This window comes from Staphylococcus sp. FSL W8-0271, from assembly GCF_038006605.1.
GTDB classification, from domain to species: Bacteria; Bacillota; Bacilli; order Staphylococcales; family Staphylococcaceae; genus Staphylococcus; species Staphylococcus cohnii.
Genome location: NZ_JBBOVM010000001.1, coordinates 1,384,117 through 1,845,489, shown reverse-complemented (window position 1 = coordinate 1,845,489; position 461,373 = coordinate 1,384,117). Strand labels below are relative to the sequence as shown.

409 protein-coding genes, 3 tRNA genes, 1 other RNA gene, 9 pseudogenes and 3 riboswitches (2 of these 425 cut by a window edge) are annotated in these 461,373 nt (G+C 32.0%); of the genes and pseudogenes, 296 read left to right on the top strand and 126 right to left on the bottom strand.

Annotated features, from left to right (window positions below; all coding sequences use genetic code 11):
- Together NST87_RS09000 and NST87_RS08995 are read left to right on the top strand one after the other, a co-directional pair.
- Positions 1 to 1,002 carry the 3' portion of a TrkH family potassium uptake protein gene (locus NST87_RS09000; protein WP_019469087.1) on the top strand. Its footprint begins 357 nt before the window's first position, so 1,002 of the gene's 1,359 nt are visible here — the last part of the coding sequence; its start codon lies beyond the left edge, outside the window; its stop codon occupies positions 1,000 to 1,002.
- Positions 1,003 to 1,186: 184 nt separating this feature from the next.
- The gene (locus tag NST87_RS08995; protein ID WP_019469088.1) at positions 1,187 to 2,695 is read left to right on the top strand and encodes a bifunctional metallophosphatase/5'-nucleotidase; all 1,509 of its coding nucleotides are present in this window, start codon (positions 1,187 to 1,189) and stop codon (positions 2,693 to 2,695) included.
- A 207-nt stretch (positions 2,696 to 2,902) separates the two neighbouring features.
- Here NST87_RS08995 and NST87_RS08990 read toward each other — a convergent pair whose 3' ends face one another.
- Together NST87_RS08990 and NST87_RS08985 are read right to left on the bottom strand one after the other, a co-directional pair.
- Complete coding sequence (locus tag NST87_RS08990) at positions 2,903 to 3,505, bottom strand: CPBP family glutamic-type intramembrane protease (RefSeq protein WP_019469089.1); 603 nt, start codon at positions 3,503 to 3,505, stop codon at positions 2,903 to 2,905.
- Between the two features lie 5 nt (positions 3,506 to 3,510).
- The gene (locus NST87_RS08985; protein WP_002508073.1) at positions 3,511 to 3,696 is read right to left on the bottom strand and encodes a YkvS family protein; all 186 of its coding nucleotides are present in this window, start codon (positions 3,694 to 3,696) and stop codon (positions 3,511 to 3,513) included.
- Positions 3,697 to 3,893: 197 nt separating this feature from the next.
- On the opposite strand from NST87_RS08985, the gene NST87_RS08980 reads away from it, so the two are divergent.
- Entirely contained in the window at positions 3,894 to 4,883 is a 990-nt protein-coding gene (locus NST87_RS08980; RefSeq protein WP_019469090.1) for a lipoate--protein ligase, read from the top strand.
- A gap of 78 nt (positions 4,884 to 4,961) precedes the next feature.
- Here the strand turns inward: NST87_RS08980 and NST87_RS08975 are convergent, their stop codons facing one another.
- Positions 4,962 to 5,180, bottom strand: coding sequence for an IDEAL domain-containing protein (locus tag NST87_RS08975; protein WP_019469091.1), 219 nt, complete (start codon positions 5,178 to 5,180; stop codon positions 4,962 to 4,964).
- 251 nt (positions 5,181 to 5,431) lie between these two features.
- On the opposite strand from NST87_RS08975, the gene NST87_RS08970 reads away from it, so the two are divergent.
- The 3 genes from NST87_RS08970 to NST87_RS08960 all read left to right on the top strand — a co-directional run bounded on the left by NST87_RS08970 (position 5,432) and on the right by NST87_RS08960 (position 6,314).
- A complete protein-coding gene (locus NST87_RS08970) occupies positions 5,432 to 5,995 on the top strand; it encodes a competence protein ComK (RefSeq protein ID WP_019469092.1) in 564 nt (187 codons plus the stop codon).
- 153 nt (positions 5,996 to 6,148) lie between these two features.
- Positions 6,149 to 6,223: transfer RNA gene (locus NST87_RS08965), tRNA-Asn, on the top strand.
- Positions 6,224 to 6,225: 2 nt separating this feature from the next.
- Positions 6,226 to 6,314, top strand: a tRNA-Ser gene (locus NST87_RS08960).
- Between the two features lie 82 nt (positions 6,315 to 6,396).
- Here NST87_RS08960 and NST87_RS08955 read toward each other — a convergent pair.
- Positions 6,397 to 6,673, bottom strand: a pseudogene (locus NST87_RS08955) (tyrosine-type recombinase/integrase); the annotation flags it as partial.
- A gap of 835 nt (positions 6,674 to 7,508) precedes the next feature.
- A complete protein-coding gene (locus tag NST87_RS08950; protein WP_230620704.1) occupies positions 7,509 to 7,796 on the bottom strand; it encodes a hypothetical protein in 288 nt (95 codons plus the stop codon).
- A 150-nt stretch (positions 7,797 to 7,946) separates the two neighbouring features.
- Between NST87_RS08950 and NST87_RS08945 the strand changes: the two are divergent.
- Positions 7,947 to 8,135 (top strand): annotated as a pseudogene (locus NST87_RS08945) (MazG-like family protein); the annotation flags it as partial.
- 329 nt (positions 8,136 to 8,464) lie between these two features.
- Here the strand turns inward: NST87_RS08945 and NST87_RS08940 are convergent.
- Both NST87_RS08940 and NST87_RS08935 read right to left on the bottom strand, forming a co-directional pair.
- Positions 8,465 to 8,554: an SAR1012 family small protein gene (locus NST87_RS08940; protein ID WP_019469096.1), complete on the bottom strand. Its 90-nt coding sequence runs from the start codon at positions 8,552 to 8,554 to the stop codon at positions 8,465 to 8,467.
- A 106-nt stretch (positions 8,555 to 8,660) separates the two neighbouring features.
- Positions 8,661 to 8,873 carry a TM2 domain-containing protein gene (locus tag NST87_RS08935; RefSeq protein WP_019469097.1) on the bottom strand — a complete coding sequence of 71 codons (213 nt, stop codon included), beginning with the start codon at positions 8,871 to 8,873 and terminating at the stop codon, positions 8,661 to 8,663.
- Between the two features lie 176 nt (positions 8,874 to 9,049).
- Here NST87_RS08935 and NST87_RS08930 point away from each other — a divergent pair, with 176 nt between their 5' ends.
- Positions 9,050 to 9,601, top strand: a complete 552-nt coding sequence (locus NST87_RS08930) for a GNAT family N-acetyltransferase (RefSeq protein WP_040030134.1) — start codon at positions 9,050 to 9,052, stop codon at positions 9,599 to 9,601.
- Positions 9,602 to 9,689: 88 nt separating this feature from the next.
- On the opposite strand, the gene NST87_RS08925 is transcribed toward NST87_RS08930, so the two are convergent.
- Positions 9,690 to 10,628 (bottom strand): 1,4-dihydroxy-2-naphthoate polyprenyltransferase, encoded by a 939-nt coding sequence (locus NST87_RS08925; protein ID WP_019469099.1) that lies wholly within the window; start codon positions 10,626 to 10,628, stop codon positions 9,690 to 9,692.
- A gap of 190 nt (positions 10,629 to 10,818) precedes the next feature.
- Between NST87_RS08925 and NST87_RS08920 the strand changes: the two genes are divergently transcribed.
- From NST87_RS08920 to NST87_RS08900, 5 genes are all read left to right on the top strand, one after another.
- Complete coding sequence (locus NST87_RS08920) at positions 10,819 to 12,171, top strand: isochorismate synthase (protein ID WP_103211136.1); 1,353 nt, start codon at positions 10,819 to 10,821, stop codon at positions 12,169 to 12,171.
- Complete coding sequence (gene menD / locus NST87_RS08915) at positions 12,164 to 13,846, top strand: 2-succinyl-5-enolpyruvyl-6-hydroxy-3-cyclohexene-1-carboxylic-acid synthase (protein ID WP_340721601.1); 1,683 nt, start codon at positions 12,164 to 12,166, stop codon at positions 13,844 to 13,846. Before NST87_RS08920 ends, menD begins: the two co-directional genes overlap by 8 nt.
- Positions 13,833 to 14,642 carry a 2-succinyl-6-hydroxy-2,4-cyclohexadiene-1-carboxylate synthase gene (gene menH / locus NST87_RS08910; RefSeq protein ID WP_340721599.1) on the top strand — a complete coding sequence of 270 codons (810 nt, stop codon included), beginning with the start codon at positions 13,833 to 13,835 and terminating at the stop codon, positions 14,640 to 14,642. The genes menD and menH overlap by 14 nt, the downstream gene beginning before the upstream one ends.
- On the top strand, positions 14,635 to 15,453 hold the full coding sequence (menB, locus tag NST87_RS08905) for a 1,4-dihydroxy-2-naphthoyl-CoA synthase (protein ID WP_019469103.1): 819 nt from the start codon (positions 14,635 to 14,637) through the stop codon (positions 15,451 to 15,453). The genes menH and menB overlap by 8 nt, the downstream gene beginning before the upstream one ends.
- Before the next feature lie 598 nt (positions 15,454 to 16,051).
- A complete protein-coding gene (locus NST87_RS08900) occupies positions 16,052 to 16,324 on the top strand; it encodes a MarR family winged helix-turn-helix transcriptional regulator (RefSeq protein WP_340721773.1) in 273 nt (90 codons plus the stop codon).
- 399 nt (positions 16,325 to 16,723) lie between these two features.
- Here the strand turns inward: NST87_RS08900 and NST87_RS08895 are convergent, their stop codons facing one another.
- Both NST87_RS08895 and NST87_RS08890 read right to left on the bottom strand, forming a co-directional pair.
- Positions 16,724 to 17,884: an aminotransferase class I/II-fold pyridoxal phosphate-dependent enzyme gene (locus NST87_RS08895; RefSeq protein WP_019469105.1), complete on the bottom strand. Its 1,161-nt coding sequence runs from the start codon at positions 17,882 to 17,884 to the stop codon at positions 16,724 to 16,726.
- Between the two features lie 120 nt (positions 17,885 to 18,004).
- Positions 18,005 to 19,009, bottom strand: coding sequence for an acyltransferase family protein (locus NST87_RS08890; protein WP_103211134.1), 1,005 nt, complete (start codon positions 19,007 to 19,009; stop codon positions 18,005 to 18,007).
- A gap of 204 nt (positions 19,010 to 19,213) precedes the next feature.
- Between NST87_RS08890 and NST87_RS08885 the strand changes: the two genes are divergently transcribed.
- Positions 19,214 to 19,636: a MarR family transcriptional regulator gene (locus NST87_RS08885; RefSeq protein ID WP_019469107.1), complete on the top strand. Its 423-nt coding sequence runs from the start codon at positions 19,214 to 19,216 to the stop codon at positions 19,634 to 19,636.
- Positions 19,637 to 20,060: 424 nt separating this feature from the next.
- Here NST87_RS08885 and NST87_RS08880 read toward each other — a convergent pair whose 3' ends face one another.
- The 4 genes from NST87_RS08880 to NST87_RS08865 all read right to left on the bottom strand — a co-directional run bounded on the left by NST87_RS08880 (position 20,061) and on the right by NST87_RS08865 (position 26,797).
- Positions 20,061 to 24,266, bottom strand: coding sequence for a GW dipeptide domain-containing protein (locus tag NST87_RS08880; protein ID WP_340721598.1), 4,206 nt, complete (start codon positions 24,264 to 24,266; stop codon positions 20,061 to 20,063).
- A gap of 235 nt (positions 24,267 to 24,501) precedes the next feature.
- Positions 24,502 to 24,924, bottom strand: a complete 423-nt coding sequence (locus tag NST87_RS08875; protein WP_019468156.1) for a GNAT family N-acetyltransferase — start codon at positions 24,922 to 24,924, stop codon at positions 24,502 to 24,504.
- Between the two features lie 78 nt (positions 24,925 to 25,002).
- On the bottom strand, positions 25,003 to 25,473 hold the full coding sequence (locus NST87_RS08870; RefSeq protein ID WP_340721597.1) for a DUF2538 family protein: 471 nt from the start codon (positions 25,471 to 25,473) through the stop codon (positions 25,003 to 25,005).
- 22 nt (positions 25,474 to 25,495) lie between these two features.
- Positions 25,496 to 26,797, bottom strand: coding sequence for an LCP family protein (locus tag NST87_RS08865; protein WP_340721595.1), 1,302 nt, complete (start codon positions 26,795 to 26,797; stop codon positions 25,496 to 25,498).
- A 461-nt stretch (positions 26,798 to 27,258) separates the two neighbouring features.
- Between NST87_RS08865 and NST87_RS08860 the strand changes: the two genes are divergently transcribed.
- Positions 27,259 to 28,917 (top strand): phospho-sugar mutase, encoded by a 1,659-nt coding sequence (locus tag NST87_RS08860; protein ID WP_019468153.1) that lies wholly within the window; start codon positions 27,259 to 27,261, stop codon positions 28,915 to 28,917.
- An 18-nt stretch (positions 28,918 to 28,935) separates the two neighbouring features.
- Positions 28,936 to 30,113, top strand: a pseudogene (locus NST87_RS08855) (serine hydrolase domain-containing protein).
- Positions 30,114 to 30,719: 606 nt separating this feature from the next.
- Here NST87_RS08855 and rihC read toward each other — a convergent pair.
- The 7 genes from rihC to folD all read right to left on the bottom strand — a co-directional run bounded on the left by rihC (position 30,720) and on the right by folD (position 37,741).
- Positions 30,720 to 31,628 (bottom strand): ribonucleoside hydrolase RihC, encoded by a 909-nt coding sequence (gene rihC, locus NST87_RS08850; RefSeq protein WP_040030507.1) that lies wholly within the window; start codon positions 31,626 to 31,628, stop codon positions 30,720 to 30,722.
- A gap of 159 nt (positions 31,629 to 31,787) precedes the next feature.
- Positions 31,788 to 32,078, bottom strand: a complete 291-nt coding sequence (qoxD, locus tag NST87_RS08845; RefSeq protein WP_019468150.1) for a cytochrome aa3 quinol oxidase subunit IV — start codon at positions 32,076 to 32,078, stop codon at positions 31,788 to 31,790.
- Positions 32,075 to 32,680, bottom strand: coding sequence for a cytochrome aa3 quinol oxidase subunit III (gene qoxC, locus NST87_RS08840; protein ID WP_040030508.1), 606 nt, complete (start codon positions 32,678 to 32,680; stop codon positions 32,075 to 32,077). The genes qoxD and qoxC overlap by 4 nt, the downstream gene beginning before the upstream one ends.
- On the bottom strand, positions 32,670 to 34,658 hold the full coding sequence (qoxB, locus tag NST87_RS08835; protein ID WP_019468148.1) for a cytochrome aa3 quinol oxidase subunit I: 1,989 nt from the start codon (positions 34,656 to 34,658) through the stop codon (positions 32,670 to 32,672). The genes qoxC and qoxB overlap by 11 nt, the downstream gene beginning before the upstream one ends.
- Positions 34,658 to 35,779, bottom strand: a complete 1,122-nt coding sequence (qoxA, locus tag NST87_RS08830) for a cytochrome aa3 quinol oxidase subunit II (RefSeq protein ID WP_340721594.1) — start codon at positions 35,777 to 35,779, stop codon at positions 34,658 to 34,660. Before qoxA ends, qoxB begins: the two co-directional genes overlap by 1 nt.
- A gap of 260 nt (positions 35,780 to 36,039) precedes the next feature.
- Positions 36,040 to 36,357, bottom strand: a complete 318-nt coding sequence (locus tag NST87_RS08825; RefSeq protein WP_019468146.1) for an immunoglobulin-like domain-containing protein — start codon at positions 36,355 to 36,357, stop codon at positions 36,040 to 36,042.
- 526 nt (positions 36,358 to 36,883) lie between these two features.
- Positions 36,884 to 37,741, bottom strand: coding sequence for a bifunctional methylenetetrahydrofolate dehydrogenase/methenyltetrahydrofolate cyclohydrolase FolD (gene folD, locus NST87_RS08820; RefSeq protein WP_192946832.1), 858 nt, complete (start codon positions 37,739 to 37,741; stop codon positions 36,884 to 36,886).
- Positions 37,742 to 37,945: 204 nt separating this feature from the next.
- Here folD and purE point away from each other — a divergent pair, with 204 nt between their 5' ends.
- From purE to purD, 11 genes are read left to right on the top strand one after another with little or no spacing between them, the layout of a single operon-like run.
- On the top strand, positions 37,946 to 38,428 hold the full coding sequence (gene purE / locus NST87_RS08815) for a 5-(carboxyamino)imidazole ribonucleotide mutase (protein ID WP_340721593.1): 483 nt from the start codon (positions 37,946 to 37,948) through the stop codon (positions 38,426 to 38,428).
- The gene (gene purK, locus NST87_RS08810; protein ID WP_019468143.1) at positions 38,415 to 39,548 is read left to right on the top strand and encodes a 5-(carboxyamino)imidazole ribonucleotide synthase; all 1,134 of its coding nucleotides are present in this window, start codon (positions 38,415 to 38,417) and stop codon (positions 39,546 to 39,548) included. Before purE ends, purK begins: the two co-directional genes overlap by 14 nt.
- Positions 39,548 to 40,249, top strand: a complete 702-nt coding sequence (purC, locus tag NST87_RS08805; RefSeq protein ID WP_019468142.1) for a phosphoribosylaminoimidazolesuccinocarboxamide synthase — start codon at positions 39,548 to 39,550, stop codon at positions 40,247 to 40,249. The genes purK and purC overlap by 1 nt, the downstream gene beginning before the upstream one ends.
- A gap of 1 nt (position 40,250) precedes the next feature.
- A complete protein-coding gene (gene purS / locus NST87_RS08800) occupies positions 40,251 to 40,511 on the top strand; it encodes a phosphoribosylformylglycinamidine synthase subunit PurS (RefSeq protein WP_019468141.1) in 261 nt (86 codons plus the stop codon).
- Positions 40,511 to 41,182 carry a phosphoribosylformylglycinamidine synthase I gene (purQ, locus tag NST87_RS08795; protein WP_019468140.1) on the top strand — a complete coding sequence of 224 codons (672 nt, stop codon included), beginning with the start codon at positions 40,511 to 40,513 and terminating at the stop codon, positions 41,180 to 41,182. Before purS ends, purQ begins: the two co-directional genes overlap by 1 nt.
- Positions 41,175 to 43,364, top strand: coding sequence for a phosphoribosylformylglycinamidine synthase subunit PurL (gene purL, locus NST87_RS08790; protein ID WP_340721591.1), 2,190 nt, complete (start codon positions 41,175 to 41,177; stop codon positions 43,362 to 43,364). Before purQ ends, purL begins: the two co-directional genes overlap by 8 nt.
- On the top strand, positions 43,343 to 44,830 hold the full coding sequence (gene purF / locus NST87_RS08785; protein WP_019468138.1) for an amidophosphoribosyltransferase: 1,488 nt from the start codon (positions 43,343 to 43,345) through the stop codon (positions 44,828 to 44,830). The genes purL and purF overlap by 22 nt, the downstream gene beginning before the upstream one ends.
- Positions 44,823 to 45,851 carry a phosphoribosylformylglycinamidine cyclo-ligase gene (gene purM, locus NST87_RS08780; protein ID WP_019468137.1) on the top strand — a complete coding sequence of 343 codons (1,029 nt, stop codon included), beginning with the start codon at positions 44,823 to 44,825 and terminating at the stop codon, positions 45,849 to 45,851. The genes purF and purM overlap by 8 nt, the downstream gene beginning before the upstream one ends.
- A 2-nt stretch (positions 45,852 to 45,853) precedes the next feature.
- Positions 45,854 to 46,420, top strand: coding sequence for a phosphoribosylglycinamide formyltransferase (gene purN / locus NST87_RS08775; protein WP_340721589.1), 567 nt, complete (start codon positions 45,854 to 45,856; stop codon positions 46,418 to 46,420).
- A gap of 15 nt (positions 46,421 to 46,435) precedes the next feature.
- Positions 46,436 to 47,914, top strand: coding sequence for a bifunctional phosphoribosylaminoimidazolecarboxamide formyltransferase/IMP cyclohydrolase (gene purH, locus NST87_RS08770; RefSeq protein ID WP_340721588.1), 1,479 nt, complete (start codon positions 46,436 to 46,438; stop codon positions 47,912 to 47,914).
- A 22-nt stretch (positions 47,915 to 47,936) separates the two neighbouring features.
- A complete protein-coding gene (purD, locus tag NST87_RS08765; RefSeq protein WP_019468134.1) occupies positions 47,937 to 49,181 on the top strand; it encodes a phosphoribosylamine--glycine ligase in 1,245 nt (414 codons plus the stop codon).
- A gap of 208 nt (positions 49,182 to 49,389) precedes the next feature.
- Here the strand turns inward: purD and NST87_RS08760 are convergent, their stop codons facing one another.
- From NST87_RS08760 to NST87_RS08750, 3 genes are read right to left on the bottom strand one after another with little or no spacing between them, the layout of a single operon-like run.
- Positions 49,390 to 50,196 (bottom strand): energy-coupling factor transporter transmembrane component T family protein, encoded by an 807-nt coding sequence (locus NST87_RS08760; RefSeq protein WP_019468133.1) that lies wholly within the window; start codon positions 50,194 to 50,196, stop codon positions 49,390 to 49,392.
- The gene (locus tag NST87_RS08755; RefSeq protein WP_064264329.1) at positions 50,189 to 51,610 is read right to left on the bottom strand and encodes an ABC transporter ATP-binding protein; all 1,422 of its coding nucleotides are present in this window, start codon (positions 51,608 to 51,610) and stop codon (positions 50,189 to 50,191) included. The genes NST87_RS08760 and NST87_RS08755 overlap by 8 nt, the downstream gene beginning before the upstream one ends.
- 12 nt (positions 51,611 to 51,622) lie before the next feature.
- On the bottom strand, positions 51,623 to 52,198 hold the full coding sequence (locus NST87_RS08750; protein ID WP_019468131.1) for an ECF transporter S component: 576 nt from the start codon (positions 52,196 to 52,198) through the stop codon (positions 51,623 to 51,625).
- A 74-nt stretch (positions 52,199 to 52,272) separates the two neighbouring features.
- Positions 52,273 to 52,374: riboswitch (TPP riboswitch) on the bottom strand.
- 541 nt (positions 52,375 to 52,915) lie between these two features.
- Here NST87_RS08750 and NST87_RS08745 point away from each other — a divergent pair.
- Positions 52,916 to 53,334: pseudogene (locus NST87_RS08745) on the top strand (transposase); the annotation flags it as partial.
- A gap of 122 nt (positions 53,335 to 53,456) precedes the next feature.
- On the opposite strand, the gene graF reads toward NST87_RS08745, so the two are convergent.
- Positions 53,457 to 53,591: a glycopeptide resistance-associated protein GraF gene (gene graF / locus NST87_RS08740; RefSeq protein WP_019467642.1), complete on the bottom strand. Its 135-nt coding sequence runs from the start codon at positions 53,589 to 53,591 to the stop codon at positions 53,457 to 53,459.
- 239 nt (positions 53,592 to 53,830) lie between these two features.
- Here graF and auxA point away from each other — a divergent pair, with 239 nt between their 5' ends.
- The 5 genes from auxA (at position 53,831) to ptsP (ending at position 59,272) form a co-directional block, all read left to right on the top strand.
- A complete protein-coding gene (gene auxA, locus NST87_RS08735) occupies positions 53,831 to 55,132 on the top strand; it encodes a lipoteichoic acid stability factor AuxA (protein WP_115041253.1) in 1,302 nt (433 codons plus the stop codon).
- A 220-nt stretch (positions 55,133 to 55,352) separates the two neighbouring features.
- The gene (locus NST87_RS08730; RefSeq protein ID WP_019467644.1) at positions 55,353 to 56,522 is read left to right on the top strand and encodes a class I SAM-dependent rRNA methyltransferase; all 1,170 of its coding nucleotides are present in this window, start codon (positions 55,353 to 55,355) and stop codon (positions 56,520 to 56,522) included.
- 58 nt (positions 56,523 to 56,580) lie between these two features.
- Complete coding sequence (locus NST87_RS08725; RefSeq protein ID WP_040030515.1) at positions 56,581 to 57,126, top strand: hypothetical protein; 546 nt, start codon at positions 56,581 to 56,583, stop codon at positions 57,124 to 57,126.
- 162 nt (positions 57,127 to 57,288) lie between these two features.
- The gene (locus NST87_RS08720) at positions 57,289 to 57,555 is read left to right on the top strand and encodes a phosphocarrier protein HPr (protein ID WP_019467646.1); all 267 of its coding nucleotides are present in this window, start codon (positions 57,289 to 57,291) and stop codon (positions 57,553 to 57,555) included.
- A gap of 1 nt (position 57,556) precedes the next feature.
- Positions 57,557 to 59,272 (top strand): phosphoenolpyruvate--protein phosphotransferase, encoded by a 1,716-nt coding sequence (gene ptsP, locus NST87_RS08715; protein ID WP_340721587.1) that lies wholly within the window; start codon positions 57,557 to 57,559, stop codon positions 59,270 to 59,272.
- 884 nt (positions 59,273 to 60,156) lie between these two features.
- On the opposite strand, the gene NST87_RS08710 is transcribed toward ptsP, so the two are convergent.
- A complete protein-coding gene (locus NST87_RS08710; protein WP_019467857.1) occupies positions 60,157 to 60,396 on the bottom strand; it encodes a glutaredoxin family protein in 240 nt (79 codons plus the stop codon).
- Positions 60,397 to 60,596: 200 nt separating this feature from the next.
- Here NST87_RS08710 and NST87_RS08705 point away from each other — a divergent pair, with 200 nt between their 5' ends.
- From NST87_RS08705 to NST87_RS08695, 3 genes are all read left to right on the top strand, one after another.
- Entirely contained in the window at positions 60,597 to 61,949 is a 1,353-nt protein-coding gene (locus NST87_RS08705) for a cytochrome ubiquinol oxidase subunit I (RefSeq protein WP_019467856.1), read from the top strand.
- Positions 61,949 to 62,965, top strand: a complete 1,017-nt coding sequence (locus NST87_RS08700) for a cytochrome d ubiquinol oxidase subunit II (RefSeq protein WP_026034735.1) — start codon at positions 61,949 to 61,951, stop codon at positions 62,963 to 62,965. The genes NST87_RS08705 and NST87_RS08700 overlap by 1 nt, the downstream gene beginning before the upstream one ends.
- Positions 62,966 to 63,054: 89 nt before the next feature.
- Entirely contained in the window at positions 63,055 to 63,714 is a 660-nt protein-coding gene (locus tag NST87_RS08695) for a potassium channel family protein (protein WP_019467854.1), read from the top strand.
- A 264-nt stretch (positions 63,715 to 63,978) separates the two neighbouring features.
- On the opposite strand, the gene rnjA is transcribed toward NST87_RS08695, so the two are convergent.
- Together rnjA and NST87_RS08685 are read right to left on the bottom strand one after the other, a co-directional pair.
- Entirely contained in the window at positions 63,979 to 65,844 is a 1,866-nt protein-coding gene (rnjA, locus tag NST87_RS08690; RefSeq protein WP_040030517.1) for a ribonuclease J1, read from the bottom strand.
- Positions 65,844 to 66,059: a DNA-dependent RNA polymerase subunit epsilon gene (locus tag NST87_RS08685; protein ID WP_019467852.1), complete on the bottom strand. Its 216-nt coding sequence runs from the start codon at positions 66,057 to 66,059 to the stop codon at positions 65,844 to 65,846. The genes rnjA and NST87_RS08685 overlap by 1 nt, the downstream gene beginning before the upstream one ends.
- A 482-nt stretch (positions 66,060 to 66,541) precedes the next feature.
- On the opposite strand from NST87_RS08685, the gene NST87_RS08680 reads away from it, so the two are divergent.
- Complete coding sequence (locus tag NST87_RS08680; RefSeq protein ID WP_019467851.1) at positions 66,542 to 66,814, top strand: hypothetical protein; 273 nt, start codon at positions 66,542 to 66,544, stop codon at positions 66,812 to 66,814.
- 52 nt (positions 66,815 to 66,866) lie between these two features.
- Here the strand turns inward: NST87_RS08680 and def are convergent, their stop codons facing one another.
- Positions 66,867 to 67,418: a peptide deformylase gene (def, locus tag NST87_RS08675; protein WP_019467850.1), complete on the bottom strand. Its 552-nt coding sequence runs from the start codon at positions 67,416 to 67,418 to the stop codon at positions 66,867 to 66,869.
- A gap of 122 nt (positions 67,419 to 67,540) precedes the next feature.
- On the opposite strand from def, the gene NST87_RS08670 reads away from it, so the two are divergent.
- The 12 genes from NST87_RS08670 (at position 67,541) to auxB (ending at position 79,674) form a co-directional block, all read left to right on the top strand.
- Positions 67,541 to 68,167, top strand: coding sequence for a YkyA family protein (locus NST87_RS08670; RefSeq protein ID WP_019467849.1), 627 nt, complete (start codon positions 67,541 to 67,543; stop codon positions 68,165 to 68,167).
- Positions 68,168 to 68,431: 264 nt separating this feature from the next.
- Positions 68,432 to 69,544 carry a pyruvate dehydrogenase (acetyl-transferring) E1 component subunit alpha gene (gene pdhA, locus NST87_RS08665; protein WP_019467848.1) on the top strand — a complete coding sequence of 371 codons (1,113 nt, stop codon included), beginning with the start codon at positions 68,432 to 68,434 and terminating at the stop codon, positions 69,542 to 69,544.
- A gap of 3 nt (positions 69,545 to 69,547) precedes the next feature.
- On the top strand, positions 69,548 to 70,525 hold the full coding sequence (locus tag NST87_RS08660) for an alpha-ketoacid dehydrogenase subunit beta (protein ID WP_040030519.1): 978 nt from the start codon (positions 69,548 to 69,550) through the stop codon (positions 70,523 to 70,525).
- Positions 70,526 to 70,666: 141 nt separating this feature from the next.
- Complete coding sequence (locus tag NST87_RS08655; protein ID WP_340721585.1) at positions 70,667 to 71,992, top strand: dihydrolipoamide acetyltransferase family protein; 1,326 nt, start codon at positions 70,667 to 70,669, stop codon at positions 71,990 to 71,992.
- Between the two features lie 3 nt (positions 71,993 to 71,995).
- On the top strand, positions 71,996 to 73,402 hold the full coding sequence (gene lpdA, locus NST87_RS08650) for a dihydrolipoyl dehydrogenase (protein ID WP_019467845.1): 1,407 nt from the start codon (positions 71,996 to 71,998) through the stop codon (positions 73,400 to 73,402).
- 240 nt (positions 73,403 to 73,642) lie between these two features.
- Positions 73,643 to 73,921, top strand: coding sequence for a UPF0223 family protein (locus tag NST87_RS08645; protein WP_019467844.1), 279 nt, complete (start codon positions 73,643 to 73,645; stop codon positions 73,919 to 73,921).
- Positions 73,922 to 74,087: 166 nt separating this feature from the next.
- Complete coding sequence (locus tag NST87_RS08640) at positions 74,088 to 74,627, top strand: helix-turn-helix domain-containing protein (protein ID WP_019467843.1); 540 nt, start codon at positions 74,088 to 74,090, stop codon at positions 74,625 to 74,627.
- 11 nt (positions 74,628 to 74,638) lie between these two features.
- Positions 74,639 to 75,733 (top strand): ABC transporter ATP-binding protein, encoded by a 1,095-nt coding sequence (locus tag NST87_RS08635; RefSeq protein ID WP_040030522.1) that lies wholly within the window; start codon positions 74,639 to 74,641, stop codon positions 75,731 to 75,733.
- A complete protein-coding gene (locus NST87_RS08630; RefSeq protein WP_040030523.1) occupies positions 75,726 to 76,529 on the top strand; it encodes an ABC transporter permease in 804 nt (267 codons plus the stop codon). Before NST87_RS08635 ends, NST87_RS08630 begins: the two co-directional genes overlap by 8 nt.
- A 5-nt stretch (positions 76,530 to 76,534) precedes the next feature.
- Positions 76,535 to 77,344, top strand: a complete 810-nt coding sequence (locus tag NST87_RS08625; RefSeq protein WP_019467840.1) for an ABC transporter permease — start codon at positions 76,535 to 76,537, stop codon at positions 77,342 to 77,344.
- A complete protein-coding gene (locus tag NST87_RS08620) occupies positions 77,344 to 78,417 on the top strand; it encodes an ABC transporter substrate-binding protein (protein WP_040030525.1) in 1,074 nt (357 codons plus the stop codon). The genes NST87_RS08625 and NST87_RS08620 overlap by 1 nt, the downstream gene beginning before the upstream one ends.
- A 75-nt stretch (positions 78,418 to 78,492) precedes the next feature.
- Positions 78,493 to 79,674, top strand: coding sequence for a lipoteichoic acid stability factor AuxB (gene auxB, locus NST87_RS08615; RefSeq protein WP_340721582.1), 1,182 nt, complete (start codon positions 78,493 to 78,495; stop codon positions 79,672 to 79,674).
- A gap of 474 nt (positions 79,675 to 80,148) precedes the next feature.
- On the opposite strand, the gene NST87_RS08610 is transcribed toward auxB, so the two are convergent.
- Positions 80,149 to 81,474, bottom strand: coding sequence for an Nramp family divalent metal transporter (locus NST87_RS08610; RefSeq protein WP_064264115.1), 1,326 nt, complete (start codon positions 81,472 to 81,474; stop codon positions 80,149 to 80,151).
- Positions 81,475 to 81,710: 236 nt separating this feature from the next.
- Between NST87_RS08610 and NST87_RS08605 the strand changes: the two genes are divergently transcribed.
- Complete coding sequence (locus tag NST87_RS08605) at positions 81,711 to 82,223, top strand: DUF4064 domain-containing protein (protein WP_019469258.1); 513 nt, start codon at positions 81,711 to 81,713, stop codon at positions 82,221 to 82,223.
- 945 nt (positions 82,224 to 83,168) lie between these two features.
- Here the strand turns inward: NST87_RS08605 and NST87_RS08600 are convergent.
- The gene (locus NST87_RS08600; protein ID WP_019469260.1) at positions 83,169 to 83,780 is read right to left on the bottom strand and encodes a YktB family protein; all 612 of its coding nucleotides are present in this window, start codon (positions 83,778 to 83,780) and stop codon (positions 83,169 to 83,171) included.
- Positions 83,781 to 84,026: 246 nt separating this feature from the next.
- Between NST87_RS08600 and NST87_RS08595 the strand changes: the two genes are divergently transcribed.
- Positions 84,027 to 84,842, top strand: a complete 816-nt coding sequence (locus tag NST87_RS08595) for an inositol monophosphatase family protein (protein ID WP_040030527.1) — start codon at positions 84,027 to 84,029, stop codon at positions 84,840 to 84,842.
- A 198-nt stretch (positions 84,843 to 85,040) separates the two neighbouring features.
- Here NST87_RS08595 and NST87_RS08590 read toward each other — a convergent pair whose 3' ends face one another.
- The gene (locus NST87_RS08590; protein ID WP_019469262.1) at positions 85,041 to 85,232 is read right to left on the bottom strand and encodes a DUF5325 family protein; all 192 of its coding nucleotides are present in this window, start codon (positions 85,230 to 85,232) and stop codon (positions 85,041 to 85,043) included.
- Between the two features lie 100 nt (positions 85,233 to 85,332).
- On the opposite strand from NST87_RS08590, the gene typA reads away from it, so the two are divergent.
- The gene (typA, locus tag NST87_RS08585; RefSeq protein ID WP_019469263.1) at positions 85,333 to 87,180 is read left to right on the top strand and encodes a translational GTPase TypA; all 1,848 of its coding nucleotides are present in this window, start codon (positions 85,333 to 85,335) and stop codon (positions 87,178 to 87,180) included.
- A gap of 598 nt (positions 87,181 to 87,778) precedes the next feature.
- Here the strand turns inward: typA and NST87_RS08580 are convergent.
- Positions 87,779 to 87,952, bottom strand: a complete 174-nt coding sequence (locus NST87_RS08580; protein WP_019469264.1) for a DUF2197 domain-containing protein — start codon at positions 87,950 to 87,952, stop codon at positions 87,779 to 87,781.
- Positions 87,953 to 88,435, bottom strand: coding sequence for a hypothetical protein (locus NST87_RS08575; protein WP_019469265.1), 483 nt, complete (start codon positions 88,433 to 88,435; stop codon positions 87,953 to 87,955).
- 344 nt (positions 88,436 to 88,779) lie between these two features.
- Here NST87_RS08575 and NST87_RS08570 point away from each other — a divergent pair, with 344 nt between their 5' ends.
- From NST87_RS08570 to NST87_RS08560, 3 genes are all read left to right on the top strand, one after another.
- Positions 88,780 to 89,055, top strand: coding sequence for a YlaN family protein (locus NST87_RS08570; protein ID WP_071562380.1), 276 nt, complete (start codon positions 88,780 to 88,782; stop codon positions 89,053 to 89,055).
- A gap of 358 nt (positions 89,056 to 89,413) precedes the next feature.
- Positions 89,414 to 90,649, top strand: a complete 1,236-nt coding sequence (ftsW, locus tag NST87_RS08565) for a cell division peptidoglycan polymerase FtsW (protein WP_071562379.1) — start codon at positions 89,414 to 89,416, stop codon at positions 90,647 to 90,649.
- A gap of 367 nt (positions 90,650 to 91,016) precedes the next feature.
- Positions 91,017 to 94,472: a pyruvate carboxylase gene (locus NST87_RS08560; RefSeq protein ID WP_340721580.1), complete on the top strand. Its 3,456-nt coding sequence runs from the start codon at positions 91,017 to 91,019 to the stop codon at positions 94,470 to 94,472.
- A 62-nt stretch (positions 94,473 to 94,534) separates the two neighbouring features.
- On the opposite strand, the gene NST87_RS08555 is transcribed toward NST87_RS08560, so the two are convergent.
- The gene (locus NST87_RS08555) at positions 94,535 to 95,443 is read right to left on the bottom strand and encodes a COX15/CtaA family protein (RefSeq protein WP_019469269.1); all 909 of its coding nucleotides are present in this window, start codon (positions 95,441 to 95,443) and stop codon (positions 94,535 to 94,537) included.
- A gap of 279 nt (positions 95,444 to 95,722) precedes the next feature.
- Between NST87_RS08555 and cyoE the strand changes: the two genes are divergently transcribed.
- Together cyoE and NST87_RS08545 are read left to right on the top strand one after the other, a co-directional pair.
- A complete protein-coding gene (gene cyoE / locus NST87_RS08550; protein WP_040030530.1) occupies positions 95,723 to 96,634 on the top strand; it encodes a heme o synthase in 912 nt (303 codons plus the stop codon).
- A gap of 24 nt (positions 96,635 to 96,658) precedes the next feature.
- On the top strand, positions 96,659 to 97,135 hold the full coding sequence (locus NST87_RS08545) for a DUF420 domain-containing protein (protein WP_019469271.1): 477 nt from the start codon (positions 96,659 to 96,661) through the stop codon (positions 97,133 to 97,135).
- A gap of 196 nt (positions 97,136 to 97,331) precedes the next feature.
- Here NST87_RS08545 and NST87_RS08540 read toward each other — a convergent pair whose 3' ends face one another.
- On the bottom strand, positions 97,332 to 99,587 hold the full coding sequence (locus NST87_RS08540; RefSeq protein ID WP_340721578.1) for an excinuclease ABC subunit UvrA: 2,256 nt from the start codon (positions 99,585 to 99,587) through the stop codon (positions 97,332 to 97,334).
- Between the two features lie 180 nt (positions 99,588 to 99,767).
- On the opposite strand from NST87_RS08540, the gene NST87_RS08535 reads away from it, so the two are divergent.
- The 3 genes from NST87_RS08535 (at position 99,768) to NST87_RS13825 (ending at position 102,913) form a co-directional block, all read left to right on the top strand.
- Complete coding sequence (locus NST87_RS08535) at positions 99,768 to 100,817, top strand: CAP-associated domain-containing protein (protein WP_019469273.1); 1,050 nt, start codon at positions 99,768 to 99,770, stop codon at positions 100,815 to 100,817.
- An 11-nt stretch (positions 100,818 to 100,828) separates the two neighbouring features.
- Complete coding sequence (locus tag NST87_RS08530) at positions 100,829 to 101,263, top strand: YlbF family regulator (RefSeq protein ID WP_019469274.1); 435 nt, start codon at positions 100,829 to 100,831, stop codon at positions 101,261 to 101,263.
- 106 nt (positions 101,264 to 101,369) lie between these two features.
- Positions 101,370 to 102,913, top strand: a protein-coding gene (locus NST87_RS13825; RefSeq protein ID WP_437129139.1) for an IS3 family transposase whose coding sequence is annotated in 2 segments (ribosomal slippage) — positions 101,370 to 102,044 and positions 102,047 to 102,913 — 1,542 coding nt in all. Because the reading frame shifts where the segments join, the coding sequence is not laid out codon by codon here.
- Positions 102,914 to 102,996: 83 nt separating this feature from the next.
- Here NST87_RS13825 and NST87_RS08515 read toward each other — a convergent pair.
- Entirely contained in the window at positions 102,997 to 103,923 is a 927-nt protein-coding gene (locus NST87_RS08515; RefSeq protein ID WP_340721577.1) for a glycerophosphodiester phosphodiesterase, read from the bottom strand.
- Positions 103,924 to 104,054: 131 nt separating this feature from the next.
- Here NST87_RS08515 and NST87_RS08510 point away from each other — a divergent pair, with 131 nt between their 5' ends.
- Positions 104,055 to 104,306, top strand: a complete 252-nt coding sequence (locus NST87_RS08510; protein ID WP_019469276.1) for a YlbG family protein — start codon at positions 104,055 to 104,057, stop codon at positions 104,304 to 104,306.
- A gap of 86 nt (positions 104,307 to 104,392) precedes the next feature.
- Here NST87_RS08510 and NST87_RS08505 read toward each other — a convergent pair whose 3' ends face one another.
- Positions 104,393 to 104,782, bottom strand: coding sequence for a DUF7147 family protein (locus tag NST87_RS08505; RefSeq protein WP_019469277.1), 390 nt, complete (start codon positions 104,780 to 104,782; stop codon positions 104,393 to 104,395).
- A gap of 65 nt (positions 104,783 to 104,847) precedes the next feature.
- Here NST87_RS08505 and rsmD point away from each other — a divergent pair, with 65 nt between their 5' ends.
- The 3 genes from rsmD (at position 104,848) to NST87_RS08490 (ending at position 106,484) form a co-directional block, all read left to right on the top strand.
- Positions 104,848 to 105,390 (top strand): 16S rRNA (guanine(966)-N(2))-methyltransferase RsmD, encoded by a 543-nt coding sequence (gene rsmD / locus NST87_RS08500; protein WP_019469278.1) that lies wholly within the window; start codon positions 104,848 to 104,850, stop codon positions 105,388 to 105,390.
- A 1-nt stretch (position 105,391) separates the two neighbouring features.
- Positions 105,392 to 105,877, top strand: coding sequence for a pantetheine-phosphate adenylyltransferase (gene coaD / locus NST87_RS08495; RefSeq protein ID WP_019469279.1), 486 nt, complete (start codon positions 105,392 to 105,394; stop codon positions 105,875 to 105,877).
- 106 nt (positions 105,878 to 105,983) lie between these two features.
- Complete coding sequence (locus NST87_RS08490) at positions 105,984 to 106,484, top strand: MepB family protein (protein ID WP_019469280.1); 501 nt, start codon at positions 105,984 to 105,986, stop codon at positions 106,482 to 106,484.
- A 225-nt stretch (positions 106,485 to 106,709) separates the two neighbouring features.
- Here the strand turns inward: NST87_RS08490 and NST87_RS08485 are convergent, their stop codons facing one another.
- On the bottom strand, positions 106,710 to 107,849 hold the full coding sequence (locus tag NST87_RS08485) for a nucleotidyltransferase (RefSeq protein ID WP_340721576.1): 1,140 nt from the start codon (positions 107,847 to 107,849) through the stop codon (positions 106,710 to 106,712).
- Between the two features lie 126 nt (positions 107,850 to 107,975).
- Between NST87_RS08485 and NST87_RS08480 the strand changes: the two genes are divergently transcribed.
- From NST87_RS08480 to pheT, 7 genes are all read left to right on the top strand, one after another.
- Positions 107,976 to 108,512 (top strand): YceD family protein, encoded by a 537-nt coding sequence (locus tag NST87_RS08480; RefSeq protein ID WP_019469282.1) that lies wholly within the window; start codon positions 107,976 to 107,978, stop codon positions 108,510 to 108,512.
- An 81-nt stretch (positions 108,513 to 108,593) separates the two neighbouring features.
- A complete protein-coding gene (gene rpmF, locus NST87_RS08475) occupies positions 108,594 to 108,767 on the top strand; it encodes a 50S ribosomal protein L32 (protein ID WP_019469283.1) in 174 nt (57 codons plus the stop codon).
- A 124-nt stretch (positions 108,768 to 108,891) separates the two neighbouring features.
- Entirely contained in the window at positions 108,892 to 109,398 is a 507-nt protein-coding gene (locus NST87_RS08470; protein ID WP_340721575.1) for a hypothetical protein, read from the top strand.
- Positions 109,395 to 109,835 carry a M23 family metallopeptidase gene (locus NST87_RS08465; protein ID WP_340721574.1) on the top strand — a complete coding sequence of 147 codons (441 nt, stop codon included), beginning with the start codon at positions 109,395 to 109,397 and terminating at the stop codon, positions 109,833 to 109,835. Before NST87_RS08470 ends, NST87_RS08465 begins: the two co-directional genes overlap by 4 nt.
- 17 nt (positions 109,836 to 109,852) lie before the next feature.
- Positions 109,853 to 110,593, top strand: a complete 741-nt coding sequence (locus tag NST87_RS08460; protein WP_019469285.1) for a TrmH family RNA methyltransferase — start codon at positions 109,853 to 109,855, stop codon at positions 110,591 to 110,593.
- Between the two features lie 327 nt (positions 110,594 to 110,920).
- Positions 110,921 to 111,979 carry a phenylalanine--tRNA ligase subunit alpha gene (gene pheS, locus NST87_RS08455; protein ID WP_040030535.1) on the top strand — a complete coding sequence of 353 codons (1,059 nt, stop codon included), beginning with the start codon at positions 110,921 to 110,923 and terminating at the stop codon, positions 111,977 to 111,979.
- Positions 111,979 to 114,381: a phenylalanine--tRNA ligase subunit beta gene (gene pheT, locus NST87_RS08450; protein ID WP_064263884.1), complete on the top strand. Its 2,403-nt coding sequence runs from the start codon at positions 111,979 to 111,981 to the stop codon at positions 114,379 to 114,381. The genes pheS and pheT overlap by 1 nt, the downstream gene beginning before the upstream one ends.
- 88 nt (positions 114,382 to 114,469) lie before the next feature.
- On the opposite strand, the gene rnhC is transcribed toward pheT, so the two are convergent.
- Positions 114,470 to 115,408: a ribonuclease HIII gene (gene rnhC / locus NST87_RS08445; protein ID WP_340721572.1), complete on the bottom strand. Its 939-nt coding sequence runs from the start codon at positions 115,406 to 115,408 to the stop codon at positions 114,470 to 114,472.
- Between the two features lie 301 nt (positions 115,409 to 115,709).
- Here rnhC and zapA point away from each other — a divergent pair, with 301 nt between their 5' ends.
- From zapA to NST87_RS08365, 16 genes are all read left to right on the top strand, one after another.
- Entirely contained in the window at positions 115,710 to 115,976 is a 267-nt protein-coding gene (zapA, locus tag NST87_RS08440) for a cell division protein ZapA (protein ID WP_019469289.1), read from the top strand.
- The gene (locus NST87_RS08435) at positions 115,976 to 116,497 is read left to right on the top strand and encodes a CvpA family protein (RefSeq protein WP_040030538.1); all 522 of its coding nucleotides are present in this window, start codon (positions 115,976 to 115,978) and stop codon (positions 116,495 to 116,497) included. The genes zapA and NST87_RS08435 overlap by 1 nt, the downstream gene beginning before the upstream one ends.
- A 112-nt stretch (positions 116,498 to 116,609) precedes the next feature.
- Positions 116,610 to 118,322, top strand: coding sequence for a DNA polymerase/3'-5' exonuclease PolX (polX, locus tag NST87_RS08430; protein ID WP_026034796.1), 1,713 nt, complete (start codon positions 116,610 to 116,612; stop codon positions 118,320 to 118,322).
- 9 nt (positions 118,323 to 118,331) lie between these two features.
- Complete coding sequence (locus NST87_RS08425; RefSeq protein ID WP_019469292.1) at positions 118,332 to 120,680, top strand: endonuclease MutS2; 2,349 nt, start codon at positions 118,332 to 118,334, stop codon at positions 120,678 to 120,680.
- Positions 120,681 to 120,761: 81 nt separating this feature from the next.
- A complete protein-coding gene (trxA, locus tag NST87_RS08420; protein ID WP_019469293.1) occupies positions 120,762 to 121,076 on the top strand; it encodes a thioredoxin in 315 nt (104 codons plus the stop codon).
- A gap of 492 nt (positions 121,077 to 121,568) precedes the next feature.
- Positions 121,569 to 123,353 carry an excinuclease ABC subunit UvrC gene (uvrC, locus tag NST87_RS08415; RefSeq protein ID WP_019469294.1) on the top strand — a complete coding sequence of 595 codons (1,785 nt, stop codon included), beginning with the start codon at positions 121,569 to 121,571 and terminating at the stop codon, positions 123,351 to 123,353.
- A gap of 336 nt (positions 123,354 to 123,689) precedes the next feature.
- Positions 123,690 to 124,301 carry a succinate dehydrogenase cytochrome b558 subunit gene (locus NST87_RS08410; protein ID WP_019469295.1) on the top strand — a complete coding sequence of 204 codons (612 nt, stop codon included), beginning with the start codon at positions 123,690 to 123,692 and terminating at the stop codon, positions 124,299 to 124,301.
- Positions 124,302 to 124,341: 40 nt separating this feature from the next.
- A complete protein-coding gene (sdhA, locus tag NST87_RS08405) occupies positions 124,342 to 126,105 on the top strand; it encodes a succinate dehydrogenase flavoprotein subunit (RefSeq protein WP_019469296.1) in 1,764 nt (587 codons plus the stop codon).
- Between the two features lies 1 nt (position 126,106).
- Positions 126,107 to 126,931 carry a succinate dehydrogenase iron-sulfur subunit gene (gene sdhB / locus NST87_RS08400; RefSeq protein ID WP_019469297.1) on the top strand — a complete coding sequence of 275 codons (825 nt, stop codon included), beginning with the start codon at positions 126,107 to 126,109 and terminating at the stop codon, positions 126,929 to 126,931.
- A gap of 348 nt (positions 126,932 to 127,279) precedes the next feature.
- Complete coding sequence (gene racE, locus NST87_RS08395; RefSeq protein WP_019469298.1) at positions 127,280 to 128,074, top strand: glutamate racemase; 795 nt, start codon at positions 127,280 to 127,282, stop codon at positions 128,072 to 128,074.
- A gap of 15 nt (positions 128,075 to 128,089) precedes the next feature.
- Positions 128,090 to 128,671: an XTP/dITP diphosphatase gene (locus NST87_RS08390; protein ID WP_040030540.1), complete on the top strand. Its 582-nt coding sequence runs from the start codon at positions 128,090 to 128,092 to the stop codon at positions 128,669 to 128,671.
- A complete protein-coding gene (locus tag NST87_RS08385) occupies positions 128,671 to 129,180 on the top strand; it encodes a metallophosphoesterase family protein (protein ID WP_019469300.1) in 510 nt (169 codons plus the stop codon). The genes NST87_RS08390 and NST87_RS08385 overlap by 1 nt, the downstream gene beginning before the upstream one ends.
- Positions 129,181 to 129,455: 275 nt before the next feature.
- Positions 129,456 to 129,529 (top strand) — tRNA-Arg (locus NST87_RS08380).
- A 991-nt stretch (positions 129,530 to 130,520) separates the two neighbouring features.
- Entirely contained in the window at positions 130,521 to 130,655 is a 135-nt protein-coding gene (locus tag NST87_RS08375; RefSeq protein WP_340721568.1) for a beta-class phenol-soluble modulin, read from the top strand.
- Between the two features lie 47 nt (positions 130,656 to 130,702).
- Positions 130,703 to 130,837, top strand: a complete 135-nt coding sequence (locus NST87_RS08370) for a beta-class phenol-soluble modulin (protein WP_019469303.1) — start codon at positions 130,703 to 130,705, stop codon at positions 130,835 to 130,837.
- Positions 130,838 to 131,002: 165 nt separating this feature from the next.
- Positions 131,003 to 131,689: a YjjG family noncanonical pyrimidine nucleotidase gene (locus NST87_RS08365; RefSeq protein ID WP_040030542.1), complete on the top strand. Its 687-nt coding sequence runs from the start codon at positions 131,003 to 131,005 to the stop codon at positions 131,687 to 131,689.
- A 153-nt stretch (positions 131,690 to 131,842) separates the two neighbouring features.
- Here the strand turns inward: NST87_RS08365 and NST87_RS08360 are convergent, their stop codons facing one another.
- Positions 131,843 to 132,283: an N-acetyltransferase gene (locus NST87_RS08360; protein ID WP_019469305.1), complete on the bottom strand. Its 441-nt coding sequence runs from the start codon at positions 132,281 to 132,283 to the stop codon at positions 131,843 to 131,845.
- 275 nt (positions 132,284 to 132,558) lie between these two features.
- On the opposite strand from NST87_RS08360, the gene bshC reads away from it, so the two are divergent.
- The 32 genes from bshC to NST87_RS08200 all read left to right on the top strand — a co-directional run bounded on the left by bshC (position 132,559) and on the right by NST87_RS08200 (position 169,045).
- A complete protein-coding gene (gene bshC, locus NST87_RS08355; protein ID WP_040030543.1) occupies positions 132,559 to 134,172 on the top strand; it encodes a bacillithiol biosynthesis cysteine-adding enzyme BshC in 1,614 nt (537 codons plus the stop codon).
- Between the two features lie 149 nt (positions 134,173 to 134,321).
- Positions 134,322 to 134,753, top strand: a complete 432-nt coding sequence (gene mraZ, locus NST87_RS08350) for a division/cell wall cluster transcriptional repressor MraZ (protein ID WP_019469307.1) — start codon at positions 134,322 to 134,324, stop codon at positions 134,751 to 134,753.
- A gap of 14 nt (positions 134,754 to 134,767) precedes the next feature.
- Positions 134,768 to 135,703 (top strand): 16S rRNA (cytosine(1402)-N(4))-methyltransferase RsmH, encoded by a 936-nt coding sequence (gene rsmH, locus NST87_RS08345; protein WP_019469308.1) that lies wholly within the window; start codon positions 134,768 to 134,770, stop codon positions 135,701 to 135,703.
- 14 nt (positions 135,704 to 135,717) lie between these two features.
- Entirely contained in the window at positions 135,718 to 136,122 is a 405-nt protein-coding gene (ftsL, locus tag NST87_RS08340; protein ID WP_019469309.1) for a cell division protein FtsL, read from the top strand.
- Positions 136,103 to 138,385 (top strand): penicillin-binding protein, encoded by a 2,283-nt coding sequence (locus tag NST87_RS08335; RefSeq protein ID WP_340721566.1) that lies wholly within the window; start codon positions 136,103 to 136,105, stop codon positions 138,383 to 138,385. Before ftsL ends, NST87_RS08335 begins: the two co-directional genes overlap by 20 nt.
- A 202-nt stretch (positions 138,386 to 138,587) precedes the next feature.
- On the top strand, positions 138,588 to 139,553 hold the full coding sequence (gene mraY, locus NST87_RS08330) for a phospho-N-acetylmuramoyl-pentapeptide-transferase (RefSeq protein WP_019469311.1): 966 nt from the start codon (positions 138,588 to 138,590) through the stop codon (positions 139,551 to 139,553).
- A 1-nt stretch (position 139,554) separates the two neighbouring features.
- Positions 139,555 to 140,904: a UDP-N-acetylmuramoyl-L-alanine--D-glutamate ligase gene (gene murD, locus NST87_RS08325; RefSeq protein WP_019469312.1), complete on the top strand. Its 1,350-nt coding sequence runs from the start codon at positions 139,555 to 139,557 to the stop codon at positions 140,902 to 140,904.
- A gap of 14 nt (positions 140,905 to 140,918) precedes the next feature.
- A complete protein-coding gene (locus NST87_RS08320) occupies positions 140,919 to 141,809 on the top strand; it encodes a cell division protein FtsQ/DivIB (RefSeq protein ID WP_019469313.1) in 891 nt (296 codons plus the stop codon).
- 105 nt (positions 141,810 to 141,914) lie between these two features.
- A complete protein-coding gene (gene ftsA / locus NST87_RS08315; RefSeq protein ID WP_340721565.1) occupies positions 141,915 to 143,330 on the top strand; it encodes a cell division protein FtsA in 1,416 nt (471 codons plus the stop codon).
- A gap of 29 nt (positions 143,331 to 143,359) precedes the next feature.
- Positions 143,360 to 144,526: a cell division protein FtsZ gene (gene ftsZ, locus NST87_RS08310; RefSeq protein WP_019469315.1), complete on the top strand. Its 1,167-nt coding sequence runs from the start codon at positions 143,360 to 143,362 to the stop codon at positions 144,524 to 144,526.
- Between the two features lie 234 nt (positions 144,527 to 144,760).
- The gene (gene pgeF / locus NST87_RS08305) at positions 144,761 to 145,549 is read left to right on the top strand and encodes a peptidoglycan editing factor PgeF (RefSeq protein ID WP_019469316.1); all 789 of its coding nucleotides are present in this window, start codon (positions 144,761 to 144,763) and stop codon (positions 145,547 to 145,549) included.
- A gap of 18 nt (positions 145,550 to 145,567) precedes the next feature.
- Entirely contained in the window at positions 145,568 to 146,242 is a 675-nt protein-coding gene (locus NST87_RS08300; protein WP_019469317.1) for a YggS family pyridoxal phosphate-dependent enzyme, read from the top strand.
- A gap of 5 nt (positions 146,243 to 146,247) precedes the next feature.
- Positions 146,248 to 146,829 (top strand): cell division protein SepF, encoded by a 582-nt coding sequence (locus NST87_RS08295; RefSeq protein WP_019469318.1) that lies wholly within the window; start codon positions 146,248 to 146,250, stop codon positions 146,827 to 146,829.
- Between the two features lie 12 nt (positions 146,830 to 146,841).
- Positions 146,842 to 147,132 (top strand): YggT family protein, encoded by a 291-nt coding sequence (locus NST87_RS08290; RefSeq protein WP_040030545.1) that lies wholly within the window; start codon positions 146,842 to 146,844, stop codon positions 147,130 to 147,132.
- A gap of 121 nt (positions 147,133 to 147,253) precedes the next feature.
- Positions 147,254 to 148,024, top strand: coding sequence for a YlmH family RNA-binding protein (locus tag NST87_RS08285; RefSeq protein WP_026034797.1), 771 nt, complete (start codon positions 147,254 to 147,256; stop codon positions 148,022 to 148,024).
- Positions 148,025 to 148,157: 133 nt separating this feature from the next.
- Positions 148,158 to 148,766: a DivIVA domain-containing protein gene (locus tag NST87_RS08280; RefSeq protein ID WP_019469321.1), complete on the top strand. Its 609-nt coding sequence runs from the start codon at positions 148,158 to 148,160 to the stop codon at positions 148,764 to 148,766.
- Between the two features lie 243 nt (positions 148,767 to 149,009).
- Positions 149,010 to 151,760 carry an isoleucine--tRNA ligase gene (gene ileS / locus NST87_RS08275; protein WP_019469322.1) on the top strand — a complete coding sequence of 917 codons (2,751 nt, stop codon included), beginning with the start codon at positions 149,010 to 149,012 and terminating at the stop codon, positions 151,758 to 151,760.
- A 313-nt stretch (positions 151,761 to 152,073) separates the two neighbouring features.
- Positions 152,074 to 152,868, top strand: a complete 795-nt coding sequence (locus NST87_RS08270) for a VOC family protein (RefSeq protein WP_340721564.1) — start codon at positions 152,074 to 152,076, stop codon at positions 152,866 to 152,868.
- Between the two features lie 136 nt (positions 152,869 to 153,004).
- Complete coding sequence (gene lspA, locus NST87_RS08265; RefSeq protein ID WP_019469324.1) at positions 153,005 to 153,481, top strand: signal peptidase II; 477 nt, start codon at positions 153,005 to 153,007, stop codon at positions 153,479 to 153,481.
- Between the two features lie 12 nt (positions 153,482 to 153,493).
- Positions 153,494 to 154,411 (top strand): RluA family pseudouridine synthase, encoded by a 918-nt coding sequence (locus NST87_RS08260; RefSeq protein ID WP_064263623.1) that lies wholly within the window; start codon positions 153,494 to 153,496, stop codon positions 154,409 to 154,411.
- 511 nt (positions 154,412 to 154,922) lie between these two features.
- On the top strand, positions 154,923 to 155,450 hold the full coding sequence (gene pyrR / locus NST87_RS08255; RefSeq protein WP_019469326.1) for a bifunctional pyr operon transcriptional regulator/uracil phosphoribosyltransferase PyrR: 528 nt from the start codon (positions 154,923 to 154,925) through the stop codon (positions 155,448 to 155,450).
- Positions 155,451 to 155,753: 303 nt separating this feature from the next.
- Positions 155,754 to 157,061: a uracil-xanthine permease family protein gene (locus NST87_RS08250; protein WP_040030548.1), complete on the top strand. Its 1,308-nt coding sequence runs from the start codon at positions 155,754 to 155,756 to the stop codon at positions 157,059 to 157,061.
- 31 nt (positions 157,062 to 157,092) lie between these two features.
- Entirely contained in the window at positions 157,093 to 158,007 is a 915-nt protein-coding gene (locus tag NST87_RS08245; RefSeq protein ID WP_040030549.1) for an aspartate carbamoyltransferase catalytic subunit, read from the top strand.
- Positions 157,991 to 159,265 carry a dihydroorotase gene (locus NST87_RS08240; protein ID WP_340721563.1) on the top strand — a complete coding sequence of 425 codons (1,275 nt, stop codon included), beginning with the start codon at positions 157,991 to 157,993 and terminating at the stop codon, positions 159,263 to 159,265. The genes NST87_RS08245 and NST87_RS08240 overlap by 17 nt, the downstream gene beginning before the upstream one ends.
- Positions 159,265 to 160,365 (top strand): carbamoyl phosphate synthase small subunit, encoded by a 1,101-nt coding sequence (locus tag NST87_RS08235; RefSeq protein WP_019469330.1) that lies wholly within the window; start codon positions 159,265 to 159,267, stop codon positions 160,363 to 160,365. Before NST87_RS08240 ends, NST87_RS08235 begins: the two co-directional genes overlap by 1 nt.
- Positions 160,358 to 163,531, top strand: a complete 3,174-nt coding sequence (gene carB / locus NST87_RS08230; protein ID WP_340721562.1) for a carbamoyl-phosphate synthase large subunit — start codon at positions 160,358 to 160,360, stop codon at positions 163,529 to 163,531. Before NST87_RS08235 ends, carB begins: the two co-directional genes overlap by 8 nt.
- Before the next feature lie 218 nt (positions 163,532 to 163,749).
- Complete coding sequence (gene pyrF, locus NST87_RS08225; RefSeq protein WP_019469332.1) at positions 163,750 to 164,454, top strand: orotidine-5'-phosphate decarboxylase; 705 nt, start codon at positions 163,750 to 163,752, stop codon at positions 164,452 to 164,454.
- Complete coding sequence (gene pyrE, locus NST87_RS08220; protein WP_019469333.1) at positions 164,447 to 165,058, top strand: orotate phosphoribosyltransferase; 612 nt, start codon at positions 164,447 to 164,449, stop codon at positions 165,056 to 165,058. Before pyrF ends, pyrE begins: the two co-directional genes overlap by 8 nt.
- 22 nt (positions 165,059 to 165,080) lie before the next feature.
- Positions 165,081 to 165,266: a hypothetical protein gene (locus NST87_RS08215; RefSeq protein WP_340721561.1), complete on the top strand. Its 186-nt coding sequence runs from the start codon at positions 165,081 to 165,083 to the stop codon at positions 165,264 to 165,266.
- A 218-nt stretch (positions 165,267 to 165,484) separates the two neighbouring features.
- A complete protein-coding gene (locus tag NST87_RS08210) occupies positions 165,485 to 167,038 on the top strand; it encodes an MFS transporter (protein WP_019469335.1) in 1,554 nt (517 codons plus the stop codon).
- 620 nt (positions 167,039 to 167,658) lie between these two features.
- On the top strand, positions 167,659 to 168,513 hold the full coding sequence (locus tag NST87_RS08205; protein WP_019467774.1) for a YitT family protein: 855 nt from the start codon (positions 167,659 to 167,661) through the stop codon (positions 168,511 to 168,513).
- A gap of 118 nt (positions 168,514 to 168,631) precedes the next feature.
- Positions 168,632 to 169,045 (top strand): VOC family protein, encoded by a 414-nt coding sequence (locus NST87_RS08200; protein WP_340721559.1) that lies wholly within the window; start codon positions 168,632 to 168,634, stop codon positions 169,043 to 169,045.
- 112 nt (positions 169,046 to 169,157) lie between these two features.
- Here NST87_RS08200 and NST87_RS08195 read toward each other — a convergent pair whose 3' ends face one another.
- Positions 169,158 to 170,858 (bottom strand): Rqc2 family fibronectin-binding protein, encoded by a 1,701-nt coding sequence (locus NST87_RS08195; RefSeq protein WP_040030551.1) that lies wholly within the window; start codon positions 170,856 to 170,858, stop codon positions 169,158 to 169,160.
- A 159-nt stretch (positions 170,859 to 171,017) separates the two neighbouring features.
- On the opposite strand from NST87_RS08195, the gene gmk reads away from it, so the two are divergent.
- From gmk to NST87_RS08120, 15 genes and pseudogenes are all read left to right on the top strand, one after another.
- The gene (gene gmk / locus NST87_RS08190) at positions 171,018 to 171,641 is read left to right on the top strand and encodes a guanylate kinase (RefSeq protein WP_019467771.1); all 624 of its coding nucleotides are present in this window, start codon (positions 171,018 to 171,020) and stop codon (positions 171,639 to 171,641) included.
- Positions 171,641 to 171,841 carry a DNA-directed RNA polymerase subunit omega gene (gene rpoZ, locus NST87_RS08185; RefSeq protein ID WP_019467770.1) on the top strand — a complete coding sequence of 67 codons (201 nt, stop codon included), beginning with the start codon at positions 171,641 to 171,643 and terminating at the stop codon, positions 171,839 to 171,841. Before gmk ends, rpoZ begins: the two co-directional genes overlap by 1 nt.
- A gap of 363 nt (positions 171,842 to 172,204) precedes the next feature.
- On the top strand, positions 172,205 to 173,407 hold the full coding sequence (gene coaBC, locus NST87_RS08180) for a bifunctional phosphopantothenoylcysteine decarboxylase/phosphopantothenate--cysteine ligase CoaBC (RefSeq protein WP_019467769.1): 1,203 nt from the start codon (positions 172,205 to 172,207) through the stop codon (positions 173,405 to 173,407).
- Position 173,408: 1 nt separating this feature from the next.
- Entirely contained in the window at positions 173,409 to 175,817 is a 2,409-nt protein-coding gene (gene priA, locus NST87_RS08175; protein ID WP_019467768.1) for a primosomal protein N', read from the top strand.
- 451 nt (positions 175,818 to 176,268) lie between these two features.
- Positions 176,269 to 176,715: a GNAT family N-acetyltransferase gene (locus NST87_RS08170; RefSeq protein ID WP_019467767.1), complete on the top strand. Its 447-nt coding sequence runs from the start codon at positions 176,269 to 176,271 to the stop codon at positions 176,713 to 176,715.
- A 363-nt stretch (positions 176,716 to 177,078) separates the two neighbouring features.
- Positions 177,079 to 177,768, top strand: coding sequence for a GNAT family N-acetyltransferase (locus NST87_RS08165; protein ID WP_019467766.1), 690 nt, complete (start codon positions 177,079 to 177,081; stop codon positions 177,766 to 177,768).
- A gap of 203 nt (positions 177,769 to 177,971) precedes the next feature.
- Positions 177,972 to 178,460 (top strand): peptide deformylase, encoded by a 489-nt coding sequence (locus tag NST87_RS08160; protein WP_019467765.1) that lies wholly within the window; start codon positions 177,972 to 177,974, stop codon positions 178,458 to 178,460.
- The gene (gene fmt, locus NST87_RS08155) at positions 178,453 to 179,385 is read left to right on the top strand and encodes a methionyl-tRNA formyltransferase (RefSeq protein WP_026034728.1); all 933 of its coding nucleotides are present in this window, start codon (positions 178,453 to 178,455) and stop codon (positions 179,383 to 179,385) included. The genes NST87_RS08160 and fmt overlap by 8 nt, the downstream gene beginning before the upstream one ends.
- Before the next feature lie 2 nt (positions 179,386 to 179,387).
- The gene (rsmB, locus tag NST87_RS08150) at positions 179,388 to 180,695 is read left to right on the top strand and encodes a 16S rRNA (cytosine(967)-C(5))-methyltransferase RsmB (protein WP_230620726.1); all 1,308 of its coding nucleotides are present in this window, start codon (positions 179,388 to 179,390) and stop codon (positions 180,693 to 180,695) included.
- A gap of 3 nt (positions 180,696 to 180,698) precedes the next feature.
- Positions 180,699 to 181,793 (top strand): 23S rRNA (adenine(2503)-C(2))-methyltransferase RlmN, encoded by a 1,095-nt coding sequence (gene rlmN / locus NST87_RS08145; protein WP_019467762.1) that lies wholly within the window; start codon positions 180,699 to 180,701, stop codon positions 181,791 to 181,793.
- A gap of 4 nt (positions 181,794 to 181,797) precedes the next feature.
- The gene (locus tag NST87_RS08140) at positions 181,798 to 182,541 is read left to right on the top strand and encodes a Stp1/IreP family PP2C-type Ser/Thr phosphatase (RefSeq protein WP_019467761.1); all 744 of its coding nucleotides are present in this window, start codon (positions 181,798 to 181,800) and stop codon (positions 182,539 to 182,541) included.
- Positions 182,538 to 184,582, top strand: a pseudogene (pknB, locus tag NST87_RS08135) (Stk1 family PASTA domain-containing Ser/Thr kinase). The gene NST87_RS08140 and the pseudogene pknB overlap by 4 nt, the downstream one beginning before the upstream one ends.
- Before the next feature lie 303 nt (positions 184,583 to 184,885).
- Positions 184,886 to 185,761, top strand: coding sequence for a ribosome small subunit-dependent GTPase A (gene rsgA / locus NST87_RS08130; RefSeq protein ID WP_019467952.1), 876 nt, complete (start codon positions 184,886 to 184,888; stop codon positions 185,759 to 185,761).
- Complete coding sequence (gene rpe, locus NST87_RS08125; RefSeq protein ID WP_019467951.1) at positions 185,762 to 186,406, top strand: ribulose-phosphate 3-epimerase; 645 nt, start codon at positions 185,762 to 185,764, stop codon at positions 186,404 to 186,406.
- 5 nt (positions 186,407 to 186,411) lie between these two features.
- The gene (locus tag NST87_RS08120; RefSeq protein WP_019467950.1) at positions 186,412 to 187,047 is read left to right on the top strand and encodes a thiamine diphosphokinase; all 636 of its coding nucleotides are present in this window, start codon (positions 186,412 to 186,414) and stop codon (positions 187,045 to 187,047) included.
- A 75-nt stretch (positions 187,048 to 187,122) separates the two neighbouring features.
- Here NST87_RS08120 and rpmB read toward each other — a convergent pair whose 3' ends face one another.
- On the bottom strand, positions 187,123 to 187,311 hold the full coding sequence (rpmB, locus tag NST87_RS08115) for a 50S ribosomal protein L28 (protein WP_002483503.1): 189 nt from the start codon (positions 187,309 to 187,311) through the stop codon (positions 187,123 to 187,125).
- Positions 187,312 to 187,551: 240 nt separating this feature from the next.
- Between rpmB and NST87_RS08110 the strand changes: the two genes are divergently transcribed.
- The 5 genes from NST87_RS08110 to recG all read left to right on the top strand — a co-directional run bounded on the left by NST87_RS08110 (position 187,552) and on the right by recG (position 193,561).
- Positions 187,552 to 187,923, top strand: a complete 372-nt coding sequence (locus NST87_RS08110) for an Asp23/Gls24 family envelope stress response protein (RefSeq protein WP_019467949.1) — start codon at positions 187,552 to 187,554, stop codon at positions 187,921 to 187,923.
- A gap of 14 nt (positions 187,924 to 187,937) precedes the next feature.
- Positions 187,938 to 189,599 (top strand): fatty acid kinase catalytic subunit FakA, encoded by a 1,662-nt coding sequence (gene fakA, locus NST87_RS08105; protein ID WP_040030554.1) that lies wholly within the window; start codon positions 187,938 to 187,940, stop codon positions 189,597 to 189,599.
- A gap of 366 nt (positions 189,600 to 189,965) precedes the next feature.
- The gene (gene sdaAB, locus NST87_RS08100) at positions 189,966 to 190,631 is read left to right on the top strand and encodes an L-serine ammonia-lyase, iron-sulfur-dependent subunit beta (RefSeq protein WP_040030555.1); all 666 of its coding nucleotides are present in this window, start codon (positions 189,966 to 189,968) and stop codon (positions 190,629 to 190,631) included.
- Positions 190,632 to 190,644: 13 nt separating this feature from the next.
- A complete protein-coding gene (sdaAA, locus tag NST87_RS08095; RefSeq protein WP_019467946.1) occupies positions 190,645 to 191,514 on the top strand; it encodes an L-serine ammonia-lyase, iron-sulfur-dependent, subunit alpha in 870 nt (289 codons plus the stop codon).
- A gap of 1 nt (position 191,515) precedes the next feature.
- A complete protein-coding gene (gene recG / locus NST87_RS08090) occupies positions 191,516 to 193,561 on the top strand; it encodes an ATP-dependent DNA helicase RecG (RefSeq protein ID WP_019467945.1) in 2,046 nt (681 codons plus the stop codon).
- Between the two features lie 66 nt (positions 193,562 to 193,627).
- Here recG and NST87_RS08085 read toward each other — a convergent pair whose 3' ends face one another.
- A complete protein-coding gene (locus NST87_RS08085) occupies positions 193,628 to 195,187 on the bottom strand; it encodes a M4 family metallopeptidase (protein ID WP_340721555.1) in 1,560 nt (519 codons plus the stop codon).
- Positions 195,188 to 195,479: 292 nt separating this feature from the next.
- Between NST87_RS08085 and fapR the strand changes: the two genes are divergently transcribed.
- The 11 genes from fapR (at position 195,480) to NST87_RS13820 (ending at position 208,524) form a co-directional block, all read left to right on the top strand.
- Positions 195,480 to 196,049, top strand: a complete 570-nt coding sequence (gene fapR / locus NST87_RS08080) for a transcription factor FapR (RefSeq protein WP_019467943.1) — start codon at positions 195,480 to 195,482, stop codon at positions 196,047 to 196,049.
- Positions 196,042 to 197,028 (top strand): phosphate acyltransferase PlsX, encoded by a 987-nt coding sequence (gene plsX, locus NST87_RS08075; protein WP_019467942.1) that lies wholly within the window; start codon positions 196,042 to 196,044, stop codon positions 197,026 to 197,028. Before fapR ends, plsX begins: the two co-directional genes overlap by 8 nt.
- Entirely contained in the window at positions 197,021 to 197,947 is a 927-nt protein-coding gene (gene fabD / locus NST87_RS08070) for an ACP S-malonyltransferase (protein ID WP_040030558.1), read from the top strand. Before plsX ends, fabD begins: the two co-directional genes overlap by 8 nt.
- Entirely contained in the window at positions 197,940 to 198,677 is a 738-nt protein-coding gene (fabG, locus tag NST87_RS08065) for a 3-oxoacyl-[acyl-carrier-protein] reductase (RefSeq protein ID WP_019467940.1), read from the top strand. The genes fabD and fabG overlap by 8 nt, the downstream gene beginning before the upstream one ends.
- Before the next feature lie 161 nt (positions 198,678 to 198,838).
- Positions 198,839 to 199,072: an acyl carrier protein gene (locus NST87_RS08060; protein WP_019467939.1), complete on the top strand. Its 234-nt coding sequence runs from the start codon at positions 198,839 to 198,841 to the stop codon at positions 199,070 to 199,072.
- 248 nt (positions 199,073 to 199,320) lie between these two features.
- Complete coding sequence (gene rnc / locus NST87_RS08055) at positions 199,321 to 200,031, top strand: ribonuclease III (protein ID WP_390326192.1); 711 nt, start codon at positions 199,321 to 199,323, stop codon at positions 200,029 to 200,031.
- Between the two features lie 296 nt (positions 200,032 to 200,327).
- Complete coding sequence (gene smc / locus NST87_RS08050) at positions 200,328 to 203,897, top strand: chromosome segregation protein SMC (RefSeq protein WP_340721552.1); 3,570 nt, start codon at positions 200,328 to 200,330, stop codon at positions 203,895 to 203,897.
- The gene (ftsY, locus tag NST87_RS08045; RefSeq protein ID WP_019467936.1) at positions 203,894 to 205,129 is read left to right on the top strand and encodes a signal recognition particle-docking protein FtsY; all 1,236 of its coding nucleotides are present in this window, start codon (positions 203,894 to 203,896) and stop codon (positions 205,127 to 205,129) included. The genes smc and ftsY overlap by 4 nt, the downstream gene beginning before the upstream one ends.
- Positions 205,116 to 205,448 (top strand): putative DNA-binding protein, encoded by a 333-nt coding sequence (locus tag NST87_RS08040; RefSeq protein WP_040030561.1) that lies wholly within the window; start codon positions 205,116 to 205,118, stop codon positions 205,446 to 205,448. Before ftsY ends, NST87_RS08040 begins: the two co-directional genes overlap by 14 nt.
- Before the next feature lie 26 nt (positions 205,449 to 205,474).
- A complete protein-coding gene (gene ffh, locus NST87_RS08035; protein ID WP_019467934.1) occupies positions 205,475 to 206,842 on the top strand; it encodes a signal recognition particle protein in 1,368 nt (455 codons plus the stop codon).
- A gap of 138 nt (positions 206,843 to 206,980) precedes the next feature.
- A protein-coding gene (locus tag NST87_RS13820) for an IS3 family transposase (RefSeq protein WP_437129139.1) occupies positions 206,981 to 208,524 on the top strand; the annotation gives its coding sequence in 2 pieces (ribosomal slippage) (positions 206,981 to 207,655 and positions 207,658 to 208,524; 1,542 coding nt in all).
- A 733-nt stretch (positions 208,525 to 209,257) separates the two neighbouring features.
- Here the strand turns inward: NST87_RS13820 and NST87_RS08020 are convergent.
- The gene (locus tag NST87_RS08020; protein ID WP_019468470.1) at positions 209,258 to 210,568 is read right to left on the bottom strand and encodes an LLM class flavin-dependent oxidoreductase; all 1,311 of its coding nucleotides are present in this window, start codon (positions 210,566 to 210,568) and stop codon (positions 209,258 to 209,260) included.
- A 19-nt stretch (positions 210,569 to 210,587) separates the two neighbouring features.
- Positions 210,588 to 211,340 carry a 3-oxoacyl-ACP reductase gene (locus NST87_RS08015; protein ID WP_019468469.1) on the bottom strand — a complete coding sequence of 251 codons (753 nt, stop codon included), beginning with the start codon at positions 211,338 to 211,340 and terminating at the stop codon, positions 210,588 to 210,590.
- Between the two features lie 106 nt (positions 211,341 to 211,446).
- A riboswitch (TPP riboswitch) is annotated at positions 211,447 to 211,545 on the bottom strand.
- 203 nt (positions 211,546 to 211,748) lie between these two features.
- Here NST87_RS08015 and rpsP point away from each other — a divergent pair.
- From rpsP to rplS, 4 genes are all read left to right on the top strand, one after another.
- Entirely contained in the window at positions 211,749 to 212,015 is a 267-nt protein-coding gene (rpsP, locus tag NST87_RS08010) for a 30S ribosomal protein S16 (protein ID WP_019468468.1), read from the top strand.
- A 403-nt stretch (positions 212,016 to 212,418) separates the two neighbouring features.
- Positions 212,419 to 212,925 carry a ribosome maturation factor RimM gene (gene rimM, locus NST87_RS08005; protein ID WP_019468467.1) on the top strand — a complete coding sequence of 169 codons (507 nt, stop codon included), beginning with the start codon at positions 212,419 to 212,421 and terminating at the stop codon, positions 212,923 to 212,925.
- Positions 212,925 to 213,662, top strand: coding sequence for a tRNA (guanosine(37)-N1)-methyltransferase TrmD (trmD, locus tag NST87_RS08000; RefSeq protein WP_019468466.1), 738 nt, complete (start codon positions 212,925 to 212,927; stop codon positions 213,660 to 213,662). The genes rimM and trmD overlap by 1 nt, the downstream gene beginning before the upstream one ends.
- Positions 213,663 to 213,765: 103 nt before the next feature.
- Positions 213,766 to 214,116: a 50S ribosomal protein L19 gene (rplS, locus tag NST87_RS07995; protein ID WP_019468465.1), complete on the top strand. Its 351-nt coding sequence runs from the start codon at positions 213,766 to 213,768 to the stop codon at positions 214,114 to 214,116.
- A gap of 89 nt (positions 214,117 to 214,205) precedes the next feature.
- Here rplS and NST87_RS07990 read toward each other — a convergent pair whose 3' ends face one another.
- Together NST87_RS07990 and NST87_RS07985 are read right to left on the bottom strand one after the other, a co-directional pair.
- Positions 214,206 to 216,830 carry a YfhO family protein gene (locus tag NST87_RS07990; RefSeq protein ID WP_340721549.1) on the bottom strand — a complete coding sequence of 875 codons (2,625 nt, stop codon included), beginning with the start codon at positions 216,828 to 216,830 and terminating at the stop codon, positions 214,206 to 214,208.
- Positions 216,831 to 216,858: 28 nt separating this feature from the next.
- Positions 216,859 to 219,435, bottom strand: coding sequence for a YfhO family protein (locus tag NST87_RS07985; protein ID WP_340721547.1), 2,577 nt, complete (start codon positions 219,433 to 219,435; stop codon positions 216,859 to 216,861).
- Positions 219,436 to 219,781: 346 nt separating this feature from the next.
- Between NST87_RS07985 and ylqF the strand changes: the two genes are divergently transcribed.
- The 27 genes from ylqF (at position 219,782) to NST87_RS07850 (ending at position 251,609) form a co-directional block, all read left to right on the top strand.
- Complete coding sequence (ylqF, locus tag NST87_RS07980; RefSeq protein ID WP_340721545.1) at positions 219,782 to 220,642, top strand: ribosome biogenesis GTPase YlqF; 861 nt, start codon at positions 219,782 to 219,784, stop codon at positions 220,640 to 220,642.
- A 9-nt stretch (positions 220,643 to 220,651) separates the two neighbouring features.
- The gene (locus NST87_RS07975; protein ID WP_340721543.1) at positions 220,652 to 221,422 is read left to right on the top strand and encodes a ribonuclease HII; all 771 of its coding nucleotides are present in this window, start codon (positions 220,652 to 220,654) and stop codon (positions 221,420 to 221,422) included.
- A 107-nt stretch (positions 221,423 to 221,529) separates the two neighbouring features.
- A complete protein-coding gene (sucC, locus tag NST87_RS07970; protein ID WP_019468460.1) occupies positions 221,530 to 222,696 on the top strand; it encodes an ADP-forming succinate--CoA ligase subunit beta in 1,167 nt (388 codons plus the stop codon).
- 21 nt (positions 222,697 to 222,717) lie between these two features.
- Positions 222,718 to 223,623 (top strand): succinate--CoA ligase subunit alpha, encoded by a 906-nt coding sequence (gene sucD / locus NST87_RS07965; RefSeq protein WP_019468459.1) that lies wholly within the window; start codon positions 222,718 to 222,720, stop codon positions 223,621 to 223,623.
- 226 nt (positions 223,624 to 223,849) lie between these two features.
- Positions 223,850 to 224,722 carry a DNA-processing protein DprA gene (dprA, locus tag NST87_RS07960; RefSeq protein ID WP_019468458.1) on the top strand — a complete coding sequence of 291 codons (873 nt, stop codon included), beginning with the start codon at positions 223,850 to 223,852 and terminating at the stop codon, positions 224,720 to 224,722.
- Between the two features lie 191 nt (positions 224,723 to 224,913).
- Positions 224,914 to 226,980, top strand: a complete 2,067-nt coding sequence (topA, locus tag NST87_RS07955) for a type I DNA topoisomerase (RefSeq protein WP_340721541.1) — start codon at positions 224,914 to 224,916, stop codon at positions 226,978 to 226,980.
- A gap of 149 nt (positions 226,981 to 227,129) precedes the next feature.
- Positions 227,130 to 228,437 carry an FADH(2)-oxidizing methylenetetrahydrofolate--tRNA-(uracil(54)-C(5))-methyltransferase TrmFO gene (trmFO, locus tag NST87_RS07950; protein ID WP_040030610.1) on the top strand — a complete coding sequence of 436 codons (1,308 nt, stop codon included), beginning with the start codon at positions 227,130 to 227,132 and terminating at the stop codon, positions 228,435 to 228,437.
- Positions 228,438 to 228,556: 119 nt separating this feature from the next.
- Positions 228,557 to 229,447, top strand: a complete 891-nt coding sequence (gene xerC, locus NST87_RS07945) for a tyrosine recombinase XerC (protein ID WP_040030609.1) — start codon at positions 228,557 to 228,559, stop codon at positions 229,445 to 229,447.
- Between the two features lie 3 nt (positions 229,448 to 229,450).
- Positions 229,451 to 229,993 carry an ATP-dependent protease subunit HslV gene (hslV, locus tag NST87_RS07940; protein ID WP_019468454.1) on the top strand — a complete coding sequence of 181 codons (543 nt, stop codon included), beginning with the start codon at positions 229,451 to 229,453 and terminating at the stop codon, positions 229,991 to 229,993.
- 111 nt (positions 229,994 to 230,104) lie between these two features.
- On the top strand, positions 230,105 to 231,517 hold the full coding sequence (gene hslU / locus NST87_RS07935) for an ATP-dependent protease ATPase subunit HslU (RefSeq protein WP_340721539.1): 1,413 nt from the start codon (positions 230,105 to 230,107) through the stop codon (positions 231,515 to 231,517).
- Positions 231,518 to 231,540: 23 nt separating this feature from the next.
- A complete protein-coding gene (gene codY, locus NST87_RS07930) occupies positions 231,541 to 232,314 on the top strand; it encodes a GTP-sensing pleiotropic transcriptional regulator CodY (RefSeq protein WP_019468452.1) in 774 nt (257 codons plus the stop codon).
- A 368-nt stretch (positions 232,315 to 232,682) separates the two neighbouring features.
- On the top strand, positions 232,683 to 233,474 hold the full coding sequence (gene rpsB / locus NST87_RS07925) for a 30S ribosomal protein S2 (RefSeq protein ID WP_040030607.1): 792 nt from the start codon (positions 232,683 to 232,685) through the stop codon (positions 233,472 to 233,474).
- 93 nt (positions 233,475 to 233,567) lie between these two features.
- Complete coding sequence (tsf, locus tag NST87_RS07920; RefSeq protein WP_019468450.1) at positions 233,568 to 234,446, top strand: translation elongation factor Ts; 879 nt, start codon at positions 233,568 to 233,570, stop codon at positions 234,444 to 234,446.
- A 134-nt stretch (positions 234,447 to 234,580) separates the two neighbouring features.
- The gene (gene pyrH, locus NST87_RS07915; protein ID WP_019468449.1) at positions 234,581 to 235,303 is read left to right on the top strand and encodes a UMP kinase; all 723 of its coding nucleotides are present in this window, start codon (positions 234,581 to 234,583) and stop codon (positions 235,301 to 235,303) included.
- 16 nt (positions 235,304 to 235,319) lie between these two features.
- On the top strand, positions 235,320 to 235,874 hold the full coding sequence (gene frr, locus NST87_RS07910) for a ribosome recycling factor (protein ID WP_019468448.1): 555 nt from the start codon (positions 235,320 to 235,322) through the stop codon (positions 235,872 to 235,874).
- 227 nt (positions 235,875 to 236,101) lie between these two features.
- On the top strand, positions 236,102 to 236,863 hold the full coding sequence (locus NST87_RS07905) for an isoprenyl transferase (RefSeq protein WP_040030605.1): 762 nt from the start codon (positions 236,102 to 236,104) through the stop codon (positions 236,861 to 236,863).
- Between the two features lie 17 nt (positions 236,864 to 236,880).
- Positions 236,881 to 237,657, top strand: a complete 777-nt coding sequence (locus tag NST87_RS07900) for a phosphatidate cytidylyltransferase (RefSeq protein ID WP_019468446.1) — start codon at positions 236,881 to 236,883, stop codon at positions 237,655 to 237,657.
- Between the two features lie 307 nt (positions 237,658 to 237,964).
- Positions 237,965 to 239,251, top strand: a complete 1,287-nt coding sequence (gene rseP / locus NST87_RS07895) for an RIP metalloprotease RseP (protein ID WP_040030604.1) — start codon at positions 237,965 to 237,967, stop codon at positions 239,249 to 239,251.
- A 17-nt stretch (positions 239,252 to 239,268) separates the two neighbouring features.
- Positions 239,269 to 240,969 carry a proline--tRNA ligase gene (locus NST87_RS07890; RefSeq protein WP_040030602.1) on the top strand — a complete coding sequence of 567 codons (1,701 nt, stop codon included), beginning with the start codon at positions 239,269 to 239,271 and terminating at the stop codon, positions 240,967 to 240,969.
- Between the two features lie 386 nt (positions 240,970 to 241,355).
- Entirely contained in the window at positions 241,356 to 245,672 is a 4,317-nt protein-coding gene (locus NST87_RS07885) for a PolC-type DNA polymerase III (RefSeq protein ID WP_340721535.1), read from the top strand.
- 207 nt (positions 245,673 to 245,879) lie between these two features.
- Positions 245,880 to 246,347, top strand: a complete 468-nt coding sequence (gene rimP / locus NST87_RS07880) for a ribosome maturation factor RimP (RefSeq protein WP_019468442.1) — start codon at positions 245,880 to 245,882, stop codon at positions 246,345 to 246,347.
- A gap of 23 nt (positions 246,348 to 246,370) precedes the next feature.
- The gene (nusA, locus tag NST87_RS07875; protein ID WP_019468441.1) at positions 246,371 to 247,567 is read left to right on the top strand and encodes a transcription termination factor NusA; all 1,197 of its coding nucleotides are present in this window, start codon (positions 246,371 to 246,373) and stop codon (positions 247,565 to 247,567) included.
- A 15-nt stretch (positions 247,568 to 247,582) separates the two neighbouring features.
- Complete coding sequence (rnpM, locus tag NST87_RS07870; RefSeq protein ID WP_019468440.1) at positions 247,583 to 247,867, top strand: RNase P modulator RnpM; 285 nt, start codon at positions 247,583 to 247,585, stop codon at positions 247,865 to 247,867.
- Entirely contained in the window at positions 247,864 to 248,181 is a 318-nt protein-coding gene (locus NST87_RS07865) for a L7Ae/L30e/S12e/Gadd45 family ribosomal protein (RefSeq protein ID WP_019468439.1), read from the top strand. Before rnpM ends, NST87_RS07865 begins: the two co-directional genes overlap by 4 nt.
- A 4-nt stretch (positions 248,182 to 248,185) precedes the next feature.
- On the top strand, positions 248,186 to 250,300 hold the full coding sequence (infB, locus tag NST87_RS07860; protein ID WP_019468438.1) for a translation initiation factor IF-2: 2,115 nt from the start codon (positions 248,186 to 248,188) through the stop codon (positions 250,298 to 250,300).
- Positions 250,301 to 250,614: 314 nt separating this feature from the next.
- Positions 250,615 to 250,812, top strand: coding sequence for a hypothetical protein (locus NST87_RS07855; RefSeq protein ID WP_340721532.1), 198 nt, complete (start codon positions 250,615 to 250,617; stop codon positions 250,810 to 250,812).
- Positions 250,809 to 251,609: a hypothetical protein gene (locus NST87_RS07850; protein WP_340721531.1), complete on the top strand. Its 801-nt coding sequence runs from the start codon at positions 250,809 to 250,811 to the stop codon at positions 251,607 to 251,609. The genes NST87_RS07855 and NST87_RS07850 overlap by 4 nt, the downstream gene beginning before the upstream one ends.
- On the opposite strand, the pseudogene NST87_RS07845 reads toward NST87_RS07850, so the two are convergent.
- A pseudogene (locus NST87_RS07845) lies at positions 251,606 to 252,039 on the bottom strand (transposase); the annotation flags it as partial. The gene NST87_RS07850 and the pseudogene NST87_RS07845 sit on opposite strands and share 4 nt — an antisense overlap.
- 545 nt (positions 252,040 to 252,584) lie before the next feature.
- Positions 252,585 to 253,457, bottom strand: a complete 873-nt coding sequence (locus NST87_RS07840) for an HTH domain-containing protein (RefSeq protein WP_340721529.1) — start codon at positions 253,455 to 253,457, stop codon at positions 252,585 to 252,587.
- Between the two features lie 422 nt (positions 253,458 to 253,879).
- On the opposite strand from NST87_RS07840, the gene rbfA reads away from it, so the two are divergent.
- The 18 genes and pseudogenes from rbfA to rny all read left to right on the top strand — a co-directional run bounded on the left by rbfA (position 253,880) and on the right by rny (position 274,211).
- A complete protein-coding gene (gene rbfA, locus NST87_RS07835; protein WP_340721527.1) occupies positions 253,880 to 254,224 on the top strand; it encodes a 30S ribosome-binding factor RbfA in 345 nt (114 codons plus the stop codon).
- 126 nt (positions 254,225 to 254,350) lie between these two features.
- Positions 254,351 to 255,268: a tRNA pseudouridine(55) synthase TruB gene (gene truB, locus NST87_RS07830; RefSeq protein WP_040030599.1), complete on the top strand. Its 918-nt coding sequence runs from the start codon at positions 254,351 to 254,353 to the stop codon at positions 255,266 to 255,268.
- 13 nt (positions 255,269 to 255,281) lie between these two features.
- Positions 255,282 to 256,253 (top strand): bifunctional riboflavin kinase/FAD synthetase, encoded by a 972-nt coding sequence (locus NST87_RS07825; protein ID WP_071560310.1) that lies wholly within the window; start codon positions 255,282 to 255,284, stop codon positions 256,251 to 256,253.
- A gap of 104 nt (positions 256,254 to 256,357) precedes the next feature.
- The gene (gene rpsO / locus NST87_RS07820) at positions 256,358 to 256,627 is read left to right on the top strand and encodes a 30S ribosomal protein S15 (protein ID WP_019468698.1); all 270 of its coding nucleotides are present in this window, start codon (positions 256,358 to 256,360) and stop codon (positions 256,625 to 256,627) included.
- A 155-nt stretch (positions 256,628 to 256,782) separates the two neighbouring features.
- Complete coding sequence (pnp, locus tag NST87_RS07815) at positions 256,783 to 258,891, top strand: polyribonucleotide nucleotidyltransferase (protein ID WP_019468699.1); 2,109 nt, start codon at positions 256,783 to 256,785, stop codon at positions 258,889 to 258,891.
- A 353-nt stretch (positions 258,892 to 259,244) separates the two neighbouring features.
- Complete coding sequence (gene rnjB, locus NST87_RS07810) at positions 259,245 to 260,918, top strand: ribonuclease J2 (protein WP_019468700.1); 1,674 nt, start codon at positions 259,245 to 259,247, stop codon at positions 260,916 to 260,918.
- A gap of 277 nt (positions 260,919 to 261,195) precedes the next feature.
- Positions 261,196 to 262,072: pseudogene (locus tag NST87_RS13815) on the top strand (cell division protein FtsK); the annotation flags it as partial.
- A 104-nt stretch (positions 262,073 to 262,176) separates the two neighbouring features.
- Positions 262,177 to 263,631 (top strand): annotated as a pseudogene (locus NST87_RS13810) (DNA translocase FtsK); the annotation flags it as partial.
- A gap of 2 nt (positions 263,632 to 263,633) precedes the next feature.
- Positions 263,634 to 264,347 (top strand): GntR family transcriptional regulator, encoded by a 714-nt coding sequence (locus tag NST87_RS07800; RefSeq protein ID WP_019468702.1) that lies wholly within the window; start codon positions 263,634 to 263,636, stop codon positions 264,345 to 264,347.
- A 10-nt stretch (positions 264,348 to 264,357) separates the two neighbouring features.
- Positions 264,358 to 265,647, top strand: coding sequence for an EF-P 5-aminopentanol modification-associated protein YfmF (yfmF, locus tag NST87_RS07795; RefSeq protein ID WP_037539894.1), 1,290 nt, complete (start codon positions 264,358 to 264,360; stop codon positions 265,645 to 265,647).
- Positions 265,647 to 266,933, top strand: a complete 1,287-nt coding sequence (gene yfmH, locus NST87_RS07790) for an EF-P 5-aminopentanol modification-associated protein YfmH (protein WP_340721524.1) — start codon at positions 265,647 to 265,649, stop codon at positions 266,931 to 266,933. The genes yfmF and yfmH overlap by 1 nt, the downstream gene beginning before the upstream one ends.
- A gap of 3 nt (positions 266,934 to 266,936) precedes the next feature.
- Positions 266,937 to 267,641: an elongation factor P 5-aminopentanone reductase gene (ymfI, locus tag NST87_RS07785; protein WP_019468705.1), complete on the top strand. Its 705-nt coding sequence runs from the start codon at positions 266,937 to 266,939 to the stop codon at positions 267,639 to 267,641.
- Between the two features lie 192 nt (positions 267,642 to 267,833).
- Entirely contained in the window at positions 267,834 to 268,664 is an 831-nt protein-coding gene (locus NST87_RS07780) for a DUF3388 domain-containing protein (protein ID WP_019468706.1), read from the top strand.
- 31 nt (positions 268,665 to 268,695) lie between these two features.
- Complete coding sequence (locus tag NST87_RS07775) at positions 268,696 to 269,088, top strand: helix-turn-helix domain-containing protein (RefSeq protein ID WP_019468707.1); 393 nt, start codon at positions 268,696 to 268,698, stop codon at positions 269,086 to 269,088.
- 52 nt (positions 269,089 to 269,140) lie between these two features.
- Positions 269,141 to 269,719 (top strand): CDP-diacylglycerol--glycerol-3-phosphate 3-phosphatidyltransferase, encoded by a 579-nt coding sequence (gene pgsA / locus NST87_RS07770; protein WP_019468708.1) that lies wholly within the window; start codon positions 269,141 to 269,143, stop codon positions 269,717 to 269,719.
- 229 nt (positions 269,720 to 269,948) lie between these two features.
- The gene (locus NST87_RS07765) at positions 269,949 to 271,094 is read left to right on the top strand and encodes a CinA family nicotinamide mononucleotide deamidase-related protein (protein ID WP_019468709.1); all 1,146 of its coding nucleotides are present in this window, start codon (positions 269,949 to 269,951) and stop codon (positions 271,092 to 271,094) included.
- Between the two features lie 171 nt (positions 271,095 to 271,265).
- On the top strand, positions 271,266 to 272,318 hold the full coding sequence (gene recA / locus NST87_RS07760) for a recombinase RecA (RefSeq protein WP_019468710.1): 1,053 nt from the start codon (positions 271,266 to 271,268) through the stop codon (positions 272,316 to 272,318).
- Positions 272,319 to 272,651: 333 nt separating this feature from the next.
- Entirely contained in the window at positions 272,652 to 274,211 is a 1,560-nt protein-coding gene (rny, locus tag NST87_RS07755) for a ribonuclease Y (RefSeq protein ID WP_019468711.1), read from the top strand.
- Between the two features lie 243 nt (positions 274,212 to 274,454).
- Here rny and NST87_RS07750 read toward each other — a convergent pair whose 3' ends face one another.
- Complete coding sequence (locus NST87_RS07750) at positions 274,455 to 274,670, bottom strand: hypothetical protein (RefSeq protein ID WP_019468712.1); 216 nt, start codon at positions 274,668 to 274,670, stop codon at positions 274,455 to 274,457.
- A gap of 166 nt (positions 274,671 to 274,836) precedes the next feature.
- Between NST87_RS07750 and NST87_RS07745 the strand changes: the two genes are divergently transcribed.
- The 20 genes from NST87_RS07745 to hfq all read left to right on the top strand — a co-directional run bounded on the left by NST87_RS07745 (position 274,837) and on the right by hfq (position 297,625).
- Positions 274,837 to 275,628 carry a TIGR00282 family metallophosphoesterase gene (locus NST87_RS07745; RefSeq protein ID WP_019468713.1) on the top strand — a complete coding sequence of 264 codons (792 nt, stop codon included), beginning with the start codon at positions 274,837 to 274,839 and terminating at the stop codon, positions 275,626 to 275,628.
- Between the two features lie 110 nt (positions 275,629 to 275,738).
- On the top strand, positions 275,739 to 277,499 hold the full coding sequence (locus tag NST87_RS07740; RefSeq protein WP_019468714.1) for a 2-oxoacid:acceptor oxidoreductase subunit alpha: 1,761 nt from the start codon (positions 275,739 to 275,741) through the stop codon (positions 277,497 to 277,499).
- The gene (locus NST87_RS07735) at positions 277,500 to 278,366 is read left to right on the top strand and encodes a 2-oxoacid:ferredoxin oxidoreductase subunit beta (protein ID WP_019468715.1); all 867 of its coding nucleotides are present in this window, start codon (positions 277,500 to 277,502) and stop codon (positions 278,364 to 278,366) included.
- 144 nt (positions 278,367 to 278,510) lie between these two features.
- On the top strand, positions 278,511 to 279,134 hold the full coding sequence (locus NST87_RS07730; RefSeq protein ID WP_019468716.1) for a poly-gamma-glutamate hydrolase family protein: 624 nt from the start codon (positions 278,511 to 278,513) through the stop codon (positions 279,132 to 279,134).
- 132 nt (positions 279,135 to 279,266) lie between these two features.
- Positions 279,267 to 279,890, top strand: coding sequence for a poly-gamma-glutamate hydrolase family protein (locus NST87_RS07725; protein WP_340721522.1), 624 nt, complete (start codon positions 279,267 to 279,269; stop codon positions 279,888 to 279,890).
- A gap of 68 nt (positions 279,891 to 279,958) precedes the next feature.
- Positions 279,959 to 280,360 carry an RrF2 family transcriptional regulator gene (locus NST87_RS07720; RefSeq protein ID WP_340721521.1) on the top strand — a complete coding sequence of 134 codons (402 nt, stop codon included), beginning with the start codon at positions 279,959 to 279,961 and terminating at the stop codon, positions 280,358 to 280,360.
- A gap of 453 nt (positions 280,361 to 280,813) precedes the next feature.
- Entirely contained in the window at positions 280,814 to 281,110 is a 297-nt protein-coding gene (locus tag NST87_RS07715) for a thiamine-binding protein (RefSeq protein WP_019468719.1), read from the top strand.
- A gap of 458 nt (positions 281,111 to 281,568) precedes the next feature.
- The gene (gene miaB / locus NST87_RS07710) at positions 281,569 to 283,110 is read left to right on the top strand and encodes a tRNA (N6-isopentenyl adenosine(37)-C2)-methylthiotransferase MiaB (protein ID WP_019468720.1); all 1,542 of its coding nucleotides are present in this window, start codon (positions 281,569 to 281,571) and stop codon (positions 283,108 to 283,110) included.
- Positions 283,110 to 283,469 (top strand): RicAFT regulatory complex protein RicA family protein, encoded by a 360-nt coding sequence (locus NST87_RS07705; protein WP_019468721.1) that lies wholly within the window; start codon positions 283,110 to 283,112, stop codon positions 283,467 to 283,469. Before miaB ends, NST87_RS07705 begins: the two co-directional genes overlap by 1 nt.
- Before the next feature lie 34 nt (positions 283,470 to 283,503).
- Positions 283,504 to 283,992: an energy coupling factor transporter S component ThiW gene (gene thiW, locus NST87_RS07700; RefSeq protein WP_340721519.1), complete on the top strand. Its 489-nt coding sequence runs from the start codon at positions 283,504 to 283,506 to the stop codon at positions 283,990 to 283,992.
- A gap of 422 nt (positions 283,993 to 284,414) precedes the next feature.
- Positions 284,415 to 287,057, top strand: a complete 2,643-nt coding sequence (gene mutS, locus NST87_RS07695; RefSeq protein ID WP_019468723.1) for a DNA mismatch repair protein MutS — start codon at positions 284,415 to 284,417, stop codon at positions 287,055 to 287,057.
- Between the two features lie 15 nt (positions 287,058 to 287,072).
- Positions 287,073 to 289,010, top strand: coding sequence for a DNA mismatch repair endonuclease MutL (mutL, locus tag NST87_RS07690; protein WP_340721517.1), 1,938 nt, complete (start codon positions 287,073 to 287,075; stop codon positions 289,008 to 289,010).
- A 13-nt stretch (positions 289,011 to 289,023) separates the two neighbouring features.
- The gene (locus tag NST87_RS07685; RefSeq protein ID WP_026034771.1) at positions 289,024 to 289,557 is read left to right on the top strand and encodes a glycerol-3-phosphate responsive antiterminator; all 534 of its coding nucleotides are present in this window, start codon (positions 289,024 to 289,026) and stop codon (positions 289,555 to 289,557) included.
- Positions 289,558 to 289,659: 102 nt separating this feature from the next.
- Complete coding sequence (locus tag NST87_RS07680; RefSeq protein ID WP_340721515.1) at positions 289,660 to 290,694, top strand: S66 family peptidase; 1,035 nt, start codon at positions 289,660 to 289,662, stop codon at positions 290,692 to 290,694.
- Between the two features lie 172 nt (positions 290,695 to 290,866).
- Entirely contained in the window at positions 290,867 to 291,685 is an 819-nt protein-coding gene (locus NST87_RS07675; RefSeq protein WP_019468727.1) for an MIP/aquaporin family protein, read from the top strand.
- Positions 291,686 to 291,862: 177 nt separating this feature from the next.
- Positions 291,863 to 293,365, top strand: coding sequence for a glycerol kinase GlpK (gene glpK / locus NST87_RS07670; protein ID WP_019468728.1), 1,503 nt, complete (start codon positions 291,863 to 291,865; stop codon positions 293,363 to 293,365).
- A 147-nt stretch (positions 293,366 to 293,512) separates the two neighbouring features.
- Positions 293,513 to 295,186 (top strand): glycerol-3-phosphate dehydrogenase/oxidase, encoded by a 1,674-nt coding sequence (locus NST87_RS07665; protein ID WP_019468729.1) that lies wholly within the window; start codon positions 293,513 to 293,515, stop codon positions 295,184 to 295,186.
- A 314-nt stretch (positions 295,187 to 295,500) separates the two neighbouring features.
- Positions 295,501 to 296,442 carry an alpha/beta hydrolase gene (locus NST87_RS07660; protein ID WP_340721512.1) on the top strand — a complete coding sequence of 314 codons (942 nt, stop codon included), beginning with the start codon at positions 295,501 to 295,503 and terminating at the stop codon, positions 296,440 to 296,442.
- A gap of 15 nt (positions 296,443 to 296,457) precedes the next feature.
- Entirely contained in the window at positions 296,458 to 297,405 is a 948-nt protein-coding gene (miaA, locus tag NST87_RS07655; RefSeq protein ID WP_019468731.1) for a tRNA (adenosine(37)-N6)-dimethylallyltransferase MiaA, read from the top strand.
- Position 297,406: 1 nt separating this feature from the next.
- Positions 297,407 to 297,625, top strand: a complete 219-nt coding sequence (hfq, locus tag NST87_RS07650; protein ID WP_019468732.1) for an RNA chaperone Hfq — start codon at positions 297,407 to 297,409, stop codon at positions 297,623 to 297,625.
- Positions 297,626 to 298,266: 641 nt separating this feature from the next.
- Here the strand turns inward: hfq and NST87_RS07645 are convergent.
- Positions 298,267 to 298,740, bottom strand: a complete 474-nt coding sequence (locus tag NST87_RS07645; RefSeq protein WP_019468733.1) for a glutathione peroxidase — start codon at positions 298,738 to 298,740, stop codon at positions 298,267 to 298,269.
- A gap of 103 nt (positions 298,741 to 298,843) precedes the next feature.
- On the opposite strand from NST87_RS07645, the gene hflX reads away from it, so the two are divergent.
- From hflX to NST87_RS07615, 6 genes are all read left to right on the top strand, one after another.
- Entirely contained in the window at positions 298,844 to 300,076 is a 1,233-nt protein-coding gene (gene hflX / locus NST87_RS07640) for a GTPase HflX (RefSeq protein WP_340721510.1), read from the top strand.
- 14 nt (positions 300,077 to 300,090) lie between these two features.
- The gene (locus tag NST87_RS07635) at positions 300,091 to 301,314 is read left to right on the top strand and encodes a methionine gamma-lyase family protein (RefSeq protein WP_019468735.1); all 1,224 of its coding nucleotides are present in this window, start codon (positions 300,091 to 300,093) and stop codon (positions 301,312 to 301,314) included.
- A 248-nt stretch (positions 301,315 to 301,562) separates the two neighbouring features.
- Entirely contained in the window at positions 301,563 to 301,931 is a 369-nt protein-coding gene (locus NST87_RS07630; RefSeq protein ID WP_019468736.1) for a MerR family transcriptional regulator, read from the top strand.
- Positions 301,932 to 301,952: 21 nt separating this feature from the next.
- Positions 301,953 to 303,293 (top strand): type I glutamate--ammonia ligase, encoded by a 1,341-nt coding sequence (glnA, locus tag NST87_RS07625; RefSeq protein WP_019468737.1) that lies wholly within the window; start codon positions 301,953 to 301,955, stop codon positions 303,291 to 303,293.
- A 317-nt stretch (positions 303,294 to 303,610) separates the two neighbouring features.
- Positions 303,611 to 303,811, top strand: coding sequence for a hypothetical protein (locus NST87_RS07620; RefSeq protein WP_019468738.1), 201 nt, complete (start codon positions 303,611 to 303,613; stop codon positions 303,809 to 303,811).
- A gap of 132 nt (positions 303,812 to 303,943) precedes the next feature.
- The gene (locus tag NST87_RS07615) at positions 303,944 to 304,492 is read left to right on the top strand and encodes a GNAT family N-acetyltransferase (protein WP_019468739.1); all 549 of its coding nucleotides are present in this window, start codon (positions 303,944 to 303,946) and stop codon (positions 304,490 to 304,492) included.
- Between the two features lie 101 nt (positions 304,493 to 304,593).
- Here the strand turns inward: NST87_RS07615 and NST87_RS07610 are convergent, their stop codons facing one another.
- Positions 304,594 to 304,785: a hypothetical protein gene (locus NST87_RS07610; RefSeq protein ID WP_019468740.1), complete on the bottom strand. Its 192-nt coding sequence runs from the start codon at positions 304,783 to 304,785 to the stop codon at positions 304,594 to 304,596.
- 182 nt (positions 304,786 to 304,967) lie between these two features.
- Between NST87_RS07610 and nucI the strand changes: the two genes are divergently transcribed.
- Positions 304,968 to 305,498, top strand: coding sequence for a thermonuclease NucI (gene nucI / locus NST87_RS07605; RefSeq protein WP_019468741.1), 531 nt, complete (start codon positions 304,968 to 304,970; stop codon positions 305,496 to 305,498).
- A gap of 137 nt (positions 305,499 to 305,635) precedes the next feature.
- A protein-coding gene (locus NST87_RS13805; protein ID WP_437129139.1) for an IS3 family transposase occupies positions 305,636 to 307,179 on the top strand; the annotation gives its coding sequence in 2 pieces (ribosomal slippage) (positions 305,636 to 306,310 and positions 306,313 to 307,179; 1,542 coding nt in all).
- Positions 307,180 to 307,403: 224 nt separating this feature from the next.
- On the opposite strand, the gene NST87_RS07590 is transcribed toward NST87_RS13805, so the two are convergent.
- Entirely contained in the window at positions 307,404 to 308,267 is an 864-nt protein-coding gene (locus NST87_RS07590) for a hypothetical protein (RefSeq protein ID WP_040030115.1), read from the bottom strand.
- Positions 308,268 to 308,549: 282 nt separating this feature from the next.
- Between NST87_RS07590 and NST87_RS07585 the strand changes: the two genes are divergently transcribed.
- Together NST87_RS07585 and NST87_RS07580 are read left to right on the top strand one after the other, a co-directional pair.
- Positions 308,550 to 308,996, top strand: a complete 447-nt coding sequence (locus tag NST87_RS07585) for a hypothetical protein (protein ID WP_230620695.1) — start codon at positions 308,550 to 308,552, stop codon at positions 308,994 to 308,996.
- Between the two features lie 111 nt (positions 308,997 to 309,107).
- Complete coding sequence (locus NST87_RS07580) at positions 309,108 to 309,701, top strand: hypothetical protein (RefSeq protein WP_340721509.1); 594 nt, start codon at positions 309,108 to 309,110, stop codon at positions 309,699 to 309,701.
- Between the two features lie 95 nt (positions 309,702 to 309,796).
- Here NST87_RS07580 and NST87_RS07575 read toward each other — a convergent pair whose 3' ends face one another.
- Entirely contained in the window at positions 309,797 to 311,164 is a 1,368-nt protein-coding gene (locus tag NST87_RS07575) for an aspartate kinase (RefSeq protein ID WP_019467817.1), read from the bottom strand.
- Positions 311,165 to 311,356: 192 nt separating this feature from the next.
- Here NST87_RS07575 and NST87_RS07570 point away from each other — a divergent pair, with 192 nt between their 5' ends.
- The 4 genes from NST87_RS07570 to NST87_RS07555 are packed head-to-tail and all read left to right on the top strand — an operon-like array spanning position 311,357 to position 315,477.
- Complete coding sequence (locus tag NST87_RS07570) at positions 311,357 to 312,640, top strand: homoserine dehydrogenase (RefSeq protein WP_040030116.1); 1,284 nt, start codon at positions 311,357 to 311,359, stop codon at positions 312,638 to 312,640.
- A 5-nt stretch (positions 312,641 to 312,645) separates the two neighbouring features.
- The gene (gene thrC, locus NST87_RS07565; protein ID WP_019467815.1) at positions 312,646 to 313,707 is read left to right on the top strand and encodes a threonine synthase; all 1,062 of its coding nucleotides are present in this window, start codon (positions 312,646 to 312,648) and stop codon (positions 313,705 to 313,707) included.
- A gap of 1 nt (position 313,708) precedes the next feature.
- Positions 313,709 to 314,620 carry a homoserine kinase gene (thrB, locus tag NST87_RS07560; RefSeq protein WP_040030117.1) on the top strand — a complete coding sequence of 304 codons (912 nt, stop codon included), beginning with the start codon at positions 313,709 to 313,711 and terminating at the stop codon, positions 314,618 to 314,620.
- Positions 314,621 to 314,673: 53 nt separating this feature from the next.
- Positions 314,674 to 315,477, top strand: coding sequence for a Cof-type HAD-IIB family hydrolase (locus NST87_RS07555; protein ID WP_019467813.1), 804 nt, complete (start codon positions 314,674 to 314,676; stop codon positions 315,475 to 315,477).
- Positions 315,478 to 315,801: 324 nt separating this feature from the next.
- On the opposite strand, the gene NST87_RS07550 is transcribed toward NST87_RS07555, so the two are convergent.
- Both NST87_RS07550 and NST87_RS07545 read right to left on the bottom strand, forming a co-directional pair.
- On the bottom strand, positions 315,802 to 316,947 hold the full coding sequence (locus NST87_RS07550; RefSeq protein ID WP_019467812.1) for an MFS transporter: 1,146 nt from the start codon (positions 316,945 to 316,947) through the stop codon (positions 315,802 to 315,804).
- A gap of 20 nt (positions 316,948 to 316,967) precedes the next feature.
- Entirely contained in the window at positions 316,968 to 317,729 is a 762-nt protein-coding gene (locus tag NST87_RS07545) for an MBL fold metallo-hydrolase (RefSeq protein ID WP_019467811.1), read from the bottom strand.
- 118 nt (positions 317,730 to 317,847) lie between these two features.
- Between NST87_RS07545 and NST87_RS07540 the strand changes: the two genes are divergently transcribed.
- Entirely contained in the window at positions 317,848 to 318,249 is a 402-nt protein-coding gene (locus NST87_RS07540; RefSeq protein WP_019467810.1) for an Lrp/AsnC family transcriptional regulator, read from the top strand.
- A 213-nt stretch (positions 318,250 to 318,462) separates the two neighbouring features.
- Here NST87_RS07540 and NST87_RS07535 read toward each other — a convergent pair whose 3' ends face one another.
- Together NST87_RS07535 and NST87_RS07530 are read right to left on the bottom strand one after the other, a co-directional pair.
- Positions 318,463 to 318,777, bottom strand: a complete 315-nt coding sequence (locus NST87_RS07535) for a hypothetical protein (RefSeq protein WP_019467809.1) — start codon at positions 318,775 to 318,777, stop codon at positions 318,463 to 318,465.
- A gap of 204 nt (positions 318,778 to 318,981) precedes the next feature.
- Entirely contained in the window at positions 318,982 to 320,427 is a 1,446-nt protein-coding gene (locus tag NST87_RS07530; RefSeq protein WP_071560395.1) for an amino acid permease, read from the bottom strand.
- 223 nt (positions 320,428 to 320,650) lie between these two features.
- Between NST87_RS07530 and NST87_RS07525 the strand changes: the two genes are divergently transcribed.
- Positions 320,651 to 322,138 (top strand): catalase, encoded by a 1,488-nt coding sequence (locus NST87_RS07525; RefSeq protein ID WP_340721505.1) that lies wholly within the window; start codon positions 320,651 to 320,653, stop codon positions 322,136 to 322,138.
- 332 nt (positions 322,139 to 322,470) lie between these two features.
- Here NST87_RS07525 and NST87_RS07520 read toward each other — a convergent pair whose 3' ends face one another.
- A complete protein-coding gene (locus tag NST87_RS07520) occupies positions 322,471 to 322,719 on the bottom strand; it encodes a hypothetical protein (protein ID WP_019467806.1) in 249 nt (82 codons plus the stop codon).
- A gap of 437 nt (positions 322,720 to 323,156) precedes the next feature.
- Complete coding sequence (rpmG, locus tag NST87_RS07515; RefSeq protein WP_017724369.1) at positions 323,157 to 323,306, bottom strand: 50S ribosomal protein L33; 150 nt, start codon at positions 323,304 to 323,306, stop codon at positions 323,157 to 323,159.
- Between the two features lie 225 nt (positions 323,307 to 323,531).
- On the opposite strand from rpmG, the gene rpsN reads away from it, so the two are divergent.
- The 3 genes from rpsN (at position 323,532) to NST87_RS07500 (ending at position 326,007) form a co-directional block, all read left to right on the top strand.
- Positions 323,532 to 323,801, top strand: a complete 270-nt coding sequence (gene rpsN / locus NST87_RS07510; RefSeq protein WP_019467805.1) for a 30S ribosomal protein S14 — start codon at positions 323,532 to 323,534, stop codon at positions 323,799 to 323,801.
- Positions 323,802 to 323,992: 191 nt separating this feature from the next.
- Positions 323,993 to 324,970, top strand: coding sequence for a GMP reductase (gene guaC, locus NST87_RS07505; RefSeq protein ID WP_340721504.1), 978 nt, complete (start codon positions 323,993 to 323,995; stop codon positions 324,968 to 324,970).
- A 20-nt stretch (positions 324,971 to 324,990) separates the two neighbouring features.
- Complete coding sequence (locus tag NST87_RS07500; RefSeq protein WP_340721772.1) at positions 324,991 to 326,007, top strand: CAP domain-containing protein; 1,017 nt, start codon at positions 324,991 to 324,993, stop codon at positions 326,005 to 326,007.
- A 188-nt stretch (positions 326,008 to 326,195) separates the two neighbouring features.
- Here the strand turns inward: NST87_RS07500 and lexA are convergent, their stop codons facing one another.
- Positions 326,196 to 326,819 carry a transcriptional repressor LexA gene (gene lexA, locus NST87_RS07495; RefSeq protein WP_340721503.1) on the bottom strand — a complete coding sequence of 208 codons (624 nt, stop codon included), beginning with the start codon at positions 326,817 to 326,819 and terminating at the stop codon, positions 326,196 to 326,198.
- A gap of 141 nt (positions 326,820 to 326,960) precedes the next feature.
- Here lexA and sosA point away from each other — a divergent pair, with 141 nt between their 5' ends.
- From sosA to sbcC, 8 genes are all read left to right on the top strand, one after another.
- Positions 326,961 to 327,194: a DNA damage-induced cell division inhibitor SosA gene (gene sosA, locus NST87_RS07490; protein ID WP_019467989.1), complete on the top strand. Its 234-nt coding sequence runs from the start codon at positions 326,961 to 326,963 to the stop codon at positions 327,192 to 327,194.
- A 123-nt stretch (positions 327,195 to 327,317) separates the two neighbouring features.
- Complete coding sequence (locus tag NST87_RS07485; protein WP_019467988.1) at positions 327,318 to 327,566, top strand: DUF896 domain-containing protein; 249 nt, start codon at positions 327,318 to 327,320, stop codon at positions 327,564 to 327,566.
- A 76-nt stretch (positions 327,567 to 327,642) separates the two neighbouring features.
- Complete coding sequence (gene tkt / locus NST87_RS07480; RefSeq protein ID WP_019467987.1) at positions 327,643 to 329,631, top strand: transketolase; 1,989 nt, start codon at positions 327,643 to 327,645, stop codon at positions 329,629 to 329,631.
- A 212-nt stretch (positions 329,632 to 329,843) separates the two neighbouring features.
- A complete protein-coding gene (locus NST87_RS07475) occupies positions 329,844 to 330,083 on the top strand; it encodes a YneF family protein (RefSeq protein WP_019467986.1) in 240 nt (79 codons plus the stop codon).
- 314 nt (positions 330,084 to 330,397) lie between these two features.
- Complete coding sequence (locus tag NST87_RS07470) at positions 330,398 to 330,583, top strand: hypothetical protein (protein WP_019467985.1); 186 nt, start codon at positions 330,398 to 330,400, stop codon at positions 330,581 to 330,583.
- A 257-nt stretch (positions 330,584 to 330,840) separates the two neighbouring features.
- Complete coding sequence (locus tag NST87_RS07465; protein ID WP_019467984.1) at positions 330,841 to 331,308, top strand: CcdC family protein; 468 nt, start codon at positions 330,841 to 330,843, stop codon at positions 331,306 to 331,308.
- Positions 331,309 to 331,487: 179 nt separating this feature from the next.
- Positions 331,488 to 332,621 (top strand): exonuclease subunit SbcD, encoded by a 1,134-nt coding sequence (sbcD, locus tag NST87_RS07460; RefSeq protein ID WP_040030118.1) that lies wholly within the window; start codon positions 331,488 to 331,490, stop codon positions 332,619 to 332,621.
- On the top strand, positions 332,618 to 335,644 hold the full coding sequence (gene sbcC, locus NST87_RS07455) for an exonuclease subunit SbcC (protein WP_040030119.1): 3,027 nt from the start codon (positions 332,618 to 332,620) through the stop codon (positions 335,642 to 335,644). Before sbcD ends, sbcC begins: the two co-directional genes overlap by 4 nt.
- Positions 335,645 to 335,890: 246 nt before the next feature.
- Here the strand turns inward: sbcC and mscL are convergent, their stop codons facing one another.
- Complete coding sequence (mscL, locus tag NST87_RS07450) at positions 335,891 to 336,238, bottom strand: large conductance mechanosensitive channel protein MscL (protein ID WP_019467981.1); 348 nt, start codon at positions 336,236 to 336,238, stop codon at positions 335,891 to 335,893.
- A gap of 216 nt (positions 336,239 to 336,454) precedes the next feature.
- On the opposite strand from mscL, the gene NST87_RS07445 reads away from it, so the two are divergent.
- The 3 genes from NST87_RS07445 to menI all read left to right on the top strand — a co-directional run bounded on the left by NST87_RS07445 (position 336,455) and on the right by menI (position 341,740).
- Positions 336,455 to 338,098, top strand: coding sequence for a BCCT family transporter (locus NST87_RS07445; RefSeq protein WP_445684173.1), 1,644 nt, complete (start codon positions 336,455 to 336,457; stop codon positions 338,096 to 338,098).
- 260 nt (positions 338,099 to 338,358) lie between these two features.
- Positions 338,359 to 341,061, top strand: coding sequence for an aconitate hydratase AcnA (acnA, locus tag NST87_RS07440; protein ID WP_040030120.1), 2,703 nt, complete (start codon positions 338,359 to 338,361; stop codon positions 341,059 to 341,061).
- 217 nt (positions 341,062 to 341,278) lie between these two features.
- Complete coding sequence (gene menI, locus NST87_RS07435) at positions 341,279 to 341,740, top strand: 1,4-dihydroxy-2-naphthoyl-CoA hydrolase MenI (RefSeq protein ID WP_019467978.1); 462 nt, start codon at positions 341,279 to 341,281, stop codon at positions 341,738 to 341,740.
- Positions 341,741 to 341,940: 200 nt separating this feature from the next.
- Here menI and NST87_RS07430 read toward each other — a convergent pair whose 3' ends face one another.
- Together NST87_RS07430 and plsY are read right to left on the bottom strand one after the other, a co-directional pair.
- Positions 341,941 to 342,237, bottom strand: coding sequence for a HesB/YadR/YfhF family protein (locus NST87_RS07430; protein ID WP_019467977.1), 297 nt, complete (start codon positions 342,235 to 342,237; stop codon positions 341,941 to 341,943).
- Between the two features lie 658 nt (positions 342,238 to 342,895).
- Positions 342,896 to 343,504, bottom strand: a complete 609-nt coding sequence (plsY, locus tag NST87_RS07425) for a glycerol-3-phosphate 1-O-acyltransferase PlsY (RefSeq protein ID WP_026034743.1) — start codon at positions 343,502 to 343,504, stop codon at positions 342,896 to 342,898.
- Between the two features lie 203 nt (positions 343,505 to 343,707).
- Here plsY and parE point away from each other — a divergent pair, with 203 nt between their 5' ends.
- From parE to NST87_RS07395, 6 genes are all read left to right on the top strand, one after another.
- Positions 343,708 to 345,702, top strand: coding sequence for a DNA topoisomerase IV subunit B (gene parE, locus NST87_RS07420; RefSeq protein ID WP_162496137.1), 1,995 nt, complete (start codon positions 343,708 to 343,710; stop codon positions 345,700 to 345,702).
- Positions 345,699 to 348,101 (top strand): DNA topoisomerase IV subunit A, encoded by a 2,403-nt coding sequence (gene parC, locus NST87_RS07415; protein WP_019467974.1) that lies wholly within the window; start codon positions 345,699 to 345,701, stop codon positions 348,099 to 348,101. Before parE ends, parC begins: the two co-directional genes overlap by 4 nt.
- 250 nt (positions 348,102 to 348,351) lie before the next feature.
- Positions 348,352 to 349,797 carry an alanine/glycine:cation symporter family protein gene (locus NST87_RS07410; protein ID WP_019467973.1) on the top strand — a complete coding sequence of 482 codons (1,446 nt, stop codon included), beginning with the start codon at positions 348,352 to 348,354 and terminating at the stop codon, positions 349,795 to 349,797.
- 385 nt (positions 349,798 to 350,182) lie between these two features.
- A complete protein-coding gene (locus NST87_RS07405; RefSeq protein WP_340721501.1) occupies positions 350,183 to 351,409 on the top strand; it encodes an AI-2E family transporter in 1,227 nt (408 codons plus the stop codon).
- Positions 351,410 to 352,323: 914 nt separating this feature from the next.
- Entirely contained in the window at positions 352,324 to 354,846 is a 2,523-nt protein-coding gene (gene mprF, locus NST87_RS07400) for a bifunctional lysylphosphatidylglycerol flippase/synthetase MprF (protein WP_340721500.1), read from the top strand.
- A gap of 436 nt (positions 354,847 to 355,282) precedes the next feature.
- The gene (locus tag NST87_RS07395) at positions 355,283 to 355,849 is read left to right on the top strand and encodes a hypothetical protein (RefSeq protein WP_071560502.1); all 567 of its coding nucleotides are present in this window, start codon (positions 355,283 to 355,285) and stop codon (positions 355,847 to 355,849) included.
- Between the two features lie 117 nt (positions 355,850 to 355,966).
- Here NST87_RS07395 and NST87_RS13800 read toward each other — a convergent pair.
- A protein-coding gene (locus NST87_RS13800; protein ID WP_437129139.1) for an IS3 family transposase occupies positions 355,967 to 357,510 on the bottom strand; the annotation gives its coding sequence in 2 pieces (ribosomal slippage) (positions 355,967 to 356,833 and positions 356,836 to 357,510; 1,542 coding nt in all).
- Positions 357,511 to 357,905: 395 nt separating this feature from the next.
- Here NST87_RS13800 and NST87_RS07380 point away from each other — a divergent pair.
- The 5 genes from NST87_RS07380 to NST87_RS07360 are packed head-to-tail and all read left to right on the top strand — an operon-like array spanning position 357,906 to position 362,712.
- Positions 357,906 to 358,913, top strand: a complete 1,008-nt coding sequence (locus NST87_RS07380; RefSeq protein WP_019468742.1) for a LacI family DNA-binding transcriptional regulator — start codon at positions 357,906 to 357,908, stop codon at positions 358,911 to 358,913.
- 46 nt (positions 358,914 to 358,959) lie between these two features.
- The gene (gene rbsD, locus NST87_RS07375; RefSeq protein WP_019468743.1) at positions 358,960 to 359,349 is read left to right on the top strand and encodes a D-ribose pyranase; all 390 of its coding nucleotides are present in this window, start codon (positions 358,960 to 358,962) and stop codon (positions 359,347 to 359,349) included.
- A gap of 12 nt (positions 359,350 to 359,361) precedes the next feature.
- Positions 359,362 to 360,837, top strand: a complete 1,476-nt coding sequence (locus tag NST87_RS07370) for a sugar ABC transporter ATP-binding protein (protein ID WP_340721499.1) — start codon at positions 359,362 to 359,364, stop codon at positions 360,835 to 360,837.
- A complete protein-coding gene (locus NST87_RS07365; RefSeq protein WP_019468745.1) occupies positions 360,838 to 361,785 on the top strand; it encodes an ABC transporter permease subunit in 948 nt (315 codons plus the stop codon).
- Positions 361,786 to 361,800: 15 nt separating this feature from the next.
- Positions 361,801 to 362,712 (top strand): D-ribose ABC transporter substrate-binding protein, encoded by a 912-nt coding sequence (locus tag NST87_RS07360; RefSeq protein WP_019468746.1) that lies wholly within the window; start codon positions 361,801 to 361,803, stop codon positions 362,710 to 362,712.
- A gap of 65 nt (positions 362,713 to 362,777) precedes the next feature.
- Here NST87_RS07360 and msrA (NST87_RS07355) read toward each other — a convergent pair whose 3' ends face one another.
- Entirely contained in the window at positions 362,778 to 363,278 is a 501-nt protein-coding gene (msrA, locus tag NST87_RS07355) for a peptide-methionine (S)-S-oxide reductase MsrA (protein WP_026034773.1), read from the bottom strand.
- Between the two features lie 140 nt (positions 363,279 to 363,418).
- On the opposite strand from msrA (NST87_RS07355), the gene NST87_RS07350 reads away from it, so the two are divergent.
- A complete protein-coding gene (locus tag NST87_RS07350; RefSeq protein WP_019468748.1) occupies positions 363,419 to 364,396 on the top strand; it encodes an LCP family protein in 978 nt (325 codons plus the stop codon).
- A 645-nt stretch (positions 364,397 to 365,041) separates the two neighbouring features.
- On the opposite strand, the gene NST87_RS07345 is transcribed toward NST87_RS07350, so the two are convergent.
- Complete coding sequence (locus NST87_RS07345; RefSeq protein ID WP_040029848.1) at positions 365,042 to 365,230, bottom strand: 2-hydroxymuconate tautomerase; 189 nt, start codon at positions 365,228 to 365,230, stop codon at positions 365,042 to 365,044.
- Positions 365,231 to 365,378: 148 nt separating this feature from the next.
- Between NST87_RS07345 and NST87_RS07340 the strand changes: the two genes are divergently transcribed.
- The gene (locus NST87_RS07340) at positions 365,379 to 366,650 is read left to right on the top strand and encodes a Y-family DNA polymerase (RefSeq protein WP_019468750.1); all 1,272 of its coding nucleotides are present in this window, start codon (positions 365,379 to 365,381) and stop codon (positions 366,648 to 366,650) included.
- Between the two features lie 288 nt (positions 366,651 to 366,938).
- Here NST87_RS07340 and NST87_RS07335 read toward each other — a convergent pair whose 3' ends face one another.
- Positions 366,939 to 367,811, bottom strand: a complete 873-nt coding sequence (locus NST87_RS07335; RefSeq protein WP_071562229.1) for an oxidoreductase — start codon at positions 367,809 to 367,811, stop codon at positions 366,939 to 366,941.
- Positions 367,812 to 367,936: 125 nt separating this feature from the next.
- On the opposite strand from NST87_RS07335, the gene panD reads away from it, so the two are divergent.
- Complete coding sequence (gene panD / locus NST87_RS07330; protein ID WP_019468752.1) at positions 367,937 to 368,320, top strand: aspartate 1-decarboxylase; 384 nt, start codon at positions 367,937 to 367,939, stop codon at positions 368,318 to 368,320.
- Between the two features lie 291 nt (positions 368,321 to 368,611).
- Here the strand turns inward: panD and NST87_RS07325 are convergent, their stop codons facing one another.
- A complete protein-coding gene (locus NST87_RS07325; RefSeq protein ID WP_019468753.1) occupies positions 368,612 to 369,703 on the bottom strand; it encodes a prephenate dehydrogenase in 1,092 nt (363 codons plus the stop codon).
- 689 nt (positions 369,704 to 370,392) lie between these two features.
- Here NST87_RS07325 and NST87_RS07320 point away from each other — a divergent pair.
- The 10 genes from NST87_RS07320 (at position 370,393) to NST87_RS07275 (ending at position 380,349) form a co-directional block, all read left to right on the top strand.
- The gene (locus tag NST87_RS07320; protein ID WP_071562227.1) at positions 370,393 to 371,802 is read left to right on the top strand and encodes an anthranilate synthase component I; all 1,410 of its coding nucleotides are present in this window, start codon (positions 370,393 to 370,395) and stop codon (positions 371,800 to 371,802) included.
- Positions 371,799 to 372,395, top strand: coding sequence for an anthranilate synthase component II (locus NST87_RS07315; protein ID WP_040029849.1), 597 nt, complete (start codon positions 371,799 to 371,801; stop codon positions 372,393 to 372,395). The genes NST87_RS07320 and NST87_RS07315 overlap by 4 nt, the downstream gene beginning before the upstream one ends.
- Positions 372,364 to 373,380, top strand: a complete 1,017-nt coding sequence (trpD, locus tag NST87_RS07310) for an anthranilate phosphoribosyltransferase (protein ID WP_071560437.1) — start codon at positions 372,364 to 372,366, stop codon at positions 373,378 to 373,380. Before NST87_RS07315 ends, trpD begins: the two co-directional genes overlap by 32 nt.
- Complete coding sequence (gene trpC / locus NST87_RS07305; RefSeq protein WP_340721497.1) at positions 373,364 to 374,146, top strand: indole-3-glycerol phosphate synthase TrpC; 783 nt, start codon at positions 373,364 to 373,366, stop codon at positions 374,144 to 374,146. The genes trpD and trpC overlap by 17 nt, the downstream gene beginning before the upstream one ends.
- On the top strand, positions 374,143 to 374,772 hold the full coding sequence (locus NST87_RS07300; protein ID WP_019468758.1) for a phosphoribosylanthranilate isomerase: 630 nt from the start codon (positions 374,143 to 374,145) through the stop codon (positions 374,770 to 374,772). The genes trpC and NST87_RS07300 overlap by 4 nt, the downstream gene beginning before the upstream one ends.
- A 2-nt stretch (positions 374,773 to 374,774) precedes the next feature.
- Positions 374,775 to 375,989 carry a tryptophan synthase subunit beta gene (trpB, locus tag NST87_RS07295; RefSeq protein ID WP_071560435.1) on the top strand — a complete coding sequence of 405 codons (1,215 nt, stop codon included), beginning with the start codon at positions 374,775 to 374,777 and terminating at the stop codon, positions 375,987 to 375,989.
- Positions 375,982 to 376,725 carry a tryptophan synthase subunit alpha gene (trpA, locus tag NST87_RS07290; protein WP_019468760.1) on the top strand — a complete coding sequence of 248 codons (744 nt, stop codon included), beginning with the start codon at positions 375,982 to 375,984 and terminating at the stop codon, positions 376,723 to 376,725. Before trpB ends, trpA begins: the two co-directional genes overlap by 8 nt.
- Positions 376,726 to 376,845: 120 nt before the next feature.
- A complete protein-coding gene (locus NST87_RS07285; protein WP_019468761.1) occupies positions 376,846 to 377,505 on the top strand; it encodes a type 1 glutamine amidotransferase domain-containing protein in 660 nt (219 codons plus the stop codon).
- 292 nt (positions 377,506 to 377,797) lie between these two features.
- Positions 377,798 to 379,057 carry an aminoacyltransferase gene (locus NST87_RS07280; protein ID WP_340721494.1) on the top strand — a complete coding sequence of 420 codons (1,260 nt, stop codon included), beginning with the start codon at positions 377,798 to 377,800 and terminating at the stop codon, positions 379,055 to 379,057.
- A 32-nt stretch (positions 379,058 to 379,089) separates the two neighbouring features.
- Entirely contained in the window at positions 379,090 to 380,349 is a 1,260-nt protein-coding gene (locus NST87_RS07275) for an aminoacyltransferase (RefSeq protein ID WP_019468763.1), read from the top strand.
- A 326-nt stretch (positions 380,350 to 380,675) separates the two neighbouring features.
- On the opposite strand, the gene NST87_RS07270 is transcribed toward NST87_RS07275, so the two are convergent.
- A complete protein-coding gene (locus NST87_RS07270) occupies positions 380,676 to 381,197 on the bottom strand; it encodes a DUF308 domain-containing protein (protein ID WP_019468764.1) in 522 nt (173 codons plus the stop codon).
- A 192-nt stretch (positions 381,198 to 381,389) separates the two neighbouring features.
- On the opposite strand from NST87_RS07270, the gene NST87_RS07265 reads away from it, so the two are divergent.
- Positions 381,390 to 382,586: an SAM-dependent methyltransferase gene (locus tag NST87_RS07265; RefSeq protein WP_281200131.1), complete on the top strand. Its 1,197-nt coding sequence runs from the start codon at positions 381,390 to 381,392 to the stop codon at positions 382,584 to 382,586.
- Between the two features lie 935 nt (positions 382,587 to 383,521).
- Here NST87_RS07265 and NST87_RS07260 read toward each other — a convergent pair.
- On the bottom strand, positions 383,522 to 384,277 hold the full coding sequence (locus NST87_RS07260; protein WP_019468767.1) for a MerR family transcriptional regulator: 756 nt from the start codon (positions 384,275 to 384,277) through the stop codon (positions 383,522 to 383,524).
- Positions 384,278 to 384,459: 182 nt separating this feature from the next.
- Entirely contained in the window at positions 384,460 to 384,810 is a 351-nt protein-coding gene (locus NST87_RS07255) for a hypothetical protein (RefSeq protein WP_340721491.1), read from the bottom strand.
- 258 nt (positions 384,811 to 385,068) lie between these two features.
- Here NST87_RS07255 and pepF point away from each other — a divergent pair, with 258 nt between their 5' ends.
- Positions 385,069 to 386,889, top strand: coding sequence for an oligoendopeptidase F (pepF, locus tag NST87_RS07250; protein ID WP_040029854.1), 1,821 nt, complete (start codon positions 385,069 to 385,071; stop codon positions 386,887 to 386,889).
- Between the two features lie 108 nt (positions 386,890 to 386,997).
- On the opposite strand, the gene phoU is transcribed toward pepF, so the two are convergent.
- The 6 genes from phoU to NST87_RS07220 form a co-directional block, all read right to left on the bottom strand.
- A complete protein-coding gene (phoU, locus tag NST87_RS07245) occupies positions 386,998 to 387,642 on the bottom strand; it encodes a phosphate signaling complex protein PhoU (protein ID WP_019468770.1) in 645 nt (214 codons plus the stop codon).
- A 3-nt stretch (positions 387,643 to 387,645) separates the two neighbouring features.
- On the bottom strand, positions 387,646 to 388,527 hold the full coding sequence (pstB, locus tag NST87_RS07240; protein WP_040029855.1) for a phosphate ABC transporter ATP-binding protein PstB: 882 nt from the start codon (positions 388,525 to 388,527) through the stop codon (positions 387,646 to 387,648).
- A gap of 92 nt (positions 388,528 to 388,619) precedes the next feature.
- Positions 388,620 to 389,531, bottom strand: a complete 912-nt coding sequence (pstA, locus tag NST87_RS07235) for a phosphate ABC transporter permease PstA (protein ID WP_019468772.1) — start codon at positions 389,529 to 389,531, stop codon at positions 388,620 to 388,622.
- A gap of 1 nt (position 389,532) precedes the next feature.
- Positions 389,533 to 390,462, bottom strand: coding sequence for a phosphate ABC transporter permease subunit PstC (pstC, locus tag NST87_RS07230; protein ID WP_040029856.1), 930 nt, complete (start codon positions 390,460 to 390,462; stop codon positions 389,533 to 389,535).
- Between the two features lie 200 nt (positions 390,463 to 390,662).
- The gene (locus NST87_RS07225) at positions 390,663 to 391,622 is read right to left on the bottom strand and encodes a PstS family phosphate ABC transporter substrate-binding protein (RefSeq protein WP_019468774.1); all 960 of its coding nucleotides are present in this window, start codon (positions 391,620 to 391,622) and stop codon (positions 390,663 to 390,665) included.
- A 327-nt stretch (positions 391,623 to 391,949) separates the two neighbouring features.
- Entirely contained in the window at positions 391,950 to 392,849 is a 900-nt protein-coding gene (locus NST87_RS07220; RefSeq protein WP_224395416.1) for a CvfB family protein, read from the bottom strand.
- Positions 392,850 to 392,992: 143 nt separating this feature from the next.
- On the opposite strand from NST87_RS07220, the gene NST87_RS07215 reads away from it, so the two are divergent.
- The 10 genes from NST87_RS07215 (at position 392,993) to lysA (ending at position 404,727) form a co-directional block, all read left to right on the top strand.
- The gene (locus NST87_RS07215) at positions 392,993 to 394,597 is read left to right on the top strand and encodes an ABC-F family ATP-binding cassette domain-containing protein (protein WP_019468776.1); all 1,605 of its coding nucleotides are present in this window, start codon (positions 392,993 to 392,995) and stop codon (positions 394,595 to 394,597) included.
- A 530-nt stretch (positions 394,598 to 395,127) separates the two neighbouring features.
- A complete protein-coding gene (locus NST87_RS07210; protein WP_040029858.1) occupies positions 395,128 to 395,958 on the top strand; it encodes an aldo/keto reductase in 831 nt (276 codons plus the stop codon).
- A gap of 180 nt (positions 395,959 to 396,138) precedes the next feature.
- Positions 396,139 to 396,317, top strand: a riboswitch (Lysine riboswitch).
- A gap of 82 nt (positions 396,318 to 396,399) precedes the next feature.
- Positions 396,400 to 397,608: an aspartate kinase gene (locus NST87_RS07205; RefSeq protein WP_172459300.1), complete on the top strand. Its 1,209-nt coding sequence runs from the start codon at positions 396,400 to 396,402 to the stop codon at positions 397,606 to 397,608.
- Between the two features lie 60 nt (positions 397,609 to 397,668).
- Complete coding sequence (locus NST87_RS07200) at positions 397,669 to 398,658, top strand: aspartate-semialdehyde dehydrogenase (protein ID WP_019468779.1); 990 nt, start codon at positions 397,669 to 397,671, stop codon at positions 398,656 to 398,658.
- Position 398,659: 1 nt separating this feature from the next.
- On the top strand, positions 398,660 to 399,547 hold the full coding sequence (dapA, locus tag NST87_RS07195) for a 4-hydroxy-tetrahydrodipicolinate synthase (protein ID WP_040029860.1): 888 nt from the start codon (positions 398,660 to 398,662) through the stop codon (positions 399,545 to 399,547).
- Positions 399,544 to 400,266: a 4-hydroxy-tetrahydrodipicolinate reductase gene (gene dapB / locus NST87_RS07190; RefSeq protein WP_019468781.1), complete on the top strand. Its 723-nt coding sequence runs from the start codon at positions 399,544 to 399,546 to the stop codon at positions 400,264 to 400,266. Before dapA ends, dapB begins: the two co-directional genes overlap by 4 nt.
- Before the next feature lie 22 nt (positions 400,267 to 400,288).
- A complete protein-coding gene (dapD, locus tag NST87_RS07185; protein ID WP_019468782.1) occupies positions 400,289 to 401,008 on the top strand; it encodes a 2,3,4,5-tetrahydropyridine-2,6-dicarboxylate N-acetyltransferase in 720 nt (239 codons plus the stop codon).
- A gap of 222 nt (positions 401,009 to 401,230) precedes the next feature.
- Entirely contained in the window at positions 401,231 to 402,388 is a 1,158-nt protein-coding gene (locus NST87_RS07180; protein WP_019468783.1) for an amidohydrolase, read from the top strand.
- Positions 402,385 to 403,458, top strand: a complete 1,074-nt coding sequence (locus NST87_RS07175) for an alanine racemase (RefSeq protein WP_019468784.1) — start codon at positions 402,385 to 402,387, stop codon at positions 403,456 to 403,458. The genes NST87_RS07180 and NST87_RS07175 overlap by 4 nt, the downstream gene beginning before the upstream one ends.
- A 3-nt stretch (positions 403,459 to 403,461) precedes the next feature.
- Positions 403,462 to 404,727 carry a diaminopimelate decarboxylase gene (gene lysA, locus NST87_RS07170; protein ID WP_019468785.1) on the top strand — a complete coding sequence of 422 codons (1,266 nt, stop codon included), beginning with the start codon at positions 403,462 to 403,464 and terminating at the stop codon, positions 404,725 to 404,727.
- A gap of 166 nt (positions 404,728 to 404,893) precedes the next feature.
- Here lysA and cspA read toward each other — a convergent pair whose 3' ends face one another.
- Positions 404,894 to 405,094, bottom strand: coding sequence for a cold shock protein CspA (cspA, locus tag NST87_RS07165; RefSeq protein ID WP_001831260.1), 201 nt, complete (start codon positions 405,092 to 405,094; stop codon positions 404,894 to 404,896).
- 184 nt (positions 405,095 to 405,278) lie between these two features.
- Positions 405,279 to 405,584, bottom strand: coding sequence for a regulatory protein MsaA (gene msaA, locus NST87_RS07160; protein ID WP_019468786.1), 306 nt, complete (start codon positions 405,582 to 405,584; stop codon positions 405,279 to 405,281).
- Positions 405,585 to 405,915: 331 nt separating this feature from the next.
- On the opposite strand from msaA, the gene NST87_RS07155 reads away from it, so the two are divergent.
- Genes NST87_RS07155 through NST87_RS07145 form a run of 3 tightly spaced genes read left to right on the top strand, consistent with a single transcriptional unit; the run spans position 405,916 to position 407,981 of the window.
- The gene (locus NST87_RS07155; RefSeq protein WP_019468787.1) at positions 405,916 to 406,185 is read left to right on the top strand and encodes an acylphosphatase; all 270 of its coding nucleotides are present in this window, start codon (positions 405,916 to 405,918) and stop codon (positions 406,183 to 406,185) included.
- A gap of 13 nt (positions 406,186 to 406,198) precedes the next feature.
- Positions 406,199 to 406,819 carry a 5-bromo-4-chloroindolyl phosphate hydrolysis family protein gene (locus NST87_RS07150; RefSeq protein WP_019468788.1) on the top strand — a complete coding sequence of 207 codons (621 nt, stop codon included), beginning with the start codon at positions 406,199 to 406,201 and terminating at the stop codon, positions 406,817 to 406,819.
- A 28-nt stretch (positions 406,820 to 406,847) separates the two neighbouring features.
- A complete protein-coding gene (locus NST87_RS07145) occupies positions 406,848 to 407,981 on the top strand; it encodes a toxic anion resistance protein (RefSeq protein WP_019468789.1) in 1,134 nt (377 codons plus the stop codon).
- 268 nt (positions 407,982 to 408,249) lie between these two features.
- Here the strand turns inward: NST87_RS07145 and brnQ3 are convergent, their stop codons facing one another.
- The 5 genes from brnQ3 to NST87_RS07120 all read right to left on the bottom strand — a co-directional run bounded on the left by brnQ3 (position 408,250) and on the right by NST87_RS07120 (position 413,604).
- Positions 408,250 to 409,593 carry a branched-chain amino acid-like transporter carrier protein BrnQ3 gene (gene brnQ3, locus NST87_RS07140; RefSeq protein ID WP_019468790.1) on the bottom strand — a complete coding sequence of 448 codons (1,344 nt, stop codon included), beginning with the start codon at positions 409,591 to 409,593 and terminating at the stop codon, positions 408,250 to 408,252.
- 121 nt (positions 409,594 to 409,714) lie between these two features.
- On the bottom strand, positions 409,715 to 411,604 hold the full coding sequence (locus NST87_RS07135) for a vWA domain-containing protein (protein WP_071562222.1): 1,890 nt from the start codon (positions 411,602 to 411,604) through the stop codon (positions 409,715 to 409,717).
- 12 nt (positions 411,605 to 411,616) lie between these two features.
- Positions 411,617 to 412,408 carry an ATP-binding protein gene (locus NST87_RS07130; protein ID WP_019468792.1) on the bottom strand — a complete coding sequence of 264 codons (792 nt, stop codon included), beginning with the start codon at positions 412,406 to 412,408 and terminating at the stop codon, positions 411,617 to 411,619.
- Positions 412,409 to 412,567: 159 nt separating this feature from the next.
- Positions 412,568 to 412,771, bottom strand: coding sequence for a DUF6501 family protein (locus tag NST87_RS07125; RefSeq protein WP_019468793.1), 204 nt, complete (start codon positions 412,769 to 412,771; stop codon positions 412,568 to 412,570).
- Positions 412,772 to 412,794: 23 nt separating this feature from the next.
- Positions 412,795 to 413,604: a VOC family protein gene (locus tag NST87_RS07120; protein WP_019468794.1), complete on the bottom strand. Its 810-nt coding sequence runs from the start codon at positions 413,602 to 413,604 to the stop codon at positions 412,795 to 412,797.
- A gap of 213 nt (positions 413,605 to 413,817) precedes the next feature.
- On the opposite strand from NST87_RS07120, the gene NST87_RS07115 reads away from it, so the two are divergent.
- Positions 413,818 to 414,018 (top strand): hypothetical protein, encoded by a 201-nt coding sequence (locus NST87_RS07115; protein WP_019468795.1) that lies wholly within the window; start codon positions 413,818 to 413,820, stop codon positions 414,016 to 414,018.
- Positions 414,019 to 414,151: 133 nt separating this feature from the next.
- On the opposite strand, the gene NST87_RS07110 is transcribed toward NST87_RS07115, so the two are convergent.
- The 5 genes from NST87_RS07110 to NST87_RS07090 form a co-directional block, all read right to left on the bottom strand.
- Positions 414,152 to 414,718 carry a dihydrofolate reductase family protein gene (locus NST87_RS07110; RefSeq protein WP_019468978.1) on the bottom strand — a complete coding sequence of 189 codons (567 nt, stop codon included), beginning with the start codon at positions 414,716 to 414,718 and terminating at the stop codon, positions 414,152 to 414,154.
- A 193-nt stretch (positions 414,719 to 414,911) separates the two neighbouring features.
- Entirely contained in the window at positions 414,912 to 415,919 is a 1,008-nt protein-coding gene (locus NST87_RS07105) for a Gfo/Idh/MocA family protein (RefSeq protein ID WP_040029862.1), read from the bottom strand.
- A 26-nt stretch (positions 415,920 to 415,945) separates the two neighbouring features.
- Positions 415,946 to 417,091: a Gfo/Idh/MocA family protein gene (locus NST87_RS07100; protein WP_040029863.1), complete on the bottom strand. Its 1,146-nt coding sequence runs from the start codon at positions 417,089 to 417,091 to the stop codon at positions 415,946 to 415,948.
- Entirely contained in the window at positions 417,088 to 417,981 is an 894-nt protein-coding gene (locus tag NST87_RS07095) for a sugar phosphate isomerase/epimerase family protein (RefSeq protein ID WP_071562221.1), read from the bottom strand. Before NST87_RS07095 ends, NST87_RS07100 begins: the two co-directional genes overlap by 4 nt.
- An 82-nt stretch (positions 417,982 to 418,063) precedes the next feature.
- Positions 418,064 to 418,930 (bottom strand): sugar phosphate isomerase/epimerase family protein, encoded by an 867-nt coding sequence (locus NST87_RS07090; RefSeq protein ID WP_040029865.1) that lies wholly within the window; start codon positions 418,928 to 418,930, stop codon positions 418,064 to 418,066.
- Between the two features lie 124 nt (positions 418,931 to 419,054).
- Here NST87_RS07090 and NST87_RS07085 point away from each other — a divergent pair, with 124 nt between their 5' ends.
- Positions 419,055 to 419,933, top strand: a complete 879-nt coding sequence (locus NST87_RS07085; RefSeq protein ID WP_340721478.1) for an AraC family transcriptional regulator — start codon at positions 419,055 to 419,057, stop codon at positions 419,931 to 419,933.
- An 18-nt stretch (positions 419,934 to 419,951) separates the two neighbouring features.
- Here the strand turns inward: NST87_RS07085 and NST87_RS07080 are convergent, their stop codons facing one another.
- Positions 419,952 to 420,539, bottom strand: coding sequence for a LysE family transporter (locus NST87_RS07080; RefSeq protein ID WP_040029866.1), 588 nt, complete (start codon positions 420,537 to 420,539; stop codon positions 419,952 to 419,954).
- Positions 420,540 to 420,654: 115 nt separating this feature from the next.
- Here NST87_RS07080 and NST87_RS07075 point away from each other — a divergent pair, with 115 nt between their 5' ends.
- Positions 420,655 to 421,203, top strand: coding sequence for a helix-turn-helix domain-containing protein (locus NST87_RS07075; RefSeq protein WP_019468969.1), 549 nt, complete (start codon positions 420,655 to 420,657; stop codon positions 421,201 to 421,203).
- A gap of 1,138 nt (positions 421,204 to 422,341) precedes the next feature.
- Here NST87_RS07075 and sucB read toward each other — a convergent pair.
- From sucB to NST87_RS06980, 19 genes are all read right to left on the bottom strand, one after another.
- Positions 422,342 to 423,625, bottom strand: coding sequence for a dihydrolipoyllysine-residue succinyltransferase (sucB, locus tag NST87_RS07070; RefSeq protein WP_019468967.1), 1,284 nt, complete (start codon positions 423,623 to 423,625; stop codon positions 422,342 to 422,344).
- A gap of 13 nt (positions 423,626 to 423,638) precedes the next feature.
- Positions 423,639 to 426,443 carry a 2-oxoglutarate dehydrogenase E1 component gene (locus NST87_RS07065; protein WP_040029867.1) on the bottom strand — a complete coding sequence of 935 codons (2,805 nt, stop codon included), beginning with the start codon at positions 426,441 to 426,443 and terminating at the stop codon, positions 423,639 to 423,641.
- Positions 426,444 to 426,627: 184 nt separating this feature from the next.
- On the bottom strand, positions 426,628 to 427,983 hold the full coding sequence (locus tag NST87_RS07060; protein WP_040029868.1) for a HAMP domain-containing sensor histidine kinase: 1,356 nt from the start codon (positions 427,981 to 427,983) through the stop codon (positions 426,628 to 426,630).
- The gene (locus NST87_RS07055; RefSeq protein WP_019468964.1) at positions 427,980 to 428,642 is read right to left on the bottom strand and encodes a response regulator transcription factor; all 663 of its coding nucleotides are present in this window, start codon (positions 428,640 to 428,642) and stop codon (positions 427,980 to 427,982) included. The genes NST87_RS07060 and NST87_RS07055 overlap by 4 nt, the downstream gene beginning before the upstream one ends.
- A gap of 476 nt (positions 428,643 to 429,118) precedes the next feature.
- The gene (locus NST87_RS07050; RefSeq protein WP_019468963.1) at positions 429,119 to 429,733 is read right to left on the bottom strand and encodes a phosphatase PAP2 family protein; all 615 of its coding nucleotides are present in this window, start codon (positions 429,731 to 429,733) and stop codon (positions 429,119 to 429,121) included.
- An 18-nt stretch (positions 429,734 to 429,751) separates the two neighbouring features.
- Entirely contained in the window at positions 429,752 to 430,825 is a 1,074-nt protein-coding gene (locus tag NST87_RS07045) for an undecaprenyldiphospho-muramoylpentapeptide beta-N-acetylglucosaminyltransferase (RefSeq protein ID WP_019468962.1), read from the bottom strand.
- Positions 430,826 to 430,835: 10 nt separating this feature from the next.
- The gene (locus NST87_RS07040) at positions 430,836 to 431,345 is read right to left on the bottom strand and encodes a GNAT family N-acetyltransferase (protein ID WP_019468961.1); all 510 of its coding nucleotides are present in this window, start codon (positions 431,343 to 431,345) and stop codon (positions 430,836 to 430,838) included.
- Between the two features lie 15 nt (positions 431,346 to 431,360).
- The gene (locus tag NST87_RS07035) at positions 431,361 to 432,842 is read right to left on the bottom strand and encodes a S41 family peptidase (protein ID WP_019468960.1); all 1,482 of its coding nucleotides are present in this window, start codon (positions 432,840 to 432,842) and stop codon (positions 431,361 to 431,363) included.
- A gap of 158 nt (positions 432,843 to 433,000) precedes the next feature.
- Positions 433,001 to 433,222 carry a YozE family protein gene (locus NST87_RS07030; RefSeq protein WP_019468959.1) on the bottom strand — a complete coding sequence of 74 codons (222 nt, stop codon included), beginning with the start codon at positions 433,220 to 433,222 and terminating at the stop codon, positions 433,001 to 433,003.
- On the bottom strand, positions 433,222 to 433,725 hold the full coding sequence (locus NST87_RS07025) for a PTS sugar transporter subunit IIA (protein ID WP_071560120.1): 504 nt from the start codon (positions 433,723 to 433,725) through the stop codon (positions 433,222 to 433,224). Before NST87_RS07025 ends, NST87_RS07030 begins: the two co-directional genes overlap by 1 nt.
- Before the next feature lie 14 nt (positions 433,726 to 433,739).
- Complete coding sequence (gene msrB, locus NST87_RS07020) at positions 433,740 to 434,168, bottom strand: peptide-methionine (R)-S-oxide reductase MsrB (RefSeq protein WP_019468957.1); 429 nt, start codon at positions 434,166 to 434,168, stop codon at positions 433,740 to 433,742.
- Complete coding sequence (msrA, locus tag NST87_RS07015; RefSeq protein ID WP_019468956.1) at positions 434,161 to 434,688, bottom strand: peptide-methionine (S)-S-oxide reductase MsrA; 528 nt, start codon at positions 434,686 to 434,688, stop codon at positions 434,161 to 434,163. The genes msrB and msrA (NST87_RS07015) overlap by 8 nt, the downstream gene beginning before the upstream one ends.
- A gap of 127 nt (positions 434,689 to 434,815) precedes the next feature.
- Positions 434,816 to 435,655: a DegV family protein gene (locus NST87_RS07010; RefSeq protein ID WP_040029872.1), complete on the bottom strand. Its 840-nt coding sequence runs from the start codon at positions 435,653 to 435,655 to the stop codon at positions 434,816 to 434,818.
- 8 nt (positions 435,656 to 435,663) lie between these two features.
- Positions 435,664 to 436,149, bottom strand: coding sequence for a dihydrofolate reductase (locus tag NST87_RS07005; protein WP_040029873.1), 486 nt, complete (start codon positions 436,147 to 436,149; stop codon positions 435,664 to 435,666).
- A gap of 102 nt (positions 436,150 to 436,251) precedes the next feature.
- On the bottom strand, positions 436,252 to 437,208 hold the full coding sequence (locus tag NST87_RS07000; protein WP_019468953.1) for a thymidylate synthase: 957 nt from the start codon (positions 437,206 to 437,208) through the stop codon (positions 436,252 to 436,254).
- 378 nt (positions 437,209 to 437,586) lie between these two features.
- Positions 437,587 to 438,024 (bottom strand): bacilliredoxin BrxA, encoded by a 438-nt coding sequence (gene brxA, locus NST87_RS06995; protein WP_340721475.1) that lies wholly within the window; start codon positions 438,022 to 438,024, stop codon positions 437,587 to 437,589.
- Positions 438,025 to 438,060: 36 nt separating this feature from the next.
- A complete protein-coding gene (locus NST87_RS06990; RefSeq protein WP_019468951.1) occupies positions 438,061 to 439,179 on the bottom strand; it encodes a conserved virulence factor C family protein in 1,119 nt (372 codons plus the stop codon).
- Between the two features lie 19 nt (positions 439,180 to 439,198).
- Positions 439,199 to 439,456, bottom strand: coding sequence for a NifU N-terminal domain-containing protein (locus tag NST87_RS06985; protein WP_019468950.1), 258 nt, complete (start codon positions 439,454 to 439,456; stop codon positions 439,199 to 439,201).
- Positions 439,457 to 439,472: 16 nt separating this feature from the next.
- Positions 439,473 to 439,667, bottom strand: coding sequence for a zinc-finger domain-containing protein (locus tag NST87_RS06980; RefSeq protein ID WP_019468949.1), 195 nt, complete (start codon positions 439,665 to 439,667; stop codon positions 439,473 to 439,475).
- A gap of 252 nt (positions 439,668 to 439,919) precedes the next feature.
- On the opposite strand from NST87_RS06980, the gene NST87_RS06975 reads away from it, so the two are divergent.
- Positions 439,920 to 440,624: a queuosine precursor transporter gene (locus NST87_RS06975; protein ID WP_019468948.1), complete on the top strand. Its 705-nt coding sequence runs from the start codon at positions 439,920 to 439,922 to the stop codon at positions 440,622 to 440,624.
- Positions 440,625 to 440,720: 96 nt separating this feature from the next.
- Here NST87_RS06975 and NST87_RS06970 read toward each other — a convergent pair whose 3' ends face one another.
- On the bottom strand, positions 440,721 to 441,266 hold the full coding sequence (locus NST87_RS06970) for an RBBP9/YdeN family alpha/beta hydrolase (protein WP_230620684.1): 546 nt from the start codon (positions 441,264 to 441,266) through the stop codon (positions 440,721 to 440,723).
- Positions 441,267 to 441,437: 171 nt separating this feature from the next.
- Between NST87_RS06970 and NST87_RS06965 the strand changes: the two genes are divergently transcribed.
- Together NST87_RS06965 and NST87_RS06960 are read left to right on the top strand one after the other, a co-directional pair.
- On the top strand, positions 441,438 to 441,848 hold the full coding sequence (locus tag NST87_RS06965) for a ribonuclease HI family protein (protein WP_019468946.1): 411 nt from the start codon (positions 441,438 to 441,440) through the stop codon (positions 441,846 to 441,848).
- Positions 441,849 to 442,347: 499 nt separating this feature from the next.
- A pseudogene (locus NST87_RS06960) lies at positions 442,348 to 442,533 on the top strand (IS5/IS1182 family transposase); the annotation flags it as partial.
- Here NST87_RS06960 and NST87_RS06955 read toward each other — a convergent pair.
- From NST87_RS06955 to NST87_RS06915, 9 genes are all read right to left on the bottom strand, one after another.
- Positions 442,530 to 443,411: a 5'-3' exonuclease gene (locus tag NST87_RS06955; RefSeq protein WP_019468945.1), complete on the bottom strand. Its 882-nt coding sequence runs from the start codon at positions 443,409 to 443,411 to the stop codon at positions 442,530 to 442,532. The pseudogene NST87_RS06960 and the gene NST87_RS06955 overlap by 4 nt on opposite strands.
- A gap of 15 nt (positions 443,412 to 443,426) precedes the next feature.
- Positions 443,427 to 446,873 carry a dynamin family protein gene (locus NST87_RS06950; RefSeq protein ID WP_040029875.1) on the bottom strand — a complete coding sequence of 1,149 codons (3,447 nt, stop codon included), beginning with the start codon at positions 446,871 to 446,873 and terminating at the stop codon, positions 443,427 to 443,429.
- Positions 446,874 to 447,099: 226 nt separating this feature from the next.
- Entirely contained in the window at positions 447,100 to 447,735 is a 636-nt protein-coding gene (locus tag NST87_RS06945) for an SDR family oxidoreductase (RefSeq protein WP_019468943.1), read from the bottom strand.
- A gap of 247 nt (positions 447,736 to 447,982) precedes the next feature.
- Complete coding sequence (gene rarD, locus NST87_RS06940; protein ID WP_040029876.1) at positions 447,983 to 448,888, bottom strand: EamA family transporter RarD; 906 nt, start codon at positions 448,886 to 448,888, stop codon at positions 447,983 to 447,985.
- A 33-nt stretch (positions 448,889 to 448,921) separates the two neighbouring features.
- A complete protein-coding gene (locus NST87_RS06935) occupies positions 448,922 to 450,055 on the bottom strand; it encodes a THUMP domain-containing class I SAM-dependent RNA methyltransferase (protein WP_019468941.1) in 1,134 nt (377 codons plus the stop codon).
- Between the two features lie 162 nt (positions 450,056 to 450,217).
- Positions 450,218 to 450,591, bottom strand: an RNA gene (rnpB, locus tag NST87_RS06930) — RNase P RNA component class B.
- Positions 450,592 to 450,728: 137 nt separating this feature from the next.
- Positions 450,729 to 451,079 (bottom strand): cell division regulator GpsB, encoded by a 351-nt coding sequence (gene gpsB / locus NST87_RS06925; RefSeq protein WP_019468939.1) that lies wholly within the window; start codon positions 451,077 to 451,079, stop codon positions 450,729 to 450,731.
- 11 nt (positions 451,080 to 451,090) lie between these two features.
- Positions 451,091 to 451,657, bottom strand: coding sequence for a DUF1273 domain-containing protein (locus NST87_RS06920; RefSeq protein ID WP_019468938.1), 567 nt, complete (start codon positions 451,655 to 451,657; stop codon positions 451,091 to 451,093).
- Positions 451,654 to 451,992 (bottom strand): DUF1798 family protein, encoded by a 339-nt coding sequence (locus NST87_RS06915; RefSeq protein WP_019468937.1) that lies wholly within the window; start codon positions 451,990 to 451,992, stop codon positions 451,654 to 451,656. Before NST87_RS06915 ends, NST87_RS06920 begins: the two co-directional genes overlap by 4 nt.
- A gap of 250 nt (positions 451,993 to 452,242) precedes the next feature.
- Here NST87_RS06915 and recU point away from each other — a divergent pair, with 250 nt between their 5' ends.
- Positions 452,243 to 452,869, top strand: coding sequence for a Holliday junction resolvase RecU (gene recU, locus NST87_RS06910; protein ID WP_019468936.1), 627 nt, complete (start codon positions 452,243 to 452,245; stop codon positions 452,867 to 452,869).
- Complete coding sequence (locus tag NST87_RS06905; protein ID WP_040029877.1) at positions 452,866 to 455,061, top strand: transglycosylase domain-containing protein; 2,196 nt, start codon at positions 452,866 to 452,868, stop codon at positions 455,059 to 455,061. Before recU ends, NST87_RS06905 begins: the two co-directional genes overlap by 4 nt.
- 538 nt (positions 455,062 to 455,599) lie before the next feature.
- Here NST87_RS06905 and NST87_RS06900 read toward each other — a convergent pair.
- From NST87_RS06900 to NST87_RS06880, 5 genes are all read right to left on the bottom strand, one after another.
- On the bottom strand, positions 455,600 to 455,932 hold the full coding sequence (locus NST87_RS06900; RefSeq protein WP_019468934.1) for a YpoC family protein: 333 nt from the start codon (positions 455,930 to 455,932) through the stop codon (positions 455,600 to 455,602).
- A 5-nt stretch (positions 455,933 to 455,937) separates the two neighbouring features.
- Positions 455,938 to 456,597 carry an endonuclease III gene (gene nth, locus NST87_RS06895; RefSeq protein WP_019468933.1) on the bottom strand — a complete coding sequence of 220 codons (660 nt, stop codon included), beginning with the start codon at positions 456,595 to 456,597 and terminating at the stop codon, positions 455,938 to 455,940.
- Positions 456,587 to 457,261 (bottom strand): DnaD domain-containing protein, encoded by a 675-nt coding sequence (locus NST87_RS06890; RefSeq protein WP_390325498.1) that lies wholly within the window; start codon positions 457,259 to 457,261, stop codon positions 456,587 to 456,589. The genes nth and NST87_RS06890 overlap by 11 nt, the downstream gene beginning before the upstream one ends.
- Positions 457,262 to 457,366: 105 nt before the next feature.
- Complete coding sequence (asnS, locus tag NST87_RS06885; RefSeq protein WP_040029878.1) at positions 457,367 to 458,659, bottom strand: asparagine--tRNA ligase; 1,293 nt, start codon at positions 458,657 to 458,659, stop codon at positions 457,367 to 457,369.
- 94 nt (positions 458,660 to 458,753) lie between these two features.
- Positions 458,754 to 461,373: the 3' portion of a helicase C-terminal domain-containing protein gene (locus tag NST87_RS06880; protein ID WP_040029879.1), read on the bottom strand. Its footprint extends 80 nt past the window's final position; 2,620 of the gene's 2,700 nt are visible here — the last part of the coding sequence; its start codon lies off the right edge, out of view; it ends in the stop codon at positions 458,754 to 458,756.

Below are 461,373 nucleotides of genomic sequence, written 5' to 3'. Positions count from 1 at the left end.
CATACGATGAGTGGCACTGTGAAATTGATTTTAGATATTGTTCGAACAATCATCATTATAGAACTTGTTGGTGCATCGCTATTAGCATTTTATTTTTATAGAGATAACCCGGATATACAATATGCAATCATGCAAGGATTATTTGTATCGGTATCGGCAACGACAAATGGTGGACTTGATATAACAGGACAGTCACTTATACCTTATGCTAATGACTATTTTGTACAAACAATCGTTATGTTTTTAATTATGTTAGGTTCAATTGGTTTTCCTGTATTAATAGAAGTGAAAGCATATATAAAAAATCGAATTCCTAATTTTAGATTTTCATTATTTGCAAAAATTACAACGGTAACATATTTTGGTTTGTTTATTTTTGGTGTGATAATTATTCTATTATTTGAACATAACCAAGCTTTTCAAAATATGAGTTGGCATAAATCGTTATTTTATGCATTGTTTCAATCAGCAACCACTAGGAGTTCAGGACTTCAAACTATTGATGTAAGCGGATTTGGTGAAGGTACGAATATTGTTATGGGTATATTGATGTTTATAGGCTCATCTCCAAGTTCAGTAGGTGGTGGTATTAGAACAACGACATTTGCTATTTTAATATTATTCCTTTTAAACTTTAGTAACCAACCTGAGAAAACATCTATCAAAGCATTTAATCGTGAGATTCACATTACTGATGTTCAACGTTCATTTGCTGTATTTATCATGGCCAGTATATTAACTTTCACGAGCATGATTTTTATACTAGTTGTTGAAAATGGGAAGGTATCCTTTTTACAAGCATTTTTCGAAGTCATGTCAGCATTTGGTACATGTGGATTATCGTTGGGGATTACAGGTGATGTGAATGATATGAGTAAAGGCGTCTTGATGTTATTGATGCTCATTGGTCGTGTCGGCTTAATCAGTTTTATTATTATGATTGGTGGACGTAGAGAACCAGATAAATTCCATTATCCTAAGGAACGCGTTCAAATTGGTTGATTGTTAAATGTAAGTCTGAACTTAATAATTTGTGAAATCATGGCGCCAGTATATCTAACAAAGGATGTGCTGGTGCTTTTAATTTTGAAATAAAGGAAGCATATATAGTGAATCATATATGTTCATAATTATTTCAAGCTAATTTAGAAACGTGTTAGACTATGATTAATGAGGGGAGAGGCGTATGAAAAAAAGTGAAAAAATCGCAATAGACATTATTACTACTTCTGATATGCATAGTTATTTTCAAAGTGGTGAAAATAATTCAAATATTTATAGAGCAGGCGCTTATGTTAAAAGTATTAGAGAAACAAACGATCACGTCATTCTATTAGATAGTGGTGGTAGTTTAGCAGGTTCGTTAGCAGCATTTTATTATGCAGTGGTAGCACCTTATAAGCGTCATCCAATGATAAAATTAATGAATGCCATGCAATACGATGCAAGTGGTATTAGTCCTAATGAATTTAAATTTGGACTGTCATTCTTTTCGAGGGCTGTATCATTGTCGAGGTTTCCTTGGTTATCCGCAAATATTGAATATAAGCGTACGAAAGAACCATATTTTTCTACACCTTATACAATTAAAGAAATTGAAGGTGTGAAAATCGCAATTGTGGGTTTAACTTCAGATGGTTTAATGGAGCGAGAACATTTTGAAATGGAAAATGATGTACGGATTGAAAAGACATTGCGCTCTTCTAAACGCTGGATTCGATTTATTCACGAAAGTGAAATGCCTGACTTTTTAATTGTTATATACCATGGTGGGCTTAATCAACTAAATAAAACATCAAATGAACGTGAACAAAATGTTAATGAAGCGGAAAAAATAATGCAAACTTTAGGCGTTATTGATTTATTAATCACTGGTCATCAACATCAAACATTCATTGGTAGAGATGATCAAACGCTTTATGTGCAAGCTGGACAAAATGCTGAACAACTTATCCATGTGAAAATAAACTTTAAAAAGCGCACAAATTCTTATGAATTAGAAAATGTCAATTCTAAAATCGTAGATCTAAATCATTATCCAGAAGACCAAGCATTATTAGATTTGACTTTTTATGATAGAAAAACAGTTTGTAATTGGAGTGAAGAAAGCATTAACGAAAATGCTATATCAGCTGAGGTAAACGGTTTGAGTGATGTTATTACAAAACCACATCCATTTACACAGTTATTGCATGATAGTATTCGGTTAGCCTATGATTATGATATATCGTGTGTGCACTTACCAACGAGTGGTGAAGAAGGACTCAGAGGCATCATTACAAATGAAGATTTATTCAATGCTTATCCTCATCCAGACGTTCCTGTTGATTTAACAATGAAAGGTCAACAAATTCACGATATTTTAGAATATTGCTATTCGCATATAGAATTTAGTGATGGTGCATTGAGTTTAACAATTGTAGATGAAACCTTATGTACGTTTTGGCAAGGTGTTCATTACACCATAGATATGAATGCTGAACCTTATCACCGTGTAACATTAGAAAATATTAAGTTGGATCATATGTATCGTGTAAGCATGACTGATTACTGCTATAGAAACTACAAGCAATATTTAGAAAATGCTGTCATACATGAAACCGGAGAAATTACAATGGTAGAATTAATTTCTAGAAATTTAAAAGATAATGATTACCATATTGAACAAAAACAAACATTTAACGTTATTATTTGATATGACACATAAAGTTTGAATGTCATCAATAACTATAAAAATGTCATGAAACCAAACAAAACGCCAATTTCTATATTATTTCAATAGAAGTTGGCGTTTATTTTCGTGCAGAGATCTTAAATGGTTAATCTCTTTTAAAATTTGGAAAAAGGGTTAATATCTCACCCTTTTTTCATATCATTCATAAGCCTGAGTTTCCGTTTCAATTTAACCGTGGAAAATTAATAGAATAACAACTGCAACAATTTGTGCTATTACAGTCGTAGCAATTCTGCGCGTATAATAATAGCTTAATGAAAGCACAATTTGAACGATAAACACAAAGAAAACAATCCACAATTTATCTAGATAGAAAAATAAAGAAGCAGAACAAATTGCTGTTATTAATACACTTAACCACATGGGGATGTTTAATTTGAGTAATTCTTTTTGTAATACTGTTCTCATATAGAGTTCATGACATGGTATTACAAATAATAATGTAACTAACATTTGCCATTTAAAATATACGCCTGTTCGCGTTAACTCTTTCATCAGTGCTGTATACTGAATATCTGATGAGATAACCGCTAAAATAAGCTGTACAATAATGAGCACGATACCAGTAATAATTCCTATCCCTAGAGATGTTAATAATCTTTTTGACTCAATATCTCTTTGGTAAAAGATATAACTGATACCTGCGATGAGCATGATACCAGTATAAAGGTACCAGTATTCTTGCTTTTCACCCCACATTATATATAAAATAATGTGAAATACGATAAAACTTACAATAAACCAGATTAAAGCGTTTGAAATTCTATTCATATAAACTATCCTTCTTGTTCGACGATTGTATATCGTTTGTGATTGATGACAGTTTTTTCAGGCAGGTCTAGATCATTGAAGTTTTCCATAATTGTTAAATCTACAATTACAGAGTTATCATTAATTTTTTCTACGCGGCCTTTTAAACCGTCATAAAATTCCACTATATTTCCGACTTCTGCAACAGTCATATTGAATCCTCCCTAGAAATGCTAACTAGATAGTATTATACAAAAAAACGACAGACAAATAAACAAATAACCTTTAAATATACAGTTATCATTCTTTTTTTAGAAAAATTAGTATAAATCAGTTAAATGATTGGCTTTTTTAACAAAAATATTGCATAAATAAGGTAAGGGCAATAAGAGGAAAAGGAGTGCAGTAAATGAAATTTATTAGTAATAATGATATTACCGATCCAACTTTAAATTTGGCAATGGAAGAATATGTTTTAAAGCACATGCCGAATGACGATAGTTATTTTCTATTTTATGTCAATCGTCCTTCAATTATTATTGGTAAAAACCAGAATACGATTGAAGAAGTTAATCAACCTTATATTGATGAACATGGTATAGATGTAGTCAGACGTATTTCCGGTGGCGGTGCCGTGTATCATGATACAGGTAACCTTAATTTTAGTTTTATAACAGATGATGATGGCAATAGTTTTCATAATTTTAAAAAGTTCACTGAACCTATTGTAGAAGCATTGAAATCGCTTGGCTTAGATGCTGAAATGAGTGGTCGAAACGATATTCAAGTCGGTAAAGCAAAAATATCAGGCAATGCGATGGTCAAAGTAAAAGACAGAATGTTTAGCCATGGCACTTTAATGTTAAACAGTGAATTAAATGAAGTTCAAAATGCTTTGCGTGTGAACCCTGCAAAAATCAAATCAAAAGGCATTAAATCTGTGAGAAGTAGGGTGGCCAACATCTCAGAATTTTTAACTGAACCATTAGATATTGATACTTTTAAAGAAATTATTTTAAAAACAATATTTGGTGAGGCGACACAAGTTGAAGAATATAAACTTTCAGACGAGGATTGGGCCAACATAGAGCAATTGAGTAATGAAAAATATCGAACTTGGGAATGGAATTACGGTAGAAATCCTAAATATAATTTTGAACGAGAAGAAAAATTTGAAAAAGGTTTTGTTCAAATTAAATTGGATGTTAAAAAGGGAAGAATTGAACATGCTAAAATTTTCGGTGACTTCTTTGGGGTAGGAGATGTTACTGAATTAGAACATGCATTGGAAGGTACATTGCATGACTTTGATAGTATAGAAGAAGCTTTAGCAGATTATGATATTTACCATTATTTTGGAGATATTGATAGATATGAGTTAATCAGATTAATGTCTTAAATAAACAATATAAAAGGTCTATTCGCTAACTATAATTAATTAGTGAATAGACCTTATTTTAAATGAATTATGACTAAATTAACCAACGAGATATGCCTCCAAATTTTTGTATTCTTCTGTATAACGTTTGAAATCATTCTCGTTTTTATTTTTAAGCGCATGATCGATGAGATTTTCTAGTTGTTGTTTACGTACATTCCTTAATGATTCATCAATAATTAATTCAATACCTAAGTCATTAATTGTAGATACAAAAGACTCTAAAGTATTGTACTTTACATGTGTATTATGTTTCATTGTCAACACAACCCCTCTATCTATATTTAAAATATATTATACAAGGTTTTGATTTTTAAATCAACGAATATTCTGACTTTTCCGAAAAAATAAGTGTAAAACGAAACTTTCAATAATTAAAAAACAGAAAAAGATTCGTAACTAAAATTTAATTGTAGAATATATAGAAATTATTTTATAATATAAGTTGATTTTAAAATGGTGGTGGTATATTATTTGAGTATCACCAAAACTGTAAGGAGGTTACAACTATGATACAACCGTATATTATTAAAAAAGGTGATATGACATTACAGCCGTGCCATTTGCCTGTTGGCCAATATGAAGGAACACGAGTACTAAGATATAAAGAAGACGAAAGTACGATAAAAGAACGCACCCACAAAATCATTGATCGTTCTTGTAGATTTTATGGTAGTAGCTATGTTTTTAAAAAAGAGGACACTATTCGTATTACAGGCATTAGTAGCAAGCCCCCAATTTTATTTACTCCATTATTTCCCACTTATTTTTTCCCAACACATTCTGATAGAAAAACACAAAACACGTGGATTAATATCCATTATGTTCAAAGTATCAAATCACTAAAAGATAAAAAGTGTAGAGTGAACTTTGTTGATAATCAATCTATCGTTGTGAACATCTCAGCTCATAGTATGCAACATCAATATTTAAATGGTATTTATTACTATTATATGATGGATAGAGCAGCAAGAGTTGCCACTTTTGATCCAGAGTCTCCCATAGATTATACAAAACCGCAATTAAATATATATGAAGCACTCGCTAAGTATTCTTTATTTGAAAGTAAATAGTAAAGTTTATTAAAAATATTAATGTAAAAGTAGAATATGCGGAATATTATATTAATTTAGTGTAAATGTTCTGCATATTTTTTTGTGATATGACTTGAAAATTTGCTATTAATTGATATAATAATATTTGTGCTTGATTAGAGATACTATTTATCCACAGTAGCTCAGTGGTAGAGCTATCGGCTGTTAACCGATCGGTCGTAGGTTCGAGTCCTACCTGTGGAGCCATTGGAAACGTACTCAAGTTGGCTGAAGAGGCGCCCCTGCTAAGGGTGTAGGTCGCGAGAGCGGCGCGAGGGTTCGAATCCCTCCGTTTCCGTATACAAACCTTGATGTGACAGGGTTTCAAGAGAGTAAGTGTCAAATATGTGTCAAGAGAATAATTCTCTGACACGTTGACCTTACTCTTTTTTATGTTCTTCAAGTAAGTGAGAATACGTGTCTAATGTTTGTGAAATCGTAGCATGTCCTAAACGTTTACTAATATATTCGATTGGTATACCTTTAGAAAGCAAATAAGAAGTGTGAGTGTGTCTTAAAGAATAAGATGTGAACATTATCATCATCTAATCCTACTTTGCCTTTTGCATGCTTAAACGCTTTATTCACTGCTGTATGACTTACAGAGAACAATTTACCATCAAATCTTAAAGGTAACTTAGATAATTTAGATTTAATTATCTCCGTTTCCGTAAAAACATAAGTGTGCATCCAAGTGAATACTTTGGATAAAAAAGAACGTTGATATGTCAACGTTCTTTTTATTTTGTTAAAAATAAATAAAAGCCAATTTTATATTTTTTAGCCAACCGATGGACAATTTGACCACTTTAAAATTAATGTTGTCTGTTTGGTTATCCAATTAGAAATTTAGGGTTTTATCTAGCTTATTATCTTCATTTGATTTTAATTCTTCATATAAATGATTAAATACTCTCAAAGTAATTTCAATGTTTGTATAACCTAATCTTTTGTTAACATTTTGTATTGAAAATTCTTTACTAATTAACACGGCACAAAAGAATTTAAAAATCTACTAAGCGATAGGGGAGACGAATAAACATAAAATATTGCCAATTATGGCTATAAAAAGTTAATTACTTAGTACTTTAACTATTAATACGATGAATGCTATTGGAATTGCTATGGCAAATAGAATTGCAAGGATAGTAAGAATTACAAATAAAGTTGTAAACATATAGAAAACTCCTTCATAAAGTTGATAAGTTAAGTACAACATATTGAAGAGAGCATTTAAACAAACCTTACAAGACTGTCATTTCTTCTTGTGTGTAAAATATTCAATTATTCCTATAACAATGAATACAGGTAGAAAGATTAATAATGTATAAGTGATAAGGCTCATATTAGCACTCCTAATGAATTGGATGTTAATATATTTGAAGATTTTGAGTAGTGTAAGTTAAATGAAATGACAAAATTGTCACATAAGTTGGAGAGCAATTAAATATAGAAGATAGATAAAAAACCACCCAGTTAAGGATGGGGAATGTTACTTATTCGTAAGTAATTTGATACCACGAATGATGTTAAAAAGGAAGAAAATACCTGCAATTAGTAATAAAAATATTCCTATTCCGAATGAAACATTAGATATTACTTCTTGATTGTCAAAAGGTTTATCGAAGACTTCTCGAGAAAAGATGAAACCTACATTTGCTAAGAAAAAGAAAATATTAACCCAAATGTGATTAAATAATGCTTTTCTACCATGTGTAGAAGTTGGCTTTTCAGCTAATATCCAAACTAATATTGGAAATATAATTGGTGCGAAAAGCATACTAAAATAACTTAGTGCAGATAAAATATTTTGACTTTTGTTAGGTTGTTCCAATTTAATCGCCTCCAACACAATTAAAACATTTTAAAAAATAAATTTGAAGCAATATATAAAACCTAACGATATTGTTAGATATGGGATAACATTTAAATTGCTAACACATTAGATCAATTAGTAATACAAGTAGAACAATGGAGTGTAGATAAAAACCTACAAAATGGTAATTCAGATAGGCGAACATTAAATTACTATGAAGAGGCTGGTAATATCGGTGCAACATTATCACATAACAAAATGGAAGATTTAAAAGATGGTAAAGGTAATACAGTATCCTCGTTAAGTTGACGTAAGTAATGCGTTGATTTAAGGGGGGGTTATGTCCGGATAATTTTCGATAAATATGTAATGGGAATTATGCGACAACATAAGCAAATTTTAGAAATAGTAATTGCTTTTCAGTAAAAAATAAAAGTAAGTTTTACTTAATATTTTAGATATGAATAGGGAGTAAGCAGAAAGTTAATTCATTAATATATTGTATTGTTTTCCGTTCTTGCAAGATAGCTGATAATACACTTTTACCTGAACTTCAGCTCATGCATAAGCCCCACTAACTCATTTAATTGAGATAGTGGGGTTTTATTTTTCTTATATTTTATGTGCAAATTTTATTTTGTTTTTTTACTAATTAAATTTCTAATGCCTCTTACAATATAACCGACAATCAGTGTTCTAAAAACACGTTTTATAATATTCATAAACTTTTACCTCCTAATCGAAACTCATACATGCTTCATACATACCTTTACCCATTTATTATCAGAGTAATGAAAATATATGAAATTTTTATGCGGTAGCTTAAAACTATTTTCCGAAAGTGATGAGTCTGTTTTCATCTGCTTTGTTAAAGAAAATTGTTACGATACCACTAATGATAGCAATAATATAAGGAATACCAGTCCAGAAAAATATTAAGTGAATAATACCTTGTAGTAATTGATTTGAGTAAAATTTATGGATGCCACACCATCCTAAAAGAAATGCAAGCACGACGTAAATGACTTTGTTTACTTTCATGTGTATAATGTCCTTTCGTAATCTAGATTATTATTTTAATTATCTCTTAAATAGTGGATTTGAACAAACAAAACAATGTGACAAAATTTGAGTTATAAAGTTGTTATTACATCGAAATTTTAATTTGATTCATATATAATAGAATTAATAATTGCTATAAATAAAGGAGAAATTAAATGATTAGAAAAGCTAAACCTAGTGACAAAAAAGATATTGCAGAATTATGTTATATCATTTGGAGTCAATTAGATATCGATATGGTAAAAGAAGTGGAAAAGTTTCGTTTGCTAAAAATAATGGAACAAAGCATGGTAGATGTAAAATATAGAGGACATATAAGTAATGTATGGGTGTATGAAATTGATGGCAATGTAGCAGGATGTTTAATTGCATATCCAGGCAATAAGGAATTAGAACTGGAACAAGCTTGGCTAGACATGGATTTAGAAGCCGATATAAAATCCTATGGCACACCAATGCCTATGAAAGAGGCTAATGATGATGAATGGTATATTGAAACTGTAGCAACATTTCCGCATTACCGTGGAAATGGTGTAGCAACGAAATTGATCAAACATGTCATTGCGAACTACCCAGATGAAAAATGGAGTTTAAATTGTGATATAGATAATCTTACAGCATTACGCGTCTATGAAAAATTAGGTTTTGAAATTGCGAGTGAATTTGATCTATATGGTCATAAGCATTATCACTTAGTACATATTTAGTGTATATTTGTTAAAAATAAAAATCGTCCATCAAATGAATGAAGAACGATTTTATATATATAAGAATAAATCTTAAAATCAGTTGTTATTAAATACCACCTAATAGGGCACTTATATAGATACCTAATGCATAAAGGAAACCAAAAAATGTATTAGTTTTTCCTGTAGCAGCCATTGCAGGCATCATTGTTTCAGGTGTGTCGTTCTTTTTAAATCTTCTAACTGCTTTGATTGGCATTGGGAATGACAATAAGGCTAGCAAGAAGAAAATTGAACCACCAGGTTTAAAGAAAGTAATGTAGATAACGAGTAAATAAGCAACGATATACATCAGTGCTAAAAAGCGTACAGCATTATTTTTCCCTAATAAAATGGGTAATGTTTTTCGACCACTTGCCTTATCTTTGACCCAATCCCTGATATTATTGCCCATGTTGATAAGACCGATTGTGATTACGATTGGAATGCTAATCCATACCGCTAAACTTTGTACGTTACCAGTTTGGATAAAGAAGGCAATTAAAATAATTATCATACCCATAAATATTCCTGAGAATAGTTCACCAAAAGGTGTCCATGAAATCGGGAATGGTCCACCTGTATATAGGTAACCTACTGCCATGCATACTAAGCCAATAGGTAGTAACCAGAATGAACTTTGGGAAGCGATAAATATACCTAAAATTGCTGCGATAATATAAAATGTTATGGCTAAGTTCATGACTAATTTTGGACTCATGCCATTTCGCACAATTGCGCCACCGATACCTACTGAAGTATGGTCATCTAAGCCTTTTTTAAAATCATAGTATTCATTAAACATGTTTGTAGCCGCTTGGATAAGTAAACATGCCATTAGCATAGCAATGAATAAGCTAAGCTTTAGATGATCTTCACTACCTAGAAGGAATATTTTTGCAGTTGCAGTGCCTACTAAAACTGGAACTACTGCAGCAGTCAAAGTGTGCGGCCGCATTAGATGCCAGTATTTTCTGACTGTTGAATATTGTTGGTATTGAGATGCCATAATAATTTACCTCGAATTCTTTTAATATAATTAATTTTTATCAAATTAATTTTAATAGAAGAAGTTGTAAAGGTCAACTTACGTAAAAAATGTCTACATGAAATAAGCTGAAAAACGTACACAGATTGTGAAAAGTGGTACAATATTATAATGAGTGTAAACAGATAATGAAATGAAAGAAGTGAAATAGATGACTTTAGATGACAAGGAAAGTGAAATTGTCGAAGCGGTATACGAAAGTAACCAAACTTGGGTTTCTGTAGAAGCAAAATTAGATTATGAACTAGAACCTACATTATTATTTCATTTAACCGAAGATTGTGCAGGAGACCGTTTTTATTTCAAGAAAAATGACAACGAAACTTCATTCTTTGGCTATCATGCTATTACGAGATTTAAAAACGATTTTGAAAATAAACAATCCATTTTTCGTGAGTGGGAAAAGTATAAAAATGATATTGAGTTAATACATCCAAATTCTGAAAAACATCATTTGAAAATCTGTGGCGGTTTCCAATTTTCAACACACAAATCAGGTGATGAATGGCGCGAGTTTGGCATTAATCATTTTGTCTTGCCTGAAGTACTCGTCACGATGGAAGCGGGACAATCTTTTATAACGTATACTGTAGAAGCTGATAAGTTTGAGATGGACGCTTTCTTAGCAATTATTGATAAACTTACGCAAATGGACGTTCAACCTAATGATGAAATAGGGGAAATTAAAAGAATTGATGATATCTATAAAGACGAATGGCGTGACCTAGTTAAAGATACAATTGATATTTTAGACGAAAATAAAAAAATTGTACTTGCAAGAAAAAGACTTATTATGTTTGATAAAAACATTAACATTCCATATATATTAAATAGGGCAATGCAGGGTGAACATAATAGCTATTTATTTGTGCTTGAATCAAAGGACAGCGTGTTTTTCTCTCAGACCCCTGAGCAATTAATGGAAGTAAAAGATGATGTGCTATCAACTAAAGCAGTTGCAGGTACGATAAAAAGAACACATCGAGATGACATAGATAAGGCAAACATTGATGCATTTCTAAATGATAAAAAGAATTTAAATGAGCATCATTTTGTTGTGAAAAGCATATTAAATGATATTAAGCCTTATGTAGAGCAAATAGCGTTTAATAAAAAACCACAAATTTTAACGAACGATCATTTATATCATTTATATACAAAAATTGAGGGACGTTTAATCCAGAATTCATATATTGGATTATTGGATAATCTTCATCCTACACCAGCATTAGGTGGTTATCCTAAAGAAGAAGCTATTTCTTATATAGAAAACAATGAATTTGGTACTCGAGGCTTATATGGCGCTCCGGTAGGTTATATTGATATGTATGATAACTGTGAGTTCATCGTAGCGATTCGATCTATGTTAATTAAAAAAAATCAAGCTACTTTGTTTGCTGGGTGCGGTATTGTACAAAATTCTGACGCTGATAGTGAAGTAGAAGAAACTGCTGTTAAATTCAATCCGATGATGAAAGCTTTAGGAGTAGAGAAATATGAATAATTACACAGATGCTTTAACAAAACAAGTTTTTACATTAGTTTCAGAACTATATGCATATGGCATAAGAGAAGTGGTAATAAGTCCTGGTTCACGTTCAACGCCTTTAGCTATTGCTATAGAGGCACATCCTAAGCTAAAATCTTGGATTCATCCAGATGAACGTAGTGCTGCTTTTTTTGCAATGGGGTTAATGAAAGGCAGTGAAAGACCAGTTGCAATTTTATGTACATCAGGTACTGCGGCTGCCAATTATACACCTGCGATTGCAGAAAGTAATTTAAGTCATTTACCATTAGTCATTTTGACGAGTGATAGACCACATGAATTAAGGGAAATAGGTGCACCTCAAGCGATAAATCAAACAAATATGTTTGAGAATTATGTTCAATATCAATTTGATTTTCCAATAGCGGATGCTGATGAAGAGCAAGATTATTTGTTAGACACGATAAGTTTTCAAATGCAAAAAGCAAGTCAATATTTTTATGGGCCACATCGTGGACCCATACATTTGAATTTGCCATTTAGAGAGCCATTAACACCGAACCTAGAAAAAGTAGAATGGCTAAGTTCAGATAGCAAGATATTGCCACATTATCAAAAGACAGCAAGTTTGAATGAAATTAAAGCGATTATGCAAAAACGCAAGGGACTTATTGTTGTAGGTGATATGCAGCATCAAGATGTCGATCAAATACTTACTTTTGCTACGATTCATGACATGCCTATATTAGCAGACCCTTTGAGCCAATTACGTAAAGAACATCATCCTAATGTAGTGACAACTTATGATTTATTGTATAGATCAGGATTATCTATAAATGCTGATTTTATTATTCGCGTAGGTAAACCAGTGATTTCTAAAAAAGTAAATCAATGGTTAAAAGCCACAGAAGCGTTTCAAATATTAGTGCAAAATAATGATCAACCAGATGCATTTCCAAAGGTACCACATGTATCTTACGAAATGTCGGCCAATGATTTCTTTAGACAACTTTCTGAAATTCCTACTGTAGAACGCAAAAATTGGTTACAAAAATGGCAATCATTAGAGAAACAAGCACATATTAAAATCAAAGACCATTTGAGAACTGCTACAGATGAATCTGCTTTTGTAGCGAATGTATTAGATAAATTAACGAAAGAAGATGCGCTGTTTGTTAGCAATAGTATGCCAATCCGTGATGTCGATAATTTATTTGTAGATTGTGAAGCAGAGGTTTATGCTAATAGAGGAGCTAATGGCATAGATGGTGTTATTTCTACTGCGATAGGGATGGCGGCACATAAACGCGTAACATTATTAATAGGTGATTTAGCATTCTATCATGATATGAATGGTTTGCTCATGTCAAAACTAAATAATATCAACCTAAATATTATACTCATAAATAATGATGGTGGCGGAATTTTCTCTTTTCTACCACAAAAATCGGCAGCTGATATATATTTTGAAAGACTTTTTGGTACACCGACAGGATTAAACTTTGAACATGCTGCATTACTTTATGATTTTTCTTACAGACGTTTTGAAACAATTGAGACTTTTAAATATGCTGAACTATCAAAACTTGGTGCACATATATATGAAATCATTACAAACCGTGATGAGAATTTAAACCAACACCAAAATCTCTATTCGAAATTGAGTGATATTATCGATGTTACATTATAAATTTCATCAAGCTACAAATAATTCAAAAGATTTGCTCGTATTATTGCATGGATTTATAAGTGATCAATCGACATTCGATGAACATATCAAAACGTTCACAGATGAAATAAATGTACTAACTATTGACTTACCAGGCCATGGCCTTGATCAATCAAGTGAAAATCATACTTGGGATTTTGAATTTATTTGCCAATCATTAGATGATGCATTAACTTCATTTAAGTCATCATATCGTATTTTTTTACATGGTTATTCTATGGGTGGTAGAATTGCGTTATATTACGCACTCCATGGAACCCATCACTTAGATGGTTTAATATTGGAAAGTAGTTCACCAGGTATTGCAGATGAAGATGATCGCATAGAAAGAATACAAATTGATCAGGCGCGTGCAAAAGTTTTAGAAATAGCTGGATTAGAAATTTTTGTAAATGATTGGGAAAAATTACCTTTATTTCAAAGTCAGTATAGTTTAAGTACAGAAATAAAACAAAAAATTCGTCGAATGCGATTGCAACAAAACCCTATGCGATTAGCAAAAGCTTTAAGAGACTATGGCACTGGCCATATGCCTAATTTATGGCCAAAAATAGCAAACATTACAGTTCCAACGTGTATAATTGTAGGAAGTTTAGATGAAAAATTTATAAAAACTGCTTATAATATGTGCGATTTAATACCGGAGACGAGGTTATATGAAATTAATGGTAGTGGTCATACTGTACATGTGGAAGAAATGACAGAATTTGATAAAATAGTGTTAGGTTTTATTTTTAAGGAGGAGCAAAATGACTAGACAATGGGAAACAATTAAAGAATATAAAGAAATTAAGTATGAATTTTATAACGGCATAGCAAAAGTAACCATCAATAGACCTGAAGTTCGTAATGCATTTACACCAAACACAGTACAAGAAATGATAGATGCTTTTACAAGAGCTAGAGATGACCAACGTATTTCAGTTATTGTCTTAACAGGTGAAGGTGAAAAGGCATTCTGTTCAGGTGGAGACCAAAAAGTACGTGGCCATGGTGGTTATGTTGGTGATGACCAAATTCCTCGTCTTAATGTTTTGGATTTACAAAGACTTATACGTATTATTCCAAAACCAGTAATTGCGATGGTTAGAGGATATGCCATCGGTGGCGGAAACGTCTTGAATGTTGTTTGTGACTTAACAATCGCTGCAGATAATGCAATATTTGGTCAAACAGGACCAAAAGTAGGATCATTTGATGCTGGTTATGGTTCAGGATATTTAGCTCGCATTGTAGGACATAAAAAAGCACGTGAAATTTGGTATTTATGCCGTCAATATAATGCTAAAGAAGCTTTAGATATGGGCTTAGTAAATACCGTTGTACCTTTAGCAGATATAGAAGATGAAACAGTAAAATGGTGTGAAGAAATCATGCAACATTCTCCTACAGCATTAAGATTTTTAAAAGCGGCTATGAACGCTGATACTGACGGATTAGCAGGATTACAACAAATGGCTGGCGATGCTACGCTATTGTATTATACAACTGACGAAGCTAAAGAAGGTAGAGATGCGTTTAAAGAAAAACGTAATCCTGATTTTGACCAATTCCCTAAATTCCCATAAGTAAAATTGCTTAATAGCAATACAACAATAAATATAATGTGCTGTGACTATAAGTTATAAAGCTAAACTAAACAAAAACGCTAATTTCTATTAAATAATATAGAAATTAGCGTTTTTTTATTAATATTCGCTTTTTATGATTTTACATATAGTGACAGGTATTAAGAATAAAAAGCTTGTAAGCTTATAAATCCAATATTTATAGAATATTCATTTCACTAAGGAAAAAATTAAAATATAATATGAGAGTTCAGATTTTTAATTAATTATTAAAAATCAATTAAAAAACATGTAAAATGAGTGAAATTCGTTTTCAGAATATTCTATTGACTAATATTATTGATGTTAAAAGTTTTAAACATTTTATTATTATATTTGACACAAAATAAAATTTCTATTAATATAATAAAAAAGGACAGAGGAGAGTAATTGAATGGCACTATATAAAAATAAAGACCTTATGAAGGATATGTGTTTTCTGTATTATGTTTCTAGTAAAGAGATAGTAAATAAGTTTAATAAACACCTAAAGCAGTATGATATTAGCTTTCCTAATTATGTAGTGATGTTACATATAGAAAATTGAAATCCTGTATTTATAAAAACATTATGCAATCAGTTATATTTAGATTCTGGTACAATAAGCCCAATTATTAAAAGGCTCGAAAAAAAAGGATTAATTGAACGCATGAGAACAGAAGAAGACGAACGCAGAGTCAAAGTACAATTGACAAAAAAGGGAAATGGATTAAAAGAAAAATTTGAGCAAATTTCAGAAGAAGTTTTAAAACAGTTTAATATGAGTTCTGAAGATATAGATATATATTATAAGTTGATGAAAAAGTTCGCTGAAAAAAACATCTATCAATAAAATGTATATATCTGAAAAATAAATCATAGTATAAAAGAAGCCCATAAATGAATATTCTCTGAATTTCATTTACGAGCCTCTTTTATATCGTATTTCCTAAAATGTATATGCTTTTCGGGAAATTCACCTCTATTTAAATTATGTAGATATTTACCAGAAAAGTCCCTTTCAAATGCCTCATTACAACGAATCACTTTATATACATGAATTTGATTTATCACTGCAATGGTTGATTGTATGTTACAGTTTATCAATTTTTATGCTCTAGACTGATGTTGGATGTTAATGCGCATAAAAAATAATGTATATATTCAATTAGGTTTTTGGCTCAAATATTGAATACATATATAGGCATAGTTACCATTGATAAAAATATTTTAACTACAAATTAACATATTTTTATTCATAGTATTCTTTTATATAAAGCTCTAATCTTCTCATAGCCTCTTTTAAAGCATCGAGTTCATAGGCGTAGGAAATACGTACATGACCTTTACCGATATCTGTAAAAGCAGAACCTGGTACCATTGCAACATGTGCTTTTTCAAGTACATCTACGCAAAAATCAAAATCATTTTCAGTGAAATTTTCAATACTTGGAAAAATATAAAAAGCACCTTCTGGTTTAGCGTCGAGTTTAAAACCTAAAGTTTGAAGTTTTGTGATTAAAAAGTCTCGTCTTTCAATATATGCTTTATTCATATAGTGAGGCGCGTCTAATCCTTCGTTTAATGCTGCTATACAAGCAATTTGAGCAGGTACATTAGCACATATACAATTATAAGCATGCATATATGTTAACTTTTCAATTAAATATTCAGGACCTATTAAAAAACCAATACGAATACCGGTAGCAGAGTGTGATTTGCTTAATCCACTTACAAGCAACAATTGATTACGTATTGATTCAAATTCAGCGAAAGAAGTGTGTTTATTACTAAAAGTATTTTCTGCATAAATTTCATCACTAATGATAAAGATTTCTTCATTTTTTAACGCTTCTGTAAGTGCATGAACTTCATCATAAGTTAAAATGACACCGGTTGGGTTAGTCGGATAATTTAAAAGAATTGCTTTTGTTTTTGGTGATATATTTTGTTTGATTGCTTCAGGCGTTATTTTGAAATCTGATTTTGTAGTGTCGATATATACTGGGATTCCACCTAGTGTTTTAATTAATGGGATATAACCTGCATAAATAGGACCAGGAATCAATATTTCATCACCTGGGTTAATTATGCTTCTTAAGGCTGTGTCTAGTGCTTCACTAGCACCATTTGTAATAATGATTTCATCAGAACTATAATGAAAATCATAGCGCTGTTTAAAATAATGACTGACTGCATTACGTGTTTCAAGTAACCCTTTGTTATGGGAATATTTTGTTTGGTTTTCTTTTATTGCATTAATATATGCGTTTTTTACGACATCAGGCATAGGAAAATCTGGTTGTCCGATTGTTAAATTGATACAATCATCAATATCTTTAATTTTATTTGAAAATTGCCTAATACTTGGTGCCGTTAAATATTTAGAATTGTCGTTTAAAGATAACTTCATTGTTTTTCACCTCAAAATAAAAATACCGATCTGTAGATAAATAAGTATGATTAGCTTTTAATATCAAATTAATACTATCATAACATATTTGAATCAACTACAAATCGGTTGAATATTGTATTAATCTTTAAAGTTGGCAGGGGATTGTAAGTTTATGACTGGGTTGGTCCACTTAGATATAAATCTTGTTGATAATAGATATACAATAATACTTGTGAGTAAGATTAGATATATATATGTCATTATAGAAATCTGATCTTTAAATGGATAAATATCAAAACCACGAATAATCCCAATTACAATGCCGTGTAGTAAGTATACATACATAGTGCGACGTCCGATATATGTGAAAAATCTTTCTTTTTCAGGTACTAAATTAAGGAAAGAAAACATTGTAATTAAAATAATAAAGTATAATAGCAATCGTTTAATTGGACTATATAAATCTTGTTTACCTTCCAGTGACATATACGGTGAATCTCCTAAAAGCCAATCAGCGTTTATAGGATGTAAAGTATAAATGATATAAAAAAGGAGTAGAATGCTGACAGCGATTGGCATGAATTTTTTACTTCTTAATAAGCGTGTATGCTCACTAGTAAATAAATAACCTAAATAAAAAATAGGAAAGAACATGATTGTTCTTGAAAAACTTAAATAATTGTCGATATCATCTGAATAACCTGCAAATAAAGAAATAATGATGGATATTGGTAATACAAAATATGGTTTAAAATCTTTGACTATAACTAATATGACATGGAAGAAGAATAATGTAAGTAAAAACCATAATGCAAATACAGGGTCAAATGGATCAAATTTAACACTGTCTTCTTTTCCTGTGAAATAGTAGTAAAAGGTGAAAAAGCCAAAGAAAATAAAATAAGGTATCAATAACTTTTTTGAAACTTTTTCTAGATAACCAGCCTTGCCTGCTTTTTTAGCAAAATAACCTGAGATGAATAAAAAGCATGGCATATGGAAACTATATATAGTTAAATAAAGTGACGAAAGATATTGACTTTCTTCAGTATATGGTTGTAATAAATGACCAAATACAACAAGAAATATTAATATCATTCTCGCATTGTCAAAGAAATAATCTCTTTCTTTTATCTGTGTCATGTAGTTGCTCCTTTTTTAATGCTGGTAAAAATTTATAATCACTGTTACTAATTTATTATAAAACATATGACAAATGCAACAAAACCGACTGTTTTGTAGATTATTATTGTATATTATGAGGAATAACATTATAATATTAGAAAATAAAATAATAAATTTAAATGCTATTGAACATTTTAATTAAAGTAGTGGAGATGAAACAACATGTATAAACAACTAGAACAATTAATTACACTTACAAGTAATGATTTAAATTTAGTCAGTAGAAGGTTCGGTCAACGGACAGATTTAACTTCCGAACAGTTAGAAATGTTAAGAATTTTGTATCATTATAATGTGCTATCACAGTATGATTTAACAATGAAAATTAATAAAGAGCAGTCTATAGTGTCTAGGTGGATCAAAAAATTATGCCATATGGGCTATATTACTAGTAAACAGTCAAATAAAGATTTAAGGTGTAAGGATTTAATGATTACAGAAAAAACAAAAGCCCTTGTCCAGCAAATTAACGAGGTTAGGGTAGCTTTGATAGAAGCAAGATGTCAAAGTTTAACATCAAATGATATTGAAAATTTAAATTACTTATTAAACAAATTAAACAATCATCATAATTATATAAAATAGACGATAAACAATCGCTAAAATTTCTCGTAGAATTTTATAAAAATTAAAGTGACTGTAACAAAAATTTCATGATTAACACATAGAACTAATCCTTATGAATAAGGATTAGTTCTTTTTAACATTATAAAGCTCAAATAAATTAAAACGTTTGGAAACAGAAACGTAAAATTCATAATTAATAATTAAAAAAGAGTGTGCCTTACCAAAAAAGTTATTGTCATAGGCTTTTAAAGGTTCCTATGACAATTTGGAAAATGTGTGTTGTTATAAAATGAAAAAGACAATATGACTAATAAACAGAATCATAGGCTTTAGTTAGTAATAGAATTACTGAAATGCATATATTATATAAAAAATAAACCTTAGGTAAAATTTCACCTAAGGTTTATCTATATTTTTAAATATACATATTTATGGTTTCTTGTTATTTATATGTGTTTACATCAAAATATTTGCCTAATTTATTCATAGAATCATAGAACCCTTTAATACGTGTAGCATTATGAGATGCCCATGCTACATCAGTTGCATATTGATGAACACCTGGATTATCAGGATTCCAACGCATTTTATATAAAGTGTTTTGCCCTTGATTGATATATGAATTAGCGATGAATTTAGCGCCACCGACAATTGCTTTTTTAACAGTATCCCAACCATTATTTTTAGCGGTAGCAAAACCTTGTTTTACAGGATCTTTATCAACAGCTCCAATACCGAACATATTATAATATTTTTTAGCACCATTAGTAACAACTTTATTATTTACTACGTCGCCACCATTAGCAAGCTTAGAAGTTCCGTTTCCAGTTTCAAGCAGGGCATGGGAAACTAAGTAAACTTCATTGATGTTATAAGTTTTTGCAGCTTCACTAAATGCTTCACCTTGACCTTCTAATATACCTTTACCAACTAGTAATTTATCTAAATCAGTACCAGAAATATTTTGAGATTTATCTAGTCGTAAGAATTGGTATTTTTGGGTTGGATCTTTAGCAAGTTTACTACTATTCATAGCATTTTTAATCTCACTCGTTGTTGCATCTTCCCATTTTCCAGGTGTACGTTGAATTTGAGGTTTGAATTTCAAACCATGTTGTAACGCGACAGCCTGATCTAAAGTAAGATTAGATTTATAATATTTTACGAGCTCTTTACGCAAATCACTTTCTTTAATCCAAACAATTTTACCGTTTGATAACTTACCATGATACCAAGTTACACCATTAATGATTTGTTTTTCAAAAACAGTAAAGATGCTTTCATGGAAACCTTTTAATGATCCAGCTGATTTTGTAACGCTAGGATCCAAGTAATAATTACCATTTGCATTGTAAATAACATAGTCGAATTTTTGTGGTGTGATAGCTGATTGTGTTTGAGCTTTATTTAAATCTTTAGCTGAAATCCATCCAGTTTTATTATTTACATTTCCATATAGATATTCATCTTTATCAACAAACACAGATTTTGATGCGTTAAATTTACTATTTTTAATATTATTTTGAGTATCTAATTGTTGAGCTTTTGTACCCCATGGAATTGCATATAAACCATTGTTCGTTGCTTTTACAGTATATTGTCCACTTTTAGCTTTTGTTTTACTTAGGTCACGAGTATTTATATCTTTAGTGTTAACCCAACCAATAGGTGTATTTTGTTTGGTATTTTGAATTAACACATAAGTGTTATTACCTTGCGTACGTTGTTTAGTTACAGTATACGTACGACCAGCAAATTTCGATGCATTTTTACCTTTTTTATCATAAACAGTTGTTTTAATACCAGAATTATTTGTATTTAATTGTCCGATTTTACTAACAGATGTCGTAGCAGTAGCAGTAGCTTTTGTAACTGCTTCTTTAACAGTGATATCAGCTGTTTGCATCCAACCCAAGTTAGTATTTGTTTTATTATCTGTAATTAAATAAAATGAATTATTTCCTAATGTAGCTTTTTTACTTAATTTATAAGTTTTACCATTAACATAAGATTTTTGAACACCTTTTTTATCATATACAGATGTATAAACACCATGATTTGTCTTAGCCACTGTACCTTGTTGATTTGTAAGTGTATTGACAGTTAAATGATTATTTGTAGTAGGGGACGTAGCTGTTTTACTTGTCGAAGTTAATTTACTTAAGCTTACCCAACCAGATAAATTGTTTACTGTACCATAAACATAATTTGTTTTGCCAATTTGCTGTTGTTTTGATGCTTTGAATGTTTGACTAGAACTACCTGAAACTGTGCCTGCTTTTTGAGAACTAGTGCCCCAAGTTACAGTATAGATAACTTCATCTGGTTTGATTTTATAGGATTGGTTGTTTTTAACAACGGACTTAGCAGAGTTATAACTGACATCATTTTGATGTACCCATCCTATTAAATCACCTTTATTATAATCAGAAACTAAGTAAAAGTTTTTGTTTCCTAAAGTGGCCGATTTTGTAACTTTTAATGTTTGATTTGTTTTACTTGTTTTCTTACCATTTTGATCATAAACAGTGGTATATAAACCATCATTACTTGTATTTATACGACCAACACCGTTGTTAGTTGATACTGTTAATTTACCAGTATTAGTAGATGGTTTTGTAGTAGAACCAGAACCACTTGACTCGTTTTTGCTTCCACTTGTACTTCCAGATGAAGTGGTACCCCAAGCAGCAGCTTTACCTGTTTTAATTAAATATTTTTCATAAATTAAATCATAAAGTTCATCATAACTATAGTTATGGTTAGCTAAATAACCATGGGGATCGATATGGTCTGATCCACCTAAATAATTACTTACAGCTTTATGCGTCCAAACAGTTCCAACACCATCGTACTCAGCGCTGTCAGGAGCAAGTCCATAATATTGTAGGTTTGTAGCTGCATAGTCTGCATAGTTAGTGATTGAACGCGCAAATGAATCATAGTCGTGTGTATGGACTAATTCTACATGAATAAAGCGATCGTTTGCAGCTGGGCCAGCTCCCCATGCTAAGTAATCTGTATTAGCTGTTTCAATGATACGATTACCATCTACATAGGCATGTACAAATGCGCTATTATAATTATTTTTCATGTAATTAATTTCACCAGTAATTGTTGAATTATCGTTCGCAGTATCATGCATAACGATACCTTCAGGTTTACCATAACGATATTGGTATTTTGGTAAATAACTTGCAATATCTTGTTCATAATTAGGTGCTTTGAAGTTGTTTTTACGAATATAATTATTTATTGATGAATTTACTTTTGGCGTGTATTTAGGTAATGAACTTTTAGTTGTAGATTCTTTAGTGACAGCTGATCTGGTAGCTATAGTAGGAGTGCTAACTGATCTAGTCATTCTTAATTTTGGTGTTGCATCATTTTTATAAACTTGAACTGTTTTAGGTGAAGTATTTATATCTGAATCTAAAGTATTAACCTTTTCAGTTTGCGCTTCTTTGTCAGACTCATTTGTAGTAGTTGACTCGTTAGAACTTACCTCTGTATTAGAAGCCTCTGAATCTTTATCGATTTGAGCAACGTCAGTGTTGTCGTCTTTGTCTTCAGAGCTGTTAGAAGTATCATGATTTTTGTTTTCTTTATCAGAAGTTGATTCGTTAGAACTTATCTCTGTATTAGAAGCCTCTGAATCATCATCATTTTGAGTAACGTTAGCGTTAACGTCATTGTCTTCAGAGCTGTTAGAAGTATCATGATTTTTGTTTTCTTTATCAGAAGTTGATTCGTTAGAGCTTGCCTCTGTATTAGAAGTCTCTGAATCATCATCATTTTGAGTAACGTTAGTATTGTCGTCTTTGACTTCAGTCTTGTTAGAAGCATCATGATTTTCGTTTATTGCATCAGAAGTTGAATCGTCAGAGCTTACCTCTGTAATAGAGGCCGCTGAATCATCATCATTTTGAGTAACGTCAGTGTTAACGTCTTTATCTTCAGAGCTGTTAGAAGTATCATGATTTTTGTTTTCTTTATCAGAAGTTGATTCGTTAGAGCTTACCTCTGTATTAGAGGCCGCTGAATCATCATCATTTTGAGTAACGTTAGTGTTGTCGTCTGTATCTTCAGAACTGTTAGACGCAACCAGATTTTCATTTTCGGCATTAGAAGAAGGTGCCTCTGTATTAGAAACATCGGAATCATTATCGTTTTGAGCAACATTAACATTATCATCTGTAACACTAGAAACATCATTACTTTCATCTTGAGCACTTTCATTTTGAGCGTCAGTTGCTAATTGTTCAGTATGAGCCTCTGTGTAATTGTTGATGTCAGAATTATTTTGGTCTTCTTGATTTTGAGTAGGATATGTATTTTGACTTGATGTGTCTTTATTAAGTTCGTCTAACTGTGCATCATAATTTTCAGGTTCATCAGATTTAAGCTCTTGCACTTGACTTGGATCATTGTATGTTTGTGTTCCTGAAATATTTGTCGTTGGATTACTTACTTCAGATTTTATTTCTTCGCTTTGTTTTATGGTATTTTCATCATTTAACACATTTTTATTTGATTTCTGATCTTGTGTATTATCAGCTGCATGTGCATAATGGGTTGTCAAAGCTGTACCTGCTAACGTCAATGCAACTATTGAAGGTACCTTATAATTCAACTTTTTATTAGTCATTTAACTGCCCCTTTTATTATTAATATTTAATACCATTATAATACGAAGATAGTTTAAGTGAATTGATTTCATAGATTTGTAATATAAAATTAATCTTATTAAGACACTATAAAAGAAGATATAATTTAAAAAAGGCGGAAATACGCCTAATTTTAAATATATTAAAATATTACACTCTTTAGAATGTTACATTGTAAAGATGTACATTAAATACAACTTTATTAAATTCTTTAGCTTAAATTGTTTTATTCATTAAGATATGTTCAATATTTTCTTCTAAGAAAATATCACCTGAAGCCTTATAACCTAAAGATTCATAAAAGCGTTGTGCATGGCATTGGGCATTAAGCGTTAACATATCATACCCTTGTTCTTTTGCTACTGTTTCAATGAAAAGCATTAAACCTTTGCCATGACCTGATTTTCTATGTGATGGTAATATTGCTACGCGCTCAATTTTTGCTCCATTTTGATAGGGTCTAAACCTTCCAGTTGCAAAAGGGGAGTGTAGTTCATCATAACCTATGACATGAGTAGCGCTAGATTCAAATTGATCTATTTCATTTTCAAGCGGGACTCCTTGTTCACGAACAAAAACTGCTTTTCTAATTTCATATGCGTCATCTAACATTTTAGATGTAGTAACTACTTCGAACATGATAAAACCTCACTTCTTTTAAATATAATAAAACTACCCTATCACAATTATAATGTAATAGGGTAGTTATTTAATGAATTATTGAGCTTCTTGACGTACTAATGCAGTATATTGCCAAAAAATTCTCATTTGTGCAATATTCCAATTGTTCATGCCCATGGTAAAACCTGACGGCCTAAATAAATTAACATCTGTTACTTCAAGCGCTGCTGCAATTAAATATTGTAGCGGTACACTGAGTTCTTTCATTGTTTCAGTTATACCATTTTGATCATAAACCCAAGAAAAAGGTAGTTCTGATTCAAAAACATCAACTTTATCAAAAATTTCAGGTAGGGCTATGATATAACATGCACCATCTACAACGGGATTGGTTTCACTATCCTTATAGTAGATTCGTAAAGCTTCATAGTTTTCACGATGTGCGTGATTAACATAGAAAAATTCATTTCTAAAAAGTGCCATATCTTTACTATGGATTAATTGTTGTTCTAAAACGTTAAACATACCGTTTATATTCGCTAATTTTTCATATGTTTTTCGTGACATGTCGCGATCTCCTCTCTACAGCTTAATATAAATTTGTTTGCAATTCTTGCGTGTTTTGTTGTTGATTAGGATCCTGTTGCTGTTGATTAGGATCTATTTGTTGGTTTGAATCAGGTTGTTGATATGAATCGTTTGGTTGCTGAGTTGTTTGGTTATTGTCTTGTTGATTCATATTATCTTGTTGGTTTTCATTTGTTGAATTTGGGTCTTGTGAATTTGAATTATTTTGTTCTGATTGTGAATTTGAATTGTCTTCATCTTGTTCAGAGCTATCTTTTTGATTTTTACGTAATAAGCTACTGTCAATTTCAGTTTGTGGTACGAGTGTACCATAAAAGTCGATAACGCGTTTATTCAAGAAATCATCTGTATCCTTAATTTTAGGTAAATTTAAATCGCTGCGCAAAAGATTTGCAGTATCTTTTATATTTTTAATATTAGGATTATAGTAATAAACACCATTCAAATAATCATCTTGACCTTCTAGTTGTTTACTTTTAATTTTAACATCATCTTTTAAGTAAGAAGTGGCTAGTGCTTTTACTTCTTTATAACTTAAATTATGTTTAGCATTTTTTCCTACTATTTTAATTACATCATCTAATTTACTGAAAGAATCTGCCTTTTGAGCTTTAATAAATAACTTTTTGATTAAATCCATTTGTCTTTGGCCACGTTTTAAGTCTGAATCTTGATGACGTGTTCTTGCAACTGCTAAAGCTTCATCTCCATTTAGCTTTTGATGTCCTTTTTTCACTTTAATTTTCCCAGTATCGTTTGTATTTGGTTCAGAAATATTATATGGAACATCATATTCAATACCACCGAGTTCATCAACGGCATCTACGAATGCTTCCATGTTAATTCTTACATAATAGTCAACAGGAACATTCAATGTAGCTTCTACAGAATCCATAGAAGCTGTAGGGCCATCGTAGGCATGTGCATGTGTGATTTTATCATAATAACCAACTTCTGGAATGTAACTAATCGTATCGCGTGGAATACTTAGCATTCGAATTTGTTCTTTATCTGCATTAAAAGTAGATAATATCATTGCATCAGTTCTTGATTGTTCAGTACTTTGACCATTTTTTTGGCGACCGCTATTATCATCAATACCTAAAAATAAAATAGAAATTGGATCTTTAGAGGGGTTTATTTTCGATTCACGAATACTTGATTCTCTTGATGTATCACTCGTATTCAATGAATGCTCAAAGGCACCTTGTGATGATTTAAGCAATAAAATGGCAAATATAACTGGAACAACTACAAGAATTAAAGATAGAAATATTAAAAAGTATTTTAAAAATTTATTCATGTATGAAGCTCCCTATCGTATGTGATTTTGTGTATATTACAATATTAATCTAGTGTTAAATTTTTGGTTGTTTCATTAAAATATTGTAAAGAGAAATTTGTACTATAACTTATAATTTTATAACTAACATAAAAAAATATCAACTAAGAATTTATCCTACTAAAGTTTGAATTATAAATTAGCATATAGATTAGCATTAAAATATTCTTAATGATAATAATATAAGTAATGAAAAGAAAATCAACATAGCTAAAAATGATTTATTTATGAACATACGATATAATTAACATATGTTAAGCGTTATTGATCATTGATAACATTAATATTTTATTAAAGTAAAATTTTTAAACAGAGAGTTTAAATTCAAAACGATTTTTGGTATTTATTAAATCAATTCGACGATGAGATAATACCTTGTGAATAATTGATTAATATATTGGAATTTCAAGGAGGATATAACCATGAAGTCAGAATGGTTGGATAAATTAGATGAAAGTTTAGTGAAAACATTTTATGAAGCACAGACCGACAAAGAAATAGAAGAAGGGTTTAGTGGAAATTTAACGTTTGGCACTGCAGGTATACGTAGTACCTTTGGTTTAGGACCGGGGAGATTGAATGCATTTACAATTCGCAAAGTAGCATTAGGCTTATCACAATATTTGAAAGAAAAATATGATAATCCATCCGTCGTAATCCATTTTGATACAAGATTATTATCTAAAGCATTTTCAGAGGAAATGGCATCTGTTTTAGCTCAAAATAATATTATTACGATCTTATCAGAAAATTATAAATCTACACCAGAATTATCATTTGCGGTTAGGTATTTAAAATCAAGTGCAGGTGTGATGATCACTGCCAGTCATAATCCTAAAAACTATAACGGTATTAAAATATACGATCAAAATGGTGGCCAATTATTGCCAGATGAATCGGAAGATTTAAGTCAATATATTAACGCTATTGAACGTCCATTACAAATTGATGGAGGTAATTTTAATTCATTACTAAATGATAAGAAAATCACATATATGTCACATGAAGTTACTGAAGCTTATAAAAGTGAAGTGAAAGATTTAGTAGGGGACATTCCTGAGAAAGATGCAAAAGTAGTACTTACGAGTTTACATGGTACAAGTTTACCTTTAGCTTCTACTATATTATCAGAATTAGCTTATGATAATTTTGTTATTGAAAAAGAGCAATCTACACCAGACGGTAATTTTCCAACAGTTGCGATAGCTAATCCTGAAGATGAAGCTGTGTTCGAACGTGGTATTAAGTTGGCAAATGATACTGATGCACAATTAATTATAGCAACTGATCCTGATGCTGATAGATTAGGTATGATTGAACGTTACGATGACGAAACATATAGGTATTTCAATGGGAATGAAATTGGTATATTACTTACTAAATTAAGATTTCAAGATTTAGTAGAAGAAGGTAAGCAACTTTACATGATTAAATCTATAGTCACAAGTGAACTTGCGGAAAGATTAGCTTTAGCATTAGATGTCGAAGTGAATAATGTATTAACAGGATTTAAATATATTTCAAATTTATTGGAAGAACAAAGCACACAACAAGATAAACAATTACTAATTGCATTTGAAGAAAGTCATGGCTATTTAGCTAAGCCATTTTCGAGAGATAAAGATGCAATCCAAATGGTACCTTTATTAATCAAATATAAAAATTTATTAGCGAATAATGGGATGACATTTAAAGACACAATAGATGATATATATGCCCATATCGGTGCATATAAAGATAAAACTTTATCACCGACTTTTGAAGGTGCAGAAGGTATTGAAAAGATCACTAAAATAATGGACCAATTTAGAAATGAAGATGTTTCAACGATTTGTGGTCTTGAAGTAAAACAAATTGAGGATTATCAATCAGGTACCATTAAAAATGTAACAGAGGGTAGTACTGAGGCATTATCATTACCTGAAACCAATTTAATTCGCTTTATTTTCGATGAAGGTTTCATTGCATTGAGACCTTCTGGTACTGAACCTAAAATTAAGTTGTACTTCTCATTAAATATAGAGGATATTGATGACTTAACAAATCAATTTAAAGATGAATATATCAATCATATAAAATAACAACAAAGAGGCAACAACATGAAAGTCAACAAATTTAAAATATTTATTGTTTTAATCATTTTCATATTTTTGATTTTAGGATTTACTGGATACAGACACTATAAACAAATGAAAGAGTATATCAGCCCTTCAAAGGTTTTGACCAAGGAAAATGAAAAACAATCATCGAAAAAACAAAAAAAGTTAAAAACGGTTGTTGATCATAAACATCCACAAATTAATAAAATTGATGAATATTTAGAACAAACTCATTTTAATGGAACCATTGCACTTTTTGAAAGAGGTAAACTCAAACTGAATAAAGGCTATGGTTATCAAGATTTTGAAAAGAATGAAGAAAATAATGCCAATACGATGTTTTTAATAGGTTCAGCACAAAAATTTATGACAGGCATCATGTTAAAACAGTTAGAAATTGATGGTGAGATTCATATGATGACACCTGTGAAGCATTATTTAAAATGGTTTGACTCAAATTATCCACTATCTATTAAACAACTGATGTTACATCAAAGTGGGTTATATAAATATAAAGCAAATCCAAAATTTAAAGATTTAAATGATGCAACACATGCAATACAACAGAGAGGTATCAACCCCTTAGAATATAATAAATATCAATATAACGATGCTAATTATTTAATATTATCGAAAGTAATAGAGACGGTGACACATAAGTCTTATATGCAAAATTTAAATGAAAGATTAGTGAAACCATATAATTTAGAATATACGGCACGATATAGTAATTTGAATTTTAAAAATTATATGGCTGTTGGTTATAAAAATGATAAATTAACTGGAAAACGTATCCGTCAAAAACCTAATATTTTAAATCAATATGATGGGGCAGGTAACATTTATATGTCTCCTTATGATATGGGGAAAGTTGTATTGAATTTGCAAGATAATAGAATTTTTGATGCAACAACCACCATGCCTTTTATTCATGAAAGTTTAACTACACAATATCCTAAACCATATCGATATGGGTTTTATTCATTTGCTGATAAAAATAGAATTAATGGTATCTTTTTCGGTAATATATTCACAGTATATTTTAATGATAATTATGTAATTGTATTAGCAACAAATTATGACAACAGTAAAATCAATAACGAATATAAATGAAACATATTTACTTTAAGTTATTACATCAAGGTGGTCACTATAATAGAGTGAAACAGCTGTATTGAAAAATTAAGTGATAGGGGTATAAATATCTCTGATTAAAACATAACCGTCAATTTCTATCGTGTTTTTATAGAAATTGACGGTTTTTACTTTTTATAAAATAGTATATGTTAAAAAAACTTAATGCCCCTAAGGGGGAAACTAAGAGTAATGTTAAATTCTTATATTTAAGATTTCTCATTAAAGTAGTTTATCTATGAATTTACTTAGATGAAAAGTATCTTTGTATATCTACAAAATAGTTACTTTTATGATTTGAAAGGTGCTGACTGGATAATCGTATACGTGAAAAACGCCAGACTTGAGCTTTTAATCACGATTAAAACTGTCAAGATTTAAAAGGATTCTAGAGCTTCATTGATCATCTCAGATATAATTATATTGTTAGTGAATGATTGAACTAACAATGAAACGCCCACTTCTCAAATATTGAGTTAGTGGAAATTAAGCATGAGGTTTAGCCTGGTTAATCATTTTATATTTTTACCAATTCTAGTCCTCTTTGTTGGGATGGTAGGGCGAAATCCTTTTAATAAAATTAAATTTCTGTCTTACTCCTTTTTATGAGAACGCATGTTAATGTTACTAACGTTTTGTGTATTTAAAATTTACTTACAATACTTTAAAGCATCAATAAACATCTGCTTAAAGATATTTGCTTGTACGGACATTACTACTGTTGTATTAGGAAATTGAGATTTGAAATCAACAACTGAAGCACCCTTGGTTAATTTGCCATCTGTTTCAATTTGCACATCAGCTTCTCGTACATCAAAGTGTTCTGGGTGTAGTAGATAAAGCAATGTGTATGCATCATATACATTAATCCCTTTTTCAAAATCGTCTCCTCTATAATGTTTGAATAACTGATGTAACATCTTTCCTGTATCGTTGATAGAGTTTAGTTCATTAATTGTGTCATGGGTTAAACTAGAACTTCTAGCAACGTCTAATCCTATCATTGTTAAAGGTAGACCTGAATTAAACACGATTTGAGCAGCTTCGGGATCACAATAAATGTTAAATTCAGCTAATGGTGTTACATTACCTCGAGATGCTGAGCCGCCCATTAATACAATTTCTTTAATAAATGTTTTTACTTCAGGATATGTCAATAATAATAATGCAATATTCGTCAACGGGCCAATGGGAATAAGTGTGATGGGCGTTTCACTTTTGAGTAAAACATCTCTCATAGCTTCAACGGCATGTGTAGAATCGAGATCACTTTCATTGATTTCTGGGAAAGTATATCCTTCCATTCCCGATTCACCATGTACATCACTTGCATCTACAATATCTGATAACAGTGGTTGTGAAGCACCCCTATGTACTGGTATATCACTATTAAAGAAACGTTTGAGTTTTAAAGCATTAGCAGTCGTTTTTTCGATGCCAACGTTACCATTGACTGTAGAAATCATTTTCAAATCAAATTCCGGATGGTTTAATGCAAAGCTAATCGCTGCTGCATCATCAATGCCCGGGTCTGTATCAATAATAATTGGTTGTTTCATAATTTATCTAATCCTCCTATTGCAAAAATAACATCATCAATTATATTTTACATCTTTTGTGGAAAGAAATGTAACAAAGTAAATTATTGATTGAAGGCATAGGGGAGGTTGATACGGGAATAAAAAAAAAGACTTCTCTTTCGAGAAGTCTTTTTGGGATTATAAGTGGCTTGAGTGTCCACCTTGCATTACCCAATACGTACCAATAACTGTAATTAGAGTAATGATAATCGCAAATAAAACTTTAAATCCTTGTAAGTTTCCATCTTTACCTTCAGTTAAGTGCATGAACATTAATAATTGTACTGCAGCTTGGATAAAGGCAAAGCCAAAGATGATTGTAATCTTAGCATTGAGTGCCATTGATGTGTATAAGGTTACGAATACTGCTAAAATAGTCAATACGATTGAGCCAATAAAACCGACTGTGTGTTTTACAATTGTATTCATCCGCTAAACACCATCCCTATCATATATACGGCAGTAAAGATGAAGATCCAAACAACATCTAAGAAGTGCCAGTATAAGCTTACTATAAATAACTTAGGAGCATTATCTTTATTTAATCCACGCATTGCAACTTGAATTAATAAACATGTAATCCAAACAATACCTAATGATACGTGGGCACCGTGAGTTCCTAATAGAATAAAGAAACTAGACCAATAAGAACCAATAGTTAAGTTAACACCTTCTGAAACATAGTGAGCAAACTCATAAATTTCAAAACCTACGAACACAACTCCGAATAGTAAAGTGATAACCATCCATATTGTCATTAATTTTGCTTTTTCTTGTCTCATATAGTAAATAGAAATACCACAAGTGTATGAACTAATTAATAATGCAAATGTCATTATTAAAACTAGGGGTAATTCGAACATTTCAGTTGTCATTTTACCGCCATAGTCGCCACCATGTTGAAGCGTTAATAGGGTTGCGAATAGCGTACCGAATAATGAGACTTCTGCTGTAAGGAATATCCAAAAGCCAAGTCTATTTAAATTACCTTCATGCGAACGTTGATCAATAGTGTTTGCATCATGACTCATGACTTACAGCCTCCCTTTCTTTTATACGTGCTTCACGTAAGCGTTTTTCGGTTTCTGCTACTTCAGAAGCTGGTATATGATAACCGTGGTCTACTTGGAAACTGCGGTAAATCATAGTACCAAAGATACCTATTAAGCAAATAACTGCAGGGAGTATTGTTTCAAAGACAAGGAAGAATCCTCCAATTGTGAAGAAAATTCCCATCCAGAAACCAACTGGCGTATTATTTGGCATATGGATATCAGAATAATTGTGATTATCTAAGTAGTGTCTACCGTGTTCTTTCATATTCACAAATGTATCGTAGTCATTCCAATCTGGTGTAACAGCAAAGTTGTATTTAGGTGGCATTGCTGAAGCAGTTGACCACTCTAATGTACGTCCTAAGCCATACCAGTTATCACCAGTAGCTTCACGTGGAGCTTTGAAGAAGCTGTATACGATACTAGCAACTAAGAACATAAAGCCTAATGCCATCATTAATGCTCCGACAGTAGAGATTGCGTTTAACATCCACCATCCATCTTCTGGCATATAAGTGTATAAACGACGAGGCATACCATCTAAACCAAGAATGAATTGTGGTATGAAACAAACGTTAAATCCGATTATGAATAACCAGAAACACCATTTGTTTAATGTCTCGTTCAATTTAAATCCAGTCATCTTAGGCCACCAGAAAATTAAAGCACCTAGACAAGCAAATACAACACCAGCCACTAATGTGTAGTGGAAGTGAGCAACTAAGAAGTACGTATTATGATACTGATAGTCGGCTGCTGCCATAGAAAGCATGACACCTGTTACACCACCAATTAAGAAGTTAGGTATGAAACCTAATGCGAATAACATAGGTGATTCAAAGGTAATGCGGCCTTGATAAAGCGTAAACAACCAGTTAAAGATTTTAACACCTGTTGGTATACCAATCAGCATAGTTGTAATTGAGAAGAATGAGTTAATTAATGCACCATTACCCATAGTGAAGAAATGGTGAACCCAAACTAAGAAACTTAAGAATGCGATTCCTGCTGTTGCCCACACCATACTTTGGTGACCAAACAGACGTTTACGTGCAAATGTTGGAATGATTTCTGAATAAATACCGAATGCCGGTAGGATAACAATATAAACTTCGGGGTGCCCCCATACCCAGAAGAAGTTAGCCCATAACATTGGCATACCACCATTTGCGACTGTAAAGAATGCAGTATCGAAGATTCTATCTGTTGTGAACAGTGCTAAAGCGACTGTCAATACTGGGAAAGCCAAAATAACGATTAATGCTGTAATGAAAGTAGTAACCGTGAACATTGGCATTTCCATAAATTTCATCGTAGGTGATTTACATCTAAGTATTGTTACAAAGAAGTTAATACCAGTCATTAGGGTACCTATACCAGAAATCTGTATCGCGATAAGGTAGTAGTTAACCCCAGGTCCTGGACTGAATTCTCCTGCAAGCGGTGCATAGTTAGTCCAACCAGCTGCAGGTGAGCCTCCGATTATAAATGATAGGTTGAATAACAACATACCAGAGAAGAATAACCAGAAACTTACGTTATTTAATACAGGGAATGCAACGTCTCTTGCACCAATTTGAAGAGGTACAATAACATTCCATAAACCAAAAATGAAAGGCATCGCCATAAAGATAATCATTATTACGCCGTGCGTACTAAAGACTTCATTATAGTGGTTTCCTTCTAAGAATGTATTATCTGGAATTGCTAATTGTGTACGCATCATTAGGGCATCAATACCACCACGTACGAACATTAGTACAGCACAGATTAAATACATAGCACCAATTTTTTTATGGTCAATAGATGTGAACCATTCTCTGTATAGATATTTCCACAATTTAAAATAAGTAATTACTGCGATCACTGCGATGATAGCAAACGGTGCACCAATTTGTGCCATTGTAATCATCCAGTTACCTTGAACGAGTAATTGATCCCATGGGAAACTCATTAATGTCCACCTCCATGTTCATGGTCTTTTTTCTCAGCTTTAGATGCTTCTTCATCTTTAGCACCTTCTGAGATTTTTTCCATTTCGTCCATATTGTGTGATTCTTCATCTTTGAATTCACTATTATATGGTTCATTATTGCCTAGAATCATAGCTTTCATACCATGACGTTCATAGTTTGCGTTTGTGATTTGTGGTTTACGTGCAGGTTTATTAGGTTTATCTAATACATCCGCTTTAATTTCTTCAGGTGAATTAAAGTTAGGATCTTTCTGTACGTAATTGAAACGATTATAAGCATGGAAAATATACTCAGGATCAGCTGCTGGATCAACAAACGCCATGTGCGTACCACTGAAAGTTAAGTTTTTATTTTCAGTAGTTGGTAAAAGTTGTTTATCAAAAGTATCTTGATTTAATTCCTTTTGACTTTGAGCATCTTTTACCCAATCCTTGAATTCATTTTGGCTTACTGAATTGACATCAAATGTTTGGCGAGCGAATCCTTCACCGTTGAAGTTTGAGTTACGTCCACGGAACGTACCTTCTTCGCTAGCAGTTAATGTCCAATCCATTGTCATACCAGTCATCGCATATTTTTGACCACCTAATTGTGGTATCCAGAAACTTGTCATCATATCCATTGATTGGAGTTTGAAGACAACAGGGCGATCTTTAGGTATTGTTAAGTGATTAACAGTTTCGATTTTTTCATCAGGATAACTGAAGAACCACTTATAACCAGCGCTTGTTGCATAAACAACAAGTGGATCGTCTTGTTTATCTGGTTTAGCTTCATACATGTAAAGTGATTTTACTGTAGGGATAGCTAAAGCGATAACGATGATCACCGGAATGATAAACCAAATTGTTTCCATTAAAGCACTGTGATGCATCTTACCAGCTTCTTCTGTTTTGTGTAATCTATATTTATATAGAAACAGAGTAAACATGATAAGTACGGCGGCAATAATAACAAGCATGAAGATGATTGAATACATAATCAAGAACTTCGAGTCACTTGCTACCGGCCCTTTTGGGTTTAAAACTTCTACATTTGAACAACCACTAAGTATAATTAGTGAGCCAAAGAGTAGAAGCAAAGACTTAAATTTTGACACTTTTTTGACCTCCTAATACTACAATTGTAGGGCTTACCATCAATTTTAAGATATTACGCAATATTTACAAGTGTTTGTGTAAAAAAATTATTGTAAAATTAAAAGAAACCCAACAAACTTAACGTCTGACGGGCTTTCAAAGATTTGTTAAAATTATGTGTACATTTTGTGAAAAGTGTCATATTTTAGGCGACAGGATAAATTCACACTAAATTTTAAGGATTAGATGCGAATTTTATCGTGACATATGTATTCATAAATTATTTTACTTCAATATATCTTACTGATTTATTCATTGCACCTTCTGAATCTTCTACAGTATATTCAACTTTATATTTTCCTTCTTTTTCTGTATTTATATTTCCATTTACTGAAATTTTGTGCGTCAAGTCACCATCTTCTTTGTCATAGGCACGTACACCATTTAATAAATTATAGTTATTTCCTTTATCAATGATTATATCGTTTGTTCCTTTTAATTCAGGTATAGAATTTTCTGTAGCTTCTGCGCTTAAATTAGGTGAAACAAGTGTTGCAGATACACCGAGTGCTGATAATGACTGCATTAATTTATTCATAACGTAAACCTCCGTATGAGCGTCATTTATTTTTATCTTAAATATACTATATTTTATTTTGAATGAAATTACATCGTACTATAGTCTTAATATAACGTAATAATGTAAAGTGAGTGGTAATTTTTTGAAAAAATTCAGTTAATTGTAATATTTTTTGATAAATATAAGATCAATTAAACAAAATTGAGTGATATTCGAGAAAAATTTTTTAATGTATGTTTTAACATAGAAGGCTTATTTTAGAACATTATTTAAAAGTAGATATTGAGTGGGGCAGAATATCATTGAAATAATAGAAGGCTTTTACAATTGAACTAAATGATTTGAAAGGAATAAGTAAGATTAAAAATAATTTTAAATGATACGACAAGTATTGGTCAGTGAGTAAAAATGCTGCAGCATTACAAAAAATAAACGCCAACTTCTATAGCAACTATCTAGAAATTGACGTTTATTTATTAGTAGTTAAAGATAAGATGTCTCAACTTTGTGCATTTATTGAAATATGTTTCTTGAAAGAACCGTGTTATTCAATGCCTCTACGCATTTTTTCTGCCATAAGTGTATTATTTAATACCATTGTAATCGTCATAGGACCTACACCACCAGGCACAGGTGTAATAGCTCCAGCTATTTCCTTAACTTCATCATAGGCAATATCACCTTTTAATTTGCCGTTTTCGTCAGGTGTGTTACCTACGTCTATGACAACTGCACCTTCTTTAACATCATCCTTAGTAACAAGACCAGGACGTCCGACAGCACTAACGATAATGTCAGCATTTTTTAAATGTTGATGCATATCTTTAGTTCTTGAATGCAAGATCGTAACTGAAGCGTTTTTTTGTAATAATAGTTTTGAAACTGGTTGACCTACAATATGACTTCTACCTATAACAACAGCATCTTTACCTTCTAAATCAATGTCAGCATGATTTAGTAACTCCATGATACCAAGTGGTGTACAAGGTACAAATGTTTGTTGGTCAATATATAATTTACCTATATTTTCAGGATGAAATCCATCAACATCTTTAGCAGGATTAATCGATTCTAAAACTTTTTGTTCACTTACTTGATCTGGTAGTGGAACTTGAACTAATATACCACTCACACTGTCATCTTCATTTAAGCGTTGAAGTTCGCTTAATACTTTATCTTCACTAGTACTTTCATCTAAATGTACGATTTCAGAAATCATACCGATTTTTTCTGCAGCTTTCTTTTTTGAATTCACATAACTTTTACTTGCACCATCGTTACCTACTAATATTACTGATAATTTTGGTGTGTAACCCTTAGTTTGTAAAGCCTCGACTTGATCTTTTAGACCTTGTCTATAATCCTTTGCGATTTGTTTACCGTCTAAAATTTTTGCGACCATGAAAAAATCCTCCTCCAATGTATGAACTTTACTTAACTTTAACATAATTACCATCATGTTTTTCAACCAAAAGACGAAAATTTAATGATTTTTTTGCATTAAAGTTCGATTTTTGATTGAGAAAGCGATTTTTAGTTGTTATGCTATATCTGTAATATACATCTAATAGTCATAACATTTCAAATTTCTGAAAGGGTGTTCATTTTGAAAGTGGTAGTCATAATGGGTAGTTCTTCCGATTGGGAGACTATGAAAGAAAGTTGTCAAATGTTAAAACAGCTAGATATACCGTATGAAAAGAAAGTTGTTTCTGCACATCGTACCCCTCAATTAATGTATGAATTTGCTAAAGGAGCCAGAAAAGATGGCTATGATGTCATTATTGCTGGTGCTGGTGGTGCAGCACACTTACCAGGTATGGTTGCCTCGATGACGACGTTACCAGTAATTGGTGTACCTATAGAATCTAAAAGCTTAAAAGGATTAGACTCTCTCTTATCTATTGTCCAAATGCCAGGTGGTATTCCTGTGGCTACAACAGCTATAGGGAAATCTGGGGCGAAAAATGCGGGGATACTTGCTGCCAGAATGCTCAGCATTGGTAATAAAGTAGTCCAAAAGAATTTGGAAAATTATGAAAAATCATTGGTTGAGAAAGTGAGTGAGATGCAACATGAACTTCAATAAACTATCATTTGGATCAACGATTGGAATTATAGGTGGTGGGCAATTAGGTAAAATGATGGCACAATCTGCTCAGAAAATGGGTTTTAAAATTATTGTGTTAGATCCCGATGAAAATTGTCCATGCCAACATGTAGCACATCAGTTTATAAATGCAAACTATGATGACGAACAATCACTTGTTCAACTAGGTGAATTATCCGACGTTATCACATATGAATTTGAAAATATTTCTGAGAATCAATTACAAACATTAGTTTCTCAATATAATATTCCTCAAGGTTACCAAGCTATACAACTATTACAAGATAGATTGATTGAAAAGCAAACATTACAAAAAGCCGGAACTCAAGTAGCACCATTTGTGAAGCTGTCAGATACAGACAGTTTATCTCAAGCTGTAGAAAATATTGGTTTTCCATTTATGGTAAAAACAAGATTTGGTGGATATGACGGAAAAGGGCAAGCGCTTATAACAAATGAAGCAGATTTGGATAATGCTAAAACATTAATTAATAAGCAAGAATGTGTTGCTGAAAAATTTTTAGAACTACAAAAAGAAGTTTCTTTAACAGTAACCATTGGTAATGATAATCAAATCACATACTTTCCATTACAAGAAAATGAACATCAAAACCAAATATTATTTAAGACAGTTGTACCTGCTCGTGTAGAACCACAAATTGAACAAATGGCACGCAAAGAAGTTGAGAAGATTATCAAACATATTCATTTTGTAGGCACGTTCACGGTGGAGTTTTTCATCGATACAAGCAATCAGTTGTATGTGAACGAAATTGCACCTAGACCACATAATTCTGGACACTATTCAATAGAAGCATGCGATTATTCGCAATTTGATACACATATATTAGCAGTGACAGGTCACCGTTTACCAGAAAAAATTGAATTATTAAAACCTAGTGTAATGATGAATTTATTAGGAAGAGATTTAGATTTATTGGAACATAAATTCGATGCTCATCCTGAATGGCATGTACATATTTATGGGAAAATAAGCCGCAAACCTGACCGGAAAATGGGTCACCTTACTATGCTTACAAATCATGTAGAACAAACAGAACAAACGTTACTAAATCATTTTGAAGGGAGACATGGCTAATGTCTTTGTTATATGAAGGAAAAGCGAAAAGGATTTTTTCTACGGCGCAATCGGATGTACTTCGAATTGAATATAAGGATGAAGTCACAGCCGGCAATGGAGCGAAGAAAGATTTTGTAGAAGGTAAAGGTCGTTTAAATAATCAAATTACTTCTAGAATTTTTAGTTTTATTCAAGAACGTGATATTGATAGTCACTTTATCGAGCAATTATCAGAAACGGAACAACTCGTGAAATCTGTGGAAATCATACCATTAGAAGTCGTAGTGAGAAACATCGCTGCGGGTTCTATAACAAAGAGATTAGGCTTTGATAAAGGACATACGTTTGAAAGTCCTTTAGTTGAATTTTTCTATAAAAACGATGATTTAAATGATCCTTTAATTACAGAAGATCACATACAGTTATTACATTTAGCTAGTAAAGAAGAAATTGAAAAATTAAAAGAAGCAGCAAAAACAATAAATACAGTGTTGATTGAATTAATGGATGGTATGGATTTACGACTTGTAGATTTCAAAATAGAATTTGGACGCAGCGAGGATGGCCAAATTCTTTTAGCAGATGAAATTTCACCAGATACATGTCGTATTTGGGATAAATATAGTGATACAAATTTTGATAAAGATGTTTATCGTGAAGATACGGGTTCAATCATAGAAACTTATCAAACTTTTCTTAATAAATTGGAGGAACTATAAAATGAAAACAATTGAATTGCATATCACATTACAACCACAAGTATTAGATACACAAGGACAAGCTTTAAATCGTGCAGTGCATGACTTAGGATACACACAAGTTAATGATATACGTGTTGGTAAATTATTGTACATGACGGTTGATGAAGCTACTGATGCTGCAGTCCACAATGTCGTTACTACTTTAAGCGAAAAACTATTTGCAAATACAGTTATTGAGGAATATAGCTATAAAGTATTGGAAGAAGGGGAGAAAGCATAATGAAATTTGCAGTGCTAAAATTCCCAGGGTCTAATTGTGATAGAGATATGTATAATGCAGCATTGAAATCCGGCGTAGAAGCAGAATATGTGGACTATAGAAATACATCTTTAGAAGGTTTTGATGGCGTGTTAATACCTGGTGGTTTTTCTTTTGGTGACTACTTACGTTCAGGTGCGATGGCAAGTGTTGCACCTATCACTGAAGAAGTTAAACGTTTCGCATATGAAGGAAAACCAGTATTAGGTGTCTGTAATGGATTTCAAATTCTTACAGAGATAGGTTTGCTTCCAGGTGCTTTATTGCATAATGACTCACATTTATTTGTAAGCCGAAATGAGCTGTTAAAAGTTGTAAATAACCAAACGCCTTATACCAAATTATATGAAGAAAATGAAACAGTAATATATCCTGTAGCGCATGGTGAAGGTCATTACTATTGTACATCAGAAATGTATGACAGATTAGAAGAAAATAATCAAATCATTTTAAAGTACAAGGATAATCCCAATGGTTCATACAATGATATTGCAGGTATTGTCAATGAAAATGGAAATGTTTGTGGCATGATGCCACATCCCGAACGCGCAATGGAATCTTTATTAGGAACTGATAGTGGCGTTAAATTATTTGAAGCAATGGTAAATAGTTGGAGGGAACAAAATGTCTAAGTTTATTGAACCAAGTGTGGAAGAAATTAAGTTAGAAAAACTATATAAAGATATGGGATTATCGGAGTCAGAATACGATAAAGTATGTGAAATTCTAGGTCGTGAACCCAATTTTACTGAAATTGGCATTTTCTCTGTAATGTGGAGTGAACATTGTTCTTATAAGCATTCAAAACCATTTTTAACTCAGTTTCCAACTTCAGGTGAACATGTATTGATGGGGCCTGGTGAAGGTGCGGGCGTGGTAGATATTGGTGACAATCAAGCAGTGGTATTTAAAGTTGAATCACATAATCATCCTTCAGCTGTTGAACCCTATCAAGGTGCTGCTACTGGTGTAGGAGGCATTATACGAGATATTGTTTCCATCGGTGCTAGACCAATAAATTTATTGAATAGTTTACGCTTTGGTGAATTGACAGAAAAACAAAATCGTCGTTTATTACGTGGTGTAGTAGCCGGTATTGGTGGCTATGGTAATTGTATTGGAATTCCAACTACAGCGGGTGAGATAGAGTTTGATGGTAGATATGATGGCAATCCACTGGTGAACGCAATGTGTGTGGGTATTATTGATCACGATAAAATTCAAAAAGGTACTGCTAAAGGTTCGGGAAATTCGGTTATATATGTAGGATTGAAAACAGGACGTGACGGTATTCATGGTGCAACTTTTGCATCAGAAGAGTTAAGTGAAGATAGTGAAAGTAAAAGACCTTCTGTACAAATCGGAGACCCATTCGTTGGGAAAAAATTAATGGAGGCAACTTTAGAAGCAATTACATTCGATGAGTTAGTTGGTATTCAAGATATGGGGGCAGCGGGATTAACATCATCCTCGTCAGAAATGGCTGCTAAAGGTGGAAGTGGTTTACATCTACAATTAGAAAAAGTACCAACTAGAGAAAAAGGTATTTCTCCTTATGAAATGATGCTCTCTGAAACCCAAGAACGTATGCTATTAGTAGTAGAAAAAGGCTCTGAAGCTAAATTTTTGAATTTATTTGATAAACACGAATTGGATAGTGCAGTTATCGGTGAAGTTACAGATACAGATCGTTTTGTCCTTACATATGAAGATGAAATTTTCGCTGATATACCAGTACAACCATTATCTGATGAAGCCCCTGTATATGTGCTTGATGGTGAAACACCTCTATATAATGAACCACAAAATGACTATAGTGACATTGATGTTGAAGAAATATTTAATCGATTACTTGTTCATCCAACGATTGCTTCCAAACGCTATTTATATGAACAGTATGATCAACAAGTTGGTGCGAATACTATTGTCAAACCAGGATTACAATCTTCCGTTGTTCGTGTCGAAGGTTCAAATAAAGCAATTGCTTCTACGATTGATGGTGAAGCAAGATATGTTTTTAATAATCCATATGAAGGTGGAAAGATGGTAGTAGCAGAAGCATACCGTAATTTGATCTCTGTTGGTGCTACGCCTTTAGCAATGACTGATTGTTTGAACTATGGATCACCAGAGAAAAAAGAAATTTATCAACAATTAGCAGATTCTACTAAAGGTATGGCAGAAGCTTGTGAAATATTAAAAACACCTGTAGTTTCTGGTAATGTTTCCCTATACAACGAAACAAAAGAAATTTCAATATTCCCTACACCCGTTGTAGGTATGGTTGGTTTGATTGAAGCGATTGATTATTTTGATGATTTCACGCCTAAAGCAGGTGATACGATTTATATTGTAGGCGATACACATAGCGATTTTGGTGGGAGCCAAATTGAAAAATTACTTTACGGTAAAGTGAATCATGAGGTTGAAAACATTGATTTATCAAATGAAGTCAAAAGAGGAGAGTCAATTAAAAAAGCAATCCGCAGTGGCATTGCTTCTCACGTACAAACAGTTGGTAAGGGTGGACTGTTAATGACATTAGCTCGTATTAGTGCACATTATCAAATGGGCTTAGATGTAACTTTAAATCTTAAGGATGAACAATTATTCAGCGAAACACAAGGACGTTATGTTGTGGCTGTAAAAGGCGATCAACCATTGGAAATAGCAGATGCTATTCGAGTTGGTACATTAACAGAAAATGGAAAATTTGTAGTTTCAAATAACGACACTATAATTTCACGTGATGTGAAACAATTGAATGATCAGTGGGAAGGAGCAATTCCTAAATGTATGACTACAACGGATTAAATGAAGAGTGTGGTGTTTTTGGCATTTGGAATCATCATGAGGCAGCACAATTGACGTATATGGGGTTACACAGTTTACAACATAGAGGTCAAGAAGGGGCAGGTATGGTGTGTTCTGATGGCCAAAAACTTAGTGGAGAAAGAGGACTTGGTCTTTTGACTGAAGCTATTACAGATACACAGTTGGAAGCATTTAAATCATATCAACATGCGATTGGTCATGTACGATATGCTACGTCAGGCAATAAAGGTATAGAAAATATCCAACCATTTTTGTACCATTTTTATGATATGAGTGTTGCAGTTTGTCATAACGGAAATCTTATTAATGCTCAAAGTTTGAGAAAGTCTTTAGAACATCAAGGTTCTATTTTTCATTCTTCGTCAGATACAGAAGTAATTATGCATTTAATTCGTAAAAGTAAAGCGCCAACCTTTGAAGAAGCATTACAGGAGAGTTTACGTAAAATAAAAGGTGGTTTTACATTTGCACTGTTAACAAAGGATGCGTTATATGGTGCTGTTGATCCAAATGAAATTAGACCGTTAGTTGTAGGAAAAATGAAAACAGGTGCCTATATCATCGCAAGTGAAACTTGTGCCATAGATGTTTTAGGTGCAGAGTTCGTTAGAGATATTCATGCAGGTGAATATGTAGTTATCAATGATGAAGGTATTCGAATAGAATCTTATACGAGACATACAAATACAGCAATATCAGCTATGGAGTATATTTATTTTGCTAGACCAGATTCTACTATTGCAGGAAAAAATGTCCATGCTATTCGTAAACAATCTGGTAAACAATTAGCATTAGAAAGTCCTGTTGATAATGCGGATATGGTTATTGGCGTACCTAATTCATCACTTTCAGCAGCATCTGGCTATGCTGAACAAAGTGGTTTGCCATATGAAATGGGCTTGGTCAAAAATCAATATGTAGCACGTACATTTATTCAACCAACACAAGAGTTACGAGAGCAAGGCGTAAGGGTCAAGTTATCGGCAGTAAAAGATATCGTACAAGGCAAAAATATCGTCTTAGTGGATGATTCTATTGTTAGAGGTACGACAAGTAAGCGTATTGTTCAAATGCTAAAAGATGCTGGAGCAAATGAAGTGCATGTACGTATTGCTTCTCCTGAATTTATGTTTCCTAGCTTTTATGGCATAGATGTTTCAACAACTGCTGAACTCATATCAGCGAATAAATCACCTTCAGAAATCAGCGAACATATTGGCTCTGATTCTTTGGCCTATCTAACTGTACCTGGTTTGATAGACTCAATTGGCCTTGAAGTAGACGCACCTTATAAAGGGTTATGCGTAGAAAGTTTTACAGGTGATTATCCCGCAGGTCTTTATGATTATGAAAAAGATTATTTTGAACATTTAAGTGAACGTCAAAAAGAATATTTAGCAAATCATAAACAATACTTTGATAGAGAGGGTAATTTAAATGTCTAAAGCATACCAACAAGCAGGCGTTGATATTAATGCAGGTTACGAAGCGGTTGAACGTATTTCAAGCCATGTTCAACGAACAATGCGTAAAGAGGTCTTAGGTGGATTAGGAGGGTTTGGTGCAACATTTGATTTGTCTCAGTTAAAAATGAAAGCACCATTACTCGTATCTGGTACAGATGGCGTTGGCACTAAATTAAAGTTAGCGATTGATAACAACAAACACGATACGATAGGTATTGATGCAGTAGCAATGTGTGTCAATGATATTTTAACTACTGGTGCAGAACCTTTATATTTCTTAGATTATATTGCTACTAACAAAGTAGTTCCAGAAGTTATTGAACAGATAGTCAAAGGGGTTAGTGACGGTTGTGAAGCTACGAATACAGCACTTATAGGTGGTGAAACAGCTGAAATGGGTGAGATGTATCATGAAGGCGAATATGATTTGGCTGGATTCGCTGTAGGAGCAGTTGAAAAAGATGCATATATAGATGGCTCTGCCGTAAAATCAGGTGATGTAATTATAGGACTTGAATCAAGTGGTATACATTCCAACGGTTATAGCTTAGTGAGAAATTTAATAAAAAAATCAGGTATTGATCTACAAGAGAAATTTGATCAAAATCACACATTTTTGGATATCTTTTTAGAACCTACTCGATTATATGTCAAACCTGTGTTAGCTGTAAAAGAACACGTACATATACATGCGATGACACATATCACTGGCGGTGGATTTATAGAAAATATTCCAAGAGCATTGCCTCAAGGAGTGGGTGCAGCAATTGATGTAACACAATTTCCAACACCAAAAATATTTGAATGGTTACAAAAGCAAGGTAGCATTTCAACCAAAGAAATGTACAATGTATTCAATATGGGCATTGGTTTTACCATAGTTGTTGATGCTAATGACGAAGCTAAAGTATTAAACACACTAAAAGAAACACAAGTAAATGCGTATAAAATTGGTGAAATTATTAAAAGTGAAGAACCAATTCATTTGACGGGGGTATAAAAGTGACGAAAATTGCTATCTTTGCTTCAGGATCGGGAAGTAACTTTGAAAGTATTATGTCACAAATAGAAGCAGGTAATTTACCTCAAATTGAAGTGACTGCATTATATACAGATCAGGTAAATGCTTATTGTATTGAGCGTGCAAGGAAGTATCAATTAGATGTACATATTAATGAGCTTAAAAATTTTGATTCTAAAGCAGACTATGAACGTAAAATCATTGAATGGTTAACTACAGAAAAAGTTGAATGGATTATTTTAGCTGGTTATATGAAATTAATTGGTGAAAATATATTAAATGCATATCAAAAACGTATCATTAATATTCACCCTTCGTTATTGCCAAAATATCGAGGTAAAGATGCGATTGGTCCAGCATTAAATAGTGGTGACAATATTACAGGTACAACAGTACATTTCGTTGATAGTGGGATGGATACAGGAGAAATTATTGAACAACGTACATGTGAAATAAAACCGGACGATACGAAAGAACGATTAGAAGAAAGAATAAAAGCGATTGAACATGAATTATATCCAGAAGTTATTTCAAAAATTATTCAATAAGAGGTGCCAATAAACATGAAAAAGGCAATTATAAGTGTATCTAATAAAACAGGTATTGTACCTTTTGCGCAATCACTCCAACGATTAGGATACGAGTTATATTCGACTGGTGGTACGATGCGAGCGTTAGTTGAAGCAAATATTGCAGTCAAATCTATTTCAGAACTCACACATTTTGATGAAATTATGGATGGTAGAGTCAAAACATTACACCCAGCTGTTCATGGCGGTATTTTAGCTGACCGTAATAAACCAGAGCATTTAGCGCAATTAAAAGAACAACATATTGATTTAATAGACATGGTTGTCGTAAATTTATATCCATTCAAAGAGACTGTTGCAAATCCAAATGTTACAGAAAATGACGCGATTGAAAATATAGATATTGGTGGTCCTACTATGTTACGTGCAGCAGCTAAAAACTTCAAACACGTTACTACAGTCGTACATCCATCAGACTATAATGAAGTTATTGAAAAACTAAAATCAAATCAATTAGATGAATCATATAGAAAATCATTGATGATTAAAGTATTTGAACATACAAATCAATATGATCAAGCAATTGTTGATTTCTTTAAGGAAAATAAAGAAAGTTTAAGATATGGCGAAAATCCACAACAGCAAGCTTCATTTGTAAGAACCTCTGATGCTAACCATACGTTAGGTGGCGCGAAACAATTGCATGGTAAGCAATTGAGTTATAACAATATTAAAGATGCAGATGCTGCGTTGTCATTAGTTAAACAATTTGAAACGCCAGCTGCAGTTGCAGTTAAGCATATGAACCCTTGTGGTGTAGGCGTTGGTACAAATATTTCTGAAGCATATCAGCGTGCATTTGAAGCAGACAGCCAATCTATTTTTGGAGGCATAGTAGCATTAAATAGATCGGTGGATGCCACTTTGGCAGAAACGCTGCACAGTATATTTTTGGAAGTGATTATTGCACCAAGATTTTCTGAGGAAGCGTTAGCTATTTTAAGTAAAAAGAAAAATATAAGATTATTAGAAATTGATATGACAATCGATAATAATGAGCAAGAAATAGTATCTGTTTCAGGTGGATATTTAATACAAGATAAAGATAATGTATTAATAAAAAGTGACGACCTAACAGTTGTTACAGAAAGTGTACCTACAGAAGCGCAATGGAATGCAATGTTGCTTGGATGGAAAGTGGTCGCTTCTGTTAAAAGTAATGCAATTATCTTATGTAACGATAAACAAACAGTCGGTATTGGTGCCGGACAAATGAATCGGGTAGGATCAGCAAAAATTGCAATAGAACGTGCGGTTGAAATTAATGATAATGTCGTAATGGTATCGGATGGTTTCTTCCCGATGGATGACACAGTAGAACTTGCTGCGCAACATGGTATTAAAGCCATCATTCAACCCGGTGGTTCAATTAAAGACCAAGATTCAATTGATATGGCTAATAAATATGGCATTGCAATGGTAACTACTGGCATTAGACACTTTAAACATTAAAATATTGGAGGCAAAATTATTTATGAAAGTACTAGTCATTGGCACAGGTGGAAGAGAACATATTTTAGCACATAAGTTAAAACAGTCTTCACTCGTAAATGAAATTTTTGCAATTCCAGGAAATGATGCAATGTCAGATATTGCAAATGTACATTGTGAAATAGCAGAAACAGACCATAGTCAAATTGTTGAATTTGCAGTTGCGCACAATATTTCTTGGGTCATTATTGGACCAGAACAGCCACTTACTGAAGGTTTAGCAGATAAGTTAATTGCAAAAAAGATCAAAGTATTTGGCCCTAATCAAGCAGCTGCTCAGATTGAAGGATCGAAATTATTCGCAAAGCAATTAATGCAGAAATACCATATTCCTACTGCAGAATACAAAGAAATATCAAACAAATCAGATGCGTTACATTATATTAAAACATGCCAATATCCTATCGTGTTAAAAAAAGATGGTTTGGCAGCTGGTAAAGGTGTTATTATAGCTGAAAATTATGATGAAGCTGAAGAAGCAGTTTACTCATTGTATCCACAAGAGCTTGGTACGGTTGTCTTTGAACAATTCTTAGAAGGTGAAGAATTCTCATTGATGACATTTGTAAATGGTGATTACGCTGTGCCGTTTGATTGTATTGCACAAGATCACAAACGTGCATATGACGATGACAAAGGGCCTAATACTGGAGGGATGGGAGCGTATTGCCCTGTACCTCACATAAATAAAGAAGTACTTAAGCTTACTAATGAAGTGATTGCGCAACCTATAGCCGAAGCTATGTATACGGAAGGTTATGAATTTTTTGGTGTTCTTTATATTGGCGTGATTTTAACTGCAGATGGTCCGAAGGTAATAGAATTTAATGCAAGATTTGGTGACCCTGAAGCACAAGTATTACTGACAAGATTGGAAAGCGATTTAATGCAACATATCTTAGACTTAGAAGCTAAAAATAAAATAGCCTTTAAGTGGAAAGATGCTTCGATTGTTGGTGTAATGCTTGCGTCTAAAGGGTACCCTGGTAATTACGAAAAAGGTAAAGTAGTTTCAGGATTTGATTTAAATGGTAATTATTTTGTCAGTGGTTTGAAACGAGATAAAGATAAATTTGTAACCAATGGCGGACGTGTCATCTTAGCATTGGGAGAGGGCAATGATATTGCAAGCGCTAAAGCAAATGCTTATAAAGCTGCAGAAAAAATTCAAAGTGACGCGTTATTTTATCGAAAAGATATTAGTAATAAAGCAATAAGACATCTATAAATATTCATAAAAAATCGTAATTTCTATTTAGCAGTGTATAGAAATTACGATTTTTAAGTTTTTAACATAGCATTTTTATTAAAAGAAATACAAGCACATACTATTTTATGAAAATGATCATATCAAAAAGATAAGACAAAGTGGTTTAGTTTTTGTCTTATCTTTATTTATTGGATAGTAATGAATTTTGGATAAAATAAGGTAATCGTTAATATATATTTTTTATACGAACATCGTTTATACCAGTAATCGGTAAGTGAAGTGTTAGGAAATAAGCAACTATCAAAATGATACTAAAAACGATGATTAATAGAACATCTTTATACGAGAAAGGCGCATGATAATAATAGGTGCGCGGACCATCTTTAAAACCCTTTTTCTCCATTGCAACAGCAAGTTGATGTGCTTTTCTAATGTTTTGGCTTAAAAGTGGAATCATAAGATGTTTGATTCTGTTTAATATATTGTAATTTTGTTGAGAGATAATTTGATATCTCATTTTTAAAGATTTCCTAAGTTGAACTAAAGAGCTAATCATTAATGGAACCATTCGTATAGCAGCCATAAATGCATAAGCAACTTTGGGTTTAACTTTTAAATGTTGCATAAGACTGTAAAAGACCATTACAATTTCAGATGTGAAAGCAATTAAGATACCGAAAAATGAGACGGTTGTTGTACGTAATGCTAAATGTAACCCTCTGACCAAACTTTCGGTGCTAATTTGAATAAATCCAAATTTAAACAAAATATGTGTACCTTCACCATAAAAAATCATGAATAAAGCTGAAATTAAGCTGAAAGTAATAGTAAAGAAAATAAAAGTAAATGTAATTTTTAATTTTATACCATTGAATAGTAATAAAAATAGGAACATCAATAAGCAAATATAAATCATGTAATCAAATTGATGTACAAATATAACAAAGAAAAACAAAATAATGGCCAATGTTAATTTCGTAATGATATTCACATCATCCATGAAGGAGTAATGTTTTTTCCATATTTCAAACATGATTATCACCTGCTATCTCTAGTATTTGTTTTTTTCTTACATACAATTTACGTGTAGGATAGCGTGCGATAATCTCAGGATCATGTGTAACCATTATGATAGTTTGACCATCTTTAACGCGTTGCTGAAATAATTTAATTAGATTAAAAGTATTATGGCTATCTAAACCAAATGTTGGCTCATCCAATAAAATATAATCTGATGAAGAACTTAGAGCTATGGCGACACTCAGTCTACGTTTCTGACCGATTGATAATTCATACGGATGTTGTGACTGCACATCTTCTAAATTTAACATTTTAAGCATTTGTACAGTTTTATCATTAGCTTCTGATATAGAAGGATAAATGGCCTTGTTTTGGATGAAGATTTCTTTGTAAACCGAATTTGCAATAAATTGTAGTTCAGGATTTTGATATACAAGATACATATTTTTAGCAGCTTCTTTAATTTTAGTGATTTTTTTGCCATCAAAAAACATGGTGCCATCATATTTAATGAGCTGCATAATTGATTCTAATAAGGAAGTCTTACCTGAACCGTTTGCACCAGTAATTGTAATCCATTCACCGCTAGTAACATTGAGTTTCGGTATATCAATAAGTGTTTTTTTTCTTCTTTTTACAGACCCTTGTTCAAAAAGCAATAGATGATTATCGGCATTTTGTACATTAGATGGTTGTAAATCTATAGGTGAAGGTGCGTTGTCCCATGCTTTTGGATGCCAAACACCATATTCGGATAAAAGGTGTTCATAGTTTTTTAATATGTCAGCGGGTGATGCGTCGCCAATAATGACACCATCATAGTTTAATAATATAACACGATCAATATGTTGCCATATATGTTCTACTTTATGTTCAACTATGATAACAGTTTGGTCTTGCCATAAGGCTTTAATCTTATTCCATAAATCTTCAGTTGATGCTACATCTAACATCGCTGTTGGTTCATCTAAAAATAAAGTGTCGGCTTGCTGTAATAATGTTTCTGCAATAGCTAATTTTTGTTTCATACCGCCACTTAAATTATTGATATAATGGTCTTTATTTACGTTTAAATCTACAGAGTTAAGTGCTGTTTCAATTAAGGCATCCATTTTGTGTCGTGGTGTTTGTAGGTTTTCCAGGACAAAAGCGAGTTCTTCATATACTTTTGGCATACAGAATTGACTATCAGGCTCTTGAAAAATAACACCACAATCATGATCAATCTCTAATTTATCGTATTTCATCGGTAAATCAATGAGATTTGGTACGATACCACTTAAAACATTTAGTAGCGTGCTTTTACCTGAACCAGAAGGGCCGAGTATAAGCACTTTTTCTTTATCTTTAATATGAAGTGATAAATTGTCGAATATTTTCTTTTGTCCATTTGGGTATTTTAGACGTAGATTTTCAGTGACTATCAACTTTTATGCTCCTTATAAATTGTCATAATCTTTTTGTGTTGCAGGTCTGAATAATTTAGTTACGCCAGTTTGATCTAATATTTTGACAATATAATAGGACAACAATCCAGCCACAACAATACCACTAATTAATCTAAATACGATATAAAGTGTTAAGTTCCAACCCGCAATTTCTCCTAAATAACCATAAGCAAAATCAAGAGGTAGTGTCGCAACAGATGCTAAAAATCCTGCTAACATAGCTACCATTGCCGAACGTGATTTATATCTAAAAATAGCGAAAATAATTTCGCATGCTAATCCTTGAAGTAATGCATAGACCATTGTGGGAATATCAAATCTTCCCATTACAATCGTTTCACCTGCACCTGCTGCAAATTCAGCTAAAATGGCAATACCAGCTTTTGGTATGATTAAGTATGCAACAATTGCAGCCATAAACCACGCACCGTATGTTAATTCTTCTAGATGAAGACCAGAAACCTGCACTGCTTTATATACTAAAGTCCAAATATTATAAACGATTGCAAAAACAACAGCTATAAGTACAGTTACTAAAATTTCTGATAGTTTTAAACCTTTTGACATAAATTCTCCTCCAATAAAAAAACGCACAACCTTCTAGAAGTTGCGCGTTAAATATAGGCATACGGATACCAAAAACATATCACGATACACTTTCCTACGCTAGTTTAATCTAGATCAGGTTCAAAGGGTTTGAGGGTATACCTCATCTCAGTCACAAAACACCCCTAGTGCGAATATTAATTTTTAATTTTAACTATAATGTATGACTTTTAATTCATTATGTCAAGGTCTATTCACGTTGAAATTAATATTATAACCCAAATCGTTCAACATAACGTAAGGTTAAATATAGCGTATTCGTTTTATAAATTTGGCGATATGGCTGTGTAATTTTTGGTAGTTAGAAATTGTTTTGTTCATCGTTTATAATGATAAAAAGTAAATAATTAAGGTCAATTACCAATCATGGTAAATGATATGTGGTGTTTAACTTATGCTGAAGTTTTTCTGTTGTTCAAATACATCTTTGCTAGGATATTTGTATCGTTTAGCGCCTAAATAAGATGGTATGAATGACTAGTGACTCAGATTAAGTAGAGCATACCTTCAGGCAAACATGCATGGTAAAAAATGACATGATATCTAATAAAGGACTAATCCGTGTAATGATATGCTCCCTTCAAAGTAGACACTTAAAAATGTAAACTTTGAAGGGAGCTTTTTTATGACCCATAGAAAATTATCAACTGAAACTTATCAAAAAGCTTTCAACTTAATGGTGAAAAACTTTACTTAAGTGCTATTTATGACTTAGGCATCAAACAGATTATTAGTCATAAATTAAGTACCTCAAATAACAATAAATTTGTATTAGATACGCTCAAAAAAGCAGTCAAATTGGTGCCGAATACTGAATGTATAATCTTGCATAGCGACAGAGGATATCAATATACAAGCAGATTATTTAAAGTTACGTTAGAGCAACTTGGTATAAAACAAAGTATGTCACGACCAGGATGTTGCATAGATAATGGACCTATGGAAGGTGTATGGGGAACCATCAAAAGTGAATTGTTTAGAGGTGAAAAAAAGTGATTTTTAAAGACAAGACTACAGCAATAAAAGCGATTAATTCATATATAGAATTTTTTAATCAAGAAAGAATAACATTAAAAATGGCTACCTTTATATCGTAAATATAAGGTAGCCATAAACATTTTGTTTTTTTCACTGTCTACTTGACAGGGTGCAGTTCATAAAACGGATTAGTCCTTTATGTTAAATTGCAATGCTCATTTAGAAATCAAAAACGTATATTTTAATCTAAAGTATCTTGAATATTTTTTTTCGTTTCTTCAGTGCTCTCTTCTGCAGATTCTTTTTTATCTTTTAATTTATCTTCAGCTTCTTTTGCTTTTTCAGCTGCTTTTTTATTTAATTCTTCTTTACTCATAGTTAAACACTCCTTCAATATTCAAATTACTTATGCTTTCAATATACCACTTCATTTAAAAAGTAAACAATAAAGATTTAACGGATTATATTTTTTTGAATTTGAAATATTTGTTTAAATGATTATATTTGGTGGAAACTTGACTGTACAACTATTTTCTATCATACTATAGACTTATTTATTGATTTATTAAAGACAAGAACTAAATGTTAATATATAATAACTTTGAGGTGAATGGTATGTCTTTTTTAAAGAAACACGCTGAGATATTATATAGTTATATAATAGGCATCGTTTCGCTCTTCACAGGTCTCATCATTTTAATAAATTTATCTATGATCCATGATTTAAAGGACAAAGGTAAAATTGAATTACATATTCATAATGTTTGGGATTTTATAAATGCATTTTTTGCAGAAATCATAAGAGTTATGAGTAATTATATAGGGAATTTCCCAGTTATAAGTGCAGTATTAATTATTTTATTTGGTATTGCAGTTATTCTACTTGGTTTCACTCTATTAAGAACAACAAGATATGATTATGATGTTTCAATCTTCTTCTTAGTTATAGGAATACTGTTCTTCATTATAACACTTATTTTAATGACACAAGTTTATAGTTTTTTTGCCATCATTTTTATCATCCCATTTGTGATTCATATTGGGTATATTGTATATAAAGATGAATTAAATCCAAATCATAGAAAATATCATTATTTATTAATTATTTTCAGTTATGGTATAAGCTATTTAATTACGCAAATCGTGTTATATGGAAGAATAGATAGTGACGAAATCATTCCTATTGATATTTTGAGTGTAAATTCATTCTTTTTATTGATGTGGTTATTAGGTCAAATGTCAATTTGGAATTTCTTGTTTTTAAGAAGGGCACTACCTTTAACAAAACAAGAATTAGGTGAAGAAGAACCTGAATTATCGAGAACAAGCAAAGGTACAGTTACAAACCAAACGAAAGAACATTTGAAAAGTTTACAAGATAAGACAACTGAGTTTACTCGAAAAACACGTAGAAGTGTTGATATTCAAAAATTAAGAGATAAAAAAGACAAATTTATCGAAAAATGGAAGAATATTATTGATATACAAGAGGATGATATACCAAATTGGATGAAAATACCAAAATGGGTTAAATCAGCTTATGTAGAAATATTTTGTGGTGTTGTATTATTATTCTTTACAATCATAGAATTTAATAATAGAAATTCATTATTTGTTTCAGGTAATTGGGAAATTTCTCAAACACAATATGTGATTGAATGGATTACTTTATTATTATTGATGCTGATTATCATTGCGTATATATTAACGACATTAACAAACTACTTGAGAGATAAATTCTATTATCTGCAGTTATTCATGGTAAGTATATTATTTTTCAAATTGTTAACAGAATTTATGAATATTATGGTTCATGGTCTATTATTGTCTATTTTCATTACGCCTATATTGTTTGTGATGTTAATAGCGGTGATTGTATCATTCATTATTAAATTACGTGAACCTTCAAAAGATTAACAAGTAAATATAATTTTAAAAGAACTGGTCTTAGCTATATGCCAGTTCTTTTTTTCATGATTGTAATGACACGGATAACCTGTTGATTTAAATAAAAAGCGACACTATGTGTGAATTGAGAAAGCATTCAATTACATATAAATGATGTTACTATGATTATTGAGATGATAGAATAAAAAAGCATAAATTATAAAATTATTAGAAAGGCTGACATATAATTATGAAAACTGCCACATTAAATAAAGGTAAAGAAACGAAATATCTAAATGGATATCCATTAATCGACGAAGATGATGTGTTTGCGCATGACCATTTAAAAGAGGGCGATTTATTCTCATTAATCAACGATGAACAAAAATATATTGCAACTGCATATGTCGGAAGACAACATAAAGGTCTTGGCTGGGTATTAAGTTATGACGAAAACGAAGTGGTTAACACTCAATTTTTTGAGAAACTTTTTGAAATCGCTAAACAAGAAAGAGCATATTTTTATAATATTGAAGGCACCAATGCTTTTAGAATTTTTAATGGTGAAGGTGACGGTGTAGGTGGACTGACAATTGATAACTATAACGGTCACTTTTTAATACAATGGTATTCTAAAGGTATTTATAAATATCGTTATCAAATTTTAAATGCTTTAAAAAATACCTTTGAATATAATTCTTTATTTGAAAAAATGCGATTTAAAGATGCTCAGATAGTTGGCGGATTTGTTGATGGTGAGGCGCCAGAATTTCCTATTGTAATCGAAGAAAATTTCACGTTTTATAATGTGGATTTAAATGATGGTCCTATGACGGGTATTTTCTTGGACCAAAAAGAGGTGCGTAAAAAATTACGAGATCACTTTGCTGAAGATAGATATTTATTAAATGTGTTTAGTTATACTGGTGCTTTTTCAGTTGTCTCAGCAGAAAAAGCTAAAGTAACGACTAGTGTTGATTTAGCTAATAGATCGCGCACCTTAACAGAAGAAAATTTTGGTTTAAATGCAATTGATCCAAAAACACAATATATATTTGTAATGGATACCTTTGATTATTTTAATTACGCACGCCGTCATGATTTATTATATGACACAATTGTAATTGATCCACCTAGTTTTGCTAGAAATAAGAAAAAAACATTTTCAGTATTGAAAGATTACGATAAATTAATTTTAGGTGCTTTGGATGTACTTTCTCCAGGTGGAACTTTATTATTGTGTACAAATAATAGTACATACTCACTAAAAGCATTTAAGAAGATGATTAAAGACACGTTAAATAGTGCAGAAGTTGATTTTGAATTATCAGAAGTTATGGGATTACCAAAAGATTTTAAAACACATCCACACTACAAACCTTCAAAATATTTGAAAGCTATTTTTGTAAATATACAGTAATTTCTTTGAAATAGGGTAATCATTTTACAGTACTAGATTTTACCAAGGAGTGAATATCATGAGTTTTAAGAATAAAATAACTAATAACGTAACACAGAAAGTCGGAAATAAAGTTTTAAATATTGAAGATATAAAGAATAAAAGTAGCATACCAACGACGAATATTGAATTGGATGAACGTCGTAAACGTGCCCAAGCAATTGTGAGAAAAAAATCAGTTTTATCTTCGAGTGTGAGTATTGTACCAATACCAGGTCTGGACTTTGGTGTAGATATCAAATTAATGAGAGATATTATTGAAGACGTTAATAAAATTTATGGCTTAGATCACAAACAAGTTAATTCGATGAGAGAAGATGTAAAAGAACGTATTTTTACAGCAGCTGCAATACAAGGCAGTCAATTTGTCGGTAGAAAAGTATCTAATGCTATATTAAAAGTGGTTATCAGAGACGTTGCAAAACGTATGGCTGCAAAACAGACAAAATGGTTCCCACTTGTAGGCCAAGCCATCTCAGCTTCTATCAGTTATTACTTTATGAAAAAAATCGGCGATGATCATATTGAAAAATGTGAAAAGGTTGCTAAATCTTTAATGGAATAGTGGAGCGTTTTCATAAAAAGAGACAATATTCACTGAATATTGTCATATCATGGGTGCAACGAATTGAATTTATATGTATAATTTGGTAATGTTATTATATAAAACTATGCTAGGTTTTATAATAAACTAACGATTCTAACTATACGAAGGAGACATCATATTATGGAACAAAAATCATATGTAATTATTGACGAAACAGGTATTCATGCACGTCCAGCTACAATGCTTGTTCAAACTGCATCAAAATTTGATTCAGATATTCAATTAGAATATAACGGTAAAAAAGTTAACTTGAAATCAATCATGGGTGTTATGAGTTTAGGCGTAGGTAAAGATGCTGAAATTACAATCTATGCTGACGGTAGTGATGAAACAGATGCAATGGAAGCGATTACTGATATCTTATCAAAAGAAGGATTAACTAAATAATATGTCTAATTATATTAATGGCATTGCTGCTTCAGATGGTGTAGCAATTGCTAAAGCATATTTATTAGTTGAACCTGATCTTTCATACGATAGTGAAAAGATTCAAGATGTCGACGCAGAAATTGCTAAGTTTCAAAATGCTATTGATACATCTAAAGTTGAATTAACAAAAATCAGAAATAATGCTGAAAAAAATCTCGGCGCCGATAAAGCTGCTATTTTTGATGCGCATTTATTAGTCTTGGATGATCCAGAGTTAATTCAACCGATTGAAGATAAAATTAAAAATGAACAAGTTAACGCACCAACTGCGCTTTCTGATGTAACTGGACAATTCATTACTATTTTTGAAGCAATGGATAATGAATACATGAAAGATCGTGCTGCAGATATTCGTGATGTGTCGAAACGAGTTTTAGCGCATATATTAGGTGTGGAGTTACCTAATCCTAGTATGATTGAAGAAAGCGTTGTTATTATAGGTAATGATTTAACGCCTTCAGATACTGCTCAATTAAACAAGGAATTTGTACAAGGTTTTGTTACAAATATTGGAGGCAGAACTTCTCACTCAGCAATTATGAGTCGCTCACTTGAAATTGCTGCAGTAGTAGGTACGAAATCAATAACACAAGAAGTTAAACAAGGCGACATGATTATTGTTGATGGTTTGACTGGTGAAGTGATAATTGATCCTACAGAAGACGAAGTCATTGCATACCAAAACAAACGCGAACGTTTCTTTGAAGATAAGAAAGAACTTCAAAAATTACGCGATGAAGAAACAACGACTGTTGACGGTGTTCATGCTGAACTTGCTGCTAATATCGGTACACCAAATGATTTAAAAGGTGTAATTGAAAATGGCGCTGAAGGTGTCGGATTATATCGTACTGAATTTTTATATATGGGTAGAGACGAAATGCCAACTGAAGACGAACAGTTTGAAGCTTATAAAAAAGTGCTTGAAACAATGGAAGATAAACGTGTTGTTGTTCGTACTTTAGATATAGGTGGAGATAAGGAACTACCATATTTAAATTTACCAGAAGAAATGAACCCGTTCTTAGGCTATCGTGCGATTCGTTTATGTCTAGATCAACCTGAGATCTTCAGACCACAATTGCGTGCCTTATTACGTGCTTCAGTTTATGGGAAATTAAATATTATGTTCCCAATGGTAGCGACAATCAAAGAATTCCGTGATGCTAAAGCATTATTATTAGAAGAAAAAGAAAATTTAACAAATGAAGGTATTGAAGTATCTGATGATATAGAAGTTGGTATCATGGTAGAAATTCCTTCAACAGCTGCATTAGCAGATGTTTTTGCTAAAGAAGTAGATTTCTTCAGTATTGGAACGAATGATTTAATTCAATATACAATGGCTGCAGATCGTATGTCAGAGCGAGTGTCATACTTGTATCAACCATACAATCCAGCAATTTTACGTTTAGTGCAACAAGTGATTAACGCTTCTCATAAAGAAGGTAAATGGACTGGAATGTGTGGAGAAATGGCCGGAGATGAAACTGCTATTCCATTACTATTAGGTCTAGGTTTAGATGAATTCTCTATGAGTGCGACATCAATTCTTAAAGCACGCCGTCAAATTAAAGGCTTAAGTAAAAATGAAATGGAAGAATTGGCACAAAAAGCAATTAACTGTGCTACTTCTGAAGAAGTACAAGACTTAGTAAGTAATTATACAAAATAAAAAAGATTGGGACACAAATCCCATTCTCACAATAAGAGGGCCAATCCTTAATATGGATTGGTCCTCTTTATATTTAAAATATTACGATTTTGATTGTGCATGCTTGCCTGGGGATATGGCTCGAGCCTGTAGTCTTTCGCTCATATCAATTCCCCGGGCGTCAGCACGATGCAAAATCGATACAAGAGATATGTTTTAATACAATAGAAAAAAGTTTCGTTTATTTAACTGATACAACAAATAGAAAGTCATATTTTTAATTAACCAAAAGATATAACCTAATGTGAATGCACATGAAGGATGCGTCGTCCATTTTATATAAGAAACTTACGATTTTGATTGTGCATGCTTGCCTGGGGATATGGCTCGAGCCTGTAGTCTCTCGCTCATATCAATTCCCCGGGCGTCAGCACGATGCAAAATCGATATAATTTATATTTTGTTATTTAAAAAATAAGGCTTTTTCGTATAATTTTATAAGCACTATTAAAATAACGAAGCGCCTTATTTATAAAGATTACAACATGGCTTGAATTTACATTACCAATGGAAACTTCAACTCTTATTTCTAAAAATGATATGCCACGACATGTGAATGAAATTGTTGAAACGATTTTTAATGAAAAAAGCAATTTCTATAACATCCAATAGATATTGCCTTTTTCACTTGTTCAAGAACTTTATGTCCTAGACGTTTTTATAGTTATATTAAAATTTACTCAAAAGGTAAGGAAATGTATGTGAAATTGAATAGTTTAGAGAAGTCGCAACTTGCTAAATTGTTTATTTTAGTTGAAATTAGGTTATGGTTAGATAACTCGTTTAAAATGTTGCATTTAGCCTTATTTCAGTTGATTTAGTTAATGTGTTTGTATTTGAGTGTTTTAATGTGTTGTTTCAATATTTAAGGTTTGGTTAATTTTTTCCATATCAACCTGGTACATCGGTTCACCATTCAATAATATAAAAGGTGTTGCAAAAGCATCATAATCAATCATTTCATTTCGATATTGCTGATTAGCGATGTTTTTTTCTACATATTTAAAGCCTTTATCAGTTAAATAGTTTTTAATAAAGGTACAAGGAGGGCAGTCATTCTGTGTGTAAATGATGATATCAGTCATTCAACATCAATCCTTTCTACAAAGTCGTTTTCTATAATAGTAAGTGACTTTTAATTAAAATTCAAGTTATAAAATTGCATGTAATTGGTCATTAATTTGTCACTTAATTCTGAGTTTAACTAATTTTAAAACATAGCCATTGGGTTTATAATGAATGGACGTTGTGATTTTTGTCACAAATAAATTAAAAAGGTGATATTATGGATTCAGTTGAATTAGCTCGTTTTCTAACTGCAATGACACTTGCAGTGCATATCATATTTGCAACAATTGGTGTGGGTGTCCCATTGATGTTTGCAGTTGCTGAGTTTTTAGGGATTAAAAAGAATGATCCTCATTATATAACATTAGCCAAAAGATGGTCTAAAGGTTATACGATTACTGTGGCAGTTGGGGTTGTAACAGGTACGATTATAGGACTACAACTGTCATTATTATGGCCAACGTTTATGCAAATGGGCGGCCATGTGATTGCATTACCGTTATTTATGGAAACATTTGCGTTTTTCTTTGAAGCAATTTTCTTAAGTATATATTTATACACTTGGGATAGATTTAAGAGTAAATGGACACATTTTTTAATTAGTATACCAGTGATTATTGGAGGTTCTTTCTCTGCCTTCTTTATTACGGCTGTCAATTCATTTATGAATACACCAGCTGGTTTTGATATTAAGAATGGTAAAATGATAAATGTTGAACCTTGGGTAGCAATGTTTAACGATTCATTTTTAATAAGATCTTTTCACGTTGTAACGACTGCTTTTATGACGATGGCTTTTGTACTAGCTGCCATTGCTGCATTCAAGTTAGTGAAAAATAAGTTTAAAAAAGATGCAGAATATCATAAAAAAGCATTGAAGTTAACAATGATTCTTGGCATTATCTTTACTTTAGGTTCAATGTTAGCAGGAGATTTATCTGCAAAATTTTTACATCAAGAACAACCAGAAAAACTAGCTGCGTATGAGTGGCATTTTGATACGGAATCCAATGCTGATTTAGTACTTTTTGGTTCTTTAAATGAAGAAACACAAGAAGTAACTGGAGCAATTAAAATTCCTAGTCTACTTAGTTTCTTGGCTGATAACAATGTCAATACTAAAGTGAAAGGCTTGGATGAATTTCCAAAAGAATTACATCCTCCAATGATTGTCCATTATTACTTTGATTTAATGGTGTCAATGGGTGTGTTCTGTTTAATTGTTTCAGCTGCATTTGTACTAACATTATGCTTTAAAAAATTACGGAAATTCACTTATTCAAAACCAATGTTATACGGTGCTTTATTAACTGGACCTGCAGCGATGTTAGCGATAGAGTTTGGTTGGTTCTTAACTGAACAAGGACGTCAACCTTGGATTGTACGTGGATATCTAAAAGTGGCTGAAGCAGCTACTCAAGCAGGTGGCTTAACACTCGTGACAATATTATTTGGTATATTATATTTAATATTAATTGTTACTTCTTCCTATGTATTAATAAGAATGTTTAAGGATAAACCAGCATATGAAGAATTTGAAGTAACTTCATCGGAAAGAGGTGATGCATGATGGTATTCGCATATATAGGTATCACGGTACTATGGATATTCTTATTTTGTTATATTATTGTTGCATCAATTGATTTTGGTGCTGGTTTCTTTACGCTACATGCTAAAATAACAAAACAAGATAAAAAAATTAATCACTTGATTGCACGTTACCTTAATCCAGTTTGGGAAGTAACGAATGTTTTCTTCGTATTCTTTTTCGTAGGAATGGTTGGTTTTTTCCCAGATTCAGCTAAGTATTTCGGTACAGTATTGCTTTTACCAGCATCTATTGCGCTGATATTGTTGTCCATTAGAGGTGGCTTTTATGCCTTTGAAAACTATGGACCAGATACAAAACTACCGTGGCTTGTACTATATGGTTTAGCAGGTTTATTCATACCTGCAGCCTTAGCCACTACTTTAACGATTTCTGAAGGTGGTTATATTACTGGCTCAAGTAATCACTTAGATTTAAATTGGTTTGAATTGTTGTTAAGTCCATATTCATGGTCGGTTGTATTTCTTGCAATTATATCCGTACTTTATATTTCATCTGGATTTTTAACTTACTATGCTTCAAAAGCAAATGATAAACCTGCTTATGGGTTATTAAGATACTGGTTCTTATTTTGGGGACCGCCAATGATCGCTATTTCATTATTTGTATTTCTATCATTAAGATTGCAAAATGAGACGCATTTCTATACAGCAGTATTTGATTATTGGTGGATGTTTGTACTCAGCTTACTATGTTTTGTTGGTGCAATGTTACTCACATTGATGAAAAAATGGCACGGTTTTGCATTTGTTTTAGTAATTTTACAAATGGCTTTTGCGTTCTTCGGCTACGGTGCAAGTAAATTACCATATATTTTATATCCATATATTCGCATAGATGAACATGTTGTTAATAGTGGTATGGCTATTGCTTTAATCATTGCGTTTATTTTAGGTTTACTTTTATTAATTCCATCGCTAATATTATTATTGAGATTATTTGTTTTTGATAAAAAATATGTTGAAGGTAAAAAGTAGACAAATATACTTAAATACAGTAGTAATGTTTATTGTTTAAACTACTAATATTTGATATATTTCAATTATCTTATTTTTGGAGGACGCATATGGATAAAGAATATGTGGTTATAGGTTTAGGTCGTTTTGGTGGTAGTATTGTTAGAGAATTAAATGCTTTAGATATGGATGTCATGGCGATTGATATGGATGAAGCGCGTGTGAATGAATATAGTGATATTGCCACACATGCAGTAATTGCTGACACAACTGATGAAGCAGTGATGAAAAGCTTAGGTATTAGAAATTTTGATCACGTTATTGTTGCAATAGGCGAAAATATTCAATCTAGTACGTTAACGACTTTGATTTTAAAAGAGTTGGGCGTAAAAAAAGTAACGGCTAAGGCTCAAAATGATTATCATGCTAAAATTTTAAATAAAATTGGTGCAGATACTGTTGTTCATCCTGAAAGAGATATGGGCAGAAGAATTGCACATAATGTAGCTAGTGCTAGTGTTTTAGATTATTTAGAATTAGCAGATGAACATTCAATAGTAGAAATTAAAGTTAGTGAAAAGATGGCAGGCCAAACAATTATAGAATTAGATATTAGAGCTCAATATGGTATAAGTATTATTGCTATTAAAAGAGGCAGAGATATTATCGTATCTCCGGATCCAAACATAAATATTGAAATTGGAGATATTTTAATTATGATTGGCCATGACAATGACTTAAACCGATTTGAAAAAAAGGTAGTTAGATAAATAATAATATATAAATTAAAGAAGGGATAGGGACGAATCAATGGTGCCCATACCCTTCTTTTTTAACACTTAACTGATTTTGTTTACTGGTGATGCGCAATATGTATATTATGTAAGAGTGATACTGTAGAGACGTACTATATCCTCCACACACAAGCAAACCAATACGTTCAAAATAGTAAGTATTTTAATATAAAAAGCACTCATCCAATGCAAATAGATGAGTGCTTTATTTTGAAAAGCTGATTATATTTTTGGTTATGATTATGATTCTGATGATTGATCTGATTGATTATCATCTTTTTTTGGTTTTGATTTCTGAGTTGTGTTTTTATTAGTTTTATTGTTCGAAACTTTTGTGTTTTTGCTTTGAGATTTAGGATTGTGTTTTTTTGCATTGTCTTTTTTTTGATTTGGTTTATTTTGTGGTTTTTTATTTTGAGAAGGTGTATCACCTTCATTTACTTTCATTATCACTGGTAAAATCATTGGCTTACGTGCTGTTTTTTCAAATAAATATGGTTGCAGCGTTTCAATGATTGATGATTTAATTTGATGCCATTGTATTTCTGGATTTTGGTTCAGTTTAGAAATTACATCGGTCTTGATTTTTCTTTGAGCATCATATATTAATTGACCAGATTCACGCATGTAAACAAAACCACGAGAAATAATGTCAGGGCCTGAGAGTAGTTTATTTGTTTTAAAGTCTATACTAACGACGACGATGACTAAACCTTCTTCAGACAATAATTTTCTATCTCGAATAACTACATTTCCAATATCTCCAATACCGCTACCATCGACTAACACGTTGCCGGATGGTATTCTTCCAGCTTTTCTAGCTGAATTATGTGTTAAAGCTAAGACGTCACCGATATCAAAGATAAACACGTTGTCTGGTTCTACGCCACATTCAATTCCTGATTGACCGTGTGCTTTTAACATACGATATTCGCCATGAATAGGAAGGAAGAATTTTGGACGTAGTAAGCGTAACATTAATTGTTGATCACCTTTAGATCCGTGTCCAGATGTGTGAATGTTTGAAACCTTATTGTGTATTACTTCAGCACCAGCGCGATATAATGAATTTATTGTGCGGTTGATACTTTTAGTATTACCTGGAATAGGCGAAGAACTAAATACAACAGTATCTTCTGGAATAATTTTTATTTGTTTGTGTGTACCGTTAGCAATTCTTGATAAAGCTGCCATTGGTTCACCTTGTGAACCTGTACATAAAATGAGTAACTCATGTTTAGGAACACTATTAATTTTGTTTGGTTCTATAAATGTTTCAGGTGGTGCTTTGATATAACCGAGTTCCATACCAATTTTAATATTGTTTTCCATTGAGCGACCAAAAGTTACAATTTTACGGTTGTGTTTAATTGCAGCTTCGACTGCTTGTTGAACACGGTAGATATTAGAAGCAAAAGTTGCAAAGATAATTCTACCACTACAATTACGGAATATCTTTTCAACATTTTGGCCTACTTCACGTTCACTCAATGTAAAATCAGGAACTAATGAGTTAGTAGAGTCTGAAAGTAAACAAAGTACACCTTCTTCTCCGAGTTTCGCCATTTTCGCTATATTTGCTGGCTCACCAACTGGCGTAAAATCAAATTTGAAATCTCCAGTGTGAACAATATTACCTTCTGGTGTATTAACAATAACACCATATGATTCTGGAATACTATGTGTTGTTAAATAGAAAGAAACTTCGAAATGTTTAGATTTGATAACGGAACTTTCTTCAATTTCAATAAGTTTTGTTGTTCTTAACAAGTGATGTTCTTCCAGCTTATTTCTGATTAAACCTAAAGCTAATGGTCCACCATATATAGGCACGTTTATTTGTTTTAATAGGTAGGGCACACCACCTATATGGTCTTCGTGGCCGTGTGTTATAAACAGACCAACTATTTTGTCTTGGTTCTGTTCTAAATAAGTAATGTCAGGAATCACGTAATCAATACCTAATAAGTTATCATCAGGGAATTTGATACCTGCATCTATAATTACGATTTCATCCTGATATTCTACGGCATAAGTGTTTTTTCCGATTTCACCTAAGCCACCAAGGGCATAAACCGCAACTTCATTTTTATGAATTTGTTTCATTACTCAGCTTGCTCCACATTAAAGTGATCAGATTGTTTTTCATATTCTAAATGTGCGCCCTCAAGTTTAGTAATAAACTCGATATTGTAATTACGGTCTTTCAAATATCTTCTTACTTGTTCTTCTGATTGAGCTTCAACATAAATAGTTTGTGTATGTTCTCTAACAACTACTTCTTCTTTGTTATGTTGAAAAAATACTTTAAATACTGCCATTATATCTATTTCCTCCTAAAATTTGGTTAAATTATTTATATAAACCCTGAAATGTATATTATTTTGTGAGCTTCTTAATCTTAAATAAAATGATATTTACTAAAAGTGTATTGAAACTACGTTTTTATATAAAGAGAACATACGAGCATTTGCCCAGTATGTTTCTAGGGTCATTTTAAATTCGTTCGTATAGAAAAATACAATTAGAAAGCATTTGTATGTTTTCAGTTATTTCTCATTTTACATGATGTAGTAGAATAAATAAAGCAGTTTTATTTTCTACTGATACTTAATATGTAGAAAAAAGTGATTCGCTATATATAAGGTGTTTAACTGAGTAAATTTAAATTAATCATTTTGAAATATTAAATGAATTACCAAATAGCTTGAGTCGATAATAAAAATTAATTATGATTAAAAGGAAATATAATAAGTAATAATATAAAGTAAAAAGTAATAGAGATGAAATGAAGGTGGTTGCTATGGATAAAGTGAAGCGTATTGTTGAAGATATTAAAAATGAAAAACAACGAACTGATAAGGTCTTTCAAGATATTACATTTGAAATACGTGCGGAACAAGTTATCATGTTTTTCAATTACAATGAAATCATTGATACTGTGAATGGAGATCAAAATTATGTAAAGCACAATCATGATCCTGTATTTATTGATATACAAGAATTAAATGCTTTGAAGAAAGAATTACAAGAATTGAATATAATGTACCATGAAAGAAGAGACGATTTTATGTAAAAAGAACTGTTAGTAAACGTGTGCAATTGCCACATATACTAACAGTTCTTTTTTATACTTCTACTGCATCTTCATGAGGTTGCAGTGGATGTTCTGAATCTATGTGATCATAAAACATGATACCATTAATATGGTCTATTTCATGTTGAACAACAACAGCTGGATAACCTTTTAATCGTAGTTTAACATCATTACCATCTATATCTTTTGCTTTAACAGTGACTCTATATTTACGATGTACTAGGCCTGGTACATTTTCGTCTACACTTAAGCAACCCTCACCAGTAGGTAAATAGGCTTCTTGAATGCTATGACTCATAATTTTAGGATTTACTAACATCAAGTCATAACTTTTACCTTCTCCATCATCTGGTAAATAGACGGCAATCATTCTTTTAGAAATATTGATTTGTGGTGCTGCAAGTCCGACGCCAGAACGAAGACCATATTTATTAGCAGTTTCTTCATCTTGGCTATTTATTAAAAATGCTCTCATAGATTTTAATGTCTCTCTATCTTCATCTGATAATGGGATTTCGACATCTTTAGCTTTTTCACGTAGTGTTGGATGTCCGTCTCTAATTATATCTTTCATTGTTAACATTTGTTCATACACCTTCCTTAATATAAAATATACCAAAGATTACCAAATAAAATACAGTAATAAATTTGATTTATTAAAATTTATTATATAATATAGCACACAAAAAAGGAGGATTTCTCAAAATGAAATTTAAATATGGTATTGGTGCCATACTAGCTTCCACTGTACTTATAGCTGGATGTACAACTGATAAAGGTGAAATAAAAGATTATAATGAAAAAATACAACAAGCATTCGATGAAGAAAAGCCTGTTTCATCAGTAGGCAAAAAACTTAATGAACTAGAGCAAAAAAAACAAAAGCTTGTTAAAAAAATCAATGGGAAAGATCAACAAGAAGCCAAACAAACTTCTGAAAAAATTGTAGATAATGTTGAAGAAAGACAAAAAGAATTTAAAAAAGAAGAAAATGCGTTAGATAATTCAGAAAAAGAATTTAAAAAAGCACAAAAACATTTAGATAATATTAGTGATAAAGATAAGAAAAAAGAAGTGAAAGAATTAAATGATGCTTTGAAAAATAAATATAAAGCACATGATAACTATGCAAATGCATACAAAAATATTATGAACAAAGAAAAAGATTTATTTGAATATGGATCTCGTGATCAAGCAAACCAAGAGGAAATGAATAAAAAGACAGAAGCTGTATCCAAATCATATAAAACTATGGATAAATCTTTTGATAAATACAAAGATGCAATGGAAAAAGTAAATAAAGAAAAACAAGATGTAGATAATTTAAATTAACTTAAAATGCTATTAATTTGAAATTTAAGGTAAATAACTATAGCATAATAAATGAGGACGCTTACATTCTTTTGGGAGTGGACAATTTGAAACTTGTAAAAAAGATAGTACAGCATGTTTGAAAATAGTAATACAGTTTTAAAACTGTACCTATTTACTGTATTACAGAACTTTTCATATTTGTTTAACAGTGAAACAGTTTTGTGATACAATGTTAAAGGATAAAATGAATTTCTATTATACGGGAAAGGTATGGTGAATTGAATGGCTCCGAAATTGAAAGCCCAATTCGATGCAGAGAAAGTATTGAAAGATACTGAATCTCAATTTGAAATGATCCAAATTTTGGATGAAGACGGTAATATCGTTAATAAAGATCTAGTACCTGATTTATCAGACGAGCAATTAGTAGAATTAATGGAAAGAATGGTTTGGACACGTATTCTTGATCAACGTTCTATTTCACTAAATAGACAAGGAAGATTAGGATTCTATGCACCTACTGCTGGACAAGAAGCTTCACAGTTAGCTTCTCAATATGCATTAGAACAAGAAGACTTTATTCTTCCTGGTTATCGTGATGTTCCACAATTAATTTGGCAAGGTCTGCCATTAACTGAAGCATTTTTATTCTCTAGAGGTCACTTCAAAGGAAATAGAATGCCTGAAGGTGTTAATGCACTAAGCCCACAAATTATTATCGGTGCACAATACGTACAAACAGCTGGTGTTGCACTTGGACTTAAAAAACGCGGGAAACAAGCTGTAGCAATCACATATACTGGTGATGGTGGTTCTTCACAAGGTGATTTCTATGAAGGTATTAACTTCGCTTCAGCTTACAAAGCGCCAGCAATATTTGTAATTCAAAATAATAACTATGCGATTTCTACGCCACGTAGTAAACAAACAGCTGCTGAAACTTTAGCTCAAAAAGCTATCTCAGTAGGTATTCCTGGCATACAAGTAGATGGAATGGATGCACTTGCAGTATATCAAGCAACTAAAGAAGCTCGTGATCGTGCTGTAAATGGTGAAGGTCCAACACTTATTGAAACAATCACTTATCGTTACGGTCCACATACAATGGCTGGCGACGATCCAACGAAATATAGAACTTCAGACGAAGATTCTGAATGGGAGAAAAAAGATCCATTAGTTCGTTTCAGAAAACATCTTGAAAATAAAGGTCTATGGACTGAAGAGAAAGAAAACGAAGTAATCGATCGTGCGAAAGCTGAAATTAAAACTGCTATCAAAGAAGCGGATAATACAGAAAAACAAAAAGTTACAGACTTAATGGAAAATATGTATGAAGAAATGCCTCAACATTTAGCAGAACAATATGAAATCTATAAAGAGAAGGAGTCGAAGTAACCGATGGCACAAATGACAATGGTTCAAGCGATTAATAATGCGCTTAAAACCGAATTACAAAATGATGAAAATGTCTTACTTTTCGGTGAAGACGTCGGTGTTAACGGTGGTGTATTCCGTGTAACTGAAGGATTACAAAAAGAATTCGGTGAAGACCGAGTATTTGATACACCTTTAGCAGAATCTGGAATTGGTGGTTTAGCTCTAGGCTTAACTACACAAGGTTACCGTCCAGTTATGGAAATCCAATTCTTAGGATTCGTATTTGAAGTGTTTGACTCTGTTGCAGGTCAAATTGCACGTACACGTTTCCGTTCTGGTAACTCAAAACAAGCACCAGTAACTATTCGCGCCCCATTTGGTGGTGGTGTGCACACTCCTGAATTACACGCAGATAATTTAGAAGGTATCTTAGCTCAATCACCAGGATTGAATGTAGTTATCCCATCTAGTCCTTATGACGCAAAAGGATTATTAATTTCTGCAATTAGAAGTAACGACCCAGTTGTATATTTAGAACACATGAAATTGTATCGTTCTTTCCGTGAAGAAGTGCCTGATGAAGAGTATACAATTGAAATTGGCAAAGCGAGTGTCAAACAAGAAGGTAATGACATTACATTAATAGCTTATGGTGCTATGGTACAAGAATCATTAAAAGCTGCTGAAGAATTAGAAAAAGATGGTCATTCAGTGGAAGTTATTGATTTACGTACTGTGCAACCAATCGACATAGAAACGTTAGTTGCTTCAGTAGAAAAAACTGGACGTGCAGTCGTAGTTCAAGAAGCACAACGTCAAGCTGGTGTTGGAGCTACTGTTGCTTCAGAATTAGCAGAGCGCGCAATTCTGTCATTAGAAGCACCTATTGCTCGTGTAGCTGCTGCTGATACCGTTTATCCGTTTACTCAAGCTGAAAATGTTTGGTTACCAAACAAAAACGATATCGTTGAAAAAGCAAAAGCAACATTAGAATTCTAATATTAATAAGTTTGGTATAACTTTTAAAATGTTATCCCGACTTCATTGATTAATAATAAAACAGCATGAGATTGCGAATCATAAGTTCCGCTCTCATTTTCTAATTTTTGACTAAATATGAATTTTTAGGAGGATAATAACGTGGCATTTGAATTTAAATTACCCGATATTGGTGAAGGTATCCACGAAGGTGAAATTGTAAAATGGTTTGTTAAAGCTGGAGATACTATCGAAGAAGATGATGTTTTAGCTGAAGTTCAAAATGACAAATCTGTAGTAGAAATTCCGTCACCTGTGTCAGGTACAGTGGAAGAAGTACTTGTAGATGAAGGTACAGTAGCTGTTGTCGGAGATACAATTGTTAAAATTGACGCGCCTGATGCAGAAGATATGGAATTTAAAGGTAGCGGTAGCAGTGAGTCTAAAGATGAAGCTGAAGCAGAAGCAGAACCTGCTAAAGAAGAAAGCTCTGAAGCAGAAGAAAGCTCTGAAGCAGCGGCAGCAACGCAATCATCAGCTGATGAAGATGTAGATGAAAATAAACGTGTTAAAGCAATGCCTTCAGTACGTAAATATGCACGTGAAAATGGCGTAAACATTAAAGCAGTTGTAGCTTCAGGTAAAAATGGACGTACAACGAAAGAAGACATTGATGCATACTTAAATGGAGATGCAAGTGCAGCTTCAACTGAAAGTGCAAGTGAAACTGCAGAAGAAACTTCTGCGAGCACAGCACAATCAGCGCCAGTTTCTAGTGAAGGTGAATTCCCAGAAACAACAGAAAAAATTCCTGCTATGCGTAAAGCAATCGCAAAAGCAATGGTGAATTCTAAACACACTGCACCTCACGTAACTTTAATGGATGAAATTGATGTTCAAGAATTATGGGATCATCGTAAAAAATTCAAAGAAGTTGCAGCTGAGCAAGGTACTAAATTAACATTCTTACCTTATGTAGTGAAAGCTCTTGTTTCTGCACTTAAGAAATATCCAGCACTTAACACAGAATTTAATGAAGAAGCTGGAGAAATTGTACACAAGCATTATTGGAATATTGGTATTGCAGCTGATACAGACAGAGGTTTATTAGTACCTGTTGTCAAACATGCTGACCGTAAGTCTATGTTCCAAATTTCAGATGAAATTAATGAATTAGCTGTAAAAGCACGCGATGGTAAATTAACTTCAGATGAAATGAAAGGTGCTACTTGTACTATTAGTAATATTGGATCAGCAGGTGGACAATGGTTCACACCAGTTATAAATCATCCAGAAGTAGCTATCTTAGGTATTGGTCGTATTGCCCAAAAACCTATCGTTAAAGACGGAGAAATTGTAGCTGCGCCAGTATTATCATTATCATTAAGCTTTGACCATAGACAAATCGATGGTGCTACTGGACAAAATGCAATGAACCATATCAAGCGTTTATTAAATAATCCAGAATTATTATTAATGGAGGGGTAAAACATGGTAGTTGGAGATTTCCCAATTGAAACAGATACTATTGTAATCGGAGCAGGACCTGGAGGATATGTTGCAGCAATTCGTGCAGCACAATTAGGTCAAAAAGTAACAATCGTTGAAAAAGGCGAATTAGGCGGTGTATGTCTTAACGTTGGATGTATTCCATCAAAAGCATTATTACACGCATCTCACCGTTATGATGAAACTAAAAACTCTGAAAATTTAGGTGTTATTGCTGAAAGTGTTTCACTTAAATTTGACAAAGTTCAAGAATTCAAACAATCAGTTGTTAAGAAATTAACTGGTGGCGTTGAAGGATTATTAAAAGGAAACAAAGTAGAAATCGTTAAAGGTGAAGCTTATTTCGTAGATAACAATAGTTTACGTGTTATGGATGAGAAAAGTGCTCAAACTTATAACTTCAAACATGCAATCATTGCAACTGGTTCAAGACCAATTGAAATTCCTAATTTCGAATTTGGTAACCGTGTTATTGATTCAACTGGTGCTTTGAATTTACAAGAAGTTCCTGGTAAATTAGTAGTCGTTGGTGGCGGTTATATCGGTTCAGAACTAGGTACTGCATTTGCAAACTTTGGTTCAGAAGTTACTATTTTAGAAGGTGCTAAAGATATCTTAGGCGGCTTCGAAAAACAAATGACACAACCTGTTAAAAAAGGCATGAAAGAAAAAGGCGTTGAAATTGTTACTGAAGCAATGGCTAAATCTGCTGAAGAAACAGATAACGGTGTTAAAGTAACTTATGAAGTTAAAGGTGAAGAACAAACGATTGATGCTGATTATGTATTAGTTACTGTTGGTCGTCGTCCAAACACTGATGAATTAGGTTTAGAAGAATTAGGCCTTAAATTCGCAGATCGTGGATTATTAGAAGTAGACAAACAAAGCCGTACTTCTATCGACAACATTTTTGCAATTGGTGATATCGTTCCTGGGCTACCATTAGCTCATAAAGCGAGCTATGAAGCAAAAGTAGCTGCTGAGGTTATTTCTGGAGAAGCATCAGAAGTGGATTACATTGGTATGCCTGCTGTTTGTTTCACAGAACCAGAACTAGCACAAGTAGGTTACACTGAAGCGCAAGCAAAAGAAGAAGGATTAGAAGTTACAGCTTCTAAATTCCCATACGCAGCAAACGGTCGTGCATTATCATTAGATGATACAACTGGTTTCGTTAAATTGTTAACACTTAAAGAAGATAATACACTAGTTGGTGCACAAGTAGTTGGTACTGGTGCTTCTGACATTATCTCTGAATTAGGCTTAGCAATAGAAGCTGGTATGAATGCTGAAGATTTAGCATTAACTGTACATGCTCACCCAACATTAGGTGAAATGTCTATGGAAGCTGCTGAAAAAGCTTTAGGATTACCAATTCATACAATGTAATAAATTAAAAAGTATAAATAGTTACACTTTAGATGTTTTATCTTAAATGGTTATGGAAGTAATGAACGAGATTACTGTTCTAGTGCTTTCAAATCAATGTATAAATGTTTAAAGCTTACAACAAATATATAGGGGCGGGAATAAGGAATCAATTTATTATATTTTGATTTCTGTCCCGCTCTTTTTTTACATTTTTTAAAATTTTGGTAACTATTTGTTAATTATAGGGAGGATAAGTATATGGAATATTCATATCCGATTGATCTTGAATGGACAAATGAAGAAATGATGCAAGTGGTTGCTTTTTTTAATGCTATTGAAAAATACTATGAATCAAAAGTTGAAGGTAAAGTACTGTTAGAACGTTACAATCAATTTAAAAAAATAGTTCCAGGTAAAGCCCAAGAAAAGCAAATATTTAAAGAATTTGAAAAACAAAGCGGCTACAATAGTTACAAAGTAGTAAAATCAGTCAAAGATGCGTCAAATCAAAAATATTTTAGTTCAAAACAAATTTAACTATTGTCATCTTAGCTATATTTTGATATTTTTATTAAGCACTAAACAAAATGTTTGATAAAAGTAAACAAAATATAGCTTTTTTTGTATAAATAATACTCATGTTTTGGTTAACTATTGTTTCCTAAATGTGCAAAATAAGAAATTAAAAAAATAAGGTGACAGAATGAAGATTGGAAAAAAATTAAAAAATCTTAGAAATATTAAGCAACTCACTCAAGGTGAGCTGGCAGAGCGTACAAATCTATCTAAAGGATATGTTTCACAAATTGAAAGTGAACATGCCTCACCAAGTATGGAAACTTTTTTTAATATTTTAGAAGTGTTAGGTACTACTCCTCGTGAATTTTTTTATGATTCAGCAAATACTAAGGTGTTATATAGGAAAAATGAACAAATTCATTATGATGAATCTGATAAAGGATATTTACTAAATTGGCCAATCACACAATCGAATAATTTTGAAATGGAACCGTTAATACTTACTTTGAGACCTAATGCATCGTATAAAAGTTTTGATCCATCAGATTCCGATACATTTATATATTGTCTACAAGGCGAAGTTTCACTTTTATTAGGAAGTGATTATTATCACGCTGAAGAAGGAGATGCGTTATATTTTAAAGCAAATCAAATACATAGATTAAAGAACCTTACATCACAAGATGTGAAAGTTTTGGTTGTTGCTACAGCATCATATTTATAGGAGGACAATACATGAACCCTTTATTGACATTCCAATCAGTAAGTAAAGCTTATGATGGAACTCAAATATTAGATAATATAGATTTGAATATTGAGTCTGGACATTTTTACACATTATTAGGCCCTTCTGGTTGTGGAAAAACTACAATTCTGAAACTGATTGCAGGCTTTGAACAAGTTGATCATGGACAAATCGTTTATCAAGGAAAATCGATTAATCAAGTTCCTGCTAATAAGAGAAAAGTAAATACTGTTTTTCAAGATTATGCCTTATTTCCCCATTTGACTGTATTTGATAATATAGCATTTGGATTAAAAATAAAAAAATTAAATAAGGAAGTAATTAAAGCTAAAGTGCAGGAAGCTTTAAAATTAGTGAAATTAACTGGCTTTGAAAATAGAATGATAGATGGTATGAGTGGTGGACAAAAGCAACGAATTGCAATTGCGCGAGCTATCGTAAATGAACCTGAGATTTTACTTTTAGACGAATCATTATCGGCATTGGATTTAAAATTAAGAACTGAAATGCAATATGAATTAAGAGAAATTCAATCTAGATTAGGTATTACTTTTATTTTTGTGACACATGATCAAGAAGAAGCATTGGCATTGAGTGATTATATCTTTGTTATGAAAGATGGGAAAATACAACAATTTGGTACACCTACAGATATTTATGATGAACCAGTAAATCGTTTTGTTGCTGATTTTATTGGAGAATCTAATATTTTGAAAGGGACAATGGTCGAAGATTATGTTGTTAATATTTACGACCAAGCATTTAAGTGTGTTGATATGGGAATTCCTAGTCAACAACAAGTTGAAGTCGTAATCAGACCAGAATACATTGCGTTAGTAAACCACAACGAAGGATTATTTGAAGTGACTGTTGATTCTATGTTATTTAGAGGTGTACACTATGAAATCAATTGTGTAGATAGAAAAGGTTATGAGTGGATGGTGCATTCTACAAAGAAAACTGAAGTAGGTAGTAAAGTAGGTTTGTTTTTTGAACCAGAAGCGATTCATATTATGGTGCCTGGCGAAACCGAAGCAGAGTTTGATGAACGTATTAATAGTTATGAGGTTAATGATAATGCGTAAAATAAATAGATTTTTATTTATACCATATATTTTATGGATGGTTTTATTTATCGTTGTGCCAGTCATTTTGCTAATTTATTTCTCAATGATTGATATACATGGTCATTTTAGTTTACATAATTATAAACAAATGCTGACACCAAAATATTTTTTGATGATATGGGACTCTATAGTGTACGCTGTGTTAATTACGATGACTACGTTGCTTATTAGTTATCCAGCAGCATACTTTATCCGTACAGCAAAACATCAGAATTTATGGTTATTGATATTAATTATACCTACTTGGATTAATTTACTTCTAAAGACCTATGCATTTATTGGCTTGTTCAGTCATGATGGTATTATCAACCGAATATTATATAGTTTGCATTTACCTAAAGCGGAACTTTTATTTACAGGTCCTGCCTTTATAATTGTAGCCAGTTATATTTATATACCATTTATGATTTTACCAATTTTTAATAATATGAAGGACATACCAAATAATTTATTACAAGCTTCAAGTGATTTAGGTGCTAGTCGATTAATGACCTTTAAAAAAGTGATTATGCCTTTGACAAAACGTGGCGTACTAACAGGGGTGCAAGTTACATTTATTCCTGCGCTTTCTTTGTTTATGATCACAAGGTTAATTGCTGGTAATAAAGTCATTAATATTGGAACGGCGATTGAGGAACAATTTCTTGTAATTCAAAACTATGGGATGGGTTCAACTATTGCGTTGTTTCTCATTCTTTTTATGGCTTTTGTCTTAATCATTACAAATAAAAAATCTACAAATGGAAAAGGGTGAATCATATGAAATGGTATGGCAAACTATATATCGGTATATTAATTGCAGTGTTGTATATCCCTATACTGTTTTTAATGTTTTATTCATTTAATTCAGCAGGTAATATGATTCACTTTGAGCATTTTACATTAGCGCACTATTTATCCTTATTTAAAAATGACAGATTATTAGCAGTTATTTTTAATACGATTGCAGTGGCATTATTAGCGGCTGCAATTGCAACGGTAATTGGAACAATGGGGGCCATTGCTTTATATCATTTAAGAAATAAAAAATTAAAAATTTCGTTACTCACTTTAAATAATGTGCTCATGGTTTCTTCAGATGTTGTTATTGGTGCATCATTTTTGATTATGTTTACGGCAATAGGTCATTTTACAGGTTTAGGGCTTGGATTTATCACTGTATTAATTTCACATATTGCTTTTTGCATTCCAATTGTAGTGATTATTGTGTTACCCAAGTTATATGAAATGAATGTACATACTTTAGATGCTGCTAGAGATTTAGGTGCTAGTGAATTGCAAGTTTTAAATAAAGTGATGTTACCACATTTGTTTCCAGCGATACTTGGCGGTTTTTTTATGGCATTAACCTATTCTTTGGATGATTTTACAGTTAGTTTTTTCGTTACAGGCAATGGATTTAGTGTATTATCAGTAGAAGTTTATGCTATGGCAAGAAAAGGTATAAGTATGGAAATTAATGCGATATCGACAATACTTTTTATAACGATCATCATAGGCATTCTTGGTTATTATTTGATACTAAAATTTATCAAACGAAATAAAGTATTGAAGCAGGTGACACAATAATGAAACGATTTTTACAATTAATCGTGCTTTCAATTTTCGTTGGACTACTATGTTTATTGGTAAGCCAAAAACTCACTGAAAAAGAGCATTCTGCTTCAGGTGAAAAAATTTATGTGTATAATTGGGGAGAATATATTGATCCGAGTTTAGTAAAAAAATTTCAAAAAGAAACTGGCATTGAAGTTGTGTACGAAACATTCGATTCAAACGAAGCTATGGAAGCAAAAATACGTAATGGTGGTACAAATTATGATGTAGCTTTTCCAAGTGAATATACGATAGAAAAAATGAAAAAAGAAGGTTTGTTATTACCTTTAAATCATGAGAAAATACCAAATATGAAAAATTTAGATAAAGATTATATGAATATGTCATTTGATAGGGGTAATCATTATTCGGTGCCATATTTTTTTGGGACAGTAGGTATTTTATATAATAAAAATGTATATCCACAAGATAACTTTAATTCATGGGAAAGTTTATATAATCCCAAATATCAAAATGATATTTTATTAGTAGACGGTGCAAGAGAAGTTATGGGTTTAGGTTTAAACAAATTAGGCTACAGTTTAAATGATAAGCAATCAAAACATCTTGCAGAAGTTGAACAAGATTTAAAACAATTAAGCCCTAATATTAAAGGTGTTGTCGGTGATGAAATAACTATGATGCTTGAACAACACGAAGCTAATATTGCAGTTGTGTGGAGCGGTATAGCAGCGCCAATTTTACAAAATAATAGTGATTTTGATTACGTTGTACCAAAAGAAGGGTCAAACTTATGGTTTGATAATATGGTAATACCAAAGACAGCTCAAAATAAAGCAGGGGCACATAAGTTTATCAATTTTATGTTAGATGCACAGAATAGTAAACAAAATACGGAGTGGGTAGCTTATGCAACACCTAATAAGGCTGCAAGAGCACAATTACCAAAAGACATCAAAGATGATGAACGTTTTTATCCTTCAAAGCGTACACAAGCACGTTTAGAAGTCTATAAAGATTTAGGTAAAGATACACTAAGTGAATATAATGAACGCTTTTTAAATTTTAAAATGTCGCTAAATTAAAGCGTAGTATAGTAGTTATTTTATCGTTTATTCGATATAATAGTTTGATAAGTAGTATAAGGAGTTGTATAAAAAATGTCAGGAGAACAATATACTCAAGTTAGGCGTCCAGTGAGTCGACTAGCAGAAAAGGTATTGGGTTGGTTGAGCTGGATATTCTTACTATTACTAACAATCATCACAATGTTTATTGCATTAGTTTCTTTTAGTAGTGAAAGTTCTATTCAAAATTTAGAAACGTCGTTAAATGGTAATGATTTTATTCAGCAAATATTGGCAAATAATGGATTAAATACGATTCAATTTGTTATTTGGTTACAAAATGGTATATGGGCAGTTATTGTATATTTCATTGTTTGTTTATTAATATCATTTTTAGCGTTAATTTCAATGAATATTAGAATATTATCTGGGTTTTTATTTTTAATAGCTACCATCGTCACTTTACCTTTAGTTCTATTATTTGTACCACTCATTATACCGATTCTATTTTTAATAGTTGCAATTATGATGTTCGCACGTAAAGATAAAGTAGAAATGATACCAGCTTATTATTCAGGTGGTTATCAAGGTAGTTATAATGACTATGGTCAAGAAAGAGAATCAGAACCAAAATCTGAACCGAGGTCTGAGCCAAAATCTGAACCAAACCCACAATATAATGTACAACAAGATACTTCTGACTTAGAACAACCATCCAATCAAGAACAACAATTAAGAAGAGGTGGGTATAGTTCCGAAATTGCAGACAAAGTAAATTCGGATATTAATTCAAAAGAGGAAGAACCTCAAGTATTATCTCGACAGGCTAAATATAATTATAAATCAAGAAAACAGTCAAATGATATTGATGATAATCTTCAAAATGAACAAGAGGACGCAAACATAGATAGTGAAGAATCTGAAATAGAAGCTAGACAAAGACAAGAAGCATTTGAAAAAGAACAACAACTTCAGCAAGAAGCTTATGAAGAACAACAGCGAATCAAGCAAGAAAAGGCTGAGGAAGCTGCTAGATTGAAACAAGAAAAAGCTGAAGAAAAAGCTAGAATTAAGCAAGAAAAGAAAGCACGTAAACAGCGTGAAAAAGAAAGACGTAAACAACAACCAAGTGCTGTTAGTCAACGAAGAATGAACTTTGAAGAACGAAAGAAAATCACAGGTCAATCTGCTGAATCATCAGAGATTGATGAAGCAAAAAGTCAATCAAGTAAAACTAAACAAAATGAAGCAATAGATTCAGATAAAGAAAAATAATGGTTTTATTTGCGCTATGCTATACGCAAAATAAGAGGGTCAATCCTTAATATGGATTGACCCTCTTTATATTTACGATTTTGATCGTGCATGCTTGCCTGGGGATATGGTTCGAGCCTGTAGTCTCTCACTCATATCATTTCCCCGGGCGTCAGCACGATGCAAAATCCCTATAAGTGATATGATTTAATACAATAGAAACTTCTTCGTATTATTTAACTTATACAACTAAAGCAAGTCATATTTTTAATTAACCAAAAGATATAACTTAATATGAATACACATGATGGATGCGTCCATTTTATATAAAAAACTTACGATTTTGATCGTGCATGCTTACCTGGGGATATGGTTCGAGCCTGTAGTCTCTCACTCATATCATTTCCCCGGGCGTCAGCACATTTCAAAACCGCAATTTCGCAAAGAAATCGTCAGTTTTGTTTCTCTGTAAATATTTGAGTTGCAGTCGCATGTTTACATGAGTTCTTTAAATGTTTCTAATATTAAGTATACATTTAATATGCTTAAAATAATGATTAATAGCCATGAAATTGTATTAACCCAGGTTCTGTTTTTAAATTGACCCATTAAATAACGATTATTTGTTGCCAGTTGTAAAGGTATTAATGAGAACGGTAAAGCTAAACTTAAAAATACTTGTGAGAATACTAGCAATTGTTCAATTTTTGCTTCATCACTTTTGAAAATAATGATACAGAATATGATAGGTAAAATTGCAAGTAGACGAGTAACTAGTCTACGTAACCAGTTTGGAATTTTAAGATGCAAAAACCCTTCCATTACAATTTGACCAGCCATTGTACCAGTAATTGTAGAATTTTGGCCTGATGCTAATAGAGCAACTGCGAATAAGGTACTCATAATTGCACCCATAGAAGCTCCTAATACAGGCTGATTTTGTAAAGCGTGATATAAATCGTAGAAACCACCTAATTGATCAGTATTAACACCATAAAATAAGGCAGCACCTAAAACGAGTAATAAGCAATTAATGATAAATGCAATCGAAAGTTGAATATTAGAATCCATCGTAGCATATTTAATTGCATGTGCTTTTGATTTTAAACTATTTCTATCATACATTCTTGATTGAACAATTGAAGAATGTAGATATAAATTGTGTGGCATAATCGTAGCCCCAATAATTCCTAAAGCAATAAACAATGCGCTATTATTCGTTATTATTTCTTTGCTTGGTACAAAACCAGTTAACACTTCATTGACATGAGGTGAAGCAATAAACACCTCAAATATAAAGATCACAAGTACCGTGAAAATTAACGTACCTACAATCGCTTCAATTTTTCGGAATCCAAATCGCATGATAAAGAGTAATAAAAATACGTCCAATACCGTGATAAGTGCACCGACAAGTAGTGGAATGCCAAACAATAAATCTAATGCTATCGCACTCCCGATAACTTCTGCGATATCAGTTGCAATAATTGCTAATTCAGCAATAATCCAAAAAACAAAAGCTAATGGTTTGTTTAAGTAATATTTTGTAGCTTGTACTAAATCCATACCTGTCGCTATTCCTAATCTTACCGTCATACTTTGTAGTAACATTGCCGATAAGCTAGAGAGTAAAATTACGAATAGCAAAATGTATCCAAATTGTGCACCACCTTGCATTGAAGTAATCCAATTTCCTGGATCCATGTAACCAACTGCTACTAACAACCCTGGACCTAAATAAGATAATAACTTTTGACTAAATTTACCATTGCTATTAATAGAAACCGTGTTATTGATTTCTTCTAAACTTTTATTATGCATTTTTATATTATTAGCCAATAATGATACCTCCTATACTTCTAACTAACTTTTTATAGGTTACTCCAAAAAAATATTAGGTCAACCTAATAACGCGTAATTGCTTAGATAAAGTTTTACTGTTTTTAATTTTTTATTAGTAAATTAATATTTTGAAATATAGAAAATAACACTTTGTAATTTTGTAATTTTGTTAAATTTGCTATGATAGTGATAATGAAAGAATAGGAGGAAAAATGATGAATCGGAAAGCAGAAAAAATCCTTGCTTGGATTGCAAACGGTCTTAGTCTATTATTTTTAATACTCATGATTTTGGGACTAATTTTATTGAATTTTCCCGAATCCAAGGAAGCATTAAACCAAATATATGAACAGCAAGGTATGTCTATATCGGCAGATGCGCTTAAAGCTTCAATATTAATGCAAGGTGGATTTTTATTATTCGCGACGATTCTAGGGTTCTGTGGCGTATTTACAATTAAAGGAAACAGAATTTTAGCTGGTTGCCTATTAATTGCTGCAGCTTTAATTAGTCTTTTTACTGGTAATTTTATTGCGTTAATACTTTGGATTATTGCTGGAATTATGCTATTAGTGAAAAAAGACAAGGGTCAACCACAATATCATAATCAAATACAACAAAATGACATTAGTGAAGATGCCAAAGATATTGGTCAACGACAAAAAAGTGATATGAATCCAGAACAAGAATTAAAAAAGAAAAAAGATGAGGATCCTTATATTTATTAAGTTATGTGACAAGGCTTAGTAATAAATGATCTATAAAAACTGAAAATATACGCTAACTGCTAACAAAGTAATAACTATGTTAGCAGATTAGTTGTTAGTACAATTTTTGATTTTATATACAATACAAATTCAGGAGTTTAAAACACCATCCTTTTTTTTGATTATATTAATAACAAGATAGATATCACAACATGCTAATGTATTATTTATAAACGTAAAACAGCGACAACTTCTATTTTAAATAGAAATTGTCGCTGTTTATAGTCTAAAATATTTATATCTTAGTTCAGACTGTCGACAAAGCCTCCGACTTTGTTGGCAGTTTTTTATGCACGCTTTCCGCGGGCACTGCCTTAGCCTGTAGTCTTCGGCTAGTGCTATTCCCGCAGGAGTCGGCATAAATCACTGCTAATATCACACTAAAATATTACTAATTCAGAGACTATCTTGTCTCATTGATTTGAATTTCTAAAAATTGAGATGGGAAAGCCACCTTTTTATAAAAGGTGGTTCAGACTGTCGTCAAAGTCTCTGACTTTGTTGGCACTTTTTTTGTGCACGCTTTCCGTGGACACTGACTTAGCCTGTAGTCTTCGGCTAGAGCTCTTCTCGCAAGAGTCGGCATAAATCACTGTCAATATTATAATATATGTAAATTAAGCAGTGGTGGTGTTTATTATGTTGAATAAATCTATTGATAAAAGAGATCAATATGAAATGATTTCTATCTCTGAATTAGCAGAAAACGACACACTTTATTTTCAAGAAGAATTAAATAATGAAATTAACGAGTAAAGACTAGTTAAAGGAAAAGAATCCTATTTGAAAAACTATAAAAACAGAAAATAGACAAACCCTTCGCATTAATAATTTGCGAAGGGTTTGTCTACGGTCTGTTCTTATATATTAATATCTTAGTTTATTTATAGAATTAAAAATAAAACTTTAGTTGTAAAATTTTAATAGCTGTTCGAAGGTTTCTTCTAAAAATTTTAAAAAGGTTTTATCTGTTTTTAATTCGTCTGCATTTGGAGCAAGGGTACGTGCAACAAATAATTCACCTTTTTTTACTTTTTTAACACGATCAATTGCACTTTGTATTTCGTCATCTGACATGTCTTTAATATATGTTTTTTCTTGAGACATGTGGTCCAAGCTTAAGCTATAATCGGATGGTAAATTTCTAAGCGTATGAAATTGTTCTTCAAAAACTTTCACACGCTGTGCTTTATCTTTTGCTTCATGCATAACACCGTACATGACAAATAATTGGTTTTCAAAAAGACCTATTTGAAAATGTGGTAACATTTTATAACCGCGATTGTTGGTTGCAAAAGCGACCCATGTATCTTTAGGTGGATTTACACTTCGTCTTGCATGTTTAGCAACGTGTGGATAAAAAACTTCTCCAGTTGTTGCCTCTAAATATTGAGAAAAATATTCTCCTAGTTCATGCAATTGTGGTCGAACATGTTTATTCAAAGCTTCCATTCTATTATCTAAACCATCAACAGTAAATGCTTTGAAATCGTTTGTTTTAAATGTATATTTAGCCATTTTAACCTCCTAGTGTGCATCTATTCGTTTATATTTTAGCATAATATAACACTATAAACATTGACTTTGTTTTTTTATTTGAACAATCGTACATTGTACAGAAACGTGTATAAATCTATGAATTAGGGTAAAAACATAGTATTATTAACTAATATGATATTACATACAATTGACTATTTTAAATATATAGTTCTATATCTTATTAAATATTAATGAAAAGTGAGTCGTGAAAAGGAGAGGGATACAATGACTGTTTATGAGTTTGCAAAAGGCCTTATTTTAGAAGCGGGCATCAATGTAAAAAAAATCATGAAACAAGGTATAGAAATAGAAACTAAGTCAAATCCCAATGATTTAGTGACAAATGTTGATAAAGCGACAGAAAAATATATTTTTGACAATATCAAGCAGACTTATCCAGAGCATTTAGTAATTGGTGAAGAAGGGCATGGACATGACCTTAAAGACGAATCAGGTATTGTATGGGTTATTGATCCAATTGATGGGACATTGAATTTTGTACACCAAAAAGAAAACTTTGCAATTTCTATTGGTATATTTAACGATGGCAAACCATATGCAGGATTTGTATACGATGTAATAAACGATAAACTTTACCATGCAAAAGCTGGTGAAGGTGCATTTGAAAATGGTAACTTACTACCTGCAATTCAATCGAGCCCTTTAAGTACAAGCATAATTGGTATCAATCCTAATTGGCTTACAAAACCAAGATTGGGTGAAGTGTTCAAACCAATTGTGGATGAAGCTAGAAGCGCGAGAGCTTATGGTTCAGCCGCGTTAGAAATTATTCATGTTGCTACTGGCAAATTAGGAGGCTACATTACACCAAGATTACAACCTTGGGATTTTGCTGGTGGTTTAATCATCCTGCAAGAAGTAGGTGGCATTGGTACAGATTTAATGGGTAACATCTTGTCTATATATGAACCAAGTTCCATAGTAATGGCTAATCCACAATTACATGCGGAATTATTAGAATTTCATTTTCAAAAGAATAATGAAATCATCGAAACATTACAAAAACGTTTAAAACATTAAGATAACTACTTTAATTCATACTATTATGCAAAATTTATATACTTAAATAAAAGATATATGACAAAAGCAATGAATAAGATAATAAGTAGAGAACCGAATATAAACTTTAAATCATTTTAAAAATTTAAATCGATATATATATAAAAGGACAGAAAATACATTTTCAAAATGATTTTCTGTCCCTATTTATTTTAACAATTATAGCCAGTTATTTTCACGATATTTCTTTTTTAAAGTGAAACCGTACCCAAATGTTGCAATGAATAGTATAAATGTTAAAATCATCATTGGAACATTTGTAGCAGCGATACTAAAGCTAAATAAAAGCAATAATATAACAGCTATGATAGCGAGTACCCAGAATATTGATTTAGATTTTTTTTGTTGCATCCCAACCACACCTTTATAGTTTTCTTTAACCAATTATATGATATAATAAAAAAGTTGCAAAGAAAAGTGGGAATTTACTCGAGAAAGGAAATTGTATAAAATGACTAAAATAAGAGAAGATGTTCGTAATATCGCAATCATTGCTCACGTTGACCATGGTAAAACTACATTAGTAGATGAATTATTAAAACAATCAGGAATATTCCGTGAAAATGAGCATGTAGATGAAAGAGCAATGGATTCTAACGACATAGAAAGAGAACGAGGCATAACAATTCTTGCTAAAAATACAGCAATTAATTATAAAGATAACAGAATCAATATTTTAGATACGCCAGGACACGCCGATTTCGGTGGAGAAGTTGAACGTATTATGAAAATGGTTGATGGTGTAATCTTAGTTGTAGATGCTTATGAAGGTACAATGCCACAAACACGTTTCGTCTTGAAAAAAGCACTTGAACAAAATTTAAAACCTGTAGTAGTTGTAAATAAAATTGATAAACCTGAAGCTAGACCAGAAGGTGTAGTAGATGAAGTATTAGACTTATTTATTGAATTAGAAGCTAACGATGAGCAATTGGATTTCCCCGTTGTTTATGCATCAGCTGTTAATGGTACTGCAAGTCTAGATTCTGAAAAACAAGATGAAAACATGCAATCACTATACGAGACGATTATTGATTATGTCCCAGCTCCAATTGATAATAGAGATGAGCCGTTACAATTCCAAATAGCATTATTGGATTATAACGATTACGTTGGACGTATTGGTGTAGGACGTGTGTTTAGAGGAACGATGCGTGTTGGTGATAGTGTATCTTTATTAAAATTAGATGGCTCAGTTAAGAATTTCAGAGTAACTAAAATTTTCGGTTATTTCGGATTAAAACGTGAAGAAATTGAAGAAGCTTATGCTGGTGATTTAATTGCCGTTTCAGGTATGGAGGATATTAACGTAGGTGAAACTGTAACACCTAATGATCATCAAGAGCCTTTACCAGTTCTAAGAATTGATGAACCTACATTGGAAATGACATTTAGAGTGAATAATTCACCGTTTGCTGGACGTGAAGGTGACTTCGTAACATCTCGTCAAATTCAAGAACGTTTAGATGAACAACTAGAAACAGATGTATCATTAAAAGTAACTCAAACAGAATCGCCAGATAAATGGATAGTTGCAGGACGTGGTGAACTACATTTATCTATTTTAATTGAAAATATGAGACGTGAAGGTTATGAATTACAAGTTTCGAAACCACAAGTTATCTTAAGAGAAATTGATGGCGTTAAATGTGAACCATTTGAACGTGTGCAATGTGAAGTGCCTCAAGAATATACAGGTGCTGTCATAGAGTCATTAGGTCAACGTAAAGGTGAAATGTTAGATATGGTGACAACGGATAATGGTTTAACTCGTCTTATCTTCATGGTTCCAGCACGTGGTTTAATCGGTTATACTACTGAGTTTATGTCACAAACACGTGGCTATGGTATTATTAATCATACTTTTGAAGAATTCAAACCTCGTGTTAAAGGCCGTATAGGTGGTAGAAGAAATGGTGCGCTTGTTTCTATGGATAAAGGTCAAGCAAGTTCATATGCGATTATGGGACTAGAAGATCGTGGTACAAACTTTATGGAACCAGGAACTGAAGTTTATGAAGGTATGATTGTTGGTGAACACAATCGTGAAAATGACTTAACAGTAAATATTACGAAAGAAAAACACCAAACTAACGTACGTTCAGCTACAAAAGACCAAACAGTTACAATGAAACGACCAAGAAAATTAACTTTAGAAGAAGCATTACAATTTATCAATGATGATGAATTAGTAGAGGTGACACCTGAAACGATTCGTATTAGAAAGACAATTTTAGAAAAAGCAGCACGTGAGAAAGAATCGAAACGAATCAAACAATTAATGCAAGAAGAAGAATAATTAGTAAATCATTAAAATAATCGAGAGATAAATATCGTTGATTCACATGACAACGTCAATTTCTATTGAAATAAAATAGAGATTGACGTTGTCTTTTTTTATAACATTATATTGTTTAGTAAATATACAATGATTTTTATTTAGTAATAAAGTCAGTTCAAATTTCAATCTCCTAATTTGAAAGATTTAGTATGAGGTGTGTTGCATTAGAATATAACTATTATGTGTATTACACTGAGGTAATTTGATTGAATTGCATTTAATTAAAGTGTAAGTAAATAATTTAATTGTGTGGTGAATGATTGGAAAAATTTCAATGAAATTTAAAATAATTTTCATTGATAAATGTTAGCGTGTATATTTGCGTTTATATGTTAAGTCTTGTTTCACATCAAGAAAGTTGTTGATATAAAAAACATGAAAGTTTCAAATTAATAGAAACTTTCATGGAGTAATTTTTAGAATTAAACGTTCAGTTTAATGTGGTAATATTAACAATTATTGATAATCGTCACATACCTTCTTCAACGATTACTAATATTACGATGACATGTTTTAGTTTTTCGGTTAAAAATAACATTAAGATTGTAAAAATATGCTATCGATGGTCGAAAGTGGTTTCTCGTTTTCGTTGTTTTGGTGTATCTAGACGACTTTTACATTCGTCGCACATAAAAGTGTGCATTGGATCATTTCTTAATCTTTTAGCTTCTAATGTATTTTGATCAATGAAAACTTCAGTATCACAGATAATACATTGAACTTTTATCATTTAAATCACCTCGATATGAGTAACATACTTGAACTCATATGAATAACCTTGTTCTGGTATATAGACAAAACTATCAACGAAGTTATCGTCATACAATCTTTTGCCATCACGAGCAAATTGGAAGAAAAGATATGGTAGTAGGTCTATTGGTACTTCTATAGAATCTTTATCATTAAACAAACGTATTGCCTTCGCATGATCATATGGTTCAGCATTTTTGAAAAATGGTGACATATTAATTACAAATGAATCTTTTAAAACTGCTCTTTTTCGATATTTAATTTCTGAATTTAGTGTTGGAGGATTTGTTTGTCCTTCTAAAATTGCACGATTCCATTCGCGGTTATCACTGAAATTGATTGGTTTGGTGCCATCAAATACACCATTCTCTAAATCTTCTAATTTAACTTTTCTATCATCAAATATCCAAGTAGTGCTATCTAAAGTAATTGGAAATTTAACTTCGCCCTTAATTTGAATCATAATCCCACTCCTAATATATTTTAAAAATTTTAAATAAAACGATTCGACAACAAGTTAAGTCGTTATGATAATTGACATTTTTGTGAATTTGAACATAATTAAATAATTTGTATCATTGAAGATGCATCATAAAATTAAAAATGCCTAATTGTTTGAATGCTCATATCACAATGATTTGTGCAGTTCGTTTTATTAATTGTATATGTAACTAAAACAAATATATCACTAATTCCAATATTATCATAAATAACTAGCCTTAGTATATTACTGAATTCACTTGCTTTTTCTGTATCAGTGAGATAAACTTTTACATATAAAGTTACAATTGATAGGGGGAGTATGTCATGGTAAAGGGCCAAAAATTAAATAGTGCGGCATATGACCAATTAAATAAAGATGCAGACAGGATTCTTCAATTGATTAAAGTTCAAATGGATAATCTTACATTACCTCAATGCCCATTGTATGAAGAAGTTCTTGATACACAAATGTTTGGTTTACAAAAAGAAGTTGATTTTGCTGTTGAACTAGGCTTAGTGGATAGAGAATCGGGCAAAGATTTAATGCTTCGTTTAGAAAAAGAATTGTCTAAATTACACGAAGCATTTACAAACGTTTAATTGGATTCGCTAATTTTGAAAAGTATAAATTTATTTTTACTAAATAAAATGATATAAAACGAATTAACGTAGTTAAAAACTACATAAGATATTTGAAGTGGCTAAGATGTCAATATTATATTGATTATTTCGTAGCCACTTTTTTTGTTGGATAATAAATGATGTTACGGTTTGATAATGATTGAACAACAAATTATATTTGTTCGAAAAATGAATACATTTTTTGATATACTATTAAAGGTACAATGAATTTTTAAAAACAATTTCAGTATTTGAAATAGTGAAAGTGATTGAAACTATTATAAAAAAATGATTAATATGTAAAGAATATATAAAATAGAATTGGATGATATGTCGAATGAATAACATAAAGAAATTTTTTCAGTATATTAGCAAGAATGCTAAATATATTGACTATCCGTTAGTAATTACATATTTGTTGTTATGTCTCATTGGCTTAGTCATGGTATATAGTGCAAGTATGGTTGCAGCCACTAAAGGTTCTTTAACAGGTGGCGTACCTGTAACAGGAACATATTTTTATACTAGGCAATTAATGTACGTAATTATGAGTATCATTCTTGTTTTTTTTATGGCATTCGTGATGAATGTGAAGTTACTAGAAACGATTAAGTTTCAAAAATGGATGATGCTTGGCATTATCTTATTGTTAGTAGCAACCCTATTAGTAGGAAGTAATATTAATGGCTCAAAAAGTTGGATTAATTTAGGTTTTATGAATTTACAAGCATCAGAATTATTGAAAATTGCCTTGATATTATATATTCCATATATGATTGAAAAGAAAAGGCCAAAAGTTTTTAAAAATCCTAAACTCATGACTTCTCCAATTATTTTATCTGCTATTTGTATCGGCCTTGTATTTTTACAACGCGATGTTGGTCAAACATTATTAATTTTAATAATTTTTTTCTCAATCTTATTTTATGCAGGAATTGGAGTCCAAAAATCGCTAAAATATGGATTAATGATACTCACAGGTATTGTACTTATCGGTGGTTTATTTTTACTGATAGGACTTGTGCCAGATTATTTAACTGCTAGATTTAGTACGCTAACAGATCCATTCAGCAATGAAGGTGGCACAGGGTACCATATTTCTAATTCATTAATTGCAATTGGTAATGGCGGTTTGTTAGGTCGTGGTTTGGGAAACAGTATTATGAAGTTAGGCTACTTGCCTGAACCACATACTGACTTTATTTTTTCCATTATTTGTGAGGAACTTGGACTTGTTGGAGGACTAGTTGTCATTTGCTTATTATTCTTTATTGTATATAGAGCATTTGAACTTGCGAGTAAGACGACTTCATACTTTTATAAATTAGTTTGTGTAGGTGTTGCTAGCTATATAGGTAGTCAAACATTTGTCAATTTAGGTGGTATTTCAGGTACGATTCCTTTAACTGGTGTTCCATTACCATTTATTAGCTTTGGTGGGTCGTCAATGATTAGTCTAAGTATTGCAATGGGGCTATTATTAATCACTGCTAAACAAATTAAAGTCGATGAATCCAAAAAAAGACAACAGCGTAAACATACGCACCATTTTAGCGTTCCCAAAAATGGTTAATACGCGCATAATAAGCAAACGATTCAACATATTGATGTTGAAAACGTTTGCTTATTTTTTTAACGATATTATTTACTTTTGAAAAACTTAGCAATTATAGTGGTTTTAATAAGTTAAAGTTATCATTAATGATAACTTTATATTATGTTATTTTTATGATATAATCTCTTTTAAATACGATAGGTATCAATTTTTAAGTGCTCATTGCTGTAAAAAAGATAGTGTTATGGTAAAAATATTAGCACTAGTCATATTGTAATTTTAAATAATGTGAAAACTATTTTACTGTATACATAGTTCGTATTTTGCTATAATCAATTTTATATCCAACTTTTTAGAAAATTCAAAATTTAAGGGGGACCATGATTTGAAACAAATTAATAAACTTATGGTAGCCAATCGTGGAGAAATAGCAATAAGGATTTTTAGGGCTGCAACAGAATTAAATATTAAAACGGTTGCGATTTATTCAAATGAAGATAAAGGATCATTACATAGATATAAAGCTGATGAGTCATATTTAGTTGGGAAAGATTTAGGACCAGCAGAATCATATTTGGATATAGAACGCATCTTAGATGTTGCGAAACGTGCAGGAGTGGACGCAATTCATCCTGGTTATGGATTTTTAAGCGAAAATGAAACTTTTGCCAAACGTTGCCAAGAAGAGGGGATTAAGTTTATCGGACCACATGTCGAACATTTGGACATGTTTGGTGATAAAGTTAAGGCAAGAACTACAGCAATTAATGCTGATTTAAGAGTTATTCCAGGTACAGATGGACCAATTGATAGTCAATCCGATGCAATTGCTTTTGCAAATGAAGCCGGCTATCCTTTGATGATTAAAGCTACAAGTGGTGGCGGTGGAAAGGGCATGCGTATTGTGCGTTCCGAAGATGAATTAGAGGAGGCATTCCACAGAGCAAAATCTGAAGCGGAAAAATCTTTTGGTAATAGTGAAGTTTATATTGAAAAATATATAGATAATCCAAAACACATTGAAGTACAAGTCATTGGTGATGAACATGGTAACATTGTTCATTTATATGAACGTGATTGTTCTGTTCAAAGACGTCATCAAAAAGTTGTTGAAGTTGCGCCATCTGTTGCACTTACTGATGATTTGAGGGAACGTATATGTGATGCTGCAATTCAATTAATGGAGAAAATTGAGTATGTGAATGCTGGCACAGTTGAATTTTTAGTATCTGGAGACGATTTTTATTTCATAGAAGTCAATCCACGTGTACAAGTTGAGCATACGATTTCTGAGATGGTGACTGGTGTAGATATAGTTAAAACGCAAATTCTTGTAGCTGATGGTGAAAAGCTATTTGATAATGAAATTGGCATGCCACAACAAAAAGATATTCAAACATTAGGTTATGCAATTCAATGTCGTATTACAACTGAAGATCCAACAAATGACTTTATGCCAGATACTGGTAGAATTATAGCTTATCGTTCAAGCGGTGGCTTCGGAGTAAGACTTGATGCTGGTGATGGTTTCCAAGGTGCTGAAATTTCACCCTATTATGATTCATTACTTGTAAAATTATCTACACATGGCATGACATTTAAACAAGCAAATGAAAAAATGGATCGTTCATTACAAGAAATGCGTATTCGTGGTGTGAAAACAAATGTGCCATTTTTAATTAATGTTATGAGAAATACACAATTTAAGACTGGCGACTACACAACTAAGTTTATCGAAAGTACACCAGAATTATTTGATATTGAGCCTACATTAGATAGAGGTACGAAAACGTTAGAGTATATTGGTAATGTGTCTATCAATGGTTTTCCTAACGTAGAAAAAAGACCTAAACCAATTTATGAAACGTCGCCAATCCCTCAGGTTCCAAAAAAGGTTGTCGAAAAATTTGAAGGTACGAAGCAGTTATTAGATCATAAAGGACCGCAAGCAGTTGCAGAATGGTTAAAACAGCAAGAGGATGTATTAATTACAGATACTACTTTCAGAGATGCACATCAATCATTGTTGGCTACACGCGTACGTACTAAAGATATGATGAATATTGCTTCTAAAACAGCTGATGTAATGAAAGATAGTTTTTCATTAGAAATGTGGGGTGGTGCAACATTTGATGTTGCTTACAACTTTTTAAAGGAAAATCCATGGGAAAGACTTGAAAGATTGAGAAAAGCCATTCCAAATGTTTTATTCCAAATGCTTTTACGTGCGTCTAACGCTGTTGGCTATAAAAATTATCCAGATAATGTCATTAAAAAATTTGTGAAAGAAAGTGCTGATGCAGGTATAGATGTTTTCCGTATCTTTGATTCGTTAAACTGGATAGATCAAATGAAAGTAGCAAATGAAGCAGTTCAAGAAGCAGGTAAGATTTCAGAGGGCGCTATTTGCTATACAGGAGATTTTTTAAATGCAAATCGTTCTGACATTTATACCTTAGATTACTATGTAAATATGGCAAAAACACTTGAATCTGAAGGATTCCATATATTAGCGATTAAAGATATGGCTGGTTTATTAAAACCGAAAGCAGCTTATGAATTAATCGGTGAGTTAAAAGCAGCAGTTGACTTACCAATTCATTTACACACACATGATACGAGTGGTAATGGACTATTAACTTATAAAGAAGCTATTGATGCTGGCGTAGATGTTATTGATACAGCAGTTGCATCAATGAGTGGTTTAACAAGTCAACCAAGTGCTAATTCATTGTATTATGCACTGAATGGCTTCGGTAGAAGTATGCGTGCAGACATTGATGGAATGGAAGAATTATCACATTATTGGGGTACTGTACGTCAATACTATAGCGATTTCGAAAGTGATATTAAGTCACCTAACACAGAAATTTATCAGCATGAAATGCCAGGTGGACAATATTCTAATTTGCGTCAACAAGCGAAAAGTTTAGGCTTAGGCAACAGATTTAATGAAGTAAAAGATATGTATAAGCGTGTTAATTTCTTATTCGGTGATATTGTTAAAGTAACACCTTCATCAAAAGTTGTTGGTGATATGGCCTTATACATGGTTCAAAATGATTTAGATGAGCAATCCGTAATAAAAGATGGACATAAATTAGATTTCCCTGAATCAGTAGTATCCTTCTTTAAAGGAGAAATTGGTCAGCCAGTTAATGGATTCAATAAAGATTTACAAAAGGTAATATTGAAAGGTCAAACACCATTAACTGAACGACCAGGAGAATATTTAAAGCCAGTTGATTTCGAAACAGTAAGACAAGAATTAGAGGAAAAACAACAAAAAGAAGTCACTGAACAAGATGTAATTAGTTATGTGTTATATCCAAAAGTATATGAACAATTTATTGCGACACAAGAACAATATGGAAATGTATCACTTTTAGATACACCAACATTTTTCTTTGGCATGAGAGCAAACGAGACTGTAGAAATAGAAATTGATACAGGAAAACGTTTGATTATTACACTTAAAACGATTACAGAACCTGATGAAAAAGGTGTACGTACAATATTTTATGATATGAATGGCCAGGCAAGACGTATCTTCATACAAGATGAAAATGTTAAAGCCAATGCAAGTGTTAAACCAAAAGCAGATAAACTAAATCCAAATCACATTGGTGCACAAATGCCTGGATCAGTTACAGAAGTTAAAATTGCTGAAGGTGAATCTGTGACGAGTGGACAAGCATTATTGATCACTGAAGCAATGAAGATGGAAACAACGATTCAAGCACCATTTGATGGTGTTGTAAGAAAAGTGACAGTACAAAATGGTGATGCCATTGAAACAGGTGACTTATTAATAGAAATTGAAAAAGAACAAGAAGATTAAATTAAAAATGGCTGTGATACGATTAATGTATCACAGCCATTTTATATGTTAATTAAAGTGGATTATCCGCCACTTCGTATGGTTCTTAGCATCAGTACAATAAAGTAAGCAATCAATCCAAACAATATTGTTATGAATAGTGCGTGTAATAGAGCGATTAATAAATTCACTTCAGTAATAATAGATAAAGCACCTGTTATCACTTGTAAAATTATTAAAATAAATGCAGCGGTATAGCCGAAACGAATTGTTCGATTTTCTTTGTAATTATTAATTGCATGGACAAACGTGATTAAAATCCAAATAAAAGCGATTAAAGCCATACCTCTGTGAGTGAAATTCACCCAATCTTGAACGTTATGAGGTATTAAATCATTAAATGGAAGCGGCCATTGACCATAAGCTAAACTTGCTTCCTTATGTCTAACTAACGCACCAGTATATATCGTTAAGTATACAATGATTGCCATAATCCACGTATAAATTCTAAGCGGCTTACGAATAAATAATTCATCAGCTTCGTATTTACGGTCTACTTCAAAGATAATTAAAGTTAAAACAAATACTGAAGAAAATGAAATTAATGAAATACCAAAATGTAACGCCAAAACATAATCGTTTTGTTGCCACATTACTGCTGCTGCACCAACAAGTGCTTGCAATAATAGGAAACCAATACTGATCATGCATAACGGTTTAACTTCTTTGATATAGCCAATGTGTTTCCAAGCAACAATCACTAGCCATAAAACAAGAATTAAAGATAGACCTGATACTGCACGATGACTTAATTCAATTATTGTTTGTATAGGCAAATTTTGAGGTAAAAAAGCACCATGACACAATGGCCAGTCAGAGCCACAACCATCAGCTGAACCAGTTTTAGTAACCAATGCGCCTCCGAGCTGTACAAATGCCATTATTATCGCTGCCAATACAGATAACCATTTCAGGTTTTTTTTGTTAAACAAGAATTAACCCCCCACAAATAAATAAAACAGATATGAGTAATGATTCAGCTACAATGATATCAATCATTTATAGTTTAAACCAAAGACTCTTTACATTTACTTTTATATTTTTAAATAAAACTTAACTATTATTATAACAAGAAATACGCTTCTAATTGTGTCACAAAAATGACTATTTGTGAATGTCGATAAAGTGTCACAAATAACTTTGTATAAATGTAGTCAATCACAGTAAATTGATATATCATTGTATTATATGGAAAAATTAGGAGGGAAATTATGAACAAAGAACAAACTTTGTCGCATAATTCTAGTCGTGTAACGTTTAAAGAGTTACAACAAATTATTAAAATGGGACTAGTTCAGGGCAATTTAATTCCAGCATTCGCTGGTTCATGGCTTGCAATTGTGTTGGCAAATCATTCCTTCCTCTCGTCAATACCACAGATTTTAATGATGTTGGTAGGTTCGACATTAATTATGGGGGGCGCATGCGCTTTAAATAATTACTATGATCAAGATATTGACAGTATCATGCCAAGTAAACAGCAAAGACCTTCAGTTAATGGAAAAATTTCAAATAGAAATTTATTATTACTTAGTTTTGGAATGATGCTCGTAGGGGAAGCATTATTATTTGCTTTAAACATACCATCTGGTGTAATAGGATTGTTAGGTATTGTTGGATATGTGTCATTTTATTCAATTTGGTCTAAACGTCATACAGTTTGGAATACAGTGATTGGGAGTTTTCCTGGTGCTGTACCACCGTTAATAGGTTGGACAGCTATCGAAGGCAATATTAGTATGGTTGCTGTAGCGCTTTTCTTAGTCATATTTTGTTGGCAACCAGTACATTTTTATGCATTGGCAATAAAGCGTAAAGATGAATATAGCTTGGCAAATATTCCAATGTTACCTTCTGTTAAAGGTTTCAACCGCACGAGAGTGAGTATGTTTATCTGGCTAGTATTGTTATTACCGCTACCATTATTATTGAATGATCTTGGTACAACATTTATTATATTAGCTACATTATTAAATTTAGGCTGGTTATATTTAGGTTTAACGAGTTTTAAAAAAGATTCAGATCAAACAAAATGGGCAACAAAAATGTTTATATACTCTTTAAACTATTTAGTAGTTTTCTTCGTACTCGTTGTTGTTGTTTCATTAATTAAAATGTTCTAATAAATATTAATAAGGATGGAATATATGAATTTACCAATCTTACCTACAATTAGCACAACATGTATAGTGATAAGCGCAATCCTTATTGCAATAGGATGGCGTAAAATATGGAAAAGAGAAATCGAAAGTCATAAAAAATTTATGTTACTTGCTGCTATATTTGCGCTAACTTTCTTTATTATTTATGCTTCGAGAACAATATTTATTGGTAATACTGCTTTTGGTGGCCCAGATTCAATTAAGATTTATTATACAATCTTCTTAATTTTTCATATCAATTTAGCTACCATCGGTGGTCTGCTAGGACTTTTCCAAATCATCACTGCGTTCAAAGACAAATTTAAACTTCATAGATTTGTAGGACCAATTGCATCAATTGTTTGGTTTTGTACTGCTATCACAGGAGTGATGGTTTATGTATTACTCTATGTATTGTATCCAGGTGGAGAAACAACATCATTGTTAAAAGCAACTTTCGGTTTTGTAAATATACTTAGTTAAAATATTGATGAACTAAGTTGAAATAATCATTATATCTAAAAATAACCTGAGACACAGTTGTGTCTCAGGTTATTTTTATTTTAAAGTTGCAGATGTTATCTGTTTAAGTGAGAGATTCTTTTTTATAATTTTTGTAATTCAAATTTTGCGTGTCGTTTCACTCAAATGATTTAAATGAATATTAAAAAAAAGCAACTCAAGATAAATATCTTTTTAAGTGTTTAGCCGTAACAGAAGCAGTGTTTGCTAATAAACCATCTGGATTTCCTTGGTAAAGTAACTTACCACCTTTGTTTCCAGCATATGGCCCTATATCAATAATCCAGTCTGCATTTGTCATCATCGTTAAATTATGTTCAATGATAATTACTGTGTTACCTTGGTCAATTAAATTATCAAAACAAGCTAAAATGATTGGTATATCATCTTCATGTAAGCCAGTAGTTGGCTCATCAAATACAAAAATATGATTACTCACAACGTGTGTCAAATATTTACTGAGCTTAACACGTTGTATTTCTCCACCAGATAATGTATCAAGTGTTTGTCCTAAATTCATGTAATTTAAACCTGTTGCTTTCAGTGATTGCAAAGGCTGTGCAATAGACTGATTTGTATTAAAAAAATCTAAAGCTTCATCCACTGTTAAGTTCAATATATCTGCTATAGAATAGCCTGAGATAGTTGCATTTAAAACTTCAGGTTTATATCGTTTACCACCACAAACGTTACAAATTTGGGTGAAGTCTGGCATAAATGCAAGCTCCGTTTTTAGCACACCTTTGCCATGACATTCAGGACATGCGCCTTCAGAGTTGTAACTGAATAATGACTTCTTCAACCCTGTGTTTTTATTGAAATAGGTGCGAACATCATCAAATATATCTAAGTAAGTTAACAAATGAGAACGACTTGAAGCATGTACGGGCTTTTGATCAATAATAATAGCGTCTTTATTGTTTTGTAAGCCGCCATGTATAAGCGTACTCTTGCCAGAACCAGCTACACCAGTTACAACGGTCATTGCATGTTTAGGAATACGAACTGAAATATCTTTTAAATTATTTTGCGTCATATGATTTAAGTCAATAAACGCATCTGTTTGTCTAATGTATGATTTCAATTTATGTTTTTTCTTTAATGCTTTTCCAGTACTGGAATTTGATGATAATAAATCAGAATAGTTACCAGTGAAAATAATTTCACCACCGTTTTTACCAGCATAAGGCCCTAAATCTATGATGTGATCTGCAATTTTGATAACGTCCGGATCATGTTCTACTACTAGAACTGTGTTACCTTTATTTTTTAAAGATTGAATGATTTCATTTATTTTTTGAATATCCTCAGGATGTAGTCCGATACTCGGTTCATCGATGATATATACTAAGTCACTTAAAGGGCTATTTAGATGCCTGATAAGTTTAATACGTTGAGATTCTCCACCAGATAGTGTTTTCGTTTCACGATCCAAAGTGAGATAATTAAGCCCAATATAACTAAGAGATTCTAATTGTTTTAGCAAAGGGCTAATTATAAATTGTGCTTTGGTAGATTCTAATTTTTGAATGAAAGTTATTGCTTCATCTATAGATAAATGCGTGAACTCAGCGATATCTAAGCCATTAATTTTGGATTGTAATACATTTTGATTTAATCTTTTACCATCACATGTTGGGCATTTTTTTGATGTCACAACTCTTTCAATATCGTGTTTGAATTTATTTTTTTCAAAATTATCATTTAATAAAAATGAGCGCCTAAACCGATGAATAAGCCCTTCAAATTTTGCAGTTTTTGGCCAATTTTGTGGAGGGTTTTTCAATTTGGTAGGTTTTGTGTATAACAGAGTATCCAATTCTTTTTTATCATAATGTTTCAATTTCTTGTCATTATCAAATAAACCAGAATATAAATAACGTTTACCGCGCCAACTATCCGGTCTGAAAGAGGGAAAACGGATTGCGTCTTCATTTAAAGATTTTTCAAAATCTAACAGTTCCTCAAAGTTAATATCTTCTACGTATCCAAGACCAGAACATGTTTCACACATACCTTTTGGATTGTTAAAAGAAAAAACATCAGAATATCCTACAAATGGTGTTCCGATACGGGACCATAATAAACGCACTGAAGCATAAATATCGGAAATTGTACCTACTGTAGAGCGCGAATTACCACCTAACCTTTTTTGATTGATAATCATAGCTACGGGTAAATGTTCTATTAAATCTACATTTGCTTTACTAAATTGTTTTAATTGATTTTGTATATATGTAGAATATGTTTCGTTAAGTAAACGTTCAGATTCGGCAGCAATTGTATTGAAGACTAATGATGACTTACCCGAACCAGAACGACCCGTGAATACAGAAATTTTATGTTTTGGTATATCTAAAGAAATATCTTTTAAATTATTTTGTTTCGCACCATGTATACGAATGATTGACATATTTGTCACCCCTTCATTTATTTTATACCCAAAATTCTCTTGTATATTACGTCATGCAAATATTGTATATGATGAAAATGTAAAGGGTTTATTACAAATTAACAAATTTGAGGACATGCCTTGCTTGTATCTGTCATAAACATGTACAATGAACCAAAGAATAATGTAGGTGGATGAGCGATGAAGAAACTAATAATTAAAGTTATTGGTGTATTATTATTGATTTGTTTTATAATTTATCTATTTTACTCACCGCGTTTGAAATTTGATGTTTTAGAAAATCCTAATAAAGAAACTTCAAAAACAACTCAAAACAAAGATTTTCAAAACAAAAAAACAAATGTTGAAAATCCTAAACTTAAAAAAGGTGTGGGTACTTGGATTGGACAAGATTTACATAATTTAACTGATAATTATGGTCAAGCAGATAGAGTTTATTCATATAAAGGTGGTTTTAAAAACTACGTATATAAACAAAACGATCAGTATTATCTTGTCACAACGAAAAAAAATAAAATTAAATCAGTTTATGCCACTGGTAAAAATGCTAACGTTAATCCAGTAGAAATTGGTGATAATGCGGCGCATGTTTTTGAAAAGTACAGTATCAATCCAGAGCCAACGATTAAAGCTAATGGAAAAGCGTATGAAATAGAACTTTCAGATTCAGATATGAAAACACAGACACTAATAAAATTCAATAATGTTTACGCACAAGTATATATTGATCAACAAGCTAACGAAATCGTAGGTGTAAGATATTTAGATAGTGAAGCATTAATAGCATTCAAACCCTATCAAATGATTACTGCACAAGAAGATAAAAAAGTGAAAAATAATTATAAAAAAATACCATATGAACAAAATGCAAATCAATTGATGACACTTTATGAAATTACTAATGAGATGCGCAAATTAAAAGATGCTAAGCCTTTAAAAGTTAATAATGACGTAGCTCATATTGCATCATATAATTTGTACGAAGCAATTGATACTGATAGTGTAGAATTTACAGAAGATGCCTTAAAACAAAAGCTTAATGAACAAAATATTTCTTTTGTTTCTACTAGTCAAAATGTAGGATATGATTTTAACGAAGTACCAACTTTAATCCATAGTTGGTTAAACTCTGATATTCATAGATCAAGGATGTTAAATTCTAAATACAATGAAGTCGGCGGCGAAGTGTCAAACGGTTATTATACAATTATTTTCATTGAAGATAAGTAGGAGAGGTTATAATGATAACAGAAGAAACTTTGAACATTCTTGATGATATTGAGGAATTAAGTGATAAAATACTTGATTCAAGTTTATATCATTCATTTAAAATAGCAGAACAAAATTTACAAGAAAATGATGAAGCGCATTTGCTCTATCAAGCTTTTTTAAAATCAAAAGAGCAATATGATGAAATAATGAGATTTGGAAAATATCATCCAGATTATCAAAAAGTAATGTTAGAAACACGTAAACGAAAACGTGCTTATGAAATGTTACCAGTAGTTATGGATTACAAACAAAAAGAAGTCGCATTACAAGATCTAATAGACGAGGTTATAATGAAAATAGCTTATGCTGTATCTGAAAATGTAAAGATAGAAACAGGTAATCCATTTTTCCAAAAAGATGCAAGTGGTTGTGCAACAGGTGGTTCTTGTAGCTGTTCCTTATAGTGAATCAGGGCGGTAATGTTAATTAATATAAAAGCTGGGCACTTGTAGTGATATGCTCCCTTCAAAGTAGACACTTAAAAATGTAAACTTTGAAGGGAGCTTTTTTATGACTCATAGAAAATTATCACCTGAAACTTATCAAAAAGCTTTCAGCTTATATGAAGAAGGATATAGTATGAAAAATGTAATTCAAAAATTAAATTTAAATTGTTCTCCTAGAACATTATTGATTAACTATTATAAATTTAAGAAGCATGGAATAAAGGTGCTTTTACCAATTCAGAGAAATAATACCTACTCAAATGAATTTAAGCTTAAAGTTGTGCACGAATATATAAATGATGGCCTATCTTTAACTGATTTAGTAGTTAAATATAATATCCCCACTACTTCAACTGTAAACAAATGGATTTCAAAGTATTTGTCGGGTAAAATATTAAAAACATATTCTCCAAAACCCGAGGTGTATCAATTGAAATATAAATCATTAACATTTGAAGATCGTGTAGAAATCGTTGATTATTATATGAATCATGGCCAATCGTATAAGACAACAGCAAATCATTTTAACATCAATTATAGCCAAGTATATAACTGGGTAAAAAAGTACAACTTGCATGGATATGATGGGCTTAAAGATGGACGTGGAAAAGGGAAACCCCAGTCTGTATTAACACCTGAAGAGGCATTAAAAGCTGAAATTAAGATACTTAAAGAGAAAAATAAATTTCTTCAAATGGAAAATGACGTTTTAAAAAAGGAAGAAGAAATAGAAAGGAAGTTGATGAAACAGGCATCAGACAAAAAGCATCATACCAAACGGTAAAAGCATTTAAAAACCTTTATCCGATAGCTTGGTTATGTTCAGTATTAAAGATATCACGTTCAAGTTACTATAAATGGTTACATCGCAAACCATCAAATAAAGAAATTGAAAACCAAAAATTGATCAAAGATATCGTTGATATCTACAATAAATACAAAGGCATATATGGATATCGTCGTATATACATATATTTAAGACTTAAACTACATCAAAAAGTAAATCATAAACGTGTCTATAGATTGATGAATCAACTGAATCTAAAATCTACTATCCGCCCTAAAAGAAAACGATATATTAAAACAACACCTGAAATTACAGCACATAATATATTAAATAGAAAATTTGAAGAACAAATCCCAAATAAAAAATGGTTAACTGACGTTACAGAATTCAAACTAAGCAATGGTAAAAAACTTTACTTAAGTGCTATTTATGACTTAGGCAGCAAACAGATTATCAGTCATAAATTAAGTACCTCAAATAACAATAAATTTGTATTAGATACGCTCAAAAAAGCAGTCAAACTTGTGCCGAATACCGAAGGTATACTCTTACATAGCGACAGAGGATATCAATATACAAGCAGATTATTTAAAGTTACGTTAGAGCAACTTGGTATAAAACAAAGTATGTCACGACCAGGATGTTGCATAGATAATGGACCTATGGAAGGTGTATGGGGAACTATTAAAAGTGAATTGTTTAGAGGAAGAAAAAAAGTGATTTTTAAAGACAAGGCTACAGCAATAAAAGCAATTAATTCATATATAGAATTTTTTAATCAAGAAAGAATAACATTAAAAATGGCTACCCTTATATCGTAAATATAAGGTAGCCATAAACATTTTGTTTTTTTCACTGTCTACTTGACAGGGTGCAGTTCAGTAGTGACCCAGCTTTTATATAACTATTTATTTTGATAGGTGTTTTTAAAACGTTCTGCTAAATCAGGCCTATCTGTGACTATAGTATGCACCCCGTTTTTGGCTAAATCATTCATTAAATCAAGATTATTAATACCATAAAAGCCAGGGACGATGTTGCGTTCATTCAACCACTGTATAAATTTAGGTGAAGTCAATTTAATACCATTAAACGTCACTGGCATTTGAAACGTATGTGCTTGTGGTTTAAATGTATCGCCTAAACCTGATTTGAATTTTAAGAAGCCTTCTGCCACTTCGCTCTGACTTGCTCCAATAGCTATTGTGTAGTTACTTTCTTTTTTGAATCTTTCAATTTGATCACTTTGAAAACTAGTAACTAAAACACGATTTTGCGCGTGGTTTTTAACAATGATATCATGAATGATTTTAGGTGCCAATTTACCTTGATCACTTTGTGAATCATCTTTAAGATCAACATTTATAAGTGTATTAGGATATAATTTTAATAATTCATCAAAAGTTAGTATTTTAGCGTCAGTATTATTACGATAAGGTGTTGACCCGTTTAAATCAGTAAAATGGTAACTTGCGTCTAATTGCTTTAATTCTGTTAAAGTATGTGTTGCTACTTTTCCTGAACCATTTGTCGTACGATCAACGTCTGCATCATGAAAAACCACCAATTGTTGATCTTTAGTCAATCTCACATCAATTTCGAATCCGTCAATGTGATGTGATAAAGCATTGTCAAATGCGAGTTTTGTCAGTTCAGGCCTTACTGCCATGCCACCACGGTGTGCAAAGATATACGGTGCAGGCATAGAGAAAAAGGGCGGGATTTCTTGGTTCATAGGTTTAACTTTATATTTAGAAAAGAAGATAACACTACCTACTAAACCAACTGTACCTAGAAACGCACCTTTTATTAATTTGTTGATTGTTGTCATGCGCAAATCCTCCTTGATTTGAGTATATACGGTAATATAGCAAATGTTAGCTATTGTTCAAAATAATTGTTATTTATTAATCGAATTAGACATGATATTATAAAGTGGCTAATAAATGGAGTGATAATTGTATGAATATTGTATCTAGAACAAGTTTAGTTATATATTTAAAACATATGAAACACGAACGCCAAATTAGAAAATTTGGACATATTGTCAGTACGAATAAGCTACATCGCTATGTTATTATGTATATAAATGAAGAAGAAGCGGACGCAATTGTAGATAAACTTATGAACTTAAAATATGTAAAACATATTGCAGGTTCACCTTATAAATATCTTAAAAAGGAATATCCCAAAGAACAACATGAATTTTCTTGATTACATGATACTTAAATAAAATTTTAATTAACAAGCAAAGTCACATTAGATTTATATATAGCTACGTGACTTTGTTTTATTTACGATTATTGCAATGGTGGTATCCATCTTTGAAGTCGCAATACACTGATTAGATAATTGAAATAAATACTGTTGGAATGAAAATGCTCTGGTGGTTGCACATCAATTTCTTTTACATCAATATTAAAACGTGTTGCTTGTTCATTAATTAAATCGAATTTTTTGTTTGAATGAGGATATGGATATTTAACCGCGTTTACCATAATATACATCGCTTGGAAATGTTTACCATGTGTAGGTTTCATAATAATAGCCACTGAAGATAATTGTTTATCAAAAGTAGGGGTGTGGAAATAAACGATATGCTCAATTCTTGCATGATTGTATTCAATAAGTGTTGTAAATTCAAATAAGTCCGTAAGGCCTTCGCCCAATTGTATAAATGCTTGTTTCATTTTGCCCCTCCTTTCATGCAGTATGTATTATATAAAAATAACTTAAAGAATGGAAGTGTTTCTCAATGAGAGTGATTTCTGGAATCCATAAAAGTAAACCATTAGAAAGTATGGAAGGCCGTAACACTCGGCCTACGATGGACAAAGTTAAGGAAGGTATTTTTAACAGCCTACATGAAGTATCAGGTATCGGGTTAGATTTATTTGCTGGAAGTGGTGCTTTGGGTATTGAAGCATTGTCTCGGGGAATGGAAAAAGTGATTTTTGTAGATCAAAATTTTAAAGCAATAAAAATCATCAAAGCGAACCTTCAACATTTAAACATCTCTGACCAAGCGGAAGTATATAAGAATAATGCAGATAGAGCCCTTAAGGCACTTTCAAAAAGAGCGATGCAATTTGATGTTATATTTTTAGACCCACCTTATGATAAAGGATTAATTGATGAAGCACTGGACGGAATTATAAAGTTTAATTTATTAAAAGAAAATGGTATTATCGTTTGTGAGTTCAATCATAAAGAAGATATTGATACAAAATCATTTCATGTGATTAAAAGATATCATTATGGATTAACAGACACTTTGTTATTAGAAAAAGGAGATTAAAATGTCTACAACTAAAGCAGTGATTCCAGGAAGTTTTGATCCAATTACATATGGTCATATTGACATCATTGATAGGAGTGCCGATCGTTTCGATGAATTGCATATTTGTGTTTTGAAAAATAACAACAAGTCGGGGACCTTTTCAGTTGATGAGCGCATTGAATTAATAGAAGCATCTGTAAAACACCTTGATAATGTTACAGTACATCATTTTAATGGATTACTTGTCGATTTTTGTGATGAAATTGGTGCGCAAACAATTATTAGAGGATTAAGAGCTGTAAGTGATTTTGAATATGAATTGAGATTGACTTCAATGAACAAGAAGTTAAATAGTAATGTAGAAACTATGTACATGATGACAAGTACAAATTATTCCTTTATTAGTTCGAGTGTAGTGAAAGAAGTGGCTGCATATAAGGCTAATGTATCAGATTTTGTACCAGAACATGTTGAAAAAGCGTTGAATGAAAAGTTCAAGAAATGATAAAGAACCACTTCCCAACTTGTTGGGTTAGTGGTTCTTTATGCTTTGAGTAGAATGAGAGAAAATAAAGTTGCGCACTTCACGGTGAACAATAGAATATAAAAGGGTGATAATCATTAATTTTAACTCGAGTTTATTATTTGATAAATTAAAAGAAACGAAATTAGCATTTTCATTGAAAGATTTAAATATAGAAACCTGGAATCAAGATTATGAAGCTATCAATTTTATTTTTAATAACATCACTTTTAAAAGTAGATTAGCTAAAAAAACACCAAAGAAACACGGCTATTTTGTTGCAATATGGCATAAAAATAATCAAGGGAACAATGTACCTTTTACATATGATGAAATAGCAGATAAATTAGTTGTTAATATTATAGATGGTGTACAAAAAGGACAATTCATTTTTCGAAAAGAAATACTCATGCATAAGGGTATAATTAGTTCTGAAAATAACAAAGGGAAAATGGCTTTTCGTGTTTATCCGAGTTGGGAAAATAATTTAAACAAAGTTGCACAGCTTAGTCAAAAATGGCAACTCGAATATTTTGTTGATTTGTCAAATGCTGTTGATGAACAAAAGTTAATTGAATTGTATACATAGTGTTGATTTAAGATATTTAATATAGGCATCCATTATTTTTTATTTCGTCTAATTGCGAACAATAAATGATATATAATATTGTTTAAAATAAAATATTATCAAAAAAATGAGCCGAATATTAAAATTTACCACTTTAAACTAGCCTGAGAATGAAACTTTTATAAATTCATTTTCAGGCTGATTATACTAGAAAAGAAATTTTAAATTTTTACGAGTAGTAATTATTCAATCTTCAATGCGTAATACATGTGTATTAAAATCTGTTTCTGTACGATTAGAAAGCAAATTGTAAATGTGTGTTGAATGGATTTCTTGCTCAAATAAATGTGCATTTTGTTGATTTAGTTGCGTAATGAAATGACGTTCTGGAAATTTTTGCTTTAAGTATTTTAAATATTGTTGACCTTTTGGTGACATACCAAGGATATGCACTGCTTTTATGCTGTTATGTTTATGGTGGTGTTGAAAGTTTAGTAAAATATTCATTAATACACGTTGTATATGCGTATATGTATATCTCTTTGTTTTAATCAATGACATTAAATGCTCGAATGATGAAGCATATCTGATTTTATCTAAGATGCGATTTTCTAATCCTTCGCTCATCGTATAGATATTTTTCAATGAATGGGTCGTATGACTTAAAATAGCATATTTAATATACGGAAACGTATCTTCTACAGTCGCGTGTGGCTCTTGATAAAGCTGTTGTATTGAGTTGGGAACAACCGATTTCCATAGATCGTTTTGAGTTTGTAATGCATTGCGAATGGCAGTGCCACTAGCGAAATTTAGGTTTGAAATGTTGAAATCATGGTGATGACTACTTTCTCTTGATATCGTCCAAGGTTTGATATGTGGTGCTAGCTTTTGAATTGCCCGCATATAAGAAACACCTAATGTATTATTTGGAGAAGATAATAACGTATGATTGTTTAAAAGTTCGCTTAATATTCTGGGGTAACTTTTACCTTCTTTTAGTTTCATTAAAAATTCAGATGTTTGTTCTATTTTAGAAATGTCTTTTTGCAATTCGTGAAATGAATCGATGTCACCTGATTCACTACCAAATGATAGATGATCTGTGTCAACATAACTTGCTATTTGGACAGCTGTTTCTGCAAAATATTGGCCTGCTGATAAAGCGGCTACTGCTGGTAATTCAATGACTAAATCGACAGCATTCAATGCCATTCGGGTGCGTATAAATTTATTATATATAGCTGGTTGTCCTCTCATAACAAAATTACCACTCATAATGGCTATTGATATTTCAGAATCAGTTATTGACTTTGATGTCTGGGCATGGTATAAGTGACCATTGTGGAAAGGATTATATTCAGTGACTAGTGCAACGCTTTTCATTTGCAATTCTCCCTTTCAGAATTCATTATAGATATTGTATCAGATTAATTTGTGTTAAGAAAAAATCTTGACAACTTTTATCTATAAAGTTAAAATAAATTTTGTGCTTGTTAGAGGTGAAGCCATATGAAATGGTCAATAACACAATTAAGAAAATTCCAAGATAAGCCATTTGAGTTCCATCAAACGGTGAATTTTGATCATTTAGTAAAATCATTAGATTTAATAGATCTATCTGATATTGATGTTGAGGGTGAACTAACTGTCAAATCAAATGAAGTCATTGCAGATATGCATATAACTGGAACCTATACGATGGCATGTGCCCGTACGTTAGTACCAGTCGAAGTTCCTATTGATATAAAATCACAAGAAATTTTTGATTTAGAAGGTAACGCGTATATAAGTGATGACGAGGAAGATGAGCATTATCATGATGCCACAGACGGCATGATTAATCTAAAAGATATTGCTGAAGAACTTGTTATTATAGAAAAGCCAATGCGCGCTTTTGCAAATAATAGCGATCAGATGTTACGTGAAGGTAATGGTTGGGAAGTTATTGACGAGGAACAAGCGGTTGAGCTTGCTGAAGAAGAGGAAACTGAGCAAATCGATCCTAGGCTTCAAAAACTACAACAATTATATGACGAAGAGCAATAGCGGATTTAAATAATTTATAGTATAATAGATTATTGAGTCTGAAAATAATTTAGTAATGTATGAATATAAGGAGGATATATCATGGCAGTACCAAAAAGAAGAACGTCAAAAACAAGAAAAAATAAACGTCGTACGCATTTTAAAATTTCAGTACCTGGTATGACAGAATGCCCAAATTGTGGTGAATACAAATTATCTCACCGTGTTTGTAAGAACTGTGGTTCATACAAAGGTGAAGAAGTTGTATCTAAATAATTTCATTTATTTAAAGGCTAATGTATAGCCGAGATTAATCGTTCATTAATTATTCATATAATAATTTTTGAGCGATTTTTTATTTTATAATACAAATGTTATATACAATTGATGGGTTGTGTAAATGATGATTGAAATAAATGCACAAGTAATTTTTGAAAAAATAGAAAAAAGTGATAGCGAATGGTTGTATAATCAATTTAGTGATTATTTTCAAGAAATTTCTTCTTTTCACGAATTAGAAAGATTATTGAAATCTTATAATACAATCAGGCATAAAAATATATTATATAAACACATACACCTCAATTATAAAGAAGAATACATATGGTTGGATGTTAAGCAAACATCTGGTATTAGTGTGACTTTAAATAAATATCATGAAATTATTGGTTTCGTTCTTATGCCTATTAATTTGGTAAACAGGCATAAAGAAACGAAATTAAGATATACGATACCAGTTCTAAATAGTTGGTTTGTTTACGCTGGCGGTGAAAATGAACTTTTAAACCATCATTACGCATACAAAAATCAAAGTCATGCATTAGATTTAATTTTTGTGAAAAATCATCTTACTTATCAGGCAATCCTAATAGCTGTGAAAGTTATTATAGTTATGGTCAAAGCGTGATTGCACCAGCAAATGGCGTTGTCATAGATATTGTAGATGGAATACCAGATGCACCACCAGGTGAAAATAATATGAAGCATCCTGAAGGTAATTACATCATTATTAAACATGCAAGTAAAGAGTATAGTATGATAGCACATCTTAAACCAGACGCTTTTGAAGTGAATGTTGGAGATTATATAAGGCGTGGGCAATTAATTGCACGGGTAGGAAATTCGGGTAACTCAATGGAACCGCACATACATTTTCAAATTATGAATCAAAGCAACCCACAATTCGCCAAAACATATAAGATTAGGTTACTAGATAACGTTTTGCCTGAAAAAGGTGATATGGTAAGTTATAGTGGAGACAGTATTATTATAGAAAATCAATTTGATTTAGCTAGAAGATGTAAGCAATTAAGTTCAAATATTAGGCATATATTTAAAAATTGAAATAAAGAGGCTATATTATGGAAATGATAACTTCTGCACAAAATAATAAAATTAAAAGTGCAAATAAATTAAAAAAGAAACGTGAAAGAGATAAAACAGGTCATGTACTTATCGAAGGTGTACACTTAATTGATGAAGCATATAAGAGTAATATAAAAATATTGCAATTATTCGCTATTGATATCGATAGACTAGATGGGCAATTAGTGAATGATGCAGAAGAAGTATATGAAATAAATATAAAAGTTGCGGAGTCATTGTCTGGTACGGTAACCCCACAGGGATTCTTTGCGATTATAGAAAAAGTACATTATGAGGAACGCGCATACCAGCAAGTACTATTGTTAGATCGTATCCAAGATCCAGGCAATATGGGGACATTAATACGTACTGCGGATGCGGCAGGTATTGATTTAATCGTGCTAGAAAAAGGAACCGCAGATCCTTATCAAGATAAAGTACTACGTGCAAGTCAAGGTAGTGTTTTTCATATTCCTATTATCACTAGAGACTTAAGTGAATTTATAGATGGTTTTAATGGAAATGTTTATGGTACAGCGTTAGAGAACGCTATACCTTATAATCAATTGCAACATCAAGAAAGATTTGCACTGCTCCTTGGAAATGAGGGAGAAGGTGTTAATCCTGATTTATTAACACAAACGACTCAGAATTTAAACATTCCCATATATGGACAAGCCGAAAGTTTAAACGTTGCCATAGCTGGTAGCATATTATTGTATCATCTCAAAGGTTGACCCTTTGAATGAACTTCGTATATAATACAAATATCAATGAAAAATATTAACCTATAAAAAGACGTAAACTAATTGAGACAGTTGTTCAAGGGAGATTATTCATAGACTGAAAGATAATCCGCTGTGATTGGTTTTTTTCATCTTTTTGGTTACTTAAAGAAATTTAAGTCGGAAATCATTTCCGTTATCAAAGATTACAAGTGTATGCGTGTGCATAAATTTGGGTGGTACCACGGAAAGCTTTCGTCCCAGTTTCAAGGGATGAAAGCTTTTTTGTATGCATTTATTGTTTATTTGAAAATATAGATCTTAAATAGGAGGCAAAGTATGGCACAAACAGAGGCAATGTCCGAGATTAAACAACAAGCATTAGTTGATATAAATGAAGCTCAAAATGAAAAAGAGTTACAAGATGTCAAAGTCAAATATCTAGGTAAAAAAGGTTCTGTGACTGGTTTGATGAAACATATGAAAGAATTATCAAATGAAGAGAAACCAGCATATGGCCAAAAAGTAAATGAAGTGAGACAAACCATCGAAGGTGAGATTGAATCTCGTCGAGAGGTTTTAGCAAATGCAAAATTAGAACAACAGTTAGAAGAAGAAAAAATTGACGTAACGTTGCCTAGCCGTAAAATTTCAATAGGTGCTAAGCATCCTTTAACAAGAACGATTGAAGAAATTGAAGATTTATTTTTAGGATTGGGCTATGAAATTGTTGATGGATATGAAGTTGAAAAAGATTATTACAATTTTGAAGCATTAAATTTACCAAAATCTCATCCAGCGAGAGATATGCAAGATAGTTTTTATATTACAGAAGATATTTTAATGCGTACACATACGTCACCAGTTCAAGCGAGAACAATGGAACAACGTAATGGTCAAGGACCAGTGAAAATATTATGTCCTGGTAAAGTTTATAGACGTGATTCTGACGATGCAACACACAGTCATCAATTTACGCAAATTGAAGGTTTAGTTGTTGACGAAAATATTCAAATGAGTGATTTGAAAGGGACATTAGAGTTGTTAGCCAAACAATTATTTGGTGAAGACAGAGAAATTCGTCTTCGTCCAAGCTACTTCCCATTTACTGAACCATCTGTAGAAGTTGATGTTTCTTGTTTTAAATGTGGTGGGGAAGGATGCAATGTCTGTAAACAAACAGGTTGGATAGAGATTTTAGGAGCTGGTATGGTTCACCCGAATGTACTAGAAATGGCTGGATTTGATGCAACGAAATATACAGGATTTGCTTTTGGTATGGGACCAGATAGAATTGCGATGCTCAAGTATGGTATTGAAGATATACGTCATTTCTATACGAATGATGTGCGTTTCTTAGACCAATTTAAAGCAGTAGAAGATAGAGGTGAGTTATAATGTTTATTTCAAAAGAATGGTTAGAGACATTTGTAGAAATTAATCAACCTGTCAATGTTCTAGCAGAAAAAATTACACGCACAGGTATTGAAGTAGATGATATTATTGATTACACAAAAGACATTAAAAATTTAGTGGTTGGACATATTCAATCTAAAGCACCGCATCCAGATGCAGATAAACTAAGTTTATGTCAGGTTGATATAGGTGAAGAAGCACCAGTGCAAATTGTTTGTGGTGCACCTAATGTAGATGCAGGACAGAGTGTCATAGTGGCAACTGTAGGTGGACGTTTACCCGGGGGAATAAAAATCAAAAGAGCAAAATTACGAGGTGAACGTTCAGAAGGCATGATTTGTTCATTACAAGAAATTGGTATTTCTTCAAATCTTGTTCCTAAGCAATTCGAAGAGGGCATATATGTATTTACCTCAGATGTCAAACCTGGAACAGATGCACTTACGGCTTTATATTTAAATGACCAAGTTATGGAATTTGATTTAACACCAAATAGAGCAGATGCGTTAAGTATGATAGGTACAGCTTACGAAACAGCTGCACTTTATAATATGCCTTTAAAAAAACCTGAAACACAATGCGAGACAACAAACGAAAAAGCCGCTGATGAATTAAGTATTAGTGTTCAAAACCAAGACAAGGTACCATACTATAGTGCTAGAATAGTAAAAAATGTTCAAATTCAACCATCACCAGAATGGATGCAAATGAGATTGATTAAAGCAGGTATTCGACCAATCAATAATGTTGTAGATATTTCAAATTATGTATTATTAGAATATGGTCAACCACTGCATATGTTTGATAAAGACCACATCGGCTCTGATCAAATAGAAGTGCGCCAAGCCAAAGCAGAAGAAAAAATGACAACACTAGATGATCAAGAGAGAACATTAAAAGAAAGTGATATTGTTATTACTAATGGTGATAGCCCTATTGCAATTGCTGGTGTTATGGGCGGTGATTTCTCAGAGGTGACTGAAAATACCACAAATGTCATCATCGAAGGTGCAATTTTTGACCCAGTTTCAATTAGACACACTTCCCGACGTTTAAATTTGCGTAGTGAAGCTTCAAGTCGATTTGAAAAAGGGATTGCAACAGAATTTGTAGATGAAGCTGTGGACAGAGCATGTTATTTGCTACAACAATATGCGAGTGGAACGGTGGTACAAGATCGAGTAGCTGAAGGCGACTTGGGTCAATTTGTTACTCCGATTGAAATTACTGTTGAAAAAGTGAACAAAACGATTGGTTTTGATTTATCGAGAGAAGAAATTGAAGCGATTTTTGTGCAACTTGGCTTTGAAATAACACGAGAAGGTAATACATTAACAGTAATGGTTCCGTCTCGTCGTAAAGATATTACAATCAAAGAAGACCTAATCGAAGAAATTGCTCGAATATACGGTTATGATGAAATTCCTTCAACGTTACCTGTGTTTGAACATGTAACACCGGGTACATTAAATGATAGACAAGCAAAAACAAGAATAGTAAAAGCGACATTAGAAGGTGCCGGTTTAAGCCAAGCGATTAATTATTCACTTGTAGATAAAGCACGTGCAACTGATTTTGCATTGCAAGATCGCTCAACTATATCATTGTTGATGCCTATGAGTGAAGCACATGCTACTTTGAGACAAAGTTTGATTCCTCATCTCATTGATGATGTGTCTTATAATGTAGCTAGAAGTAATCATCATGTTGCGCTATATGAATTGGGCCGTGTATTCTTCGGCAATGAGGAAGATCAATTGCCAGACGAAGTAGAATATTTAAGTGGTATACTAACAGGAGATTATGCTGTTAATACTTGGCAAAATAAAAAGGAAGCAATTGATTTCTTTGTAGCAAAAGGTATCGTTGAACGTATTGCAGAAATTTTAGACATTCAATTTGAATATGAAGCTGGTGAAATAGCTGGATTACACCCAGGTAGAACTGCATTGGTTAAATTAGATAATGAAATTGTTGGATTCGTAGGGGAATTACATCCGCAAACTGAAAATGATTATGATTTAAAACGAACTTATGTATTTGAACTTAATTACGATAAGTTGATGTCAGTTTCAGTAGGCTACATTAATTATCAACCAATACCAAGATTCCCTGGTGTATCAAGAGATATTGCACTAGTCATTAATCGTGCAACACCATCAGCGCAAATCGTTAATGTGATTAAAAATAACGGTGGCGACATTTTACAAAAAACGGAAGTCTTTGACGTTTATGAAGGTGAACATGTGGCAGAAGATGAAAAATCAATTGCACTGCGTTTATCATATTTAGATACCAAACAAACACTTACTGATGATAAAGTAAATGAAGTACATGACCGTATTTTAGAAGCTTTACAAGCAGAAGGTGCAACGATTAGATAATATAATAAAGCCTTGAATCTATGCCGCATGTGGCTATGATTCAAGGCTTTATTTTGCATTAGTAACGTTATGATTTACAAGGAAGCGTTTATTGATGCTTTTTATTTATTAAATTTAAGGCTTTTGTTCTGTTAGCAAAATGTCTTTTGGTCATGGTATCTAAATAATGGACACCTTTTTTATCAATGATTTTTGCAGCGGCCAAATCTACTTTATTACTGGCGCCTTTAGGTAATTCAACTTTGGCGTACTTTGAAAGTTGATCCATATTTTTCACAAAGGCATAACGTGAAATAATACTAGCAGCAGCAATTGCTATGGATTTTGATTCACCTTTCGTTTCAAATTTTGTCTTATTTTCATACGGCAGTTCGCTAAGTGCATATCTTTTATATACGCCAGGTTCAGCAAATTGATCAATAACGATATAATCAAGTTCGTCTGTGTCAATTTTTGCAACGACATTTTTAATTGCTTCGTTATGCAAAACTGCTTTCATTTTAACTTGAGACCAACCTGCTTTTTGTTTCTCGTTGTATTTTTCATTATTCATTGTTAATAAAGAATGTGGGATGAAAGTGATAATTTGTTCGGCAATTTCTATTATTTTAGGATCAGTAAGTCTTTTAGAGTCGTCTACGCCAAGTGTTTTTAAGATTTGAGCGTGTTTTTTTGATACATAAGCTGCACAAACTGTTAGTGGTCCAAAGTAATCACCACTGCCTGCCTCGTCACTGCCGATACATTGAAATTTGTTATAGGAGATGTGCTGTTTAGTTTGTTTGGTACTACCATGTTTTGTATTATTTTTGGGAGAAGCTGATTTATTAGGTAATATAGCGTTTACTACAGCTTCAGCATCTTTACCTTGAAACATTACTTTATTAGAATTATATATCGTAATCGCAGTATTGCGATGTTTTGTACGTGCTTTCATACCTTGTGAAAGATTAGACGTATCAAAATTGATTTTAGTCATTAATTGTTGTATTTCTGAATTTGTTAATTTATGTACTATATTAGTCATTTAGCGACCTCTCTTTGTTCGTATAACGTATTTTAAAATTTAACAATGCATATCATATCATAAATTTAAATAAGTAAGCTATTTATGATATAACTAGCAATATGACTTTAATGAATGATTATTAAACAATAGTTTTATAATCATTGAATATTTCAAATAGAACAATTCCCACCTCTTACAAAAAAATATCTTGTCGTGTATAATAGTTCGTAATAAATATTATAAATTACCAACATATAAATATAAACAAAGTAAAAAACATTTAGATTAGAAATAAAATACAAAAGTCAGGAGTTATTATATGGGTGAGTTTAAAAATCGGATTAACGTAACTATAAATGATCAACATTATACAATCGTCGGAGAAGATAATCCTGAGCATATCCGTTATGTAGCACATTTGGTAGATGAGAGACTTAAAGAGTTAGCAAGTAAAAGTGCGGGTTTAGACACAACTAGAAAAGCCATTCTTACTGCAGTTAATATCATGCATGAAAAAGTCCAAGTAGAAGAAGAAAATGATCGTTTAAGACAAGAAATAAATCAATTGAAACACAGTGAAGATTAATGATTATTGATATAGTGATAGCTGTCATCTTTATATATATTGGCATCATTGGATTTAGAAGAGGTATATGGTTATCAGCTATACATTTGAGCACAACAATTTTTGCTTTGTGGATGGCTCAACGATATTATTTACAAATAGCACAACGCTTGGAGTTATTTGTACCATATCCAAAGACACGTGCTTACGATATGAATTTTGCTTTTCAATTTGATAATTTGCAACAACGTTTTGAGCATATTGTCGCATTTGTAACGATTGCTCTGATTACAAAAATAATATGTTATGGCATTATTGCTATATTTGACTATACGCTTAAACAAAAGTTACCAAATATTACGAGCAGGCTATGTGGTATGATTTTAAGTGTTATTCCATCGTTAAGCATTAATGTTATTTTGTTATATAGTTGTGCAATTTATCCTAATGCGACGATACAACAACAACTTTCTCATTCGATTATAGCAGAACATATATTATTACATATTCCATTTATCTCAATGTTTATCACGCAACTATAAAGATATTGATGTGAAATTTATAGATTTAAAAAAATTAGGGGGTCAAGGCATAACTGAAATACCAAAATGGTTTGGTGATGCTGTCTTGGCCTTTTTCTATGGAGTGAAACAAATGACTAAAAAAGAAATTATTCAATTATTAGAAAAAATTGCGGTATATATGGAAATAAAAGGCGAAAACACTTTCAAAATTTCAGCTTATAGAAAAGCAGCTCAAAGTTTAGAAATAGATGAACGGCCTTTAGACCAAATTGAAGATGTTACAGAATTAAAAGGGATTGGTAAGGGTGTAGGAGACGTGATCAATGAATATAGAGAAACAGGTAATTCTACGACTTTAGCAACATTACAAGAAGAGGTGCCAGAAGGGTTAATTCCATTACTTAAAATACAAGGTCTCGGTAGTAAAAAAATAGCGAAATTATATAAAGCGCTTAATATTGATGGGAAAGAAGCGTTGCAAAAAGCATGTGAAGAAGGAAAAGTAAGTGAATTAAGTGGATTCGCTAAGAAAACTGAAAAGAATATTCTTGAAGCAGTAAAAGCATTGGGAGCGAAAAAAGAGCGTTATCCAATTGATCAAATGAGAGGACTAAATTTAGAAATTTGTGACTATTTGTCATCGATTGAAACGATAGAAAAATATGAAGTTGCAGGTAGTTTCCGTCGCTTTAAGGAAATGAGTAAAGACTTAGATTATATTATAAGTACGAATCAACCTTTAGAAGTTCAAAAAGCTTTATTAAAGATTCCTAATAAGGTTAAAGAAGTGGCAGTTGGAGCAACAAAAGTGTCATTAGAGTTAACTTATGATGATGAAACCATTGGCGTAGATTTTAGATTAATCGAACCATCTGCGTTTTACCATACACTACAGCATTTTACAGGTTCAAAGGATCATAATATTCGAATTCGTCAATTGGCAAAAGAAAACAACGAAAAGGTTAGTGAGTATGGTATAGAAAAAGCGAACGGAACACTAATCCAATATAACAGTGAAGAAGAGATTTATAATCACTTTGGTGTGAATTGTATTGAACCTGCACTACGTGAAGATGGTAGCGAATTTGACAAAGATTTAACAGATATTATCAATATCAATGATATCAATGGTGATATTCATATGCATACAACATATAGTGATGGTGCTTTTAGTATTGAAGATATGATTGAAGCCAATATCGCAAAAGGTTATCAGTTTATGGTTATTACAGATCATTCTCAAAGCTTAAAAGTCGCCAATGGACTTTCTGTTGAGCGGTTGTTGCGACAAAATGAAGAAATTAAAGCGTTAAACGAAAAATATGATGACATTGATATATATTCAGGCATTGAAATGGACATTTTGCCTGATGGCCGTTTAGACTATGATGATGAAATATTAGCACAGTTAGATTATGTCATCGCAGCGATACATCAAAGTTTTAACCAATCTCAAGAAGATATTATGTATCGACTAGAACAAGCATGTCGTAATCCTTATGTCCGTCATATTGCACATCCAACAGGACGTATCATAGGTAAACGTGCAGGTTATGAACCTGATATTGATAAATTATGTGAAATCGCAGAAGAAACAAATACAATTTTAGAAATCAATGCGAACCCTAAACGCTTAGACTTAAATGCAGATATCGTTAAAAAACACCCTAATGTTAAATTAACGATTAATACTGATGCGCATCATGTAGATCACTTAGAATTTATGAAATACGGTATAGCTACTGCACAAAAAGGATTTGTAAAAAAAGAAAGCGTGATTAATACAATGGATAGAGCATCCTTTAAAACATTTATTGAAAATAATATAAAATTGAAGAAATAGAGGGATTATATGAGACAAAAATCATTAAATGTCTTAGAATTCGATAAAATAAAAGCACTTGTTGAAAAAGAAACCATGAGTGACTTAGGTAGAGAAAAAGTTGTTGGAATGGTACCAGCAACTGACTTTCAAACTGTCGAATTTCAAATGAATGAAACGGATGAAATTGCTCAAATATATAATAAACATCGTTTACCCAGTTTGAGTGGATTGTCTAAGATTTCTTCACTGATTCATAGGGCGACAATCGGTGGTGTATTAAGTGTTAAAGAACTCAATGCAATTAAACGTTTAATTCAAATTCAAAATCAATATAAGACATTTTATAACAATTTATTAGAAGAAGAAGAAATAGTGAATTATGCTATTCTTCACGATAGGATGGAACAATTACCTGTGCTTTCAGAATTGTATCAAAATATCCATCAAAAATGTGATGCTAATGACTTATTTGATAACGCTAGTTACGAATTACAAGGTATCCGGAGTAAAATTTCTGGTACGACGCAACGGATAAAACAAAACTTAGACAAAATTGTTAAGCGTCAAGCTAATCAGAAAAAATTGTCAGATGCTATTATAACGGTACGTAATGAACGCAATGTTATTCCAGTAAAAGCAGAATATCGTCAAGATTTTAATGGCATCGTTCATGATCAATCAGCTTCTGGGCAAACACTTTATATTGAACCTTCGTCTATCGTTGAAATGAATAACCAAATCAGTCGTCTACGAAACGATGAAGCGGCTGAACGTGAACGTATTTTAACTGAGTTAACGGGTTATGTAGCGGCTGAAGCAGACGCTTGTTTAATTTCAGAAAATATTATGGGGCAAATTGACTTTTTAACCGCTAAAGCACGTTATGCACGATCAATCAAAGGTACGAAACCTGAGTTTACGAACGAGCGAACTGTTTATTTACCCAAGGCATTTCATCCATTATTAGATAGAGATACTGTTGTAGCAAATACAATTGAATTTGCAGACGATATTGAAACTGTGATTATCACTGGTCCTAATACAGGGGGTAAAACTGTAACACTAAAAACCCTTGGACTCGTTATTTTGATGGCACAATCAGGGATGTTGATACCAACATTAGACGGTAGTAAACTAAGCATTTTTGAAAACGTTTATTGTGATATCGGAGATGAGCAATCTATTGAACAATCACTTTCAACTTTTTCATCACACATGAAAAATATTGTTGAAATCTTACAGCATACAACTAAAAATAGTTTGATTCTTTTTGATGAACTCGGTGCTGGAACAGATCCAAGCGAAGGTGCAGCTTTAGCGATGAGTATCTTAGATCATGTTCATGAAATAGGTTCATTAGTAATGGCGACAACGCATTACCCTGAACTTAAAGCATACAGTTACAATAGATCAGGTGTGATGAATGCTAGCGTAGAGTTTGATGTTAATACATTAAGCCCAACATATAAATTGCTCATGGGTGTACCGGGACGTTCTAATGCTTTTGATATTTCAAAAAAATTAGGACTTAATATGAAAGTGATTCAAAATGCGAAAGCAATGATAGGACAAGATGAGCAAGAAATAAATGAAATGATTGCTTCATTAGAACAAAATTCTAAACGTGTAGACGAACAGAGAATTGAATTAGATGGCTTATTAAGAGAAGCTCAAGAAACACATGATGAACTTGAAAAAGAGTACGATAAATATCGTAATCAAGAGAAACAATTAATGAGTGAAGCCAAAGAAAAAGCCAATCAACGCGTGAAAGCCGCTACCCAAGAAGCAGATGAAATCATTAAAGAATTACGCGAACTTAGAGATAAAAAAGGTGCTGATGTAAAAGAACATGAGCTTATCAATAAAAAGAAACAGTTAGATGATCAATATGAAGCTAAGTCTATAAAGCAAAATGTTGAAAAGAAAAAATGGGATGAAATTAAGGTTGGCGATGAAGTAAAAGTTCTGACATATGGCCAAAAAGGCGAAATATTAGAATTACTAGCTGATAATGAAGCGGTTGTTCAAATGGGCATCATTAAAATGAAATTACCAACCAGTGATTTAGAAAAAACACAAAAGACGAAAGAAACACCTTCTAAAATGGTTAAACGTGAAAATCGTCAAAGTATTAAAATGGAACTTGATTTACGTGGCTACCGCTATGATGAAGCCATGGTTGCAGTTGATCAATATTTAGACCAAGCTGTATTAAGTAATTATGAACAAGTATATATTATTCATGGTAAAGGCACAGGCGCACTTCAAAAAGGTGTGCAAAAACATTTAAAACAACATAAAAATGTGTCATCATATAGGAACGGCATGCCAAGTGAAGGTGGATTTGGCGTGACCGTTGCAGAATTGAAATAAATGTGAGCAAGAGGTATGCAGATTTGTACAAAGTCTGTTATAATTTCTTCATCATTTGAAATTTAAGGAGGATTGGCAGTTATGGCAATCGTAAAAGTAACAGATTCAAACTTTGATGAAAATATTCAATCAGGTGTCAATTTAGTAGATTTTTGGGCAACATGGTGTGGCCCATGTAAGATGATTGCTCCAGTATTAGAAGAATTAGCTGGTGATTATGATGGAAAAGCTAATATTTTAAAACTTGATGTAGATGAAAATCCATCAACAGCTGCTAAATTTGAAGTAATGAGTATCCCAACTTTAATCTTATTTAAAGATGGTGAACCTGTCGATAAAGTTGTAGGTTTCCAACCTAAAGAAAACTTAGCAGAAGTAATTGAGAAACACTTATAAAAGCACAACGAAACGACCTGGGACATCAATGATTGTCTCAGGTTTTTTCTATGATTTTTGTTAGTTTGTCTGAAATCGTAGTTTTTATGGTTTTTATAGAGCTAGGCTTACATTCTGGTTATTTAGAGCATTAGTATAAAAATGCGAATTCGTTTTATCTTCATAACTAAAATTGAGTGCATATTCACATCCTATATTATTAAGCGTTGCTTATCCTCTAGTTAAGTTTTATGAAAAAGCTTCAGTGATTAAAATATTTTGATGTACCAGCACTTTAAAGATTAAGGTGCTTTATATATAATATATAAAATTTTTACTTGCCAATTATTTCATGTTCAAACGAATACTTTGGTTTAATGATAATGTATATTCTATAATGATTATTAGAATTGAAATTTTATATTTGCGAACCAGCTTTCAACATTATACAACTGTGATGCAAATGATATATCTTATTTTAACAATATATTTTTACTAGAAAGGGGGGCTAAAGTGGAAAAATACCAAGAAGATATTAAACAAAAATTAACGGTCGTACCCACTGAACCGGGTTGCTATTTAATGAAAGATAGAAATGATCAAATTATTTATGTCGGCAAGGCTAAAAAATTAAGAAATAGATTAAGGTCTTATTTTACAGGTGCACATGATGCTAAAACGACACGGCTCGTTTCAGAAATTAGAAACTTCGAATATATTGTAACTTCAAGTGAAACAGAATCACTATTGCTCGAACTCAATTTGATTAAACAATATCAACCAAGATATAACATTTTGTTGAAAGACGATAAAAGTTACCCTTTTATTAAAATCACTAAAGAAAAATATCCTCGATTAATTGTGACACGCACAGTTAAAAAAGGAACAGGAAAATATTTTGGTCCTTACCCTAATGCATATTCAGCACAAGAGACAAAAAAGTTATTAGATAGAATTTATCCATTTAGAAAATGTGATAAAATGCCCGATAAATTGTGTCTGTATTACCATATTGGCCAATGTTTAGGTCCTTGTGTTTACCCAGTAGATTTAAATAAATATGCGGAAATGACTAAAGAAATTACTGACTTTTTAAATGGAGAAGATAAAACAATACTGAATAACTTAGAACAAAAAATGAATGAAGCGAGTGAAGCACTGGACTTTGAAAGAGCAAAAGAGTATCGAGATTTAATACAACATATTCATAATTTAACTAAAAAACAAAAAATTACAACTTCGGATAATACTATAAGAGATGTTTTTGGATATAGTGTGTCAAAAGGTTGGATGTGTATTCAAGTATTTTTCATTAGACAAGGGAATATGATCAAACGAGATGCAACAATGATTCCATTGCAACAAACAGAAGAAGAAGAATTTTATACTTTTATAGGTCAATTTTATGATTTAAATCAACACATTCTTCCTAAAGAAGTCCATATTCCTAAAAATTTAAACAAAGACATCATTCAATCGGTAGTAGATACGAAAATAGTCCAACCCATTAAAGGAAAGAAAAAAGAAATGATTGATTTAGCGAATCATAATGCTGAAGTAACGCTAGAGAATAAATTTGAACTCATTGCTAAAGATGAATCACGTACCGTGAAGGCGATTGAAGAATTAGGGGATCATATGGGTATTCAAACACCTATTCGTATTGAAGCTTTTGACAATTCAAACATACAAGGTGTACATCCGGTTTCAGCTATGGTTTCATTTGTTGATGGCAAACCTAATAAAAAAGGATACCGTAAATATAAAATTAAAACAGTGGATGGTCCAGATGATTATAAATCGATGAGAGAAGTTGTGCGTAGACGTTATACACGTGTTTTAAATGAAGGTACACCATTACCAGACTTAATCATCGTCGATGGTGGTAAAGGTCATATGAACGGAGTAATCGATGTGCTTGAAAACGAATTAGGTTTGGATATACCAGTTGCTGGGCTACGTAAAAATGATAAACACCAAACTTCAGAGATTCTGTATGGTGAAAGTGCAGAGATTGTACCTTTGAAAAAAAATAGCCAAGCGTTTTATTTACTTCAAAGAATACAAGATGAAGTTCATAGATTTGCAATTACGTTTCATAGACAAACACGCCAGAAAACTGGTTTGCAATCAGTTTTAGATACCGTAGACGGTATTGGTTCTAAACGCAAAACTAAACTATTACGAACTTTTGGTTCCATAAAGAAAATGAAAGAGGCAAGTATCGAAGATTTAAAATCTTCTGGTTTACCTCAAAAAGTCGCTGAGAATCTTCATCACGCACTATATAACAAATAGAAAAAAAGAATATGGCATGAGAATCATTCTCATGCCCAAAATTTTATGAATTAGTGTTACAATAGCAAATAACAGGAATTCTTTTTTTAAAAGTATATGGAAGCGTTTACTAATTGAGAAAAATTATCACTTAAATCTAAATAATAAAACAATTGTTAAATTCAACTAGGGGTATTACTTCATTGTTTTATACATACATGTTGAAGTTTATATTGCTATAAATATAAAGCGATTGCATAACATGTTGTTGTTTAGTTTTAGTTGATAAGTATCATCACATTTATACTTTAAAAAAAGATACCAAAAAATTAATTGTTTCACAGGGGGGACTTCCTTTTGGCATATTCGAAAAATCAATTCTATTTAAGACGCTTACATTCTTTGTTAGGCGTAATACCGATAGGTGGATTCTTATTAGTGCATCTACTTGTTAACCACCAAGCTACAAAAGGCGTTGAGGCGTTTAACAAGGCTGCTGGATTTATGGAATCTTTACCATTCTTGATTGCATTGGAGTTTATCGTAATTTATATTCCAATTCTATATCATGCGGTATATGGTGTACATATTGCCTTTACGGCAAAAGAAAACGTAGGACATTACTCTCAATTTAGAAATTGGATGTTCTTATTGCAACGTATTACAGGTATTATAACGTTTATTTTTGTTGCTATACATTTATGGCAAACACGTATCCAGCGTGCATTAGGTCAAGAAGTAAACTTCGATATGGTACATGATATTGTATCTAATCCAGGTTGGTTAATTTTCTATATCATTTGTTTACTTTCTGTAACATTCCACTTCGCAAATGGCTTATGGTCATTTTTAGTTACATGGGGTGTTTTACAATCTAAAAGATCACAACAGATCTTTACATGGGTATCACTTGTTGTATTTATCGTAGTTTCGTATATCGGAATAAGTGCTATTCTTGCGTTCGTATAATTTAAAAATGTTTCAGATATATTTAGGGGAGTGACTATTTATGGCAGAGAAGAAAATTATTGTTGTCGGTGGAGGACTTGCCGGTCTGATGTCAACAATTAAAGCAGCAGAACAAGGCGCACACGTTGACTTGTTCTCATTAGTGCCTGTTAAACGTTCACACTCCGTATGTGCTCAAGGTGGCATAAACGGAGCAATCAATACGAAAGGTGAAGGTGATTCACCTGCTGTTCACTTTGATGACACAGTTTATGGTGGAGATTTCTTAGCGAATCAACCACCAGTAAAAGCAATGGCAGAAGAAGCGCCCAATATTATACATTTGCTTGACCGTATGGGTGTAATGTTTAATAGAACGAATGAAGGCTTGCTAGATTTCCGTCGCTTTGGTGGTACGATGTATCACAGAACAGCATATGCTGGCGCAACAACTGGTCAGCAATTAATGTATGCCTTAGATGAACAAGTACGTAGTTATGAAGTGGATGGTTTAGTTACAAAATATGAAGGATGGGAATTCTTAGGTATTGTCAAAGATGATGACAATATGGCTAGAGGTATTGTGGCTCAAGATATGACATCTTCTGAAATAAAATCATTCGGTTCAGATGCAGTTATTATGGCAACTGGTGGTCCAGGTATTATATTTGGTAAAACAACTAACTCAATGATTAATACTGGTTCTGCTGCCTCAATTGTTTACCAACAAGGAGCAATTTATGCAAATGGTGAGTTTATTCAAATTCATCCAACTGCAATCCCTGGTGATGACAAACTACGATTAATGAGTGAATCGGCTCGTGGTGAAGGTGGACGTATTTGGACATACAAAGATGGGAAACCATGGTACTTCTTAGAAGAAAAATATCCAGATTATGGTAACTTAGTACCTCGTGATATTGCAACACGTGAAATTTTTGATGTATGTGTTAATCAAAAATTAGGTATTAACGGTGAAAACATGGTATACCTTGATCTTTCTCATAAAGATCCGCATGAATTGGATGTAAAATTAGGTGGCATCATTGAAATTTATGAAAAATTCACTGGTGACGATCCAAGAAAAGTTCCAATGAAAATCTTCCCAGCAGTCCACTATTCAATGGGTGGTCTTTATGTAGATTACGATCAAATGACGAATATCAAAGGCTTATTTGCAGCAGGTGAGTGTGATTTCTCACAACATGGTGGTAACCGCTTAGGTGCTAATTCATTGTTGTCTGCTATTTACGGCGGAACAGTTGCAGGACCAAATGCAATTGAATATGTTGCAAATATTGAAAAATCATATACTGATTTGGACGACAGTATTTATGAAAAACGCGTTAAAGAAGAACAAGATAAATTCGATAATTTATTGAATATGAATGGTACAGAAAATGCATATAAACTTCATAGAGAACTTGGTGAAGTTATGACAGCAAATGTTACTGTTGTACGTGATAATAAAGCATTATTAGAAACCGACAAGAAAATCTTAGAATTGATGGAGCGTTATCAAAATATTGACATTGAAGATACGCAAACATGGAGTAACCAAGCAGTCTTCTTTACTCGTCAATTATGGAATATGTTAGTACTAGCACGTGTAATTACCATCGGTGCATACAACCGAAATGAGACTCGTGGGGCACATTATAAACCTGAATTCCCTGAGAGAAACGACGAAGAATGGTTAAAAACGACTTTAGCATCATATCAAGGAAAAACAGAACCGCCTAAATTTACATACGAACCAGTAGATGTAAGTTTAATCCCACCTCGTAAACGTGACTATTCAAGTAGTTCTAAAGGAGGTAAATAAAATGGCAGATACTAAAGAAGTAAATGAAACTCAAGCGCAAAGCGAACAACAAAGCCAACAACAAAATCAAAAAACAATTAAATTTATCATTAAACGACAAGATGATGCAGAATCTAAACCTTATGAGGAAGAGTTTGAAATTCCTTATAAAGAGAATTTAAACGTTATTGCTTGTTTAATGGAAATTAGACGTAACCCAGTTAATAGTAAAGGTGAGAAAACAACACCTGTTATTTGGGATATGAATTGTTTAGAGGAAGTTTGTGGTGCTTGTTCTATGGTTATCAATGGTAAAGCGAGACAATCTTGTACAGCAATTGTTGACCAATTAGAACAACCAATTAAGTTGGAGCCAATGAGTACATTCCCAGTGGTTCGTGACTTACAAGTTGATCGTAGTAGAATGTTTGATAACTTAAAACGCATGAAAGCATGGGTACCGATTGATGGTACGTATGATCTTGGACCAGGGCCTCGTATGCCAGAGAAAAAACGTCAAACTGCATATGAATTATCTAAATGTATGACATGTGGTGTATGTTTAGAAGTTTGTCCAAACGTTACAAGAAATAACGACTTTGTTGGTGCGCAAGCTATTTCACAAGTTAGATTGTTTAACTTACACCCAACAGGTTCGATGACTAAAGATGAACGTTTAAATGCATTGATGGGCGCAGGTGGTTTACAAGAGTGTGGTAACTCACAAAACTGTGTTAACGCATGTCCTAAAGGTATACCTTTAACGACATCAATTGCAGCATTAAACCGTGAAACTTCTTTCCATATGTTTAAATCATTCTTTGGTTCAGACCACCAAGTAAATTAATATATATTAAGACTGTCAACAAAGTATTAACTTTGTTGGCAGTTTTTTTATGAATTATGATATAGATAGAAATTAATTATAATATTTAGATGGATAGTATATTTAATTTTCATAGTTATATATTATTAAGTCACTGATTCAGTACTTTATATAAAAATTAGTAATTCGTTTTATTATAATTAAATGGCGAAGATGAACAACATTGCTAACTTTTATTTATGCGGATCATATGACTAAATTTAATGTCTGAAATGCCTGTTATTTAGAAATTTAGTTCTTGTAAAATGATTTTGAAAACACAGCTATGCTACAATAATAGACAAGTAAATATATAAGGATGAACAATATATGGAGAAACCAATTGGAGTTATTGACTCTGGCGTTGGAGGTTTAACAGTAGCTAAAGAAATCATGCGTCAATTACCAAACGAAACAATCTACTATTTAGGAGATATAAAACGTTGTCCGTATGGGCCAAGAGAAGCTTCGGAGGTAAGACAATTTACTACAGAATTAGCTGAAAAGCTCATGACGTTTGATATCAAGATGTTAGTGATTGCGTGTAATACTGCAACGGCAGTCGCATTAAAACATTTACAAAATTTATTAGCGATACCAGTTATTGGTGTAATAGAACCAGGCGCTAGAACAGCCATTATGACAACAAAAAATCAAAATGTTTTAATATTAGGTACAGAAGGTACGATTAAATCAGAGGCGTACAGACACCACATTAAGCAAATTAATCCGAATGTGGAAGTATCTGGGGTTGCATGTCCAGGCTTTGTTCCACTTGTAGAACAAATGAGATACAAAGATCCAACGATTACGAGTATTGTTATACATCAAACATTAAAGCAGTGGAGGAACAGCAAAGCAGATACAGTTATTTTAGGATGTACGCATTATCCATTACTGTATCAACCAATTAATGATTATTTTCATGGAGAAAAAGTAGTTATTTCATCTGGTTTAGAAACAGCGAGAGAAGTGAGTGCATTATTAACGTTCAGTAACGAACATGCAGGTTATAAAAAGCAGCCCGAACATAAATTTTTTGCTACAGGAGAAACAGAACATATTGAACGCATTATTGAAGAATGGTTAAATATGAAAGCAACAGTTGAAAAAATAGAAGTTTAAAGCGAGGCGTAAATAATGGAAGATATTGTTATTGCATCAAATAATAAAGGGAAAATAAACGATTTTAGAGTTATTTTTCCTGATTATAATGTTATAGGTATATCAGAACTCATCGAAGGTTTTGATGTTGAGGAAACAGGTGACACTTTTGAAGAAAATGCAAAACTAAAATCTGAAGCAGCTGCGCAAGCATTAAATAAACGTGTTATTGCTGATGATAGTGGATTGGAAGTTTTTGCGTTAAATGGTGAACCTGGTATATATTCGGCTCGCTATGCTGGAGAAACTAAAGATGATAATGCAAATATTGAAAAACTATTAACTAAATTAGGTGATGAAACTGACCGTAGTGCGCAATTTGTTTGTGTTATTAGCATGAGTGCACCGGGTGAAGATACAGTACAGTTTAAAGGAACTGTACAAGGAGAAATCACACTAAATAAAATTGGTGAACATGGCTTTGGATATGATCCTATCTTTTTCGTAGAAGACAAAAATAAAACAATGGCTCAACTAACTGCAGAAGAAAAAGGGCAAATTAGTCATAGAGGTAAAGCAATAGAACAACTACAACAATACTTAGAAGGTGATCAATAATGTCGAAATGGATTATAGTTAGTGACAATCATACCGAACAAGGTGTGTTGTTTGATATTATAAATCAACATGAACATGTAGATGTTGCTATTCATTTAGGTGACTCTGAATTTGCTTATGATGATAGTGAACTCAGTCATTTTTATAGGGTAAAAGGAAATACCGATTTTTATCCTGAGTTTCCAAATGAACAAACAATTAAAATAAATGGTATCAATGCATTTTTAACGCATGGTCATTTATATCAAGTGAATCGTACAAGAATCCCTTTAGCAGAACAAGCAAAAACAGCAGACTGCAAATTAGCATTTTATGGACATACACATGTTGCTAAACATGAAGCAATAAATGGTGTGCATGTAATAAATCCAGGCAGTATTTCACAGTCAAGAAGTAATATTGAAGAAACATATGCAGAATTGCTTATTGATGATACGAGTTTAGATGCGACTTTAAATTTCCGTAATCGAAATCATGAAATCATTAGCAGTGAAAACTTTACAATTTAAAAAGACGGAGGATGGAGCTACGTTTAGAATTAATTTAATCGTAGCTTCATTCTCTTATTTCTATAAATAGTTAGATGCAACAAATATTTGAGGATTATAAAGTTGTAAAAATAACGCTAACGTTAATGCATATCTCAATTTAAAGAATTTAAATAAATTAGCAATATTATGATAAAAAGTTTACAATAGTGAAAAATCATATTTATTTTTAAGGGATAGAGTATTGCTTTATCAGTGCAAGTTAGATATAATTATTCTTGTGTTCAAAAGATAATGTCCTGGTAGCTCAGCTGGATAGAGCAATGGCCTTCTAAGCCATCGGTCGGGGGTTCGAATCCCTCCCAGGACACTAAAAACCGTTGTTATGACAACGTTTCAAGCGTGCAGGTGTCAAATATGTGTCAAGAGAATATTTCTCTGACATGTTGGCCCTGCTTTTTTTATGTTCTTCAAGTAAATGTGTATAAACACTCTCAGGACACTAAAAACGTTAAAATACATAAATTAATTTATGCATTTACTGACTAGACTGCTGATATATGAGTAGTCTTTTTATTTTGCTTTAAATTTTATTTACATATAATTGACACACATAGTGAATACAAACATACTGTTGATTAAAATCATAAAATAATTAATTAGCACATTGCAAAAGTAAGTTTACAGATGAGATTGGTTATTGCATAAAGTGAATTAGCATTGTGAGAATTATGTCAAAAAGTATTATTTTATATAGTGAATTTAAACTTCCATTGATCATTTAGCCATAACAATTAAAATATATTGTCATTTAATGTTTTAATCCTCTAAATTTGAAGGATGCTGAAATTGTTTATAGATAATTGAGACATTAATATATGTTTCAGTCCAACAATAAGTGGTATTCAATATATAACTATAAGGTAATGTATAATTTAATGATTATTTTGCGTTAGCGCTACTTCAATTTGAAGTGGCGCATTTTTAATGTTACTTATAAAATTAATAAAAAGTCTTTCATATTAAAAACATTGATATATTACATAGCGAGCTTAATTAGCATTAAATTATTCGGTAAGTTTAATTATATATATATATATTATAATTAAAAATGCACGTCTAAGTTGTATGGCATGGAATTGTGCAAAATACAGTTGGGCATTCAAAACTGTAAGATGATGTGTTTTTCACTACAGTTTTTACTACTATTTAATGAAGTATGAAATAAAACACAATTTTATATGTAAATGTCTTATAGTTATAGATAACAAACGATACTTAATTAAATAACAAATTAACAGTATCGTTTAAAACATAAAAAACAGTCATAAGCATCTATCATATAATGAGGAGTGTTTATAATGGAAGGTTTATTTAACGCAATCAAAGATACAGTTCAAGCTGGCATAGCAGGTAACGGTTCAGAATTAGGTACAAGTATTGTAGATATCGTTTCAAGTGGTGTAGGTTTACTAGGTAAACTTTTCGGATTTTAAAATTGAGTACTTAGCTTATTTTAAAAATATAGTGAGGGGTGTTTATAATGGAAGGTTTATTTAATGCAATTAAAGATACAGTACAAGCTGGCATAGCAGGCGATGGTGCTAAATTAGGTACAAGTATTGTAGACATCGTAGAAAACGGTGTAGGTTTAGCAAGTAAATTATTCGGATTCTAATATAAATTTCTATGACGGACTGGCCAAGGTAATAACCTTGGCTTTTTTTGTTTGCTGAAATATGAAATATGATATGATGAAATAAAATTCGGCTATGTTTACATATTGACGAGGACATAACTAACTTAGTTTAAAAAAGATATCAATAAGGGGTTAGAAAACACTATGAATAAAAGATGTTTGCTTATCGATTTTGACGATACAATTGTTGATTTTCATGATGCAGAAGCATATGCATTTCACCAACTTACAAAAAAATATAATTTAGAGACAAACCAAAATGATTTAAATCAATTTATGACTATAAATCAAGCGCATTGGGAAGCGTTTCAACAAAATCAATTATCAAAGACTGAAGTTTTAAGTAAAAGGTTTGAAGTGTATTTTGATTTGCATCAAATCAATGTTAATGGAAAAGAAGCAGACGTAATCTTTCGAGATGAACTCGCAAATGCTCCAATAAAGTATTTTATGAATACGGTGGAAACGTTGAGAATGCTCAAAGATACACATGATCTATATATTGTTACAAATGGTGTTTTAGAAACACAAGAAAGACGCATAGCAAAAACAAAAATGGGAAATTGGTTTAAAGGTGTTTATGTATCTGAGGAAACAGGATATCAAAAGCCGATGCCAGAATTTTTTGATTTTGTGTTTAATGAAATTGGTCATGATAAAAGGGACCATGCAATGATTGTTGGCGATTCAATAACATCAGATATTTTAGGTGGGAAAAATGCTGCGATAAAAACATGTTGGTTTAATCCAAGAAATAAAATAAATAACACAGAAATTAATCCGGATTATACTATCGAATCGCTTGATCAATTGTTAGATATAGCAAAATAAAAGAAGCGTGAATTCTAATCAGAAAATTGATTTTAATTCACGCTTCATATTATGTTAATAATCATTCAAGAAATGAAAAAAGTTTACTTTATTAATAAGTATCTACTATATTATAAAAATGAGTGTATTATTTTAAATGTATTGGATGTAAAATTAAGGTGTCCAAATAAGTATATCGTGACCATCTTTATTTTGTTGTTCAATATCTTTAAATCCATGTTTAATGAAGAAATTTTTTGATTGATTACGTGCAATAACTTTAATAGGTTGGCCTTGTTCCTTAGCGAAATCTAACAACGCTTTACCGTAACCACGACCTTGGAAATCACGTAAAACTTCTAGTTTCCATAAAATGTTATAATCATCAAAATCTGAGAAGTATACATCTTCAACTTCTCCTTTACGGTATAAAGCCATACGAGCGCCCAACCTATCACCAACATATATGCCATAAAATGGTGAGTCTGAACTAGCGTCTATCATTTCACCGCGTAATTCATCTACTAAATATAAATCTTCATTTCCGAAGTTTCTAAAATCTTCAAATAATTCGTCGGTTTTGTAATTAATATCTAGTCGTTTAACATTACTCACTTTAGCTTCCCCCTTTGTTTTATTACTAACTATTATACCTTATTTTATTGAATATTTCACAAAAATGAATGCTTAAAACATTTTGTAAAATAACGATATTAATTTGCTCATTGTTTTTATATAATGTAAAGTGCTGATAACTTGTATGAATATTGATTAACAATGTTTATACATATGTAAAATAATTTTCAATCAATTTATAAGCCGTAAAATTGTCAATGTTGAATATAAACTTTATACTATATAGGAATAGAGTAACGTAAGGAGAATTACGAATGGATTGTATGACAACGAAACTTAATGAAAAAGATCAATTTATATCTAATGTTAAAAATAGTGATTCAACTTTAGCTAAATATTATCATTTTGATGCGATGAATAAACATGATTATAAAAAAAGACTGCTTATGGAAAATAACGGAAGAGAAGCATCGCTAGCTAAAATCATTGAAGCATACATGGGTGATTTAACATTAGATCATCAACAAAATGATAACTTAAAAGCACTTAGTAACGGTGCGAAAGTTGTGATCGGAGGCCAACAAGCCGGTTTGTTTGGTGGGCCCTTATACACTTTCCATAAAATATTTTCAATTATTACATTAAGTGAAAAACTATCAAAAGATTATGATACGCACGTTGTCCCTGTTTTTTGGATTGCGGGTGAAGATCATGATTTTGATGAAGTAAATCATACTTATGTTTTTAATGAGCACAAGGCAACTTTACAAAAAATTAGATATAGTACAATGACGCCACCAGAGTCTAGTGTTTCAAAATATTTGCCAGATAAAGAAGCGTTACATAAAGCGTTAAATCATTTTTTTAAAGAATTAAAAGAAACTGAGTCTTCTTCAAAATTATTAAACATGTGTAGAAATATTATTGATCATTATGATAGTTGGACTGACATGTTTAAAGCGTTATTACACGAAGTTTTCAAACATTATGGATTGTTACTGATAGATGCAAATGATAAAGCGTTGCGTCAATTAGAAAAACCAATGTTTAGAAACATGATTGAAAAGCATCATTCAGTTGACGATGCCTTTAGACAAACGCAAGCTCAAACGATGGCTGATGGCTTGGAGCAAATGATACAGACAGAGACGAATGTGCATTTGTTCATGCATGATGAGAGTGTAAGACAACTATTAACTTTTGAAAATGGGAGATTTTATTTAAATAAATCAGAGAAGTCGTTTTCGAAACAAGAGCTTCTTAATATAGTAGAAACAGAACCAGAAAGATTTTCTAATAATGTCGTTACAAGGCCAGTAATGGAAGAGTGGCTATTTAATACAGTAGCCTTTATAGGCGGTCCTAGTGAAATTAAATATTGGACAGAATTAAGTGAAGTTTTTCGAACGTTAGAAGTATCCATGCCTATCGTTTTACCACGATTAAGAATTACTTATATAAATGATAGAATTGAAAAGTTATTAGCACATTATCAATTGAACCGTAATGATATCATTGAAAAAGGAATCGAGGCAGACAAAGCACAGTTTATTAGATCCAAAGCGTCACAATCTTTTATAGAACAAGTTGAAGCACTGAAAGAACAACAAAAGGATCTATTTCATTCTCTGCAAGCAGAAGTTACAGACAATCATGATAATAAAGTATTGTTAAATAAAAATAATGAAATTCATCAAAAACAATTTGATTATTTGCTAAAACGGTACTTATTAAATATCGAAAGAGAAAACGACATTAACATGAAACATTTTGAGACATTAAGTAAAACACTCCATCCAATGGGTGGATTACAAGAAAGAATATGGAATCCACTTCAAATTATGAATGATTTTGGGATAGATGTGTTTAGTCCCTCCACCTATCCACCACTTTCTTACACATTTGATCATATATTGATAAAACCTTAGAGCGACAACGGGAACACCCGATTCATCATTGAGATGAATCGGGTGTTTTTTTCTATGTTTCAAGAAATTTTGGTGAAATTTGTATAATTAGTGGAGGATAGTGGTGAGATGTGGTAAATTATATATATAAGAAGGTGAGGTGATTATAAATGTTCATGGGTGAATACGAGCATCAATTGGATACCAAGGGACGTATGATTGTTCCTTCCAAATTTCGTTACGACCTAAATGAGCGTTTTATAATTACTCGAGGCCTTGATAAATGCTTATTTGGTTACACTTTAGAAGAATGGCAAGTAATTGAAGAGAAAATGAAAACCTTACCAATGACAAAAAAAGATGCACGTAAATTTATGCGTATGTTCTTTTCAGGCGCTGTCGAAGTAGAATTAGATAAGCAAGGGCGTATTAATATTCCTCAGAATTTGAGGAAGTATGCCAATTTAAACAAGGAATGTACGGTAATAGGTGTCTCAAATCGCATAGAAATTTGGGATAGAGAAACTTGGAATGATTTTTATGATGAATCAGAAGATAGTTTTGAAGATATTGCCGAAGACTTAATTGACTTTGATTTTTAAATGGAGGCGTTAAATTGTTTCATCATGTCAGCGTTATGCTAAAAGAAACTATAGATTACTTAAATATTAAAGAAGATGGCATATATGTCGACTGTACATTAGGTGGAGCAGGTCATGCCCTCTATTTATTAAATCAAATTGGAGACGAAGGTAGACTAATTGCAATTGATCAAGACACAACAGCACTTGAAAATGCAAAAGAAGTATTGAAAGACCATATACATAAAGTTACCTTCGTGCATAGCAACTTTAGAAAATTGACTGAAATTTTAGATGATTTAAATATTGAAAAAGTAGATGGCATTTATTATGACTTAGGTGTGTCTAGCCCACAATTAGACGTGCCTGAAAGAGGTTTTAGTTATCATAATGAAGCAAAATTAGATATGCGTATGGATCAAACTCAATCATTATCAGCATATGAAGTAGTGAATGAATGGTCGTTTGAAAAATTAGTGAGAATTTTCCATCGTTATGGTGAAGAAAAATTTTCAAAACAAATTGCAAGACGTATAGAACAAAACAGAGCACAAAAGCCAATAGAAACAACTTTAGAACTTGTAGATGTTATTAAAGAAGGCATCCCAGCTAAGGCAAGAAGAAAGGGTGGGCATCCTGCTAAAAGAATTTTTCAAGCAATTAGGATTGCAGTTAATGATGAATTATCTGCATTTGAAAATTCGTTAGAACAAGCGATTGATTTGGTGAAAGTGGACGGAAGAATATCTGTGATTACATTCCATTCGTTAGAAGATCGACTATGTAAACAAATGTTCCAAGAGTACGAAAAAGGACCCGAAGTTCCTAGAGGATTACCTGTCATACCAGAAGCTTATACACCTAAATTGAAACGAGTTAACAGAAAACCAATTATTGCTACAGATGAAGATTTAGAAGAAAATAATCGAGCGCGTAGTGCCAAGTTACGTATAGCTGAAATACTAAAATAAGGAGTGATTTTTGAGTGGCAGTAGAGAAAATATACCAACCGTATAGTGGAGCAGAGCAGCATATACCACAAACGCAACCGTCGCCTCATCCCCAGAGTCAACCCCAGACAGTTAAGCGTAAAGTAATTGTCAAGCTAACTAAGTTTGAAAAGATGTTATACATAGGACTTATAACAGTAATTGCTTTAATAAGTATTTATATGCTATCTTTAAAAATGGATGCGTATGAAACTCGAGAAAAAATTGCAGATTTAGATACAAAAATTGAAAAACAATCTAGTGAAAACAGCGCAATAAAATCTGAAATTAAAAAGAACTCCTCATATGAACGCATTTACGATAAGGCCAAAAAAGATGGAATGAGCCTTAAGAACGATAATGTAAAGGTAGTGCGTAATAATGGCGAAGCGAAGAATTAAATTAAAAAAACCGAAGTTTTCAATTAAAAAAAGTAAAATAGGGGCAGTCCTACTCATCCTTGGATTTGGACTGCTCTTTTTTACGTTGGTTTTAAGATACTCGTTTATTATGTTGACAGGACACTCTTCTGGTGAAGATTTAATTATGAAAGCGAATGAAAAGTATTTAGTAAATACACAACAACAACCAGAAAGAGGTAAGATTTATGACAGAAATGGCAAAGTCTTAGCTGAAGATGTGGAACGTTATAAAGTTGTGGCAGTTGTAGATAAAAAAGCGAGTGAAGGTAGTGATAAACCTAAGCATGTGACAGACAAAAAAGAAACCGCTAAAAAACTTGCTACTGTGATTGATATGTCAGCAAAAGAAATTGAAAAAAAACTGGATAATAAAAAAGCCTTTCAAGTGGAATTTGGTCAAAAAGGCACAGACTTAACGTATCAAGAGAAAGAAAAAATTGAAAAAATGAAACTTCCTGGTGTGACGTTATATCCAGAAACTGAAAGATTTTATCCTAATGGAAACTTCGCATCTCATTTGATAGGTATTGCTCAAAAAGATCCAGATAGTGGCGAATTAAAAGGTGCTTTAGGCGTTGAAAAAATATTTGATAGCTATCTTTCAGGTCAAAAAGGTGCATTATCATATATTCATGATATTTGGGGCTATATTGCACCAAATACAAAAAAAGAAAAAGTACCTAAACGTGGAGATGACGTCCATTTAACCCTTGATTCAAACATACAAGTTTTCGTTGAAGAAGCGCTAGATGGCATGGTTGAACACTATAAACCTAAAGATTTATTTGCCGTAGTTATGGATGCGAAAACAGGTGAAATCTTGGCATTTAGTCAAAGGCCAACTTTCAACCCAGAAACTGGTAAAAATTTTGGCAAAAAATGGGCGAATGATTTATATCAAAACACATATGAACCGGGATCAACTTTTAAATCTTACGGATTAGCTGCTGCAATTCAAGAAGGTGAATTTAAGCCAGATAAAAAATACACTGCTGAACCTAGAGAAGTAATGGGATCTAAAATATCTGACTGGAATAAAGTAGGTTGGGGAGAAATCTCAATGTCTACTGGTTTCACATATTCTTCAAACACTTTAATGATGCACTTACAAGATTTAGTTGGCGCAGATAAGATGAAAGAATGGTATGAAAAATTTGGTTTTGGTAAATCTACTGATAGCATGTTTGATGGTGAATCTACAGGCGGTATTGCTTGGGATAATGAAGCACAGCAAAAAACATCTTCATTCGGTCAATCTACAACCGTAACACCAGTTCAAATGTTAAGAGCGCAATCAGCTTTTAATAATGAAGGTAAAATGTTGCAACCATGGTTTGTGGATAGCGTGAGCAATCCTGTTACTGATGATATCTTTTATAAAGGTAAAAAAGAGTTTGCAGGAAAACCAATTACTAAAGATACTGCTAAGAAAGTTCGTACCGAATTAGATAAAGTTGTAAACAGTGAAGACAGTCATGCTAAAAACTATCAAATTGATGGTTATGATGTAGCAGGTAAAACAGGTACAGCACAAGTTGCCGACTCTGATAATGGTGGTTATGTTCAAGGTGAAAATCCATATTTTGTAAGCTTTATTGGTGACGCACCTAAAGATGATCCAGAAGTAATTGTATATGCTGGTATGAGTTTAGCACAAAAAAACGACCAAGAAGCCTACGAAATGGGTGTAAGTAAAGCGTTCAAACCTATTATGGAAAATACATTAAAATACTTAAATGTTGGAGATAAAAATTCTAAAGATAAATCTGATGTGAAGTATAGTAAAGTACCAGATGTTCAAGGTCAGGAGACGCAAAAAGCACAAGATAAGGTGAATAGTAAATCTCTTGATCCAATAGTCATAGGAAGTGGCGATAAAGTTGTAAAACAATCAGTATCACCTGATAAAGAAGTGCTTCCAAATAGTAAGGTGCTCCTATTGACAGATGGGGATATAACAATGCCTGACATGACTGGTTGGACAAAAGAAGAAGTGATTGCCTTTGAAACATTGACGCAAACAAAAGTGACTACAAAAGGTAGTGGTTTTGTTTCTAATCAATCTGTTAATAAGGGACAGAAAATTGACAAAAAAGATAAAGTAGAAGTGTCATTATCTGCTGAAGCGATTAATGGTGAATCATCGACCACGTCATCTGAAGAAAAGGAATCATCCAAAGCCGATTCTGATAAAAATGATGATAACAACTCAGATTCAAGCAGTGATAAACAAAGCGAATAAATAAGTTATTTTATTTCTGACGTCAATGGTAAAACATGTTAAAATGTATAATTTGAAATTGATGCGAGGTAGTAATTTAAATGTTTAGTACGAAATATATTTTTGTAGTTTTAAAACATAAATACTGCCTCGTTACATATGATTTATAAGTTGCACCTAGCATTAACGACATTAATCCAATTTAATATTAAAGGAGCATAATATGGTTTATTTACTAGCGATCATTGCATTACTAATAACATTTATATTAGTCCCTGTATTGATACCAACACTAAAGAGAATGAAATTTGGACAAAGCATAAGAGAAGAGGGCCCTCAAAGTCATATGAAAAAAACAGGTACACCAACTATGGGTGGGTTAACTTTCCTACTTAGTATTATTGTCACATCAATATTAGCTATTATTTTTATGGATAATGCGAATCCGATTATATTATTATTGTTTGTGACGATTGGTTTTGGGTTAATTGGTTTTATAGATGACTACATCATTGTAGTTAAAAAAAATAATCAAGGTTTAACGAGTAAACAAAAATTCCTTGCTCAAATTGCTATTGCGGTTATTTTCTTCATATTAAGCCAAGTATTTAATTTAACAGACTTTTCAACTGGCATTCATATTCCATTTACAGGTTTAGAAGTACCTTTATCAATTGCATATGTAATTTTCATTGTATTTTGGCAAGTTGGTTTTTCTAATGCAGTGAATTTAACGGATGGATTAGATGGACTTTCTACAGGGCTTTCCATTATTGGATTTATTATGTATGCATTAATGGCTTATATCCAAGGAGCTAATTCCATTGGTTTGTTTTGTATTATCATGATTTTCGCATTGCTTGGATTCTTACCGTTTAATTTAAATCCTGCAAAGGTATTTATGGGAGATACAGGTAGTTTAGCTTTAGGTGGTATCTTTGCCACGATTTCAATTATGCTAAATCAAGAATTGTCACTCATTTTTATCGGTTTTGTATTTGTAGCCGAAACATTATCAGTTATGATTCAAGTTACATCATATAAGCTTACAGGGAAAAGAGTTTTCAAAATGTCACCACTACATCATCATTTTGAGTTAGTCGGTTGGAATGAACGAAAAGTTGTTACTGTATTTTGGACAGTTGGTATTATTTCGGGTCTTATTGGCTTATGGATTGGAGTGAATTAAATTGCTGAAATATACAGGTTTAGAAAATAAAGATGTATTAGTAATAGGATTAGCAAAAAGTGGATATGAAGCAGCGAAATTATTACAAAAACTTGGCGCAAATGTCGTTGTTAACGATGGCAAGGATTTAAGTAGAGATGCACATGCAATTGATTTAGAAAATATGGGGGTCAAAGTTGTCGGTGGGGAGCACCCATTTTCTTTACTTGATAATGAACCACTCATTTTTAAAAACCCTGGCATACCTTATACTGTTCCGTTGATTCAAGAAGCGGAACGCCGAGGATTACAAATACTTACTGAAGTGGAATTGAGTTATTTAGTTTCAAAAGCACCTATTATTGGTGTGACAGGTACAAATGGAAAAACAACGGTAACTTCATTAATTGGAGATATGTTTAAAAAAAGTAGAATTACTGGTAAATTATCTGGCAATATAGGTTATGTTGCTTCAAAAGTGGCACAAGAAGTAGATGAAGAGGATTACCTTATAACTGAATTATCTTCATTTCAATTATTAGGCATTGATCAATATAAACCACATATCTCAATTATTACAAATATTTATTCGGCACATTTGGATTATCATGAAAATTTAGAGAATTATCAAAATGCCAAAAAGCAAATATATAAAAATCAAACAGAAGAGGATTACTTAATATGTAATTATCATCAACGCCATTTGATAGAATCTGAATCTTTAAAAGCCAAAGTATATTATTTTTCAACACAGCAAGAGGTTGATGGTATCTATGTAAAAGATGGTTATATTACATTTAAAGGTTTCCGACTTATTCATAAAGATGACTTAGTATTACCTGGTGAACATAATTTAGAAAACATACTAGCTGCTGTATTAGCTGCATTATTAGCAGGTATTTCTGTAAGAGCAATTATAGATAGTTTGACAACATTTTCAGGCATAGAACATAGGCTTCAATATGTAGGGTCAAACAAAACGAATAAATACTACAATGACTCAAAGGCTACTAATACTTTAGCAACGCAATTTGCGCTTAATTCATTTAAACAACCTATTATTTGGTTGTGTGGTGGTTTAGACAGAGGAAATGGATTTGATGAATTAATTCCATATATGAATAACGTCAGAGTGATGGTAACTTTTGGTGAAACACAAGATAAATTTGTGAAATTAGGCGAGAATCAAGGCAAATATGTAATAAAGGCTACTGATGTAGCGGATGCAGTCGATAAAGTACAATCAATTATTGAGCCTAATGACGTTGTATTATTATCGCCAGCTTGTGCTAGTTGGGATCAATACAATACATTCGAAGAGCGCGGAAATAAGTTTATAAAGAGTTTCCAAGCGCATTTACCTTCACTTTAAAGGTTGTGAAATAAATGTCAGATAAAGTTAGTGAATTTGATTCTGAATATTTAAAAGAGAAACGTGCAAAGCGACGTAAAAAACAAAAGCAAATCCAATATACTATTTTCGGTATTTTGTTATTTATCATTTTGCTGATTCTTATTTATATGTTCACACCATTAAGTAAAATCAACTCAGTAACCATTGAAGGTAATGATAATGTATCAAAAACTTCTATTAAAAAAGCTATTGATGTGAAAGATGATTCAAGAATGTATACCTATAGTACTTCAACAGCTGTTAATAATTTAAAAGAGAATAAATTAATAAAACATGCAGAAGTGACTAAAGTATTACCAAATAAGTTGAAGGTTAAAGTGACAGAAAGTCAAATCGTGGGTTTAGTTAAAAAGAAGGATGATTATGTTCCCATTCTTGAAGATGGTACAGAGTTAGAAAATTATGAAGATAGTAATGTAACAGATGACGGTCCCGTACTTGAAGGATTCAAAAAAGAGAAAAAAGAAAAAATGATACAAGAATTATCAAAAATGCCTGCAAAAGTTCGAGGTATGATTGCAGAAGTGCAATATGATCCACAAGAAAATTTACAAAATCAAATCAAATTATTTACGACAGATGAGATTCAAATTGTAGGTAACATAAATACTATTGGTAATAAGATGAAGTATTATCCTCAAATGTCACAATCATTAGAACGTGATGAATCTGGAAGTTTGAAAAAATCAGGTTATATTGATTTGTCAGTTGGCGCTTCTTTCATTCCTTATAGTGGCGGAAGTACGACTAAATCAACGAGTGATCAAAATGTTGACAAAGGAAATACACAGGAAGATAAGGCTAAAGACGAGTTACAAAGTGCATTAAATAAGATAAATAAAGAATCAGACAAAAATAATTAAAAAATTTAGACAAATACATGTGTTTATAGTTCACAAGCGTCAAAACGTATTGTAAACTGTTAATAGTGTGAACATGAATAAGTAATTGTCAGGAGGTGCCTATCTATGGAAGAGCATTATTATGTAAGTATAGATATCGGTTCGTCAAGTGTTAAAGCGATAGTGGGCGAAAAATTTCACAATGGAATAAATGTGATAGGTACAGGACAGACCTACACAAGTGGTATAAAAAATGGTCTTATTGATGATTTCGACATCGCAAAACAAGCGGTTAAAGATACAATCAAAAAAGCCTCTATTGCATCAGGCGTCGATGTTAAAGAAGTGTTTTTAAAACTTCCAATTATCGGTACTGAGGTATTTGATGAATCAAATGAAATTGAATTTTATGAAGATACTGAACTAGATGGTACACACATTGAAAGTGTACTGGAAGGTATACGTGAAAAAAATGATGTACCCGAAACAGAAATAATAAACGCATTCCCAATTAAATTTGTGGTAGATGGCGAAAATGAAGTATCAGATCCTAAAGAACTCATTGCTAGACACAGTTTAAAAGTTGAAGCTGGTGTCATTGCCATTCAAAAATCAATCTTAATAAACATGATTAAATGTGTAGAATCTTGCGGTGTAGACGTATTAGATGTTTATTCTGATGCATATAACTATGGGTCAGTACTTTCAGCAACAGAGAAAGAACTGGGTGCATGCATCATCGACATAGGTGAAGATATAACACAATTAGCATTTTACGAAAGAGGAGAGCTCGTGGATGCTGATGCCATAGAAATGGCTGGTAGAGATATAACAGAAGATATTGCAAAAGGTTTAAATACGTCATATGAAACGGCTGAAAAAATTAAACATCAATATGGTCACGCTTTCTTCGATTCAGCGTCCGATCATGACGTCTTCACTATTGACCAAGTAAATAGTGAAGAAGAAGCGCAATTTACTCAAAAAGATTTAGCAGATGTAATAGAAGCACGTGTGGAAGATATATTCTTTAATGTGTTTGATGTATTACAAGAGTTAGGTCTTACAAAGGTAACTGGTGGTTTCGTTGTAACTGGTGGTTCAGCTAATTTACTAGGCGTTAAAGAATTGCTTCAAGATATGGTAAGTGAAAAAGTAAGAATTCATACACCATCACAAATGGGCATAAGAAAACCAGAGTTTTCTTCAGCGATTTCAACGATTTCTAGTAGCATTACTTTCGACGAATTACTAGATTATGTTACAATTAATAATCATGACAGTGAAGAATTTGAAGAAGAAGTCATAGAATCAAATGATCGAGAAAATAGTACGAAGTCAAGCGGATTTGATTGGTTCAAAAAGAAATCAAACAAACAAGAAGAGCCACATACATCAACTTCTGATATAGAAGAACCAGAAGCGTCTGAGGCATACGAACATGAAGACAACAAAGAACAAGAACAAGAAGTACAAGAAAGTAAACCTCAAGACAAAGAAGAAAGTAAGTTCAAGAAACTTATGAAATCTCTATTCGATTGATTGGCCACTAAAACTAGGAGGAAATTTAAATGTTAGAATTTGAACAAGGATTTAATCATTTAGCGACGTTAAAAGTCATCGGTGTAGGGGGCGGCGGAAATAACGCTGTTAACCGAATGATTGATCATGGTATGAATAATGTTGAATTTATTTCTATCAATACGGATGGACAAGCTTTAAACTTATCTAAAGCGGAGTCTAAAATCCAAATTGGTGAAAAATTAACGCGTGGGTTAGGCGCTGGTGCAAACCCTGAAATAGGTAAAAAAGCTGCCGAAGAATCGCGTGAACAAATTGAAGATGCAATCCAAGGTGCTGATATGGTCTTCGTAACAGCAGGTATGGGTGGCGGTACTGGTACAGGTGCTGCGCCAGTTGTAGCGAAAATCGCAAAAGAAATGGGAGCGTTAACTGTTGGTGTTGTTACACGTCCATTTGGATTTGAAGGCCGTAAACGTCAAACACAAGCAGCTGCTGGTGTAGAATCAATGAAAGCTGCTGTTGACACATTAATCGTAATTCCTAATGACCGTTTATTAGATATTGTTGATAAGTCTACACCAATGATGGAAGCATTTAAAGAAGCTGACAATGTATTACGTCAAGGTGTTCAAGGTATTTCAGATCTAATCGCTGTTTCAGGTGAAGTTAACCTTGACTTTGCAGACGTTAAAACAATTATGTCTAACCAAGGTTCTGCGTTAATGGGAATCGGTGTTTCTTCTGGTGAAAACCGTGCAGTAGAAGCTGCTAAAAAAGCTATTTCTTCACCGTTATTAGAAACTTCTATTGTGGGTGCACAAGGTGTGTTAATGAACATTACTGGTGGAGAATCACTTTCATTATTCGAAGCACAGGAAGCAGCAGATATTGTACAAGATGCAGCAGATGAAGACGTTAATATGATTTTCGGTACTGTCATTAATCCAGAATTACAAGATGAAATCGTGGTAACAGTTATTGCTACTGGATTTGAAGATAAACCTTCATCTCAAGGTCGCAAAGCTTCAAATACTGGATTCGGCAATAGTGCATCATCTGGAAGTACAACTGCAAAAGAAGATTCATTCTCTTCTAGTGCATCACAATCTACAGATAGTGCAAATGAAGGTAGAACACATACTACAAATGAAGATGATATTCCTAGCTTTATTAGAAACCGTGAAGAAAGACGTTCTAGAAGAACTAGACGTTAATCTCGAATGAACTTCTTCTGTTAGTTTTTCATAATAATTAATATTAATTAAGACAACATAAAACATATAGATGTCATCAGGTCCAAAGATCTGATGACTTTTTTGAATTTAGAAATTGGCATATAATTAGATGTGAAATACTTCGTTATGGAGCAAAATGCAGTTTCCAATTATTTAGAATCTCCCAATGACTTTAGATAGTTTGTAAATGTTGAATAGCTGGAGGTTTATGACATGCAAGAGAAATTTATTAAAGACCGTCATATTTTAAAATATGATGACAATCAATTAAACAATGTGAAATTGGGTATAACAACAAGAGAAGATGGATTTAGTAATTATCCGAAAAATGCATTTAACATGGCAAGATATATTAATGATGATCAAGATAATGTTACAAAGCATCAAATGTTACTTGCTTCTGTAATTCAGTTTCCTAGAGATCAATGGGTTTTTCCGATTCAAACACATGAAAATAAAGTGGTTGAAATTACAAACAAAGATAAAGGTACAAATATTGATAGACTTTCTAATGCGTTACATGGTATAGATGGTATGTATACATTTGAAAAAGATATTTTATTAACCATGTGTTATGCAGATTGTGTACCAATTTATTTTTACAGCGAAAAACATGACTTTATTGGTTTGGCTCATGCGGGTTGGCGTGGCACAGTAGGACAAATTGTCAACCAAATGTTAAAACATATACCATTTGATTTTAATGATTTAAAAGTTGTTATAGGACCAGCTACAGCAACTTCATATGAAATTAATGATGATATTAAAAGTAAATTTGAGCGCTTACCTATAGATTCACATCAATATATTGAGACGAGAGCAGAAAACCGTCACGGTATAGACTTAAAAAAAGCGAATGCTATGTTGTTAGCGTATGGTGGCGTCCCTGAAAATAACATTTATATAACGAATTATGCTACTTCAGAAGATTTAACTTTATTCTTTTCATATAGAGTAGAAAAAGGTAATACTGGTCGTATGTTAGCTTATATTGGTCAATAACTAAGAGGTGTATAAAAATTGGATGTACAACAAAGTTTAACGCAAATAAATAAACAATTGGACATACATTGTAAAAAAGGAAATATTACAACAGTCCCAAACGTGATAGCAGTGACAAAATATGTTACAATAGAGCGAGCTAATGATGCTTACCAAGCAGGTATTAGACATTTTGGTGAAAATCGTTTAGAAGGTTTTCAACAAAAAAAAGCAGCCTTACCAGACGATGTAGTCATGCATTTTATAGGTTCCTTACAAACAAGGAAAGTTAAAGAGGTAATCAATGATATCGACTATTTTCACGCTTTAGATCGTCTGAAATTAGCAAAAGAGATTAATAAAAGAGCTCAACATAAAGTGAAATGTTTTGTTCAAGTAAATGTTTCTGGAGAAACATCAAAACAAGGCATCGCTTTAGATGAAGTAGATACGTTTATTAAAGATTTAGAGCAATATGAAAACATTGAAATTACTGGTCTTATGACTATGGCACCATACACGGACGATGAACCGTACATTAAAGATTTATTCAAATCATTAAGAGCAAAAAGAGATGAAATTAAAGCGCTCAATTTAAATTTTGCACCATGCACAGAGTTGTCGATGGGAATGAGTAATGATTACCATTTAGCAGCTGAAGAAGGTGCGTCATTTGTGAGAATTGGGACTAAACTTGTAGGAAAAGAGGAGTGAGCCCCGTGGCTTTAAAAGATTTATTTAGTGGTTTTTTCGTAGTTGAAGAGGAAGACGATGATTTAAAAGCGCCACCCGAAGAAGAACAAGATAGACAACAAGCACAGTCTCAAACAAATTATAATAACCAACAAACTGAAAATACAGAAAGACAACGTATACAGTCCGTACCCAAAAAACAACCAACAAGATTACAACAATCAACAGGGGAAAGGAAGTATCAAATGAATAACAGTGCACCTAAAAATAATACTAGGAACGTTGTGAACATGAATAATCAAGAACAAAATAATTATGGATTTACACAAGAAAGTTCTAAAATGTGTTTATTTGAGCCACGCGTTTTTTCAGATACTCAAGATATTGCGGATGAATTAAAAAATCGCAGAGCAACTTTAGTAAACTTACAACGTATAGATAAAGTGTCGGCAAAAAGAATTATTGATTTTCTAAGTGGTACAGTTTATGCAATTGGTGGAGACATTCAACGTGTAGGTTCTGATATATTCTTATGTACACCAGATAATGTTGAAGTCGCAGGAAGCATAACGGACCAAATTGAAAATATGGAATACCAAAGTGAATAGAGGTAAACAGAAATGGATATAGGTTTATTAGCAAATATATTTCAATTTATTTTATTCTTGGTTCAAATTTATTACTTTGGGATGATAGTGTATTTCTTTATGTCATGGCTTCCAGGCGCACGTGAGAATAAATTCGGTCGATTTTTATCAAAATTGTATGAGCCGTTTTTAGAACCATTCCGTAAAATTATTCCACCCATCGGCATGATTGATATTTCTTCAATTGTTGCAATTATTGTTTTATATCTATTTAGAATGGGACTAGCAAATATTTTTAGCCTTATATTAAATTATTTAGCATAGCCTATTTTAAATATAATTCATGAAACATACGGAGCTAAAAATAACTAATGTATAAAATAAATGTTAAGCACCTAACGTTAAAAACGAGAGGTGCTTTAACTTATATTTGGAGTGAAATCACATCGATATTTATCAACATTTTAGAAAAGAAGAGCATGAATTAATCGATCAACTTATCGATAAGTGTTATCGTGCCAACGAACAATTTGCGCCTGTGTTAACTTCTTTTTTAGATCCCAGAGGCCAATATATATTAAATGTTGTAGTTGGTAGTTTTCAAGATTTAGAAGTAACATTTTATGGAGGACCATTTGCTGAGAGACAAAGAGCCATCATAGCACCAGATTACTTTCAACCTGAAGTGGAAGATTTTGAAATCATTCTTTTTGAAATTGATTATCCTCAAAAATTTGTGACACTTCAACATCAACATGTACTGGGTACAATTATGTCATTAGGTATCGAAAGAGATCAATTAGGTGACATTGTGGTAGATGAAAGTATACAATTTACTTTGACAAAGCAATTAGAATCATATATTATGTTGGAATTAAATAAAATTAAAGGTGCTGCAGTTAAACTAAATGCGATATCAATAAAAGATATGATACAATCAAAAGAGAACTGGCACTCATTTGAGACAACTGTATCTGGTTTACGTTTAGATGTCGTTCTAAAAGAAATGATTCGTAAATCGCGTTCTATTAGCAAACAGTTAATTGAAAAAAAACGTGTTAAAGTTAATCATACGATTATTGATTCTGCTGATTTTCAACTGGACAAAGGTGACTTACTATCTATTCAAGGTTATGGAAGAGCAATGATTGTTGATATTGGTGGAAAAACAAAAAAAGATAAAACACGAATTTCCTACAAAACTTTATTCAAATAAGTTATACTTATAGAGTGTAAAACAACCGAATTTTAACGACTAAAATTAGCAGTGTTACGATATAAAATAAATTTTATTTCTGATATTTAATGAAATAACAAAATAGTGTATGATAAAAGGAGGATAATGACGCATGGCTTTTACACCAAGTGAAATAAAAAACAAGTCATTTACTCGTGTTAAAACGGGTTTTGAACCAACTGAAGTTGAAAGTTATTTAGAACAACTCAGTAATGAAATTGAACGTTTAAAAGAAGATAAAGCACAATTAGAAAAAGTTGTTGAAGATAAAGAAACGAATATTCAATCTTATAAAGATGTGCATCAGTCAGTGAGCGATGCATTAGTTCAAGCGAAACAAGCTGGAGAAGAAACGAAAGCAGCAGCAAATAAAGACGCAGAGGCAACAATTGCAAAAGCGAAAAGTGAAGCAGATCGAATTGTCAATGATGCAGTTGAAAAAGCCCGTAGACTTTCTTTCCAAACAGAAGATATGAAGCGTCAATCTAAAATATTTAGATCTCGTTTCCGTATGTTAGTAGAAGCACAATTAGATTTACTTAAAAATGATGATTGGGATTATTTATTAAATTATGACCTTGATTCTGAACAAGTAACACAAGAGAACATTAATCATTTAAATGAAAATGAATTAACTGAAGAAGAAAAAGCGATGAAAGCAAAAGCAGATAGTGCAGCAGAAGCGGATGCAGATGCAACAGATAATGAGAATAAACAATAAACAAACAACAGACGCGTAAGAAACAGTCGATATATTCAAGCGAGTTAGGGATAGTGCGAGCCTAATATATATTTGTTTCTTATATCACTGTCGTTTAAATTGAATAACATGCAATGAGAGAACTCTAAGTTGAGTTAATCAGGGTGGTAACGCGGTAAATATCGTCCCTGTTAATTGAACTTAGAGTTCTTTTTATTGTTTGATACTAGACAAGTCAGAATATTGTAATAAGGAGTGTAGGAAATGGATTACAAAGATACGTTATTAATGCCAAAAACGAATTTTCCAATGCGTGGAGGATTACCAAATAAAGAACCAAAGATTCAAGAAGAATGGGATGCTAATGATATTTATCAAAAAGCATTAGAAAAAAACAAAGATAATGAACATTACATTTTACACGATGGTCCACCATATGCAAATGGTAATTTACATATGGGACATGCGTTAAATAAAATTTTGAAGGACTTTATTACCCGTTATAAAACAATGCAAGGTTTCTATACACCATATGTTCCAGGTTGGGATACACATGGATTACCAATCGAACAAGCACTTACTAAAAAAGGTGTTAAGCGTAAAGAATTATCAATTGCTGAATTTAGAAGAAAATGTGAAGCATTTGCGTTAGAGCAAATTGAAAATCAAAAAAAAGATTTTAAACGACTTGGTGTTAAAGGAGATTTTGCTAATCCTTATATAACATTAAAACCAGAATACGAAGCGGCTCAAATTCGTTTGTTTGGTGAAATGGCTGATAAAGGACTTATTTATAAAGGTAAAAAACCAGTTTATTGGTCACCATCTAGTGAATCTTCATTAGCTGAAGCAGAAATTGAATATCAAGATAAGCGTTCGCCATCTATTTATGTCGCATTTGATGTTAAAGATAGTAAAGGTATTGTTGCTGAAGATGCAAAATTCGTTATTTGGACTACTACACCTTGGACATTACCATCTAATGTTGCAATCACTGTACATCCAGATTTAGTTTATGGTCAATATAATGTGAATGGTGACAAATATATTATCGGTAAAGACTTAGTAGCTAATGTTGCAGAAGCATTAGAATGGGATGAAGATGCCATTGAACTAGAAAAAGAATTCAAAGGTAGTGACTTAGAATACATCGAAACACAACATCCATTCGTTGATCGTGTGTCACTTGTAATTAATGGATTACATGTTACAACAGATGCTGGTACAGGATGTGTTCATACAGCTCCTGGACACGGGGAAGATGACTTTATAGTAGGTCAAAAATATAACTTGCCTGTTATCAGCCCTGTAGATGATAAAGGTGTATTTACTGAAGAAGCTGGTCAATTTGAAGGTATGTTCTACGATAAAGCCAATAAAGAAATTACAGATTTATTAAAAGAGAATGGTTCATTATTGAAATTAGAATTCATGACACATAGTTACCCACATGACTGGCGTACTAAAAAACCTGTTATTTTCCGTGCAACACCACAATGGTTTGCTTCTATTGATAAAGTACGTCAAGATATTTTAGATGCAATCGAAAATACACACTTTAAGGTTGATTGGGGCAGAACTCGTATTTACAACATGGTAAGAGACCGTGGCGAATGGGTTATTTCACGCCAACGTGTTTGGGGTGTGCCATTACCAGTATTTTATGCGGAAAATGGCGACATTATTATGACTAAAGAAACTGTTAATCATGTTGCAGATTTATTCCAAGAGCATGGTTCAAATGTGTGGTTTGAGCGAGAAGCTAAAGATTTATTACCTGATGGATTCACACATCCTAGCAGCCCGAATGGTGTATTTACAAAAGAAACAGATATCATGGATGTTTGGTTCGATTCAGGGTCATCACACCGTGGTGTATTAGAAGAACGTCCGGAATTGTCTTATCCTGCTGATTTATATTTAGAAGGCAGTGATCAGTATCGTGGTTGGTTTAACTCCTCAATTACAACATCTGTTGCTACGAGAGGTATTTCACCATACAAAATGTTACTTTCACATGGATTCGTCATGGACGGTGACGGTAAAAAAATGAGTAAATCATTGGGCAATGTCATCGTACCTGATCAAATAGTAAAACAAAAAGGTGCAGATATTGCACGTCTTTGGGTAAGTAGTGTTGATTATTTATCAGATGTGCGTATTTCTGATGAAATTTTAAAACAAACTTCTGATGTATATCGTAAAATTAGAAATACACTAAGATTTATGTTGGGTAATTTAAATGATTATAATCCGTCAACAGATGCAATCCCAGAATCTGATTTATTAGAAGTAGATAAATATTTATTAAATAGATTACGTGAATTTACTGCGAACACATTAGACAATTATGATAACTATGATTATTTAGATATATATCAAGAATTACAAAATTTCATTAACGTTGAACTAAGTAATTTCTATTTAGATTATGGTAAAGACATCTTATATATAGAAGAACAAAATGCGCATAAACGTCGTAGTATGCAAACTGTGTTATACCAAATTGTAGTAGACATGACGAAATTATTAGCACCTATTCTAGCACATACATCTGAAGAAGTATGGTCACATATTCCACATGTAGAGGAAGAAAGTGTGCATTTATCACGCATGCCTGAACGTGTAGCTGTTGACACTGAATTCATGGAAAAATGGAATACATTTATGAAATTGCGTGACGATGTGAACCGAGCTTTAGAAGTTGCACGTAATGAAAAAGTAATTGGAAAATCATTAGAAGCCAAAGTAGTAATCGGTAGTAACGATAACTTTGATGCAACTACATTTTTACAACAATTTTCTGATTTACATCAACTATTCATTACTTCACAAGCAGAGGTAGTTGATAAAGTTGAAAATGGAGAAGCATATCAATATGGTGATATCCACATTGAACATGCTCATGGAGAAAAATGTGAACGTTGTTGGAATTATAGTGAAACATTAGGTTCTGTAGGCGAACTAGATAACCTATGCCCACGTTGTCAAGCAGTTGTTAAAACACTTGTTTAAACATTTATAAATGAAAATGTAGAAGTATAGCAATAACTGTATTAACAAAAATATTCCACAGTTTTGTTCCAACATAATTGAATTGAATTAAATAAAGTTCGATATGTGTTTTAAATACTACAACAACTTTCGACTAATATTTTTGAATAACCTGAGACATCGTTGCGATGTCCCAGGTTTTCTTTTCTCTTATATAAAGATTAAGCGAAATATTTAGCAAATCCAATTTTTAGATTAAAATGAGCATATTGAAATTTAAAATTGAACAATTCATATATAATGAATGCAATAAGTAATTAGAAAGGTGTTAAATATGTTCCATAACGAAAGTGCGCATTTTGTAAATGGCATTATATTAAATGTGAGAGACAAAGATGAAATGAAAAAATTTTATAGTGACATAATAGGATTAAATGTAGTGAATGAATCATATTCTACGATTCAATATGAGATTGGAAATCTAAATCACTTCATGACACTTAATCAAATAAATATGGGCAGAGAACCACTTGTTTCAGAAGCAGGTTTATTTCACTTAGCTATTAAATTACCAACTAAAACAGATTTAGCAGACTTACTTGTACAATTAAGTGAATATAAAATACCAATCAACGGTGGAGAACATGATATTTCAACTTCATTATATTTAGAAGATACTGAAGGAAATGGTTTAGAGTTTTATGTAGACAATCTAATTGATGAATGGTCTATTGAAAATGAAAAAGCAGTATTAGAAACAAAACCATTAAATGTACCTAAATTATTAACATATGTCTCAGATGAGAAATGGCAAGGCATTCCTGATGACAGTATTATCGGATATATTAATTTAAAAACAATTCGGTTAAAAAGAGTTAAACAATATTATAAAAATTACTTTGGTTTGGTCCCATCTTCTGTAGAAACAGATAGTGCAGTATATTTGGCATCAAATGGTTATCATCAACATCTTGTAGTGAATAATTGGCTATCAAGTGTTAAACGTATAGAAAATCATAAAACTTATGGTCTAGCATGCGTGGATTTTCATTTTCCAGAAACAACACATAAATTATTGACTGGTCCCGATGGAATTCAGTTTAGGTTTAATTATTATTCTGTACTTTAAAAGAATGTCTATTTGAATAATCTTTCAAAAAATTAACTTAATATTTGAACTGTAACTTTTTTTATAAGTTTGATTAGGATATAATGAGAGTTGTTGTAAAAATCGACCGCACGTAGAATAAATAGGAGGTACAGACATGAAACGTCAGTACTATATTGGTACTTCTATATTTATAACAATCGTTATACTTATATTAGATCAAATCACAAAATTTATAATAACTAAAACAATGCAAATTGGTGACTCATTTGAAGTAATTCCTAATTTTTTGAGCATCACTTCACATAGAAATAATGGTGCAGCATGGGGGATTTTAAGTGGAAAGATGGCTTTTTTCTATATCATAACTGTCATTATTCTGATTATACTCATTGTCTTTTTTATAAAAGAAGCGAAGCATAATTTATTGATGCAAATTGCTATAAGTTTGTTATTTGCTGGTGCTTTAGGTAACTTTATTGACCGTGTATTAAACGGTGAAGTTGTAGACTTTGTTGATACTTATATATTTAGTTATAATTTTCCAATATTTAACGTAGCTGATTCTAGTTTAACTATAGGCGTCGTTTTAGTAATAATCGCTTTATTAAGGGATATGAGGACAGAAGAATAGGAGAGATATTGTATGGAGTTTCATGAGTTTAACATAGAAGACCCAGTTAACGCAGGACAACGAATAGATAAACTATTGCCTGAATTTAATGCTGAATGGTCACGTACTCAAATGCAAGATTGGATAAAAGAAGGTTTAGTTAAAGTCAATGATAAAGTGATAAAATCCAATTATAAAACTAAGGTAAATGATAAAATTGTAGTAACTGAAAAAGAAATTGTTGAGGCAGATATTAAACCAGAAAATCTAAATCTGAATTTTTATTATGAGGATGATGATGTTGCAATTGTTTATAAACCTAAGGGTATGGTAGTCCATCCTTCTGCAGGTCATTATTCAGGTACGTTAGTAAATGGTTTAATGTATCAAATGAAAGACTTATCTGGTATAAATGGTGAAATACGTCCGGGAATTGTACATCGTATTGATAAAGATACTTCTGGTTTATTAATGATTGCGAAAAACGATATTGCACATCGTAGTTTAGTTGAACAATTGATAGATAAATCAGTTACGCGTAAGTATATCGCATTAGTACATGGTAACATTCCACATGATTACGGTACTGTTGATGCACCTATTGGTCGAAATAAAAATGACCGTCAATCAATGGCTGTGGTCGATGATGGTAAAGACGCAATCACTCACTTTAATGTATTAGAACATTTTAATAAGTATACTTTAATAGAGTGTCAGTTAGAAACAGGTCGTACCCACCAAATTCGTGTGCATATGAAATATATTGGTTACCCATTAGTAGGAGATCCAAAATATGGTCAGAAGAAAACATTAGATATTGGTGGTCAAGCATTACATGCGGCAGTGATTGGTTTTGAACATCCAGTTACACAAGCTTACATTGAAAAGACATCACCTTTGCCAGATGATTTTGAACAACTTTTAAATGATATTCGTAAATCTGATAATTAAAAAGGCTAAGTGGTATGACAAATTAAAAGTCATACCATGATATTGATATGAGAGTGGACAGAAATCTAATTTTATTAAATAGGCTTCGTTGTCCCACCTCGACAAGGATAACTAGAATTGAAAAAATGATTTAAAGAAAAACGATAGCTTTTACAAATCGAACGATATTCTAATATAGACTTGCAACAACATGTTATTCATGATAATATAATGACAGTTTAATAAAGAACGAACGTCTTTAATTGAAAGTCCAGAGAGGCTTCGAAGACATGTAATGAAAATGGAATATACAAACAAAGCATTTTAGTCAAAAATAGCTAAAAGCCATCGTAGTTTTATAGTAAACGCGATAAAAATCGTAATCTCAGACACAAAATGGGTTATGATGGAGAAATCATCTGAATTTCAGATATGTCTCTGCGTTTTGTTTGTAATATTTTATTACGCAACCTCATGTCTTCTGAAGATGTGAGGTTTTTTTATATCATTAAGATTAAGGTAGGTGCCCAAAATGTCAGAACGAGTGATTATGGATGAAGCAGCAATACAAAGAACAGTGACACGTATTGCACATGAAATCTTAGAATATAATAAAGGTACTGATGATTTAATTTTGTTAGGTATTAAAACAAGAGGGGCATTTTTAGCGCGACGGATACAACAAAAAATTGAACAAATTGAAGAACTCACTGTTCCAACAGGTACCATTGATATCACACAATTTAGAGATGATTTGGAACAGACAATAGATCAAGTTTCAGAGCAAACATATGAAATTGATGTCAATATAACAAATCAAGTCGTAATTATAGTGGATGATGTTTTATATACTGGACGCACAGTTAGGGCATCACTTGATGCAGTACTTCAATATGCAAGACCTAGAAAAATAGGGCTAGCAACACTTATCGATCGCGGACATAGAGAACTGCCGATACGCGCAGACTTTGTTGGTAAAAACATACCTACTGCTAGAGAAGAAGCAGTCTCAGTTTTTCTTAGTGAAATAGATAGTAGAAATGCAGTTGTAATTGAATAAATCAACACCTTTTAATTCAGTACGAGAGACTGAAAAAGGGAAGAGAATCATGTGGTAGTTAAAATCAAGTTTCAAAACAACCACATTTCAAAATATAGTTATATTATATAAAACATATACTATAGATTCTCTCCATATCATCTGATCTTAATTTAAACTAAGTATTCAAATAACAATCCTAACGCTTTGAGCAGTAATGTTGTTTGAATGAGCTAAATTTTGATTTGAAGATTGATACTTTTTAAGTCTCTTTACATGAAAACAATGTAAAGAGACTTTTTTAATGAGAGGAAGCGGAAAGTCATGGAAAATGAAACAATGTTTGAACGGACAGCTAAACCAGTATTAGATGTACAAGATAAACCTAAATTAGGACAATTGGCATTTTTAAGCACCCAACATTTATTTGCAATGTTTGGATCGACTGTTCTCGTACCTTTTTTAACTGGATTACCCATATCATCTGCCTTACTAGCATCAGGCATAGGGACATTATTGTATATACTAATTACAAAAGCGAAAATACCTGCATATTTAGGTTCAAGTTTCGCATTTATCACACCAATCATAACTGGATTGAATTCACATGGTTTAGGTGACATGTTAGTGGCATTGTTTATGAGCGGTGTAATGTATGTGCTCATTGGATTAGCTATTAGATTAAGCGGAACAGGGTGGCTTATGCACTTACTCCCTCCTGTTGTTGTCGGACCTGTCATTATGGTGATTGGTTTGAGTCTAGCACCTACTGCGGTTAACATGGCAATGTTTGAAAATTCAGGAGATATGAAAGGTTATAACTTAAGTTATTTAGTAGTAGCAATGATTACATTACTTGTAACGATTATCGTTCAAGGATATTTTAAAGGTTTCTTGTCTCTTATACCTGTCTTAATAGGCATTATCACGGGTTACATTGTTTCAATTTTTATGGGACTTGTTAACTTTAAACCTGTAGCCGAAGCAAAATGGCTGCAGTTTCCAGAGGTGTATCTACCGTTTAAAGATTACACGCCATCATTTCATTTAGGTTTGGTTCTCGTTTTAATACCAATCGTTTTTGTTACGGTAAGTGAGCATATTGGACATCAAATGGTGATTAACAAAATCGTGGGACGAAATTTCTTTAAAGATCCAGGATTAGATAAATCCATTATTGGTGACGGTGTGTCAACAATGTTTGCAAGTATTATAGGTGGTCCTCCAAGTACAACTTACGGAGAAAACATCGGCGTATTAGCTATCACGAAAATTTATAGTATATATGTGATTGGCGGTGCTGCAGTCATAGCTATAATATTAGGGTTTGTAGGCAAATTCACAGCATTAGTTTCATCTATACCAACACCTGTTATGGGAGGTGTATCGATATTACTTTTCGGAATTATTGCAGCAAGTGGTCTGAGAATGCTTGTAGAAAGTGAGGTTGATTTTGCAAGTAATCGAAATCTTGTCATTGCATCAGTCATATTAGTAATAGGTATAGGCAACCTCGTCTTCAACTTAAACGGGATAGGTATTAATTTAGAAATTGAAGGTATGGCATTAGCAGCACTCGCAGGTATTCTACTAAACTTAATTTTACCGCAAGAGATTGAAACAAATAAATAAATGCGTATTTCATTATTAGGAGGCTGAAAAAATGGATAATTTACTATCAATGGAACATCTAACTACAAATGAGATTTATGAACTAATCGAAATTGCTAGCGGTATTAAAAACGGATCGTTTAAACCACATAATTATGAAGACAAATTTGTAGCAAATTTATTTTTCGAAAATTCTACACGTACGAAAAGTAGTTTTTTAGTGGCAGAGCAAAAATTAGGGTTAAAATTGATTGATTTTGAGACGAGCACTTCTTCAGTTCAAAAAGGTGAGAGCTTATACGATACGTGTAAAACATTAGAACAAGTAGGTGCAGATGTTTTAGTAATTAGACATTCAGATACAACATACTATAATGATTTAAATTCACTGAAGTTACCGATTATCAATGCAGGTGATGGAAGTGGACAGCATCCAACACAAAGTTTATTAGACCTTATGACAATATATGAAGAGTACGACACATTTAAAGATTTAAATATTTTAATATGCGGAGACATAAAAAACTCTCGTGTAGCGAGAAGTAACTTCCAAAGTTTAACAGCACTCGGTGCAAACGTTATGTTCTCAAGTCCTGAAGCATGGAGAGATGACACTTTAGCAGCACCCTATGTTGATATAGATAAAGTGATAGATGATATAGATATTGTCATGTTACTTAGAGTACAGCACGAAAGACATGGAGATGAAGAAACATCAAATTTTGAAAATCAAAATTATCACGAAAACTTTGGTTTGACGAAAGAACGTTATAATCGATTGAAATCATCAGCAATTGTTATGCATCCAGCACCTGTCAATCGTGGTGTTGAAATTGATGATTGTTTAGTGGAAGCAGAAAAATCACGCATCTTTAAACAGATGGAAAATGGCATGTATACACGTATGGCTGTCATTGAGTATATATTACAAACAAAGGAGGCAGAAATAAATGAAATTGCTAACTAATGCGAAAATCTTAGAAAATGGTGAACTTAAAACCACTTCTATCTTAATAGAGGGTAAAAATATAAAAAAAATTGCGTCAGATATAGAGGTTGATGACGATGTTGAAATCATTGATTTAAAAGGGGATTTTGTTGCTCCAGGTTTAGTTGATGTACATGTACACTTAAGAGAACCGGGTGGTGAACATAAAGAAACAATTGCAACAGGGACTCAAGCAGCTGCAAGAGGAGGTTTTACGACAGTTTGTCCAATGCCAAACACGCGACCTGTACCTGACTCTGTTGAAAATTTAGAGCGTTTAAACAAATTAATCGAAGAAAATGCACAAGTTAGAGTTTTGCCATATAGTGCAATCACAGTTAGACAAGCAGGTAATGAACACGTAGATTTCGAAGCTTTAGCAAAATTAGGTACATTTGCCTTTACTGATGATGGCGTAGGTGTACAACAAGCAAATATGATGTATGAAGCTATGCAGCAAGCAGCAAAAGTAAATAAAGCAGTTGTTGCGCATTGTGAAGATAATAGTTTGATATATGGCGGTGCTATGCATGAAGGGGAACGTAGTAAAACTTTAGGTATACCGGGCATACCTAATATTTGTGAAGCGGTTCAAATTGCGAGAGATGTTCTATTAGCTGAAGCAGCAGGAGCACATTACCATGTGTGTCATGTATCTACAAAAGAAAGTGTAAGAGCTATAAGAGATGCTAAAAAAGCAGGTATTCATGTAACAGCAGAAGTGACACCACATCATTTATTATTAACTGAAGAGGATGTGCCTGGCGATGATGCAATCTATAAAATGAATCCTCCTTTAAGAAGTAAAGAAGATCGAGCTGCGCTAATCGAAGGATTGTTGGATGGGACAATAGATTGCATTGCTACAGACCATGCACCACATGCGAAAGAAGAAAAAGCACAACCAATGACAAAAGCACCTTTTGGCATCGTTGGCAGTGAAACAGCATTTCCATTATTGTATACGCACTTTGTAAAAAATGGAGATTGGTCATTACAACAATTGGTTGATTATTTAACAATCAAACCATCTCAAATATTTGATTTACCTTATGGAAAATTAGAAGAAGGTGGTTTGGCTGACCTTACTGCCATTAATCTAGAAGAAGAGCAAGAGATTAGGGCAGAAGATTTTGCATCTAAAGGAACCAATACACCATTTATAGGTGAAAAAGTATACGGTACTCCAGTATTAACATTGATAGAAGGTGAAGTTAAATTTAAGGAGGAAAAGTAATGTTGCAAAAACGCTATTTAGTTTTAGAAGATGGAACATATTATGAAGGTTATCCATTAGGTTCAGATCATTTGACGAAAGGTGAAATAGTATTTAATACTGCTATGACAGGATATCAAGAAACGATATCAGATCCATCATACACTGGACAAATTATTACATTTACTTATCCATTAATAGGAAACTACGGAATTAATCGAGATGATTTTGAATCACTGATACCAACATTGAGTGGTGTTGTTGTTAAAGAAGCGAGCACTTATCCGAGCCATTTTCGCATGCAAAAAACATTCCACGAAGTGTTAAAAGACTATGATATACCAGGTATTTCTGGCGTGGATACACGTAGTATTACTCGGAAAATTAGAAACTATGGCGTTTTAAAAGCAGCTTTTACAGATAATAAGGCAGATATTCCACAATTGTTAGAAGAGTTGAAGGTAATTGAATTACCTAGAGATGAAGTGAAAACAGTGTCTACGAAGACACCATATGTGTCAACTGGCTATGATTTAAGTGTTGTATTAGTAGATTTTGGTAAAAAACAAAATATTGTGAGAGAACTTAATTTACGTGGTTGTAACGTTACAGTTGTACCTTATGATTCCACAGCAGAAGAAATTATTAGAATGTCACCAGACGGTGTGATGTTATCAAATGGCCCTGGTGATCCAGAAGAAGTCAAAGTTGCAATTAATATGATTAATGGCATTTTAGGAAAAATTCCTTTCTTTGGCATTTGCTTAGGACATCAATTATTTGCGCTTTCACAAGGAGCTACATCATTTAAAATGAAATTTGGACATAGAGGTGCAAATCATCCTGTGAAAGATTTAAAAACTGGGAAAATAGCATTAACAAGCCAAAATCATGGTTATGCAATTGATAAAGATTCATTAGTTAATACACCATTAGAAATCACACATGTTGCGATTAATGATGGTACAGTTGAAGGATTAAGACACAAATCATTACCTGCATTTTCAGTACAATATCATCCTGAAGCCAATCCTGGCCCGACAGATTCAAATTATTTGTTTGATGAATTTATTAAAATGATGCATGACTTTAAAGAAAAGGAGCTTTTGACAAATGCCTAAACGTAACGATATTAAAACGATTTTAGTAATAGGATCTGGACCGATTATTATAGGTCAAGCTGCAGAGTTTGATTATGCCGGAACACAAGCTTGCTTAGCATTACGAGAAGAAGGTTATCGTGTTATATTAGTAAATTCAAATCCAGCGACAATCATGACGGATAATGAAATTGCTGACAAAGTCTATATTGAACCCTTAACGCATGATTTTATTGCACGTATTATTCGTAAAGAACAACCTGATGCTTTACTACCAACCTTAGGTGGTCAAACAGGGCTTAATATGGCGATTCAATTACATGATAGTGGCGTATTAGAAGCGAACAATGTACAACTACTTGGTACAAAACTAGCGTCTATTCAACAAGCGGAAGATAGAGAATTATTCAGAGACTTAATGAATGAGCTAGATGTTCCCGTTCCGGAAAGTGATATCGTAAATACTTTAGAACAGGCGTTTGAATTTAAAGAAGTGGTAGGATACCCATTAATTGTGAGACCTGCTTTCACTATGGGCGGTACTGGCGGTGGTATTTGCCATAATGATGAAGAGTTCAGACAAGTGGTAACAAACGGCTTGCATTACAGCCCTGCAACGCAATGTTTAATAGAAAAATCAATTGCAGGTTTTAAAGAGATTGAATATGAAGTGATGCGCGATAAAAATGATAATGCCATTGTTGTTTGTAACATGGAGAATATAGATCCAGTCGGTATACATACAGGGGATTCAATTGTAGTAGCACCTAGCCAAACTTTATCAGACGTTGAATATCAAATGTTACGTGATGTGTCGTTAAAAGTGATTCGTGCTTTGGGCATTGAAGGTGGCTGTAATGTACAACTGGCATTAGATCCACACTCAATGAAATATTATATTATTGAAGTGAATCCACGTGTTTCACGTTCATCAGCTTTAGCTTCAAAGGCTACAGGCTATCCGATTGCAAAATTAGCTGCCAAAATAGCGATAGGCTTATCATTAGATGAAATGCTGAATCCAATAACTAAAACGTCTTATGCTGCATTTGAACCTACGTTGGATTATGTTATAACAAAAATTCCACGTTTTCCGTTTGATAAGTTTGAAAAAGGTGAACGTGTGCTAGGTACACAAATGAAAGCAACTGGTGAGGTAATGGCGATTGGCCGAACATATGAAGAGTCTTTATTGAAAGCGATTCGTTCACTTGAATATGGTGTACATCATTTAGGATTACCAAATGGTGAAACATATGATTTAGATTATATAAAAACGCGTATACAAGATCAAGATGATGAACGTTTATTCTTTATAGGAGAAGCTATAAGACGAGGTACATCATTAGAAGAAATACACGAAATGACTAAGATTGATTATTTCTTCTTAAATAAATTCCTACACATCATTGATATAGAACATGATTTAAAAGAACACAAAGGAGATATAGACTATTTAAAATTTGCTAAGAGTTATGGTTTTAGTGATCGAGTTATTGCACATCGTTTTGATATGTCAGAATCTGAAGTTTATAACTTAAGAAAACAACATAATATTTCACCAGTATATAAAATGGTAGATACTTGTGCAGCAGAATTTGAATCTGCTACTCCATATTACTATGGCACATATGAACAAGAAAATGAGTCAATCGTCACTGAAAAAGAGAAAATATTAGTTTTAGGTTCAGGACCAATTAGAATCGGTCAAGGTGTAGAATTTGATTACGCAACTGTGCATGCTGTTTGGGCAATTCAGCAAGCTGGTTATGAAGCTATTATCGTCAATAATAATCCTGAAACAGTATCTACAGACTTCTCAATTTCAGACAAATTATATTTTGAACCATTAACAGAAGAAGATGTAATGAATATTATAAATATTGAACAACCAAAAGGTGTAGTAGTTCAATTTGGCGGTCAAACTGCGATTAATTTAGCAGATAAAATTGAAAAGTATGGTGTGAAAATTTTAGGTACATCACTTGAAGATCTGAACCGTGCAGAAGATCGTAAAGAATTTGAGGCGCTATTACATACGATTGATGTGCCTCAACCTAACGGTAAAACAGCAACTTCAGCTGAAGAAGCGCTCAAAAATGCACGTGCAATAGGATATCCTGTAGTAGTTAGACCATCATATGTATTAGGTGGACGTGCTATGGAAATCGTGTATAACTATGAAGAGTTAACCAATTATATGAACCAAGCAGTGAAAGCGAGTCCGGATCATCCTGTATTAGTTGATAGATATCTCACAGGTAAAGAAATTGAAGTCGATGCTATCTCAGATGGTGAAACGGTAATTATACCTGGGATTATGGAACATATTGAACGCGCTGGTGTTCATTCAGGTGATTCGATTGCAGTATATCCTCCACAAACCTTGACACAAGAAGAGCTTAAAACACTTGAAGATTATACAATTCGCTTGGCGAAAGGTCTAAATATCGTAGGTTTAATCAATATCCAATTTGTTATTGCACATGATGGTGTATATGTTTTAGAAGTGAACCCTCGTGCGAGTCGTACAGTTCCTTTCTTAAGTAAAATTACACATATACAAATGGCACAGTTGGCCATGCGTGCAATTATAGGGGAGCAACTTACAGAATTAGGATATAGCGAAGGTGTTCAGCCATATAGTGAAGGTGTCTTTGTCAAAGCACCGGTATTTAGCTTTAATAAATTGAAAAATGTAGATATCACATTAGGACCTGAAATGAAGTCAACTGGAGAAGTAATGGGCAAAGATTTAACTATGGAAAAGGCTTTATATAAAGGTTTGACAGCAAGTGGTATGGAAGTTAAAGATTATGGCACGGTATTGATGACAGTAAGTGATAAAGATAAAGATGAAATTGTGAACATTGCAGCTCGTTTAAATGAAGTCGGCTATAAAATATTAGCTACTGAAGGTACTGCTAAAAAATTAGAAAATAACCATATAACTGCAGAAACTGTAGGGAAAATTGGTGGAGAAGACGATTTATTATCACGTATCCAAACGAATGATGTGCAAATTGTGATTAATACGATGACAAAAGGAAAGGAAGTTGAACGTGATGGTTTTCAAATCAGACGTGCTTCTGTAGAAAATGGTGTACCTTGTCTAACTTCATTAGATACAGCGGAAGCATTAACTTCGGTTATAGAAAGCATGACTTTCACGATGAAAAATATGTAAAGTTTAATTTTCAATGTCAAGAAAAAGAAAACAATTGTTTATGTTTAAGTAAAATTATGATATTGACAGTAGATAGCTAGGATGAAAAACAGTTTTATAAATTTTTCTCCTAGTTGTCGTTGTCAGAATGAAAAAATTTTAAAATATCATTGCTGTCAGATGATGCCTTTACACGCTTGGCAAATATAATAACAAAGATATTATGAGAGGCGATATATATGCAAAATAACCTACCTATTATTGCTTTAGATTTTGATTCAGCAGAAGCAGTTGAACAATTTTTAGATCAATTTGATGAACCCTTATTTGTCAAAGTCGGGATGGAACTTTTTTATCAAACTGGTCCGTCATTAATCACTAATATTAAAAAACGTGGTCATCGCATATTCTTAGATTTAAAATTACATGATATTCCTAACACTGTTGGCAAAGCAATGGAAGGCTTAAGTAAATTAGATGTCGATTTAGTAAATGTACATGCGGCTGGTGGTTCAGAAATGATGAAACGAGCCCTAGAAGGCATTAAAAAATATAATAGTAATATTAAAATTATTGCAGTGACACAATTAACGTCAACTACTGAAATAATGTTACATGATGAACAAAATATCCAAAGTACAATGGATGAAGCAGTTTTGAATTATGCGCGTTTAGCCAAATTATCAGGTTTAGATGGCGTTGTATGTTCACCACTTGAGGCAAAATTATTAACACAAGAATTAGGTGAAGATTTCTTGAAAGTGACGCCAGGCATCCGACCGGAAAATACTTCCTCCGATGATCAGCAACGTGTTACGACACCAGAAAAGGCAAGCATTTTTGGTGCTACACATATTGTTGTAGGGCGACCAATCACGCAGAGTGAAACTCCGGTTAAGAGTTACCAAAAAATTAAAGAAAGTTGGTTGAAATCAAATGACTAAATCAATAGCACAAGCATTGTTGGATATAAAAGCTGTATCATTATCTCCCAATGATCCATTTACTTGGAGTTCAGGCATTAAATCACCAATATATTGTGATAATCGTGTTACATTAGGTTTTCCAGACGTACGTAATCATATTAGAGATGGACTACAAGCATTGATTGAATCACATTTTAAAGATATTGAAGTTATATCAGGGACTGCAACGGCCGGTATTCCGCATGCAGCTTATGTCTCAGAAGTGATGAACTTACCGATGAACTATGTTCGATCAAAAAGTAAAAGCCATGGTAAACAGAATCAAATTGAAGGTGCATCAAGTGAAGGTAAAAAGGTAGTAGTTATAGAAGATTTAATATCTACAGGTGGTTCTTCAATAACTGCAGTAGAAGCATTGAAAGCTGCTGGTGCGAATGTCATAGGTGTAGTAGCAATTTTTACTTATGGTTTGAAAAAAGCAGATGAACAATTTGCACAAGCTGGAGTTCCTTTTTATACATTAAGTAATTATAATGAATTAATTGAAGTTGCAAGAGAAAATGGAGAAATTTCTGAAAATGATATTACTACATTAGTTGATTGGAGAGATAACTTGTCATAAAATGTTAAGTGGAGGGGATGTTATGACAAAAGACTCGAATGTAGCCTATAATCATTTTGCTCATTTAAATAAATTCCTCAAAAAATCAGAAGACTATAGAGCACAATCAACTTTAGAAGACGAAAATAAATGGGTATTTAACGCTACAGAACCAAATATTTATAAACAATCTAAATCAAATCTTAAGCAAAAAGGCCATATTAAATAACTATATTTGCAAATATATTGTGAAATTTGAAATAACGCAAAAATGATGTAATTAAATTGATTAGAAAATGCTTAAAAGACTTTTATATATTGATAAAAGGTCTTTTAGGCATTTTTTAATATGTAAGTACATTTGTGTTCATAATTAGTTCACAAAGTAGGTTTTAAATAATAAATATCATATGAAACCCTAAGACAGAAAGAAAGGAATGAATGAATTTGAAACATAAAAAATTTGATATTGTTGCACTATTTTTACTCATTGGTGTGTTTATGGCGGCTTTAGATAACGGTATTATTAGTGCAGCGTTAACTACAATAAATCAATCCTTTGAGATTTCAGCACAAATGGGATCGTGGGGAATAACGATTTATACATTAGGTATGGCTGTAACCACACCTATAGCAGGTAAACTTGCTGATATGTATGGTCGTAAAAAAATATTTATTATTGAAGTGATTTTATTTGGTTTTGGATCATTGTTAGTTGCATTAAGCCCTAATTATACGTTCTTTATCATTGCACGTTTAATTCAATCATTTGGTGGTGGCGGTTTATTTGTAATCGCTAGTTCACATATCATTTCTACATATACTAAAGAAAAACAAGGTAGTATGCTTGGTGGATTAGGTGCAATGAATGGTATTGCTTCGGTATTAGGACCAAATATTGGAAGTTTATTAATTAATGTAAGTGGTACATGGCATTGGTTATTCTTGATCAATGTTCCAGTGGCAATAATGATTGTTATTTTTATGATGATTAAAATGCCAGAAACACAAGAAAAAGTTAAAACTAAAATTGATAAATATGCCATCATTGTATTTTCATTTTCAACATTATTAATAATGTTTGCGATTAATAATATACAAACCGGTAATATTGCTAATAGTATACTCAGTTTTTCGGTGATTGGTTTATTTGTATTGGCTATTATTGGCTATGGTATTTTAATTTTAGTGGAATATAAAAATGAAGCAACTGATATAGATGCTTTCTTACCTTTTTATTTACTGAAAAAGCCAGCTTTTTCAGTGGTATTGATTATGGGCGTTTTATCTGGGATGTTAATAGGCTCAATTATTTTCATTCCTTCATTTGTTGAAAACGTATTACATGTTAAAGCTGCTAACAGTGGATATTGGATGACGCCCTTGGCATTAGCTTCAGGTGTAGGCGCATCAATAGGTGGTAAGATAGTAGATAAAAAAGGACCAATATTTGCATTAGTGATTGCAAGTATCATTAGTATGGTTGGTTATGGCGGTTTAGCATTTTTAACTTATTCAACTATGCCATTTTTAGTATTTTCAATAATTGCAGGCTTAGGATTTGGTTTTACTATTGGCGCACCAATGACTGTATTAGCAACTAAGTCAGCACATTCAGCTAAAAATAATAGTACAGTTATTGGAACATTATCAGTTTCCAGACAAGTCGGAATTACTATTGCACCGACAATATTTACGACATTTATTCAATTCGGCTATAGCCAAATGGGGAGTAAAATTAAAGACAGTATAAATTCAGCACATTTTGGACTCAAAGACATACCAGTTTCTTTAATGAACACAATGGAGCATCGTTCAGGTAATCTTACTAAAATATTAGGACAAGTAAATGAAATTTCTAATGATACATTAAGGCATGCAATCACAAATGGGATTGAAGATGCAACCCACCTTGCGTATATGCCAATATTTTTAACTGCAGTTATTGCAGCTTTTATCATTTTGTTACTTGTTACACTTTTTAGAAAAGAATTTAAATAAAGTGAAAATTTAACAAGTAAGTCAATGGTATAGACTTTTTATAGGAGTTTCGGTTAATTTCAAAAGCAACAACACAGAAACGTAGACAAGATTACATTGTCTACGTTTCTGTGTTGTTGAATATTGTTATATGAAAACGACTGAAATCATTCGTGATGTTGAAATGATTAAAAAGAAATGTGATAACGTTGTTGTATAAAATTTATTAACGAATCATAATTTTAATGATGATAAAGCCAATGAGTATCACTAAAGCTGCAATAAGTAATGGAATAACATAATAAAGCATGAAATACCTCCAATTGTATTTGTATTTATTTTAACTATAAATATTCAAAAGTAAAGTGATTTTATTGTTTAAAGTCGTCAAAGCTTTCAATAACACACGCTTTAGAAATTAATGTTGCAAACTACACTAAGTGGTATATTGGAATAGGTTGTGTTACATTTGCAATTATACTATGTAACAAAAAATAATGTTATATTTTCATTTAATTTGGTTTTTAATTCAATTGTGAGTGAAAATACGCATTTGTAAAATCAAAACGGTGCATGATTTAAATACGCTTTTCTAGCTTACCTTATTTAAATTTATATTATCAAATGTAAGGGGAAATGATATGAAATTTGTGAAACAACTACTAAAAAACCATACTAAAAATGTGATTGTTTGTTTAATTGGTGCATTTGTGAGTGCAATTGCAGTTAATTCATTTATATTAGAATCTAATTTAGGTGATGGGGGTACAGTTGGTATGGCATTGGCATTAAAATATGCTTTTGGCTTTTCACCTGCTATATCCTCTTTAATTATAAATACATTGGTCATTATTGTAGGGTGGCGTTTTTTAAGTACCAGAACAGCGGTATATACTTTTATTGCCAATACAGCGATATCTATCTTTTTAGATTTAACTGAAAACTTTAAAACAGGTATTGATAATTTTGTAATAAATGCTTCTTTTGGAGGGGTATTAGTAGGCGTGGGTATAGGATTAGTAATTGCTTCTGGGGGTGTGATAGGGGGCACATCAGTTATTGCTAAGATGTTAAATAAATATTTTGACATCAAAACATCGCAAGGTATTTTTGTTTTAGATGCTCTGGTTGTCTTATCCTTTTTATTTGTTTTACCATTAGAAAATGTCTTATTTACTGTAATTATGATATTTATCACTGAACGTGCGACTGCATTTATTATAGAAGGATTCCATCCTAAAAAAGCAGTTACTGTGATATCAAGTAAAAATGAGATAATTAGTGATGAAATCAATAGCTTTACAGGTAGAGGCTCGACACTTTTAAAAGGTAAGGGTGGTTACGGTAAGCATGAAACAAGTATGTTGTATGTTGTAGTGCCGCAATCACAAGTGACCAGAGTTAAAAAACTTGTAAATGAGGTAGATGAAAATGCCTTTTTAGTTATTCATGATGTGAGAGATGTATTAGGAAACGGATTTATGAATTTATCTTAATTATAGATTATTATAAGTACTATGTTTCAGGTTATTTGTCAATTGCTAATTTTATTCGTTCGATTTTTTTAAGAATTTGTTTTATTCTATATTTAAGATGTTTTAAGGAGGCAATTCAATGGCAATTCCAAAAATAACGACATTTCTTATGTTTAATGGGCAAGCAGAGGAAGCAATCAATCTGTATGTAGAAGCATTTGAAGATGCAGAAATATTAACGATGGTTAAATATGAAGAAAATGATGAAGAACCTACCGGTGCAGTGCAACATGCTATCTTTCGCTTGAAAGATCAAGTTTTTATGGCGATTGATAATATGAATGGTGTCGATGTGGACATGAATCCAGCAATGTCATTATATGTGACAGTAGACAGTCCGTTAGAAATGGAAAGATTATTTAGTAAATTAAAAAGTGGTGGGGCAATTTTAATGCCTAAAACTGAAATGCCACCATTTAGAGAATTTACATGGATTGTAGATAGATTTGGTGTTAATTTTCAACTCGCGTTACCAGAAAAAAATAAATATTAAAAAGGCTAAGATTAAGCATCGTGCACATGTTGTGTGTACTGATTACTCATAATCTTAGCCTTGTTTTTAATTTATAGAGACGTGGTTACTACAACTTTAAAGTATTTGACATTTATGATGTCACTTTCATTTTTTGAATATGATCGTAATCAGGTGTAGCATAAAGCGTTTTTTGATGATCATATGTTACAAACCCTGGTTTTGCGCCAGAAGGTTTATGAACATGTTTAATTTCAGTGTAATCTACTGGTATTTGTCCAGAATTACCAGCTTTTGAAAAATAACCAGCTAGCATAGCCGCCTCTTTGATGGTATTTTCACTAGGTGTATCATTTAAGATCACCACATGAGAACCAGGAATGTCTTTTGTATGAAACCAGAGATGCTGTTTGCTTGCCTTTTTATTTGTTAAATAATCATTTTGCTTATTATTCTTTCCTACAAGCATCGTATCTCCGTCAGTTGAGACATATTCCTGTAATTGAATAGTAGGTTTCTTTTTCTTATTTTTTTGTTTGCGTTGCTTCATATAACCTTGTTCGGCAAGTTCTTCTCTAATGTCATCAATATCCTCTACGGATATATGTGTAAGTTGTTGTTCTATATTTTCAAAATATGTGATGTTTTCTTTAGTTAAATCAATTTGACGTGTTAATTCATGTGCACGTGTTTTTAATTTATTATATTTTTTATAATACATTTGGGCATTGGTTGCTGGTGATTTTGTGGTATCTAAAGGAATGGTTACTTCATTACCATCATAATAATTAGTAGTCGTCAGATACTCATCGCCTTGTTTAATTCTATAAATATTGGCAGTGATTAATTCACCAAATAATTGCTGTTCTTCTTTATCTTTAGTACCTTCTTGTTCATCGATTAATTTACTTAATTTATTTTGATATTTATGCAACTGTTGCTGTACAAATTTAACTAAATCATTTGCACGTTGTTTAACGCGTTCTCTTTCGCCTCTGGCATCATAATATCTATCTAATAAATCATGTAAAGAATCATATTCAACCATATCATCATAAAACTGATTTAAATGCATGAAGTAGAAATCTTCTTTTCCTGTTTCATGATTTTTATGAAAAACAGGGGTAGGCGATTCCTTTGTCTCATTCATTACAGAATCAAAAGCCTCTGGTAACGTTTCAGGTGTCATAAATTGTTTGCGATTGACGATTTCGTTCGTAATTAAAGGACTAAAGCCTTCAAATTGATTTAATAGCTGTCTAGCGATTTTCCCACTATTGAAATCAATGAATTTTAAAGCTTCTGTACCTGTAATATCATATGGATTTGTTTTATTTTGCGTAGGAGGTACTTCATATTGAAACCCAGGCATAACTGTACGATATTGATTTGTATTAGGCGTTAAATGTTTAAAACCTTCAATGATTTTGCGTTGATCATCTACTAATATTAAATTACTGTGTTTACCCATTATTTCTAAAATAACTGTACGGTATGTGGTATCACCAATTTCATCTTTACTGTGTATATCTATTTCTACACGTCTATCATTTCCAATTTGTCTTATAGCTTTAATAAAGCCACCCTCTAGATGCTTACGAAATACTCTTGCAAACATTGGTGGTTCAAATGGATTATCGTATTTTTTATCTGTTAAATGCATTCTAGCAAAACTAGGATGGATCGAGAGTAGAAGTTGATGGTTTTTACGATTTTGACGTATTACCATGATGATTGTATCGTTTTCAGGTTGATTGATTTTATGAATTCTACCATCAACGAGAAATTGTAAAGATTCTACCATTTTTCGTGTAAATAAACCATCGTATGCCATTACTATCAGCCACCTTATTTTTAGTCATTCATCATATTGTAACATGATGAAAAGATTTGGTCATGAGCAAAGATTGTTTGAACGTATGCTATACAACCAAACGCTCATTATGGTATCATAGTTTAATAATAGAAGAATAGCTTAGAGAGGTAGTAAGGCATGGACAATGAGAAAGGTTTGTTGATTGTACTTTCTGGACCTTCTGGTGTAGGAAAAGGTACAGTTAGAAAAAAAATATTTGATGACCCAACCACATCTTATAAATATTCTATCTCGATGACAACACGTAATATGCGTGAAGGTGAAGTCGATGGTGTAGATTATTTCTTCAAAACAAAATCAGAGTTTGAAGCATTAATTAAACAAGACCAATTTATAGAATATGCAGAGTATGTGGGTAATTATTATGGTACACCGGTGCAATACGTAAAAGATACAATGGACCAAGGACATGACGTATTTTTAGAAATTGAAGTAGAAGGTGCCAAACAAGTTCGTAAAAAGTTCCCTGATGCATTATTTATTTTTCTAGCACCACCAAGTTTAGATCATTTACGTGAACGCTTAGTCGGGCGTGGTACTGAGTCTGATGAAAAAATACAAAGTAGAGTACTCGAAGCTCGTAAAGAGGTTGAAATGATGAATTTATATGATTATGTTGTGGTTAATGACGAAGTTGAATTAGCTAAGCAACGTATTCAATCTATTGTTGAAGCTGAGCATTTGAAAAGGGAAAGAATTGAAGCAAAATATAGAAAAATGATATTGGAGGCAAAAAAATAATGTTATATCCACCATTAAATGATTTAACATCAAAAATCACATCAAAGTATTTAATCGCTACGACTGCTGCTAAACGTGCACGTGAGTTGGACGAGCATCCAAATAGTACGCTATTAAACAAATATAATTCTGAAAAATCAGTGGGAAAAGCATTGGAAGAAATTGCTGGCGGCGAAGTTTATCCTGAAACTACTAAATAACACTTTCTAAGCGAATGTTGAATAATATAATTTTATAATTTTGAAAAGTACACCGGGTTAATGTTGTGCACTTCAAAAGTCGGACATATGCGATGACTTTGAGGTTTCATAGCCAAGGTGTGCTTTTTTAATTTGGACATTAATTTGTGTATAATAAGCAGTAACCATATGTATACTTAAAGCAATTTAGCTAAAATATTAAAAGTTAAATTAACTAATGAAAAAATGCTATGTAATCCTATACATTAACCTTATACAGAATAAATACATTTGTCTATATTTAGTTATATTGAAGATTAAATATATAAACTACTATGTTAAATCATTAATAGAAAGATATAAATTATTTGGAGGAGAACTACGATGAAAAATATATTACTTGCTGTAACTGGTGGTATCGCTGCGTATAAAGCAATAGATTTAACGAGTAAACTCACACAGGCTGATTATAATGTCAGAGTGATGTTAACAGACCATGCACAAGAGTTTGTAACGCCTTTAGCTTTTCAAGCCATCGGTAGAAATCCTGTTTATACGAGCACTTTTAAAGAACACAATCCAGAAGAAATTCAACATGTAGCTTTAGGAGATTGGGCAGATGCAATTGTAGTTGCACCGGCAACTGCAAATATAATCGCTAAACTAGCAAACGGTATTGCTGATGACATGGTTACATCAACACTATTAGCTACAGAAACACCTAAATTTATCGCTCCAGCAATGAATGTACATATGTATGAGAATAAAAGAACGCAACATAATTTAGCAACGTTAAGCTCAGATGGTTATTATTTCTTAGAACCTGGTGAAGGTTTCTTAGCATGTGGCTATGTTGCAAAAGGTAGAATGGAAGAACCTTTGCAAATTGTAGAAAGGTTAAATCAATATTTTCAACACGACATATCAACACCAACAAATAGTAGATTTAACGGTATGAAAGCTTTGGTGACTGCTGGACCCACGATAGAAGAACTAGATCCAGTTCGTTATTTATCTAATCGCTCATCAGGTAAAATGGGATATGCGCTAGCAGAATCTTTAGCTCAAAGAGGGGCGACCGTGACACTTATATCTGGTCCAACCAAACTAACACCACCGAAAAATGTGGAAGTCATACAAGTAGAAAGTGCACAGCAGATGTTTGAAGCGGTTAAAACACGATTCGAGAACATGGATATTGTCTTTAAGTCTGCAGCAGTATCAGATTATGCTCCAACAGAATTATTAGAGCATAAACTAAAAAAACAACAAGGTGATTTGACGGTTACTTTTAAACGCACACCCGATATTTTAAAATATTTGGGAGAACATAAAGGTAAACAATTTTTAGTTGGTTTTGCAGCAGAAACGCAAAATATTGAAACATATGCTCAAAGAAAATTAAAAAGAAAAAACGCAGATGTTATCATAGCGAATAATGTTGGAGATCGCACAATTGGGTTTAGCTCTGATGATAATGCATATACAATGTACTATAAAAACGGTGAAACAATAGCGTTAGGAAAACACAAAAAAGTCATATTAGCGGAGCATATACTAGATAGTTTAGAAACAAGGTGGCAATAAAATGATAGCAAAAGTAATCGTAGATATCCCATCTAAAAGTGTTGACTTTACATTTGATTATATAATTCCACAAAAATTTCAAGCGATGATTGAAGTTGGTATGCGCGTAATTGTACCTTTTGGGCCGAGAACGATACAAGGTTATGTCATGGACATCACTAAGCAACCTGACACTGATATGGACATATCAAAATTAAAAGCAATAAAAGAGATACAAGATATTAAACCTGAATTAACGAAAGAATTAATACAACTAACAGACTGGTACCATACTTATTTTGTAACAAAGCGAATTTCTATGTTAGAGGTTATGCTTCCAAGTGCAATCAAAGCTAAATATACTAAAGTGTTTGCAGTTAAAGATGCTGAAGCTATACCAGAAAAATTATTAAAACGATTTGACTCGGAAGGGCATTATGCATATAAAGAAGCACAAAAAAATGATGACTTAACTCTAATTGCACCATTCTTAAAGCAAGGTGCAATTCTTGAAGATACCATTTTATCTCAAAGTTTAAAGAAAAAGAAACAACGTGCAGTGCGTATCGTCGAAGGTTTTGATTATGATATGGTATTAGGTTCTTTAGAAAAATCAAAAAAGCAATATGAATTATATGCTTATTTAATCGATGAAAGTCATCACGTTGTTTTTTTAAAGCAATTAGAAGAAATGGGATTTTCAAAATCTAGCATTGAGACATTAGCTCGTAAAGGTTTTATTGAGAAATATGATACAACCGTAGAGCGCGATCCTTTTGCGACGCGAGTATTTGAACAAGATCAAAAGCAACAACTTACAGAAGAACAACAAGAAGCATATGATGCCATACTTGAGACGATTAATAAAAATGAACAACGGACATTTTTATTACACGGTGTAACAGGTTCTGGGAAAACGGAAGTTTACTTACAAACCATAGAAAAAGTACTCAATCAGGGTAAACAAGCGATGATGTTAGTACCGGAAATTGCACTCACACCCCAAATGGTACTAAGATTTAAGCGAAGATTTGGGGATGAAGTTGCTGTTTTACATTCAGGATTATCTAAAGGTGAACGTTATGATGAATGGCAAAAAATTAGAGATGGTAAAGCGAGTGTGAGTGTTGGTGCTCGTTCCAGTGTGTTTGCCCCTTTTAAAGATTTAGGTATGATTATAATTGATGAAGAGCACGAGTCTTCGTATAAACAAGAAGACTATCCAAGATACCATGCTAGAGATATTGCACAATGGCGCAGTCAATATCATCAATGTCCTTTAGTATTAGGCAGTGCTACGCCAAGTTTGGAAACATATGCACGTGCAACTAAAGGTGTTTATGAACTATTATCATTACCTCATAGAGTGAATCAACAAGCATTGCCAGAAGTGAACATCGTAGATATGCGCGCTGAACTTGCATCAGGAAATCGCTCTATGTTTTCAGAAGATTTGCGTCAGGCGATTCAAGAACGATTGGATAAAAAAGAACAAGTTGTTTTATTTTTAAATAGACGTGGCTATGCGTCATTTATGTTGTGTCGTGATTGTGGTCATGTACCTCAATGTCCTAATTGCGATATTTCTTTAACATATCATAAATCAACGGATCAATTGAAATGCCATTATTGCGGTCATCAAGAAATCCCACCCAATAAGTGTCCTAACTGTGAAAGTGAACATATTAGGCAGGTTGGAACGGGTACGCAAAGAGTTGAAGAATTATTACAAGAAAATTTTCAGGAAGCAAAGATTATTCGTATGGATGTTGATACCACTTCCCGGAAAGGCGCACATGAACAATTATTAGATGACTTTGGTTCAGGTAAAGGGGATATTTTACTGGGAACACAAATGATAGCAAAAGGCTTAGACTTTCCAAATATTACATTAGTTGGCGTATTAAATGCTGATACGATGTTGAATTTGCCTGACTTTAGAGCTAGTGAGCGTACATATCAATTGTTGACGCAGGTTTCAGGTCGTGCAGGCCGCCATGAAAAAGAGGGGCAAGTAATTATACAAACGTATAATCCTGAACATTATGCAATTAAAGATGTTCAAGATAATGACTATTATTCCTTTTTTGAAAAAGAAATGAATTATAGAAAATTAGGTAAATATCCGCCATATTTCTTTTTAATTAATTTTACGATTGCACACAAAGATATGAAAAAAGTAATGGAAGCTTCTAAACACATACACAAAATATTGTTACAGCATTTATCAGATAAGGCATTAGTGTTAGGTCCTTCTCCAGCAGCTTTATCACGAATTAATAATGAATACCGCTTTCAAATATTAATTAAATATAAAAGCGAACCTTCCTTACACGAAGCACTAAAATATTTAGATGATTTTTATCATGATCAATATTTAAAAGACAAATTGTCACTGAAGATTGACATTAATCCTCAAATGATGATGTAGGACACTATTAAATGTCGTTTAACCGTAATGTTTTAAAAACTTTTCTAGGTTGTAAAAAATAAACTAGTGGCAGAAAAGGACAATAATTTAACATGCTATATTATTAAATTACTGAATACGCGTTAGTCTTATTTTAGAAAAGCAACTTTTGCTTATGTTAGATTTGTGATATTAAATCGTAAATTTTAACATTAAAGCACTAAATTTTTAATATGTTTGTTTACAAATAAATTTTGACAAGAGGGGAGCAAACAACATAAACCTGTTGTTTAGCGATTAAGTTACAGGTTAGATAGTTAATATTTTCTTTTTTAAAAGTGGGGTCTGTCAATCGGTGTTTTGCTGATTTGATGGCCCTATTTTTTTGTTAAATTTTAAATATTAATGGTTGAATATGATTAATAGATATAGTAAATTTATTTGCTCATATTTTTTAAAAGGAGTAATAGATATGGAGATGAGAATTGCAAATATAAATGATATTGAAACAATTATAAAATTAAGAAAAGAACAATTACTTGATCAAGGTATGCTTGCTACGGAAGATATTGATGATAATATGAGAGAATATTTTGAAGATGTTTTCGACAAAGAAAATATTTTCCAAGTGTTTATGATAGATAATCAACAAGTTGTATCTACAGGAGCAGTTATTTTTCAACAAATACCACCCGCATATGATAATTATTCTGGTATTGAAGGTTATATTACCAATGTTTATACAACTAAATTGTACAGAGGATTAGGTTTAAGTAAACAAATTTTAGATGAGCTTTTATTAAAGTGTAAAACAGAACAAGTCAATATAGTTAATTTAAAAGCTTCTACTAAGGCAGAACCATTATATTCTAAAATTGGTTTCATAAAAAATGCATCATCCATGACCATTGAGTTATAAAATAATGAAGTGAACAATATTAGATATAAATTTTTTATTGAAATCATAATTGAAGTTAAAGCTCTCAATATATAATAAATCTAAATATAAAATTAAGAAGTAGAAGTAAGAGTATTCAATTAAACTATTATTGATTTCTTTTTACTTCTACTTTTTTTAATTAATTCATATATTAAATTATGTAAATCGATTAATAAAAATGCTTTCGCAATATAAATAATAATGATAGCATATTATTAATTTATAAGAATTGGTTGGTATAAATGTATTATACGCAATCGCTAACATTTTAATGCTTAATCATTAATGGCAATATTATATGATAATGCTATATACTTATTGATTTTAAAAGGGAGGAAATATATGGAATATAATCAGTTTAAACAACCCATCGGTAAGTCATTAATCAATTTCAATCAACCCAAAGCACCAACCGTTGATGTGTTAGAAGGGAAGTACTGTAGGTTAGAAAAATTAGCAACGCAACATATTAATCCTTTATTTAATCATTTCAAAGCACAAGATGATGCACCTAATTGGACTTATTTACCGGATGAGCAGCCTAAAAGTTATGATGATTTTGCAGCATATATAAATAATAAAAGACAAACAAAAGATCCATACTTTTTTGCTATCATTGATCGATTAGATAATGACGTGGTAGGCATTTTATCATTACTGAGAATAAATGAACAAAATGCAACGATTGAAGTTGGGCATATTCACTATGCTAATAAAATGAAACAAACACGTATAGCTACAGAGACGCACTACTTATTAGCAAAATATATTTTTGACACGTTGGGCTATAGAAGATATGAATGGAAGTGTGATGCATTCAACGAACCATCTATAAAGGCGGCAAAACGACTTGGGTTCAAATATGAGGGTTTATTTAAACATCATACTATTTATAAACAACGAAGTAGAGATACATACTGGCTTGCTATGTTAGCAGATGAGTGGTCACAATATAAAAGTAAGTTTGAAAATTGGTTGAACGAAAACAATTTTGATGAATTTGGTAATCAAATCAATAAGTTATCGCTATGATATCACAAAAGTTAACTGGAGCATAAAGATATATTACACCGTAAGCTTGTAAGTGAGAGCTTGCGGTTATATTTTGTGATAAAGCAAAAGTGTAAAAAAGAAAATATGTATTGTTTCAACGCTTGCATTTCATCTAAGCTTGGTGCAAATTTAACTAAAATAAGTTATAATGATATGATGAATTTTTATGAGGAGTAATTTGTATGACAATAAAGCAACTTGTTGCAGCAGAAAATCCAATTTTACATAAAAACGTTCCTGATGTAACGCGATTTGATGAAAACTTAGCTCAATTATTGCTCGATTTAGAAGACACTATGTATGAAGTTGAAGCTTCTGCCATATGTGCGCCACAAATTGGCATCTTACAAAAAGTAGCTATTATCGATATGGAAATAGATGGATTGTTACAACTTATCAATCCAAAAATTATTCGCGAATCAGACCAAAAAGTAACTGACATAGAAGGATCTATTTCATTACCTGACATTTATGGTGAAGTTGAAAGAAGTAAAATGATTGTTGTTAAAAGTAATGATAAAAATGGAAACGAAGTAGAAATGACAGCATATGATGATATTGCGCGTATGATATTACATATGATTGATCATTTTGAAGGGAAACTTTTTACAGAACGTGCGGATAAAATTTTGACTGAAGCAGAAGTGGAGGCGTATTTTGAAAATGAGTAGAATAATTTTTATGGGAACACCTGATTTTTCGACAAAAGTGTTAGAAATGTTAATTGCAGAACATAATGTCATAGCAGTAGTTACACAACCTGATCGACCAGTTGGCAGAAAGCGAAAATTAACACCACCACCAGTGAAACAAGTTGCGATAGAACATGCAATCCCTGTATATCAACCGGAAAAACTGTCACAATCAGAAGAATTACAGATGTTGATTGATTTGAACGCGGATTTAATCGTTACTGCAGCATTTGGTCAATTATTACCACAAACTTTATTGGATTCACCAAAGTTAGGTGCTATCAATGTGCATGCATCATTACTGCCTAAATATAGAGGTGGCGCGCCCATACATCAAGCGATTATAGATGGAGAAACACAAACTGGTATTTCTATCATGTATATGGCTAAGAAATTGGATGCTGGAAATATTATATCTCAAAAAGCAATCGATATTGAACCGCAAGATGATGTTGGTGTGATGCATGATAAATTAAGCTTCTTAGGTGCTGAATTATTAAAAGAAACGCTTCCTTCTATTATTAATGGTACGAATGAAAGTATTGTTCAAAATGAAGATGAAGCAACATTTGCATGTAACATTCGTCGTGAAGATGAAAAAATTGATTGGTCAAAACCTGCTGAAGTAATTTATAACCATATTAGAGGCTTGTCTCCATGGCCGGTTGCTTACACAATAATGGATGAAGAAAATTTAAAGGTCTATGCTTCTCGCATTGAAAAAGATAAAGATGGTGAACCGGGTACAATAATAGAGACAACTAAGAAAGCAATTGTTGTGGCTACAGGTTCTAACGATGCGATTGCATTAACAGAGATTCAAGTTGCGGGTAAAAAAAGAATGCCTACAGCTAATTACTTAAGTGGTGTGCAATCAACACTCGTTGGGAAGGTATTAAAATGACAATTGAAACTAATGTAAGATTATTAGCTTTTGAAACATTACAAGATATTATTAATGATAAGGCATATAGTAATATTATTATTAACGAGGTATTAACCAATAATGATTTAAGTCGGGCAGATAAGAATTTATTAACCGAATTAGTGTATGGTACATTAAAAAGAAAATATACACTTGATTATTATTTGAAACCTTTCGTGCAAACTAAACTTAAAGGTTGGGTCAGACAATTACTGTGGATGAGTATCTATCAATATATTTACTTGGATAAAGTCCCTGAACATGCAATTATTAATGAAGCTGTTAATATAGCAAAATATAAAGGTGGCCCACATAATGGTAATGTGGTTAATGGGATTTTGAGAAACCTTATGCGCAGTGAATTACCAAATTTTAATGAAATTACGGACGATAAGAAGCGCATTGCTATTCAATATAGTTTGCCCAAATGGCTTGTTGATCACTGGGTTACACACTTTGGAATAGAAGAAACTGAAGCAATTGCACAATCATTTTTAACAAAAGTGACAACAACTGTAAGGGTCAATTTGACAAGAATTTCAGTTGAAAATGTGATGCAACGTTTAGAAGACGAAGGTTATACTGTAACGCAAGATAATGACATTACAATTTGTTTACATATTAGTGGTAAACCGATTATAGAGTCACGTGTATTTAAAGATGGTCTAGTCTCTATCCAAGATAAGAGCTCTATGTTTGTAGCTGATGTAATGGATCTCCAAGATGGCGACATTGTATTAGATGCTTGTAGTGCACCTGGTGGAAAGGCATGCCATATAGCAGAAAGACTTCACGGTACTGGACATGTAGATGCGACAGATATCCATGAACATAAAATTGATTTGATTGATTTTAATATTCGTAAATTACGATTATCTAACATTTCTGCTTTTAGTCACGATGCGACGAAAAATTATGATAAAGTGTATGATAAGATTTTGGTAGATGCACCTTGTAGTGGTTTGGGTGTACTTAGACATAAGCCAGAAATCAAATATGAACAAAGTCAACAAAGCATACAATCTTTAGTGAATATTCAACTAGAAATTTTAAATAACGTGAAAAATCATTTACGACCTGGCGGCACATTAGTTTATTCAACTTGTACGATAGAACAGTTAGAAAATGAAAATGTTATATATACATTTTTAAAAGAAAATAAAGATTTTGAATTTGATTTATTTGAACATCCAATCAGTGGAGAAAAAGTAAAAACGTTACAGGTGCTACCTCAGCATTTTAATTCTGATGGCTTTTTCATTACTAGGATAAAAAGAAAGGAACAATAAATAATGATAACTGCAGAAAAGAAGAAAAAAAATAAATTTCTTCCCAATTTCGAAAAGCAATCTATTTACTCTTTGAGATATGATGAAATGGAAAATTGGTTAAAAGAAAATGGACAACAAAAATTCAGAGCGAAACAAATCTTTGAATGGTTATATGAAAAACGAGTAGATAGCATTGATGAAATGACAAATCTGTCTAAAGAGCTAAGAGCACTTTTAAAAGACCATTTTGCAATGACAGTGATGACTACAGTAGTCAAACAAGAAAGTAGAGATGGTACGATTAAGTTTTTATTTGAATTACAAGATGGTTACACGATTGAAACAGTATTAATGAGACATGAATATGGGAACTCTGTATGTGTCACTACTCAAGTGGGTTGCCGTATAGGTTGTACATTCTGTGCATCTACATTAGGTGGCCTAAAGCGAAATTTAGAAGCGGGAGAAATTGTATCTCAGGTACTCACTGTTCAAAAAGCCTTGGATGAAACTGATGAACGTGTATCTCAAATTGTAATCATGGGAATTGGTGAGCCATTTGAAAACTATGATGAAATGATGGACTTTTTAAAGATTGTTAACCATGATAATGGTTTAAATATAGGTGCCCGTCATATTACTGTTTCTACTTCTGGTATTATACCTAGAATTTATGATTTTGCTGACGAAGATATTCAAATAAATTTTGCAGTAAGTTTACATGGTGCTAATGACGAAATTCGTTCTCGTTTAATGCCTATTAATCGCGCGTATAACGTTGAAAAATTAATGGAAGCCATTAAATATTATCAAGAAACAACAAATAGACGTATTACATTTGAATACGGACTGTTTGGAGGCGTCAACGACCAAGTTGAACATGCGAGAGAGTTAGCACATTTAATCCAAAAATTAAACTGTCATGTGAATTTAATACCTGTAAATCATGTGCCGGAAAGAAATTACGTTAAGACACCTAAAGAGGATATCTTTAAATTTGAAAAAGAATTAAAGAGATTAGGTATTAATGCAACAATAAGAAGAGAACAAGGTGCTGATATTGATGCAGCATGTGGTCAATTAAGAGCTAAGGAACGAAAAGTAGAAACGAGGTAATAGTATGCTAAAAGCACAATTTTTTACTGACACAGGTCAATATCGTGAAAAGAACGAAGATGCAGGTGGTGTGTTCTATAATCAAACAGAACAACAGTTACTTGTACTCTGTGATGGTATGGGTGGACATTTAGCAGGAGAAGTAGCAAGTCAATTTGTGACAGATGAGTTGCAACGTCGTTTTGAAGAAGAAAATTTAATTGAACCTAACCAAGCGGAAGATTGGCTGAGAACCACACTAAAAACGATTAACCGTGAATTATATCAACTCTCAGTTGACAATGCAGACTATCAAGGCATGGGAACAACTTGTGTTTGTGCACTTGTATTTGATGATTATGTCGTTGTCGCAAATATTGGTGATTCAAGAGGATATTTGATTAATAGTAGAGAAATTGAACAAATTACAAATGATCATTCTTTCGTTAATCACTTAGTAATGATTGGGCAAATTAGTGTCGAAGAAGCTTTTAATCATCCTCAAAAGAATATTATTACAAAAGTCATGGGTACGGATAAAGTGGTAACACCAGATATTTTTGTAAAAAGAACCAATTTTTATGATTTTCTATTATTAAATTCGGATGGATTAACAGATTTTGCAAGAAATCATATGATTCAAGAAGAATTAATGCAAGAAAATGATTTAGAAACACATGGTCGGAATCTTATTGAATTAGCATTATCCCAAGAAACAAATGATAATGTAAGCATTGTTTTAGCAGAAATTGAAGGAGATAAGGTATGATTGGAAAATTAATAAGCGAACGTTATAAAGTGATAAAAAAGCTTGGCGGCGGTGGCATGAGCACGGTTTATTTGGCTGATGACACTATTTTGAATCGCAATGTAGCAATCAAAGCTATTAGGATACCTTCTGGTGAAAAAGAAGAAACAATTAAGCGTTTTGAGCGTGAAGTTCACAACTTAACACAGCTTTCTCATCAACATATCGTAAATGTTTTTGATGTTACTGAAAATGATGAAAATTTCTTTTTAGTGATGGAATACATAGAAGGTCCCACTTTATCAGAATATATTCAACAACATCGACCTTTAGACATCAAAACTGTAATCAAATTTACTGAACAAATTATTGAAGGAATAAAGCATGCACATGATACAAAAATTGTTCATCGTGATGTAAAGCCTCAAAATATTTTGGTGAATCATGATCAAACATTAAAAATATTAGATTTTGGTATTGCAAAAGCATTAAGTGAAACAACGATGACGCAAACAAATCATGTTTTAGGTACGGTTCAATACCTTTCTCCTGAACAAGCTCGCGGTGATGCAACAGATAACGGTACTGATATATATTCAATTGGTGTTGTGCTTTATGAAATGTTAGTAGGGCAACCTCCATTTTCAGGTGAAACAGCAGTAAGTATTGCTATAAAGCATATTCAAGATCCGATGCCTAATGTTTCTAATAAACGTTCTGAAGTACCACAATCACTGAGCAATGTCGTGCTAAAAGCTACTGAAAAAGATAAGAATGATCGTTATCAAACAGTACAAGAAATGCAAGATGACTTGTCTACTGTGCTGTCAAAAGAGCGAGAGAATGAATCACCATATCATTCTGTTGATGCAGACACTAAAACGGTTCCTATTGATAAAAATGAAATAGCTAATCAGACACGTGATGAAGATAAATCAAAAAGCATGAATCAAACCATGCAAATTCCAATTGTTAATCAACAATATTTTCAATCGAATGAGGAACAATTATATGCGATGCCTCCGAAAAAAAGATCGAAAAAGAAAAAGTTTTTCTATGGTTTAATCATCGTACTACTTTTATTTGGACTCTTTGGTTTCATGGCTATGGGAATGTTCGGTAATAAATATTTAGAAACACCTAATTTAATAGGTAAAACTGAAAAAGAAGCAGAAGGTATTTTAAAAGATAATAAACTAGAATTAGGCAAAACTACAAGAGCATACAGTGATAAGTATCCAGAGAATAAAATTATTAAAACATCACCAGGAAAAGGTGAGCGTTTAGAACAACAAAGTAAAGTAGATATTGTGTTATCAAAAGGTCCTAAAACTGCAGAAATGCCAAATTTATATGGTTTACCAAAATCAGAAGCGTTAAATAAATTAAAAAAACTAGGAATTGATGATGCTAAAGTTGATCAATCTTATACAAAACAAAATGTTGCTAAGGGTTTAATTGAAGCACAAAGTATTTCACCAGGCGATAGAGTGAAAATAAATGATAGTGACATTAAATTGACTGAATCGTTAGGTGTTAAACAAGTTTATGTGGATGATTATGAGAAAAAATCGTTTAAGACTGCTAAATCAGAACTGGAATCTAAAGGATTTAAAGTCGTTACTGTAGAAAAACGTTCTGATAAAACAGTTAAAAAGGATAATGTTATTAGTCAATCACCTAAAGGCGAAGAAGTAGACGAAGGTTCTACCATAGAATTTGTGGTATCCACAGGTGAACCTAAAGCATCAGAGAAAAAAGATGATAAAGATTCTGATGAGCAAGAAGACAAGTCATCTAAAGAAGATGAAAAATCACAAACTAAAACTTATACAGAAACTTATCAAGTTCCCTATACGGGCGATGATGATGAAAGTCAAGAAGTGAAGGTATATGTGAGAGACAAAGATGACAAAGGATCATCAGCTGCACAAAGCTTTAAAATTAAAGATGACAAAACTGTAACCATTCCGATGACTATTGAAAAGGAGAGACGGCTGGTTATACCATTCGAGTTGATGGTAAGGTTGTAGCTGATAAAGATATTCCTTACGATTTTTAGCGCAACTTAACGAACGAAGCAAAGCGAAGAGCGTTTAGTTGCGCTTATGCAGAAGCCAAGGCTTCAGCGAACCGAAAGGCGAACGAAGCAAAGCGAAGAGAGTATAGTTGCGCTTATGCAGAAGCCAAAGGCTTCAGAGAACTTCTTTTAAAAAACGTTTATAACAGAGTATTATTTCTACGGTTGCTCGTAGTTATAATGCTCTGTTATTTATTTTTAACTGAAATAGTCTCAAATCATATTTAAATTAAAAAGCCTTTGCTATAATATAGTATGTAAAGCTTTAAAAAGAGGGGTGCCTAAGTGAAAACAGGACGCATCATAAAATCATTAAGTGGTGTATATCGTGTAGATGTAAATGGACAAATGTATGACACAAAACCACGTGGATTATTTAGAAAAAATAAATTTTCGCCTATCGTTGGTGATGTTGTAGATTTTGAAGTTGAAAATATTACAGAAGGTTATATTCACCATGTTCATGAACGAAAAAATGAATTAAAAAGACCACCAGTTAGCAATGTTGATCATCTTGTATTAGTTATGAGTGCAGTAGAGCCTGAATTTTCAACTCAGTTATTGGATAGGTTTTTAGTAATCGCACATTCTTATCATATGAGACCTCGCATATTAGTAACCAAACGTGATATTACTTCACCTAACATGCAAAACACAATATTACAGACACTAAAAGTTTATGAAAAGATGGGATATAATACACAATTTATAAGTGTTGAAGACCATATCGGTGAGGTTTTCACACAATGGGGTGAAGGACTAGTGGTATTAAGCGGTCAGTCAGGTGTTGGGAAATCTACCTTATTAAATAAATATTTTCCTGAATTGGATATTGAAACACAACATATATCTAAAGCCCTAAATAGAGGGAGACATACTACAAGACATGTAGAGTTATTTGAAAGAGAAAATGGCTTTATAGCTGATACGCCTGGATTTAGCGCGTTGGATTTTAATCATATTCAAAAAGATGAAGTGAAACATTATTTCATGGAAATCAATGAATATGGTGAACAATGTAAATTTAGAGACTGCAACCATATAAACGAACCCAAATGTAACGTTAAAAATGAAATAGAAAAAGGAAATATAGCTCGTTTTAGATATGAACATTATTTACAATTATTTAAAGAAATTGCAAACAGAAAGGAAAGATATTAAGTGGCAAAATTATATCCATCATTATTATCAGCTGATTTTTTACAATTACAAGAGGAATTAAAGGCTTTGGAAGATGCGGGTGTTGATGGTGTGCACTTTGATGTGATGGACGGTCAATTTGTTCCAAACATTTCAATTGGATTACCTATATTAGAAGCAGTTAGGAAAGGTACTGATTTACCAATAGATGTACATTTAATGATAGAAGAACCTGAAAAGTATGTAGAGCTTTTTGCAACGCAAGGAGCAGATATGATTTCAGTACATGTAGAAGCAACACCACATATTCACAGAGTGATACAACAAATTAAAAAGGCAAATGTACAAGCTGGTGTAGTCATTAACCCAGGCACATCAGTAGATGCGATTATTCCAGTGCTGAAAATGGTGGATTATGTACTTGTCATGACAGTCAATCCTGGATTTGGGGGTCAAACTTTCATTCAAGAAAGTATTGATAAATTAGACCAACTTGACAAGATGAAGAAAGAATTAAATTTGTCATTTGAAATCGAAGTTGATGGTGGTATTAACGACGAAACAGTTTCAACTGTAGTCGAACACGGTGCTACTATGTTAGTAGCTGGTTCATATTTCTTTAAACAAAAGGATTATAAACAAGTGACGCAAACATTGAAAGGTTGAAGTCAATGAAAGTCAATTTATTATGCGGTGCAAGAAATTTACCAGAAAGCATTTTACAAAATAAAACAAACGAGGCATGGATAGGGATTGATCGAGGTGCATTAATCTTGATTGAATCGGGGATTATGCCACAATTTGCAGTCGGTGATTTTGATTCAATAACTAAAGAAGAAAAGGATTATTTGACTGAAAAATTAGCAATTAATCCATATAATTCCGAAAAAGATGACACTGATTTAGCATTAGGTATCGAACAAGCTATAAGTTCAGGTTATAGTGAAATATGTGTTTACGGTGCAACCGGGGGGCGTTTAGACCATTTTATGGGTGCATTGCAAATATTAGAAAAGCCAGAATATACAAAAAAACAAATTAATATTAAAATCATTGATCAACAAAATGAAATTTCATATCTATCTGCTAAAGACTATAATATCGAAAGGGATTTAAATTACCCGTATATATCATTTATTCCTATTGCTTATCCCACAGTTATTTCATTAATCAATTTTAAATATGAATTGAAACAAGCATCTTTACAGTTAGGTTCTACATTGACAATATCTAATGAATTAATAAAACCACAAGGCATTGTTTCTATTCATTCAGGTAGCGTGTTAATGATTAAAAGTAAAGACTGATATATCGTAGTAAATTTAAACAAAAAAAGACCAATCCTCCACATAAGGATTGGTCTTTTTCGTGCATTATATTTATTAAACTCTAGTTACTTTACCAGATTTTAAAGCACGTGCAGAAACCCAAACTTTTTTAGGTTTTCCGTCTACAAGAATTCTAACTTTTTGAAGGTTAGCATTCCATCTTCTTTTAGAAGAATTTAAAGCGTGTGAACGATTGTTTCCAGTTGAAGCTTTACGACCTGTTACGAAACATTGTTTGCCCATGAAAGTACCTCCTTTAATAAATATAAATACACATATCTACTACATACTTGAATAATGTACCACATAAAAAAAATAATGGCAATAAAATGAAAAAAATTTCTTTACATAGCTTCTACTTTTGTTACACTCATTTTATGATATAATTGTAAACTATGGATAATATTGTATTTTTTAATCTTAATAAAAAGTTTTAAAGTATCAAAAATAAAGTGAGAACCATAAACTAGGAGGCCCAATAAAATGACATTAGAAATTACAAATGATTATGGTAGCATAGACATTTCAAACGAAGTAATAGCTTCAGTTGTGGGTAGTAAAGCAGTAGAATGTTATGGCATTGTAGGAATGGCTTCTAGACAACAAGTAAGAGATGGAATTGCTGAAATATTAGGCTATGAAAATTATGCAAAAGGCATTGTTGTGAGAGAAGAAAATAGTGTATTGGATGTTGATATGTACATCATTGTAAGTTATGGTACGAAAATATCAGAAGTTGCAAGCAATGTTCAATCAACTGTCAAATATACATTAGAACAAACATTAAAAGTTAAAGTAAATTCAATTAATATATTTGTACAAGGCGTACGAGTGGATAATGGCAAGAAAAACTAGGAGGACATAACGAGATGGTTAGTAAAATAAATGGTAAATTATTTGCCGAAATGATTATTCAAGGGGCACAAAATTTATCTAATCATTCAGATTTAGTAGATTCATTAAATGTATACCCGGTTCCAGATGGTGATACAGGGACAAATATGAACTTAACTATGACATCAGGTAGAGAAGCTGTAGAAGAGAATTTATCTCAACATATAGGTGAGTTAGGTAAAACCTTTTCAAAAGGTTTATTAATGGGTGCACGAGGTAATTCTGGTGTTATTTTATCACAACTTTTTAGAGGCTTTAGTAAAAATTTAGAAGATTTTAGTGAAATTAATGCACAACAATTAGCAGATAGTTTTAAAGCTGGTGTTGACACTGCATACAAAGCAATTATGAAACCCGTAGAAGGTACAATTTTAACTGTCGCTAGAGATGCTGCGGATGCAGGTTTACAAAAGGCACAAGAAACAGAAGATTGCATTGAACTTGTGACATATATTATAGAACAAGCTCATATTTCTTTAGAAAATACGCCTAATTTATTACCTGTATTAAAAGAAGTTGGCGTAGTTGACAGTGGTGGTAAAGGATTAGTCATCGTTTATGAAGGTTTTCTAAAAGCGTTAAAAGGTGAAACTGTAACTGCAGAAACTCCAAAATTAAATACAGAAACTTTAGTAAATGAAGAACATGATTTCCACGGTGTGATAAATACTGAAGATATTGTTTATGGGTATTGTACCGAAATGATGGTTCGTTTTGGAGTTAATAAAAAAGTGTTCGATGAAAATACTTTTAGAGAAGAGATGAGCCAATTTGGTGATTCATTATTAGTTATTAATGATGATGAAATTGTAAAAGTTCATGTACATACTGAAAAACCCGGCGATGTTTTTAATTACGGTCAGCAATACGGTGAATTAATTAAACTAAAAGTTGAGAATATGCGTGAACAACATCGTGAAGTCGTAAAAAAAGAACAAAAAGGTTCTAATGCACAGCAATCTAATCAAGAAACTTCAACAGTAGACACTGCAGTTATCGCTATTTCTATGGGAGAAGGCATATCTGAATTGTTTAAATCCATGGGTGCGACACATTTAATAAGTGGTGGCCAGACAATGAATCCGTCTACAGAAGATATTGTGAAAGTGATTGAACAATCACAATGTAAACGAGCAATCATCTTGCCAAATAATAAAAATATTATGATGGCGAGTGAACAGGCTGCAACAATTGTAGATGCTGAAGCTGTTGTCATTCCTACGAAATCTATACCACAGGGAATAGCTGCATTATTTAACTTTGATGAATCCGACGAGCTGACTGACAATAAAGCACGTATGGTTGAATCATTAGAAGTGGTAGCGTCTGGATCTGTTACCTATGCGGTGAGAGATACTAAAGTTGATGGCGTGGAAATTAAAAAAGACGCATTTATGGGATTAATCGAAGATAAAATTATCACAAGTAATGAAGACGAATTTGAGACAGTAAAACAACTATTATCTCAAATGATTACTGACGAAAGTGAAATAATTACTATGATTATTGGTGAAGATGCCAACGGTGAGATAACATCTAATGTTGAATCTTGGATTGAAGCAACATATCCAGACATTGAACTAGATCAACATCAAGGTGATCAACCAGTATATCAATATCTGTTCTCTGTTGAATAATTTTAGTTTGTTGATAACGACAAAAATTCTATTAATATACGTAATTAGGTATGTTTCATATCTAGTTACGTATATTTATTTTTGAAGTAAAATAAAACATTTGGTAGATATAAAATCTTTAAAAAGTATATACAAGGTTATTGTGTTTTATTTATTAATATTTATTGTGAAAAAATTTTTATTTTTGCTACTTTTATATGTATATTCAATTCACAATAGTGTGCAATTTGTAACAATTTTAAATTAAAAGCAGTACAACCAAAATTAGTTTATAATGTTTACTTAAATTGTTATAATAATAAAGGTGCAAATGAAATGTAAGCGCAACACTTTAGAATGATTAAAAACAAGGGTGGGGTATCCATTATGAAATATAAAACAGTTTTCGATATAATTGGCCCAACAATGGTTGGTCCATCATCTTCACATACAGCAGGTGCAGTCAGAATTGGGTTAGTAGCTAAAGATTTATTTAATGAAATACCAAAACAAGTTGATATATATTTGTATGGCTCATTTATGGAAACATATAAGGGTCATGGTACTGATGTCGCACTTGTAGGTGGTTTATTAGGATATGATACAGACGATGATCGAATCCAAAAAAGTTTGGAAACTGCTGAAGAAATTGGGATGAAAGTAAATTTTATTGAAATGGCAGAAGAACGCTCTCACCCAAATACTGCAATTATTAATATGAGAGACGGAGAAAAAGAAATTTCTGTTGAAGGTGTATCTATCGGTGGTGGTAAAATAGAAGTTGTTGCAATCAATGGTTTTAGTATTGCAATTAGTGGCAATTATCCAGCACTTTTAGTATTCCATAAAGATACATTCGGTACGATTGGACGCGTCGCTAATATTTTAGGTGATTCCAGTATTAATGTTGGCAGCATGCAAGTTTCAAGAAAAGAAAAAGGCGACCAAGCATTAATGACTTGTGAATTAGATGATGCTATCAATGATGAAATAATAGAAAAAATAAAAAACGTCGATGGTGTAGTGACAGTCTCACTCATGGGCGACGCCTAATGGAGGGTTATCAATGTTTAAAAGTGTGAAAGAACTCATTGAAAAATGTGAGACAGAAAATAAAAAAATATATGAAGTGATGCTCGAGCAAGAAATGGAAGTTACGGGTCTATCAGAAGAAGAAGTATATGCACATATGGATAAGAATTTACAAACTATGGAAAATGCTTTAGATGAAGGCTTAGAAGGTGTTACTTCAACGACTGGTTTAACAGGTGGAGATGCTGTTTTAATCAAAGAATACTTAAAAACAGGTAAATCTTTATCTGGTGCAACTTTATTAGACGCTGTTAGTAAAGCAGTAGCAACAAATGAAGTAAATGCTGCAATGGGGAAAATTTGTGCTACACCAACAGCTGGTTCAGCTGGGGTAGTTCCCGGCGTTTTGTTTGGTTTGAAACCACGACTTGAGCCTACGCGTAAAGATATGTTGAATTTCTTACTTACTTCAGGCGCATTTGGATTTGTTGTAGCAAATAATGCATCGATATCAGGTGCGGCAGGAGGTTGTCAGGCTGAAGTTGGCTCTGCTGCGGCTATGGCAGCAGGTGCAACAGTTGAACTTGCAGGTGGTACACCTCAACAATCTTCTGAAGCTTTTGCAATTTGTTTGAAAAATATGCTAGGTTTAGTATGTGACCCAGTAGCTGGTTTAGTAGAAGTACCTTGTGTAAAAAGAAATGCAGCTGGAGCATCTAATGCAATCGTATCAGCAGATATGGCATTAGCAGGTGTAACTTCTAGAATACCGACAGATGAAGTTATAGAAGCGATGTATAAAATAGGGCAAACGATGCCTTCAGCATTGCGTGAAACTGGTCGTGGAGGTTTAGCAGGTACACCGACAGGACAGCGTTTAAAACAAGAAATATTTGGTGATTAAAATGTCAAAAGTCAATTTAATAGAAAGTACATTTCCTTTATCTCAAATTAAGGGTTTAGGTCCGAAACGGTTAGCGGTATTAAATGAATTGAACATTTATACAGTAGAGGATTTAATTTTATATCTACCAACGCGTTATGAAGACAATACTGTAATTGACTTAAATGAAGCAGAAGATCAAGCGATGGTGACTGTTGTTGGGGAAGTATACTCAACACCCACTGTCGCTTTTTTTGGTAGGAATAAATCTAAGCTTACAGTTCATTTAATGGTTAACAACATTGCTGTAAAATGTGTGTTTTTTAACCAACCTTATCTGAAAAACAAACTAGAATTACACCAAACGATTACGATTAAAGGTAAATGGAATAGAAACAAGCAAGAAATTAACGGAAATCGAATGTTTTTTAATCAATCAGCGATGGATGATGTACAATTTGAACCCATTTATCGAATTAAAGAGGGGATAAAGCAAAAACCACTACGTGATATGATTAGGCAAGTATTAGGACATGTCACGATTCATGAATGGATATCAGATGCGTTAAGAGCAAAATATAAATTAGAAACGCTAGAAGATACAATCAAAACATTGCACCTTGCGCCTGATAAAACCTCATTACTCAAAGCTAGAAGAACATACGCATTTATTGAATTATTTATGTTTGAACTAAGAATGCAATGGCTAAATAGATTGGAAAAAATATCAGATGAGGCAATCGAAATTGATTATGATATTCAATTAGTTAGAAATTTTATAGCAAGTTTACCATTTGAATTAACCGACGCACAAAAGCAAAGTGTCAATGAGGTATTTAGAGATTTAAAAGCACCCATCCGTATGCATAGATTATTACAAGGTGATGTTGGTTCAGGGAAAACAGTAGTAGCTGCAATTTGTATGTATGCATTAAAAACGGCAGGTTATCAATCTGCTTTAATGGTACCTACAGAAATACTTGCCGAGCAGCACGCTGAAAGTCTTGCGGAGTTATTTGGTGACAGAATGAATATTGCTTTACTAACAGGTTCTGTTAAAGGGAAAAAGCGCAGAATTTTGTTGGAACAACTTGAGCAAAATGAGATAGATTGTATTATTGGAACACATGCGCTTATTCAAGATGATGTTGTATTTAATAATGTCGGTCTTGTAATTACAGATGAACAGCATCGTTTTGGTGTCAATCAACGACAATTGTTGAGAGAAAAAGGTGCTATGACAAATGTTTTGTTTATGACAGCGACACCTATTCCACGTACTTTAGCGATTTCAGTTTTTGGAGAGATGGATGTATCTTCAATCAAACAGTTACCAAAAGGTAGGAAACCTATTATAACTTCTTGGTCTAAGCATGAAGCGTATGAAAGCGTATTAAAACAAATGTCCGCTGAATTAAAAAAAGGTAGACAAGCATATGTGATTTGTCCATTGATAGAAAGTTCAGAGCATTTAGAAGATGTACAAAATGTTGTTGAATTATTTGAGTCTTTACAAGTTTATTATGGTACTGAAAAAGTTGGATTACTTCATGGTAAATTAACTTCTGAAGAAAAAGATCAAGTGATGCAACAATTTAGTAAGCATGAAATTGATATATTAGTGTCTACAACTGTTGTAGAAGTGGGGGTTAATGTACCAAATGCAACGTTTATGATGATTTACGATGCGGATCGTTTTGGATTATCGACTTTGCACCAATTAAGAGGACGCGTTGGTAGAAGTGAGCATCAAAGTTATTGTGTATTAATCGCTTCTCCTAAAACAGAAACAGGGATAGAACGTATGAATGTAATGACCCAAACGACAGATGGTTTTGAATTAAGCGAACGCGACTTAGAGATGAGGGGACCTGGTGATTTCTTTGGTGTAAAACAAAGTGGATTACCTGATTTCTTAGTAGCCAATGTAGTTGAAGATTACAAAATGTTAGAAGTAGCAAGAGATGAGGCAGCAGAATTAATACAATCTGGTGCATTTTTTGAAGATGAGTATCAAAGGCTAAGAACTTTTGTTGAAGATAATTTACTATATACTAGCTTTGATTAACCAAATAATATAAAAAAACAGCAATTTAGTTTGAGTTTCGCTAAATAGCTGTTTTTTTAATATTTACTAATCAACCCCTACTTCAGTCCATGCTTGCTCTATGGATTTTGATTCGGTACTATCATGACCGTATAATTCATCTGCAGCTTGTTTTAAAGCGATTTTAGCATCAGAAAATTCAGCGTTAGATGTCAAATATTGCGTTAATGCTAGATAGTATATTTGTTCAGCCTTATCTTTACCAATAGATTGTATGGTAAGATATGCTGCTTGGTTTGGAATGCCACTATTAATATGGACACCACCATTATCTTCAGAGCCAGTATAAAATTGGTCCATATGTGCTGGTTGATCATATTTTTCTGGATTTTTTAAACTTCTTAACGCATCACCATCTTGTTTGGGTGTATATACATCTTCACCCATTAACCAGTTATCAGGATCTATAAAATATCCAAAAACATCTGAAAAAGATTCGTTGAGCGCACCAGATTGGTTTTCATATTCTAAATTAGCAGTTCTTTCTGTCACTGCGTGTGTCAATTCATGAGCGACAATATCTTTAGTACCTGATAAAGGATTGAATGTTTGACCATCACCATCACTGTAAACCATATATTGTCCAGTCCATGCAGCGTTATTATAGTTCTTATCAAAGTGTACGACAGAATTAATGTCAGCAGCCTTATCGTCATAACTATTTCTGCCGTGCTTATTTAAATAGTAATCATAAACTGCTTTTGCGTAATAGTGTACATCGACACCGGGACGTTGTTGCTTTTCATCAAAATGTTTTGAATCGTGAGTGATAGGAGAAAATTGATCCATGGTTTCATTGGCACTTTTAGTATTAATATGTGCATCTGTAGTTGTATCATTTAAAGTATATTGTCCACTGTTACTAGATACGTTAAGTGGTGATTTTTTATCCCCGTTCACTCCGATACCAGAACCTTCTTCTGAAGCATGTTCAATCACATTTTGCTTTTTTAATATTTCCCCAGTACTAGCATCCACTTGTATTTGCCAATGCGCAAGTTTTGGAGATACGTAATTTAATTCGATATTATGTATGAATCTTTCCTTTTCGCTATTAATATCTAATTTGTTTTTAGACACTATTTTAAAACCATCTATGTTTGCAACGTCATTACTTTTTTTACCAATCGCTTTAAAGGCTAACTTTTCTGCTTGAGAAGATGAAACGTTTACTTTGTTTTTAACGTCGATATGTTGTCTGTGTATATGTCCATTAATGAGTGATACCTTTCCATCTCGATTGACATGGACTTTTATCGTACTATCATCTGCTAATACATTATTGATTTTTGGCTTTAATTCATAATGCGAAACGCCAGTTGAATCAGTATTGCTATTGATTACTTTATATTGTTTAAAAGCATTTTTATTAATTGATTCCGTTTTAGTTTTATCATTATTGTTAAGCATAGACGTAGCGTTGTTTTGAAGATAATTTTCTACATCTATTTTATTGGATATTTTTGTTTCACTTGAACTTTCCAAGCGTTCAGGAATGATACTATTTAGTTCTTTTGCGTTGGACTGCGTAGAGATAGTTGCAAAAAATGTTGCTGATAGTAATACATTGGTCACTACTTTTTTCATTGTTTTCAACCCCTTTGAATTGGAATGTATGATCTATTTATTTCTTAAAAATTTCTTAATGGTTAAGAAATTTAAAAATTATACATATTATTTTTATATAATTTAACATATTATTATTTCGAATTATATATTAACCACAAAAAACTTTTTTGTTTTAACAATAAAAGTGCTCGGTATTAACTCGATTTAATGTAGAAAGTCTTATGTTTTTAGTTGAGCAATTGAAATAGAAAGTGTTATGATATGTGAGGAATGTTTAAGACTTGGTACTAAAATTCGGGAGTAGTAAACTATGAAATTAAAAAAACAAGAACGTCGCGAAGCAATTAAAAAAGAAATAGAAAAAAATCCCTTTATTACTGATCTTGATTTAAGTAGTCTTTTTTCAGTCAGTATCCAAACAATAAGATTGGACCGTACACACTTAAATATTCCTGAGTTGAGAAAAAGAATAAAATCTGTTGCTCGAAAAAATTACGAAAGTATTCGGTCTATTGATGGAAGTGAAATCATAGGTGATGTGATTAACGTAGAACCTGATCATGAAGCAACATCTCTGATTAATATTGATGAAGATTCAGTATTTACAAGAAATAAAATTGCCAGAGGTCATGTGTTGTTTGCACAGGCCAATTCATTATGTGTGGCACTTATACATAAACCAATCGTTTTAACTAAAGAAAGTAACGTTACATTTTTAAAACAAGTTAAATTAAATGATACGGTACGTGCTGAAGCACAAGCTGTTGAAATAACTAATAAATATTTTAAGATAAAAGTAAGTTCGTATGTCAAAGATACTTTAGTATTTAGAGGTACGTTTAAAATGTATTATACAAGTGAGGATGAACAAAATGGTTAAAATAGCTATCGACATGATGGGTGGCGATGATGCACCTGGCATCGTTTTAGAAGCTGTTGAAAAAGCGGTCAATGATTTTAAAGATTTAGAAATTATATTATTTGGTGATCAAAATAAATGTAATATTAACCACGGTCGAGTGGAAGTGCGACACTGTACAGAAGCAATAACAATGGAAGATGAACCTGTAAGAGCAATTAAACGAAAAAAAAATAGTTCCATGGTGCGCATGGCTGAAGCTGTAAAATCTGGAGAAGCGGATGGTTGTGTATCAGCTGGTAATACAGGTGCTTTAATGTCAGCAGGATTATTTATAGTTGGTAGGATTAAAGGTGTTGAAAGACCAGCATTAGTGCTTACTTTACCGACTGTCTCAGGTAAAGGTTTTGTATTTATGGATGTTGGTGCCAATGCGGATGCTAAAGCCGAACATTTATTGCAATATGCGCAATTAGGCAATATTTATGCACAAAAAATACGTAATATTGAACAACCTTCTGTAGCATTACTTAATATAGGAACTGAAGCTGCTAAAGGGAATACATTAACTAAAAAAGCGTTCAATTTAATGGAAGAACAACAAGAATTTCATTTTGCTGGTAATGTTGAAGCTAAAGTATTAATGGATGATGCTGCAGATGTCGTTGTTACGGATGGCTATACTGGTAACATGATTCTAAAAAATCTAGAAGGTGTAGCAAAATCTATAGGGAAAATGTTGAAAACTACACTTTTAAGTAATTTCAAAAATAAGTTGGCAGCATTAGTCTTGCGTAAAGATTTAAATGAGCTAACTACCAAAATGGACTATGCAGAATACGGTGGCTCAGTTTTACTAGGATTGAATGGTATTGTTGTTAAAGCACATGGTAGTTCTAATGCTAAGGCATTTTATTCAGCAATTCGTCAAGCCAAGGTTGCAGGAGAATTAAATATAGTAGATACAATGAGAGAAACGGTGGGGTCAAAAAATGGGTAAAACAGCGATTATTTTTCCTGGACAAGGGTCACAAAAAGTTGGTATGGCTAGTGATTTGTTTAATGAAAATGATGCAGCTACATCAATTCTAAATGAAGCGCAAGCACAATTAGATTTTGATATTTTAGAAACAATGTTTGAAGATGCTGAAGATAAGTTAGGCCAAACTGAAAATACACAACCAGCATTATTAACGCATAGCACTGCATTATTAAAGGCGTTAAATCAGATTAATGCAGATTATACAATGGGGCATAGCTTAGGTGAATACGCAAGTTTAGTAGCAAGCGGTGTACTAAAATTTGAAGATGCGGTAAAAATAGTACGTAAACGTGGACAATTAATGTCAGCAGCTTTTCCTGATGGTGTTGGTAGTATGGCGGCTGTACTAGGTTTAAATTACAGTGAAGTTGATGATATTTGTAAACAACTGTCAACAGAAGACGAAATCATAGAACCTGCTAATATAAATGCACCTGGACAAATTGTGGTTTCAGGGCATAAGACGTTGATAGATCAACTCGTTGCAGAAGGGAAATCTATGGGTGCTAAACGTGTCATGCCTTTAGCAGTTTCTGGGCCATTCCATTCATCGATGATGCAAGTTATTGAATCAGATTTTGCAAATTATATCGAACAATTTGAGTGGAACGATGCATATTATCCAGTTGTCCAAAATGTAAATGCTAAAGGTGAAACAGACGCTAAAATAATAAAAGAAAATATGATTAAACAATTATATTCTCCGGTTCAATTTATAGATTCTACGAAATGGTTACTCGACCAAGGTGTAGATCATTTTATAGAAATTGGACCAGGTAAAGTACTTTCAGGTTTAATTAAAAAAATAAATAGAGATGTTAAACTCACTTCAATTCAAACATTAGAAGATGTAAAAGGGTGGAATGAAAATGACTAAAAATGCATTAGTAACTGGAGCATCTAGAGGTATCGGTCGTAGTATAGCAATTCAATTAGCTGAGGAAGGTTATAACGTAGCAGTAAATTTTGCAGGCAATAAAGAAAAAGCAGAAGCTGTAGTAGAAGAAATCAAAGCTAAAGGTGTAGAAAGTTTTGCAATTCAAGCTAATGTTGCCAATGGTGATGAAGTAAAAGCGATGATTAAAGAAGTTGTAAGCCAATTTGGTACAGTCGATGTATTAGTCAACAATGCAGGTATAACTAGAGATAACTTATTGATGCGCATGAAAGAAAGTGAATGGGATGACGTTATCGACACTAATTTAAAAGGTGTATTTAACTGTATTCAAAAAGTAACACCACAAATGTTACGACAAAGAAGTGGTTCAATTATCAATTTATCTAGTGTAGTTGGTGCAGTCGGTAATCCTGGTCAAGCCAATTATGTGGCGACAAAAGCAGGCGTTATTGGATTGACTAAATCTGCTGCGAAGGAATTAGCTTCAAGAAATATTACAGTTAACGCTGTTGCGCCAGGATTTATTGTTTCTGACATGACTGATGCGTTAACAGATGATTTAAAAGATCAAATGCTTCAACAAATTCCATTATCAAGATTCGGTGAAGACACTGATATTGCAAATACAGTAGCGTTTTTAGCTTCAGACAAAGCAAAATATATTACTGGTCAAACAATACATGTTAATGGTGGCATGTTCATGGAATAGTGTTAACAGTAAAAAACGCCATTTTAACATTACTTGATGTGTCTTATATATGTATGTCATGCTTTAAGTATGTAATTCATCGAAATACTACTTGTATTTCAATGGATAAAATGGGAAAATATAAAAGTCTATTATAGACTTTTAAAAGGAGGTGAATCGACGTGGAAAACTTCGACAAAGTAAAAGATATCATCGTTGACCGTTTAGGTGTTGACGCTGAAAAAGTAACTCAAGATGCATCTTTCAAAGATGATTTAGGCGCTGACTCACTTGATATTGCTGAATTAGTTATGGAATTAGAAGACGAATTTGGTACTGAAATTCCAGATGAAGAAGCTGAAAAAATCAACACAGTTGGTGACGCAGTTAACTTTATCAATAGTATGGAAAAATAATAAACCAATATCTGAGTCGTGGATTTTACGGCTCAGATTTTTTCTATTAAAAAGGTTTATTTTTAGCCATAATATTATTAGTGTTCGTTAAAAATGTTAAGTGTACGATATATGATAAAATGAACGTATTATTAGCAGTTTTCCCTTTTGTTTTATAATAAATTCACGTAAAATATAAAGGCATAAGTATATACAAAATTACTTTAGATTGAGGTGGAAAAGTATTGACGAATCATAAAAAGAAAGAAATGGTTAATGCATTCCAAGAAAAGTTTTCAAAAAAAATGCAAGAATTAAATTTGAATTTTAATCAGGTAAATTTATACCAACAAGCATTTTCGCATTCGAGCTTCATTAATGACTTTAATATGGACAGATTAGATCATAATGAACGTTTAGAGTTTTTAGGAGATGCGGTATTAGAATTGACGGTTTCACGCTATTTGTTTGATAAATATCCAGAGTTACCTGAAGGTAATTTAACGAAAATGCGTGCGACAATTGTTTGTGAGCCTTCACTTGTAATATTCGCGAATAAAATTGCATTACACGACCTTATCTTATTAGGTAAAGGAGAAGAAAAAACAGGTGGTAGAACAAGACCTTCACTCGTATCAGATGCATTTGAAGCTTTTGTAGGTGCATTATATTTAGACCAAGGACTAGCCGCTGTTTGGAAGTTTGCTGAAAATGTGATTTTTCCATTTGTTGAAGGCGATAAACTGGATGGCGTCGTTGATTTTAAAACACAGTTTCAAGAATATGTGCATCAACAAAACAAAGGTGACGTTACTTATCGTTTAATAAATGAAGAAGGTCCTGCACATCATCGTTTATTTACGTCGGAAGTCATCTTAGAAAATAAGCCAGTTGCGATTGGCAAAGGCAAAACGAAAAAAGAATCGGAACAACAAGCAGCAGAAAGTGCATATAAACTTTTGAAAAATAAAGAAACTTAATACCAGTACAATTGTTTAGTGAGATATAGCTCACACGCGATATATCGAATATTGTACAAAATTGTAATTAAAGTAGCATGAGTTAAGCACTGATGTAAAAGTATTTCTAATAGATTAGTCTATAATGCATTTATTACATGTCTTTAATTATAGATATTATTTGGTGAAAATGTAATAATTGCAAGTCGCTGTGCCAAATTTATTGATGCACTAATCATATAGAAGCGAGAGCATGAACGTATCTGTATTGCGTAGTTTTTATCTCGCATCTGAGAAACACTTTAAAGGAGAATAGCATGGTATATTTGAAATCTATTGATGCCTTTGGATTTAAATCATTTGCTGAACATACAAATGTACAGTTTGATGAAGGTGTCACGGCAATAGTTGGACCTAATGGTAGTGGTAAGAGTAATATTACAGATGCAATAAAGTGGGTATTGGGCGAACAATCCGCGAAATCATTGCGTGGCGCTAAAATGGAAGATATTATTTTTTCTGGTGCAGAGCATAGAAAAGCTCAAAATTTTGCTGAAGTAAAATTAAAATTAGATAACAGTACAGGTAAATTAAATGTTGATACAGAAGAACTCGTAGTCACTCGCCGCTTATATAGAAGTGGGGAAAGTGAATATTATTTAAATAATGACCGGTCACGACTTAAAGATATTATAGAATTATTTTTAGATTCAGGATTAGGAAAAGAAGCATTCAGTATAATATCTCAAGGTCGTGTTGATGAAATTCTTAATGCAAAGCCAATTGATAGAAGACAAATATTAGAAGAATCTGCCGGTGTATTAAAATATAAAAAAAGAAAGGCAACTTCTGTGCAAAAATTAGATCAAACAGAAGACAACCTGACACGTGTAGAAGATATTTTATTTGATTTAGAAGGTCGTGTCGAACCACTACGAGAAGAAGCTGCAATAGCAAAAGAATATAAACATTTATCTAGTGAGATGGAAAAAAGTGATGTGCTAGTCACTGTTTATGATATTGAGCAATATAATCAAAATATTTATGAACTAGACGAAAATCTCAATCGCTTAAAAAGCCAACAAGCTTCAAAAGATGCAGAAAAGGTACAACATACACAATCATTGAATCAATATAAATCTGAACGTCAACAACTAGACGAAACAATCGAATCTTTAAATTTTAAACTTGTTAAAGCAACTGAAGAAGTTGAAAAATTTGCTGGACAGTTGAATGTGTTAGAGGAACGTAAAAAAAACCAATCACAAACTAATGCACGATTTGAAGAAGAACAGGAAAACCTAGCGACACAAATCACAAATATAAAACAAGAGCAATCAGAAGTGAAAGACCAAATAAAACATTTAAAATCTAAACAAACAGATTTAAATGAAGAGATACAACAATATGAATCTCAATTATATGTATCCGATGAACAACATGATGAAAAGTTAGAATCAATAAAAGATAAATACTATCAACTTATGTCAGAACAGTCAGATGTCAATAATGATATTCGCTTTTTAGAGCACACGATTCAAGAAAATGAAACGAAACAATCACGATTAGATTCACGCTTGTTAGATGCTTATAAAGATTTGAAAAATATTCAAAATCAAATTACTGAAACTGAGAAACAAAGTACCAACGCGAAAAAAGAATTGAAAAAAGCGGAAAGTGATTTAGCATCTTATGAGAAAAAATTAACACAACTTAAAAATCAACAAAATGAATACGAAGAGAAATTACACCAAGCATACAGATTTAATGAAAAATTAAAATCACGTATTGACAGTTTAGCGACACAGCAAGAGGAATATAGTTATTTTTTCAATGGTGTTAAACATATACTGAAAATGAAGGATAATAAACTTTCTGGTATCCGTGGTGCAGTCGCAGAAGTCATCCAAGTGCCTTCGAATTTAACGAAAGCGATTGAAACGGCATTAGGTGCTTCACTGCAACATATCATTGTGGATTCTGAAAAAGATGGTCGTCAAGCAATACAATATTTAAAACAAAATGGTCTTGGAAGAGCTACATTTTTACCATTAAATGTCATTCAACCTCGTAATGTTGCAAACGATATTTTGAATATAGCAGATAGCTCAACTGGCTTTGTAAATGTTGCTTCAAATGCGATACAAGTTGAAAATGATTATAAACATGTGATTCAAAATTTATTAGGTAATACAATAATTGTAGACAATTTGAAAAATGCTAACGAATTAGCTAGAAAAATTCGTTATAGAACACGTATCGTAACGTTAGAAGGAGATATTGTAAACCCAGGTGGTTCCATGACTGGTGGTGGTAATCGTAAAACTAAAAGTATTTTATCTCAAAAAGATGAGCTCTCAACAATGCGCGCACAATTAGAAGATTATCAGCAACAAACTGTTACATTTGAAAAACAGTTCCAAGCAATTAAAGAAGAAGCCGATGCGTTAAGTAATACTTATTTTGATACGAGTCAAAACTATAATATGATAAAACAAAACGTACATGAATTTGACTTAGAATTGGATAGGTTACGAAAGCAAGAAACACATTTAAAAAATGAGCATGAAGAATTTGAATTTGAGAAAAATGATGGTTATCAAAGCGAAACTAGTAAACAAACCTTAAACGACAAAAAGGAACAATTAGCAACAATTCAAGCGCAATTGCAAACATTAGAAGAAGATATTAATATCTATACAAAATTATCAAAAGAAGGTAAAGAGAGTACAACGTTAATACAACAAAAATTACATCAAAAACAATCTGATTTAGCAGTAATTAAAGAAAGACTAAATACTCAAAAGCAAACTGAATCAAGATTAAATCATCAATTTAAACAATTAAAAGAGCAAAAGCAAAAATTGAGTGAACAAATTGAATTATTTAATTCAGATGAAATAACTGGCGAAAAAGCTTTCGAAACAATTCAAAATAATATTGAACAAAGTAAAAATAATAAAGTAAAATTAACTGAAGATTTAGCTACTATTAAATCACAACGTCAAACATTGAATGATACAATTGAGACAACAGAACGTAAGTTGGAAGAAGCAAATCAAGATATTTTATCAATTGAAAATCGTTACCAAGATATTAAAGCAGAACAGTCTCGTTTAGATGTACTCATTAACCATGCGATAGATCATTTAAGTGAGCAGTATCATCTTACCTTTGAACGAGCGAGTGAATTATATACATTAGAAGAAGATATTGAGAGTTTGCGTAAAAAAGTAAAATTAACCAAGATGTCTATAGAAGAATTAGGACCTGTAAACTTAAATGCGATTGAACAATTTGAAGAAATCAATGAACGATATACTTTCTTGAATGAGCAACGTGCAGATTTAAGAGCAGCAAAAGCGACGTTAGAACAATTAATTGAAGAAATGGATAAAGAAGTTAAAGAACGATTTAAAGAGACTTTTCATTCCGTACAAGGTCATTTTTCTGAAGTGTTTAAGTCATTATTTGGTGGAGGACAAGCAGAGCTGCGCTTGACAGATGATGATTATTTATCAGCAGGAGTAGATATTATCGTCCAACCACCAGGTAAAAAACTACAAAATCTATCATTATTAAGTGGTGGAGAGCGTGCTTTAAGTGCAATTGCTTTGTTATTCGCTATTTTAAAAGTGAGATCAGCACCATTTGTGATCTTAGATGAAGTAGAAGCCGCCTTAGATGAAGCCAATGTTATACGTTATGCGCAATATTTAAAAGCTTTATCAAGTCAAACTCAGTTTATTGTCATAACACATCGTAAAGGTACGATGGAATTTTCAGACCGCTTATACGGTGTAACGATGCAAGAATCAGGTGTATCAAAATTAGTAAGTGTCAATTTAAATACGATTGATGAAGTCATTAAGGAGGAACAAGTATGAGCTTTTTCAAACGACTAAAAGATAAATTCACAACGTCTACAGAAAATCAAAAGACAGAAGAATTAGAGCAAGAGCAACAATCTGAATTAGATGTAGAACAATCTCAAACATCTGAAGAACCTCAAGAAAAAGTAAAACAGCCAAAAAAATTAAAAGAAGCTGATTTTGATGATGATGGATTAATTTCAATTGAAGACTTTGAAGAAATTGAAGCACAGCAATTAGGTGCAAAATTTAGAGCAGGATTAGAAAAATCTCGCGAAAATTTCCAAGAACAGTTAAACAACTTAATTGCACGTTATCGTAAAGTTGATGAAGATTTCTTTGAAGCGCTGGAAGAAATGTTAATAACTGCAGATGTTGGCTTTAACACAGTGATGGAACTCGTAGAAGAATTACGTAACGAAGCACAGCGACGTAATATTTCAGAAACTGAAGATTTACGTGAAGTTATCGTAGAAAAAATTGTAGATATCTATCATCAAGACGACGAACATTCAGAAATAATGAACATTGAAAATGAAGGATTAAATGTCATTTTAATGGTGGGTGTGAACGGTGTTGGCAAAACGACAACAATCGGTAAATTAGCGCATCGTTATCAAGCTGAAGGTAAGAAAGTGATGCTAGCAGCTGGTGATACTTTTAGAGCCGGCGCTATTGAACAACTCAAAGTATGGGGAGAACGTGTTGGTGTAGAAGTAATGAGCCAAAAAGAAGGTTCAGACCCAGCTGCTGTTATGTATGATGCCATTAATGCAGCTAAAAGTAAGGGTGTTGATATTTTAATTTGTGATACTGCAGGTCGCTTACAAAACAAATCTAATTTGATGAATGAATTAGAAAAAGTAAAACGTGTGATAGGTAGAGCAGTGCCTGAAGCACCTCATGAAGTACTGCTTTGTTTAGATGCTACTACTGGACAAAATGCATTGTCCCAAGCTAAATCATTCAAAGATGTTACGAATGTGACTGGTATTGTATTAACTAAACTGGATGGTACTGCAAAAGGTGGTATCGTTTTAGCAATACGTAATGAACTAAAAATACCAGTTAAATATGTTGGCTTAGGTGAAAAATTAGATGATTTACAACCATTTAATCCAGAAAGTTATGTATATGGACTATTTGCTGATATGATTGAACAAAATGTTGATGAAACAGAGGCATCTGATGATCATACAGATAACATGGATGTACGGAATGAAGGCAATAAAGATGAGCCAAAATGATTTAATTAAGACAATACGTATGAATTATTTATTTGATTTTTATCAATCATTATTAACGGAAAAACAACGAAACTATCTAGAACTATTTTATCTACAAGATTATTCTTTAAGTGAGATTGCAGATACGTTTGATGTGAGCCGCCAAGCAGTGTATGATAACATAAGAAGAACTGGTGATTTAGTAGAAGATTATGAAGAGAAACTAGGTCTTTATCAAAATTTTGAAAAACGACAAAATATATATGAAGCAATAAAAAAGCATATTGAGGAGCCAGAAAAAATTAAACAGTATCTTCAAGCACTTGAAGATTTAGAATAATTGAGAGTATAAAGGAGGGTATTGATATGGCATTTGAAGGGTTATCCGATCGTCTCCAAGGGACGATGCAAAAAATCCGTGGCAAAGGGAAAGTTACTGAAGCAGATATTAAATTAATGATGCGAGAGGTCCGACTCGCATTACTTGAAGCAGACGTTAACTTTAAAGTCGTAAAGGATTTTGTCAAAACCGTATCAGAACGAGCTTTAGGTTCAGATGTAATGAAGTCTTTAACACCTGGACAACAAGTCATTAAGATAGTACAAGAAGAACTTACACAACTCATGGGTGGCGAAAATTCAACCATCCAAATGGCCAACAAACCGCCAACAGTTGTAATGATGGTTGGTTTACAAGGTGCAGGTAAAACTACGACTGCAGGTAAGTTAGCATTACTTATGCGTAAAAAATATAACAAAAAACCATTATTAGTTGCAGCTGATATTTATAGACCAGCCGCGATTGATCAATTACAAACTGTAGGCAAGCAAATTGATATTCCTGTATACAGTGAAGGGGACCAAGTTAAGCCGCAGCAAATCGTAGAAAATGCAATTAAACATGCAAAAGAAGAACATTTAGATTTTGTCATTATTGATACGGCAGGTCGTTTGCACGTTGATGAAGCATTAATGGAAGAATTAAGTGATGTAAAAGAAATCACTAAACCAGATGAGATTATGCTTGTTGTTGATGCCATGACTGGTCAAGATGCAGTAAATGTAGCACAATCGTTTGATGAGCAATTAGAAGTTTCAGGTGTTACCTTGACTAAACTAGATGGTGATACACGTGGTGGTGCTGCTTTATCAATTAGAGCAGTGACACAAAAGCCAATTAAATTTGTTGGTATGAGTGAAAAATTAGATGGCTTAGAACCATTCCATCCAGAACGTATGGCTTCTCGAATATTAGGTATGGGTGATGTGTTAAGTTTAATAGAAAAAGCACAACAAGATGTAGATGAAGATAAAGCTAAAGATTTAGAAAAGAAAATGCGTACGTCATCATTTACTTTGGAAGATTTCTTAGAACAATTAGATCAAGTTAAAAACCTTGGTCCATTAGATGACATTATGAAAATGATCCCTGGAATGAACAAAATGAAAGGGATGAATAATCTTAATATGGATGAAAAACAAATCGACCATATTAAAGCCATTATTCAATCTATGACACCTAATGAACGTAATAACCCTGAAACACTAAATGTATCACGTAAAAAACGTATTGCTAAGGGTTCAGGACGTACTGTTCAAGAAGTTAACAGATTGATGAAGCAATTTAATGAAATGAAGAAAATGATGAAACAATTTTCTGGTGGCGGCAAAGGCAAAAAAGGTAAACGTAAACAAATGGAGAATATGTTAAATGGTATGAATTTACCATTTTAACAATTGTCTATAAAATAATTTTTTAAAGAAGTGAACGGGATACAAGTCTCATTCACAAAATAAAGGACTAATCCATATGATGATATGCTCCCTTCAAAGTAGACACTTAAAAATGTAAACTTTGAAGGGAGCTTTTTTATGACTCATAGAAAATTATCACCTGAAACTTATCAAAAAGCTTTCAGCTTATATGAAGAAGGATATAGTATGAAAAATGTAATTCAAAAATTAAATTTAAATTGTTCTCCTAGAACATTATTGATTAACTATTATAAATTTAAGAAGCATGGAATAAAGGTGCTTTTACCAATTCAGAGAAATAATACCTACTCAAATGAATTTAAGCTTAAAGTTGTGCACGAATATATAAATGATGGCCTATCTTTAACTGATTTAGTAGTTAAATATAATATCCCCACTACTTCAACTGTAAACAAATGGATTTCAAAGTATTTGTCGGGTAAAATATTAAAAACATATTCTCCAAAACCCGAGGTGTATCAATTGAAATATAAATCATTAACATTTGAAGATCGTGTAGAAATCGTTGATTATTATATGAATCATGGCCAATCGTATAAGACAACAGCAAATCATTTTAACATCAATTATAGCCAAGTATATAACTGGGTAAAAAAGTACAACTTGCATGGATATGATGGGCTTAAAGATGGACGTGGAAAAGGGAAACCCCAGTCTGTATTAACACCTGAAGAGGCATTAAAAGCTGAAATTAAGATACTTAAAGAGAAAAATAAATTTCTTCAAATGGAAAATGACGTTTTAAAAAAGGAAGAAGAAATAGAAAGGAAGTTGATGAAACAGGCATCAGACAAAAAGCATCATACCAAACGGTAAAAGCATTTAAAAACCTTTATCCGATAGCTTGGTTATGTTCAGTATTAAAGATATCACGTTCAAGTTACTATAAATGGTTACATCGCAAACCATCAAATAAAGAAATTGAAAACCAAAAATTGATCAAAGATATCGTTGATATCTACAATAAATACAAAGGCATATATGGATATCGTCGTATATACATATATTTAAGACTTAAACTACATCAAAAAGTAAATCATAAACGTGTCTATAGATTGATGAATCAACTGAATCTAAAATCTACTATCCGCCCTAAAAGAAAACGATATATTAAAACAACACCTGAAATTACAGCACATAATATATTAAATAGAAAATTTGAAGAACAAATCCCAAATAAAAAATGGTTAACTGACGTTACAGAATTCAAACTAAGCAATGGTAAAAAACTTTACTTAAGTGCTATTTATGACTTAGGCAGCAAACAGATTATCAGTCATAAATTAAGTACCTCAAATAACAATAAATTTGTATTAGATACGCTCAAAAAAGCAGTCAAACTTGTGCCGAATACCGAAGGTATACTCTTACATAGCGACAGAGGATATCAATATACAAGCAGATTATTTAAAGTTACGTTAGAGCAACTTGGTATAAAACAAAGTATGTCACGACCAGGATGTTGCATAGATAATGGACCTATGGAAGGTGTATGGGGAACTATTAAAAGTGAATTGTTTAGAGGAAGAAAAAAAGTGATTTTTAAAGACAAGGCTACAGCAATAAAAGCAATTAATTCATATATAGAATTTTTTAATCAAGAAAGAATAACATTAAAAATGGCTACCCTTATATCGTAAATATAAGGTAGCCATAAACATTTTGTTTTTTTCACTGTCTACTTGACAGGGTGCAGTTCATGAAAGAAATGGATTAGTCCTTTTTATATGGATAACTTGCGATTTTGATCGTGCATGCTTGCCTAGGGATATGGCTCGAGCCTATTGTCTCTCGTCCATATCATTTCCCCGGGCGTCAGCACGATGCAAAATCGTTTGAAATATTTCTCAAGATATAAAAGCAAAGGCTCATTTAAAACAATTCAGTAATCCTAATAAATTAATGATGTTCTTATTTTATAAAGTTAATAACATGAATTGAAATCATAAGTAATAAAGAATTAGTCCTTTTTATATGGATAACTTGCGATTTTGATCGTGCATGCTTGCCTAGGGATATGGCTCGAGCCTATTGTCTCTCGTCCATATCAATTCCCTGGGCGTCAGCACGATGCAAAATCTCTATAAGTGATGTGTTTTAATACAATAGAAAAAAGCTTCGTATTATTTAACTCATACAACTAATAAAAAGTCATGTTTTTAATTAACCAAAAGATATAACTAAATATGAATACACATGATGGATTGGTTCTTTTTATATGAGACTAACTTGCGATTTTGATCGTGTATGCTTGCCTGGGGATATGGCTCTAGACTGTAGTCTCTCGTCCATATCATTTCCCCGGGCGTCAGCACGATGCAAAATCGTAGGAAATATAAAATTATGAATTTTCATTTGTGAATGACGTGTTATTTAATTTGACTTAGGTAAATTCATATTTTCCCTAAATGTCGTACCTTCATATTCTGTTCTAAAAAGATTTCTTTTTTGTAATTCTGGAATGATGTAATCTACAAAATCTTCTAAGCTATTAGGAAAAGTTGGCGGCATTAAATTAAATCCGTCGGCTACCCCCTCATTAAACCAATGTTCCATTTCATCAACAATTTGTTCCGGGGTTCCGATAAGCGTTAAATGTCCACCACCTGCACTAAGATATCCTAACAATTGTCTTAAAGTTGGATTTTTGTCTTTTATAATTTCTAATACAGTTTGATAACGACCTTTAGGACCTTTAAAAGCTTCTAATGGTGGTAAAGGTGGCACTGGTTCATCCAAATCCCAATTATGACAATCTTGATGGATGAAAAATTCTAATTGATTTAATGCTGTTTCAATTGCTAAGTTTGCATCTAGTTTTTGCTTTTTAGCATAAGCTTCTTCGTATGTTGGGGCGACATATGTGACTAACCCCGGAAAGACTTTTAAACTGTCTTCTGATTTACCTGCTAATTTTAGTTGATGATTTAATCTTTTTTTAAATGCAGTAGCCTGCTGTATGTTCCAAGCTACTGCATAAACGGCATCTGCGTATTTAGTAGCTAATGCAATGCCAGGATCTGATGCGCCTGCTTGCATAGCAACAGGTTTACCTTGTAGGCTGCTTGGTGTTGTTAAAGGCCCTTGTACTTTGAAGTGTTCTCCTACATGATTGATCGCATGGATATGGTTTGCATTGATTAGAATATCTTGTGCCTTGTCATGTACAAAATCTTCTAAGCTCCAAGATGTTAATAGTTGATTCATAACACAGGCAAATTCATCTGCTTTTTTATAACGTTCTTGATGTGCAGGTAAACGAGACATGCTATGATTTGCAGCTTCTAAATCTGTCATAGAGGTTACTAAATTCCAACCTGCACGTCCTTGACTCATATGATCAAGACTCAATAATTGTCTTGCAGCAGTAAAAGGATTCGAAAATGTACTTGAGATAGTCGCAACAAGACCTATATTTTGTGTTACTTGTGCTATTGCTGCTAAATTCATTAATGGATCAAACCAAAAAGCTGGCATATCATTATCCGTTTTTGCAGGAAAAGATTGATTATCAGCAAAAAATATAGCATCTAGCAAGCCTCGTTCTGATAGTCGAGCTAACGATTGATAATAATTGATATCGCCAATTCGATCAATACTAGAATCTTGCATACGCCATGCAGCTTGGTGATGGCCACAACCGTAAATTAATACACCTATATTGAGATGTTGATCGTGCGTCATAATTGATGCCCTCCATATTTTAGTTCATTGTTAAACCGCCATCTACGGTAATATTTTGACCAGTGATACCATTAGCTTGATCGCTAACTAGAAATGCCACCATATTTGCTACATCTTGTGGTGTTGTTACTTTATGTAATGGTGTAGTCTGTTCAATTAAATCAAATACTTCATCTGAAGTGGCAGCACTGGCGTCTGTGGTTTTTAATAAACCACCAGAAACGACATTAGCTTTGATGCCATACTGACCAAGTTCAGCAGCAATATTTCTTGTAAAACCGATTAAACTTGATTTAGCGGTAGTATATTCATGATAGGGTACGACAGGATTTTGGTATAAATTCGTTCCGATAGATATAATGTTACCTGATTTGTGCTTAATAAATTGATCGATAACACTTTGGGTTACATTAAAAGCACCTTTGAGCGTACCGTCAATTTGTTGTTGGTAATCTGACCAGCTTAAGTCTTTAAATGATTTTTGACTAGAAGGATCAAATTTAAAACCTATAAGCGCATTATTCACAACGGCATCTATTTTTCCAAAATAATTAGTAGCTTCCGTGATTAATTGATCAACTTGTGTTCTATCTGTGACATCAGCACATATCGCAATTGCTTGATCGTGACCAATTTCGGCCACAACTTTTTCTGCTAATGCTTTATTTTGAAAATAATTGATAATTACATTATGTCCTTTCTTAGCTAAAGTTTTTGCTATTGATGCACCTAACCCTCTACTGCTACCAGTTATAAGTATTGTTTTAGTCATTATTTCACTCCTAGAATTATTTATTAAATAAAAAATACACAACCTCCGTGAGAGAAGTTGTGTACTAAAAATCTACAATCTATAGTTAAGACATTAAAATAGTTTTGTCATTTTTGTAACACTTCCCTCCGCTAGTATGGACTAGATCAGGTTCAAAGGGTTTGAGTAAACTCATCTCAGTTAAAAAACACCCCTAGTGCATTTCATATTTAATTTATTCTCAATTTATAGTGTTTAATGATCTATGTCAAGTTTATGTCGAAATCGTAAGCTATATTGATATAATTAATTGTCTAAAAGTAAAAATATAAAATGGTAAAGAAGAAACTCTTTACAAAGTTCTAAATAACTGTTAATATTATTTCTTGTAGAAAATAAAAATTAGAACAATCAAAGGAGAGAATATAAATGGCAGTTAAATTACGTTTAACACGTTTAGGCTCAAAAAGAAATCCATTCTATCGTATCGTAGCAGCAGATGCTCGTGCGCCACGTGATGGTCGTAACATCGAACAAATTGGAACTTATAATCCAAATAATGTAAATGCTCCAGAAGTTAAAATTGACGAAGAATTAGCATTAAAATGGTTAAAAAATGGTGCTAAACCAACAGATACTGTACACAATATCTTATCAAGAGAAGGTATCTTGAAAAAATTTGATGATCAAAAATAATTGTCATCATTTACACATATTAAATTTATAAAAGGAGAGGCGTAGAAATCTCAGTGATTTAAAATGATTTCGTCGTCTTATCTCCGCATGGATGACTAAGGTGAAATGTTTACCATAGTCCATGCCAATATAATGATAAAAGGCTGAGACAATACATTTGTCCCAGCCTTTTAAATTACCATATTAGTGAAAATTTATATAAATTTTCACCAGCATTTAGTGCACGTTCACTAGTTAATAAGATTGTTTAAAGGAATAATTAAAATAATCAATACACATTTTACCACGTGGAAGTATAGTGAAGGCTTAAAATAATTATGACAATTCATGTTATAATTATTTTAGTCAAAAAATGAAAAAACGAATTTCAATGATATATTTATACATTATCGGAGGAGCTTAAATGAAAGTAGAAATAGGTAAAATTATCAATACACATGGTATAAAAGGCGAAATCAAAGTCCAATCTCACTCAGATTTTACAGATATCCGCTTTCAACCAGGTGAAGTTGTGTTGATAGAACGTCAAAATGAACCAACAATAGAATTGAAAGTTGCGACATATCGCATGCATAAAGGGTTACACATGTTGACTTTTGAAGGAATCAATAATATTAATGATATTGAGCATTTAAAAGGGGAAATACTTTTACAAGAACGCGACCATGAAGAAATTGAATTAGGTGAACATGAATATTATTACTCAGATATTATTGGTTGTACCGTATTCGATGACAAAGAAACGCCTATTGGACGCGTGATAGAAATTTTTGAAACGGGTGCGAATGATGTATGGGTTGTCAAAGGTGATAAAGAATATCTCATACCATATATAGAAGATGTTGTTAAAGATATAGATGTTGAAGGTAGACGTATTGATATTACGCCTATGGAAGGATTGTTGGAATAATGAAGATAGATTATTTAACTTTGTTCCCTCAAATGTTTGATGGCGTATTAAATCAATCGATTTTAAAAAGAGCGCAAGATAAGGAAATGCTACAAGTCAATACTGTCGATTTTAGAAGTTTCGCTGAAAATAAACATAATCAAGTAGATGACTATCCATTTGGCGGTGGACAAGGCATGGTGCTCAAACCAGAACCTATATTTAATGCAATGAAGTGCATTGAAAAAACAGAAGATACACGAGTGATTTTAATGTGTCCACAAGGTCGGCCATTTAATCAGGAAATTGCACAGGAACTCAGTCATTCAGAACATTTGGTTTTTATTTGTGGACATTATGAGGGGTATGATGAACGAATTCGACAGCATCTAGTTACTGATGAAATTTCTATGGGAGATTATGTTTTAACAGGTGGAGAATTGCCTGCTATGGTAATGACTGATGCAATTATAAGGTTAATACCAGGTGTTTTAGGCAATCAACAATCGCACGAGGATGATTCCTTTCAGGATGGTTTGTTAGAATTTCCACAATATACAAGACCACGTTCATACCAAGATATGAACGTGCCAGATGTATTATTGTCAGGTAATCATGCGCATATTGATCAATGGCGTCATGAGCAAAAACTGATACGTACGTGGGAAAAGCGTCCAGATTTATTAGAAAATTATCCACTTACGGATAAAGATAAAGATATTTTAGAAAGATATAAAAAGCAATTGAAAAATGAATGACAGTGTGCTAACATAATTTAAGTGTGCGACACACGAAAATCACTATGATCCGCTGCTATATATTTGTCTAGGCAAGAACATAGGTTGAAGGAGAGAAAAAATAATGAGTAATCACAAATTAATCGAAGCAGTAACACAATCACAATTACGCACAGATTTACCTTCATTCCGTCCAGGTGACACTTTAAGAGTTCACGTACGTATTATTGAAGGTACTCGCGAACGTATCCAAGTATTCGAAGGTGTTGTAATCAAACGTCGTGGTGGAGGTATTTCAGAAACTTTCACAGTACGTAAGATTTCTTCAGGTGTAGGTGTGGAACGTACATTCCCATTACACACTCCAAAAATCGAAAAAATCGAAGTTAAACGTCGCGGTAAAGTACGTCGTGCTAAATTATATTACTTACGTGAATTACGTGGTAAAGCTGCTAGAATCAAAGAAATTCGTTAATCAGCATAAAAGTCATAAAAAAGAAGCAGTTCCTATTAGGAACTGCTTCTTTTTTGCTTTGCAACAATTTGACGAAGGTGATAAAGATATTATTTTGATTTTTTAGCATAAATCCATTTTGTATATATGAAACTTAAAACGACGCCAATAACACTAATTACGATCAATAACCATGTATAGGGTGGTGTATATTTAAGCGTAATTGTCTTTTGTCCTTGTTCTACAGGGATGATTGTCATGATGCCATTTCCTTGTTTAACTGGTAACGTTTTGCCTTTGTCTGTATAAGCTTTCATTCCATCTCTATATGGCATTGGCAACACGAGATAACCTTCATCATTTTTATTTTTTTCAATTGTATAATTACGGGCATTTTGTGAAACTTTCACTGAATGTAGTTGTTTATGCGCTTTATTTAATACGTCGTAGTTTTCTCCGTAAATGCCTTTAATATTAAAACGATAAGTACCTTTAGATAATTTTATATTCAAATCTTGAGCAGATTTTATGCGCATTGTTATAGGAGTGACGAAACGTCTGTACTTATAAGATAAGTTATTACGATGTTGATTATATTCATTTACGCCAACATTGTGTTCTTTATCTGGTCCCAACAATTCAACATCCATCTCTACATAAAGGTCTTCATATTGATTGGCAATAGATGGTGGTAACTTATACTGGATACCACCGCCGTCCTTAGAAACGGATAATTTATTTTTATGTGTACGTTTTGCATTAACTAAATGAGTTGAAGTTTCTGCAAGTAAGTTTTTATTCGGTGTGAACTGTTGATTGGTAGGGTATGCGTCTGTCTGGTCAAAAACGACCCCTTGTAACATTGCTTGTTCTTTATCCAAAGGTGATTTAAGATCTTTTTTATTAAATACTTTATTTGTAATATGTGCACTTGGGTAATCGATTTTATTTTTTGAGTGTATAAAGGATTCATCATTAGAATGTTTGATTGTACTATGCTTAGAAAAACCGTAAGGCATGTTTTTGTTTTCTGGACGTCGTATACGATCATTGACATCCCAAAGTGCCATCAAATTAGCTCTATTTGAAAGTAAACGGTAAGTGCTGTTTTTATCCGTATGCATATTGATTTGTAATGTTTTATCATAATATTTTAAAATATCACCATCAAAAATACTTGAATATAATGCAATGCCGTTGAAATGATATATCATTGGTGAATTCAAACCGTATTGTGACATGTAATCGATTCTACTGAATGGATTATCTTGACTCTGTTTAATCTTATCAATTTTTTTGGCTAATGCAGGACTTTTATATTTTGAATCATGCATTGACGAAACTGTCGATTCGTATTTTTGAACATTATTGACATGGTCGTTCTCTAAAATAATTGCTTGTTGAATAATGAATAATATTACAAGTACAACAGATGGCCATTTTAATTTGAATAGTGATTTTTTATAAAGCAATATACCGATAAAAATCATAATTACAAGGCAGACGCCCATCCAGGACATTCTTTGTTCTTTAACTATAATTTGCATAATACCCATAATCATTAATACGGGTAAGCAAGCGAATATATACGACTTCAATGATAATTCAGATAAATGCTGAATAAATAATGCAATTAATCCAGCAGTAGTTAGCGCAAATATATAAACCCAGCGGCGCTCAGGTGTTGAGAACCCATTGAACATACTATCGAAAAGGGGAGTTAGAGATCCTATTAGCATCACCCAAGTTGCGATAGCGAAAAGTCTATAATAATAATGTCGATATAATTTAAAAGATAGTAAAGCAATGAGTGCAATGATAGTAACAGTGATATAAAATCCATTTGTGAAAAAATGTTTTTGTCGTGCGAAATCTGTAATGATACCAAAATTAAAATAAGGATTACTTACTCTATCATTATTTAAAAAAGAAGAAACTCCAGTATAAAAACCCCATATAGCAATTAAGGTACTTAATATAACTGCTATAGGTATCATCCAAAGTTGTTGTTTCCTTGTGACGATATCTTTTGCATGTGGGAAGATACATCTGTAGATAAAGTAACTCAAAATGACAATAGCTTCGTAATAACTAAAATAAAAATTAGAAAATAATGTTAAAGCAATAGCAAAAATAAATAATCCAATTTTTCTTTCTTTATAAAACCGTTCAATACCAAGCAAAGATAGTGGGAGAAAAATTAATAAATCTCCATAATATGACCAAGTAAAATTAAAATAAATGACGGTTGTTGAAGCTGCATATAACATTGAAGCCAAAAATACTATGTAGTTTTTGAGCTTGATATAATTAAAGAAATAGAACGCAAGGATAAATGTAGCAATACCTTTGACAAAAGCTACAATCAATTGGTTACTTGCCCAATATGTGATATTGCTAGGGTTGCTATTAAATATTACTTCAGATAACCACACGAATAAAAAATTAATTATTACAAAAGGTGAGGTTGCATAGTAATAGGATAAATCTTTAACATAATCTCCACCTAAACCAAAAGAATGATCATAAAAACTTTTGAATTGGCTAAAGTGTTCGTAAAGATACATTTGGAAAGGCATCATTTGCCTAAACCCATCACCATGACCACTGAATACGACACCGTCAGTTAAATAGCGATAAATATATGGTGTGAACGTTAATAAAGCTACGCCAACGCCCATTAAAAGGATCGTTAAAAATCTTGTTAGTTTGTGGGACCAAATTCTATGAAACACGGTCATACCTCATCTCAGATAAACTCCTTTATTTAAATTTAGATTTTTGTTTTAGACACCAAAAAGCACTTATTAAGATACTTATACTTGAAATGATAATCATCGTAAACCAATATTTCGGTCGATATTTAATGACAATTTCACGATCTTGTTCTGAGACTGGCACACCAGTCATCATATAATTTACTTTTTTAGGTTTTACTTTTTTATGATCTATGTAGGCCATCATACCGTCACGATAAGGAATGTTAATCGTTGCGATACCCTTAGAGTGTGGCGCTAACTTCACTTTAACTCCATTGTTAATATCATTATAATAATGATTTTGTTTTGTGTTATAGGCTTTTTTAAGTTTATTATAGTTTTCTCCATGAAGACTTTGAATTTCAAAATAATAATTACCTCTAGGATTAATAGCTATGTTAATATTACCATCTTTATCTGGTTGCGTCCTATATAATTGGTTTTCAACGCCAGTTTTATAGGTTGAATTGTTATATAAACGGTGGTTAGCATAATTATTGATATTAATTGTGTAGTTGCTATCGGGTTTGCCACGTTGAACTTTTAAACTTAAATAAAAGTCTGAATAACGTTTTCTTAAGTGATTTGGAACATGAATTTTAATCTGACCTTGGTTTTTGGGCAGATAGATTTGATTATGATTTTTCACTTTTATATTTTTATAAACTATTTTAGTTGAATTGATAAGGTTTTGTGCATTATCCGTATAAGTCTCACCTTTATTTTTTATAACAACACCATCTAACATCGCATGTTCTCGATCGATAGGTGTTTTTAAAGCGTCGGTATTATAGATTTGATCAGTCACTTTTACGGAAGGTAAGTTTAAAGTATTCTCATAAATGTGATATTGTCCTTCACTTTTTACTTTTTTAAAATAACTAGGAACATTGTTTTCATAATTTTTTAACATTAAATATTTCATTGAAAATAAACTGCTAATATTTTGTCGCCCATTAGTACTTTGGTATCTACTCACTGATTCAGACTGCAGGTTAATTTTTAAATCATCGTAGTAATAGTCTAAAATATTATGGTGAAAGATACTTGAGTATATACTTGAACCTTTAAAAAATTGATACATAGGTGTGTTATCTTGTTCATTAACACGCCAATCGATACGTTCGTCTTCGGTCTTAGCATGTTTCATTTCAGAGACTAACTGTCTTTGTAACGGTGTGTTAAAAAGACTTGCATTGACATAATAACGATTTGCGCGTTCAACATGATCTTCAAAATAAATTTGATTGCGTATAAAAACAGCTACAACGAGTGTTGCTAATATCAATATGGCAGTATAGTAAAAATAAGCTAAACGTTTACGATAAGTTGGGACTTGAATACATAATACTAATAAGCCTATTAAACTAACAATAGGTGTAAACCAAAGCCAAGAAACGAAATCATCATAAACCCAAGCGCTTATAAAGATAAAACTTAAACTTATGATTGATGAAAAAAGATAGTTTTTAACCGTTAAAGTGCTAAAGTATTTTGCATATAGTCCAATGAGCAATGCAGCGTTAAAAGCTATTAAGTAATGCCATCTTTTTTGTGGAGCAGAAAAGCCGTTAAAGAGCTGATCGACAAATGGTAAATAATTAGCACCTATCGTAAGGATCATAAAGATAGCGAATAACTTAAAATAAAAATGTTTGTACAGTTTAAATGATAACAGTGCTTGTATCACTATAAATAAAATCACTATTAAGTAATTGTCATAAAATAAATTCGTATTTTGGTTGAAGGGTTCAAAAGCATCTACGTCTCCATTAAAAGGTATACGTCTATTATTGGTATAAGCACGTAAGCCATGATAAAAAAAGAAAAGACTACAACCAAGTGCTAAAATTGCAGCAATGAGGATTGTGTATATTGCTTTAAATCTAGGAACGATATCATGTTTATGCTTATATATTAATCTAACCGTGAAATAGATTAGGCCTACGATTAATTGATAATATGCAAAATAAAAGTTATTAATTAATGAAACTGTGACTACTATAATAAACATAGCTTTTTTTTCTTTTTGCAAAAATAATTCAATAGACCATAAGAGTAGCGGTAATAATATAAAAATATCACTGAAAAAAGGCCAATATACAGTAAACCTAAAATAGAGTGGTGATATTACAAAAAGATATGACGATAGTAGTGCAATGCTTCTACTATGTGTAATGTAACGTACAAAACCAAAAGTTGCTAACATCGCTAATGTTGATTTAAATACTGATATTACAATAGCATTTGTCATCCAAAACATGATGTCTTGCGTATTTAAATTGACCACTAATTTAATGATAAAGATAAAAAACACATTAATTATAAATAAAATATTAGTTGAAAAATAATAACTTAAATCAGTGAAAAAATCTCCACCTAATCCAAAATCAGTGGCGTAAAACCATTGTCCATGACTCCATTTATCATACAAGTACATTTGCATTGGAATCATTTGTTCCATGCCATCGTTGGGCCCTGTAAATAAAACACCATCATTTATAAATCTATAGATGACATATCCATGACCAATGATTGCTAATATAAAGCATAATAATATGTAAAAAAGCATCCTTTTCATGAGTAGTCTCCTGTAATTGAAATATTTTAATTCTATTGTAACGATTTTTTAGATTTATTGATAAAAATTACTATTATTTTATTTCAAAAAAATTAATCACAAGATTATATTTATTTTGGTGTTTAGTATTGAAGGGCACAAATTTGCTTAATTTAAGGTCTGTTCTAGACAATTGGGCATTTATTATAGGAAAATAGTGTAAATTAGTTTTTTAAATAAAGTAAATACAAGTTTTTATTTATCTCTATTCACCGCTCGTGTTATGATTTTAAGGTCAATGAATGGTATGAATAAAATATAAAATTTTGAAAACAAATGAATAAACGTAAAAAGAAAGGTGAAGTAAATGGTAATCCAATGGTATCCAGGACATATGGCAAAAGCAAAACACGAAGTTGCTGAACAATTAAAGAAAGTAGATGTTGTTTTTGAACTTGTTGACGCCCGTATTCCTTATAGTTCAAGAAACCCAATGATTGATGACGTGATACAACAAAAACCGAGAGTAGTCATTTTGAATAAAAAAGACATGGCGAATTTAAAAGAATTAGAAAAATGGGAGTCTTATTTTAAAGAAAAAGGCTATTATCCAGTGGCAATCGATGCTAAACATGGAAAAGGACTAAAATTAGTAGAGCAAACAGCTATTAAAGCAACACAAGAAAAATTTGACCGTGAAAAGAAAAAAGGACTAAAACCACGTGCGATACGTGCGATGATCGTCGGCATTCCTAATGTTGGAAAATCTACACTCATTAATAGGTTAGCACACAAATCCATTGCTAAAACTGGAAATACACCTGGTGTTACAAAGCAACAACAATGGATCAAAGTTGGAAATTCACTTCAATTATTAGATACGCCAGGTATACTTTGGCCTAAATTTGAAGATCAACTTGTAGGAAAAAAATTAAGTATTACCGGAGCGATTAAAGATAGTATTGTACATTTGGATGAAGTTGCGATTTATGGTCTTGAATTTTTAAAAGCTCATGATTATGAAGGATTGAAAAATCACTATAAGGTCGATGTGCCAATAGAAGCTGAAAATTTAGAATGGTTTGATGCTATAGGACGTCGTAGAGGATTGTTGCGTAGCGGTAATGAGGTTGACTATGAAGCGGTCATTGAATTAATCATCCATGAAATTAGAAATGCGAAAATCGGAACATATACGTTTGATGTTATTAAAGAAATGGATGTGTAGCGTAAATTTATGAAACAAACGATAAAAGAAATTAAAGACCAATTAGCAACGATAGATAACATGGACGACATTCAACATCTACCATTTTATAAGGATGAACGTATTGGAGTTCAAAAAGCAATAGCAACAAGAATAAAACAACTAGATAAAGAACAACAATTATTATATCAATATCAAGCCATGACTTTTTATGAAAATCAAATATTAGCAAATGATGAAAGTGCGATAATTTGTGGTATTGATGAAGTGGGAAGAGGTCCACTTGTAGGACCAGTTGTTGCTTGTGCAGTGATATTAAATCATGATCATCACTTTACAGGTCTTAATGATTCGAAACAACTTACTGCCAAAAAAAGAAAAATATTAGAACGTCAATTATTAGAGGAATTACATGCTTATGCATTCGGCTATGCCACCGTAGAGGAAATTGATGAAATCAATATTTACGAAGCGACAAAATTAGCAATGAAACGTGCTATTAATGGGCTGTCAGTTCAGCCAACGCATTTACTCATTGATGCGATGACTTTAGAAACAGATATCGATCAAACATCTCTTGTGAAAGGCGATGCTAAAAGTGTATCGATTGCTGCAGCAAGTGTCTTAGCCAAAGAAAATAGAGACAGGTATATGAAGCAGCTTGCCCAAAAATTTCCAGAGTATGGGTTTGAAAAAAACGTTGGCTATGGGACTCAGCAACACTTAGATGCAATTAAAAATCACGGCATTTTAAATGCCCACAGAAAAACATTTCAACCAATTAAATCTCTTTATAAATAATCTAAAAATTAAAAGAATTGAAATAAGTAGTTTAAATCAGTTTACAATAGCGCTTTCATTTCCTATAATTAAATATGAACTTAACCTAAGAAACAGGAGGATGGAGAATGAATATCCACGAGTATCAAGGTAAAGCAATATTTCGTTCAATGGGCGTTGCTGTCCCAGAAGGACGTGTAGCATTTACTGTTGAAGAAGCAGTTGAAAAGGCAAAAGAATTAGATTCAAATGTATATGTTGTAAAAGCGCAAATTCACGCCGGGGGTAGAGGCAATGCAGGCGGTGTTAAAATTGCAAAATCACTATCTGAAGTGGAAACATATGCAAAAGAATTGTTAGGAAAAACATTAGTAACACATCAAACTGGACCAGAAGGTAAAGAGATTAAGCGCCTTTACATAGAAGAAGGCTGCGATATTCAAAAAGAATATTATGTTGGATTTGTAATTGATCGTGCAACTGATAGAGTTACTTTGATGGCATCAGAAGAAGGCGGTACTGAAATTGAAAAGGTTGCTGCTGAAACACCTGAAAAAATCTTCAAAGAAACAATTGATCCAGTTGTTGGATTAGCACCTTATCAAGCCAGAAGAATTGCTTTCAATATTAATATTCCTAAAGAATCTATTAATAAAGCAGCTAAGTTTTTAGTATCACTTTATAACGTATTTATTGAAAAAGATTGTTCAATTGTTGAGATTAACCCACTTGTAACTACAGGTGATGGACAAGTACTTGCATTAGATGCAAAACTCAACTTTGATGACAATGCGTTATTTAAACATAAAGATATCCAAGAATTACGTGATTTAGAAGAAGAAGATCCAAAAGAAATCGAAGCTTCTAAATATGATCTATCATACATTGCATTAGATGGCGACATTGGCTGTATGGTAAATGGTGCTGGTCTTGCAATGGCGACAATGGATACAATCAATCACTTTGGTGGTAATCCGGCGAACTTCCTTGACGTAGGGGGCGGCGCAACGAAAGAAAAAGTTACTGAAGCGTTTAAAATCATATTAGGTGATGAAAATGTAAAAGGTATCTTTGTTAATATCTTTGGTGGCATTATGAAATGCGACATTATTGCTGAAGGTATTGTTGCTGCAGTTAAAGAAGTTGAATTAACTTTACCGTTAGTTGTACGTTTAGAAGGTACAAATGTTGAAAGAGGTAAAGAAATTCTGAAAGAATCAGGGTTAGCTATTGAACCAGCTGCAACAATGGCAGAAGGCGCACAAAAAATCGTAAAACTTGTAAAAGAAGCGTAAGGAAAGGATGGGAACGCTAAGATGAGCGTAATGATAGATAAAAATACAAAAGTAATTGTACAAGGTATCACAGGGTCTACTGCACTTTTCCATACAAAACAAATGCTTGAATATGGTACGCAAATTGTTGCAGGGGTAACTCCAGGTAAAGGTGGACAAGTAGTTGAAGGCGTACCAGTTTTCAATACTGTTGAAGAAGCTAAAAAAGAAACTGGTGCAACCGTTTCAGTAATCTATGTACCTGCTCCATTTGCAGCAGATGCTATTTTAGAATGTATCGAAGCTGAGTTAGATTTAGCGATATGTATCACAGAACATATTCCAGTTATCGACATGGTTAAAGTGAAACGTTATTCAGAAGGTAAGAAAACACGTGTGATTGGACCAAACTGTCCAGGTGTTATTACTGCAGACGAATGTAAGATTGGTATCATGCCTGGTTATATACACAAAAAAGGTCATGTGGGCGTAGTTTCACGTTCAGGTACATTGACTTATGAAGCTGTACATCAGTTGACTGAAGAGGGCATTGGTCAAACTACTGCAGTAGGTATCGGAGGAGATCCAGTTAACGGTACTAACTTCATCGACGTATTAAAACAATTTAATGAAGATGATGAAACGAAAGCAGTTGTTATGATTGGTGAAATTGGCGGTACAGCAGAAGAAGAAGCTGCTGAGTGGATTAAAGCTAATATGAACAAACCTGTAGTAGGTTTCGTTGGTGGCCAAACAGCACCTCCAGGAAAACGTATGGGTCATGCTGGCGCAATTGTTTCTGGTGGTAAAGGTACTGCAGATGAGAAAATCAAAACATTAAATAGTTGTGGTGTGAAGACCGCAGATACACCATCAGAAATTGGTACAACGTTAATTGATGCTGCAAAAGAAGCAGGTATCTATGAACAGTTACTTACTGTTAAATAGTATAAATTAACAATGCAATAGTATTAAAATGAGCACAAACTCCCAAAATATGTTGGAGTTTGTGCTATTTTAAGTGTACGAATTTTGTATGATATGTAGGTCATGTGCTGTACTCATTTAAATTTCTTTTTAAAAATAGATTACAAATGTAGCCTAAATGAATTTAATTTGTAAACTGACTTTATATCGATTTACTTTATAATGATTTTATAAAGGAGTACGATATATGAACACAGATTATCTATTTTTAAAATTACGTTTCTCAGGACTGTCCACACAGCAAATACATCGGTTATTTAAATTTAAAAGCAATTTTCTGTCATATACTAAGCGTGAACAACAAAAGATACTAAAACTATATTTATCAACTACCAAATCTCAAAAGAAATATCAAATATATCATGATTTTGTTAACTATCACATTGATGCTATACTGATGCAATTATATAAATGGAATATTAATTTTATTGGAATTAACCATCCATCTTATCCAAATTTACTTCGTGAAATACATGATCCCCCATTCATACTTTTTTATAAAGGAAATATCGCGTTAACTGCACGTGACCAAACCCTTGCAATTGTTGGCTCTAGACATGCTACTGATTATACAAGGGATGCTCTGAAATTCCTTTTTCCTTCATTTAAAAAGAAGAATTTAACTATCGTTTCTGGATTAGCAGAAGGTGCAGACCAAGTAGCACATCAATACGCTATAGAAAATCATATGGCAGCTATTGCAGTGTTAGCCTTTGGCCACCTTAATCATTATCCAAAATCAACACAAAAAATAAGGGAACAGTTAGAACAAACAGGGTTAGTCATCAGTGAATATCTGCCTTATCAAAAACCGCTTAAACACCATTTTCCAGAAAGAAATAGATTGATTAGTGGTCTTTCAAAAGGTGTATTGATAACAGAGTCTACAATTAAAAGTGGTACTTTAATTACAACAAATTGCGCTTTAGAACAAAACAGAGAGGTATATGTTTTACCAGGGTCAATGTTTAATGATATGACAATGGGCAACCTAATGAGTGCACAAGATGGCGCGAAAATTGTAATATCACCGAAAGATATCATAGATGATTTTGGCTAAAATTGATATCAATAAATTTGTACGAGAACACTTTTGATTTGAAAAAAGATGTGAATAATCGGTGTCTTTTCCAATATTTAAACCTAAATATGCCTTTGTTTAAATGAATTTAAAATTAAAAACATTGACAAAAACAAAATAGACCGTTTATCATTTATCTTTGTAATTAGAAATGCAAGGGGGTAACTACTTTGGCAGAAAATTTAGTCATAGTTGAATCGCCTGCAAAAGCTAAAACCATTGAAAAATATTTAGGTAAAAAATATAAAGTTATCGCATCTATGGGGCATGTAAGAGATTTGCCAAGAAGCCAAATGGGCGTAGATGTAGAAAATGACTATGAACCCAAATATATTACTATACGCGGCAAGGGTCCTGTTGTTAAGGAATTAAAAAAACATGCTAAGAAAGCAAAAAATATATTCTTAGCAAGTGACCCCGATCGTGAAGGTGAGGCAATTGCTTGGCATTTAGCGAATATATTAAATTTAGAAGACTCAACTGAAAATAGAGTAGTATTTAATGAAATAACAAAAGATGCAGTAAAACAAAGTTTTAAACATCCAAGAGGTATAGAAATGGAACTCGTGGATGCACAAAAGGCTAGAAGAATTTTAGACCGTTTAGTAGGTTATAATATTTCTCCTGTTTTATGGAAGAAAGTTAAAAAAGGACTTTCTGCGGGTCGCGTACAATCAGTCGCTTTAAGATTAGTCATAGATCGTGAAAACGAAATCAGAAATTTCAAGCCAGAAGAATATTGGAAAATAGAAGGGGAATTTAGATATAAAAAATCAAAATTTAGCGCTAAATTCTTACATTATAAAAACAAACCATATAAATTAACTAATAAAAATGAAGTTGAGACGATTACATCACAGCTTGACGGAGATCAATTTGAAGTTACAAAAGTAACGAAAAAAGAAAAGACACGTTATCCTGCAAATCCATTTACGACTTCAACACTACAACAAGAAGCTGCAAGAAAATTGAATTTCAAAGCGCGTAAAACAATGATGCTTGCTCAACAATTATATGAAGGTATCGACTTGAAAAAACAAGGCACAGTTGGTTTAATCACTTATATGCGTACAGATTCTACAAGAATTTCTGAACAAGCCAAGAGTGAAGCTAAGGGTTATATTCAAGATACTTATGGTGATGAATATACTTCAAATCGTAAATCTAAAGGTCAAGGAGACCAAGATGCCCACGAAGCTATTAGACCATCTAGTACTTTGCGTACACCTAGCGAAATGAAAAATTATTTAACTAGGGATCAATATAGATTATATAAATTAATTTGGGAGCGTTTTGTTGCAAGTCAAATGGCACCAGCTATTTTAGATACGGTAGCATTAGACTTAACACAAAATGATTTGAAATTTAGAGCAAATGGACAAACGATTAAGTTCAAAGGTTTTATGACTTTATATGTAGAAACAAAAGATGATGGAGATGAAGGTAAAGAAAATAAATTGCCTAATATAAAAGAAGGTGAAATGGTTACAGCAACAAATATTGAACCTTCACAACATTTTACACAACCTCCACCACGTTATACCGAAGCAAGATTAGTAAAAACCTTGGAAGAAATGAAAATAGGGCGTCCATCAACTTATGCACCTACAATTGATACAATTCAAAAAAGGAACTACGTAAAAAATGAAAGTAAGCGCTTTGTTCCTACCGAATTAGGTGAAATTGTTCATGAACAAGTTAAAGAATACTTCCCTGAAATTATTGATGTAGACTTTACAGTTAATATGGAGACATTACTCGATAAAGTTGCAGAAGGTGAGATAGCATGGAAAAAAGTTATTTCAGATTTCTATAATAGCTTTAAGCAAGATGTTGAACGTGCAGAAGAAGAAATGGAAAAAATAGAAATTAAGGACGAACCTGCTGGAGAAGATTGTGAAGTTTGCGGTGCACCTATGGTTATCAAAATGGGTCGATATGGTAAATTTATGGCATGTTCTAACTTCCCTGATTGTAGAAATACTAAAGCAATCGTCAAAACTATTGGTGTGACTTGCCCTAAATGTAAAGAGGGCGATGTCGTTGAACGTAAGTCTAAGAAAAATCGTATCTTCTATGGTTGTTCTAAATATCCTGAATGTGATTTTGTAACTTGGGATAAACCAATCGGACGTGATTGTCCAAAATGTGAACACTATTTAGTTGAGAAAAGACAAGGGCGTAAAAGTCAGGTTATTTGCTCAAACTGTGATTACAAAGAAGAAGAACAAAAATAACAATTATATATAAATTGATTATTAGGAAAAGAAAGTATTTTTTTAATAATATTTAGCAACTTACGATTCATATTTATAATGTAGAAATATGTTATTAAACTTATAAATTAGTATCGTAGTTGCTATTTTTTTGTATAGGAGGATAATATATGATTCAAATTGTCAATGTTGTAGGAGCTGGTTTAGCTGGCTCAGAAGCCGCTTATCAATTAGCGCAAAGAGGCATAAAAGTAAATTTAATTGAAATGAGGCCGGTTAAACAAACTCCAGCACATCATACAGATAAATTTGCTGAATTAGTATGTTCCAATTCATTACGTGGCAATGCGCTAACTAATGCCGTGGGTGTATTGAAAGAAGAAATGCGCCGAATGGATTCACTCATTATAACTGCAGCAGATAAAGCACGTGTTCCCGCTGGTGGAGCACTTGCTGTAGATAGACATGATTTTGCAGGTTATATTACAGAAACGTTGAAAAATCACCCGAACGTAACTGTAATGAATGAAGAAATTAACACTATACCTGATGGATATACGATTATTGCTACTGGTCCGCTTACGACAGATCAATTAGCACAAGAAATTGTTGATGTAACAGGTAAAAATCAGCTATATTTTTATGATGCTGCAGCACCGATTGTTGAAAAAGACAGTATTGACATGAATAAAGTTTATCTAAAGTCACGTTATGATAAGGGTGAAGCGGCTTATTTAAATTGTCCAATGACCGAAGAAGAGTTTAATAGATTTTATGATGCTATATTAGCAGCAGAGGTCGCACCTGTGAATGAATTCGAAAAAGAAAAATATTTTGAGGGTTGTATGCCATTTGAAGTAATGGCAGCACGTGGCCGTAAAACGTTATTGTTTGGTCCGATGAAACCAGTTGGCTTGGAAGATCCTAAGACTGGTGAAATGCCTTATGCTGTTGTACAATTACGTCAAGACGATGCTGCTGGTACTTTGTATAATTTAGTAGGGTTTCAAACTCATCTAAAATGGGGTGCACAAAAAGAAGTGCTTAGATTGATACCGGGTTTAGAAAATGTAGAAATCGTTAGATATGGTGTCATGCATAGAAACACATTTATTAATTCTCCTGATGTACTTACAGAGACTTATGAATTAAAAGGAAAAGAAACACTTCACTTTGCTGGCCAAATGACTGGTGTAGAGGGTTATGTAGAAAGTGCGGCAAGTGGTTTGATTGCTGGTATCAACGTAGCACATAAAATTAAAAATAGAGGAAAGGTTATTTTCCCAAGAGAAACGATGTTAGGTAGCATGGCTTATTATATTGCTCATGCAAAAAATGAAAAAAACTTCCAGCCGATGAATGCTAATTTTGGTTTGCTACCAGTTTTAGATGAAAAAATTAAAGATAAAAAAATAAGATATGAACAACTCGCTCATAGAGCTTTATCATATTTGGACAACTTTAAAGAAACATTATGATTTTAATATAATGAAAAAGTGATTCAGAAAATTAAAAAAAGTTTTTCTCAATTTAATAGTTATGTTTCGCAGTTCCCTCCACCGATATGCTACAATTTATATCGATGGAGGGGTTTTTATTGGAAGAAATCCAACAAGCTTATTTATATATGCTTAAAGTAGAACGGCATTTTTCAGATCATACATTGAAGTCATATCATGATGATTTAGAACAATTTAATGATTTTTTAAATCAAGAGTATTTAAGCTTAGCTAATTTTGAATATAAAGATGCGAGAAATTACCTGAGCTTTTTATATTCAAAAAACTTGAAAAGAACATCAGTTTCTCGTAAAATTTCTACGCTGAGAAGTTTTTATGAATATTGGATGGTACAAGATGAAAGTGTCATAAATCCATTTATACAATTAGTTCATCCAAAAAAAGAACAGTATTTGCCACATTTCTTTTATGAAGAAGAAATGGAAGCATTATTTAAAACAGTAGAGCAAGATTTAAAAAAAGGTTTAAGAGATCGTGTTATTTTGGAACTTTTATATGCAACTGGCATTAGAGTTTCAGAGTTAGTAAATATCAAAGAACAAGATTTGGACATGAATTTACCAGGTGTTAAAGTTCTAGGTAAGGGTGGTAAAGAAAGGTTTATTCCTTTCGGCGAATTTTGTAAACAGAGCATTGAACATTACTTAGAAACATTTAGTCCCAAAAAAAATACCGAACACGATTATTTGTTAGTTAATATGAACGGTGCGCCTATCACTGAGCGTGGCGTTCGTTATGTGTTGAATGATGTAGTGAAACGAACTGCAGGCGTGACAGATATACACCCGCATAAATTAAGACATACGTTTGCTACACATATGTTAAATCAAGGCGCTGACTTAAGAACAGTGCAATCGTTATTAGGACATGTCAATTTATCGACGACAGGTCGTTATACACATGTTACGAATGAGCAGCTTAAAAAAGTATATTTAAATGCACATCCTCGTGCAAAGAAGGAGAATTAATATATGAGTACATCTATTCATGCGACAACTATTTTCGCAGTACAACATAATGGACATTCGGCAATGGCTGGTGATGGTCAAGTAACACTTGGAGAACAAGTTATTATGAAAAAAACTGCTAGAAAAGTTCGACGCTTATATAATGATAAAGTGTTAGCTGGATTCGCAGGCAGTGTGGCAGATGCATTTACATTGTTTGAAAAATTTGAGACAAAATTACAACAGTTTAGTGGTAATTTGGAAAGAGCCGCTGTCGAATTAGCACAAGAATGGAGAGGCGATAAACAGCTAAGACAACTGGAAGCAATGCTTATTGTTATGGATAAAGAGTCCATCCTTGTCGTGAGTGGTACAGGAGAAGTGATCGCACCAGATGATGATTTGATTGCAATTGGATCAGGTGGTAATTATGCACTAAGTGCAGGTAGAGCATTAAAACGTCATGCGACTGATTTAAGCGCACGTGAAATGGCTTATGAAAGTTTGAAAGTTGCATCAGATATTTGCGTATTTACGAATGACCAAATCGTAGTAGAAGAACTTTAAAAATTCATGTTTTAAAGTAAGTAGAAATAACAAAAACTGAAAATTTATGAAATAAATATATAATAAATGACAAGTTTTTGAAGAAAATATAGTAACGGAGGTATTTATCTTATGGAGTCGAATGGTATTAAATTAACGCCAAAAGATATCGTTTCAAAACTTAACGAATATATAGTCGGTCAAGATGACGCTAAACGTAAGGTAGCAGTAGCATTAAGAAATAGATATAGACGTAGCTTGCTTTCTGATGAAGAGAAACAAGAAATTGCACCTAAAAATATTTTAATGATTGGACCAACTGGTGTAGGGAAAACAGAAATTGCGAGACGTATGGCTAAAGTGGTTGGCGCTCCTTTTATTAAAGTAGAAGCCACGAAATTTACAGAAGTAGGTTATGTTGGTCGTGATGTTGAGAGTATGGTTAGAGACTTAGTTGACATTGCTGTTAGATTAGTTAAAGATCAAAAGAAAGCGTTAGTTAAAGATGAAGCGAGAAATAAAGTAAACGAAAAATTAATTAAACTTTTAGTACCAAGTATGAAGAAAAAAGCGAATAGCAGTAATAGTAATAATCCCTTAGAGTCTCTTTTTGGTGGAGCAATACCAAATTTTGGTCAAAATAATGAAGATGATGAAGAAGATACACCAACAGAAGAAATCAAAACAAAGCGTTCTGAAATCAAACAACAATTATTAAATGGTGAACTTGAAGAAGAAAAAGTGAGATTAAAAGTCGAGCAAGACCCAGGTGCCTTAGGTATGTTAGGAACAAATCAAAATCAACAAATGCAAGATATGATGAACCAACTTATGCCTAAGAAAAAAGTGGAAAGAGAAGTACCAGTCAAAACAGCTCGAAATATTTTGACAGATGAATATGCTGATGAACTGATTGATCAAGAAACTGCCAACCAAGAAGCGATTGAGCTAGCTGAACAAATGGGAATCATTTTTATTGATGAAATAGATAAAGTGGCTACAAACAATCAAAATTCAGGTCAAGACGTATCACGGCAAGGTGTTCAAAGAGACATTTTACCTATACTTGAAGGTAGCATGGTTCAAACCAAATATGGTACTGTTAATACTGAACATATGCTATTCATTGGCGCAGGAGCATTTCATGTTTCAAAACCAAGTGATTTAATACCTGAATTACAAGGTCGTTTCCCAATTCGTGTTGAATTAGAAAGCCTATCTGTGGAAGACTTTGTAAGCATTTTAACAGAACCTAAATTATCATTAATTAAACAGTATGAAGCGCTACTTCAAACAGAACAAGTAACAGTTAATTTCACTGAAGATGCGATTAAACGTCTGGCAGAAATTGCTTTTCAAGTTAATCAGGATACAGATAATATTGGCGCGCGTAGATTGTACACAATACTTGAAAAAATGTTAGAAGATTTATCGTTTGAAGCACCGAGCATGCCACATGCCGTTGTAGATATCACACCTCAATATGTTGATGATAAGTTGAAATCTATTTCAACAAATAAAGATTTAAGTGCATTTATTTTATAATATAAACAAAAAGGAGAAGTAATATGAGCTTATTATCAAAAACAAGAGAATTAAATACACTTTTGCAAAAGCACAAAGGAATCGCTGTAGACTTTAAAGACGTCGCACAAACAATAAGTAGTGTAACAGTGACAAATGTTTTTATTGTGTCAAGAAAAGGTAAAATTTTAGGATCAAGTTTAAATGAATTGTTAAAAAACGAACGTATTATTCAAATGTTAGAAAATAGACATATACCTGTAGAATATACAGACAAGTTAATGGATGTAAAAGAAACGAAATCTAACATTGGTATTGATAATGTACTTTCAGTTTTCCCACCTGAAAATGAAGATGTATTTAAAGATAGTAAGTCAACTATCTTTCCAATACTAGGTGGAGGAGAAAGACTAGGTACGTTAGTGCTTGGGCGTGTACAAGACGATTTTTCTGAAAATGATCTCGTTTTAGGTGAGTACGCAGCTACAGTTATTGGTATGGAAATTCTGCGTGAAAAACATAATGAAGTTGAACAAGAAGCAAGAGATAAAGCTGCAATTAATATGGCAATCAATTCGTTATCATACTCAGAAAGCGAAGCCATTGAACATATTTTTGAAGAGCTAGGTGGTAAAGAAGGCTTGCTAATTGCGTCTAAAGTAGCTGACAGAGTTGGTATTACACGTTCTGTGATTGTTAATGCATTGCGTAAGTTAGAAAGTGCAGGAGTTATTGAATCACGTTCATTAGGCATGAAAGGTACGTTTATTAAAGTTAAAAAAGAAAAATTCTTAGATGAATTAGATAGAATAAAATAAAACGTATAATAACTAATTTATGCATTTGGTATTTACACTATTCACATCATTTTGTATATCCATGCGATATGCGTTGATTAGATAAATATGTAAAAAATAAATACAATGTCATTTTTAAACTTAAGCATCTCATACTGTAGTGGAATCGTGTTATCTGAATTTGTAAAAATACAAATTCAGACCATGCCATTATGAATGAGAAATTATAAGCAGAACTATTGCTTTATATGTATGAATATGATATATTTATTCACGGCTATTAAGCCAATACGCACATAAAGAGTGGAAGTATAAAGGGTGCGATAACTTATTATCGTGTTTATATGAGCTTTTTATGGAGGTAAAAAACCAATAGGAGGATTTTATTTATGGCAGTAATTTCAATGAAACAATTACTAGAAGCAGGTGTTCACTTCGGTCACCAAACACGCCGTTGGAACCCAAAAATGAAAAGATACATCTTCACTGAAAGAAACGGTATCTACATTATCGATTTACAAAAAACAGTGAAGAAAGTAGAAGAAGCTTACAACTTTATTAAACAAATTTCAGAAGATGGCGGAAAAGTTTTATTCGTTGGTACGAAAAAACAAGCACAAGAATCAGTGAAAGCTGAAGCAGAACGTGCTGGTCAATTTTATGTTAACCAAAGATGGTTAGGTGGAATTTTAACTAACTATAAAACAATTTCAAAACGTATCAAACGTATTTCTGAAATTGAAAAAATGGAAGAAGATGGCTTATTCGAAGTATTACCTAAAAAAGAAGTAGTAGAACTTAGAAAAGAATATGACCGTTTAATTAAATTCTTAGGCGGAATTCGTGATATGAAATCTATGCCTCAAGCATTATTTGTAGTTGACCCTCGTAAAGAGCGCAACGCAATTGCTGAAGCACGTAAATTACACATCCCAATCGTTGGTATTGTGGATACTAACTGTGATCCAGATGAGATCGATTATGTTATCCCTGCAAACGATGATGCTATCCGTGCCGTTAAATTATTAACTGGTAAAATGGCAGATGCAATCTTAGAAGGTCAACAAGGTGTATCAAATGAAGAAGTAGCAGCTGAACAAAACATTGATTTAAATGAATCAAAAGAAGAAGCTACTGAAGCAGAAACAACTGAAGAAAACACTTCTGTTGAATCAAACTAAGAATAATGTAAAATGGGTGATAAGATATATAAGCTTATCACCTTTTTTTAAAATAAATATATTAAAATTCATTAAATAATGGAGGAATATGAAATGGCAATTTCAGCTAAACTTGTAAAAGAATTACGTGAAAAAACTGGCGCTGGTATGATGGATTGTAAAAAAGCGTTGACAGAAACTGATGGTGATATTGATAAAGCTATTGATTACCTACGTGAAAAAGGTATTGCAAAAGCAGCTAAAAAAGCTGACCGTATCGCTGCAGAAGGACTAGTACATGTAGAAGAAAGAGGAAATGAAGCAGCAATCGTAGAAATTAATTCAGAAACTGACTTCGTAGCACGTAACGAAGGTTTCCAAGAATTAGTAAAAGAAATTGCTATCCAAGTGTTAGATAGTAAAGTAGATACTGTTGAAGCTTTATTAGAATCTGAATTAGCTGACGGTAAAACTGTAGATCAACGCATGAAAGAAGCAATCTCTACAATCGGTGAAAAATTAAGTATCCGTCGTTTTGCAGTTAGAACAAAATCAGATAATGATGCATTTGGTTCATATTTACACATGGGTGGACGTATCGGTGTATTAACAGTTGTTGAAGGTACTACTGATAGTGATGCTGCTAAAGATGTAGCTATGCATATTGCTGCGATTAACCCTAAATATGTTTCATCTGAACAAGTAAGTGAAGATGAAATAGCTCATGAAAAAGAAGTATTGAAACAACAAGCTTTAAACGAAGGAAAACCAGAAAAAATCGTTGAGAAAATGGTTGAAGGTCGTTTACGTAAATATTTACAAGAAATTTGTGCAGTTGACCAAAACTTTGTTAAAGATCCTGATCAAACAGTTGAAGCTTTCTTAAAATCAAAAGGTGGAAAACTAGTTGACTTCGTACGTTATGAAGTAGGCGAAGGTATGGAAAAACGTGAAGAAAACTTTGCTGACGAAGTAAAAGGACAAATGAAATAATTTTTCATAGTTTGAACAAGAAAGAAGACACCTTTTTGTGCTCCATATGAAAGACTTACTTTTATATTGGAAGTTCTACTGTGTCTTCTTTACTTGTATCAAATACATATTTTCACAATAGAGAGGATAAGACAATGGCTCAAACTTCTAAATATAAACGTGTCGTTTTAAAATTAAGTGGTGAAGCACTAGCAGGTGAAGACGGATTCGGCATTAATCCGATAATTATTAAAAGTGTTGCTCAACAAGTAGCTGAGGTAGCAAAAATGGATTGTGAAATTGCAGTGATTGTTGGCGGAGGTAATATCTGGAGAGGTAAAACTGGTAGTGACCTTGGTATGGATCGTGGCACAGCCGATTATATGGGCATGTTGGCTACTGTTATGAACGCTTTAGCACTTCAAGATAGCTTAGAACAATTAGAGTGTGATACACGTGTGTTAACTTCTATAGAGATGAAACAAGTTGCAGAACCTTATATTCGTCGTCGTGCAATTAGACACTTAGAGAAAAAACGAGTTGTGATATTTGCAGCTGGCATAGGTAATCCATACTTCTCAACTGACACAACTGCAGCTCTGCGTGCTGCTGAAGTAGAAGCTGATGTTATCTTAATGGGCAAAAATAATGTTGATGGTGTTTATTCTGCAGATCCTAAAAAAGATGAAAATGCAGTTAAATATGAACATTTAACACATATTCAAATGTTACAAGAAGGATTACAAGTCATGGACTCAACAGCATCTTCTTTCTGTATGGATAACAATATTCCATTGAATGTGTTCTCTATTACAGAAGAAGGAAATATTAAACGTGCTGTAATGGGTGAAAAAATAGGAACATTAATTACAAAATAATTTAGAGGTGTATAATATGAGTGACATAATTAATGACACGAAAACAAAGATGAGAAAATCAATTGATAGTCTTTCAAGAGAATTAGCCAACATTAGTGCTGGTAGAGCAAATTCAAACCTTTTAAACGGTGTTACGGTTGATTATTATGGGGCACCAACACCTATACAACAACTTGCTAGTATCAGTGTGCCAGAAGCACGTCTTTTAGTCATTTCACCATACGATAAATCATCAGTGGCTAATGTTGAAAAAGCAATTAATGCAGCAAACTTAGGTGTGAATCCATCTAGTGATGGTGAAGTAATCCGTATCAGCGTGCCTGCATTAACAGAAGAACGTCGTAAAGAACTTGTAAAAGAAGTTAAAAAAATTGGCGAAGATTCTAAAGTTGCAGTTAGAAATGTGCGTCGCGATTCTAATGACGAGCTTAAAAAGCAAGAGAAAAATGGTGACATCACTGAAGATGACCTAAGAACTCAAACAAATGAAGTTCAAAAAATAACTGACGATTCTATCAATGACATTGATAAATTATTAGAAGAAAAAGAACAAGATATTATGTCAGTATAAGCATGGTAATTATGATATGAATTTTTGTGAGTAAATAGCTATCTTTTAGTTGTTTGATATTGAAAATAAAGCATATTATAAATTTATCTGAACTGTATCAAATCAGACTTTGGTACAGTTTTTTTATTTGTTTATTCATTGCGCTTATCTAGTATGATAAAATGATAGATAATTGCATTTAGAAGCTAATATAAAAAGCAGAGATGATAACGCTCGGAGGAAATACCATGTTTAAAAAGCTAAACAAGAAAAAAAACCAGCCTAACGCATCCAACATTGACTTGGATTTACATAGTGTACCTAATCATATAGCAATTATTATGGATGGCAATGGACGCTGGGCTAAACAAAGAAAGCTGCCTAGAATAAAAGGACATTACCAAGGTATGCAAACAATCAAAAAAATAACTAAAGAAGCTAGTGATTTAGGTATTAAATATTTAACGTTGTATGCATTTTCAACTGAAAATTGGACTAGACCTAAAAATGAAGTTAATTATATTATGAACCTACCAGTTAATTTCTTAAAAACCTTTTTACCAGAATTAATAGAAAATAATGTTAAAGTAGAAACCATTGGTTTTTTAAATGATTTACCAACTGCAACACTTGAAGCTATAAATAAAGCAAAAGACCAAACCAAAGATAATACGGGTTTAAAACTGATTTTTGCAATTAATTATGGCGGACGTGCTGAAATTGTCCATAGTTTAAAGTCAATTTATGAAAAATTATCTTCTGAAGGGTTATCCAGTGAACATATTACAGAACAACTGATTAACGAACATTTAATGACCCACCATTATCCTGATCCAGACCTTTTAATTAGAACCTCAGGTGAACAACGAATTAGTAACTTTCTTATCTGGCAAGTATCTTACAGTGAATTTATATTCAATGAAAAATTTTGGCCAGATTTTGACAAAGAAGAATTAATAAACTGTATTAAAATTTATCAATCTCGTCAAAGACGTTTTGGGGGATTATAGATAGTTAGGAGAATAGTATGAAAGTTAGAACTTTAACAGCAATAATAGCACTTATTGTTTTTCTACCTGTATTATTAAAGGGTGGCCTTGTACTAATGCTTTTTTCATATTTATTAGCGTTTATAGGTCTCAAAGAATTGTTGAATATGAATATGATAAAGTTCTTATCCATCCCAGGAATTATAAGTGCATTAGGAATTTTAATTATTATGATACCGCAAGAGGCAGGTACATGGGTAAATGATTTACAATTAAAATCTTTGATAGCAATGAGTTTTATTTTATTAAGTTATACTGTGCTATCTAAAAATAGATTTAGTTTTATGGATGCTGCTTTTTGCTTAATGTCTATAGCTTATGTAGGCATAGGTTTTATGTATCTTTATGAAACAAGATCAGAGGGATTACATTACATATTGTTAGCTTTCTTAATTGTGTGGTCTACTGATACTGGTGCATACATTTTTGGTAGATTAATGGGCAAACATAAATTATGGCCTGTAATCAGTCCTAATAAAACAATTGAAGGATTTATAGGTGGTATTATTTGTAGTTTGATCGTTCCACTTATAATGATGATGTTTATAGACTTTAACATTGCAATATGGTTATTGCTATTATGTACAGTTATTTTGAGTATGTTTGGGCAACTAGGAGATTTAGTGGAGTCAGGTTTTAAACGCCATTTTGGTGTGAAGGATTCTGGACGCATTTTACCGGGTCATGGCGGTATATTAGACCGATTCGATAGTTTTATGTTTGTTTTACCATTATTAAATATATTCTTAATTTAAGTGATTTTGAAAGAAATGATATGCTTTTAAAATTGTATAATTGAAAAATAAAAGGAGTTATTAATTTAAATGCTGATGATTGATCATATGAGACATTTAAATTTTTAACTCCTTTTCATAAGTTTATAAAATGAATCGTATATATTTTAAGAGGTAAGTCGTGAAAATTTATTATACTGTATAAAGTTACGTGTATCAGTCGGTAGTGTTATGTTATAATTTTATAATCAAAAGCATTAAATTTCTTGTATATTATAATAATATAAAATAATGGAACAATCTTACGGAAAATATGAGGTGTATCAATTTGAGTTTTCTAGTGACAATTATTTCTTTTATAATCGTATTTGGTGTTCTTGTAACAGTTCATGAATACGGTCATATGTTTTTTGCAAAAAGAGCTGGCATTATGTGTCCAGAATTTGCAATTGGAATGGGGCCAAAAATTTTCAGTTTCAGAAAAAATGAAACTTTATATACCATTCGTTTATTGCCAGTTGGAGGGTATGTAAGAATGGCAGGTGACGGGTTGGAAGAACCTCCCGTTCAACCAGGTATGCATGTAAAGATAAAATTAAATGATAAAGATGAAATCACACACATCATTTTAGATGATCAACATAAATTCCAACAAATTGAAGCAATGGAAGTTAAGCAATGTGATTTTAAAGAAGATTTATATATAGAAGGTGTAACTGCATATGATCAGCAAAGACATCATTATCAGATTGCTGACAAAGCTTACTTTGTTGAAAATGGTAGTTTAATTCAAATTGCTCCTAAAAACCGACAATTCACACACAAAAAACCTTATCAAAAATTCTTAACACTGTTTGCGGGTCCATTATCTAACTTCTTACTTACATTAGTATTATTTATTGGCTTGGCTTATTATCAAGGTACTCCAACAAATACAGTTGATAAAGTTGCGCAAGATAGTCCAGCAGCACACGCTGGCTTAAAAACAGGTGATACTATCGTGAAAATTGATGACCAATCTATCGATAGTAAATCTGATATAGATCAAGCGATGTCGCAGGTTAAAGACAAAAAGACGCAAATTAAAGTAGAACGGGATGGCAAAACAGAAAACTTACAAGTAAAACCTAAAAAATATGAACAAAAAGTAACTAAAACACATTCAGAAACTAAATATTTATTAGGTTATACTCCTTCTATTGAACATACTTTATTTAAACCAATTGTATCTGGTGTAGAACGTTCATTAGTAGCTGGAAAACTGATTTTTACTGCGATTTTAAGTATGATTGCGAGCATTTTTACAGGTCAATTTTCATTTGATATGTTAAATGGTCCTGTCGGTATTTACCATACGGTTGATTCTGTTGTTAAAACAGGCATCATCAATTTAATTTCTTGGACAGCATTGCTCAGTGTCAATTTAGGTTTGATGAATTTATTACCAGTTCCAGCACTTGATGGCGGACGTATCTTATTCGTTATATATGAAGCGATTTTCAGAAAGCCATTAAACAAAAAAGCAGAAACTACCATTATTGCGATTGGTGCAGTATTTGTCTTAATTGTTATGGTCTTAGTGACATGGAATGACATTCAACGTTATTTCTTATAAAAGGAGAGAGCATGTAAATGAAACAATCTAAAGTATTTATACCAACGATGAAAGAAGTACCGGCTGCAGCCGAAGCTTTAAGTCATAGACTTTTGCTAAAAGCAGGATTAATTAAACAAAGTACGAGTGGCATATATAGCTATTTACCGTTAGCTGCAAAAGTTTTGAATAACATTGAAACAATTGTAAGACAAGAAATGGAACGTATCGAGGCTGTGGAAATTTTAATGCCAGCGTTACAAAAAGCAGAACTATGGGAAGAATCAGGTCGTTGGAATGCATATGGTCCAGAACTAATGCGTTTAAAAGATAGACATGGCCGTGAGTTTGCACTTGGGCCAACACATGAAGAGCTTATAACGTCTGTGATAAGAGATGAGCTTAAATCATATAAACAATTACCACTTACTTTATTCCAAATACAATCTAAGTTTAGAGATGAAAAACGTCCGCGTTTTGGACTGTTACGTGGTCGTGAATTTATTATGAAAGACGCATATTCGTTTCATGCAGATGAAGCTTCTTTAGATGAAACATACCAAGATATGTATCACGCATATGATCGCATATTTAAACGTGTCGGAATTAATGCACGACCAGTAGTTGCAGATTCAGGTGCTATTGGTGGAAGCCATACACACGAATTTATGGCTTTAAGTGAAATTGGTGAAGACACAATTGTGTATAGTGAAAATAGTGATTATGCTGCCAATATTGAAAAAGCTGAGGTTGTATATCATCCTAATGAAAAACATGATGATGTAGCGCCATTAACAAAAATAGAAACACCTCAAGTACATACAGCACAAGCATTAGCAACATTTTTAGAAAAGCCATTAGATGAAATTACAAAATCTATGGTATTTAATGTCGATGGTGAATTTATTATGGTACTTGTACGCGGTCACCATGAAATTAATGATGTGAAATTAAAAGCATTCTTTGGTACTGATCACATCGAATTAGCAACAGAAGATGAAATTAAAAATTTATTAGGTGCATCTCCTGGTTCACTTGGACCAATTTTTGATAAAAACATCAAAGTATATGCAGATAACTTTATAAAAGATTTAAATAACATTGTTGTAGGTGCTAACGAAGATGGTTACCATTTATTGAATGCAAATGTAGGGCGTGACTTTGAAATAGAAGCGTATGGTGACTTTAGATTTATTTTAGAAGGTGAAGCTTTAGCTGATGGATCAGGTGTCGCTAAATTTGCTGAAGGAATTGAAGTCGGGCAAGTATTTAAACTGGGTACAAAATATTCAGAAGCAATGAATGCAACATTTTTAGATAATCAAGGCAAGGCTAAACCTTTATTAATGGGATGTTATGGTATAGGTATTTCTAGAACTTTAAGTGCGATTGTTGAACAAAATAACGATGAAAATGGTATTATATGGCCTAAATCAGTAACGCCATTTGATTTACACTTAATTACAATCAACCCTAAAAAAGAAGAACAACGCGAATTGGCCGATCAACTATATACACAATTAAAAGAAACATACGATGTACTCTATGATGACCGTAAGGAACGTGCAGGTGTTAAATTTAATGATGCTGATTTAATTGGGTTACCAATTAGAGTAGTGGTTGGTAAAAATGCTGCAGAAGGTATCGTAGAAGTTAAACGACGTGATACAGGTAAAAGTGAAGATGTTCAAATTGATAACTTAAATCGTTATATTAATGACTTATACCTAAGTATATAAGTCAGCAATTTACTTTAAAAAAGTAATTGCTATGACATATGATGTTAAAAATGATATGTATGTTAAACAATTAATAGCAAAGATAATTTATAACAATAAATATGTTTGTATACAGGTATTGTTGAATGTTTAAAATTAACCTGTAATTTGGTAAATAATCGCCTTATATAGGGGAGCGGGAAAGCGAAATCGAATGAGTCATATTTGATTTCATTTCCGCTCTTATTTATTATTAGTAACCATATTGTAAAAGTAGTAGAGTTTAAGTATTAGAAATTAATGCTTTTCCGTTATAAGATAGATAATGTAAAAAATACATACGCGACAGTTAAAGCAATGATTTGAAATAGTAACGTAGTGTAATTAATAGTAAGGTGGTTATCGTCATGTCAATGACAAATCAAGAAAAATTTAAGGTCTTAGCTGATCAAATTAAAATTGCAGATCATTTGGATTCAGAAATTTTAGCACAAAGTGAATTAACGCGTGTAGATGTTAAAACAACTGATCGTATTTGGGTATTTCAGATAACATTTCCATATTTTTTACCTATAGAAGATTATCTGTTATTTATGAATGCAATTACTGAAGAATTTAAAACAATTGCCAAAGTTGATTGCAATTTTACAATTACGAATAAAGTGAATCAAGATGAATATGCCTTGAAATACTTTAGTTATTGTATTGATCAAACGCAATTATCACCAAAAGTAAAAGGTCAGTTGAAGCAAAAGCGCTTAATTATGTCAGGTGATGTTCTCAAAGTCATGTGTCAGAATGATATAGAACGTGATCATTTTGATAAAGCTTGCAATGGGAGTTTGATTAAAGCATTTCAACAATGTGGATTTGCAATCAGTAGTATCATTTTTGAAACTGATCACACTTCAAATGGGGACGATTTAGCCTCATTAGAGGCACATATTCAACAAGAAGATGAAAAAAGTGCTCGTGAAGCTACTGAAAAATTAGAAAAGATGCGCGCTGAAAAAGCCAAGCAACAAGATAATAACGAAAGTGCTGTAGCAAAATGTCAAATCGGTAAACCGATTCAAATAGAAAATGTAAAACCTATAGAATCGATTATCGAAGAAGAATTTAAAGTTGCGGTAGAAGGTGTTATCTTTGATATTAATTTAAAAGAATTGAAAAGTGGACGCCATATTGTTGAATTAAAAGTTACAGATTATACTGATTCATTAGTGCTGAAAATGTTCACTAGAAAAAATAAAGATGATTTAGCTCATTTTAAAGCGCTCAGTGTTGGTAAATGGGTGCGAGCACAAGGTCGAATAGAAGAAGACACATTCGTACGTGACTTAGTAATGATGATGTCTGATATTGAAGAAATAAAAAAAGCAGTTAAACAAGACAAAGCAGATGAGAAACGCGTAGAATTTCACTTGCATTCATCCATGAGTCAGATGGATGGCATTCCAAATATAAGCGCATATGTAGATCAAGCAGCCAAATGGGGCCATAAAGCGATTGCAATTACTGATCATAATGTGGTTCAAGCATTTCCAGATGCGCATGCTGCAGCTGAAAAAAATAATATTAAAATGATATATGGTATGGAAGGCATGTTGGTTGATGATGGTGTGCCCATAGCTTATAAGCCACAAGATATTGATTTAAAAACTGCAACATATGTTGTTTTTGACGTTGAAACAACAGGTTTATCTAATCAATATGATAAAATTATCGAACTCGCAGCTGTAAAAGTAAGAGAAGGAGAAATCATTGATAAGTTTGAACGTTTTAGTAATCCACATGAACGTTTATCTGAAACAATCAAGAATTTAACGCATATCACAGATGATATGCTCGTCAATGCGCCTGAAATTGAAACAGTATTAACAGAGTTTAAAGCGTGGGTCGGTGATGCGATATTTGTAGCACACAATGCATCATTTGACATGGGATTCATTGACACCGGTTATGAAAAAATTGGGCTAGGTGCATCAACGAATGGTGTGATAGATACACTTGAACTTTCCAGAACTATCAACACAGAATATGGTAAGCATGGTCTGAATTTCTTAGCTAAAAAATATGGTGTAGATTTAACACAGCATCACAGAGCGATTTATGATACTGAAGCAACAGCTTATATTTTTATAAAAATGTTAAAACAATTAGAAGAAGCGGAAGTTTATAATCATCAAGATATTAATAAATCGTTATCTAATGAAGATGCGTATAAACGTGCACGTCCAAATCACGTAACACTTATAGTGCAAAATCAACAAGGCTTGAAAAATTTATTTAAAATAGTAAGTGCATCTTTAGTTAAATATTATTATAGAACACCTAGAATTCCACGATCATTATTAGATGAATATCGAGAAGGTATTCTTGTTGGTTCTGCATGTGATGAAGGTGAAGTATTTACTGCAGTAATGCAAAAAGATCAATCGCAAGTGGAAAGAATAGCAAAATACTATGATTTCATTGAAGTACAGCCACCTGCATTATATCAAGATTTAATAGATAGAGAACTTGTGAGAGATAATGAGACATTGCATGAAATTTATCAACGTCTTATTCAAGCTGGAGATGTAAATGATATTCCTGTTATTGCGACAGGAAACGCGCATTATCTAAACGAACATGATGGTATTGCACGTAAAATTTTAATTGCATCACAGCCAGGTAACCCATTAAATCGTAGTACTTTACCTGAGGCACATTTTAGAACAACAGATGAAATGTTAGACGAATTACATTTCTTAGGTGAAGCAAAAGCACATGAACTAGTTGTTAAAAACACGAATGAATTAGCAGACCGTATCGAACGTGTAGTTCCGATAAAAGATGAATTGTATACGCCGCGTATGGAAGGTGCTAATGATGAAATACGAGATATGAGCTATGCCAATGCTAGAGCATTGTATGGCGAAGATTTACCACAAATTGTAATCGACCGATTAGAGAAAGAACTTGAAAGTATTATTGGGAATGGATTCTCCGTTATATATTTAATTTCGCAAAGACTTGTTAAAAAATCACTGGATGACGGTTACCTAGTAGGTTCACGTGGCTCTGTAGGTTCGAGTTTTGTAGCGACAATGACTGAAATTACAGAAGTTAATCCATTACCACCGCATTATATTTGTCCACAATGTAAAGAAAGTGAGTTCTTTAATGATGGATCTATTGGCTCTGGTTTTGATTTGCCAGATAAAAAATGTGGCACATGTGGTTGTGAATTGATTAAAGAAGGGCAAGATATTCCTTTTGAAACTTTCTTAGGCTTCAAAGGTGATAAAGTACCCGATATTGATTTGAACTTTAGTGGTGAGTATCAACCTCAAGCTCATAATTACACAAAAGAATTGTTTGGTGAAGACAAAGTCTTTCGTGCCGGTACAATTGGTACGGTGGCAGAAAAAACAGCTTTCGGTTTTGTAAAAGGATTTTTAAACGACCAAGGCATCCACAAAAGAGGTGCTGAAGTTGATAGACTCGTAAAAGGTTGCACGGGCGTAAAACGTACAACAGGACAACATCCAGGTGGTATCATCGTTGTCCCAGATTATATGGATATCTACGATTTTACACCGGTTCAATTTCCGGCAGATGATCAATCATCAGCTTGGATGACAACACATTTCGATTTCCACTCAATACATGATAACGTATTGAAACTGGATATATTAGGACACGATGACCCGACGATGATCCGTATGTTACAGGATTTATCAGGTATTGATCCTAAAACGATACCTGTTGATGATAAGGAGACCATGGGTATTTTTAGTTCACCAGAACCATTAGGTGTAACATCCGAGCAAATTTTATGTAAAACTGGAACATTTGGTGTGCCTGAATTTGGTACAGGATTTGTTCGTCAAATGTTAGAAGATACCAAGCCAACTACATTTTCAGAATTAGTTAGAATATCTGGATTATCACATGGTACAGATGTTTGGCTAGGTAACGCACAAGATTTAATACGTTCAGGAACTTGTGATTTATCAAGTGTCATTTGTTGTCGTGATGATATTATGGTTTATTTAATGTATAACGGATTAGAACCATCACTAGCCTTTAAGACAATGGAATTTGTGCGTAAAGGTAAAGGACTTACGGATGATATGGTTGAAGCAATGGTAGACAATGAAGTGCCCGATTGGTATTTGGACTCATGTAGAAAAATTAAATATATGTTCCCTAAAGCGCATGCTGCAGCATATGTGTTGATGGCGGTACGTATTGCATATTTCAAAGTCCATTATCCACTTTACTACTATGCAAGTTACTTTACAGTGCGTGCATCTGATTTTGATTTAATCTCAATGATTAAAGATAAAGAAGGTATTCGAAATACAGTAAACGATATGTATTCACGCTACATGGATTTAGCAAAAAAAGAAAAAGATACATTAACTGTATTAGAAATCATGAATGAAATGGCGCAACGTGGTTATCGTATGCAACCGATTAGTTTAGAGAAGAGTAAAGCATTTGATTTTATCATTGAAGATGATAGTTTGATTCCGCCATTTATTGCTGTTCCTGGATTAGGAGAAAACGTTGCACAACGTATAGTTGAGGCACGTGAAGAAGGGCCGTTTTTATCTAAAGAAGATTTAAATAAAAAAGCAGGTTTGTCACAAAAAGTCATTGAATATTTAGACGAACTTGGTTCATTACCTAACTTGCCAGATAAAGCACAATTATCAATATTTGATATGTAATCTGTCAATATATTGATTAAAATTGAATGTCAAAATGCCAAATGTATAAAAATTTGATATTAGTTAATGTCATACTATATGAAAGATATAGTTGTTTGTATAGGAAATAAACATATGGTATAATAATATTGCTTAAAAAATTAGACTCAGGCAGGAAGAGTGGGCGTTATACCCGCTCTTTTCTATTTGCCAAAAAAGGAGGTCAGTATGAGTAAAGTAACTGAGCAAGTTGAATCAATTATTCAACCCGTCCTTGACGACTTAAATTTCGAATTAGTTGAAGTCGAATACACAAAAGAAGGAAAAGATTACTTCTTAAGAGTATCCATTGATAAAGAAGGTGGCGTCGATTTAAACGATTGTGCCCTAGCTTCTGAAAAGATTAGTGAGGTTATGGATGAAGAAGATCCTATTCAAGAAATGTATTATTTAGATGTAGCTTCTCCAGGTGCTGAAAGACCTATAAAAAAAGAAAAAGATTTCCAAAATGCTGTTTCAAAACCGATATACGTTTCTTTATATGCGCCTATTGAAGGTGGAAAAGAATGGTTAGGTATCTTAAAAGAAGTAACTAGTGAAACGATTATTATGGAAGTAAAAGAAAAATCAAAGAAGAAACAAGTTGAAATTCCAAGAAATAAAATCGCTAAAGCACGTCATGCTGTAATGCTTTAATGTGATGAGGAGGATGATAAATCGTGTCAAGTAATGAATTATTATTAGCAACTGAATATTTAGAAAAAGAAAAAAAGATTCCAAGAGAAGTTTTAATTGATGCAATTGAAGCAGCGTTGATTACTGCATATAAAAAGAACTATGACAGTGCAAGAAGTGTACGCGTTGAGTTAAACATGGATGAAGGTACATTTCATGTAATTGCGCGTAAACAAGTCGTGGAAGAAGTAATGGATAATAGAGAAGAGATCGACTTAAGTACAGCACTAGTTAAAAATCCAGCATATGAAGTTGGTGATATCTACGAAGAAGACGTAACGCCAAGTGATTTTGGACGTGTAGGTGCACAAGCTGCGAAACAAGCTGTAATGCAACGTTTACGCGATGCTGAGCGTGAAATATTATATGATGAATTTATTGATAAAGAAGATGATATTGTTAATGGTCTTATTGATAGAGTCGATCATCGTTATGTTTATGTTAATTTAGGACGCACAGAAGCTGTATTATCTGAAGCTGAAAGAAGCCCTAATGATAGCTACATTCCTAATGAGAGAATTAGAGTGTATGTCAATAAAGTAGAGCAAACTACAAAAGGGCCTCAAATTTACGTTTCACGTAGTCATCCTGGATTATTAAAACGCTTATTTGAACAAGAAGTACCAGAAATTTTTGACGGTACAGTAATTGTAAAATCAGTTGCTCGCGAAGCTGGAGATCGTTCTAAAATCAGCGTTCATTCAGATAATCCAGATATCGATGCTGTAGGTGCATGTGTAGGCGCTAAAGGTTCCCGTGTTGAAGCGGTTGTAGAAGAATTAGGCGGCGAAAAAATTGACATCGTTCAATGGAATGAAGATCCGAAGGTATTTGTTAAAAATGCTTTAAGCCCTTCTCAAGTACTACAAGTCATTGTTGATGAAGAAAACCAATCAACGGTTGTTGTTGTGCCTGACTATCAATTATCTTTAGCAATCGGTAAGCGTGGACAAAACGCACGTTTAGCTGCCAAATTAACTGGTTGGAAAATTGATATAAAATCAGAAAGTGATGCTAGAGCTGAAGGCGTTTATCCTACAGATGAGGCGATTGAAACTGAGGATGTTGAAAATATTGAGCAAAACACAGACATTGATTTAGAAGAAGTTAATACAGAAATTAATGACTTCAAAAAAGATGAAGAAACAGATAGCTTAGATGAAGAAGACGCTGAAAAATAATTTGGAGTGAGCTTTATGAAAAAGAAAAAAATTCCAATGCGTAAATGTATACTTTCAAACGACATGCATCCTAAAAAAGATATGATTCGAGTTGTTATTAATAAAGAAGGCGAAATTTTTGCTGATGCAACTGGAAAGCAGCAAGGTCGTGGTGCATATGTATCAAAAGATGTTAAATTAGTAGAAGATGCACAAAAAAAAGGTGTATTAGAAAAATACTTTAAAGTTGATGCAGAAACTCTAAATCCTGTATATAAGGAAATTATACGTCTTATTTATCGTGAAGAGATACCTAAATGACTATAGAGAAAATTGTGAATTTTTTAGGGTTAGCAATGCGTGCTGGAAAAGTTAAAACAGGTGAATCAGTCATTTTAAATGACATTAAAAAAAATAGATTGAAGCTCGTAATTATTGCAACTGATGCTTCTGAAAATACAATGACAATGTTTCAGAACAAGTGTGAAAGTTACCATATATCATTTCGCATATTTGGAACGAGAGCTGAATTAGGACAAGCTTTAGGTAAAGCAGAACGAGTTAACATTGGAATCACTGATCAAGGCTTTGCTAAAAAGTTAGTGTCAATGATAGATGAATATCGTAAGGAGTGACTATATGAGTAAAATAAGAATTTACGAATACGCCAAAGGTTTAAAATTAAAAAGTAAAGATATTATAGATGAGTTAAAGAAGATGGACGTTGAGGTAACGAGCCATATGCAAACGTTAGAAGACGACCAAATAAAAGCATTAGATAAAGTTTATAAACCGGAAAAATCCAATCAAGCAGAACAAAAACAACAAGGTCAAAATCAACAAAAATCATCAAATAGCAAGTCTAATGCTAATAAAAAAGATAATAATAATCAAAATCACAAACAAAATAATAAGAATAATAACAAAAATAAGAAGAACAATAAGAACAACAAAAATAATAATAAAAACAAACAAACGAAACAGGAAGAACCAAAAGAGATACCTTCACACATCATTTATCAAGAAGGTATAACTGTTGGAGAACTTGCTGAAAAAATTAATGTTGATTCTTCAGAAATTATTAAAAAGCTATTCTTATTAGGAATAATGGCTAACATTAATCAAGCATTAGATGATGAAACATTAGAATTGATTGCTGATGATTATGGTGTAGAAGTGGAAAAAGAAGTTGTTATTGATGAAGAAGATTTATCAATTTATTTTGATGATGAATCTGAAGATGAAGATGCAGTAGAAAGACCAGCAGTCGTTACTATTATGGGACATGTTGACCATGGTAAAACAACATTATTGGATTCTATCCGTCACACACAAGTAACAGCAGGTGAAGCTGGTGGTATTACACAACATATCGGTGCTTATCAAATTGAAAATGATGGCAAAAAAATTACTTTCCTTGATACACCAGGACATGCTGCATTCACAACGATGCGTGCACGTGGTGCACAAGTAACTGATATTACAATTTTGGTAGTAGCAGCAGATGATGGCGTAATGCCTCAAACGATAGAAGCTATTAATCACGCCAAAGAGGCGAATGTACCAACAATTGTAGCTGTCAATAAAGTTGATAAACCAACTGCTAACCCGGACAGAGTAATGCAAGAATTGACTGAATATGGTTTGATTCCTGAAGCTTGGGGCGGCGATACAATTTTCGTACCACTTTCTGCTTTAAGCGGTGATGGTATTGAAGATTTAATAGAAATGATTGGCCTTACATCTGAAATACAAGAACTAAAAGCTAATCCTGAGAAAAAAGCAGTAGGTACAGTGATAGAAGCAGAATTAGATAAATCACGTGGTCCATCTGCATCACTTCTAGTGCAAAATGGTACGTTACATGTCGGAGATGCATTGGTTGTTGGTAATACGTACGGTAGAATTCGTGCGATGGTTAACGATTTAGGACAAAGAATTAAATCTGCAGAGCCATCTACTCCTGTTGAAATTACAGGTATTCATGATGTACCACAAGCTGGGGATCGTTTTGTTGTGTTTAAAGATGAGAAACAAGCAAGACGTATTGGAGAAGCACGTCATGAAGCCAATGTTTTACAACAACGTCAAGAAAGTAAGAGCGTTTCACTAGATAATTTATTTGAACAAATGAAACAAGGTGAAATGAAAGATTTAAATGTCATCATTAAAGGTGATGTCCAAGGTTCTGTAGAAGCACTTGCAGCTTCATTAATGAAAATTGAAGTAGAAGGTGTTAATGTTCGTATTATTCACACTGCAGTAGGTGCGATAAACGAATCCGATGTGACCTTAGCGAATGCGTCAAATGGTATTATCATTGGTTTCAATGTAAGACCGGATACGGGTGCCAAACGTGCAGCTGAAACAGAAGGTGTAGACATGAGATTACACCGTGTCATTTATAGCGTTATTGAAGAAATAGAGGCTGCAATGAAAGGCTTGCTAGATCCAGAATATGAAGAACAAGTGATTGGTCAAGCAGAAGTACGTCAAACATTTAAAGTTTCAAAAGTAGGTACAATTGCTGGTAGTTATGTTACAGATGGTAAGATTACTAGAAATGCGGGTGTCCGTGTTATCAGAGATGGTATTGTACAATTTGAAGGTGAATTAGACACGTTAAAACGTTATAAAGACGATGCTAAAGAAGTAGCTCAAGGCTATGAATGTGGTATCACAATTGAGAAATATAACGATTTAAAAGAAGGCGACATTATAGAAGCTTTCGAAATGGTTGAAATTAAAAGATAAAGTCAGTTATCTTAAATAAATAAGAAAAATAAACCGTAGGCTAATTTATAGTGTTAGCTTACGGTTTTTTTCTTTTAAATATGTTATCTTTTGGGTAATAGCATGTATACCTTTGAATCATTTAAAATAATTGTTTACTTTTATAATTTATTTTAATGTTTTGCTTTAAGTGCATAGTTACTTGAATATTTAACCATTTATTAAGCATTGTGAACGAGTTAAAAAATTTTAAGTAAAATTGCTTGTTACCTTAATCTGGACACTAACTGTCTATGTACTTAATTAAACTTAGCATAAATAGGAGGTTATAAGTGATGAGTGAATATTTAAAAGAAATAAATGAATTTTGGCAAGAATACTTGGATCAATATAACTCTATTTATGACTTAGATACGTTAAATGAAATAATAAAAAGACATGACACAACTGCTTTCTTACACCCACAAGATTTAGCATACTTCAAAAAAATTTCGGTGAAGATTTTAGTAATATCCCAAGATTTAAAAAGTTGATTGATTTTGCAAATGGGAAAGTGAAAATTAATAAGCATAGACAACGAATTGTACAAAATGATGCAGTATTAAGCCCAGCCATAGCAAGACCATATTTTGGAAATCCTGAAATAGCAGATATAGTAATTTTGAAAAAAAAGGCTGAGAACGATTTTATAATTAATGATCCTTCATTACCAGAAGAAATGATAGTACATTATCGTAATAGAATATTGCAAGATATCCAAGGTAAGTTGAATTTAAACGGACAAAAAGTATTTCTTCCGTATATAGATCATCATTGTTGGTTTAAGAAATATATCTATAGTAATGGGTCTATATTAAAACAATTTAATATTAATCCAAATAGAGTGATGGTTATGAATTTCTTTCCATATCAAACTGGCCATACAGCAGGTATACCAAAAGATTTTTTAACATTTAATCATTATCTACCATCACAAGTTATGAATTTTGAACTATTATTAAAAATTATAAATGATGATAAGCGGAGGATTTATATTGTAAGTGAAGAAGAACTCTTTATTTCAATCTTTAAAAATTTTACCAATAGTGAATTACATCAATACCTTGTTGACAATTTGTTTGTACTTTCATCTAAACAGAATAGACACATCACTGCATGTAATGTATTGAGTTATAAAGAGCATGTTAAGCGTTTAAAAAAGAAAGAATCATTAAATAAAATAGATTATTATAAGTGGAATCAACAACAAAAAAAAGAGCGAGAGTTAGGGAATTCGGATTTTATAAGAAAACTTAAAGCAATCCAATATAAAGAAGCCTTACCACGTTAGTAAAATTGAAAATGACTAAAAAGGTTCGGGACATAAATGTCTCTGACTAAACAGAAAACGATAATTTCTATTGAAATAATGTAGAAATTGTCGTTTTCTTTATTTCTATCAAATAGTGTAGTTCGTTGAGCTGCTATTTTCCTTACATTCAATGCCATAAAGACAAACCATAATTCTCTTTTGACTTTGTCTATCCCTCGAACTGGCATTCGAGTGAAACCTAAAATAGCCTTCATAACTCCAAAAACTGGTTCTACATCAATTTTTCTTTGACTGTAGATTTTTAAGTTTCTGTTTCTGAAAACTGCTGATTCATTTGAGATTTAAAATACTCCCAATTAAAATGCTTTATTATCATCTTATTAGTTTTTGAATTGTTTTTCATTCATAAATTATTAAATGGATATTTTAAACAATCATCACATGCGTATCATTTGAGTCATGTTATTAATTTTATAAAATAAGAACTTCATCAATATATTAGAGGTAATGAATTGTTTCAAATGAGCTTTTGCTTTTGTATCTTGACAAATATTCCAAACGATTTTGCATCGTGCTGACGCCCGGGGAAATGATATGAGCGAGAGACTACTGGCTCGAACCGTATCCCCAGGCAAGCATGCACGATCAAAATCGTAAATTTTCAAATGGAAATGACGCATCCATCATGTGTACTCATATTAAGTTATATCTTTTGGTTGATTAAAAATATGACTTTTTATTTGATGTATCAGTTAAATAATACGAAGCTTTTTTCTATTGTATTAAAACACATCTCTTATAAAGATTTTGCATCGTACTGACGCCCGGGGAAATGATATGAGCGAGAGACTACAGGCTCGAGCCATATCCCCAGGCAAGCATGCACGATCAAAATCGGAAGATTTTAAATATAAAGAGGACAAATCCATTGTTAAGGATTTGCCCTCTTATTTTGAGAAGGGGGATTTATGTCCCAGCCTCTTTAGTATGTCGTTAAATAAGATAATGTTTAAATAACAATTTGATTTTATTTTTGAAATCCTCCACATAATGATCTGGTTTTAATAAAATGATTTCTTGTGGATATTCATATGCTAAGTGTAGGCATTCGCTTTTTGAAATAATGAGTTCAGCTTCAATAAATGCTTCGTTATTTTGGACATTCAGGACTATAAATTGACGTTGAATTTGTTCCCATATAGATGAACAGAATTTCATAGTGACAGTTGGGACCTGTAGAAAAATATTTTCGTCAAATGCCTCATCAAATTGATAAATATCAAGGATTGAATTTAAATCTTGTGTATAAATTTTGTTCTGATATATATAAGTAATCCAATATTTATTTTTGTAATGTCTTGTATATACTGGTACAACTTTATATGTTTGATGATCAACATCATTTAGTGAAATTATCTGTTTATTTTGTATAGCAAGTTGTATTTTATAAATAAGTGTTGATTCTGTTAATTCGTGATTGATTGTAAATTGATTGAGTAATGTATTAGATAAAAATTTTTCAGCTAGATTCGAATTACTGTTTAGCCCTCTAATTAAATTATAAGTGTCAATATGAATGTTGGGCGTGAAATTTTTCATTCTAAATAGCAGATTAAGTAATCGATTATTTTTAAATTTATAGCGATCTATTCTTATGCGATGGCGGCCTATATTGTTTTCATAAACAATTCTCGCATTGAGTCCTTCCCATTCATGGTCTTCATATAAAAAATTGTTTATATCACTAAAATCTCGCTGTATTGATCTTACATTAACATTTAATTGTTCTGCGAGTTCTTCTTTGCTTAATTTTTTTCCATTAAATAGACGAGTGAAAATATAAAGTAGTCTTTCTGATTTATCCAAGTATACACGCTCCTAACAATTTCAATAGAAAAATTCATTTTTTTATTAGTTTGAATTATAGCATGATACCTTCTATAATGTGTAAAACAATATAAAATAATTTAGAAACTTAGTTGTTTCTTAAATAGTAATCATTTATAAAATTCAATGTAAATTTTATAAACTATAGCAGTATTTAAAAATAAAAATGTAATAAAGTTTCAAGCTCTAACACTTAGGAAATATAATTGTGCCTAACTGTAATAAAAATAATGTTTTATCGTTTCATAACAATTACCTTTTTAAGTTATAATGATTTAGTAATTAAATTTTTTTGAGTAAAAAAAAGAATGAAGTTTGTTTGACGTTGTGAAATGAACTGTCATATAATCTTTAAGTAAGATAAATATACATGTATGAATGATATTTGTGAGGTGAAATATATGAATATGAGAGCTGAACGTGTTGGCGAACAAATGAAACAAGAAATCATGGACATCGTTAACAATAAAGTAAAAGACCCTAGAATTGGTTTCTTAACAATAACAGAAGTTCAATTAACGAATGATTTATCTATTGCAACAATTTATTTAACTGTACTTGGTAATGATAAACAGATTGATGATACGTTTAAAGGTTTAGAGAAAGCAAAAGGATTTATCAAATCTGAAATTGGTTCAAGAATGCGCTTAAGAATTGTACCAGATTTAAAGTTTGAATACGATGAGTCTATTGACTACGGAAATAAAATCGAAAAAATCATACAAGATTTACACAAAAATGATTAATTTTAAAAGCTGAAACAAACATTCACTGGGATTGTTGTTTCAGCTTTTTTATAACCATTTCTTTATTGAGACGTGTTAATATAAGTAAGGAATGATAATAAAAGGACGATTGAAGGTGACATTAAAATGTATAACGGTATTTTACCTGTGTACAAAGAACGTGGCTTAACAAGCCATGACGTTGTATTTAAATTAAGGAAAATTTTAAAAACCAAAAAGGTGGGGCATACTGGTACATTAGATCCTGAAGTTTCAGGTGTATTACCCATATGTATAGGTCCAGCGACTAAGGTAAGCGATTATATTATGGAAATGGGAAAGACCTATTTTGCAACTGTATACTTAGGCTTTAGTACCACTACAGAAGATCAGACAGGTGAAATTTTAGAAAAAAAAACCATTGGTGAAGACGCACTTAATGGGGAACAAATAGATAGCGCATTAGCACATTTTGAAGGTATAATTACGCAAATCCCTCCGATGTATTCATCAGTGAAGGTTAACGGTAAAAAGCTTTATGAATATGCAAGAAAAAATGAAACTGTCGAAAGACCTTCAAGAGAAGTCGAGATTTTCGACATTAAACGAGCGTCTGAACTACGATTTGAAAATCAAGGTTGCCAGTTTGATATCAAAGTAAAATGCGGTAAAGGTACTTATATTAGAACGTTGGCAACAGATATAGGAAAAGCGCTTGAATTACCAGCACATATGTCAAAGTTAACAAGAATACAAAGTGGTGGTTTTGATATTGAAAATAGTCTTACAATCGAAGATATACAATCACTACATGAGCATGAAACATTACAGGAAAAACTTTTTCCGATAGAATATGGTCTGAGAGGTTTGAAAAAAATCAACATATCAAATGAAAGTCAAAGATTTAAAATATTGAATGGTCAAAAATTTAATACAAATGAATTTGATCAATCCATAGATACGTTGGTTGTGATGTTTGATACACTAAATAATAAGGCATTAGCAATTTATACACCGCATCCTGAGAAACCTTATGAAATAAAACCGAAGAAGGTATTTAACTAAAGGAGAAATAGCCATGAAAGTAATTGAAGTAACTCATCCGATTCAAGAAGATCAGTATATAGCAGAAGATGTAGCAATGGCATTTGGTTTTTTTGATGGCATGCATAAAGGTCATGCAGAGGTATTTGATACTTTAGAAAAAAAGGCAGAGGCATCGAATTTAAAGAAAGCTGTGATGACATTTGATCCGCATCCTTCTGTTGTTTTAAATCCTGAACTTAAACGTACGGATTACTTAACACCGATTCAAGATAAAATAGAAATATTAGAATCTTACGGGATTGACTATTGCATTGTTATTAACTTTTCTTCTAAATTTGCCAATGTAAGTGCAGAAGAATTTATACAGGAATACATCATTAATAACCATGTAAAAGAAGTAATTGCAGGTTTTGATTTTACGTTTGGCAAATTTGGTAAAGGCAACATGATGATTTTAGATGAAATGTCAGATTTTAATACGACTATCGTAAGTAAACAAGAAATTGAATCGGAGAAAATATCTACAACAGATATTAGAAAATCACTGAAAACAGGTGACTTACAAAAGGCAAACGATGAGCTTGGATATCGGTATCGTATCAAAGGTATGGTTGTACAAGGAGAAAAACGAGGAAGAACAATTGGTTTTCCTACAGCGAATGTAGAGCCGAGTGGAGATTACGTATTGCCTAAAAATGGTGTTTATGCCGTGAGTATGAAAATAGGTGCAAATGATAAAATTTATCGTGGAGCTGCCAACGTTGGTGTCAAACCAACATTTCATGATCCTTCTAAAGCACAAGTTGTCATAGAGGTGAATCTGTTTGACTTCCATGAAAACATATACGGTGAACGTGTTATCGTTTATTGGCATCATTATTTAAGACCAGAAGTTAAATTTGATGGTATAGATCCTTTAGTTGAACAAATGAATAAGGATAAAGAAAAAGCGAAATATTTACTTTCTGTTGATTTTGGTGACGAAATATCATATAATATTTAAGTCTGATGTGTTACACACATACAAGGCACCTTTATCTTGGCAGTTCGAGACTCCGACGATTGCTCGGATAAAGGCGCATAAAAATAAAAAGGAGGAAATTGACTATGGCAATTTCACAAGAACGTAAAAATGAATTAATTAAAGAATATCGTACACACGAAGCGGACACTGGTTCTCCAGAAGTACAAATCGCTGTGTTAACTGCAGAAATCACTGCATTAAACACTCATTTACGTGAACATACGAAAGATCACCATTCACGTCGTGGATTATTAAAAATGGTAGGTCGTCGTAGACACTTATTAAACTACTTACGTAGCAAAGATATTCAACGTTACCGTGAATTAATTAAATCATTAGGTATCCGTCGTTAATCTTTAGACGTATATTTATCGGGAAAGAACCTTTGGGGTCTTTCCCTTTTTTATAATTTTAGCATTTATAATTATACATTAAACTATATACTAATATAAATCATTATTAATAAATGATATGATAGGATTAACAGATAAATGAGAGGAGATTCGTAATGTCTCAAGAAAAAAAAGTTTTCAAAACTGAGTGGGCAAATAGATCTTTAACGATTGAAACTGGACAATTAGCTAAACAAGCTAACGGCGCAGTACTTGTTAGATATGGTGATACAGTCGTTTTATCTACTGCAGTAGCGTCAAAAGAACCACGTGATGGTGACTTTTTCCCATTAATGGTTAACTACGAAGAAAAAATGTATGCTGCAGGTAAAATACCTGGTGGTTTTAAAAAACGTGAAGGCCGTCCGAGTGATGAAGCTACATTAACTGCACGATTAATTGATAGACCCATTCGTCCATTGTTTCCTAAAGGTTATAGATATGACGTACAAATAATGAATACAGTCTTAAGTGCTGATCCTGATTGCTCCCCTGAAATGGCAGCAATGATAGGTTCGTCAATGGCATTAAGTGTTTCTGATATACCTTTTCAAGGTCCAATAGCAGGCGTGAACGTTGGTTATATAGATGGAGAATATGTGATTAACCCTACCGTTGCACAAAAAGAAGTATCTAGACTTGATTTAGAAGTAGCTGGTCATAAAGATGCTGTAAATATGGTAGAAGCAGGTGCAAGTGAAATTACAGAAAATGAAATGCTTGAAGCTATTTTCTTTGGACACCAAGAAATTCAGCGTCTAGTTAGCTTCCAAGAAGAAATCCTCGATCATATTCAACCAGAGAAAAAAGCATTTGTTCCTGTTGAAAAAGATGAAACACTTGTTGAAAAAGTAAAATCATTAACTGCATCACATGGTTTGAAAGATGCCGTGTTAACATTTGATAAGCAACAACGAGATATTAACTTAGATGAACTTAAAGAAAAAGTTGCATCAGAATTTGTTGATGAAAATGATGATGAGAATGAAGATTTAATCAAAGAAGTATATAGTATATTAGATGACTTGGTTAAAGAAGAAGTAAGACGTCTGATAGCAGAAGAAAAAATTAGACCAGATGGTCGTAAAACAGATGAAATTCGCCCATTAGAATCTGAAGTTGGTATTTTACCAAGAGCACATGGTTCAGGTTTATTTACAAGAGGACAAACACAAGCACTTTCAGTATTAACATTAGGCTCAATGAGTGAATATCAAATCTTAGATGGCCTTGGTGAAGAAGAACAAAAACGTTTTATGCATCACTATAACTTCCCAAATTATTCAGTTGGTGAAACTGGACCAGTTCGTTCACCTGGTCGTCGTGAAATTGGACATGGTGCATTGGGAGAACGCGCGCTTAGCCACATCATTCCAGATGTTAAAGACTTCCCATATACTGTGAGAATAGTGAGTGAAGTATTAGAATCAAACGGTTCATCATCACAAGCTTCTATTTGTGGCTCAACCTTAGCATTGATGGACGCGGGTGTTCCAATCAAAGCCCCAGTTGCTGGTATCGCTATGGGATTAGTTACACGTGACGATAGTTATACCATATTAACTGATATACAAGGTATGGAAGATGCACTTGGTGATATGGACTTTAAAGTAGCTGGTACATCTGAAGGTATTACAGCTATACAAATGGACATCAAAATTGATGGTTTAACCAAGGAAATTATTAAAGAAGCATTAGATCAAGCTCGAGAAGGTCGTTTGGCTATATTAGATCATATGCTACAAACAATTGATACACCACGTGGTGAACTAAGTGCCTTTGCACCTAAAGTTGTTACGATGTCTATAAAACCTGAAAAAATTAGAGATGTCATTGGTCCGGGTGGTAAAAAAATCAATGAAATCATTGATGAAACGGGCGTTAAGTTAGATATCGAACAAGATGGAACGATATTTATTGGTGCAGTAGATAAAGATGCTATTGAAAAAGCGCGAAGTATCATTGATGAAATTACAAGAGAGGCAGTAGTTGGAGAAGTATACAACGGTACAGTTAAACGTATTGAAAAATATGGTGCGTTTGTTGAATTATTCCCAGGTAAAGACGCACTTGTACACATTTCTCAAATTGCTAATGAGCGCATTGATAAAGTAGAAGATGTGTTGAAAGTAGGAGACACATTTAAAATTAAAGTTACAGAAATTGATAAACAAGGTAGAGTCAATGCTTCACATAAAGCATTGTTATCAAATAATACTAAATAATGTTTATTACTAGAGACTGGTAAAATGATGAGAACTGCTTACAATAGAATTATTTTAATTCTATTGTAGAAAAGTTCAAGTCATATCACTAGTTTCTTTTTTTAATATTTCAGCATTCATAATTAAATAAGATTAAGCCAAAAGCTGAAAATAAATGTGAATATATACATAAAAAGTGCGACAAATACATCATTGCATACCTTAGAATCATTTTTACATAAAAATAAATCATCCAATAATATATTTTAAAACAACTAAAGTAGCTACTTTAATAGTGTACATAAGGCCTATTTTAACTTATAATAAACTATGAGTTTATATATGGACGGGTAATTTAAATAGGAGGTAACATTTTGAGTTTAATTAAGAAAAAAAATAAAAATATTCGTATTATCCCTCTCGGAGGCGTTGGGGAAATTGCGAAAAATATGTATATCGTTGAAGTAGACGATGAAATGTTTATGTTAGATGCGGGACTGATGTTTCCAGAAGATGAAATGTTGGGTGTAGATATCGTTATTCCTGATATTCAATATGTGATAGAAAATAAAGACAGATTAAAAGGTATATTCCTAACGCACGGCCATGAACACGCGATAGGTGCTGTTACTTATGTGCTTGAGCAAGTTGATGCGCCTGTTTATGGTTCTAAATTAACAATTGCATTAATCAAAGAAAATATGAAAGCTCGCAATGTAAATAAGAAAGTTAGATATTATACTGTTAATAATGAATCAATTATGCGCTTTAAGGGTGTTAATGTCACATTCTTTAACACTACACATAGTATTCCAGATAGTTTAGGCGTATGTATACACACTTCTTATGGCGCTATTGTATACACTGGCGAATTCAAGTTCGATCAAAGTTTACAAGGGCATTATGCTCCGGATTTGAAAAAAATGACTGAAGTTGGACAAGATGGTGTGTTTGCTTTAATCAGTGACTCGACTGAAGCAGAAAAGCCAGGTTATAACACGCCAGAAAACGTGATAGAATCTCATATGTATGATGCGTTTACGAAGGTGAAAGGTAGATTAATTGTTTCATGTTATGCATCTAATTTTATTCGTATTCAACAAGTTTTAAACATTGCGCAAAGATTAAATAGAAAAGTATCTTTCCTAGGGCGTTCATTAGAAAGTTCATTTAATATCGCTAGAAAACTTGGCTATTTTGATATTTCTAAAGATTTGCTCATACCAATTAATGAGGTTGAAAATTATCCAAAAAATGAAGTGATAATTATTGCAACTGGTATGCAAGGAGAACCAGTTGAAGCTTTAAGTCAAATGGCACAAAAGAAACATAAAATAATGAATATTGAAGAAGGAGATTCGGTCTTCTTAGCAATTACTGCGTCTGCTAATATGGAAGTGATTGTTGGAAATACGCTTAATGAACTCGTTCGTGCAGGAGCAGAAATCATTCCTAACAGTAAAAAAATTCATACTTCAAGTCATGGTTGCATGGAAGAATTAAAAATGATGATTAATATCATGAAGCCTGAGTATTTCATTCCTGTAAATGGTGAATTTAAAATGCAAATTGCGCATGCTAAGTTAGCTAATGAAGCTGGCGTCCAACCTGAGAAAATATTCCTAGTGGAAAAAGGCGATGTAGTAAACTATGATGGTGAAGAAATGATTTTAAATGAGAAAGTCAATTCCGGCAATGTGCTCATTGATGGTATTGGTGTAGGTGATGTTGGTAACATCGTGTTACGTGATCGTCATTTACTTGCTGAAGATGGCATCTTTATCGCAGTTGTAACGTTAGATCCTAAGAATCGTAGAATTGCCGCTGGTCCTGAAATTCAATCACGTGGTTTTGTTTATGTAAGGGAAAGTGAAGCTTTATTAAATGAAGCTGAAGAAAAAGTGCGTGAAATCGTTGAATTAGGTTTACAAGAAAAACGTATTGAATGGTCAGAAATTAAACAAAATATGCGTGATCAAGTAAGCAAATTGCTTTTTGAAAATACAAAACGCCGTCCAATGATTATACCGGTAATATCTGAAATTTAATAATTTCTATTCTAAAATAAAGAGGTTAAGACAGACGCTTTGGTAAGATTATTTAAAAGTAAATTGTATATATGTTATATCTAAACAAGATATATACAACCTTTAAATATACTGGAGCGAATAATGTCTTACCTCTTTTATGTTATTATAAGTATATAATAAAATGATTTTTATAGAATTTAAAATCATATTTATAATTTGTATTATCACTTGATATTAAAATACACAAATATGATTCATATACATATCGAAAAACAGAGTTGAAAAGAAGGTGTGAATGTTGGCGCAAACGAGAAAGAGCTCAACAACAAAGAAAAAAACATCGAATACGAGAAAGAAAACTGCAAATAATAAAAAAAAGAAAAGTGAGAGTCCATTAAGATATATTCTTGCGATAGTAATTTTTATTGCTATCATTCTTGGTGTTTTTCAATTGGGTATTATAGGCACAATGATAGATAGTTTTTTTAATTACTTATTTGGCACAAGTAGATACTTAACTTATATCTTAATTTTGATAAGTACTGTATTTATTACTTACTATAAGTCATTGCCGAAGACGAGACGTACTACAGGTGCATTTGTTTTACAAATTGCATTATTACTTGTGACTCAAACAGTGTACTACTTCATGCATAGAGCTCAATCATTAAGAGAGCCAGTGTTATCATATGTTTATAAATCTTATGAACATAATACATTTCCAAATTTCGGTGGAGGATTATTTGGGCATTACTTATTGGCGTTATTTATACCACTCATTTCAATTGTCGGTGTAATTATTGTAACGTTATTATTAATAGCTTCTAGTTTTATCTTATTGACAAAACAAAGACATAGAGATGTGTCAAAAGTTGCTTTTGAAAAGATGAAAGTAAAAAGTCAAGATGCTTCTGCAAATCTTAAAGAACGCCGTAAAGAAAATAAAGTTAAAAAAGATGCTAAAGCACGTATAAAAGCTGAAAAAAAAGCAGAAAAGGCTACGGAACAAGCACAAACTCAAAATAATGTTAAGGATGTAACTGATCTACCAGAGATAAGTAACAATACGCCTGAACAACAATCAATTCCAATTTATGGACATAACGATTATAAAGATGAGGAAATTAAACAAACACAAACTCAAAACAAGAGATCGAAACGCGTATTTGATCAAAATAATCAAAGTACAATCCAAGAAGCAAATCCAGAAGATAACGCAATCATTGATCAACCAATTAATGAATTGGAAGAAGGTGAAGCACAAGATGAAGATGCGGCTTCAAATTCCATATCTGAAGCTGGAGAAGTAGAAAACGAAGCATATAAAATACCACCATTAACATTATTGAAACAACCAACTAAACAGAAATCGACTTCTAAAGCAGAGGTGCAGAAAAAGGGGCAGTTGTTAGAAAACACATTGAAAAACTTTGGTGTAGATGCTAAAGTGACTCAGATTAAAATAGGCCCAGCAGTGACACAATATGAAATACAACCTGCTCAAGGGGTTAAAGTGAGTAAGATTGTTAATCTGCATAACGATATTGCGTTAGCCTTAGCAGCTAAGGACATACGTATCGAAGCACCAATACCTGGACGATCTGCTGTAGGTATAGAAGTACCAAATGATAAGATTTCACTTGTTTCTTTAAAAGAAGTATTAGATGAAAAATTCCCTGCTTCTAATAAGTTAGAAGTAGGACTAGGTAGGGATATTTCAGGTGACCCAATCACAGTAGAACTTAACAAAATGCCTCATTTACTTGTAGCAGGTTCTACAGGAAGTGGGAAATCTGTTTGTATCAATGGTATTATTACAAGTATCCTATTAAATGCAAAGCCACACGAAGTTAAACTTATGTTAATTGATCCGAAAATGGTAGAATTAAATATATACAATGGTATCCCTCATTTACTCATACCTGTTGTAACCAATCCGCATAAAGCATCACAAGCTTTAGAAAAAGTAGTGGCAGAAATGGAAAGACGTTATGACTTGTTTCAACATTCTTCAACTAGAAATATTGAGGGGTATAATGAAGCAATTAGAAAGCAAAATGAAGAGTTAGATGAAAAACAATCTGAGTTACCATATATTGTTGTTATTGTAGATGAGTTAGCAGATTTAATGATGGTTGCTGGTAAAGAAGTAGAAAACGCAATACAAAGAATCACACAAATGGCTCGTGCAGCAGGTATTCACCTAATAATCGCAACGCAACGTCCTTCCGTAGATGTAATTACTGGTTTAATAAAAAATAATATACCATCTAGAATTGCTTTTGCTGTGAGTTCACAAACAGATTCTAGAACGATTATTGATAGCGGCGGTGCAGATAAATTACTTGGTAAAGGTGACATGCTTTATGTTGCTAATGGTGGATCCACTAGAACTAGAGTTCAAGGGGCGTTTTTAAGTGACCAAGAGGTTCAAGACATCGTAAATTATGTCGTAGAGCAACAAAAAGCGAATTATGTAAAAGAAATGGAACCAGATGCTCCCGTTGAAAAATCAGAAATGAAGAGTGAAGATGCCTTGTATGATGAAGCGTATTTATTTGTAATTGAACAACAAAAAGCAAGTACATCGTTATTACAAAGACAATTTAGAATTGGTTACAACCGTGCTTCCAGATTGATGGATGATTTAGAACGTAATCAAGTGATTGGACCACAAAAAGGTAGTAAACCTAGACAAATACTTGTGGATTTAGATAGTGATGAGGTGTAAATATGGAATTAACTTCTGTTTATAAAGTAAAAGAATGGCTGATACAAGAGATAAATGCGAGAGCATTGAAACCAGGAGATGCTTTACCTAGTAATCTTGCTGTTGCTAGAAAATTAAATGTTAAAACAGATGATGTATATGATGCAGTTGACGAACTAATTACTGAACAAGTGTTATCTAACAATTTAGAAGAAGGTGCAAGTGTTAAAACGCTGCACCCGTTCTTCTATCCGTTAGATGAATTGGTTAGTATTAGTAAAATGATTGAAAATCAAGGTTACCATGCGAGTACGGAGTATATCAGTTTAGACGAAAAACCTGCGACATCTTTAGATGCTCAGAGATTAAATCTTCCTGAAAAAGCGTTAGTAACAATTATTGAACGCGTGAGAATGGCCGACCGAATGCCAGTTGTTTATTGCTTAGATAAGCTGCCAGCAGAAGATTTAACATGTGCACAGTATCAAAATAGTGATGAATCGTTGTTAAACGCAATTGAATATTATGCTTCGAAAAAAGTTGCATACGCAGAAACTGAGATAGAGGCTATTGGTTATGAACCACATATATCAGACATATTGGATGCCTCACCACATGAAGGGCTTATGTTGTTGAAATTAATTCATTATGATAAAAATGATCAACCAATACTTTATTCTTTTAATTATTTCAAAAGTAGTTTAGTAAAATTTAAAACGGTTAGAAATAGTATATAATAACAAAATTATGAAAGTGAGGTTTGACAATTTGAAAATAAATGAACAGCAAAATGATTTGCATATTAATGTGTTACCAACAACAAAGTTCAAAACAACCACAATTACTTTAAAATTTATGGCTCCATTAGATAGTGAAACCATGACAGCTCGATCAATACTCAGTAAGTTACTCGTGCGTGCTACTAAAAAATGGCCGACAGACAAGGCGTTTAACCGTCATCTTTCAGAATTGTATGGTGCGTATGTTAATAGTTTTGTCTCAAAATTTAAAGACAAACATGTCATAACGATATCATTGGAGTTAGTCAACGAACGTTATCTTACGGACCAAACACCATTATTTGAAAAGGGTTTAGATTTGTTAACAGAAATGGTTTGGCATCCTCTAGTTTCTAATGATAGTTTTGATGAAAACTTTGTTTCACAAGAAAAAGCTTTACTTACTAAAAAATTAGAAGCAATGGTTGATAATAAATCTCAAATATCTTTTTTAAATTTATTGAAGTATATGTTTGGTGAACAGCCGTATCGTCACCTAGCATCAGGGCAAGTAGGTTACATAGCAAATATAACACCCGAAACTTTATATCATACATATCAATCTATGCTCAAGAATGACTATTGTGCTGTTTATGTCGTAGGAAATGTAGATGAACAAGAAGTAAAATCTCAAATCAAAACTTATTTTGATATAAAACCATTCCAATTCAAACAATCTCATGCGACGCCAGTACCACAAGCAGATAAAGTGCCACAAGAAATCGTAGAAACAGATGAAGTGGACCAAGCTAAATTAAATATTGGATTTAAACTGCCAGTACAATTTGGAGATAAACAATATTTTGCTAGTGTTGTTTTTAATACCATGTTTGGTGGAGATCCCTCTTCCGTTTTGTTTAATGAAGTTCGAGAAAAACAAAGTTTAGCGTATTCAATACATTCGCAAATAGATGCAAAAAATGGTTTTATGTTTGTACTTAGTGGTGTTTCATCTGATAAATATAGCGTAGCAAAAGATACAATTATTGCGGAATTTGAAAAGTTCCAGCAGGGTCAATTTAGCGAAGAAAAACTGGAACTGGCTAAGAAAATTATCATTTCTCAACGTCAAGAGTCGTATGATCGTCCTAAACGTATCATAGAGATATTAAATAATAATATTTTATTAGAGCATGATATATCAGAGGAAGATTACATTAAACATATTCAAGATGTTAATAAATCTGAAATCATAGAATTAGTTAAAAATATAGAACTCAATACCATTTATATATTAACGAAAGGAGGCCAACATTAATGCAAAGCACATATTATGACCAAATAGATGAAACTGTTTATGAAACTGAGTTGAATAATGGATTGAAACTGTTTGTGATACCTAAAACAGGCTTTCAGAAAACATTTGTTACATATACAACGCAATTTGGTTCTTTAGACCGTAAATTCAAACCACATGGTAGTGAAGGTTATGTTACTGTACCAGATGGTGTTGCACACTTTTTAGAACATAAACTATTTGAAAATGAAGAAGAAGACTTATTCACAGCATTTGCAGAAGATAATGCACAAGTAAATGCATTTACTAGTTTTGATCGAACAAGTTATTTATTTAGTGCAACAGATAATGTTGAAAATAATATAAAACGCTTGTTAACGATGGTCGAAACACCTTACTTTACTGAAGCATCTGTAAATAAAGAAAAAGGTATTATTGCTGAAGAAATTAAAATGTATCAAGAGCAGCCTGGCTATAAATTGATGTTTAATACGCTGAGAGCTATGTATGAATCACATCCGATTCGAGTTGATATAGCGGGTAGTGTAGAAAGTATTTATGACATTACCAAAGAAGATTTATATCTTTGCTATGAAACATTTTATCATCCTTCTAATATGGTTTTATTTGTTGTTGGAGATGTAGATGTAGATCATATTTACAATGTTGTTGCAGAACATGAAAATCAAAGAGATAAAACGAATCAATCTCAAATAGTAAGGGATCCGTTAATAGAACAAGATAGTGTAAGAGAAAACACAGTAACTGAAAAGATGAAGTTACAATCACCTAGAATTATGCTTGGCTTTAAAAATACACCATTAGCTGATGTGCCAGATAAATTATTAGTAAAAAAAGATTTAGAAATGACTTTGTTTTTTGAATTATTATTTGGTGAAGAAACTGATTTTTATCAAATGTTACTTAATGAAGAGTTGATAGATGAAACATTTGGTTATCAATTTGTATTAGAACCTACATATAGCTTTTCTATGATTACTAGCGCAACACAACATCCAGACAAATTAAAAAAATTATTATTAGATGAACTAGAAGCAAAACAGGGTAATTTAACTGATGCAGAAGCGTTTAATTTATTGAAAAAGCAATTTATTGGAGAGTTTATATCCGGTTTAAATTCCCCTGAATATATAGCATATCAATATACAAAACTTTATTTTGAAGGTGTAAGTTTATTTGATTTATTAGATATTGTAGAAAGTATTACGTTAGAGAGTGTAAATGAAACAGCGCAAACGTGTTTGAATTTATCCCAAATTGTTGATAGTCGTTTGGAGATGAAATAAACAATGAAGGCTTTGGTTATAGGTGGTTCAGGATCTATAGGTTCTGCAATCGTTAATCGTTTGTTGTCTGATGGATATGAGGTCATCGTCCATTACAATAACGCTGATATCAATCAACTAAATGTTCAGTTCAACCATAGTTCAGTACAATTTATACAATGCGATTTGCGCAATGTAAAAGACTTTAATCAATATTTTCATTTTATAAAAAATTTAGATTGTCTTATTTATGCAAGTGGAACCGCGTTGTATGGTCAGTTGCAAGATATGACAGATGCGATGATTGATGAGCATTATCAAATTCATGTGCGTCAATTAATTAGAATATGTAGATATTTTGTAGATCAGTTACGACAAAGTCATAATGGTCGAATTGTAGTTATTTCATCAATTTGGGGAGAAACAGGTGCAAGTATGGAAACGATCTATTCGGCGATGAAATCAGCTCAAATTGGTTTCGTAAAAGCATTGAGTCAAGAACTATCAATGACTTCAGTCACTGTGAATGCCATCGCACCTGGTTTTGTGAGTGGTAATATGTTAAAAGCTTGGGGAGAAAGTGAACTTGAAACTTTGACCCAGGATTTACCACAACAAAGGTTTATTGAGCCTGAAGAAGTTGCGCATACCTGTAGTTACCTTTGCAATCCATTAGCTAAAAGTGTGACTGGTACAATACAAAAAGTGAATGGCGCTTGGTATTTATAATTTTTGATATAATTGAAAAAATAAACCACTTGTGAAACATTCAATGATATAATATCAATATCATTCATTACATTACATTTTAAAGTTATTTATGCTGTACCATGCTTTTTTCATTTAATAGATAACTAGAAATGTGATAGATTTTAGTCAAAGCTAATTGCTGTGATTTATAAACTAAGGGGTGTATATGCCATGACAGTTGCTGCAAAAAAAGAATGGTATTTAGAATATGAAATAACAATGAACAGAGCTGGACTGCTAGGTGATGTTTCCAGTTTGTTAGGTATGATGGGTATAAGTATTGTTACAATAAATGGTATTGATGAAGGTAGAAGAGGTCTGTTAATTAAATCTGATAATCTTGAAAAAGTTAGTAGATTTGAAAATATCGTTAGTGAAATTGATGATATCTCTATTACCAAATTACGTAAACCAGAATTGCGAGATCGATTGGCAGTGCGACATGGCAGATACATAGAACAAGATGCTGCTGATAAAAAAACATTTCGTTTTGAAAGAGAAGATTTGGGTTTATTAGTAGATTTTATGGCCGAATTATTTAAAGAAAAAGGTCATAAATTGATTGGTATTAGAGGTATGCCAAGAGTAGGTAAAACTGAATCAATTGTAGCCGGTAGTGTCTGTGCACACAAGCGTTGGTTATTTATTAGTTCTACTTTAATTAAGCAAACTGTTCGTAGTTCACTCATAAAAGGTGAGTATGATTCTGATCACGTCTATATTATTGATGGTGCGGTTACGGCAAGAGAATCCAACCAAAAACATCAAGAATTAGTGAAAGAGGTTATGAGCTTACCAGCAATTAAAGTTGTAGAGCATCCTGATTTATTTGTGGAAACCAGTGATTATGAGATGAGTGATTTTGATTACATCATTGAACTAAGAGAAAATAAAAATCAAGAAATCCATTATGAAGAAATGAAAAAACACACCGTGAAAAGTAAAAATAATCTTGATTTCGGTGACGATGTTTTCGGTGGAGGTTTTGGATTTTTTGAATAGCAAAAGATAATGGATGAGGAGGACTAACATCGTGAGTTTAGTTGGTCAAACTTTAAAAGGACGTCGTGAAAGATTAGGTATGACATTAACAGAATTAGAAAATCGAACAGAAATTAAACGTCAAACTTTGACACTCATTGAAAAAAATGATTTTGAGTCACTTAAAAATGCAGATTATGTAGAAGGCTTTATCCGAAAATATGCAAAGGCTGTAAATATTGATGCTGAACAGCTTATTCATGCACATAGAGATGAAATTCCTAATCATGATAATAACCTGAAAGATACAATTGACGCTTTTTCTTCTGATCATCAACCTACTTATCGTAGTAAAAACAAAGAACCTTTGCAGTTAGCAGTAGTAATAAGTCTGGTGATTATTATCACTGCTATACTGTGGATATTAGCAGTATTATTTTTATAAAAATGTTTTCGTGCATTGTAGTAAGTTATATATATAGAAATGAGGATTTGAAATGAATATTCCGAATTGGATAACTGTTTTTAGAGTTATATTAATTCCAGTATTTCTATTATTCGCTTTAGTAGATTTTGGTTTTGGAAATGTAACTTTTATTGGTGGATATGAAATTAGAATCGAATTATTAATTAGTGGCATTATCTTTATTATTGCTTCGTTAAGTGACTTTGTAGATGGTTATTTAGCAAGAAAATGGCAACTCGTTACAAATATGGGGAAATTTTTAGACCCATTAGCAGATAAACTACTTGTTTCAAGTGCTTTGATAGCATTAGTTGAAATTGGATTAACAAACTCTTGGGTAGCGATTATCATCATTGCGCGTGAATTTGCGGTCACAGGATTACGATTATTACAAATCGAACAAGGTTTTGTAAGTGCAGCTGGGCAATTAGGTAAAATTAAAACGGCCGTTACGATGATAGCGCTAGTATGGATTTTACTTGGTGACCCATTAGCAACGTGGATTGGTTTTCCAATAGGTCAGGTGCTTTTATACATTGGAGTATTCTTTACTGTTCTTTCTGGTATTGAATATTTCTATAAAGGTAGAGATGTATTCAAAGCCAAATAATATGTGTTTAATTCTGACAATCTTGAATTCAACTGGAAAGTGTTTTTTAAAGCACATTTCCAGTTTTTTTATTGAAATAATATGTTTTATAACAGAATGATGATTAATCAAAACAGAACAATTTACAAACGGAATTTTAGTTTTTAGATAGAGTTAGATTTATAATAAAAATAAGAAATTTAACATGTTAAATAGCGAAAAGGTTATTTGTGAACGAGGAGGAAAAAATGTGAATGTGTCAATTATAGCGGTTGGATCTGAATTATTACTGGGTCAAATTGCAAATACCAATGGTCAATATCTGTCAAAATTATTTAATGATATAGGACACAGTGTTGTAGAACATATTGTAGTAGGAGATAATCCTGAAAGGCTTGAACGAGCGATACATTCATCTTTAGAGCAATATGATGCTGTTATTCTTACTGGTGGATTAGGACCTACTAAAGATGATTTAACGAAGCATACGATAGCTCAGATATTAGATCGCAATTTGGTCACGGATGAAAAATCATTGGAGTATATAGAGCAATATTTTAAAGATCAAAATGTTGAAATGACACCGAACAATAAACAACAAGCATTAGTCATAGAAGGTGCAATAGTTTTAGATAATAAAGTAGGTATGGCACCAGGCATGTTAATTGAACATAACGATAAACATATTGCTTTATTACCTGGTCCACCTAAAGAAATGCAACCGATGGCAAAAGACGGTTTATTACCTTATTTTTTAAATGGAGAAAGCATTATTTTTTCGGAATTATTGCGTTTTGCAGGCATAGGTGAATCAAAAATTGAAACTATTTTAATGGACTTAATAGATAATCAAACGAATCCTACGATTGCCCCTTTAGCAGGTACACATGAAGTGAATATAAGATTGACGGCGAATGGTGATTCAAAACAAGAATGTGAAGCATTAATAGCGCCAGTAAAAAAAGAAATACTGTCACGTATTGGTAATTATTATTATGGATCTGATGACATTTCCATAGAAGCAGCGTTTTTAAAACATATAAAGCAGTCAATTGCAATCTATGATGGTGTTACAGATGGTGAATTATACTCGAGAATGAAAAATAATGATGATTCAAATAAAATTTTGGGTATGTTACCGCACCACCAACAATTTATCAATCTTAAAGAAAGTATTGAGCGTCAACTGTCAATATCATGTCGTATCGTTAAAGATTTATATAATGCGGAGATAGGTATTTCATTATTATACGAAAATGGTACAGTATACTTAGGTATTTTAGAAAATGAATATCTAACAATTAAATCATTTAAAATGACGAAAAAGAGAAATTTAATAAAAAAAAGAGCACAAAACTATGCATTAATCCGATTATTAAACTATTTTAAAGCATAAATGATTAGACCAAAAACAAATAATGATTAGTACGTACGTTCCCTTTTTGCAAAAAATGTTCTACTACTAGCGAACAAATATTCGCAAAATGCTTGCAGAATACTTTAAATCAATGTATAGTATGGTTAAGATATTTTTCAGAGATAAATCTCACTTAGGAGGTCCAGCGTTTTGGATAATGATCGTCAAAAAGCTTTAGATACAGTAATTAAAAATATGGAAAAATCATTTGGTAAAGGTGCAGTAATGAAACTTGGTGATAATGAAGCACGCAAAGTTTCTAGTGTATCAAGTGGTTCAGTAACTCTAGATAACGCATTAGGGGTTGGTGGTTACCCTAAAGGTAGAATTATAGAAATATACGGACCAGAAAGTTCCGGTAAAACAACTGTTGCATTACATGCCATAGCTGAAGTACAAAAAAATGGTGGCATTGCTGCATTTATTGATGCTGAACATGCTTTAGACCCAGTTTATGCTGAAGCATTAGGTGTTGATATTCAAAATTTATATTTGTCTCAACCAGATCATGGTGAACAAGGCTTAGAAATTGCTGAAGCATTTGTTAGAAGTGGTGCGGTAGATATTGTTGTTGTCGACTCAGTAGCTGCGTTAACACCGAAAGCTGAAATTGAAGGTGAAATGGGCGATACACATGTCGGTTTACAAGCGCGTTTAATGTCACAAGCACTACGTAAATTGTCTGGCGCTATTTCTAAATCAAATACAACTGCTGTATTTATAAATCAAATTCGTGAAAAAGTTGGTGTTATGTTTGGGAATCCTGAAACGACACCAGGTGGACGTGCATTGAAATTCTATAGTTCAGTGCGTTTAGAAGTTCGTCGTGCAGAACAGTTGAAACAAGGCCAAGAAATTGTTGGTAACAGAACAAAAATTAAAGTGGTAAAAAACAAAGTAGCTCCTCCATTTAGAGTGGCAGAAGTTGATATGATGTACGGTAAAGGCATCTCCAAAGAAGGAGAGCTCATTGATCTTGGTGTAGAAAATGAAATCGTCAATAAATCGGGTGCTTGGTATTCTTACAATGGTGAACGTATGGGTCAAGGTAAAGAAAACGTTAAATTATATTTAAAAGAAAATCCAAAAGTTAAACAAGAAATCGATCAAAAATTACGAGAAAAACTTGGTATTTTCGATGGTGACGTTGATGAAAAAGAAGAAGAAGCACCTGCTACACTTTTTGATGAAAAAGATGAATAAATTATATTTTAATGTAAAATAAAAATTTTTTCTTTTATAAAATAAGCTTGTATTTTAAGATATAAGCTTATTTTTTGTTATAATATATAGGTTTAAAAATTATTAAATAAGAATATTTTATGATGAAAATACAACAAGAAATAGACAATAGCAGTAACTATAACTAATTTAATGTAAAATGAGCTATTCAAATAATGAATTAATGTAGTTGCACACCTTGACACTTCTTAGTTTGAAACCGTACAATTACATTGTATGATTCTTATATAACTTCATATAATCATATTGAATTTGATATACAGAGCAAAATCCTAGAAAAAAGGGGGTGTTTGTGTGAATTTATTAAACCTCCTACTCATTTTGCTAGGTATTATTCTCGGAGTTGTTGTAGGGTATATTATTGCCCGAAATATATTGCATCAAAAGCAATTACAAGCAAGACAGACTGCTGAAGATATTATCGAACATGGTAATAAAGAAGCAGAAAATATCAAGAAGGAAAAGCTCCTTGAAGCTAAAGAAGAGAATCAAATCTTAAAAGAGCAAAGTGAAAATGAACTTCGTGAAAGACGTGGTGATCTTCAAAGGCAAGAAGCACGACTTCTTCAAAAAGAAGAAAACTTAGAGCGAAAATCTGATCTTTTAGATAAAAAGGATGAGATTTTAGAGCAAAAAGAGTCTAAACTTGAAGAACGACAACAACAAGTAGATGCAAAAGAGAGTAGTGTTCAGTCATTAATAAATAAGCATGAACAAGAATTAGAACGCATCTCTGGTCTCACTCAAGAAGAAGCTGCCAATGAACAACTTCAAAGAGTCGAGGAAGAATTGTCACATGATATTGCAATACTTGTTAAGGAAAAAGAGAAAGAAGCAAAAGAAGCAGTCGATAAAAATGCAAAAGAGTTATTAGCAACTACTGTACAACGGTTAGCTGCAGAGCATACTTCAGAATCTACAGTATCAGTTGTTAATTTACCAAATGACGAAATGAAAGGTCGAATCATTGGTAGAGAAGGTAGAAATATAAGAACGTTAGAAACGTTAACTGGTATTGATTTAATTATAGATGATACACCAGAAGCAGTTATTCTATCAGGTTTTGACCCAATTAGACGCGAAATTGCAAGAACTGCATTAGTAAATCTTGTTTCAGATGGACGAATCCATCCTGGAAGAATTGAAGATATGGTTGAAAAAGCTCGAAAAGAAGTAGACGATATTATAAGGGATGCGGGTGAACAAGCAACATTTGAAATTAATGTGCATAATATGCATCCAGATTTAGTTAAAATTCTAGGTCGTTTACAATATCGTACTAGCTATGGTCAAAATGTGTTAAAACATTCTATAGAGGTTGCCCACTTAAGTGGCATGTTAGCAGCTGAATTAGGAGAAGATGTTACATTAGCCAAACGTGCTGGATTACTTCATGATGTTGGTAAAGCTATCGATCATGAAGTTGAAGGAAGTCACGTTGAAATTGGTGTGGAATTAGCTAAAAAATACGCTGAAAGTGAAACAGTATTAAATGCTATACACTCACATCACGGTGATGTAGAACCAACTTCTATTATTTCTATATTGGTTGCAGCAGCGGATGCTCTATCAGCTGCTAGACCAGGTGCTCGTAAAGAGACTTTAGAAAATTATATTAGAAGATTGGAAAGACTAGAAACACTTTCAGAAAGCTATGATGGTGTTGAAAAAGCATTTGCAATCCAAGCTGGTAGAGAAATCCGGGTTATTGTATCACCAGAAACTATCGACGACTTAAAGTCACATCGCTTAGCAAGAGATATTAAGAGCCAAATTGAAGACGAACTTCAATATCCTGGTCATATAAAAGTGACAGTTGTTCGTGAGACTAGAGCAATTGAATACGCAAAATAATAAATAAAAACATAATTAAGTTATGAAATAACTGCTAGCAAAAAGTAAAACTTTGTTGGCAGTTATTTTTAGTTTGTTAAAAATAATACAATTTTTGACATATTGAGCAAGTATCAATATATTGTGAGGAAGAAATCTACTGACAATATAAATGAGTCTGGGGCATCATTGATGTCTCAGACTCATTGTTTAAAAACTAAGCATTATATCTTAGTTTCTGTTATTGTTATGTGCTATGTTTAGTTATTTTAACTCTAAGTCTACTTTCTGTAATTCTTTGATTACTTCAGCAGTGTCATAACAACTTGTGGAGATATTGGCATACCTTTCAGCAAGTCTATAAGCATTGATATATAACTCTAAGCTATCCTTAGCAATATCTTCCGGATTGTCACTATTTGCAGGGTTTGCAGAGACAACTAAATCAGCAAAATGTTGTGGATCAATATTAATTGACATTTCTTACATACAACTCCTATTTTTTTGAAATGATACTTAACTATAATATAAATATTACCACCAATCTGAAATTTAAAACAAAGTAATGTTTATGAATATTTATTAAAGAGCCTTTTCATCATAGATAATTTCAATTAAACTAACAGTAAGAGAGGATGACACGTAAATGAGAATTTTATTTATTGGGGATATTGTTGGTAAATTAGGTAGAGAAGCTATTTCAAACTATTTACCCAAGTTGAAACAAACTTATAAACCTACCGTTACAATAGTAAACGCAGAAAATGCAGCTCATGGTAAAGGTTTGACCGAAAAAATATATAAATCTTTACTAAGAGAAGGCGTTGATTTTATGACAATGGGAAATCATACATATGGTCAACGTCAAATATATGATTTTATAGAGAATGCCAATCGGATGGTTCGTCCAGCTAATTTTCCAGATGAAGCACCTGGTGTTGGTATGCGCTTCATTCAAATTAATGAAATCAAATTGGCTATCATTAATTTACAAGGACGTGCATTTATGCAAGATATTGATGATCCTTTTAAAAAAGCAGATGCCTTAATAGCTGAAGCACAAAAAGAAACAGATTATATCTTTGTTGACTTCCATGCAGAGACTACTTCAGAAAAAAATGCAATGGGATGGTATTTAGATAATAGAGTTAGTGCTGTTGTTGGTACACACACACATATCCAAACTTCAGATGAAAGGATATTACCTGGAGGCACAGGATATATTACAGATGTAGGCATGACTGGTTACTACGATGGTATACTTGGTATTAATCGTGAAGAGGTGATTACTCGCTTTATCACGAGCTTACCACAAAGACATGTCGTTCCTGATGAAGGTCGCAGTGTATTATCGGGTGTAATTATAGATTTAAATAAAGATGGTAAAACAAAACGTATAGAACGTATTCTTATTAATGATGACCATCCATTTAAATAATCGTCCATTAGTATGAATTTTTAATTAAACCGCTCTTTTCATAGTAAAAGCGTGGTTTGTTTTGGTATGATGAAATATGAATTATTATAACCACTAGGAGGCTAGATGATATGAAATCTCAAGTATCATGGAAAGTGGGCGGACAACAAGGTGAAGGTATTGAATCAACAGGTGAAATCTTTGCCACTGCTATGAACCGTAAAGGATACTATTTATACGGATATCGTCATTTTTCAAGTAGAATCAAAGGCGGTCATACAAATAACAAAATTAGAGTATCAACATCACCAGTACATGCAATTAGTGATGATTTAGATATATTAATCGCATTCGATCAAGAAACTATCGAATTGAATCACCAAGAAATGCGTAAAGATAGCGTGATTATTGCTGATAGTAAAGCTAAACCAGAAAAGCCTGAACATTGTGAAGCACAATTGGTTGCGCTACCTTTTACTGCTACTGCGAAAGAATTAGGCACGACTTTAATGAAAAATATGGTCGCTGTTGGTGCAACATGTGCCGTAATGAACTTAGACATTTCAGATTTCGAAACACTTATCACCAATATGTTTACTAAAAAAGGTGATAAAGTTGTAGAAATGAATATTGAAGCATTGAATGAAGGTTATCGATTAATGAACGAGCAATTAAGTACTATTGATGGTGATTTTGTTTTAGAAACAACAGAAGGTACACCACATCTATATATGATAGGCAATGATGCGATAGGTTTAGGTGCGTTGTCTGCCGGATCAAGATTTATGGCAGCATATCCTATTACACCAGCATCTGAAATTATGGAATATATGATTGAAAACTTACCTAAAGTTGGGGGTACTGTCGTACAAACTGAAGATGAAATCGCTGCAGCAAATATGGCAATTGGCTCCAACTATGCTGGCGTACGTGCATTTACAGCAAGCGCTGGACCTGGTCTTTCACTCATGATGGAAGCTATTGGCCTATCTGGTATGACTGAAACACCATTTGTTGTTATTAATACACAACGCGGAGGTCCATCCACTGGATTACCTACCAAGCAAGAACAGTCAGACCTTATGCAAATGATTTACGGTACGCATGGTGATATACCTAAAATAGTTGTAGCACCTACTGATGCCGAAGATGCATTTTATCTTACGATAGAAGCTTTCAATCTTGCTGAAATGTATCAATGCCCTGTAATCATTTTAAGTGATTTACAATTGTCATTAGGAAAACAAACTGTAGAATCATTAGACTATAATAAAATCGAAATAAATCGTGGGGAAACGATTCAATCAGATATAGAAAGAGATGAAGCTGATAAAGCATACTTCAAACGTTATGCGTTGACTGAAAGCGGTGTCTCTCCTAGACCGATTCCTGGAGTTAAAGGAGGCATACATCATGTTACGGGTGTGGAACATAATGAAGAAGGTAAGACAAGTGAAGCAGCTGATAACAGACAACAACAAATGGATAAACGTATGCGAAAAACAGAACATCTATTGATTAATGATCCTGTAGAAAATGATGCGTCTCATGAAGCAGCCGATATTCTTTATTTAGGTTTCATTTCTACTAAAGGCGCGATCCAAGAAGGTAAAGAAAGATTAGAGCAACAAGGTTTGAAAATTAACCATTTACAAATTCGACAGTTACATCCATTCCCAAGCAAAACGATACAAGAAGCGGTTGATAAAGCTTCAAAAGTTGTAGTTGTTGAGCATAATTATCAAGGTCAACTTTCAAATATATTAAAAATGAATGTGAACGTTGGAGATAAGTTAATTAATCAAACGAAATATGATGGTACGCCATTCTTACCAAATGAAATAGAATCCAAAGGATTAGAGATTGCCAAAAATTTAAAGGAGTTGGTATAAGTGGCAACATTTAAAGATTTTAGAAATAATGTGAAGCCCAATTGGTGCCCTGGTTGTGGAGATTTTTCTGTTCAAGCAGCGATTCAAAAAGCAGCTGCAAATGTTGGACTAGAACCTGAAGAAGTTGCAATTATAACAGGTATCGGGTGCTCAGGCCGCTTATCTGGTTACGTTAATTCATATGGTGTTCATGGCATTCACGGTCGTTCATTACCATTAGCACAAGGCGTGAAAATGGCTAATAAAGACTTGACAGTTATTGCTTCCGGTGGTGATGGTGACGGTTATGCCATTGGAATGGGACACACGATTCATGCGCTACGTAGAAATATGAATATGACATATATAGTTATGGATAACCAAATCTATGGTTTAACAAAAGGACAAACATCACCATCTTCAGCACAAGGTTTTGTGACTAAATCTACACCTAAAGGCAATATTGAGAAAAATGTTGCGCCACTAGAGCTTGCATTGTCATCAGGTGCAACATTTGTTGCTCAAGGCTTTTCTAGTGATATCAAAGGTTTAACTAAAATGTTGGAAGATGCAATTAATCATGATGGTTTTTCATTCGTTAACGTATTCTCTCCATGTGTAACATACAATAAAGTAAACACTTATGATTGGTTTAAAGAAAATCTTACCAATATTGATGAAATTGAAGATTTTGATACGACCGACAAACAAAAAGCGACTCAAAAAGTTTTAGAATATAATTCATTACTTAAAGGCATCGTATATCAAGACACAGAAACACCTTCTTATGAATCTCAAATTGAAGAAATAGAAGGCACAGCACTAGCCAAAAAAGATATTCACCTTGATGAACAACAATTCAAAGACTTAACAAAACAATTTGTATAGTAGCTTATCTACTTAAATAGTAACCAAAAGCGTAAAATAACTAGCTGATCACAAAAAGATGATTTTCATAGAAAAATCATTGTTTTATATTTGTGGATCAGCTATTTTTATACATAAACATTAAAAGTGGAGGCATAGAGAAAGATGGTTGATCATTTTGCGACAATGAAGGAATTACTAACATACACACACGAAGGTGAAGATTGGGAAATTCAAATGTGTGAAAGGGATTCACCTGTACTCATTACTGCTGTACATGGAGGGGCTATAGAAAGAGGTACAACTGAAATTGCACAATATTTAAGTGAAATAGGAGATTTCAGTTTTTATAGTTTTAAAGGTGTAAGAAAAAATAAAAATAATGAACTTCATGTTACGTCAACTCATTTTGATGAACCAAACTTAAAAAAAATTGTGAGCGAACATGCCCAAGTTATATCGATTCATGGTTGTATGGGTGAGAAAAATGAAGTGTATATCGGTGGTAGAGATGAAGCGTTAATTACGCGCATAAAACAAGTATTAAATGAGGCAGGAATCATTATAAAGGATGCACCATCTCATATTGCTGGTAAACAACAAGATAACTTTGTCAATTGTGGCAAGAAAGGAATGGGCGTACAGTTAGAATTGACCGTTAACTTTAGGAAACATTGTTTTGTTAATAAAAAATTTAATCTAAAGGATAGAGAAGATCGTTCAAATTGGTCAACTTATTTAAAAGAATTTTCGAAAGCAATGGTTAATGCGATCACCTACCATAAATAGTTAACCGCAAATTGCTCAGAAGCAATTGTAAAAATATTGTTAATAAACTAGTGAAAACTTAACAGTGATTTAAGATAGTAGACGCTAAAGTGTGGTAAATAAAAAAGGTACATTTATAAAGGAGGGGGAAATATGTCTGATCGATTTAAGTCTATGACAGAATTAATGGATTATACAGAGGAAAATACGGATTGGGTCATTCATTCTATTAAGCGAAATAGTAATATTATAATAACTGCAATTCATGGGGGAGCTATTGAACCGGCTACTACGGAATTGGCGGAATTGACAGTTGAGAAAGGTAGTTTTGACTACTTTACTTTTAAAGCAATTAGAACAAAAGCTAATTCAGAATTACATGTGACCTCCAGGCGCTATGATGAACCTAAATTGATGAAAATGATTGCTAATAATCCATATGCTATCGCTATACATGGTTGTAAAGGTGAAGATGAAATTATTTATATGGGTGGTAAAGACGAGCAATTAATGGATGCAATGACGGAAGAATTTGAAAAACTAGGGATAGATGTCAGACAAGCGCCATCACATATGTCTGGTGCACATGATGACAATATTATTAATTGCTGTAAAACTGAAAAAGGTGTACAACTCGAATTAACCTCAGGAATAAGAAAAAAATTGTTTGAAAATGAACGCTATAATAAAAAAAGTAGAGAAAACAGCAGTAATTGGTCTCAGTTTATGTATGATTTTGCACAAGCAATCATTAATGCGACCAAAAATATTGCATAATATTGAAAAGGGAAAAGAAACGAGTTATTATAGATTTATTATATCTATAATAGGAAGATGATGAATTTATGAAATTTTCAAAAGCGACTGATTATGCTTTACATGCATTGTTATTTATGATCAATAACCAAGGGGACCAAAAAAAGATTCCTGTACAAGATTTAGCATCTGTTATAGGTGTTTCTACAACTTACTTATCTAAAGTACTGACACGTCTAGTAAAAAGCAATATCATTTCTGCTAGTAGTGGTGCTAAAGGTGGGTATCAATTAAAAAATGGTTGGGATTCAGTATCCATATATGATGTCATTATTACAATTGATGGGAAACAAAGTTTATTAGAGGACTCTTTTAATCATGATGAAGGTTGCCCCGTTAAAGCTATAATGGAAGACGCTGAAACAACTTTGATAACAACATTGAAACAAAAGAAATTAATAAGTTTGGATAAAAAAGCATCAGATAAATGATTTTATAGTATGGAAATAAGAAATGACAAACTATTTCTATATATTATTTTAAATTTATTATAGATATTAAAATCTTTAATCTATGTATAAATAAAAGGAATGGAATTTGAAGATGGTAGTGTTATACAAATAGAGGTACATCTACTCAAATGATGTTTGATACATAAGTCCGCTTTTTAAATAATATAGAGCTACAACATGAAGAACAAGGAAAAATCAAATTGACATTTTCTGGAAAATCAGTATTAATGGGTAGTATGTAGTAGGAGAGAGTAATGATAACTTTCTTAGTCAATTATTCGATGTGCCTTAGATTGGCGAAGAACATTGCCAAAAATAAGATGATGGCTCTTATAGATAAAAATTATCAATAAACAAAGATTTAGAATTCTATACCTTAAGTTAATGTTTTGGTAAACTGAAGATAAGTAAAATTTAAGGGGTTGAATAGGCATGAACGATACTTTAATGAGCGTACAAATTATTCCTAAAACGACTAATGGTGAAGACGTAATACCTTACGTAGATGAAGCAATTAAAGTGATAGATGATTCCGGTTTAGAATATCGTGTTGGACCACTAGAAACAACTGTGCAAGGTGAGATGAATGAATGCTTAATATTGATTCAAAAGCTTAATGAGCGAATGGTAGAACTAGAAATACCAAGTACCATCAGTCAAGTGAAATTTTATCATGTTCCTGAAGGTATCACGATTGAAACATTAACTGGAAAATACGATGAAATCTAAGTGATTTTCATGTTAGATAGATATTGACGATTGATGATATAAAGATAAGATTAAATTATTAACTCTATAAGGTGCATCGTTAATTTAGTTGAAGTTACTAAATAATACGTAAGTACCTTATTTTTTGTGGGTGAAACTAAGGCTAATTTTATACGACAATTTTATAATACTAGAGATACTTTTAAAGGTAATTACAATTTTTCGTGATGATTAATTACAAATTTCTGTTATTGGCTAATATATATTTAAGTAAAAAGAGTTATTGTTATATAAATTGTTAAATCAAAGTTGATTATTGTATATGACTTTTGCACTTTAGTGCTAAATTTAATATAATGAAATAATGATTATAGATAAAGTTATAGAACTTTGAACGACTCGATTGTTAAACAGCGAGATAGAATCTATTTTAAAGCGTTTGTTCTTAGTTTTTATGATATAGAAAGGGTTTTGTTAGCGTGAATGAAGAACAAAGAAAGCAAACTTCTATAGATGTGTTGGCCGAACGCGATAAGAAGACAAAAGATTATAGTAAGTATTTTGAGCATGTATACCAACCACCAAGTTTAAAAGAAGCACGTAAACGTGGTAAAGAAGAAATACATTATAATACCGATTTTCAAATTGATGAAAAATATCGTGATATGGGTAAAGGGAAGACGTTTTTAATAAAAACGTATGGTTGTCAAATGAATGCACATGATACAGAAGTCATGGCAGGTATTTTAAGTGCTTTAGGTTATCAAGCAACGGAAGAAATAAATGAAGCGGATGTTATATTAATTAATACTTGTGCAATTCGTGAAAATGCAGAAAATAAAGTGTTTAGTGAGATTGGAAATTTAAAACACTTAAAAAAAGAAAAACCTGAAACAGTCATTGGTGTTTGTGGTTGTATGTCACAAGAAGAATCAGTCGTCAATAAAATATTAAAATCATACCAAAATGTGGATATGATTTTCGGTACACATAATATACACAGATTGCCTGAAATTCTTGAAGAAGCTTATTTATCGAAAGCAATGGTAGTGGAAGTTTGGTCTAAAGAAGGCGATGTAATTGAAAATTTACCTAAGGTTAGAAAAGGTAATATAAAAGCATGGGTTAATATCATGTATGGTTGCGACAAATTCTGTACATACTGTATTGTGCCATTTACACGAGGAAAAGAGCGGAGTAGAAGGCCACAAGATATTATTGATGAAGTTAGAGATTTAGCACGTCAAGGATATCAAGAAGTTACATTATTAGGTCAAAACGTTAATTCATATGGTAAAGATATTGATGGATTGGAATATGGACTTGGTGATTTACTTGAAGATATTTCAAAAATAGATATTCCGAGAGTACGTTTCACTACGAGTCACCCATGGGATTTTACTGATCGTATGATAGAAGTGATTGCTAACGGTGGAAACATTGTGCCGCATGTTCATCTACCTGTACAATCAGGAAATAATGCTGTACTTAAAATTATGGGACGAAAATATACAAGAGAAAGCTATTTAGATTTAGTAGATCGTATTAAGTCTAAAATACCTGATGTTGCTTTAACAACAGATATTATTGTAGGTTATCCAAACGAAACAGCAGAACAATTTGAAGAAACATTAACACTATACGATGAAGTAGCATTTGAGCATGCATATACGTATATCTATTCACAAAGAGATGGCACGCCAGCAGCAAAAATGCAAGATAATGTACCTTTAGAGGAAAAAAAGGCCAGACTACAACAGTTAAATAAAAAGGTAGCTTATTATTCTGAACAAGCTATGACACAATATGAAGGACAAACGGTTCAAGTTCTATGTGAAGGTGCTAGTAAGAAGGATGATACTGTACTTGCAGGTTATACAAATAAAAATAAACTCGTTAACTTTAAGGCACCTAAAGAGATGATTGGAAAAATTGTAGATGTAAAAGTTGATGAAGCAAAACAATTTTCGTTAAATGGTACATTTTTAGGAGCTAGTGAAAAAGCAGTGGTGACACAATAATGTATGAAAAAGATGAAATATTAGCTGAAGCAGATAAACTCAGCCAACGTATTCAATCATTAGACACTGTCAAAGAATATCAAGCGATTGAACAGCAAATTCATCATAATAAAAATATTGAGACACGCATGAAAGACTTGAAAAAAACACAGAAACAGTCTGTTAATTTACAAAATTATGGTAAACATCAGGCGTTACGTCAATCTGAAAATAAAATTCAAGACATTGAGCAAAATATTAATGTTATACCTATTGTTGAAGAATTTAGAGAATCACAAGCAGAAGCAAATGACTTATTGCAAATGATGATTAGTACGATGTCAAACCGTTTAAATGAAATTCAACAAGATAAAGATTAATACGTAATACACTTGTAGAAAGGAAATGAGCAATATGAAAACAAGAAAATTAACACTGACTGCGATATTGATTGCTATTAATGTAGTGTTAAGTAGCATTGTTGTTATACCTTTAGGGCCTATTAAAGCGGCACCTATTCAACATCTAATCAATGTTATATGCGCGGTATTTGTGGGACCTTGGTTTGGTTTGGCACAAGCGTTTATATCTTCGTTGTTAAGAATGCTATTTGGCACAGGTAGTTTCTTTGCATTTCCTGGAAGTATGGTTGGCGTATTATTAGCAAGTGGTTTTTACTATTATCGAAAACATATTTTTATGGCAGCAGTAGGTGAAGTTATAGGTACAGGTATCATAGGTAGTATCATGTGTATACCACTAGCATGGGTATTAGGTTTCGCTAACTTTGCTGTAAAGCCTTTAATGATAGCTTTTATTGCATCAAGTGTGATTGGTGCAATGATTAGTTACATCATTTTAATGATTTTGAAAAGAAAAGGTATTTTAAAACGCTTCTTATAAATATGTAAATATGAAAAGGTTAAGTTTCATTACTTTTAACATATAAAAGAATTAATTATAATGTAGATTTGTAATTAACTATTTGTATGTGCATATGAGACTTAATCTTTTTTATTTTATAAATATCATTTATCAATCAGCAAATTCATGAAGTTTTTATATCAATCTGCCCCTGTAAGCATAAGCGTAAAAACTAAAGTTATGTTAAAATTTAAGAGTTAAATGGACAATAAAATCTCGAGAATATGGTTTGACAGTACAAAACGATATAGTGGTAAAACCCCTGATATAAAGTATAGGTATCAATCAGGTGAACAATTGAGGAGTCATCTGATTTAATGATTCACCATACATAAGTGAAGATTTATTTAATATATTTTAAATTATAGTGAGAAACTAATAGAAGGATTGTGAAAGATTAAATGACTAACCAAACGCCAATGATGCAGCAGTATTTAAAAATAAAATCACAATATCAAGATTGTTTATTATTTTTTAGATTAGGCGATTTTTATGAAATGTTTTTTGAAGATGCAAAAGAAGCATCTAGAGTTCTAGAAATAACATTAACGAAACGAGACGCTAAAAAAGAAAACCCCATTCCTATGTGTGGTGTACCTTACCATTCAGCAGATGGCTATATCGAAACATTAATTAATAATGGATATAAAGTTGCTATTTGCGAGCAAATGGAAGACCCTAGACAAACAAAGGGAATGGTAAAACGTGAGGTAGTTAGAATCGTTACGCCAGGTACGGTTATGGATCAGGGAGGCGTAGATGAAAAACAAAACAATTATATTTTGAGCTTTGTACAAATAAATGATTGTTATGCACTAAGTTATTGTGATGTGTCTACAGGAGAACTTAAAGTAACATCTTTTAACGATCAAGCTACATTAATTAATGAAATAACAACAATTAATCCAAATGAAATTGTGGTAAATACACATATAGATGAGGAATTAAAACGTCAAATTAGTTTGACAACTGAAACAATTACAGTATTGAATGAAATATCAAATGCAGAATATGCAGTTAATACAAGTAATGATCAATCATTATATAATGCAACTCAGTTATTACTTGATTATATTTTCCATACGCAAAAACGAGATCTATCTCATATAGAAACTGTTGTAAAATACGAAGCAGTAGATTTTATGAAAATGGACTTTTATGCAAAACGTAATTTAGAACTGACAGAAAGCATACGCCTAAAAAGTAAAAAAGGAACATTGCTATGGTTGATGGATGAAACTAAAACCCCAATGGGTGCAAGAAGATTAAAACAGTGGATTGATAGACCGTTAATCCATAAAAATCAAATTGAATCTCGATTAGATACAGTTGAGCAATTTATTGACTTTTTTATAGAGAGAGATACTTTGAGAGAACATCTTAATCAAGTATATGACATCGAGCGACTAGTCGGTCGTGTAAGTTATGGGAATGTAAATGCTAGAGATTTAATTCAGTTAAAACATTCCATTTCTGAGATACCCAATATTAAACAATTATTAGATGGTTTAGATACAGAAACCACTGAACAATTTAAAGCACTTGAACCTTTAGATGAATTACTAACATTATTAGAAAATAGTTTGAAAGAAGAACCACCCATCTCTGTTAAAGAAGGTGGATTATTCAAAAAAGGATTTAATCAGGAGCTTGATGAATATTTAGAAGCATCGAAGAATGGTAAATCTTGGTTGGCTGAACTGCAGACAAAGGAACGTCAACGCACTGGTATTAAATCACTGAAGATTAGTTTTAACAAAGTCTTTGGATATTTTATTGAAATTACAAGAGCCAACTTGCAAGGTTTTGATCCTTCTGCATATGGTTATCATCGTAAACAAACTTTATCAAATGCAGAACGATTTATTACGGATGAATTAAAAGAAAAAGAAGATATTATTTTAGGTGCTGAAGATAAAGCGATTGAATTAGAATATCAATTATTTGTTCAATTAAGAGAGCAAATAAAAACATATACGGAGCGCTTGCAAAAACAAGCGAAAAACATTTCTGAATTGGATTGTTTACAAAGTTTTGCAGAAATAGCTCAAAAATACAATTATGCAAGACCTGCGTTTAGTGAAGACAAAACACTTAAATTAACAAATTCGAGACATCCAGTTGTAGAACGTGTCATGGATCACAACGACTACGTGCCAAATGATTGTAAATTAGATCAAGATACGTTTATTTATTTAATTACAGGACCTAATATGTCAGGGAAATCTACTTATATGAGACAAGTTGCAATTATAAGTATTATGGCACAAATGGGCGCATACGTACCTTGTGAAGCAGCTGTATTACCAATCTTTGACCAAATATTTACAAGAATTGGTGCTGCAGATGATTTAGTTTCTGGTAAAAGTACATTTATGGTTGAGATGTTGGAGGCACAAAAAGCACTTGCTAATGCTACAGCAGATAGTTTAATCATTTTTGATGAAATAGGTAGAGGTACTTCTACTTATGATGGATTGGCTTTGGCACAAGCTATGATTGAATTCGTTGCACATACTTCTCATGCCAAGACATTATTCTCTACGCATTATCACGAATTAACTACATTAGATCAGTCGTTGCCTTCGTTGAAAAATGTTCATGTTGCAGCAAATGAATACAAAGGTGAGCTTATCTTCTTGCATAAAGTTAAAGATGGAGCTGTCGATGATAGCTATGGTATCCAAGTTGCGAAGTTAGCACATTTACCAGAAGCAGTTATCTCACGCGCACAAGTAATTCTAGATGCATTTGAACAAAATAATAATCAAGAACAAACGACAAATGAAGATGTTAACGTTATTAAAGCAGGTGTGGAAGCACAATCTTTAGAAAAACCAATTGTAGCAGAAAATGATTACAACTATAGCAATGACAAACAAAAACATAATAGCAACCAGTTTGAACAAGCAGCTTTTGATTTGTTTGATTATCCAGCAGCACAAAGTGAAATAGAGAATGAAATTAAGCAATTAAATTTATCGAATATGACACCGATAGAAGCCCTAGTAAAACTTAGTGAATTACAGAATCAGTTAAAGTAGAGGTGAGGTCATTTAATGGGTAAAATAAAAGAATTACAGACATCCTTAGCAAATAAAATAGCAGCTGGTGAAGTAGTGGAAAGACCTGGATCAGTTGTAAAAGAACTATTAGAAAATGCAATTGATGCACAAGCAACAGAAATAAATATAGAGGTTGAACAATCAGGCGTCGCTTCTATACGTGTTGTTGACAACGGTACTGGTATTGAAATCGATGATTTAGATTTAGTATTCCATCGTCACGCAACAAGCAAATTGGATGCAGATGATGATCTGTTTCATATTCGTACATTAGGCTTTCGTGGCGAGGCATTAGCTAGTATTTCATCAGTTTCTAAGGTGACCTTGAAAACATGCACAGATAATCAAGAAGGCCAAGAAATATATGTAGAAAATGGCGAGGTTTTAAATCGAAAACCAGCTAAAGCAAAAAGAGGCACAGATATTTTAGTGGAGTCACTATTTTATAATACGCCAGCACGATTAAAATATATTAAAAGTCTATATACCGAACTAGGTAAGATAACAGATATAGTAAATCGTATGGCCATGAGTCATCCTGATATACGTATTTCGCTTGTATCTGATGGTAAAACAATAATAAAAACAAATGGATCTGGTAGAACAAACGAAGTGATGGCTGAAATTTATGGTATGAAAATTGCTAAAGACTTAGTGCATGTTACTGGGGATACAAGTGATTATCATTTAGAGGCTTATTTTGCGAAACCTGAACATTCTAGAAGCAATAAGCATTATATCTCTATCTTTATTAACGGAAGATATATTAAGAATTTCTTGTTAAATAAAGCGATTTTAGAAGGTTATCATACTTTATTAATGGTTGGTCGTTACCCAATTTGCTATATCAATATTGAAATGGATCCGATATTGGTCGATGTCAATGTTCATCCAACTAAATTAGAGGTAAGGTTATCAAAAGAAGACCAGCTCTATGAATTAATCGTAAACAAAATTCGTGAAGCTTTTAAAGATCGCATTTTAATTCCTCAAAATGATATGGATAAAATGACGAAGAAAAACAAGGTATTAAACCAATTTGAGCAACAGAAAATGGATTTTGAAAAACGCCAACAACAAAATAACTTTGAGCAAAATATTGAGCAAACAGCTGATTCAAACATGCATAATGAAAATGACACAAGTGTAGGAAATGAAGCATCTTATATAAATCAACACAATGATGAACAAAATCGTATTCAAGAATCACAAAATGATTATAAGAAAATACAAAATGAACTACTTTATGATTTAGAAACAACCAATAATGATGCTACTGATAATGAAGTCTCAGTTGAAGATAATAGTGATAATGATATTAAAGGTCATGTGAGTGCTTCACCAACTCGTCGAATACCCTACATGGAAATTGTTGGACAAGTGCACGGTACCTACATTATCGCTCAAAATGAAAATGGTATGTTTATGATTGACCAACACGCAGCTCAAGAAAGAATAAAGTATGAATATTTCAGAGAAAAAATTGGTGATGTTGTAAATGAAAGTCAAAATTTATTAATCCCGTTAACTTTCCATTTCTCAAAAGATGAATTAATGATTATTAATCAGTACAAAGAAGAATTAGATAAGGTAGGGGTGCATTTAGAACCATTTGGTGGGCATGATTATATTGTAGATAGCTATCCTGTATGGTTTCCGCAAGAAGAAGCAGAAGAAATCATCAAAGATATGATTGAACATGTACTAGAACATAAAAAAGTCGATGTTAGAAAAATTCGTGAAGAAGCTGCGATTATGATGAGTTGTAAAAAATCAATTAAGGCTAACCACTATCTAAAAAATAATGAAATGGCAGATTTAGTCAATCAGTTGAGAGAGACTGAAGATCCATTCACCTGTCCGCATGGAAGACCCATTATTATTAATTTCTCAAATTATGAATTAGAACGTCTATTTAAACGTATTGTCTAAGGAGGAATTCATGTTGAAACCGCATATTTTACCTGCAGTTCGCTCAATGAAAGATTTAGAAAAATTAACCATGACAGATTATAAGGAATGTGTCATGTTAGATGCGCATATTGGGCATGTTAAAAGTATCATGGGTCTATTAAACAAGAATAATATTGAAACATACATGCATATCGATTTAATCAAAGGTATGAGCCATGATGAATTCGCGTGTGAATATATTATTCAAAATTATCATCCTAAAGGCATCGTTTCAACCAAGACAAAAGTAATTAACAAAGCAAAATCATTAAATACGACAACTGTGTTCAGAGTATTTGTATTAGATAGCCATGCATTATCTAGAAGTATTGAATTAATTAAGCGTGTAGAACCAGATTTTGTGGAAGTTTTACCAGGAGTTGCTACAAAAGCCATACGTATCATTAACGAAGAAACGAATACTGCTGTAATTGCTGGTGGACTCATTAACAGCAAAGAAGAAGTAGACATTGCAGTTTCAAATGGTGCAAAATACATTACAACTAGTGATCGATCGTTATGGTAATCTAATCAGATGATATAACTAAAACAATAAAAGTTAAGTATTTTGATATCATCAATATATTTGCGAGAGACTGCTGTGTACGAGTATAGGGAGTTGTTGATAATGAGAAAACCAATGCAATTAAAAGAAGGAGACACTGTTGCGATTGTGTCTCTTTCTTCTGGTTTAGCAGGTGAAAGTGATATATTATGGCGAACGCGACAAGGCATTCATCGTTTGGAAAGTGAGTTTGGTTTAAAGGTCAAAGTAATGCCCCATGCACTCAAAGGTGTAACGTTTATTCACAATCACCCAGAATGTAGAGCAAAAGATTTAAATGAAGCAGTAAAAGATCCAGAAGTTAAAGCGATTATTAGTTGTATTGGTGGAGAAGATGCGATACGCATTTTACCTTATGTAGATTTGCAGGCAATTGCAACAAATCCTAAAATATTCAGTGGTTATTCAGATACAACTACTGTACATTTGATGTTTTATAAAATGGGGATAGTTAGTTTTTATGGGCAGGCATTACTTACTGATTTTGCAGAAAATATTGCAATGGATACATATACTGTAGAGAATATTAACAAGTGTTGGTTTAATACAAATAAAATTGGAACAATAGCACCAGCATTTTATATACGACCATACGGATTAAAGTGGGATATAAAAAATAAAAACAGGTGTAGACTTGAAATAATGCAAAATGGATACGAAATTTTAAAAGGTAATAAAAAAGTAAGAGGCCATCTTTTAGGCGGGAATCTAGAAACTTTTGTTGACTTACGTCATACTTCAATATTTCCTGAAATTGAGGCTTTTAATGGAGCGATATTATTTTTAGAAACATCAGAAGACACACCGACACCGGAAATGTTTGCTGAATATTTAGAGCAATTGCTGGAGCATGGTATTTTAAATCGTCTGAATGGCATGATTTTTGGCAAGCCTTTTAACAATGTATATTATGAAAATTATAAAAAAGAAATATTAAAAATAATTAAAAAATGCCATAATCCTAAAATGGTTGTTTTTTATAATTTATCATTTGGTCACAATGAACCCAAACATGCCATTCCTTATGGGTTGATGGCACAAATTGATCCATTAACCGGTCAGTTTAGTATCGATGAAAACAGTGTAGTATTCACTTAAGTTGTGACAACTTTTCTACAAAAACATTTGACAACGCTTACAACAACGGTGTAAGATAAACTCAAGTTAATATTTAGAACAGAGATGGGAGATTTCTACAGTAATTAAACCGGTGGTTCACAACTGGATATAATTGTAGGGGTCTCCCTGTCTTATTTTAGGAGGAGTCTTTATGAGTGAATATTTTGCTGAATTTTTGGGAACAGCAATACTTGTACTATTTGGGGGAGGCGTTGTTGCAAACGTCAACTTAAAAAGAAGTAATGGGAATGGCGCAGATTGGATCGTTATTGCTACAGGTTGGGGATTAGCAGTTTCTATGGGAGTGTACGCTGTAGGTAATATATCAGGTGCACATTTAAATCCTGCAGTGACTTTAGCGTTTGCAATGGATGGCGCGATTAATTGGTCTATGGTACCTGGTTATATCATCTGTCAAATCCTTGGTGGTATTGTTGGTGGTGCATTAGTTTGGCTAATGTATTTAGCTCAATGGAAAGCAACAGAAGATCAAGGTACAAAATTAGCTGTATTTTCTACAGCTCCTGCCATTAAGAACTATTTTGCAAACTTTATGAGTGAAATTATTGGCACAGCTATTTTAACAATGGGACTTTTATTCATCGGTATGAATAAAATTGCTGATGGGCTAAATCCATTAATTGTCGGTAGTTTAATCGTTGCAATTGGTTTAAGTCTAGGTGGTCCAACAGGCTATGCAATTAACCCAGCGCGTGATTTAGGTCCGCGTATTGCGCATGCCATTCTACCAATCTCAGGCAAAGGCGATTCTAATTGGTCCTATGCAATTGTACCAGTGTTAGGCCCTGTAACTGGTGGTATGATTGGTGCGGTAATTTATAGATTATTTTATAAAGGTGCATTTGATACAATGTCAGTGGTTGCAATCGTATTATTAATCATCACACTTATTTTAGGTGTCGTATTAAATAAAGCGAAAAATGCTAAAGGTATTGAATCGATATATTAATTACGTTTAATTTATTTGTATTTACGTTAAAATATAACTAGATATTATTATCATTGGATTAATATAAAATTATTAGTTGAGTGAACTAATAAAAAAAGGGTACAGAAAAGTATGTATATCAATGTGAATTACATATGTAATTCGTGTTATGAACATTAGAAGAGGGAGCTAATAATTATGGAAAAATATATTTTGTCAATCGACCAAGGCACTACGAGTTCTAGAGCAATTCTGTTTGATCAAGACGGAAAAATCAAAGGCGTTGCACAACGTGAATTCAAACAATATTTTCCAAAATCAGGCTGGGTAGAACATGATGCTAATGAAATTTGGACGTCTGTTTTAGCTGTTATGGCTGAAGTTTTAAATGAAGAAAACGTTGGTGCAGATCAAATTGCTGGTATTGGTATTACAAACCAACGTGAAACTACGGTAGTGTGGGATAAGAAAACATCAAGACCGGTATATCATGCAATTGTTTGGCAATCACGTCAAACACAAGGCATCTGTCAAGAGTTAAAAGAACAAGGTTTAGAAGATAAATTCAGAGAAAAAACAGGTCTCTTATTAGATCCGTATTTCGCTGGGACAAAAGTTAAATGGATTCTTGATAATGTAGAAGGTGCAAGAGAAAAAGCTGATAATGGAGATTTATTATTCGGTACCATTGATTCATGGTTAGTTTGGAAATTATCTGGTGGCAAAGCACATATTACAGATTATACAAATGCTAGCCGTACATTGATTTATAATATCCATGATTTAGAATGGGATCAAGAATTATTGGATATATTAGAAATTCCAAACACTATGTTACCTGAAGTTAAAGAATCTAGTGAAGTTTATGCAAATACCATTGATTATCATTTCTTTGGACAAGAAGTACCAATTGCTGGTATTGCAGGTGACCAACAAGCAGCATTATTTGGTCAAGCTTGTTTTGAACGTGGAGATGTCAAAAACACTTACGGTACAGGTGGCTTTATGTTGATGAATACAGGTGAAGAAGCTGTAGCATCTAAAAGTGGCTTGTTAACAACAATCGCTTATGGGTTAGATGGAAAAGTTAATTATGCACTTGAAGGTTCTATTTTTGTTTCAGGTTCAGCTATTCAATGGTTACGAGATGGACTAAGAATGATTAATTCTGCACCACAATCAGAAAACTACGCAGAACGTGTAGAATCTACAGAAGGTGTTTATGTTGTGCCTGCATTCGTAGGTTTAGGAACACCATATTGGGATGCAGATGCACGTGGAGCAATCTTTGGTTTAACGCGTGGTACTGAAAAAGAACACTTTATCCGTGCTACATTAGAATCACTGTGTTATCAAACGCGTGATGTACTTGAAGCAATGGAAAAAGATTCTGATATTACAGTGAATAACTTGCGTGTTGACGGTGGTGCTGTTAAAAATAACTTTATTATGCAATTCCAATCTGATTTATTAAACGTGAGTGTTGAACGTCCGGAAATTAATGAAACAACAGCATTAGGAGCTGCTTATTTAGCTGGTTTAGCTGTAGGTTTCTGGGATAATAAAGATGAAATTGCTAACCGTTGGAAACTAGAAAAAGAATTTAATCCAGATATGGAAGAAAAAGAAAGAAATAAATTATACAAAGGCTGGAAAAAAGCTGTAGAAGCAACGCAAGTCTTTAAGTTAGACGATGAATAAAAGAATTAGACTTATCTAAGTTTCTTATGCTATAATAAGGGTAAGTTAATATTATCGAGATGAGAATTGAGAGACACTGTTCGTACAATTATATATGTATGGGATAGGTCTCTCTTTTTTTATTACTACTAGGAGGCGCTAGATTTTATGAGTTTATCAACTTTGAAAAGAGAACAGATTAAGAAAGATTTAAAAAATGATACTTTTGATGTTGTCATTATCGGTGGAGGTATTACTGGTGCAGGTATTGCATTAGATGCAACACAAAGAGGTATGAAGGTCGCGTTAGTAGAAATGCAAGACTTTGCACAAGGTACAAGTTCACGTTCAACAAAATTAGTCCATGGTGGTTTACGTTATTTGAAACAATTGCAAGTGGGCGTCGTAGCAGAAACTGGTCGTGAGCGTGCGATTGTATATGAAAATGGGCCTCATGTAACGACACCAGAACGCATGCTATTGCCAATGCATAAAGGTGGTTCAATGGGTAAATTCACCACAGCTATTGGTTTAACAATGTATGACAGACTGGCAGGCGTGAAAAAATCAGAACGTAAAACAATGTTAAATGCTAAAGAAACGTTAGCAAAAGAGCCACTTGTTAAAAAATCAGGTTTAAAAGGTGGCGGATCTTACGTTGAATATCGTACCGACGATGCGCGTTTAACAATTGAAGTTATGAAACGTGCAGCTGAAAAAGGCGCAACAGTAATTAACCACACGAAATCAGTACATTTCACATATGACTCAAATGAAAAGGTAAATGGTATTCAAGCTGAAGATCAAATTACTGGTGAAACTTACCCAATTAAGGCTAAAAAAGTAATCAATGCGAGTGGACCATGGGTAGACGAAGTGCGCAGTGGCGATTATGCACGTAATAACAAACAATTGCGCTTAACAAAAGGTGTTCATATTGTTATAGATCAATCGAAATTCCCATTAGGACAAGCAGTATATTTTGATACTGAAAAAGATGGACGTATGATTTTTGCGATTCCTCGTGAAGGCAAAGCATATGTAGGTACAACAGATACGTTTTATGATAATGATAAAACGTCACCATTAGCAACACAAGAAGATAGAGATTATTTAATCGACGCAATCAACTATATGTTCCCAGATGTAAATGTAGCAGATGAAGACATTGAATCATCATGGGCTGGCGTGAGACCATTAATTTTAGAAGAAGGTAAAGATCCTTCAGAAATTTCTCGTAAAGATGAAGTATGGGAAGGTAAATCTGGTTTACTCACGATTGCTGGTGGTAAATTAACCGGTTATCGCCATATGGCATTAGAAATTGTGGACTTATTATCAAAACGCTTAAAATCAGAGTACGGTTTGAAATTTGATAAATGTGCTACAAAACACTTACCAATTTCTGGTGGAGATGTTGGTGGCAGTGCAAACTTTGATAACTTTATTGATAAAAAAGTTGAAGATGCCAAAGCTTATCAAATAGATGATGCGACAGCACGTCATTTTGCAACGAAATATGGTTCGAATGTAGAAGAATTATTCAAAATTACTCAAACAGCTCAATATCAAGAGTCTGGTTTACCATTAGATATTTATACAGAATTGATTTATTCTATCCAAAACGAAATGGTTCATCGCCCAACAGATTTCTTTATTCGTCGTACTGGTAAACTTTATTTCAAAATAGATGATGTTCTAAATTATAAAGAGCAAGTGATTGATGTAATGGCTGAGTTACTTGGCTACACAGATATTCAAAAAGACTTGTTTACAAAAGAACTTCAAACTGCAATTGATGAAGCTCAAACAGGTAATAATCAACCTGCAGTTAAAGAATAAATTTAAATATTGTAAGAATTTATCATTGAATACTCATATATATGGGTTCGTGGATTCAAACTATGAATAATAATTTCTCCCCTTCAAAGTAGACATTAAAAAATGTAAGCTTTGAAGGGGTTTTTATATCTGAAATTTATAAAGTGGCACAGTGTTTTTTAGTAAGTTTTAAGATATAATGCATTACATTTTACTAATAATAGCGTTGTAAAATGTAATAATGCTTAATAGCATTGTATTTGAAAACAGTGTATTTTGAAGGTATATTGTATAATGTATGATGAATGAAACGAAACGTGATTTGGGGGTAAAACATGAGTGGAAATGAGTTTAAAATCACTGTTGCAGATGGGACAACTTTAGAGGTGAAATTGAATAAGGCAAAAAAAGATACGATTGGTATTATTCACTTACTTTATGGTATGGCGGAACATATGGATAGATATGATGCGCTTGTTGAATCATTAAATCAACAAGGATATGACGTACTGCGACACAACCATAGAGGGCATGGTAAAGATATAGAATCATACGAACGTGGTCATATTGATAGTATGGAGCAAGTAGCTGATGATACTTTTGAAATTGCACAGACATTGTATTCTGATTCTATGCACACGCCATATATTATTTTAGGGCACTCTATGGGTTCTATTATCGCTAGAATTTTCACACAAAAATATCCTGATGTTGCACAAGGCATGATTTTATCAGGAACAATGCAGTACCCTAAATACCTAGGGAAACTCGTACAAATAGTTTTAAAACTTATCACTTTAATAACTGGAAAAAGACGGTGTTTAAAATGGTTAAACCAAATAATGTATAAAACCTTTAATAAGAATATAAAAAATAGTAAATCGAAAAATGATTGGTTATCCAGTGATGAGCAAGAAGTAGAAAAATTTGAAAAAGACCCTTATACTGGATTTTTAGTCTCAAATCAATTGATTTTTGAAACAGTAAAATATATGTTACAGACAAGTAAATTAAAAAATATAAAGAAAATGAAATCAGGCTTACCCATTTTACTAATTTCTGGCAAAGATGATGCGATAGGTAATTATGGCAAAGGGATTAGACATTTAGGGAAACTATATAAAAAAGGTAATATTCAACATATCACAGTACATTTATATAAAAATAAAAGACACGAAGTGTTATTTGAAAAAGATGCGACGACTACATGGCAGCATATGTACGATTGGATAGAAAGACAAATTTTAAAAAAATATAACAGAGCAGATAAAGCATAGAGAGAGTTGATATAAGTGCAGAGCGATAAACCATTCATCATTGCATTAGTTGGTCCAACAGCTGTTGGTAAAACAGAATTGAGTATTGAATTGGCTAAAAAATTTAATGGTGAAATAATTAGTGGAGATTCCATGCAAGTATATAAATATATGGATATTGGAACAGCAAAAATAAAACAAGAAGAGATGGCTGATATACCTCATCATATGATAGATATTTTGGAACCTGATGAAACTTTTTCTGCATATGATTTTAAAAATAGAGCTCAAAATTTAATTACTGAAATCACGGATAGAAATCATGTACCTATCATAGTTGGTGGCACAGGTCTGTATATCCAATCATTAATCTATAATTATGCCTTCGAGGATGAAACGATATCTGAGGCACAACAAATTAAAGTCGACTATAAGTTAAACGAACTAGATTCATTTACAAATGAAGCGTTGCATAATTATTTAGCGTCTATAGATAAGGTTTCAGCTGATAATATACACCCAAATAACCGAAAAAGAGTTCGAAGAGCTATTGAATATTATTTAAAAACAAAAAAACTTTTAAGTTCACGCAAGAAAAACCAACAATATACAGAAAATTATGATACATTATTAATAGGGATAGAAATGTCACGCGAAACTTTATATCAAAGAATTAATAAACGTGTAGATATAATGTTGGAACGCGGATTACTAAATGAAGTGAAACAACTCGTTGAAGATGGTTTTGAAACTTGTCAAAGTATGCAAGCTATCGGATATAAAGAGATGTTACCTGTAATTAAAAATGAGGCTAGTCTAGCCGAAGCAACAAATAAATTGAAAAAGCATTCTAGAAATTATGCTAAAAGACAAATGACTTGGTTCAAAAACAAGCTCGACGTAGTATGGTTAGATAGAGAGAAAATGTCACTTTCATTGATGTTAGATGAAGTTTCAGTCCAAATAAAGAAAAGGAGAACATAACATGAATACAACAGAAAACATCCAAGATAAATTCCTAGGACAATTTAAGGCTGATCAAACGAAAGTTATCGTATTTTTAGTAAACGGTTTTCAAATGAAAGGTATTATTGAAGATTATGATGACAATTTAGTTTGTTTATTAACACAAGGAAAGCAACATCTTATTTATAAACATGCTATCAGTACATTCACGCTTGATGATGCAGTAGAAGAAGCATAATATAAAAAACAATTTATTTTTGCGTACTTTAAATGAAAAAAACTACACTTTGATATAAATAATCAAGTGTAGCTTCGGACTGTCGACAAAGTCTCTGACTTTGTTGGCAGTTTTTTTGTGCACGCTTTCCGTGGGCACTGCCTTAGCCTGTATTCTTCGGCTAGTACTATTCCCGCAGGAGTCGGCATACATCACTGCCAATATTACACTAAAATATTATAATATATGTAAATTAAGCAATAGTGGTGTTTATTTTGATGAATAAATCGATTGATAAAAGAGCTCAATATGAAATGATTTTTATTATGAATTAGTCCTTAATAATTATTGATTACATAGAGTCGGGACGATATTAGATTTAAATTTTGTATATAAACTTGTCGAAGGCAAATATTGTCTTGATAATGGTAAACCATCAATAGATTCAGTCATTTTAGTAAAAATTATACAAGTCGTTTTCATGATATAGAATTATTTGAACAAATGCTTGAGAAAATACTCGAGATAGCTGGCAAAACCAACGATATAAATAAAAATAGACAAACCCTACGCATTAATTTGCGCAAAGTTTGCCTACGGTATAAAGCTACATTTTGATATAAATAATCAAGTGTAGCTTTCTTATTGTATTATTGTTTTATTTATAATAGCGCTTCAATATCTGCTTCAATTTGACTTGGTTTTTTTTGTGGTGCGTAACGATTGGTTACTTTACCTTCTCTATCAATTAAAAATTTAGTGAAATTCCATTTGATTTTTTCATTGAAAAATCCATTTTGTTGTTCTGTTAGGAATTGATATAATGGGTGTTGATTTTCTCCTTTGACATCAATCTTTTCGTGCATTGGAAAAGACACGCCATAGTTAATTTTACAGTTTTGCGTAGCTTCTTCACCAGTGCCTGGTTCTTGACCTCCAAATTGATTACATGGAAAACCTAATACAACAAATCCTTGATCTTTATAATTGTCGTATAAATGTTGTAATCCTTCAAATTGTGGTGTGAAGCCACATTCACTAGCAGTATTAACAATTAGCAACACTTTGTTTTTATATTCTTCTAATTTGTATGTTTCACCATTTGATTTTTGAACTTCTATATCGTATATAGTCATATAGCGTCACCTCTTATTAATAATTTAACATAATTTGAGAAGATAGTCTTTATATAAACACTATGATAAAATGACAAAGAAAACTTTGAAAGAGGTGCATGTTATGAGCCAACAAACACATACGACTAAAAAGAAATTAGAATCAGCAATTTTAGTTGGAGTACAAGCTCAAACCGATGAAGTGTTTGATTTTGAATCAACAATGGAAGAATTAGCTTCATTGTCTGAAACATGCCAATTAAATGTACAAGCTGAATTTACTCAGAACAGACAGCATTTTGATAATAAATACTACGTTGGAAAAGGTAAGTTAGAAGAAATTAAAGCATACGTAGAAATGAATGAAATAGATGTAGTAGTTGCTAATGATGAATTGACAATGGCACAGTCAAAAACATTAAATGGTAATTTGAATGTTAAAATAATCGATAGAACGCAACTGATTTTAGAAATTTTTGCACTTCGAGCACGAAGTAAAGAAGGTAAGTTACAAGTAGAATTGGCGCAATTAGATTACTTATTACCAAGACTCCAAGGTCATGGGCGTAGTTTATCAAGATTAGGTGGAGGCATTGGAACGAGAGGTCCTGGGGAAACTAAATTAGAAATGGACCGTCGTCATATTAGAACACGCATGAATGAAATCAAACATCAATTAGAAACAGTGGTTGAACATCGTGAGCGTTATCGTAATAAACGTGAACAAAATAATGTGTTTCAAGTAGCGCTGATTGGTTATACAAACGCAGGTAAATCATCTTGGTTTAATGCATTAGCTAATGAAGCTACCTATGAAAAGAATTTGCTTTTTGCTACGTTAGATCCTAAGACAAGACAAATTCAAATTAATGATGGATTTAATTTAATCATATCTGATACGGTTGGTTTTATTCAAAAACTACCAACTACACTTATCGCTGCGTTTAAATCGACTTTAGAAGAAGCAAAAGGTGCAGATTTGTTGTTACATGTCGTAGATGCGAGTCATCCTGAATATCGTGTTCAGTATGATACAGTTAACCAAATTATAGGTGATTTAGACATGGGGCATATTCCACAAGCTATTATTTTTAATAAAAAAGATTTACATGAAGGTGCTGTCCCGACTACTAATTTACCATCAATATTTGTGTCAAGTAAAAATGAAGCAGATGAAGAAAAAGTGAAACAACTACTTATTGAGCAAGTAAAATCAGCTTTAACTACTTATGAAGAAAAGGTACCAAGTGCTGATGCAGACAGATTATATTTTTTAAAACAGCATACACTTGTCACTGAAATTAAATTTAATGAAACAGATGCAACTTATACTATAAAAGGTTTTAAAAAAGAATAGGAAGAAGAATTACGATGAAAAATACGAAGCAATTAATAGCTGAAACAGAAGCAAAACTAGAACCATATTTTAAAAAAATAGAAGAAATCGCTTATATTAATCAAGAAAAAGTGTTAGATGCATTCCATGCTGTTAAAGTATCTGAAAGTGACTTACTGGGAACAACGGGTTATGGTTATGATGATATAGGTCGAGATCATTTAGAAGCGGTTTATGCACATGCATTTAAGGCAGAAGACGCATTAGTACGTCCGCAAATTATTTCTGGCACACATGCGATCACGATTGCATTACAAAGTACTTTGAAATATGGGGATGAGTTATTATATATCACTGGTGATCCTTACGATACGTTATTAGAAGTGATAGGTATCAATGGTAATGGCATAGAAAGTTTAAAAGAACACGGGATACTATATAATAAGGTTGACTTAAAGCAGGGTGAAATTGATATTGATAAAGTATTAACTAAAATATCAACGCAAACTAAGGTGATTGCTATTCAGCGTTCGAAAGGTTATGATCAACGGCCATCCATAGATTTAACAAACATAGAAAATACGATTCAACAAATAAAGGCCAAATACCCTGAAATCATCATTTTTGTAGATAATTGCTATGGTGAATTTGTTGAAGAACGTGAACCTATAGAATGTGGCGCTGATTTAATGGCAGGTTCATTAATTAAAAACCCAGGTGGCGGTTTAGCTAAAATTGGTGGTTATATCGTAGGTAATGAAACATTAGTAGAAAGATGTGGTTACCGTTTAACCGCGCCAGGAATTGGTAAAGAAGCCGGTGCCTCTCTATATTCATTACAAGAAATGTACCAAGGCTTTTTCTTAGCCCCTCATGTGGTTAGTCAGAGTTTGAAAGGTGCATTATTTACGAGTTTATTATTAGAAAAAATGAATATGCACACTTCACCTAGATTTGATGTGCCTAGAACAGATTTGATTCAAACGGTCACTTTTGATACGAAGGAACAGATGATTCAATTTTGTCAAAGTATTCAAGCAGCTTCCCCAATCAACGCACATTTTAGTCCTGAACCATCTTATATGCCAGGTTATGAAGATGATGTCATTATGGCTGCGGGTACCTTTATTCAAGGTTCTTCAATTGAATTATCAGCGGATGGTCCAATTAGACCTCCATATGAAGCATATATACAAGGCGGCTTAACGTATGAACACATTAAGTTAGCAGTAACAAGAGCTGTTGAAAAGTTATTTTAATATCCTGAGAGAAATGTCACATTGAATTGCATTTATTGCTATGACAAATAGCAAATTGTAATGTATATGTGGCTTTTTTTATTAAATTAAAAAAATTTCGGAAAATTCAGCGATTAAATTGAACAAAACTGTCATAAAGCCAGTTAAATCAATGTTTTGAAGTGTATGTTAGAAAACCTGACATATTTTTGAATTACTTTAGTAATTATGCTAAATTAAATACAAGTTCAAAAATAGAGGTGATTGGATTGGAGTCAAAAGATACGATACGACGAAGCATGCCGGTCTTCTCTATGAGTGTTGTTACGAAATTAAGTGAACTAACTGCTAGACAAGTTCGCTATTATGAGACACATGAACTGATTAAACCACATAGGTCAGAAGGAAATAAACGACTTTTTTCGTTAAACGATTTGGAACGCCTTTTAGAGATAAAAAGATTGATAGAAAAAGGCTTTAATTTAAAAGGTATTAAACAGATTTTAAATGACGAACAAGATCACCTTTCTGATGATGCACAAGAAACGAGAAAACAAATGATTGTTGATGCTACACAGAAACCACAACGAGAAGCGATTCCGATAAATCGTGGGGACTTATCTCGATTTATCAAATAAAATTAATGGGGGACATTTATAATGGCAAAACGTACATTTACCAAGGAAGACATACACAAGTTCGCTAAGGAAGAAAATGTCAGATACTTACGTTTGCAATTCACTGATATTTTAGGTGTAATTAAAAACGTGGAAGTACCAGTAAGCCAATTAGAAAAAGTTTTAGATAACGAAATGATGTTTGACGGATCTTCAATTGAAGGTTTCGTACGTATTGAAGAATCAGACATGTATTTATATCCAGATTTAGATACATGGGTTATTTTCCCATGGACGGCTGGTCAAGGTAAAGTAGCTCGTTTAATCTGTGATGTCTATAAAACAGATGGCACACCGTTTGAAGGTGATCCACGCGCAAACTTAAAACGTGTATTAAAAAACATGCAAGATTTAGGATTTAGTGAACTTAATTTAGGGCCAGAACCTGAATTCTTCTTGTTTAAATTAGATGAAAAAGGTGAACCAACATTAGAACTAAATGATAATGGTGGTTACTTTGACCTTGCACCTACAGATTTAGGTGAAAATTGTCGTCGTGATATTGTTTTAGAATTAGAGGATATGGGCTTTGATATTGAAGCTAGTCACCACGAAGTGGCACCAGGCCAACATGAAATTGATTTTAAATATGCAGATGCTATCACTGCGTGTGATAATATCCAAACATTTAAGTTAGTTGTTAAAACAATCGCACGTCAACACAATCTTCATGCAACATTTATGCCTAAGCCATTATTTGGTGTCAACGGAAGCGGCATGCACTTCAATATGTCACTTTTCAAAGGTAAAGAAAATGCATTTTACGATCCAGAAGGCGATATGGAAATGACTAAAGATGCTTATCATTTTATCGCGGGGATTCTGAAAAATGCACGTGGTTTAACTGGTGTATGTAACCCATTAGTAAATTCTTATAAACGTTTAGTTCCAGGTTATGAAGCGCCATGCTATATTGCTTGGAGTGGTAAAAACCGTTCACCATTAATCCGTGTACCAACTTCACGTGGTTTATCAACGCGTGTAGAAGTTCGTTCAGTAGATCCAGCAGCCAATCCTTACTTAGCATTAGCAGCTATTTTACAAGCGGGCTTAGACGGTATTGAAAATAAATTAGAAGTACCTGAACCAGTAAATCAAAATATATATGAAATGAATCGTGAAGAACGTGAAGCCGTTGGTATTCAAGATTTACCATCAACATTATATACAGCTATTAAAGCAATGAAAGATAACGATTCTATTAAAGAAGCTTTAGGTAATCACATTTATAATCAATTTATAAACTCTAAATCAATTGAATGGGATTACTATAGAACTCAAGTTTCTGAATGGGAAAGAGAACAATATTTAAAACAATACTAGGTGCTAAGCAAAAGGGGCAAACACTAGGTATATAAGCAATCTGGGTCACTTATTTATAAGTGATTCGGGTTGCTTTTTTTGCACCCGCTCGTTTTTATTAGTGACTTTTGGATGCAAATTAGGGACGACTCAGCCTATTTTTAACTATTAGAAAGTGAAAAAGTTATGTAAAATTTGTACGAAGTGATATAATTTTTTAAAATAAGATTAGATTTTTTAATATAGTGTATTATATTTATAGGTTTTTAAGTTAAAGGAAAAATAACTTTTAGTCTTATTGAAATGATTTAAACTAATTTAAAAGGGGTTGGAGTTAAATGCAAGAAGTAAAATTAAGTACATTAAAAGCGGGTTCTTTAAAAGAATTAGAAAGTAGCATAAATGCATATTTAAAAGATGAAGAAGTAGCTGATTATCAATTACTCAATTCAACTGTTCGTGAAATAGAAGAGCGTGCTTTTTCAGCAAATGAAGAAGAATTTCACGCTATATTAACATTTATAAAAGAAGTAGAATAAGAACAAGCGTAATTGATTGTAATGACGACTAAATTTTAGGGAATTACAAAATATACAATATGAGGTTGAGACAATCATCACGTCTCAACCTTTTTTAATGAAAATTGATTTATGAATGGCAGGTTGAATGTAATGAAGTATTTAAAAGTACAGATGACAAGAGAAAATTTAGAAAGTATTCCACAGTATGAATTACCTGTTGGATATAAAATTCGTAACTTTAAAATAGGAGAAGAAGTAAAATGGGCAAATTTAGAAATGAAAGTTAATGAATTTGCTACCACAATTCAAGCACTGACACATTTTAACACAGAATTTGGACCGTATATTAATGAAATGGAACAAAGATGTTTGTTTCTTGAGAATCCTAAAGGAGAAGTGATTGGTACCGCAACTGGTTGGTGTGGCCATTTAACAAAAGATAGCAAAATATCTGGACGAATCCATTGGGTTGCGATTATTCCGGAGTATCAAGGCAAGCAATTATCTAAACCTTTATTATCGGCAGCAATGAAAATTTTGGCTAAATATCATAATGAAGCATATTTAACCTCTCAAACAACAAGTTTCCAAGCAATCAATATGTATCTTAATTTTGGATTCAGACCAGTTCATGCTGATGCATATGATCATGAAGCATGGACTTTATTGGAAAAAGCATTAAATCGGAGGATTTTATAGATATATATTTAAAAGGAAAACATGTTTATTAGTACATTCCAATAATAATATTATGTTAACTTAAATAAAAAACTGCCGGTTTAAACACTCGGCAGAAGACACTATTTTTTCTTATTTTTAGTTACAATGACTTGAATAATAAAAACAATAAATCCAATGAAAATGCCTAAAAATATTGCCACAACTGCAGATACAAGCGGTGGAAATTGATATTGATATTGTAATATTAAGCCTATAATGATTGCTATAACAATCGCAATAACTGTAATCATGTTCTCCTTAAATATACTCAAACTATTCACTCCTATCGTCTATGTATTATATCACGATTGCTTAAGTACGTTAAAATAAAATTATGACTTATTAAAGTTTCATTTAATGTAAAAGATTAGCTTTTATTTAAAATAAGCGTCTTGACGTAAACTTTAATTTTCTATATGATAATTTGGTATATTCATAAAAAGTGGGTGCAACAATGAAATCAACAAAGAAAATGACTACATTAATTATAAGTATAGTTGTACTAGGCGTACTTGCATTTCAGTTTATAAATGGAACTGGGCCTTTTTCATCCAATGATAAAAATAATAATGATGGACCAAAGGAAACTGAGAAAGTACATGTAGCGCGTGTAGTTGATGGTGATACATTAGTAGCAAATAATAGTCAACATGAACAAATTAAAGTGAGGTTGATAGGTGTAGATACGCCTGAAACTGTTAAACCAAATACGCCAGTACAACCATATGGTAAGGAAGCATCTGATTTTTCAAAAGAACATTTAACCGATAAAGATGTCTTTTTAGAATATGATAAAGAAAAAGAAGATCGTTATGGTCGTACACTGGCATATGTTTGGCTGGATAAAGATACGATGTTTAATGAACTGTTAGTAAAAAAAGGATTGGCTAGAGAAAAATATTTTTCTCCAAACGGTAAATATAGAGAAAAGTTCGAAAAAGCAGAACAGACAGCTAAAAGCAATAACGAAAATATTTGGAGTTAAAAATTTAAAATCATTTAGCACAAAAATGACTGGTACATAAATATTCATTCTCAAAAAAAAGGAGAGCTAATCCATAAAGTGATATGCTCCCTTCAAAGTAGACACTTAAAAATGTAAACTTTGAAGGGAGCTTTTTTATGACTCATAGAAAATTATCACCTGAAACTTATCAAAAAGCTTTCAGCTTATATGAAGAAGGATATAGTATGAAAAATGTAATTCAAAAATTAAATTTAAATTGTTCTCCTAGAACATTATTGATTAACTATTATAAATTTAAGAAGCATGGAATAAAGGTGCTTTTACCAATTCAGAGAAATAATACCTACTCAAATGAATTTAAGCTTAAAGTTGTGCACGAATATATAAATGATGGCCTATCTTTAACTGATTTAGTAGTTAAATATAATATCCCCACTACTTCAACTGTAAACAAATGGATTTCAAAGTATTTGTCGGGTAAAATATTAAAAACATATTCTCCAAAACCCGAGGTGTATCAATTGAAATATAAATCATTAACATTTGAAGATCGTGTAGAAATCGTTGATTATTATATGAATCATGGCCAATCGTATAAGACAACAGCAAATCATTTTAACATCAATTATAGCCAAGTATATAACTGGGTAAAAAAGTACAACTTGCATGGATATGATGGGCTTAAAGATGGACGTGGAAAAGGGAAACCCCAGTCTGTATTAACACCTGAAGAGGCATTAAAAGCTGAAATTAAGATACTTAAAGAGAAAAATAAATTTCTTCAAATGGAAAATGACGTTTTAAAAAAGGAAGAAGAAATAGAAAGGAAGTTGATGAAACAGGCATCAGACAAAAAGCATCATACCAAACGGTAAAAGCATTTAAAAACCTTTATCCGATAGCTTGGTTATGTTCAGTATTAAAGATATCACGTTCAAGTTACTATAAATGGTTACATCGCAAACCATCAAATAAAGAAATTGAAAACCAAAAATTGATCAAAGATATCGTTGATATCTACAATAAATACAAAGGCATATATGGATATCGTCGTATATACATATATTTAAGACTTAAACTACATCAAAAAGTAAATCATAAACGTGTCTATAGATTGATGAATCAACTGAATCTAAAATCTACTATCCGCCCTAAAAGAAAACGATATATTAAAACAACACCTGAAATTACAGCACATAATATATTAAATAGAAAATTTGAAGAACAAATCCCAAATAAAAAATGGTTAACTGACGTTACAGAATTCAAACTAAGCAATGGTAAAAAACTTTACTTAAGTGCTATTTATGACTTAGGCAGCAAACAGATTATCAGTCATAAATTAAGTACCTCAAATAACAATAAATTTGTATTAGATACGCTCAAAAAAGCAGTCAAACTTGTGCCGAATACCGAAGGTATACTCTTACATAGCGACAGAGGATATCAATATACAAGCAGATTATTTAAAGTTACGTTAGAGCAACTTGGTATAAAACAAAGTATGTCACGACCAGGATGTTGCATAGATAATGGACCTATGGAAGGTGTATGGGGAACTATTAAAAGTGAATTGTTTAGAGGAAGAAAAAAAGTGATTTTTAAAGACAAGGCTACAGCAATAAAAGCAATTAATTCATATATAGAATTTTTTAATCAAGAAAGAATAACATTAAAAATGGCTACCCTTATATCGTAAATATAAGGTAGCCATAAACATTTTGTTTTTTTCACTGTCTACTTGACAGGGTGCAGTTCATAAGTGGTTAAGCTCTCCTTTATGTTTAAATCTTACAATTTTGACCGTACTTGTTTGTCTGAGTATTTGGTTTATTTAATCTGAGTCTGTAATCTCTTACTTATAGTATTATCAGAAGCGACGGTATGTTGAAAATCGTTAATGTAGTTTTTATTAATGTTTAATTAGTGGAAATGTGCAAGTAATTCATTGTACTGTGACTCAGTTAATGATTCTTGAGCATTTATAATCGTTTCACCAATTACTTCTTTTAGAGAAGATTTAGATGAAACTGTTTCTACAAAATCCTGTCTTTCTGTAGGTCCATCAATTAAATTTACACTGCCATCTGTAAAGTAAACTAAACCAATATTTTGAATTCTATGATGCAATTGGTCTGTAATTCTATCTTCCAATGCTTTGGCATTTTTTGAAGACTGTTCATATGGATCATAATTATAAAAGTCATAAATAATAGAATTATTTCTAATTCTCTCTACAAATGTGTATGTTGTAGGTCGTGTAGATTGGAATTGACTATGGAATTGATTTGCAATATAACGGCCAACTGTTTGATTTACAGTGTCATCGCCACTATTTTGTGTGTCATTTGTTGGGTCAACTGTGAAGTGGTAAAATGTTTTTTGCTTCCAGTTTTTTACATTAATATTAAATAAGCCTTTTTCAGTAATAACAATGTAATCGAAAGCTCTAGCATATTCAAACAAAGGATGTTTAACAGCTAAATTTCCAGTTGTTATTATATCAAAGAATGAAATTGAACCTTCACTTTGATATTGATTTAATATGTCATTTAAATCCTGTTTGGCTTTTCTTAATCCATGATGGTGTGTATCATTATTAACATTTTTTTCAAGCATTTGATTTTTTAAATATGTGTTTTCACGCGTGACGATACTAATTTTATTTATTAACTGATCTTTTGCATATGATTCAGTCTCAAGCTTATGATTCATCACTCTTCTTTCAATAATAATAATTAATAATAGTATTACAATAATTATTGCTAAAATAATCGGGAAAAACATTGGTATCATCCTAATCTTAATATTTTTAATAAACTATATTTTACTCTTTTATTTATATTAGTACAAATACAATTAACTAATAGGGTTAATATTAGTATAATCATATTTTTAAATTATAAGCAATTCCTACTTAATATATAAATGAATGATATGATTTGTTATAAAAATTATTGAATTAAAAAATGATATATCCATTTAATTAGTGCTTAATTGGGTAATACATATATTATCTACTATACTTACCATAGAAAAGTCTGTTTGGAGGACATTGATTTGACTACTATGAAAAAATATATCAACTATATAATAGAAAACATAAATATTGAAGATGTTATTGCATTTGATAACCACCCAGTTACTTATCATATAATTGACGAACTATATGAAGCTAAATTTAAAATTTCAGTGATTTCTTTTTCAACTGATATCATAAAATATGTTGCAAGATACACTGATTTTAATATTATAATGCCAAATGGAAAGGTAGACAATGCACTACATATTATCACTGGTGCCGATGTTATCCAAACATTTGAGAGATATCGCATTCGCTATTATTTTGCAACTGCGCCTTATATGGCAGATAAAGTATTGTATCAAACATTACCAGAAATTGCTGAAATTCAGTTAGCTTTATACAATCGTTCAGAAAAATTATTAATTGTTAACAGACCGGCGATTTTGAAACATCATCGTCGACAGGATTACAGTTATATTGGCGAATTTTAAATTAAAATGTGTTTAAATTCACATTTTTGTGCTTTTCACATTGAAAAAAGTAGTAACAAATAATATAATGATTATTAATGGAAACGCTTACTTTTGATAGGGGGTACAGATTTGGCAGTTAGTAATGATAAAAATATTAAAGCAGTTGTAAAAAATTTAACTGAAAATGTACCTGAACTGTTTAAATATAATGGTGAAGTCGCAAAACAACTTTTTCTACATGATGAGTTTAATTTAGACGATAAGGTAGATATTAGTGTCGAAAGAAAATATCTTGGTGAAGTTTTAAAGTTTATACCTAAAAGCAATACGATTGTTTTACATGATGGTAAAAATACAACTACTGATTTTACAAAGTTAGAATTTGCAGATGTCACACATGCAAATATTTATATAAATGATGAGTTAATAATGACAATTATTGTTTATGATGTTGAAGATGATGAATGGATGTTCAGGTGGAATCACAATATTCGCTTACCCGAAAAGCATATTTATTTTCATTCTATCAAATGGGATGTAGATTATATTAAACCTGAAATTGTATTAATGTATGAGTTATTGGATCCCATCGATTATCATCAATTACCAAATTATAGAAGTGTTATCGATTCATTAAGTTATTATCAATTTGTTATTTTACGTTTGGTTGTCGGAGATGAACGTATTAATCAAGCACTTATTTCAGAAAAAAAAGCAATTTAAAAACCCTTCAAATCATTCATTAGTATTCATTCACTTTCAAATGAATCTATACGATTTGAAGGGTTTTATATCGATAAATAATTAGTGATTATTGTTTAAATATTCAAACAATTTTTTGTATAACAATATTCATAAGTAGCATTAACTGCTTTCTCTGCATCTGCAACGTCGATTCCAAACATCATAGAAATTTCAGAAGCGCCTTGGTTCATCATTTTCAGGTTTATGTTTGATTCTGCAAGTGCATGTGTAATTGTGCTAGCAGTACCAACGATTCTATGCATGCCTTCACCAACCACCATTAGTATTGCTAAATCATGTTCAATGCTTAATTCATCTACATCACAATTTTTACGTATATCATTAAGTACTTGTTCCTCTTTGTTTTGTATCTCTTTAGAGCGCATGATGATACTAATATTATCTATACCTGATGGCATATGATCAAATGAAATATTATAGTCTTCTAGTACCGCTAGTATTTTACGTGTGAAACCAACTTGTCTATTCATAAGGTACTTTTTAATATTTAATACTGTGAAATCTTTGTCACAACTAATGCCACTTACAATACTATTTGAGTCAATTTCTCTATCATGTCTAATATAAGTTCCTATATCATCAGGTCTATTTGTGTTTTTTATTACGACAGGAATTCTGTCTTTGTGTAACGGTTGTAAAGCTTCATCATGGAATACGCCAAAGCCAGCGTAAGATAATTCACGCATTTCGCGATATGTAATTTCATTTATGACTTCAGGATTTTTAACAATAGAAGGATTAGCTCTAAAAATGCCAGAAACATCTGTAAAGTTTTCATATAAATCTGCTCTTACACCTCTTGCTACAATAGCTCCTGTTATATCTGAGCCACCACGTGGGAATGTGACCACGTAATTTTGTCTAGAAATACCGAAAAAACCAGGAATGATTAATTTTTCTTCAAATGACCTTAAGTTATAAAGTGCTTCATAAGATTGATCTAAGATTTGAGCATTTTGAGGTAAATCTGTAACAGTAATACCAGCCTCTCCAGGAGAAATATAACGCGTCGGAATACCTTGGCTGTTATTATATTCTGCAATAATTTGAGCGTTAAAATTCTCGCCACATGAAAGTAAAGCATCTAGGAGTCTGGATGGCTTTTCGCTCAATGTAGCTATGTAACTTTCTAAAGTTTCATCAATTGTTTTTAAAAGTGCATCACTCATGTTGAGTTCGTCAATAATATCTCTGTAACGCTGAATGATTTCTTCTTTTTTAGAATTGTAGTCTAATCGTTCTATCACTTTTTCGTAAAGTCGAATTAATAAATCAGTAGTTTTTATATCATCTTTATTTCGCTTTCCTGGTGCTGATACGACTACGATTTTTCGAGCTTCATCTGAATTAACAATGTCTAATACCTTTTTAATTTGCTCTGCATTTGAAACAGAACTTCCTCCGAATTTAGTTACTTTCATAATGTTATACAACCTTTCTAAAAAATCAGAAAATTTAGTTTAGTTTTTATCACAGGAGTGATAATATAAATATACGTTTTAAATATTCATAGACTTTACAAAAATAATGAATGAATTTATACTATACCATATTCAAGTATTTTTCAACTGTACAATTGTATTTTTTAGATAAACAAACGGAGGAATGAAGACATGAAAGAATTAAATGTAGCACTACTTGGTTTAGGAACTGTAGGTTCTGGTGTAGTAAAAATAATAGAAGAAAATAGAGAACAAATTAGAGAAACAATGAATAAAGATATTAATATCAGACATATATTAGTACGTGACAAGTCTAGAAAACGTCCTATTAATACATCTAAATATAATTTAACAGAGAATATAGAAGATATTTTTGATGATGAAACAATTGATATCATAGTCGAAGTGCTTGGTGGAGTTGAGCCCACAGTAGAATGGTTAAAACGCGCATTGAGTGAGAAAAAACACGTGATTACTGCAAACAAAGATCTTTTAGCTGAAAACTTAAGAGAGCTAGAACATTTAGCGCAAGAAAATGACGTTGCTTTAAAATATGAAGCTAGCGTCGCAGGTGGTATTCCGATTGTTAATGCTATAAATAACGGTTTAAACGCCAATAATATAAGTAAGTTTATGGGGATTTTAAATGGCACATCTAACTTTATATTAAGTAAGATGACACAAGAAGAAACATCTTTTGAAGAAGCGTTGGCAGAAGCACAACGTCTAGGGTTTGCTGAAGCAGATCCAACTGATGATGTTGAAGGTATTGATGCAGCACGAAAAGTTGTTATTACGTCGTATTTATCATTTAATCAGGTGATCAATTTAGATGAAGTTGACAAATATGGTATTAGCGATGTCACACTATCAGATATTAAAGTAGCTGATAAACTTGGCTATAAAATTAAGCTGATTGGTAAAGGTACATATGAAAATGCTCAAGTCAATGCATCAGTCGCTCCAACCTTGATTGATAAAAGCCACCAGTTAGCATCAGTAGAAGATGAATTTAACGCGATTTATGTTATAGGTGATGCTGTTGGAGAAACAATGTTTTATGGTAAAGGTGCAGGTAGTTTAGCTACAGGGAGTGCCGTTGTAAGTGATTTATTAAATGTTACATTTAATTTTGATACTAATTTGCATACGCTACCACCGCATTTTGAATTAAAAACTGAAGAAACCAAAGAAATGATGAACGAAGAAGAAGAGACGATTGTTATCAAAGGGAAAGAAAGCTATTATGTCGTGGTTCAAACAGATGGAGAAGATGTAAACAAAGTTGAAACTTTATTGAAAGGCGAATTGCCTGTTCATAAATCACTAGCAGTTACTGAACGTGATGCACATACTGCTGGTGTAGTTATCATAGGAATTGATGAATCCCCGATAGAAACAATTCAAGAATCAGGTTATGTTGTACAGAAAATTTACCCAGTTGAAGGAGTTTAATGTTTATGAAAAATTGGCAAGGGCTTGTAGAAGAATTTAAGGAATATTTACCAGTAACAGCTGATACACCTAAAGTAAGTTTAAATGAAGGCCATACGCCTTTGATATACTGTGAGAACATGTCTGAAATGCTTGGAATTGAATTACATGTTAAATACGAAGGTGCAAATCCAACAGGTTCATTTAAAGATAGAGGTATGGTAATGGCAATGGCTAAAGCTAAAGAAGAAGGCAAGAAAATAGTGATTTGTGCTTCAACTGGTAACACTTCAGCTTCCGCAGCAGCGTATGCTGCGAGAGCAGGTTTAAAAGCGATAGTAGTTATTCCAGAAGGGAAAATTGCTTTAGGGAAATTGTCGCAAGCAGTTATGTACGGTGCAGAAATTGTTTCTATAGAAGGAAATTTTGATGAAGCACTTGAAATTGTACAAGAAGTGGCTAAAAATGGTGAAATTGCGCTTGTGAACTCAGTTAATCCTTATCGTATTGAAGGTCAAAAAACAAGTGCTTTTGAAGTGATTCAACAATTGAATGGCCAAGCACCAGATATATTATCAATTCCGGTTGGCAATGCTGGTAATATTTCAGCATATTGGAAAGGATTTAAAGAGTATCATGACGCGAATGGTACTCAACTTCCTAATTTATATGGGTTCCAAGCTGCAGGTGCGTCCCCAATCGTTCAAAATAAAGTAGTGAAGAATCCAGATACAGTAGCTACTGCAATTAGAATTGGTAACCCTGCAAGTTGGGATAAAGCTAATCGTGCCTTAAAAGAATCAGAAGGTCTCATTGATAGTGTAACAGATGAAGAAATTTTAGAAGCATATCAACTGATGGCGCGAAAAGAAGGTATATTTAGTGAACCTGCAAGCAATGCTTCTATTGCTGGTTTAATTAAGTTACACCGTGCTGGTAAGTTACCAAAAGGTAAACGCGTCGTGTCAGTGTTGACTGGTAATGGTTTAAAAGATCCAGATACAGCTATCTCATTATTAGATAATCCAATTAAGCCACTACCAAATGATCGAGAAAGCATTTTAGAATATATTAAAGGAGCACTTTAGCATGAGTGTACGTTTACATTTAAAAATACCGGCATCTACTGCTAATTTAGGTGTCGGATTTGATTCTATTGGAATGGCTTTAAATAAATTTTTATATCTTGATGTGCGAATTAACCATAGTGATAGATGGACTTTTCAACATATTGGGCCAAATGTTGAATCATTACCTACAGACGAATCGCACTATATTTATCAAATTGCACAACAAGTGGCTAATAAATATGACGTGACTTTACCGTCTTTATCTATAGAAATGAGAAGTGAAATCCCACTAGCTAGAGGCTTAGGCTCCTCTGCTTCTGCACTAGTAGGGGGATTATACATAGCTAATTATTTTGGTGATATAGAGCTTTCTAAATATGAATTATTGCAATTGGCAACTGAATTTGAAGGACATCCTGACAATGTAGCACCTACAATTTACGGGGGGCTTGTCTTAGGATACTACGATCCTGAAACAAAAGTGACGGATGTATCATATATTGATCCACCCAAAGCTGATATTATCATAACAATACCATCAAATGAATTAAGTACGACGCTTTCAAGGAATGTGCTTCCGGAAACATTTTCACATAAAAATGCTGTTAGAAATAGTGCTATCAGTAATACAATGATTAGTGCTTTAATACAACAAAATTATGAACTTGCTGGCAAGATGATGGAACAAGACGGTTTTCATGAACCATATCGACAACATCTAATCCCAGAATTTCAAACCATTAAACAAATTGCAAAACAATATAAATCTTATGCTACAGTTATTAGTGGTGCAGGTCCAACTGTTTTAACCTTGATAGCACCTGAACGAAGCGGCGAATTAGTGAGAGAACTTAAACGTGAATTTACGAATTGTCGATCTGAACTCGTTACAGTTAATATTACAGGAGTGGAATCTGAAATAGTATATTAGTTTGATTTATTTGTTATAATATAGTCTTGTAGAGGTTGAAAGGAGATAGCAAGATGGGATATAAATTAATAGTGATGGATATGGATGATACATTAATGACTTCAGATAACAAAGTTAGTGTTGAAACAGCCCAATATTTAATAGATATACAAGCGCAAGGTTATAAAGTTGTACTCGCTTCGGGTAGACCAACAAATGGTATGATGCCTACAGCAAAACATTTGAAATTAGACCAACATGACAGTTATGTCATAAGTTATAATGGTGGAAAAACAGTTAAAGTTTCTGATGAAAAAGTGGAAGTGAGTCGCACTGTGTCGAAGTCTGATTTTGATAGTATTGTAGACTTTTGTAGGGATCAAAAATTGTTTGTTTTGACTTACCAAGATGGTTATATCGTATATGAAGGCGAACATGAATATATGAATATAGAATCAGAACTCACAGGCTTGCCAATGAAACAAGTGGATGATTTAAAAGCATATATTCAAGAGGACGTACCTAAAGTTATGGGGATTGATTACGTCCCAAATATTACAAGTATAAGAAATGATTTAGACGGTCATTTTAATGAAAATATTGACGTTACTACAAGTAAACCGTTTTTCTTAGAATTTATGGCGCAGGGTGTATCTAAAGGAAATGCTATCACTGAATTGTGTCAAAAATTAGATATAAAATTATCTCAAGTTATTGGTTTCGGTGATAGTTCAAATGATATATCGATGTTAAAAGTAGTTGGTAAAGCTGTTGCTATGGGCAATGCAAATGATGATGTCAAAGCTGTTGCTGATGAAGTTACTTTAACAAATGATAATGATGGCATACCACACAGTTTGAATAAATTATTAAAATAAATGACAAATCGTAAGATAATCAAAGATTAATATGTTAATAATAGGGTTCAAATCCTAAAATTTTGCCCAAAAGGATTTTATTAGAAAGAAATCTTTTTGGGGCTTTTTTTTATATCAATATTATATTTTATAAGCATTGGCAACAATCATAAAGTTTAAATAAGACTACATAGAAATCAAAGCGAAAGTGTTCAATTTATTTATATATCTTTCAGTACAATGATAAAAGCTAATATTGACAGAAAATGTCAAATTTATGTTTAATAAATGATTTATAAAACTTACAAGTCAACGTTTTTAATACTTAATTTAACATTCAAAATATTATATGATTTTTTTACTATTCTTTCCATGTAAAAAGTAATATAAAATAAGTGCTAATAGAATAATAACCGCAAGGATTTTATATATTCCCGCATAACCTAAAATTGGGATTCCAATTCCTAATATATAGGGTCCTAATCCATTTCCAAGATCCATAAAAATCATAAATGTTGAAGTAGCTAATCCTACATTTTCTGGTTTAGCTCCACTGACCGCAATTGTTTGAGTGATTGAGGAAATGTTACCAAAACCAAGCCCAATAAATAGTCCTGACAATAACATCATCCAGTCATCATTACTGATACTTAGTAAAAGTAAGCCAACAAAAAAGAATATAAGGGCTGGATACATAATTTTATTTGCTCCATAAATATCAGCAATCTTTCCTGTGAATGGTCTAGATGCTAATACTGAAGCTGTATATATTATGAAGAAGAAACTTGCTGCTTTTACCAAATCAATTTGGATTGCGTACAGATTAATGTACGAGACTATACCTGAAAAGGAAAATGCACTTAAAAATATAATAAGTCCAATTGGTATCGTAGATTTATTCATTAAGTTTTTCACAGATATTTCTTTTTTATTTTCGTTATAAGGTACTTTGATTAAAAATGACATTAGCAAACTTAATATTGCAAAGATCAAACTGGCATAAAAAATATTCATTAAATTAGAATTCTGTGTTAAAGATATTCCAATAAATGGACCAAATCCTGTAGCGAGTGCAGTACTTAATGCAAAATAGCTAATTCCTTCACCTTTACGCGATTGGGGGATGACTAAAGCAACAATAGTACCCACTATTGTTGTAGTGATACCTGCAGATAGCCCATTTACTAATCGAACAAATACTAAAAAATATTCGCCTAAGTTTATAAAATATAAAATAATTGATACGAAATAAATCGCCATATTTAAGATGAATATTTTTTTCGTTATTTTAATAAATCCAGTAAGAACTCTACCAATTAATGCCCCCACTATGAATACACTTGCTATAAAGCCCATCATTAAACTAGATGAATTATATTCAGTTTGAGCATAATTAGTTATAGTAGAATTTAGTAAAAAATATACGAGTATTAATAAAAAGTTAATGATAGAATATATTACAAAATCTTTAGACCATATTTTGTTATTCATAATAGTTCCTTTCTACATATCTACATATGGTAACTATCACCGTCATCTGGGATTAATACTTGATCTCCTAATCCTTTTTCATTTACAAATTGGTTTAATCTTTTTCTAGATAAATTCCAATGAGTTACTGCTTCCATATGCACTACAATAATTTTGGAATTAGATGCTTCTTTTGCTACTTTATATACATCATACTCATTCATAATTAATGAGCTACCTTCATAAAATTGGTTGTCACCACCGTTAACAATGATAACTTCAGGCTCATAGTATTTTATTACATTTTTAATCTCGCTATACCATACAGTATCTCCTGCAATATATAGTCTTTGTTCTTTAGGATGATCAAAAATAACGCCACATACAGAACCAATAATTTCTAATATTTCACCTCTACCATGTTCACCAGGTGTTTTTATTAGTTTAATATCTTGAAACGTTGTATACTCACTTAATATTTCTACATCTTTAAAACCAACACATTTAACTTCTTCTGCGTCGTTTTTGTCTTGTACAAATACCTTGATGTCTTTTGGTAAATGTTTTTGGGCTTTTTCATCAAAATGATCAATATGCAGATGTGTTAAAATAATCGCGTCAATATCTTTAATTATGTCTTCTAGAGACATAGGTAAGTCGACAAGAGGGTTCTCTAACTCTTCCCCTGGAGCATCAGGAAAACTTGCAAAAGATCCTTTTTCGCCTAACATCGGATCGATTAAAAACTTTTTGTCTGCATACTCAATGATGCTTGTAGCATTTCTTATATGTGTTATGTTCATAAATACTTCCTCCAAATTTTTTGTATATATTTATTTTAATTAGACAATCTACCTATTTAAATATAAATTTCAAAGCGTTTTTAACTAAATACTTGAAAATTGAAAGTGGGTGATAAAAATGGATGAATTAGATAAAAAAATAATAAGTGAGTTAAAAAATAATAGTAAAATTTCAATGAAGAAATTAGGAGAAAAAGTAAATCTAACTGGTCAAGCAGCAACAAATAGAGTGAAGAAATTAGAGGATGATAATGTAATTACTGGATACACGATCGCTTTAAACCAAGATGCACTAAACTGTAAAGTTCATGTATTTATTAATATTTATACTCATAAAATTTCTCATAATTCATATCTTGATTTCATTCAGAAAGAAAGCATTTTTGTTATGAATAACTATAAAGTTATAGGAGATCCATGCTATCTTTTAGAGTGCCGTTTTCCAAATAATGATTATTTAAATGCATTTCTTACACGATTAAATAATCATGCAAACTATAATGTTCTAATGGCAATATAGAAATACCAATCTTTTTACTAAACGCAGCAAATAAAAGTGACATGACTCTCATTTAATATTAAGTTATATTGAAACTTCTTTAATTTTGTAGTATTTATATTCAATTCTTTGTAAATAAATAAAAACGGGGTAGCGAAATCTACATGAAAAATGTGATTCTGTTACCCCGTTTTGTGTATTAGATATTTTTATGTCATACGTGCAATTAATTGTCTATTTAGCAGTATGAGTCCATTCATTTTTGCCTCGATGTCTTTTAACATGAGCATAAACATTATCTGCAGCATAGTTTAAATTAGTATAAACTGTGATTGAAAATGCTGACTGATTTTCTTCAAATTCTTCTTCTGAAAATAATTCTTTAAGATGGCTAAAAAGACTTTCCATTTGTGAATGATCTAAACTTGGATACTCTCTTAATGTGCGTTTGATTAATTGATCATGTCTTTCTTCAAGTGATTGTACAACAATAACGAAACGCTCGTCAGTTTCTAAAATATCGTCAAATAGGTTTGTTTGTCCAATCATAATTTCCACCTCTAAGTCATTAAATTATTAACTTCATTATACCTTAGTTTTGGATATCTGAAAATATGATATGCTTTTAATTATTATAAATTCTCATGGTTGAGGTTTATTTTTGAACAAGTAGGTAATAAATAAATGTAAGGTTTGCAACATTAAAAAAAGCACTGTAAAAGTAATCTTGAAATACTTTTACAGTGCAATTCATTAATTATAATCATGTTCTTTTAAATCAATGTCTTTGAGTTTAACAATTTTAGTTTGTCGTATTAATTTATGAACAAAGTAAATGATAGCTAAAATTACCATCGGCGATAGGTTTCTAATTAAAACGCTCATGTCACCAGCTAAAATCGCACCAATTGAATTACCTATGAATAAGAATAGTAATGCAATGATGACTATGATTGGTCCTAAAGGATAGAAGGGCGCTTTATAAGGTAGTACTTCATCAGGATTCAAATTTTGTTTTTTAATCGCTGAACGCAGTCTGATTTGCGCTACGATACTAGAAGCCCAAACAACGATGACTAAAGAACCAATAATATTTAATAGTGAAAAGACGATATCTGATTTAAACTGAGCAATTATAATTATAAATAAAACAATAATAAAAGTTACGAACAATGACACTAAAGGTAACTTTGTAGTTTTATTTAATTTACTCAAAAATTTAGGTGCTTGTTTATCTTCTGCCATTGAGAAAAGCATTCTACTTGTAGTATAAATGCCTGAATTCGCAGCAGATAATAATGAAGTTAAAATAACAGCATTAATAACCGAAGCGGCAAAGGCAATACCTACACGATCAAATACGATTGTAAAAGGACTCTGTGATACAGATTCACTTTTGTTTAATAACAGTGGGTCTGTGTAAGGAATAATAGCTGAAATAACAGCAATTGATAAAACATAGAACAATAATATTCTCCAAAACACTTGTTTAATTGCTTTTGGCATTGAATGACTTGGATTTGATGATTCTCCAGCTGTTACGGCTACCACTTCGGTACCGCCGACAGAGAATCCAGCGACGAGCAAGACACCTAGGAAGCCAGAGATGCCTCCTACAAAAGGAGCTTCTCCTGTTACGTAGTTACCTAGACCATATGTCTTCCCACCTAAGATTCCAATAATCGTCAATACACCAATTACGATGAAAATAATTATTGTTGCAACTTTGATAAGTGATAACCAAAATTCTGTTTCACCGAAAGCTTTTACAGAGAAAATATTAAGTAAGAAAAGTATGGCAAGGAAGATAATACTCCAAGTAACTGGACTGAAAAATTGGAAGAAATCCCAATAATAAATTACACTTGAAGAAATAATAATATCAACGCTGGTTACTAGTAGCCAAATTGCCCAATATAGCCATCCCATGGTGAAACCTAGGGAACTATCAACAAAACGGGTTGAATAAGAACTAAAAGAACCTGAAACCGGATAAAAGGTGGCAAGTTCACCGATTGAAGACATTAAGAAATATAACATCACGCCAATAATTAAGTAAGCTAATATTGCACCACCTGGTCCTGCTTGTGATATTACACTTCCAGTAGCTACAAACAAGCCTGTGCCAATTGCACCACCAATTGCTATCATAGAAATGTGTCTAGAATTAAGACCACGGTTCATATTGTTTTGTGCCATAATACAGTCTCCTATAGTCTATTGAATTTTAAATATATTCTCCATTTTAATGGTTTTATGATTTAAGAGCAATGCTTTTTATGACTTTAAAGCCATAAAATATTCAAATATTTTGAAAATTGTTATTTTATAGATGTATTGTGAGTTGCTTTTACAAATATTATAGATTAAAATAAATACTAGGTAATAATTATTATTAATAAGAAAAAGCGGGGGAAATATTATGAGTAACAAGAAAAAGTTGACGAGCCTATTTGGCGCACCAATTTCAGATAGAGAAAATAGTATGACAGCAGGCCCTAGAGGACCATTATTAATGCAAGATTGGTACTTTTTAGAGCAAATGGCTCATTTTGATAGAGAAGTTATTCCTGAAAGACGTATGCATGCAAAAGGTTCAGGTGCATTTGGTACATTTACAGTTACAAATGATATTACACAATATACTTCAGCAAGCATTTTTTCTGAAGTAGGTAAACAAACAGAAATGTTTGCACGTTTTTCAACAGTAGCAGGTGAAAGAGGTGCAGCTGATGCTGAACGTGATATTCGTGGATTTGCATTGAAATTTTATACAGATGAAGGGAACTGGGATTTAGTAGGAAACAATACACCAGTGTTCTTCTTTAGAGATCCAAAATTATTTGCAAGTTTAAACCACGCACTGAAGCGTGATCCAAGAACAAATATGAGAAGTGCACAAAACAACTGGGATTTCTGGACATCTTTACCTGAAGCATTGCACCAAGTAACAATTTTAATGTCAGACCGTGGTATTCCTAAGGGCTTTAGAAACATGCACGGATTTGGCTCCCATACGTATTCTATGTACAATGATAAAGGTGAACGTGTTTGGGTGAAATTCCACCACAGAACGCAACAAGGTATTGAAAATTTACAACCTGATGAAGCAGCTAGCGTAATTGCTGAAGACAGAGAATCATCACAACGTGATTTATTTGAAGCAATTGAAAATAAAGACTATCCAAAATGGAAAATGTATATTCAAGTTATGACTGAAGAACAAGCGCGTAACCATAAAGATAATCCGTTTGATTTAACAAAAGTTTGGTATAAAGGAGACTATCCATTAATAGAAGTTGGAGAGTTTGAATTAAATCGTAATCCAGACAACTATTTCCAAGATGTTGAACAAGCTGCTTTCGCGCCAACAAATATTGTACCTGGTATAGATTTCTCTCCAGACAGAATGCTACAAGGTAGACTTTTCTCATATGGTGATGCACAACGTTATAGATTAGGTGTGAACCATTGGCAAATCCCAGTTAACCAACCTAAAGGTGTAGGTATGGAAAATATTTGCCCATTCAGCCGTGATGGCCAAATGAGAATTATTGATAATAATCAAGGTGGCAGTACTCATTACTATCCTAATAGTGATGGCTCATTTGAAGATCAACCTGAATTTAAAAAACCTGGTCTAAAAATTGAAGGTGAAGCATATGAATATGATTTAAGAGAAGATGATGATAACTACTTCGAACAACCAGGTCGTTTATTCAGATTACAATCAAAAGAACAACAAGAACGTATTTTTGAAAATACAGCTAATGAAATGCAAGGCACTACTTTAGAAGTACAACATCGTCATATTCGTCACTGTTATAAAGCGGATAGCGAATATGGTAAAGGTGTTGCGAAAGCACTAGGCATTGACATTAATGATGTAGATTTAGAAATTGCAGATTAATAAATGCATCTTATTATACATGAATATTTAAGTTTCAATGGTATAAGGAATTTTATAAAATAATTAATTTATGCAAAATATTCGAGGTATATGTAGTTTGTGTATAATTTTTAGCGGATGATTTTTACGATATAAAGTAAAAATCATCCGTTTTTATATTTAATTATACCAAGTCTTTGTTGTAAGTATTGCTTTGCTTTTATTAATTTTCCACATATAAAAACCTACAAAGTCAGGCTTTGTAGGTTTTTAAAGGTTGTTAACTATCGCTCTCATCATATGATGCGACTGAATGATGAACAGTTATTTATTTCACAATCGCTAAAAAATAATTATCGAGTTTTGATACCTAAGAAATTTTGTGAATAGAAATGCATTTTACCGCAATGATTACATAATAAAGTTATCATAGGTGTCGGGTCATTGCCTAAAGAAGCAGTTAACAATGGTAGGAAATAATGTCCGTCTAATATTTCAATATTTGGATGTCCGCAGTTACATATACTTTTATCTTTTGTTTTCTCCGTTATTGAATCTATAATGTGCCTTTTTTGTTCATTTGTAATATGACGATTTTCCATATGATACGCCTCCACATCTTTAATATACTCTATCTATTATAAGGCTTAACAACCTTTATTAGTAGTCTCTATACCTATTTAAAAGTGTTAATTAAGTACTTTATTGTTAAATAACTATTAATTTTGGTGAATAAATTATAATTTGAAATAAACTATAATATTTTTGTGCATGTAAAGGTTTTAAATCACCTTTCAATTTCGGTGATTCAATTAACATTTAAATCTTAAAATGGTACAAAGAGGCCATAATCAAAATAATAAACTTATCATTTTCTTACAAATGTGATATATGTCAGCGTTTTTTTACCATAAAAAAATATAAAAAACGTCAATTCTATAGTAAAGAAATAGAATTGACGTAAATACTAAGTCCGAGACGTTTATATCCCAGATAATTAGTTTGAATGTCGTATAAAAAAGATAATGAAAGCACAGAATTATTTTGTTTCACGATGTAAAGTGTATTTATTTAATCGTGGACAGAATTTTTTAAGTTCAATTCGTTCTGGATTATTACGCTTGTTTTTAGTGCTAATATAGTTACGATCACCACATTCAGTACAAGCTAATGTTATATTTACGCGCAAAGTTAACACCTCTTTCTTAACAGGAATCATTACGTTTTAAAATATTATCATATTCTTTCATTAATTTCAATAAGATTGATCGTTGAAAAGTGTGTAGTTAATTAAACTTAAATTTCTAGCCATTATGTGAATGTTAATAATATAAATATTTTCAGTTTGATAAATAAAGAGAATGTGTTATTATATAAAACGTAATAATTACGATTTGCAAAAGGAGAGAACATTATGGCAAAAAAATCCAAAATTGCTAAGGAACAAAAAAGAGAACGCTTAGTAGCACAATATTATGAATTAAGAAAAACGTTAAAAGAAAAAGGTGATTATGAAGCATTAAGAAAATTACCAAGAGATGCTTCACCAACAAGACTGACACGTAGATGTAAAGTAACTGGTCGTCCAAGAGGTGTGCTAAGAAAATTTGAAATGTCACGTATAGCGTTTAGAGAACATGCACATAAAGGACAAATTCCTGGCGTGAAAAAATCAAGTTGGTAATTTAAGACTTTAGTTCATTTACATTTAGGGAAAAAGCATGTATATTAACTATTGGTAAAGATAAATAAAATGTCATTGTTCGGAAATAACTATCGTATGTTTAAGTATTTCTATTTAGAGTTATGAATTTTATTTGAAAATCTTACCTTTAAATACTATTTTATTAATAAATGTTAGGGGTTTATTTAATTATGAAGATATTTGATTACGAAGATATACAGCTTATTCCAAATAAATGTATTGTTAATAGCCGTTCAGAATGTGATACTACTGTGAAATTTGGTCCAAAATCATTTAAATTGCCAGTGGTGCCTGCAAATATGCAAACAGTAATGAATGAAACATTAGCAGAATGGTTCGCTGAAAATGATTACTTCTATATCATGCATAGATTCGATGAAGAAGCACGTATACCATTTGTAAAGAAAATGCATGATAAAGGGTTATTTGCTTCAATTTCAGTTGGTATTAAAGACCGTGAATTTGATTTTGTGGAAAAATTAGCACAGGATAATGTAATTCCGGAGTATATTACAATTGATATCGCACATGGGCATTCTGATGCCGTTATTAATATGATTAAACATATTAAAAACCATATACCTGAAGCATTTGTTATTGCAGGTAATGTTGGAACGCCAGAAGGTGTCCGTGAATTAGAAAATGCTGGTGCAGATGCAACTAAGGTTGGAATTGGACCAGGTCGCGTTTGTATTACAAAAATTAAAACTGGATTTGGCACAGGTGGTTGGCAATTAGCAGCGTTGAACCATTGTAGTAAAGCTGCAAGAAAACCAATCATAGCTGATGGAGGTGTCAGAACGCACGGTGATATTGCTAAATCAATTCGTTTTGGTGCATCAATGGTTATGGTTGGCTCATTATTTGCAGCACATGAAGAATCTCCTGGTGAAACTGTTGAATTAGATGGAAAGATGTATAAAGAATATTTTGGCAGTGCATCTGAGTTCCAAAAAGGTGAACACAAAAACGTTGAAGGTAAAAAAATGTTTGTTGAACATAAAGGTTTATTGAAAGATACATTAATTGAAATGCAACAAGATTTACAAAGTTCTATTTCATATGCAGGTGGCGATGATTTAAATTCATTGACTAAAGTAGATTATGTTATAGTAAGAAACTCCATTTTTAATGGAGACAGAGATTAATAAACTAGTAGGTGTAAAAAATTAAACGATTTTTATTATATGTAATTGTACTTCTTTGTATCGTTTTAATTGTTCCAATCAAAGAATTTACACCTTTAGAAAATTTACAACAACAATTTAAAGCAAAAGTAGATAGTTGGTCATCATCTGAACAGTCACAAACTCAAAATGCTTTGAAAGTACCTGATGAGCAAGAATTTGCTTTGAATAATATTCAAATGAATATGTCGAAGGCTAAAGTTGAAAGTAAACTAGGTAAAGCAAAACGTGTTACTTCAAATGAATATGGTACACAATGGTATGCGTATTATTCGGAGAATTATAGAAGTTTTATTATGGTAAGTTATATTAAAGGTAAAGTGAACGGACTATACAGTAATCAAAATGTTATTTCTTCAAAATCTAAAATTAAATATAGTACTCCTAAAGATATAGTTAGAGAACGATTAGGTGATCCGATAACTACAAAACGTAAAGGTCATATGAGTATTGACGTTCGCGACAATGAATTTGATAATTTTAAAAAAGACAATATTTACACGACAGCTTTTTATGATAAGCATAATGACAACAATCTCACTGCGCTACTATTAGTAAGTGAAAAAATGGAGAATAGACTTCAAAATCAATATGCAACGCCTTCGCGTAATTTAGCAAAAAGTTTTGAACTTCAAAATTTTGATTTGGTCAATGCTGAAAGAGTACAACATGGGTTAAATACATTAGATTATTCTGAAACTATCTCTGATACAGCACGCAAACACAGTAATGACATGGCTGAGAATAATTATTTTGACCATAATAATCAATCTGGGGATTCACCTTTTGATAGATTAGAACAAGATGGACATGATTTTAATGCAGCTGGCGAGAATTTAGCTTATGGTCAACCAAGTAGTATTTATGCTCATCAAGGATTAATGAACTCTTTAGGTCATAGAAAAAATATTCTTAAAAAAGAATTTAATACTTTAGGTGTCGGCGTTGACTTTAATAAACATAAACAACCTTATTGGACTGAAAATTATATGGGATAGTGTTTATGCATTGTTGAAAAGGGTATCTATATTCTGTGAGGATGAGGTATTATGACAACAAATAAAAAAGATCAAACAGAAGATATACTAGAAAAAGTGAAAGATGTCTTAGAAAAAAATGACAATAAATAAGAGGCTACGCTATAAGCGTAGCCTCTTATTTATTGAGAGTGTCTTTATCTATAAAATTAAATTTCTCTAAATAGACCGACAACTTTACCTAAAACAGCAACTTGATCTAAATAGATTGGCGACATTGTACTATTTTCCGGCTGTAAACGGTATCGTATTTTTTCTTTGTAAAAACGCTTGACTGTAGCTTCATTGTCCTCAGTCATTGCTACAATAATATCACCATTTTCAGCAATCGTTTGGCTTCTTACGATAACTTTATCCCCATCTAATATTCCCGCTTCAATCATGCTATCACCAACAACATTTAAGATGAAAATATCGCTGTTATGCGTTGAGGTAAAATGCTCGGGTAACGGAAAATACTCTTCAACATTTTCAACAGCAGTAATAGGTATACCAGCTGTTACTTTTCCAATGACTGGCACGTGAATTGTAGATTCCATATTCACGGTTTCACCTAATTGTTCGGTAACAATTTCAATTGCACGTGGTTTAGTTGGATCTCTTTTTATATAACCTTTTTCTTCTAATCTGGATAGATGTCCATGTACAGTTGAGCTAGATGCTAAACCAACAGCTTCACCAATTTCCCGAACACTTGGTGGATAACCCTTTGAATGAACAGTCTGTTTAATATACTCAAAAATCTCATTTTGTCGCTTAGTTAATTCTCTCATAATAGGCACTCCCTACGTTAATTTGTTTTTATTATAGCATGTATTGTTAATGTTTACAAACGTTTGTTCGTTTTCTTGTTGACAGAGAACAGATGTTCTGATAAAGTTTAAGTACAAACAAACGTTCTAGGAGTGACTTATATGTTTAAACTATATATATATCAAATTAAACCTTATATTACAGTGTTGCTAGTTACAATGATTTTAAGTACTGTATTTATATTAAGTGCTTATTATAATACGGAATCAGAACAAACGTACGAAATGACAGATCATCAAATCACAAATATTTCTACAAAAGACGAACAGTATCAAATGAATTCAGATGAAAAAAGCGAACGGACGCTCAATCAATTTTTAGCAAAAGCCAAATAAAATATTAAACCAAATATATTGTGAAAGTGAATTTATTTAGTAGAATGGTAAAGTAAGCGTAACTATTTAGTTTCGCTTATTTTTTTGTTATATTTTCTATATTATGAATTACGGAGGTTTATTATGGCGAAAAATGATGCCGTAGATATTAAGCGTATAAATGAGTTAGCAAAAAAGAAAAAAGAACAAGGATTGACTGAATCTGAATCAAAAGAACAATCGAAATTAAGAAAAGCATATTTAGATTCCTTCCGACAAAGCTTTAAAAAACAAATTGAAAGTACAAGAGTTATTGATCCTGAGGGCAATGATGTAACGCCTGAAAAGGTGAAAAAAATATTAGATTCTAAAGATAAAAAAGATAATAACTAAATCAATTTTTTGTTAAATAATTACTAAATAAGGTATAATAGTAATGAAACTTGCTATAAGAAAGGAAGTCATTTAGATGAATAAAGAAAAAGATCAATTAGCGATAGATACGATAAGAGCCTTAAGTATCGATGCTGTTGAACAAGCAAACTCAGGTCACCCTGGATTACCAATGGGCGCAGCTCCAATGGCATATACATTATGGACACGCCACTTAAATTTCAACCCCCAATCAAAAGATTTCTTCGATAGAGATCGTTTTGTACTATCTGCAGGCCATGGTTCTGCATTGTTATACAGTTTATTACACGTTTCAGGTAGTTTAGAATTGGATGAATTAAAACAGTTTAGACAATGGGGTTCAAAAACTCCAGGTCATCCAGAGTTTAGACATACAGATGGTGTTGAAGTAACAACTGGACCATTAGGACAAGGTTTTGCTATGTCTGTAGGTATGGCAATGGCTGAAAAACATCTTGCTGGTAAGTTTAATAAAGAAGATGCTAATGTAATAGATCACCATACTTACGTGATAGCATCTGATGGAGATTTAATGGAAGGTATTTCACATGAAGCAGCATCATTAGCTGGTCATACACAATTAGATAAACTTATTGTATTATATGACTCAAATGACATTTCTTTAGATGGAGATTTAAACAAAGCATTTTCTGAAGATATTAAAACGCGTTTTGAATCATATGGTTGGAAACACATTTTAGTTAAAGATGGTAATGATATAGATGCTATTGATAATGCTATTAATGAAGCTAAAACTGCAGATGTACCAACAATCATTGAAGTGAAAACAATCATTGGTTACGGCGCGCCTAATAAACAAGCTTCTCATGGCGTACACGGTGCTCCACTAGGTGAAGAAGAAAGAAAATTAGCTTTAGAAAACTATGGTTTGGATCCTGAAAAACGCTTTAACGTACCAGATGAAGTATATGAAATTTTCCAACAAACAATGTTGAAACGTGCTAATGAAAAAGAAGAAAACTGGAATAAACTTGTTGAAACATACAGTGAAAAATATCCAGAATTAGCTGAAGAATTCAAATTAGCAATCAGTGGTAAATTACCAACGAACTACTCAAACGAATTGCCAGAATTTGAAGCTGGCCATAGTGGTGCTTCACGTGCAGATTCTGGTGAAGTAATACAAGCGCTAAGTAAAACAGTCCCTTCATTCTTTGGTGGTTCAGCTGACTTAGCAGGTTCAAACAAATCAAACGTTAAAGATGCGGTTGACTTTGATAAAGATACACCTGAAGGTAAAAATATCTGGTTTGGTGTACGTGAATTTGCAATGGGTGCTGCAGTAAATGGTATGGCAGCTCACGGTGGTTTACACCCATATGGTGCAACTTTCTTCGTGTTTAGTGACTATTTAAAACCAGCCCTTCGTTTATCAGCAATCATGGGATTAAATTCAACATTTATTTTCACGCATGATTCAATTGCAGTTGGTGAAGATGGCCCAACACATGAACCAATCGAACAATTATCTGGTTTACGTGCAATTCCAAACATGAATGTTATTCGTCCAGCTGACGGTAATGAAACACGTGTAGCTTGGGAAGTAGCAATGGAATCAGAAAATACACCTACATCTTTAGTGTTAACACGTCAAAACCTAACAACAATGGACTTACCTAAAGAAACTGTTGAAGAAGGTGTACGTAAAGGTGCTTATGTAGTGTTTGAATCAGATAAAGATCCAGAGTACTTACTATTAGCTACAGGTTCAGAAGTTAATTTAGCTATTGAAGCTGCTAAAGATTTAGAAGGACAAGGTAAAGGTGTACGTGTTGTATCAATGCCTAACTGGAATGCATTTGATCAACAATCCGATGAATATAAAGCATCTATCTTACCTGCTTCAATTACAAAACGTGTTGCTATTGAAATGGCATCATCATTAGGTTGGCATAAATATGTTGGTACTGAAGGTAAAGTGATTGGTATTGATGGATTTGGTGCAAGTGCGCCTGGTGATTTAGTAGTTGAAAAATATGGTTTCACTAAAGAAAATGTCTTAAATCAAATTCAAACGTTCTAATTATTAAGATAAAAAGATAGGTAATATTTTTGGTATGAGAGCTTTTGTTCTCATACCAATTTTTAATTATAAATAAAGATTGGATTATATTTACAAACTGAAATTAGAATTGATATAATACATAAGGTTGGAAATATAAATTAAATGAGTCACTCTTGAAAAGGAGTGGTTATTTTAGTAAAATGCATTAGGATAGGAAAGTGGGTGAAACAATGGCAACTTGGTTAGCAATTTTATTAATCGTGTTAGCACTAATTCTAGGACTAGTCGGTGGATTTTTCCTTGCGAGAAAATATATGATGGATTATCTGAAAAAGAACCCACCAATTAATGAAGAAATGCTACGAATGATGATGATGCAAATGGGTCAAAAACCATCTCAAAAGAAAATAAATCAAATGATGACGATGATGAATAAAAATCAAGACGACGCATTCAAGAAGAAGAAATAATGTCTTGAGAAAAGCTGATGATTACTACCTACTAGTAAATCGTCAGCTTTTTTGGTTTGAACAAACTCCTATTATATTTAAAAAATGAGAATATCACCCTGGTTCGATCATATAAATGTGATGCTACTCAATTTTGTCATTTGAAAATCATACTTTAATGATTCGAAATTTTATAGATGGATTAAGTTTTTTTAATTGAGCATTAAAATAATTAAAGTGATAGTGAATGTAATTTATTTTTTAAATATTCAGTAAATATTTGATTGTAAAATCATATTTGTTATAATTTGTATATATAAGGGAGGTATTAATAAGTGAAGAGTGCTTATGACATGGAAGACAAAGAAGTTTTAGATCGATTAGCAAATATGCATATTAACTTTTCTACTGATGAAGCTTTCAAAGAATATCATAACGCGATGCAAATTCATGATATGAATTATCTTAGATATACTTTAGAAAATGCATTGTCAGCTTGTGATACAACACGCGCTATTTAAATAGCAATGAATAAGATAAGTCTGAAACAGGGCTTATTTTATTTTGAGTAATTTTCTATCATTACCTCCCGACGTTGGCATTAATCTTTTGATACTATATCACCTATACATAATTGAATTTTGAAATATACAGATAAGGCTAAATAACATGCTATATAGACCAAATGAAAACATATTAAAATTACTGAATGTTAAATAGTAAAATGATATACTATTTGAGGTGGAGATTAAGCCAGTAACATAAAGAAGGTGTAAGCATGTTATATTTAGTTTTTTCTATAGTTGTAGCTTTTTTAATGGGTATTGGGGTAATCGTTGTAAGAATGAAAGCGCAGCAATATCCAGTAAATGAAAAGAAAATTATTTTACCGCCATTTTTCATGGCAACAGGTGCATTAATGTATGTGGTACCTTATTTCAGATTAACCGGTATGGAAATAATAGAGTGCATCGTATTAGGTGTTCTTTTCTCAACGATATTAATTTGGACTTCTCGATTTGAAACATCCGGTAGTGAAGTATACATGAAGCGGTCTAAAGCTTTTCCTATTATCTTAATTTCACTGTTGTTAATCAGAACAATTTTGAAAATATTTATAAGTAATAAAATAGATCCAGGTGAAATTGGGGGCATGTTTTTCTTACTTGCTTTTTGTATGATTGTACCTTGGAGATTGGCTATGTTATATCAATATAAAAAAGTTAAGAAAACATTAATTAAATAAGCGAAAGAAGTAATAATTATATTAGAGTAATTGAATTTGCTTAATACTCAAGGGCTACTAAATTTCCTTAAAAATCATGGAATTTAAGTAGCCCCTTTTATATTTTGAAAAATTACTTGAGTATTAAGGACGAGTATTATATCATAAAATCGAACGGATGTTCTATTAGGAGTGATAGAATGAAAATTGTACATACAGCTGATTGGCATTTAGGACGGATTTTGAACGGAAAATCATTGCTAGAAGACCAAGCATATATATTAGATCAATTTATTAAAAAAATGAGCGACGAAAAACCAGATGTAATCGTAATTGCAGGTGATTTATATGATACTAGTTATCCCAACAAAGCTGCAATACAGTTATTGGAAAATACAATTAATACATTAAATTTAGAAATGAATATTCCGTTAGTGATGATAAGTGGAAACCATGATGGTAAAGAACGGTTAAATTATGGCTCAAAGTGGTTTGAAAAATCTCAACTTTATATCAGAACATCACTTGAGGATATGTGTGACCCTATTACCATTGGAAATATTGATTTTTATACATTACCATTTTCTACAGTGAATGAAACGAGTTATTTCTTTAATGATAAAACGATAGAAACACATCAACAAGCCGTGAGTAAATCAATAGAATTTATGACGCAGAATATTAATCAAAATAAAGTCAATATACTAATAGGCCATCTTACAGTTCAAGGTGGTATTCGCACTGAATCTGAGAGAGCATTGACGATTGGCACTGTTGAATCAGTTACAGCAAATTCATTTCAGCAATTTGAAGCAGTGCTACTAGGTCATTTACATCATCCATTTAGTATAGATTCGGATTTTATTCATTATAGTGGTTCTTTATTACAATATTCTTTTTCAGAAACTACGCAACCTAAAGGTTATAGAGTAATTGAAATGATTGATCATAAATTAAAAAATATATTTAGGCCATTAACGCCTTTAAGACAATTAGAAGTGATTGAAGGGGATTATGAAGACGCTATTCAAGAAAAACTAAGCATAAAAGATAAAAACAACTATTTACATTTTAAGTTAAAACATATGTCACATGTTAGTGATCCTATGATGCATTTGAAACAAATATACCCAAACACGTTGGCGCTTACCAATAGTTCTTTTGAATTTAATACGCCGTTACATCATGAAAATATAGAAATACAAAAATTAGATGATACAACAATTATTAATAAATTTTTTGAGAATATGACGGATCAATCACTAACAAGCATTCAAAATAATAAAATTGGTAAAGTATTAAATTATTTACTTGAAGGAGATCAGACTAAATGAGACCTTTAACATTAAAATTAACAAATTTCGGCCCATTTTTAGACGAAACCATTGATTTTCAACAAGTAAATAATGATCAATTGTTTTTAATTAGTGGTAAAACGGGTTCAGGAAAAACAATGATATTTGACGCAATTGTATTTGCCTTATTTGGAGAGGCATCGACAAAAGATAGGAATGAAGGGGATTTACGTAGTCACTTTGCAGATGGTAAATCACCAATGGTCGTTGAGTTCGAGTTTAAATTGAGAGATAGTATTTATAAAATTAATCGACAAGGTGCATTTGTAAAAGAAGGAAATAAAAATAAAACACTTGGACAACTTTCAATTTATCAACTTGAAGATACATTTGAATTACGTGAAAGTAAAGTGAATGCTGGAAATCAATTTATTAGAACGTTACTAGGAGTTAATTCAGAACAGTTTAGACAATTATTTATCCTTCCTCAGGGTGAATTTAAACGTTTCTTATTATCTAAAAGCATAGAAAAACAAGAAATACTAAGAACATTGTTTAATAGTCAAAGATTTGAAGAAATACAAAAATTGTTAAATGATGATGTTAAAGAGGTAAGGGCGAATATTGAAAAGCGATATCATACACTTGAAACGGATTGGATGGATTTAGAGACTTTTGATGAGACCCTATTAAATGAGTATAAAGAAGTAAGTTCAAGACAAACTGATAAAATCAAAGCATTAATACCACAATTCAAAAGCATAGGCCAATCTATTCAAAATGATTTATTAGCAGCTGAAAAAAGAAGAATTGAAAAATTTGAGCAAGCTGAAAATTTATTAAATCGTAATTTGAAACTTCAAGATGCAATAACAAGCCTTGAAGAAAATAAACAAAAACAAGAAGCATTGTTATCCAATCAAAGTTATATAAAAAATCAAATAAAATTATTAAATGAAATCAATGAGGTAAGACCACTTTCCAATTTATTAGACTCAAAAGAAAAACTTTTAAAAAAGCATAAAGAGATAGAAAAAGATAAAACAAAAACAATAACAAGCGTATCAAATTTACAGGAGCAATTAGAAGATTGTGAGAAACAATTAGCAAAACATAAAGACTTATCTGAAACAATAGATAAATCGAAAACATTTATAGAAAATTGTAAAATATTTTATAAAAAAATTGATAAATATAAAAAACTATACCAGCAAATCGAAAATTTAAAAAACACATACGCTGAGTTTAAATCACAGTACGAAAAACAAAAGCAACAACTTAATCAATATATTGAAAAATTAAATGATAGAGAGCCAGATTATAAAAGAAATGAACAACTTAATGAAAAAATACATCAGTTAGATAATGAAATTAAAATTAAAAAACAAAATGAGTTAAATAAAAAAGAATATCAAACGTTGCAAAAACGACAAAGTGACATAACAACGAAAAATGAACATATAAAATCTGAAATAAATACATTAGATGATAAATATAAAACTATTGATAAAACAAATATAGATTTAAATAATAAACAAGATATGATTATTAAATTGCAATCAGTGCTTTCTAAAGGTGACAAATGCCCACTTTGTGGGAATGAGATTCATGAAATTGAACATCATATTGATTTTGATGAACTTACCAAAAGACACGACCAACTCAATAATATTGAACAACAACGCCTAAAGTTAAAAGAACAAAAAATCAAATATGATAGTGAATTACAGCACATCTTAGAACAATTACATAAATTTAATTTAGATGAGTTAGAAAAAATTAACTATACAGAGCTTGAATTAACTAAGGATAACCTTTTGAAAGAAAAAAGATTAATAGAAGAGGAAAATGAAGAAATTAGAAACCTTAAAGAGAAAATTTTAAGTTTAAGGCAAAAATCACATGAGTTAGAATTGGATTTAAAAACAAAACAATTCAAATTAGATGAAAGCACGCAGATGATTAATGACTTTGAAAATACCACACAATATAAAGATGTGAATAAGTTTATGACCGCTTATGATAAATCATTAGAGAAAGTAAATGAATATCAAAAGAAATATGAATGGTTAGTACAACAAATTCAAAAATATAATAACGAATTGTCACTTGAAATGAATAATAAAGCACATCTAGAAGATACTATAAAGAGTTTGCAAAAGGATATTAAAGAAGCAAATCATAAAATTGATCATGAAATGAATAGGATAGGCTTTACATCATTGAAAGATGTAGAACACACTATTAATGAAATTCCTAATAAAGCAAAAATAGAAGCGGAAATAAATAAATTCAATCAAGAGAAACAACAATTTGAAATTATCATTAATCAACTACAAGCAGAAATTAATAACCAAGAATTACGTGATATTTCTCAATTAAAAAAAGATTTTGAACAAGAAAAAATACAACTAGATCAAGCTAAATCGATGTTAAGTCAACATAATTATAAGCTTGAATTTAACAATAAGAAAATCGATAATATTTATGCTGTTATAAATCATTTAGAAAAAGAATTACAAGAACAACAAGAAGTTTTTCAATTAGCAGAAGTATTATCTGGAAAAAATGAACAAAAATTAACTTTGGAAAATTTTGTTTTAATATATTATTTAGAACGAATACTTGCTCATGCGAACCAACGCTTATCATTGATGACGGGTGAAAGGTATCAATTAGTTAGAAGAGAACAAACTTCAAAAGGGTATAGTGGTTTGGAAATAGATGTATTTGATTCTCACTCTAATAAAAAGAGACATATCACCTCGTTATCGGGAGGGGAAACCTTCCAAGCCTCTTTAGCGCTGGCATTAGGTTTGAGTGAAGTGGTGCAACAAGAATCTGGTGGAATTGCTTTAGATTCTATGTTTATAGACGAGGGATTTGGTACCTTAGATCAGGAAACGCTGGAAACTGCTTTGGATACACTACTTAGTTTAAAATCTTCTGGTAGAATGGTTGGAATTATTTCTCATGTTAGCGAACTAAAACAACGTATTCCACTTATTTTAGAAGTGCAAACTGAGCAATACCAAAGTACAACAAACTTTATAAAACAATAAAAACCAAAAATAGTGAACTGCTTTTTGACAAAGTAAGTTCACTATTTTTTAAATCTTAAAGCTATAAATATCTAAGAGATAGATTGCACAGTTTGATGAATATAAGAAAACAAAATTAGGAATTATAGATAAAAAAGGCCCGTAAATGAATTTTCAAAATTCATTTACGGGTCTATCATATAAGGATGTATATCCTCATGCTTACACTAATATGAGATAACTAAATAGTGTTTTTGTTGCTGCTTATTATTTTTCACGTAATAAATCACGAATTTCTGTTAATAATACTGTATTTTCTTCAATTTCTTCTTCTTCTTGTTTAATTAATGTATTTGCAATTTTAACAAATATAAATAATGCAAATGCAATAATAATAAAGTCTATAATCGATTGTACAAACATCCCGTATTTGATACCCATGAAGGACCAACTTTTGGCAAAATCAACGGTACCGAATATTAAACCGATTAATGGCATAATAATATATGAAACCAAAGCTGTTACAATTTTGTTGAAAGCTGCACCCATAACTACAGCTACTGCTAAATCTAAGACATTTCCTTTTAATGCAAAATCTTTAAATTCTTGTAGCATATTAATAACCTCTCTTAATTAAATTTTTTAATATAAATATTATTATACAATATTTATTAAATTAAGAAAATACTTTTTAAAAGTGAATTTGATATTAACATAGATGTTTGTTATTCTTATGAATGGTTAAACTAAAAAATAGAAATAAATTTGTTTTTGCAAATTTTCTATTTAGATTTAAAAATTTAATATGAATATGAAAGGGAGTAATTAATTGTGAATTCTTCTGAAAATCAACCAAACGGTAAGAAGATATCCCCAGTATTTATTTATAGCGCGATTATTGTTGGTATAGTTGTTTTAATCGGGGCAATTGTTCCAGAACAATTTGACAATGTTACAAACACAATCAAACTATGGATTACTGATAAATTGGGTTGGTATTACTTAATTCTTACAACGTTTATTGTTTTCTTCTGTATTTTCCTAATTTTTAGCCCTATTGGAAAATTAAAGCTCGGTAAACCAAATGATAAACCAGAGTTTAATACTATATCTTGGTTTGCGATGCTATTCAGTGCTGGTATGGGTATAGGTCTTGTGTTCTATGGTGCTGCTGAACCTATGGCAGATTTTGCTGCACCGCCAAATGCGGAACCTAAAACAACTGCAGCATATACTGAAGCATTACGTTCTACATTCTTCCATTGGGGATTCCATGCGTGGTCTATTTACGGTGTCGTTGCATTAGCACTTGCTTACGCACAGTTTAGAAAAGGAGAACCAGGACTTATCTCAAGAACGTTACGCCCTATCTTAGGCAACAAAGTAGAAGGTCCAATTGGAACAATCATTGACGTGTTAGCAGTATTTGCTACAGTTGTCGGTGTTGCTGTTTCATTAGGTATGGGTGCATTACAAATCAATGGTGGTTTGAATTATCTATTTGGTGTACCAAATACAATTTGGGTACAGGCAATCATTATTGTGATCGTTACGATTCTATTCTTAATGAGTGCATGGTCAGGTTTAAGTAGAGGTATCCAATACTTAAGTAATTTAAATATTAGTTTAGGTGCAGTTCTAATGATTGCAGTCTTGATTATTGGACCAACTGTATTGATATTAAATATGATGACAAGTTCAACAGGTAGTTTATTAAATTCATTCCTATTTAATACTTTTGATACAGCGGCTCAAAACCCACAAAAACGTGAATGGATGTCTAGCTGGACACTTTACTATTGGGGCTGGTGGTTAAGCTGGAGCCCATTCGTAGGTATCTTTATAGCGCGTGTTTCTAAAGGTCGTTCAGTACGTGAATTTATTGGTGGTGTACTTTTAGTACCTGCTTTAGTAAGTTTTGTATGGTTCAGCGTATTTGGTGTACTAGGCATTGAAACTGGTAAGAAAAATCCTGAACTATTTAATATGACAGCTGAAACTCAATTATTTAGCGTGTTTAATGAAATACCATTTGGTATTATATTATCGTTGATAGCGCTAGTACTCATTGCATCATTCTTTATTACATCTGCCGACTCTGCAACCTTTGTATTAGGTATGCAAACGACATTTGGTTCATTAGAACCTTCAAATGTTGTTAAAGTGACTTGGGGTATTGCCCAGTCATTAATTGCTTTCGTGTTATTATTTGCAGGTGGAGGAAATGGTGCAGATGCTTTAAATGCAATTCAAAGTGCTGCCATAATCAGTGCGTTACCATTCTCCTTTGTAGTTATAATGATGATGATTTCATTCTACAAAGATGCGAATAAAGAACGTAAATTCTTAGGTTTAACTTTAACGCCTAACAAACATAGACTACAAGATTATGTGCAATATCAACAAGAAGATTTTGAAGATGATATAATCAATAGAAGAGCGCCGTTAAGAGACGCTGAAAAATCAGAGAAATAAGCTTGAAAACTGAGGGCCGAAGAAGGCTCTCAGTTTTTTTGTTTAAGTTTAATTGCACTTAATTAGTGATAATGATTCTCAATTAATAATAATAACTTATTACACGATGCACTTGTGATAAGTTTTGCTTATACATACTGATTGTAAATTCAAATCTAAATTATAGATGTTTATAATGGTAGGTAGTTGTTTTAAGTTACATATAATTATACAATTTAATTAACGGCATATAATTACTAAAAATTTCAAGGGGGATTTATATGGCTTCTAATTTAAAAGAGCAAGCGAAAAAGTCATTCGAGCTAAATGGGAAATCATACACATACTATGATTTAAAAACTTTAGAAGAACAAGGTTTAACTAAAATATCCAAATTGCCATATTCGATTAGAGTTTTATTAGAATCTGAATTGAGACAAGAAGATGGATTTGTTATTTCTGAAGATCACATTAAAGCATTGTCTGAATTCAATAAAGGTACAGTAGGTGAAGTACCTTTCAAACCATCTCGTGTAATTTTACAAGATTTCACTGGTGTACCTGCAGTTGTAGACTTAGCGTCATTACGTAAAGCTATGAATGATGTTGGGGGAGACTTAAATAAAATTAATCCAGAAGTGCCAGTGGATTTAGTTATTGATCACTCAGTTCAAGTAGATAGCTATGCGAATCCAGATGCGCTAGAAAGAAATATGAAATTAGAATTTGAAAGAAACTACGAACGTTATCAATTCTTAAATTGGGCTACTAAAGCATTTGCTAACTATAGTGCTGTTCCACCAGCAACTGGTATTGTACACCAAGTAAACCTAGAGTACTTAGCAAACGTTGTTCACGCACGTGAAGTAGACGGAGAAACAGTTGCTTTTCCTGATACATTAGTAGGAACTGACTCACATACAACTATGATTAATGGTCTAGGTGTATTAGGTTGGGGTGTAGGTGGTATTGAAGCCGAAGCTGGTATGCTTGGCCAACCTTCTTATTTCCCAATTCCTGAAGTAATTGGTGTAAGATTATCCAATGCGTTACCTCAAGGTGCTACTGCAACGGATTTAGCCTTACGTGTAACTCAAGAATTACGTAAAAAAGGCGTTGTTGGTAAATTTGTTGAGTTCTTTGGCCCAGGTGTAGAACAGCTACCATTAGCAGATAGAGCTACAATCGCAAATATGGCGCCTGAATATGGTGCAACTTGTGGTTTCTTCCCTGTAGATAAAGAATCTTTAAAATATTTACGTTTAACTGGTCGTTCAGAAGAACAAATTGAATTAGTTGAAAAATATTTAGAAGAAAACAATATGTTCTTTACTGCTGATAAAGATGAACCAGATTATACAGATGTAGTTGAATTAGATTTAGCTACAGTTGAAGCTTCACTTTCAGGCCCTAAACGACCTCAAGATTTAATCTTCTTAAGTGATATGAAAGAAGAATTTGAAAAATCTGTTACTGCGCCTGCTGGTAACCAGGGTCATGGTTTTGATGAAAGTGAATTTGATAAAACAGCAACAATTGAATTTAAAGATGGATCTAAAACACAAATGACTACAGGTGACCTTGCTATTGCAGCAATTACATCATGTACGAATACGTCAAATCCATATGTTATGTTGGGTGCTGGCTTGGTAGCTAGAAATGCAGTTGAAAAAGGCTTAAAAGTCCCTGAATATGTTAAAACTTCATTAGCTCCAGGTTCTAAAGTTGTTACAGGTTATTTAAGAGATTCTGGCTTACAAGAATATTTAGATGACTTAGGATTTAATTTAGTAGGGTACGGTTGTACAACATGTATCGGTAACTCAGGTCCATTATTAGAAGAAATCGAAAAAGCGATTGCTGAAGAAGATTTACTTGTAACATCTGTTTTATCAGGTAACCGTAACTTTGAAGGACGTATTCATCCGTTAGTAAAAGCTAACTATTTGGCATCACCTCAATTAGTAGTTGCATATGCACTTGCAGGTACAGTTGATATTGATTTACAAAATGAGCCATTAGGTAAAGGGAAAAATGGTGAAGATATCTACCTAAAAGATATTTGGCCAACAATTAAAGAAGTAGCAGATACTGTAGACAGTGTTGTTACTCCTGAATTGTTTAAAGAAGAATATGAAACTGTTTATAATAATAATGAAATGTGGAATGAAATCGATGTAACAGACCAACCATTATATGATTTCGATCCAGAGTCAACTTATATTCAAAATCCATCATTCTTCCAAAACTTATCTAAAGAACCTGATGATATTAAATCATTAAATAATTTACGTATTATGGGTAAATTTGGAGATTCTGTTACGACTGACCATATTTCTCCAGCAGGTGCTATCGGTAAAGATACACCAGCGGGTAAATATTTATTAGATCATGACGTACCTATTCGTCAATTTAACTCTTATGGTTCTCGTCGTGGTAACCATGAGGTAATGGTTCGTGGTACTTTTGCTAATATTCGTATTAAAAACCAATTAGCGCCAGGTACAGAAGGTGGTTTCACTACTTACTGGCCTACTGGTGAACAAATGCCTATATATGATGCAGCGATGAAATATAAAGAAGATGGTACTGGTTTAGTAGTATTAGCTGGTAATGATTACGGAATGGGCTCTTCTCGTGACTGGGCAGCTAAAGGTACAAATTTACTAGGTGTTAAAACTGTAATTGCTCAGAGTTATGAACGTATTCACCGTTCTAACTTAGTTATGATGGGTGTGTTACCTTTACAGTTTAAAGATGGCGAATCTGCTGATAGTTTAGGCCTAGATGGTACAGAAACGATTTCAGTAGACATCGATGAAAGTGTAAAACCACATGATTTAGTAAAAGTAACTGCTGAAAAAGAAAATGGAGAAGTTATTGACTTCGAAGCAGTTGCACGTTTCGACTCACATGTAGAAATTGATTACTATCGTAATGGCGGTATTTTACAATTAGTATTAAGAAATAAATTAGCAAATTAACTGTTCATTATGAATATAGTTAAGACTGAGACAATCTTTTGTGTCTCAGTCTTATTTTTATGTACGCTAAACATATATTGTTAAAAATTTAAAGGTTTTAACTATTGCTAGGTGAGTCTGTAGAAATGATTTTAAAATGTGTTTTCTGCCTTGCTTTCATTTTTATGTTAATATTTAGATATAAGTAATTCGAACAATTGAAAAGAGGACGTTTAAAATGATTTATAGTATTACAGAAATTCCTTCACGTTATGCAGAAACAGATCAAATGGGTGTTATTTATCACGGTAATTATCCAACATGGTTTGAGGTTGCACGCACAGATTATATATCAAAATTAGGTTTTAGCTATAAAGCAATGGAAGAGTCTGGTATTATTTCTCCCGTTACAGATTTAGATATTAAATATATAAAAACAATACAGTATCCTGAAACTGTTAAAATTAAGACATGGGTTGAAAAATATACACGTTTAAGATCAATTTATTGTTATGAAGTATACAACGAGGCTGGCGATTTAGCTACTACAGGTTCAACTGTTTTGACTTGTATTAGAAAGGACAACTTTAAGCCTATTAGATTAGATAGATATTTTCCGGAATGGCATGCTATGTATGCAGAAGTAGATAAAAGAAATCAAGCTGGAGAAACATTTGAAGTGAAAAATGGCATACTTTAATTTAGTTAGATGTATAAATGCATAATTCAATGTATGACATTTGTATTTATATACATCAATACATTTGCTATGTATTTTTGAAGTGTACAAATGCATGATAAAAATGATTGATAAAAAGAGCCTGGAATGGAACCAGGCTCTTTTTAAGTATATATTAATATATGAATTATAAATTGTGTTATGTGTTTTGAGTTCTATTATTATTTAGCAGAATAAGCAATTTCATCGACACTATCATTGACGTCTATGAATAAATCATGGTCTTCAAAATACCATAAGTCTTTTTCGGCAATTACTACATCTAAGCCATCGAAATGGTTTTCGTAACCAATTTCTACATCGTCTTTTTGATCAACACTAAATGCAGGGCTAAATCCTTGTTTTAATTGGAATTCTCCACCATAGCGAACGAAAAATTGTAAGACTTTGTTATCTTCAGGTAAATCAAGTTCATCTTTAAACCAAGATACAGCGTTATCTGAAAGTTTTATATCCATAATTAAAGTCCCCTCTCATTTCACAAGTTATAGCTTGTGACCATTGGTTACTAATTTTTAAATTAGTACTATAGTTATTACCCAATTTTGAGTAATAATAAAAGTAGTATATCATATTTAAGTATAATTTTCTTTGAATTCAAATTGTTCAATCATGTTTCAGCGTGAAAACGAAGATATTTAGTCACGTTGTAGATTAGTGAGGCATAATGAATCAACAAGATTATAAGGATTAAAATTTAAATAATATTAAATGAACGATAGATGTTATTGTTTATGAATATAGAATTGGGAGAAGCGCATTTATTCCATAAATGTTAAGTTATGTTTTATAAATTTTGTTTTAAAATGCTCGTTTTAAGAGAAAATCCTATTCATACGCTTTACTTGGATTATAATAAGTAAAAAATAATAATATAATAATAGTCTGAGTTATAAATCCTTAATTTAATGAATAAAAAAATAGTGAAGCAGAAGTCTATTTTAAAGATTTCTGTTTCACTATAAGAGCAAACTGACTAATGAATAGGTTTATGTCCCATCATTTTCTATTTGCCAAATATTCGTTTTTTACTTATCAGTAGCTGTGGCAATAGATTGTCCCAGTCTGAGTATGTTTACTATTTTTGTTATTGATTGCTAATGACTTTTGTAATAGTTACATCCATTTAATTTTTGGTTCTTCGCCTTTAAATATTCTAACAATATTTGTGCGGTGTCTAAATATTAATAGAACTCCTACACCAAAACTCACGACTAGTAAGATATAATCTCGGATTAATAGTGCGCCGATAACACAACAAATTGATGCTATGATACTCGATAATGATACATACTTTGTTAAATAAAGTATGCCGAAGAAAATCGCTGCTAAAATGAGTAATAATATAGGATTGATTCCGAGTATAACACCAGCACTTGTGGCAACCGCTTTTCCACCTTTAAATCCAAGGTAAACTGGGTAAACATGACCTAGAATAGCGAATGCGCCTACGATGAGTCCATTTGTGAAAAATGTACTAATAGCACCGTCTGCATGCACTGGTAACCATAGTGGTAAGAACACAACAATAAACCCTTTAAATATATCTAAAAATGTAACTAGGAATCCTGCAGGTTTTCCTAATACTCTAAAACTGTTTGTTGCGCCTGTATTCCCACTACCAAATTGTCTAATATCTTTTTTGAAAAATAATTTACCTATTACATAGCCACTTGGGAAAGCACCAATGAGATAACTTAAAATTAACATGATAATTATCATCATCATACATAATCCACATCCTTTAATGACATTAAAATTATTTTACCATATATGACCTCGGTTAGACGAATAAAAATTTATAACTGTAGTAAAACACGGTTTAAATATTAATTTGATACTTGCAATTTATCAAGATTTATATAAGAATAACTAATGTATAGTTTTAAAAACGAACGTACGTTTGTAGGAGGGCGAAACGATTGGCAATGAACAAACAAAATAAATATTCGGATGATTCCATTCAGGTTTTGGAAGGGTTAGAAGCCGTAAGAAAAAGACCTGGTATGTATATTGGTTCTACCGATAAAAGAGGATTACATCATTTAGTATATGAAGTTGTCGATAATTCCGTCGATGAAGTATTAAACGGTTTTGGTAATGAAATATTAGTTACAATAAATAAGGACGAAAGTATTACTATAGAAGATGATGGACGTGGGATGCCAACCGGAATTCATACATCGGGCAAACCTACTGTTCAAGTAATATTTACAGTACTTCATGCAGGCGGTAAATTTGGACAAGGTGGATATAAAACTTCAGGCGGTCTACACGGTGTAGGTGCATCAGTTGTAAATGCATTAAGTGAATGGTTAGAAGTAGAAATATACAGAGATGGTGCTATCTATAAACAGCTATTTAGTCATGGTGGTATACCAACTACGGGATTAGAAAAACAAGGTAAAACTAGAAAAACAGGTACTAAAGTTACCTTTAAACCAGATGCTGAAATTTTCAAATCAGCAACATCTTTTAACTATGATGTGTTGAGTGAACGTTTACAAGAATCAGCATTTTTGCTTAAAAATCTTAGAATTACGCTTAAAGATTTGAGAGCTGGCAAAGAAAGAGAAGATGTTTTCCACTATGAAGATGGTATAAAAGAATTTGTGAGTTATGTAAATGAAGGTAAAGAAGTGTTACACGATGTAGCAAACTTTGCTGGCACTGCTAATGATATAGAAGTAGAGGTTGCATTTCAGTATAATGATCAATATTCGGAAAGCATCTTGAGTTTTGTCAATAATGTGCGTACTAAAGATGGAGGCACTCATGAAGTTGGCTTTAAAACAGCAATGACGAGAGTGTTTAATGATTATGCTAGACGAATTAATGAATTGAAAGAAAAAGATAAGAACCTAGATGGTAATGATATAAGAGAAGGTTTGACTGCGATTATTTCAATTCGTATACCTGAGGAATTATTACAATTCGAAGGGCAAACTAAATCTAAATTGGGTACACCTGAAGCCAGAAGTGCAGTAGATTCTGTTGTATCTGAAAAATTACCATATTATTTGGAAGAAAAAGGACAATTGTCAAAAACCCTCGTTAAAAAAGCATTAAAAGCCCAACAAGCAAGAGAAGCAGCACGTAAAGCAAGAGAAGATGCGCGTTCAGGTAAGAAAAACAAACGAAAAGATACGTTATTATCCGGAAAGTTAACACCTGCGCAAAGTAAGAATACAGAGAAAAAAGAATTGTATTTAGTTGAGGGTGATTCAGCTGGTGGTTCTGCAAAATTGGGACGTGACCGAAAATATCAAGCAATTTTACCGTTAAGAGGTAAAGTTATAAACACTGAAAAAGCACGCTTAGAAGATATTTTTAAAAATGAAGAGATTAATACGATTATTCACACAATAGGTGCTGGTGTAGGTAATGAATTTAAATTAGAAGATAGCAATTACAATCGTGTAATTATAATGACAGATGCGGATACGGATGGCGCACATATTCAAGTGCTTTTATTAACATTCTTCTTTAAATATATGAAACCTTTAGTAGAAGCAGGTAGAGTATTTATTGCATTACCTCCACTATACAAATTGGAAAAAGGTAAGGGTGCTTCTAAGAAAATAGAATATGCATGGACAGATGAAGAATTAGAAAAACTACAAAAGAAATTAGGTAAAGGATTTAGTTTACAGCGTTATAAAGGTTTAGGGGAAATGAACGCTGATCAATTATGGGAAACAACAATGAATCCAGATACAAGAACGCTGATTCGAGTACAAGTTGATGATGAATTACGTTCATCGAAACGCGTAACAACTTTAATGGGAGACAAAGTAGCTCCTAGACGTGAATGGATTGAAAAACATGTTGAATTTGGTCTTCAAGAAGATCAAAGCATTCTGGATAACAATGAAATTCAAATACTAGAGCAGGATTATTCTGATGAGGAGGAAATGAATTGAGTGAAATAATTCAAGATTTGTCGCTGGAAGATGTTATTGGCGACCGATTTGGTAGATATAGTAAATACATCATTCAAGAGCGTGCATTACCAGATGTTCGTGATGGGCTTAAACCTGTTCAAAGACGTATTTTATACGCTATGTATTCTAGTGGTAATACATTTGATAAAAATTTCCGTAAAAGTGCAAAAACTGTCGGTGATGTTATCGGACAATATCACCCTCATGGTGATTCATCTGTATATGATGCGATGGTCCGTTTGAGTCAAGATTGGAAGCTGCGACATGTTCTGATAGAAATGCAAGGTAATAATGGTAGTATTGATAACGACCCAGCAGCTGCTATGCGTTATACTGAAGCGAAATTAAGCAGAATTTCAGAAGAATTATTAAGAGATATTAATAAAGAAACTGTACCATTTATGCCTAACTACGATGATACGACAATGGAACCAATGGTCTTACCTGCTAGATTGCCACATTTGTTAATCAATGGAAGTACAGGTATATCTTCAGGTTATGCTACGGATATACCCCCGCATAATCTCGCTGAAGTTATTCAAGCAACATTGAAGTATATAGATAACCCAAACATCACTGTAAGTCAGTTGATGAAGTATATCAAAGGGCCCGATTTTCCTACAGGTGGTATTATTCAAGGGATTGATGGTATTAAGAAAGCGTATGAAACAGGAAAAGGTAAAATTGTTGTTCGCTCTAAAGTTGATGTCGAAGAATTAAGAAATGGTAGAAAAGAACTTATCGTTACTGAATTACCTTATGAAGTTAACAAAAGTTCACTTGTTAAAAAGATGGATGAACTGCGAGCAGATAAAAAAGTAGATGGTATTGTAGAAGTACGTGACGAAACAGACCGTACAGGGCTGCGAATAGCCATTGAATTAAAGAAAGATGTCAATAGCGAAGCGGTTGCTAATTTTTTATATAAAAACACAGACTTACAAGTTGCATATAATTTTAATATGGTAGCAATCAGTGATGGTCGTCCACTTCTTATGGGTATTCGTCAATTTATAGATAGTTATCTCAATCATCAGATTGATGTAGTTACAAAGCGTACACGTTTTGAATTAGATAATGCAGAAAGTAGAATGCATATTGTAGAAGGTCTAATGAAAGCTTTGTCAATTTTAGATGAAGTCATTAAACTCATTCGAAATTCAAAAAATAAAAAAGACGCTAAAGATAATTTGGTTTCTGAGTTTGATTTTACAGAAGCACAAGCTGAAGCTATTGTTACGTTGCAACTATATCGTCTGACAAATACAGATATAGTACAACTACAAGAAGAACATGATGAATTAAAAGCAAAAATTGCATATTTAAAAAATATTTTAGATAACCATGATGCTTTGTTGAATGTTATCAAAGAAGAATTGGGCGAAATAAAAAATAAATATAAACAGCAACGATTATCTACTATAGAAGCTGAAATCAGTGAAATCAAGATTGACAAAGAGGTCATGGTACCAAGCGAAAATGTGATTATGAGTATTACGAAACATGGTTATATAAAACGAACATCGTTACGTAGCTTTAATGCCAGTGGTGTCGAAGAATTAGGTGTAAAAGATGGGGACACAATGCTCAAATATCAAGAAGTGAATACATTAGATACAGCATTAGTATTCACTAATAAAGGCAGACATCTTTATATACCAGTTCATAAACTTTCAGAGATTAAGTGGAAAGATTTAGGACAACATGTATCACAGATTGTGCCCATTGATGAAGGAGAGCATGTTATAGATGTTTATTGTGAAAGTGATTTTAAACCAGATGTATTTTATATTTTAGCTACGCGAAATGGCATGATTAAAAAAAGTAATGTCTCTATGTTTAAAACATCAAGATACAATAAACCACTTGTCTCTATGAAACTAAAAGATAATGATGAAGTGATCAATGTAATGAGATTAGATGAACCACAAACGATTACTGTTTTAACACACAAAGGTATGTCATTAACTTACAGTAGTGAAGAGTTATCAGATACTGGATTAAGAGCCGCTGGTGTTAAATCGATTAACCTTAAAAGTGAGGACTATGTTGTATTAACACAAATCGTTAATGAAAATAACACGATCTTGATGGCGACTCAACGTGGTTCATTAAAACGCATAAGATTTAATATTTTACAAAAAGCAAAACGTGCACAGCGCGGTATCACATTATTAAAAGAGCTTAAAAAATCACCGCATCGCATCGTAGCAGCTAACGTTGTTCAACCAGATCATACAACTTATACAGTATATTCAAAACAACATGAAGAAAGCGGCAATATTAAAGATATTCATTTATCGGAACAATATACCAATGGTAGCTTTGTAGTAGATGTTAAAGAGTTTGGTGAAGTTGTTAATATGAGCGTTAAATAACACTAGTTTTAAAATTTTGTTAGTAAATACAACAATATAATGATAAAATACCTATAAGGTGTAACAAAAATGAAGCAAGAGATTTATAGTAATGTGAAAAGGTGCTGTGCAAAACTTAGGATAAGTACTTTACCGATTCATTTATTTTCATGTCTACATAAACATTGGATTTTGTTTATAAACATGAATGAAACTATAAATCTCTTGATTTTACTATGAAAATTAATTTGTATAGATGAGAGGGATTAAATTGAGCAATTTTGATAGTTTGATTCCGGATTGGTTCAAAGGATTTGTTCAAGTCGGGAATGATTTAATCTGGTCACAATACTTAATTGGACTTTTAATTACAGCAGGTATATTTTTTACCATTGGATCTAAGTTCGTACAATTAAGATGGATACCGGAAATGTTTCGAGCAATTGGTGAAAAACCTGAAACATTAGAAAATGGAAAAAAAGGTATTTCACCATTCCAAGCATTTGCAATTAGTGCAGGTTCTCGTGTTGGTACTGGTAATATTGCCGGTGTTGCAACAGCAATTGTGTTAGGAGGCCCTGGTGCAGTATTCTGGATGTGGATTATTGCTTTTATCGGAGCAGCCAGTGCATTTATTGAAGCGACGCTTGCGCAAGTGTATAAGGTGCCTGATGAAGAAGGTGGTTATCGCGGTGGGCCAGCTTATTACATAACTAAAGGACTCAACCAAAAATGGTTAGGTGTTGTTTTTGCGGTATTAATTACAGTTACATTTGCATTTGTTTTTAATACAGTACAATCAAACACAATAGCTGAATCATTAAAAACGCAATATAATGTAAGTCCTATTGTTACTGGTATAATCTTAGCTATTGTTACTGCTATTATTATATTTGGAGGCGTAAGAAGTATTGCAACATTATCTTCTATAATTGTGCCTGTAATGGCAATTATTTATATTGGTTTAGTTGCTGTAATATTAATATTCAACTATGATCAAATCATACCTATGATTGCAACTATAGTTAAAAATGCTTTTGGATTTGAACAAGCAACTGGAGGCGCTGTTGGTGCAGCCGTTCTTCAAGGTATTAAACGTGGTTTGTTCTCAAACGAAGCTGGTATGGGTTCTGCGCCAAATGCTGCTGCTACAGCTGCTGCGCCACACCCAGTTAAACAAGGTTTGATCCAATCATTAGGCGTATTCTTTGATACGATGTTAGTATGTACGGCAACGGCGATAATGATTTTATTATATACTGGATTGGAATTTGGAGAGAATGCAGCACAAGGTGTTGCAGTTACACAATCTGCATTAAATGAACATTTAGGTAGTGCAGGTGGTATTTTCTTAACGATTGCGATTACTTTATTTGCGTTTTCTTCCGTTATCGGTAATTATTATTATGGTCAATCGAACATGGAGTTTTTATGGGAAAATAAAACTGTCTTATTTATTTTTAGATGTTTAGTTGTTGTGCTTGTCTTCGTTGGCGCAGTTGTGAAAACTGAAACGGTATGGAGTACGGCAGATGTATTTATGGGTCTAATGGCGATTGTCAACTTAGTAGCTATTATTGGTTTATCCAACATTGCTTTCGCAGTTATGAATGATTACCAACGTCAACGTAAAGCCGGCAAAAAGCCTGTATTCAAACCTGAAGAGTTAGAAATTAACTTGTTTGGTATTGAGAGTTGGGGAATGAAGAAAAAATAATCTTGTTTAAATATTGGTGTAAAGATTTAAATATTTCTCCATTAGCATATTTTCTTTAATATTAATTTATATATGCAGTAATATAAAGTCATCTTAAACATTTGATTTTATATTACTGCTTTTTAATATACACTGTAATATTTTAGTCTAATCTATTTATATACCATCAATACATTTAATTGAAAGTTGTTATTATGAATGATGCGTGTTTAGTTAAATTTTAATAAAACATGGCAAAATATATGTTTGGGAAATGGTCATTGTGTTATGATTAACATTAGTTATTTTAAAAATTAAACGTTATGTATTGTGTCACAAAAGTGCATAATTTTTTACTATGCGCTAAAAGATCAATATATTTTGAAAAATAAGGTTTGGTGATGTTATGTCAAATGAAGATAATTTAAAGCAAGAAACAGAATCTAAGAAAAGTAAGTTAAAACTAAGTTTCCCCGAAACGCGTTTTATGAAGTTTTTAGGAGGCAAAGATTTAGTTTTTGCTTTGCTTATATTAATATTTATTGGCTGTGCGATTTTTATATTTGATCAAGTTTCTTATATTTTTAAACCATTTATCATTGTTTTTAATACAATTGTAGCACCAATCATTGTATCGATTATATTATATTATTTATTTAACCCATTAGTTAATTTGATGGAACGATATAATATATCAAGACTTTGGGGTGTGATTATATTATTCTTAGTCATTATTGGTGTAATTGCGTTAGCTATTAATTTATTGATACCTGTGATTGGCGCTCAGTTTAAAAGTTTTGGAAATAACTTCCCATACTATGTAGATAAGGTCAATAAATTTATAGATAGTGTAACGAAATACTCTTTAATTTCTAATTTTTATGGACAAATTCAAGATCAATTAGATTCATTGGCGAAAAAATTACCTTCAATGGTGTCTGATTATTTTAATGGTTTTGGTTCTAAAGTTAAAAATTTTGCTGAAGCTTTAGTAAATGTTGGCGTTGTAATTGCTACAACACCATTTGTTTTATTCTTTATGCTAAAAGATGGGCACCGCTTCAAAGAATTTTCAACAAACTTAATGCCGCCTAAATTTAGAAAAGATTTTCATGATTTATTAGATAAAATGAGTCTACAAGTTGGTTCTTATATCCAAGGACAAATTATCGTATCGTTCTGTATTGGTATATTATTATTTATTGGGTATAGTGTCATCGGTTTAGACTACAGTTTAATTTTAGCTTCAATCGCTGCAGTTACAAGTGTTGTTCCATATATTGGTCCGACGATTGCGATTTCACCAGCAATTATAATTGCTTTAATTACTTCACCGATTATGTTACTGAAGTTAGTGGTTGTTTGGACAGCTGTTCAATTTATTGAAGGGCATTTCATTTCTCCGAATATCATGGGTAAAACATTGAAAATTCATCCATTGACAATTATATTCATCTTACTAAGTGCAGGTAATTTATTAGGTGTTGTCGGTGTTATTTTAGGTATTCCTGCTTATGCGATATTGAAAGTATTAGTTTCGCATTTGTTTACCATGTACAAACGTCGTTATAATAAATATTATGGTGATGATGCAGGGGAATATGAAATTACTTCTGATGAAGAAATTCGTTGATTTAAAATTTAAAAAATGTATTAAAAGGCTGAGACATAAGGTTCTTGGTCAAGTGAAAAAAGGCAATTTCTATTGAAATAATATAGAAATTGTCTTTTTCATTATTGTTTTGATTATTGTTAGCTTATTGAGCTATTTCTATTGTATTAAAACATATCATTTATAGCGATTTTGCATCGTGCGGACGCCCGGGGAAATGATATGAGTGAGAGACTACAGGCTCGAGCCATATCCCCAGGCAAGCATGCACAATCAAAATCGTAAGTTTTTTATATAAAATGGGCTCTTTCATCATGAGTACTCATATTAAGTTATATCTTTTGATTAATTAAAAATATGACTTGCTTTAGTTGTATAAGTTAAATAATGCGAAGCTATTTCTATTGTATTAAAACATATCACTTATAGCGATTTTGCAATCGTGCGGACGCCCGGGGAAATGATATGAGTGAGAGACTACAGGCTCGAGCTATATCCCCAGGCAAGCATGCACGATCAAAATCGTAAGTTTTTTATATAAAATGGACGCTTCCATCATGTGTACTCATATTAAGTTATATCTTTTGGTTGATTAAAAATATGACTTGCTTTAGTTGTATAAGTTAAATAATACGAAGTTATATCTTTTGTATTAAAACACATCTCTTATAGAGTTTTTGCATCGTGCGGACGCCCGGGGAAATGATATGAGTGAGAGACTACAGGCTCAAGCCATATCCCCAGGCAAGCATGCACGATCAAAATCGTAAGATTTTATATAAAATGAACTCATCTATCATGTGTAAACTTTTAAAACGAAGTATATAGAGTCTAACAATATTGTAATATATAACAGGTATAAGAATTATTTATTAAAAATAAGAATTGTGCTATATTTTAAATATTATATGAATATAGAAAAGTGATGTGAACACATGTCAAAGAAGTTAGGAAATAAAATATTAACAATAATGAAAGTTATATTTGCACTTTCGTTATTTATATTTGTTGTTTTTACGTTATATAAAGAACTAGCGAATATAAATTTAAAAGAAACGATTCATTCTATAAAAGATATTAATAGTGTATGGTTGGTTGTGCTGTTTACGAGTGGTGGCCTAGCCATATTGATATTATCGATGTATGATGTAATTTTAGCTAAGGTATTACATTTGAAAATTTCATTAGTTAAAACCGTACGTATAGGATATATCGTAAATGCTTTGAATGCAGTATTGGGTTTTGGGGGATTTATAGGAGCGAGTGTAAGGTTTTTATTATATAAAGATACTACGGAAAATAAAAAGGGCTTACTACACACTATTTCTATTGTTTTAATCTCTATGTTGACTGGTTTGAGTATGCTTTCCATTTTAGTAGTATTTCATGTATTTGATGTTAGGCACGTATTTAGTCCATTCCCTTGGATTAGATGGTTAATGTATATTGTAGCATTATTTTTGCCAATCTTTATTTTCTTTACAATTTGGAAACCAGTCAATAAAAACAGTAAACTGACTGGGATATATTGCACCATTGTTTCTAGTATTGAATGGATGATTGCTGCTTTAGTGTTATACATGGCACTATTAATTGTTGGTATACATGTACATTTTCCTGTATTCATGGGGATATTTATCATTGGTGCTTTATCTGGGTTAATAAGTTTCATTCCCGGAGGATTTGGTACATTTGATTTGGTACTATTACTAGGATTGAAAAGTTTAAACATTCCAGAAGAGAAAATTGTTTTAGCTTTATTACTCTACAGGTTAGCTTATTACCTATTTCCTGTTTTAATTGCACTTATTCTCTCAACATTTGAATTCAGAAATACTGCAAAACGTTATTGGGATGACTCTAAAATTATGATACCTGTCAAAGATATGTCATCACTTCTAGCATCTTATCAAAAGGATATTTTAACAAGAATTCCAGCGTTTTCGATTGCATTATTACTTTTATTTACGAGTGCTTTATTTTTCTTTAATAACATTACAATTATTTATGATGGGTTATATAGTAACAATCATGCGTTTTATTATATTATAGCGTCTATCCATACTTGTGCATGTCTATTATTATTGTTGAATGTGATTGGTGTATATCATTTATCTAAGAGAGCACTTTTGTTCGCTATCAGTTCAATCATCATTATATTTAGCGTCACAGTTTATACTTATCCTTCTTTGATTCTTTTGAGTTGGTTAATAACTATGTTTGTAATGCTTGTTTTATTTTATAGAAACGCACGTGTCATAAAGCGTCCATTTAGATATACGAAACTATTATCTAGTGTAATCATAGGCGCATTAGTGTTGTTCATTAACCATGTGTTTATAAAAAATACATTTTATACTTTAGATATTTATCATTTAGAAGTAGATACCTCTCTTTTAAGATATTATTTTTGGTTCACAATTATTACGGTAGTTATTATAGTAAGTGTTATTGTGTGGTGGTTTGAAGCAAGATTTAAATCTGCAGGCAGTAATCACAATCTAGAGCAATGTGAAACAATCATTCAAAAATTTGGCGGGAATTATTTAAGTCATCTCATTTATAGTGGCGATAAGAAGTTTTTCTTTAATGAACAGCAAGACGCATTTGTGATGTATCGTTATAAACGAAATGCATATATTGTTTTAGGTGATCCCATCGGAAATAGTGCATCGTTCCATGAGTTGCTTGAAACATTTTATAATGAAGCACACTATTTAGGTTATGATATTATTTTCTATCAAGTAACTGACAAATATATGTCAATTTACCATGATTTTGGAAATCAATTTTTTAAATTAGGTGAAGAAGCTATTATTGATTTATCAACTTTTACTACTTCAGGAAAAAAGAAGCGTGGCTTACGTGCTACCCTGAACAAACTAGAAGATTTGGGTTGTAATTTTGAGATGATAGAGCCGCCTTTTGCACAAAACATATTTGATGAATTGAAACAAATAAGTGATGATTGGTTATCAGGATCTACAGAAATGCAATTTTCAGTAGGGCATTTTAGTGAACATTATATATCACAGGCGCCGGTTGGAGTCATTAAAGATAAAGAAAAAGCTATTATTGGTTTTTGTACATTTATGCCTGTCAATGATAATTCGACATTATCTATTGACTTAATTCGTTGGAAATCAGATGCTACCTTACCACTGATGGATAGTTTATATCTGCATATGCTATTATGGGCTAAAGCAAATCATTATCAATACTTTAATATGGGCATGGCCACACTGTCTAATGTAGGTAAAGTACCGTTTTCATTTTACAGAGAAAGACTTGCTGGTAGAATATTTGAGCATTTCAATGGCTTATATAGATTTCAAGGTTTAAGACGTTATAAAGAAAAGTTCAATCCCAACTGGCAACCAAGATTTTTAGTATATCGTAAAGGGAATTCATTATGGATAAGTATGACAAAAGTCATGCGCGTAATTAGAAAAAAATAATAAAAAACAACCAACAATCCCGTTAATGATTGTTGGTTGTTTTTTGGAGTTATAGCTTTTAATGGTTTTTGTAGTTAATGCCGGAGAAGTTATTAACTACTTTTTAATAAACTAACTATATACTTTCTAAATATCATTTTGACTCTAACTATATTTATGAATTTCTAGTTACCCCTTTGTCTAAGGTGTACATATAATATATCATCAATAGAAAACGCTTTCAATACTATAATATCATATCATTTGAATAAAAATTGACATTTTATATAGTTAATTTCATTTTGAAACTTAAATGTATTTTTACATCGGATTAAAGTTAATATTTGCAATTTGAATTATTATCAATTGTTATATTATTAAAATACATTCAATATTTTAAGATTATGTAGTAACATGTAAATATTAATGCTTGCAGTGAGTGCAATGGGGTGAAAAAATGAAAAAAGTTATCGTTTATTTGGTATTAATAATGCTTTTAGTTGCGTTAACGTTATCAATTAAGTCGTTATATGATACCATACACACAAATTACAAAGGTTCGAACCAATCTACTCAAAATGAAAAGTTTAAAAAGGAAAAAAATCCAAAGTATAAAACACCTAAGATTAATGTATTATCGCAACAATTCAGTGAAAATTTCATGAATAGTGATGTAAGAAATAGTTATATGCATATTTCAAAAGGTATGCATAAGCGTAAAGTTGAAACATATTTTGGTGATAGTGAAAATATAATACAAATTGCTAATGTGAAAGCATATAAATATGGTAACATCGCAGTTTTATTTAAAAATGATAAAGTTCAACGAATTTTTGTTGTTCCTGATAATGTTACTGTTGAATCGTTTGCTCAAGTACATGGTCACAGAGCATTTAATAGTCATAATCGCACGATAATATATGATGATAATCCATCTAATCATTTTTCTGTTAAAGTATATTTTGATTCAAATGAAAAAGTGACGGCAATAGAAAATATAGATCAAGTATCTACTATAAAATAGATATTAATGAGCGTAGACATAATGTTCATTATAAACTTTAAAGACTTATCCGAATTATGAACTGCACCCTGTCAAGTAGACAGTGAAAAAAACAAAATGTTTATGGCTACCTTATATTTACGATATAAGGGTAGCCATTTTTAATGTTATTCTTTCTTGATTAAAAAATTCTATATATGAATTAATTGCTTTTATTGCTGTAGCCTTGTCTTTAAAAATCACTTTTTTTCTTCCTCTAAACAATTCACTTTTAATAGTTCCCCATACACCTTCCATAGGTCCATTATCTATGCAACATCCTGGTCGTGACATACTTTGTTTTATACCAAGTTGCTCTAACGTAACTTTAAATAATCTGCTTGTATATTGATATCCTCTGTCGCTATGTAAGAGTATACCTTCGGTATTCGGCACAAGTTTGACTGCTTTTTTGAGCGTATCTAATACAAATTTATTGTTATTTGAGGTACTTAATTTATGACTGATAATCTGTTTGCTGCCTAAGTCATAAATAGCACTTAAGTAAAGTTTTTTACCATTGCTTAGTTTGAATTCTGTAACGTCAGTTAACCATTTTTTATTTGGGATTTGTTCTTCAAATTTTCTATTTAATATATTATGTGCTGTAATTTCAGGTGTTGTTTTAATATATCGTTTTCTTTTAGGGCGGATAGTAGATTTTAGATTCAGTTGATTCATCAATCTATAGACACGTTTATGATTTACTTTTTGATGTAGTTTAAGTCTTAAATATATGTATATACGACGATATCCATATATGCCTTTGTATTTATTGTAGATATCAACGATATCTTTGATCAATTTTTGGTTTTCAATTTCTTTATTTGATGGTTTGCGATGTAACCATTTATAGTAACTTGAACGTGATATCTTTAATACTGAACATAACCAAGCTATCGGATAAAGGTTTTTAAATGCTTTTACCGTTTGGTATGATGCTTTTTGTCTGATGCCTGTTTCATCAACTTCCTTTCTATTTCTTCTTCCTTTTTTAAAACGTCATTTTCCATTTGAAGAAATTTATTTTTCTCTTTAAGTATCTTAATTTCAGCTTTTAATGCCTCTTCAGGTGTTAATACAGACTGGGGTTTCCCTTTTCCACGTCCATCTTTAAGCCCATCATATCCATGCAAGTTGTACTTTTTTACCCAGTTATATACTTGGCTATAATTGATGTTAAAATGATTTGCTGTTGTCTTATACGATTGGCCATGATTCATATAATAATCAACGATTTCTACACGATCTTCAAATGTTAATGATTTATATTTCAATTGATACACCTCGGGTTTTGGAGAATATGTTTTTAATATTTTACCCGACAAATACTTTGAAATCCATTTGTTTACAGTTGAAGTAGTGGGGATATTATATTTAACTACTAAATCAGTTAAAGATAGGCCATCATTTATATATTCGTGCACAACTTTAAGCTTAAATTCATTTGAGTAGGTATTATTTCTCTGAATTGGTAAAAGCACCTTTATTCCATGCTTCTTAAATTTATAATAGTTAATCAATAATGTTCTAGGAGAACAATTTAAATTTAATTTTTGAATTACATTTTTCATACTATATCCTTCTTCATATAAGCTGAAAGCTTTTTGATAAGTTTCAGGTGATAATTTTCTATGAGTCATAAAAAAGCTCCCTTCAAAGTTTACATTTTTAAGTGTCTACTTTGAAGGGAGCATATCATTAACAGGATGAGTCTTTTTTATTTATATTTATATGTGGTGAAAGAAATGTGGTTTTCAAGAAAATGATGAAATTATAACTTAATAAAAGTAAATGAAAATTTGAATATATTTTTATTTAGTATAACTATTAGCGCAATAGTTTATAAAATACGTTTAAAGTAAGCAATACGTCAGTTTTTTAGTAATAAAATGGTAAGATATTTATATTTTTGGTCCGATTAGTATAAACCAACGTTTTTGAGCTATATAAATAAATTAATAAAAACATGGAATATAAAGTAATATAAAAATTAAAATTTCAAATAAACTACCAAAAGAGAAATTATTATGATATTATGAAAACGGTTACAAAAATAGAGGTGATTTTTATAGTAACAATAAAAGAGGTAGCTAAGTTAGCTGGTTGTTCTGTAGCAACGGTATCTAGAGTTATAAATAATAATGGATATGTAAAAGCTCAAACAAAAATACAAATTGAACGTGCGATTCATGAGCTTAACTATCAACCTAATGAAGCAGCACGTACATTATATAAACGAAAGTCAAAAATGATTGGTTTATTATTGCCAGATATCAGTAATCCTTTTTTTACATTGATAGCGAGAGGTGTTGAAGATATAGCGCTTGCGCATGGTTTTCAAGTTTTAATTGGAAATAGTGACAACGATGTTGATAAGGCTAAAGATTATCTTTCTACTTTCAATGCTTATAATTGTGTAGGCGCGATTACTACAGCATTTGCTGATGATCAAATCGAAAAGTTATTAGTATCGCAAGGTATTCATTATGTATTTGTAGATCGTGTTAAAGATGAAGGTAATGGTATTTCTATGAATCATTTTGAAGGCGGACAATTACAAGCTCGACTTGTGTTAGAAGGTAAACCAAAAAATATTTTAATCCTTCATTTAGATTTGAATATTGAGGCATTTAAATTGAGAATAGATGGCATTAAACAAGCATTGAACAATTATGATGTAAGTTATTACGATTGTTCAGCAGAGACTTTAAAAAATAAAAGTGCATTTATTTCATTAGTTAAAGATTTACATATTGATAGCATTATATGTAGCAACGATGTACTTGCAATTGAAACAATGGGACTTATTCAGCAATTTCAATTGAGAGTTCCTGAAGAGATTCAAATTGTGGGTTATGACAATATACCTTTCTCTACAATGACATTTCCTCAAATTGCAACTATTGATCAGTCCGCATATTTTTTAGGACAACAAGCGGTATCAATTTTATTAAAATTAAATAAAAACTGTGTAGTAAATCAACAAGAAAATACGCTAAAGTTATCTACTAAACGTAGAGGTAGTGTTAGATTTGAGCAATAATATGTAACGGGTTACATAAAATATGATTTAACGAAAGGGGAATTAAATGTATAAAACAGGTATTTTGAACAGTGAAATTTCTAAGGTATTAAGTGATTTAGGGCATACAGATACAATTATCATTGCTGATTGTGGATTACCAATACCAGATGGTGTTAAAAAAATTGATTTAGCATTAACTTTTGGGCACCCTTCATTTGAAGAAGTATTTAATTTAGTTAAAGCACATATGAAAATTGAACAGCTTACCATTGCAAATGAAATGATAAAACAAAATAGTGCGTTATATGTGAAATTATTAGCTGAAAATATTGATATGGTCACGGAATCCCATGAAAAATTAAAAATGTATAGTAAGGATGTTAAAGCAATTATAAGAACAGGTGAAGCGACACCTTACGCAAATGCAATTTTATCAAGCGGTGTTTTATTTTAAGGGGTGAAAAATATGATAACGATGAATCAAATTCATAAATCATTTGGTCAAAATGATGTCTTAAGAGGTGTTGATTTTGAAATCAATGATGCAGAAATACATGCATTAATGGGTGAAAATGGTGCAGGTAAGAGTACACTCATGAAAATATTAACAGGTGTATATAACGCTGATAGCGGTAATGTTTTAGAAGATGGTCAACCTATTCATTTTAAAAATACGATGGATGCTGAACAAAACGGTGTGTCATTTATACAACAAGAATTAAATATTTGGCCAAACCTTACAGTGCTTGAAAATTTATTTTTAGGAAAAGAAGAAACAAAAATTTTTGGCATTGTTGATAATAAAAAAATGAAACAACGTGCTTTGGCTATTTTTAAAAAATTAAATATTGATATCGATTTAAATCGCATGGCAGGTACTTTATCAGTCGGCATGCAACAGATGCTCGAGATCAGTAAAGCATTAATGGAAAAATCGAAAATCATTATTATGGACGAGCCTACTGCTGCTCTGACAAATAATGAAATAAATACATTGTTTGAACAAATCAAAAATTTAAAAAAAGAAGGCGTTTCTTTTATATATATATCACATAGAATGGAAGAAATTTTTGCAATCTCAGATCGTATTACAGTAATGAGGGATGGTCGTTCGATATTAACTAAAGAAACTCAAAATACGACGCATGCTGAGATAGTAAAATCTATGATTGGTAGAGATTTAGATAATCAATACCCTGTTAGACAATATCATCAAGGTGATGTTGTGCTCTCTGTTGAAAATTTAGATTCGGCTGAACATCATTTAAAACATATTAATTTTGATTTACATAAAGGTGAAATACTTGGTTTTAGTGGTTTGATGGGGGCCGGTCGTTCAGAAATTATGAGAGTACTTTTTGGCTTAGATAAAGGGAATAAATCAGTGAAACTTAACAATCAGCAATTACAGATTCAAAATCCCAATCAATCCATTTCACAAGGCCTGGCTTTTATCACTGAAAATAGAAAAGAAGAAGGCTTAGTTTTACAAGATTCAATTTTAGAAAATATTACACTACCTGCTTTGAAAAGTTTTTCTAGTTCTGGTTTTTTAACGCAACATGCTATGGAACAATATTCAGAACAAATGGTTCAGCGTTTAAATATTAAAGGCAAAATAGGAGATACTTGTGGCAACTTATCAGGTGGTAATCAACAGAAAGTAGTTTTAGCTAAATGGATTGCGACCGCACCGCACGTGTTAATACTAGATGAACCAACACGAGGCATTGATGTAGGTGCTAAACGTGAGATATACCAATTGATGCATGAATTAACTGACCGAGGTATGTCTATTATTATGATTTCATCAGAACTACCAGAGATTATAGGTATGAGTGATAGAGTTGCGGTTGTACATGAAGGATCCATTGTAGGAACATTAGAGGGTTCAGCTATCACAGAAGAACGTATTATGACTTTGGCTACAGGGGAAAAATAAATGAAACAGTCTAAATTATCATTTTCTTATTCGTATTTGGAAAAAATTATACCTTTTATTGGGTTAATACTATTAGTTGTTATTATTAGTGTCTTAAATAGTGCTTTTTTAGAACCTTCTAACTTATTTAATTTATTAAGACAAGTTTCTATTAATGGTTTGATTGCATTTGGCATGACTTTCGTAATATTGACTGGAGGCATTGATTTATCAGTAGGTTCAACGTTAGCGTTATCTAGTGCTTTTGTAGCGATTTTAATGGTTTCAGGTATGGATTCTATTGTAGCTCTATTCATGGGGTGTATATTTGGTGCGATTTTGGGAGCTGCGAACGGCTTACTCATCACAATAGGTAAAATGGCACCTTTCATTGCAACGCTAGCTACAATGACTGTGTTTAGAGGATTAACACTTGTCATTACAGATGGAAATCCTATTACAAATTTAAATGGCAGTTACGCATTTCAATTATTTGGTAGGGGTTATTTTTTAGGGATTCCAGTACCAGCTGTCACAATGTTTATTACATTTATCATATTATATATTGTGCTACATAAAACCGTATTTGGTAGACAAACCTATGCTATGGGTGGTAATGAAAAAGCAGCATTTATTTCAGGAATTAAAGTTAATAAAATTAAAATAATGATTTATAGTTTAGCCGGCTTAATGTCAGCTATGGCAGGATCAATTTTAACTTCACGTTTAAATTCAGCACAACCAACAGCAGGGATGTCCTATGAATTGGATGCCATTGCAGCAGTTGTACTAGGAGGAACTTCTTTAACTGGTGGTAAAGGTCGTATAGTTGGAACATTAATTGGTGTGTTAATTATTGGTGTTTTGAACAATGGTTTGAATTTACTAGGTGTATCTTCATTTTACCAACAAGTGGTTAAAGGTGTCGTTATTATTATTGCAGTACTGATAGACAGAAAAAATAAATAATTGGAGGTGTTGATATTGAAAAAACTTTTTATAACTACAATAGCTATTTTATTATTTTTAACAGGTTGTTCCCTAGAATCACCCATAGAAAAAAATGATAATGGTAAAGTAGATAAGAAAAAATCTGATGTTGTTATTGGTGTGAGTATTTCTACTTTAAATAACCCTTTCTTTGTGAAAATTAAAGATGGTATTGAGAAAGAGGCAAAGAAACAAGGTGTCAAAGTTAAGTTTGCAGATGCTCAAGATGATGCAGCGAAACAAGCTAACGATATTGATGATTTAATCCAACAAAAAGTGGATTATCTGATTGTAAATCCAACAGATTCTGATGCGATATCAGGTAGTATCCAAATCGCGAATGATGAGGCAATACCAGTTATTACGTTAGACCGAGATGTAGCTAAAGGGGATGTTGCTTCATTTATTGCTTCCGATAATATCAAAGGCGGTGAAATGGGTGGTGAACTCATTGTCGATGAATTGGGTGAAGATGCGAAAGTAGCGGAACTTGAGGGCGTTCCTGGTGCCAGTGCTACACGTGAACGTGGTAAAGGTTTTCATAACGTCGCAGATAAATCACTTGATGTAGTTTCCAAACAAAGTGCTAAGTTTAATAGAACAGAAGGTTTAAATGTAACGCAAAATATTATTCAAGCTCATCCTGACATCAAAGCTATTTTTTCTCAAAATGATGAAATGGCTTTAGGAGCAGTAGAAGCGATAGGAAATAAGGATATTAAAGTCATTGGTTTTGATGGTAATGAAGATGCGATAAAATCTGTTGAAAAGGGTAAGTTGTTTGCTACAGTTGCGCAACAACCTAATTTGATGGGAGAAGAAAGTATTAAAACAATAATGAATTTATATAATGGTAAAAAGGTTGAGAAAAAGAATAAAATACCTTTAGAAATGAAACGACAATAAATCATTTTGAAGCTTGAGTAATAAATAAAAAACCGGATGCATAAGGCACCGGTTTTTTTATGTGTTTACTTAAATTTTTGTCGTTCTTGTTGTTCTTGAGCATATCGTTCAGGGTTTTTCTTATAAAAATTTTGATGCTCCGCTTCAGCTTCATAAAATGTAGAAGCGGGTAATATTTTTGTAGCAATAGCTTTTTCTTTATCTATACTTTGTTTTAATTGTTCTACATAATCTTCAGCTACCGCTTTTTGGTCTTCATTTGTATAAAAAATTGCTGTTTTATATTGTGACCCTCTGTCTTGGAATTGTCCACCTTCATCAGTTGGATCTATTACAGAAAAGAATATTTCTAATAATTTATTGTAGGAAAATAGAGCGACATCATACTCTATTTCAACTGTTTCGTAATGCCCGGTGTCACCCGTTTTAACTTCTTCATACGACGGATTATCTGTATGACCTCCCATGTAACCAGAAGTCACTTTCTCAATCCCTTCAAATGTGTCGAAAGGCTTGACCATACACCAAAAGCAACCTCCAGCGAAGTATGCCTTGTTTATATTCATGTTTAACATCCTTTCCATATTAGACCTTAGTACCATATATTAAGATATCACTTGATTTTTATTCAGTTTTTATATAACTTTAATATATGTTAATTATAGTACATAGCAGTGCAATTTTGAAGATATAAGGTTGATTACATATGAATGAACACAAACACAGTAGTAAAGAAAGTGCAAACACAGAAGAACAACCGACGATGCGTAGGACAAAAAAGAAGAAATTAAAAAAATTTCCGATTGTCATATTAATCATTGTAATTATTTTAGCCATTATTGTTGGTTATTCTGTTCATGGTTATAAATCAGGTATTGAATACGCAAAAGATCATGGCAAAACGCTCAAGCAACATAAATTTAATGGTGCTAAAAAAAATGATGGAAAAATTACGATTATGGTCTTAGGTGCAGATAAAGAGCAAGGCGGTATTTCTAGAACCGACTCGATTATGATTGCACAATATGATTATATTCATAAAAAGATGAAGATGATGTCTGTAATGCGGGATATTTATGCAGATATACCAGGCAATGGGCAACATAAAATTAATTCAGCTTATTCTATCGGTGGACCTGAATTATTACGACAAACATTAAAGAAAAACTTAGGTATAGACCCTGAGTATTATGCAATACTTGATTTTACCGGTTTTGAAAAAATGATTGATGAACTGGAACCTAACGGTGTACCGATTGATGTTGAAAAAGATATGTCTAAAAATATAGGTGTATCGCTTAAAAAAGGTCATCATCGATTAAATGGTAAAGAATTATTGGGTTATGCTAGATTTAGACATGACGAGGAAGGCGATTTTGGACGTGTAAGACGTCAACAACAAGTCATGCAATCACTTAAACAAGAATTGGCTAGTTTAGATACGCTACCTAAATTGCCTAGAGTTGCAGGTATTTTAAGAGGTTATTTAAATACGAATATGCCAGATTCTGCGCTCATTCAAACTGGTTTGAATTTTGGAATACGTGGTGATAAAAAAGTAGACTCTATCACTTTACCTGTACCAAACACTTATCAAGATATTCAGTCACCAATGGATGGTAGCGCGCTAGAAATCGATAAAGCAAAAAACAAAGAAGAAGTACAGAAATTTTTGAATGAATGATGAATAAAAGCATTCATTTAAATGTGAATGAAATATAAATCTCATACTTAAAAAGGGCTAATCCTTTTTGATATGCTCCCTTCAAAGTAGACACTTAAAAATGTAAACTTTGAAGGGAGCTTTTTTTATTTGAAAATTTACGATTTTGATCGTGCATGCTTGCCTGGGGATATGGTTCGAGCCTGTAGTCTCTCACTCATATCATTACCCCGGGCGTCCGCACGATTGCAAAATCGCTATAAGTGTTGTGTTTTAATGCAAAAGAAATAGCTTCGTATTATTTAACTTATACAACTAATAGCAAGTCATATTTTTAATTAACCAAAAGATATAACTTAATATGAGTACACATGATGGAAGCGTCCATTTTATATAAAAAACTTACGATTTTGATCGTGCATGCTTGTCTAGGGATATGGCTTGAGCCTGTAGTCTCTCACTCATATCATTACCCCGGGCGTCCGCACGATTGCAAAATCGCTATAAGTGATGTTGTTGAAAATAGTTTGATATGTCTATACGCATCATTCGTTTCTTTGGTCATATCATTGATCAATGAATAAACCTTTGAAAAGTAAAAAACATCAATCTCTATATGTTTATAATAGAAATTGATGCTTATGTTCTAGTTTTTTGATGTGTAATTTATTGTTGATCTGATTTTCTAATTCCAGCAACACCATAATGAGAAGCTTTCATTTCTTCTATTACAACTTGTATAGCGTTTTTGTTAGCACCTGTTGTTTTCTCTACTGCATTAGTAACTTCTGTGACTAAATTTTTTAGTTGTTCATCAGAACGACCTTCTAACAGTTTTACATTTACTATTGGCATTTAAATTCCTCCTAAAGCTATTTTTATACATTATAGCATGAAAATTCACAAAATTATAAAAAATACAAACAAGAACATTTGTTCTTATTTGTATTGAAATAGAACGTATGTTCTTATATAATGTAAGTGATTAAGGGAGGAATGTTATATGTATGAATTTTATGATTACAATCTGTTAGAGGAAAGAGATATATTATGTATTGATCAAAAAAGTTTTTTTGCAAGTGTCTCTTGTATACAAAAAGGATTAGACCCAATGAAAGAAAAGTTAGCAGTTGTTGCGGATACTAAGAGACAGGGATCGGTTGTATTGGCTGCTACGGGTCCACTAAAAGCTATAGGCATTAAAACAGGGTCAAGATTATTCGAAATCCCTCATAGAAATGATATATATATTATCAATCCAAGCATGAGAAAATATTTGGAAGTTTCAGTAGCAATCTCTAAAATCGCTTTACGTTATGTTGCTCCAGAAGATTTACACCAATATAGTATTGATGAATTTTTTATGGATGTAACAAATAGTTATCACAGATTTAGTAGTACAATTCAATCTTTTTGTAAAAAATTACAATATGAAATTCTAGAAGAAACAGGTATACAGTGTTCAATAGGTATTGGATCAAATATGTTATTGAGTAAAGTTGCAATGGATATAGAAGCAAAACATACTGATGATTTCATTGCTGAATGGAGATATCAAGATGTGTCGCACAAACTTTGGCCTATTTCACCATTGAGTAAATTTTGGGGTATTAGTAGAAAAACAGAAGCAAAAATGAATAAAAGAGGTATCTTTACTATAGGTGATTTGGCTCATTATCCATATCAATATTTAAAAAGGGATTTTGGTACTGTAGGTGTGGACTTACATTTGCATGCAAATGGTATTGACCAAAGTAGAATAAGAGACAAATATAGTGTAGTTAATCCTTCAATTTGTAAGAGTCAAATATTGATGCGTGATTACCATTATGATGAAGCTAAAATAGTGATGCAGGAATTAATTGAAGACGTCGCGAGTCGTGTTAGAGCAAGAAATAAATTAGCTAAGACGATACACTTTTCATTTGGTTATAGTGACCAAGGAGGGGTGCAGAAACAATACACATTAGAAGACCCAACAAATTTAGATGGTACTATTTTTAAGGTGGTTGAATATTTAGCAGATAAATTATGTGATCCAACAATGTTGTACAGAACGGTGAGCATTTCACTCACGCAGTTTATAGATGAGCGAAATACACAGTTGAATTTATTTATAGATGAATACGAAAGAAAAAGGAATGAAAAATTGGCCAAAACGATTGATGCACTACATCAAAAATTTGGTAAAGGTATCGTATCTAAAGCAATTTCCTATACAGATGCAGGAACAAAACATGGGCGTTTAGGACTTATGGCAGGGCATAAAATGTAAAAATTAAAATGATAAACTGAACGTTTAATATAGTCATAAATCAATTTCATTAGTAATATATGGAACGGGGATAATTTTAAGTAAGTTTATACGGTGTAGCCCGTCCCTAAAGTAGCTGTTGAATCAAACTTAGTTAGCTTTTTAACAAATACAATTTATATAACGTATCTATAACAAATAGATGATTTGTCTATGCTAGGTAAGTAAAAAAACTAACGCACATCTATTAAATATTTAAATATAATATTGGCATGATAAGAAGAATATATCATAGACTTTACATTACTATTATGAGTTATTTAAAAAAGTATGATGTCTAGATAGTAATAAAGCGTAAATTGTATCTAGATGAGGTGTTGTTAATTTATACTTTCGAGCTTGTCGATATAGAAAACCTTGTATTCCATCGATTTCTAATGGGGTATTTGAAAGTACATCATAATACATGCTTGTTCCCATATCATCTGGATAACCTTGATAAATTGTCATTATTTCTTCAATAACGTTATCAGAAAGGTTGATACCAGAATGTTTAGCTATCATATAACCCTCATTTAATAACGATATGCATAATGATTTAATATGGGGTTGCTTAAGAATAGATGCAGGCTGTATTCCAAGAGCTGTAACTGTATTGATTGCTAAATTAACTAATAGTTTATACCAGATTTCCACTTCAATATTTTTATGTAACACAAGTGAAAGTCCACTTGAAGCTAATAATTTTTTCAATGATATAGTGTTATCATCTTGTTGTAAATGCAGTATTTCATCTCTAAAATGAATCACATGTTGAGCGGTTTTTTGACCACTAATATAAGTTACAGCTTGATATATGTGTGGGAAAGGAAGTTTTAAGTGTTGTCCATATCCATTTTGAGCTAGTATAACAATAGTAGTATCTTGTGATAAATGCTTGATTTGTTCATATAACCCCTCTAAATGTGGAATTTTAACAGCGATGAATATAATATCTAATGGTTCAGTAATATCTGATGCTTTAACAACATTAAGTACTATATTTACATTATTCGAAGCATCTTGATAGGTAATGTGCTCATTACGTCGACCAATTAAATAGACTTTATGTTCTGTTGCTAAAAGTTGAACTGTGATGCAGCTACCAACAGCACCAGGACCAATAATACCTATCTTTTTCATTTATAGTTGACCTCCGTTTATTTAGAAAATAAAATTATAATAGATATGTTTATGATGGTAATCAATAATGAAGTGTTAATCAACTAAAAATGTAAAAATATATTTTGAACAGGAGCATAAATCAAATGATAAAAACTATGATGAATGGAAAAATACATCGTGCACGTGTAACAGAAGCTAACCTTGATTATGTTGGTAGTATCACGATAGATCGTAATATTTTAGATGCAGTAGATATATTACCTAATGAGAAAGTTGCAATTGTTAATAATAACAATGGAGAAAGGTTAGAAACCTATGTGATTGAAGGGGAACGTAATAGTGGAAAGATATGCCTGAATGGTGCAGCTGCTAGGCTTGTTCAAGTAAATGATATTATTATTATTATGTCTTATGTACAAGTTACTGCAGAAGAAGCATTAAATCACAAACCAAAAGTCGCGCTTATGAATGAAAAAAATGAAATTATAGAGATGATACAAGAAGAAGAAGGAAAATTGCTAAACTAATTATGTAAAATAACATTTGAAATATAAACAGTCCCATCCAAATTATATCGAAATACGAGAATGAAACGATATGAGCCTAGCGTAGCTTTCTAACAAAAGAAAACTGCGCTAGGCTCATATTTATATTTGGTAATATATTGAAAATACTTTCAAATTTAGCGTTGTAAACAACAACAATTATTACTACAGAAATGAGTGATTGGCTTAAATATGTTCTTTACGATTTATGCAAACAAAAACTAAATAAAGCAATAACAATTAAGTAATTAAACTTTTAAAAAAAGAAAAAATCTATTCAATATAAGTATCAAAATCACTTAATGCTTCAGCACCTTTTTTACGGTCTTCTGGATTTTTAAAGCTAATACGTAGCGCACCATAGATATCCTCACGGACTTCTAATATTCTTAAGTTGCTTATAGAAATATTATGTAAACTAAGGATGTGTGTTACTTGGCTAATCATACCCGGTTTATCCGGAATATCTACATAAAGATCATACTCTATAGATAGTGCACCTTGTGATTTAAGGGGGAGTTCATCTCTATATACTTTTGCATCATTATAAAAATGATATAACGCATCGGGTTTATTTTCTTCAACGAGTGTAATGACATCCTCCATTTGTGATTTCCATTCTTTTAATATATCAACAATAGTATTTTTATTTTCAATAGTAATATCACGCCACATAATTGGACTGCCACTTGCAATTCTTGTAATGTCTCTAAAGCCTCCAGCTGCAAGTGTTTTAACTAATGAAGAGTGAGATGCGTGGTGTGCATTTAAATGCACAAGACTCGACGCAATGATATGAGGCACATGACTAACAATGCCTGTCACAAAATCATGTTCTTTTGGATTAGTAGCAATAAATTTTGCATTTGTTGTACTAAGTAATGATCGTATTTCATCAAAAGCTTTATCATTTGCAGGTTCGTCGTGAACCAAAACGTAAAAAGCATTTTCAAATAAATGTTTCTTTGCATTGAGTACGCCAGATTTATGACTACCTGCCATCGGGTGACCACCAATCAGATGAATATTGTGATTTAAAAGGTATTGTTCATATTGCAAAATAGTCAATTTAGTACTGCCAGTGTCGGTAACAATGACGTCAGACTTTGTTTGATAGTTTGGTAGTTCTTGTAAGTATTTGATTGTTTGTTGTACAGGTGTGGCATAAATAATGATATCTGCATTTTCCACACAGGTTTTATAATCAGTAGATTGATAATCAATAATTCCTATAGATAAAGCTTTTTCTAATTGGGAGCAATCTGCATCATAAGCAGTAATTTCAATGTCATTATGATAATATCTTAGATTACTTGCCAGGCTACCACCAATTAAGCCTAAACCTACGAAAAGTATTTGTTTCATTTTGCTGACCACCTCTATCAAAATTTTCAGAATAGTAACATTGTATAGTAGGAGTAGTTAATTCGCAATACATGTTTTATTTTCTATTTCAAAAGCAGAACGCATTTATAAGGTCATTAGCTTAAACAATTTCAATATAATTAAAAACTATGTCACCAGATTACTTTAAGTAAGTAGAAAAATTTAAAAATAAAAGTTGACAAAAAAGAATGAAGATTGTATTATACTAATTAATTCATTTTGCAACGACAGTTGCCGTTTGAAAGGTAAAGTAACGTATATGATTTGTAGCAAGTAGAAAGCTAATGGTAGATGGAAATTAGCACAACATATATTGTGAATTGGGCTTTTAAACGTAAGCATAATATAATAATTTTTAAAGTGAACAATGAAATTGTTAACTAAGGTGGCACCACGGTAACGCGTCCTTACAGCATGCGTTAGTGTGGTGTTTTTTTATATAAAAAAACAAAATGTAGTAAGTTGTGAATGGTAGCAAGCAGAAAGTTAGTGGTAGATGAAAACTAACACCTACACATACTGAAATTGGGTTTTGTTGGGTTAAAATCGTATAGTTAAATGAGTGAGTAGATGAGACTGATATGATCTACTAATTTAGGTGGTACCGCGCATCAGCGTCCTTAATCAATATTTAAGGATGCTGATTTTTTTTATAAGGAGGAGTAAAAATGAAGGTGCAATATCAAAAGATAAACGCTGAAGTAACACCAGAAGCATTGGCAAGATTGAAAAAACAAAAAATAGTATTGGAAAGTACAGAACAATCTAAAGTGAAAGGGCGTTATTCAATTGTAATATTTGATGTATACGGCTCAGTGACTTTAGATAATGAAAATTTGGTCATTCAATATAATGATAAGCAGACAGAGATAGAAAACGAAGCACCATATGAAAAACTGAAAGCTTTTATAGATCAATATAAAGTAGAAATAGAAGACGAAGATTTAGCACAATTACCATTTATCTCAGGATTTGTTGGATCATGCAGTTTTGATTTGGTAAGACATGAATTTCCTGTATTAAAGCAAATCGACTTAGCTGACCATAAACAACACGATGCTAAATTTCACATGGTAGAAGATGTATACGTGTTTGACCATTACAAAGAGCATCTCTATGTTATATCCACAAACTTGTTTTCAAATGAAAATGAAGAGCAATTAGCATTACGTGTCAAACGACATGTTGATGAGTTGCAAAATATAAGTATATATCCTTCGCCTATAAAAAATGACATAAAAGACAAAGCAATTGAATCGAACATTACACCAGATCAATTTAAAAAAACTGTAAGTGAAATGAAATCATTGATACAACAAGGAGACATGTTTCAAGTTGTACCCTCAATTATATATAAGTATAAACATGATTTTGGAATGAATTTACAACAATTATCGTATCAGCTTTATCAGAATTTAAAGAGACAAAACCCAAGTCCTTACATGTATTATTTGAATTTTGATGAACCGATTATTGTAGGTAGTTCACCTGAAAGTTTTGTCAAAGTGAAAGGGCAAACTGTAGTCACAAATCCTATAGCTGGAACAATTAAACGAGGCGCGACTGACAAGGAAGATCTTGAAAATGAACAACAGCTAATCAATGATGAAAAAGAGATAAGTGAACATAGTATGCTTGTTGATTTAGGTAGAAATGATATTCATAGAGTGAGTGAAATTGCTAGTTCTAAAATTGAAAAGTTAATGTCAATTGAGCGTTATGAACATATTATGCATATTGTTAGTGAGGTAACGGGAAAACTGAAATCAAATTATTCACCAATGACTGTAATTGCAAGTTTATTACCTACAGGTACCGTGTCAGGAGCACCTAAATTAAGAGCAATACAAAGAATTTATGAAGCCCAACCTCAAAAACGAGGTGTATACAGTGGAGGGATAGGATATATCAACTGTAATCATGACCTAGATTTTGCCTTAGCGATTCGTACAATGATGATTGATGATACATACATCAATGTAGAAGCAGGATGTGGTGTCGTTTATGATTCAATACCTGAAAAAGAATTAGAAGAAACAAAATTAAAAGCCAAAAGTTTATTGGAGGTTTCACCATGATTTTAGTAGTGGACAATTACGATTCTTTTACGTATAACTTAGTCAATATTGTAGGAAAGACTTCTGATGTAATTATTAAGTATCCAGATGATCCTGAAATATTTGATTTAAAAATAGATGGTTTGATTATATCGCCAGGACCTGGACATCCGTTAGATACTAGCTATTTACTCAATATTATTGAACATTATAAACATAAACCAATATTAGGTGTATGTCTGGGCTCACAAGCATTGACATGTTACCACGGTGGTGATGTTATCCAAGGTGAAAAAATATGTCACGGTAAAAAAGATACGATGCAGATTGTAAATGAATCCAAACTATACCGAAATATTACAGAATATTCTGAAATAATGCGCTATCATTCTTTAATTAGTGACCCAAAAACGTTGCCAGATACATTAAAAATAACTGCTCAAACAAAAGATAGTATTCAATCATTTGAGCATATTAATGATTTACATTTTGGCATACAATATCACCCAGAATCTTTTGCTACTGAATACGGTGAAGCAATCATCAATAACTTTTTAAATATAGTAGAGGAGGTCAATTATAATGAGTCTACAAAATCATATAAAACAGTATAAGCCACTTAATCAAACACAAATGAACGAATTTATAGAATTATTAATCACAGATCAACTAGAAGATGATACAAAACGAGAACTGTTAGAAGCCTTTTCGGAAAGAGAACCTAGTCAAGCGGAATTAACATATATTTCAAAAAGCTTAATAGGGTCTATGTATCCTACACAACCAACTTTTCCTAATAGCATGTGTGTTTGTGGTACTGGTGGAGATAAATCTAATAGTTTTAATATTTCAACAACAGTTTCTTTTGTATTGGCAAGTGCAGGTGTACCAGTTATTAAACATGGTAATAGAAGCGTTACATCAGCATCAGGGAGTACCGATTTATTAAATGCAATGTGTATTCCAACACGAAGTGTTGAGGAAACATCAACACATTTAAAAACACAGGGGCTTGTTTTTTTAAATGCAACTGAAACATATCCAATTATGAAGCATATTCAACCGTTAAGAAAAGCCATTAGTAATCCAACTATTTTTAATGTTACTGGACCATTAATTAATCCATTCAAATTAGATTATCAAGTTATGGGTGTCTATGAACCGTCCCAATTAAATAAAATTGCGCAAACGTTAGCAGATTTAGGTAGAAAAAGAGCTATTGTCTTACATGGTGCAAATGGTATGGACGAGGCTACTTTATCTGGAAATAACACACTATATGAAGTGACGGAAGACAAACACATTAAATCTTATTCTATAAATGCAACAGAATTAGGATTAGATTATGCACCAAATACGGATTTAAAAGGTGGCACACCTCAGGAAAATTTAGAAATTACAAAACAAATATTAAATGGTAAAGATCAAAGCGCTAAAAGAGATGTGGTGTTATTGAATGCAGGCATTGCCTTATATGTTGCTGAAAAAACAGCCACTATTCAAGAAGGTGTTTATAAAGCAAAAATATTAATTGAAAATGGAGATGCACTCAAACAATATAACAAAATGGGAGGCAAAACGTATGACTATATTGGATGAAATCGTAGCTTATAAAAAGGAATTATTGAAGGATGGCTATTATACAAAAAAATTATCAGACCTTGATGAGGTAGACATTACGCATAAACAAACGTTTGAGTCACAGTTAGCACAAGCTGATCAATTATCGGTTATCGCTGAAATTAAATCGAAAAGTCCGACATTATCTGAACTTCCAGGTAGAGATTTGAAACAACAGGTTAAGGCGTATGAAACGTATGGTGCAAACGCAGTTTCAATCTTAACAGATGAACATTATTTTGGAGGAAGTTACGAACGATTACAAACTTTGACACAAGTAACTGATTTACCAGTATTGTGTAAAGATTTTGTAATTGATCCTATTCAAATTGATGTTGCTAAAAAGGCAGGAGCGTCTATTATCTTACTTATTGTAAATGTATTGACTGATCAACAGTTGAAAGACTTATATGATTATGCGATATCAAAAAATTTAGAAGTATTAGTAGAAGTACATGATAAAGAAGAGTTGAAACGTGCTTACAAGTTAGATCCTAAAATTATTGGTGTGAACAATAGAGATTTAAAACGATTTGTAACAGATGTTTTGCATACAAATGAAATATTAGAAAATAAAAAAGCAGGTTATTATTATATTTCTGAAAGTGGTATTCGCAACAAACAGGATGTTGCAAGTATTATAAAAGCAGGTATTGATGGTTTGCTTATCGGTGAATCGTTAATGAAATGTGATGATTTAAGTCAATTTTTACCAAGTCTAAAGTTAGATAAGGTGAAGGTATGAAATTGAAATTTTGTGGTTTTAAAACAATTGAAGATGTATATAAAGCAAAAGATTTAGATATTGATGCAATTGGTTTTATTCATTACCCCAAAAGCAAACGTTATGTGGATATCGATAAGATAGAAGCATTTGCTAACATAATACCAGAAGATAAAGATAAAGTAGTAATTGTAGTAAATCCAGATTATCAAACGCTCAGTAATCTCATAGATAATACAAATATAACTACTATCCAATTACACGGATCGGAAAATTTAGAGACCATTCATTTTATACGTCAAAAAAAAGACAATATAAAAATTATTAAAGCATTACCTGCAAAAAACGCTAATACATTAGCGAAGTACATTCAATATTATAAAGGTTTTGTAGATCGATTTATTATTGATACACCATCAATTTCTTATGGTGGTACTGGCCAATCCTATGATTGGGAAATATTAAAAGATATAGCAGATGTGGATTTTTTAATAGCTGGCGGTATGGATTATAAAAATATTCAAAGTGTAAGTAAACTTAGTTTAAACCACAATGGTTATGATATTGCAAGTGGTATCGAAACAAATGGTGTGAAAGATAGCGAAAAAATGCAAGCAATCATAGAACTTGTAAAAGGAGTTAATTAAATATGGTTAAAAACATACAAACAGAAGCAGATGAATTTGGATTTTTCGGCAATTTTGGTGGTCAATATGTCCCAGAAACATTAATGCCAGCAATTCAAGAACTTAAACAAGCTTATGAAAAAGCTAAAATAGATCCTAAGTTTCAAAATGAACTGAATAATTATTTAAAAGATTATGTAGGAAGAGAGACACCATTAACATATGCGGCATCATATACAGAAGCGCTAGGCGGGGCAAAAATATATTTAAAAAGAGAAGATTTAAATCATACTGGAGCCCACAAAATTAATAATGCGCTGGGTCAAGCGCTTTTAGCTAAAAGAATGGGTAAAAATAAGCTGGTTGCAGAAACAGGCGCAGGACAACATGGAGTTGCTAGCGCGACAGCAGCAGCATTATTTGATATGGAGCTCGTAGTGTTTATGGGTGAAGAAGATATCAAACGACAAGAGTTAAATGTATTTAGAATGGAATTACTTGGTGCAAAGGTTGAACCTGTGACTGAAGGACAGGGTACGTTATCTGATGCAGTAAATAAGGCGTTACAATATTGGGTAAGTCATGTAGACGATACACATTATTTATTAGGGTCTGCTTTAGGACCAGATCCATTCCCGACTATAGTGAGAGATTTCCAAAAAGTTATAGGTACTGAAATTAAAGATCAAATCAAAGAGAAAGAAGCGTGTTTACCAGATGCGATAGTTGCATGCGTAGGTGGAGGATCAAATGCTATTGGTACATTTTATCCATTTATTCAAGATGATGTTGCACTATATGGTGTTGAAGCAGCAGGAGAGGGCATTGACAGTGATAAACATGCACTCGCAATAAATAAAGGGCATGAAGGTATTTTACATGGTACAAAAATGTATTTAATACAAGATGAAAACGGACAGATAGAATTAGCACATTCAATCTCAGCTGGGTTAGATTATCCGGGTGTAGGACCTGAGCATTCATATTATCATGATATTGGTAGAGTTAAATATGCAACTGCTAGTGATAGACAAGCTATGGATGCATTGGTGAAATTCACTCAGGCAGAAGGTATTATACCTGCGATAGAAAGTGCGCATGCATTAAGTTTTGTTGAAGAGCTAGCACCATCTATGGATAAAGATCAAATCATTGTCGTAACTGTGTCAGGGCGCGGTGATAAAGATATGGAAACGATTAGAAACTACATGAGACAAGGTGGCGAAAGTAATGCATAAATTATTTATTCCCTATATCATGGGAAACAAAAATTTTATTGAAAATATGAAAATATTAAGTGAATCAGGCGCGGATATTATTGAAGTAGGCGTTCCATTTTCAGATCCAGTAGCTGATGGTCCAGTGATTATGGAAGCTGGAAATAAAGCAATACAACAAGGCGTGAATATCGCATACATTTTTGATGAACTGACTACACATCGTGATTCTATAAACAGTCAATATGTACTCATGACATATATCAATATTATTAATCATTATGGAGAAGATGCATTTTTTGATGCATGTGAGAAAGCTGGCGTATATGGATTAATTATACCTGATTTGCCACATGAACTTGTCCAACAATTAAAAGATAGACATCCTCATCGTAAAGTTAATATTATTTCATTAATTGCTATGACAACATCTGATGAACGTATCAATCAAATTGCTGAAAATGCGGAAGGGTTTATCTATACAGTTACAATGAATGCAACAACTGGAGAAAATGGAAAATTTCACCCAGAACTAAAACGAAAAATTGAAAAAATTAAAAACAAAGCGCATGTACCTGTAGTGGCTGGTTTTGGTATTCGTACTAAAGCACATGTTAATGACATTAGCGAAGTTGCTGATGGCGTAGTCATCGGTAGTGAAATTGTTAAACGGTTTGAACATGATCAAAAAGAACAGACAATCGCGTATCTAAATTCGATTAGAACAACCCTAGATGATGTACAAATTAATGAATAATGTGTAATGTTTATTTTAGGTGGGTATTATTTGAAATAGATAGTCAAAATTGAAACATCGAAATGAATTCGATGTAATTTCAAGTAGATAATAACCTAAATAAATGAAGAGGTGACAACCGTGAATAAAAAAGTTTTATTCATTATAACAAGTAGAGCACAATATGAAGATGGCACACCAACTGGATTATGGTTGGAAGAAGCAAGTGAACCTTATCATATTTTAACAGAATCAGGTATCGACGTAGATATCGTTTCAATTGAAGGTGGAGAAATTCCTTTAGATCCAAATTCAACTCAAAATGACGAATTAACGAAATATGCACAATTTGTAGAAAAAATAAGTGATGTGCCAAGTATAGATAACATTAATGTTTCAGATTATGATGCAGTTTATCTACCAGGTGGTCACGGTACAGTATTTGATTTTGCTCACAATCAAAAATTAGCTACTATCTTGGCTGATTTTAAAGATGAAGGCAAGTTTATAAGTTCTGTATGTCATGGACCAAGTGCATTTGTCGGTGCAAAAGATAAAAATGGTAAATATCTCGTAGAAGGTGTTACTTTAACATCATTTACAGATGATGAAGAGCGTACGATGGGACTAGAAAATAAAGTACCATTCTTAACACAAACAGAATTAGAGCAACAGGGCGCTAAATTCGTTACCAAAGATAACTTTACCGAACATGTTGAAACAGATAGTCAATTCATCACTGGTCAAAATCCTCAATCAAGTGTAGCAATCGGTGAAGCATTAAAAGATGCTTTGAAATAGGTGGGATTTTAAAAATAAGTTATATTGGGTAACACGAACTACTAACAAGTTAAAAACTTGTTAGTAGTTTTTATATTTACATAAATAAATTAAGATTTGTGTTTAAATAGTTATTCTTTGTTAGAATAAAAGTAATGCTATAATAAAACAATACATAAATAATAAGTAAATTGTAGCATTTAGTAATTCTAACTAGGGTATCGATTTAGTTTTATAATTGAATATTGTATAATAATTAAGATTAAAGTTTAAACTCGAAATAAAGTACTATAGACAAATAGGAGTATATAAAATGAAATTTACGAATTTAACTGCAAAAGAGTTTGGTGCATTTGTTGATCATATGCCCAACAGTCATTTCACACAGATGGTAGGGAATTATGAATTAAAAATTGCAGAAGGCACAGAAACACATTTAGTAGGCGTTAAAAATAATGAAAATGAAGTTATAGCAGCATGTTTATTAACGGCTGTACCAGTTATGAAAATATTTAAATATTTTTATACAAATCGTGGACCAGTAATTGATTTTGAAAATAAAGAACTCGTCCATTATTTTTTCAATGAATTAGCTAAATATGTAAAAAAACATAATGCATTATATTTAAGAGTAGATCCATACTTAGCATACCAATATCGAAATCACGATGGAGATGTATTAGAAAATGCAGGTCATGATTGGATCTTCGATAAAATGAAACAACTTGGTTATAAACATCAAGGATTTTTAACTGGCTTTGATCCAATTATTCAAATAAGGTTCCATTCCGTATTAGATTTAAAAGATAAAACAGCAAAAGATGTACTAAATGATATGGATAGTTTACGTAAACGTAATACGAAAAAAGTTCAAAAAAATGGCGTGAAGGTCAGATTCCTAGGCGAAGATGAATTACCTATTTTCCGTTCGTTTATGGAAGATACTTCAGAAACTAAAGATTTCGATGATAGAGAAGACAGTTTCTATTACAATAGATTAAAGTATTATAAGAATCGTGTATTGGTGCCATTAGCTTATATGGATTTTGAAGCATATATCGATGAACTGAAGTCAGAGCGTGAAGTGTTAAGTAAAGATATCAACAAAGCGCTTAAAGATATAGAAAAACGTCCTGAAAATAAAAAAGCATATAATAAAAAAGAAAATTTAGAAAAACAACTTATTGCAAATCAACAAAAAATTGATGAAGCTAAGTCATTACAAGAACAACACGGTAATGAATTACCGATTTCAGCAGCATTCTTTATTGTTAATCCGTACGAAGTAGTGTATTACGCTGGAGGAACATCTAACGAATTTAGACATTTTGCGGGAAGTTATGCAATACAATGGAAAATGATAAATTATGCAATCGATAATAATATTGATAGATATAACTTCTATGGCATAAGTGGTGATTTTTCAGAAGATGCAGAAGATGCAGGTGTTGTTAAATTTAAAAAAGGCTTTAACGCTAATGTAGTTGAATATGTTGGTGATTTTATAAAACCAATAAATAAACCAAGGTACAAAGTTTATACAATGTTAAAGAGATTAAAAGATAAAAAGTAACACGTATTATATTTAGAAAGGAACTAGCTATAATGAAATTTACAGAGTTAACTGTCAAAGAATATGACAATTTTGTACAAAATCCAGCATTAGAGAGTCATTACTTTCAAGTAAAGGAAAATATAGCTACTAGAGAAGAAGATGGTTTTCAAGTTGTTTTATTAGGCTTAAAAGATGATGATAATCAAGTTATCGCAGCTAGTCTTTTCTCTAAAATCCCAACTATGGGTAGCTATGTATATTATTCAAACCGAGGTCCAGTCATGGATTATAATGATTTAGGTTTAGTTGATTTCTATTTACGTGAGTTAGATACTTACCTTCAAAAACAAAATTGTTTATATGTGAAAATGGATCCTTATTGGATATACCAAATTTATGATAAAGATATTAATCCAATGCCTGATTATCAAGAAAATGATGCGCTTGTTAATTTATTTAAATCACATGGATATACACATCATGGTTTTACAACAGAATATGATACATCAAGTCAAGTTAGATGGATGGGTGTACTTAATTTAGATGGTAAATCACCAACATCATTAAAAAAACAATTTGATAGCCAAAGAAAACGAAATATTAATAAAGCAATTAATTTTGGTGTGAAGGTAAGATTTTTAGAAAGAGATGAATTTGACATCTTTTTATCACTTTATCGTGAAACTGAAAAACGAGCTGGTTTTGTATCAAAAACTGATGAATATTTCTATAATTTTATCGATAATTATGGTGATAAAGCTTTAATTCCTCTAGCTTATATTGATCTAGACGAATATATTACGAATACGCAAGAAAGTATAAATGAAAAAGAAGCGCGTAGAGATCAAATGATGCAAAATGAAAATAAATCTGATAAGCAATTGAAAAAAATTGCTGAAATCGATAAACAAATTGAACATGATAAAAAAGAATTATTACATGCGAGTGAATTAAGACAGACAGATGGCTCAATCTTAAACCTTGCAGCAGGCGTATATTTTGCTAATGCGTATGAAGTGAATTATTTCTCAGGTGGGTCATCTGAAAAATACAATCAATATATGGGACCTTATATGATGCATTGGTTTATGATTAACTATTGTTTTGATCATGGATATGGCCGTTATAATTTCTATGGCTTATCTGGTGACTTCACTGAAAATAGTGAAGATTATGGTGTATATCGATTTAAACGAGGTTTCGGCGTACAAATTGAAGAATTAATTGGTGATTTTTATAAACCAATCAAAAAAACGAAGTATAAGTTATTCAATACGCTTAACAATATTAGAAAAAAAATTAAAAAATAAAAAGAAAGCATACTGGTATATAAGCCCTAAGCCAGTATGCTTTCTTATGTTCAAAAGAGGCTGAGACATGATGGATTCCTGCAGCCTCATTTCATGTAGGACGAAATCTAATTTTATTAAAAAGATTTCGTCCCACTCCCTTTGTGTGGATTATCATGCGATGTCAACTCTGGTTGTTTTCCACATTTTTAGTATATATCTCACTAATCAGAAGTGCAATATCATTTTATTATATAAACAGAATAGTAAATTAATAAATAATATTATTCAAAAATTTTAGGTTAAAAAAGTATTTCTAATATATTAGAAATACTTTTTTAAAATAATTAACGTAAAGCATCTATGAGATAAGTTATTCCAATAATAAAGAAAACTGCGCTCATAAATACAGCGATAACAACGGCAGCTATCAATGGATTAAACAATAAAATGATACCAAATATAATTTCTATAATGTTTAATATAATAGATACTATATGAAATCGTTTGTTTGCTCCTTCTGCTGGCGTAATCGTAAACATATTCAAAAGTGCATTAATAATAAACCATATAGCAAATAAATAAACAATAAATGTTGTACTTGTTACTACATTAAATAGTATAAGTATACCAATAATAATGTTGATAATACCTAAGATAATCAATAAATTTGAACCATTATGCGTGGCTTGTTTCATAATACGTCTTACAAAAATTTCAATAAAGCCATTAATTATAAATAAAATACCTATTAACCAAGTAATGGCAAATAAATTTTCTTCAGGAAAACTAATGATAAAAACGCCTATAATCAAAAAAAAGACACCTATTAATAAACTGGACCATTTAATACCTGATTTTTGTTGCATGTTTTTCACTCCAATCTCAATAATATTTACTCAAAATGAAAGTATTCAACACTTTAGTAAATAATAATATTATTATGTTAACAAAATTGAATAACAAAGTAACCTGTTTTGTTTGATTTAATAAATATTTAGGTTCAATCTATAATATGTATGGTTTTAAAATTAAGTATTCGTTTTAGGAGTGTATGATCAGTGGGAATTTCGATTCAAAAATCAATTTATAAAAAACTATTAAAAAATTTGGCGACTGAGCCGTTTAGTGTAACATTTTGGGATGGTTCAACCGTACATTATAACGATGGAATTGCTAAATTTCATTTAACTTTCAATAAGCCATTAAATAAAAAATTGTTAAAAGCAAATCCGATGATTGCATTAGCAGAAGGCTATATGGATAAGTATATTGAAGTCAGTGGTGATTTAGAATTTATTATGGAGTCCATCTTTTCACAACAAAAAAGTTTTATTAATAAACCTAAGCAAAAATATGTGCACTCTCGTAAAAAATATAAAAACAATAAAAAAACTGCGAAAGAAAATGCTTCATTTCATTATGATTTAGGCAACGATTTTTATCGCTTATGGTTAGATGAAACAATGAATTATTCTTGTGCATATTTTAAAACGAAAGAAGATTCGTTATATACAGCTCAAGTTAACAAGATTAACCATATATTAAAAAAGCTTAATTTACAATCTGGACAAAATTTATTAGATATTGGATCTGGATGGGGACATCTTATTATTGAAGCTGCAAAACAATATAATGTCCAAACGTTAGGCATTACATTAAGTGAAGAACAATATATTAAAACAAAAGAGCGCATTAAAGCTGAAGGTTTGATCGGTCAAGTGGATGTTAAGTTAATGGATTATAGAGAACTTATTAATGAAAAGAGAACGTTTGATTGCATTGTAAGCGTAGGCATGTTAGAACATGTTGGCCATGATCATATTCCTATGTTCATGGAAAATACACATAAGCTATTGAACGATGGCGGTGTGGCTTTATTGCATTGTATTACTGGACTTGTAGAAGTAGAAGGTAACGACTTTCTCACTAAATATATTTTTCCTGGAGGTGCAATTCCTTCTATAAGAGAGTTAGTTGATAACATGTCACAAAATAACTTAAAAATTGTAGATGTAGAAAGTTTAAGAAGGCATTACACGTTAACTTTACGCAACTGGGCAGAAAATTTTGAAGCAAATATAGATAAAGTACGAGAACAATTTGATGAGAGGTTTATAAGAATGTGGCGTTTGTATTTGAATGCATGTGCAGCAAATTTCACATGTGGTGTTTCCGATTTGCACCAATTTTTAATCACAAAAGGCATCAATAACGAACTGCCAATGACAAGAGATTATTTATACAAAGATAATTAAAATAAAATTTTTGATCAATAGTGTGGAGATTTTACTTTTTATCTCAACACTATTGATTTTTTTGTTATATAAGACAATCATTTAGTTAACGTTATTTATGTTATGTAAACCTATAATTATATATGTTTATTTTTAAACCATAAGTTAAGTAAGGATTGTTATAAATATTATCTGATAGCAATAGCAATACTCTTATAATTAATAGAAATTATAATTACTTTTTAAAGAAACATTTCATATGAAACGCTGAGAAGTTGATTTCTGAACGTTGAAATTTGTTTTTGTGTATCTATGTAAACGTGATTGCAACTGAAGAAAAAAATCATTTATGTTAATGTTATTGGCAATTACTGTAAATACACATTGAGGATGGTTAAAAAAAGGTAGAATTCATATAGTGATGTTCACCTGAATGCATTAAGATGTGATTGTCAGTTTTAAGTTAATTTTGTATTTGTAGCTTAAGTTTTTGTTAAATTAATTAAGGATTTATCATACGATGAACTTTATAGTTTTACAAATTAATAGATAAATCAGCATACATATATAAATTAATATTTTAGTTTACATAATATATATTATAGGAAGTTATATATTTTGATATAAGGTACCTATCTTATAATCATTATGCTATTTACCTTTGTTCTAATTTATTTCCGTTAGCTTTTTGAATAACCAATTTCATACTCTAGTCGTAGTTTAAATTAAATTATTCGTTATCTACTTTAATAACTACAATTATTAAGTCACTATGTATTCATTGTATATAGTTATTTGTATTGCATTTTAAATATGTAGGAATACGTATTAATCTATTAAACACTATACGAACGCTACAGTTTTAATTATTGACATTGAAAATATAGTTGATAATTTTACATAAAATATATGCCTTTATCAAATCGTAATTTTTTTGATTTAATAAAGGCATAGCATTATTGTTTGTTTTTTACATAAACATCTATTGCATCTTTAATAAATTGAGCAGTGCCTGTTCCAAATTTATCAATATTTACTTTGAATCTTTCATCTTCAACATACATATTACCTAAGGACTCAAAAATATCTAATGTGTAATTAAAATCTAAGTTTGAATTTAAATAATCATACCATTTTTGTACGTTTGACTGGACTTCAACAGATTCTGGTGGCTGACTTTTTAAATTGGCGAAAGTTGAAAAGATATCATTCATTTCTTTTGTTTTTACATCTTTTTCTTTATCTGACCATGAGTTAATAGGTTGGTTAGCTTTTATAATCATGCTATCGCCCCACTTTTTACGTGCTTCTTCATCATAGCTTTGAGGTGAATTATCAAAATTAAAACCTTCGAATTTTTCTTTATTGGTCATTGTTATTTCTCCTTTCATATGACGTAATGTTTGATCGATTGTTTGAATCATTTGATCGGTACGATTTTTTCTTTCAATAAGTAATTGCTTGTGCATCTTTAATGCTTCTTGTCTGTCGAAAGACGGGCTATCAATGATTGATTTAATTTTTTTAAGAGAAAAGTCGAGTTCTCTAAAAAATAAAATTTGCTGTAATTTATCTAGGTCTGTTTCTGAATATAGCCGGTATCCTGACTTGGACAGTTTTGTTGGATTTAATAAATTAATTTCATCATAGTAATGTAACGTACGCACACTAATACCTACTAAATTGGCTATTTCTTTAACCGTCATTTGCATTTATCTTACCTCCTCATATAATGACTATAATGCTTAACGGAACGTTAGGGTCAATAATAAGTTTTTACATATTTTATAGCAGTATAAAAAAAAGTCCCTGAGACAAAATATGTCAGGGACTTTTAACCATATTAGTTGACGCAATTATTATGGAGTTAATTTTCTATGTTACATTTAAATAATTATTTTCTTCTTTTAAATTCATGTGCTTCGTCTTCAGGCGAGATACCACGTTTTTTCATTTCTTTTAATGCCTTTTTTTCTCGACGTTTACGTCTGAAGTCACGCGTAAAGTACCAAATTAAAAAGCTCATGATTAAACTTAATACCGCCATAAATGCAGCAAAACCTAGTAAAGGTTCGTAAGTAATATTTTCAAAATTAGGTATTAAGAATGCAGCAATAGCTAATATAACAAATGTTAAAATAGCAGGTACAAACCATTTATTTAAAACAAGTGTACAGAATAATGTAACTACTATAACAGCCACTACTGTAATCCATAAAAAATTAGGTAAATCAAAAATAGTCATTTATAGCGCTCCTTATAAAAATCGACATATTAGTCATTATAACAATTATACTAAATAAAATTATATATCATATACATCTTGAGTAGTATAATAACATATTAAAATATTGTTTTAATCACGTCAAATTAACATTCTTTATATAATTAGACAACCTATTTTCTTACGCGTATTTGGTCTATAAATGCACTATTGTATCTTACTAGGTAATTTCATGTATAATTAAACATGAAATTAATATACATGATTAGGAGTGATTAGATGGCAGATACTTTACCACTTAGAAATGAAGTTCCAGCTGAAACAACTTGGGATATTTCAGCTTTATTTTCATCAGATGAAGCATTTTATCAAACTTTAGATAACACCACAGCAGCTGCTAAAACATTTAATGAAAATTATGTTCATCAATTAGATAATCCTACTATTATTGAAAAGGCATTAGCTATATATTCTGATATCTTGGTCCAATTAGATAAAATGGCAAATTATGCAGAATTGAGATTAAGTGTAGATACGGCGAATGAGCAAGCACAAACATTAAGTGCTAAATTTTCAAATACTTATGGAAAAATTGCGAGTGAGTTATCATTTGTTGAATCAGAAATATTGGAACTTTCTGATGATGTATTAAATCATTTTATTTCAACATCTAAATACCCACATTTTTTAAAGAAATTAAAAGAAAGTAAACCGTATCAACTTAGTCCTGAAGTCGAAAAAACATTAGCAAGTTTATCATCAGTGTTTGAACGCCCTTTTGAATTATATGGAATAACGAAGATGTTAGATATAGATTTTGATTCATTTGAATATAACGGTAAAACATACCCTTTAGATTATGCTACCTTTGAAAATGAATATGAAGATCATCCAGAAGAAGCATTTAGAAGGATTAGTTTCAAGAAATTTACTGATGCATTAAATAAGTATCAACATACAACTGCTGCTACATATAATATGCAAGTACAACAAGAAAAAATTGAAGCAGATTTACGTGGTTATGATTCTGTAATTGATTACCTGTTACAAGATCAAGAAATTACTCGAGATATGTTTGACCGTCAAATTGATGTTATTATGAGCAATTTAGCGCCTATTATGCAAAAATATGCGAAATTGATTAAACGTGTTCATGGCTTAGAAGTCATGCATTTTGAAGATTTAAAGATATCTATAGATCCTAATTACGAACCAGATATCTCTATTGAAGATTCTAAAAAATATATTTATGGCGCATTAAATGTATTAGGTGAAAATTATTTGAATATGGTTGAAACAGCTTATCAAGATAGATGGATAGATTTTGCTCAAAACAAAGGCAAAGATACAGGAGCGTATTGTGCAAGTCCATATGCTACACATTCATATATATTTATTTCTTGGACTGGTAAAATGACTGAGACATTTGTTTTAGCACATGAGTTAGGACACGCTGGCCATTTTACGTTAGCACAAAGTCATCAAAATTATTTGGAATCAGAACCATCCATGTATTTTGTAGAGGCACCATCGACAATGAATGAGATGTTAATGGCGAATTATTTATTCGAAAATAGTAGCGATGCTCAATTTAAGCGTTGGGTTATTGGTTCTATCATTTCTAGAACATATTATCACAATATGGTAACGCATTTACTGGAAGCAGCGTATCAACGCGAAGTATATAAAAAAGTTGATAATGGTGAATCACTAACTGCGCCAGTATTAAATCGAATTATGCTGGATGTGTACACTCAATTCTTTGGAGAAAGTGTTAAATTTACTAAAGGTTCAGAGCTTACATGGATGAGACAACCACATTATTATATGGGATTATATTCGTATACGTATTCTGCTGGCTTAACAATAGGTACAGTTATGTCACAACGTATTCAACAAGAAGGACAGCCTGCTGTGAATGATTGGTTAAAAACATTGCAAGCAGGTGGCAGTCAATCACCTACTGAATTGGCTCAATTGGCTGGTATTGATATTCGTACTGATCAGCCATTAAAATCTACAATTGCATATATAGGTAAATTGGTAGATGAGTTGGAGCAACTTACTGATGAAATTGAAGCAGGCAAGCATCAACACTAATAAATATAAATAAAGACATATTATTAAAAAAGCACGATGTCGATAAAATAAGCAAGTCCTGTTTTACAACTGGATGTAGCTTATCTTCAACATCGTGCTTTTTGCTTATTAGTCATATGATTCGTAACGTTCACCTGTGACAAAGTAAAAAATACTTTCTGCAACATTACTGATGTGGTCACCGATGCGTTCCAAATGTCTGGCTGCTAGATGCGCTTGTCCTGCAACAAAAGGGTCATTATCTATTAAATAAGTAGTATTAACAATATTTTTATATAAATCATCAATATCTTCGTCACGTTCAATAATTTCCTTAATCAAGGTAACATCGTCTCTTTTTACCGCATCATCTAAATCTTTTAACATTAATAATGCAAGTTTACCCATTGTGTTTAATCTTGTAAGCACGTATTCATCGGTGATTTTGGCTCGTAATCTAATTTCTGCAATATTAGCAGCATTATCACCAATTCTTTCAAAATCAGAAGCGATTTTTAATGCAGCCATCATCAACCTTAAATCAGTAGCGATGGGCTGTTGTTTAGTAATTAACATAATTACTTTTTCATTTATTTCTGTTTCTAAGGCATTGATGTCTTTATCGTTCGCAATTGTTTCCCGTGCATAATTTCTATCCTCTTCACTTAACGATTTTAATCCATATTCAATATTATAATATACGTGAAGGCCAAGTCGACGTAAATCTTTCATTAATGCGTCTAATTGGCCTTCATATTTCTCTCTAATAACCATATATTAACCGAAACGACCAGAGATATAATCTTCTGTTTGTTTATCAGATGGATTAGAGAAGATTTTATCCGTGTCGTCGTATTCATTTACATAACCGTTAAGGAAAAATGCTGTTTTATCAGATACACGCGCAGCTTGTTGCATATTATGTGTAACGATAATGATTGAATATTTTTCTTTTAGTTCTTGTACGAGCTCTTCTACTTTTAATGTTGAAATTGGATCTAGCGCAGATGTTGGTTCATCCATTAAAATAACATCTGGTTCAATTGCTAATGTACGTGCAATACAAACACGCTGTTGTTGGCCACCTGATAAGCTATACGCGTTTGTATCTAAGCGGTCTTTTAATTCATCCCATATTGCAGCGCCACGTAAAGATTTTTCTACAATTTCATCAAGAATCTTTTTGTTTTTAATACCATGTATTTTAGGTCCGTATGTGATATTATCATATATTGATTTTGGGAATGGGTTGGGTTGTTGGAACACCATTCCGACATTTGTTCTTAATTTTTCAACTGAATATTTTTCGTTGAAAATATTTTGATCACGGTAAATGATTTTACCTGCTGTTTTAACAGATGGTACAAGTTCTACCATTCTATTTAATGCTTTGATATAAGTAGATTTACCACAACCCGATGGTCCTATAATAGCAGTGACATTATTTTCTAAGATATCAAGATTTATGTTTTTTAAGGCATGATTATCGCCGTACCATAAATCTAGATTTTTTGTAGAATAGACAATTTTTTTCTCACTATCAGGAATTTTATGTTCTTTGTTATCTGTGTCTCTATCAATCGATGCAATTGGTACTGAATTTTGATTCGTATGTTCCACTATTTTTGTTTTCTCTTCTTTAATTGTATCTTTAGCCATAATTAAAACTCCTTTTACGGTTACTTTCAAACTATAAAATTATAATTTCTCCCCAAAATAACCGTTTAATTAAATTTGATTTTGAAATAACATTAATATTTTTTACTGTATTTGTTTCTCAAGAATATCGCAATTGCGTTCATTAGCAGTAAAATGACTAGCAAGACAATGATACCGGCAGACGCAACATTTTGGAATTCATCTTGAGGTAGTTTTGCCCAATTGTAAATTGACATAGGTAATGCTTGAAATTGGTCGAATACACTTGAAGGTAAACTTAATAATACAGTCGGTATACCGATTAGTATGAGTGGTGCAGTTTCGCCTAATGCACGTGATAATGCTAGAATGAAACCTGTTAGTATACCTGGAATAGCTGCTGGTAAGACAACTCGACGTATTGTTTGCCATTTATTTCCACCTAAGCCATATGAAGCTTCTCTAACCGAGCTTGGCACCGATCTGATGGCTTCTTGGCTCGCAACGATAATGACTGGTAAGATAAGTAACGACATAGTTAAAGCCGCAGCAAGTACAGAGTTACTTAAAGCAAGCGCTTCTATACCCATACCTCTTACAAAAATAGTGAGACCAAGTAAACCAAAAACAACTGAAGGTACACCAGCTAAGTTTGAAATACTAACTTTAATAAAACTTGTTAATGCATTATCTTTAGCATATTCTTCTAAATAAATTGCTGTACCTACACCCAATATAATTGAAATTGGAATAATAGTAATCATTAACCAAATTGTACCGATTAAACCACCTTTCACACCGGCCATTGAAGGCGTAGAAGATGAGAAATTGGTGAAGAACGACGGTGTTAAATGCCCCGCGCCTTTAATGAGTGTATCTATAATTAAAGCAGCTAAAAAAAGTAAGGCTACTAAAGTACATGTGAAAAATGCCCATTTATTGAATTTATTTGTTGCTAACCTACTGGAAAGTTTTTTCTCAACTTTTTGTTGATTAACAAGCGCTTTAGTATTTGTCTCTGCCATATTAATACTCCTCTCTAAAGCGTTTCGTAATCCATTGTGAAATTAAATTCATCACAAGTGTGAATAAGAATAATGTGAAACCAACAGCATAGATACTGTAATAGATATCAGAGCCAAATGTCGCATCTCCTGTTGCTACTTGTACAATATATCCTGTCATTGTTTGGATTGACCCAGTTAAATCTAATGATGAACTAGGTGTACTACCTGCAGCGAGTGATACAATCATTGTTTCCCCGATTGCACGTGAAATAGCTAATACAATAGATGCCATGATACCTGAAGTAGCGGCTGGTAATATTACTTTTGTTGCAACTTCAAATTTTGTTGCGCCTAAACCAAGTGCACCTTCACGTATTTTGTTTGGTACTGATGACATAGCATCTTCACTCATACTTGAGATCAACGGAATAATCATAACGCCTACGACAATACCAGGACTAATTGAGTTAAAGCTGCCTAACTCAGGAAATATTGAACGGAGTACAGGTGTAACAAATGTTAAAGCGAAAAAGCCGAAAACAATAGTTGGTATCCCAGACAATATTTCTAATATAGGTTTTATTATTTTTCTTACTCTTGTTGAAGCATATTCACTTAAATATAAAGCAGCTCCTAACCCAAAAGGAACAGCAACGATTGTTGCAATAGCTGTAATTTTAAGCGTACCTAAAATTAATGCCCAAATGCCATATTGTGGTGTTGATGAGAATGGATTCCAATCTTTAGAAAATAAAAATTCAGTTATTGGAACACGTGTGAAAAATGTAATGGTTTCTGTTAATAATGTAACGATAATCCCTACTGTTGCTAGAATTGAGCAAATTGCAATGATTCCCAGAATGATTGGTACAATTTTATCGCTAATGCCTTTTTTCTTAGCGTTATTGTTAGCAATCATTTCACTAATAGAAGTATTCTGATTAGCCATGTAAATACCCTTCTTTCGTATAGACTCCCAATATTTAAAATAAAGTTGGGACTGTTCTTCATCTAGCGTTTAGCAACATAGCGATTTTCACTATATTGTTAAACGCTAGATAAATTGAACTTGGAAGTAGATAGATCATTTTAATAATGTGTTTTGTCTATCTACTCCCGGAATCCCAACTTTAAAAATTGCTATTATGTTTATTTATCTTCTTTTTTGCTGTCTTCTTTGTCGCTATCTTTACCAATGATGTCTTTTAATTTACTTTGTTGTTCTGTGTAATCTTTTTCAGGTAAAGCAACAAATCCTGCTTCTTCAGCTGATTTTCCTTTATCCTTCATGACAAATTTCATGAAGTCTTGGAATCCTTCATTATCTTTTAATTTTTTCTCGTTAGTGTAGATATAAAGTGGTCTGCTTAATGCATAAGAACCATCTTGGATTGTTTTCTTAGTTGGTTCTGTTAATTGACCATTTTCATCTTTGATTTTAACTTCTTTTAATTTGTCTTTATTTTGTTTATAGAAGTTATAACCAAAGTAACCGACACTGTCTTTGTTTTTCTCTACTGATTGGACAATTGTATTTGTGTCAGCATTTTTCTCTGCTTTGATATCTTTTTTGTCCATAATTTCTTCAGAGAAGAAATCGTAAGTACCGTGTGATTGGTCAGGAGAGAATGCTTTAATTTCTTTATCTGGCCATTTTGAATTAACGTCTTTCCATGTTTTTGCTTTGCCTGAGTAGATTTCGCTTAATTGCTCTTTCGTAAGTTCATCTACAAAGTCATTTTCTTTATTCACTGTAATTGTTACACCATCTTGTGCAACTTTAAATTCATCATATTTAATACCTTTATCATCTAATTTTTTCTTTTCTTCATCTTTTATAGGTCTAGATGCATTTGAGAAATCAGTGCTGCCTGAAATGAATTTTTCGAATCCACCACCAGTTCCCGATGTACCATTTGATACAGTTACATCTGAATTATCTTTAGCAAATTTTTCATTTAATTTTTCAATGATTGGACCTACAGTAGATGAACCATCACCTTTAACTTCTCCACTTCCTTTACCAGAATCGCTATTTCCGCCGCCACAAGCTCCTAATAAAAGTGAAGCACCGATTACAGTAGTACCAAATAATTGCCATTTTTTCATTGAAACATCCTCCTAATAAGTGAATAACCCAAAAGTTATATGTATTTCTTGCAGTTCCTATACTACACACCTTTTATTAAATACAAATATAGTTAATGTAAATGTTTTGTTAAATATTTATTGACCTTGTTTACAAAATTCACAATGGTAGGATCTATGGCGTATGTTTTTAATTAAACCTTGATATGACAACATTTGTAAAAATATGAATATTACAAAAAGCGCATGATTTGTAACATAAAAACAAAAAAATCCTGTGCTACATGTTGATTTATGTAGTACAGGATAAAATTATAAATATTTAAACACTATTTAATATAGAAAGAACTAGTCTTCAACTCTGCTCCAACCTTTATTAGTTAGCGCGATTTTACCAGTTTCAATTGTTATAATTTTGTTTTTATATAAATGACCAATCGCACGTTTAAATGCGCCTTTACTCATATTAAATACTTCCTTAATAGCTTCGGGGCTTGATTTGTCCCAAAACGGAAGTTCGCCATCATATTCAACAAGTAAATTAAAAATATGTTGACCATCTTCGTCAAGTCTTTCATGAGCAAATGGTAAAAAAGAACCGTTGAGTTCCCCTTTTTCATTATGCCCGATAATTCGAACTTCTAGCTTTTCACCTAAGCGAGGTTCAGATTTACGTTCAGACTCATGTACGAATATTTTGTGACCATCTTTGGATAACATGAAGCTTCCGATTCTCAATACTCTGTATGGTCTTGCTTCGATAACTTTATTTTGTAATGTATCATCGTTTACTGGTGTGTACATTGAATCAACAATTGTTTCAGTTGCTAGACGAGCAAACATGTTGTTTTCGCTATCAATACGTAAAGTAACTAATAATTCATCACCTTGTATTGGCCATACATCTTTTACTTTTGGTAAATCAATCCACGGAATTAAAACTTCCCTTGGAAGACCTACGTCAACGTGTGCACCATCTCGATCGGTTTTTAAAACTTTCACAAAATCATATTTGCTAGTAGTAATGTCTGGCATATTTTGTGTAGCAAACAATGCGCCAGATCTATTAGGATAAATGAAAAAGCTATATTCCTCGCCTATGATTAAATCATCTTCTTCATTTACTTCTGATTGATTGAGTTTAACTTCTTCTCCGTTTGGTCCTTGTAACTTGTAAGTAGATCCTTCTAATCCAACAACTTCAAGAAATTCAATGGAACCTACAATATTTTTCTCTTCTTGGGCCATACTGTTCTCCTTCGTACTTTAATTTATTCTTATCTATTATAACATGCTATAAAGAAACAAGCATCAACTCATTGTGAATGGTCGAAACTCCCTCTTAAGTGTGTTATAATTTGTCCGGTAGATTAACGTAAAGGAGCAAATGCATGTTACAAGTTACTGATGTGAGTTTACGATTTGGCGATCGTAAATTATTCGAGGATGTAAATATTAAATTTACAGAAGGAAATTGTTATGGTTTGATTGGAGCAAATGGTGCTGGGAAATCGACATTTTTAAAGATTTTATCTGGTGAGTTGGATGCGCAATCAGGTCATGTATCTATGGGAAAAGACGAACGTTTAGCAATCTTAAAACAGGATCACTTTGCATATGAAGAAGAACGCGTGATTGATGTTGTAATTAAAGGACATGAACGTCTATATGAAGTGATGAAAGAAAAAGATGAAATTTATATGAAACCGGATTTCAGTGATGAAGACGGTATCAGAGCTGCAGAATTAGAAGGTGAATTTGCTGAAATGGACGGCTGGAATGCCGAAGCAGATGCAGGTTCTTTATTATCTGGATTAGGTATATCTGCAGATTTACAAGATAAAAAAATGGCTGAATTAGAAAATAACCAAAAAGTAAAAGTATTATTAGCCCAAAGTTTGTTTGGTAAACCTGATGTACTACTACTTGATGAACCGACCAATGGTTTGGACATCCCTGCAATAAGTTGGTTAGAAGATTTCTTAATCAATTTTGAAAATACAGTGATTGTGGTATCACATGACCGACACTTTTTAAATAATGTATGTACACATATTGCAGACTTAGATTATGGAAAAATAAAAGTATACGTAGGTAACTATGATTTTTGGTATCAATCAAGTCAATTAGCAATGAAAATGGCACAAGAACAAAACAAGAAAAAAGAAGAAAAGATTAAAGAATTACAAGATTTCGTTGCACGTTTCTCTGCAAATGCATCTAAATCTAAACAAGCAACAAGTCGTAAAAAACAACTAGAAAAAATTGAACTAGATGATATTCAACCTTCTTCACGTCGTTATCCATATGTGAAATTCACGCCAGAACGTGAAATCGGTAATGATTTACTATTTGTAGAAAATGTATCAAAAACGATAGATGGTAATAAAGTATTAGATAATATTTCTTTTACAATGAATCCTAATGATAAAGCAGTTTTAATTGGAGATAGTGAAATTGCGAAAACGACATTACTCAAAATATTAGCTGGTGAAATGACGCCAGACGAAGGAACTGTAAAATGGGGTGTTACGACTTCACGTAGTTACTTCCCTAAAGATAACTCTGAATACTTCGAAGGTGTAAATATGAACCTTGTTGATTGGTTGCGTCAATATGCACCTGAAGACGAACAAACTGAAACATTCTTAAGAGGTTTCTTAGGCCGCATGTTATTTAGTGGTGAAGAAGTTAAGAAAAAAGCGAGTGTTTTATCTGGTGGAGAAAAAGTGCGCTGTATGTTAAGTAAAATGATGTTATCTAGTGCGAATGTTTTATTACTAGATGAACCAACGAACCACTTAGACTTAGAAAGTATTACTGCAGTAAACGATGGTTTGAAAAATTTCAAAGGTTCAATGATTTTCACATCGTATGATTTTGAATTTATCAACACAATTGCGAACCGAGTAATTGACTTAAATCCTACAGGTGGTTTATCAAAAGAAATATCTTATGAAGCTTATTTACAAGAAACTGGCGTATTAAATAAATAAAACCATTAAAATACAGAAGTATATTAGTCAACATAGAGATTAAAAGTATTGCATATTTCGATGGTAAATTATATAGCAAATAGCGTCATTAAGCATATATGAAATATACTATTAATAGATGAAATTATATGTTGAAGCTGAAATATTAATATGTCTCAGCTCAGACTGTCGACAAAGTCTCTGACTTTGTTGGCAGTTTTTTTGTGCACGCTTTCCGTGGGCACTGCCTTAGCCTGTAGTCTTCGGCTATTGCACTTCCCACAGGAGTCGACCCAAATCACTGCCAATATCTCACTAAAAACACTATTAATTCAGAGAATTAGCAGCCTAGTACCATTGTGTTTTTAGTGAGTTCTCATTCTAAGGGTTCAGCGCTTTAATGCTAAGGGTTTGTCTAAGTTATGAAGCTGAGATATTGATTTATCTCAGTTTTTTTGTTTATAGTTTTCTCCCCAATGAAGTCTAAATATTAGTCATAAATGGTTATGCATTATATAATCAAAAGCATATATCGTTATGGAGGTATGTAAATGGAACAGTTAAATATGTTAGATGGACAAGTGATTCCTCAAATTGGGTTTGGTACATATAAGTTAAATGGTGCTCATGGTGCACATGCGATTGTGAATGCATTAGAACAAGGTTATCGTTTATTAGATACAGCTTATAATTATGAAAATGAAGGAACAGTTGGTAAAGCAATCGAGATGAGCAGTGTTTCAAGAGATCAAATTATGATTACTTCAAAATTGCCTGGACGTTATCAATCTTACGATGATGCACTGACTGCAATACAGGAATCAATTTATCGCTTAGGTGTTGATTATCTTGATTTATATTTAATCCACTGGCCTAATCCTAAACAAGGTAAATATGTTGAAGCTTGGCAAGCAATGATTGCTGCACAAAAAGCAGGCTTAATAAAATCAATTGGTGTGTGTAATTTTTTACCAGAACATATCGAAACATTACAACAAGAAACAGGTGTTTTACCAGTTGTAAACCAAATTGAATTACACCCGTATTTCAATCAAGAAGCATTGGTTCAGTACAACACATCCAAAGGAATTGTTACTCAAGCATGGAGTCCATTAGGTCGTGCTTCTAGTGTTATTGATGATGAAAATCTTGTCGAAATTGCTACAAAACATAATAAAACCATTCCTCAAGTTATATTAAAATGGCATATTCAAAATGGTGTTGTACCTATTCCAAAGTCTACAACTGTATCAAGACAACTGCAAAATATGGATATTTTTGACTTTTATCTTGATAGTAATGATATTGAGAAAATCAATGCATTAACACGTACAGATGGCAGACGTAAAGATCAAGATCCTGCCACTTATGAAGAATTTTAAATTAATAGTTCATACATTTGGATATATTAATATTTGAAATTTGAAATATATACATTTACACTTATTTAGTAAAATACTAATAAAATAGTTTAATTTTTCAGTAAATTTAAAAAACTTTGTAAAAGCGGTTTACAGTATATATAAGCATATGTATAATATGAATCATAAACAAAATTAAATAAGTTTTGATGAGGCGCATCAATCATTAGTAAATTTTAGAAGAACCTGTCTGCTAGCAGCTAATTTTGAAAGGGTGAGATGCCGAAACAGTTATAATAGCAGCTTATAACAAGTTGGACTTTATGGTTAAGAGCTAAGAGTCTGTCATTATTTTAAAATAATGGAGTGCATCACTTGTATATAAATTATAGAACAGGTTCGCATTCCGGACTTGTTCTTTTTTTATATTACTGTGATTCTCCCCTATCAAATGAGGAGGATATGGAATTGGAAAGAAGTGTTTTGAAATTTGGAGGTTCTTCCGTAAGTGATTTTACTAAAATTAAAAATATAGCAGGCATGTTAAAAACAAGAGTTGATGAAGGCGAACAACTTATCGTTGTCGTTAGTGCAATGGGCAAAACAACAGATGAGCTGATGGCTAATGTTTCAACGCTTACTACGACACCCAAAGATCAAGAATTGGCCTTGCTATTAACAACCGGTGAACAACAGACCGTTTCCTATTTGTCGATGGTATTAAACGATATCGGTGTAAACGCAAAAGCGATGACTGGATATCAAGCAGGAATTAAAACAGTTGGTCATCATTTAAAAAGTAAAATTGCTGAAATCAATCCCAGTACATTTGAACAAGCTTTTGAAAACAATGATGTACTAGTGATAGCAGGGTTTCAAGGTATTAATGATGAATTAGAAATAACTACCTTAGGTCGTGGTGGCTCAGACACGACTGCTGTAGCTTTAGCTGCAAGTAATCAAACGACTTGTGAGATATATACTGATGTAGATGGTGTGTATGCGACAGATCCAAGGGTTTACAAAGAGGCAAAACGATTAGCATATGTATCTTATGAGGAAATGATGGAGATGAGTGCTTTAGGTGCAGGTGTACTTGAAACTAGAAGCGTGGAATTAGCAAATAATTATAACATCCCACTGTATTTAGGAAGAACTTTATCAAATGTGAAAGGAACATGGATTATGTCACAAGCAGAATTATTAGAAAAAAAAGCAGTTACTGGTGTAGCATTAGATACACACATGTTACATGTTACAATTAGTTATCCCCTACCGGACAATAGATTATTGACGGATTTATTCAATCATTTAGAAGAAGGATCAGTCAATGTGGATATGATTTCTCAAATTATTAATTTGGAAGGATTGCAAATGTCTTTTACAATCAAAGATACAGATGCTGTTCAAATAACAAACATCTTAGATGTGTTAAAAGAAAGGTTTAATGCATTAGACTTCAAGATTAACGAAGGATACGTTAAACTTTCATTAATCGGCTCTGGTATGCGAGATATGTCTGGTGTTGCTTCAAAGGCATTTATTACATTGATTGAAAATGATATTGCTTTTTATCAAACCACCACATCAGAAATTAGTATTTCATGTGTAATAGATTCCGAAAATAGTGAACGTGCAGTTCACGCCTTATATCAAACTTTTGATATCTGAATTTTCTAAATATAGTTAATCTTTAAAAATTTATAAAAATGAAAATGGAGTGTATATTCTATGACAAAATTAGCAATAGCAGGCGCAACTGGTTTAGTAGGAAGAAAAATGTTAGAAACATTAGATCGTAAAAATGTACCGTTTGATGAATTAGTATTATTTTCTTCAGCGCGTTCAGCAGGAGAAGAAATTGAATTCCAAGGCAAAACGTATATTGTTAAAGAATTAACTGAAGAGGCTGCAAGTGAACATTATGATTATGTTTTAATGAGTGCCGGTGGAAGTACAAGTGCCCACTTCTCCCCTATTTTTGAACAAGCTGGTGCCATTGTTATTGATAATTCTAGTCAATGGAGAATGGCAGATGACATTGACTTAATAGTACCTGAAGTTAATGAACCTGTTTTAAACAGAAAAATTATCGCTAATCCAAATTGCTCTACTATTCAATCAGTTGTACCTTTAAAAGTGTTACAAGAAGCATTTGGCCTAGAGCGTGTAGCTTATACAACATATCAAGCAGTTTCAGGTTCTGGTGTAAAAGGTAGACAAGACTTATCTGAAGGTGCGAATGGTAAAGCACCGGAAGCATACCCTCACCCTATCTATAATAACGTGTTGCCACATATTGATAGTTTTTTAGAAAATGGGTATACAAAAGAAGAGCAAAAAATGATTGATGAGACTAGAAAAATTTTAAAAGATGATGATTTAAAAGTAACAGCAACTTGTGTACGTGTGCCTGTTCAAGATAGTCACAGTGTGCATATAAGCGTTACGCTTGAAAGTGAAAGTTCAGTTCAAGAGATTCAGCAACTCTTTGACAATGATCAACGCGTTGTACTTATTGATAATCCAGAACAAAATGAATATCCATTGGCGGTTAACGCTACTGGCAAAGATGAAATTTTTGTTGGTAGAATTCGTCGAGATGAATCATTAGATAATACTTTCCATGTTTGGTGTACTTCTGACAATTTACTAAAAGGTGCGGCTTTAAATGCAGTACAAGTTCTAGAACAAGTAATGAGTTTGAAAGGAGTAAAATAAAATGGGACATATTTTTGAAGGTGTAGGTGTTGCTCTAACAACACCGTTTACACACAATGAAGTTGATTTAAATGCGCTTAGAAGACATGTGAAATATTTATTAGAAAATAATGCGAAATGTATCGTGGTTAATGGTACAACAGCCGAAAATCCTACTTTAACAGATGAAGAAAAAGATCAAGTATTGGAGACAGTTGTGAATTATGTAGATAGTAAAGTACCAGTTATTGCTGGAACGGGTACAAATAATACTCAAAAATCAATACAAGCTTCAGTACGTGCAAGAGAAATTGGCGCAGATGGTATTATGTTGATTACGCCCTACTACAATAAAACAAATCAGCGTGGATTGATTGAACATTTTACAACGATAGCTAACGCAGTAAAATTACCTGTCATTTTGTATAATGTACCTTCACGTACGAATATGACTATTGATCCAGAAACAGTTGAAACATTAAGTGGTAATGAATATATTGTAGCGATAAAAGATGCTACTAATGATTTTGAATATATGGATGAATTGAAAAAACGTTTAGATTTAAATAACTTTGCTTTGTACAGCGGTAATGATGATAATGTGGTTGATTATTTTGAAAAAGGTGGTCACGGTGTCATTTCTGTTGCAGCAAATGTCATTCCTAATGCATTCCAGACTTTATTCGATGCAAAACAAAGTGGAAAAGATATCAATTCACAATTTCAACCAATTCAAACACTATTAGATGCATTAGCTGTTGATGTCAATCCTATTCCAATCAAAGCATTAACAGCGGTTGAAGGGTTTGGTAATTATGAAGTACGCCTTCCACTAGTGAAGCTTCAAGATGTAGAACGTCAAACATTAGAGCAAGCATACGAACAATTTAAAGCAGGTGACAATACATGAAGATTGTGTTAATAGGCTATGGAGCCATGAATCAACGAGTAGCAAGATTAGCTGAAGAAAAAGGACATCAAATTGAAGGTGTGATTGTACCTAACCCATCAAAATCATACCCTTATCCAACGTTCCAACGTATTTCAGACGTTAAAGATGCTGATGTCGCAATCGATTTTTCAAATCCAGAGTTATTGTTGCCTTTGTTAGATGATGAATTTAATTTGCCATTAGTTATCGCAACAACTGGGGAAAAAGAAAAAATTATTGCAAAATTAAAAGGATTAAGTAGTGAAATGCCAGTATTTTTCAGTGCAAATATGAGTTATGGGGTTCACGCATTAACTAAAATTTTGGAAGCTGCTGTTCCCCTACTTCAAGATTTTGACATTGAACTTACAGAAGCACATCATAATAAAAAAGTGGACGCACCTAGTGGTACATTAGTAAAACTTTATGATGTAATTGAGTCTTTACGTGAAAAGACAACACCAGTTTACGATAGACATGAAATAAATGAAAAGCGTTCCCAAGATGAAATTGGTATTCACTCAATTCGTGGTGGTACGATTGTTGGAGAACATGATGTTTTATTTGCAGGTACTGATGAAACAATAGAAATCACCCACCGTGCTCAATCAAAAGATATTTTTGCTAATGGAGCGATTGGTGCAGCAGAAAAATTAATTAATAAATCAAATGCATTTTATACATTTGATAATTTATAACTTTTAAGGAGCGAATTAAATTATGGTACAACATTTAACGGCAGAAGAAATTATTCAATATATAAGTGATGCAAAAAAATCTACACCACTTAAAGTTTATGTGAATGGGCAGTTTGACAAAGTAACGTTCCCTGACAGCTTTAAAGTGTTTGGTGGTTCTGATTCTAAAGTAATTTTTTGTGAAGCGGATGATTGGAAGCAATTTTATGAAAATCATCAATCAGTGATTGATGAATTAGAAGTTGAGATGGACCGTCGTAATTCAGCAATTCCATTAAAAGACTTAACCAATACGAATGCACGTATAGAACCTGGTGCATTTATTCGTGAACAAGCTACGATTGAAGATGGCGCAGTGATTATGATGGGTGCTACTATCAATATCGGTGCTGTTGTTGGTGAAGGAACTATGGTAGACATGAACGCAACACTTGGCGGTCGTGCTACTACAGGTAAAAACGTCCATGTTGGAGCTGGTGCAGTATTAGCTGGCGTGATTGAACCACCTAGTGCATCACCAGTGGTCATTGAAGATGACGTACTCATTGGTGCAAATGCAGTGATACTTGAAGGTGTTCGTGTTGGTGAAGGTTCTATTGTTGCAGCTGGTGCAATCGTTACACAAGATGTTCCTGCTGGTTCTGTAGTTGCTGGAACACCAGCAAAAGTGATTAAGCAAACAAGTGAAGTTGAAGATTCAAAAAGAGAAATTGTTTCAGCACTAAGAAAATTAAATGATTAATTTCAAATTTAATAGATAATTAATAAAAACTGAAATTTTAATATTTTTAGGAGGTTTTAGACGAAATAACATGTAATTATTGATATATACACATTTATTTTAATGTGAATATCAATATGTAACTATGCAAATCGTCTAACCTCCTTTTTATACATAAATCGTCTTAATTGAGCATTATTTTATACCTATACATATTACAATAACTAAAAGGATTTGATTTTAATGAATGAGTTAGAATTTGTTACAACCCATAGACGTCACTTACATCAACATCCAGAATTAAGCCTCCATGAATTTGAAACGACTAAATATATTGCAGCATTTTTAGATGAACTTGGTATTGAATATCATCGTCCACTGGAAACGGGTTTGATTGCCTATCTTCCTGGTAATGGTAATCATACGATTGCTTATCGTGCGGACATAGATGCCTTACCTATTTATGAAGAGAATGACGTCCCGTATCGTAGTAAAACTGATAATGTTATGCATGCATGTGGGCATGATGGACATACAACTGCATTAATGCTATTTGTTAAACGATGTAAGGCTATGGCAGATCAAGGTACACTACCTCAAAATATTGTATTTATCTTTCAGCCAGCTGAAGAAACTGGAGGTGGCGCAAACCGTTTAATCCGTGCAGGCGCTTTTGATAAATACCCTATCGAAGCTATATTTGGTATTCACGTAATGCCTTTTGAAGATGAAGGTCGAGTTGTGATTCGTGATGAAGAAATTACAGCAAGTGCCACAGAATATCGCTTTTATTTAACTGGTCTATCAAGTCATGTTGCGGACAAAGAGCAAGGACATTCTGTAGGAGAAGCACTGCAGCATGTTTTAAGTCAAGTTGGTCAGATACAACAATTCCATTTAAATGGGTTGAAGAGAAATATTGTACATATGGGTCATTTTGAAGCTGGAGAAGCCATAAATACAGTTCCTAGCAATGGCTATTTAGAAGGTACAATTAGAACTTATGATGTCTATGATTTGGAAACTGTTAAACAGCAAATGAACAAAATTGCCGAAAGTGTAAAATTATTGTTCGATGTTGATTGTGAAGTGAAATTTGAAGAAGGCTATCCACCAACATATAATTCACCTGAATTACGTAAACATGTTGAAAATGGTCTGGATATTGCTGACTTAACAATAGTAGACAAGCCCACACCGTATTTATTTGGCGAAGATTTTAGCTTTTATAGTCAACTTGCACCTAGTTATTTTATTTTTGTGGGTGTACGAGACGAGACAAATGGTTTTGTAACAGGTTTGCATACTGCCCATTTAAATTTTAATGAACATATGTTAATTAAAATTGTAAATTATTATGAAGCGATTTTAAAATCCTATAGTGAGGTGGAAACACAATGACAGCAATCTGGTCTGTTGATGCTCAACGATTTTACAATAATGCGCTTAAAGTAATCCAAAATAATCAAATTATGGCAGTAGTTAAAAATAATGCTTATCATTATGGATTGGAATTTGCTGTACAGCAATTTTTAAAAGCAGGTATTAACACGTTTAGTACGACATCTTTAAGAGAAGCAGTTCGCATTAGACAATTAGCCCCCGATGCAACAATTTTCTTAATGAATGCGGTATATGAATTTGATAAAGTGCGAGATTATCAGATTCAAATGACCCTGCCCTCATTAAACTTCTATTATGAACATATTGAAGATTTACAAGGTATTCAAGTGCATTTAGAATTTGAAAATTTACTTCACCGCTCAGGTTTGAAAAATATTGATGAAATAAGAGAAGTGATACATCATCATATGAAAAATGCAAATAAAAATAAAATGCATATCACTGGTTTATGGACCCACTTCGGGTATGCTGATGAATTCGATGTGTCTGAATATAACGTAGAGCGTAAAGCTTGGTTAGATATTGTTAGCACATTAATAGACGAAGACTATCACTTTGAAATGATACATGCACAAAACAGTGCAAGTTATTATAGAGAAAACGGTGTGCTTGAAAACCATACACATGCGCGAGTCGGAATTGCGCTTTACGGCTCTAGACCTTATCAAACGATTGATGTAGATGCGATAGAACAATCATTGACTGTAAAAGGTAATGTCATCCAAATTCGTGAAGTAAATGAAGGTGATTACTGTGGCTATAGTTTTGCATTTGAAGCTAAACATGATCATACAAAATTAGCAGTAGTTGATATTGGCTATGGAGATGGTATTCTTAAATCAAGAGCAAAACATGAGGCACTTATCAATGGCAAGCGTTACCCTATTCGTGCGTTGATGATGAGTCATATGTTTGTTGAAGTTGATCACAACGTGCATGCACAAGACGAAGTAATATTATATAATAATGATATTCGTGTTGATGAGTTTACATTTAAAGGTGTTGGCGCGAATTCTGAACAATTAAGTGCAATGAATCATGACTCACTAATAAAGGAGTATAGATAAATTATGGTAGTAGAATATAATGATCGTGGCGAGTTAACAATGGGAGGTACAAGTCTTAAAACAATAGCACAAAGTTTCGGTACACCTACGATTGTTTATGATGAAGATCAAATCAGAACACAAATGCAAAGATTTCACTCTGCTTTTCAGAAAAGTGGATTGAACTATAACATTTCATATGCTTCTAAAGCATTTACCTGTCTACAAATGGTGAAATTAGTACAAGAAGAAGGTCTTGAACTTGATGTAGTATCTGAAGGAGAACTATATACAGCATTGGAGGCAGGTTTTGATCCGCAGCATATACATTTTCATGGTAACAACAAAACAAAACATGAGATACAGTATGCATTAGAAAGTAAAGTTGGTTACATCGTTATTGATGCATTAGAAGAAATAGAACTCATCGATAAGTATGCGAGTGAAACGGTTAATGTTGTATTACGTTTAAACCCTGGTGTTGAAGCACATACTCATGAATTTATTCAAACTGGTCAGGAAGATAGTAAATTTGGTCTGTCAATTAAACATGGGTTAGCAATACAAGCAGTTGAAAAAGTAAAAAACACTAAACATTTAAATTTAAAAGGCGTTCATTTTCATGTAGGGTCACAAATTGAAGGCACAGAAGCAATGATTGAAACTGCAAAAATAGTAATTCAATGGTTAAAAGAAAATGCTATAAGTGTTGAGTTGATTAACTTGGGTGGTGGATTCAGTATTAAATATGTTGAGGGTGATGTTAGTTTCCCTATCGAAACAGGTATTACTGAAATTACTGATGCAATTAAACAATTTTCAACTGAATTTGACTACCCTCTTCCTGAAATTGGAATAGAGCCTGGAAGATCCATAGTTGGAGAAGCTGGTATAACATTATATGAAGTTGGCACAATCAAAGAGATTCCCAATGTTAACAAATATGTATCGGTAGATGGTGGTATGAGTGATCATATCCGTACTGCGTTATATGATGCACAGTATGAAGCATTGTTAGTTAATAGAAATGAGCCTAAAGATGAGATTGTAACAATTGCAGGTAAACTTTGTGAGTCTGGGGATATAATAATTAAAGATGCCAAGTTACCTAGTACAGTTAAGCGTGGTGACTATCTAGCAGTATTATCAACTGGTGCCTATCATTATTCCATGGCTTCTAATTATAACCAAATGCAAAAACCATCAGTATTCTTTTTAAAAGATAGTAAAGCGAGAGAAGTTATAAAACGACAATCATTGCGACAATTAATCATAAATGATACAAAATAACTTGTTAGTGTTATAAAGAACCAATCATGTATAAAAGCTCTTTTTAAAGTACCCGATTTACGAGTATTCACTTTAAAAAGAGCTTTTTAAGTTACAATTTATTAATTTATATATTAAAAAAGAACCTTTAACAAGGTTCTTTTTATAGTCAATATTGCAATCTATATTATAGTTTTACAACGTTCGCAGCTTGAGGACCGCGGTCGCCTTCAACTACTTCAAATTCAACTGATTGACCTTCTTCTAATGATTTGTAACCTTCTTGGTTAATCGCTGAGAAGTGTACGAATACATCGTTTTCTCCTTCTACTTCGATAAAACCAAATCCTTTTTCAGCGTTAAACCATTTTACTGTACCTTGTTTCATAAATGTGAAACCTCCAAGACTAATATTCATTCAATATGCATTATTCGCATATTACAAAAAATACAATTTCACAGTGTAAATCTGTCTTACAATATTCTTTGCAATATGGAATAAAACAATTGCTTGACTCATATTATAAGCCATAATAGCTGAAAATGCAATGCAATTATGAAAAAACAATTTATTAAACAATCGGTAATTTATAATAAACTTCATTATTATTTAAAACAATATAACTATAAAAAATCTGTAAATCTTCATCACAATCTTCACAAAATCCTAATTCACAATTATTATAAAATGCATGAATATTGTATTTACCAACGAGGAAATTATCATAATGCTTTTTACTATTTTCAATGATTGATTGATAGTAATTTAGCATTTTCTCATAGTTTTCAAAATGATATTGTTCTACGATATGATCAGTCCAGTCACTAAATAACCACCAGCCTTCATAATCAGCTCGAATTTTTGCAACTGTCCACATGTAAATTACACCCTTTCACTTTCAACTTCATATTTTAACTTCGACAAATACATTTTTCGTTCATTATCAACATTATATTAAGTTTGATTTATTATGTTCATTTTGATTTATTTGCACGTATTAGCCATATGTAAGTAATGCATTAAAAAATACAGTTATTCAACGATACTCAAATGATATTGCAAAATAGCTATGTGTAATATTTTAACTGTATCATACACAAAATCAAGTTATCTGTTTCATACTTTTGACGGATAGACAATTGTTGTTCAGACAAAAATATTAGTTTTGTATGACAAAATTTCGTATAATGATAATAAGAGGTGATTATATGCAATGCAAACATATTAAAGTATTCGGTATAGTTCAAGGCGTTGGTTTTCGCTATTATACCGAGAAGATAGCAAGAAAATATAATGTTGTGGGTACTGTTCAAAATATATCTGATTATGTAGAAATATACGCCCAAAGTGATGAGGCATCACTAACTTCATTTATTAACGCTATCATTGAGGGTGCTTCACCTGCTTCTCAAGTTGAAGATTATGAAATTGAAGAAATAGAAACGAACCCATCATGGAAAAAATTTAGTACATTATAAAGGAAGATGAAGTTTGAGATATAATATTTCGCGAATTTATGGGACCATTATTGCTTTTCCAATAGCAGTTATCGCGTGGATTTCTAGTATATTTGCATTAGAATTAAATTTTATTTTTGATTTCCTTATTTCTGCAGTAGCGTTTATAGCATTCTACTTCCCTACTCAGCGTTTAACTTCTAGAAAATATTTAAATGAAATTGGCTTAACACGAAGAGATTATCATTTTGTAAATAGTCAATTAAATAATGCTCAAGACAAGATAAGAAGAATTTTAAAATCTTTTGTTAATGTGAGATCAATCAAAGATTTTAGACAAGTAAATGAAATATATAGATTATCTCGAGCTATTTACTTTGCTGTTAAACAACAACCTAGAATGTTTTTTAAAGTAGAAAGTTTTTTCTACTCTCATATTGATAATGCATTGAATCTCATTGAAGCTTATACGAGATTGGCAAAATCTCCAAAAAAATCTAAAGAAGAAAAGCAAAAGTTAGCACAAACTCGCATCACATTAGATGAAGTTAAACGAACTTTAGTAGCGGACTTAAAGAGAATTAATGAAGAAGATTATAGTCAATTAGATATAGAAATGGAATTAAATAAAATTGAACAAAAAAGGCATAAGTAAATTACATGAAGAAATGGAGTGAAATTAAATGGTAAGAGAACAAGACTTTTTAAATTCGCATCCATTGGATAAATATATTGATGAACAATCAGCAAATGAATCAGAAATTATCAACAGCTCAAAACAATTTACTCAAGATGATCAACAAAAAATTGATGAATTGAGTAAACAAATAAAACCAATGGATAATGATAGCTTATTAAATTACGGTACTACTGCACAATCTGATATGTCCCAATTCTCACACCGTATTCTTAATGAGGTAAAAACTACAGATGTCGGTCCTGTTGGGGAATCATTAAATGGATTGATGAGCAAACTTAAATCTGTAAACCCAGATGAGTTAAACCCAGAAAATCAATCGAAATTAAAACGTATTTTTAGACGAACAAAAGCATCAGTAAATGAAATTTTTTCAAAAATGCAATCTGTTGGTTCTCAAATTGATCGTATTTCTATTGAATTAGACAAACATAAAAATAATTTAAATAAAGATATAGGAATGCTAGATGAATTGTATAATTTAAATAAAGCGTATTTTGATGAATTAACACTGTATATTGAAGCGGCTAAAAGAAAGCAACAAATGCTACAGCAGGAAGATGTACCTAAATTAAACGCGCAAGCTAAATCTACAGGTAATCAAATGGATGTTCAAGCTGTATCAGATATGGAACAGTTTATAGATAGATTAGATAAACGCATTTATGACTTACAACTATCTAGACAAATTGCTATACAAACAGCACCTCAAATTCGAATGATTCAAAATGTAAACCATGCATTAGCAGAAAAGATTCAAAGTTCCATTTTAACGAGTATTCCTTTATGGAAAAATCAAATGTCAATTGCTTTGACGTTAATGAGACAACGCAATGCAGTTTCTGCACAGAAAGCAGTAACAGATACAACAAATAATTTGTTACTCAAGAATTCAGAACTATTAAAACAAAATGCAGTTGCTACAGCTACTGAAAATGAACGTGGTGTCGTTGATATTGAAACCTTAAAAACAACACAACAAGATATTATTGATACGATTGAACAAACACTTCAAATTCAAGAACAAGGTCGAAATAAACGTAGACAAGCAGAAACTGAATTAAACCAATTAGAAACAGAAATGAAGAATCAATTATTAGGTATGAAACAGCAAAAGTAACAAGAATTTAAAATATAAGTCCATCATAATAAGCCTGTAAATGAATGCTTTCCATGATTCATTTACAGGCTTTTTTCTTGAAAAGAATATTTTATTTTGTATGTTGTGGCATAGGCATAAATTGTAATCAATAAATCATATTTCTCACCAGTCATATGCTCAGTTTCGCATAATAAATCTACCCCAATATGCAGCAAACGTCAATTTCTATTGAAATTGACGTTTATTTATTAAAGAAGGATGTCTATATCTTAGCTATTTGATTATGCTATTCTTTTTCGTAAATAATAGTTTTTTGTTTTTTAAACAATGGCGCTACAATATATCCAATAATTGTAGTGATAACTGCAATAGGGAACCATTCTAATGAATAATCTTTCAATGGTAAATTATCAATAAGGCCTAATTTAATCCATCCTTGTGAATGTACCACACTAAGGATCGAAACAATAGAAACCACCGCTACAGGAATTTGTTGTGCAATTGGTTTTGTTGGAACAAAACGTGCAATTAATATGAGTAGTACTGAAGTGATAGCTACTGGATATACAATACTTAAAACTGGAACTGACATCGTAATCACTGAATTTAATCCTTGGTTTGCTAAAATAAAACTCACTAATGTAAAGATGATAACGTAAGCTTTGTATGAAATTTTTGGGAATATTCTATTGAAATACTCTGAAACAGATACAATCAATCCGCAAGCAGTAGTTAAACAAGCAAGTGCAACGATAATACCTAGCAAGTACTTCCCAAAAGCGCCAAATCCAGTGCTTGCCATTGTTGTTAGTAAATATGTGCCAATATTTTGATCATTAGCAATTAAACTTGCCACTTTCTCTTGCGGTACAGCCATGTGGTTACCTATAAATCCTAAAGAAATATAAATAAACATAAGTGCAACTGCAGCAATAATACCAGCCAATAGTGTTTGTCTGAAAATTTTATTAGCATGCGTGATACCAGTCGCTTTAACCGCGTTAACTACAATCATTGAAAAAGCAATGGCAGCAATAGCATCCATTGTTAAATAACCATTAGTAAATCCTTGAGAAAATCCTGCAAAATTAGAAGTGAAAGCTTCAGCTGCTTGACTATGTGAATTGCTACCATAATCAACAAACCCTTTGATAATCATCGCTAAAATAGTAATCAATAATAAAGGTGTTAACAATGAACCAATGCGATCTACCATTTTATTTGGATTGATACATAAATATAAAACTACTAAAAAGTAAATAATTGTAAATATAAACAATGCTAAACTGCTATTAGTATGGGCAATTGGTGTAATTGTCATTTCAAATGACGTTGATGCAGTACGTGGTATTGCAAAAAGTGGCCCTATTGTTAAATATATGATAATTAAGAATACAACAGAGAATTTTGGCGAAATTTTATTTAAAGAACCAATATAACCTTGTTTATCTAAAGCACCAACGACTACCCCTAATAATGGTAATCCTATACCTGTTAAAGCAAATGCTAATATAGAAGGCCAAAAGAATTGACCGCTATCTAAACCTAAATTTGGTGGAAATATAAGATTCCCTGCTCCGAAAAACATAGCGAACAGTGTAAACCCTATAATCCATGTATTTTTATTCATAAATCGTTCTCCTTCTTGCCTATAAAATAATATTTACTATTCTATCACGATTTATAAGAATGCGTCTATATAAATTTCTGAATATTTCAATTTATGTGTGATTTTATAAATAAATTACGTACTAAAAAGATTTTAATAATAATTTTTTTAGTAATGGTGCAAGGTGGCTTGGTAGATTTTCTACACCTTCAACGAAAATTGCATAGTTACCATAAATATTATGAATTGTTTCTTCAATGTCTTCTGTAATTGGATCTTGACTTAAAAATACATTAAAAACTTCAATACCCAATTTACGAGCTGTTTCCACTGCTTCATAAGTATCAAGAATACCATCTTGGCTATAATTATAAGCGGATGGCTCACCATCAGAGAATACAATTAGAAAACGCTGATTATGCGCTCTACGCATTAAACGTTCACTTCCAATTCTAATTGCCACACCGTCTCTATTATCATCTTGAGGTTCTAAGGCCATTATTCTAGGTCCTTCTCGTTTTATAGTTGATTGATCATAAGCTATAATTTCATCAATGATATTAGGTTGTTTTGTATCATCAGCATCAAATGCATCTTCATTAAATGCTAAAATTTCATGTTTTACGTTTAACGATTTTAACGTTTCATGAAATAAAACGACACCTTTGATTGTTTCAGACATTTTATCCTGCATACTTGCCGATGCATCCACTAACAATGTGAATGTTGCATCAAAAGTTTGGCTTAAATCTTGTTTTTTATAAAATAATTTATATTGATCATCAATAAACCAATTTAATAAATTTTTTTGTAATCGACCTTTGGTTAGATTTCGACGTTCATCTTGGTATTCTCTATCTATTGTTTTTTTGATAATTTGTATCAAATCTTTTGTTTCAAATTGTACTTCGTTTTCAACTTCGTGATATTCATTTTGATATTCAGGTCGTATTTCAGGTACGTTCCATTTAACATCAACGTTTGCATTTATGCCTTTTAATGCAAAAGTAGAATTATTGCCGATTGATCCGCCCTCATCACTTTCTATTTGGTTTGTGGAACCTTTACCTTTTTTTGTTTGCATATCTGTCATATCATCACCACTGTCACCTTCTCTAGCAGTGTCATTATCGCCAATAACATCACTATTTTCACCTTCATGAAGTTCCATTTCTAAATATGCACCACCTTGTGAAGCACTATCTTGATGATTGGATTCAATATCCTCGCTGACACTCTCTTCATCATGATCATTGTTTGAAGCATTATCAGTATTACTTGCATCTGTTCGTTTTAAATCTTCAAAATTAAGTTCATGAATTGCTTCATATACTTTTTTAGGTAAATGATAATATTCATTTAGCATATCTTCGTTTAAGATATCATCAATTTGAAACATGATCCGTTCAGCTAAGTACATATTATCCTCAGAAGAATCATTATAGAAAAAATTAGGCAGGTATTGATACATATTTAACAGAATATCATCAATTTGTGGACCAATTTGAGGTACGTCGTAAAAGTTTTCAGTTAAAAACGAAGATTCCAAATATAAAAAGAGCAAATCTGTAAATGTTTTTTTTGTTTTATATACATTAATTTGAGTACGTGTATAGCTTAATCTAATTTCATTACGCATGTGAATTGCATCTTTGGTAGATGGTCGTTGCTTAACAATTTCGTTTAATATTCTTTTATCTTCTAGTAATTTAAACAGCTGTTGGAAAAATTTTGGATGCTTAAACGTATCATTGTGAATGACTTTGTTGACTACTGTTTCATCCATCAATTGGTAGCCATAAGCTGCGAGCATAACATCTGTTTTAAGCCCTGTTGTTTCAATATCTTTTTTTCTATGTGACCAAAAAGAACTCGTTATTAACATATTATTGATTGGATCGTAATATGGGAATTTTTGAATTTTAACTTGTGTTTGTTCATTTTTAAGTAATAATCGAGCTAAATCTTGCAGCATCATCACTTGCTTTGCATCCAGCTGTTCATCATTAAATAATATAAAACGATCGCTCATAAATATCCCTCACTAAAAATTTAATTCTACCGCATTTAATATCGCTTGTTGCTCACGTTCGTCCTCTAATTTATCAATAATTGTACGTTTGATGGCACGTTCTATAGGCATCACGGTAGCCAAATCACTTAAATCGATTAAAGCACGTATGCTCGCTGCTTCTTCAGATATTTGACCTTGTTTTGTCATTGTTCGTAAATCTTCATTAAAATTGATGATTTTTTGTATTGTCGTATCATCTGCTAATTGGCTTTGATCTTTAATCACATCACTTAATATATCCCCATCAATATAATCTACTTGAATGACTATAAAACGGTTTTTTAGTGCTTCGTTCATCGGTAATGTTCCAATATAGCCCTCATTTATTGCAGCGATAACATTAAATCCTGGAGCAGCATTAATCACTTCGCCAGTGAATGGATTTGTTAATTTTCTGCGGTAATCTAATACACCGTTTAAAATTGGTAATGTTTCTGGTTTTGCCATGTTGATTTCGTCGATATAAAGAATATGGCCTTCTTTCATCGCTTTGATTACTGGTCCATCAATAAATACAATTTCTTGAGTACCGTTTTCATTTGTCTGTATAGTTTTAAAACCTAATAAACTTTCAGCATCTAAATCTACTGAACAATTGACTTGATGCATTGGTCGCTGTATTGTTTCACTTAAAGTCTCAGCTAGCTTTGTTTTTCCTGAGCCCGTTGGTCCTTTTAATAAAATGTTTTTATTTAATGCCATCAATGATTTTGCATCATCAAATACTGTTTCATCTTTATTAATATATTGTGATTTCGCCATTGTTTCTTACTCCTTTAAAATTAAAATAAGTTATAAAAAATCCATATCATTAAAAATAGACCGGGGCTTGAATAATGTTTGATATTATAGCCCTAGTCTTATTAATTTAAGCAATATTTAAAGTGCACATTTTCAATAGTGCATGTGTCATACTGTAAATTATACCTCTTTAAAGTAGGTTTTAAAGTAGCCACCAACAAGTCCAGAGTTGTCGATGATTTGATAATATTCTTCAGTTTCATTTATTACATCATATTGTTGTCCCACAGTTAACATATCAGAGACTGTGAACTTTTGTGCATCTGTATGTGTAACTTCTACTTTTTTAATGGGTGTATGATCTTTCCAAGTTTCGTGTAACATTTCTAAAAATCCTCTCTTTTTTATTATGAAGTTTCTAAGGTTAAAATGAATGTAATACCACTTTTTTCAGTGATTCTTAATGATCTTTCGCCTTCTTGATCTAACGTTTGATAAGGTATTCCTATGGATTCAAGTTCTTCAATAGTCTTTTGAAATTGTGATTTAGATTCTATTCCGAATTCAATTTGTTCTAATATACCATGTTCTGGCATTAAAATTTCCTCGTTTGAAGCGTAAACATGTAGCTCACCACCCAAACCACCATCACCTATACGAAAAACTTGTATTTTAAAATCAGCATGTTCACTAGGCGTATATTCTGCAAAATGTTCTAGGCCAAATACTCTAGTTAAAATAGATTGTGTGAGTACAATATCATTAACTTTTAAGATTACAGGTCCTAGCCCTTGAATCTGATGTAATGGGTTTACATTACTTTCGAATGTAGGTATACCTAATGGGGTGCCAGAGTTATGTTCATTGGAATAAATATTAAATGTTTGACCATTTTGATCTTGGAAATTGAAGTATTTATGGCCATTTAAATCTGTAGGTGAACTGAAAGAAATTTGATGTTGTTTTAAAATAGATTGATATTCTTCAATTCCTTCATCACTTGGAACCCTCAATCCGATATTTTCAATATGGTTGTTATTGTTAATATAGTTTGGTACTTCTACAAAATGTATACGTGTACCTGAATTTAATTCAGCATCACCAAAACGTAAAGCTTGTCCTTTATCTGCCACATTTAATCCAAGTATGTTTGAGAATAACTCTTTGGTTTTACTTAAATCATTTGTCCCTGTAGTAACACTTCTAAGACCATTCATTATATTAACCCCTCTATTCATATCTTTTCAATACATTATAACTTATTTTTCATGTTATTTGTATGATGAAGTATCTGATTGTGATTGTATTTACAAAATTGTAATTTTTAAACATTGGAGGATTAGCAGAAATGTATTAATATAGGTATATAATAGGAATAATTATTTTATATGTTCAAATATTTATTTTAGTTACTAGAGGAGGTTGTATATATGATTGGTACATGGATTTTATTTGGTGTCACAGTACTTATTGCAGTTTATTCAGGTATTACTTTCTTTTCCAATATAAATAACAAAGCAAAACAGCAAAAAGCAAGCAAAGAAAGTATAAAGAAAAATAATATTTACGGCATTGTTTTTCTAGTGTTTTTAATTCTTGCAATTATTGAACTGTTTGTATTTATTGCTTAAATAAAACGTTTTAAAATAGTCAAGAATATAAATGACAATAACGGTTGAAATCGTAAATTTCAAATAAATAAAGGACGCATCCATTTACTACGGATGCGTCCTTTATTTTGAACATGAGATTAATATCTCTACTCTATTTTTCATCTAGTTTTTGATAAATCATTTGTACTACCCCACTTTTATAAACATGTGTGTCACACAAAGCTATGTTTACACGATTTTGAATATGTTCAAAAAGTGGTTTGCCAGAACCTAAAATGACTGGGTGGATTGAAAGTCTATATTCGTCAATTAGGTTAAGGTTTATAAAAGTTGTAATAATTTTTGAGCCGCCATAGAGCCAAATATCTTTATTGCTATGCTCTTTAATTTTAAAAACCATTCCACTGATGTCGTCACTATTAATATATTTTGTTCGATCTTTATCGTTATAATGTTGGTTAGTAAACACGAATTTATGCTTGCTATGAATTTGGTCCCACATCGTTTTATCCCCAAATTGATCGTCCTTTAAATTTGGCATAAATTCGCCCCATAAATCATAACTTTTCCTACCATATATAATGGTATCAATTTGATCTAAAAAATGATTGAAGTTCATTTCTTCATCCATGATGCACCAATCAACTTCTCCATTCGGTCCTTCTATATATCCATCCAATGAAATCGCTAAATCTAAGATAACTTTATTTGTAGGCATCGTGATTACTCCTTAATTTGGTAATGTTTATTATAGTTTATAAAATTACTATTTACAATAAATCAAAGGATAATAAAACCGGACAGAAATCAATATCAAAAGATTTCTATCCGGTTCATTAATTAAATTGAATAAGTATGCTTTTAATCGCTAATGGCCATGTTCCACAATAAATCAAAATTTAATTTGTATGTTAAACACTAGTAAAATGAATTGTCTCATTTGTTTGTGAAGATTTTTGTATCGCATCAATGATTGCAATAGACGGTAATGCGTCATTTACGTGTACATAATTTTGGGTATTTTCATAAATTGATTCGTAGAATTGATTTATGAGTGTCCCATGGCTTGGTCCATAATACGATTTTGTACCTGGTAGCTTTTTATCCTCAATAATATGGATTTTGTAACCTTCTTTATTGACACGTGTAAGTATATTATCTTTAATTGTAAACTTTTCATTTTTAAAAATGACTTGAAGCTCAATACTTGAATTTCCAAAATTAGCATTAGTTGCAAAAAACATACCATTTGCTCCATTTTTAAATTTTATATGAGCAGAAGCAGTATCTTCTACTTCGATATGATAATCTAACAACTGTGATACATTGCCTTTAAGTGTATCAACAGGACCGCAAAGTAATTGTATTAAATCCAACGTGTGAATGGCTTGGTTAATTAATACGCCTCCTCCAGCGGTATCTAATTTACCGCGCCATGGTTTATCAGTATAATATGATTTGGGTCTGAACCAAGTAACGATTCCTTTTATACCAATAATGTCACCAAATTTGTTGCTTTTTACTATTTGTTGTAAAGTTTGAAATGTATCATTGAATCTATTTTGAAAACACACACATATTTTAGTATCTGGATTTTTTTGTTCTAATTGTATTAATTTTAATCCTTCTTTAGCATTGATTGATAAAGGTTTTTCTTGCAAAACATGTATACCTTTTTCTACACAGGCAGCAGTCACAGATACATGCAAATGATGCGGCAAGCATATATGTACACAATCTAGCTCTACTTCCTCCAACATATCTTCAAAATCTGTAAAAAAAAGAGCGTTGGGTACTTTAGCTTGCAAGGCTTTATCTATATCACATGCAGCAACTAATTTTACATTGGAATTTGTCTCTATCGTGTTTAGATGTATTGCTGAAATATCACCTAGTCCTATAATTCCAATTTTCAACATATTACCAGCTCCGATTTTAAACTTTTTTAATGTGCTTCGTTTTGAATTTGTTTATTTAATGCATCCTTAAATTCTGAAGGATTTACTGGAACTGTTACTTCTTTACCTGTCCAACTTGATAAATAAATAGCGTTTACTAGATTCACGCCGTTTATACCATCTTTTCCAGGTGCAATTAGAGGCGTACCGTCAATGATATTAGCAGCGAAATTTTCTAATACATTCATATGTTGTTCACCCCATACACTTTCAAATTCAAATGTTTCTTGTTCATAAATATTTTCTAAACCATTGCCTTTAAAAATTTCAGCTGCTTCTTTCCAAGACATATTTCGATTCATTTGTGTCTCGGATGCTTTCAAACGTGTCAATGTTATTGTTTTACTATCTTCAACTAATATTTTCCCTTTATCACCTGTGATTTCTAAACGGTCGGTGCCAATGATGTCATGGGTACATGTAATGAACACACCTGTCGCACCATTTCCATAATCTAGTATGGTTGTAACATCATCATCAACTGCTAAATCACGCTGATAGCCATATTTAATATTTGAAAACACAGATTTTGGCATACCACATAGCCACTGTAATAAATCACTTTGGTGTGGTGCTTGGTTTACTAAAACGCCTCCACCTTCTTCTGACCAAGTTGCTCTCCATGAACTTTGATCATAGTAAGCTTGAGGACGCCACCAAGTAGTAATAATCCAATTCGTGCGACGAATATTTCCTATTTCACCGGCGTCAATGAGTGATTTTACTTTTTGATAAAGTGGATTTGTGCGTTGATTAAAGAATATAGCAAATGTTAAGTGTGGTTTGGATACTGCTAATTCACTTATTTCTTTTACTTTGTCAGCATAAATATCAGCCGGCTTTTCAAGTAAAGCGTGAATATCTCGTTTTAAGGCTTCTTTACCTATATCAGTATGCAGATAATGAGGAACGGTTGTGACAATTGCATCAACATCCCCACTTTCTAGCATAGCGATATAATCATTATAAAATGGTACATTAGGGTACTTTTTTTCTACTTCACTTTTCTTTTCAGTATCGATGTCACAAATCGCACCAATTTCGATTTGTGGTATTTTACCAGCTTTAATAAATTCAGCATACGTACTACCTTGAGCGCCAAAACCAATAATGCCTAAACGAATTTTTTTCATTGTGTACTCTCCTTTTTATTGATATTAGATAATATTTTTAAAAGTGCTTCATATTGCATTTTGTATCCTTCTGCGCCATCTTTTGCAGCAGAATTTTGAATTGTTTCAGTTGAATGTTCTAATTCTAAGTCTTTAATAGCATCAAAAACCACAAGGTGAGGTTCAAGTGTTAAGAAACCTTGATAACCTGATTCAAAAAATTGTGTTAAGATACTTTCAATCTGACCATCACCTGTACCACAAAGTACATTAAAATTATCTTTATATACTGCATCTTTAATGTGTATATACGCTATGTCGTCTGAAAGTAAGTCATAACAGTCTTGTGTATCTTCTCCACATTGGACAAAGTTCGCAAAATCAAATATCGCCTTGAAATATGGAGAGTTTACTTCATCAAGAATAAGTTTACATCGGCGAGCAATATCACCGAAAATATCTTTTTCATTTTCATGTAACAGTATAATATTGTATTGCTCAGCGATTTTTGCAAATTCTTTTAATTTTGAAATCACAATACCTTTATAAGCATCAAAATTGTCCTCTTTAGGAATGTAAAAACTAAATATTCTAATATACTGACAATTGAGCAATTGACTTATTTCACATAATGTTTTGAGTGTTGCTAATTGTTTTTTGAATGCATCTTCATCGTTTATATAAATTTTACCTATTGGTGAACCTATAGAAGAAACGTCAATATCCCATTGCTTTAAGCGAGGAAGTACATCTTTCTTAATCATTTCTACTGAGTGATCGCCAATGTTTTTATCATTAATACCACGCAAGGAAATATAGCTCATTCCTAACTCATTTACCGTTTTTAACTGTGTCTGAAAATCTGAAGCGATTTCATCTGAAAATCCAGAGATCTCAATATTTTTAAGCATCGTATCAACATCCTTATTATTTTTGGTAGCACTTACTTATTCGGTGATAAATAAGCACATATTTCTTATTTAAAAGCATATGTTAAAACCAAGATTTATAACCTAAATCATATAAATGGTTACGGCTAATTGTTAAACAATCATATGGATCTTCGCCGTATAGTTCGTCTTGTTCAACAAAGAAATATTCGCTGCCACTCTCACGTCCAATTTCAATAATATCTTTAAGCGGTAAAGTACCTTTTCCTAATTCAGCAAATTGAGTAATCATATGCAACATATAATATAATTTTTCATGACCTTCACCAGGATATTGCGACATATCTATTTCGCCTACACGATAATCTTTAAGATGTATAGCACGAATACGATTCGCATATTTTGGTATGACCTCTATGGGATTCAGCCCTGCTCTCCAAATCCAATGTATATCTAACTCGAAACCTAAATAATGAGTATTGTCTCTCATTAAATCAAGCATAAACTGTCCATTGTATTGAACAAATTCTAAATTATGCGCATGATAGTATAAATCTATTCCTTCTTCTTTAAGCTTTTTAGCATAAGTTTCACAGATTTCAGCAAATTGTAAGGTGCTTTCTTTAGAGCCCATATAGTTAATTGGTAACATACCTATTCTCAATATAGAACAGTTTACAGCTTTACAGTCTGCTACAATTTTATCGAAATCATTTTGCAAAGTATCTCCAGGATATTTTTGTTTAGCAGATATATCCTCTACACCACAGGACATTGCTGCAATATTCATACCGAAATCATTAATGGCTTGTTGCATTTCTTCAATGTTTTGTGAATTCATGTCGATTTGAGAAATCTCGACCGCATTATAACCTAAATCGCTGACTTTCTTCAGTACGTTATATAATCCTTCTTCTTGTACTTTTTGTTTGAGCATCATCATTTGAACGCCAATTTGTGTAGATGTCATATTCATTCTTCCTTTCAAAAATAATTATATTTTAGTGTTATAATATAATTATAATTTGAGGGAAAATTAACAACATTGTAAATCATGGGAAAAAGTATGTTTTTTGAGCAGGAGGGATATGTTCATGAAAAATAGAGAAGAATTTGTCCATCAATTTGATACAATTTCATTACCTTTTGAAGGTAAATACGCCGCATGGCACAGAATAAGTGATGGCCATTTTGGAAATGAATTACACTATCATGATCATTATGAAATATTTTTTTCATTATCTGGAAATTTACGTTATACCATAGAAGGTCAATCTTTTAATTTAGAGGTTGGATCAATGCTTATTATTCCACCGTATGAATTTCATCGTTTGGATGAACAAATGGATGGGCATGCAGAGCGTATTGGATTGAGGTTTGATGCCAAAATATTAAATGAACTTTCTGTAGAAAATTGTGATTTGAGCGTGTGTTTTGATAAATATTCATCTAAATTTAAATATCTATTGGAGTTATCGGAATATCAAAAAAGAGAATTATATTATTTGTTACAAGGTCTAATTAATGAACAAGACAATCAAGCTTTTGGTAAAGATTTAGCAGCTAGATCTTTACTGACACAGTTTTTAATCATACTTAATAGAACAGCAATAGAAAATAAAGGTATCGTTGATTATAGTGATGACCCATCTAGTCACTTAGTTAGACAGGTATTAGATTATATGGAATTGCATTACAGTGAAGATATTTCATTAGAGCAACTTGAAAATAAGTTCTTTGTAAGTCGACATAAAATAACACAACAATTCACAAAACTGGTTGGTTATCCACCTTATCGTTATTTACTAAATTTACGTTTACGAAATGCGCAAAGATTATTAAAAAAAGGAGAAAATCCACAACAAGTAGCAACGAATTGTGGTTTTACTGATTATTCGAATTTTTACAGAAGATTTAAAACATCATATGGTTGTAGTCCGCGCGAATTTTTACAGCAATATGATAATCATTAACGTAAAATTATCTTATTACTAATGCATTAAAATATTCAGAGCAACATAAACTAATAAACCAGCCATGACAAAATTAAATAAGCGCTCATGTGTTGCTATAAATGATTTAAATAAGGTGCCTAAAACACCCCAACTCAAAGTGCCAAAAAATCCAATAACAGCCAATAAAATAATAAATGGTAATTGTTCTAGCCAATGTGTATAAACTGGTGTAATAAAAGTGGAAATCACTGTTAAAGCATAAATGATTCCTTTAGGATTAATGAATTGTAGCATTACACCAGATTTCAAACCACTTAGCTTGTGATTAAAAGTTTGTTTCGTCCTATAAATAGAACTCATGGAAATTTTAAAAGCTAAATAAAGTAAATATATAAATGCAAATATTTTCATCAATAATTCAATTTTAGGGAAAACAGCATGCATTGTTGTGTTAAATATATTAGATAGTAATAATAAAAATAGGAAACCTAATCCTACACCAATTGAAAATCGCAAACTACTTTTGAAATTAAAATTTTGAGAAAAAAATAATGCCATAATATTATTTGGTCCAGGTGTGAAGCTTGCTACAACGGCATATATAAGCATAGATATTGTTAACATTGTAAGCCCCCCCCCTATTCTCAAAAAACATTATAACGTCTGAAATTACGTTATAATGTTCGGACTTTAAAGTATATGCTTTGTACGTTATATTGTAAATAGAGGTGTAAAATTGATGAGAGAAATAAATGATATTATTGCTGAAAATTTAAAATTATATAGAAAACAAAATGGATATTCGTTAGAACAATTATCTGAAGCCACTGGTGTAAGTAAAACAATGTTGGGACAAATAGAACGTAAGATATCTATTCCATCTATCACTACATTATGGAAGATAGCAAATGGTTTAAAAATATCTTTTACAGAATTAACACAAGAAAATGGTAATGTTATACAGAAAATAAATTTAAATGAAATACAACGTTTAAACTCAGAAGATAATAAATACAAAGTATATCCTCTCTTTAAGTTTGATATTGAAAAGAAATTTGAAAGCTATATGGTTATTATTGAAGATGAAGGACGAATGAATGGATCACCCCATGGATCAAATACTATGGAATATATCACAGTTTATGAAGGTACCTTAACACTTATATTAGATGGGGAAACTTTTGTTATTCATAAAAATGAAGCTATTAAATTTAATGGAAATATGTTCCATCAATATATAAATCAACACGACGTAGCTGTACGATTACATATGACTATTCATTATTAATATGTAATAACATAAATTGATTGAAATGACTGTTTTTATAACTTTTCATGTTTGATAATATGGATATGTTTAATTTGTTGAATTTAGGGAGGACAATATTATGGGCAATCCTCAAATGAAAGATTTAAAACCACTTGAAATAATATTGTTAATAATAGCTACAATATTATTTGTTTTTCATATTTTCATAAGCTTTAATATCATTCATGTATCTGTTCGATTATCTATTTTAAGTCTAAGTTTATCTATTTTTATTTTGAGTTATATATTTTTAAAACAAAATTCTAGTGTCACTGGCTACATCTGCTTAACTTGTGCTTTATTATTAGTAATATTATCCTTCATATAAAACAAAAGTACCTAAATTATTTGGGTGTTTTAAGAAATAAGACAAGTCTTTCGCTTTAATTTGCGAAGGATTTGTTTATTTTCTATTTATATAGTTATTTCAAAAATAGTAGTAGTCTTTCAGACCATAACTTGTACTTTTACTAGTTGCATTACGATTTTTTAATATTCATAGTAACACAAATTAGCGTGGTATCCATAGAAACTTTGTCAAGTCCTCTATATCACGCTCATCGCATACTATGCTGTTCTTTTGCATCACGCAATCTTCTCTCTGTTGTTTGACTTCGCATTTTATATTGATTTTTTCTGTGTCCACAAATCTTCAATTTTCAACTATATCTAAATCACCTTAGACATATTGAATCATTAGATATATTAAGATACACTTTCAACTTCAGGACAAATATAAATATCATAATGTTCATCGTAGATGAAATATTATGTTCTGAAAAAATATTTTTTTCTTTAGGTATCGCATATGGTATTGGCAGTGATTTATGTCGACTCCTGCGGGAATAGCACTAGCCGAAGACTACAGGTTAAGGAAGTGCCAGCGGAAAGCGTGCATAAAAGAAACTGCCGACAAAGTCGGAGGCTTTGTCGACAGGCTGAATGCACCTAAATTATAGGTGCTTTTGTTTTATATTCAAATTTTACAATGACTTACACCAATAAAATTATACTAAAGCGCGCATTTGAATTTTATTAAAAAATGCATAAATACATAAAAATACAACGACGCTGAACGCCGTTGTATTAGGGTTAGTAAACTATTTTGTGTTGTGGATTAAGATTCTAATAGTAAATCTTCAGGATTTTCAATTAATTCTTTAATAGTTTTTAAGAAACCTACTGCTTCTTTACCATCGATGATTCTGTGATCATAACTTAACGCAATGTACATCATCGGACGGTTTTCAATTGTATCTGCATCGATAGCAATTGGACGTGTAATAATAGAGTGCATACCTAAAATCGCAGCTTGGCTACCATTAATAATAGGTGTAGACATCATTGAACCAAAGATACCGCCATTGGTAATAGTAAACGAACCATTTACCATGTCATCTAAACCTAATTTTTTATCACGCGCTTTGATAGCTAAATTAGCGATTTCATCTTCAATTTCGGCAAAGTTTTTCTTATCACAATCTCTTACAAATGGTACTAGTAAACCATCATCTGTAGATACTGCAACCCCGATGTCATAGTATTGTTTAGTAATCATGTCTTCACCATCAATTTCAGCGTTTACTTCAGGGTATTTTTTCAAAGCTGCTACTGATGCTTTTGTAAAGAATGACATAAATCCGAGTTTTGTGCCATCATGATCTTTAATGAACTGTTCTTTTTTACGTTTACGTAGGTTCATCACATTTGTCATGTCTACTTCATTAAATGTTGTTAACATCGCTGTATTATTAGATACTTCTAATAATTTTTTAGAAGCTGTTTTCTTACGGCGAGACATTTTTTCTCTGATAACTGGTTTTGTTGGATTTTGTTGAGCTGCTTGTTTTTTAGGTTCTTCTTTTGTTGATGATTGTGCAGCTTGTTCATTTTTATTATTTTGTGTTTGATCAACATGTTCTTTTCTAACAACGTCATTTGATTGTGTTGTTACTTCTGATAAGTCAATGCCTTTTTCACGTGCATATTTACGTGCAGATGGTGTCGCATTCACACGTTGTCCTTTATCTTGCGAATCGTCAGTAGCGCTATCATTATCCTTTTGAGATGCTGATTCTGATTGTGATTGCTCTGATTCTTTCTTATTATCAGATGCTTGTGATTCAGAATTGTCTTGTTTTGGTGCTTCTGAATTATTATTGCCACTTCCTTCGCCTACAACAGCGATAGATTGACCAACTTCTACAGTATCACCTTCATTTGCAAGTAATTCTTGCAATACGCCAGCTTCTTCAGAAACAACTTCGACGTTTACTTTGTCTGTTTCTAATTCAAGGATAGCTTCACCTTTATCTACACTATCACCGACTTGTTTTAACCATTCTGCAATGGTACCTTCTGTAATGGATTCTGCTAATTCTGGAACTTTTACCTCTGGCATGCTTAACTTCCCCCTAGTTAAATTTTGTGCTTTGTTCGATTATCATATTTTGAACAAGTTTGTGTATTTCTCCATCACCTTCAGCAGGAGCTGAACGTTGAATACGGCCATGATAACTTAAATCATATTTATCAGTTGTTAATTCTTTTAGATATGGATAAACAAACGACCAAGCGCCTTGGTTCTTAGGTTCTTCTTGTACCCAAGCTACATTTTCTAAATTAGGTAGTTCATTTAGTAATGTTTCAATTTCTTCAGCTGGGAATGGATACAATCTTTCCACGGCAACTAATAAAATTGAATTGTTTGGATTTTTTGCTAAATATTCTTTTAAATCAATAAACATTTTACCTGAAGCTAGGATAACTTTTTTAATAGCATCCTTATCGTGTTCTTCTGGTAAAATTGGTTCAAATTTTCCAGATGTAAATTTATCGATTGGATCAGCAACCGTTTTATTACGTAAGAGACTCTTAGGAGACATTACCACTAGTGGTCTCATTGATTGTGTACCTAAGCTAGCAGCTTGAGCTCTCAGTAAATGGAAGTAGTTGCTTGAGCTTGATAAGTTAACTACTGTAGCGTTATTTTCTCCAGCTAATTGTAAAAATCTTTCTAGACGTGCCGAAGAATGTTCAGGGCCTTGCCCCTCAAATGAATGAGGTAAGAATAGTGTTAAACCTGAACGTTCGCCCCACTTGGCTCTAGCACTAAATAAGAAGTTGTCGAATATCATTTGAGCCATATTAGAAAAATCTCCATATTGTGCTTCCCAAATTGTCATGCAGTCTTTATTTTGCACATTATAACCATATTCAAAACCAACAACCGCTGCTTCTGATAGTGGTGAGTTACGCACTTCAAAAGTTGCCTTTTGTCCTGGGACATTGTGCAGTGGGATATATTCTTCACCTGAATCAGGATCGTGAAGTACGGCGTGACGGTGACTGAATGTACCACGTTCACTATCTTGTCCAGTTAGACGAATAGGTGTACCTTTTTGAGTGATTGTTGCGAAGGCTAATTGTTCTGCTTGAGCCCAATCAACTAATCCGTCTTCACTCTCAAAAGGTTCTCTTCTTTTCTCTAAGACTTTATTTAATTTTTTTAGAACATTAAAGTTAGATGGATATGATAGCATTGCATCATTAATTTCTTTAAGTTGTTCATAACTTACATCCACATCGACACTTTGGAGTGGTTCTGCAAGACTATCTGGTTTTTGCATATCAGGATTATCCATCTTGTCGTTTTTATCTATTTCATCATGAGCGGCACGGAGTTCTTTTTGAACTTCATCAAAGATTTGATTCATTTGATCTTCAGAAATAATATTATCTTGAACTAATTGATGACCATAAAGTACATCAACAGGGTCATGTTTTCGAATATTGTGGTATGGTAACGGATTGGTAATGGATGGTTCATCCATCTCATTGTGTCCATATCGACGATATCCAACCAAATCAATGACAACATCTTTATGAAATTCTTTTCTAAACGCCATAGCAATTTCAATTGCCTCAATAGTTGCTTCAACATTATCTGCATTAACATGCATGATAGGTACATCGTAACCCTTTGCAACATCAGATGAATACGTTGTGGAACGACCATCTTCTGGCTCAGTTGTGAAGCCAATTCTATTATTAGTGATGATGTGAAGTGTACCGCCTGTTGAATAGCCATCTAAATTTTCCAAATTCATGGCTTCGAAGTTAATACCTTGCCCTGGGTACGCAGCATCACCATGTATTAATATCGGCATAGATTTATGGAAATCAGTGTGAACAGCTCCAGATTTATCAGTATCATCTTGATTTGCACGTGTTTTACCTAAAACAACTGGTGCAACTATTTCAAGGTGACTTGGGTTATTCGCAAGAGAAATACGTTGTTCACTGCCATATGAATTTGTAGTTTTGACACCACCTAGATGGTATTTCACATCTCCTGACCAACCTGAAGTTAATTCTAAACTGCCATCTTTCGGTAGGAATTTCATTGGATCAGTATGCATGAATTCTGAGATCATCATTTGATACGGTTTTTCTAACACATGTGTGAGTACATTTAATCTACCACGGTGGGCCATACCGATTTGTATGTTTTGAATGCCTTCATCACTAGCAAGTCTTAATGTCTGTTGTAACATAGGAACTAGTGTATCTACACCTTCTATGGAGAAACGTTTTGCGCCCACAAAATTTTTGTGTAAATATTTTTCGAAGCCTTCTACATGTGCTAAGTTTTTAAATAATTCAATCTTTTGATTATCGTTTAATGTTGCTTTGTATGGTGTTTCTATTCTACGTTTTAACCATACTCGTTCCCTATTGTTATTGATATGTGTATATTCAAATGCAATAGGGCCTTTATAACGTTTTTCCATACGAACAATAGCTTCATAAGCATTATCGTAAATATCTTTAAAGTGTTCAGATACGATACCTGCTGAAATTGATTCTAATGTTTCTCTATCCAAATTAAAATCTTCAATATTTAATTTAGGAAGATTTTCTCTTACAGGTTTGTTAACTGGATAAATATCTGCCAATAAATGCCCATATTGACGTATGTTATCTATGAGACGCATAACACGTTTAATCGTGCTATCAGCTTTAGTCGCAGTTTGTTGACCTTCAGATGTATTTGTTGCGATGTTTGCTTCACCGTTTTTGATTGTACTAAATAGGACTTGTAAATCTTCAGGGACTGAAGCTGGATCATTCAAATACAAATCATATAAATCTAAAATGTATCCAAGATTTGCCCCGAAATTTACAGGTGCCTGGGTAACCTGACTTTCGTTGCTCATATTACACCCTCCACAAAATAGTTAAAACGCTTACAAATCAATAATAGCATTAAATATAACCAAATTAAAGTGTCAATAACTAGTTATATGAAAAAAGCAGAACCTGATTTTATTTGGCTCTGCTAATTGTATTTTCATTTTATAGCGTAACATATTTTCCGTCGAATTAGTAACCGGTTTAAAATCAAAATGTGATTTTAAATGTCGTGTATTTTCCTACTTCACTTTCTACATGAATCGTCCCATGATTTAATTCAATGATTTTTTTAGCAATCGATAAACCTAAACCGTTTCCTCCTAATTTTCTAGAACGAGATTTATCTACTCTATAGAATCTATCGAAAATAAAATCTATATCTTCTTTTGGAATACCAACACCGTGGTCAGTGATTTCTATTGATATTTGTTTGTTTCGCAGATTTGTCTGAATTTGAATATATTTATTAACTTGATCATATTTCATAGCATTATCAATGAAGATAACTAATACTTGTTCGAATTGATAACGATCTATTTTTATATTAAGCGGTTTATGATACGGTTCAAATTCAAAAATATAATCTTGATGTAGCTGTTTTAAAGATTTAATTCTAGAAGTTATCTCTTGATTAATTTCTACGCTTTCTGTTTCGTTTTCTTTACTGTTGTTATTATCTTTTGTTAATAATAATAATTCTTCAACTAATTTTGTAATTCTAGTCATCTCTTCTAAGGATATATCGAGAGATTCTTCAAGAATTGCTGCATCTTTTTTACCCCAACGCTGTATCAAATTCAAGTGTCCTTGAATAATTTGTAATGGTGTTCGTAGTTCATGAGAAGCATCTTCAACAAATTGTCGCTGTTGATTAAACGACTCTTCCAATTGAAACATCATTTCATTAAAGGTAACAATTAAATTATCTGTTTCTTCATAATTTGTAACTAGATCAACTTTTTCTTGGAAACCATCACGACGAATTTGCTGCATTTTATTAGACATTAAGATTAAAGGTTTTGTAATTTGTGCAGAAAAGAAGTAACTTACCATTGCAGTGATAAAAGTAGCAATAATGCCAAATATGAGTGCAATAAAATATAGCGAATTAACAAGTGCATTATAATTTTCTAAAGAATGAATGATTACACTATATCCTTTAAAGTGTTGCGTATTAATTCGATTTGTAATAATTAAATAATCGTTGTCATGATACTTTTTTATCAAAGCAGTATTGATTTCTTTTGGTTTGAAATTGGGTGAATAAACGATATTGTTATCATTTGAAGTTTCTATTTGTTTTTCACCTTTTTTATCAAAAAGAATCACTTTTTGAAAATTACCTAACGATGCATTTAAATCTAATGGCGTAATATCATTCAATTGTTTCGTTTCGAATAGTTGAACGATATCAGATGAACTTCTTTCTGCTTCGCTAAGTTCATTGTGACGTAATGCATTACTTAGAAAGAATATAATAATTAAACTAAATATAAAAATTGTTGAAAATGTAATGGTTGTTGTGATAATCATCCACTTGGTTTTTAGTTTACGCTGTTTCATTTTCTAACCACATACCCCACACCACGTACAGTTTCGATAATTTTATCTTTGCCATATGGTTTTAGCTTATTTCTTAAATAGCGTATATATACATCAACAACATTTGTTTCAACTTCTGAATCATATCCCCACACATCTGCGATAATTTGCTCTCGCTGTAATACATGATTACGATTTTCAGCCAATAAGGTCAATAAATCATATTCTGTTTTCGTCAAATCTAATGTATTACCATCTACAGTGACTTTAAAGCCATCTTTATCTATAATAATGCCTTGCATGTCTATGATGTTTTTTTGTGGCTGTCTACGCAACATTGCCCTAATTCTTGCTAATAATTCTTCAATATCAAATGGTTTTACTATATAATCATCTGCCCCATAATCTAATCCTGCTACTTTATCGTAAGTGTCACTTTTAGCTGTGATAATAATTATAGGAGTGGCTTTATTTTGTCTTACTTGTCTACAAATTTCTAAACCATTAATATTAGGTAACATCAAGTCTAACAAAATTAAATCGTAATCATTGGTTAAAGCTTTTTCTAACCCAGGTTTGCCATCATATTCAATATCTACTACATAATTTTCGTGTTCTAATTCTAGTTCAATGAAACGAGCAAGATTTTGTTCATCTTCAACAATTAAAATTTTTGTCATTGCTTACACCTCAAAATATATAATATATGAAATAACTGTTTATAGAAAGTAACAGGGTATTAAAAATGCAATAAGATAGTGAATATAATTAAGTGTAACAATGTTGAAATAAAAGATTAGAAAAATTTTTAAAATCTAATTGACAATTATTCTCAGTATTGTATAATGTAATTGAAAATGATTATCAATACTACATAGACATTCCCCCCACACATATTTGTTTTAGTAGGAATGATCATTTTCGTAAATATCCCCTTTTATATGCCCGTAAAAGACTAACGTTGTAAAACAACGTATATATAAAAACCGGTTTTGCAGTGTAAAATCGGTTTTTATAATAATTTTTGACACAATTAAATTAAGTTTGAGATAAAATTATTTCAGACGAATTTAAAAAAGGCAATTTCTATTTTTGTATAGAAATTGCCTTTTTCTCTATTTTAATATGATTTAACTGCTCAAAGTATAATTATTAATTATATTTTTAACTTGTGTCTTAATATCAATGTTGATAAAACGACGCAAAAAGCACCACCAATAATACCAGCAATGATATCTGTAGGATAATGCACACCTAGATATACTCTTGATGATGAAATTAAAATAATAAATAGTGCTGAAAGACCTATCATTATCCCTTTTGTTTTCCCTTTTAAGACACGATTAGCAATGTAAATCGTACTGCCAAAGAAAGCAGCTGAGCCCATGGCGTGTCCACTTGGAAAACTAAAACCAGAGATATCTATAAGTCTTAATAATGTAGGTCGTTCTCTATCAAATATATTTTTTAATAATGGATTTAAAGTACTTGATAAACTCATAGCTATAGCAAAGAAAAGTGCCTCTATATTTAACTTTTTTAGCATTAAATAGGCAATGAGTAATAATGATAAACAAACCATTGCCCATACTTCACCGATTTTAGTTACTCCTAAGAAAAATGTGGTAGTTATGAAGCTTTCAGAAGAATATATAAATTCGTAAACTTCATTGTCTATCCATTTTCCTAATCTAGATTCATGGAAGGATGCAATAATGCCAAAAATTAATGTAAAAATAATGAGTAGACTTATTCTTTTCCAACGACTCATTGCGTATCCTCCCTATTATTAGTTATTTGCATCTTTAACAATTTTATGAAATAAATCTTGGCGTGTAAAACTTTCTTTGTATGTTTGCATTTGAGTGATGATTGATTCACGGTGTGTTTCAATATCTTTTAACTGATCGATAAGTTTATGTTCAGTTAAAGTGTCTTCTGGAATCGTTCTTCCAAAACCTTTAGATTCAAAATTTTTCGCATTGTCAATTTGATCACCTCTAGATTGGTCAAGACCTAAAGGAATTAAAAGCATTGGAATTCTTAATGCTAAGAACTCATAAATAGCGTTTGAACCAGCACGGCTAATAACTGTATCTGTTATCGCTAATAAGTCAGTTAAATCGTCTTTAACAAATTCAAATTGAACATAACCTTCTTTATTCGTTAAGGATTGGTCTAACAATCCTTTACCAGTTAAATGAATGACTTGATAATTTTTTAATAATGCATCTAAATTATCTCTAATTATATCATTTAACTTTTTACTTCCAAGGCTACCTCCCATGATTAATAAAACTTTTTTATCATCTTTAAATTCTGTTAATTGATAGCCTCTATTTTTATCACCACTTTTTAAATCTTCACGGACTGTAGCACCTACAAAATCTGCTTTGTCACTAGGAAGATATTGCAATGTATCTTCAAAGGTCGTATAAATCTTTTTAGCAAATTTTAAAGCAATTTTATTTGCTAAACCTGGTGTTAGATCAGACTCATGTATGATTGTTGGAATTTTTAAAGATTTAGCAGCAATAACTACTGGCACAGATACAAAACCCCCTTTTGAAAATAATAGGTCAGGTCGTTCTTTTTTTAATATTCGTCTTGCATCGAATATACCTTTTAAAACTTTAAAAATATCTTTGATATTTTCGAAAGAGATGTATCGTCTTAATTTACCACTTGAAATTTTATGGTATGGAACCTCTGGTAATTGAGATTCAATCATTTCTCGTTCCATACCATTTTTTGAGCCAATATAAAAAGCTTCATGTCCTTCTTCTAAAGCTGTTGGAATCAAACTAAGATTTACAGATACATGTCCAACAGTACCGCCACCCGTAAATGCGATTTTTGTCATATTATTACCTCTATTCTTCTAATTTTTTATAATAGGCATAGAATGGTTCTCCTTTATCGAAAGGAGGATAATCAATATTTACTTCACCTAATTTGATAAAGCCAAATTTTTGGAATAATCCTTGAGCACGTTTATTCAATGCAAAAGTGTCAGTTAACATTACATGTACATTATCTTTTAACGCAAGGTTAACAGCAAAATCAAATAATTTTGTTGCAGCGCCTTTATATTCTGATGAGGCTGCTAATCTGTGAATAACGTATGCATTTTTTCTATCAATTGGCCATGCCAGTTCATCATACCATTCAGATTGTTGTTGGTCGACAACTATAAAAGCATAAATTATCTCATTTTCTTCTAGTACAAATAGTGAGTCTTTACTAATATCTTCTTTAAAATGTGATTTTAATGGATATTGTTCATCCCATTGTGTATTATTTTCTTGTTTCATTATTGATTTTGCTTCTTCTACAATCGTTAAAATAGTTGGTAAATCATTTATAGTACCTAATCTTATCATGGCAGTTTCACCTCTTTAATTTAATTTATTTAATAAAGTTTTTAACACAGTATCTTCTTTATTAGCTTTATTAACTAAAGCTTGAGTGAATTTATCATTGGTTTGTTTGTCGAACTTTCCGTTAACTGTTAAATTATTATCTTTTTGGAATGATTTAACTGCCTCTACTAAATCGTTATCAAAGTTTTTAGAGTTATTATTAGTTTCATAGTTTAATGCAGATAGACCTATTTTTATTGTTTTTATATGTTTGTCTTCATCACCCAATTGGTAAGTTTGTGTATTAGGTATGACATTTAATGATTGATATTCGGGTTCTTTAATTTTTGTATCAGGTGTAATACCTTTTCCATGAATATAATGGGATTTTGGTGTTAGCCATTTCATATTCGTAAATTTCAATAACGAACCGTCGTCAAATTCATGTGTTGTTTGTACAATACCTTTACCAAAAGTTTTTGAACCGTATACTTTGGCTTTATTATAATCCATCATTGCACCTGTAAATACTTCAGATGCACTGGCTGACCCTTTGTTTACTAAAATTGAAACATCCATATCTTTAGCTTCTTTGGTAGCGTCGTTCGATGTTTTTATTTGTTCTTTCTGATCGCCTTTTTCAAGTTGAACTGCAGTTTTACCCTTATCTATGAAAATATTCACCATTTTTACAGCTTCATCAAGTAATCCACCGGGATTATTACGTAAATCGAGAACAATTTTTCTAATTCCATCTTTATGTGCTTTAATAATTAAAGATTTTAACTCACCTGATGTACTACTTTGGAATTTATTAATTGTAAACACACCAGTATTTCCATGTTTTTCATATTCTACACTCTTAACGTGTATCTTATCTCTTTTAATAGTGATTTCGTGTGCTTGATTCGCTCTTTCAATTGTTAGTGTAACTTTTGTTCCTTGTTTTCCTCGCACTTTTTTGACAATAGCTTCAAGTGGTTGTCCTTTAATAGACTTACCATTTACTTTAGTCACTACATCTTTAGGTTGAATGCCAGCTTTTTCCGCAGGGGAGTTTTTCATCGGACTTGTTATTTGAATTTTATCTCCTTTTTTTTGCATTTCAGCACCGATACCAACAAAATCACCTGAGACATCTTCATTAAACGATTTAGATTCCTTTTTTGTCATATACTCTGAATATGGATCATCTAAATCTTTAACCATCCCTTTAATTGCAGATTCAGATATTTTTTCTGAATCAGTATTTTTATAATACTCTTTATTTAAAATACGATAGACATCTTCAACTTTTTTCATTTCTGTTTTTTGACTTCCATCCAGTCCACTTGTCCAATGCATGATTGCTATGGTTGCAAAGACTGTTAAAATTGCTGTTATGAGCACAATACTTATGATTGTTAAAATAAAATTTTTACGTTTAAAGCTCAATTTTTTAGTGGGCTGGTTGTTATTTGCATCGTCAGTTTTAGTTTCTTCGTTGTTTTCATTTTCCATGTCTGATCTTTCCGACATTTTATCACTTCCTAAATATATGTATAATTCAAATCAAAATTTTATTGATTTGAAAATAAAAGTAGCTGGGATTGAATCATTAAAGATTAATCCCAGCTCTCTATGATACTTTATTATTTTAATATACTTTACTATATTCGCTCAAATATAAACTAAGACTAAAATTTTAACCATTCAGTATATTCTTCATATAAACTATCGAAAACAGACATTGAAACGGTGTAACTTCCTTGCATTTCAATGTAATCTGATAGTGCATGAAAATCTTTTTCCTGTCGTGGAAAAGACAAATCATCAAAAATTTCTTCTGCTAATTCGCCTTTTTCATCTTTTCGACCACGTGCTGTTAATGCAAATTGATAAAATGAATGATCTTTCATTAGTTCATTGTCACATCTATAATTTTAGTTTCACCTTTAGTTACTGAAGTTACATCGTCGGCAATTGCAATTGATGATGTGTTGTCTGAGTTTGTAACAATAATCGGTGAAATAACTGATTTAGCATTTTCTTTAATATAATCTAAATCAAAACGTAGTAGCGGGTCTCCAACATTAACAGTATCGCCACTTTCAACTAATACTTCGAAACCTTCTCCATCCAGTTGTACTGTATCTAAACCGATATGAACAAGTAGTTCAAGTTCATTATCAGCTTGTAAACCAATAGCGTGTTTTGTTGGGAAAATATTATCTACTTTACCATTGATTGGAGAAACAACTTCACCGTCAGTTGGATTCACTCCGAATCCCTCTCCCATCATTTTTTGTGCAAAGACTGGATCTGGAATATCTTCTATTTTTACATACTCTCCTGTAATAGGTGCATATACACTTGTTTCTTTGTCGACTTCTTTACCTTTACCAAATAATTTTTTAAACATGTCTTGTTCGCTCCTTATTTTTCAAAATGTGGTATTAAATCTTCATAGCCTAATTCTTCTAGTTTGTCATATGGTATGAATTGAACGGCAGCAGAGTTAATACAATATCTTAAACCACCGCTTTCAGTTGGACCATCGTTGAAAACATGTCCTAAATGACTGTTTGCATCTTCAGAGCGTACTTCTGTCCGTACCATACCAAATGTTTTATCAACAAGCTCTATGATTTCTTCATCATCTAAAGCTTTTGAGAAACTAGGCCAACCACAGTCTGATTCAAATTTTTCTTCTGAAGTAAATAAAGGTTTACCAGAAATTTTATCAACATAAATCCCTTTTTCAAAATGATTCCAATACTCATTTTGAAAAGGAGGTTCAGTTCCGTCTTCTTGTGTTACCAAATATTCTATTTCGGTTAAATCGTTTTTATTTTTTTTAATCATATTGTTTCCCCCAATGCTTTTCTATAAAACTTTTACGACCAGAACCACGCTGATATTGCTCATAATGTAGTGGATTCTTTTTATAATAATCTTGATGATATGATTCAGCAGCATAAAAGTTTTTGTATGGTTTTATGGGTGTAATTACAGGGTTGTTGAATATTGCCTGCTCATTTAACTCTTGAATTTTTGCTTCTGCAGCCCTTTTTTGCGCTTCATTATGATAAAAAATAGCTGGTTGATAATGTTCGCCTCTATCAAAAAATTGACCGCCGTTATCCGTAGGATCAAAAGTTTTAAAATAAACATCCAAAATGTTTTCGAAGGTAGTGATTTCAGAGTTATATGTGATTTGTACTGCTTCTACATGACCGGTTTGTCCACGGCTAACATCTTCATAAGAAGGATTTTCAACATGTCCACCACTATAGCCAGAAACAACATTTTCAATGCCTGGATAAGATGTGAATGGTTTTACTAAACACCAGAAACAACCTCCAGCTAATGTCGCATATGCCATGGTATACCTCCTTTTTTTATCTTGTCATTAAGTTATCATTAATTTCAGAGATAAGCTATTAAATTGTTTTGAAAATTTAACAAATGAAAGCATAATTAAAATGAACCTTAATTTATTATAAATTAGTTTATGATTTTAAAACAACTAGACCTATTGCACCTTCTCCAGTGTGTGTTGAGATTATAGGAGTTGTAACATTTGTATCATATTCAGTGACATTAAATTCTTCAGTAAAATGTTTTTTAATTTTATCCACAAATTCTAAAATATTTGCATGCGCGATACCTATTGATTTAATTTTTTTATCACCTAAAAAAGTGCTGATTTCTTTTTTAAGAAATTGAATACTAGCATTTTGAGTACGAGAATTATGAATTAATTCAATTTTACCATCGTCAAGTGTTCCAATTGGTTTAATTTTCATCATATTACCAATTAATCCTTTAGTTTTACTGATTCTACCGCCTTTGATTAACTGGTTTAATTGACCAATCACGACGTATAATTTTATATTACTTTGTAAATCTGTTATTTTTGAAACAATTTCTTCTGATGAAAGCCCTTGGTTATTCCAATCAACTACATGCTGGACTTGATACCCTAATCCAAATGAAATAGATTTTGAGTCTATAACAGTTACTTTGCTATCTGTCATTTGACTTGCTTGTAACGCAGTCTGATAAGTGCCACTAAGCCCTGATGTCATGTGAATACTAATGATTTCAGAACCATCTTTGCCTAATTCATCATATAATTCGATAAAATTTCCAATTGCTGGTTGACTCGTTTTTACATCAGCATTTTCTTCCAACTTTTTAATATATTCTTCAGAGGAAATGTCCACTTGATCTACATATGACTTGCCATCAATAGTTAAATTAAGTGGAATGACATGTATATCATTATCTTGTAAATAAGTATGAGATAAATCTGATGTTGAATCAGTTACAATTTTCATTTTCATAATATTTCCTCCTATGTTGTTTTTTTACGCACTAAATGTAGAAATGTATGGGGAATGGTATTTTTTTCATCTAATTTTCCCGGAATAGAAGATTCCACTTCCCAGTCTTCAAATGTGTAAGGTGGAAAGAATGTATCACCATTAAATTTATCTTCAATAACAGTAATATACATATCATCGACTTTATCAATCATTGCTTCGAATAATGTTTGACCACCAAAAATGAAAACATGACCAGATAAATTATATATTTCGTCAATTGAATGGATAACTTCAACACCATCATGGGCAAATGATGTATTTCTTGTTAGTACTACATTTTTTCTATTAGGAAGAGGTTTTCCTATAGAATCGAATGTTGCACGGCCCATAACAAGTGTATTACCAGTTGATAGTTTTTTAACATGCTTTAAATCATTTGGTAAATGCCATGGTAGTTGATTATTAACTCCAATAACACGTTGCTGATCGTGAGCAACCAGTATAGAAAGTGTCATAATTTTCCTCCTAATAGTAAATAGTAGTATGATTTCAGTAAGTAAAACGTTCTCATTTTAAAGTATATATTAAATCATCATTGAAATTAAATATTTTATTATTTATACAGCTATTGGTGCCTTAATTGCTGGGTGTGATTCATAATTAACAATTTCTAAATCTTCATAATTAATGTCGAAGATAGAGTCATTTGAATTTATTTTGAGTTGTGGTGGTGCATAGCTACTACGAGATAATTGTGTTTCAATGGCGTTTATATGATTCGTATAAATATGAGCATCGCCAAATGTGTGTATAAATTCTCCTACTTCTAAATCACATTCTTTAGCGATTAAATGTGTCAGTAAACTGTAACTAGCTATGTTAAATGGTACACCTAAAAAGATATCTGCACTTCTTTGGTATAATTGGCAGCTTAATTTGCCATCTTGGACATAAAATTGAAACATTGTATGACAAGGTGGTAATGCCATAGTATCAATTTCAGTGGGATTCCATGCTGAAACAATATGGCGTCTTGAATTTGGGTTGTTTTTAATTTGTTCGATAACAGTTTTTAACTGATCAAAGTGATTGCCATTTTTATCTTCCCAATCGCGCCATTGTTTGCCATAAACATTACCTAAATCACCATACTTTTTAGCAAAAGATTCATCGTTTAAAATTTGCTCTTTAAATTTACGCATTTCTTCTTTATATTTTTCATTAAATGCCTCATCTGTTTGTGCTCTATGACCAAAATTTGTCATGTCTGGTCCTTTATAATCAACTGAGTTAATATAATTTTCAAACGCCCATTCATTCCATATATTATTATTATATTGAAGTAAATATTTAATATTTGTATCACCTTTGATAAACCATAGCAATTCAGTTGCAATCAATTTAAATGATACTTTTTTAGTTGTTAGCAATGGAAAACCTTTTGACAAATCAAATCTTAATTGATGTCCAAACTTTGAAATCGTACCTGTATTTGTACGGTCTTCTTTTTGTTTTCCTATTTCTAATATTTCGTTACAAAGATCATGATAGGATTGATCAAATGTATTTAACATGTCGAACACACGCCTTTCAACAGTAAAGTTATTTTTATTTAATCATATTTTAAAATACCAATAATTTAAAGAAAAAACCACTAGTAAAATAAAATTATAATTGGACTTTGAGCATTATATTTATGTATTCAATTAATGATTTGTGTTTTGAAAGGCTTAGTAACATAAGTCTATTACTCTAAATGTTGTGATAAACACTCCAAAGTAAGATCAACTTATTAAATAGTTGATCTTACTTTGGGATGGCCAACTATATCAGTCAAAACAACCTCAATATGTTCATTAATGAAATGCATGATAAGGTCGAAATTATGTATTTAGCATTAAACCAATTTAAGGCTGAGACATTAATTTATATCTCAGCCTTGGTCTAATTGATTAACTGCAATAATCATCAAATATGTCTTTAATATCCATACAAATATCTTGAATATCTCTACCTTCTATATGCTCTCTTGGCATGAAATGTTTTAATTCTTTTCCTTTAAACAAGGCATACGATGGACTAGATGGTACTTGTTGAATGAAAGCGCGCATTGCTTCAGTTGCTTCTTTATCTTGACCTGCAAATACAGTAACTTTATGGGTTGGTTTTTTTTCGTTTTGTTCTGCAACAGTAACTGCAGCAGGTCTTGCCAATCCTGCAGCACAGCCACAAGTTGAATTAATCACGACAAATGTTGTATCATCTTCAGATACATTATTCATAAAGTCATCGACATCATCTGCAGTTTCTAAACTGTTAAATTCATGATTAGTTAGTTCGCTTCTCATTTGTGTAGCAAGTTCACTCATATATGCTTCATAAGCATTCATTTATAACACTCCTATTTTAATTAAATGATAGTTTCTTTAGACATTATTCCTATTAGCAATTTGCTTCCAAACGGAACCTAATGCTTCATCACCATTTTCAATTCTTGTTATAGCCATCTCTATTTGAAGTTTCACTTCGTATGCTGAATCATCAGCATGTTTGCGTAGTGATTTTAATTGTTCTGGTCCACCTTCATCAAAAATAAACATAGCAGCTCTCCATCTGACTATTTTGTGAGGGTCATCTAATGCTTTTTCCATTTCTGGTAATGCTTGTTTGAAACCTAAATCACTTAAACAATCACCAGCAGTTCTTCTTACTGCAGGACTTTTATCGTTTAACCCTTTATAGAGATAAGGAAGTACAATTTCGTCTTCAATCATTCCAAGAAGTATGATAGCTTCACGTCTTAATGGTGTTTTCTGTTCATCACTCACAACTTCACCGAGTAACGGTAAATCTTCAATCGTAGGTGTTGGGAATGATTTTAGCATTCTTAAACGTTCTTTCCAACTTTCAGTTGATTGATATGTTTCCAAGGTTACATGTTTGTATTTGGTTTCAGGGACTGTAATGTCAGATGCTAAGGCTTCTTCCACGCGTTTTTGTAATTGATCTTTGGGATAGATAGCTGTTATCTCTTCCACGACATCCTCCATAACCTCGGAGAGCTCACCATAGCGTATACCTAAATCTTCCCATTTACGTTGAAACACAACGTTGTCATCATCTTTCTGGGCAGCTAACATGCTGTCGACATATATTTCAGGTAATTGTTTACGTTGTTCTTCTGTACTTGTCGTTAGTTTAATTTGATAAGGAATACCTTTGAACGTTAAAACTTCTGCTTTTATTTCACCGAAATGTTCATCTGGTGGCGTTTCGGAAGTTACTTCGTGTTCGTCTTTTAATGTTGCTGTTACTTTAGGTAAAACATCTTCCCAATCAAATTTTGGTTTTTTATCTACAGCTAAAAAGTCCATCACATGAAATATAGATTTAACACCATCAATTTCTAAAACATCATTGATAAAACCAGGCTGCCCTTCTGCAATTGATGAATAAGTATTAGATTGGCTATCCTCTCTTTTTTCGCTCAATACAATTTTCATTGTATTGGGACTTGGTGTAGGCTCAACACGTACAATTTCCATAAAGGCACCCTCCTTATTTTTATATTTCTTCTAAAGCTTTTGTTATATTTGGTAAAAGTGTATCCCAATCTGCATCTGAATTTTTATCAACTGAGATAAAATTCATTGCTTGAAATATAGATTTGACACCATCAACTTCTAATACTGCGTTGATGAAATCTGGTTGGTCTTCTTTAACTTTTGTATACGTATTAGGTTTGTTATCACCACTATCTAATTTTAAATCAATTTTCATCGTATTTGGATTTGGTGTTGTAGCCACATTTAATATTTCCATAATCGTATGCTCCTTTTTATTGTAATTCATTACCGATTTGTTTTATTTGTTTACCTACTGAACATTCATTTATACAAAAATGATGTGCTTGTGTTTTACCGTTTGTATTTTTAACATGACGCTTTAATAAACACGCTTTACAATATGTGTTCATCAATTGGTCTATGGCGTCAATTGCCTCTTTTTCAGAATAGGTTAGAATACGCTTCACGCTCCTGTATTTCTAAAAATGAATTATAAGTACCCAATTAACTAATTTATTATAAGATTTGAGACTTGATGACATTATATCATTTGTAACAATGATTGTTTAATCATTAATTTGAAATACAGTATTAGTGAAAATATTTGATAATTATTTGTAATTTGAACTTGCTTTTTTACAATTTTCTAGTAAAATAATGTAGTTGTTTATTTTGCGGTTTCTAAACACCCGCATTATCAAAATTTAGGAGGAATTAAATTGTTTAATGAAATATTTGGCGTTATTACTTTTTTAGTAACTTTCATATTATTGGTTACTATGTATCGTTTGTTTGGTAAACATGGTTTGATTGCGTGGATCGCTATTGGCACTATTATAGCCAATATTCAAGTTATTAAAACAATCGATATTTTTACTATTTCAGCAACACTGGGAAATGTTATGTTTGCATCAATCTATTTAGCAACTGATATTTTAAATGATATCTACGGGCGTAAAATAGCTAAACGTGCAGTTTGGCTGGGTTTTTGTTCAACGTTGGTAATGATTATAGTGATGCAATTTTCACTTCATTTCACACCTTCTCCAGTAGACAATACACAAAAAGCATTAGAATCTATTTTTAATATTGTTCCAAGGATTGCTTTAGGTTCTGTTATAGCATATATCATCGGACAACATTTAGATGTTTTGCTTTTCTCATTAATCAAAAAGGTGTTCAGTTCTGATAAAACATTTATTATAAGAGCTTATGGTAGTACGATTTTAAGTAATATAGTAGATACTGCACTATTTGTTATCATTGCCTTTTTAGGCGCAATGCCAAATGAAGCGGTACTTGAAATCTTTATTACAACGTATTTGTTAAAAATAATTTCTACTATATTTAATGTTCCTTTTGGTTATTGGGCTAAATCAATGTACCGAAGAGGAAAGATCCAGAAGTTAGATGAAGGTTATTAATTTTTAATAAAGTGTTTTAATATAACTTATGAAAAAACCCGTAAATGAATTTCAAATTCATATACGGGTTTTTATATTTTAAGTATTTTAATATAATTATAAAATTTCCATTATCTTATCTTTTAAGTAATTGAAGGTGTGATACCCCTCAGTTTCTAAAAAGTGACCATTATGATTAATATAATGTGTTTTGACATTTAATTGACTTGATAACCTATCAGTCGCGTCTATATTCACTACTGGATCATTTGTAGCACCAATTGTAATAATGTGACGTGCGTTTAAATTATTGATGTTAATACAGGTGTTATCTATATATTGATTTAGTTCAGGTATGTTAGACAATTTTTCGTTAAAACCAGAAATTAGAAAAAGCCCTTTTATTTTTGAATTAGCCTTAAAAGAAGTTAAATAATGTAATATTGAAATGACGCCTAAACTATGCGCAACGATAATTGTTTCTGAATTCAATTTATTTTGTATGATATTATCAATGGCCTGACACCATGAATCGAGTTCAGGATGATCGGAATTTGGTAAATATACAATTTCAACATTATAACCATATGGCTTCATCTGTGAGGCTAACCATTGAAACCAATGACTTTTTGTACTGGCTTGATAGCCATGAATAATAAACATGTTTTTCAATTAAGATCATCCTTTGTATATATTAATTTTGTGCATTTTTATTAACTGTAATAGCTTACGTTATTTTGATATAATTTCCAAGAAAAATATATCTACATGATTATGCTTATTTATGCTCTTTTGTTAATATAAAATTAACTTATTAAATTTGAAGGTGAATTTATGGCGAAAATATATTTTGATGCAGCGACAGCAGGTAATCCGGGTCAAAGCGCATGCTCTATAGTTATTATTACTGAGCAAGAACGATTTCATTATGACTTTGATTTAGGAATTTTAGATAATCATAGCGCAGAATGGGCAGCTTTTGTATTTGCATTGGAATGTGCAAAACATCATGGAATCACTATAGCACTCGTATACACTGATTCGAAATTAATAGAAGATAGTATGAACAAAGGACAAGTGAAAAATAAACAGTTCATAAATTACTACCATAAAATAAAAATATTAGAATCGTCTTTTGATTTATTATTTGTTAAATGGGTTCCAAGAAATCAAAATAAAGAAGCAAATCATCATGCTAAAAATGCCTTATATAAAATCACAAAAACGGCTGAAAAAAAGCGTTAAAACAATAAATTATTGTCAAAAATAATGTCTCAATGATAGATAACTAGTAAGTTATAAAGAGCGTATTTCTATTTAAAATCTTAAGACATTAACTTTTTAGTTGTTGGTGTTAATAACTAATCTTTTGCATTTATAACACCTTTTTAATGCAAATTGTCCAAAACAATTGTATGAGCAATTATTATGTAAATTATATCTTAGGCAAGTATGCATGATTAAAAGCATTCGATATTAATTATTAGGGAGTTTGGAATATTAACCCTTTAAAATAGCATTCAAGTGAGTTGATTCAATTCATTTGAGCGCTTCTTTTTATTCAATACTTCGTATTGTTGACTCGCTTTCTTAAACACTAATCTCAAACTGTAGTCTTCAACTTGTCCTACTCCCTCAAGCGTCTCACCAAAATACGACGCATTCATATTATATTTGTCACGACATGTTAAAGAAATCGTTGAAATAATCGCTAAAAAATGTATTTAATGAATGCAAACACGTCAAAAGAGAACTTGGCTTTGCATTAATGGTACTTAATATAAGAAAAGTAGTAGCTCAACATGCTAACTATAATCAAAAATTAATGAAAAAGACAATTTCTATATAAATTTAATAGAAATTGTCTTTTTCATTTGTCCAACAACTTTATGTCCCAGGATTGTTAACTTTAAGAATGTATTTTATTTAACTAAAATGTGAGGCTAAATATTTTCCAGATACATAGAGTTCATACTCTTTACAAATATTTAGTATTTCAGCTAAATCAGTTCCAAATTTCATATCACTTAATAAATCAGAAGTATTTATTGGTACTTCTGTATGAATTTTAGCTAATGATTTAGAAAGTTTTAAATTATATAAGTTATCTTCTATTTTATTACGTTGACCAGGTGTTAATTCATTTAAAGCGTCAACCACTGCTTCAACTGAACCATGATTTTGAATGAGTTTTATAGCTGTTTTTTCTCCAATTCCTTTAACGCCAGGATAGCCATCAGCACTATCTCCCATAAATGCTTTAACATCTATGAGTTGTAATGGATCTAGGCCATATTCATCTTGAAATCTGGTTAAGGTATAGCGATTGTAAATGTTGAATCCTTTTTTAGTTAGCCAAATTTCAACATTTGGATTAATACATTGTAAAATATCTTTATCACCGGTGATTACATAAATTTGATTTTGTTGTGAATACGCATGCGCTAAAGTCCCTATAACATCATCAGCTTCATAATTTTGAACACCAATATTTACAAAACCAAATTGATTTGATATTTCTTTGACATAATCAAATTGTGGTATCAATTCTTCTGGTGGCGCCGGACGATTTTGCTTATAACCGTCAAACATTTCATTTCGAAACGTAGATTTCCCCATATCCCAACACACAGCCACGTGTGAGGGTTGTATTTCATTTATTGCGGTAAATACATGGCGTACAAATCCTTGAACGCCGTTCGTAGGAGTTCCAGATGAATTTCTCATAAATTGTTTGTGTAAACTCGTTGCGTAAAAATGACGAAATAGTAATGCCATACCATCTATTAATAATATTTTTTTTGACATTGTGCGTACCTCTTTCTAAGTTAACAACTGCGCTTTTAATTCGCTATTTGTTTCTTGAAGTTGTTTTATTAATGAATCATCTATATTAAAAGCTAAAAGTTGTTTGATTTGTGTGTGTAACTCTTTTTCGTACTGATTGAATTTCATTTCTGCATCATTATTCAGTTTATTTACAATTTCAATTAATGCCTTCCTTAAATCAGCAATACAAGGTTTAAGTTGCACAAGTGTGTTTTGAGTTATTGTAGTTTGAATTTCATTTTGCATTTTTGGTTGCAAAATGTTCTTTTTAGTTAATGATTTGGGCAAAGCAGAGATCATTTGGCTTAATTCAATTTTTAAATATGGATCGTCTAGTTCCAGATTACTTTTATTAAATTCTGGTTCGATGAAAATGTGTAATTGTTCCAATTTTTGTTTTAAAGGTGCGATTTCTTCATGTATTTGTTGAATGAAATACTTTTTAATTCGTTCTACAAGTAAGGATTGTTCTAAATATAATCTCTGATGAATTTGATCTAAGTATTGTTTTGTGGAAAGACGTTTTTCTTCATTGAAGTTATTACTTTGTGTCATTTGACCGTTATAAATTGATTTAACTTCATCTAGTAATTGAATTTTTAAACGCTCATTTAAGTGATAAATTTGATCTTCAACTTCATTTGAAGCACGTTGTACTGCAATTTGTAATATATTATTATTCAGTATTATTTGTTGCTGGTACTGTTTGAGTTTATTTTTACGTTGCTTAATTTTTGATTGATTATGATGTGCATCTTCTATCATTTGATCAAATGCTTCTGAAATATTTGCTAATTGTTTAGTCATTTGTTGTTGCAATATATCTTTTGACTCAACTTGAGTAAAATAGTCTATACTATTTTTTAATTTATCAATCCCTGAGTCACCTGTATTCAATGCTTTACGACTTGATACTGCAAAAATATCAGAATTCATATTTACATGATTAAGTGCATCACTTACATAGTTTATAACTGCATTCAGATCTTCTTCGGTTTCAGCTAAATCAGTGGCATTTATAATCATTTTAAATGCTTGATTTTCACTTAATTGGTTCATTTCTTTCATATGTTCAATAAAGCGTTTGTCATTATCTGTGAAAGAATGATTAAAATAACTCACATAAAGTATTAAATCTGAAGAAGTTAAAATCTTTTCTGTTTCATTTGTATGACGTTGATTATTGGAATGTAACCCAAGTGAATCTACGATAACTTTATTTTTTAACCAATCAATGGGTAATCTTAAGTGAACTGTATTTACAAAGGTTGCGTATTCATCTTCTGCACTCCATTTTCTAATTTCGTCCTGTTCAATGGTATGCGTTACGCCTTGTTCTAACATTTCTTGGTACATCGTGTAATGTTTGTGAATTGCATTGATAAATGCTAATTTGTTTTTTTCTAAAGATGCTGTTAACTTATGTGTATTTTGATTTAAAAATGCTTCAATTGAATCAAAAGATTTATTTTCCACTTCAAATAATTGGTTTAATTCTTCTAATATTTGTTCTGATGATTTAAGTGTAATTTGACTTTTCTCACCATATGTCAATTCTGTCATTGCAGCTGTTGTAGGATTTGGAGAGCTTACAAGATACGCATCACCAAGTAGCGCATTGATTAAACTACTTTTTCCGGCACTGAATGTTCCGAAAACCCCTATTTTAATAATTTTATTATCAAGGCGATTTAAAGCATCATTGATATCTTGTTTAGTTTGTTCAAATAATGGAATATTTTTTATTAAATCTAAAGAACGTTTTATATCTTGAATTGAAGTATTCGTTGATTTTGTTTTAGTAGTATTAGGTTGATTTTGTTTTTTAGTTTCTGCAATTTCCGGTTTAGCTTGATAAGTGATTTTTTCCCTGTCTATTAATTTATCTAGTGAATCATCAATATGAATATAGTAGTGTCTATAATTTTGTGTTTCAAGCGATTCTCTTAAATTACGTAGCTCCATAAATTTAACATAATCATTATAATCATCTACTTCTTCTGTACCAATATCGTTTGCTTGAGAATGGTTTATTGCTTTTTCAAATAATGGTTCAGTTTCTTTAGTAATATGTTGTTTGATCGATTTCATTAAATCATCTGAAAATGTTAAGACATATTGATTACTAATAGATATTTGCATTTGATACAAATCATCCACGAGTTTTGAAGGGATTTGATAATGTTGGTTTAAAATAGCATCATTTACTTCGGAAGAATTAATAAATCGAGTTAAAAATGACATATCTTCTCTCAAAGGTTGACGTATTTCTTGATTTACCTTTTCTTGTAATTGCTCAAGTAGTTCTTGAAGTCTAATTTGTTGTGTTTCTAATGTTTTTTTCTTTTTATTGAATAAGCCACCTACTTTAAAATCTTTAGTTCGGCTTTCCAAATAAGTTCTTATTTTTTCTCTAGTATCGTGTGTCATTACATATGCATTGTCGAGAATTGCTTTACGTTTTTGTTTTAAGAAATCATACAATTGATCAGGGTTATTTAGTAATTTTGCTTCTTCACTCACTTGCTGATGTTGTTGGAAGTTTAAATATGCTTGGTCAAAATCTGCTTCAAATATATCTAGCTCTGTTAAAATTGCTTGAATTTCATGTTGAATAAATGATAACTGTTCGTCTGTAATAAAATTGATAGTACGTTCCACATAATCTGACATTGATTCTCTATGTTGATCTTTATCAATGAGATAGTCTGATAATGCTTGAATTTGGTTGTGTTCATGTTCAAATTTAGAAACATAAAATATTTGATCTAGTTTGATTTCCCATTCATCAATCGATTTTTCAACGCGTTGTTTAAATGTGGCGAATGGAATCTCTGATTCATGATGTTTATCTATTTGATTGATAACAAAAACTACTGGTACACCAGCATGATTAAGCTGTTTCATAAATTGAAAATTCATTGCAGATTGAACATGGTTATAGTCTACAGTGTAAAATAGAACATTACTTGTATACATAAATTCTTCAGTACTAGATTGGTGTGTCGATACATTAGAATCAACACCAGGTGTATCCTGGAGTGTGAATCCTTTATTAAATTTATCAGATGGGAATTTAATTTCTACAGATTCAACATCAATATTTTCGCGATTCATTTGTTTGACTTCATCGTAGTTTGTTAATAAAGTATATTTTTGGTTATTCAAATTTGCTATAATACCTGGTTCATCTGATACAGAAACGATTGCTGTGTTACTAGTTGTAGGTACTGGAGAACTTGGTAAAATGTTTTCTTCCAGTAGCATATTGATGAGCGTTGATTTTCCTGCTGAAAAATGACCAACAAATGTAGCTGTATATTGCTCTAAAAATATTTTCTTAATGACTTGATTTATAATATGTACAAGTCTGTGATTATCTGATTTTTCAACTTCTTTTTTTAGTTTATATAGAATATCGAGTTGCTTCGTTTTAGACATGTTATGTATCCCCTTTATTACTTATATGTAATTAAGTTCTATTGTATAACAAATTATTGTGGGTCTAAAGTAAGTTAGCAAAATTAAATTGTATTTAGTACTTATTTATTAGTGAAAGTAAAGAACTGTTACAAAGTTATTGATAGTGATTTAATTTAAAATTAAAAATACCACCTTAATTGGTGGCATTTGCAATCATTATAAAAATGTTATTGATTTTAAAATTTTATTTCCATCTTGGTTTACTAAAATCAGTATTAGGTTTGCTAATACCAATGTTATCGTTTAAATAAAGTTCAGGATTTTTGGCAATTTGTACTGCAACAGCAGCAACACTTTTTCTGGAAACTTCTGTCCCTTTAAATGGTTCATTTTTATGAGTAATTTCATAATCAATTTCGTTAATATCTGATAACCAAGCAGGTCTTAAAATCGTATAATTGAGCTTTGAGCTTTCGATGGTGTCAGCTGCTTTTTTATAAATTGGTAAGTAACTATGGATTTGCTCATTTACCCATTCACCAAATTTACCTGGAACCTCATTATAAATGCCAAGCGCAGCTACAAATATTAGACGGTTAACTTGATTCTGTTCCATAGCTTTAACAATAGTACTTGCTTCTTTATCTAATTCACCAGAAAGACTAGCAAATACAATGTCTACATCTTCCATTGCACTATTAACATCTTCAAAATTTGTAGCGTCTCCTTCACGAACACGAATGCGATCTGATGCATAATCAGGTAGTCTATTCGCGTCTCTTAAAAACAGTCTCAGCGTATATGAGGTATTTTCTAAAAAAGAATTAATAGCTGCTTTAGAAATTGCTCCATTTGCCCCTAGTATTAATACTCTCGTCATATAATCACTCCATTATAATATATGATTAAAAATTTTAGTATATATAATAATTTTTTGAATGCTTTTCTTTATATCTAATTTTACAATACTACAAATGCATGATTTATACTAATGATATATTTACGATAATGAATATAATAAAATGAGCTACATGATATGTAAACATGTTTTGATTAATTTCAAGATAAAATAAAATCCCTAAAAACAACTTTGTATGAAGTTATCTTAGGGACGTAATCTTTACCATTTAGTAAATAGCAGGATTATTATTTTTTTTAATTTTTACATACTGTGAAATACTATATATTACAATGCCAACCCAAATAAAGATGAACGTGATAAATTGGTCGACACTAAATGGTTCCTTAAATAAGAAAATACCTAATACAAACATAATTGTAGGACCAATGTATTGTATGAAGCCAGTAAGTGACAATGGAATTCTACGTGCACCAGCTGAGAAAAGTATCAGAGGAATTGCAGTTACAGCTCCTGAGAAAATCAACCAAAAAGATGAGGTATTATAACCGAATGTTAAACTACCTTGTTGCCATATGTACCATAGATATATAATGCCTGCTGGTGCAGTAACAATACATTCTATTGTAATACTACTAATTGCATCTATTGGTACGATCTTTTTAATTAAACCATAAATACCAAATGAACATGCTAATAGTAATGAAATACTTGGGAATACACCGACTCTTATAGTCATATACAAAACGCCGATAACTGCAAATCCAATAGCAATCCATTCTAATTTATTAAATCGCTCTTTGAGGAAAATTAACGCTAATAGAATACTTACGAGTGGATTAATATAATAGCCTAAACTTGATTGTAATACATGACCATTCGTAACTGCCCATATAAAAGTACCCCAATTAATTGTTATTACATAGCCAGCAGCTATGATAGCAATGAGTTGTATTGGATTTGCAATGAGCTGTTGTAAATCGCGTTTAAATGGTGTTGTATTATTGGTGATTATTACCACTATCAGCATAAATATCATTGATAGTATAATTCTAAAAGCTAATATTTCAAATGCACCAATATCTTCTATTAAATCCCAATATATTGGTAAAATCCCCCATAAAATGTATGCACCAAAAGCAAAAATTATGCCTTTTTTAAACTCGTTATTCATTTGTCGCACCTCTTTCTGATTGATTCATGCAGTCTATTTTTTAGGTTTTTTATTCCCCCAATATTGATAATAAGTACACTCGATATAACCATTAAATAGCTTTCTTCTTTTTGTAGCTTTTTTATTAACTAAAAATTCAAATTCATTATTACTTGTTAAAATATAAGTTGATAAATAAGGATGTCCTTGCATTAATTGACCGATATAACGATACATTTCTTCAACCTCTGCTCTATCACCAATACGTTCACCATATGGTGGATTGCCAATTAATGCAATTGGTGCTTCTGATTCTATTGATAAGGTGTTAACATCTTGAACTTTATAGTTAATAATGTCTGATAAGCCGACTTCCTCAGCATTTCTACGCGCTATTTCTATCATTTCTGGGTCAATATCTGATGCATAGATCTCTAAAGGTCTATCGTAATGAGCTTGTTGATCAGCTTCATCTCTCAATTCATCATATAGTCCATCAGGCATAATATCCCATGTTTCTGAAACGAAATCTCGATTAAAACCAGGTGCAATATTTTGTGCTATTAAACATGCTTCAATCGCAATCGTTCCAGAACCACAAAATGGATCAATCAATGGTGTATCACCTGTCCAATTTGCTAATTTAATCAAACTAGCAGCAAGCGTTTCTTTTATAGGAGCTTCACCTTGGGCAAGCCTATAACCACGTTTGTTTAGACCTGATCCAGAGGTATCTATTGTCAATAGTGCTTTATCCTTTAATAGAGCTACTTCAACTGGATATTTAGCACCTGATTCATCTAGCCACCCTTTTTCTTGATAAGCAGTTTTTAAACGTTCAACAATTGCTTTTTTAACGATTGCTTGGCAATCTGGCACACTAAATAAAGTGGATTTTACACTTCGACCTTGTACAGGAAAGTTTCCTTCTTTTTCAATAATCGATTCCCATGGGAGTTCTTTTGTTTTTTCAAATAATTCATCAAATGTTTTTGCATTAAATTGGCCAACAACAATTTTTATTCTATCGGCAGTTCTTAGCCATAAATTGCATTTAACTATTGCTGTTTCATCGCCTTCGAAAAAGATTTTGCCGTTTTCTACTGTTGTTGCATAACCAAGATCTTGGATTTCCTTAGAAACAACTGCTTCTAACCCCATTGGGCATACAGCTAATAATTGATACATTGTTTTGCTCCTTTTTTAAATTGATTTAATTTAATTTTATCAAAAGTTATTTTAAATAGATATGACTTAACTTCTGTTTAAGTTCATATTAAAGTTTTATGTGAATTTTAAACATTAAAAAAGCTCTCCTAAGTGGGAGAGCTTGGGGTCTAGTAATGATGTTTCTATAAGCCATGTTTTGTACCTTTGTACTGCCAACGTGTACTAGTTACACTCGTACGCTGGTGGTAACCATCTGTCTATATACTTTAAAAGTATACCTTATTTATACGTTGAATTCCGTTAAATAAGTGCTCCTACCTAATTTGGATTGCTCACTCGAGGGGTTTACCGCGTTCCACCTTTTATATTTCTATAAAAGCTACGTCACTGTGGCACTTTCAAACTATTTTAACCATATCTAAAGACTTAGGTTATTTCGTTGCCGTCAATTTAATGCCTTGACTTATTGTTTCATCAAGCACGAACACTACAATCATCTCAGATTGTGTGAGCATGGACTTTCCTCTATATCGCTATAGCGATTACCCAAAACACCATCTTTAAGAGTATATCATTTTTCAAAGACTAGAACAAATAAAAATAAGATAAGTTTTGGAAAAACCAAAACTTATCTTTGTGTACGCAATAACAACTACGCAAACATCGTTATTTGTTATGATAGCTAGTTATATTATTTACCGAAAACAGCTTTTTCTAGGTTTGAAATTCTTTTTAGAATATCGACGTTGTTATTATTAGTAGTATTGCTTGTAGCATTACCGTTTGTTGAAAAGTTTTTATTCTCTTGTGGTCTTGAAGTAGCCACACGCAATCTCAATTCTTCTAGTTCTTTTTTTAATTTGTTATTTTCTTCGGAAAGTTTAACAACTTCATTATCTAAATCTGCCATCTTTTGATAATCTGCAATGATGTCGTCTAAGAAAGCATCTACTTCTTCCCTTCTATAACCACGTGTCATAGTTTTTTCAAAATCTTTTTCATAAATATCTTTAGCTGATAGTTTTAATGAAACATCTGACATATTTTTCCACCTCATTCGAAACTTTGTTCTTGAGACCACTGCAAATCGTTGATAAATTCCGTTAATTCATCGAACGAAACAATGTCACAAGTATAATTTGTTTTTTCCATAAAATCAACTAACATTTGTTTAAAGTATTTTGGACTAGCTTCTTGTTCTTCATCATATATCAGTAATGATTGATCCGTATGATCGAGCATAAATTGATCTGTTTGTTTAAATTGATGTGGCCCTACATATGATGTATGAAATACGCTATCTACAAAATCAGCATGTTGTACGATGTGATTATATTTTGCTTGATTTTGTTCATTCCATCTATCAGTATGACCAAAAAATGGTGTGACCACACCGAGTTTAAGTTCAGGATAGGTCTCTTTTAAATCAATTACTACTTCAGCAGTCCATAATTCTATACCCATCTGTCCTTGTATTAATACCCATTCAAGTCCTTCTTCAATCAATGATTTTAATTTATGTGCTATAAATTTTTTCAAATAAGAAACTTCAGGTGTATCATCTTTAAAGATATTAAGTTCAAATGACTTATAGCCAGTCACATAAATTGTCTTTATCATAATGTAACATCACTTCTTTGTATATAACTTAAATCGTATTGTACTGCTTTAACTTTTTCTGTGAATAATTTACGGCTAGTTCTTTTAAAATGACATTCTACTGACAATGATTCAATATTTGAAATAAGTAAATCAAATTTTTTCTTATTCATATAAGATAGTTGTAGTATTTTAGGCTCAAATGTGCTAAGTGTTTCTAACAGCTTATCTATGTAACTCGTAAACGGCACAACATCTTTGTAAAAATCATAGTCTATATCTTTCGATTTGACTGATTCATATCTATCTTGCATCATTTGGACGTCATTTAATAGCTGGGTAATTAATTGTTGCATGAAGTTTCCTCCTACACATTAAATTTACCACAAATAAATTTGATAGTCATTTGTGAAACAATCATCTAACATTTATGTCATATTCTAGGTATATTTATAGGGAATTATTGTTTAATTGAGAAAAGCACGTTAAAATAAATATTGATGTATGTACAGATACATTGCTTTATATTTCATAGTTTGGAAAAAAAGATTATTTTCATGTATAATGAAAAAAGTTTTTGAAACCAAATTAAAGTGGTGAAAAACAATGAATTATCCAAATGGGAAACCATTTTACGGAAATAAGTCTCAAGTCGGACGAACTTATAAGGATGAAAAGAGTAAAATAAACTATGGTGGCAGAGGCATGTCACTTGAAAGTGATATTGAATTATCTAACACACACTATTTGAAACTTGGACAAGCTGTTATACATAAAAAGCCCACCCCCGTTCAAATAGTTAATGTTCATTATCCTATGAGAAGTAAGGCGGTAATTAATGAGGCTTATTTCCGAACGCCTTCGACTACTGATTACAATGGTATTTACAAAGCCCACTATTTAGATTTTGAAGCGAAAGAAACTAAAAATAAAACTTCTTTTCCATTGAATAACATGCATGAACACCAAGTGGTGCATATGAATGCTTGCTATGACCAAGGAGGAATTGTTTTTTTATTAATTCGCTTTAAATTATTAGATGAAGTTTATTTGTTGCCTTATAGCAAATTTAAATATTATTGGCATCGGTACAAAAAAGAAATTAAAAAGTCGATTACGGTTGAAGAAATTAGAAAAAATGGTTACTATATTCCTTATCAGTATCAACCAAGATTGAATTACCTCAAAGCAGTTGATAAGTTGATATTAGATGAAAGTGAGGACCGCGTATGACGGAGAAAAAAAGGACTTCCGATTCAAATAAGAATGATAAGTCCGGAGAAAAAAAGAATAGGAATATAAAAAGAACGATTATTAAGATAATCGGGTTTCTCATCATAGCCTTCATTGTTCTAGCGTTAATTGGTATTTTGTTATTTGCATATTATGCTTGGAAAGCACCTGCATTTACAGAATCAAAATTACAAGATCCAATTCCTGCTAAAATATATGATAAAGATGGCGATTTGATTAAAACGATTGATAATGGGCAAAGACGTGAACATGTTGATTTAGATGAAGTACCTAAAAGCATGAAATCAGCTGTCTTAGCTACAGAAGATAATCGTTTCTATGACCATGGTGCACTTGACTATAAACGTTTGTTTGGTGCAGTGGCTAAAAACTTTACGGGTGGATTTGGTTCGCAAGGTGCATCAACATTAACTCAACAAGTAGTTAAGCGTTCGTTCTTAACGGATCAAAAATCAATAGCACGTAAAGCACAAGAAGCTTATTTATCATATAGACTCGAACAAGAATATAGTAAAGATGAAATTTTTGAGATGTATTTAAATAAAATTTACTATTCTGACAGTGTTTATGGTGTGAAAGCTGCAGCTAAATATTACTTTGATAAAGATTTGAAAGATTTAAATTTAGCTGAATCGGCATATTTAGCTGGTTTACCGCAAGTTCCAAATACTTATAATATTTATGATCATCCAAAAGAAGCAGAATCACGTAAAGATACTGTTTTATATTTAATGGAATATCATAATCGTATTACTAAGAAACAAAAAGAAGAAGCACAAAATACATCATTAGAAGATAACTTAGTAAAACGTGATTCAGAAGATCGTCAAGTGAGTGATAAAAGTTCAAATCCTGAATATGATTCTTACGTTAACTTCGTAAAATCTGAATTAATGAATAATAAAGTGTTCAAAGGTAAAGATTTAGGTGAAGTTCTTAATAGTGGTGTCAAAGTCTACACAAATATGGACAAAGATGTCCAACAAACACTACAAGATCGTGTAGATAATGGTGGTTACTATAAAAATGAAGACCAACAAGTTGGTGCTTCTATTGTAGACAGTAAATCTGGTGGTTTAGTTGCAATATCTGGCGGTAGAAATTATAAAGATATTGTTGATAGAAACTTAGCTACAGATGCTCACCCTACTGGTTCATCATTAAAACCATTCTTAGCATATGGCCCTGCCATTGAAAATATGAATTGGGCTACGAATCACGCAATTCAAGATGAAGAAGCGTATCAAGTTGATGGTGTCACTTTCAGAAACTATGATACTAAAGGTCATGGCGAAGTTAAATTGTATGACGCTTTACGTCAAAGTTTCAATATACCAGCATTAAAAGCTTGGCAATCTTCAAAAGAGAACGCTGGAAATGACGCACCAAAAGATTTCGCTAATAAAGTTGGTTTAGAATATGAAGGAGATATAGGACCTTCTGAAGTATTAGGTGGTTCATCATCAGAATTCTCACCTACACAATTAGCATCTGCATTTGCATCTATAGCAAATGGTGGCGAATATAATAATGCACATTCTATTAAAAAAGTAGAAAAAGAAGATGGAGAAACAATTAATTACGATCATACAAGTAAGAAAGCAATGAAAGATTCCACTTCTTATATGTTAGCAGAAGTACTTAAAGGTACATTTGAAGCATATGGTTCTGCATATGGCCACGGTATATCTGGTGTGAACGTTGCAGCAAAAACTGGTACAGGTACTTATGGTGACCAAACTTACCAACAATATGGCTTGCCTGATGATGCTGCAAAAGATGTATGGATGAATGGCTTCACGCCAAAATACAGCATGTCTGTGTGGATGGGCTTCAAAGAAGTTAAACAAGGCGGCGTGAATTCATTTGTTGGACATGACGAACAAGAGTATCCTCAATATTTATTCGAGGATGTAATGAGCAATATCTCACCAAGAGATGGCAAGGACTTTAGTAAACCTGACTCAGTAAATGGTGATAGTAAAGATAGCCTATCTGTTGCAGGACATCCTGATGACAACACAACAAGTAATAAGCCTCGAGGACAAGGTGGAAGCAGCAGTAGTAGTAGTAATAATAGTGGTGGTAGCAATAATAACAACAATTCATCATCAGCTAGCTCAAGCAGTAATAATGCAAATAACTCTACTGGTTTATCAAGAGCACAATAACTATTAAATTAAGTTTTGAGTATCTATTTCAATGCTCAAGAAGCGCTTAGTTATCATCATTGCTTATGAACACATAAACGCCAATTTCTATTGAAATTATATAGAAATTGGCGTTTTCTTTATTTTATAGAGTTTTTTTACTGATTTACATCTTATGGAATTGTATGAATAAGAAATTAAATATCAAGTAAAAATTTAATAAGCAAAGTGCACCAAAAGCTTTGGAAATTAAATAAAAAGAATGAGACAGAAATCTAGTTTTATTAAAACGATTTCGTCGTACATTTCGACAAGGATGACCATAATCGAAAAAAGTATAAGAGGATTATCTGAATTGTAGCTCATGCATAAATCCCACTTACTCAATAAATTGAGAAGTGGGATTTTTTAATTTCAGTTCTACTATCTATTGACCTTATGAATAAGTCTAGACGAATTAATGATGTTTCATGACGTATTGTGTTTGAAATATTGCTATATGATTGTGATGACATCACAAAATTGTTTTGTAACTCCATTTTAACGCTAAATTTTTGTGTTAATGGCCTTTATTTTTGCTACGTATTTGGTATGATGCATTCATTTTAATTAATTCTGATTTAAGTGTCTTCATTTGACTATAACCCATAAAATGATATTTACGCTCAATCATATAATGATAACGTTCTTTAAAATTCATTGGTACAACTGGATAATCGGTTAATCGCTCAAAATCAATAGTGTGAATGTGATTGATTTGTTTAAAAAACGTTTCAATCATATCAAAATATTCATCAATTAATACCTTTGCTTCTTCAGAATTTAATTTTTTTTGTTTCGAGAATAAATCTATTTGTTCTTCTAATTTTATAAAATCTTCTTTTGAAATCAATTATGTCACACTTCTTTCAAACTGGCTTTATATCTTTTTTGCCCTTCTCTACATTCATTAAATAAGGGACATATATCACATTTAGGGCTACGTGCTAAACAGTGATAGCGTCCAAAGAAAATAAGTTGATGATGCGTTTTATTCCAACGTTCTCTAGGTACTACTTTGCATAATTTATCTTCAACTTGTCTAACATTATCTTTCCACCTACAAATACCTAATCGTTTAGCTACACGTTCTACATGTGTATCTACTGCAAGCGAAGGTTCATTAAAAGCAACACTCATCACTACATTTGCTGTTTTACGCCCCACTCCAGCTAGACTTTCAAGTTCTGCATGTGTTTGAGGAATTACGCCATCAAATTTATTTAATAATGATGCACATAATTTTTGGATATTTTTAGCTTTATTTCTATATAAGCCAATAGTACGAAGATCATTTTCTAATTCTGAGATATCTACATTTAGATAATCTTCAGGTGTTTTATACTTTTTAAAAAGATTTTTAGTGAGTTTATTTACAGAAATATCTGTAGTTTGTGCTGATAATAACACTGCAATTGTTAATTCAAATGGGTTATCATGTACAAGTTCGCATTCAGCGTTTGGGAACATATTCGCAATGACGTCAATCATTTCTAAAGCTTTTTTATTACTTATCATCTTGATTCTCCTCATTTAGCCAATCAAATTTAGGCACTTTTTTTACTGTGTGTTTCATTTTAGGTTGGTTAAACTGTCGGCTTATTTTTTTGGAATCTTCAATGGTTTTCACATTATTTTTTTTCCAATTTAATAGAATTTTATCAATATATTTAAAGCTCATTTTGTTTTGACTTTCTGCCTCGTCTAAAGCTGCTTGAATCACACTTAAGTCGTGTTTATCTACATCTAACCATTGGTTTAATGTCTCAATTTCATATGGTGATAACGGTCTACCAAAAGCTTGTTCAATTTGTTGAAAAAGCTTATTGAATTCAAGTTCAGTTTGTTTTTGATCATTATTATCATTAACATGTTGCATAATATCATTTAGTTTATAATAAAACTGATCGAGATTCATATATTCAGTGAATTTGCCTTCTTCATCTTTGTTAACGTTTAATTCTAATAAATCGCGTTGAATAAGGTTTTGTATAATGGCAGTAATTTCTCTGGAATCTAGTGAAGTTCCTTTTTGTAAAGATTCAATGGATGGTTGTTTATTGGTCATTTCCGAGGCATGAATCAATTTTATCAAAATTACTAATTCACGCTCATTGATACCTAATTCATTATAGTGATCTAGTAATTCTTTGTGAATTACAACAGGTCTACTCTTTAGCATATCTATATTCAAATACACCCCTCCTTATCTTGTATAAATATTATAAAAAAGTCCAGCCATAAAATAGACTGGACGTAGCTTCGGTAGTTACTTGTATTGATAATATTATGGATATAGACGATTTAATAAACGAGGGAATGGTGCAGTTTCACGAACATGTTCTACACCTGATAACCATGCAACTGTTCTTTCAAGTCCTAATCCGAACCCGCTATGAGGTACACTGCCATAACGACGTAAATCTAAATAGTAACTATAACTTTCAGCATCTAATTCAAATTCATTGATACGTTGTTCTAATAATGCAAGGTCATTAATACGTTCAGAACCACCAATTATTTCACCATATCCTTCAGGTGCGATTAAATCTGCACACAACACAGTATCCTCATTATCAGGATTTGGTTGCATATAGAATGGTTTGATTTTTGTTGGATAATTTGTAATAAATACAGGTAAATCGTAATGATTTGCAATTGCAGTTTCATGAGGTGCACCGAAATCTTCGCCCCATTCAATGTCATCAAAACCTTGTTCTTTCAAGAATTCAACTGCATCATCATATGTGATGCGTGGGAAAGGAGTTGCAACTTTTTCTAGCTTTTCAGTATCACGTTCTAAAATATTTAATTCTAATTTGCAATTTTCAAGTACTGATTTAACAACGTGAGCTACATATTGCTCTTGAATTTCTAAGCTTTCGTTATGATTACAAAATGCTTTTTCAGCTTCTATCATCCAAAATTCAATTAAATGACGACGTGTTTTAGATTTTTCTGCACGGAATGTTGGTCCAAATGAAAATACTTTACCATGAGCCATTGCAGCTGCTTCTAAATAGAGCTGGCCACTTTGAGATAAAAAGGCATCTTGATCAAAATATTTAGTATGGAATAGTTCACTTGTGCCTTCTGGTGCACTAGCTGTTAAAATAGGTGGATCTATTTTGGTAAAACCAGTATTATTAAAGAATTCATAAGTTGCACGAATAATTTCGTTTCTTATTTTCATAACTGCATGTTGTTTTTTTGAACGTAACCAAAGGTGACGGTGATCCATTAAGAATTCTGTACCATGGTTTTTAGGTGTGATTGGATAATCATGTGCTTCTGCGATGATTTCAATAGATTTTACTTGCATTTCATAACCTAAGTCAGAACGATTATCTTCTGAGATAATGCCAGTAATATATAATGAAGTTTCTTGCGTAATATCCTTAGCTAATTGAAAAGTATCTTCGTCTACATCAGCTTTTACTACGACACCTTGCATAAAGCCAGTACCATCTCTTAACTGCAAGAATGCAATTTTACCACTTGAACGTTTATTCGTTAACCAAGCACCTATCGTTACTTCTTGGTTAATATAATGTTTTGCTTCTTTTATCGTTGTTTTCATAACCAAACTCCTAATATTTTTGTAGTCTTCTTTTATTAATCCTTATACATTTTAACAAAATCAAGATACAACTTCTAGTTGCGCGCGTTAACTTTTAATGATGTATTGTCTCTTTTTTAATTTTTTTAAGTAAGCTTGAAAATTGTTTTATATCACCCTTTTTTTGGCGATAACTTTCTAATGATTGTTCAAAGAATTGTTTGTAATTACTTTTAATTAAACGATCATCAAAGGATACGATTATGCCTTTATCTTGTTCATTTCGAATAAGTCTACCTAACCCCTGTCTGAAACGCGTAACAGCATCGGGTAATACAAAATCTTTGAATGTGGAGGTGAATTCAGATTCCATTAACCAATATTTGGTATTATTATGATTCATGAACGGTAGTTTTGTGATCATCACGCATTTGATACCATTTGATTGAAAATCAAACCCTTCAAAAAATGTTCCAGTCCCTAATAATATAGCTTTAGAAAAACTGTTGAATTGTTGAACTATTTTATAGTTTTGATTTTGTTGTTGCGTGAGTATTACATAATCTTCAAATTCAGGTAATTCATTCAAGAGTTCCTGTACCATATGCATCATCTTATAACTAGTGAAAAGAATTAAACATTTTGATTCAACGACTGTTGTATATTCTATAACATAATTAACAATAGAACTCACATAATCATCGATATTTTTATAATTATATGAAGCGATATCATTTGGTATAAATACTGTTGTCTGGTTTGAAGATACTGTATTAGTATCAAGTTCATAAGTATTAAAATCGATATCTTTATTAAACCACTGATTGAAATTTTCAAATGAATGATTAAAGGTTAATGTACCTGAAATAAATGTTAGCGCATTAAATTTATCTAATACTTGTTTTGTTAGTATTTCCTTCACATCATAATCTTTGACATTTAATTTTATTGTAGATTTTTGATTAATATTTTTAATAGACAAATAACTAATATGATTATTTTTCAAACTAGTTTCAATTGCTCTAAATTTATCATTGATATAAAGTAATTGTTTTCTTACTGTTTTAATTGTTTTATGGCTCATACCATTAAAGAATTCTAAAGTCATATTTAATTTATGAATAATGGCATGCAAATCATTCAAAATCGGCGTTACATCGAAATGATATACAAAATGAACTTTATGCACTTCATCATCATGTATTTCTGATTGTTGGATGCTATTAAACATAGTGCTAAACAATTGTTCATTTAAATCATGTATTTCATTGATATTTGTTTTAAGACCAAAAACATCGATTGGTGGTATATCTAACTTTTCAAGTATACGTTGTTGTTCTAAATAGTCGATAGCTGCAAGCAATTTTTCGTTTTCAGTTTTACCTATCAGTCCTAATTGATACTTAACATCAGAATAGCTTAACTCATTCGTAACTTGATTTAAAGCGTAGTCAGGTAATCTATGTGCTTCGTCAATAATACAATCATCAAATAATTGATAAATTGTATTATCATGTGAAGCGTGAATTAAATGCGCATGATTAGTAATACCGATTTGAATATTTTTTGCGTTGCGTTTAATAAAGTTAAAATAATTAATGTCATTACGCACTGGAACATAAGTTTCTAACTTTTGTTCGTAATACATTTTCTGACCGCCTTTTAAATCTAACTCTTGAATATCTCCAGTATGCGTTTCTGTAATCCAAATCAATAATTGCATTTTTAAAATACTTACTTCGTAATTATTAGATTCATCTTTCAAAATTTGACTGATTAATCCTAAAGAAATATAGTCTCTTTTACTTTTGATTAATGAAGCATTTATTTTAAAATTTAAAGCTGATTTTAGAGCAGGTATATCTTTTTCCAACAATTGACTTTGTAATAATTTTGTATTTGTAGAAATCATTACATGTTTCCCTGTTTGTATATTATACATTAATGATGCTAATAGATAGGAAAATGATTTGCCACTTCCTAACGGCGCTTCAATCATAGCCTTTTCACTATGCATCAATTGTTCTAATATAATTTCGGCTAAATATAATTGTTGTGGTCTATATGTTAAATTTAATTTTTCAGTAATACCTGTATATAGATCTTTTAAGGTTCCATCAAAATTTGCAGTAGGTGCCTTAAAATCTTTTTGTTTTTTATAAATAATCTGTTCAAATTGGTCGAAGTCTTCATTTAGAGGTTCATGATTATGGTTTCGAGCCATTTCAAAAAGAATATCATGTAAATCATACTTTAAATTTTTACTTAAATAATAAAGCTGCTTTAAAGTGTCTAAATGAAGCGCTTCAAATTTATTAAAAGCAAGGATCATGAGTTGTGCCGTCGTTGCAGCATCTTCATCTGCACGGTGAGCATTATTTAATGTAATTCCATGCGATTCTGCTAATTCACTTAATTGGTAACTTTTATCTGTTGGGAAAGCGACTTTAAACAACTCTAATGTATCTAATACCTTTTTAGGCTTATATTTGATATTGCAATTTTTAAACGATTTTTTGATAAAATTTAAGTCGAAAGTCACGTTATGTGCTACAAAGATGCAACCTTCAAGTTGCTTAGAGATATCGTCAGCAATTTCATGAAAATATGGTGATTGATTTAGCATTTCTTCTTCAATTGAGGTTAATGCTTGAATAAAAGGAGGAATTTCTAAATCTGTTTTCACCATAGAGTGATAGGTGCCAATTATTTTATTATCACGAACGAAAGTAATA

Excerpts from the sequence above, each read along its gene's own strand:
- NST87_RS08995 (WP_019469088.1), top strand. The coding sequence starts at position 1,187 with ATGAAAAAAAGTGAAAAAATCGCAATAGACATTATTACTACTTCTGAT.
- NST87_RS08990 (WP_019469089.1), bottom strand. The coding sequence starts at position 3,505 with ATGAATAGAATTTCAAACGCTTTAATCTGGTTTATTGTAAGTTTTATC.
- NST87_RS08985 (WP_002508073.1), bottom strand. The coding sequence starts at position 3,696 with ATGACTGTTGCAGAAGTCGGAAATATAGTGGAATTTTATGACGGTTTA.
- NST87_RS08980 (WP_019469090.1), top strand. The coding sequence starts at position 3,894 with ATGAAATTTATTAGTAATAATGATATTACCGATCCAACTTTAAATTTG.
- NST87_RS08975 (WP_019469091.1), bottom strand. The coding sequence starts at position 5,180 with ATGAAACATAATACACATGTAAAGTACAATACTTTAGAGTCTTTTGTA.
- NST87_RS08970 (WP_019469092.1), top strand. The coding sequence starts at position 5,432 with ATGATACAACCGTATATTATTAAAAAAGGTGATATGACATTACAGCCG.
- NST87_RS08950 (WP_230620704.1), bottom strand. The coding sequence starts at position 7,796 with ATGCTTTTCGCACCAATTATATTTCCAATATTAGTTTGGATATTAGCT.
- NST87_RS08940 (WP_019469096.1), bottom strand. The coding sequence starts at position 8,554 with ATGAATATTATAAAACGTGTTTTTAGAACACTGATTGTCGGTTATATT.
- NST87_RS08935 (WP_019469097.1), bottom strand. The coding sequence starts at position 8,873 with ATGAAAGTAAACAAAGTCATTTACGTCGTGCTTGCATTTCTTTTAGGA.
- NST87_RS08930 (WP_040030134.1), top strand. The coding sequence starts at position 9,050 with ATGATTAGAAAAGCTAAACCTAGTGACAAAAAAGATATTGCAGAATTA.
- NST87_RS08925 (WP_019469099.1), bottom strand. The coding sequence starts at position 10,628 with ATGGCATCTCAATACCAACAATATTCAACAGTCAGAAAATACTGGCAT.
- NST87_RS08920 (WP_103211136.1), top strand. The coding sequence starts at position 10,819 with ATGACTTTAGATGACAAGGAAAGTGAAATTGTCGAAGCGGTATACGAA.
- menD (WP_340721601.1), top strand. The coding sequence starts at position 12,164 with ATGAATAATTACACAGATGCTTTAACAAAACAAGTTTTTACATTAGTT.
- menH (WP_340721599.1), top strand. The coding sequence starts at position 13,833 with ATGTTACATTATAAATTTCATCAAGCTACAAATAATTCAAAAGATTTG.
- menB (WP_019469103.1), top strand. The coding sequence starts at position 14,635 with ATGACTAGACAATGGGAAACAATTAAAGAATATAAAGAAATTAAGTAT.
- NST87_RS08895 (WP_019469105.1), bottom strand. The coding sequence starts at position 17,884 with ATGAAGTTATCTTTAAACGACAATTCTAAATATTTAACGGCACCAAGT.
- NST87_RS08890 (WP_103211134.1), bottom strand. The coding sequence starts at position 19,009 with ATGACACAGATAAAAGAAAGAGATTATTTCTTTGACAATGCGAGAATG.
- NST87_RS08885 (WP_019469107.1), top strand. The coding sequence starts at position 19,214 with ATGTATAAACAACTAGAACAATTAATTACACTTACAAGTAATGATTTA.
- NST87_RS08880 (WP_340721598.1), bottom strand. The coding sequence starts at position 24,266 with ATGACTAATAAAAAGTTGAATTATAAGGTACCTTCAATAGTTGCATTG.
- NST87_RS08875 (WP_019468156.1), bottom strand. The coding sequence starts at position 24,924 with ATGTTCGAAGTAGTTACTACATCTAAAATGTTAGATGACGCATATGAA.
- NST87_RS08870 (WP_340721597.1), bottom strand. The coding sequence starts at position 25,473 with ATGTCACGAAAAACATATGAAAAATTAGCGAATATAAACGGTATGTTT.
- NST87_RS08865 (WP_340721595.1), bottom strand. The coding sequence starts at position 26,797 with ATGAATAAATTTTTAAAATACTTTTTAATATTTCTATCTTTAATTCTT.
- NST87_RS08860 (WP_019468153.1), top strand. The coding sequence starts at position 27,259 with ATGAAGTCAGAATGGTTGGATAAATTAGATGAAAGTTTAGTGAAAACA.
- rihC (WP_040030507.1), bottom strand. The coding sequence starts at position 31,628 with ATGAAACAACCAATTATTATTGATACAGACCCGGGCATTGATGATGCA.
- qoxD (WP_019468150.1), bottom strand. The coding sequence starts at position 32,078 with ATGAATACAATTGTAAAACACACAGTCGGTTTTATTGGCTCAATCGTA.
- qoxC (WP_040030508.1), bottom strand. The coding sequence starts at position 32,680 with ATGAGTCATGATGCAAACACTATTGATCAACGTTCGCATGAAGGTAAT.
- qoxB (WP_019468148.1), bottom strand. The coding sequence starts at position 34,658 with ATGAGTTTCCCATGGGATCAATTACTCGTTCAAGGTAACTGGATGATT.
- NST87_RS08825 (WP_019468146.1), bottom strand. The coding sequence starts at position 36,357 with ATGAATAAATTAATGCAGTCATTATCAGCACTCGGTGTATCTGCAACA.
- folD (WP_192946832.1), bottom strand. The coding sequence starts at position 37,741 with ATGGTCGCAAAAATTTTAGACGGTAAACAAATCGCAAAGGATTATAGA.
- purK (WP_019468143.1), top strand. The coding sequence starts at position 38,415 with ATGAACTTCAATAAACTATCATTTGGATCAACGATTGGAATTATAGGT.
- purC (WP_019468142.1), top strand. The coding sequence starts at position 39,548 with ATGTCTTTGTTATATGAAGGAAAAGCGAAAAGGATTTTTTCTACGGCG.
- purS (WP_019468141.1), top strand. The coding sequence starts at position 40,251 with ATGAAAACAATTGAATTGCATATCACATTACAACCACAAGTATTAGAT.
- purQ (WP_019468140.1), top strand. The coding sequence starts at position 40,511 with ATGAAATTTGCAGTGCTAAAATTCCCAGGGTCTAATTGTGATAGAGAT.
- purL (WP_340721591.1), top strand. The coding sequence starts at position 41,175 with ATGTCTAAGTTTATTGAACCAAGTGTGGAAGAAATTAAGTTAGAAAAA.
- purF (WP_019468138.1), top strand. The coding sequence starts at position 43,343 with ATGTATGACTACAACGGATTAAATGAAGAGTGTGGTGTTTTTGGCATT.
- purM (WP_019468137.1), top strand. The coding sequence starts at position 44,823 with ATGTCTAAAGCATACCAACAAGCAGGCGTTGATATTAATGCAGGTTAC.
- purH (WP_340721588.1), top strand. The coding sequence starts at position 46,436 with ATGAAAAAGGCAATTATAAGTGTATCTAATAAAACAGGTATTGTACCT.
- purD (WP_019468134.1), top strand. The coding sequence starts at position 47,937 with ATGAAAGTACTAGTCATTGGCACAGGTGGAAGAGAACATATTTTAGCA.
- NST87_RS08760 (WP_019468133.1), bottom strand. The coding sequence starts at position 50,196 with ATGTTTGAAATATGGAAAAAACATTACTCCTTCATGGATGATGTGAAT.
- NST87_RS08750 (WP_019468131.1), bottom strand. The coding sequence starts at position 52,198 with ATGTCAAAAGGTTTAAAACTATCAGAAATTTTAGTAACTGTACTTATA.
- graF (WP_019467642.1), bottom strand. The coding sequence starts at position 53,591 with ATGAGTAAAGAAGAATTAAATAAAAAAGCAGCTGAAAAAGCAAAAGAA.
- auxA (WP_115041253.1), top strand. The coding sequence starts at position 53,831 with ATGTCTTTTTTAAAGAAACACGCTGAGATATTATATAGTTATATAATA.
- NST87_RS08730 (WP_019467644.1), top strand. The coding sequence starts at position 55,353 with ATGAAAACTGCCACATTAAATAAAGGTAAAGAAACGAAATATCTAAAT.
- NST87_RS08725 (WP_040030515.1), top strand. The coding sequence starts at position 56,581 with ATGAGTTTTAAGAATAAAATAACTAATAACGTAACACAGAAAGTCGGA.
- NST87_RS08720 (WP_019467646.1), top strand. The coding sequence starts at position 57,289 with ATGGAACAAAAATCATATGTAATTATTGACGAAACAGGTATTCATGCA.
- ptsP (WP_340721587.1), top strand. The coding sequence starts at position 57,557 with ATGTCTAATTATATTAATGGCATTGCTGCTTCAGATGGTGTAGCAATT.
- NST87_RS08710 (WP_019467857.1), bottom strand. The coding sequence starts at position 60,396 with ATGACTGATATCATCATTTACACACAGAATGACTGCCCTCCTTGTACC.
- NST87_RS08705 (WP_019467856.1), top strand. The coding sequence starts at position 60,597 with ATGGATTCAGTTGAATTAGCTCGTTTTCTAACTGCAATGACACTTGCA.
- NST87_RS08700 (WP_026034735.1), top strand. The coding sequence starts at position 61,949 with ATGGTATTCGCATATATAGGTATCACGGTACTATGGATATTCTTATTT.
- NST87_RS08695 (WP_019467854.1), top strand. The coding sequence starts at position 63,055 with ATGGATAAAGAATATGTGGTTATAGGTTTAGGTCGTTTTGGTGGTAGT.
- rnjA (WP_040030517.1), bottom strand. The coding sequence starts at position 65,844 with ATGAAACAAATTCATAAAAATGAAGTTGCGGTTTATGCCCTTGGTGGC.
- NST87_RS08685 (WP_019467852.1), bottom strand. The coding sequence starts at position 66,059 with ATGGCAGTATTTAAAGTATTTTTTCAACATAACAAAGAAGAAGTAGTT.
- NST87_RS08680 (WP_019467851.1), top strand. The coding sequence starts at position 66,542 with ATGGATAAAGTGAAGCGTATTGTTGAAGATATTAAAAATGAAAAACAA.
- def (WP_019467850.1), bottom strand. The coding sequence starts at position 67,418 with ATGTTAACAATGAAAGATATAATTAGAGACGGACATCCAACACTACGT.
- NST87_RS08670 (WP_019467849.1), top strand. The coding sequence starts at position 67,541 with ATGAAATTTAAATATGGTATTGGTGCCATACTAGCTTCCACTGTACTT.
- pdhA (WP_019467848.1), top strand. The coding sequence starts at position 68,432 with ATGGCTCCGAAATTGAAAGCCCAATTCGATGCAGAGAAAGTATTGAAA.
- NST87_RS08660 (WP_040030519.1), top strand. The coding sequence starts at position 69,548 with ATGGCACAAATGACAATGGTTCAAGCGATTAATAATGCGCTTAAAACC.
- lpdA (WP_019467845.1), top strand. The coding sequence starts at position 71,996 with ATGGTAGTTGGAGATTTCCCAATTGAAACAGATACTATTGTAATCGGA.
- NST87_RS08645 (WP_019467844.1), top strand. The coding sequence starts at position 73,643 with ATGGAATATTCATATCCGATTGATCTTGAATGGACAAATGAAGAAATG.
- NST87_RS08640 (WP_019467843.1), top strand. The coding sequence starts at position 74,088 with ATGAAGATTGGAAAAAAATTAAAAAATCTTAGAAATATTAAGCAACTC.
- NST87_RS08635 (WP_040030522.1), top strand. The coding sequence starts at position 74,639 with ATGAACCCTTTATTGACATTCCAATCAGTAAGTAAAGCTTATGATGGA.
- NST87_RS08630 (WP_040030523.1), top strand. The coding sequence starts at position 75,726 with ATGCGTAAAATAAATAGATTTTTATTTATACCATATATTTTATGGATG.
- NST87_RS08625 (WP_019467840.1), top strand. The coding sequence starts at position 76,535 with ATGAAATGGTATGGCAAACTATATATCGGTATATTAATTGCAGTGTTG.
- NST87_RS08620 (WP_040030525.1), top strand. The coding sequence starts at position 77,344 with ATGAAACGATTTTTACAATTAATCGTGCTTTCAATTTTCGTTGGACTA.
- auxB (WP_340721582.1), top strand. The coding sequence starts at position 78,493 with ATGTCAGGAGAACAATATACTCAAGTTAGGCGTCCAGTGAGTCGACTA.
- NST87_RS08610 (WP_064264115.1), bottom strand. The coding sequence starts at position 81,474 with ATGCATAATAAAAGTTTAGAAGAAATCAATAACACGGTTTCTATTAAT.
- NST87_RS08605 (WP_019469258.1), top strand. The coding sequence starts at position 81,711 with ATGAATCGGAAAGCAGAAAAAATCCTTGCTTGGATTGCAAACGGTCTT.
- NST87_RS08600 (WP_019469260.1), bottom strand. The coding sequence starts at position 83,780 with ATGGCTAAATATACATTTAAAACAAACGATTTCAAAGCATTTACTGTT.
- NST87_RS08595 (WP_040030527.1), top strand. The coding sequence starts at position 84,027 with ATGACTGTTTATGAGTTTGCAAAAGGCCTTATTTTAGAAGCGGGCATC.
- NST87_RS08590 (WP_019469262.1), bottom strand. The coding sequence starts at position 85,232 with ATGCAACAAAAAAAATCTAAATCAATATTCTGGGTACTCGCTATCATA.
- typA (WP_019469263.1), top strand. The coding sequence starts at position 85,333 with ATGACTAAAATAAGAGAAGATGTTCGTAATATCGCAATCATTGCTCAC.
- NST87_RS08580 (WP_019469264.1), bottom strand. The coding sequence starts at position 87,952 with ATGATAAAAGTTCAATGTATTATCTGTGATACTGAAGTTTTCATTGAT.
- NST87_RS08575 (WP_019469265.1), bottom strand. The coding sequence starts at position 88,435 with ATGATTCAAATTAAGGGCGAAGTTAAATTTCCAATTACTTTAGATAGC.
- NST87_RS08570 (WP_071562380.1), top strand. The coding sequence starts at position 88,780 with ATGGTAAAGGGCCAAAAATTAAATAGTGCGGCATATGACCAATTAAAT.
- ftsW (WP_071562379.1), top strand. The coding sequence starts at position 89,414 with ATGAATAACATAAAGAAATTTTTTCAGTATATTAGCAAGAATGCTAAA.
- cyoE (WP_040030530.1), top strand. The coding sequence starts at position 95,723 with ATGAACAAAGAACAAACTTTGTCGCATAATTCTAGTCGTGTAACGTTT.
- NST87_RS08545 (WP_019469271.1), top strand. The coding sequence starts at position 96,659 with ATGAATTTACCAATCTTACCTACAATTAGCACAACATGTATAGTGATA.
- NST87_RS08540 (WP_340721578.1), bottom strand. The coding sequence starts at position 99,587 with ATGTCAATCATTCGTATACATGGTGCGAAACAAAATAATTTAAAAGAT.
- NST87_RS08535 (WP_019469273.1), top strand. The coding sequence starts at position 99,768 with ATGAAGAAACTAATAATTAAAGTTATTGGTGTATTATTATTGATTTGT.
- NST87_RS08530 (WP_019469274.1), top strand. The coding sequence starts at position 100,829 with ATGATAACAGAAGAAACTTTGAACATTCTTGATGATATTGAGGAATTA.
- NST87_RS08515 (WP_340721577.1), bottom strand. The coding sequence starts at position 103,923 with ATGACAACAATCAACAAATTAATAAAAGGTGCGTTTCTAGGTACAGTT.
- NST87_RS08510 (WP_019469276.1), top strand. The coding sequence starts at position 104,055 with ATGAATATTGTATCTAGAACAAGTTTAGTTATATATTTAAAACATATG.
- NST87_RS08505 (WP_019469277.1), bottom strand. The coding sequence starts at position 104,782 with ATGAAACAAGCATTTATACAATTGGGCGAAGGCCTTACGGACTTATTT.
- rsmD (WP_019469278.1), top strand. The coding sequence starts at position 104,848 with ATGAGAGTGATTTCTGGAATCCATAAAAGTAAACCATTAGAAAGTATG.
- coaD (WP_019469279.1), top strand. The coding sequence starts at position 105,392 with ATGTCTACAACTAAAGCAGTGATTCCAGGAAGTTTTGATCCAATTACA.
- NST87_RS08485 (WP_340721576.1), bottom strand. The coding sequence starts at position 107,849 with ATGAAAAGCGTTGCACTAGTCACTGAATATAATCCTTTCCACAATGGT.
- NST87_RS08480 (WP_019469282.1), top strand. The coding sequence starts at position 107,976 with ATGAAATGGTCAATAACACAATTAAGAAAATTCCAAGATAAGCCATTT.
- rpmF (WP_019469283.1), top strand. The coding sequence starts at position 108,594 with ATGGCAGTACCAAAAAGAAGAACGTCAAAAACAAGAAAAAATAAACGT.
- NST87_RS08470 (WP_340721575.1), top strand. The coding sequence starts at position 108,892 with ATGATGATTGAAATAAATGCACAAGTAATTTTTGAAAAAATAGAAAAA.
- NST87_RS08460 (WP_019469285.1), top strand. The coding sequence starts at position 109,853 with ATGGAAATGATAACTTCTGCACAAAATAATAAAATTAAAAGTGCAAAT.
- pheS (WP_040030535.1), top strand. The coding sequence starts at position 110,921 with ATGGCACAAACAGAGGCAATGTCCGAGATTAAACAACAAGCATTAGTT.
- pheT (WP_064263884.1), top strand. The coding sequence starts at position 111,979 with ATGTTTATTTCAAAAGAATGGTTAGAGACATTTGTAGAAATTAATCAA.
- rnhC (WP_340721572.1), bottom strand. The coding sequence starts at position 115,408 with ATGACTAATATAGTACATAAATTAACAAATTCAGAAATACAACAATTA.
- zapA (WP_019469289.1), top strand. The coding sequence starts at position 115,710 with ATGGGTGAGTTTAAAAATCGGATTAACGTAACTATAAATGATCAACAT.
- NST87_RS08435 (WP_040030538.1), top strand. The coding sequence starts at position 115,976 with ATGATTATTGATATAGTGATAGCTGTCATCTTTATATATATTGGCATC.
- polX (WP_026034796.1), top strand. The coding sequence starts at position 116,610 with ATGACTAAAAAAGAAATTATTCAATTATTAGAAAAAATTGCGGTATAT.
- NST87_RS08425 (WP_019469292.1), top strand. The coding sequence starts at position 118,332 with ATGAGACAAAAATCATTAAATGTCTTAGAATTCGATAAAATAAAAGCA.
- trxA (WP_019469293.1), top strand. The coding sequence starts at position 120,762 with ATGGCAATCGTAAAAGTAACAGATTCAAACTTTGATGAAAATATTCAA.
- sdhA (WP_019469296.1), top strand. The coding sequence starts at position 124,342 with ATGGCAGAGAAGAAAATTATTGTTGTCGGTGGAGGACTTGCCGGTCTG.
- sdhB (WP_019469297.1), top strand. The coding sequence starts at position 126,107 with ATGGCAGATACTAAAGAAGTAAATGAAACTCAAGCGCAAAGCGAACAA.
- racE (WP_019469298.1), top strand. The coding sequence starts at position 127,280 with ATGGAGAAACCAATTGGAGTTATTGACTCTGGCGTTGGAGGTTTAACA.
- NST87_RS08390 (WP_040030540.1), top strand. The coding sequence starts at position 128,090 with ATGGAAGATATTGTTATTGCATCAAATAATAAAGGGAAAATAAACGAT.
- NST87_RS08385 (WP_019469300.1), top strand. The coding sequence starts at position 128,671 with ATGTCGAAATGGATTATAGTTAGTGACAATCATACCGAACAAGGTGTG.
- NST87_RS08375 (WP_340721568.1), top strand. The coding sequence starts at position 130,521 with ATGGAAGGTTTATTTAACGCAATCAAAGATACAGTTCAAGCTGGCATA.
- NST87_RS08370 (WP_019469303.1), top strand. The coding sequence starts at position 130,703 with ATGGAAGGTTTATTTAATGCAATTAAAGATACAGTACAAGCTGGCATA.
- NST87_RS08365 (WP_040030542.1), top strand. The coding sequence starts at position 131,003 with ATGAATAAAAGATGTTTGCTTATCGATTTTGACGATACAATTGTTGAT.
- bshC (WP_040030543.1), top strand. The coding sequence starts at position 132,559 with ATGGATTGTATGACAACGAAACTTAATGAAAAAGATCAATTTATATCT.
- mraZ (WP_019469307.1), top strand. The coding sequence starts at position 134,322 with ATGTTCATGGGTGAATACGAGCATCAATTGGATACCAAGGGACGTATG.
- NST87_RS08335 (WP_340721566.1), top strand. The coding sequence starts at position 136,103 with ATGGCGAAGCGAAGAATTAAATTAAAAAAACCGAAGTTTTCAATTAAA.
- mraY (WP_019469311.1), top strand. The coding sequence starts at position 138,588 with ATGGTTTATTTACTAGCGATCATTGCATTACTAATAACATTTATATTA.
- NST87_RS08320 (WP_019469313.1), top strand. The coding sequence starts at position 140,919 with ATGTCAGATAAAGTTAGTGAATTTGATTCTGAATATTTAAAAGAGAAA.
- ftsA (WP_340721565.1), top strand. The coding sequence starts at position 141,915 with ATGGAAGAGCATTATTATGTAAGTATAGATATCGGTTCGTCAAGTGTT.
- ftsZ (WP_019469315.1), top strand. The coding sequence starts at position 143,360 with ATGTTAGAATTTGAACAAGGATTTAATCATTTAGCGACGTTAAAAGTC.
- pgeF (WP_019469316.1), top strand. The coding sequence starts at position 144,761 with ATGCAAGAGAAATTTATTAAAGACCGTCATATTTTAAAATATGATGAC.
- NST87_RS08290 (WP_040030545.1), top strand. The coding sequence starts at position 146,842 with ATGGATATAGGTTTATTAGCAAATATATTTCAATTTATTTTATTCTTG.
- NST87_RS08280 (WP_019469321.1), top strand. The coding sequence starts at position 148,158 with ATGGCTTTTACACCAAGTGAAATAAAAAACAAGTCATTTACTCGTGTT.
- ileS (WP_019469322.1), top strand. The coding sequence starts at position 149,010 with ATGGATTACAAAGATACGTTATTAATGCCAAAAACGAATTTTCCAATG.
- NST87_RS08270 (WP_340721564.1), top strand. The coding sequence starts at position 152,074 with ATGTTCCATAACGAAAGTGCGCATTTTGTAAATGGCATTATATTAAAT.
- lspA (WP_019469324.1), top strand. The coding sequence starts at position 153,005 with ATGAAACGTCAGTACTATATTGGTACTTCTATATTTATAACAATCGTT.
- NST87_RS08260 (WP_064263623.1), top strand. The coding sequence starts at position 153,494 with ATGGAGTTTCATGAGTTTAACATAGAAGACCCAGTTAACGCAGGACAA.
- pyrR (WP_019469326.1), top strand. The coding sequence starts at position 154,923 with ATGTCAGAACGAGTGATTATGGATGAAGCAGCAATACAAAGAACAGTG.
- NST87_RS08250 (WP_040030548.1), top strand. The coding sequence starts at position 155,754 with ATGGAAAATGAAACAATGTTTGAACGGACAGCTAAACCAGTATTAGAT.
- NST87_RS08245 (WP_040030549.1), top strand. The coding sequence starts at position 157,093 with ATGGATAATTTACTATCAATGGAACATCTAACTACAAATGAGATTTAT.
- NST87_RS08240 (WP_340721563.1), top strand. The coding sequence starts at position 157,991 with ATGAAATTGCTAACTAATGCGAAAATCTTAGAAAATGGTGAACTTAAA.
- NST87_RS08235 (WP_019469330.1), top strand. The coding sequence starts at position 159,265 with ATGTTGCAAAAACGCTATTTAGTTTTAGAAGATGGAACATATTATGAA.
- carB (WP_340721562.1), top strand. The coding sequence starts at position 160,358 with ATGCCTAAACGTAACGATATTAAAACGATTTTAGTAATAGGATCTGGA.
- pyrF (WP_019469332.1), top strand. The coding sequence starts at position 163,750 with ATGCAAAATAACCTACCTATTATTGCTTTAGATTTTGATTCAGCAGAA.
- pyrE (WP_019469333.1), top strand. The coding sequence starts at position 164,447 with ATGACTAAATCAATAGCACAAGCATTGTTGGATATAAAAGCTGTATCA.
- NST87_RS08215 (WP_340721561.1), top strand. The coding sequence starts at position 165,081 with ATGACAAAAGACTCGAATGTAGCCTATAATCATTTTGCTCATTTAAAT.
- NST87_RS08205 (WP_019467774.1), top strand. The coding sequence starts at position 167,659 with ATGAAATTTGTGAAACAACTACTAAAAAACCATACTAAAAATGTGATT.
- NST87_RS08200 (WP_340721559.1), top strand. The coding sequence starts at position 168,632 with ATGGCAATTCCAAAAATAACGACATTTCTTATGTTTAATGGGCAAGCA.
- NST87_RS08195 (WP_040030551.1), bottom strand. The coding sequence starts at position 170,858 with ATGGCATACGATGGTTTATTTACACGAAAAATGGTAGAATCTTTACAA.
- gmk (WP_019467771.1), top strand. The coding sequence starts at position 171,018 with ATGGACAATGAGAAAGGTTTGTTGATTGTACTTTCTGGACCTTCTGGT.
- rpoZ (WP_019467770.1), top strand. The coding sequence starts at position 171,641 with ATGTTATATCCACCATTAAATGATTTAACATCAAAAATCACATCAAAG.
- coaBC (WP_019467769.1), top strand. The coding sequence starts at position 172,205 with ATGAAAAATATATTACTTGCTGTAACTGGTGGTATCGCTGCGTATAAA.
- priA (WP_019467768.1), top strand. The coding sequence starts at position 173,409 with ATGATAGCAAAAGTAATCGTAGATATCCCATCTAAAAGTGTTGACTTT.
- NST87_RS08170 (WP_019467767.1), top strand. The coding sequence starts at position 176,269 with ATGGAGATGAGAATTGCAAATATAAATGATATTGAAACAATTATAAAA.
- NST87_RS08165 (WP_019467766.1), top strand. The coding sequence starts at position 177,079 with ATGGAATATAATCAGTTTAAACAACCCATCGGTAAGTCATTAATCAAT.
- NST87_RS08160 (WP_019467765.1), top strand. The coding sequence starts at position 177,972 with ATGACAATAAAGCAACTTGTTGCAGCAGAAAATCCAATTTTACATAAA.
- fmt (WP_026034728.1), top strand. The coding sequence starts at position 178,453 with ATGAGTAGAATAATTTTTATGGGAACACCTGATTTTTCGACAAAAGTG.
- rlmN (WP_019467762.1), top strand. The coding sequence starts at position 180,699 with ATGATAACTGCAGAAAAGAAGAAAAAAAATAAATTTCTTCCCAATTTC.
- NST87_RS08140 (WP_019467761.1), top strand. The coding sequence starts at position 181,798 with ATGCTAAAAGCACAATTTTTTACTGACACAGGTCAATATCGTGAAAAG.
- NST87_RS08120 (WP_019467950.1), top strand. The coding sequence starts at position 186,412 with ATGAAAGTCAATTTATTATGCGGTGCAAGAAATTTACCAGAAAGCATT.
- rpmB (WP_002483503.1), bottom strand. The coding sequence starts at position 187,311 with ATGGGCAAACAATGTTTCGTAACAGGTCGTAAAGCTTCAACTGGAAAC.
- NST87_RS08110 (WP_019467949.1), top strand. The coding sequence starts at position 187,552 with ATGACATTAGAAATTACAAATGATTATGGTAGCATAGACATTTCAAAC.
- fakA (WP_040030554.1), top strand. The coding sequence starts at position 187,938 with ATGGTTAGTAAAATAAATGGTAAATTATTTGCCGAAATGATTATTCAA.
- sdaAB (WP_040030555.1), top strand. The coding sequence starts at position 189,966 with ATGAAATATAAAACAGTTTTCGATATAATTGGCCCAACAATGGTTGGT.
- sdaAA (WP_019467946.1), top strand. The coding sequence starts at position 190,645 with ATGTTTAAAAGTGTGAAAGAACTCATTGAAAAATGTGAGACAGAAAAT.
- recG (WP_019467945.1), top strand. The coding sequence starts at position 191,516 with ATGTCAAAAGTCAATTTAATAGAAAGTACATTTCCTTTATCTCAAATT.
- NST87_RS08085 (WP_340721555.1), bottom strand. The coding sequence starts at position 195,187 with ATGAAAAAAGTAGTGACCAATGTATTACTATCAGCAACATTTTTTGCA.
- fapR (WP_019467943.1), top strand. The coding sequence starts at position 195,480 with ATGAAATTAAAAAAACAAGAACGTCGCGAAGCAATTAAAAAAGAAATA.
- plsX (WP_019467942.1), top strand. The coding sequence starts at position 196,042 with ATGGTTAAAATAGCTATCGACATGATGGGTGGCGATGATGCACCTGGC.
- fabD (WP_040030558.1), top strand. The coding sequence starts at position 197,021 with ATGGGTAAAACAGCGATTATTTTTCCTGGACAAGGGTCACAAAAAGTT.
- fabG (WP_019467940.1), top strand. The coding sequence starts at position 197,940 with ATGACTAAAAATGCATTAGTAACTGGAGCATCTAGAGGTATCGGTCGT.
- rnc (WP_390326192.1), top strand. The coding sequence starts at position 199,321 with ATGGTTAATGCATTCCAAGAAAAGTTTTCAAAAAAAATGCAAGAATTA.
- smc (WP_340721552.1), top strand. The coding sequence starts at position 200,328 with ATGGTATATTTGAAATCTATTGATGCCTTTGGATTTAAATCATTTGCT.
- ftsY (WP_019467936.1), top strand. The coding sequence starts at position 203,894 with ATGAGCTTTTTCAAACGACTAAAAGATAAATTCACAACGTCTACAGAA.
- NST87_RS08040 (WP_040030561.1), top strand. The coding sequence starts at position 205,116 with ATGAGCCAAAATGATTTAATTAAGACAATACGTATGAATTATTTATTT.
- ffh (WP_019467934.1), top strand. The coding sequence starts at position 205,475 with ATGGCATTTGAAGGGTTATCCGATCGTCTCCAAGGGACGATGCAAAAA.
- NST87_RS08020 (WP_019468470.1), bottom strand. The coding sequence starts at position 210,568 with ATGACGCACGATCAACATCTCAATATAGGTGTATTAATTTACGGTTGT.
- NST87_RS08015 (WP_019468469.1), bottom strand. The coding sequence starts at position 211,340 with ATGACTAAAACAATACTTATAACTGGTAGCAGTAGAGGGTTAGGTGCA.
- rpsP (WP_019468468.1), top strand. The coding sequence starts at position 211,749 with ATGGCAGTTAAATTACGTTTAACACGTTTAGGCTCAAAAAGAAATCCA.
- rimM (WP_019468467.1), top strand. The coding sequence starts at position 212,419 with ATGAAAGTAGAAATAGGTAAAATTATCAATACACATGGTATAAAAGGC.
- trmD (WP_019468466.1), top strand. The coding sequence starts at position 212,925 with ATGAAGATAGATTATTTAACTTTGTTCCCTCAAATGTTTGATGGCGTA.
- rplS (WP_019468465.1), top strand. The coding sequence starts at position 213,766 with ATGAGTAATCACAAATTAATCGAAGCAGTAACACAATCACAATTACGC.
- NST87_RS07985 (WP_340721547.1), bottom strand. The coding sequence starts at position 219,435 with ATGAAAAGGATGCTTTTTTACATATTATTATGCTTTATATTAGCAATC.
- ylqF (WP_340721545.1), top strand. The coding sequence starts at position 219,782 with ATGGTAATCCAATGGTATCCAGGACATATGGCAAAAGCAAAACACGAA.
- NST87_RS07975 (WP_340721543.1), top strand. The coding sequence starts at position 220,652 with ATGAAACAAACGATAAAAGAAATTAAAGACCAATTAGCAACGATAGAT.
- sucC (WP_019468460.1), top strand. The coding sequence starts at position 221,530 with ATGAATATCCACGAGTATCAAGGTAAAGCAATATTTCGTTCAATGGGC.
- sucD (WP_019468459.1), top strand. The coding sequence starts at position 222,718 with ATGAGCGTAATGATAGATAAAAATACAAAAGTAATTGTACAAGGTATC.
- dprA (WP_019468458.1), top strand. The coding sequence starts at position 223,850 with ATGAACACAGATTATCTATTTTTAAAATTACGTTTCTCAGGACTGTCC.
- trmFO (WP_040030610.1), top strand. The coding sequence starts at position 227,130 with ATGATTCAAATTGTCAATGTTGTAGGAGCTGGTTTAGCTGGCTCAGAA.
- hslV (WP_019468454.1), top strand. The coding sequence starts at position 229,451 with ATGAGTACATCTATTCATGCGACAACTATTTTCGCAGTACAACATAAT.
- hslU (WP_340721539.1), top strand. The coding sequence starts at position 230,105 with ATGGAGTCGAATGGTATTAAATTAACGCCAAAAGATATCGTTTCAAAA.
- codY (WP_019468452.1), top strand. The coding sequence starts at position 231,541 with ATGAGCTTATTATCAAAAACAAGAGAATTAAATACACTTTTGCAAAAG.
- rpsB (WP_040030607.1), top strand. The coding sequence starts at position 232,683 with ATGGCAGTAATTTCAATGAAACAATTACTAGAAGCAGGTGTTCACTTC.
- tsf (WP_019468450.1), top strand. The coding sequence starts at position 233,568 with ATGGCAATTTCAGCTAAACTTGTAAAAGAATTACGTGAAAAAACTGGC.
- pyrH (WP_019468449.1), top strand. The coding sequence starts at position 234,581 with ATGGCTCAAACTTCTAAATATAAACGTGTCGTTTTAAAATTAAGTGGT.
- frr (WP_019468448.1), top strand. The coding sequence starts at position 235,320 with ATGAGTGACATAATTAATGACACGAAAACAAAGATGAGAAAATCAATT.
- NST87_RS07905 (WP_040030605.1), top strand. The coding sequence starts at position 236,102 with ATGTTTAAAAAGCTAAACAAGAAAAAAAACCAGCCTAACGCATCCAAC.
- NST87_RS07900 (WP_019468446.1), top strand. The coding sequence starts at position 236,881 with ATGAAAGTTAGAACTTTAACAGCAATAATAGCACTTATTGTTTTTCTA.
- NST87_RS07890 (WP_040030602.1), top strand. The coding sequence starts at position 239,269 with ATGAAACAATCTAAAGTATTTATACCAACGATGAAAGAAGTACCGGCT.
- NST87_RS07885 (WP_340721535.1), top strand. The coding sequence starts at position 241,356 with ATGTCAATGACAAATCAAGAAAAATTTAAGGTCTTAGCTGATCAAATT.
- rimP (WP_019468442.1), top strand. The coding sequence starts at position 245,880 with ATGAGTAAAGTAACTGAGCAAGTTGAATCAATTATTCAACCCGTCCTT.
- rnpM (WP_019468440.1), top strand. The coding sequence starts at position 247,583 with ATGAAAAAGAAAAAAATTCCAATGCGTAAATGTATACTTTCAAACGAC.
- NST87_RS07865 (WP_019468439.1), top strand. The coding sequence starts at position 247,864 with ATGACTATAGAGAAAATTGTGAATTTTTTAGGGTTAGCAATGCGTGCT.
- infB (WP_019468438.1), top strand. The coding sequence starts at position 248,186 with ATGAGTAAAATAAGAATTTACGAATACGCCAAAGGTTTAAAATTAAAA.
- NST87_RS07855 (WP_340721532.1), top strand. The coding sequence starts at position 250,615 with ATGAGTGAATATTTAAAAGAAATAAATGAATTTTGGCAAGAATACTTG.
- rbfA (WP_340721527.1), top strand. The coding sequence starts at position 253,880 with ATGAATATGAGAGCTGAACGTGTTGGCGAACAAATGAAACAAGAAATC.
- truB (WP_040030599.1), top strand. The coding sequence starts at position 254,351 with ATGTATAACGGTATTTTACCTGTGTACAAAGAACGTGGCTTAACAAGC.
- NST87_RS07825 (WP_071560310.1), top strand. The coding sequence starts at position 255,282 with ATGAAAGTAATTGAAGTAACTCATCCGATTCAAGAAGATCAGTATATA.
- rpsO (WP_019468698.1), top strand. The coding sequence starts at position 256,358 with ATGGCAATTTCACAAGAACGTAAAAATGAATTAATTAAAGAATATCGT.
- pnp (WP_019468699.1), top strand. The coding sequence starts at position 256,783 with ATGTCTCAAGAAAAAAAAGTTTTCAAAACTGAGTGGGCAAATAGATCT.
- NST87_RS07800 (WP_019468702.1), top strand. The coding sequence starts at position 263,634 with ATGGAATTAACTTCTGTTTATAAAGTAAAAGAATGGCTGATACAAGAG.
- yfmF (WP_037539894.1), top strand. The coding sequence starts at position 264,358 with ATGAAAGTGAGGTTTGACAATTTGAAAATAAATGAACAGCAAAATGAT.
- yfmH (WP_340721524.1), top strand. The coding sequence starts at position 265,647 with ATGCAAAGCACATATTATGACCAAATAGATGAAACTGTTTATGAAACT.
- ymfI (WP_019468705.1), top strand. The coding sequence starts at position 266,937 with ATGAAGGCTTTGGTTATAGGTGGTTCAGGATCTATAGGTTCTGCAATC.
- NST87_RS07780 (WP_019468706.1), top strand. The coding sequence starts at position 267,834 with ATGACAGTTGCTGCAAAAAAAGAATGGTATTTAGAATATGAAATAACA.
- pgsA (WP_019468708.1), top strand. The coding sequence starts at position 269,141 with ATGAATATTCCGAATTGGATAACTGTTTTTAGAGTTATATTAATTCCA.
- NST87_RS07750 (WP_019468712.1), bottom strand. The coding sequence starts at position 274,670 with ATGTCAATTAATATTGATCCACAACATTTTGCTGATTTAGTTGTCTCT.
- NST87_RS07745 (WP_019468713.1), top strand. The coding sequence starts at position 274,837 with ATGAGAATTTTATTTATTGGGGATATTGTTGGTAAATTAGGTAGAGAA.
- NST87_RS07740 (WP_019468714.1), top strand. The coding sequence starts at position 275,739 with ATGAAATCTCAAGTATCATGGAAAGTGGGCGGACAACAAGGTGAAGGT.
- NST87_RS07730 (WP_019468716.1), top strand. The coding sequence starts at position 278,511 with ATGGTTGATCATTTTGCGACAATGAAGGAATTACTAACATACACACAC.
- NST87_RS07725 (WP_340721522.1), top strand. The coding sequence starts at position 279,267 with ATGTCTGATCGATTTAAGTCTATGACAGAATTAATGGATTATACAGAG.
- NST87_RS07720 (WP_340721521.1), top strand. The coding sequence starts at position 279,959 with ATGAAATTTTCAAAAGCGACTGATTATGCTTTACATGCATTGTTATTT.
- NST87_RS07715 (WP_019468719.1), top strand. The coding sequence starts at position 280,814 with ATGAACGATACTTTAATGAGCGTACAAATTATTCCTAAAACGACTAAT.
- NST87_RS07705 (WP_019468721.1), top strand. The coding sequence starts at position 283,110 with ATGTATGAAAAAGATGAAATATTAGCTGAAGCAGATAAACTCAGCCAA.
- thiW (WP_340721519.1), top strand. The coding sequence starts at position 283,504 with ATGAAAACAAGAAAATTAACACTGACTGCGATATTGATTGCTATTAAT.
- mutS (WP_019468723.1), top strand. The coding sequence starts at position 284,415 with ATGACTAACCAAACGCCAATGATGCAGCAGTATTTAAAAATAAAATCA.
- mutL (WP_340721517.1), top strand. The coding sequence starts at position 287,073 with ATGGGTAAAATAAAAGAATTACAGACATCCTTAGCAAATAAAATAGCA.
- NST87_RS07680 (WP_340721515.1), top strand. The coding sequence starts at position 289,660 with ATGAGAAAACCAATGCAATTAAAAGAAGGAGACACTGTTGCGATTGTG.
- NST87_RS07675 (WP_019468727.1), top strand. The coding sequence starts at position 290,867 with ATGAGTGAATATTTTGCTGAATTTTTGGGAACAGCAATACTTGTACTA.
- glpK (WP_019468728.1), top strand. The coding sequence starts at position 291,863 with ATGGAAAAATATATTTTGTCAATCGACCAAGGCACTACGAGTTCTAGA.
- NST87_RS07665 (WP_019468729.1), top strand. The coding sequence starts at position 293,513 with ATGAGTTTATCAACTTTGAAAAGAGAACAGATTAAGAAAGATTTAAAA.
- NST87_RS07660 (WP_340721512.1), top strand. The coding sequence starts at position 295,501 with ATGAGTGGAAATGAGTTTAAAATCACTGTTGCAGATGGGACAACTTTA.
- hfq (WP_019468732.1), top strand. The coding sequence starts at position 297,407 with ATGAATACAACAGAAAACATCCAAGATAAATTCCTAGGACAATTTAAG.
- NST87_RS07645 (WP_019468733.1), bottom strand. The coding sequence starts at position 298,740 with ATGACTATATACGATATAGAAGTTCAAAAATCAAATGGTGAAACATAC.
- hflX (WP_340721510.1), top strand. The coding sequence starts at position 298,844 with ATGAGCCAACAAACACATACGACTAAAAAGAAATTAGAATCAGCAATT.
- NST87_RS07635 (WP_019468735.1), top strand. The coding sequence starts at position 300,091 with ATGAAAAATACGAAGCAATTAATAGCTGAAACAGAAGCAAAACTAGAA.
- glnA (WP_019468737.1), top strand. The coding sequence starts at position 301,953 with ATGGCAAAACGTACATTTACCAAGGAAGACATACACAAGTTCGCTAAG.
- NST87_RS07620 (WP_019468738.1), top strand. The coding sequence starts at position 303,611 with ATGCAAGAAGTAAAATTAAGTACATTAAAAGCGGGTTCTTTAAAAGAA.
- NST87_RS07615 (WP_019468739.1), top strand. The coding sequence starts at position 303,944 with ATGAAGTATTTAAAAGTACAGATGACAAGAGAAAATTTAGAAAGTATT.
- nucI (WP_019468741.1), top strand. The coding sequence starts at position 304,968 with ATGAAATCAACAAAGAAAATGACTACATTAATTATAAGTATAGTTGTA.
- NST87_RS07590 (WP_040030115.1), bottom strand. The coding sequence starts at position 308,267 with ATGTTTTTCCCGATTATTTTAGCAATAATTATTGTAATACTATTATTA.
- NST87_RS07585 (WP_230620695.1), top strand. The coding sequence starts at position 308,550 with ATGAAAAAATATATCAACTATATAATAGAAAACATAAATATTGAAGAT.
- NST87_RS07575 (WP_019467817.1), bottom strand. The coding sequence starts at position 311,164 with ATGAAAGTAACTAAATTCGGAGGAAGTTCTGTTTCAAATGCAGAGCAA.
- NST87_RS07570 (WP_040030116.1), top strand. The coding sequence starts at position 311,357 with ATGAAAGAATTAAATGTAGCACTACTTGGTTTAGGAACTGTAGGTTCT.
- thrC (WP_019467815.1), top strand. The coding sequence starts at position 312,646 with ATGAAAAATTGGCAAGGGCTTGTAGAAGAATTTAAGGAATATTTACCA.
- thrB (WP_040030117.1), top strand. The coding sequence starts at position 313,709 with ATGAGTGTACGTTTACATTTAAAAATACCGGCATCTACTGCTAATTTA.
- NST87_RS07555 (WP_019467813.1), top strand. The coding sequence starts at position 314,674 with ATGGGATATAAATTAATAGTGATGGATATGGATGATACATTAATGACT.
- NST87_RS07550 (WP_019467812.1), bottom strand. The coding sequence starts at position 316,947 with ATGAATAACAAAATATGGTCTAAAGATTTTGTAATATATTCTATCATT.
- NST87_RS07545 (WP_019467811.1), bottom strand. The coding sequence starts at position 317,729 with ATGAACATAACACATATAAGAAATGCTACAAGCATCATTGAGTATGCA.
- NST87_RS07540 (WP_019467810.1), top strand. The coding sequence starts at position 317,848 with ATGGATGAATTAGATAAAAAAATAATAAGTGAGTTAAAAAATAATAGT.
- NST87_RS07535 (WP_019467809.1), bottom strand. The coding sequence starts at position 318,777 with ATGATTGGACAAACAAACCTATTTGACGATATTTTAGAAACTGACGAG.
- NST87_RS07530 (WP_071560395.1), bottom strand. The coding sequence starts at position 320,427 with ATGGCACAAAACAATATGAACCGTGGTCTTAATTCTAGACACATTTCT.
- NST87_RS07525 (WP_340721505.1), top strand. The coding sequence starts at position 320,651 with ATGAGTAACAAGAAAAAGTTGACGAGCCTATTTGGCGCACCAATTTCA.
- NST87_RS07520 (WP_019467806.1), bottom strand. The coding sequence starts at position 322,719 with ATGGAAAATCGTCATATTACAAATGAACAAAAAAGGCACATTATAGAT.
- rpsN (WP_019467805.1), top strand. The coding sequence starts at position 323,532 with ATGGCAAAAAAATCCAAAATTGCTAAGGAACAAAAAAGAGAACGCTTA.
- guaC (WP_340721504.1), top strand. The coding sequence starts at position 323,993 with ATGAAGATATTTGATTACGAAGATATACAGCTTATTCCAAATAAATGT.
- lexA (WP_340721503.1), bottom strand. The coding sequence starts at position 326,819 with ATGAGAGAATTAACTAAGCGACAAAATGAGATTTTTGAGTATATTAAA.
- sosA (WP_019467989.1), top strand. The coding sequence starts at position 326,961 with ATGTTTAAACTATATATATATCAAATTAAACCTTATATTACAGTGTTG.
- NST87_RS07485 (WP_019467988.1), top strand. The coding sequence starts at position 327,318 with ATGGCGAAAAATGATGCCGTAGATATTAAGCGTATAAATGAGTTAGCA.
- tkt (WP_019467987.1), top strand. The coding sequence starts at position 327,643 with ATGAATAAAGAAAAAGATCAATTAGCGATAGATACGATAAGAGCCTTA.
- NST87_RS07475 (WP_019467986.1), top strand. The coding sequence starts at position 329,844 with ATGGCAACTTGGTTAGCAATTTTATTAATCGTGTTAGCACTAATTCTA.
- NST87_RS07465 (WP_019467984.1), top strand. The coding sequence starts at position 330,841 with ATGTTATATTTAGTTTTTTCTATAGTTGTAGCTTTTTTAATGGGTATT.
- sbcD (WP_040030118.1), top strand. The coding sequence starts at position 331,488 with ATGAAAATTGTACATACAGCTGATTGGCATTTAGGACGGATTTTGAAC.
- sbcC (WP_040030119.1), top strand. The coding sequence starts at position 332,618 with ATGAGACCTTTAACATTAAAATTAACAAATTTCGGCCCATTTTTAGAC.
- mscL (WP_019467981.1), bottom strand. The coding sequence starts at position 336,238 with ATGCTACAAGAATTTAAAGATTTTGCATTAAAAGGAAATGTCTTAGAT.
- acnA (WP_040030120.1), top strand. The coding sequence starts at position 338,359 with ATGGCTTCTAATTTAAAAGAGCAAGCGAAAAAGTCATTCGAGCTAAAT.
- menI (WP_019467978.1), top strand. The coding sequence starts at position 341,279 with ATGATTTATAGTATTACAGAAATTCCTTCACGTTATGCAGAAACAGAT.
- NST87_RS07430 (WP_019467977.1), bottom strand. The coding sequence starts at position 342,237 with ATGGATATAAAACTTTCAGATAACGCTGTATCTTGGTTTAAAGATGAA.
- plsY (WP_026034743.1), bottom strand. The coding sequence starts at position 343,504 with ATGATGATAATTATCATGTTAATTTTAAGTTATCTCATTGGTGCTTTC.
- parE (WP_162496137.1), top strand. The coding sequence starts at position 343,708 with ATGAACAAACAAAATAAATATTCGGATGATTCCATTCAGGTTTTGGAA.
- NST87_RS07405 (WP_340721501.1), top strand. The coding sequence starts at position 350,183 with ATGTCAAATGAAGATAATTTAAAGCAAGAAACAGAATCTAAGAAAAGT.
- mprF (WP_340721500.1), top strand. The coding sequence starts at position 352,324 with ATGTCAAAGAAGTTAGGAAATAAAATATTAACAATAATGAAAGTTATA.
- NST87_RS07395 (WP_071560502.1), top strand. The coding sequence starts at position 355,283 with ATGAAAAAAGTTATCGTTTATTTGGTATTAATAATGCTTTTAGTTGCG.
- NST87_RS07380 (WP_019468742.1), top strand. The coding sequence starts at position 357,906 with ATGAAAACGGTTACAAAAATAGAGGTGATTTTTATAGTAACAATAAAA.
- rbsD (WP_019468743.1), top strand. The coding sequence starts at position 358,960 with ATGTATAAAACAGGTATTTTGAACAGTGAAATTTCTAAGGTATTAAGT.
- NST87_RS07370 (WP_340721499.1), top strand. The coding sequence starts at position 359,362 with ATGATAACGATGAATCAAATTCATAAATCATTTGGTCAAAATGATGTC.
- NST87_RS07365 (WP_019468745.1), top strand. The coding sequence starts at position 360,838 with ATGAAACAGTCTAAATTATCATTTTCTTATTCGTATTTGGAAAAAATT.
- msrA (WP_026034773.1), bottom strand. The coding sequence starts at position 363,278 with ATGAATATAAACAAGGCATACTTCGCTGGAGGTTGCTTTTGGTGTATG.
- NST87_RS07350 (WP_019468748.1), top strand. The coding sequence starts at position 363,419 with ATGAATGAACACAAACACAGTAGTAAAGAAAGTGCAAACACAGAAGAA.
- NST87_RS07345 (WP_040029848.1), bottom strand. The coding sequence starts at position 365,230 with ATGCCAATAGTAAATGTAAAACTGTTAGAAGGTCGTTCTGATGAACAA.
- NST87_RS07340 (WP_019468750.1), top strand. The coding sequence starts at position 365,379 with ATGTATGAATTTTATGATTACAATCTGTTAGAGGAAAGAGATATATTA.
- NST87_RS07335 (WP_071562229.1), bottom strand. The coding sequence starts at position 367,811 with ATGAAAAAGATAGGTATTATTGGTCCTGGTGCTGTTGGTAGCTGCATC.
- panD (WP_019468752.1), top strand. The coding sequence starts at position 367,937 with ATGATAAAAACTATGATGAATGGAAAAATACATCGTGCACGTGTAACA.
- NST87_RS07325 (WP_019468753.1), bottom strand. The coding sequence starts at position 369,703 with ATGAAACAAATACTTTTCGTAGGTTTAGGCTTAATTGGTGGTAGCCTG.
- NST87_RS07320 (WP_071562227.1), top strand. The coding sequence starts at position 370,393 with ATGAAGGTGCAATATCAAAAGATAAACGCTGAAGTAACACCAGAAGCA.
- NST87_RS07315 (WP_040029849.1), top strand. The coding sequence starts at position 371,799 with ATGATTTTAGTAGTGGACAATTACGATTCTTTTACGTATAACTTAGTC.
- trpD (WP_071560437.1), top strand. The coding sequence starts at position 372,364 with ATGAGTCTACAAAATCATATAAAACAGTATAAGCCACTTAATCAAACA.
- trpC (WP_340721497.1), top strand. The coding sequence starts at position 373,364 with ATGACTATATTGGATGAAATCGTAGCTTATAAAAAGGAATTATTGAAG.
- NST87_RS07300 (WP_019468758.1), top strand. The coding sequence starts at position 374,143 with ATGAAATTGAAATTTTGTGGTTTTAAAACAATTGAAGATGTATATAAA.
- trpB (WP_071560435.1), top strand. The coding sequence starts at position 374,775 with ATGGTTAAAAACATACAAACAGAAGCAGATGAATTTGGATTTTTCGGC.
- trpA (WP_019468760.1), top strand. The coding sequence starts at position 375,982 with ATGCATAAATTATTTATTCCCTATATCATGGGAAACAAAAATTTTATT.
- NST87_RS07280 (WP_340721494.1), top strand. The coding sequence starts at position 377,798 with ATGAAATTTACGAATTTAACTGCAAAAGAGTTTGGTGCATTTGTTGAT.
- NST87_RS07275 (WP_019468763.1), top strand. The coding sequence starts at position 379,090 with ATGAAATTTACAGAGTTAACTGTCAAAGAATATGACAATTTTGTACAA.
- NST87_RS07270 (WP_019468764.1), bottom strand. The coding sequence starts at position 381,197 with ATGCAACAAAAATCAGGTATTAAATGGTCCAGTTTATTAATAGGTGTC.
- NST87_RS07260 (WP_019468767.1), bottom strand. The coding sequence starts at position 384,277 with ATGCAAATGACGGTTAAAGAAATAGCCAATTTAGTAGGTATTAGTGTG.
- NST87_RS07255 (WP_340721491.1), bottom strand. The coding sequence starts at position 384,810 with ATGACTATTTTTGATTTACCTAATTTTTTATGGATTACAGTAGTGGCT.
- pepF (WP_040029854.1), top strand. The coding sequence starts at position 385,069 with ATGGCAGATACTTTACCACTTAGAAATGAAGTTCCAGCTGAAACAACT.
- phoU (WP_019468770.1), bottom strand. The coding sequence starts at position 387,642 with ATGGTTATTAGAGAGAAATATGAAGGCCAATTAGACGCATTAATGAAA.
- pstB (WP_040029855.1), bottom strand. The coding sequence starts at position 388,527 with ATGGCTAAAGATACAATTAAAGAAGAGAAAACAAAAATAGTGGAACAT.
- pstA (WP_019468772.1), bottom strand. The coding sequence starts at position 389,531 with ATGGCAGAGACAAATACTAAAGCGCTTGTTAATCAACAAAAAGTTGAG.
- pstC (WP_040029856.1), bottom strand. The coding sequence starts at position 390,462 with ATGGCTAATCAGAATACTTCTATTAGTGAAATGATTGCTAACAATAAC.
- NST87_RS07225 (WP_019468774.1), bottom strand. The coding sequence starts at position 391,622 with ATGAAAAAATGGCAATTATTTGGTACTACTGTAATCGGTGCTTCACTT.
- NST87_RS07220 (WP_224395416.1), bottom strand. The coding sequence starts at position 392,849 with ATGGCCCAAGAAGAGAAAAATATTGTAGGTTCCATTGAATTTCTTGAA.
- NST87_RS07215 (WP_019468776.1), top strand. The coding sequence starts at position 392,993 with ATGTTACAAGTTACTGATGTGAGTTTACGATTTGGCGATCGTAAATTA.
- NST87_RS07210 (WP_040029858.1), top strand. The coding sequence starts at position 395,128 with ATGGAACAGTTAAATATGTTAGATGGACAAGTGATTCCTCAAATTGGG.
- NST87_RS07205 (WP_172459300.1), top strand. The coding sequence starts at position 396,400 with ATGGAATTGGAAAGAAGTGTTTTGAAATTTGGAGGTTCTTCCGTAAGT.
- NST87_RS07200 (WP_019468779.1), top strand. The coding sequence starts at position 397,669 with ATGACAAAATTAGCAATAGCAGGCGCAACTGGTTTAGTAGGAAGAAAA.
- dapA (WP_040029860.1), top strand. The coding sequence starts at position 398,660 with ATGGGACATATTTTTGAAGGTGTAGGTGTTGCTCTAACAACACCGTTT.
- dapB (WP_019468781.1), top strand. The coding sequence starts at position 399,544 with ATGAAGATTGTGTTAATAGGCTATGGAGCCATGAATCAACGAGTAGCA.
- dapD (WP_019468782.1), top strand. The coding sequence starts at position 400,289 with ATGGTACAACATTTAACGGCAGAAGAAATTATTCAATATATAAGTGAT.
- NST87_RS07180 (WP_019468783.1), top strand. The coding sequence starts at position 401,231 with ATGAATGAGTTAGAATTTGTTACAACCCATAGACGTCACTTACATCAA.
- NST87_RS07175 (WP_019468784.1), top strand. The coding sequence starts at position 402,385 with ATGACAGCAATCTGGTCTGTTGATGCTCAACGATTTTACAATAATGCG.
- lysA (WP_019468785.1), top strand. The coding sequence starts at position 403,462 with ATGGTAGTAGAATATAATGATCGTGGCGAGTTAACAATGGGAGGTACA.
- cspA (WP_001831260.1), bottom strand. The coding sequence starts at position 405,094 with ATGAAACAAGGTACAGTAAAATGGTTTAACGCTGAAAAAGGATTTGGT.
- msaA (WP_019468786.1), bottom strand. The coding sequence starts at position 405,584 with ATGTGGACAGTTGCAAAAATTCGAGCTGATTATGAAGGCTGGTGGTTA.
- NST87_RS07155 (WP_019468787.1), top strand. The coding sequence starts at position 405,916 with ATGCAATGCAAACATATTAAAGTATTCGGTATAGTTCAAGGCGTTGGT.
- NST87_RS07145 (WP_019468789.1), top strand. The coding sequence starts at position 406,848 with ATGGTAAGAGAACAAGACTTTTTAAATTCGCATCCATTGGATAAATAT.
- brnQ3 (WP_019468790.1), bottom strand. The coding sequence starts at position 409,593 with ATGAATAAAAATACATGGATTATAGGGTTTACACTGTTCGCTATGTTT.
- NST87_RS07135 (WP_071562222.1), bottom strand. The coding sequence starts at position 411,604 with ATGAGCGATCGTTTTATATTATTTAATGATGAACAGCTGGATGCAAAG.
- NST87_RS07130 (WP_019468792.1), bottom strand. The coding sequence starts at position 412,408 with ATGGCGAAATCACAATATATTAATAAAGATGAAACAGTATTTGATGAT.
- NST87_RS07125 (WP_019468793.1), bottom strand. The coding sequence starts at position 412,771 with ATGTTACACGAAACTTGGAAAGATCATACACCCATTAAAAAAGTAGAA.
- NST87_RS07120 (WP_019468794.1), bottom strand. The coding sequence starts at position 413,604 with ATGAATGGTCTTAGAAGTGTTACTACAGGGACAAATGATTTAAGTAAA.
- NST87_RS07115 (WP_019468795.1), top strand. The coding sequence starts at position 413,818 with ATGATTGGTACATGGATTTTATTTGGTGTCACAGTACTTATTGCAGTT.
- NST87_RS07110 (WP_019468978.1), bottom strand. The coding sequence starts at position 414,718 with ATGCCTACAAATAAAGTTATCTTAGATTTAGCGATTTCATTGGATGGA.
- NST87_RS07105 (WP_040029862.1), bottom strand. The coding sequence starts at position 415,919 with ATGTTGAAAATTGGAATTATAGGACTAGGTGATATTTCAGCAATACAT.
- NST87_RS07100 (WP_040029863.1), bottom strand. The coding sequence starts at position 417,091 with ATGAAAAAAATTCGTTTAGGCATTATTGGTTTTGGCGCTCAAGGTAGT.
- NST87_RS07095 (WP_071562221.1), bottom strand. The coding sequence starts at position 417,981 with ATGCTTAAAAATATTGAGATCTCTGGATTTTCAGATGAAATCGCTTCA.
- NST87_RS07090 (WP_040029865.1), bottom strand. The coding sequence starts at position 418,930 with ATGACATCTACACAAATTGGCGTTCAAATGATGATGCTCAAACAAAAA.
- NST87_RS07085 (WP_340721478.1), top strand. The coding sequence starts at position 419,055 with ATGAAAAATAGAGAAGAATTTGTCCATCAATTTGATACAATTTCATTA.
- NST87_RS07080 (WP_040029866.1), bottom strand. The coding sequence starts at position 420,539 with ATGTTAACAATATCTATGCTTATATATGCCGTTGTAGCAAGCTTCACA.
- NST87_RS07075 (WP_019468969.1), top strand. The coding sequence starts at position 420,655 with ATGAGAGAAATAAATGATATTATTGCTGAAAATTTAAAATTATATAGA.
- sucB (WP_019468967.1), bottom strand. The coding sequence starts at position 423,625 with ATGCCAGAGGTAAAAGTTCCAGAATTAGCAGAATCCATTACAGAAGGT.
- NST87_RS07065 (WP_040029867.1), bottom strand. The coding sequence starts at position 426,443 with ATGAGCAACGAAAGTCAGGTTACCCAGGCACCTGTAAATTTCGGGGCA.
- NST87_RS07060 (WP_040029868.1), bottom strand. The coding sequence starts at position 427,983 with ATGAAACAGCGTAAACTAAAAACCAAGTGGATGATTATCACAACAACC.
- NST87_RS07055 (WP_019468964.1), bottom strand. The coding sequence starts at position 428,642 with ATGACAAAAATTTTAATTGTTGAAGATGAACAAAATCTTGCTCGTTTC.
- NST87_RS07050 (WP_019468963.1), bottom strand. The coding sequence starts at position 429,733 with ATGAGTCGTTGGAAAAGAATAAGTCTACTCATTATTTTTACATTAATT.
- NST87_RS07045 (WP_019468962.1), bottom strand. The coding sequence starts at position 430,825 with ATGACAAAAATCGCATTTACGGGTGGCGGTACTGTTGGACATGTATCT.
- NST87_RS07040 (WP_019468961.1), bottom strand. The coding sequence starts at position 431,345 with ATGATAAGATTAGGTACTATAAATGATTTACCAACTATTTTAACGATT.
- NST87_RS07035 (WP_019468960.1), bottom strand. The coding sequence starts at position 432,842 with ATGTCGGAAAGATCAGACATGGAAAATGAAAACAACGAAGAAACTAAA.
- NST87_RS07030 (WP_019468959.1), bottom strand. The coding sequence starts at position 433,222 with ATGAAAGATCATTCATTTTATCAATTTGCATTAACAGCACGTGGTCGA.
- NST87_RS07025 (WP_071560120.1), bottom strand. The coding sequence starts at position 433,725 with ATGTTTAAAAAATTATTTGGTAAAGGTAAAGAAGTCGACAAAGAAACA.
- msrB (WP_019468957.1), bottom strand. The coding sequence starts at position 434,168 with ATGATTAAAAAAAATAAAAACGATTTAACCGAAATAGAATATTTGGTA.
- msrA (WP_019468956.1), bottom strand. The coding sequence starts at position 434,688 with ATGGCATATGCGACATTAGCTGGAGGTTGTTTCTGGTGTTTAGTAAAA.
- NST87_RS07005 (WP_040029873.1), bottom strand. The coding sequence starts at position 436,149 with ATGACACTTTCTATACTGGTTGCTCACGATCAGCAACGTGTTATTGGA.
- NST87_RS07000 (WP_019468953.1), bottom strand. The coding sequence starts at position 437,208 with ATGTTAAATACATTTGATCAATCCTATCATGATCTTTGTAACGAAATA.
- brxA (WP_340721475.1), bottom strand. The coding sequence starts at position 438,024 with ATGAATGCTTATGAAGCATATATGAGTGAACTTGCTACACAAATGAGA.
- NST87_RS06990 (WP_019468951.1), bottom strand. The coding sequence starts at position 439,179 with ATGGAAATTGTACGTGTTGAGCCTACACCAAGTCCCAATACAATGAAA.
- NST87_RS06985 (WP_019468950.1), bottom strand. The coding sequence starts at position 439,456 with ATGGAAATATTAAATGTGGCTACAACACCAAATCCAAATACGATGAAA.
- NST87_RS06970 (WP_230620684.1), bottom strand. The coding sequence starts at position 441,266 with ATGTTTATTATTCATGGCTATCAAGCCAGTACAAAAAGTCATTGGTTT.
- NST87_RS06965 (WP_019468946.1), top strand. The coding sequence starts at position 441,438 with ATGGCGAAAATATATTTTGATGCAGCGACAGCAGGTAATCCGGGTCAA.
- NST87_RS06955 (WP_019468945.1), bottom strand. The coding sequence starts at position 443,411 with ATGTCAAAAAAAATATTATTAATAGATGGTATGGCATTACTATTTCGT.
- NST87_RS06950 (WP_040029875.1), bottom strand. The coding sequence starts at position 446,873 with ATGTCTAAAACGAAGCAACTCGATATTCTATATAAACTAAAAAAAGAA.
- NST87_RS06945 (WP_019468943.1), bottom strand. The coding sequence starts at position 447,735 with ATGACGAGAGTATTAATACTAGGGGCAAATGGAGCAATTTCTAAAGCA.
- rarD (WP_040029876.1), bottom strand. The coding sequence starts at position 448,888 with ATGAATAACGAGTTTAAAAAAGGCATAATTTTTGCTTTTGGTGCATAC.
- NST87_RS06935 (WP_019468941.1), bottom strand. The coding sequence starts at position 450,055 with ATGTATCAATTATTAGCTGTATGCCCAATGGGGTTAGAAGCAGTTGTT.
- gpsB (WP_019468939.1), bottom strand. The coding sequence starts at position 451,079 with ATGTCAGATGTTTCATTAAAACTATCAGCTAAAGATATTTATGAAAAA.
- NST87_RS06920 (WP_019468938.1), bottom strand. The coding sequence starts at position 451,657 with ATGATAAAGACAATTTATGTGACTGGCTATAAGTCATTTGAACTTAAT.
- NST87_RS06915 (WP_019468937.1), bottom strand. The coding sequence starts at position 451,992 with ATGCAACAATTAATTACCCAGCTATTAAATGACGTCCAAATGATGCAA.
- recU (WP_019468936.1), top strand. The coding sequence starts at position 452,243 with ATGAATTATCCAAATGGGAAACCATTTTACGGAAATAAGTCTCAAGTC.
- NST87_RS06905 (WP_040029877.1), top strand. The coding sequence starts at position 452,866 with ATGACGGAGAAAAAAAGGACTTCCGATTCAAATAAGAATGATAAGTCC.
- nth (WP_019468933.1), bottom strand. The coding sequence starts at position 456,597 with ATGATAAGTAATAAAAAAGCTTTAGAAATGATTGACGTCATTGCGAAT.
- NST87_RS06890 (WP_390325498.1), bottom strand. The coding sequence starts at position 457,261 with ATGCTAAAGAGTAGACCTGTTGTAATTCACAAAGAATTACTAGATCAC.
- asnS (WP_040029878.1), bottom strand. The coding sequence starts at position 458,659 with ATGAAAACAACGATAAAAGAAGCAAAACATTATATTAACCAAGAAGTA.